The sequence below is a fragment of the Rheinheimera pacifica genome (assembly GCF_900108485.1).
In the GTDB taxonomy this organism is placed as follows: Bacteria; Pseudomonadota; Gammaproteobacteria; order Enterobacterales; family Alteromonadaceae; genus Alishewanella; species Alishewanella pacifica.
The window spans coordinates 230,686-555,894 of record NZ_FNXF01000001.1 but is presented as its reverse complement, the minus strand read 5'-3'; the positions used below and the strand labels follow the sequence as shown (position 1 = coordinate 555,894).

Sequence of the window (325,209 nt, the reverse complement as noted above, 5' to 3'; positions counted from 1 at the left end):
TGAGGCCTAAATTGTTAAAGCGGATAACCAAATCACTGATGGTTGCCCGGCCAATATTTAAAGCCTGAGAGATTTGCCTGTCGCTTAGTCTGGCCTCAAATTTAAGACGGAATATATCCAGATAAGTTTGCATATCTGTCCTTACCATTTTCTTTTTACGTGTCATGACTACTCCGGCAAACAGTTAAAAAACTGTTATGCCAAAGTCCGTAAAACGAAGGAAGAACAAACTGGCCGGACGATACCGAAACAGGTGGCCGGATAAGGCCGAAATCAGTGGCCGGATGATACCGAAATGGGTGGCCGACTCATGCCGAAATCGCTGGCCGGATCATCCCGAAATACGCATGCGTTAGTCTCAAAAAAAGAAATTAAAACCAGCGTAGCAAAATTTACAAAACTACAGGTAAATAATCCGCGAAGTATTGTCTTGCCTTGGTTAGCCAGCTTAGTGAATGTTAGTAAAGTTATTTAAATTCAGCACCTTGAGCATTAAAAACCATGTGGCCTGATCTTTGCTGTTGTCTTAGCATTTCTGTATTCATCTTAAACAGCGCTTACCCATGAGATTATCTAACAGTGTAAAAATCATGCTGGCTGTGGTTTTAGTATTACTAGCAGTAAGAGTAGCCCTACCACATGCGATGGTATGGTATGTCAATTCGCTGCTGGAAAAGCAGGAAGGTATTAGCGGCCAGGTGCGGGATATTGATTTGGCGCTTTGGCGTGGTGGTTATGTTATTAAGCAGATAGAAATTAATCAGCTGAACGACAAAGGCGAGCTGCCGCTGTTTTCAGCCGAGCGCATTGATATCCGGCTGTCGTGGGCTGCGCTGGCCGATGGTGAAATAGTTAGCACTATGGCATTTCACCAGCCGGTTATTATGGCGCTGGACAGGGCCGGCCAGGAAGATATTACCGAGGATGCGGTACTGGACGAGCGCACCTGGATTGGCCTGGCAAATAACCTGACCCCTTTTTCTATTGATAAGTTATCTATTCACGATGGCAGAATCGAATTTAATGCTATTGCCAAGGATCTGCTTGGTGAGCTTATTCTGAGCGATGTAGAGGGAGAGATTGTTAACCTGCACAATGATGCGCAGTCAGAACTGCTAACTGAAGTCGATTTTAGCGGTACAGTCGCCAGACAGACTCCCTTTATCATTAAAGGTAAATTTAATCCTAATGCAAAGTTACCGATGTTTGATATCAATATGAAAATGGACAGATTACCGACTGCCGAAACCGCCAACATTATTAAGATATATGCTCCTTTTGATGTAGAAGCCGGCGAGTTTGAACTGGCAACTGAGCTGGCCAGCGATAAAGGCCGGCTAAATGGCTATGTTAAATTTGGTATTTACAACCTGAAAATTTTCTCCTGGAAAGAAGACGTGGTAAAAGATGTGATAGAAGGCGACGAGAACCCATTGCAGATATTTGTTGAAGGTATTTCTGCCATGCTCGCTACCCTGCTGGAAAACAGCAAACAAAACCTGATCGCGACCCGTATCCCCATCAGCGGTGATTTCAGCGAACCGGATATCTCCAGGTTAAAAGCCTTGGCCGGGCTGCTTCGAAATGCTTTTATCGAAGCTTACAAATTAAATCTTGAAGATATTATTGATTTTTCGTCCGTGGCTGAAAAGGAACAAGAAACTGAAAAAAACTAAAATAAACTGCTGGCTACATTATGTGTCAGGGTATTTACACTGGAGTTCTGTATGAAGACAGCCACCGTTATTACTGCTTTTTTTCTATTTACTCTTAGTGGTTGTGCCAGTAAGCCTGCGCCACCTGATATAACAACGGCCGAAATAGCGCAACAAGCAACCGACCCTGCGGCAGAATCAGCGGCAGCCGCAGACCCCCTAACCGCTACAGAACAACTTAGCAGCGGTAAAACCACCACTATTAAAACCTCGCAGGGCGATATTGAAATCCAGCCTACGGTGGTAGACATGGCCAGCCGTGACGATCCCGAAACGCCGGAAGACGAAGCGGCAGAGCAGCAGTACAATGATCCGCTGGAAGGCTGGAACCGCGCTATGTTTAGTTTTAACCATGTCGCCTATTCTTATGCACTTATTCCGCTGGTTAAAGGTTACGAATATGTATTACCGGATGTGGTACGCAGCAAAATAGGCAATGCTTTTAGTAATATCCGCGAGCCACTGAGCCTGCTTAACAACCTTGCCGCCGGCGAAGTAAAAGATGCCGGTACTAATCTTGGCCGCTTTTTAATTAACAGCACCGTGGGTATTCTTGGCTTATTTGACCCCGCCACAGCCTGGTTTGATTTGCCACCGGCGAAGCAATCACTGGCCGATACTCTGGCCGGTTATAATGTTAGCCCCGGCCCCTATCTGGTACTGCCAATACTGGGACAGAATAATGTGCGCGGATCTACATCTGTGGTAAGCGGCGTGTTGCTTGACCCGCTGCGGCAAATAACCTCGCCGCCTGATACCTATTATCTGCAGGGTGTTGACGCCGTTGACACTTTTTCTGATCGCGCCAGAGTATATGAAAAGCTGTATCAGCAGGCCGATGACCCTTACCTGTATTTTCGTAACCAGTTTTTACAGGGAGTAAAGCGCGATGACGCCTTCAACAAACAGCCTGAATAGCACCGGTTTTAGTATGTGGCTGGCACAATGTATTGTGCAGGCACGCTTTGTTATATTGCTGTTGTTTGTCTTCCTGCTTGCTGCAGCCGCATTTTTTGTCCAGCAGTTTCGTATTGACGCCTCAGCCGAAACGCTGCTGGTAAAAAACAACGCGCTGTATATTAAAACCCAGCAGGCGAATCAGCGTTTTTCGCCGGATGAGTTTATTCTGGTGGCGTATAAACCACGCAACGGCGAATTGTTCAGTAACGCTACCTTTGCCGATTTAACTGCACTGAGCGAGCAATACAGCAAGCTGGAGCGGGTACAAAGCGTTACCTCTATGCTTAATGTACCGCTGATTACCGATGCATCAGCGCTGACCACAGACGTTGATGTATCTGCGCTTACCTGGCAGAAGCAACAATACTCACCGGCACAGATGCAACAGCTGCTCCGTGACCACCCTATTTTTACTGATCTGCTGCTAAATACCGCCCAAACCGCGGCGGCAATTCAGATTGTGTTTAAACCGGATACGCAGCTAACAGCGCTGGAAAGCGATATGCTGGCAATTGAACGCCACACGCTGCAACGTGAACTCAGTGCGGAAGAACAAACGGCACTGGCCGAATTACAGGTAAAAGCAGATCCGTTACGCCAGGCCCTGGTGACACAGCGCCAGCATGAAATTGCGCAGATAGAGCAAATTAACCAACAGGTGCAGCAACGCGCCCAAACCTTTACCGGTGGTGGCTATGTGGTAGCGCAGCATTTGGTGGATATTATCAGCAGTGACTTAACGGTGTTTGGCAGCGCCATCGCTGGCATTATCGCCCTGCTGTTACTGGTGCTTTACCGTAGCATACGCTGGGTGGTGTTTCCGGTATTGGCCTGCGCAGCAAGCGTTTGGCTTACGCTTGGCCTGTTTGCCGTGCTGGATATAAGGGCCACGGTTATTTCGGCCAATTTTATTGCACTACAGCTTATTTTAACGCTGGCAGTGATGATCCATCTCATCGGCGCTTACCGCGATATCGCCCGTAACAATGCCACAGCCACCCAGCACCAGCGCGTGGCGATGACATTACAACAAAAACTGGCACCGTGCTTTTATGCCACAGTCACCACTTCTGTCGGTTTTGGCTCGTTAATCTTCAGTGGTATTCAGCCGGTGGTTGATTTTGGTTTTATGATGTTAATTGCAATGCTGATCACCATGAGTGTCAGCCTGCTGCTGTTTCCTGCCCTGCTTAGCCTGCTGAAAAGCAAAGCAGAAACCGCCGACTACGCCATACTCAGCACCAGCTTGCAAGCTATCCGCCGCTTGGTACAGCGGGCACCTTTACGCACTGTTGTTGCCTGCCTACTGCTGTTTGCGCTGCTGCTACCCGGCTTAGCGCGGCTGAATGTGGAAAACAGCTTTATTAATTATTTTGCCACCGATACCCAGGTGTACCAGGAACTTAAGTTTATTGATCAGGAGTTTGGTGGCTCTACGCCATTGGATATTGTCATTACCCTTGACCCGGCAAAAACCAAGCCGGATTTACTGCTAAGTGCCGAGCAGTTTAATCAGCTGCATGTAGCGCACGCCGTGGTGGCAGAGTTTGCCGCTACCGGTAATGTTACCTCGCTGGTTAACTTTACCACCCTGGCTACCCAGCTTAACGATGGCAAACCACTAACAGAGTATGAATTAAATTCTATTTACCAGTTGCTGGATCAGCAAGTCGTTAATCAGCTGGTGGGGGCTTATCTGACTGAAGATCCGCTGCAGGTACGCATTTCTACCCGCATTCAGGACACCACAGAGGGGCTGAACCGCGAGCTGCTGATGCAACAGCTGAATCAGGATTTACAATCGGTTGGCCTAAAAGCCGCAGATTACAGCCTTACCAACCTGTTTGTGTTGTATCAGGATATTTTATCGCGGTTGTTTGATTCGCAAATAATGACTTTAGGCCTGGTTTACCTTGGCATGGCGGTTATTTTGCTGCTGATCTTCCGCTCATTAAAAATTGCGCTGATAGCACTGGTACCCAATGTGTGCACCACGCTTGGTATTTTAGGCCTTATTGGCTGGCTGGGCATTCCACTGGACATTATGACCATTACCATCGCCGCTATTGCTATGGGTATCGCTATTGACGACACCATTCACTTTGTTCACAGCTATTTGCAGGCACCTGGCGATATGGCACTGAAAAACGCCTTTGCCCATACCGGCATGGCAATGTTGTTTACCTCGGTGGTTATTGCGGCCGGTTTTGCTGTGTTTGGTTTTTCCAGCTTTTTACCCAGTGTTTATTTTGGCTTGCTGACAGCAGCGGCGATGATAATGGCGCTGGCAGCCGATTTAACCATATTGCCGGCCCTGCTTAGCCGTTTTGTTAAACCCACAACGAAAGCTGCATAACGCGAAAAGCCAGCAAAAGCCGGCTTTTCGTTGCACCAACGCGGTTATACGCTAACGTGTAAACGCACGTCGATATTACCGCGGGTAGCGTTTGAATACGGACAAACATGGTGCGCTTTTTCTACCAGTTGCTGCGCAGCAGCTTTGTCCATACCAGGCAGGCTTATAAACAAATCAACATCCAGACCAAAGCCACCTTCAATTTTACCAATACCCACTTCAGCACGCAGGCTCACATCGGCAGGCAGTGTTTGCTTGCTCTGGCCAGCAACAAACTTCATTGCACCGATAAAGCAGGCAGAATAACCGGCAGCAAATAACTGCTCAGGGTTGGTTGCCCCGCCGCCGCCGCCTAATTCTTTTGGTGCGGCCAGTTTAACTTCTAATAAACCATCGCTTGATTTAGCGGCGCCATCACGGCCGCCAGTTGACGTTACTACTGCTTTATAAAGAATATCCATCGTTATTTCCTCAGTTAGGGTTAGTTGCCGTTAGCGAACACCTGCATAATAGAACCAATTAATCTTGCATGCAAGATATTTGTATATAATTTTTTTGCCTCAAATATAATTACTAAAGCTATAAGGCTGCCAGCTAAGTTTGGTACACTTGGCTAAAATTGCCGGATTAATACAGATGAATAAAACTTTGCCACTGGAACAGCAACTGTGCTTTGCGCTTTATAGCGCCTCTAATGCTGTGGTGCGGCTGTACCGGCCATTATTGCAGCCCTTTGATCTGACCTACCCGCAGTATGTGGTAATGCTGGCTTTATGGCAGCAAGACAATATCAGCCTGGGTGAACTGGGTAGCAAAACGCTGTTTGATTCAGGCACCCTAACGCCGCTGGTAAAAAAGCTTGAACAAAAAGGCTGGCTAAAACGTATGCCATCTTCTGTTGATGAGCGGGTAAAACATGTTGTGCTGACCAGCAGCGGCAAAGCTCTGGAAACGGCTGTAGCAGGCGTAATGCCTGCATTGCGCTGTCAAATATCGCTGACCGATGAGCGGTTAATCCAGTTAAGAGCCTTAGCACGACAAGTTCAGTCGGATATTCAACAACTTGAACGTTGTTCCGCTGGCGAATAGCCATATACTTCAGCCGGTTAGTACATGCTCAAGATGAACCCCGGCTGAATTACATTTAATAACATTAGTTAAATAACAATATTTTTTTACTTTCGTTAAATCATAATCTTAGTTCCAATTGGCTGATTTACTTTAGAAAAGTACCGATCTGGCATTTGACGCAACCCCGAATCAACTGCATAGTAAATCCGGCCTTAGTGCCCTGCAATGGAATTGTCAGCATTTATACCGCACGGAAAGCTAATTTCACGCGCAATTACGACAACTATAAAATCAGATAATGCGCAGACAATGACTTTTTGGGGCATCAATATGAGTTCTCTGGCAGCAGTTGCAGATACTGCTTTTTCACCATCAGCAAACACATTAGCAGCATCTTTTAGCTGTACCTCGTTGTACAGCCCTTTGTCGCATTTTCCCGACTTTTATCAGGCTCGGGTAGCAAGTGTACAAGAGCAGCGCAATGAAACCTTCCGCTTACGCCATAAGGTATATTGCGAAGAACTACGTTACGAACCGCTACGGCCGAATAAACTGGAATATGATCAATTTGATCACCGGTCGATCCACTGTGCCATTAAACACACTGATTCTCATACTTTGGCAGGCACCGTACGGTTGATTACGTCAGCAGCACCAGAGCAACAGCTACCGGTAGAATGTTATTTTGCTAACAGCTTTACCAATGCAGCATTAGCGCCAGCTAATTTCCCGCGGCGTAATATCTGTGAAATATCACGCCTTGCGGTGCCAAAAGATATTCGCCACAGCCAGATTATTGAAGCAACGGATGAGTATGCCGGTTTAACCAGTGTACAGGGCCAATGCCGCAAGCTGGTATCTGTGGCGCTGTATTTGCTGGCAACATTGATGTGTGTCCGTGACGAGCGTTACCACGCTTATGTGATGATTGAACCTTCACTGGCCAGAATACTAAAAAGAGTAGGTATTCATTTTGTGCAGATTGCCGAAGCGATAGACTTTAACGGCAAACGTGCGCCCTACTACCTTGATATGCGCACCACCAAAGCCACGCTGAAATCTGACTACCTTAAGCTGCGTAATGCCCTTGATGAACAGTTATTTGAACAGAATGACGAGTATTTTCATGCTGTCCGGCCGCAGTTGGCTTATCGCTGACATCTGTTAAAATGCCGGCCTGACTCTGCGCACGGGTACCTGACAGTAGTATGGATTCACTAACACAACTTGCATTGGGTGCTGCCGTTGCAGCCACGGTAATGGGCAAAACGCCGGGCTCACGGCTGAAAACCGTACTCACCGGCGCGGTATTGGGCACTTTGCCTGATTTAGATGTGGTGATTGATTATGGCGATGTCGTCAGCAATATGGTGTTGCACCGTACGGAAAGCCACGCTGTTTTTTACCAGACCTTAGTATCACCTGTGCTCGCCTGGCTGGCAGCGCTCTTATGCCAGCAGCGGCAATATTACTGGCGCTGGCTGCTGGCAACCTGGCTTATTCTGTTAACCCACACTGCCATAGACGCGATGACAGTATATGGTACCCAGTTCGGTTTACCCTTTACCAATACTCCTTTTGCCGTTGGCAGCATCTTTATTATTGATCCCCTGTATACCCTGCCACTGCTGCTGGGGCTGGGATACTACCTGCTAAGTAAACCGCGCGGCCTGGCAGTCAATGGTGGGGCATTGGTGGTTTCCAGTGCTTATATGTTGTGGTCTGTGGCGGCACAGCAACATGTCAGTAATGTTGCGCAACATAGCCTGTATCAGCAGCAGCTGGATTATCAGCAAATGCTGGTGACACCTGCGCCTTTGACCACTCTATTGTGGCGCATAGTTGTCATAACCGAGCAAGGTTACGCTGAGGGGTTTTATTCTTTGCTCGACACCACCCCAGAGATTAGCTTTACGCATGTAATACGGGATCACTCGCTTAAACAGCAATATGCCGGGCTTAAACCGGTGCAACAATTACACTGGTTCAGCCGGGGGTTTTATACTGTGCAGCAACAAGGTGACACACTGCTGCTAACCGATCTGCGTATGGGGCAGGAAGGCAGTTATGCCTTTGAGTTTGTGGTAGACCTGCAAAACAACGCCCCCGTGCATCAGTTACCGATGCGTCGTGATATGACAGTGGCATTGCCGTGGCTATGGCAACGCATGTGGGGACAGCAGTTGCCCTCACCTTACTTACCAGTTAACCAATAATCTGATAACCAGACCAATCGGGCCGCATAGGTTGGCTTTGCCCGCTACTGTGCAGGTGAATATGTAGCCCCTGCAGCTGCTCCAGCGCAAAGTAGTCGTCCAGTTGCAGTAAATCATCTTTGTGCTGGCTGTCGGCATCGGTTAACAGTTGTTGTTTTGCTTTGGCCTTAGCTTCTGCTGCTGAAGTCGCAACGCAAAGCATAAAGTCATGCTGTTCGGCAATTTTATCCGGGTAATAACCACCAAAGTTAACAAAGTACAGTTTGTTACTGCCGGGCTGTGGCTCGTTGTGCAAGCTGACGCTGTAGCCGTCAATATGGTTAATTTGCATATAGCTATCAATATGCAGGCCCTTCACTGTGCCAAACCACTGCTGGCATAACAGGCTGTAGGTGTCTTCAATACGCTGCGCTGCGACAAAGCGCACATCATGTAATTCAATATTGGCCCCAGGCGCTGTGCCACCTATATACACCAAAAACAGCTGCATTGGTTTCTCCGGTTATAATAAAAAACGCAGTATAACGGCAGGCTGATATTGCTACCAGTGCCGCCGCTGTGTCAGATTAATGATGTTTGAAAACGCTATGTCAGCCAGACAGAACAGTGCAGTTACGGCCCGAACTTTTGGCGCGGTATAACGCCTGATCGGCTTTGTCGATAACTAAATCGGCATGCTCCTGCGTGGCAGCACAAATGCCGGCACTAAAACTACAGAAAAACCGCTGCTCAGCGGCGGTAAAAGGTAAAGCGGCAAACAACTCCCTAACCTGCTCTATCAGGGTAAAAGCCCGCTCGACACTGCAATCAGGCAGCACCAGTAAAAACTCTTCACCGCCATAACGCCCTACCAGATCGGTTTTGCGTAGTTGTTGTTTTAGCAGGTTAGCTAAATTGGCTATCACCTGATCACCAATTAAATGGCCGTAGTTATCGTTAACCTTTTTAAAGTGATCAATGTCCAGCATTACCACACTGACTGGCTGGCTGCTGCGCACAGCGCGCAACATCTCCAGAGCCAGCCGCTCTTTAATATGAGCATGCTGCAACAGGCCGGTAAGGCTGTCACGCGTCATAATATCAGCCAGTTGCCTGGCCCGTTGCGCCCGGGCAAATACCGCAACCAGCAAGGCGGTGTCGGTAATAGGTTTGGTAATAAAATCATCGCCTGCTTTAATCAGCGCCGCCAGTTGCTGCTCGCCGTCGGTTTCAGACGATAAATAAATAATCGGCACTCCCAGCCAGGCTTGCTGCAACCGCACCAGTTGCGCCAGCTCCGGGCCAGAGCAAAATGGCATATTCACATCCAGTAAAATAACATCCGGGTGGAACTGCTTAAGAGACTCAAAAATCAGCGCTGGCTCTGACAATACCTCTACCAGCAAGCCCCCCTGGCGCAATACCAGGGCATAATGTTCTGCCAGCAGTTGGTCATCATCTACCAGCATTACCCGAAACGGTTCACGCTCGTTGCGCGATAGCTGCTGCCGTAAACGGGCTTCCAGTTCAGTGGTATTCAGAGGTTTTACAAAATAGCCGATAGCCCCCACCCGTATTGCTTTTAAATAGCTGTCAAAGTCGCTCTGATGGCTTAGTAACAGTAGCGGAATAGCTGAACTTTGCTTCGCCTGTAAATCGGCAATGCGCTGCAGGCATTGCCCGGGCGTCTGGTGCATATCCAGATCAACAATTAATACTTCGGGCGGCTTATGGGCTATTGCCTGCGCTATGTCATCCACCCTGCTGAAATGACGGTAACTGTAGCCAAAAATATCCAACATAGTGCTGATTTGCTCTGTCAGGGCAGGCTCATCACATAACAGATAAACACCGGCCCGCTCTGCTGCCGCCACCTCTACCGTGACCGGCGCCGTAGGATACTCTGCCACTGCCGTTGGCAGCTTAAGCTGTTGGATATCATCAATCAGGCGCTGTTGTTCTGTCGTAGCTACGACAACGCCGGGCACCAGCCAGGGTTTTAGTTGCAGCTCACATTGCCGGGCCTGCTCACCCAGCTCAGGTAAGCCGAAAGTGCCGGCAGAGCCTGCCAGAGTATGCAGTTTGGCAGATAAATCCTGCACCTGATCATGCCAGGCCAGATCAGACAACTGATACAGCAGCATCGCGCCTTGCTGTAACAGAGGCAGCTCTTGCCCCAGCCGCATCACATAGGTATGGCGCAACTGCGCAAGCTGCTGCTCTAAATCTATTTTTGACTCTGTCATGCTACCCTGGTCACTACGCTGCTTAGTAAATTTAATGCCGGTTTCGCTACGATCCTGTGCCCGGCACTGCACAGGCCTCTACAACATCAAGTTAATGAAAAATCTGCTGTAAATTTAGCGCATAACCATTAAAGATGCTATACATTGGTGCTAAGGCATAACAGGTTGTCGCACCGTCCGAAGCCGATACGGAGAGCTCAGCGTAGTAATGCAAATTGAACTACAGCATATTCTGGCCCAAATCAGTCGTAATCCGAATATCGACAAAGGCGATTTATCTGCAACTAACAGCTTGATTCTAGAGGCTATTACTAAAGGGCTGGCTGTTGATCGGGCCAGTATCTGGCTATTATCGGACGATCATCAACTTATGCACTGCGCCTATCAGCTGGATGGTACGCAGCACAGCACACCGGACCTAACCCTAAGCCGGCAAGATTTTCCCAGTTATTTCAATGCGTTGGATGAGCAGCGTAATATTGTTGCTACCGATGCACATCATCACCCGCAAACAGCTGAATTTTCCGATATCTACCTGTCACCTTCTGGTATTTGCTCTGTGCTGGATACGCCTATCCGCCATCACGGCGTTATGGTAGGTATTATTTGTATCGAGCATCGCCAGGTTAAACAATGGCAAACAGACGAAATTGTCTTTGCCGGCTTTTTGGCCGATATTTATGGCCGGGCACTAAGCGCATCAGAGCGCATGCGTTATCAGTGCGAGCTAGAGCAGCTAAACAGTGGCTTAGAGCAAATTATCAGCCAGCGTACGCAAGAGCTGACCCAGTCGCTGGAACAACTGCAGCACACCCAGCACCGGTTAATTGAAGTAGAAAAAATGGCCAGCCTTGGCCGCTTAGTGGCCGGTATCGCCCACGAAATAAACACGCCGCTGGGCGTTGCCGTTACCGCCATCAGCCATGCCGAGGTAACATTACTGGAACTGGAACAGCTGTTTCTGGCCGGCCAGCTTAGCCGGCAAAAATTCAGCCAGAGTGGCGCTGCAATTAAGCACAGCATTGCTATGGTAAATACTAACCTGCAGCGCACTGTTGATCTGGTAAACAGCTTTAAACAAACTGCAGCAGCCAGCACGGATCAGCAAGCCGAATGGTTAGTATTAAGCCAGTTTATTCCCAAAGTACTGTGCAGTGTCGATTCACTGCTAAAACAGCATCAGGTTAGTGTACAACTGGAGTTGCCGGCAACATTAAAAATTCACAGTTTTGCCAGCCCGCTGGCAACGATACTGACCCGGCTGATAGAAAATGCCTGCCAGCATGCCTTTGATAACCAGCCCTCGCGCCGGATTGAGATCCGTGCCAGCCAGAACGCTTACAGCTGGCAACTGGATATAGCCGATAACGGCCGGGGTATGAATGCAGACGAACTGGCCCACGCTTTTGAACCATTTTTTACTACACGCCGCCACACCGGAGCCAAAGGCCTCGGCATGACGCTGGTGTTTAATCTGGTTACCCACCTGTTGCAGGGAGATGTCAGCCTGCACAATACTGATACAGGCTGTGTGGTAACCCTGCGCTGTCCGCTTAGCCTTAGCACTCCAACCTGAGCATTACAATCTGATTGTCAGGCCATCAGCCAGCGCTTTGCGGTAAGCCAAAACCCCGGGTATCGTTGCCAATACGGCCGACAACAGCAGAATAGCTCCTGCCCAGTATAAGCTGGTCAGCTGGACAATTTGCAGGCTGATAAATAAACCAAAATCAGCAGCCAGTTTATCCTGCAGCAGGTACAAACTGATAAATAATAAGGCTGCAGCAGATAACATCGACAACAGCGTTACCAGTAATACCTCAAGCTGAATAAGCACAAACAAATACCAGGGGTGCGCCCCGGCAGCGCGTAAGATGGCCATTTCGCGTTGCCGCTCTTTCATTGATGCCAGTAAAGTTGTAATCATTCCCACCAGTGCCGCCAGCAGCACCAGCAAACTTATCAGCAACAATAAATTTTCTACCATACCCAGCATTTGCCACAGTTCAGCTAATGCTACACCGGGCAATATGGCGGTTAACGGTTCATTCTTAAACTCGTTAATCTGCCGCTGCAGGGTAAAAGTAGCCATCCGCGATTTTAACCCCACCATAAAAGCGGTAATAGATTTAGGTGTTAAATCGTGCGCCAGTGTCTGTTCACTGCTTAGCTGTCTGCCGGGCATTGGCGCACCCTGCTGCCAGTCCAGGTGAATGGCCTCGATCGCTTCAAGGCTGACATGCACAGTTTGATCTACCGGCGTACCGGTGCGCGCCAGAATACCCACCACGGTAAAGGGCTTGTCTTTATGCTGGCTGAAACTTACCGCACCAACCCCATGCGACAGTTCAATTTGCTCGCCCAGCTTATAACCCAGCTTTTGCGCCACTTCAGCCCCAAGTACCGTGTCAAATACCTGCTCAAAAGGTTTGCCCTGCGCCAGCACCAGGGGCTGGCTGTTGGCATAGCGGTAATGGCTGAAATAATCGGTATTGGTGCCCATTACCCGGTACCCCCGGTGCGAATCGCCCAATGATATCGGAATAGCCCAGTCTATTTGCGGGTGTTTAATAATACGCTGATAACTGGGCCAGCTGATATTTGCCGTAGCATTGCCAATACGAAATACCGAGTACAGCAATAAGTTTAGCTGGCCGGAGCGGGCGCCAACAATCAGATCTGTGCCCGACACTGTGCTGGTAAAGCTGCTTTTTGCCTCTGTGCGCAAGTGATCAATGCCCAGCAGCAAAGCAATACTTATGGTTAGTGATAACCAGGTCATCAGCACTGTACCGCGGCGGTTCCATAAACTTAACCGGGCTAATTTCATCAGCATGGCTGTACTCCTGTGGCTAACTGCTGCATATCCAGCTGATAATGAAAATACTGCGTCAGGCTTTGATCATGGCTGACAAAAATCACGGTGCAGCCATTGGCATCGGCTTCAGCCAGCATGACCCGCATAAAGGCGTCACGGTTATCGCTGTCCAGTGCTGACGTGGGCTCATCGGCAATCAGCAAGGTAGGTTTGGGCAGCAAAGCCCGGGCAATTGCCACCCGTTGTTGCTGGCCAACGCTGAGGTTAGTAGCCGGTTTATGCCATAAATCCTGTTGTAAACCTAAGCGTTGCAACAACGTTTTTGCCCGGTTTACCGAGTCAGTTTTATTTTGGCCGGCGAAATGGCTGCTTAGCAGGGTGTTATCCAGCACCGATAAATAAGGAATAAGATTGAGCTGCTGAAATACCACACCAATATGCTTTGCCCGCAGGCTGTCCCTCGCACTGCTGGATAATTGATGCAGTGGCTGGCCATTAACATACAGCTCGCCACTGACCGGGCGGGTAATACCACAAAGTAAATTTAATAAGGTGGTTTTGCCGCTGCCAGAAACACCGCGCACAAATAAATGCTGGCCACAGTGTAATGTCAGCCCGGGTAAGTTTAATTGCCAGCCGCCACTTTGGTAATAAAACTGCAGCTGTTTGAGATCAATAGCGGGAATTTTCGGCTTGTCGGTCACAGGCGCCCTCGGTGTCATGTTATGATGTTGGCGTTTTTTGTCATTATGCCAACTTAGGGAGGCGAGCTCCAATGCTACGGACGTTATCTGTTGCGTTATACCTGACACTGGTCGCATGTTTTACTGCCGGGCTCAGTGCCAGTGAAGTCAAAACCATTGAATGGACTGACTTAATGCCGGAAGAAGATTTAAAGCTGTTACTGGAAATGCCCGAAGTGCAGCATGATTACAGCCAGCCGTCGCCGTTTGACGACGATTATCAGGGTGATGATCCCACCGCAAAGCAATGGCAGCAAATTCTTAAATCTGCCAAGGTGCGCTCTGAGTTTAATAATACCAAAGTGCGGGTACCGGGCTTTATTGTGCCACTGGAGTTTGACAGTGCCCAAAACGTGACCAGTTTCTTTTTAGTGCCTTATTTTGGCGCCTGCATCCATGTACCGCCACCGCCACCAAACCAGATTATCTATGTAACCGGGGCGAAAAATTTAAAAGCCGATATGATCTACTCACCTTTTTGGATCAGCGGTACCTTAACCACTGAAACCATGACCCATGATCTGGGGCAGGCCGCTTACAGCCTGAAAGTAGATAAAGTAGAAGAATATACCTACTAAAAAAACGGCAGCTCAGGCTGCCGTTGTCATTTTATGCTTACTGAAAACGTACCGTACTGCTACTGAGCGCTGCCTGTGATGCACCCTGCTGGCCATTAATAATCCACTGAATATCCATATACTCCAGTGCCGGCAGCAGTTCGAAAATACGCAGTTTCAGTTCATTTAACCGCGCCGGACGCTGGCATAACAGCTGGTAGTTGGCGTAAAAATCAGCATGGCCTTCATTTGCCTGCGGCTCGGTTAAATCCGTGCTGGCTTCAGCCATAGCCAGTTCGCAGTTGGCGTCATTGTTAAAACTAAACCAGTCGCCCTGGTTAAACACCGCAATGGCCGCTGCAACTTCCTGCTTTTGCTCCGCAGTGCTGGGTTTGTGTTCAAAGCCCACGATGCTTTGCGCGGCCGATTGAAATGCCAGTTGCATTTCGTTGCCTTCCAGCACCAGTGTTAATACCGCATGGCCATGCACATGAGCACCCAAGGCTACCAACTCCTCGTCATGCTCATGGCCGTCGTGTTTATCTGCGCCATGCTGATGGTCGTGTTTGTGTTCAGCACCGCCGTGTTCATGCGCTACTACAGTGGTACTTAATGCCATTAAGCTGCAAACAAGCAGGCTGGCAACTAAAGAAAGCTTCATAGCATCGTTCCTGTTTTAATCTAAGTTATGTGACAATATAACATAAAGAACTTTCTGTACACCAGATGCTGATCTTGCGCGCCGGGCACAGCGTAAAGGCACTATTGTTGTCGTAATATAACCCGGTTATGGCCAGACTTATTGTAATTTTAGATGACCAGCTAAGCCCCGCGCTGCCGAGTCTGCAAAACGCTGCAGCTGATGATGTACTGCTGCTGGCAGAAGTAGCGGCAGAAGCCAGCTATGTACAACATCACAAACACAAAATTATTCTGATTTTCAGCGCCATGCGCCATTTTGCCGCCGTGCTGCAACAGCAAGGTTATCAGCTTTGTTATATCCATTACGACAGCCAAAGCCAGATAAAGTGCATTACTGATGCCGTGCAGCATGCTCTGACACAGTACCCGCATTTGCAAAGCATAGTTATAACCCAATGTGGTGAATACCGCCTGCAGCAGGAAATCAACAACTGGCAGCAGCGGTTTTCTTTGCCACTGCAAATACTCTCTGATGATCGCTTTATCTGTGATTTGCCCCGTTTTACGCGCTGGGCCCAGGGTAAAAAGCAGCTGCGCATGGAATACTTTTACCGTGAAATGCGCCGCTATACCGGCTTACTGATGCAAGGCGATACACCAGAAGGCGGTAAATGGAACTATGATACCGATAACCGTAAAGCCTGCCCGCACGATTTACAGCAAATTCCGCCGCTGCACTTTGCCCCCGACGATATTACCGCAGAAGTCATAGCGCTGGTTAATCAGCATTTTGCTGCCAATATGGGCTCTGCTGATAACTTCAGCTATGCCGTTACCGGTAAAGACGCAAGGCGTGCCTTTTTACATTTTGTGCAGCAACAACTAGCGCAGTTTGGCGATTATCAGGATGCCATGCTGCTGGATCAACCGTTTTTGTTTCATAGCATTTGCTCTGTATATGTAAATTGCGGCCTGCTGGATGTACGCTGGATGTGCAACAAAGTGCAGCAGGCTTACCAACAGGGCCTGGTGCCGCTTAATGCCGCAGAAGGTTTTATCCGCCAGCTAATTGGCTGGCGCGAATATGTGCGGGGCCTGTACTGGCTACTTATGCCGGATTACAAACAATACAACGGGTTGAACGCTGAACGCCCTCTGCCCGGGTTTTATTGGCATGGCAACACACAGATGCGCTGTATGCAGCAGGCCGTAAAAAGCACTATTGACCATGCTTACTCGCACCATATTCACCGTTTAATGATTACCGGTAATTTTGCCCTGCTGGCCGGTTTGTCGGTTAAGCAGGTTACCGACTGGTATCTGGCCGTTTATGCCGATGCCTACGAATGGGTAGAATTACCCAACACTCTGGGTATGGTGTTATTCGCCGATGGTGGGGTACTGGCATCTAAGCCTTATGCTGCCAGCGGTGCTTATATCAACCGGATGAGTAATTACTGCAAAAACTGTGCTTATAACGTTAAACATACTACTGAAGCGGATGCCTGCCCGTTTAATGCACTGTACTGGGATTTTCTTCACCGGCATCAACAGCAATTTGGTGCCAATCCGCGCCTGGCACTGGCTTTTGCCAACTGGCAAAAACGCAGCGACAGTGATAAAGCTGCCATTCTGGCCAAAGCTGCCAATACCTTAAATCGTCTGGAACAGCTATGAGTATCAGCCTGCTGCTAAACGCTATACCACCAGCGCGGCCATGAACACTTTGGTGTGGTTTAAACGCGATTTACGCATTGATGATCATCAGCCGCTGTATCAGGCGGCTAAAGCAGGTGCTGTGCTGCCGGTTTACATTATTGAGCCGGATTATTGGCAACAAAGCGACGTATCGCTGCGCCACTGGCAATTTATCGCCCCGGCACTGCAGCAACTTAACCAACAATTAACTGCACTTGGCCAACCTTTGCTAATAGTGAAAGGCCCGGCAACAATAGTGCTGCGCCAGCTCTGCCAGCAATTTGCCATTAGCCGCGTGTGCAGCCATGAAGAAACCGGCAACCTCTGGACTTATCAGCGCGATCTGGCCGTAGCACGGCTATTACACGAGCTGAATATTCCCTGGCAGCAGTACCGGCAGTTTGCCGTATTTCGTAAGCTGAATAACCGGGATAACTGGTTTACTCTGGCCGATAGCTGGTTAAAATCACCGCCGGTTGCCAGCGTAACAGCACTGCCATTTTTAACTACCGTACAATGGAACCTGACAGAACTTGCACTGAGCCGTAAAACTGATTTACCGCTTTGCTCTACCGTGCAAGATGCAACTGCAGCAAAACACACTTTTGACAGCTTTATCAGCGCACGCTGTTTATCTTACCGCCAACATATTTCACTGCCGGCAAAAGCGATACACAGTTGCTCCAGGCTCAGCCCTTATATCAGCTACGGCCAGCTTAGCCTGCGGCAGTTACAACAACACAGCTTTATGGCGCTAAAGCACAGCACAGAACAACGCAAACAGCAGGGCTTACAGGCGTTTTTCAGCCGGTTGCGCTGGCATTGCCACTTTATGCAAAAACTGGAAGATGAACCTGCCATTGAGTTTTTTAATATGCACCGTGGTTTTGACGGTTTGCGTGAGAACGATTTTAACCCTGTGCTGTTTCAGGCCTGGCAAAACGGCCAAACCGGTTACCCGCTGATCGATGCCGCTATGCGCAGTTTGCTGGCAACCGGCTGGCTGCATTTTCGTGCCCGCGCCATGTTAGTGGCTTTTGCCAGCTACCACTTGTGGCTGCACTGGCGGCCGCTGGCATTGCATCTGGCCCAGTGTTTTATTGATTATGAGCCGGGTATTCATTACCCCCAGATACAAATGCAGGCCGGCACCACCGGGATAAACCCAAACCGGATGTATAACCCGGTAAAACAAAGCCAGCAAAAAGACGCCGACGGCCGCTTTATCCGCCAGTGGTTGCCAGAGCTGCATCAGGTGCCGGATAGCTGGCTACATACGCCCTGGCTTATGCCTGCGGCACTGCAACTACGTTATAGTTGTGTTATAGGACGGGATTATCCGGCACCAATAGTCGATTTGCAGCAGGCACAACAACAAGCCAGAGCACGGCTAAGCCAGTGGTTGCAGCAACACAACAAACCAGACTGGCAACAGCTAAAACAAGCCGTGTTTGTACGCCATGCCAGCCGTAAACGGCCTGCAACGCAAAAAAAGCTAGCTTGCCGGGATCAGCTTAGCTTCGACTGGTAGTACGTTTTGATTGCTGGTTAGTGCTTATCCGGCCGCAATGTCTGCGGCGGTTGCTGCTCCAGCCACTGTACTGTCTGCCAGATAGCCTGCATGGCCATATCCAGAAATGCCGGCTCAATACGCTGCCAGGTATCTTGCACCGTATGATAATACGCATGCTCCTGACCACCGAAAAATAAATAGGGAATACCGGCACGGTGAAAGGGGCCGTGATCACTGGCATCAGGCCAGTTGTACCGCGAATTATCACGCGCCATACGGCCAGGGCCGCGGTGATGTAAAAACTGCAGATGACTAAAATTGCTATCTAGTTGCGATACCAGCGCCGGATAGCGCCTGGCACCGGTCAGGTATAGCTTGCCACGCCGATCAGGCTGGCTGATCATATCCAGATTCAGGTTCATTACTATGCGGTTAAGTGGTACAGGCGGTGCAGCGATAAAGGCTTTGCTGCCATACAAACCTGTTTCTTCAGCATCAGTGGCGAGAAAAATATAAGAATACAGCGGGCAAGAATGCTTTAGCCTGGCAGCCAGTTCCAGCATAGCAGCAACACCGGAAGCGTTATCGTCGGCACCATGGAAAACCTTTCTGCCGTGCAGGCCGAGATGATCATAATGTGCAGTAACAACAATATAGTGATTCGGGTAAGTACACCCCCGACGTAAGCCCAGCATATTAATACCGGTTTTTTCAGGCCAGGATGAATATACAAAAGCTTGCTGATAGCTGTTATTAAAACTGTCCAATCGCAAATAAACAAAACGCTCAGAAATCAGTTCGCGGGTAAGAGCGGCACCTGCAGAGCCGCTCTTACGCCCCTGCATATCTGTTGCGCTTAACTGCTGAATATCTGTCAATAACGTTGCACTGCATACAAAACTGCATTGCAAGCCAAGCAACAGAATGGACGAAGCTATGAGCTTAGATCGCATCCTCATCTTCTTCGCCAGTACGAATACGTACTACACGTTCAACATCAAACACAAAAATCTTGCCATCGCCGATCCGGCCGGTTTGCGCTGTCTTCATAATAGCTTCAACACAGCGTTCAACCTGATCGTCGGTAACCACAATATCCAGTTTTACTTTAGGCAAAAAATCGACCATATACTCTGCACCGCGATACAGCTCTGTATGGCCCTTTTGCCGGCCAAAACCTTTAACTTCAGTAACTGTCATGCCGGTAATACTGATATCTGCCAAGGCTTCACGCACGTCATCCAGCTTAAAAGGTTTAATAATGGCTTCAATTTTTTTCATCACAATTTCCGTCAGTTAAGCATCGGTGGTATTGGCAGTATAATACAAGGCCGGATGCTGTTCAGCAGTTAATCACTAAGAATCACTTGATCTGCTAAGGGTAAAACACGATAAGATAAGCAGGTATTTTCAGCAGAGGCCTAAATAGTATGAATGCAGCACAGATTATTGCCGAAATGCGGGTGTTACCGCAGATAGATCCGCAATTTGAGATCCGCCGCCGGGTCGATTTTATTAAGCAACGTCTTAGCGCTTCAGGCATGAAATCACTGGTACTGGGCATTAGCGGTGGTATCGACTCGACCACTTGTGGCCGTTTAGCCCAGTTGGCTATAGATGAGCTGAACAAAACCGGTAGTGGTTATCAGTTTATTGCTGTACGTCTGCCATATGCCACGCAAAAAGATGAAGCTGAAGCGCAGATGGCGGTTAATTTTATTCAACCAAGCAAAGCGTTAACAGTAAATGTGCAACCGGGTGCTGATGCCATTCATCAGGCAACCTGGAGTGCCATGGCCGCTGATGGCCTGGCTAGTGCCAGTGAAGCTCAGGCCGACTTTGCCAGAGGTAATGTAAAAGCGCGTACCCGTATGGTTATTCAATATCATATTGCAGCGCTGCTGGGAGGCTTAGTGCTGGGTACTGATCATTCAGCGGAAAACATTACCGGTTTTTATACCAAATGGGGCGATGGCGCCTGCGATTTAGCGCCGCTGTTTGGTTTAAGCAAACGCCAGGTACGCTTAGTAGGCAAAACTCTCGGGGCGCCAGACATATTGGTAGAAAAAACCCCTACTGCCGATTTGGAATGTATGGCGCCACAAAAAGCAGATGAAGCAGCGCTGGGCTTAACCTACGAGCAAATAGATGACTTTCTGGAAGGCAAAGCCGTAGCGGCAGATGTGAGTGAAAAGCTGATTGGCATTTATCTGAAAACACAGCATAAGCGTCAGCCGATCCCAACCATTTACGATTAGCATCAATTATTTTACATTAAAGCAATATATGCTACGCTTTTTGCAGGAGAATTACTGCAAGGAGCGTTCTATGCCATCAACAACAAGCAGAGGCTTTAGCTTACCAGAGCTAATGATAACGCTGGCCATTCTGATCATTTTTGCCACTGTTGCAATACCGGCCATGGCTGAGTTTATTGACCGCCAGCGCGCTACTGCTTATGTGCGTCAGTTTAGCCAGCACCTGGCTTTTGCCCGGGTTGCAGCCACCAGCAGTAACCTGCCGGTACAACTATGCCCAGCTATCGAGGGTAAATGCGAAGCACAGTGGCAAACTGCGCCGGTACAGTTATCCCTGCTTTATCCTGATACCAACGAACGTACCTTATTGCGGGAAATACCGGCAATTGATCCACGACATAAACTGATCTATAACCGCGAAGCCATAACGTTTCGCCGGGATGGTAGTTTAAATGGTTTTGAAAACGGTACTTTCTACTATTGCCCGCAGCAAAGTTATCAGTGGCATTATCGGCTTACCGTTAATCAGGCCGGTCGTAACCGCTTAACAGAGATAGCTGCGCCTTGCCCGGCCTGACTAATTCCAGCAAACCAGTGCTTGTGGCTCCTGGCCGTTACGCTGCCCGTGGTGGTTCAATGTAAACAACGGGCATTCGCTATCAGCCTGTTGCAGCCCCTGTGCCTGTGCTATCAGCTCGAATTCCTGCTGTGCTGCAGACAGGTTAACTTTAAACTGATAACGCTCTGATACCTTAGCACCCAGTACTGCTAAATCTGCCGAATACACACCATAGTCGGCTAAATGCTGCTCTTGCGCGTTTGCCAGTTGCAACAACTGCGATATTGCCTCTGCGCGATAGCTGCGCAGCACATACTGCTGATAAGACGGGTAACATATCGCCGCCAGAATGCCCACTATAACCACTGCTATTAATAACTCGATTAAACTAAAACCTGGCTTAACCGTTCGCATTTAGTGCCCACCCTGCTCTGTCTGGAAGGTTGCCAGCCTGCTGATACGGGGAAACTGATCAGCCGTTAATGCGGTAACACAATTGGCACAATCCGGCGTGATTGCCAGCAAATCAGCCTGCACTCTGTGCTGTTGCTGCTCGTTGTGCAAGCTTAACTCAAGCTCACCCTGCAGGTTTTTCTGCAACACCAGCTGGCCCCGCTCTAATGCTGCTATCTGCCAGTGTCTTCTGGCATAAACTGCCCCGGCATGATGCAAATGTAATGCATGGATCTGCAGTTCGGTATTTTCTGCCAGGCTGCAGTCTGGCCGCACCGCAGCTACCTGGACAGAGCTCAGGTAAACTACCCCGGCATAAACCTGCGGCACTGCGGTAATACGTTTATTCATCTGAACATACCAGCCAGCACCCTGCTGTATCTGCTGCCACAGCTGCTCGGCAATACCAGAACCTGCCTCAGCATCACTCAGATAAGTTCTGTCTGTCAGATCGCTGAGTTGTATAACAGCGCGCTGCTGAGGCAGATGTTTGACTACCAGCAGGCTGTCACCTCCCGCCGCCATACTGGCAATGATCAGCAACATTGTCTGACGCTGTAACGGGCCAGCGCCAACGGGCGCTAAGGTATGTACAAGTTGTAACGGTTGGCGAAACTCAGCCGCAATAGCGCTAAAATCAGCCAGCAGTTCAGGCTCAGCAAAACCACTGCGGGTGAGCGGGATAAACCACAGACGGCCGCTGGTATCAATGGTATAGACAGCATCAGCTATACCATCATAGTTTTGGTCCAATACTACCGGCTGCGCTTTAATACTACTGATTTGGCCTGTTTCAGTTGGCCAGTTTGTCAGTTGATCCAGCAACACTAAACTGTCAGCGCTGTGCATCTTAAGTACGCCTTCAGCATCTGGTATATCTAGCTGAATATTATTACTCAGGCTGATTTTTCTTGGCGGGCCATCATCTAACAATGACGGTAAAGTTGCAGGAACGGCCGTAGGATCGTTTAGATCACAGCTGTAGCCGAAAACGCTGACAACAGAAAATATAATACAGATAAACCTGTGCTTTAGCATTTTAGTCTGGCTCCTGTATCAGTGTCGTTTTCAATACCAGGCTGCTGTAACCGGCATAAAAAAGCTTGCTGTCCGAGTAAGCTGCAGTATCAACCTGCACCACTTCACATTGTACCGCACTACCTGACCAGGCAGCGTAGCTTGCCGGACAAGCTGTCATTGTTCGCTTGACGGCAGCAGCCTCGTCGGTCAGCGTATTAAGCACGGCTAGATGTTGTGCTAACGCCTCTTGTGCGGTTTGTAATTGCTGTTGTCCGGCATAAGCTGTTTTGTGGCTTAACTGGGTAACCAGCAGCATGGCTGAGATCAGCAAACTCATTACCAGCAAAAACACCAACGCCATAATAAGCACCATGCCCTTGTGTGGTGTCATGAGCCCTCCTGCAGTGCAGCATTTTGGAAAAAGATACTGCTGCTAACCAATAACCTGCGGTAATGATCACCAGGGGCAATAAACTCTGCGGCCCCCATCTCGTAGTGCTGATTATTGATATAACCGGGATCAGGCTGGCGGGCGCGAAGCAGCACATAATAGCGGATACTGATAATACGGCTGTTTTGTTGCCACCAGAAATCTGCAGCCATCTGCTGGGTCGGCAAAAAATAATTCAGCTGGCCATTGAGGCTGGTGTCGACTCCGAATTCAAAATGCATACGTTCCACACCATCAAGTACAGAATCGGTACTGATAGTTGCAATACCGGCCTGGTTTCTGGCCAAGCGCTTGCGCATCAGCACAGGCACGGTATTACCGTCTACACGTTGCGACTGCAGATAAAACACCAGATGTTGGTAAGGAAAATAATCGTAGGTGGCGCTCAGCCCGGGGCTGCTGCTGTCAACAAAACGGCTGTGTTGCCAGTCTGTCTCCAGATAAAAACGGTTTTGTCGCATTTCTGCTGGCATGGCCAGTTGGCCAATAAGCCGCTTTACCTGTAACAGTTCACTCTCAGGTATGGTTTGGGTAATACAATTCAGTTGAGGCCCGGCGCCGGTGCGGCTGGCGTATAAAGTAACAAAGTTGCGCCCGGCCTGAGGAAAGCTGCCACTATCCAGCGCATCTTCAACGCAGTCCGGTGCCGGAGAAGCTGGCATGGGTGACGTAACCGCCAACATCGGATCCGCCCTGCCACCCCAAAAACCGGTATTGGTTAGTTCATTCTGAAACAGGCTCATTACCAGTTGCGCATTCTGCTGCAATTCAGATAATTGCTGGGCCTGCCTGACAGAGCGGCTTAAACTACTAAAAGCGGTTAGCGCCATGCTGAGTAAAAATAGTGCCAGCAGCATAGCAATAAGTAATTCGGTTAACGTAAAACCCGCAGTCCGGCGCACCGTTACCTCCAGCGGCTTTGTACTGTAAAGCCACTTCTGCCAGCACCCGCGGCACAAGACTGGCCGGTTGGTTCGGCAGAATATGCCCGTTGCTGCCAGCTAACGTCCAGCCTTACGGCAGCCCCTTGTGACTGCAGACAAAATTCAGGCTCATAAAGGCCGGCACCATGTTGTGGTTGTAACCGGGAAAACAAATGATGTAACTGCGCATCTGCCAGTTGTTCTGCAGAGCAAGGTGTTGGAGGGGTGCATACGGGAATCACAGGTAGCTCGGTATACCGGGTAACATGCTGGCCAACTGCAGTACTTAAACTCTGGTTAGCTCTTAGCTCATTGAGTAAAGCATAGCTCAGCGCCACCGCCTGGGTACGCTGGGTGGCATCCTGCACCTGACGTAGTGCTACCGTTTGCGCTGCCAGTATGCCTAACAGGCCAACCTTTAAAACCAACAGCGTAACTAATACTTCAACCAGACTGAATCCATGTTGTAACCGCATATCCATATGCCCAAGGCCAATAAACTTAACCTTAAAGTTACAACATTATTTCAAAAGATCAAATTTAATTCCAAATTACCAGCATTGCCTTACATCTGCTACAGCAAACCCACCATTAGCGCCTTTGCGCCCGGCTTGATTGAGTATAAGTACACCACATTCATCTGTAGCCTGACTGCCGATGGGTGTAGCATTCAGAGTGTATGTTCTGGCTGCCTGATCTGACACAGAAAAAGTGTACCGCGTGTCTATATCGTTTACACACTGCAGGGCCGGTATATCAATGCCTTCATAGCTGAAAGACGCTGTATAACTGCGCTCCATAAACTGAGAGAGTTCTGTCAGGCAGGCTACAGCCGCGGCTCGGTTTGAACGCTGCACATAGCCCTGATACGATGGATAAGCAATCGCTGCCAGAATGCCAATAATTGCTACAACAACCATTAGCTCAATCAGAGTCACACCTTTTTGCTTGCGTGTTATGTTCATATATTCGCTCATTGGTTTGTCAGCTCGCGCCAGGATACCCTGCCCTGCAAAAAGCCGGGAGCTACATTAACATTCGCAATTCGGGTATCAGCTAAACCAATTATCAGGCTGGCGGTGCCATCGTTATTATCAAACACAACAGGCTCGCTGGGCATGCCGTCAAACCGCATACCGGAAACGGGTGTATTAATACCGTTAACACTCAAACCGTCATCACCATCGATATCGCCATCACCATTGCGGTCAAAAAACATATAGTTAAGCCTGCTGCCGGTATAAGGGCTTACTGCCATCACCCAGCCGCTTCCTTGGGGGTTACAATCGTTATCACCAGGCGCTATCGTGTTTACAATCAGGCTATTACCAACAACTTGCGGTCTGTTTACAATACGTTCCCGCGCATCACTCAGGTCAATATACCAGCCTCGCGCGCCGGCCATATCATGGGGTTCGCCGGGTTCTACCACCCGTGCATTATCCTGCTGAGCAATAATATCGCGCTGTTTTAGTTCAGATCTGTTGTTAATAACCTGGCCATCACGGATACCGTACCAGGTGTTTGCATCACTGCGTAACGGATCTTCTGCCGCCAGCATTTTACCGGTACCAAAAAATATCCATAAATAGCCTGTGGTGGGCTCTGAAGATAATGACACGCCACCAGTAACCGACTGCGGGTTACCGTTATCATCTACAGCCGTAAACAAAGGGGCACCGTTATATGCCACATTCCACGTTGCCGGGTTATCTGAGGACAAATCGAATTTCCAGATATTGCCGAGAATATCTCCGGCAAAGAACCAATCCATATTGCCATCGCCATTGCGGTCCCACCCTTCTACTTGCCCAAGACCATTGGGCACACCACTGTTTGCTTCAAGCCGTTTAATCACATTACCGTTTTCCAGATCAATAACCAACAGGCCAGCTTTATTACTGCTGTTGTTATAACCGTAACCGGCTATTGCTGCCCATTTGCCATTATTAAGCCTGGCAATGACGGGCTTGTTAGTGGTAATACCTAACTCAGGATAACGTTTATCCCATAACACTTTTGTTGCGCCGTTGCTGATCAAAGCCTGCGGACTGGACACGTCAATTGCAAACAAACTGTCGCCGCCACGGCCAAGAGAGCCGAGCAAAATTGAGCGCCAACTCCCATTGATGTAAGCATCAAATACCACTGATGAGCCATCAACATAATATTTATGCTGGTAATCAATGCTGGCAAAAGCGGCTAAGTCTGCACTCTCAGTTAACATTTGCCTTGGCACATAGGCCATAATTTCAGTGCCGTTATTACCATTAAACGCATGCAGCATACCGTCGTTAGCACCAACATAAACAACCGGCGTCCTGCTGTTATTTGCAATAAGGAAAGCTCTGTAACTACTTGCGCCATCCCAGTTATAACGCTGATAATTGCGATTTACCGGCACGCCGACATAGGCAGGTGAAGAGTTAGCGATATCGCCTAACAACGACACCCTGCGACGGAACTGTGCATTTTCGCCAACTTCCAGGCGCTGATCTCCGCGTAAATAATCAACTAAATTACCTTTGCCACTCAAAGCATTACCATCAGCCGTTACATTTTCAGCAGTAAATGCAGCGGTGGTTTCGTTCTTTTTACCAAATAAAATATTGCGGGCCCCCCATGCCGGGAAATTAGATTCCCACACAGGCGTATTTACATCATTGATATTAAAAGATTTAAGCGAGCCACTCCATTCACCTGAATTAAAGCTGCCCTGATAAACAAAATTATCTGCTTGTAATGATGTGGTGGTGCCAGCCAGGTTTGATGCTGACGCAACCCGTTCAATAATGGCATTCAGTGTGCGTTCCAGCTGAGTAGCAAAATCATCCGGTTTATCTGCGGTAAAAAATCCACCACGGCTATTTACAGAAGCATGTAACAGATCATCAATCTTGGCACTGTTTTTCGCCGCTTCCGTGCCGGCAAAAGGGCTTGCCCAACTGATACTGGCATTACTGTTGATAGCCGCAAAAGCCGTTACCGGATCAACATTACCAATCACGCCTAAACCAATACCAAAAGTAACCATATGCTGCCAAAAAGCAGGATTGATAGTACTGGTGGGAACGCGGTTATCTAAATCAGTACGTAAGTCATTCTTCCAGTACTTCATGGCAACATCGGCCAAAGTGGTACTGTGCCCATCAGTAAAAGGGGCAACAGCAGTGTATCTGTAGCTGGCTCCGGTATCGCCTGCTGGCCGTAATATTGTATTGCCTGGCGAGCCATCCTGATTACCAACATCTGAAGCGGTATCACCGTCCGACCAATATCCATCCGTCATTAAAATAGTGAAACTCTGCCGGCACGAAATATGATCTATAGATTGTTCATTACCGGTGCCAGGGTTAATACCCCAGGGGCCGCGGCTATCTGTGCGGGAGAAGTAACGCCCGGCAGCATCAAGCGCAGTAAGCAGCGGCGTACCTGCCGCCGGTATGTCTCTGGCGTAGAGGTCCGAATAAAAATTGCTTTTGGCCGAGTCTTTAAAATCACGCACTCCTCTGACAATCACTGCAGTATTAACACCATCAACCGATGAGCTACTTTTGTTTAATGCACCAAAACCTACCCGCATTTTTTCAGATTGCCCAACAAAAGCACGGCCTATACCTGCACGACTGGTTAAAATACGCGAGCGGTGGTAGGTGTACCAGTTGGCAAAATTTTGCATCTCCTGGTTATAATTACACACCCCGTTGGAGCAATCTGTGCGTTTAGCACGGCCATGGCCGCTGTACGAAGCTGTAGTACTTCTAATTTCAACCTTGGTATAGTTGCTCCATTGCCAGGCACTGCCAGTATTAAGATAAAAATAGGTCGCCGGCCAAAAACTCCGGCTATTAGTGTCATAACTACAGCTGCCGCTGGAGTTGCATTTATACCAGCGGTTGCTGTTGTAACGGCCATTATTGCGGGTTAAATCCCGGGCAACTGAGTTCACGGTATCTGCCGCAGGACAAGCGCCGGTTACCATGGGGTTGTGCCAGGCGCAGGCAGGTGTAGCGTCAGGAAAGCTGGTGCCATCTGCTCTGACCCAGGGCTTATAAGTTACGGCAGGGTCGTAATAGCTTTTATTATTCTGGGCCGAACGGGTAAACGCATTATAAGCGTCACCTTCCTCTACAGTAGGAACATAGTTGTTGTAATCACTTGAGCCATACACTCCGTTAGCCCGCGGAAAAATATAACGCTTATCCGAAAACATGATTTCATCTGGCAACAGTTCAAATTGCATTGAGCCTGAGTCATCAATAATAAACATAATATTGGGGGGCACAGCACTGCCCGTTTGCAGCGGTGTATTAGATATCTCAATAGCGGCGTGAGCTGTCGCTGAACCAAGCAATAGACCTGCAACAAAGGCAAACCTGAAAGGCTGGTTAAATCTGAACATATTCATTGATACTTCCTCAGCGACGCCAAATTGTCTGTAAGGTTACCTCTGCCCGTCCCGGTGTCGCGGGAACTCTGGCAGTGATACGAAAAGTAGGTTCCAGACATCCGGCAGGAGGGGTTGTTGCCCGGTCACATTCAGGAGGGAAAATCCAGTCTCCCATATATTCAATAATATAATTAGCGGGGTTCGCCATGCCGTCATTCATCGCAGGAGCCTGCACCCAGGTTACTACCTGGCCAGCAGCCCAACGATCCGGTAATAATGGATCAGGGATATCATAAACTCCGGCATTGTTAATCAGTGCAACAGGGCCTCCGGGTAAGGGTGCGGCGGTAAGTAAACGCTCCGCTACCAGTAATGCGGCCTCTGCCTGCTGCAGCGCTAACTGTCTGTCATGCAGGTTACCAGTCATTTGCTCCTGTACCGTAGTGCGCTTCATATTACTGACAGCTAACAGTGTAATAGCCAGCAAAAGCAACAAACTGACGACCAGAGCAACCCCTTGCTGTTTATATAAGCTACTTTGCATAATCACCCCAGCCTGTTACGTAATGACACTAAAAAGGTGATAGTCCTGACATTGTCCGGCACGTTTTGCCCCTGCAATATCGCATCATCAAGTGTGACACTGACGTTTACTGCAGTTATGCGCCCCCACTGTCCTGCAGCGGTTACAGCAGCGGCCTGTTGAAACAACCCGGTATCACCATTAAGGTAAGCAAACTGCAAATCAGCAACGCCATATAACACCTCTTCATTTACCTGAGAGTCGCCCACTAAAGATGCTCTGTATAAAGACATTACACCCGCATCGTCACGGCTGGGGGCAACAAACCAGGCAATAGATTCAAAACGCATTAACATAGCGTTATTACTAAACCCCCGTGCCGGACTGAGCCCACATGCCCAGTCATCCTCTGCCATAAAACCAAGATTAGCGTCACAGTTTAAACCTGCTGCGCCATGGGTAACTGACATTGCACCTGCTTCATTAATCTGAAAAATACTAGCCAGGCTTTCATCACAAGCAATTGCCACCTCTCCGGCTGCCAACACCGGATTAGTATTTAAGCTGATAACTGAGCCATTGTAATTACTGATAGAGTTGTTGGCGCCAGAGCCAAACATCAGCCTTAACGCCTGAGTTCCGTTAGCAGCTTGCAGGCCGTTAATTACCCCCACGGGTGCAGCAAACCCCTGGATACCAGAACCAGTAGTCCAGTCTGCCCATGCTGGGCGCACACCTGCTATAGCAATAACATTTGATATCCGCATACTGTTATTGCAGCCAGAAAAGCCAGCATTGCGAATATCATGCGACATAAGCTGAAAACTAAGCCTGGCAATACTTTGCATATCACTCAACGCAGCATTAGCTCTGCTGGTGGTCTGATTGGCTATAAATACCCCTATAGCACCGCCTAATACTAATAGGCCAAGTACCATAGCAATCATCAATTCAACAAGCGAAAATCCTCGGACACGAATATTCATGGCATCACCTGAGTCACAATAGCGTTTTGGGTATTTAACCGCTCGTCACCCCAGGTAATGGTGACGGTGTATCTGTCACCTTCCCAACTGACAACAGGGCATGCATCTTCACGGGTGGCCTGTTTCACATCCTGCACCCAGGCGGCAGTCCCTAACACATCACTACCGGTGCAATCGCTAAAAGCATAGTTGCCCAACCTGGCCGCTTGTGGATTTGCTCTTAACAACTCAGCTAACGTATCTGTCAGTATTACAGCCATGGTTTTTTCCAGCGAGCTGTTAGTGTGGCGCATACTTGATGTTTGTAGTGCCGCAACGCCTAACAAACCAATACCCAATACCAGCACCGATACCAGCACTTCCAACAGAGAAACCCCATGCTGTTTATTAAAAGTGCGAACGCCATTGTTCATATTATTGCTCCCCTAGGCCGGATTTGCTGGCACAGGACAATTCTGCCCCGGGCTGATGCTGACAACTCTGGTTCGTCCTCCGGAGCGCATCTCAAGATCCCGGCTATTTTGAGTTATCTGCATATCGGGTAAACAAATGCGTAAAACACCATTTAACGGATTATTACCATTACCACTTCTAAGTAATCCCTGTGGGCTAAAACGCACAGAATGTCCCACACCATCTATTGCCGCATTGGCCACATTACTGCTGGACAGCACAACAAAGCGCGCTGAATGAATAATCCCGGTTGCCACAGCGGTAACATCTGTAGTGCCGCGAACCAGCCAGCCTTGCCAGCCTGCAGCAGGTGGCACAGAGCAGTTTTCGCCGTCTGTGCTATGGCAAAACACGATGCTTTCATTTCGTTTTATTGCTTCGGTACGTGCCAGAATAAGCGCAGCCAGCACCTCATTAGCCTGAGCAGTTAACCGATTACTGTTTATCAGATTGGTAAAAGAGGGCACAGCTACAGCCATCACAATAGCCAGCACAGCTACAGTCACCATTAGTTCAACCAGCGTAAAACCGCACTGCAGCTTTAGCAGCCAAATAGTATCGGGATGTTTTTTTCTTTCGGCAGTTATCATTGGGGTAAAGTCTCTGCGAAATACCAGGCACATTTTCATCTACAGACTTTACGCTATCAATAAAACAACAGGCATGATTTTCACGACAGGCGGTGCTATTGCCAGACCAACGGCAAGCAGATAATTAAGACATATTGCTACGGATATTAGCCACTTCGCGCCGGCTGACCTCCAGCTTCTCGCCCCGCCCCGCCAGCACGACCCAGTGCTTACCGTTAGCACTAATTAAGCGCTGAAAATGGGCTTTATTGATCATGGTGCTGCGATGAATTCGCAACAGGTTATCAGGATACAATTGCTGCAATTGCACCAGGCTTTGCTCAATTATCGCCTCGCCCTTGCTAAATACCATCCGCACATATTTATCTTCAGCGCTAAAATAAAGCACATCTTTGAGTGCTATCTGGCGTTTTATCCCAGCCTGTATGTAACTTAATTTAGGCTCGGTGCTTTTGCGTTCCAGATGAGCCCGGGTCTGGGTACCTAAACGTTGCAGCGCTTGCGCCAGCCGCTCTGGCGACACCGGTTTTAACAGGTAATCAGCCGGGCTGGCCCGGTATGCGTCCAGCGCATGTTGGGGATGGGCAGTAACAAAAATGACGGCTGGCGGTGTTGCCAGCGCCAGAATATCTGTTGCCAGAGAAATACCATCAGCCCCCGGCATGGCAATATCCAGTAGCAGCAGATCAGGCTGTAAATTATAAATAAGCTGCATTGCCTGGGCTGCATTTTCCGCTTCACCAACACACTGATATCCGGCTTGTTGCGCCAGTAAACGCTGTAATCTGGCGCGGGCCAGAGGCTCATCATCAACAATAAGCACTTTCATCAGCTGCCATCCTTCGGTAGCACCAGTTTTACCCTGAACCGCCCCTCGCTGGTTGCACTGTGTAACTGCGCACCGCTGCCATAATGTAATTGCAAGCGCTGGCGAATATTGTCCAGCGCAATACCATTACCGGCTTTTTTGCTACCCGGTTGCCCCAGCGGATTAGTAATAACAATACTGACTGCGTGCCGGCTTTCTACCAGTGTCAGGTGCAAGCTGGCTGGCTCAGCACAATTTTCCACCCCGTGGCGCACGGCATTTTCCAGCAGCGGCTGAATAGTAAGAGCCGGCAGGCTAAGCTCAGGAATATGCTCGGGTAAATCCCACTGCACTGTCATGCGTTGGCCTAAACGCCATTGTTCAAGCGACAAATATTGCTCGGATAACCTTAATTCTTCGGTAAGAGACACGGTTTGGCCGGCATTTAATGCAGCCCTGAACAACGCCGACAAATTGAGCAGTGCTTGCTCTGCCGCATTGGGGTCAACCTGGGTAAGCTCTGCTACGGTGTTCAGGCTGTTAAACAAAAAGTGCGGTTCTATCCGGGCCTGCAATGCGCTTAATTCAGCCCGGCTTTGCGCCCTGACCTGTTGGTTACGCTCGGTATGAATAATAAAAAACTGTATGGCGATAACCGCAATAATCAGGCTGATCATCATATTTGCCAGTACAAATGCCGCTAAACTCTGCGACATATGCGGACTTTGGCTGGCCAGCCAGGAATGGGCAACGACACTGACAAGGATAGTGGCAACTTCAAACAGCGTAATGCAGCTAATCAGCATAGTAGCCGGCTTAAGGCGGTTTAGCTGCTGCCGTAACTGGCAAAAACATACCGTAGTAAGCAAGGCCACCCAATGCACAAATACACTGATAAGCCCCAGCCTGTGCCAGGGATCTGCCGTTATGCCGGGAGCAAATGCCAATACCACCGACACTGCCTGCGCCATTACCAGCAACCGCAGCACAAAACGGCTATGGCACAGATAGGGAAATTCCAGCGCGGGTAAAGCCCGGTTTATTTGCATACATTTGCCTGACTGTTTAATTGCCAAGCAGCATACTATAACAACACGGGCAAACAAATAAGGCTGAGCGCGCTATGCGTCAGCCTGGTACTAACGCAGCTCTGCCGGGATAGCAAACACCACATTTTCTTCACGGCCGGGGTTTTCACTTACCGTTTTACCGCCCCATTGCTGCAGCTGTTTAACAACCTGCTGCACCAGCACTTCAGGCGCCGACGCACCGGCAGTTACCCCTACCGCTTTTACCCCTTCAAGCCAGGCTTGCTGAATATCGTTGGCGGTATCAATTAAATAAGCCGTGCAGCCCATTTTATCGGCCAGTTCGCGCAAGCGATTGGAGTTACTACTGTTTTTTGCTCCCACCACCAGTAACAAATCAGCTTTACCGGCTAAATCGCGCACCGCATCCTGGCGGTTCTGGGTGGCGTAGCAGATATCGTCTTTGCGCGGGCCTTCAATCTCCGGAAAGCGCGCGCGCAGCGCATCTATGACATCCGCAGTATCATCCACCGATAACGTCGTCTGGCTGCTGAAACACAGCTGGGCCGGGTTTTTCACCTTTAGTGCGGCCACATCATCAACCGATTCGACCAGATAAATACCACCATCGGCGTTATCATACTGGCCCATGGTGCCTTCTACTTCCGGGTGGCCGGCATGGCCAATCAGAATGCACTCTATGCCTTTGCGGCTGGCGCGGGTGACTTCCATATGCACCTTGGTAACTAACGGGCAGGTCGCATCAAATACTTTTAGGCCGCGCTGTTTGGCGTTTTCCCGCACGGCTTGCGATACACCATGCGCACTGAAAATAACGATATTGCCATCCGGCACTTCGTTCAGTTCATCAACAAACACCGCGCCACGGCGGCGCAGGCCGTCTACCACAAAACGGTTATGCACCACTTCGTGACGCACGTAAATCGGTGGCTCGTACAGCTCCAGTGCGCGCTCAACAATGCTGATAGCGCGGTCTACGCCGGCACAAAAACCGCGCGGATTGGCTAATAGAATATCCATAATTCAGCTTACCTGTACTATTTCAACGCTGAACGTCAGCGTTTGCCCGGCCAGCGGGTGGTTAAAATCTATCGTCACCGACTCGCCGACTACTTCACGCACCAAACCCGGCATTTCAGAGCCATCAGGCATGGTAAAGCCGATAATCATACCGGCCTTAGCCGGTGCATCGGCAGAGAACTTGCTGCGATCAACATAGTAAATGTTATCCGGGTTTGGCATGCCGTAGGCATCCTCTGGTGCCAGCGTAAAGGTTTTTTTATCGCCGGCTGTCAGCCCGCTTAACTGCGCTTCAAACGCCGCTGAAATACTGCCATCACCCATTTGCAGTTTGGCCGGTTTGTTGTGCACCCGGGTGCTTTCTGCCGCGCTGCCGTCTGACAACTTAATATCAAAGTGAAAAATAACGCTGCTGTTGGCGCCTATTACTGCGTTTGTCACTTTTTCACCTCGTTATTACTAAAGCTGTCCCAAATAAGTAAGGCTGCACCAATACAGATAGCCGAATCGGCAATATTAAACGCCGGATAATGCCAGTTCTGATAGTACAGATGAAAAAAATCTATTACGTAGCCGTAGATACTGCGATCAATCAGGTTACCAATAGCACCTGCCAGCACTAAACTCAGCGCCAGGTTCAGCTTTAATTGTGCCCTGCTGTTGCGCGCCAGCCATACTGCCAGCACGGCGCTTATCACCACGGCAATAACGGTAAAGAACCAGCGCTGCCAGCCGCCGGCATCGCTTAAAAACGAAAACGCCGCACCATGGTTACGCACATAGGTGAAGTTAAAAAACGGCAGCAGTTCAATCGAATCAAACAGCTGCATATTGGCTATCACCACTTGTTTGCTTACCTGATCGGCTACCAGCACCAACAGCATCAACCACCACAAGCGCCAGCCGGTATCTTTAAATAATGCCATTATGCAAACGCCCGCTGTTCACCTGCGCCTTCCACATTGCTCACACAGCGCAGGCATAACTCGGCATGCGCCGCATCGGCACCGACATCATGGCGGTGATGCCAGCAGCGGCCGCATTTGGCTGCCGTTGAAGCCGCTACGTGCACGCTTAAGCCGGCCACAGTTTGTACAGCATCCGCCGGGGCATTGTCTGTACTTACCTGCGCCGTAGAAGTGATCAGCACAAAACGCAGCTCGTCACCCAGTTTGGCTAAATCGGCCGCCAGTGCTTCTGATGCATATAAGGTTACTTCGGCCTGCAATGAAGCGCCGATTTTATCTTCGCGTCGCGCCGCTTCCAGCACTTTGTTAACTTCATCCCGCACCTGCAGTAATTGCTGCCAGAAAGCATCGTCAAATTTACCACCGGTAACACCGCTAAAGCCGGTATACCAAACATCAGTAAACACAAATTCCTGCTGTTGGCCTGGCAGTTCCTGCCAAATTTCCTGGGCGGTAAAGCTCATTACCGGAGCCATCCAGCGCACCATCGCCTGGGCAATATGATACAACGCTGTCTGGCACGAACGCCGTGCAACGCCGTCTGTATGGGCGGTGTACTGGCGGTCTTTAATCACATCGAGATAGAAACTACCCAGCTCCACCGTACAGAAATTCATCAGCTTCTGGCTTACCTGATGGAACTGATAACTGTCGTAAGCGTCGATAATTTCCTGCTGTAATTTAGCAGCACGGTTTACCACCCACAGATCCAGTTCAACCATCTTATCGAACGGCACTAAATCGGTGGCCGGGTTAAAACCGTTTAAGTTTGCCAGTAAAAAACGCGCGGTATTACGGATACGGCGGTATTTGTCAGCAGCTCGGTTTAGTATTTCATCCGACACCGTCATCTCTGAAGTGTAATCGGTAGTGGCCACCCATAAGCGCAGAATGTCGGCGCCGAGTTTGTTCATTACATCCTGCGGTGATACCACATTGCCTAAAGACTTCGACATCTTGCGGCCATCACCGTCTACGGTAAAGCCATGCGTCAGCACTTGCTTGTACGGCGCTTTATGTTTAATGCTAACGCCGGTCATCAGGGACGACATAAACCAGCCACGGTGCTGATCAGAGCCTTCCAGATATAAATCAGCCTGATCGGCGCCACCAAATTCCGGCCGATCTTCCACTACGCAGGCATGGGTTACACCAGAGTCGAACCAAACATCCAGGGTGTCAGTTACCTTAACGTATTGTTTTGCATCATCACCCAACAGCGTTTCAGCCGTTAAATCAAACCAGGCCTGAATGCCGTTTTGCTCAACCAGCTTGGCAACCTGTTCCATTAATGCCTGGGTATCCGGGTGCAATGCGCCGGTGTCTTTATCAACAAACAGTGCTATCGGCACACCCCAGGTACGCTGGCGTGAGATACACCAGTCTGGCCGGCCTTCTACCATTTTTTCAATCCGCTGCTGGCCCCAATCCGGGATCCAGCGGGTTTGTTCAATTTGCTTAAGCGACGTAGCACGCAGGCCCTGCTGTTCCATACTGATAAACCACTGCGGTGTGGCACGGAAAATAATCGGCGTTTTATGGCGCCAGCAGTGTGGGTAGCTGTGTTTATACGCCTTGTGCACCAGCAGCGCACCGGCGTCTTTTAATGCTTCTACTACGCTGTCGTTGGCTTTAAATACATGCTGGCCGGCAAACAGCGGTGTATCGGGCAGGTAAACACCATTCGCACCTACCGGGTTAGCCACTTCAAGGTTATATTGCTTACCAACAATAAAGTCTTCCTGACCATGGCCTGGCGCAGTATGCACACAACCGGTACCGGACTCAGTGGTAACGTGTTCACCCATAATCAGCGGTACGGTAAAGTCATACAACGGGTGTTGTAGTTGTACTAATTCCAGCGCTGCGCCCTTGGCAAAACCCAGTGCGTGGTAATGTTCAATACCGGCGCGCGCCATTACGTCTTTTACCAGATCGGTAGCAATAATTAAGCGCTCAGCACCGTTGGGGCCCTGCTCTACCTGTACTAAGCTGTAATCCAGTTTGGCATTTAATGCCACGGCACGGTTGGCGGGGATTGTCCACGGTGTGGTGGTCCAAATCACTACCGACACTTTACCGCTGCCACGTTTACCTTGTGGATGATCAAACAGATCCACCGTGGCTTCGTCTACCACAGCAAAACGCACATCAATCGCCGGTGATATTTTATCCTGATATTCCACTTCTGCTTCCGCCAGCGCTGAGCCACAGTCGGTACACCAGTGCACCGGCTTAAAGCCTTGCTGCAAATGGCCGTTAGCAATAATTCTGCCCAGTGAGCGGATGATATTAGCTTCAAAGCCGTAATCCATAGTGCGGTACGGGTTTTGCCAATCGCCAAGCACACCTAAACGGATAAAGTCGGTGCGCTGTGCATCAATTTGCGTGGCAGCGTATTCGCGGCACTTTTGCCTGAACTCCGCCGGTGTCAGCTTGGTACCAGGCTTGCCGTATTTTTTTTCCACTACCAGCTCAATCGGCAGGCCGTGACAGTCCCAACCCGGTACATAGGGCGCGTCAAAATCGTCCAGCGTTTTGGCTTTAACGATAATGTCTTTCAGAATTTTGTTAACCGCATGCCCGATATGAATATTGCCGTTAGCGTAGGGTGGGCCGTCGTGCAGAATAAAGGTTTTTTTACCTTTTTTCGCTGCGCGGATTTTGCCGTACAAATCGGCTTCGGTCCATTTTGCCAGCATTTGCGGCTCACGCTGCGCCAGATTGGCGCGCATCGCAAAAGCCGTTTCCGGCAAATTCAGGGTATGCTTATAGTCGCTCATCCGTTGGGTTCCGTCTTATCAGTAGTGGCATGGGCATTGGCGCCATGCTGAAAAAATGCTTTTGCTGCTATCACATCAGCAGCAATTTGTTGTTGTAACGCGGCCAAACCGTCGAAGCGTTGTTCGTTACGCAACTTATGCTGCAATAACACTTCTATTTGGCTGCCATATAAATCGCCTTTAAAATCAAACAAATGCGCTTCAAGCTGTTGCCGATGGCCCTGTACAGTCGGCCGGTTGCCAATATTAGCTACACCATAATAGGTGCCAAATACCGTGTTCGCCGTAATGGCATACACGCCAGCTACCGGCAGCTTACGCCGGTATAAAAACACATTGGCAGTAGGAAAGCCCAGATCCCGACCTAATTTGCGGCCATGCCGCACGCGGCCGGTTAAAGCAAAAGGCCGGCCCAGCATCTCTGCCGCCAGCGTTAAATTGTCATCTGCCAGAGCCTGACGGATCAGGGTGCTGCTGATCCGCTGCTGGCCTAACACTAAACTTGAGGTACTGTATACGCTAAATTGATACTGCTCAGCCGCTAATGCCAATAACTCAAAATTGCCGCTACGCTGACTGCCAAAGCGAAAATCATCACCGACAATTAAATGTGCTACACCCAGCTGTGTTAATAACAATTGCTGAATAAACTGCTCGGGTGCCTGAGCCGCAAACGCGGGCGTAAAATTAACACATAACAGCCGGTCTATACCCAACTGCGCCAACGCAGTGTATTTTTCCCGAAACCGCGTTAACCGCGCGGGTGCAGCAGGGCCGGCAAAAACCTCCAGCGGCTGCGGTTCAAACAGCATCACGCAAGATGGCAGCTGCATTTGTCTGGCAATCGCCACTACTTTATGCAGCACGGCCTGATGCCCCAAATGCACGCCATCAAAATTACCTATGGTAAGCACACAACCGCGATGCCGGGGCTGAATATTGTGTAAGCCGCGAATTAACTCCATGCCTGCCGTTTCTGAGTACTGATTATAAACCGCGCATTATAGCCACTTAATCATTTGCTTTCAGCAACAGAATTAGCTTTAAAATGCCGCAAACGCACACCAAGCAACCACAACAGCAGAAAATATCCGACCACAGCCAGCACACACAAAGCGCTTAAACGCCACACCTGCACAGTAAAGCTAAGCTGCACCCACTGCGCCAGTGATGGCGTTTGCCAATATAGCAATGCCGCCATCAGGCAACTGGCAATAACCAGTTTCAGCAAAAATACCATGCTGGTTTTACTTAATTGGTATACGCCGGCCAGTTTTAAACCGCGATAAAGTAAATACGCATTTAAACTGGCTGACATAGCAGTAGCCAGCGCCAGCCCGACATAACTTAAAAAGGGTGCCAGCATCAGGTTAAATACCATATTGGCTACCATAGCAATAATGCCGATACGCACAGGTGTTCTGATATCCTGACGCGCATAAAAACCCGGCGCCAACACTTTTATCAGCATATAGCTCAGTAAGCCGGTGCTGTAGGCCATTAAGCTGTATGACACCATCAGCACATCGTTTTGAGTAAACTCGCCACGCATAAACAGCAGCGCAATAATTGGCTGCGACAGCACAATCAGCCCCGCCATGGCCGGTATACCAAACAAGGCGACAAACCGCAGTGACCAGTCCAGCGTCTGGCTAAAACGTTCGGTATTGGCACTGGCATGATGGCGCGATAAATTCGGCAAAATCACCGTAGCAATAGCTATACCAAATAAACCCAGTGGAAATTCAATCAACCGGTCAGAGTAGTACAGCCAGCTTACAGCGCCGGTAAGTAAGAACGAGGCGATAACGGTATCAAGCAGTAAATTTATCTGGCTTACCGACACACCAAACAGCGCTGGCAGCATAAGTTTGCGGATTTTTGTAACGTTTTCATCACGCCAGCCCCACTTAGGCCATACCAGCAAACCGGCTTTGGCCAAAAACGGCAGCTGAAACAGCAACTGCACTACGCCACCGATAAATACGCCCCAGGCCAACGCCAGCGCAGGCTCTTGCATAGTGGGCGCCATATAGATCGCGCAGGCAATCATAGCGATATTTAAAAACACCGGCGTAAAGGCCGCCACAGCAAAGCGGTTATAGGTATTAAGCACCGCGCCCGATAACGCTACCAGGCTGATAAACCACAAATAAGGAAAAGTAATTTTCAGCATCAGGCTGGCCAGCTCAAATTTATGTGCTTCAGGGCCATCGTTCAGCCACTCAACAAACCAGCCCATGCCAAACAGCATCGCCACCAGCGGCGAGGCAATAACGCCAAATAATGTTACCAGGGTAACAACTACGCCGAGGCTGCCAGCCACTTTTGCCAGCAGTTCGCGCACGGCATCATCGCCATGTTTGGATTTTACCTCAGCCAGCACCGGTACAAAGGCCTGCGAAAAAGCGCCTTCAGCAAACAAGCGGCGCAGAAAATTAGGAATGCGGTTAGCAAAAAAGAATACGTCGGCGGCAGCACCGGCACCAATAAAGTTGGCAACCACTACATCGCGTACCAGCCCCAATACGCGCGAAATTAACGTCATAAAACTAACAATGAGGCCTGATTTTAATAACTTTGCAGACACTTAAACTTCCTTCTTCTGGCAGGCTGCTATTTTGCCCCTTTATTAACGCAGATTACCAGTAGGCCGCCGGATTAAAATCTGCGTCTTTACCGTTAAAGCATTTGACAACGGGCCATTAAATAGGCATATTATGCGGCCTTTGATGGGTCCGGTTTAGTTTTTTAGGAGTGTTACCTTGGCTAACATTAAGTCTGCTAAGAAGCGCGCAATTCAATCAGAAAAACGTCGTCAGCAAAATGCTTCACAACGTTCTATGATGCGTACTTTCATAAAGAAAACCTACGCAGCGGTATTAACTGCTGACGTAACTGCTTCAACTGAAGCATTCAAGAAAATGGTGCCTGTTCTGGATCGTATGGCCGCTAAAGGTCTGATCCACAAGAACAAAGCAGCACGTCATAAAGCTCGTTTAAATGCACATGTTAAAGCATTAAGCGTTGCTTAAGACACAGTTCCAACAAAAAAGCCGGCTTATGCCGGCTTTTTTGTTTTTCCGCGGAGCTATTTAACTGCAATATAACTTATGCAGTAATGCAATCAGCGCCTCAGCCTCTTTGCTGTTCAGGCTATAAAATACGGTTTGTGCTTCTTTGCGGGTTTTTACCAGCTTATGCCGGCGTAATAACGCCAGATGCTGCGACAACGCGGACTGACTCAGCTCCAGCTTTTGATTCATTTCCCCTACCGACAGCTCCCCTTCCAGCAAATGGCATAGGATTAATAAACGCCGCTCATTGGATACTGCTTTTAACAGCTTTACTGCTTTAGCAGAATTTTTCAGCATATCCTGTAAATTCATTTCGTGTACCTGTATGTCTGGACGGCCCGATATTACCGCCTTCCTTATAGAGCGACAATATAATCATTCTTAATTAACAAAGAATAACACTTTCTGCTTTACCTCAGCGGCGAACGCCTCTGTTAGTCTGACAAACAACAGCTTTTAGCGTGCATAACTTCGGCAGTGAAAAAAAAGTGCTACAGTCTGCAAACTACAATAACAAAGGGAACAAGCAACGATGAAATTATGGTTAACCACGCTGGCAACCGCACTTAGCCTGCAAATCTCAGCTCAGGAACTCGCACTGGATAACACCCTGGCTTATCAGCTGACAGAATCTATAACGGTAGAAGTAGGCCAGCGTCTGGCCGGTAGCGAAGCCGATGCCAGAGCAGTAGCCTGGGCCGAGCAGAAATTTAAGCAACTGGGCTACGATAAAGTCTGGACCGAGCCCTTTACCATGCAGTACTGGGAGCGAGGCAATGCCAGCCTGAGTGTCAGTGCGCCTTTTCATCAAAATCTGGTAGTTACCGCTTTGGGTGGTTCTGTCGCCACTCCGTTTGACGGCATTAATGCTCAGGTAGTGATGTTTGACAGCCTGGAACAGCTAAAACAAGCCGACGCTGCGCTGGTAAAAGATAAAATTGTTTTTATTAATAAAAGTATGGGTAAAGACAAACTGGGTACCTTTTATGGCTCAGTGGTTGGCGCGCGCGCTCAGGGTGCGGTAGAAGCTGCAAAATTAGGTGCTAAAGCTATTATTATCCGCTCGGTAGGCACCAGTATTAACCGTTTTGCTCATACCGGCATTATGCGTTACAACGATGAAGTTGCACGGATCCCGGCAGCGGCAGTTTCCGTACCCGACGCCATGCAGCTGGCTAAAATGCTTAGCCGCCAGCCTGAGCTGACACTGCACTTACAAATGCAAAACAAATTACCCGGCGAAGTAGTAAGCCATAACGTTATTGCCGAGATCACTGGCAGTAAATACCCGGATGAAATTGTATTGATAAGCGCCCACATTGATTCGTGGGATGAAGGCACAGGCGCACTGGACGATGGCGCCGGCGTAGGTATAGTTATGGCCACCGGCGCTTTGCTAAAACAACAAGGCCGGCCAGAGCGCACGGTACGGGTGGTATTGTTTGGTAATGAAGAAGGTGGTTTAGTGGGCGCGCGTGCATATGCCGCCAAACACACCGCAAGCCTTAACAAGCATGTATTTGCTTCAGAATCTGATTTCGGTGCAGGCCGGATCTGGCGGCTGGATACCGGCTTTGGTGAAAAAGCACTGGCCTTTGGCAAAACACTACAGCAAAAACTGGCACCGCTTGGCATAGAAATGGGCGATAATACTGCCTCCGGTGGCCCGGATGTGTCTGTTTTAAAAGCACAAGGTGTGCCGGTTGCCAGTTTACAGCAAGACGGCACAGATTATTTTGACTACCACCACACCCCTAACGACACGCTGGATAAAATTGATCCGGCCGCGATGCAGCAAAACCTGGAAGCCTGGTTAATTACCACTAAAGCTATAGCAAACAGCCGCATTGATTTAAGGCAGTAAACTAACCACGTAAACGCAGCGGCCTGGTTTTAACCGGTACAGGCCGCTGATGTTTACGATAACTACTGCGTAACAGCCATAACTGCATTCCCACTACCAGCATGATCATTGCCGACGGGTAAAAATACATATTGTCACTACCGGTAAACAACAGCATCGCCACTATGCAGTAGCTAAAAGGCAGCATCTCGTAAAACCAGAAAGGTAAAACCCCGCCGTACTTATTTCTGGCCCCTTTAATGTCTGAGCGGCGGTTATCTGAACGCAGCACCCAGATAACAGCACCGGCAAACACCATAAGTAAGCCGGAAACCACTGCCAGCCACGAGTTTATCCCCAGTAAAATTGCACTGCCCACGGCGATATAAGCATAAGGTAGAGTTTCATATAATTTTGCAGGTAACATAGGCAGATCCTCCCTGTTCAGCTGAGTTTAAGTGTAGAACAACTTTTCGGCTCTGTATGACAATGCCATTACAATCATTAATTAAACTAATCCGAAAACAGTAAAATTCCTCAGTTGAGTAACAGCGTTCTGCCCAGCATAATGCGCACAAATTTTAGTCAGCCAGATACGCAGGAAAACGTTATGGAAAACATTATGTTCGATATTATCAGCTGGGTTGGCTTAACAATCTGTATTGGCGCGTTTTTTATTAAAGATGTGTTCTGGCTGCGCTTAGCCACACTGATTGGCTGTAGCCTGTTATTTGTTTACTACAGCCATATTGCTATTCCACAGGGTGTTATCTCTAATTTATTAGTATTATTAATTAATGCCTACTACCTGCTGCGCTTTGCCAAAGCACGTAAAGCCGAAAAAGCCGCCCAGCAAAGCCCGACCACTACTCCGCTGGCAACTCAGGCCGAATAACCACACACTACTTTTGTCTGGCGGCAGTGCGGGCTATAATTGCCGACCGATCAGACAGGAGTACCCGCTATGCAAAACGATGAATCAGACTTGTTTCTGCAGGAGATGTCTGGTGTAACGCCATTATCTCAGGACGCCGTATTGCTGGAAAACGGCGAGTTCAGCCCTACGCTGGCACAACAAGCCCGGCGTAAAGCGGCAGAGCAGGACATGGAGTACGATGCTAACTATCTCAGCATGGAATATGTTGATCTGGTAAAGCCGGACGAGCCCTTCACTTATAAAAAAGATGGCGTACAAGATGGCGTTTACCGCAATTTGCGCCTGGGTAAATATCAGCTGGACGCCACTTTAAACCTGCTGGGCAAAAGCCTGAGCGATGCCCGCCGTGAGCTGTTTTTCTTTATTGAAGATTGCCATAAGCGTGGCGTGCGCACTTTGCTTATTCACCACGGTATGGGGCGTAACAGTAAACCGCACCCGGCAATATTGCGCAGTTATGTATTTAAATGGTTACCACAAATACCAACAGTGCTGGCCTGTAATACCGCCCAAAAGCAACACGGAGGTTATTCAGCCACTTATGTTTTACTGCAAAAAAATGCCGAACAAAAGCGTGAAAACAGAGAGTTACACAGCAAACGCGGCGCGCAGAAATAACTAACCCCCGGCAAGCCGGGGGTTAGGTTTAGTCAATCCGTTTGACTGTATTCGATTCCTGCTATCCGCCACACAACAGACAGACAGCTTCGGCTTTGGTCAAAAATGCCGATAACGCCATTAGACACACCACAACGGCGATTGCGGTAAAGCCAAAACCCCGACTGGACGCTTTACTCATAACTAACCTCGGTAACGCATTTTATTATTTTAATTAGCAACTTGGCCTAAGTTTCCTTAAACCGTCACTGAGTGTAGTTAAGTTGTAACAAAGTTACAATAACTGTGTATTTAACCAGTCTTTTCAACGTGATGCGCTAACGCTGAATAGACAAAATCTGCCGCCAGCAAGCGGCTGTCATTCAGCTGCGGTAAAGCTTCCGTACTGTGTTCAATATGGGTAATAACAAAACCGGCTTGCTGATAATTTTTCAGCGCTGACGGGTGATCGGCACTGCAGGTATGCAGCCATATTTTACTGGCCTGCCACTGTGCCGCCTGCGCTATAGCGGCCTGTGCCAGCTTCAGCCCCAGACCCTGGCCAATAAATTGCGGCAATAAGCCAAAAAACTTTATCTCCACACTGTGATCCGCATGCTTCAATAACTCAATGTAACCTGCCGGTGTACCTTTAACCCACAGCAGCCAGGTGCGTACCTGCTGTTGTGTCAGATAATCAAGCCACTGCTGATAATTCCAGCTTAAGCGGCTAAACCAGCGCCAGGGCCCGCCCACTGTTCTGAACATAAACTGGCTTAGCTCGGGGCTGATAACCTCAGCTTCTGCTAACTGTACGCCATCCGGCCATTTTGGTGGCTGTGGCGCTGGCGCATCAAACTGCAAAAACCAGGTGGTAATGTCTGTGGTGTGCATTTTAATATCCCCTGCCAATATCTACCGGATTTAGCAAAGCTTCACCACGTTGGTTACGCCGGTAATTCTCAGCAATTTGTTCAACCACAGCGCCGACATCTGTTACTGCTGAAACATGCGGTGTAATAAGCACAGCCGGATGGCTCCACAATGGATGTTCTGCCGGTAACGGCTCCTGGCAAAATACATCCAGGCACGCGGCCTGCAACTGGCCGTTGTCCAGCGCGGCCTGCAATGCGGTTTCATCCACAATATCGCCGCGAGCCACATTAATAAAAATGGCACCGGGTTTTAAACTGCTGAAGAACCCCTCTGAGAGCATCTGCTGCGTTGCCGGTGTTAGCGGTAGTAAGCAAATGACAATATCAGCATCAGCTACAGCCTTAGTAAGGCCTTCTGCAGCATGAAAACAGCTGACATGCTCAAGCTGCTTCGGCGTTCTGGCCCAGCCAGTCACGCTATAACCCAGGCTGGCAAAATGTGTAGCCGCAGCGGCTCCCAGTTCGCCCAGGCCAAGCACAGCAATATGCGCAATCTTTCTTGGGCTTTTCGGCTTCCACTGTTTTTGTTGCTGCTGCGCGCTGAACACATCTAAGCGTAAGCGGTAGTAACTGACCACACCATCAAGATAGCGCACCATGGTATCTGTCAGCGTAGGGTCAACAATACGGGCGATAGGTAAGGCGGGCAAAGTGGGGTCAGCCAGTATGGCGTCAACGCCGGCGCCAAAACACTGCACCGCTTGTAAAGCAGGCAGGCTGGCCAGGCTGCCATGCGGTTGCTTCCATACCACAGCAAATTCAACAGCTGCCGGGTTACGGATCTGCGGCCAAACTTCAATCTCGGTATCAGGCAAAGCCTGTGCTAAGCGTTGTTGCAAATCGTCAAGTTTACGATCGGGAATAATCAGGGCAAGGCTCATAAGTCACCAAAGCTTCAAAAAATCGTCATATCGCTGACACAGCCCGCGCTGATGCTGGCAGCGCCTAAAGATAACATGGTACAGACTGATGCTGAACTGCCGCACTATCTTTTTATCTGACGTTCATCTGGGGTGCAAAGACTGCCAGGCAGATTACCTGCTGAGTTTTCTTGAGCATACTCAGGCTCAAACCATTTATCTGCTGGGTGATATTGTCGATTTATGGGCCATGCGCAAACAGGTGCACTGGACCCCAAGCCAGAACAAAGTGCTGCGCTGCTTGCTGGATAAAGCCGAACAAGGTGTAGAGGTAATATACATCCCCGGCAACCACGACGAAGCCATGCGGCTGTATGCCGGTAAAAGCTTCGGTAATATCCGCATTGCCCTGCGCGCCAGCCATACCACAGCACAGGGCAAAAAATTGTTGCTGCTGCACGGTGACGAGTTTGATAAAGAAGTTAACTTTGGCCGCTTACATGCCTGGCTTGGTGACAATCTGTATGACTTGTTACTGTTTTTAAACCGCTGGTATAACCGCCTGCGCCGGTTAACCGGTGGCGGCTACTTTAGCCTGGCGGCCTACATTAAAAGTAAGGTACCGGGCGCACAAAAAGCCATAGCCCGTTATCGTGAAGCAGCTATTGCCAAAGCCAAACGCGGTGGTTTTGACGGCATAGTATGCGGCCATATCCATCATGCCGAAATCCGCCTGGAGCAAGGCATTATTTACTGTAACGATGGCGACTGGATTGACAGCTGCACAGCTTTGATTGAACAGCCCGATGGCAGCCTGGCGTTGTATCACTGGACCGAGCAGGCAGAAAAAATTGCCGCCTTGCCACTTGCTGCCAGCAGTAAGAAAGCTGCCTGAAATTTCAGCAAACTGCCATAAATCCGACACTGAATTGTCATACAACCGCTTTAGCCTGAGCGCAGCCTACTGCAGTGCTATCGGAGCGAACCATGATCAGTGTCGAACAAGTGCTTGCACAAAACCTGCCTCAGCTGTCAAACAAACCGTGGCTGTATAAGCCGGTAAAAGGCGCCTTGCGCCGTTTGCTGCATGAGCAGGACTTTATTGCCTTTGCCAGCCTTTATCCGCATTTACAAGGGCTGGAATTTGTTGAACAGGTACTGGACTACTTTAACTTTCGCTATTCGGTGCGCGACAACGAAATTGAGCGCATCCCCACCTCCGGCCGCATTGTTATTATTGCCAACCACCCCATCGGCTCGCTGGATGGCCTGGCGCTGTTAAAGCTGGTAAGTGATATTCGCCCTGATGTTAAAGTAGTTGCCAACCAGCTACTGATGGCACTGGAGCCGCTGCATAACTTATTACTGCCGGTAAATAATATGAGCGGCGGCACAGAGCGGCGGGCACTGGATAATATTCAGCGACATTTAGCCGCTGAGGGTGCGTTGATCCTGTTTCCGTCGGGTGAGGTATCGCGCCTGCGCCCGGAGGGCATCCGTGATGGTAAATGGCACAGCGGCTTTTTACGTTTTGCCAGCAATGCCAAAGCACCGATATTACCTATTTTTATTGATGGCCGTAACTCAGCGCTATTTTATGGCGCTTCTATGCTGTACAAGCCACTGGCGACCATGCTGCTGGTAAAAGAAATGTTTAAGCAGCAGCGTAAAAAGCTGGAAATGCGCATTGGCGAGCAGATCCCTTACGAAGCCTTTGCCAATATGGCGCTGGAAACTCAGGCCAAAGTAAAGCTGTTTAAAAAACACCTGTACCGGCTGGCTAAAGATAAGGCACCGCTGTTTATTACCCAAAGCGCCATTGCTCACCCGGAAGACCGTATTACGCTGAAAAAAGCTGTTGAGGCCTGTGAATTACTCGGCCAAACCGGTGATAGTAAGCAAATTTACCTGTATTGCCACCAGCAAAGCTCGCCGGTGTTACGCGAAATTGGCCGGCTGCGCGAGTTTGCCTTTCGGGCCGTCGGAGAAGGCAGTGGCCTGCGCCGCGATATCGACCGCTTTGACAGCCACTACGAGCAGTTGATCCTGTGGGATAAAGACGATCTGGAAATTGTCGGCGCCTACCGCTTTGCTAACACCCGCAAAGTGCTGGCTGAATACGGTGAAAATGGCCTTTACACTGCGTCATTATTTCAGTTTGATGCCAATATGCAGCCGTATCTTGATGCCGGGCTAGAACTGGGCCGCAGCTTTGTGCAACCGCGTTATTGGGGTAAACGCAGCCTGGAATATTTATGGTACGGCATTGGCGCTTACTTAAAACGTAACCCGGATATTCGCTATCTGTTTGGCGGTGTCAGCCTGTCGAACAGCTACCCGCAGGCAGCGCGCGATCTTATGGTGTATTTTTACAGCCTGTACTTTAGCGACAAAGCCTGCGCTGCTGTGTCAAAACAACCCTATCAGCTGCCGCAGGCTATTTTATCTGAATTACAGCAGCACTTTAGCGGCGATAACTACCTTGAGGATTTTACCCAGCTAAAACACTTGCTGGCCAATATGGGTGTTAGCGTACCCACACTGTATAAACAGTACAGCGAACTGTGTGAGCCGGGCGGCGTGAAGTTTCTCGCTTTTGGCACAGATCCTGGTTTTGCCAACTGTGTTGACGGTTTGGTACTGGTAGATATGACCATGCTAAAAGCCAGTAAAAAAGCGCGCTATATCGACGCAGAATAGCCCGGTTAAAGTCTCATTGGAGCTGGCAGCTTTGGCTGCCGGTTTTGCTATGTAAAGGTTCAGTAAAGTTCAGTTTCAATTCAGCCAAATCCCCCTATAAGCTATACACTGTACAAAAAGCCGTCGGTGCAGTAATTTGCTAACGGTGAAACTGAGGATAGCAAGATGAAAAACCTGATGCTGCAACTAAGCCGGATTCTGGCGATGTGCGTGCTGCTGGTTAGCCAGTCGTTTGATGTCCGGGCTGAAGAAGAAACCTTGTCACAGGCGCAGTTGGATCAAATGCTGGCGCCGGTAGCCCTGTATCCCGATACCGTATTAACCCATGTGCTGATTGCCTCAACCTACCCGCTGGAAGTGGTGCAGGCTGCGCGCTGGGTAAAAGATAATCCCAAACTGACCGGCGAAGCCGCCGTCGATGCTGTAGAAAAGCAAAGCTGGGATCCAAGTGTAAAGGCACTGGTGGCTTTTCCACAATTACTGGAACGGCTAAGCAATGATCTGGACTGGACGCAGGAGCTTGGCGAGGCGTTCTTAGCCGACGAAACTCAGGTACTGGCCAGCGTTCAGAACCTGCGGCAAAAGGCCTATGCCAATGGCTCGCTAAACGACACTAAACACGTGGTGGTAGAGCGTGAACGTGAGATTATTATTATTGAGCCTGCACGCAAAGAAGTTGTCTATGTGCCGGTGTACGACACCCGCGTAGTGTATGGCGACTGGTGGTGGCCATCACACCCGCCGGTATACTGGCATACCGCAGGCGTGTATTACCGTAACAGCCCGTTTCACTGGGGCATAAGTGTTAATGTGCGGCCCTGGTTTTATTTTGGTATCTTCGACTGGCACCATCGCCATGTGGTAGTACACCACCACTATTACCACAAACCACCGCGCTATTATCCGGTACGCCACAGACACTACGTGGATGCCCGCCGCTGGCACCACAACACCGAACATCGCCGTGGTGTGCATTACCGCCATGAACGGTTAAACCGGGATTACAACGCAGGCTATGGTTACCGCCAGCCAACTCGCGAAGTGCAGGGCCAGCCGGTGCGCCATACCCGTGTAGACAACACTGTCACCGTGCGTGAAAACAAGCAGCATTATCAGCGTAAAACAGCTGAGCAGGTCAGAATGCCGAACCGTGAATGGCAGGCTAACGACAACAACCAGCGCCAGCAACGCCATGTCTCAACAGAGCAACGTAATGTCTCAACGGAGCAACGGCTGCGGCCAACCGAGGTTAATCGCGATGAACGCCGCCAGCAGCAGCTTAATCAGCAATTAAAAGAGCAGCGCCAGCCGGCGGCGCAGCCAGAACGCTCAGAGCGGGTGATAAGCACCGAACAGCTGCGCCAGCGTGATGTTCAAACCACACAGCCTCAGCGCACTGAACAGCGCCAGCTCAGAGCAGAGCAACGCCAGCAGGCAGTACAACAGCAACCTCAGGTGCAACAGCCCAGGCAGCAATACCAGCAGCCTGCAGTGCAGCAGCGGCAGCCTCAGCTACAGCAACAAACGCCTGCTGTGCGCCAGCCAAGCCAGCAGCAGGTACGTGAACCACGCCAGGCTCCTACTGTACAACGGCAGGAACGGCCAGCTCGGCAAATTCAGTAATACTTACTTTATTTGATATAAAACAAACTACGGGGCTGAATTCACATCAGCCCCGTTTTTTTATTGATCCAGCCCAATATTCTTCGCTGGCCAAAGCGGACAATTGGCCACAGAACTTATCTGTGGAGATCACTATGAAAACAACCCTGTCCATTATCACTCTTGCCTCACTATTAGCCGCTGCTCCTGCCTCTGCCGACTTTGCGATTAACGTAGGTGCCATTACTGTAGCGCCGGACGACAGCAGCTCCAGCTTAAACGTTATTGAGCAGGTAGCCGGGCTGCCATCAGGTTCCACTGCTGTTGGCGTTAACACTAATACCCAGTTGGGCCTGACATTTGACTACCGTATTAACCCGAACTGGGCAGTACAACTGATTGCCGCTACCCCATTCAGCCACGATATTACTGTGAAAGGCTCAGCCATTGATGGCTTAAAAGTGGGTAAAACCAAGCATTTACCACCAACATTGCTGGCACAGTATCATTTTATGCCGCAGCATCAGATGTTTGATCCCTTCGTTGGTGTCGGGTTAAATTACACTGAGTTTTTTAGCGAAAAAGCAGATGCCCAATTGGTTGGCGCACTAAACGCACTGGAAGTCGCCGGCGCTGACGACAATGTCGGGCTAAAACTCAAAAGCTCTTTTGGCCTGGCATTACAAGCTGGCGTAAATATTAAACTCACCGATACGCTGGGCCTGCACCTGATGCTAAGTAAAATGGATATCGACACTACAGGCCGGGTCCAGGTAAATGGCACTACAGTGCAAAGCGTTGATGTTGACATAGACCCCTATGTTGCCATGGTTGGCCTGCGCTGGAAGTTATAAACTCACCACTTAGACTAAAGGCGACTGCGCCCCGGTTGCCTTTTAGCCTAAACTGTTATCCTATAGCTGTATCAAACTACACGGAGCATAACAGTGGCTAAAGCCCCCGCTAAGCTGAACTGGCAACAGCTGTTAAAATCCGGCGACCGCATTTTTATCGGCTCGCATGCGGGTACCCCCGCCGCCCTGATTGATGATCTGATAGCCAACGCCAAACAGCTGCACGATATTGAAATAGTTCAGGTATACACGCTGGCAGATAATAAGTGGGTAGAGCCGCAGCATCAGCAACTGTTTAAGGTAAATGCACTATTTATTGGTGGCGACAAAGTACGCCAGGCCGTTGCCGAAGGCCGTGCCGATTACACCCCCTGCTTTATGTCAGACATTCCTTCGTTATTCAGCGAAGGCGTATTACCGCTGGATGCTGCATTAATTATGGTAAGCCCGGCCGACGAGCACGGTTATCACTCACTTGGCGTATCGGTAGATGTGGTATCGGCTGCAGCTAAATCGGCCAAAAAAGTGATTGCTCAGGTAAACACGGCCATGCCGGTCACCTACGGCCAGGCTTTTATTCACCGCGATCAGATTGACAGTTTTTTCTATGCCGACCAGCCACTGCCAGAAATGCCAGCGCCCGAGCTTGATGCTATTACTGAGCGGATCGGCCAGTATGTGTCTTTGCTGATAGAAGATGGTGCCACGATACAAATTGGTATCGGCAAAATTTGTGATGCCGTACTGCGCTACCTGGGTAACCACAAAGATCTTGGTGTACACAGCGAACTGATTACTGATGGCGTAATGGATCTGATAAAAAAAGGCGTGGTGAATAACCGCAAAAAAACCTTTCATCCGGGCAAAACGGTAACCAGTTTCTGTGTCGGCAGCAGGGCACTGTACGATTTTGTCCATGCCAACCCGCATCTGGGTTTTTACCCCAGCGAATATGTTAACTCGCCGACTAATATCGCCCGTAATGACAATATGGTGGCCATTAACAGCGCCATTGAAGTTGATTTAACCGGCCAGATTGTCTCCGACTCTATTGGCCATTTATTTTACAGCGGCATTGGTGGCCAGGTAGATTTTAGCCGCGGCGCATCCATGAGCAGCGGCGGCAAACCCATTATCGCCCTGCCCTCAACTGCGCAAAACGGCACTATATCACGCATAGTCCCCTTTATTTCTGAAGGCGCTGGTGTGGTAACCTCGCGTGGCCATGTGCATTATGTGGTTACCGAGTTTGGCGTGGCATCATTACGTGGTAAAAGTATCCGCGAACGCTCGCTGGAGCTGATCCGGGTGGCGCACCCGAAGTTTCGCCAGCAGCTGCTGGAAGAAGTACGCAAGCATTACTGGGTACCGCATTATCAGCTGCACACACCAATGGAAGTTCCAGAGCTGGGTAATGTGGGTTTTAAAGAACTGCTGATTGACGGCGAAGAGTTTGATCTGCGGCCATTAAACCCATCTGACGAGCGCCGCTTGCAGGAGTTTTTTTACTCACACACCAAAGAAACGCTGCAGCTGCGCTATAGCGCCGTACCAACGCAAATGAGCCGGGAGAAATCCTGTACTCTGGTTGGCGTTGATCAATCCCGCGATTTGGCGCTGTGTATTGTGAAGCAAAAAGGCTCTGTCGTACAAATTCAGGCCGTGGGCCGCTATTATCTGTTAAACGACAATCAAAGCTGCGAAGTGGCTTTTGTTACGCGTGAAAAACATCAGGGCAAAGGCATGGCAAAACGCCTGTTGCAGGAGATGATCACCATTGCTGAACTACGCGGTTTAACCAGTATGTCGGCTTATGTGCGGGCAGAAAACAAAGCCATGCTGGCAGTATTCCAAAAAGCCGGTTTTAGCCGCCTGCCAGGGGACGAGCCCACAGAAGTTAACCTGCAACTGCGCCTGCCCCGCTCAGCCGGCAGCAAACCAGCGGAGCACAACTGATGGCAATTACCCTGTTTAGCCACCCCAGTTGTTATTTACACCTGGCCGGGGACGATCACCCGGAGCAACCTGCCCGGTTAAGTGCAATAAATGATCAGTTAATCCGCTCTGGCCTGGAGTTTATTGTGCAGCAGCGCGATGCCACACCGGCCCGTGCTGAAGATTTATATCATGTACACAGTAAGCTGTATGTTGATGAGATTTATGCCAAAAAACCTGAAGACGGCCATATCTGGCTAGACCCTGATACCCAGATGATGAAACACAGCCTTAATGCTGCCCTGCACGCCGCAGGCGCTACTATTAATGCAGTTGATCAGGTTATGAGCGACACCAACCAGCAGGCGTTTTGCAATGTGCGCCCGCCGGGCCACCATGCTACACGTAGCCAGGCTATGGGCTTTTGTATTTTTAACAATATCGCTATTGCAGCCGCTTACGCGCTTGAGCACTACCAGCTTAGCCGGGTAGCCATAGTCGATTTTGACGTGCATCACGGCAACGGCACTGAAGATATTTTCGCCGCTGATGAGCGGGTGTTGTTTTGCTCATCCTTTCAGTATCCGCTTTACCCCAATACCGGTGAACACCCCAGCGCCAGTAATATTGAAAACTTACCGCTACCAGCCCTTTGCAAACCAGCTATCTGGCGTGAACAAATTCTGCAGCACTGGCTGCCACGCATTAACGAATTTAAACCGCAGCTTATTCTGGTATCCGCCGGTTTTGACGGCCACCGCGAGGATGATATGGCGCAATTTCTGCTAACCGAAGCCGATTACCAGTGGATAGCGCAACAGCTAAAACAACTGGCCGACCAATACTGCCAGGGCAGGATTGTCGCCGCACTGGAAGGCGGCTACGCCCTAAGCGCACTGGGCCGCAGCGTAGTAGCATTTTTAAAAGGCTTGATGTAGGTAAACACCGGGGCAATACCTACCGCTGAGGCGTTTATCTTTCAGCTAGCCATAAAAAAACCTGCCGCAGCAGGTTTTTTCGTTATTACAGCTTAGTTAGCTTAACCTAACCAAACCCGCGCGTTGCGGAACATGCGCATCCAGGGGCTATCTTCCTGCCAGCCGTCTGGCTGCCACGAATTAGCTACGGCGCGGAATACCCGCTCCGGATGTGGCATCATTATCGTTACACGGCCATCGGTGGTGGTAAGCGACGTAATACCGGCTGGCGAGCCGTTCGGGTTTTGCGGATATTGCTCAGTGGCTTTGCCGTAATGATCCACAAAGCGCATGGCAACCGTGCCGCTGTGATTAGCTTTGGCGAATGCTTCAGATGAAGCAAACTCAGCATGGCCTTCACCGTGTGATACAGCAATCGGCATACGCGAACCGGCCATACCGTTAAAAAACAACGACGGGCTTTGCTGTATTTCTACCAGGCTAAAACGGGCCTCAAAGCGCTCAGATTTATTGCGCACAAAGTGTGGCCACAGTTCGGCACCCGGGATCAGGCTCTTGAGGTTAGACATCATCTGACAGCCGTTACACACCCCCAGTGAAAAGGTGCTTTGGCGCTCAAAGAACTCAGCAAACTGCTTACGCGCAATGTCGTTAAACAATACGGATTTAGCCCAGCCTTCACCGGCGCCCAGTACATCACCGTAAGAGAAGCCGCCACAGGCCACTAAACCATTAAAATCGGCTAATTTAGCCCGGCCCGCCAGTATATCGCTCATATGCACATCAACTGCGGTAAAACCGGCACGGTTAAAGGCGGCAGCCATTTCTACGTGCGAGTTAACGCCCTGTTCGCGCAAAATGGCCACTTTAGGTGCTGCACCTTTTAAAATAAACGGTGCGGCGACATCGGCATTTAAATCAAAGCTAAGTTTTACATTAAGGCCCGGATCGGCGGCATCGGCTTTGGCGTCAAACTCTTGTTTGGCGCCAGCCGGGTTGTCACGCAGTGCCTGCATCTGATAGGTGGTTTCTGCCCAGATACAACGTAAGCGGGTGCGGCTGTCGCTTAATACCACTTTATCGCCACGGCTGAATACCAGCTCATCCTTCGCGTTTACGCTGCCAATAACATGGCTGCAGTTACCCAGTTGGTGCTGCGCCAGTAGCTGCTTAACGTAATCCAGATCCGCTGTTGCTACCTGAATCACCGCGCCTGGCTCTTCAGAGAACAGTACTGCCATATCATCATTGCCCAGTGCGCTGATATCGGCACGTACTCCGGCTTTACCGGCAAAGGCCATTTCGGCCAGGGTAACGAATAAACCACCGTCTGAACGGTCATGGTAGGCCAGCAGTTTTTGCTCGCGGGTTAATTGCTGCACGGCATTAAAGAAGTTAATCAGCAGTTGTGGGCTGTCTAAATCAACCGGCGTCTGGCCCAGCTGCTTATAAACCTGCGCTAAACAGGACGCGCCTAAGCGGTTCTGGCCCTGGCCTAAGTCAATTAACAGCAGGCTGGTATCGCCTTTGTCGGTGCGCAGCTGCGGCGTAACCGTTTTACGGACATCTTCTATGCGGGCAAACGCAGTGATCACTAATGACAATGGCGCGGTAACGGCTTTATCTTCACCGTTTTGCTGCCATTTTGTTTTCATCGACATCGAGTCTTTACCGACCGGAATGGTCACTTCCAGTGCCGGGCACAACTCTTCGCCAATGGCTTTTACTGCGGCATATAAACCGGCGTCTTCACCCGGGTGGCCGGCTGCTGCCATCCAGTTGGCAGATAATTTAATCCGCTTCAGATCACCAATGTCAGTAGCAGCAATATTGGTAATGGCTTCAGCTACCGCTAAACGGGCAGACGCAGCAAAATCAAGCAGCGCCACTGGCGTACGCTCGCCCATGGCCATCGCTTCGCCGTGGTAGGTGTCATAACTGGCTGCGGTTACACCACAGTTAGCTACCGGCACCTGCCAGGGGCCAACCATCTGGTCACGCGCCACCAAACCGGTTACTGTGCGATCACCTATGGTCACCAGGAAGGTTTTCTCGGCGATGGCCGGTAAACGCAATAAGCGCTCTGCCGCGTCTTTTACTGTTACGCCGGTTAAGTCCAGTGCTTTGCCCACGGTTTGTGCACTTTGCACGTCGCGGTGCATTTTCGGTGCTTTACCCAGTAATACGTTTAACGGTAAATCAATCGGTGTGCTGCCAAAATGGGTGTCAGTCAGCGTTAAGTGTTGCTCGGCTGTAGCTTCGCCCACAACGGCAAAAGGTGCGCGCTCACGTTTACAGATCTGCTCAAACACCGGCATTTTGTCGGCCGGTATCGCCATCACATAACGCTCTTGCGATTCGTTACACCAAATTTGCAACGGCGACATGCCTGGCTCGTCGTTTGGTACATTGCGCAGTTCAAACTTACCACCCACGCCACCGTCATTAACCAGCTCAGGGAAGGCGTTGGATAAACCACCGGCACCAACATCATGAATAAATACGATGGGGTTTTCGCTTCCCAGCTGCCAGCAGCGGTCGATCACTTCCTGGCAACGGCGTTCAATTTCCGGGTTTTCCCGTTGCACCGAGGCAAAGTCTAAATCTTCGGCCGACTGGCCAGACGCCATCGAAGATGCCGCACCGCCGCCCAGGCCGATATTCATCGCCGGGCCGCCTAGTACCACCAGTTTTGCGCCAACCGGTAAATCACCTTTTTGTACATGATCTGCACGGATATTGCCCAAACCACCGGCAATCATAATCGGCTTATGGTAACCGCGTACTTCCTCGCCATTGTGGCTGGGTACCTTTTCTTCATAGGTACGGAAATAACCGTTAATGGCCGGTCGGCCAAATTCGTTATTAAACGCCGCGCCGCCCAAAGGGCCTTCCAGCATAATATCCAGCGCCGATACAATACGCTCCGGCTTGCCAAAATCGGTTTCCCACGGCTGCTCAAAACCCGGAATACGTAAGTTAGATACCGAAAAACCGACTAAACCGGCTTTAGGTTTAGAACCCACACCGGTGGCGCCTTCATCACGAATTTCACCACCAGAACCAGTGGCTGCACCCGGGTATGGCGAAATAGCCGTTGGGTGGTTGTGGGTTTCTACTTTCATCAGTATATGAATAGGTTCATGGTGATACTGATAAGTTAAATTACCTGGCTGAGCAAAAAAACGGCCAGCGGTAGAACCTTCCATTACCGCAGCGTTGTCTTTATAGGCTGACAACACATAGTCCGGCGTTTGCTCAAAAGTGTTTTTAATCATTTTAAACAGCGATTTAGGCTGTTGTACGCCGTCTATTGTCCAATCGGCGTTAAAAATTTTGTGCCGGCAATGCTCTGAGTTCGCCTGAGCGAACATATACAGCTCGATGTCGTTCGGGTTACGGCCAAGCGCGGTGAAGTTATCAAACAGATAATCAATTTCATCATCGGCCAGGGCCAGGCCCATATCAATATTGGCTTTAGCCAGCGCCGCACGGCCGCCGTTTTTAATATCCACCGAGCTAAGTGCAGCTGGCTCAGCTTTGGTAAACAGGGCCTGTGCCTGGGTAAGCTCGCTAAACACCGCTTCCATCATGCGGTCATGCAATAAGGCAGCAACCTGCTTTAGCTGCGTAGCCGTTAAGGCTGTAGAAGCCTCAATATAATAGGCAATACCGCGCTCTAAGCGCGAAACCGGCGTTAAACCACAGTTACGGGCAATATCTGTCGCTTTAGATGACCAGGGCGAAATAGTGCCCGGCCGGGGCGTTACCAGCACTAACTGGCCGCGTGGTTCATGGCTGGCAATGGCCGGACCATAGGTTAACAATTTATCCAGTGTTTGCTGCTGGGCGTCAGTCAATGCGCTGCTAACATCAGCAAAGTGCATAAACTCAGCATAAATACCGCTGATGGTTAAGCCACTCTGGGCGCATTGGTCTAGTAACTTCTGAATTCTGAAATCGGACAGTGCTGGCGCACCACGCAGGATCAACATAGGCTTTTTTTCCCGTGGATTGAACGACGATGGAACCTAAAACAGGCGCGCCATTATAAAGAAATTTCTGCTCAAGTGGTATGAGTAAACACTGACGCGGCGACAGAAGTTTGTTATAACAGCGCAGAACGTGACATTGCAGGTTAGTAAAGATGTGGAAAAGTCAGGCCTGGTTGCTGTTGTTACTGTGTTTAGCAGGGTGTAGCCCCGAGCCATCACAAAGCCAGCTTTACCAGATATATCAGCGTGATAGCTTAAAGGTCGGCATTTTGCACGGCCCTACCAGCTATTATGTTGGTATTGACGGCCCCACCGGTTTCGAGCTGGAACTAAGCCAGGCACTGGCCGATAAACTTGGTGTCAAACTGGAATTATTTCCCAGCTACCAACTGGACGAACTGCTGCAAAAGCTGCAAAGCGGCCAGGTTGACTATATTGCCGGCGGCCTGACCCTAACAGAGCTGCGCAAAGGCAAGTACCGTTCATCACCGGCGTATCGCTGGATAAATGAAGTATTAGTATTTAAACAAGGCAATACCTGGCCCCGCTCGCTGGACGACCTGACCGATACTGTAGTTGTAGTAAAAGACAGCAGCCATGCCGAAACACTGCAACAGCTAAACCTGGATAAACCGGATCTACAATGGCTGCAACACCCGACCCTCGATGCCGACGAGATTTTACAGCAGGTGGTTGACGGTAATATTGCTTACACCCTGACTGACTCAAACCAGCTGGCACTAAACCGGCGCTTTTACCCTAACCTTAGTATTGCCTTTACCGTGCGCGACAACTTACCGGTTAGCTGGTTACTGGCAGATAACAGCGATGATTCACTCTATGCCGTATTGATTGAGTTCTTTGGTGCTATGTATCAGGGCGGCGAACTTATTGCACTGGAAGATCGTTACTTTGGCCATGTACAACTGTTCGATTACGTAGATACGCTGGTGTATATCGATGCGATAGAACAACAGCTGCCGAAGTTTAAAGCCTGGTTTATGCAATATGCCGGTGAGCTGGACTGGCGCTTACTGGCTGCACTCAGTTATCAGGAATCGCACTGGGATCCGAAAGCCAAAAGCCCGACCGGTGTGCGCGGCTTAATGATGCTAACCTTACCTACAGCACAGCAGATGGGTGTTGCCAGCCGGCTTGATCCGGAACAAAGCATACTGGGTGGCAGCCGTTACCTGCACCGGATGGTTACCCGGATACCAGAGCGTATTACCATGCCTGACCGGCTCTGGTTTGCGCTGGCGTCTTATAATGTAGGTTGGGGCCATGTGGAAGATGCGCGCATTATTACCCAGCGCCAGGGGGCTGATCCGGATAAATGGCTGGATGTAAAACAGCGCCTGCCGTTGCTGCGGCAAAAAAATGTCTATCAAACCACTAAATATGGTTACGCCCGCGGTGATGAAGCGGTAACTTATGTCGAAAATATCCGCCGCTACTACGACACCTTGTTATGGGTAGATGAACGCCAACAGGCAGAGCAACGGCTGGAGCTACAAAAACAGCGCTTAACCGAGCAACTCAGTATAGAAATATTGCCAGAGCCACCACAGGACAACAATTAAAGCAGCTATTGAAACCGCGCCAATACGCATCCATAGTAAGCACATTAGGCAAAAATAAGGGTGCGCTATGTTAAAACGCAAAAAACCTCAAATCAGAGCACGGCGCCGTCGTTTGGTAGATGTTGCCTCCAGCAGGCGCCGTATTAAACGCAATATTGCGGTGGCAAAACTGCATCAGCGCCGACGCCATTACCTGAGCTTTTTTAATCAGGCAACCGACGTTGTTTAGCTGCTTTTTGCTCCAGCCTGCGCCGCTGAAAAAACGCCGATAATTGGGTGGCGCATTCTGTTGCCAACACCCCGGACACCACTTCCAGTTGATGATTAAACCGGCCATGTTGCACTAAATTAAGCACCGAGCCCGCCGCACCGGTTTTTAAATCTGTCGCGCCAAACACCAACCGCTTAATCCGGCTATGCACCATTACCCCCGCGCACATGCTGCATGGTTCCAACGTTACATACAAGGTGCAGTCCGGCAGGCGGTAGTTAGCCATAACGGCCGATGCTGCGCGTATTGCCTGCATCTCAGCATGGGCTGATGGGTCATTGAGGCTGATCATCTGGTTCCAGCCTTCGGCAATCATTTTACCGTCTTTAACCAGCACAGCGCCCACCGGTACTTCGCCCTGCTGCTCGGCGTTAGCTGCCAGCACGATAGCACGGCGCATCCAGTCTTCATCAGTCATAATGCTTTACAATTAATTGCTAGATTGGTGGCGGAGTTTACCACTATATTATGGTGAAATTGGCTAAACTTTTGTGTGCTTACCATTGTTATCAATTAGATTACCAGTACATCCAACTGATATATATACATATTATTATGTTGGCATCTGATTTGCACACAATGCCATTAAACTATTACAGAGAATAACAGGAGCATACAATGGGACCTTTCGAAATAGCGGCACTGGCCATTATTGGCGGTATAGGATTATCAGCCTTTAAGGTATATCACGATAATAAAGGCAAAGCGGGTAGCGCAGAATTGGATCAACTCAGAGCCGAGCAAGAAAAACTGAAGCAACGTATAGCCACACTGGAAAGCATTGTTACAGACAAAAGCTACCAGTTAAAAGAACAAATTAACCGGTTATAAACAACCATATTTTCATCCTGTTGCACTGTATGGCGTACGTGGCAGTTAAGCTTTGTTATGGTACACTGCCAGCAACTGCTGACAGGAGCTGAAAATGTCGACGGAAACTCTGGTTAACCGGGCGCGCACAATTTGCGAACAAAATGGTGCCCGCTTTACATCTATCCGCGAAAAAGTGTTTCGCCTGCTCGCCGGCCTTAACGGCGGCATTGGCGCCTATGAACTGCTTGAGCAGTTAAAACAAACTGAGCCCGGTGCAAAACCCGCTACGGTATACCGGGCAATAGAGTTTCTTACCGAGCAGGGTTTTATTCATAAAATTGAATCGAGCAATGCGTTTATGTTGTGCCATCATTTTGGCCAGCATCATCCGGCACAGCTGTTAATTTGTGATCATTGTGGTAATGTCACTGAGCTACATTCCAGTTTGCTGCAAGACGAGTTTAACCGTCAGGCAGTATCTCAGGGGTTTGTTATCAAACACCAGACCATTGAAGCACATGGTTTGTGCAAAATATGTAAAGCCAAACAATAAAACTTATCTGTATCAAGGATCTGGCTTGTGCATTTACAAAAAGGTTTCTAATCTTAAACAAGCTTTCGCTTTAGTTCTGTTTTCTGATAGGCATTGACATGAATGTTGAATTTATAAATCCGTTTTTATCGTCTTTAGTCAATGTGCTAAGCACTATGGCCAATACCACCATTACCCCCGGACAACCCCGTATAAAAAAAGACGAAGTTGCCCGTGGCGATGTGTCTGGTTTAATAGGTATGGTGAGCCCGCAAACCAAAGGCTCCTTCTCTATTACATTTGAAGAATCCTTAGCGGTAGAAATAATGTTTCGCATGCTGGGCGAGCGGCCAAAAGGCATCACGCCAGATGTCACCGATATGGTAGGTGAAATTACTAATATGGTTACCGGCGGTGCCAAGCGTATTTTAGGTGAAAAAGGCTATGACTTTACCATGGCAACTCCTGTAGTAGTGTCTGGTAAAAACCACACTATTTCGCATAAATCTGAAGGCGCAAAGGTGTTAATGCCATTCGACTCGGATTTTGGCAAAGTGCATATTGAAGTCAGCTTTGATAAATAACCTGCCATCCCTGTACCGCACAACGCCAGCTAATGCTGGCGTTGTTGTTTAAGATATTCGGTTGGGGTATACCAAAAGTAATTGAAGTTACAGCTTTAAGTACGATGGGTATAACTGAACTGTACGCGGCTGGTAATATTACACAGCAGTTCATAAGGAATAGTATCCACACAGCGCGCCAGTTGCTCTACCGGTAAATCGCTGCCCCACAGGATCACTTTGTCACCCACGGCAACAGCTTCGTTACCGATATCAACGGTAATCATATCCATCGACACCCGGCCAACAATCGGTAAACGCTTGCCGTTAATTAATACATCGGCATTATTGCCGGCGCCGCGCGGGTAGCCATCCCCATAACCCATCGCCACCACCGCTAAACGGGTGTTGTGCGCGGCTATCCAACTGCCACCGTAACCTACAGCGTCGCCAGCGTTTACCTCGCGTACCGCGATAACGCTGCTGCTGAGGGTCATGACTGGCTTTAAACCGTGATCAGTGCCAACAGCATCAGCCATGGGCGATACCCCGTACAGCATTAAGCCGGGGCGCACCCAGTCACCATGGCTTTGCGGCCAGTTTAGTACGGCGGCAGAGTTAGCAAGTGAATGTTCACCGGCACTGCCTTGCGTAATGTGCTTAAACAATGCCAGCTGATTAATGGTAGCCGGTTTGTCCAATTCATCTGAGCTGGCAAAATGGCTCATTAACCGCAGCGGCCCCTGCACATTGCTGCTTTGACACAAACGCTGATATAGCTGGTTAAATTCGTGCGGATAAATACCCAGCCGGTGCATACCGGAATCGACTTTTAGCCACACCCGCACCGGTGCATCCAATTGCGCCGCCAGCAATGCTTCGGCCTGATCATGATGATGTATTACCAGTTGCAGGTTAGAGGCAACCACTTGCGCCAGTTCATCCGGGTGGAAAAAGCCTTCCAGCAACACTATCGGCCTGGCAATACCACCGGCTCGCAGTGCTAAGGCTTCATCGAGGCGCGCAACGCCCAACGCATCGGCTTGCGTTAACGCCTGAGCTACCGGCAACATGCCATGGCCATAGGCATTGGCTTTTAACACTGCCAGTACCTTGCTGTTTGGCGCCAGCTGCTTTACCCGCGCGAAGTTATGCTCAAGCGCAGCTAAGTCTATAGTGGCCTGAGGCCGACGGCTAAGCATTAATCTTCCTCAAAGCGTGCACTGCCGGCGTAGTTATCAAAGCGCGAGTAACGGCCATGGAACGTTAGCCGCACCCGGCCAATGGGGCCGTTCCGCTGTTTACCGATGATCACCTCTGCCGTGCCTTTATCCGGGCTGTCATCGTTGTACACTTCATCGCGGTAGATAAACATAATTAAGTCAGCATCCTGCTCAATAGAGCCGGACTCACGTAAGTCGGAGTTTACCGGCCGCTTGTCGGCACGCTGCTCCAATGACCGGTTAAGCTGCGACAGTGCCACGACCGGTACTTTCAGCTCTTTTGCCAGGGCTTTTAATGAGCGCGAAATCTCAGCAATTTCCAGCGTGCGGTTATCGCTCATGCCCGGCACGGTCATTAACTGTAAATAGTCGACCATAATCATGCTTAAGCCACCATGCTCACGCGCCACGCGCCGTGCCCGTGAGCGCACTTCGGTCGGTGTTAGCCCCGAGCCATCATCGATATACATTTTACCTTTGGTGTTCAAAAGCTCAATGGCAGAAGACAGCCGCGCCCAGTCTTCATCTTCCAACTGGCCGGTACGGACCTTGGTTTGGTCAATCCGGCCTAAAGACGCCAGCATACGCATCATAATTTGTTCGGAGGGCATCTCTAAGCTGAAAATCAGCACCGGCTTGTCAGAGGTAATGGCAGCATGCTCGCACAGGTTCATCGCAAAGGTGGTTTTACCCATCGATGGCCGGGCCGCAACAATGATCAAATCAGACGGCTGCATACCGTTGGTCATTTTATCTAAATCGACATAGCCGGTAGACACCCCGGTAACACCGTCATACGGCGAGCGGAACAGCTCGTCAATTTTTTCAATGGTTTTGGCCAGGATGCTGTTAATTGGCTCGGGGCCTTCATTGGCATTGGTACGCTGCTCGGCAATTTTAAAGACTTTGGTTTCGGCAAAGTCCAGCAGCTCAGCCGAGGTGCGGCCCTGAGTGTCGTAACCGGCGTCAGCAATATCATGCGCCACGGAAATCATATCGCGCACCACGGCACGCTCACGCACGATTTCGGCATAGGCCAGTATATTGGCGGCACTGGGGGTATTTTTGGCAATTTCACCTAAATAAGCAAAACCGCCGACATCGTCCAGTTGCAGATTGGCTTCTAAATTTTCCGATACGGTAATAATATCAATCGGCTGGGTGGCTTCTGCCAGGCGCGACATGGCGGCGAAAATAAAGCGGTGCGCGCGCAGGTAAAAATCCTGCTCGACGACTTTTTCTGCCACGCGATCCCAGGCCTCGTTATCCAGCATTAAGCCGCCAAGTACCGACTGCTCAGCTTCTATCGAATGGGGCGGCATTTTAACCGCAGCAACCTGTTTGTCTTTGATACTACTCATAACACCTGTTTCAGTTGGCGAAAACAGCATAATGCTAACCCGCCGCAGGCAGATCACAAAGCAAAGTGTCAGATATTTTTTAGCAGATCAGATAAACAACAACGGGGGAAACAGAGGAAAAAGCGCACTGCAGATACAGTGCGCTTTAAAGCTTATTAAGCTTCTGCGATTACTACAATTTTTACAGTTGCAGTAACTTCAGCGTGTAACTGTACGTCGATTTCGTACTCGCCAGTTTCACGTAAAGTACCTGTAGGCAGTTTAACTTCTGCTTTAGATACTTTAACGCCAGCTTCAGTGATCGCATCAGCGATATCACGGGTGCCAACTGAACCGAACAGCTTGCCTTCGTCACCGGCTTTAGAAGCGATAGTCACTTCACCCAGCGCAGCAATTTTAGCAGCACGGTCGTTCGCAGCAGTTAAATCATCAGCTAATTTAGCTTCTAATTCAGCGCGACGGGCTTCGAATTTCTCGATGTTAGCTTTGGTAGCCGGAACTGCTTTACCCTGTGGGAATAAGAAGTTACGAGCATAACCTGACTTAACAGCTACATTGTCACCTAAACCACCAAGGTTAGCGACTTTGTCTAACAGAATAATTTGCATTGCTTATACCCCTTCTGTATTAACTGTGTGAGTCGCTGTAAGGCAGCAGAGCCAGGTAGCGTGCGCGCTTGATAGCACGAGCCAGTTGGCGCTGATACTTAGCGCTGGTACCAGTAATACGGCTAGGTACGATCTTACCGCTTTCTGTAACGTAGTTTTTCAGAACAACGGTATCTTTGTAATCAATCTCTACAGTGCCTTCTGCAGAAAAACGGCAGAATTTACGGCGACGGAAAAAACGTGACATTTGCCTGTCTCCTAACTTATTTGTTCAATTTGTTGCGCATGCAGCACCAGCTTAGCTTGTCCGCTGCGGCTTTGGTGGCGGTTTAAAAAACCTGTCACCTTTACCATGTTGCCCAACGTTAACTGTCGGGTATGTTGTGTTAGTGCGGCTCCGGTTAGTACTACCTGTATCCTGACATAGGCCTGGCGGTTTAAGCCGGCTTCCATCTGGTTACTGCGGTGTTCTAACACCAAAACCGTATGCGGTATGCCCGCAGGACTTTCGCTATGCTCCGGTTGACGGCAGATACTGCCAACCAGTACGGTGCTATTGTCCATTAACAACAACTTACTCTTCGTTTGCTACTTGCTCTTCATGTTCGCGAGGAGCACGCTCACGACGTTCATCACGTACTTTTGCCATTGGTGATGGCTCAACTACGGCACTGTCAGTGCGCATAATCAGGTTACGTAATACCGCGTCGTTGTAGCGGAAGTTAGTTTCCAGCTCATCAATCACAGTTTGTGGTGCTTCTACGTTCATCAGAACATAGTGAGCTTTATGCAACTTCTGGATTGGGTAAGCCAGTTGACGACGACCCCAATCTTCCAGACGGTGAATAGAACCACCCGCTTCTTTGATTGCGCCAGTGTAACGCTCAATCATGCCAGGTACTTGTTCACTCTGATCAGGGTGAACCATAAAAACGATTTCGTAATGACGCATTGTAGCTCCTTACGGTTAGTAAGCCTCGGGGGAACTCGGCCGGGGTTCTCATGGAGGCAAGGAACGTTAGGTGTATGGCCGAAGGTCGCGTATTTTACGGACTTAGCGGGTAAATAACAAGCAGAAAGCAATCAATTTGAAAGATTAAGCAGGTAAAAGCGAGTGATAGCGCAGCCACAAACCCATTTCGCGTAAGCGAAGGCGGCGGACAAATTCGTCGGGAACGAATTTGGTAAGCTTAGCTGAGCCGCCTCACTGAGGGCAGGATTGCCCGAGGTGTCATTGTGGCGAGCATAACACTCACTTTTACCGGCGACTTCAAAGCAAGGCTAGCTATTTCGCTGTGCTCGCCACAGCAACTCGTTCGCTGCTTGCGCGCTCACTCAGACACTCTGTGGCTGCGCAATCGAAACAGCTAACCTTTGCTATCGCCCAAAAGCAATCGGGGGCGGAGTTTACTGGCGTTGGCGCACGGCTTCAAATAAGCAGATACCGGCAGCAACCGATACGTTAAGGCTGGACACAGTACCAAACATCGGAATTTTTACCAGGCTGTCGCAGGTTTCGCGGGTTAAGCGGCGCAGGCCTTCGCCTTCGGCGCCCAATACCAGTGCCAACGGGCCTTTAAAATCAGCCTGGTAAATACTGGTATCGGTTTCACCGGCCGTGCCGACCACCCAAACACCGGCGTCCTGTAATTCACGCAGGGTACGGGCTAAGTTGGTTACGGTAATAAAAGGCACGCTTTCAGCAGCGCCACAGGCTACTTTACGTACTACTGAGGTGAGCTTCACTGAACGATCTTTTGGCGATACCACAGCATGCACACCGGCGGCATCGGCGCTGCGTAGAATAGCGCCTAAATTGTGCGGGTCGGTTACACCATCCAGGATCAGAATAAACGGCTTTTCCTGCTGCTCAACAATGGCGGCTAAATCGGCTTCGCTGCCGCTGCTTTGTAACCGGGCTTTGGCAATTATGCCCTGATGCTGGCCACCGACCATATCGTCCATAGTTTTGCGGTTACAAAACTGCACCGACACACCGTTTTGCCGTGCCTGCTGGATTAACGGCTGCATGCGCTTGTCGTCGCGATCTTTCATCACAAACAACTCCAGCACATCCTGCGGTGCGCGTTGTAATAATGCCCCTACCGCATGAATACCAAATACCAGATCTGCGCTCATTGTTAACCCTTAATGCCGACACTTAAAAAAGGCCGGCAGTTTACCTTATTACTTCGCTTTACGCCGTGGCTTTTTACGTGCGGTAATATTACGCGCGCCTTTGGGCTTAGCTTCTGCACCTTTAGCGGCAGGTGCTGCTTTACCGGTAGCGCGTTTGCCGCCTTTAGCTGCACCTTGCTTTGACGCTTTGATTTGCTCTTTGCTGACAATACGCTTGGGCTCGCCTACTAAAACTAAATCAATTTTGCGCGCTTCCAGGTTAACCGCAGCCACCTTCACTTTTAGCAAATCACCCATGCGATAGGTTACTTTGCCATGCTCGCCGCTTAGCGTGTGGCGCTCGGCGTCAAAGTGGTAGTAATCGTTTTGCAACGAGGTGACATGCACCAGGCCTTCGATATACAGCTCGGTTAAGCGCACAAATAAGCCAAAGCTGGTAACGGTAGACACTACACCGTCAAACTCAGCGCCTAAATGGTCCTGCATGTATTCGCATTTTAGCCAGTCGGCGACTTCGCGGGTGGCATCATCCGCACGGCGCTCGGTCATCGAGCATTGCTCGCCCAGTGGCGTAATTTCCGCTTCAGTGTATTCGCGGGCACCGGTCACCTTTTGGCCTTGTTTGGCCAGCAAAGCTTTAATACCGCGGTGCAGCACTAAATCCGGGTAACGGCGGATGGGCGAGGTAAAGTGAGCATAAGCTTCCAGCGCTAAACCAAAGTGGCCCTGGTTATCACCCTGATACACCGCCTGCTTCATCGAGCGCAGCATCGTGGTTTCAATCAGCTCACGATCCGGCCGGTCACCGATTTTTTCCAGCGTTTGCGTTAACTCCAGCGGTGTTGGCTCAGCTGATAAGTTCGCTTCTATGCCAAGCTCAGCTAAAAAGCGGCGGAAGTTGTCAAAGCGGTCAGCATCCGGCCGTTCGTGTACACGGAAAAGCGTATGGGCTTCGTGCTTTTCAATAAAGCGTGCGGCGGCCACATTGGCCATGATCATGCACTCTTCAATGATCTTATGCGACTCAACCCGGTGCACCGGTACAATCTGCTCAATTTTGCGATGACTGTTAAATACAAAGCGGGTTTCTACTGTTTCAAACTCTATAGCACCGCGTTGGCCGCGTACCTTGGCCAGCTTTTTATACAGGCTGTTCAGCGTTTCAATATTGGTCAGGTTAGCGGCATATTGCTGGCGTAACTCAGGGTCGCCCTGCAGTATCTTATGCACCTTGTTATAAGTTAAGCGCGCACTGGAGTGCATTACCGCTTCATAAAACTGATAGCTGTCGAGTTTACCACTGGCACTGATATGCATATCGGCGACTAAACATAAGCGGTCGGTATGCGGGTTAAGCGAACACAGGCCGTTAGATAACGCTTCCGGCAACATAGGCACTACGTGGTCGGGGAAGTACACCGAATTGCCGCGTTCTATGGCGGTGTTATCCAGCACCGTATACGGCAGTACATAAGCGCTAACATCAGCAATGGCCACCCATAAACGCCAGCCGCCGTTTTCTTTGGCTTCAGCGTAAACGGCGTCATCAAAGTCGCGCGCATCTTCACCATCAATAGTAATCAAACCTAATTTGGTTAAATCGACACGGCCTTGCTTGGCCTCTGCTGGCACTTCTTCGCCGTACTTAGCCACTTGTTTTAATACCGCATCAGAAAACACATGCGGTATTTGATGATTACGAATGGCAATTTCAATTTCCATACCCGGCGCCATATGCTCGCCCAGTACTTCGGTGACTTTACCGACTGCATTAACCCGCTTTGATGGCCGCTGGGTTATTTCTACCAATACCACCTGGCCGTGCCGGGCTGCGCCCTGCTCACCATCGGGGATAACAATATCCTGGGTAATGCGCGGGTCATCCGGCACTACTACGCCTAAGGCGAAATCTTTATAGTAACGCCCAACTATCGGCTCGGCGCGCGGCTCTAATACCCGCACTACGCGGGCTTCAATTTTATCTTTACTGTTTACGCTTTGCGCTGTCGCCAGCACAATGTCGCCATGCAGCAAACGCTGCATTTCAAAGTTGGGAATAAACCAGTCCGGCCCACCCTGCTCCAGCTTTAAAAAGCCAAAGCCTTCGCGGTGGCCCAATACCGTGCCTTTGACCAGGTCCATATTATCGACCAGGCCATAGCGGCGGTTTTTGGTATAAATTAACTGGCCGTCGCGCTCCATGGCGCGCAGGCGTTTTTTCAGCGCGAATATAGCATCGTCATCGGTTAAGCCCAGCTCTTCAACTAATTCTTCAAAATAAGCGGGGCTCTGGCGTTTTTCGATATGCTCGAGAATAAATTCACGGCTGGGGATAGGGTTGTCGTATTTTTCCTGCTCACGCGCAAGATGCGGATCATTTACCGTCATTAAGTTATCTTTTGTTTCCTAAATTGTGTTAAGTGTAACAGCTAAACCGGGTTATGAGTATGAACTTCATTTTACCGGCCGTTTGGCATTCGCCACTACCCGTGCGGGCATTTTTTGGCTTAGCTTGCCAAGCAACTGTTGTATTTGTTTATGTGTACCGGCATCTGCCGTTACCGCATTGTGCAACCAGCGATAGCTTTGTTCGAAATCTACCGGGCTGCCATGGCCGTCAACTAATAGCTGTGCCAAACGTAACTGCGCTTTTAAATTACCCAGTGCCGAGGCTTCACGCAAATAAATAATAGCTTTATCGGTATCGGGCTGCACAAAGCGGCCAATATGATAATAACGGCCTACTTGTTCTAACCCCTCAGGTAAGCCTTGCGCTGCGGCTTGCAGCATCAGGTCCCAGCCTCGTTCTACATTACGTGGCACACAAACCGCATAGGCCAGCATATCGCCATACAGAAACTGATAAGCCGGCAACTGCATAATATCCGCCCGGGCTTCGATATCACGCACCAGCTGACAATCATCGGCCCGTACACGCTTAAGATGGCTGTTGGTACGGATCAATGCCAACAGTTCGTCCTGAGAATATAACTGCACGGCTTCAAGTTCCTGCGCCTGTGTTAATGGCGCTTGCAGTATCAAAACAGCCAGCACCAACCATAGCATTTTAGTCATAATATGCGCCTGAAAATTGTTATCTTAGGCTTTATCGGCCTCTAGTAGCTTTTTTTAAGCAACTTCTGCGCCTTTATTGCTCGTTATTTAATATCCACGGAGCTGCAAGCCGTGGTTTTATTACCTTAGCACGCACTGTAGCGCTACTTACGGCTACATCGCTGCAGCTGCCGCTGGCAATATAATTAACTGCCTCAGCATACAAAGGATCAGTAACAACGCCCCAATCTCCGGTTATGTTGTCAGTAACCGGGCAGTTAGGCTGTAAACCATCAAAGTACCCACCTTGATCCAGCGCGTTTACCGTTTGAAAGTTAATAGCAAACAACACGTAGTTGCCAATAATATCCGGTTGCTGCCCTATCGGCTTACCACAAGTTGCACTACCTATCTGCACCACCTCAACAAAAGGTGTCAGAGAATTAATCACCAGTTCGCTGGATGAGCAGCTGCTTTGGGTTGTCAGCACAAATACCCTGGGCAGATTCAGAACCGTTCTGCCGGCCCCCAGCGCAAACAGGGTGGTACTATTTTTTGCCGTATTCTTGTCATTAAACTGATATTTTACAAAAACTTGGCCCTGAACGAAGTTTCGCGCAATCTGTGTACTCAGTTGGTTTGCCACCCGGATCAGGCCGCCGCCGTTGTAACGTACATCCAGCACCAACTCATTAACCCCTTGCGTAGCAAAATAGGCAAACGCTTCTTCCAGTTCAGTCTCAGACAATTCAATAAAAGTATTAAACACCAGATAACCAATACGTTTACTGCCTTGTGTAGTGACAGAGCGGTGCAGCACAGTATTGGTAGTCACTGCTGTTTTAATAAAATTTGCTGCCTGCTCAGAGGTATCAGGTTTACGCCAGACAAAGTTACGTACTACACCAGTTTCGTTCGGGCCGTAAATATCCTCATTGGTTGCCGTGCCTGCATCAAGCCGGCTTAGCCACTGCGCGACGCTAACGCCCTCAATTGCAATTATTTTATCGCCGCGGCGCAGGCCATTTTGCGCCGCTGAACCGTCGTCATATACATACGCAATTTGCAACGCCGTATCATTATCTGCTCTGACACTGGAGAAACCGTAGCCGAAGAACGTAGCGTTAATATAGCGATCTTCATATTCTTGCCGGGTAAGAATAAAGCTGTAGCGATCTTGTGGTGCTGCGACAGCCTGCAATAATTGATTGGGCGAACTGTAACTATCTGGGTTAATTGAAGCAGGCAAATCACGGTACCACAGATAATCCCGCTGCAACGCACAAAACACCTGAGAGTTAATATCAGTACGCTGGCAAATACTGGTTTGCCCTGTGCTGTCTGTATCTATGTTGCCTCCGCCACCACAAGCGGTAAGTGTTATTAACGCTGCTAACAAGGTAAAAATGCGCATAACCGTAACTCCATGTTTTGCTTTTTATCAGCATAAACAAAAACGCTGCCAGGTGGCAGCGTTTTTTATACGGCACAACTTAACAAACAGATGCCTTAAGCAAAAGGATGACGCAGTACAATAGTCTGAACACGATCAGGGCCGGTTGACACTATATCAACAGGCACGCCGGTCAGTTGCTCTAAACGGCTGATATAGTTACGCGCTGCCTGCGGTAAGTTCTCCAGTTGCTGCACACCAAAGGTGCTTTCGCTCCAGCCCGGCATTTCTTCATATACCGGTGTTACCAGCTCAAAGCCTTCTGCAGCCATAGGCGGAACATCAGTCACATTCCCTGCCGCATCTTTGTAACCGGTACAGATGTGTATTGTTTCCAGGCCGTCTAATACATCCAGCTTGGTTAAGCAAAAGCCAGAGATACTGTTTAATTGCACTGCACGCTTAACGGCAACGGCATCGAACCAGCCACAACGGCGTTTACGGCCGGTAGTCGCACCGAACTCATGGCCTTTTACGCCTAAATGCTCACCTACTGCACAGCCCAGTTCTGTCGGGAACGGGCCTGATCCAACACGGGTGGTATAAGCTTTAACAATACCCAGCACATAATCCAGATAACGCGGGCCAAAACCAGCACCGGTTGCTACACCACCAGCTGTGGTATTAGACGAGGTAACATAAGGGTAGGTACCGTGGTCAATATCCAGCAATGTACCCTGAGCACCTTCAAACATAATTTCCTGGCCAGCTTTACGCGCTTTGTCCAGCAAATCAGTAACATCTACTACCAACGGCTTTAAAATGTCTGCAATAGCCAGTGCATTGTCCAGTGTGGTCTGATAATCCACCGCTGGTACTTTATAGTACTGCGTAAGAGTAAAATTATGCAGATCCATCAGCGTTTTCAGCTTTTCAGCAAACAACGCCGGGTTAAACAAATCCCCCACACGTAAGCCACGGCGGGCAACTTTGTCTTCGTATGCCGGGCCAATACCACGGCCGGTAGTACCGATAGGCTTGTCGCCACGGGCCAGTTCACGCGCTTTATCCAGTTCAACATGGAACGGCAGAATCAGTGGGCAGGCTTCGCTTAACAGTAAACGCTCTTTTACCGGTACGCCACGCTGCTCGAGCATGGTCATTTCCTTTAAGAACGCTTCAGGGGACAGCACTACACCATTACCAATAACGCATTTCACGTTGGCACGTAAAATACCTGACGGAATTAAATGTAATACGGTTTTCTCACCGTCGATAACCAAAGTATGCCCTGCATTATGGCCGCCTTGATAGCGCACCACATAGCTGGCTTTATCTGTTAATAAATCGACGATTTTACCTTTACCTTCGTCACCCCATTGGGTGCCGAGCACTACGACGTTTTTGGCCATGGTTCCTACATCATGGGAAAAATTAGGCGGGGATTCTACCAAATTGGCAACCAAGTTTCAGCCGTCTGGAGGAAAAAAAGCCGCTTTTTTCTTAGCGGCTTAATTAATGGTTTTTATTCAGTCAGTTAAGTATGTTCATGGGTTAGACAAGTTAAATCATATTGCGCACTGTTATGGTATAAGGCAAAGCCAAACCGTAAACGATCTGCGCGATAGTCGGTTTCAATACCCGCGCGTTTTAACTGTGCTGCCAGCTCAGCCACTTCAGCTGCACTGCCCAAACGGAAGGTTAAAAAATGGCCGTGGTGTGCCAAATCATGCTGCAGCAGTGTCTGCAAATTTAACTTAGCATGCTTTAACTCTGCTACTTTGGCCAAAAATACCTGTTGTAACTGCTGTACATACTGATGAATACGGCCAACACTAATGCCCTGCTGTTTAAATAACCGCAACACGGCATTAAGGCGATATAAAGCGGAGAAATCCATCGTTGAACCGGCGAAACGATAACCATCTTCGCTGTACAGTACGGTGGCAGATTTCTCGCCCGCCAAAGTACCAAACTCAGCAAACCAGCCGGTATATAACGGCCGCGCTGTGCAGCCCAGCGGCACGGCCATAAAACAGCAGCCCTCACCGCCCTGTGCATACTTATAACTACCGGCCAGATAAAAAACGCGCTCAGCAATTGCCGATAAGTCTGTCGGCAAGGCCATAAAACCATGATAGCCGTCGATCACGATCATCGCATCGCTGGCGGCAGCTAATTGCCGTACCAAGCCGGTTAAATCGGTAATAGCGAAACCTGAATTAAAAAATACCTGGCTGCAAAAAATCAACTGATAGTTGTGTGCTGCCGCAGCGTCGCTAAAGCGCTGTGCAAAGCTGGCAAAAGGCTCGGTTGGAATGATATCCAGTTGCACGTTGTCATATTCAACCAAACGCTTTACCTGCCGCGAAAAGCTGTGAAACTCACTGTCAGTGGTTAGAATTCTCAGTGGTTGGCGTAAATCAAAACAACTGAGCAAACGCATCACCAGTTCGTGAGTATTAGGCGCAAACACAATTTGTTCAGCCTGGGGCAACTGCAATATATCGGCAATTAATTGCTGGGTTTGCGGTACTTTTTCACCAAAAATATAGCGCCATTTATCATCTACCAGCCTGGCAGTATCGTCCCAGTATGCCAACATGGCATCGCGGGTAACATCTGGCCAGTAATGATGTGAGTGACAGGCAAAATGTTGCTTGCCCTGGTTCGCCTGCAAAAACCGCTGATAAAACTGTTGGTACATAACTCCCCCTATGACCCTGTCAGAGACAAAAAAGGCCCTGAACGGGCCTTTTTCTTATACAACACTATTAGTTCTGTACTTGATCTGACTTCATGTACTTAAAGAATTCATTATCCGGCTGTACCACCAACACATCGTCTTTACTGTTAAAGCTTTTGCGATAGGCTTCCATACTGCGAACAAATGAAAAGAACTCGGCATTTTTGTTATAGGCTTCGGCATAGACATTAGCTGCTAATGCATCACCATCACCGCGCACAGTACGTGAGTTACGCTCGGCGTCGGCCACCATAACAGTAACCCGGGCATCAACGTCGGCGCGAATAATCTCGGCCTCTTCCATACCACGTGAACGATGCTCACGTGCCACTGCATGACGCTCGGCTTCCATCCGGGCGAAAATAGAGCTACTGACTTCCTGCGGCAGGTTAATCTGCTTTACCCGCACGTCAACAACTTCAATACCCAGCTCTTTTGATGCAGCGCCCGCTTGTTGTAAAGCGCCCTGCATCAGCTCTGTACGCTCGCCTGACACAATTTCCTGAATGGTGCGGGTACCAAACTCGGTGCGTAAGCCGTTGTTAATATACTGCTTTAACAACACCTCTGCTTGCGCAATATTGCCGCCGGTTGCCAGAAAATAGGCACCAAAGTCATTGATACGCCATTTCACATAGCTGTCTACCAGCAAGTCTTTTTTCTCAGCGGTTACAAAACGATCCTGTGCATCATCCAATGTTTGCACCCGTGCATCTAACTTACGCACAGTTTCAATAAACGGCAGCTTAAAATGTAAGCCTGGCTCATACACTACAACGTTTTGCTCAGCATCACGCTGAATTTTACCAAACTGAATCACAATGGCGCGCTGGCCTTCAGGCACCACAAACAGGGCCGATATAAAGATAAACCCAATAATAACGATAATGGCTATAGTAAAGTTTTTCATATATTACCCCCGGCCGCCGCTGCGTGTTGTTGTGCTGCGCGAACTGTCAGTCCGGTTTGAACTGCTACTGCTGTCAGTGCTGCTACGCGATGGGATCAACGGCAAGCTGCCTGACGGTGTTGAACTGCCAGCGCCTTGATTAATCATCTTATCAAGCGGTAAATACATAATATTATTACCATTTTTAACATCCAAAAGCACTTTAGATGTATTGCTGTATACCTGTTCCATCGTTTCAATGTACATACGATCGCGGGTTACTTTAGGCGCTGCCAGATATTCCGGTAACAGCTTCTCAAAGCGTGCAACTTCACCTTGCGCTTTTAATACAATTTGCTGTTTATAGGCATCAGCTTCCTGCATTACGCGGTTAACCTGACCACGGGCACGCGGCTCAATTTCACGGGCATAAGCCTGAGCTTCCTGAACAAAACGCTCCTGATCTTCCTGTGCTTTAATCGCATCATCAAAGGCATCACGCACTTCTTCCGGTGGCCGGGCATCGCGGAAGTTAACATCAACCAGTGCTATACCCATGTTGTAGGGCTGAATAATGCCTTCCAGTTCCTGGCGGGTGTTCTGCCGCACGACTTCACGGCCGCGGGTTAATACGTCATCCATAATGGAGTGACCAATAACATAACGCAGAGCCGCATCGGTTGCCTGATTTAAACTGCTGTCAGCATCTACCACCGAAAACTTATATAAACGGGCGTTGAATACACGATACTGGATTTCAAACGTAACCCGTACCAGGTTCTGATCCTGAGTCAGCATAAAACCGTCGCTGCGCAAAGTGCGTACACTGGTCACATCAACCGGCAGCACGTTGTCAATAAAGGTAGGCTTCCAGTGAATACCGGGCCCGACTTCATCGTGATACTGGCCGAAACGCAGCACGACACCACGCTCAGATTCTTTAATGGTATAAAAGCCACTGAAAGCCCATACCAGAGCAGCGACAATCAGTATTAGTACCAGAGCAGCAGAAGCACCACCGCCGCTACTACCGCCTGTTGACTTGCCACCGCCGAAGATGCCTCCTAACTTTTTGCCAAAGTTGCGAAACACTTCATCTAAATCGGGCGGGCCCTGATCACGACCACCCTGTTTCCAGGGGTCGTTATTCTTGCCGTTATTGCCCGGCTCATTCCAAGCCATGGTTTACTCCATTCTAAGTTGCAAAATAAGGGTTAATGTATCAAATAACCGGCTTACTGACGACATAGTTTTCTAATTGCCCATGCGACTGCTTAAGGCAACGGTTCCAGACCGACTCGCTTAACCGCAGTTGCAACTGACAATTGCCATCAGCATCAAACTGTTCTTGTTCAATACTATGTTGCTGGTGAAACCTGGCACGCCAGTGCATTTGATCCGGAGGCAATAGCAGTGCTATGTCCAGATACCGCTCTGACAATAACTGGCTAAGTGCCTGCGCCAGCAAATCTACCCCGGCGCCACTCACGGCAGACAAATATACCGCTACCGGTTGCTTATATTCGTTGTACTCAATACGTGGTAATTGCTGCAACAGGTCAATTTTGTTGTACACCACCAGCTGTGGTAGCTGATCGGCTTCAATTTCCTGCAGCACCAGTTCTACCTGCTGCATATTGTCATCTTTGCGTGGATCGGACAGATCCACCACATGTAACTGCAAATCGGCGTCACGTGTTTCCTGCAATGTCGATTTAAAAGCAGCCACCAGATCATGCGGTAAATGCCGGATAAAACCGACAGTGTCAGCCAGAATAATCTCGCCAACACCTTTTAATTTCAGTTTACGTAAAGTGGGGTCAAGGGTGGCAAACAGCTGATCAGCAGCATACACATCGGCTTTGGTAATGCGGTTAAATAACGTCGACTTACCGGCGTTGGTATAGCCTACTACAGACACTACCGGCACTTCAGACCGTTGCCGGGCACGACGCCCCTGTTCACGTTGCTTTGTCAGCTTCGCTAATCTGGTTTGCAGCGCTTTTACCCGCTCCCGCAGTAAACGCCGGTCAGTTTCCAGTTGGGTTTCACCGGGGCCGCGCAGGCCAATACCCCCTTTTTGCCGATCAAGGCTGTCCCAGCCGCGCACCAGCCTGGAAGCCAAATGCTGCAACTGTGCCAGTTCTACCTGCAACTTACCTTCGAAGGTACGGGCGCGCTGAGCAAAAATATCCAGGATCAAAGTGGTACGATCAATGACTCGGGTCAGACACAAACGCTCTAAGTTCCGCGTTTGTGCCGGGCTGAGCGCATGATTAAAAATAACCACATCAGCGCCGGTTTCTTCCACCAGTGCTGCTATTTCGCCGGCCTTACCTGAACCAACAAAAAACTTAGCATCAGGCGCACTTCTGCTTGCAGTAATAACCTGCAACGTTTGCACACCGGCGGAAGACACCAACAATTTCAGTTCGGTTAAATCCTCACTGACATGCTGCTGCGAAAAGTTTACATGGACAAGGATCGCTTGTTCCGGTACCACGCTAATGTCAGACAAGCGACTAACCCCTGAAATTATTCCACGTCCTCTTCGTCATCACCCTGGCCATTACTGTGAGTTACCATAGTATTGACCGCGCGGGCCGGTACCACAGTTGAAATGGCATGCTTATATACCATCTGACTTACAGTGTTTTTCAGCAGAATAACGAACTGATCGAAAGATTCGATCTGACCCTGAAGTTTAATGCCATTCACCAGATAAATTGATACCGGAATACGCTCCCGTCTCAAGGTGTTTAAAAATGGGTCTTGTAAAGATTGGCCCTTTGCCATGTGCCGCTTTCCTTTTTTAATTAGTCCGACTTATATTGGTATTATTTTTTTTATTTCAAGTTGTTAAAACGTCTTTTTCTATATCTTATTTAGCTTAGCGAAGATAAAACGGCTTGCAAGTTTTCTGACACCGGCGCATCACTTTTCAGCCATGTCAGATCAGGCCAGCCACGCAGCCAGGTTAACTGTCGTTTTGCCAGTTGCCGCGTTGCTGCTATACCGCGTTCACTCATTTGCTGATAGCTACCATTACCAGACAGATAATCCCACATTTGCCGGTAACCTACGCAGCGCATAGAGGGCAAATCCGGGTGTAAATCCGGCCTGTTTTTAAGTGCCGCAACTTCCTGTTCAAAACCAGCCGCCAGCATCTGCTCAAACCTAAGCGCAATACGCTGGTGCAACACGGCACGATCCTCCGGCGCTATCGCAAATTGGTGTGCGACAAAAGCAAAAGGTTCCCCTTTTTCTGCAGTTAAATCTGTCAAACTACGTCCGGTTAGTCGGTAAACCTCCAACGCCCGGTTAATACGCTGCGGGTCATTCGGGTGAATACGCTGTGCAGATACAGGATCAATCTGCGCTAATTCCTGATGTAATCCGGCCCAGCCCTTTACTGCGGCTTCCTGCTCTAACTGCCGTCGCACTGCCTCGTTGGCCTCTGGTAGCGGCGAAATACCCTCAAGCAAGGCTTTAAAGTACAACATAGTACCACCAACCAGGATGGGGATGTTACCACGATGTTGAATTTCAGCAATCAAACGCAACGCATCTGTACGGAAGTCTGCCGCAGAATAGCTTTGCAGCGGATCACGGATATCGATCAGGTGGTGCGGCGTTACTGCCAGCTCCTGCGCTGTGGGTTTGGCAGTGCCTATATCCATACCGCGGTAAACCAGCGCGCTGTCAACACTGATAAGCTCTGCAGGCAGACGTTGATAGAGCTCCGTTGCCAAAGCCGTTTTACCTGATGCGGTTGGCCCCATCAGAAAAATCACATCGCGCTTTATCTGGCTCATGGTTGTTGCCTTGTTAACAAACTTAGTGTGGCATCAAGTTGCAAAGGCGCACTGTGCCAATACTCAGGCAGCGACAACACTTGCGGCACAGATTTTAACACCGTGACGGCTGCTACCTCATTTGCATTAAGTAACATCGACAATAAAACCCCAACCACCTCATCGCCGCTATGCTGCACTAACTGCTCAAACCATAACGGCAGCCAGTGCCCCAGTACAGTTTGTCGCAGCCAGTCTGGTACTGCCCGTACTATCACCGTATTGTCAGTAAGCAACATATCAAAACCAGCCCGGCTAAAGCTGTCGGCCAGTTGGGTAAGTGTGCGTAGCTGCATTGCATTGACACTGATACGCAGCGGTAGCAATAACGGCACGGCTGGTAAGCTGTTGGCAGTAAAATATGCCGACAAGGTGGGCACAAGATCAATTAACAGCACGTCGTCTGCATATTGCTTCAGCAAATAGCGGTTACGCATAATAAATGGCGCCCCGGCGGGTTGTGACACCGCCGGTAAACCTGCTACAACCTCGGGTTGCTGTTCTGTCTGTGTTTCTGCTGCCTCTGCCGCTATGTGGCTGTGCTGCCAGTATGATAGCTCACGTTTTACTGCAGCAGCGGCAGGCTGACGGGGTGAGTAAGCACCGTTATTGCCTGGCTGGTTGCCGGCCGGTTGCCGGTTGCTGGTTGCTGGCTGATAGGTGTAGGCCGATGTTTCCTGTACCCGGTTAACCCTATCTTCGGCTAACTGTGGTGCAGTTAACTGGCTCAACGCATCGCCCAGGGCTGACACCACAAAATCGTGGATTAACCTTGCCTGATGAAAACGCACTTCATGTTTGGCCGGATGTACATTGACATCGACCTGACGGGGATCAAGCTCCAGATATATTACAAATGCGGGCTGCTGATCTGCGGTTAGCATATCGCCATAGGCCTGACGGATGGCATGATTTAACAGCTTGTCGCGCATCATCCGGCCATTAACGTAGCTGTACTGGCATTGCAACTGGCTGCTACAGGCTTGCGGCTGTACTATCCAGCCCCAGATCCGCACATCACCATACTGGTTCTGAATAAAAGCCGCGTTTTCAGCAAACACCCGGCCACACAGTGCCGCTACCCGCTTTTGCCGTTGCTCTTCCGTTTTTGCCGCCTTCAACCGGCGCACGGCCTGGCCGTTATGGCTCAGCTGCCAGCTAACATCATAACGGCTTAACGCCAGCCGTTTTATCAGCTCATCAATATGGCTGAATTCTGTTTTATCCGTGCGCAAAAACTTACGCCGTGCCGGAGTATTAAAGAATAAGTCCAGCACTTCAATGCTGGTACCCACCGGGTGCGCCGCGGGCCGCACTTCTACCTGCATATCACGCCCGGCAGCACTGGCCTGCCAGGCTGCACTTTGTTCAAGAGTTTTTGAGGTTAATGTCAGGCGGGATACTGAGCTGATACTGGCCAATGCTTCGCCACGAAAGCCCAGGCTGGTAATAGCTTCCAAATCATCCAAATCAGTAATTTTGCTGGTGGCATGCCGGCTTAATGCCAGCACCAGCTCTTGCTCTGCAATACCGCTGCCGTTATCACGCACCCGGATAAGCTTGCTGCCACCTTTTTCAATATCTATTTCAATCTGATCAGCACCGGCATCCAAACTGTTTTCTACCAGCTCTTTCACTACAGATGCAGGGCGTTCAACAACTTCACCCGCCGCAATCTGATTAGCCAACTGCGGCGGTAAAATACGAATAGGCATAGTTATGGGATCCGCAGTGTCTGGCCAACGCGGATGCTGTCAGTGGTAAGCTGATTAAGATTGCGTAATTCATCAATAGACACATTGTAGCGCTGGGCCAACAACGACAAAGATTCACCGGCACTAACACGGTGTTCACGGGCACGTTGCTGGGCAAATAATGAGTCGGCTGGCGGCGATTTCTCAAAGTGCCGTTTTAGCGCAGTAAATAGCGATTGCGCCAATTTAGCCTGATGCGCAGACGAGCGCATTAGCTTTTCATCTTGCGGATTAGAAATAAAACCGATCTCTACCAAAATCGACGGAATATCCGGCGCTTTAAGTACACCAAAACTGGCAGCCTGCGGCTCTTTCTTATGCAAATGCGCAACTTTACCCAGCTCTTGCAGCACTTCACCTGCTACCTGATAGGCTGTTACCATAGAGTGGTTCATTGATAAATCCAGCACCGTTTGCGCCAGATAACGCTCATTGGCAGAATCTTTAATAATTTCTGCCACACCGCCCAGTAACTCAGAGTGCCGTTCAGTCTGCTCCAGCATACGCCCCACTTCGGTGGTAGCACGGCGTAACGACAACACCCATACAGAAGCCCCGCGCGGTTGTGGTGTGGTAAAAGCATCGGCATGAATAGACACCAGCAGATCGGCTTGTTGGCCCCGGGCAATTTCGGTACGGCGGTTAACATGAATATAGTAGTCGTTGGTACGCACCATCATGGCTTTCATGCCGGGCTGACGGTCGATTAACTGCGCCAGCTGCCTGGCTACAGGTAAAGTAATGTTTTTCTCATAAAAACCGCTCGGGCCTATTGAGCCCGGATCTTCACCACCGTGGCCTGCATCTATCGCAATAACAATATCGCGTGCCGCACGGATTGCCGGTGGAGGAGTATTTTGTACAGGCTGGTCGTCCGGTAAATCGACCACCAAGCGATGGCCATAAGGCGGCGTGGGTGACAAAGCAAACACATTGGCTTTGGTTGATTTGGCTAAATCCAGCACGATACGCATCCGGTTGGCATCGCCGCTGCTACGGATAGCTTTAATTAACGGCGACTCTCCTGACACTGCCGGTAAATTGCTGCCGCCTTTAATATTGCTCAGATCAATAACCAAGCGGTGCGGGTTATCCAGTGTGAAATATTTATGATCCGGTGCAGCAGATAAGTCGAATACCACCCGGGTATTGTCCGGTGATGGCCAAATTCTTACACCCTGTACCTGATTAGCCGCTACGCTGGCCATGCTGAACAAGGCCAGCAGCAACAGCAATAAAACGTGTAACATATTGTAATTATTCGTTTTCATTATTTAGTGCATTCAGCATTTTGGCTCCGGCTGGGGTATTAGCGCTTATCCTTACCCGCCGCTGCTCTTGTTCGAATAATAAGTGTATGTTGAGATCCGCCACAGGTAAATAACCCATGCCTTGCTGGGGCCATTCAATCAGGCATACACTGTCGTTGCGAAAGTAATCACGTATGCCCATAAACTCCAGCTCTTCAGCATCACGTAAACGGTACAGGTCAAAATGAAACACGGTTAACGTTGGCAACTGATAGGGTTCAACCAGAGTATAGGTAGGGCTTTTCACCGTACCCTTATGGCCAAGAGCGTTAAGCAAGCCACGGCTGAAAGTGGTTTTACCCGCCCCCAGCTCACCCTGCAGAAATAACGTTTGCCCACCTGACACCAGTAAAGCCACACGTGACGCTAACGCTAATGTTGCTTGTTCATCCTTTAACACACTTTCAAATTGCTGCACCGGCATTTTCTCTGTTGTCGCACAAAAACCGCACCATGTTAACAAATTAGTTGCCTGCTGAGCCAGTAAAACCGCTTGTCGCGACTATGACATGATCAAATGGTGGCAAGTTCCCGGCCAACTAGGCGCCACAGGGCTGTTTATGCTAAATTACACTGTGTTTTTTAACCGGCTTTTTGCATGACAACAGATTACGCCGCACTGGCATTGCAGATAAAGCGCTGGGCGCAGGAACTGGGCTTTGCACAGCTGGGTATAACCGGCGTTTCCTTGCCGGATGCTGAACGCCAGCTGCAAAAGTGGCTGGATGCCGGTTACCACGGCGAAATGGATTATATGGCCAGCCACGGCATGCTACGCGCAAGGCCGGCAGAACTGGTGCCCGGTACGTTGCGGGTACTCAGTGTACGGATGAACTATTTACCCGAAGGGGCCGGTTTTGCCACCAATCTGGCTGACCCTACTCAGGCTTATATCAGCCGCTATGCGCTGGGGCGAGACTACCATAAACTGGTCCGCAACCGGCTAAAACAACTGGGCGAGCGCATTAACCAGCAGGTGGCAGAACTGGGCTACCGGCCTTTTACCGATTCTGCCCCTATTTTAGAACGGCCACTGGCACAACAGGCCGGGCTTGGCTGGATAGGCAAACACAGCTTATTGCTAAACCAGGAAGCCGGGTCGTGGTTCTTTTTAGGCGAGCTGCTGGTCAATTTGCCTTTACCCATCGATACGCCACATGAAGGTGATTGCGGTAGCTGTGTTGCCTGCATCACCAGTTGCCCCACCGGCGCTATTGTTGAACCCTATGTAGTCGATGCCCGCCGCTGTATTTCATATCTGACCATCGAACTTAAAGGCGCCATTCCGGAAGAATTCCGCCCGTTACTGGGCAACCGGATTTATGGTTGTGACGATTGCCAGTTAGTGTGCCCGGAAAACCGCGCCGCACCGCTCAGCATTGAAGGCGACTTTCAGCGCCGGCCGCAATGGCAAAGCCAAAGTCTGCTCAGTTTATTTGCCTGGCAGGAAGGCGAGTTTTTAAGCCATACCGAAGGCAGCGCCATCCGCCGCATTGGCTATGAACGCTGGCAACGCAACATTGCCGTAGCACTGGGTAATGCGCCTTATCAGGCTGATATTGTGCAAGCGTTAAGCGCTAAGCTTGATAGCGCCAGCGAATTGGTAGCAGAACATATTCACTGGGCGTTAGCGCAACAAAAACGCAAAAGCTGGCAAGCAGAGTCGCTCTTACCGCGCAGCACTGAGCGTTTAGTCAGGATTATTCAGAAGGGTCTGCCGCGGGACGCCTGAGTGCGTATAACTGTTGGCGCTGTGTCAGGCGTTGTGCAGCCAAATTCAGGATCGTATCGCGCCGTATTTTGTCTGCGCTGTGCCACTCTATAATTTCGTTTAATAACCGGCCGCACCCCAGGCAGCAATCATGCTGATCCAGGCAACAGTTACGCACGCAGGGCGATTCAGACATAGCAGCCAGATGTTAAACTAAACAGGCATTAACTATATCGCAGAAAACAAAAAACCGCACTGTGCTTGCGCAAAGTGCGGTTTTTCATCGAATTTGGAGCGAGTAACGAGGTTCGAACTCGTGACCTCGACCTTGGCAAGGTCGCGCTCTACCAGCTGAGCTATACTCGCATCAACTGACGTTGTTACGTCGTGATGGCGCGCATTTTACAAAATCAGTTAGCTTATGCAAGCACTTTATTGCGGTAATTTGAAAAAATGCTCGCGATAGGTTACTAATTCAGCAATTGACTCACGAATATCATCCAGTGCCAGATGGCTGCCGGCTTTTTGTACTTTCTTCAGCACCTCCGGGTGCCAGCGCCGTGCCAGCTCTTTTACTGTACTGACATCCAGATTACGGTAATGAAAAAACGCTTCCAGCGTTGGCGCATACTCTGCCAGAAAGCGGCGGTCCTGCCCTATGCTGTTACCACACATTGGCGATTTACCCGCCGCCACATACTGGCGTAAAAACGCGATGGTTTGTTGTTCAGCATCTGCCAGCGTAGTAGTACTGGCCCGGCAACGCGCCGTTAAACCGCTTTTACCGTGTTGTTCCACGCACCAGGCGCTCATATTATCCAGCACATCGTCCGGTTGTTTAATGGCAAATACCGGCCCTTCAGCCAGAATATTCAACTGGCTGTCGGTAATAATAGTGGCCATTTCCAGAATGACATCAGTTTTTGGCTCCAGGCCAGTCATTTCCAAATCAAGCCAGATCAGATTATTGTCATTTACACTCATCAAAAACCCTTACACTCGTTGCTGCTTTGTTCATTAACAGATTGCAGGTATCATACACGCCCTAAGCTTAGCAGTAATAGCATCCTTTACATCAGAGCGATAAAAGCAGCAGTGACAAAGAAAAAACATCTTACCCAGCGCCAGCAACAACGTATTGCCGACAATGCCAGCAAACGGTTACGTGCGCCAAAAAACAAAGGTGTCGAATCTGTTGATGACAACAGCTTTGCCGCCACTGAAACCGGCCTGATATTAAGCCGTTTTGGCCAGCATGCTGATGTCGAAGATACCAACGGTGTCGTGGTGCGCTGTAATATGCGCCGCTCTGTTGCCTCTTTGGTTACCGGTGATCGCGTAGTGTGGCGCCGCGCTTTGCAACCCACCGGTGGCATTGATGGCGTAATAGATGCGGTAGAAGAGCGCAGCTCTGTGCTGCTGCGGCCAGATTTTTACGACGGTTTAAAACCGGTAGCCGCCAATATTGATTTAATGATTATTGTTTCTGCTATTTTACCTGCGCTATCGCTAAATATTATTGACCGCTACCTTGTCGCAGCAGAGATCACCGGCATTAAACCGCTGCTGGTGATTAATAAAGCCGACTTACTCAGCGCCGATGAGTTTATTGCCACAGAGCAGCAACTGGCATTGTACCAACAGCTGGGGTATAACTTTTTGCTGGTTAGCGCTAAAAGCGGTGTGGGTATGGCGCAATTGCTCAGTTACCTACACAGCGGTACCAGCATTTTTGTCGGCCAGTCTGGCGTGGGCAAATCGTCGTTAATGAATAACTTAATGCCAGGCCTTGAAGCGCTGACACAGGAAGTATCGGCAAACTCCGGCCTGGGCCAGCACACCACTACAGTGTCACGCTTGTATCATTTGCCTGATGGCGGCGATTTAATCGACTCGCCCGGTATTCGTGAATTTGCGCTATGGCATTTAACAGCAGAAGAAGTTACCCGCGGCTTTACTGAATTTACCCCCTGGCTTGGGCGCTGTAAATTCCGTGACTGTAAGCATATTTCCGATCCCGGCTGCGCTATTCAGCATGCAGTAGAAACCGGTGACATTCGCCAGGAACGCTATGACAGCTATTTAAAAATCCTTGCCAGTATGGCGCAGGACAAACCGAATCACTTTTAACTTTATACAGAGAACAAAATGGATAATTTAAAAATTACCCTGCAATACTTATTGCCTAAACATCTTATATCCCGTTTGGCCGGCAAATTAGCCGCGGCAAAACTGGGCTGGTTCAGCCACTTTTTAATTAACCGTTTTATTAAAGCCTACGGCATTAATATGGCGGAAGCGCAGTTTGAACACGCTAAAGATTACGCCAGTTTTAATGAGTTTTTTACCCGGCCATTAAAAGATGGCATTCGCCCACTGGCTACAGAGGCTAATATTGTTGCGCATCCGGCAGATGGCACTATCAGCCAGCTTGGGCCTATCGTTGATGGCAAACTTATTCAGGCAAAAAACCACAATTATTCGCTGCAGGCTCTGTTAGGCGGGGATAGCGCCACGGCATTGCCGTTTCAAAACGGCCACTTTGCTACTATTTATCTGGCACCAAAAGATTATCACCGTATTCATATGCCTGTTCGGGGCACCCTACGTCAGATGATTTACGTGCCAGGAGAGCTATTCTCGGTTAACCCGTTAACCGCAGAATGCGTAAAGGATTTATTTGCGTTAAATGAGCGCGTAGTAACCATTTTCGATACTGAGCTTGGCCCTATGGCATTAGTGTTGGTAGGTGCAACGATAGTTGCCAGTATTGAAACGGTTTGGGCTGGCACGGTAACGCCACCGGCGGGTAAAAATGTGTTTCGCTGGAGCTATCCGGCACATGGTAAAAATGCCATTACGCTGGAAAAAGGTGCCGAGATGGGTCGCTTTAAACTAGGCTCAACAGTAGTGCTGGCTTTCCCGGCGAATAAACTACAGTTTTTAGCCGATCAGCAACCAGGTACCGTTACCCGCATGGGTGCGCCTTTTGCTAATACAGCAATTTAAAGCTAATCTTCAGCTACGGCGCTTCGAAAACGTGAATGCGCCGTATATTTTTTCTGCAACACGCCGTGAACCCATCCATGGGGGCTCGATTATAAACTTCATCCATGAAGTTTATCCTACGGACCAGCGCAGCTGTTCAAATTCGCTCCAGGCGAATTTGTCAGCATCCTGGCCTGCAACGGTCGCCGAAAAAAATACTCTGCATTCACTTCTGCCAGTTTTATCCCTAACTCTTCTGAACAGGACCGAACATGCAAATCATCGCTCATCGTGGTGCCAGTGGTGAATACCCGGAAAACACCCTGCTGGCTATTGAACAAGCCATAACGCAGGGTGCTGACGCTATAGAAATAGACGTATTCGCCGTACAGGGCGAGCTGATTGTTATTCATGATCATCATTTAGCCCGCACCACTAACGGCACCGGCAGTATCTATCAATACTCTATAGAGCAACTGATGCAACTGGATGCCGGCCGTGGCGAGCGCATTCCTACGCTAAGGCAGGTATTGCAGTTACTGCAAAATACCAGGCTGTGGCTGAATATTGAATTAAAAGGCGAAAACACCGTAGCGCCGCTGCTGGCCTTGCTGGATAAAGCCAAGCAAGAGCTGCAGTTTGATAGCCAGCGGCTGCTGATCTCATCTTTTAATCATCACCTACTCGCAGCCCTTAAACTGGCGCAGCCAGAGCTAAAGCTGGGAGCTCTTACCGCCAGCCTGCCGCTGGATTACGCCGCTTTTGCGCAGCAGTTGCAAGCGCACTCGGTAAATTGCGATGTCAGCTTTATTAATCAGGCTTTTGTTGATGATGCCAAAGCGCGCGGTTTAAAAGTATATGTGTATACCGTGGATCAAGCTGATGATCTCAGCCGCCTGCAGCAATATGGCGTAGACGGCATTTTCAGCAACTATCCGGCACGCAGCCGTACACTGCTAAGCACAGATAATTAAGCACAGATAATTAACCATAGAAAGCAAAAATCCCGCCGCAGCGGGATTTTTTATAAATTTTGAGACCTAGTGGTCATGGCAGCTTTTGCAGCTATTACACAAGCGCATATTCATCACATGCGCCAACACCACCAAGGATGCACCCACGATCAAAACAGCGTGTTCATATTCGTGGCCCCACACATCGCGTTGCCAATATATAAACACACCTAAAAACAACGAATAAAACGGGTAGAGCTTGCGGTGATAGCGATGAAAACCAATAAACAAAGCAATAAAACCCAGCACTATGGTAACCAGCAACATCACGCGCTCAAAAGCATGATTATGGCCAACGCTAAGGCCCAGTAACGGCAAAACCGGCAGAATGATCGGCAGCATAATGCAGTGAATGGCGCAAAGCGACGTCACTGTAATACCTACTTTATCAAATACGTTTCTTACTGTTGCTAACACGTGGCTTACTCTGACAGCTGAAAATAAAGAAACGAGATAATATAACAAAACGTTTGCTAAAGAAACGGGCATGGAAAAAAATACCTGTTAAAACGGGCTTTCACTGCAAGGCTGCTGAAGCGGCGCCGGGCTTATGGCATAATAGCAGCACTTTTTTCAGCTAAGCCATATTATGGACACTTTACTTAACCAACTCGATGACAACCTGAAAGAGCTGTACCGCAAAGCGCTGGACGCTGATGCGTTGCTGGATAGCCTGCAACAGCAAGGTCATGCCAAACATCAGCGTATTTTTGCCGACAATAAGCTATTTAAGGCCTCCAGCAACCGCTTTATGCCTTATCTGGCAGAAACCGCTGAACAGGTTGCCGCTATGCGACAAAGCCAGCAGTTTAATACCGCAACATTACAACGCGTGGTGCAACAACTAAAGCAGTTGCACACTACACTGGCAGAGTTTCGCACAGTGGTAACCTAACCCTAGTATCAGGGCAAACATCATCAGGGTAAACATCACTTAAGCTGCAGTAATCAGGTGCCGCTACAACGCCGGTGGGCCCTGAACTCAGTTTGTGCTTACCTTAGGTAAGGCTAACGCATACTGCTCAACTTTTGGCTGCAATTCTTTGGTAAACCAATTGTTCAGCATCTGCTTTTCATAGCGAAACTCTTCGTTATCATTGGCAGAACGTAAGGACTGCATAAAGCCCATATCACGCAGGCGTTCTTCGCCACTAACAACCTCTTCACCGTGTTTATCCCGCAGCACATGGGTAAAACGGATAGCTGGTGAGTAAATATCTTTCACCACACGCAAAGCACTACCGCTCCTACTGATAAAATAATCGACATCACCGGCCAGATCGACGTCAGTTACTGTGACTTCCCATTTATAACCTTCAGGTAACTGGGTTGCCATATCATTGAAAAAGCCGTCAAACTTTTTAATCACTCTTTCGCGAAACGCTTTACGGCTGTCATTTGCCGGGCGAATATCAGTGAATTTTTCCGGGTCTTGCCATTTGATCTGTACCTCACCGGCCTGCACTGCCCCCGTACCAAGCACTATAGCTAAACCGCATAACAATATTGTTGTACGCATCGTTTGTCTCCTGTACCAAATGGCCAGCTGTAACCACTTTGGTTAGAGCTACCCGCCGCTAATAAGTTTACTCCACACAACTAACTATAACCTTGATCAGCATCTGTATGCTGTAGCCTTTTGTATAAAAATGTAGCCATTTGCAATAAAAGCCACACCGATAAAAAGCAAAACCCCGGCATAAAGCCGGGGTTTTCTGGTAAGTGGGCACTTACATTTTTATCACATCATGCCGCCCATACCACCCATGCCGCCCATATCAGGCATTGCCGGGGCATCTTTCTTTGGTAGCTCTGTTACCATCGCTTCAGTGGTAATCATCAGTGAACCAACAGAGGCAGCAAACTGCAGTGCTGAACGGGTTACTTTGGTTGGGTCCAGAATACCCATTTCCAGCATATCGCCGTACTCGCCGCTGGCAGCATTGTAACCGTAGTTACCCGTGCCAGATTTCACCTGGTTAACCACGACTGATGGCTCGTCACCGGCGTTATCAACGATTTGACGCAGTGGCGATTCCATTGCGCGCAGCGCAATTTTAATACCGTGGTTCTGATCTTCGTTAGCACCGCGCAAGTCAACCAGTTTGGCTGCTACACGCACCAGCGCTACACCACCGCCAGGCACCACGCCTTCTTCTACTGCTGCACGGGTTGCGTGCAGAGCATCTTCAACGCGGTGTTTTTTCTCTTTCATTTCAATTTCAGTCGCTGCGCCAACTTTGATCACCGCAACACCGCCAGCCAGTTTGGCTAAACGCTCTTGCAGTTTCTCTTTGTCGTAGTCTGACGTTGCTTCTTCAATTTGCTGACGAATTTGCTTCACACGGCCATCAATAGCGCTTTGCTCACCGGCACCATCAATGATGGTAGTGTTGTCTTTAGTGATAACAACGCGCTTGGCAGTACCTAATTCTTCCAGGCCAGCTTTTTCCAGCTCCATACCAATTTCTTCAGAAATTACAGTACCGCCGGTTAAGGTAGCAATATCTTGCAGCATGGCTTTACGACGATCGCCAAAACCCGGTGCTTTAACAGCAGAGATTTTCACGATACCGCGCATGTTGTTTACTACCAGCGTTGCTAACGCTTCACCTTCAACATCTTCAGCAACAATCAGCAATGGCTTGCCTGATTTAGCCACGCCTTCCAGCACTGGCAGCAATTCGCGGATGTTAGAAATTTTCTTATCAACAGTCAGAATGTACGGGTTGTCCAGTTCTACCTGGCCAGCTTCCTGGTTGTTAATAAAATAAGGAGACAGGTAGCCGCGGTCAAACTGCATACCTTCAACCACGTCCAGCTCGTTGGCTAAACCCTGGCCTTCTTCAACAGTGATCACGCCTTCTTTGCCTACTTTGTCCATCGCGTTGGCAATGATCTGGCCGATTTCGTCATCAGAGTTAGCAGAAATAGTACCTACCTGAGCAATGGCTTTGCTGTCGGCACAAGGCTGCGACAGTAACTTTAACTCAGCAACCGCAGCGATAACCGCTTTGTCGATGCCGCGTTTTAAATCCATTGGGTTCATACCGGCAGCAACGGCTTTTACACCTTCGTTGATGATGTTTTGTGCCAGTACTGTTGCAGTGGTAGTACCGTCACCGGCTTCGTCATTGGCTTTAGAAGCAACTTCTTTCACCATCTGCGCGCCCATATTTTCGAACTTGTCTTCCAGCTCGATTTCTTTAGCTACCGATACACCATCTTTGGTGATCATCGGTGCGCCGAACGACTTATCCAGAATTACGTGGCGGCCCTTCGGACCCAGCGTTACGCGCACAGCGTTTGCTAAAATATTGACGCCTTTAAGCATCTTGTTACGGGCTTCATCGCCAAAACGTACGTCTTTTGCTGCCATCTTCTTAATCCTTAAATTCAGTTAATCGTTGTAAGGTTTACGGGAGAATTAATCCAGAATTACACCTAAGATATTGTCTTCTTTGGTGATCACGTATTCCTGACCATCAATTTTTTCTGTGCGCTCTACATAAGCACCAAACAGCACCTTGTCACCAACTTTAACGTCTAATGGCTTAACATCGCCGTTATCTAACACGCGGCCCAAGCCAACTGCAACCACTTCACCACGGGTAGATTTTTCCGCTGAAGCGCCCGTTAAGACGATGCCACCAGCTGATTTGCTTTCAGCTTCTAAACGTTTGATGATGACACGATCATGTAATGGACGAATATTCATGCTCTATCTCCTAAAGCTATTTTGTGTTTTAACATGGGTGTTAAATTGTCTGCCCGGTATATGGGGCACTGCAGAAAAAAATCCAAGGGGTAAAGCAAAAATTTCTTAATTGGCGTTTTAGGTAAACAGATTAAATCTACTGCTATTGAAATAAACCCGCCCCGCCGCAGGTCTGTACTGAGGTGATGATTCTGAGGTGATGGTGGTCGCGTTGATAAAGCCGTAAGGCGGCTATCAGCGTATAGTAAGCTCATGTTAGTGTAATGCGATAACAACGCTATGGCGTTTAAGAGGAAGTATAAGCTGATGTATAAAGTGTTTGTTCTGCCATTTTTACTCTGGTTTGCGTTGGTCGCGCCAGTTTCAGCCCAACAAAACTCTGTGCTCAATAGCCTGCTCAACGCCAATGATAGCTTTTTGCCGGTAGAGCAGGCATTTGCGTTTGATTTTGTGCAAAAGCAAAATGAGCTGATTGTCAGCTGGACTATCGCCGATGGCTATTATCTGTATAAAGATAAAATAAAACTGGGCGGTATTGCGGTCAGTTTTTCTCACCCCAGCTATCCGGCCAGCATGCAGATAGAAGACGAGTTTTTCGGCGTGTCGCAGGTGTATTTTCATCAGTTAACCCTGCGTATTCCGTTAACGGATGTCAGCGAAGATGCGGTATTTAAAATTCAGTATATGGGCTGTGCCGAAGCCGGTTTATGCTACCCGCCGGTAACCAAAGAGCTGCCACTCATTGCGCTTAGCGCCGATCAAAGCACAGTAGCTCCCCCAAGCAACGTACCGGTATCCAGCCAGAATACGCTGGCAGCAAAACTTAGCGATGGCGCAGCTTTAGCCACACTTGCCGGTTTCTTTTTGCTGGGTTTGGGCCTGGCATTTACGCCGTGCGTCTTTCCGATGTACCCCATTTTAACCAGCATTATTGTCGGCCAGGGCAAGCAATTATCTAACAAACGCGCCTTTACGCTGTCGTTTTCTTATGTGCAAGGTATGGCCATTACCTATTCGGCATTAGGGTTAGTAGTAGCCAGTTTAGGTGTGCGGTTTCAGGGCTATATGCAGCACCCGGCGGTATTAATTGTTGCCAGTATTATTTTTGTGCTGCTGGCACTGGCGATGTTCGGTGTATTTAATCTGACACTGCCGTCCAGTTGGCAGGAAAAAATCAGTAAAGTCAGCAATAACCAACAAGGTGGCTCGCACAAAGGTGCCTTTACCATGGGTGCGTTGTCAGGCCTTATCGCCTCGCCCTGCACCACGGCACCGTTATCTGCAGCTTTGCTGTATGTAGCCCAAAGCGGTGACTTACTGCTGGGCGCGGTTACGTTGTATATCTTAAGTTTGGGTATGGGGTTGCCACTGCTTATTCTGGGCAGCTCCGGCGGTAAACTGCTGCCTAAAGCCGGTAACTGGATGAATGCGGTAAAAGCCACTTTCGGCTTCCTGCTGTTGGCGGTACCGCTTATTTTACTGGAGCGGATGCTGCCGTTCAGTTATATCCTGGCTATAGGGTCTTTGCTGTTACTCAGCTTTATTATTTACCTGTACCGCGTGATGTTCAGCCTGCAAAATAACAGTGCCAAAGCGGTTATGTTAATTCTTGGTCAGCTGCTGCTTAGTGCAGCGCTATACCTGAACCTGAAACATTGGTGGCCGGCTACAGAACAAACAGCCGCAGTTACGCAGCAGCAGGCAGGTTTTGAACTGGTGAGCTCACTGGAAGAGCTGCAGCAAAAAATTGCTGCCAGTGAAGGGCGCTACACCCTGGTTGATCTGTATGCCGACTGGTGTATTGCCTGTAAAGAGTTTGAGCATTTAACCTTTCCCAAGGCTGAAGTACAGGCGCAAATGCAGAAGATGCAGTTGATTAAAGTCGACGTAACCAAGATGACACGTAAAGATCAGGCTCTACTGGATAACTATCAGGTACTGGGCCTGCCCACCCTGCTGTTTTTCAGCCCGCAGGCTGAAGAAATCAGCTCTGCCAGGGTGACGGGTTTTATGAACGCCTCCGACTTCGCTGCCCATCTGAAACAACTACAACAGTAAACTCAGGGCGGCGCTTTTAGCCGGCGCCGCCTACTGCCAACCGCTTTCTGGCTGATAAGACCAGTATTTTGCTGCCATTTGTCACGATTTCACTATAATAAGGCGCTATTGTTAAGCCAATGGCTCTGTCTGCGACAGAATTCTGTCAAACAGATGCAATTAATCATTAGCTTTGGCAAGATAGGGCCGGATCAAAACAATTAGCGGGAATAACGCACAAATGGCGGCAACTTATCGAATTTTAGTGTTGAATGGTCCTAACCTGAATATGCTGGGTGTGCGCGAGCCGGCAGTCTATGGCAGCGCCACTTTGCAGGATATTATCACCGGCCTGACGGAACAGGCAGCGGCAAAAGGTGTCGAACTGGCACATTTACAATCTAATGCCGAGCACGAACTGGTGACTGCTATTCAACAAAGCTTGGGCAAGCAGGATTATATTCTGATTAATCCCGGTGCTTTTACCCATACCAGTATTGCTATTCGTGATGCATTGCTGGCCGTGGCCATTCCTTTTATTGAAGTGCATTTGTCTAATGTGCACGCGCGCGAAAGTTTTCGCCGGCATTCATATTTATCTGATATCGCCAAAGGGGTGATCTGTGGCCTTGGTGCCAAAGGTTACCACTACGCACTTGATGCGGCGGTAGCAGCGTTACAAACAACCAAACAGTAATAACTAATCAGGCTAAAAAGACATGGATATTAGAAAGATTAAAAAATTGATCGAGCTGTTAGAAGAATCTGGCATTAACGAGCTTGAAATCACCGAAGGTGAAGAGTCGGTACGCATTAGCCGTAACGGCCCTACCCCGCAATATGCACCTATGCAGCACTATGCTCCGGCGCCACAATACGCCCCGGCACCTGCCCCGGCCGCAGCAGCTGCACCGGCAGCCGTTGAAGCGCCAAAAGCGATCAGTGGCCATATTATGAAATCGCCAATGGTAGGCTCTTTCTACCGCGCGGCATCGCCAACAGCGAAAGCCTTTGTTGAAGTAGGCCAGAGCGTTAAGGTTGGCGATACTTTATGTATTGTTGAAGCAATGAAAATGATGAACCAGATCCAGTCTGACAAGGCCGGTGTGATCAAAGAAATTCTGGTAGAAAACGGCGAGCCGGTTGAATTTGACCAGCCACTCTTTGTGATTGAATAACGCAAAAGGCAGACTGATGCTAGAAAAAGTACTGATTGCCAACCGCGGCGAAATTGCACTGCGTATCTTACGCGCGTGTAAAGAGCTGGGCATTAAAACGGTGGCCGTGCACTCTACGGTAGACCGTAATTTAAAACACGTGCTGCTGGCCGATGAAACCATTTGTATCGGCCCGGCGGCGTCACCGCAAAGCTATTTAAATATACCGGCGCTGATTGCTGCCGCCGAAGTTACCAATGCTCAGGCTATTCACCCTGGCTACGGCTTTTTAGCCGAACGCGCTGATTTTGCCCAGCAGGTAGAAGAAAGCGGCCTGGTGTTTATTGGCCCGCACCCGGATTCTATCCGCTTAATGGGCGATAAAGTCTCCGCTATTGAAGCGATGAAAAAAGCCGGTGTACCTTGTGTACCGGGTTCTGACGGCGCAGTAGGCGACGATCCTGCCACTAATATGGTTATTGCCAAGCGTATTGGCTACCCGATCATTGTTAAAGCTGCCGGTGGCGGTGGTGGCCGTGGTATGCGTGTGGTGCGCAGCGAGGAAGAACTGGTTAGCTCTATCGAGATGACCAAAGCCGAAGCTAAAGCCGCTTTTGGTAACGATATGGTGTACATGGAGAAATTCCTGGAAAACCCACGCCATATCGAAATTCAGGTTTTAGCTGATGGCCAGGGCAACGCTATCCATTTAGGTGAGCGCGACTGTTCTATGCAGCGCCGCCACCAAAAAGTGGTAGAAGAAGCACCGGCACCGGGCATTACGCCGGAATTACGCGCCTTTATCGGCGGCCGGTGTGTCGATGCCTGTAAAGTAATGAATTACCGCGGTGCCGGTACTTTTGAATTCCTGTTTGAAAACGGCGAGTTCTTCTTTATTGAAATGAACACCCGTATTCAGGTAGAGCACCCTGTTACCGAGATGATCACCGGCGTTGATCTGATCAAAGAACAGCTGCGCATTGCTTCAGGCATGCCAATGACCCTGAAGCAGGAAGATATTGTTATTCGCGGCCATGCCGTAGAGTGCCGTATCAATGCTGAAGATCCGGTTACCTTTATTCCGTCGCCGGGTAAAATTACCCGTTTCCATCCGGCCGGTGGTAATGGTATTCGCTGGGATTCGCATATTTACGCCGATTACACCGTACCGCCTAACTATGACTCTATGGTAGGCAAGCTGATCACCTACGGTGAAACCCGCGATATCGCTATTGCCCGGATGCGGAACGCACTGGACGAACTGCTGGTAGACGGCATTAAAACCAACATCCCGTTGCACAAAGACATTATGCGTGATGCGGGCTTCTGTAAAGGTGGTACTAATATCCACTATTTAGAGAAGAAGCTGGGTATTAAGTAAGCCTGAGCTTACACAGATTAAAGGCCGCTTTTGCGGCCTTTTTGCTATAATGCGGCAAATTTTTATAAGCGAGACTGATTATGCCCTGGATCCAACTGCGCGTTAGCACCAATGAAGAAAAAGCCGAACAAGTCAGCGATATGCTGATGGGCTGGGGCGCCCAGGCCGTTAGTTTTGTCGATGCACAGGACACCCCGATTTACGAGCCAATGCCGGGCGAAGTGATTTACTGGACCAATACCGTAGTAGTTGGCCTGTTTGACGCTGAGCATCCGATGGATAAGGTGGTAAAACAACTGGAGCAGGTGTCATTCTTTAAAGACGGTGTCGATTACAAGCTGGAGCAGCTGGAAGATAAAGACTGGGAGCGCGAGTGGATGGATAACTTCCACCCGATTAAATTTGGCACCAGGCTTTGGGTATGCCCCAGTTGGCGTGATATCCCGGACCCGACAGCAGTAAACGTAATGTTAGACCCTGGCCTGGCCTTTGGTACCGGCACCCACCCTACTACTGCGCTATGTATGCAGTGGCTGGATGCCACCATAGAACCACAGCAAACCGTAGTTGATTTTGGCTGCGGCTCCGGCATTTTGGGCATAGCAGCGTTAAAGCTGGGCGCCAAACGGGTAATTGGTGTTGATATTGACCCACAGGCAATAGAAGCCAGCACAGCTAACGCCAGACGCAATAATGTTGCAGGCCAGATAGAGCTGTATTTGCCCAAAGATCAGCCTAGCAATTTTCAGGCTGATGTTGTAGTAGCTAATATCCTCGCCGGGCCGCTGGCCGAATTAAAGCAAGTGATAAGCAGCTACGTAAAGCCCGGTGGCAAACTGGCACTGTCAGGCATTTTAGAAAGCCAGGCACAAAGTGTCATTGACGCTTACAGCGATGAGTTCAGCTTTGACCCCATCGCCGTGCAGGAAGAATGGGTGCGCCTGAGCGCACAAAAACGGCTTTAACGCTTAGCTGTGTTACGGCTGGCTGCCCGCTGTTTTTTCTGCTGATACATTTCACTATCAGCGCGCTTTAACAAGCTACTTGCCGGCTCAGCTGCCTCGGCAACAGCCAAGCCTACACTGGCGCCGCCATAGTGCAGCACGGTATCAGTAATATCAAAACTGCCACAGGTACTGTCGAAAATCTGCTGGCGCAGCTTTTTTGCAGCCTGAGCAGTATTATTACCTGTCAGCAAGCCAAAGATAACAAATTCATCACCACCAATACGGGCGATAAAATCGCCTTCACGCCGGTCATTTTTTAACTTAGTGCTGATAGCCAGTAAAAACCGATCGCCGGCGTCATGGCCGTATTGGTCGTTAATCAGCTTAAAGTTATCTAAATCGATATAAGCAACAAATACAGCACTGCCATTACGCTGACTGTTTGCTATAGTGCGTTGTAGCTCCTGCTCCAGCGCCCGGCGATTACCCAGCCCGGTTAATGGATCGGTTAGTGCCACATTGCGAAACTGCCGGTTTTCCTGCTCCAGCTGCTGTAGCAACTGCTCGCGTTCAACCTGCATGGCAATAAGGCGGCTAATCAGTTGCAGTAAAGTAGCACTGCCGGCCGATACCACTGTTTTTTCTGTGCTGGCAGCACAAACGGTACCATATAACATGCCATCGGACAGTTGCACCGGGGCACTGACATAAGTATTGATCCCCAGCTGAGCCGCTGCGGCCGAATCGCCCCAACGCACAGCCACATCATTCGTCACAAACTGGTTTTGCTCCAGTGCTCTTTTACACAGGGTATCATTCCAGTCAACTGTCAGCCCTTCTGTTAATTGCAGCTGGCCGGTATTTAAAGAATACATGATGTGCTGCAGGCCTTTGCTTAAATCAATACGGGTGAAATAAGCAGACTCCAAACCGGTTGACTGCTGCAAGAGCTGGATCAGCGCTCTAACCTGTTGTTCAAGGCTGTCTTCGCCAATAGATTGCGTCAGCTCGTTAAGAATATTATCCATATCAGGTGCTTATTAGTTAACTAAAGTGCCGTGACTAAAACTAACATCTGTCTATCTGCCAAGTAAACCCAGTCATTTATAAAATGGCAAATAGCACATTAATCAACGAGATTTTCCAAGCCGGCAAACTGAAATGCTGCGGCTTTTTTAAACTGCTTAATGGTATTGCCGGCATAGCTCTGGTTTTTATCCAATGCCAGCTTGCGTACCGGCTGCCCGGCACGAAAATCAGCTTGTGTTAATTCAACCCAGAACGTATTGGGCGTAAATACCGTTTCAAAGTAATAACGCAGCGATTTATGATCGGCCACTGAGCGCCAGCGGGTGGAAGAAATATTGGGTTCAGTAGGCGACGAAATACCATAGGGTACAGACGTATTGCGGATCAGGCTAAACACGCTGGCGGCTGCCAGCACAGGATCATTGGTTTGCGGTAGCGCATTTAAATAAAACGACGCCCGGACAAAACGGTCTGCTGCGCGGTTAGTACCTGGCAACATAGTAGTGCCACCCAACTCCTGCCAGTATTCATTTATCGCTAACTGTTTCTCAAATACCGGCGAATTGGTCATTACGGTGTAAGACGGGTCATGATGGATCACCAACTTGCCGTCAATATATTCAAATACAGCATTGTCTCCGCTGGCATCAGACAACGACAAATGCACGGTGGTAAAACGGTCAGTACCAGGAATAGTCGAGGATACCACAACAAAAGGCTCTGCCTGCATGGCTGTAACCGCTTCGGCCACACTGGCAAAGTTATCCAGCACATATTGTACCCAGGCTGCCACAGTTAACCCGGGCTGGCTGCCATCATATGGCGGGTAACGTGACTCTACCAGCCAGAGCAAATTGGCTGCCAAGCCTTTTTCATTCATCCCGTCAGCACTGGCAATATCAAAGGCACTGGCTATTACACTACCATATTTCGACGTCCAGCTTACTGAGTTGGCCCCTACCTCACCCTGACGCTGCATGCCGCGCGGAAACAACCACAGGTTAACCGGGATCTCATCTCGCCAGTCCATCGAGCGGGCAGTAAGAATAAGATTATCCTGGCCTTTATATACCGCGCGGGTGCAGGCTTCAGTAACAGATATAGTTGTAAGACTAAGTAAAGCGCTTAACACTAATACAGACGTTTTCATTATGTGGTCCCTGCAGGCTGCTAGCTTTAATCAGATTAAAGTAAAGCAACTATTTTACAAAATGAAAACCAAAGTGCTGATATTCCGCGCCAGCAACTTACAACGCCGCCAGGAAACGCCCACTACGGGGCAGGTAATAATTATCGTGATCCAGCGAAAACAATACGCTGCTGGCCCGGCCAACAATTTCATCGCGTGGTACAAAACCAATTACCCGTGAATCAGCGCTGTTGTCGCGGTTATCACCCAGCACCAGATAGTGGCTTTGCGGCACCCGTACCGGTGCAAAACTATCGCGGCCAGTGGCAAAGGGTGCCAGCTTTACCGTATGGGTAATATCACCCAATTGCTCGTTTAACAGCTGGCTGCCCCCGTCGGTCGCTGAATAAGCTTTTACTGCTTCATCCGGCTGGTGATATGCCACTTGCTCGCCATTAATACTCAGCACGTTGTGTTGCATCGCCACGACATCGCCCGGCACACCCACAACACGTTTTACCAGCCGGTTATCGGCAGCTTCAGACAGAAAAATAACTATATCGCCGCGCTGCGGATCAGCGCGCTTAACCAGCGACACTGTGGTAAAAGGCAGGCGTAAATCATAGGCCATTTTATTAACCAGAATACGATCACCAATTTCGATAGTCGGTTGCATTGAGCCTGATGGCACATCGTTCCAGTCAGCCACCGCACTTCTGAACACAAACATTAAACTTAAAAACACCAGTATGCCGCGGTTATCACGCCACAGCTGCAATAACTTACCCATTCCCTGACTCCGCCCCATGTCGTGACTCCGCTACGTTACTAAATAAGTACAAACGTATTGTCAGACTGATGGCCTGGGGCAAAGTTCAGCCATGCCAATCAGGCGAAGTCCCAAATGCAGACAGCCGGGCTGTTATACCCGGCTGTGCTGATTCTAAGTAGTGCGGCAAGCTTAAAAGGTGTACTGAATGCCGATACTGGCGTAGTCCACTTTGGTATCGAAGCTATCAATCTCGGCCAGGATGCCAATCTCATCACGGTCAAATTCTACATCAAAGCGGGTGTATTCCAGACGAAGAGCCAGATTCTGCGTCAGGGCAAAAGACACTCCTACACCATAAAATATGTCTGAGCCATCCACATCCGCGCTGTCATCGGTGGCATTAATGTCGGCTTTCCACCAAATATTACCGCCCTGTGCATACACAGTGAAACGCTCGGTTACCGGTAAACCGGCTTTTAACGCCAGAGTGTAACCATCTAAATCTGTGTTAAAAATGCTGTTACCATAATTACCAAAGTCAATGTAACCACCTTCTAAAGACAGCACCTGATTAAATTGGGCGCCGACAAAATACCGGCTAGCGTTATCTTCTTCATCAAAATCCTGGTCATCACCGTCTACTTTCAGTAAGCCATAGGCGGCGCCAACGTAGATCCCCATATGATCAATATCTTCTTGCGGTGTAGCGGCATAAGCCGAGGTGGCGATAAGAGAAGATGCAGTTAATACAGCTAAAAATGACTTTCTCATTATAAACTCCGTTAAATCAGCTAATAGTAATCGGCACTTTGGCCTTAGTTCGCGTTAACGGTTACAAGCTTTGTACCACTTTTTAAAATAAAAATAAGACATTATAAATCAAACACTTAAATTAAAATTATTTTTCTGGACCGATTTTAAGCCGTTATAAAATTGTAATACTAACATCGCAACATGCAGAATTTACAATGTTTAAATAGCAGTGTCAGCGCCAAAACTGCCAACAATTGTTTGATTTATATACAAATACCGGATATGAATACTTTAGTAGTGCCTTAGCGGCATGTTAACACTAAGCTGTTTAGGGCCTGTTTAGTGATAGGTTTTAACAAACTCTGCTGGACGATGGCGCTGCCGGATGCAGCAATATCATGCTCATGTCCACTTACCACAATCACAATATTGTCAGGATAGTTATGCTCGATGCGCTCGATAAGCTGCAATCCATCACTATCTGGCAGCCCCAGATCAAGCAAAATTCTGTCAAACCGGTGCAGTAAGGCCAGTTCGCGCATACACTCTTCTGCACTGTGTGCCAGTGTGGTTTTCACCCCCAGGCTTTCTAGCAGTATCTGCATTAATTGTGCAGCTTCAGTATCATCTTCTACCACCAGGAAATGCAGCGGCAGACTATCTGCTGCGCTGTTATCTGTTAATGCCGAATTGCCGGTTAAATAGCAGCGTAATGCACGGTACAACTGATTCTTCGTGATCGGTTTGGACAGCACATCATTAAAACCCAACGCCGTTAGCTGCTGGCGGATCCCCTTCGCCATTGCCGCAGTAAGCGCAACCACCGGATACTGATAGCCCGTTTCGCGGATAGCTACCGTCGCTTCTCTGCCCCCCATGCCTGGCATGTGTAAATCCATCAGGATCAGATCGTAATAGCTGCCTGATGCTATTTTGTGTTTTACCTTGGCAATTGCTTCAGCGCCGTTTACAGCAAAGTCTACTGAGGCGCCTGTAGCCTGGATCCAATGTGCAGACAGCTTGCGCAGGTCAGCCAAATCATCAACGATAAGCACCTCGCCGGTTAAAGCCAGCTTACTGTGCGCGCCACCATTATTGTTAAGTGACGGTTCCAGGCTCAATGGTTTGCGCTGGGTATCCGTTATATCGCCTGGATCCAGCGAAAAGGTAAATACACTGCCTTTTCCTTCTTCAGACGCCACATCAATGCGGCCCCCCATACGCTGAATAAGCTCTGCTGAAATGGCCAACCCCAGGCCTGCGCCGCCTTTTTTCCGGGTAAGGTAATCTTCTATCTGGGTAAAGGGCGCAAAAATATCTTTAAGTTGTCGCTGCGGAATGCCCACACCGGTATCAGTTATGCGAAACATCAACATTTCTTTTGCTGCGTCTTGCTGTGTCCACAGGTCAACGGTGATACTGCCAGCATCAGTAAATTTGATGGCGTTATAAATCAAATTTATTAATACCTGGCGTAAGCGCGTGCCATCGACAGTAATAAGCACCGGTAACGGGGTTAACGAATTAAAGGTTAGCTCCAACCCGTTATCGATAGCGGTAACTTTAAGCAGGGTATAAATATCCAATATCAGGTGACGTAAACTGGTGGGTTCTGGCCGTAGCTCCAGTTTGTTCGCTGTAATTTTGGACAGGTCGAGAATATCGTTTAACAAACTCAGCAAATGCTTGCCATTATTCAGGATGATATTCAGCTCTGGCCGCGCGTCTTCGGTATGGTTTGATTCAAGCAGTAACTCGGTGTAGCCCAAAATTGAAGATAACGGCGTTCTGAGCTCATGACTCAGGTGGGCTAAAAACCGATCTTTTGATCTGTTATCCGCTTCAAGCCTAAGCCGGTTTAAACGTTCCAGTTCAAATTCCCGGCGGCTTAATGCGTAGCGTATTGCCCGGGCAAACCTTGCTTCACTCAGTTCGCTTTTTACTAAAAAGTCTGCCGCACCATATTCCAGTGCCTGTAAATCAAGCTGCTTATCCGGTTGGCCGGTAAGCATAATAATGGGTGTAGATATGCCGCTCTCTACTGCCTGTTTTAACAACGATAAACCGGTTTCAGCGCCTAATTGGTAATCCAGCAGACAGACATCAAAGTTGCCTTCGGTTAGCTTTTGTAATCCTTCGACTGAGTTTGTTACCCACGTCAGATGGCTGTCAAACGAGGTTAATTCTTCCAGATGACTACGGGTAATGATGTAGTCATCTTCATCGTCTTCTACCAGAAGGATTTTTGCCTGTAGAACCGGCTTTACCTGTTTAGTCATTATCTTGTACTGGTAACTCAACAAACTCTACCCAATACTTACCCAGGGTGCGCATTAGCTCTACCAGGCCCTCAAAGTTTACCGGCTTGGTGATATACGACGCTGCGCCTAAATTATAACCCCGCACCATGTCTTCTTCTTGTTTTGACGTGGTAAGAATAACGATAGGAATACCCCGCAAATTATCGTCACTTTTTATATTATGCAGTGCTTCACGGCCATCCATCCGTGGCATATTTAAATCCAGTAATATCAGGCTGGGCCGCGGACAGGGTACGCCGGTGGCATATTTGCCTTCTTTGCGCAGATATTCTAGTAACTCTACGCCGTCTTCAACACAATACAATGAATTAAGCACCCGGCTTTCGCGCAGCGCATCCTGTGTCAGTAATCGATCATCTTCATCATCATCAGCCATTAAAATAGTAATTGGCCGTGTTTTGGTAAGTGGCATTATTCAGTTTCTCCCCTGCTGCCAAACGGTGTGCCGTCGGCAGGCAAAATTAATGTAAAAGTGGCGCCAACCCCAGGCTCACCCGATGCGTAAATTAACCCTCTGTGTCTTTCTACAATCCGCCGGCATACTGCCAGGCCAATACCGGTTCCTTTATATTCTGAACGGCCATGCAGGCGTTGAAACGGTGTAAAAATTTTCTCGGCATACTCTATTGCAAAGCCAATGCCGTTGTCTGTCAGCGTTATTACATGCCAATCCGGGCAAATGGCCTGCTGCATAATATTAGGCTGGTGCACTGCAGCAGTAATAGTAATAACCGGTGTTCTGTCCGGTAGGCGGAACTTCAGCGAATTTGACAACAGATTAAGAAACAGCTGACTAAGCTGACTGCTATCAGCCTGTATTATCGGTAAAGTACCTATATTGATTTGGGCATTGCTTTCCTGAATGGCAATTTCAACATCGTCAAGTGCACCATTAACCACGTCAGTTAAATTGGTAGGTGTAAAATCCCGGCCGCGGGTATTTATGCGGGAGAAATCCAATAAATCATTGATTAACAGCGACATTCTTTGCGCCGCGTTACGCATACGTTTCATATAGTCCAGGCCTTTCTCGCCCAATTCCTGACTAAATGACGCCTCCAGGCGATCACCAAAGGCCTGAATTTTTCGCAATGGTTCCTGCAAGTCATGGGATGCAACAAAGGCAAAATCCTCCAGCTCCCGGTTGCTACGGCTTAATTCTTCCGAATACAGGCGTAATTCCTGTGTGCGCTCTTCCACTTTCAGCGCCAGCTCTTCGTTCTTGCTTTCCAGTGCAGCCAGATACTTTCGCTCTTTCTTTACATTACTAGATGACAGGATCAGCATCAGTATCACCAGCACACTGCTCAGTACGCCAAATAAAATAAAGTTAAGCTGGGCATCGGCCCGCCCTTTAGTCAGGCGCAGAAACAAGCTTTCGCGGTAAGATTGTTCTACCTGGCGGGTGACATCAAATAATGCCCGGAACTCCAGATAAATATTCTTGCCGCGATTAGTTTTTAGTAATCTGAGCGCCAACGCATCTTTATTTTGCTGTGCCAGCCCGACTATTTCAGTTAGTTCTGCAATTTTTGCGTCAGCTAACCGGACAATCTCATTGATGCGCGGTTGTTGCTCCGGTATCTCAGATTCAATAGCCTGAACTTCGGCCATTTGCGTTTTTACCCGGCTTAATGCCGCCTGGTAAGGCTCCAGGTAGATGATATTATCTGTCAGTAGGTAACCCCGCTGGCCAGACTCGGCTGACAATATCGACAAATGCAAATCATCAAGTTTGACAATATTATCGCCGGTGTTGGTCAAACTGATTTGCGTAGCGGTTAGCTCTTTAATCGAACTGATTGCCAGATAGGCATTGAAGCCAATCAGGCACATCATCACCGCCCCCAGTAAAAACCAGCTGGTACGGCCGTTTAACAGATTGCCTGACATCTATGCTTCCCTTTTTCTTTTTAATTGCGTCACGCTGATGGATCTGACAAGTTTTCCAGTAACTGACTACAGTCCTGGCAGGACTGCAATATTTTATCCACCGCTTCAATCGCTTTTTGCGGCGGCAAATTGTTTTCCAGTACCAGCTTAATTAACTCTGCCTGCATCGAGATCCGATTCAGCGGCTTGCGAATATCATGCACTTGCTTAGCTAACTCAGCCACTTTCGCGTCAGACATTACATTCTCCCAGTTAATAACTAGCTAAATTCCCCTAAGCCACCGTAGGCACTTAACCGGTTGTACAAGGTTTTCACACTTACCCCCAACATATCGGCAGCCATAGCTTTGTTTCCGCCAACTTTTTTTAATGTCAGGTAAATTAACTCTCTCTCGACTTCATCAATGGTTTTGCCCGCCGTCAGGCCGGATTTTTCTTTCTGTACCGCAGAAAACGGAGACGCAAACGAGGCGGGTAATTCAATCTCATCCTTAGCAGGATCACTCATAATGTAAGCGCGGTGCACTGTATGGCGCAGCTCTCTGACGTTACCCGGCCAATCAAAGCTGGCCAGCCGCTGCAGCTGGGCGTGGCTAAATTGGTAGTTTGTGCCGTTCTCGTCATTTAAGCTGGCTAAAAACGCTTTTGCTAACAGCGGGATGTCTGCAGCACGCTCTCTGAGCGGCGGAATTTCAATCGGAAATACTGCCAGGCGAAAATAAATATCTTCCCGCAGAATATTTTTTTCGGCAATATTTTCCAGGCTTCGGTTAGTGGCCGATACTACCCGGCAATCTACAGCAATTTCTTTACTGCCACCTACACGGACAATTTTTTTCGTCTCTAATACCCGCAATAAGTGCGGTTGCATATCGAGCGGCATTTCGGTTACTTCATCTAAAAATAATGTGCCGCCCTGAGCACGCTCAAAAACACCGGTTTTTTGCGCGACTGCGCCGGTAAAAGCACCTTTTTCATGGCCAAACAGCTCGCTACTGATCAGCTCTTTCGATAAGCCGCCACAGTTTGTGGCAACTAAGGCACCGGCAGTCTTGCTGGCATGATGAATGGCTGAAGCAACCAGTTCCTTACCCACGCCACTTTCGCCCAACAACATCACGTTAGCCTTCGATGCAGCGACACGCTCAATCATGGTGTACAGTGCTTGCATCGGCGCCGACTCGCCAATCAGACAACCAAAATGCAACTCAAACTGAGCAGCCGACGATTTTTTCGCTTTTTGCCTGGCCGGGTTAAGCACCCGCTCTAAACACTCACGCTGTATCGGCTTTAACAAATAATCTACTTTGGGCCCACACAGCTCAGCAATGATGGATTTTACCGACGGGTGCCCGGTAATAAAGGTGACTTTGGGAACAGGAAACAGGTGCTGGACTCTATCCATCAAATGGATACCGCTGCCGTCTGGCAGCATAAAGTCGAGCAGAATATGGTCAAAACTATTGTGCTCAAGCCACTCATTCGCTTCGGCTAAACTGCCAGCGACAGACACGGTATGCCCCAGAAAATCTATAATGCGGGAGGCAACTTCAGTGAATTCGTGGTCATCATCTACAAGTAATATCGATAGCAAAGCTCAAATCTCGTATCAGTCTATTAACAATTGGCAATTTTATGCACTATCAGGTGGCAATATACTGCAATAACACGCCAATACTAAGTGTTTAGTACCCAGCTGAATAGTGATTTATTAATTATTTGTGCAAATTTGCCTGTTACCGCTGATGTGAAGAAGAGCAGTGCAGTTGTAACTCTAAAGCACTATTTCAGTGCTAATTCAGTATTTAGCTTTGCTCACATAACACCTTTAATTTTTGCAGTGCCTTGGGCCAGGTGTCCTGCATATATTGCTCATACTCGGGCGCGATATCCTGCTCAATACTGACTTCAGTGCCGCCGGCTACGCTGGCAAAGCGGTAGTTTTCAAAGGCCGGAGCCCAGCTTGTTACCTGTTCGCTATCAAAATCATCCTGGCCGTTAACAATAAAGCCCAGATGTTTAATCGAGATAAACTGCAGTGGTTTATGTTCGGCAATAGTCGCCACCATGCCATCACCGGAGGGCGATAAAAACCGTATGGTCTCACCCTGCTGCCAGCTGCCTTTAAAATACGAGCCTTCGCAAAATGCCGAGGTCCAGTTACGGTAACCCACATCAGACAACATCCGCTGCCACACCGTTTGCAACGTTGCATTAATCACAATACTGAAGTGAAGTTGTTTTACATTACGCATAGATGTTCTCCGGCCTCCTGTATTTGTACAAATTAACATAGCAAAAAGGCCAGCATTACGCTGGCCTTTTGTTTTATTTCAGGAAATTATTCCCACTCAATCGTCGCCGGTGGTTTACCGCTGATATCGTATACCACGCGGGATATACCGTTGATCTCATTGATAATACGGTTAGATACTTTACCCAGCAGCTCGTAAGGCAGGTGCGCCCAGTGTGCGGTCATAAAGTCGATAGTTTCTACTGCCCGCAGTGATACTACCCAATCGTACTTACGCGCATCGCCCATTACGCCGACCGATTTTACCGGCAGGAATACGGCAAAGGCCTGGCTTACTTTATGATACAGCTCAGCTTTGTGCAGCTCTTCGATAAAGATCGCATCGGCGCGGCGCAGTATGTCGCAGTACTCTTTTTTGATTTCGCCCAGTACGCGCACACCTAAACCCGGGCCCGGGAACGGGTGACGGTACAGCATGTCGTAGGGCAGGCCGAGCTCTAAACCGACTTTGCGCACTTCGTCTTTAAACAGCTCGCGCAGTGGCTCTACCAGACCCATTTTCATATGCGCTGGTAAGCCACCCACGTTATGGTGCGATTTAATCACATGCGCTTTACCGGTGGCCGAGCCGGCTGATTCAATCACGTCCGGGTAAATGGTACCCTGCGCTAACCACTTGGCGTTTTCCAGCTTTTGCGCTTGTTCGTCGAACACTTCAACAAAGACGCGGCCGATAATTTTACGCTTGGCTTCCGGCTCGTTTTCACCGGCTAAAGCATCCAGGAAGCGCTGCTCGGCGTCTACCTTGATAATGTTCAGGCCGAAATGGTCGCCAAACATATCCATGACCTGCTTGCCTTCGTTTAAGCGCAGCAAGCCGTTATCTACAAACACGCAGGTCAGGTTTTTGCCGATAGCACGGTGCAGCAACATCGCCACGACTGAGCTGTCAACGCCGCCGGACAAGCCTAAAATAACCTGATCATTACCAATCTGCTGCTTTAAACGGATAATGGCATCTTCAATAATCGTCGCCGGTGTCCACAGTTTGTCGCAGCCGCAGATATCCACCACGAAGTGCTCCAGCATACGCTGGCCCTGGCGGGTGTGGGTTACTTCCGGGTGGAACTGCACACCGTAGAACTGGCGCGCTTCATCTACCATACCGGCATGCGGGCAGGTGGTTGTGCTGGCACAGGTAATAAAACCGTCCGGCACCTGCACTACTTTATCGCCGTGGCTCATCCACACATCTAACAGCGCATTGCCGCTGCTGCCGACATGGTCTTCAATTTTGGCGAATAAATCATTGGCGGCGACCACTTCTACCTGGGCATAGCCAAACTCGCGCATATCCGAACCCTGCACCTTGCCGCCTAATTGCTCGGCCATGGTTTGCATGCCGTAGCAAATGCCCAGCACCGGCACACCGGCTTCAAACACATATTGTGGCGCCCGTGGTGAGTTAGCTTCGTGCACGCTTTCCGGGCCGCCGGATAAAATAATACCGGTGGGGTTAAAGTCACGAATTTGTGCTTCGGTAACGTCCCAGGCCCACAGCTCACAATACACGCCAATTTCGCGCACGCGGCGGGCAATCAGCTGGGTATATTGCGAACCAAAATCGAGGATTAAGATGCGGTGGTGATGAATGTTTTTGTTCATAGCGACCTTTTAAAAGTACAGCGGCCGGTATCCCCGGCCGCATTAACAGTAAACAGTTTAGCCTAAGCGGTAGTTGGGTGCTTCTTTGGTAATTTGCACATCGTGCACATGCGACTCACCCATACCGGCTGAAGTTACCCGGACAAACTCCGGCTTGGTGCGCAGCTCGTCAATGGTTGGGCAACCGGTTAAGCCCATGGCGCTACGCAGGCCGCCCATTTGCTGGTGAATAATGTTTTCCATCGGGCCTTTGTAGGCCACACGGCCTTCAATGCCTTCCGGTACCAGTTTCTCGGCGTTGTTGCTGCCCTGGAAATAACGGTCTGACGAGCCGTTACGCTGCGCCATCGCGCCCAGTGAACCCATACCGCGGTAAGATTTATAGTAACGGCCCTGGTACAGCTCTACTTCGCCCGGCGCTTCTTCAGTACCGGCAAACATAGAACCCACCATTACCAGGTTAGCACCGGCCACTAAGGCTTTGGCGATGTCACCGGAGAAACGGATACCGCCATCAGCAATAATGGTGACATCCGTGCCGGCCACGCCCATCGCCGCTTCAGAGATCGCTGTAATTTGCGGTACACCACAACCGGTAACAATACGGGTAGTACAAATAGAGCCCGGGCCTATGCCCACTTTCACCGCGTTTGCACCGGCTTCTGCCAGCGCTTTAGCACCGGCAGCGGTAGCCACGTTACCGGCCACAATTTGTAAATCCGGGTACTGGGCGCGGGTTTGTTTTACGCGGTCAATCACGCCCTGCGAGTGGCCGTGTGAGGTATCGATCAGCAATATATCTACGCCGGCTTCTACCAGCGCAGCTATGCGCTCGTCAGTGCCCGGGCCTACGCCTACGGCTGCGCCTACACGCAAGCGACCTAACTCGTCTTTACAGGCATTAGGCTTACTGGCGGCTTTATAGTAATCGCGTACGGTAATTAAACCTTTCAGTTTGAAGTCGTTGTCGACTACCAGCACTTTTTCAATCCGGTGCTGGTGCATCTTTTTAAAGGCTTCTTCACGTGGCGCCGTTTCCAGCACGGTGACTAACCGCTCGCGTGGCGTCATCAGGCTGGAGACGATTTCATTGTTGTTGGCTTCAAAGCTCATATCGCGGCTGGTTAGCATGCCCACCAGATTATTGCTGGCATCCACCACCGGGAAACCGGAGAAGCCGCACTGCTGCGCCAACGCCTGCACTTCGCGGATACTCATATCCGGCGTTACTGTTACCGGGTCTGACACCACACCGCTTTCGTATTTTTTAACTTTACGAACGTTAGCGGCCTGCTCTTCGATGGTCATGTTTTTATGAATAAAACCTAAGCCACCTTCCTGTGCCAGCGCTATGGCTAAGCGGGCTTCGGTTACTGTGTCCATAGACGCAGAAACCATAGGAATATTCAGCGTGATGCTTTTAGTCAGTCGGGTGCGTAAATCGGCTGTATGAGGTAGAACAGTAGAGTGCGCCGGTACCAATAACACGTCGTCAAAGGTAAGGGCTTCTTGTTTGATCCTGAGCATTGCAACAATCTCGCTGTGGCTGAAAAGATAGGGAATGTTGCGGCCCAATTTTAACGGTTTTGCGTGCGTATCACAAAGCTTTTTTTATTTTATGTTACTCTAGCGTTTTCGTTGTCAGGCCAGCTGCTGGTACGTTTTTTATGCAAAACCCCGATATCTATAGCGTTTCCCGGTTAAACAGTGAAGTACGCCTTACGCTGGAGCTGCAGTTTCAAACGCTGTGGCTGCAAGGCGAAGTGTCTAATTTTGTCGCTGCCGCCAGCGGTCACTGGTACTTTTCGTTAAAAGACAGCGCTGCCCAGGTAAAATGCGCCATGTTTAAGCAGGCTAACCGCAATAGCAGCTTCCGGCCGCAAAATGGCCAGCAGGTGCTTATTCGTGCCCGCATCAGCGTGTACGAGCCACGCGGCGAATATCAGCTGCTGGCCGAATTTATTGAAACCGCCGGTGCCGGTTTATTAAAGCAGCAATTTGAACAACTAAAAGCACAGCTACAGGCCGAAGGTTTATTTGACCCGGCGCGGAAAAAACCCCTGCCCACACAGGTACAGCGTGTCGGCGTTATTACCTCGCCCACCGGCGCCGCCGTGCGCGATATCGTTACCGTGTTAAACCGCCGTGCGCCGGGTATTGAAGTTATTGTCTATCCGTCCCAGGTGCAGGGCGAAACCGCTGCGGCACAGCTGAGAAATATGCTGAGCAGCGCGATTCGGCGCAATGAAGTGGATGTATTAATTATCGGCCGCGGTGGCGGCTCGTTAGAGGATTTATGCTGTTTTAACGATGAGCAGCTATGCCGTGCAGTGGCCGCCTGCCCTATTCCGATTGTCAGCGCCGTAGGCCATGAAATCGATTTTGCCCTCACCGACTTTGTCGCAGATATGCGCGCAGCTACGCCCTCAGCTGCGGCGGAATTAGTCTCGCCGGATCAGTCGCATTTATTAGATCGCATACTGCAGCTAAAAAACCGTCTGCTACAAGCACAGCGCAGCCGTATGCAACAGGTCGCGCCTAAACTATTAAATTTAAGCCAGCGCCTGTTAGCCTTGCACCCGAAACGGCGGTTGCAGCAACAGCAACAACGCCTCGACGAGCTGCAACTGCGCTTAAGTGCCAGCGCCAAACGGGCTGTGCAAGGTGCGCAGCAACAGCAACTTTACTTAGATAAGAGCCTGCGCCAGTTATCGCCGGCTAAAACCTTATTGGCGCACACCCAACATATTAACCAGCTGGAGCGCCGGCTAACCAATGCCCAGCAGTTGCAGTTAAAGCAAAGTAAACAACAACTGGCACAGTTAAGCAGCCAGCTCAACACCGTCAGCCCACTGGCAACACTGGCGCGGGGTTACAGTATTACCTTTGATGAAAAACAGCAGGTGGTCACCTCAGCCTCGCAGCTAAAAGACGGCGATAAAATTACCGCCCGACTGGCAGAGGGTAGCTTCAGTGCAATAGTCGATGAGGTAAGCCGCAGCTAAGTTCTGACATTTCTTATACAGTAATAAGTTGGCAGAAAGGTTAAGGTTGTAGTTTTTATATTATCTGAACCAGAGTCCCCCTGATGAAGAAACTGTGGTTATTGTTGCTTTATGGTTTTCTGCTGACAATCAGCAGCATTAGCCTTGCAGAAGAAGAGTCTGCTTTTAACTGGCAGTTCGGTGTCGGGGTTGGTGTCAGCCATAACCGCAACCTGCTGCCGGCAATGGACAGCCCGCGAAATGGCATACCGCAACTGCAATTACTGTTCGATTTTGAATATAAAAACTGGTTTGCAGAAACCCCCAGCTTGCGCAGTGGTCAGCTGTTTGGCGTACGCAGTGGCCGGCTGCTTGATGATTTCACGCTGGGTTATCGTTTGAGCAATAGCGAGCGGCATAATCTGGCATTGATTATGGCCAGTTACCATGATGGGTTCGGCTACTCTGTCGCCAGTGGCGACGGTATTAGCAGCAGCAAACTTGAAGGCTTGCATAACCGCGAAAGTGATTTTATGCCCGGCTTGCGATATCAGTTTTATACAACAGACAATCAGCTGCTTTCATTGCAGGTTAATAAGGACATCACCACCCACCATGGCGATATGCTCCGGCTGTTTTATGGCTTCCGCTTTGAACAGCATAACTGGGATCTGTACTTTAACAGCGAACTGAGCTGGTACAGCGCCAAGCTGGTAAATTACTACTATGGCGTAACTGCGGCAGAAGTCCGCTCCGGGCGCCCACAGTATCAAAGTGGCAGCGGCTGGCGCTGGCATAACGGCCTGGTCGGCGTGTACCCGCTGAACAAACATTGGATCACCGAGTTAGGCGCTGGCATTAACTGGTATACACAGGCATTTACTGACAGCCCTTTAACGCGGAACAACCCGGAAGTGGTGTCATTTGTGCTGATACGTTATGTTTTTTAGATACCGCTTATTGCTATTGGCGGCCAGCCTTTTCTGGCAGCCGGCTCAGGCTGAAGCACTACTTAGCGCTTCCCCCAGCAATTGCGTTACCTTGCAGCAAGGACGGGAATGCCATGCCCAAATTCAGACAGCCTGGACAATCTCACAGCCCCTAACCGTCTGCCTGTATCTGGATGAACAGCAGCTGCAATGCTGGCACAATACAGCCTCAGCTCAGTGGCAATGGCATTTCAAAGATATGCAAAGCCGCCAGTTAATTTTATGGCAAATGACGGACTCCGAACAAAAACTGCACGTACTGGCCACCGCCAGAATTGAGGTTAGCTGGGTACAAAGCGCGCATAAAAAACGATTGTGGCGGCGTTTCTGACACTTACTGACATTTTACCGACAACCCCGCTACAGCCCTTTATGCGTTCCCGTCAGACAATAGCAGCACCTATATTTTAATGGATGACATATAAGTATGATGCCTGCTAAACCGCTATTAATGCCAATGCTGCTCAGCAATCTGGCAGTGCTTTCAGCAATGACCAGTGCCCAGCCAACTGATACTACACCACAACATCAGCAAACAGTTGAACGGTTGACCATCAGCGGCCGGCGCAATATGCCGCAAACGGAGGTAAACGAAGATACCCAAAAACTGTTGAATATTGGCGGATTAATGGGAGATCCCATTCAGGCACTTTACACCCTGCCGGGCGTGGTTTATGACACCACAGACAGCGCCCCGGCAGTAAGAGGCTCATCACCAAGAGATAACCATTTTATGCTGGACGGCCAACGTACCGGCCCGCTGTTGAACCAGCTTTACGGTAGTGCCCTTAACAGCGAGCTGTTACGTGATTTCACCCTCTACCCTGCCGCCTTTGCGGCGCCGTTTGGCCACGCCACCGGTGCAGTTTTTGATGTGGCACTGCGCGATCCCAAGGCACAGCCTTTGGGTGGCGTCATTGACCTGAACATGCTGCGCACCTCAGCGCTGGTTGAAGGTTCGTTGAGTGAAAACCAGAGCGTCTATGCTGCTTACCGGCACAGTACCTTGCAATATTTCACTGAAAAAGGTGAAGAATTAGAAGACGGTGAAACCATTACCAAGGTGCCGGTATTAAATGATTACCAGCTTCGCTACCAATGGCGGCCGGGAGACCAGCATAAACTGACGCTGACTGCACTGGGGGTGGGTGAAAAAGCCGGGATTAACCTGTCTGAAGCGTCGGAAGCAGGCCGGATTGACCCGGATTTTATTGGCGATGCTTACCTTAACAGCAACTGGCACAGCCAGCAGCTACGCTATGAATACTTTGGCCAACAGCAGCAGTTGCTCGCTATCTCACTGTTACAGCTTAATCAGCGTGAACAGGGTGGCTTCGGTGACAACCAGTTCTATCAGCTAAACCAGAACAATACTGAACTGCAGATCCGCTGGCAACAACCGCTAAGCAGCACTGTGCTGCTGCAAACCGGCGCAGAAGCAGGCAGGCTGAACGCCGATTACCGCTACGATATGATTCTGTACTACTGCACTGATCACCAACCAGACTGCGAAGCCAACCGTGGTGAGCGGGAGCAGGACGATGACAGGCTTAGCATGCAGTACCAAACGCTGTATATCAGTGCAGACTGGCAGCTAACGCCGGATCTGTTATGGCAGTTCGGCAGCCGGTATGACCATCAGGATTACACTGGCGACAGCCTGTTTGCCCCCCGAACCCATATCAGCTGGTTTGTTACCAATAAGCTGGAACTGGTTGCCAGTGCCGGGCGCCATCAGCAATTGGCCGATATTGAAAAATCCCTGCCGAAAATTGGTAACCGCAATTTGCAATCGCCCCGTTCTGACCATTACACCGCCGGTTTGCGCTATCAGTTTGATAGCTGGCGGCTATTACTGGATTTCTACTACAAGAACATGCAGCGCTTACCAAGGGCACTTAACCCTGCTGAAGATCCAGAACAACTGCATTACGTTAGTGACGTTACAGGATACAGCCGTGGCGTGGAGCTGATGCTGGAAAAAGAATTACCTGGCAATTGGTCAGGCTGGCTGGCAATGAGTTTTTCGCAATCCGAACGCCAGGATCCTGTTACAAAGGAAAACACCCCTTACCGCCTGGATACACCGCTGGTCATTCATGGCGTGCTGAATTATAAACTGAGCAACGACTGGACGCTGGGTGCGGTATTTACCGGCCGTTCGGGTAATCTTTACTCCCCGATTACCGGTGCCAAACCGAATCCTTATCACCCGGATTACCTGCTGCCGGTATACGGTGAGCTGAACAGCAAACGGCTGCCTTTTTATCACCGCCTGGATATTGAATTGCGTAAACAAAGCACGCTGTTTTCACGCCCGGCAGAATACACCATTGCGGTCAGAAACCTTTATAATCGCGAAAATGTTACTGGCTATTATTTGCTGAATCAGCCAGACCAGCAGAGCTACAGTATCAAGAAAGACGAGGATATGGGCCTGTTTCCTTACGTCGGTATGAAGCTGTGGTTCTGATCCAAGATGTTGTTACACTTTCCCGACACTATTCTGTAACGGGCTGCGTTATAGTAGCCCGCACTAACTTAACCCATGCAGCTTAGGATCCGGTATGTCTGCTGATACCCTTCTTGAACAAACCGCTACAGTACTACTGGTTGAAGATGACTTGGCACTGGCAGCCTGGATTAGCGATTTTCTCTGCTCCAGAGGCTTCAGGGTAGAACATTTCAGCCGCGGCGATCAGGCTGCGATGCAATGGCAGCAAGCTGCTGCCGATCTGATCCTGCTGGATCTGATGCTGCCGGGCAAAAACGGGCTTGAAGTCTGCAAGTTGATCCGCCAGCAGTCGGATATTCCAATCTTAATACTCACGGCACAGGGCGAAGAACTGGACGAAGTGCTGGCGCTGGAAAGCGGTGCTAACGATTATCTGGTTAAACCCGTTCGTCCAAGAGCCTTGCTTGCCAGGCTAAACAGCATACTGCGCCGGCAACAGAAAACGCAGCCACAGCAGCCCTTACTGCAATTTGATCAGTTATTACTGGATTTATCATCACACCGGGTTTGTCTGGCGGATACAGAAATCCCGCTCTCGGCTACCGAATTCAAGTTGCTCTGGTATCTGGCCAGCCATGCCGGCACCGTATTGAGCAGACAACAGGTTTTTCTGGAAATGACCGGCCGGGACTACGATGGCCTTGACCGCCGTATCGATATGCTGATCTCGGTACTGCGCCGTAAACTAAATGACAGCAGCAGCCAGCCGCAGCGGATTAAAACAATCTGGGGCAAAGGCTATTTGTTTGTTGCTGATGCCTGGCAGCAAGCATGACCCGCCTGTTTAGTGGTTTATTACTAACCAGCTTACTGTCGCTGTTTCTGCTGGGTTATCTGATTGACAGGGTTATAGATGGCGACCCGGCCCCATCCAATGCCGGCACCGTTTCAGCCCATCTGTTGGACTATATGGTCAGCCAGAGCCAGCCGCTGGCAGAAATTCAGCTGCCTACCCATTACCAGCAACAAGCGGCAGCACTTGGGCTGAATTTACAGCTGGAGCCGTATCAGGCGCTGGCACTGCCGGCAGAGCTGGCGCAGCAACTGACTGCCCCGGGCGGTTTAGCCCTGGCCAGCAATGAGCAGGACTACCTGGTCAAACAGCTACCCACTCATCCACAATGGTTACTGAAGCTGGCATTACCGCCGGAGCAGCAACAGCATCCGCTTAGTTTATGGCTGACGCTGGCGCTTTATGCCGGTTTTGCTGTGTTACTGTTGCTGTGGTTATGGCCTCTGGTGAGGCGGCTTAATTTACTAACCCGACTGGCTGAGCGTTTTGGTAAAGGCGAATTGCATATCCGCCAGCCATATTCCCGGTTTAGCTATATTCCCCGGCTGGAACACAGTTTTAACCAGATGGCAGAGCAAATCAGCCAGTTGCTGCATGAAAACCGCCTGCTGGCAAAAAGCCTGTCGCATGATTTGCGTACACCCATTGCCTGTTTACGGTTTGGCCTGGAGGCAGTACAAGAAGCAACAAGCCCGGAGAAAAAACAGCAACTATTACTGCGGATGGAGCAGGATGTAGACAGAATGGAGGCCATGGTGAATTCCTTTCTGGAGTTTGCCAGCTTGTCGCGTACGGCACGTAATCTGGAGTTTAGCCGGCACACTATGCAGCACTGGCTGGCAGAGTATTGTCATAGTATCGAGCCGCTAATGCTACAGCATCAACTGCGCTTATCATTACTGATGACAGAGCCAGTGTTATACAGCCGGATTAACCCGCACTGGCTGGAACGGGCGCTCAATAACATCGTTGGCAACGCCTGCCGCTTTGCCAACAGCCAGCTGCAACTCACCCTGTCAGCCAAAGCATCCCAGTTACTGATTAGCATCAGTGATGATGGCCCGGGCATTGCAGCAGAAGATGCTGAAAACGTATTGCTACCCTTCGTTAAGCTGGACAACGCAGCACAGAGCAGCACAGTGCAGGATAGTACCCCCCATTTTGGTCTGGGGTTGGCTATCAGCGCAGAAATAATCAAATGGCATAATGGCAAGATAGTTGTTGACCGTGATCCGATCTTAGCAGGCGCCAGATTCAGCCTGTATCTGAACTCTTGCAGCTGACACAATTTGTACAAAAGCCACACAAGCTTCCTACAGCTCGGGCTGCCGCTTACTTATAAAGTGACAAGCAGTTATTACCAGCCCAGAGAAAACTGTTATGAAGACAAGAATGAAACTAGCACTGCTTAGCACGGTATTATTAATAACGGCATGCGGCAGCGATGACAAAGCAAAACCAGCCAAACTTGCCGGCATTTATGAGCAAGCAGGTTATGGCAACATTATAGTGTTTAGCCACCACAATTATGAAACTTACTATGCACTGGACAAATTCTGCTGGCGCGGTGAGCAAGGTGCTCTGACTGATCTGAACATGTCAGCGCCAAACTTCTCTGACAAAGGCAACCATCTTAGCTTTACTATGCCGGGCGCGCAGGCCTTTCCGGTGCAGCTTAAACGGTTAAACCGCTTACCGGATAAATGTCGCAATCCTGTCGCGCCAACACAGAGCCCCAGGCAGAATTTTGAGCTGTTCTGGCACACAATCAACGATCTTTATGCCTTTCTGCCCGAGCGCCAAATCGACTGGCAACAGCGATATCAGCAGTATGCTCCCTTGATCAGCGAGCAGTTAACTGATGAGGTATTATTTACAATTTTTGCGCAAATGCTCGCTGGTTTTAATGATAGCCATACTACGCTGTCGGCTGAAATCAATGGCGAACAAGTTGATTATAGTGCGGCTCCTGCCAACGCTATTGCTGCTTACGCTGCGGCGGCAGAGATCTCCACTGAGGAGCTGCTATCCGATATGCGTACCAGTGCGCTGGAACTGATGCAGCTTTACGCTGGCAAAGCGCTAACACAAGCCGACGCAGAGCAACCTTTATGGTGGGCCAAAAGCGACAATAACGTTGGCTATATTATGCTGGGAGCCCTGGGAGGTTATGCTGCCGATGAGCGTGATGTCGCCGGAGATTTTAACCTGGCAACAGCCGCTTTTGCGGCCATGATGGCAGATCTTGCCGGTACAGACGCCATTATTATCGACAATCGCTTTAATGAAGGTGGTTATGACGATATTGGCAGCGAATTAGTACGCTACTTTTTGACCCAGCCACAGGCAGTATTACAAAAACAGGCAAAAAACCGTTTGGCCACCACCGGTTTAGTCAGCCTGAAGCTTTCCCCCGCAGCAACAACCTATACCAAACCGGTATTGCTGATTAACAGCCAACAGAGTGTGTCGGCGGCAGAAACCTTCAGCATTATGATGAAAAGCTTACCGCAGGTAACCCTCCTCGGTGAAGCCAGCAATGGTGCCCTGTCAGATATGCTGCAAATCGCCCTGCCAAACGGTTGGCTGTTAACCTTATCTAATGAGCATTATCTGGATATGCAGGGCAACAGCTACGAAGTAACCGGCATACCGGCTGATATTGAAACGGCGGTATTCTCATTGCAAGATAATGCCTTATCCCGGGTTCAGGCTTACGACACTGCGCTGTCGTTAGTGAATAAATCTTTTGCCATGCCGTTTAGCTTTAACGATGTAGAAGCACTGATAGCAGAAGCCTTACAGCAAAAAACGCTGCCCGGTATTGCGCTGGCCGCGCTGAAAAATGGCGAACCGGTTTATAGCCAGGGCTTCGGCAAGGCCAGCGAAAATCAGCCAGCGACTTCAGACACCGCATTTTTTCTGGCATCGGTCAGCAAAGTATTTAATGGCACACTGGCGGCGATAATGGCAGCTGACGGACAAATTAGCCCGGATTTACCCGTGTCCGGCAATATTGGTTTTGAACTGACGCCGCCGGCACACTTTTCTCAGCCAATTTTGTTCAAACACTTGCTGTCGCACACCAGCGGCATTCTAGACAGCGAACACGTTAACTGTGGCTATTTTCAAAGTGATGACGGCAGTAGTTTATACAATGCGCTTTTTACTGCTACGGCATGTCCGGAACCGGCCTATCAGGCACTGGAGGTATTTCTGCCAAACTACCTGCAGCAGTCCGGTAATCGTTATACCCAGGGTAATTACCAGCAGGACGACAACATACAACCGGGCGATAATTTTGCCTACTCTAATGTTGGTGCGGCAGCGGCAGCCTTACTGATGTCGGCACGCGCAGGCAAAGCCTACACAGAACTTTTTGCAGAAAAACTAACCGACCCCTTGCAGCTTACGCAAACCCGCTGGGATATAACAGGCAACAGCATTGCCAACACAGCAACACGCTATGCCAAAACTGACGGTGAGTTTATTGCTTATCCTGCCTATGGTGCCAACAGCTGGCCGGATGGCTTTTTAACGGCCTCAGCAAATGATCTGGCCAAATTTGCCATGGCGCTGTTAGCTGATAATCATCCGGTTATTACAGCTAAGGTACAAAACATCATGTTCAGCCCGTTGCATCAGCAGCATTTAGGCCAGGGTATCGGCTATTTTTGGGGTTTGGATCATTCTTATGCCTCGCATGACGGCGCAGACCCTGGCGTAACAACCTTGTTGCTACTGGACAGAGCTAGCCGTAATGCGCTGATAGTGCTGATCAATGCAGATGATGTGGAAAACGCAGAGCTCAATAGCTTTATCGAGCAACTGCAAGTAACCGCCTGGCATGCGATCTGGGCCACAAATTAAACTATCAGGCTCAGGCTCAGAAGAGGCTGAGCCTGTCACCGTTTTACTCTTTTGCTATATAAATAAAGTATTTCACTTCGCCCACCAAGCGAGGCGAGGTTCTGCTAAAGATAGATGTTAATTTTTATCTGCCCTTAATAATTTGAAAAACCAGTGCAAATCGGAAATTCAAATAAAAAGCGCCAATCTGAGATCTCTCAACAAAATTACACGTATATCTAACAATCAACCCTACACCCGGGTGCCGTTCTGCGAACTCATACAGGAGGTTTTACATGAAAAACTTTACCGGTCTACTGCTAATCATTTTCATACATGGTTTTTTCTTTCAAACAGCATTGGCGCAAGACGGCAAAACGGCGCTGGTCCCTTTGCCCTCAGTAGACGACTTCACCAGAGGTAAAGATGGCTGGGCTTTCGGGCTGGGCTTGGGTATTGAATATGAAACTGCCTACGAAGGGTCAGACGAATTTGGTGTTGAAATACAGCCAGCGGGCGCTGTGCAGTGGCGCCGCGGTAATGACATCTTCTATTTTGCCGGTGAAGCTTTGGGCTGGCGAGGCCTGCGTGCTGACACCTGGTTACTGGAAGCCTTAATAGGCTTTGATGAGGGCCGCGAAGAAAGTGACTCTGATGATGGTCGTCTGGACGGACTTGGTGATACCGAAGAGGGGTTTGAAGTAGTACTGCAGGCACGGCGGGCGTTTAGCAACGACTGGCGTTATTGGTTGGTAAGCCGGCTGGTGACCGGAGACAACGGCAATCTTGGCCTGTTTGGTGTCGGCCGCCGCTTTGGCGATAAAACCGACGGTTCCGGTTCGGAAATTAATATCGTGGCAGTATTTCACGACAGCAAATATGCCAATACAGGTTTCGGCATCACCGCACAGCAGTCGGCGGCATCGGGCTTAGACGAAACCAGGCTGAGTGGCGGCTTACGCTCCATCGGGATTGATTACAACTACCGGCATAATATCAACAAGAACTGGCAGATCTTCGCCGAGGCGCTGTATGAGCATTTTAGTAGCGACGTGCGCAATAGCCCCATCGCCCGCAGCAACTATGAAGCCGAAGTAGGCATCGGATTTATTTATATATTTTAGCCCGACCCGGGCTTGCGCAAGGGACTGGTTTTAGCCGGTTCCAGACCTAAGGGATCAGAAATCAATGACACTGACCCTTTTGATTCCCACGTGATTAATTAGCTACGCTCCCTTTTCCTAGCAAAGGCCTGCCCGTTAGCGCGGCCAGAAGAGCGGTTTTACCTATTGACTCCGAGAAGGCTCATATGTGTTAGAACTATTCATTCCAATTTTCCAATATTATATGGGAGTATAATTTGTAACCTGCATCTATAGCTCTATGATTTTCATCTTCACAATCAAAATCAAGCAACCCTCTTTTTCTCTCTGCGGCGAGCGTCATAATCCTTGGGTATGACAGCTTAGAAAAATACCATATTGTTCTTGCCGCTTTTGAAAGAGAGGTTAATGCTTGATTACTTGCACACCCCCAAATACCAACCGCAACAACTCCAGCACGCTCTATTGGTTCTGGCAGACAGGTCTGGCAAGCAAGTTCGAAGGAGAGATGAGAGGCTTGCGACATCACTTCATAGTCACTCATCCTGTATTTGGTGAAGACATCAATTGCCTCCTGCTCTAACCCAAACTGTTTTTCAATTTCGATAATCCTCAAGTGCAAATTCTTAGGTGAAGCACTTGTATGCCAAAAATCTTTTACCTTTTTATTATCCTGCGCTTGAGTATAATCAAGTCCCAATTTCTCGTCATAGAGAATAGCTATACAAAGATATAGTGTTTCAGTAAGCGTTCTCAACAGTGCTTTTGAGGGTGTCTCATGACCAGCGATGCATGTATCTCTAACTGAGCAAGCGAAATTTGTCGCTGCACCTGTTAACGCCCATGCTGCTCTTGATTTTTCATTTCTTGGCCCAGCATCATCATTCTTTGATAAAGCTAAATGAACATAAGACAACCACTCTATGCCAAACTCTAATATAGATTTCCAACGCTCATAATGCTCACTTGCACCGACTACAGACCTTTCGGAAATTGTATCTCTTATACCTCTGAATCTAGATCTTGGATCTAGCTTCCAACCAGAATCTTCGTAGTACGCGTCCCAGTACCGATCTATTTCATCTTGTATATTCATGTGTTTGCTCTAACGTTTATTAGGCGCAAAAATCCGTACTAAAACACGAACTTTTCTGCATTTGAAGATCTACGGGGTCAGAGTCATTGATATTTCTGCTATTCATATGTCTTAATCCAAAATCAATGACACTGACCCTTTTGATTTCGCTTGTTACGTTTTGACTTGCTATACGCACTTGAATTGCACACCCAAAACCCCTGCCGATTCTAATCTTTGTTTTACCTGAACGCTCACGACCACCGCAATAATAAATCCCTTAATCCGAAATATATGGAAGCCAGTACATTTTCTCGGATCGACTACCATCTTGAAAAAACCTCTGTACTCACCAGCCTTATCAGGTCGGACAGGATCATCTACCTCGAACTTCTGGAATTCCGATTTTTCTTCGTCAATGCACTCAACTTCATTGGCGACAGCCATTATATAGAATTCGCCGTCTGGCCTATTGCCAATAATATTTGCCTTAGCGAATGCGATACCAGAAATACCAGCCAGAGCCTCTTTGAATTTTCTGCTTACCACACTGACGCCATACGCTTCATTGTGTGTGTAGTCCATTTCTGAGCCATCGCGATAGACCTCAACCTCATACTCCCGCTCAGGATCAAGGTGCTTTGCCAATTCCCAATTGTCAGCAAAAGCAACATCACCTAGGTACCATCGGTTCGGAAAATTAATATCATCGGTTAGCTCGTAGTAACTCAATCTCTCAGATTCCTACTTAAAAACGTAACGCCCCGCGCATGCGCGCGAACTTGTGAGCGTCGCAGGGGCCGAAGGCCCAGAATGACGCGGATTGTTAGGCTAGACTACTGTGGTTGCGCCCTAATAACTCGAAAAACTAATGGCTTTATACATACGTGAGAAAACCATGAAATCCCCGCTATTACCAATATACCTATAAGCGGAATTATTGCTCCAGTAAAAACTATTGAGCCAAATACATAACCAAAAAGACACTCCGCTCTGTATATAGGCAGGAATAAACCGACTACTACCAAACCTAAAGACAAGTAAATTGCAACGTTCTCGTAGCCAACACTAAAACTTAGTGACTGTACAAGACTCAAGACCAGCATGCCGAAAAAACCGATGAGTACAACCCGTAAAATTTTTGCCCTTACTGGCGCGTCACCAGATTGAAGAGCTGCACGCTTCTCTATCCGTACTGTAGAAAGCCAAGCCAAGAATGGGAGAATTAATAGTCCCCACCAATTTGATATTGCGGGATAATCTGAACGATGCAGTAAATTATGGCTTATTACTCCACCATTTAAATGCTCCCACAACAGATGTCCAGCTACGAAAAATACAGTAACTGCAATCACGTAGTATTTTAATGCTTTGAATTTCTTTTCAGTCATCTTTATCCTTGGATTACGATCGTCAAAATATGTAGCCTAACGCCCGCCACAAACGCGAGCAACTTGTTGCGAGTCGAGCGCCCAACGGGCGCGTTTTTGATGGCGCTTGTTAGGTTGCTTCATGATATTGGTACAGTTCCAACATTTCTTTTAGCTCAATTTTGCATTGCTCAATATCAGAGTAGATGCCCTGCTTCGCAAGTGATATATCATCGTCGATATGATCAAATTTCCATCTTATTTCTTCAGGCATTTGGGTAACCCAAGTAACATTTAAAGCTTTGCTAGATATAGCTTTTAAATTGCTTCCATTTTGTAAAAGTGATTTAAGATCTCTCAACAGCATTCTTCCAGCCATTTGAGGATCTCTTACACCTTTTACCTCTTTCAGAGCGTCCATAACACCATTGCGGCCCTTGGGAGCAGCCAATGCGATATCAATGATTTCTACTTCCGGTTCAGCTTCTAACTCTATGATACTGTCTGCCCATTCAATCGCTTTTTCGAAGCCAAGTATTCCCAGCTCGATACCGTATAGATAGTAATCAGCTTCAGTTGCATGGTCTCGGGGCATACAAAAACCTAACGCTCGCCACAAACGCGAGCAACTTGTTGCGAGTCGAGCGCCCAAAGGGCGCGTTTTTGATGGCGCTTGTTAGCTGACATAAACTTGGAAAGGCACTGATTGTTCGTTAGCAAACTCTTGTAGACAACTTTTTAGAAGGTCAGCTTCTCTTGGTAATTGCTCAGACAATTGGCTAATTCCCATGATGTATATTGGCTCTTCCGGAGGGAAATCACGGATGCATTCATCAAATGCATCCCAGTTCTTGCCGTAGTAGTCCGGGAATTTAAACACGCTTGCCAGAAGAGAATGAAGCTCTTCGCTTGTGCTTATCGATGATACGTCAAGTTGTGTCATAGTTTGAGCTTCTAGTCAGCTAACGCTTATTCCGCGGAAAAATCCGTACTTAAACACGGACTTTTTCCGGCGTTGTAAATTTTGTGTTTATGACATTACAGCGGTTCTGGATTATTTACAACGGCTTACAGGTACAGCTTAGTTTAGTCATATCGACAAATATGGAAATCTCCGTCTAATAAAGACTTTCGCTGGTCGCTGCATAAAAATACAATGCTATTTTTGGCTAAGCAGAGTGTTATGTCGCACAACACTATTTCCCTGAATAAACAGCGCCAGCCGTTGGATCACCTCGACTCTGTCTGGTTGTTTGGTTATGGCTCACTGATCTACAAAACCGACTTTGATTATCTGGACGCTAAACCGGCCTGCATTTATGGCTGGCAGCGCCGGTTTTGGCAGGGCTCGCATGATCATCGTGGTACGCCGGAGGCGCCAGGTCGGGTATTAACGCTAATTGAAGAACCCGGTGCGCGCTGTGTTGGTATGGCGTATCAGGTTACGCCGGATACCTTTGAGCATTTGGACCATCGCGAGAAAAACGGTTACCTGCGTGTATTTACGCCCCTGCATTGGTTGCATGAACCCGGCGAAACAGGAGGCGTGGTGTATTTAGCCAGCCCCGATAACGAGGCTTATTTAGGCCCTGCCAGTGATGCTGAAATTGCCGCGCATATTGCCAAAAGCCGTGGCCCAAGCGGCCCGAATAGTGAATACCTGTTAAAGCTGGCGCAGGCGCTGCGTGATATGAATGAGCAGGATGAGCATGTATTTGCCATAGAGCGGCAATTGTTGGCGCTGTCGCCGTAACAGCATTGGCGTCAGCGTTAAAAAAATGCCCCGGCAAAAATTCTGACACTTACATAGCAATTCATAATTCTAACAATGCCTTGGCTGAGCAAGCTACAGACAAGTTTGGCTCTCCGTTGCTTAGCGCCGTCTGATAATTGCGGTAAAAGCGCGTGATTAGCAAGCGTAACGACATTGCTAGCAAGGTCGGCTAGTTGCTTGACTTAGTAAGTTGGTGCAACTAGGATAATACGCATTAATAATGCGCACTATATATGTTAGGAGAATATCGGATGCAACCTTTAGTGAGTAACACAGCCGCAAAAAAAGCGACAAATCTCACCATAAGCAGAGAGTTATTGGCAGAGGCTCGTCGTCTGAACATAAACCTGTCGGCCACTCTGGAATGGGCGCTGACAGAAAAAATCCGTCAGGAAAAACGCATTCAGTGGCTGCAAGAAAACCGTGAATCCATTGCAGCCTGTAATGAACTTGCTGAACAAAATGGTCTTTTCTCTGACAATCATCGCGCATTCTGATGGCACAGTTCGACCTGTACGTTAATACTGATCAAAACACCAATAAGGTTTATCCCTACTTTATTGATATTCAAAACGATCTACTCGATAGCCTTAATAGCAGGGTAGTAATACCATTAACGCCCTTGCAGCAATCTGACAAAAGCTACCCCAAGAATCTTTGTCCTGTCGTTGAAATTGAGGGCACAAAATTTGCTCTGTTAACTTACCAACTGACGACTGTCTCTGTTAGCTTTTTGCAAGAGAAGGAAACTTCACTAGCTGCCCACAGAGCACATATTATCGCCGCAATAGATTTTTTAGTTAACGGCATTTAGCGCACGGTACAGCAGATTTTAACAGTCCCGGCTTTAATTACTGCCAGAAGCAAGCCCCATGCTAATGATAACTATTATCACTTGACGCCCTGTGGCATAATTGCGCTCTGGGCCACTAAGTAAGGACTGTTATGCGTAATACTATCAATGCCATTGTTACCGATGTTCATCACTGGAATGACACGCTGTTTAGCTTTAAAACTACGCGCGAGTCGTCTTTTCGCTTTGAAAACGGTCAGTTTGTTATGATTGGGCTTGAGGTTGGTGGTCGCCCGTTAATGCGCGCCTACAGTATCGCCAGCCCTAATTATGATGAAGAGCTTGAGTTTTTCAGCATCAAGGTGCCTGACGGTGCGCTGACATCAAGGCTGCAGAATATCAAAGCTGGCGACCAGATTATGCTGACGGTAAGACCTGCCGGAACCCTGATACCCGGCTACCTTATTCCCGGTAAACATTTGTATTTATTAAGCACCGGCACCGGGCTGGCGCCTTTTATGAGCATTATACGCGATCCGTTTATTTACGAGAGTTTTGAGAAAATTATTCTGGTGCATGGCACGCGCTGGCGCTCAGAGCTGGCTTACCAGCATGAAATTGAACATGTGCTACCGGCCAACCCTTACTTTGGTGAAGAAGTTCGTGAAAAGCTGATTTATTACCCCACAGTGACACGGGAAGACTATGTCAGAAACGGCGTGCCACACCAGGGACGTATCACCGATCTGCTGGACAGTGGTAAGTTACTGGCCGATATTGGTATGCCTGCCCTTAACCCTGAGCATGACAGATTTATGTTGTGCGGCAACGATGCCATGTTGCAGCAGCTAATGGCTATGCTGGATCAGCGTGGCTTTGCAAAAGCCAATTCACGCACTATGGGCCATTACGTGATTGAACAAGCCTTTATCGAAAAGTAACGGACCAAATAAAAAAACCGGGAAGGCATAATACCAACCCGGTCTTTCAAACGCTAAACTGAGTCGTTAGCATTAAACACTCAACACTAAAAACTCATCACTAAGCACTCAACATCCAGCACTACTCTTTAACGACGTCAATAAAGTACTTCAGCTCGCCGTTTACCATTTCGCGCACTAAACCGTGTACGTCGGTTTCAAAGCCTGGGAAGGCACCGTTAAAGGCGCGGGTAAATTGCAGGTAGCTGATAATAATTTTATTAAAGCGCTCGCCCGGTACCATCAGCGGTATGCCCGGTGGATACGGTGTTACCAGCATAGCTGTTACGCGGCCTTCAATTTCGTCAATCGATACCCGCTCAATATCGCGGTGTGCCATTCTGGCCCAGGCATCAGCTGGCGTCATCGCGGTTTCAATATTAGATAAGTACATTTCGGTGGTGACTTTGGCCACGTCAAACTTGCGGTACATATTGTGAATTTGCTGGCATAAATCACGCAGGCCAACTTTTTCATAGCGCGGATGCTTTTTGGCAAACTCCGGCATAATACGCCACATCGGCTGGTTTTGATCGTAGTCGTCTTTAAACTGCTGCAGTTCGGTTACCATAGAGTTCCAGCGGCCTTTGGTAATGCCTATGGTAAACATAATAAAGAACGAGTACAGGCCGGTTTTCTCGATAATAATACCGTGCTCGGCCAGATACTTACTGACAATAGCGGCCGGTATGCCCTGCTCATCAAACTGACCGTGCAGGTTTAAGCCAGGGGTAATAATGGTGGCTTTAATCGGATCGAGGATATTAAAGCCCGACTCGATAGCGCCAAAACCGTGCCAGCTGTCTTTAGCATGCAAGGTCCAGTTATCGCGCGTGCCCAGGCCTTCTTCGGGTAACTCGTCCGGGCCCCATACGCGGAACCACCAGTCGTCGTCACCAAACTCGGCATCCACTTTGCGCATAGCACGGCGAAAATCGATGGCTTCCATTAAGCTTTCTTCTACCAGCGCCGTGCCACCTGGCGCTTCCATCATCGCAGCGGCGACGTCACAGCTGGCAATAATGGCATATTGCGGGCTGGTAGAGCTGTGCATCAGGTACGACTCGTTAAAACGGTGCGTATCCAGGTTACGGTTCTGCGCATTTTGCACCAGAATTTGCGATGCCTGCGATAAACCGGCTAACAACTTATGCGTCGACTGGGTGGCAAACACCAGGGTGTCTTCTGAGCGCGGCCGGTCTTTACCTATCGCATGCATATTTTTGTAGAAATCATGGAAACTGGCATGCGGCAGCCAGGCTTCGTCAAAATGCAGCGTATCGATGGTTGAACCCAGCTCCTGCTTGATTTCTTCCACGTTATACAAGATACCGTCGTAGGTACTTTGCGTAATGGTTAAAATGCGCGGCTTTTTGTTTTTGGCATTACGGGCAAAGGGGTTGGCTTCTATCTTCTTGGCGATAGCTTCTGGCGAAAACTCGCTTTTCGGGATCGGGCCGATAATACCGTAATGGTTACGGGTAGGCATTAAAAACACCGGTATAGCGCCGGTCATAATAATCGAGTGCAGTATCGATTTATGGCAGTTACGGTCTACTACTACTATATCACCCGGAGCCACTACTGAGTGCCACACCATCTTATTAGATGTAGAGGTACCGTTGGTAACAAAAAACAGGTGGTCGCAGCTGAAAATACGCGCTGCGTTGGCTTCGCTTTCAGCTACCGGGCCGGTGTGGTCCAGCAACTGCCCTAATTCATCTACCGCGTTACAGACATCGGCACGCAGCATATTTTCACCAAAGAATTGGTGAAACATCTGGCCGACCGGGCTTTTTAAAAACGCCACGCCACCGGAGTGGCCCGGGCAGTGCCAGGAGTATGAGCCGTCAGAGGCGTAATCCATTAAGGCATTAAAAAATGGCGGTGCTAAGGCATCAAGGTACTTTTTCGCTTCGCGGATAATGTGCTTGGCAACAAACTCCGGCGTATCTTCAAACATATGGATAAAGCCGTGCAGCTCGCGCAGTACGTCGTTCGGTACATGGCGGGTGGTACGGGTTTCACCATAGAGAAAAATCGGAATATCGGCGTTGCGCTTACGTACTTCTTTAATAAAAGTACGCAGCTCGCTTAATGCTTTGGCCACTTCTTCGGCGCTGCCGGTGCCGAATTCTTCATCGTCTATCGATAAAATAAAGCAAGACGCACGGCTTGCCTGCTGGGCAAAGGCGCTTAAATCGACATAGCTGGTATAACCTACTACTTCAAAGCCGTGGCTGCTGATGGCCTGCGCTAAATCACGAATGCCAGAACCAGAGATATTCTCTGAGCGAAAGTCTTCATCGATAACAATAACCGGGAAACGAAAATTCATGCCGTTGGTCCTTATTGGTCCAGTTTTTTACGCGCTTTCATTAACCGCTCGCGTTTGTACTTTTGCAGCGGCGTTTCAGTGTTCTTTTTCGTTGGTGCAAACGGGTTTTCACCTTCGCGGAACTCAATGCGAATGGGCGTGCCCATCATTTGCAGTGCCTTACGATAATAGTTCATCAGATAACGTTTGTAGGAATCTGGCAGGTCGTCTACCTGATTACCATGAATTACGATCAGCGGCGGGTTGTAACCACCGGCATGGGCGTATTTCAGTTTTACCCGACGGCCATGCACCAAAGGCGGCTGGTGATCTTCCTGCGCCATTTTCATAATACGGGTTAACAAGGCGGTGCTGTGGCGCTTGGTAGCAGAATCAAAAGCTTCTTCCACCGATTCAAACAGGTTACCGACACCAGAACCATGCAATGCAGAAATAAAATGTAGCCGGGCAAAGTCGATAAAACCTAAGCGACGGTCCAGTTCGCGCTTAATTTCCTCTTTGATGCTGTCATTTAAGCCATCCCATTTATTCACCGCAATAACCAGTGAACGGCCGGCATTAAGCACAAAGCCTAAAATGCTTAAATCCTGATCCGAAATACCCAGGCGGGCATCCAGTACTAAAATCACCACATTGGCATCTTCAATGGCCTGCAGTGTTTTAACTACCGAGAACTTCTCTACCATATCGTCAATTCTGCCGCGGCGGCGCACACCGGCAGTGTCTATCAGGGTATATTCGCGCTCGTTGCGTTGCATAGGAATATAAATAGAATCGCGCGTGGTGCCGGGCATATCGAACACTACCACCCGTTCTTCACCCAAAATGCGGTTAGTTAGTGTAGATTTTCCCACATTCGGCCGGCCAACAATAGCCAGTTTAATATGCTCGCTACGCAGGCGTGCAGCTTCGGCGTCAGCTTCTTCTTCGGTAAGGGTTTCAAGTACCGGGCCTTCTTCCGGTTCAACTTCGCCGGCCAGCAGCTTTTGCTGCTCTTCGCTTAATAATGGAATTAAAGCCTGGTTTAATAACACCGACACACCACGGCCATGGGCAGCAGCAATGGCGTACACCTCGCCCAAACCTAAACTGTAGAAGTCTGCCACTGCGGTATCAGCATCCAGGCCATCGGTTTTATTGGCTACTACAAATACCTTTTTTTCCACTTTGCGAATATGCGCAGCAATGGCTTCATCACCTACGGTAGCACCAACACGGGCGTCAACCATAAACAGCACTACGTCAGCTTCATCTATGGCTTTGAGCGACTGCTCTGCCATTTCTACTTCAATGCCCTGCTCGTTGCCATCAATACCACCGGTATCGACCACAATAAATTCCAGCCCTTCATACTTTACCGAGCCGTATTTACGGTCGCGGGTCAGGCCGGGAAAATCTGCTACCAGCGCATCACGGGTGCGGGTTAAGCGGTTAAAAAGTGTCGACTTACCGACATTGGCTCGCCCTACCAGGGCAACGACAGGCAACATTATGTGAACCTCAAAAATAACAAAACAGGCCCGATACAGGCCTGTTTAAAACTTTAACCGCTGTTAACGGTTTAAGGCGTTTGTAATAAGACTAGCTTACCATTGCGGCTTTGCACCAACACATAGCTGCCATTGCTGACCGCTTCGGTGTAAAAACCAGAACTATTCATACTCTGGCGCGCAACAAAATCACCGGTTTGACGATTCACCCAGTGCAAATTGCCTTTGTTGTCGCCTATAACCAGGTAGTCTTTATATACAGCAGGGCCGGTCAGATAATGTTTGTTAAGGCCAAACTGCGACCATTTTTCTGAGCCACTGCGTACATCCAGAGCATATATACGGCCTACAGAATCCACCAGATACAGCGTATCACCTGCCACCGTCATATTGCGGAAACTGGCGTAGTCGCGCTTCCATAACTGACGGCCGGTGCGAAGCTCCAGCGCTACCAGCTCACCATTAAAGGCAATACTGTATACTGTGCCGCCAACCACTAATGGCCGCGCGTCCACATCAACCAGACGGGATAAATCGGTGCTGCCTTTTGGCACGGCTATCGGTTCTTCCCATGCCTGATAGCCACGTTCGGCAATCAGCACACCAATATGGCCATTACCAGAACCGTATATTACACCACCAGCCTCAATTACCGGATCGCTGACGCCACGCAGAGTAAGCGCCGGCTGTTCGTTTTCAAACTGCCAACGTTCTTCACCTGTGTCCGGGTGCAGTGCCACCAGAGTACCGGCACCGGTCGCCACTACCACCAGGCCTTCGCCTACTGCAGGCCTGGCCAGTACTTCGCCTTTTACCTCTGAGCGCCATACCAGTTCACCATCCGCAGATAAGGCAACCACATCGCCGTTTTCAGTGCCAAAATAGATTTTGTCGTAACCGTAACTTAAACCGCCAGCGATACGGGCGTTATCGCCAGACCAGACATCACTAATGCCACGCCAGAACGAACTGCCGGCAGGTTTGCGCAAATCAAACTGCCATTTACGCTTACCATTTTCCAGGTTATACGCGGCAACCAGGCCTTCACGGCTGGCAGCGTATACGGTATCACCGACAATAATAGGTGTTAACGACGATTCATAATGCGCAACACCTGAACCTATACTGGTGCTCCATACTACATCAGGATCGATGCTGTTCTGTACCGGCGGTAATACCAGCTTTTCTTTGCTGGAACATCCGGCAAGTATAACTGCACTAAGCAGCAAGACCTGTTTTAACTGTAATTTCACGCTTACCTCTTTACACTGCAGTGACGTGCGCCAGCTCGTCCAGCTTGATCTGAAGCAACTGCTGATTTTGTCCTGCAGTTGCCAGCGCTTGTTGATAGGCTGCTTTTGCCTCTGGCAGTTTTTCTGCCAGTACCAGAATGTCACCTTTAAGTTCAGCCTGCAAAGAAGCAAAACTCGCTGGCATGGCTTTTTCCAGTGTTTTCAGCGCCGCATCATAGCTACCCTGTTCCTGTTGCAATTTCGCCAGACGCAGTTGAGTTACCGCCAGTAATGCCGGTTGTTTGGCATTAGCCAGTACCCAGTTCAACTGCTGTGTTGCCACATCATAGTTTTTAGCTGTTACTGCTTCTTTTGCCGTTATCAACGCCGCCAGCACAGCGTAATTGTCGCCTTTAGATCCCGCCACAAAGCTTTGCGCCTGAGTCAGCCAGTCTTCACTGCTGCCGGCTTCACGTTGTTGCAGTAACTGGTTATATGCCGTTGATGCCTGTTCAGCAGTGTTGCGCTGCTCGGCCTGGTAGTAACGAAAACCATATAATGCCGCCAGGCCCAGTACCACACCAGCGAGGATCGCTTTGCCGTACTCATGCCAAAAACGTTTAATTGCTTCTACCTGTTGTTCTTCACTGCTGTAAATTTCCACTGCGTTGCTCCGTTTTACGTCAAAGGCCCGTTATGCTGTAAGGGCCAGCGTATTCGCCAGTTCTGTTAATAAAATTGTTTGTTGCGGTTTGTCTTCACGTAACCATTTTACTGTGATTTCACCACGTGCCAGTTCATCTTCGCCGATGATCAATCCAATGGCCGCACCGGATTTATCAGCCCGCTTAATTTGTTTTTTCAGGTTGCCGCCGCCACAATGCACCATAATGCGTTTATCCGGCAAGCTGGCACGCAGCCTTTCGGCAACAGAAAGTACCGCAAGTTCAGCCTGTTCGCCAAGTGCCATCAGGTAAATATCAGCAACGGACGGCAGTGCAGGTAGTAACTGCAGTGTTTGCAGCAGTAACACCAGCCGCTCCAGCCCCAGCGCAAAGCCTACCGCTGGCGTGGCTTTGCCACCTAATTGCTCAACTAAACCATCGTAACGGCCACCGGCACAAACAGTACCTTGTGCGCCGAGTTCTGTAGTTACCCATTCAAATACGGTTTTGTTGTAGTAGTCCAGCCCGCGTACCAAACGTGGGTTTACGCTAAATTCAATGCCTGCTTGCGTCAGCAACTGCTTTAAACGGGCAAAATGCTCTGCTGAATCCTGGTCCAGATAATCTGCCAGCTTAGGCGCAGCAGCTAATATATCTGCCAGTGCCGGATTTTTGCTATCCAGCACCCTAAGCGGGTTGCTATACATACGGCGCAGGCTATCTTCATCCAGTGCAGCTTTATGTTGTTCTAAATAGGCTACCAGCGCATCACGATACGCGGCCCGCGCTTCGCTGGACCCCAACGAGTTCAGCTCCAGCTTTACATAAGGCGTTAAGCCCAGTTGCTGCCACAGCCGTGCACTTAGCATAATCACTTCAGCATCAATATCGGCACTGGCAATACCAAAAGCTTCCAGGCCAAACTGATGAAACTGCCGATAGCGGCCTTTTTGTGGCCGTTCATGGCGAAACATTGGCCCGGTGTACCATAGCCGTTGTTCCTGATTGTACAGCAAACCATGCTCATTACCGGCGCGTACGCAACAGGCGGTGCCTTCCGGGCGCAGTGTTAGGCTGTCACCATTGCGATCAGCAAAGGTGTACATCTCTTTTTCCACTATGTCGGTTACTTCGCCAATTGAGCGCTTAAACAGCTCGGTCATCTCAACAATAGGAAAACGAATTTCGCTGTAACCATAGCTGGCCACTGTCTGGCGCAGGGTCTGTTCAACATATTGCCAGGCTACAGTGTCCTGCGGCAGGCAATCGTTCATACCGCGAATGGCCTGAATTTGCTTCGACAAAATTAAACTTCCATCGGTTTGAGTTAAAAAACAGCCGCGATTATAGGCGTAACATGGCTAAACACCAAGCCTGTTGCCCGGCTTAATCCAGCTGACGCACCGCAATTTTTTGCTGCAGGTATTCACGTACCTGCTGTTCGAGCTGATCAGCCACCTGCTCATTGTCCAGCCGCAGCTTTTGCCGCTGGCCGTTAATGTAAAAACCACTTTTTTTACTGGCACCGGCAACGCCAAGATCAGACACCAAAGCTTCGCCCGGGCCATTCACCACACAACCTATCACCGACACGGTTAAAGGCTCGGTAATATCTTCCAGCCGCTCTTCGAGCTGGTTCATGGTTTTGATCACATCAAATTCCTGGCGCGAGCAGCTGGGGCAAGCAATAAAATTAATTCCGCGTGAGCGAATGCGCAGGGATTTTAAAATATCAAAGGCAACTTTTACCTCTTCAACCGGATCAGCCGCCAGTGATATCCGCAATGTATCGCCAATACCTTCAGCCAGTAACATACCCAGGCCAATGGCCGATTTTACTGCCCCGGCACGGGCACCACCGGCTTCGGTAATTCCCAAATGCAGCGGCTGCTTAATTTGCTGTGCCAGTAAACGATACGCGCCAACAGCCAGAAATACATCTGATGCTTTAACGCTGACTTTAAACTGATCAAAATTCAGCCGGTCGAGAATATCGACATGCCGCATGGCTGACTCTACCAGTGCCTGTGGCGTGGGTTCGCCGTATTTTTCCTGGATGTCAGCTTCAAGCGAGCCACCATTTACACCAATACGAATGGGGATATTGTAGTCCCGTGCGCAATCTACTACGGCACGGATACGATCTTCGCGGCCAATATTGCCCGGGTTAATACGCAGACAATCTACACCGTATTCAGCGACTTTTAGTGCAATGCGGTAATCAAAATGAATATCGGCCACCAGCGGTATCGGTGACTGCTGCTTAATCAGCTTAAAGGCTTCAGCAGCTTCCATGGTTGGCACTGATACCCGCACCAAATCAGCGCCAGCTTTGGCAATAGCCTGAATTTGGGCAACGGTAGCGGCAACATCGGTAGTGCGGGTGTTAGTCATAGACTGCACTGCTATTGGCGCATCACCACCAATCAATACGTTGCCTACCCGGATTTGCGTACTTTGACGGCGTTTAATAGGATTTTCTGCAAACATGCTTATTCTGACTCGGGAATAGTAAATTTGGCCACTCTGCCACCTGGAAAGGCTGACATATCAAAGGCTTGCTGATTAAAATTAATTCTCACCACACTAGGGTTGCCCAAAGTAATAACAAAAGGCGCCTTACCGGTAAGCTGCATAATATAACCTGCCTGCTTAGTACCATAAGCTACCCGGTTACCTTCAGCATCAACCACATCTATCCAGCAGTTTTCGCTAAAGCGCATTTCCAGTGTGTCCAGCTGCGGCACTTCAACCGCAGGCACCGGCTCTGTTGATGGTGGTACCAGTTGCTGCAACATTTCATTCAGTTGTTGCTCGGAAATGGCATTATCTGCTGCACTACCCATGCTAGCGGCTTGTTCATCTGTAGCCTGCGCGGCCGGCACTTCTGTTGTTGGCTGCGGCGATACTGGCTGGGTTCTGGCCTCAACTGGCTGGCTGGCTGGTATTGAGCTGCTATCTGCGGTATTTTCACGCGCGCTTTGCCACCACCAGACAAATAACAACACCAGCAACAACGCGATAATGGCATAAGTCAGCCACATAAAACGGTTTTCTGTCGCCTGATGGGCGGTACGATTAGAAAAGGTACGCATGGGTTTGGCAGTAGATGCGGCAGAACCCGTTTGGCGGCTAAGTGCGGCCATCAGTTCTGTTTCAGGCAGTTTCAACAAGCGACCATAAGCACGCACATAACCACGGGCAAAGGTTTCAAGAGTGCGGCCGTCGGGTTGATCCTGCTCCAGCCGCTCGACCTGCTCTGCTTTGAGGTTCAGCTGCAACGCTACCTGCTGTATGGTCAGTTTGCGCTGTTCACGCGCCTGACGCAGCAATTGGCCTACGCTGATCTCTGCTACTGTTTCATTTTCGGGTTCTTTATTCATTGTTCAATACTGGCCGGGTCGACAATATACACCTGCTGCCCAACCTTAAGCCTGCTTTGCTCGGTTAGATTGTTCCAGCTGAGAAACCTGTCCAGCCGGATGTTATAGCGATAAGAAATAGCAAACATGGTTTCACCGCTTGCTACCTGATGATAAGGCGAGCTGATATCCTGCTGGATAACCGCGGGCTTACTGGCCGGTTGCGCCGCCTGCAGTTGTTCAGGGCTAACCTCAGCCAGCCATATTTTTTGTCCGGCCTTAATTACTGAAGCCGGTGTTAGCTGGTTCCACTGCATCAGACTCGGCAAACGGATATTATGCTGCACAGAGATGGCATATAACGACTCAGCCTCTTTTACGATATGAAACGGCACGCTACTGGTTGCCGATGTTTCTGGCCCGGTCACTGACGCTGTTGCTGCATTAGGTGTCGCAGTTTCCTGCGGTAAGCTTACAGGCTGCGGTGCCGCTGTTGTTAGCGCAGCGCTATTTTGCGTTAAACTACCGGCAATAGCGCTGGTACTGTTATTCAGTGACTGAGCTGGCGCAGCAGCTGATGCTGGCGCTACGGCAGAGGGCACTGGCGTGGCTTTTTTAACGGGTTTTTGCGCCACCACAGCAGCAACCTGAGTATCTGCTTCAGCCGTTTTGCGTTTGACTATTTTCAACTTCGGGTTATCTACCGGCTGGGTGGGTACTTGTTGCTTTGCGCTGTCATCCGGCAACACAATATTGGCCATCAGGCTGTCTTTATAGCGCTCGCGCAGTTGTTCAAATTCGCTGTCAGCTAAACGGCCCTGCAACAATAACCGGGTTTCCGGCGAGTCCGTGTATAGCGTCAGCAATAACTGCTCAGCGCTTTGCATAGTGTCACGATCACCGCTTTTTTCGGCAATCAGGTAACTTAGCAATACTGTACGGGCAGAAACCCGGCCAAGGCGTGAAATACGGTCTAACTGGTTTTTCGCGGCGCGATTATCCCCCATAGCGTAGGATAATCCGGCTTGCATAGTCAGCGAGGTAATGCGGGTAGTGTTATGGCTGACGGAGCTGTCCAGATAGGTTTTGGCTTTACTGAAATTATTTTGCTGCAACTTACACAACGCCAGGTTTTCATAGCTGTCCGCTACGCGAATATAACCTGGCCGGCTAATCGCCTTTAGCAATAACTGCTCGGCTTCATCATAGCGATGCAGCTGGCACAAAAAAGCACCGTAGTTGTTATAGGCATCAGCATAATTAGCGTCTTTCTGGATGGCCAGGCGAAAATACTCTTCCGCCTGTTTGTCTTCGCCAACACTTTGATAATAATATGCCAGAGCACTGTGCACTTCAGCTGAATTAGGCGCGAAGCTGCGGGCCCGTTCCAGATTATATTTAGCTTGCGAGGTGTCCCCCCGGCGCAGGTAGTTCAGACCCAGCGAAATGCGGGTGCGGGCGGCTTCTATATTGTCAAAGGAGCGATCTGACACTGGCTTATCACTACCGACATAGGTTTGCTCTGACACACATCCGGCCAGTGCTAAAACACTACACAGTGCTACACCAATGAAAAATCTCTGCTTTAACACGCGCCCTTCCTTGCTTTATGGCAGCATTTTTACTGCTATAGGTTGGCCTTTCTGCTGCTTTTTGATCAATCGTTTTGTTCTGTCGATCACATCGCCAACCAGCTGGCCGCAAGCGGCGTCAATATCGTCGCCGCGGGTTTTACGTACAATAACAGTAAAGCCGTATTCTTGTAAGACTTTGTTAAATCTGTCAATCCGGGAATTGCTCGAACGCTTGTATGGTGAACCCGGATAAGGGTTAAACGGGATCAGGTTAATTTTCGATGGCGTATCTTTCAGCGCATGCGCCAATTCGTGCGCCTGCTCCATGCTATCGTTCACACCATCCAGCATGACGTACTCTACGGTAACCTTATCATTGGCCTTCGAGTTTGCAACATAACGCCTTGAAGCAGCTAAGAATTCTTCCATCGGGTACTTGCGGTTTACCGGTACCAGTTCATTACGCAACTCGTTGTTTGGCGCGTGTAACGAGATAGCCAGCGCCACGTCAATTTTATCACGCAGTAAATCCAGCGCAGGCACCACACCAGAGGTGCTTAAGGTTACGCGGCGCTTTGATAAGCCAAAGCCGAAATCTTCCAGCATTAATTCCATTGCCGGTACCACGTTGTTCAGATTAAGCAATGGTTCGCCCATGCCCATCATCACCACGTTAGTAACCGGTTTGTCGCCGGTATCGCCATAACTACCGATGATTTGCGCCACGCGCCACACCTGGCCAATAATCTCTGCCACGCTAAGGTTACGGTTAAAGCCTTGCTGCGCGGTAGAGCAGAACGAGCAGTCCAGCGCACAACCCACCTGAGATGACACACACAGGGTGCGGCGGTCTTTTTCCGGGATCCACACCGTTTCTACTTCCTGGCCACCACTTAAGCCCATAACAAACTTAATGGTGCCATCACTGCTGTCTTGGCGCGTTACGACTACCGGCGCTTCTATCACACAACGGGCTTTAAGTTTTTCCCGCAATACTTTATTGATATTGCTCATCTTATCGAAATCATCGATACAGAAGTGGTAAATCCATTTCATTACCTGATCAGCACGAAACGGCTTTTCGCCCATATCGACGAAAAACTGCTGCATTTGCGCACGGGTTAAATCAAGTAAATTAATTTTGTTTTGCTGCTCAGTCATTTGCAGAGCGCTCCTTACCACAATAAACAATAGCCATAAAACACTGTACCAACATGCACTAAGGGGGGCTGTTGCCCCCTTAGTCCGTTACCGCAGGCGATTAACGCTTAACGGGTACGGGCACACAGCTCAGCTTCAGTGAAGAAGTAAGCAATTTCACGCGCGGCAGAAGCGGCAGCGTCTGAACCGTGCACAGCATTTTCGTCGATGCTGGCGGCGTAATCAGCACGTAAAGTACCGGCTAACGCATCTTTCGGGTTAGTAGCACCCATGATTTCACGGTGTTTACGCACAGCGTCTTCACCTTCCAGCACTTGTACCATTACCGGGCCAGAGGTCATAAAAGACACTAAAGCACCAAAGAATGGACGCGCGCTGTGCTCAGCATAGAAACCTTCAGCTTGCTCTTTGCTTAAGTGTAGCATTTTAGCGGCAACGATACGTAAACCGGCAGACTCAAAACGGTTGTAAATAGCACCAATTACGTTCTTGGCAACAGCATCCGGCTTGATAATTGAAAAAGTACGCTCTAACGCCATAACAGGCTCCTGATTAAGTGGGTAATTAAACTGAATGATTCAAATTTAAGGCGGCAAATTATACGCTAGTTGCAAAAAAAAACCTATTTTTGCTGACAAAAAAGCCGCGAACTTAGGTATTGAACCTTCAGTATCGCGGCTGATTATGACAATGACGTGTTTAAAAGCTGGCAACCACTTTCACACTGCTATCAACACTGGCGCTACTGATATAGCCAATAGCGCTGCTGTCGGCAGCAACAGCGGCTTTAACCGCAGCATCATCAGCCAGTTCTTTCGGTGGTGTGCCCTTACCGGTAAATACTAACTTTGACCAGTAGGCCTTTAGCTGGGCAGCGGAGCGATTCAGCACTTTGCTGTCAAACTCATCACGTGCTGCCGTACCTTCGGCCATATTCAACGGCGTGGCTTTGCTGCCATCGGCAAAACTGCTGGCCCGGCCTAAAAACAAACGGTTCAAATCATCTGCTGACACCGCATTGGCATTGGCCGGGTTAACCACTACAGCAATATCTGCAATAGCCGCGCCGGATAACAGGGTTGCCAGCAACAAGACTGTTTTAATTGTACGCATAAGGCCCCCTTAAAATACCAAATCTACGCCAAACGCCAGTACATCCTGACGCAGATCAGCGATTTTATTATCTTCAGAGCTGTACTGCAGTTTAAACGCCGCTGAAGGATGGAAGTCGTAACGTAACCCCAGATTGTAAGTGGTTGCTTTACGGGCCTGGCTTTGCACTATGCCCGCTACCGGCAATAACAATTGTGGTGGCAATGTTGCCAGGTAAGGGGCGTATATTTCTGTTTTGGCCTCATTATCTTCTTTCTCATAAGAGACATAGGGCGTTATGCTATCAAAACGATGACCAACCGATACGTAGAAGTTTTTCTGATCGGCAATAAAACTATTGTCTACTTTTACCGTGGTGTACTCGGCCACCAGCAGCCAATCGTCTTTGTCAGCAGTAAAACCGACGCCGAAAAAAGCACCATCTTCTTCGTTAATATCAATCTCGTTTACTAGCGCACCAAAACCCGCACCGGATAAACCTGCAAAAAAATCGCCAAAAGTAACACCGGGCTGTAACTGGGCGCTTTGAGCATCAATGGTTACCTTGCCCCTCAAATAGGCAGCACGCAGGCTGTACCAGTCGCGACCCAACTCCCAGGCCACGCCCAGTACATTTTTTATCTCGGCATCAACATTATTGCCGCTGACTGTGGCATCGCCATCGTAAGCTCCGGCAATTAACTGCAGGTTAGAATCAAAGCTGCCTAACTGCGTGGTGTGGTAAAAAGATATACCCTCAATATTATCAAAGCCTAAGCCATAAACGCTTTGTGGTACACGTAGCCAGTCGTAGGCGTAACCCACATCGCGAAAGTCAGAGTATTTATAAAACGGCGTGCGTAAACGGCCAGCATTAATACGTATTTCGTCAGTAAGCTGATAACTGATAAAAGCCCATTCAAATTCAACATCGAAGTCTTCTGCACCGCGCCCCATTAGCTGCGCAGTAACAGACAGCTTTTCACCCAAATCTGACATTAGCTGTACAGCAAATAAACTCTCATTTTTAAAGTCCAGGCTATCATCATAACCATACAGGGTGTCGTCGCTGTCCAGTGTTATACCGGCTTTAATTGACGCAAAGCCATTTATAGTCAGATCAGCATACGCCGGTGCGATCAGTAAGCTTGATAATGTCACCGCTATCAGAGATTTTTTTAACATAGTTACTCCGTCTGTTATCGTTGTCTTCCAAATCCTAGCCTAACCATCATTAATCACCAGCAAAGCGCTGGTTTTATTGAGTAAGAACAGATTATTGGCATAAAAAAACGGCCCTGCGGGCCGTTTCGTTACCAAGGCAGGTAAATCAGTGGCCTTCGCTGACCATATTGACGGTGTACTTTGGAATTTCTACCACCAGGTCTTCATCAGCAATACGCGCCTGACAGCCTAAGCGTGATTCAGGTTCCAGGCCCCAGGCTTTATCCAGCATATCGTCTTCGAGTTCTTCACTCTCATTTAGTGAATAAAACCCTTCGCGCACGATAACGTGGCAGGTGGTGCAGGCGCAGGATTTTTCACAGGCATGCTCTATCGAAATGCCGCTGCGTAGCGCCACATCCAATACCGTTTCACCAGCTTTGGCTTCAACTGCGGCACCATCAGGGCACAGCTCGGCATGGGGTAAAAATACGATTTGTGGCATTTGTTATACCTCGTCCACGTTATGGCCTGTTAACGCACTACGGATTGATTGATCCATGCGCCGGGCGGCAAAGTCATCAGTTAATGTGTTGGTATGCTCAATCGCCGCTTTAATAGCCGCGGTATCATCACCTTGTTTTACCTCTGCGAGGGTTGTCAGCGCCTGGTTAATATTGGTCAGCTCCTGCGCACTTAATAAGGCCGCATCGGCTTTAAGCGCTTGTGACACCGCTTCCAGTACCCGTTCGGCTTCTACCTGCTGTTCACGTAATAACCGCAGCTGCATATCCTGGCGCGCATACTGCATCGAGCCTTTTAGCATAGTGGCAACCTGGTCATCACTTAAACCATAAGAGGGTTTGACCTGAATGTTGGCCTGCACACCAGTAGATTTTTCCTGTGCGGTAACACTTAATAAACCGTCGGCATCTACCTGAAAAGTAACGCGGATATGGGCACCACCGGCTGGCAGTGGAGGTATGCCACGCAGTTCAAACCGCGCCAGTGAGCGGCAGTCTTCTACCAGCTCACGCTCGCCCTGCACCACATGCAGTGCCATCGCCGTTTGGCCGTCTTTAAAGGTGGTAAATTCCTGTGCCCGCGCTACCGGTATTACAGTGTTACGCGGAATAATTTTTTCGGTTAAGCCGCCCATGGTTTCAAGGCCGAGCGATAGCGGGATCACATCCAGTAGCAGCGTATCGCCATCGGCTTTATTGCCTACCAGCACATTGGCCTGAATAGCTGCGCCTATTGCCACCACTTTATCCGGATCAATAGAGGTAAGCGGTTCAGTGGCAAAAAATGTGGCCACTTCAGTGCGCACCAACGGCACTCGGGTAGAGCCGCCAACCATCACTACTTTAACAATTTCATCGCTGGTTAAACCAGCGTCGCGCAGCACCTGGCGACAAGCGCGAATGGTTTTTTTAACCAGCGGTGCTACCAGCTGTTCAAATTCTGTTTTGCTTAGCGTACCGCTGAATTGGCGGCCTGCCACAGGCAAAGAAAAATTGACCGTATCGCTGTCGGTTAACTGCTCTTTAATGCTGCGCGCTGTGGTTAAATACTGCCGCATTGCCTGATGTGATAACTCAGCTTCACCGGTATGTTGCTGCAAATAGCCGACAATAGCATGGTCGAAATCATCACCACCAAGGGCTGAGTCACCGCCGGTGGCCAATACTTCAAACACACCACGGCGTAAACGCAGGATAGAGATATCAAAGGTGCCGCCGCCTAAATCGTATACTGCAATCACACCTTCCTGGCCGGAATCAAGGCCGTAGGCCAGTGCTGCTGCTGTGGGTTCATTTAGCAGGCGCATCACATTTAAACCGGCCAGTTTGGCGGCATCTTTAGTGGCCTGGCGCTGGGCGTCATCAAAATAGGCTGGTACGGTAATTACCACGCCGTTTAATTCGCCACCTAAGGTTTCACTGGCCGTGTTAGCCAGCGTGGCCAGAATTTCGGCCGATACTTCCACCGGGTTTTTTACGCCCTGCACGGTATTAATGGCAACTAAACCTTGCTGATCGATCAGCTGATACGGCACTTTGTCTTTTAACGCCAGGGTTTCGTTGTAACCTTTACCCATCAGGCGTTTTACTGACACTATGGTGTTTTCAGCGTCATTTATCGCTGATGCCATGGCAGCATCACCTACCACCACGCTATCTGCGGTATACCGCACCACCGACGGCAGCATATCGCGCCCTTGGCTGTTAACCAGCGTTCTGGCTTCGCCGCTACGTACTGTTGCCACCAGTGAGTTGGTGGTGCCAAGGTCAATACCGGCCGCCAGCTTGTGCTGATGCGGCGCAGCGCTTTGTCCGGGCTCTGCGATTTGTAATAGCATAGTGTTGTTTAGTCTTGTAGTTGCTGTTCTATCAGCTCCAGCTCTTGCTGCAGCTTAAAGAAGAATTTTAGTTTACGGATCAGGTCTGCTGCCTGTTGATCCTGCTCAGCGGTTTCACTGTCTAACGCCGTAGCCAACTGCTGTAACAACTGTTTTTTCTGCTGCTGCAACTGGCGCTCTATAGTGTCAATAACCGCATCGGGATCGGCGCTCTGGTCTATTTCAGCCAGTTGCTCGCGCAGCTCCATTTGCTGCATTAAAAACAGCGGATCAGTAAAGCTGCGCTGCTCGTGGCTTATTTTTAAACCGCGCAGTGCCAGCAAATGTTCTGCCCGCATTAATGGCTGCTTTAAGCTGTGATAAGCATCGTTAATATTGGCAGTTTGTTGCACGGCCAATAGTTTGTCCCGCTCCGAACCGCTACTGTGCTGATCCGGGTGGAACTGCTTTTGCAGCTTAAGATAGCGCGACCCCAGCTCAGTTAAGTCGAGGTCGAACTTCGCCGGCAGATTAAACAGCTGAAAGTAATTCATCCGGCCCTTAGATGTTTAAATTAGTTACTTGGATTAAGTACTTAAACAGTAAAGCTTTCGCCACAACCACATTCGCCGTTAACGTTCGGGTTGTTAAACTGGAAACCTTCATTCAGGCCTTCTTTAACAAAGTCCAGCTGGGTGCCGTCTATATATACCAGGCTTTTACCGTCGACAATCAGCTTCAGGTCGTCTTGTTCAAACACCTGATCATCGTCGTTGAGCGTATCGACAAACTCCAGTACATAAGCCAGGCCCGAGCAACCGGTAGTTTTAACACCTACCCGTAAACCCACGCCTTTACCACGGTTTTGCAAAAAGCTGCGTACCCGCTCGGCGGCTGCCGTTGTCATCGAAATAGCCATAGTATTTAGCCTCCGTGTTTTTGCTTATAATCAGCAATCGCTGCTTTAATGGCATCTTCTGCCAGAATAGAGCAGTGAATTTTTACCGGTGGCAGCGCCAGCTCCTGAGCAATGTCAGTATTTTTAATTTGCTGCGCTTCGTCCAGGCTTTTGCCTTTTACCCACTCTGTTACCAGAGAGCTGGAAGCAATAGCACTGCCACAGCCGTAGGTTTTAAATTTTGCATCTTCGATGATGCCAGCAGCATTAACTTTAATTTGCAGCTTCATTACGTCGCCACATGCTGGTGCACCTACCATACCGGTAGCAACAGTGTCGTCATCTTTATCAAATGAGCCAACATTGCGCGGGTTTTCGTAGTGATCGATTACTTTATTACTGTATGCCATGATAGTTACCTCAATGTGCAGCCAGTGCGCTTAGTGCGCAACCCAGGCCACAGTGTTTAAATCGACGCCGTCTTTGTACATGTCCCACAGTGGTGACATTGCACGCAGTTTTTCAATCGCCTGGTGCACAATTTTAATCGTGTGATCAATCTGCTCTTCGGTAGTATAACGGCCGATACTGAAACGGATAGAACTGTGTGCCAACTCGTCACTCATACCCAGGGCGCGCAGCACATAAGATGGTTCCAGGCTGGCTGAAGTGCAGGCAGAGCCTGACGATACGGCGATGTCTTTTAATGCCATAATCAGCGACTCACCTTCAACATAGTTAAAGCTGATATTGGTAATATGTGGCACGCGCTGTTCACGGTTGCCGTTTAAAAACACCTGCTCAATATCTTTTACGCCGTTTAACAGCCGATCGCGCAGCGCAGTAATACGCTTAATTTCGTCGTGCATTTCCAGCTTAGCTAAACGGAAGGCTTCACCCATGGCGACAATCTGGTGCGTTGGTAAAGTGCCTGAACGCATACCACGTTCATGGCCGCCACCGTGCATCTGCGCTTCTAAGCGGATACGGGGTTTACGCCGCACAAACAAGGCGCCAATACCTTTAGGGCCATAAGCCTTGTGGCCGGAGAACGACATTAAATCTACTTTCAGCGCTTGTAAGTCAATATCCAGCTTGCCTGCAGCTTGTGCCGCATCAACATGGAAAATAATACCTTTGCTGCGGCACAGCTCGCCAATGGCAGCAATGTCCTGCACCACACCAATTTCGTTATTAACAAACATTACGCTAATTACTGATGTATCCGGGCGGATAGCCGCTTCCAACATCGCAACAGTAACCATACCATCGGTTTGCGGCTCAAGGTAAGTTACCTCATAGCCTTCACGCTCCAGCTGACGCATGGTGTCCAGCGTGGCTTTATGTTCGGTTTTTACCGTAATCAGGTGCTTACCTTTTTTACGGTAAAAATCGGCAGCGCCTTTAATGGCCAGGTTATTTGATTCGGTAGCACCTGAGGTGAATACAATTTCGCGTGGATCAGCATTTACCAGCTCTGCAATCTGGCTGCGGGCAATTTCTACCGCTTCTTCTGCCTGCCAGCCAAAACGATGCGAACGCGACGCCGGGTTACCAAACTCGCCGTCCATTGTTAAAAACTGCATCATTTTCTCTGCTACCCGGGCGTCGACCGGGGTAGTTGCAGCGTAATCCAGATAAATAGGTAGCTTCATTATTTGCTCCGTGTTGCCTACAGCTGGCAGCTGACTTCGATATCAGTTGCCGGATTCTTTACAATACGGCTGTTTTGCCGTTTTGCCAGGTATTGTACATCTTGCTTATTTACCAGCTCGCCCAGCGTAATGCCGGTAAGAAAATCTTCAATGCGGTGACTTAAATCACTCCACAGAGTATGGGTTAAACAACGGGTACCGCTGTGGCAGTCAGATTTACCCTGACAGCGGGTAGCGTCTACCGACTCATCCACCGCGCTTATCACATCTGATACTGAAATACTGCCAGCCTCACGGCCCAGCTGATAACCGCCACCCGGCCCGCGCACACTGCTAACCAAACCCTGTTTACGTAAGCGGGCAAACAATTGCTCAAGATATGACAACGAAATACCCTGACGCTCTGAAATATCAGCCAGTGGCACCGGCCCGGTTGCTGTGTGTAAGGCTACATCCAGCATAGCCGTTACCGCGTAGCGGCCTTTCGATGTTAATCTCATGCTTTGCTCCCTGAAAACAATGGCGCCATTGTACATTCCCGACTGTTTTAGTCAAGTATTAATAACCTACTGCATTAGTCAGGTATTCAGGATTAAGGTTCCGTTAGATGGTTGGATCAAAGGCCTCTACGTCACGTTTGCGCTCTTGCGCCGCGCGCTGTTCCGCTAACTTAAAGTCTTCTTCTTCAATATTCACTGTCGGTACTTCTTCACAGACATTGCCACCGAGCTGATTGACGCTGTGGCACAGCTCACCGACTTTGGTATCCAACAGTTGAATATGGTCCAGCATACGGCCTATAGCATTGGCAACCGGATCGGGGTTATCTGCTGCCACGGCATAGGCGTCAAAACCAAACTTTTGTGCCAGTTGTTTGCGCTCTGCACTGACCTCAACATCGGCTTTGGCCACAATACGGCCCGGAATGCCAATTACGGTGCTACCTGCCGGTACATCTTTTACCACTACGGCATTAGAGCCGATGCGGGCATTTTCGCCCACTATTAACGGACCCAGCACCTTAGCACCGGCACCAATAACCACCCCATTACCTAAAGTGGGGTGACGTTTGCCCGGGTTCCAGCTGGTGCCGCCCAGTGTTACGCCATGATACAGGGTAACGTCATCACCAATTTCAGCCGTTTCGCCAATCACCACACCCATACCGTGATCGATAAAAAAACGCCGGCCGATTTTGGCACCTGGATGAATTTCAACACCGGTAAGCCAGCGGGCAATAGTGCTTAAAAAACGTGCCAGCCATTTCCAGTTGCCGCTCCACAATTTATGACAGACACGATGCCACCAAATGGCATGCAAACCAGGGTAAGTGGTTAATATCTCAAAGCTGCTACGTGCAGCCGGATCGCGTTCAAACACACTTTTGATATCTTCTTTGATACCAGCAAACATGCGCTACTCCTTATCACCCTGTGTCTTACGGCCATAACGCTGCACTGAGGTTAAAATGCCGCGCAGTATATTGTATTCAGCCTCTTCCGGCCGGGCCCGGGTAAATAAACGTTTCAGTTTGGTCATAACCACACCCGGGTGCTGACGGATAATAAAGCCGGTGTCGTTCAGCGTTTGTTCCAGATGTTGATAAAAGCTGTTCATTTGCTCGCTGCTCGGGTAGGCCACATCATCAACAGTTTGCTGCTGTAATGCTTGTTGTAACCAGGCCATGCGCACTTCATAAGTGACAATTTGCACTGCCATCGCCAGGTTTAGCGAGCTGTATTCCGGGTTAGCCGGAATACAAACGTGGTAGTTACACAGTTGTAGCTCTTCATTGGTTAAGCCACTGCTTTCGCGGCCAAACACCAGCGCCACCGGATGGGTTGCCGCTTCGTGCACCGCTTTAACACCACATTCACGCGGCTCCAACATTGGCCAGCTTAACGTGCGTGAACGCGCGCTGCTGCCTACCACTAAACCACAATCACTTATCGCCTGTTCAAGCGTATCGAACACTTTAGCATTGGCTAAAATATCGCTGGCACCGGCAGAGAGTGCATAGGCCTGGCCGTCGGGCAGCTCTTTAGGCGCCACTAAATACAGCGCTGACAAGCCCATGGTTTTCATGGCGCGGGCCACCGAACCAATATTGCCGGTATGGGTGGTGCCCACAAGAATGATACGGATCTGGTTTAACATAAGGCTTCCCGCGTAAAAGGGCTGGCATTCTAGCATAGCCTTGCGCATTTGTTGACGAGAAAATAGCAGTCTGGCCATCTGAATAATGCAGATTAATGCGCCGCTGCAACCTGCTTTTTGCCTATTGTTTTGCTACACTAGCGCCACTTTTACAACAGGGAACCACGAAGATGAAAACAATAAAACTTGCTCTTGCGCTGTCCGCTGTTCTGTTAAGCCCACTGGCTAATGCTGATGCCAGTAAGGGTGATCACACTGAAGCTTTACAATTGGCAGTAGATCATCCAACACGCAGCCCGGCAAATGTCGCCCGCGATAAATACCGTAATCCGGTTGCTACCTTAGCGTTTTTTGAGGTTAAACCCGACAGCACCGTGGTAGAAATATCCCCAGGTGGCGGCTGGTACACTGAAATTCTGGCACCGTTACTGGCCGCGCACGGCACTTACTATGCTGCGCATTTTCCTGCCGACAGTACCTCCGATTATTACAAACGCAACCGCGCCGCCTTTGTCGAAAAACTGGCTGCTAACCCAATATACAACCGTGTGCAATTAACCGACTTTGCCCCGGACAACAGCTCAGCTATTGCCCCTGCTGGTAGTGCTGATGTGGTATTAACCTTCCGTAATCTGCATAACTGGTATAGCAATGGCGGAGATGACGGTATGGTTGCCATTTTTAAAGACTTTTATAAAGCATTGAAGCCCGGTGGCGTGCTGGGCGTAGTAGAACACCGCTTACCGGCAGACAAAATGACCGGCGAATGGATGAAATCAGGCTATTTCCCGCAGCAGTTAACCATTACGCTGGCAGAAAAAGCCGGTTTTATTTTTGACAGCAGCAGCGAAATAAATGCCAACCCGAAAGATACCGCAGATCATCCGGGCGGCGTCTGGACGTTACCACCGGTACTGCGCTTAAAAGAGCAGGATAAAGAAAAATATCTGGCCATCGGCGAAAGTGACCGCATGACACTGAAGTTTCGCAAACCTGTCACTGAATAAGCGGATACTGAATAACCTTTATTGCACACTTTTTTTGAATAACTAACGGAAAGCTAAATGAAAGTATTGGTAATTGGCGGCGGTGGCCGCGAACATGCACTGGCCTGGAAAGCAGCGCAGTCACCTTTAGCCAGCAAGGTATATGTCGCGCCGGGCAACGCCGGCACTGCCCGCGAAAGCAACCTGACCAACGTTGCGATTGCGGCAGATGATGTGCCAGCGCTGCTGGCCTTTGCGCAACAAGAAAACATTGAGCTGACCATTGTTGGCCCGGAAGCCCCGTTGGCCAAAGGCGTAGTTGACGCCTTTCGCGCTGCCGGGTTAGCTATTTTTGGCCCAACCAAGGCCGCAGCGCAGTTGGAGAGCTCTAAAGCCTTTGCCAAGGACTTTTTAGCCCGCCACAACATTCCCACTGCGGCTTACCAAAACTTTACCGAAACCGCCCCGGCTAAAGCCTTTGCGCAAAAGCTGGGCACACCGGTAGTAATTAAAGCCGACGGTTTAGCCGCAGGTAAAGGCGTGATCATTGCACAAACGCAAGACGAAGCGGCGGCAGCAATTGACGATATGTTATCCGGCAATAAGTTCGGCGATGCCGGCAGCCGTGTTGTGGTAGAAGAGTTTTTAACCGGCGAAGAAGCCTCGTTTATTGTAATGGTTGATGGCACTACGGCCCTGCCGTTTGCTTCATCGCAAGACCATAAAGCGCGCGATAACGCCGACAAAGGCCCGAACACTGGCGGCATGGGGGCTTATTCGCCGGCACCGGTGGTAACACCAGCGGTACACGATTGGGTAATGCAAAATGTTATTTACCCCACCGTAAACGGTATGGCGGCAGAAGGTACAGTATTTACCGGCTTTTTATATGCAGGTTTGATGATAGCACCGGATGGCAGTGCCAAAGTGCTGGAATTTAATTGCCGCTTTGGCGACCCGGAAACCCAACCGATTATGCTGCGGCTGGAATCTGACTTAGTTGAGCTGTGTTTAGCGGCTACCCAAACTGCACTGGCTGGTAAACAAATCCAGTTTAGCCAGCAGGCCGCAGTAGGCGTAGTACTGGCCGCCGGTGGCTACCCTGATACTTATGCCAAAGGCAAAGTGATTAGCGGTTTAGATGGCGCAGACAGTAACACCGCTAAGGTATTTCATGCCGGTACTGAGTTAAAAGGCACTAACGTCGTCACCAACGGCGGCCGCGTGCTGTGTGCCACAGCCTTGGGCGCCAATGTCACTGCAGCGCAACAGGCGGCATATCAGCTGGCAGATAAAATCAGCTGGGACGGCATGTTCTGCCGCACCGATATAGGTTACCGTGCCATTGCCCGCGAGCAAAAGTAGTGATGAAGGTAAGCCCGTTTTTACTATTGAGCACCGCCTTGCTAAGCACGGCGGTTGCCAGCGAATGCACCACGCAGTTTACCGCGATACCCGCCATTCAGGGCACTGGCAACAGTAGCCCCCTGCTTGGCCAACAGCTAACCACCCGCGGCGTTGTTACTGCTGTGGTGTACCCCAATAGCAAAGCTGCCGGCTTGGTACTGCGCTCTACTGAGCGCGGTAATACCACCGCCTCTGATAGCTTGTTTATTGCCGATCCTGACTCCGCTGCAACCTATCAGCCAGGCCAGTTACTGCAGATCACAGGCTCTGTGGCAGAAGTTAATCAGCTGACCAGTCTGACAACAGTGACACAGATCAGCGTTTGCGGCAGTAAACCTGACATCCAGCCGGTTACGCTGCAACTGCCACTGGCTGACGGGCAAAACTGGGAACAGTTAGAAGGTGCATGGCTGCGTTTTGAGCAGCCCCTTACCGTTAATGACACTTACAGCCTGGGCCGCTATGGTGAAATAACACTGGCTGATAAACGCCTGATGACAGCAACTGAAATAATGCTGCCAGGCAAAGACGCCACCGCATTGGCTACAGTACAACAAGAGCGGCATATGCTGGTACTGGACGATGGCCTGTACCAGCAAAACCCGGACCCGGTATTGTTTCCGTCTGGCGGCTTAACAGCAGACAACACTTTACGTATCGGCGATAGCTTAAGTGGTGTTGAAGGTGTATTGCTGCAAGACGAACGTGGCTACCGGCTGCTGCCAACCAAAATGCCACAGTTCAGCGTGCACAATCCCCGCCCGGCAAAACCGCAGCAAAAGCCCGCCAAAGCGCTGCGTATCGCCAGTTTTAATGTGCTGAACTACTTTAATGGCGAAGGCCAGCCACAACCTTTCCCTACCCGCCGCGGTGCCAGCACAGCCACAGAGTTGGAGCGGCAACAGGCGAAGTTGATAGTAGCGCTGGCAGCGCTGGATGCCGATGTCATTGGCCTGCTGGAAGTAGAGAACAATGGCTACAGCCAAAAAGGCGCTTTGGCCAGCCTGACTAACGCACTTAATAAAGTGGCCAGCAAACCTTACCGCTTTATTATCACTAAACAGCAGCCCGGTTCTGATGCCATTAAAGTTGCTTTACTGTACCGGCCGTCAAGCGTTAGCGTGGAAGGTAATGCCGCTATATTGCTGAGTAAACCCTTTGACTGGGGCAGCAGGCCTCCTCTGGCGCAAAGCTTCCGTCATCTGCAGTCAAATGAGCTGGTTACTGTCAGCATCAACCACTTTAAATCCAAAGGTAGTTGCCCGAAAGACGCCGCATCGAAAGATGCCGATCAGCAGGATGGCCAGGCATGCTGGAACGCCCTGCGCACTGTATCAGCTAAGGCACTGAGTGACTGGCTTGCCAGCCAACCTACCGGCGTAAAAACCGATAAACAGATTATTCTCGGCGATTTAAATGCGTACCGTCTGGAAGATCCGGTGCGGATGCTGGAACAACAAGGCTGGAAATACCTGAAAGCCGAAACAGGCCCGCAGTATTCGTATGTTTATCGTGGCCGCACCGGTTCACTGGATCATGCGCTGGCCAGCCCGGCGCTGGCGAAAAAACTGGCCGCTATGCAGCACTGGGCTATTAACGCCGATGAACCGGTATTTCTGGATTACAACGTGGAATTTAAAAGCGACAATCTGCAACAGTTGCTTTACGCGCCCACGCCATACCGCTCATCTGATCATGATCCTCTCATCGCCACCTTTCAGTTCTGATACCATCTGACAACTACCGCTAAGTTAATTCAATAACTTAGCGGTAGTTGTATGCTTAACTTAGCAATAAACAGTTGCACCAGCTTAACGGGATGCTTTAAGGTGAGGTTCAGTTAACTTAGCGGGCCGCGCCTATGTCACACAAAAATCCTATTATTGCTATTACCGGTTCCTCCGGCGCCGGCACCAGCACTACCTGTACCGCCTTTCAGCATATTTTCCGCACGCTGGATATAGATGCAGCCTTTGTTGAGGGCGACAGTTTCCATCGTTTTAGCCGGCCGGAAATGGAAGTAGAGATCCGTAAAGCCAAAGAAGCTGGCAAGTACATTAGCTACTTTGGCCCTGAAGCCAATGATTTTGGCGCGCTGGAAAACTTCTTTGCCAGCTATGGCGAAACCGGCTGCGGCAAAATACGCCATTATCTGCATACTTTTGATGAAGCCGTGCCCTACAACCAGTTACCCGGTACTTTCACCCCCTGGCAGGATTTGCGCGCCAATACTGACTTATTATTTTACGAAGGCCTGCATGGCGGCGCCGTCACCGAGCAACATAATGTCGCCCAGCACGTTGATTTGCTGATCGGCATGGTGCCAATAGTTAACTTAGAGTGGATCCAGAAAATTATCCGCGATACCTCTGAACGCGGCCACAGCCGTGAGGCAGTGCAGGCCAGCATAGTGCGCAGTATGGACGACTACATTAACCATATTACGCCGCAATTTTCGCGCACCCACATTAACTTTCAGCGCGTGCCTACCGTAGACACCTCTAACCCGTTCAGCGCCAAAGATATACCGTCACTGGATGAAAGCTTTGTCGTGATCCGCTTTCGCGGTATTAAGCACGTTGATTTCCCCTACTATCTGCAAATGATTAATGGCTCTTTTATGTCACGGGTAAATACACTGGTGGTACCGGGCGGTAAAATGGGCTTGGCAATGGAGCTGATTTTAACGCCGCTGATTGAAGAGCTGATGATTAAGCGGCGCCAAGCGCGCGGCCAGGTAGACTGGCTGGGTACCTGACCGGCAGTGCTTAGCATATAATAAATAGCCCGGCCAAACCGTTTTACCCACACCAACACGCCGTGAATACGTCCCTGTAGGCTCGACTCAGGCATCCATGCCTTCAACGGTTGGTTTAGGGTAAAGCGGTTCGTCCTGTGTAAGTACTGTTTACCCTCTAATTCCGTGGTCACAAAACCAACAGCACTACAATTTTCATTTTCGCTACCCCGCATGCCACCGTTAATTCAGCTATACAAAACACCAATTTTCAGCCGTTTAGCGAATGTCAAGACCGCAAAGGCCAGTAAATTTACACTTTTGTTTAAATAATAGCCTTTGCTTTGGCAGCAAAAATCCGTAAACTTAGCGCCCCTTACGGGTAGAGCCTTGGATTCAGTGGTGCGCATAGGTCCATATCAGTTAGCGAACAAGGTAATTTGTGCTCCGATGGCCGGAGTAACCGATCACACTTTTCGTGAGCTTTGCCGGCGTTTTGGTGCAGCATTAGCTGTATCTGAAATGCTGTCGAGTAACCCGCTGGTATGGCAAAGCGAAAAATCACAAAATCGCATGGGCCACCGGCAGGAATCTGGTATCCGCTCGGTACAGATTGCCGGTGCCGATCCGCAGCAAATGGCTGAAGCCGCTCAATACAATGTTGACATAGGTGCCGATATTATCGACATCAACATGGGTTGCCCGGCGAAAAAAGTGAACAAAAAACTGGCTGGCTCTGCGTTATTACAATACCCGGAGTTAGTCGAGCAAATTGTGCGCGCTGTAGTCGATGCGGTTAAGGTACCGGTTACGTTAAAAATACGCACCGGCTGGGATCCAGAGCACAGAAACGGTATTCAGATCGCCCGTATTGCCGAAGATAACGGCATACAGGCGCTGGCAGTACACGGCAGGACACGCGCCTGCATGTACAAAGGTGAAGCGGAATATGACACCATCCGCGCCATTAAACGAAGTGTGTCGATCCCGGTCATCGCTAATGGCGACATCACCGGGCCGGAAAAAGCACGCTATGTGCTGGATTACACCGGTGCCGATGCCATTATGATTGGCCGCGCAGCGCAGGGACGACCATGGATTTTCCGCGAAGTGGTGCATTACCTGGCCACTGGCGACAAACTGGCGCCCCCCGGCATAGCCGAAGTACGTCAGATCATGCAGGAACATGTGCAGGGTTTACACCAACTTTATGGTGAGCATGCCGGTTCCCGCATTGCCCGCAAGCATGTGGGCTGGTATTTAGCCGAGCACGACACGCTCGGAGATTTTCGTAGTGAATTCAATGGCATTGAGTGTGCTAAACAGCAGCTTGACGCCTTAAATAACTATTTTCATCAACTAGCAGCAACCTAACGTAAAAGAGAAAAGCAATGTTTAATTCGAACGTTACTTCGCCATTTATTACTAACGCCCACGTACAAACGCAGGAAAAGCCACAAGCTTTAAGCACTGCCGCGCAAAAAGCCGTAGCTAACTACCTGCAGCAATTAAACGGTCAGGACGTTAACGATTTATATGAACTGGTATTATCTGAATTAGAGCGTCCGTTACTGGAAGAAGTGATGAAATATACCCGCGGCAACCAAACCCGCGCCGCCAACCTGATGGGCATCAACCGCGGTACGCTGCGTAAGAAGCTAAAACAGTACGGCATGAGTTAATGCCACCGCGGGGCCAGCGCCCCGCCACTAAGCACCTTCGGGTGCTTTTTTATTGGTTAGGTTAAAATCTGATTTCTGCAAGCTACAAGAGAGTCTAAGCATGACGACATTAAGACCCATCCGCCGCGCACTGCTGAGTGTGTCTGACAAAACCGGTATTGTAGAGTTCGCCCGAGCGCTGGCCGCGCAACAGGTAGATATTCTGTCTACCGGCGGCACCGCAAAACTGCTGGCTGAGCAAGGCATTAAGGTAACTGAAGTCTCTGACTACACCGGCCACCCGGAAATTATGGACGGCCGGGTGAAAACCCTGCATCCGAAAATTCACGGTGGCATTTTAGCCCGGCGCGGCGTAGATGAAGCGGTGATGGCAGATAACAATATCGGCCCTATCGACTTAGTGGTAGTAAACCTGTATCCGTTTGCCAGCACCGTGGCCAAACCTGGCTGTACGCTGGAAGATGCAGTGGAAAATATCGATATCGGCGGCCCGACTATGGTGCGCGCGGCAGCAAAAAACCACAAAGATGTGACAATTGTTGTTAATGCCAAAGACTACGACAGCGTACTGGCAGAAATGCAGGCCAACGGCGGCGCTACTACCCATGCCACCCGCTTTAGCCTGGCGATCAGCGCCTTTGAACACACCGCACAGTACGACGGCATGATAGCCAACTACTTTGGTGCTATGTTACCGGCCTACGATACACCTGCAGAGCCGGCGACTAAGTTCCCGCGTACTTTCAACAGCCAATTCGTTAAAAAACAAGACTTACGCTATGGCGAAAACAGCCACCAAAGCGCGGCGTTTTATGTACAGGACGGCGCTACTGAAGCGTCAGTGTCTACCGCCACACAGCTGCGGGGTAAGGCGTTGTCATACAACAATATCGCCGATACTGATGCGGCACTGGAGTGCGTAAAAGAATTCGCCGAACCGGCCTGCGTTATCGTTAAGCACGCCAACCCGTGCGGCGTGGCCATTGGCGATTCTATTCTGGCCGCTTACAACCGCGCCTACCAGACCGACCCAACCTCAGCCTTTGGCGGCATTATTGCCTTTAACCGCGAGCTGGATGAAACCACAGCGAAAGAAATTGTCAGCCGCCAGTTTGTCGAAGTGATTATTGCGCCTTCAGCGACTGCTGCGGCCGTTGCCGTAGTAGGCACCAAGCCTAACGTGCGTTTATTGGTATGCGGCGAATTCAGCCCGGCTGCACCGGCGCTGGATATTAAACAAGTAAACGGCGGCATGCTGCTGCAAGACCGCGATCAGGCCAAAGTTACTGCTGATGATTTAAAAGTAGTCACCAAGCGCCAGCCGACCGAACAAGAGTTAAAAGACTTACTGTTCTGCTGGAAGGTAGCTAAGTTTGTTAAATCCAACGCCATTGTTTATGTCAAAGACAGCATGACGATAGGCGTGGGTGCCGGCCAGATGAGCCGCGTGTACAGTGCGAAAATCGCCGGTATTAAGGCTGCTGATGAGAATCTGGAAGTAAAAGGCTCAGTAATGGCCTCAGACGCCTTCTTCCCGTTCCGTGACGGTATCGACGCTGCAGCCGCAGCCGGCATTACCGCTGTGATCCAGCCAGGTGGCTCAATGCGCGACGCCGAAGTGATCGCCGCCGCAGACGAGCACAGCATGGCAATGGTGTTTACCGGTGTAAGACACTTCCGTCATTAAAAGCCGCCACTAAGCACCTGCTTTAGTAATGTAAAAAGGCCGCTATGCGGCCTTTTTTATCAGCGTATTACTGCGCCAGAAAATCACCGTTCTGAATTAACGTCAGCCCGTCAGTGCTGCGGTTATACACATACACCCATGCGACCACACTGTCGCCATTCTCCAGCATGATGCTTTGTTGTTCACGCCGATACTCGTGTGGCTGGGCAAACTGAGGGCTGCATTCTTCGTAATTATCCAGTGCGGGTAACAGAAGATCCGGCTGTAGCAGCTGATACAACTCTCCCACTATCTGATCGGCTGCATTATTGGAGGGCACTGCGCCGGGGTAATAATCTACCTGATACAACCTGGCCTGATAACGCGCCATAGCAACAAAGCGGCCATATTGTGCCAGTAGCTGGTGCATTGGATGGTTGGCGTTTTGCCGCAGAGTGCCGTAAACAAATAAATAGTGCTGCATAACCGCAAATAGAGGAAGTTTTACTTACTTTGCCGCACTGCCCAGCTAATGGCAACACAGCCGTGTTGGTAAACTGCTGCTGTTACATAAAACGCGCTGGTACTGACCATTGCAATTCAAAGCGGCAGCTTTCACTGCAAAAACCAATACAGGTTAACGACGATTTGCGGATATTAAGCAATAGCTTATCGCTGTCCAGCAAACGGCTTATCAGGGCTGAGAAATCTGGCTCGTGCCCCACCAGTAAGCTGTGCGCCGGCAGTGTAGTAAGTTGCTCTGTTAAGTGGGCATAAGCAACATCGGTTGGTGTTTCCAGCGCCAGCCAGGCTTGCTCGCTGGCAGCAGCAAAACCGGCTTCTTTGCAGGCAATAGCTGCCGTTTGCACAGCCCGTGGGTAAGGGCTGCTAAGCACAGCTTCAGCGACAATACCGTGACGTTGCATAAAAGCAGCAACACGGCGCGCCTGTAAGCGACCTTTTTCTATCAGGCAGCGGTCTATGTCCAGCTGATTTGGCCGGATCACCTCTGCGGTAGCATGACGTAAGAAATATAAGTATTTATCCATAGCGGCGCAGTTATAACATGGCTGTAAGGCAAATTTATGACAAAAAGTGTTCTGCAACCCTGTTTTATATCAGCTAAGATACCCCGCTCAGTTCCCCAAAGCCGGTAACATTTAGTCACGGCAATAATAATTTAAGGTGTAGTATGGCTGTTGAGTGGTTATTGGCATTTTTATTATTAGGTAGCTTTGCTGGCTTTATGGCAGGGCTGTTGGGTATAGGCGGCGGCGGTATTATGGTGCCGCTGCTTACCAGTATTTTTCTGGCCCAGGGGATAGCGGCAGAGCATGTAGTGCACCTGGCACTGGGTACGTCGATGGCGGCTATTGTTATGACATCTGTCTCCAGCATGCGCGCGCACCATGCCAGAGGCGGTGTACTATGGCCGGTGGTGAAAACGATGGCACCGGGTGTTATTCTTGGCACCTTTTTAGCCACCTTTTTGGCCGCAAGGGTCAGCTCGTTATACCTGGCTATTTTTTTCGCCCTTTTCATGGGCTATGTCGCTATTAATATGCTGCGTAATAAAAAACCCACCGGCGGTGAAAAACACGCCTCTAAGCCAGAGCAGGTTATTGTTGGCGCCGGTATTGGGGCAGTATCTGCCATAGTGTCTATTGGTGGGGGCTCACTAACGGTGCCTTACCTTACTTCGCGCAGTATCGATATTAAAAAGGCCATTGGCACTTCTGCTGCCGTAGGCTTACCAATTTCAATTGCCGGTACGGCAGGCTATATGCTTAACAGCCAGCCGGGGCTGGAGTTGCCCTATGCTGTTGGTCTGGTGTATTTACCGGGTGTACTGCTAATGTCTGCAGCCAGTTTTATCAGTGCTCCACTTGGTGCCAAAATGGCGCATAAATTACCGGTAGCAACGTTAAAACGGGTGTTTGGCGTATTACTGATGCTGCTCAGCCTTAAAATGCTCTGGTCTGTGCTGATGCACTGACAGAGTTAATATTTATCTTTAATACGGAGTATTTACATGCATTTTTCTCAGGTAATGCAGCAATTTGGCGCGGATAAACCTGACAGCGTTGTGATTGACGTACCAACACACTGGGGCCAGGGTCGGGCCGTATTTGGCGGTATGGCTGCAGCACTGGCCATGGCGCACTTACTGCCGCTGATACCCGATGCTATGCCGCTGCGTTCAGTGTCGGTGTCTTTTGTCGCCCCGCTAAATGCCGGCAAAGCAAAAGTACAGCGGCGCATATTACGCCAGGGGAAGTCGGTTATTCAGGCTCAGGCAGAAATTGAACAGGATGGCCAGGTTGCACTGATACTGCTGGCCAGCTTTGGCGCCGCGCGCCCGTCTGCCCATCAGCTTGCGGCAGATACCGCACCACAGTGGCCAACACAGCAAATACAGGTACTGCCAAAACAAGGCCCGGCACCGGAATTTACCCTGCACTTTGATTATCATATTGCGCTGGGGCAATTACCGTTTAGTGCCAGCAAGGTACGTGAGCTGGGTGGCGATATTCGTATGGCCGGCAACGAGAGCAAACAAGCCGGTGTTCTGGAACTGCTGGCACTGGTTGATGCCTGGCCACCGGTAAGCCTGACGCTGCTTAATCAGCCTGCACCTGCCAGCTCACTGACCTGGACCATTGAATTTATTGCCCATGATTTGCCGTTTAACAATACCGACTGGTGGCGTTACCTGGCAGAAATTGAATACGGCGCCGATGGCTACCATCATATTGCCGCAAAATTATGGCAACCAAACGGTAAGCTGGCAGCCATCAGCCGCCAGACGGTTACCGTGTTTGCGTAATTTACCGGTATTAGTACCGCCGCAACCTTACCCTGCTTTATAGATAGCAGGGTTCAGCTTAAAGCCTGGAAACGTTGCTTGTGCTTACTTTGCAACTGGTGGTTTGCCAAGCCTGGCCCAACTTGGGCGAATCACCTGAATGCTTGTTCTTGTCAATACCTTCAAACTCCTGACAGATTTCCGGCGTAGACTTAACCGCCGAGCCGCTGGGTGCCTGGTAATCCTGTACTTTCAGGTTGGTAATAGTGATAGTATCGCGTATACCGGAATTTAACCCACGGTACATGGCATTGACTCCGGCGATTGCATCAATCGGGCCGTATACATTTACATTTTTCATGGTGATGGTACGTGGCCCTTCGTTGCCACTGCAGTTGCCACAGGTGCGCACTACCTTACCAGCCTTACCGGTTATTTTGTCGGGTACCGAACCGCTGGCCGGCACAATATGGAAGTTAGAGTTTTCTATATTTACTTTCACATTCTTACCATTTACCTGAATAAACTTGTCGGGCTTGCCGCCGTAGCTTTTATCCTTACTCATCACATTCTTAAAGGTGCTGTTTTTAATATTAAGCGTTACGCCATCCTTACGGGTGCTGACCGCATCTTCGCATACTTCGTCAAAGGTAACGTTGTCAACATTGCAGGTACCTGATTCACACCAGATCCCCTTGCTGGACCGGCCCTGAGCAAATTTTGCATTTTTGATAGTGGCATTTTTAAGAATGATTACAGCCGACTGGCCATCGCCATCGCCGGAACACGAGCCGCCCGTGACATAGGTTCCGCCGCAGTCTACTGTTTCATTAGTGAAGGTAGCCCCAGCCTTACAGCGTGTATTCGCCTGAACATGCGTACTCATTGCTAATAGCAGCACAGCGGCAACAGCAAGTTTATAAAAGTGATCCATATCTGACTCTCCGAACAATAGAATAGTGGTGTGTTGTTATCACCGGCAGATACCGGTGGTGCATAACCAGCACAAACGCGGCTTCAGCTACGTTCGTACTACCGGCTATCCTTTAGCAACACCAGATAAAACACTATTCCATATCTGGAAGCTTTTACGGATATCAAAAATTTCAGACGCTACAAATATAAACAACTGATTAATAATGGTTTATTAAATATCAACAAAGCTGTATCAGAAGTTTATCAGCACATTCTTTGGGTAAATGTGCTGCACTGCCAGGTATATCTCCCACCTTGCATCAGGCGGCCGCTAATCATTACTTTGCGGCCTTCTAACAACTGGCATTAATACAATCGCGTCCATCTGCCTTAGCGCGGTATAACGCAGTGTCAGCGGCACACAGCAATGCCATGCTGGTGCGGTACTGGCCGTTAATTTCGGTGGCAATACCCTGGCTTACTGACACAGTTAACGTGGCAGGTAAGCCAGCGTCGGTAAACTGCAACTGACGCATGGCGTGCTGTACATCACGGGCTACCTGCAGTGCCATTATTTCATTATGGTTCGGCAATATCAGTGCGAACTCTTCGCCGCCATAACGGGCTGCCAGCTTGGCATCTACCGGCATGGCCTGTACTATGGCACCGGCTACTTTACGCAGGCAGGCATCGCCCTGAATATGGCCGTAGCGATCGTTAAACTGCTTAAAAAAATCAATATCAATAATCACCACACTCAGCGGCCGTTTGGCAGCGGTGCATTGCTGCCACTGCTGTAACAACTGTTCGTCAAAAGCACGACGGTTAGCCAGCCCGGTTAATGCATCGGTAGAAGCCTGCAGGCGCAGCTTTTCATATTCGGCTTTGTAGCGCGTAAGGTCACGCATTACCAGTACTAAGTGCGCCTCTGGTTCAGGCAAAAACGATACCGACAGCTCAATATCTTTTACCTCACCATCGGCACAGCGCAGCGCCATTTCAGTAGGGCCAGCCTGTAGCGACAATACCCGTTTTGCCACCATTTTTACCAGGCCCTGATACTGCTGCTGGCAGCGGCCCATTAAAAATTCCGGCCATTGCTGGCCAATCAGCGGTTTATCTACGCAGTTAAGCAATAACGCTGCCTTGGCATTGGCACACTCGATTACACCATCGGGGCTAACCACCAATACAGCTTCAGCCAGGTATTGAATAAAACTGCCTACTTCCATTCCTGGCGACAATTCTTTGCAGCCATCATCCGACCATAAGCTGTCATCATTCAGAGCCAACGGCCGAAGTTCGTTTTTGCGGTTGGAATTAGTCATCAGGGTATCTCGCTACAGTTGGCTTATCTGCAGCAAACTTTAACCTTTAGCTATATAAACAACCTTCTGACAACCTTCTGATTTAATTTATTGATTTTAAAAAACTAAAAAGCCCCTTGCGGGGCTTTTTTACAGCTGAAATACTTTAGATAACAAATCAACCAGAGTTACTTCGGGTTATTTTTAACTTCTGGATCAGGGCTTAACACTAGTAATGTATTTGTACTGTTGGTTAGCACAAACTGAAATTTAGTGGTGCCGGCTGTCTGATCCATATCCAGCATCTGCACATACTGGCCGTCACTGCTAACAGTCACCGCATCAATAATACCATCAAAAGGCGTTATAAAGCCGACACCAGAAAATCTTAAGCCTTTACCGGTGTTATCTTGTAGTTGATAGGTAATAGTACTGGCTTCGGTAACGGTGACATCGCCAGTGCATGGCTCACCGCCAGGTGTTTGGTAGCTGAATACTGGCTCGCCGTTTTCCAGGTTTACTACTACTTGAATAATCTCTGAGGCTCTTGTGGACATAACGTAACTCCTTATAGTTGGTATTAAAAATAATAATTGACTATGCCATTTTGTTTGAGCATAGCAATAAGATCAGAGTGTTTTTTTAGCTCACCCTGGCAATCCAGCGCCTTTGCATAGGTAATAAGATACCGTGGTTCTTTGTTTTTTTCGGTGATAACAGCTAAACGGTCTTGAGTTTGACGGCAAAGATTTATAGCTTCATTAAACTTATCTTCAGCCATTAAAACCTTGGCTTGCAGCAACTGGCTATCTGATAAAGCAGCACTATAAATTGGGTTTTGTGTGTACTGCTCAGTAAGTTCAGAGAAAGAAATATAAGCTAAATCGGCGTAATTTTTACTTGGCATAAATTGACTTATCGCTTGTAATTGTTCTGCCGCCGTAAGCCAAAGCCTGGCCATTATATCTTTATGGTTGGTGCTTGAGAGCAGCATTTTTTGCGCATTTAATCTGTCAGTCAGTAAAGTAAGTTTCTGCACAACCTGCTCTGCATTTGAGATTGCGTTTATTCTAAACTGCTGATAGTTGAGAAAATGCTTATTTCTTTGCCATATACTATTTTCAGGGTCTTGTTCTATTGCCTGAGATAGAGCCTGTCCTCCCAAAGAGGATGCAATCTGAGCCTCAGCTATTTTGCCTTGGTAACTTAGTAAATCTGCGAGTATTTGATAGCTGCTTGACAGGATATGTAGTAAATAGGGTTCGGGCTTTGCTTTAGTATTTGCCAGTTCAGCCTGCAACTGCTGATGAATTTCAATAGCCAAATGCATATTGCCACCAGCCAGTGTTGCACTTGCCAACCAGGAAAGAGTATTGGCGACATCGGCAAGCAGTTGCCCGCTATCAGGTTGTTTTGTTTGCGCTAATACTTTAAGTCGCAATGACTCTTCAAAGTTCTTGCGAGCTACATCAAACTGCTGCAGCTCCATCGCCAGCGAACCTAATGAGTTGGTAGCATAAGACAGCTCCATAATGGCGTCTAAATCGTCTGGTGCTAGCTGATACATCCGCTCGCTGTATTGGTAATACAGCTCAAACTCTGGCTTCGCCGCCTGCCAGTTACTGGCATCATATTGAATTTGCGCCAGCCAGAAAGCATTAGCACCTAAGGTTTTTAATAACTCTAAATTATCGGGTTGCTCCGCCAACACTGAAAGCAGCTTAACTCTGGCCGCTTGCAGTGCCGCCACAGCTTCGTCGATTTTGCCACGTGAATAAGCCACTTCGCCCATCGCTTCCAGGGTTTGGCCATGTTTAAAGCGGGCTTCGGCAGTGAGATGATCGTTGGCAGAAGAAAAATCACTAAAATATTCCAGTGCTTTATTGCTGATACCATCGAGTAAATCCATCCGGCCTATGCTGCGCAGTTTATCGGCGAACTCCCCCACCATAAAACCCAGCAGGTTTTCCGCCGCCAGCCGCTTTTGCTGTGCCTGCTGCTCGGCTTCAAAGCTTTTAATGCTCATAATTACAGCGGTAAAGGTTAGTACACACAGCAGAGCCACTGTCATTCGCCGGCCCCAGCGCAGCATGCGGGCTTTTTTGGCTGACGCCTGAATAAAGCCGGCTTCTTCTGTATCAAGCTGAAATAAACTGTTGTTTGCCAGCAACAGAGCCTCTTGCAGCGGTTTTCCTTCTGCCAGCAGATAAGCATTGTTTTTACTCTCGGCCTGCCAGCGGTTGGTTAAGTGATGCAACCGGCTTTTAACGCTTAAACTGTCGTGGTGCTCAGTGATCCAGGCCGTTGCCCTTGGCCAGCGCCGCAGCAGGGCTTCGTGCGCGATGCTAAAGCAGGGCTCGCCGTTTTGCAGGTGTGACACAAACAAGCGGTTTTCTACCATCGTTTGCACCAGCATGCGCTCGTCGTCGGTTTGCAGTTGCTGCACACGGCCGCTGCGGCTGGTAATGGTTTGCTCGTCTTCGCGCAGGGTTACCAGTAACGACAACACCCGCGGTAAGCTGGCCTTTTGCGCTGCGGTTAAACCTTTAATAGCTTGTTCGGCATTTTTACCAATGGCACCTTCAATACCGCCCAGTGCTTTGTATACCGACACCAGCAAGCGGTTATCTTTGCTGCGCTGCAAATACAGTTCCTGCAGGGTGTACTGCAGCATCGGCAGCGCATCCGGGTTACTGGCCGCTTCGCTGCACAGCATTTCATCCAGTGGTATGGCAGTATCAGGATCGGTGTCCCAGCTTAAATTCGCCGCCAGCGCCGGTAAGCGAATCATCTGCAACAGCTCAGCACGCCCCGGTGGGGCCAAATCGAAATGCGCACCGCGGCCTTTGCCCGCCATCAAATTCGGGTAAGCCACCAGGGAGGGATAAAATTCATTGCGACAGGCGCTTAACACCAATACTGCGCCGGAATTGGCAAACTGCTCGAGTAAATCAACAAAGGTTTTGCGTTCATCAGAGCTAAACAGGGGGGATGACAACAGCACTTCCAACCGGTCAACAAACAACGCAAAGCGCTGTCGGGTCTGGCTTTGCTGCGTCAGCACGGTATGGCACTGCTGGATCACCTGCTCCGGGCTTTGTAACAGCCGCTGCGCCAGGCTGTCGGCACTTTCACCGGCAAACACCGGTGTGCCGGCTTGCTCCCAGTCCAGTAATGCGCTGGCCAGGCTGCTAAATAACTGTTGCTGCGCGACGTCGGCTAAATCCAGGCTGGTGCAGTCCATTACCTGGATGCCGTTGTAACCACCACTTTGCATCAGGTTGGGCATAACACCGGCATTAATTAATGACGACTTACCACTGCCACTGGGGCCAAGCAGTAAACAAAATGCCCGGCCATACTGCACCTGCTGCGCTATACGTTGTAATAAGGTGTCAATTTGCGCCCCACGGCCAAAAAACACTTTAGCGTAACGTGCGTCGTAGGCCTGTAAGCCCGGAAATGGTGAACCGCCCTGCCAGCTTTGCGGTTGGGCACTTTGCTCCTGCCCCAGCGGAAAACGCACCTCTGCGAGGGTGCGGTAACCACGTTTACGAATGGTTTCAATATAACTGGAGCTGGTAGCCGTATCACCCAGCGCCCGGCGCAGCTGGTTAATGGTTTTATGCAGCGGGTTATCGCCGGTGTCTGTATCGGGCCAGCACCGGCTGACAATATCATCACTGCTGAGCACTTCACCGCTGTGCTGACATAACAATACCAGTACATCCATGGCCTTGGGTTCAAGCTGCTGCAGCTGCTTGCCACGACGTAATGTATTGGCTGCAGGCTCAACCTGCCATTCGCCGAAGAAAAAGGTGCTGCTCATAGTAACTGCTGCGCTATTAAAAATTGGCAATAACATAGCATGCAGCGCAGCATTAGTTTAGCGGTTTTGCATACACCAACAGCGTGCCGGCAAACAAAAAGTTATTTGAGTAACCCCCTGTTGTTAGCTAGGCTAAGGCAGGGCTGAATTTAAGGAAACTAATTATGGCGCAATGGCTTAGCGGCACGGTAACAGCGAATCATCACTGGCACGCCAACCTGTTCAGCATTAAGGTGCAAACTCCGCCGTTTAACTTTATTGCCGGCCAGTTTGTCCGGCTGGCCATCGATACCCCGGATGGCCGGGTGCAGCGAGCTTACTCGCTGGTCAACAGCCCAGGCAGCAGCGAAGCAGAATTTTTAGTCAGCACTGTGGCCGACGGCCTGCTGTCGCCGCTGTTACAGCAACTGAAAATGGGCGACAAACTGGATGTCAGCCAGCCGGCATCGGGCTTTTTTATTCTGGACGAAGTGCCGGACGGCGATAACCTGTGGTTGATTTCCAGCGGCACCGGCATCGGACCCTATTTATCGATGCTGGGCACTCATACGCTGTGGCAGCGTTTTAAGCATATCGTGCTGGTACATACTGTGCGCACCATCGCCGATTTAGCGTATCGCGATTACATTCAGCACTGGCAGCACCAGTACCCAAACCAGTTGCATTATCAACCTGTGGTAACCCGCGAGGCAATGGCAGGCGCGTTAGATAAACGCCTGCCACAGCTGATACAAACGGGTGAATTACAGCGCTCATGCAAGCAAGCGTTGAATGAACGCTCGCAGGTTATGTTGTGTGGCAACCCGCAAATGATTACCGATACTAAAGATCTGTTACAAAGCATGGGCCTGAAGAAAAACCTGCGCCGCGATCCGGGTAATATTACCGTTGAACAATACTGGAAATAACCCCCTCACTGGCCCCCACCTACTGCAGGCCACGCTTCCCAAGCCGCCTATTGGAGTGGCCTTCAATAACCTGCAATAAATTAAATAACCACACCGCTGTAATAAACAGCTTGTGCTATCCTGCGTCTGGTTGACCCATCAGACAGCGCTGAATATAATCGCTGCGGCATGACTAATAAAAACAACAACTTTATGCAATTTACCCTGACAAAACCCGGCTAAATAACAACACCTTCTGCTATCTCCCGATCCTATGGCTGTTGTACCGGACTCATTACTCAGCCTCATACGCCCTGCACCCCGGCGTATTATTGATTTCGGAGAACTATGACGCTACTTCTGCTGCTTCTGTTGCCTTTTTCCGGTTGTGTTATTGCGGCCTGCATGCCTGCGTATGCGCGTAACCGTGAAGCCTGGTTTGCTGCGTTTATTGCGTTATGCGGCTTGCTATTAACACTTAGCCTGTACCCGGAAGTTAGTAGCGGTATTGTTATCAAACATCAGCTGGCCTGGTTGCCCATGTTCGACCTTAACCTGGTATTACGCATGGACGGCCTGGCCTGGCTGTTCTCGGTGCTTATTCAGGGTATTTGTCTGCTGGTGGTGCTGTATGCCCGCTACTATATGTCGCCCAAAGATCCGGTACCGCGCTTTTTCGCCTTTTTGCTGGCCTTTATGGGCGCGATGCAAGGTGTGGTGATTTCCGGCAATCTGATCCAGCTGGTGATGTTTTGGGAGCTCACCAGCCTGACCTCGTTTTTACTGATTGGTTATTGGCACCACCGTGCCGATGCCCGCCGCGGCGCGCGGATGGCCTTTACCGTAACCTCGATTGGCGGCCTGTGTTTACTGGCCGGTGTGTTGTTACTGGGCTATATTGCCGGCAGCTATGATTTAGATGCTGTGCTGGCTTCTGCCGATATTATTCGCGCCCATCAGGCTTATTTACCGGCGCTGGTACTGATTGCACTGGGTGCCCTGACCAAAAGCGCGCAATTCCCGTTTCATTTCTGGTTACCGCATGCGATGGCCGCACCGACACCGGTATCAGCTTACCTGCACTCGGCAACAATGGTAAAAGCCGGTATTTTTCTGTTAATGCGGTTATGGCCGGTACTGGCCGGTACGCCGGAATGGACCTGGATCATCGGCACCGCCGGTGTCTGTACTATGCTGATTGGCGCCTATCTGGCTATTTTTCAGCATGATTTAAAAGGCTTGCTGGCTTACTCTACTATCAGCCATTTAGGCCTGATTACCTGCCTGCTTGGCATAGGTACGCCGCTGGCAATGGTAGCCGCTATTTTTCACACCCTTAACCACGCCATTTTTAAAGCCTCGCTGTTTATGGCTGTGGGTATTATCGACCACGAATCCGGCACCCGTGACATGCGAAAATTATCCGGGTTATCGCGCTTAATGCCCTACACGGCTACGCTGGCGATTGTTGCCAGCGCCGCGATGGCGGGCGTACCGCTATTAAACGGCTTTTTATCAAAAGAAATGTTTTTTGCCGAGGCACTGCAGGTGGGGCCCAGTTCTAACTGGTGGATGTCTGCTGCTGCGGTGCTAATGGGTGTTTTTGGTGTCGCTTATTCTATGCGTTTTATCAGCGTGTTTTTTGGCGCCAAAGCAACGGCTTTACCCAAACAGCCGCACGAGCCACCGCGCTGGATGCGGTTTCCGGTTGAGTTGTTAGTATTGTGCTGCCTGATTGTCGGCGTGGCACCACAGCTGAGCATTGGTGTACCGTTGCAAACCGCTGCCGCCTCAGTGCTGGGCGAGCGCCTGCCCGATTACAACCTGGCCATATGGCATGGCATAAATGCGCCGCTTGTGATGAGCGTGCTGGCTTTTGCTTTGGGCATACTGCTGTTTAAGGTGCTGAAATACCGGTTTAACTTGCTGCAAAGTGCGCATATTCCAGTGTTGTATCGTTTTAACGGCAAGCAAGCTTACGAAAGCAGTATGTTAATACTGGCGTCATCGGCAGCAAGACTGGAGCGGCTGTTTAGCAGCCGGCGGCTACAGCCGCAGCTGTTGTTGCTGGTGCTGGCCGGGTTATTTGCCTCGGCGCTGATGCTGCAGGCCATGCCGGATTTTACCCACGCCTGGTCTGTTGAAAATTTTAATCTGCCTTTCGCACTGCTTTGGCTGATAGGTTGTACCTGCGCGGTTTGTGCCGCCTGGCAGGCTAAGTACCACCGGCTGGCAGCCTTAATGCTGGTGGGCGGCACCGGCATTGTTACCAGCCTGACATTTTTATGGCTGTCAGCCCCTGATTTAGCCCTGACCCAATTAATGGTAGAAACCGTGACCACGGTACTGCTGTTGCTGGGCCTGCGCTGGTTGCCATCAAGGATTTCAGCCCGCAAAATGAACCTGGTGGCCAGCAGCCGTGACAAATTGCGCCGCAGCCGCGATCTGGTTATTGCCATTATTGCCGGTAGTGTAATGTTTGTGATCAGCTACTTTGTGCTATTACACCCGGCTAACTTTACCATTAGTAACTTCTTTCTCGACAACGCCGTACCCGGTGGCGGTGGCACCAACGTGGTGAATGTACTGCTGGTTGATTTTCGCAACTTCGACACCCTGGGTGAAATTACCGTGCTAAGCATAGTGGCACTTACCGTGTATGCGCTGCTGCGGCGGTTTCGCCCGGCGCCAGAGAGCATCGGCATACCAGCGCAGCAAGCGAATCAGGTCGACCCGGCCAGCCGGCAAACACCGGCAGAGCAAGCCAACAGCGGCTATTTGCTGATCCCCGGTATTTACCTGCGGCTGTTACTGCCGGTAATTGGCATCAGCGCAGCTTATTTCTTTATGCGCGGCCATAACTTACCCGGCGGCGGTTTTATTGCCGGTTTGGTTTTCGCTGTCGGGATGATTATTCAGTATATGTTGGCCGGTACAGTGTGGATTGAATCACGCCTTAAGCTTAACCCGCATCGCTGGATTGCGGTGGGTATTGGCCTGGCCTGTTTTACCGGTTTGGGTTCGCTGGCATTTGGTTATCCGTTTCTTACCACCCATACCGCGCATTTAACCTTGCCGCTGCTGAGTGAAATACATCTGCCCAGTGCCTTTATTTTTGATCTGGGTGTGTTTGCCGTCGTGGTCGGCACCACCATGCTGATCCTGATAGCGCTGGCGCACCAGTCTGTGCGTAGCCACCGTGTGCCGGGCGCACCGGTAGAAAACAACGCCACAACCAGCAGGGAGATCCGTTAATGGAGTTAACCATTGCTTTATCTATCGGCGTGCTGTTTGGCTCTGGCATCTGGCTTATTCTGCGCCCGCGCAGCTTTCAGGTGATTACCGGCCTATTGCTGCTGTCTTATGCGGTTAACCTGTTTATTTTTATTACCGGCCGCTTGTCGGTAAATAAACCACCTTTAATTGTACAGGGCGAGCTGATAGACCCTTCGCAGTATGCCGACCCGTTACCGCAGGCTCTGGTGCTTACCGCTATTGTTATTGGCTTTGCCACTACCGCACTTTATCTGGTGGTGTTGCTGGGCTCCCGCGGGCTTACCGGCACCGACCACGTTGATGGCAAAGAACGGGACTCAGCAGAATGATGTATCTGAACCCGCATTTAATGATGCTGCCAATACTATTGCCGCTGCTGGCCGGTGCAGTGATGGTATTTATTAATGAACGCCATCACCGGCTGAAGTTTTTAATTAACCTGTTTAGCACCGCTGTGATGCTGTTAACAGCAATCCAGTTGCTGATGCAGGCCGAGAGCGGCCTGTGGCCTGCCGACATGGCAGTATATCTGGCTGCTAACTGGTCTGCCCCTTTTGGTATAGTGCTGGTGGCAGATCGGCTGGCTGCCGTTATGCTACTGCTAACCGCCACCCTAGGTACGGCTACGCTGGTATTTTCTTACAGCCGCTGGTCTAAAACCGGTGTGCACTTTCATACCTTGTTCCAGCTACTGTTAATGGGCATTAACGGTGCGATTTTAACGGCTGACTTATTTAACCTGTTTGTCTTTTTTGAAGTAATGCTGGCCGCATCATACGGCTTGCTGCTGCATGGTTATAATATCAGCCGTATTCGGGCCGGTATGCAGTATATTGTGGTGAACCTGGTTGCCTCACTGTTTTTCCTGATTGGGATTGCACTGGTATATGCTGCCACCGGCACCCTGAACTTTGCTGATCTGGCATTAAAAATTGCCACGCTGGACAGCACAGACCGTTTTATTCTGCAAACCGGTGCTGCCATTCTGGCGGTGGCATTTTTAACCAAAAGTGCTATGTGGCCGCTGGGTTTCTGGTTACCTGTTACTTATTCAGCCGCCTGTGCCCCGATTGCTGCCATGTTGGTACTACTAACCAAAGTGGGGGTATACGTTATTTTACGGCTGTGGTGGCTACTGTTTTCAGAACATGCCGGAGCTTCAGCCGGTTTTGGCGGTTCGGTTTTGCTGTGTGGTGGTTTGTTAACGCTGGCATTTGGCGCTATCGGTTTACTGGCCAGCCAGGAACCACGCCGCATCGCCAGTTTTAGCGCAGTAATTTCGTCAGGCACCTTGCTGGCACTTATTGGCTATGGTGACGCTGCGCTGCTTAGCTCAGCGCTGTTTTATCTGATCAGCTCCACACTGGCGGTGGCCGCCTTTATTATGCTGACTGAACTGACAGATCGCATTTACACCCCGGCAGCCAGTGTGCTGGCACTGAGTATGGAGGCCTTTGCCGTAGAAGAAGATACCCAGCAAAGCGCCGGTGTGGTGATACCGGCGGCGATGGCATTTCTTGGCCTGGCTTTTGCGGCCTGCGCGTTAATTATGGCTGGCTTACCGCCGTTATCGGGCTTTGTTGCCAAATTCAGTATCTTACATGGCTTACTGGACAGCAGTGCTGTACATGCCCCTTTGTGGATACGCTGGCTTATGCTGGCTTTGCTGCTGGTAGCGGGCCTTAGCGCCATTATTGCGCTGATGCGCTTTGGCGTGCGTACGTTCTGGACCTTATACAACAGCGTACCGCTGCGGCTGCACCCGACAGAAGCTCTGCCAATACTGGCAATACTGCTGCTGGGTGTCAGCATGGTATTTATTGCGGGCCCCCTGTTTAACCTGCTGGACCGTGTCAGCACCGATTTACAACAAACACCGGCTTATATCGAACGGGTGTTACAACATCCGGTTGTTACAACCCAGGAGGGACTATGACTCACAGGCTTATGACTCACAGGCTTATGACCCGCAGGCTTATAACCCGCTGGCTGCCCTCGCCGTTATTATCACTGGCCCTGCTGCTGTTATGGTTAATGCTGAATCAGACACTGGAACCGGCCCACCTGTTACTTGGCAGTGCTCTGGCTATTGCCGCGCCGTTACTGACCGCACCTCTGCAGCCATTTAAAGCACACATAGGCAAACCAGCGGCCATATTGCGCTTATTTAGCTGGGCTTTGCTGGAAATTATCCGCTCTTGCTTTAATGTCAGCCGGATTATTTTGTTTCGCAAAGCTGATAACCTTAATTCGCAGTTTATTAAAGTGCCGCTGGATTTAAGCGACCCAACCGGCCTGGCAGTGTTATCCTGCCTGATTAACTGCACCCCCGGTACGGTATGGGTAGAAATTCTGCAGGACACCCATGAATTGTCGCTGCATGTGTTTGATTTGCACGACGAAAACTGGTGGATAGACACTATTAAACAACGCTATGAAAGTCCGCTGATGGCTATTTTTGCCCGGGAGGCATCATGAAACTGCTAGTGGAAATCGCGCTGTATTTTTCCCAGTTCTGTATCGTGCTGGCCATGTTGCTGTGTATGCTGCGCCTGCTAAAAGGCCCCACGGCACAGGACCGGGTGCTGGCGCTGGATACACTGTGGATCTGCGCCATGTTGTTTGCGCTGTTGCTGGGTATCAGTTTTGCCAGCCTGGTGTATTTTGAATGGGCCATGCTGATAGCACTAACCGGCTTTGTGTCATCTGTAGCACTGGCAAAATTTCTGATGCGTGGCGAGATTATCGAATGATGAATATTCCCGAGGATATTTCACCCTGGTTAGCCATACCGGTAGTCCTGCTGCTGATAGGCGGCAGCCTTATTACGCTGATAGGTACCTTAGGCTTGCTGCGCTTACCACATTTTTATCAGCGCATTCACGGCCCCGCCATTAGCATCACCTTTGGTGCCGGCAGTTTTTTGCTGGCGTCCATGTTGTATTTCACGGTACTGCAACAACGGCTTGTTATTCATGAACTATTGATCACCGCTTTTGTCATGTTAACTGCACCGGTAACGGCGATGTTGTTAATGCGTACGGCAGTATACCGCGACTTGCGTAACGGCAGGCAAAGCCCCGACTTAAAACCCCCAACGCCGCCGGCCAGCGGGCATGCAACAACTGCTGGGGCCAACAGCCCCGGCCTGATGGAGGAAACGCGTGACAGAAACCCTGAATAATATCTCAGCATGGTTTGAACAATACCCGCAGTGGCAACTTGGCATTTCACTTTGCATTATTCTGTTGTTGTCCTGGCTGGGTAATTTTATTGTTAAACGGATCCTGATTGGCGGCATTATCCGCGCGCTTAAAAGTACCAGCCTTAATTCACATCATCTGGTAAAAGACTTCCGCTTTATTTCCCGGCTGGCCAATATAGTACCGGCACTGATTATTTCTATCGGCATTAAGCTGGTACCTCATGTACCAGAGGGGCTGGTAACGGTAGTTGTTAACGTTTGCAATGCCTTTGTTATTCTGACCATAGCACTGGCCATCGCCAGTATTCTGCATCTGGTGAATACCGTATACGAGCAACGGCCGGATGCCAGAACCAAGCCGATAAAAGGCTACATTCAGGTGATGACCATTGCCTTATATGCCGTTGCGCTGGTGCTGATTATTGCTGCGTTATTTGACCGCTCACCGCTACTGCTGCTGTCGGGCCTGGGCGCTATGGCCGCGGTGCTGATGCTGGTATTTCAGGACACTATTTTGTCACTGGTGGCCAGTGTGCAAATTTCGTCTAACGACGTTTTGCGCGTAGGTGACTGGGTTGAAATGCCGCAGTTAAATGCCGATGGCGATGTTATCGACATTGCGCTGCATACGGTAAAAATTCAGAACTGGGATAAAACCATCACTACTATTCCTACCCGCCGCTTTATGACCGATCCGTTTAAAAACTGGCGCGGTATGCAGGAATCTGGCGGCAGGCGTATTAAACGCAGCATTATGCTGGATCAGCAAAGCGTGCATTTTCTCGATAAAGAACAAATTAGCCGGCTGGGGCGGTTTCGCTTATTACAGGATTACTTACCGGCCAAACAACAGGAAATTGACGACTGGAACCAGCAACTGGCCGAGCAGGGTAAAGAACCGGTTAACACCCGCCGTATCACCAACCTGGGCTCATTCCGGGCCTATGTTTTACATTATCTGAAAAACCACGCCGGCATTCATCAGCGCATGACCATCATGGTACGGCAGTTATCGCCGGGTGCTGACGGCCTGCCGCTGGAGCTTTACTGTTTTACCAATACTACAGACTGGCTGGCCTACGAAGGCATTCAGTCAGATATCTTTGACCATTTGCTGTCAATTCTGCCGGAGTTTGGCTTACGGGTATATCAACACCCCAGTGGTATGGATGTGCGGGCGCTGGTGAGAACACTGAACCCGGTACAAAGCCCCGGCGAGAGTTCAGAGTAGTTCTGAGCAGACTGTAGCAAGTTAACCGCAGCCGCGGTTTTACCTTTACTTTTTTCTGTTAGCCGTTACAATGTGCGCCGCTCTTTTGACCGAAATTTACACAGCTCTTTTCAAAATAAGGTAATTACTATGCATCCGATGTTAAACATCGCGGTTCGCGCTGCCCGTAGCGCGGGTAACGTGATCGCTCGTGCCTGTGGCCAGCTTGATATGGTTCAGAAAGTACAAAAAGGCACTAACGACTTTGTTACCAATGTCGACAGAGAAGCTGAACAAGCCATTGTTCAGGTGTTACAAAAATCGTTCCCGACCCACGGTATTGTCGGTGAAGAGCATGGTGATTACGGCAACAACGACAGTGAGTTTCAATGGATCATTGACCCACTGGACGGCACCACCAACTTTATTAAAGGCATTCCGCACTTTGCGGTGTCTATCGCATTAAAACATCAGGGTAAATTAGACCAGGCAGTGATCTTTGATCCACTGCGCGGTGAGCTATTTACCGCATCCCGTGGCCGTGGCGCTCAGTTAAACGGTACCCGTATTCGTGTTGCTAACCTGGCCGATATGCAGGGCACTATTCTGGCTACCGGTTTTCCGTTTAAAAACAAAACGCATATGCCTGCGCATGGCGCCATGCTGGCGTCATTGTTGACAGACGCTGCCGATATCCGCCGTACTGGCTCTGCCGCGCTGGATTTAGCTTATGTTGCCGCTGGCCGGTTTGATGGTTTCTTTGAAATTGGCTTAAAGCCGTGGGACATCGCTGCAGGTGAGTTAATTGTGCGCGAAGCCGGTGGCCTGGTGTGTGATTTTGTCGGTGGCAATAACCAGCTACGCAGTGGCAACGTGGTAGCGGCCAGCCCGAAAGTACTGGCAGCTATGCTAAAAGGTATTCGTCCACACCTGACAGAGTCGCTGTCTCGTTAAGCTTGGTAACATCAGCGTAATTTGCCGCAGAGAACCTGCTTACCCTAAGCTAACCGTTGAAGGCATGGATGCCTGAGTCGAGCCCCCATGGATGGGTTCACGGCGTGTTAGCGTGGGTAATCAGGTTCCTTGCCAGCCAGAACTACAACTGCGTAATGCTGTAGCCCTGTTCACGCAGTAACTGCAATACATTGGCCTCACCCGCAAGATGCAATGCCCCTACTAATACCAGCTCTACCTCCGGCGTGGCCAGCATTTGCTCCAGCTGCGGCAGCCAGTTTTTATTGCGCTGCACTAATAATGCATCATAAAACAGCTTACCTTCGGGCGTATCGGTAAAGGCCATTGCCAGTGCAGCCATAGTGTCGGTATCGCCACTGCGCCAGGCTGCGATAATTTTCGTTAATTCAGCTTCAAGCTCAGATAATTGCTGCAGGTTTTGCGTGACAAACGCATCTTCGTTTTCTGCCGAGATATTCAGCAACATCGCCAGTTGCTGCTCTACTGTTTCCAGAAACAGCATCGGTTTATTGTCGGTTACCGCCTGCTTAAGAAAATGCATATCTACCCCTTCGCCTGCCATACCGGCTTTTTGCAGGGCAACCTGCATTAATGTCAGTAGTACAAAGTCGGGTTTAAAGTTGTTTAACGGTGCTAAATCAACGCCCTGGGTTTTAGCGTACTGCTGTAATTGCTGATAGGTAGTAGCAGACAACACCTGTGATAAACTGCGGCCGTCGCTGTACATGGCGTGTTGCATCAGCAATTGCATGCCCTTAGCGGTTTCAAGCTCGCGCACGTCGGTTTCAAATACCAGCGTATCAGCCTGGCTGTAAGCCTGGCTAAATTCCTGCGGCAGCGGAAACTGCTCGGGTGGCAACAAATGCACCGTACCGGCAATATATAAGCGCTGTTCGCCCTTGGTTACCTGCCATACCGACGTATCAGCCTGTACCGTCGAAACACACAGCAGCAGTGCCGCAGATAAACCTGTTAGTAGTTTTTTCATCAGTTAACCTTTATTGGCAGTTGGCACTTCAAGCGGTAATTTACGTTCGCACCAGTCACGAAAACCGCCCGCTAAACTAAACACATTCTGGTAACCCATCTGCTGCAACGTTTGCGCTGATAACGCTGAGCGAAAACCGCCACCGCAGTACAACACCAGCTTTTGCTTTTTGTCCGGCACCGTTTGCTCAATATCACGCTCGATAATGCCTTTGCCCAGGTGCATTGCTTCTGGCAGATGGCCTTGCGCCCATTCGTGATCTTCACGGATATCCAGCAGCACATAAGGCTGATTATGCTCAAGCAGCTCGGTAATAGTAATTTCTTTAATCTGGGCTTTGGCCTGTTCTACCAGTGCCAGAAACGCCGGCGCATGTTGTTTACTCATAGTACGGTTATCCTTAATTTGGTGGCGTTAAAAACAAAAATGCCGGTCAGTGACCGGCATTTTTAGCATGTTTAACGCTACTATTACAGTGAAACAGTTACAGCAAAGCAGTTACACTAAAGCGACTACAGTAAGGCGTCGGTATTTTCACCTTCTTTTTCTACCGGTGGTGGCGGCAGCATATCTTCACGGCTGATGCCGAGAATTTCTGCAATTGAACTGGCCACATAGACAGAAGAATAAGTACCGATGGCAATACCAAACAATAATGCTGTAGCAAAACCGTGTATTAGTGCGCCGCCCATATAAAACAGCACCACTAAAACCAGCACTGTGGTTAACGACGTAATTACCGTACGGTTTAATGTAGAGGTAATAGCATCATTAATGGTGTCGTCAACGCTGGTGTCACGTAATTTACGGAAACTTTCGCGGATACGGTCAAACACCACTATGGTATCGTTAATCGAGTAACCTATCAGCGCCAGTATCGCGGCCAGCACCGTTAAATCAAATTCCAGCTGCAATACTGAAAACAGGCCCATGGTTAAAATGACGTCATGCGCCAGTGATGCCACAGCACCCACCGACAAACGCCACTCAAAGCGCATGGTGACATAAAGCAAAATACCAATCAGCGCCACCAGCATCGCCAGGCCGCCGTCTTCTTTTAGCTCGGCACCTACGCTTGGCCCGACAAACTCAACCCGGCGCATTGTTACCGGCTCGGCTTGCTGGGCATTAAGCGCTTTAATCACGCTGTCGCCCACGGCTGCCTGCTCTACATCAGTGCGTAGCGGAATACGGATCAGCACATCACGGCTGGTGCCGAATAACTGCACTACCGCATCACCATAGCCTGCTTCGGTCAGGGTTTGCCTTACTGCCGTTAAATCAGCCGGGTTAGCAAAGCCCACTTCAATCACAGTACCGCCGGTAAAATCCAGCCCCCAATTAATACCTTTAGTCGCAATAGAAAAAAACGAGCCCAGAATTAACAAGGTCGACAACACTATCGCCGGCCATTTTAACCGCATAAAGTTAAGCGGCTGGGTAAAGGAAAATATTCTCATGCCGTACTCCTTATATCGGTAATGACTGCACGCGGCGGCCACCCCAGAATAAATTCACTAATAAGCGAGTACCTACTACCGCCGTAAAGATCGACGTCAGAATACCTATCGCCAGCGTTACCGCAAAGCCTTTTACCGGCCCGGTGCCTATACCGAACAGGATCAGTGCTACTAACAAAGTAGTGATGTTAGAATCGGCAATGGTAGCAAAAGCACGGTCATAGCCATGGTGAATAGCTTGCTGCACCGAACGTCCTTCCAGCAACTCTTCGCGGATGCGCTCAAATATAAGCACGTTGGCATCTACCGCCATACCTACTGTAAGCACGATACCGGCCATACCAGGTAAGGTTAGTGTAGCGCCCGGGATCATAGACATAATGCCGACAATCAGTACCAGGTTGGCTATCAGTGCACAGTTAGCTACCAGGCCAAAGGCTTTATAGTAAATAACCATAAAAATCAGCACGCATACCATGCCCCACTGAATAGCCGTGACACCCAACTCAATGTTTTCTTTACCTAAACTTGGGCCTATGGTGCGCTCTTCAATGATTTGGATCGGCGCAATTAAAGCGCCGGCCCGCAGTAGCGTAGACAGGTTTTGCGCTTCACCCGGTGATGAAATACCGGTAATGCGGAAATCCCGGCCTAAACGGGCCTGAATAGTGGCGTCGTTAATCACTTCCTGCTGTTTAATCAGTACCGGGTTGCCATCTTCACCAATTTCGGTGCCGGGCTTGTACTCAATAAACACTGACGCCATACGCCTGCCAATGGCATCGCGCGTAGCGGCAGATAGCATATTGCCGCCTTTGGCATCCAGCTTAATGCTAACCTGCGGCCGGCTGTATTCGTCAAACGCAGAGCTGGCGCCGGTAATATGTTCACCGGTAAGCATAATGCGCTTTTCCAGCAACAGCGGGCGGCCATCACGGGTGTAATACAGTTCTGAATTAGGCGGTACCCGGCCTTCCAGCGCAGCAGACAAATCGCCTTGCTCATCGACCAGACGAAACTCCAATGATGCCGTAGCACCCAGAATTTCTTTCGCCGAAGCGGTGTCTTGCACCCCAGGCAACTGTACGACAATGCGATCAGAGCCCTGGCGCTGCACTAATGGCTCGGCCACACCAATTTCGTTTACCCGGTTACGGATAATAGTGATGTTTTGCTCCAGCGCATATTCGCGGATTTCTCTTAAACGGATTTCGCTGATGCTAACCAATAAGGTCAGATTGTCGCTGCCGGTACTGAACACCAGTTCACGATCGCGCTTTCTCAGCGCCGCTTCAGCTGCCGTAACATCTTCAGGGCTGCGAAGACTTATCTGCACCTGGCCACGGCCAATATCAGCCTGGACATTGCGGTAGCGGATTTTATCTTCGCGTAAGTCGGCGCGGAAGGTTTGCACCATATCGTTCAGGTTTTTATCCAGCGCGGCTTTCATGTCCACTGCCATCAGGAAGTGCACACCACCACGCAGGTCCAGGCCTAAATTCATTGGTGTAGCACCAATAGCGCTTAACCAGTCGGGCGTGGCTGGCGCCAGATTAAGCGCCGTAACAAAGTTAGTACCCAGTTGCTGGTTGGCAATTTCGCGGGCCTGCAGCTGATCTTCGGTGCTGTTAAAGCGGGCCAGAATTTGCCCCTCTTCCAGCACCACCGATTTAGCAACAATATTGGCCGCACGGAAGCTTTGCTCCAGTTGCAAGCGGGTTTCTTCTGCCACGGTACCACCGCGGGTGGCGCTGATGTTCAGCGCCGGATCTTCCGGATATAAGTTTGGCAAAGCATATATCAGCGCCAGCAGCAGCATGCCGATAACGACGATATAGCGCCAAAGTGGGTTTTGATTTAACACCTGTTTATCCTTTCTTCGGGCTTACAGTGATTTCAGTGTGCCTTTTGGCAGTACAGCACTGATCGCTGCTTTTTGTACCGTTACTTCCGTGGTGTCGTTCAGCGCAATTACCACAAAGTCTTTATCTTCAGCAATTTTGCTGATGCGGCCAATCAGGCCACCCTGGGTTAATACTTCATCGCCTTTACCTAAGGCTGCCATCAGGTTACGGTGTTCTTTCACGCGTTTGGCCTGTGGGCGGTAGATCAGAAAATAAAAAATCAGACCAAATGCCACCAGCATAATAATAAGGTCCCAACCGCCGCCCTGAGCTGGCTGGCTGGCTACGTCGGCGTATGCATTGCTGATAAATAAACTCATAAGTGTCCCCTAATTGTGATTAATGTTGTTCTGTATTGGTATCAATTGCTTGCAGCGCCGGAACCGGCAAACCGCGCTTAGTGTAAAACTGTTCAACAAACTGCTCCAAGTTACCAGCGGCTATAGCTGTGCGCAATCCTTGCATCAGCTTTTGGTAATGATGCAGGTTGTGCATGGTATTAAGCCGGGCGCCCTGAATTTCGTTGCACCGGTCCAGATGGTGTAAATAGGCACGGGAATAGTTTTTACAAGTGTAACAGTCACATTCTGCATCCAGCGGGCCAATATCATCTTTGTATTTGGCATTGCGGATTTTTACCACACCGGTGCTGACAAACAGATGACCATTACGCGCATTACGGGTTGGCATGACGCAATCAAACATATCGATACCACGGCGTACTGCTTCAACGATGTCTTCCGGCTTACCCACACCCATTAAATAGCGAGGTTTGTGTGCCGGCATTTTGTCGGTGGTGTGGTTTAAAATGCGGATCATGTCGGCTTTGGGCTCACCTACCGACAAACCGCCAATGGCATAACCATCAAAGCCAATATCTTCCAGACCATTAAGCGATACATCACGCAAGTTCGGATACATGCCGCCCTGAATAATACCAAATAATGCAGCGGGGTTATCGCCATGCGCATCTTTACTGCGTTTGGCCCAGCGCAATGACATTTCCATCGACTTTTTCGCTTCCTGCTCGGTGGCCGGATACGGCGTACATTCGTCGAAAATCATCACGATATCTGAGCCTAAATCGCGCTGTACTTCCATTGAGCGTTCCGGCGTTAACATAATGCGTTCGCCATTTAACGGTGAGCGGAATTTAACGCCTTCTTCAGTAATTTTACGCAGCTCACCGAGGCTAAATACCTGAAAACCGCCGGAGTCGGTCAAAATAGGCTTATGCCAGTGCATAAAATCGTGCAGATCACCGTGCTTTTTGATGATCTCAGTGCCAGGGCGCAGCATTAAGTGAAAAGTGTTGCCAAGGCAGATTTGCGCGCCGGTAGCGTCAAGCTCTTCCGGTGTCATGCCTTTTACCGTGCCGTAAGTACCCACCGGCATAAAGGCCGGCGTTTCTACTACACCACGCTCAAAGATCAGCCGGCCACGGCGGGCCTTACCATCTGTGGTATCTAATTCAAATTTCATTACTATCCTCATACGCCGGAAAAACAGTCCGGCTTTTTTGCGCCGCCGATTATAGCAGCTTAAGTGACAGAAGCTAAGCTGAACCCGCCTGATGATGATTCAGCTGACTATCAAGGCTATGGCAGGGTGTTCTTATGCAGCAGCGGCAGGGATGCCGCGGAGGCTGAGACAGCACAGGGACGTGCTGTCGAAGGCGGCGAAATAAGAATTTCCCTGCCGTAGGCTCTCCCCCTTATCCAAGCACAATGTTAACTAATAAACATCGCATCGCCGTAAGAATAAAACCGGTATTGCTCGGCAATAGCAGTGTTATAGGCGTTCATTACATAATCGCGGCTACTAAACGCAGATACCAGCATAATAAGCGTAGATTCCGGCAAGTGGAAGTTAGTGATCAAGGCGTCAATTACCTTAAATTCGTAGCCCGGATAGATAAAAATCTGCGTATCGCCGTTATAAGCCACCAAATTACCGCCGCCTTGCGCTGCTGCCGACTCTAACGAGCGCACCGAAGTTGTACCCACGGCTACCACCCGGTTACCGCGCGCTTTGCAGGCTGCCACCGCGTCTACCACTTGTTGCGACACCTCAATATATTCGGCGTGCATCTTGTGCTCCAGCACATTGGCCACCCGCACCGGCTGAAAAGTACCGGCACCAACGTGCAGCGTAACGTAGGCAAACTCAACGCCTTTAGCTTTAAGCTTATCCAGCAGCGGCTGGTCAAAATGCAGCCCGGCTGTAGGCGCGGCGACGGCACCCGGTTTTTCGTTATATACCGTTTGATAGCGCGCTTTATCTTCAGCATTATCCGGCCGGTCGATATAAGGCGGCAGCGGCATATGGCCTAGACGCTCCAGCATATCAAGCACCGGCTCATCGCCTGTTACTTCCAGCTCAAACAACTCATCATGGCGTTGGTTCATTACCACTGTTGCACTGTTTTCCAGTATCAGCTCGGTGCCGGGCTTGGGCGCTTTACTGGCGCGCACGTGGGCTAAAAAGCGCTTATCGTCCAGCATGCGCTCTACCAGCACTTCTACTTTGCCACCGGAAGCTTTCTGGCCGAATAAACGCGCCGGTATTACCTTGGTATTGTTAAATACCAGCAGATCACCAGGCTGTAAAAAGTCGGCTAAGTCTTTAAAAATATGATGTTGTAACGCACCGCTATGTTTGTCCATGGCCAGTAAGCGGCTGGATGAACGTTCGGCTTTGGGAAAACGGGCAATAAGCTGCTCGGGCAGCTCGAATGAAAAATCACTGACTTGCATACTTTTAGCTGGGACAGAAGTAACTGACATAGAGAGTTCCTTGGCTTTACCGACCAGAGGGCACGGCTGTAAAAAAACAGCCGGCATTTTAGCAGAACAAGCGCCTTAACGGCACTTTTGTTGCAGCACTTCGCTAATCAAATCGGCCATTAGCCGGTAGCTGCGCGCCTTCGTCGACGTTGGCCGCCAGGCCACGCCGATATCACGATAAGCATTGCCGGTTGTGGGTGCCTGCGTAACCAACTCGGTGCCGTCCAGCAACCCGCTGTTAATCGCCATCTGCGGCATAAACGTCACGCCCAGTTTATTGTTTACCATCTGGGTTAAGGTGTGCAGGCTGGTAGCAAAAAACGGGTTAACCTTGCGGCTGTCTTCCAGCTCACAGGCTTTTACTGCATGATTAGTCAGGCAATGCTCACGCTCCAGCAGAAAAATACTTTCATCCGGCCACTGGCTGATATCCTGATTAAAGCCGCGGTTTAGCCAGTCTTTATGCAGCACCAGTTTAAAGGCGTCCTGCGATAGCACTTCTGTGTGAAAAGCGCCGGTTTCATACGGCAGCGCCAGCAGCACCATATCCAGCCGCCCTTCAGCCAGAGCATGTAACGAGTTTTCAGAGGTGTCTTCGCGTAACAACAACTGTAAATCAGGGTAGCGCTGGCGGCACAATGCCATCACTTCGCTGAGCACAAAAGGCGCTATGGTGGGTATGCAGCCTAAACGGAACGGCCCTGTCATCGGTTTACCCTGGCATTTGGCAAATTCAGTTAACTCGCCGCATTGTTCAATAATATGCCGCGCCTGGCGCACTACATCTTCGCCCAGCGGGGTAAAAATAAAGGTTTTATGATCGCGCTCCAGCAGCTGGGCGTCCATGGTTTCTTCTAAATTAGCAATAGCCGCACTGAGCGTTGACTGGCCGATATAACAAGCTTCAGCTGCACGGCCAAAGTGCTGGTGTTCATGTAATGCCAGCAGGTATTGCAACTGTTTAATACTGGGCAAACGTTTCATTATTTATTCCGATTAAAAACAAAGATACTGTTCTACAAAAGTGGTTAAACTTTACGCCTGATAACTGCGCTATGCAAGCGCCAGCCAGCAATTTTACGGCGCACATAAAATTACAACTGATAAAAATTAGTAAACATAAATTCAACACCTTAAGTGATAGCTGCCGCATTTATGTAAACATGAGTTTGAATAACCGTATTATTTGTTATAGCGTAAACAGCGAATTGTGTTAAACCAGTCAAACTGGCAGGTAATAGCCCCGTCGCAATAACTGAGCTAAACACAATAGTTCCCCCGTTTGCGAGTTTGGCCGTCCGCGTTGTATCGGGTTCTGACAGTTTAAAAACTATAAAAATCACCTGGAGGGTGAACATGTCCAGATCACATCACACTGTACTACTGATCGGCGTTAGCTTATTGGCAAGCGCGGTATCCAATGCCATGGCCGCATCAGCAGACTCATTACGTCAGGCGGCAGAACAAGCCAGTAGCGAGCGCTATATCGTAAAATATAAAGACAGCAGCCTGAGTAAAGATCCACTGCTAAACCGCAGTAAAGCAGCAAAAGACAATGCGCTGTCGGCGCTAACCAGCAACAGTGAACGCTTAAGCCGGCAAGGTGCCCGTGTTCACCATGTGCTGGCCAAACGTAATGCCATAGCAGCCGAGCTAAGCCCTGCCGCGGTTAAAGCATTAAAAGCTGACCCTAATGTAGAATATGTCGAGCGCGATTTACCGCGTTTTCCTATGTCGCAGCAAGTGCCTTACGGTTACACCATGGTGCAGGCAGATCTGGTTAGTGACCAGTTTGCCTCGAACCAGACGGTATGTGTTATCGACTCCGGCCTGGGTTTACCGCATGAAGATTTTAACGCTGCCAATATCACCGGCACCAATGATATCGGTACCGGTAACTGGTTTGACGCCGGTGGCCCACACGGTACGCACGTAGCCGGTACCATTGCGGCGCTAAATAACGATGTTGGTATTGTTGGCGTGTTGCCCAATGGCAACGTAAAACTGCATATTATTAAAGTATTTAACGCCGGTGGCTGGGGTTATTCTTCTACTCTGGCACATGCGGTAGATACCTGTGTGCAAAACGGCTCTACCGTAATTAATATGAGTTTGGGCGGCGCCGGTTCAAACGTGACTGAACGCAACGCCATGCAGGCCGCTTATGACGCCGGGGTGTTACTTGTTGCTGCTGCCGGTAATGACGGCAACACCGCCATGTCGTATCCGGCATCTTATGATTCGGTGGTGTCGGTTGCAGCCGTTGACGATACCAAAGCCCATGCCGATTTCTCCCAGCGTAATACACAGGTAGAACTGGCTGGCCCGGGTGTCGCCGTAATGAGTACTTATCCAACCGGCACAGGCCTGGAAACCAGCCTGACGGTAAACAGCACCACTTACAGCACTAACCCGTTGGAAGGCTCGGCCATGGCAAGTTTAAATGCTGAGCTTGCCAGCTGCGGCCTTGCAGTAAATACCTGTACCGACGTTGCCGATAAAATATGTCTGATCCAGCGTGGCGAAGTGTCTTTCGCACAAAAAGTGGAGTCATGTCAGGCCGGTGGCGGTATTGGTGCAGTTATTTATAACAATGAACCAGGTAATTTCAGTGGCACCTTAGGTGACGCTCCCACTACTAATATAGTAGCGTTAAGCGTATCGCAGGAAGACGGCCAGTTATTGCTTTCAGAAGTAGGTAACGATGCCAGCTTGTTCGCTGAACCGTCTAACTACGGCCTGATGGACGGTACCTCTATGGCGTCGCCACATGTAGCCGGCGTAGCAGCACTGGTATGGAGCCATTACCCGGATTGTAGCAATGCGCAAATCCGCAGTGCCTTAGCAGCAACAGCAGAAGATTTAGGCGCGACTGGCCGTGACACCTCTTATGGCTATGGTTTGGTACAAACCAAAGCAGCGGTAGATTATCTGGCCGAGTTCGGCTGTGACGGTGATGGCGACGATAACGAGCCACCACCACCAACCGGCACTGAACTGAGCAATGGCGTAACAGTATCAGGCATCAGCGCTGCAGCCGGTGAAGAACTGCTGTATACCCTGGCCGTACCTGCTGGCGCCAGCAACCTGTCATTTGTCATGAACGGCGGTACCGGTGATGCCGATCTGTATGTCAAGTTTGGCAGCGAGCCAACCGCATCAAGCTGGGACTGCCGGCCTTACCTGTTTGGTAATAACGAAAGCTGTGCTATTGATCCGGCACAAACCGGTACTTACTTTGTTAAATTGGTAGCGTACAGCGCCTTTACCGGTGTCAACCTGACCGGCAGCTTTACCGCTCCGGATTTACCGGATGCCGGTGGCGAAACCATTACTAACATCAATATAGCGCGCCGTGCCTGGCAACACTATACGCTGGAAGTGCCGGAAGGTATGGCCCAGCTAACGGTTGAGATCAGCGGTGGCAGCGGTGATGCCGATCTGTACGTGAAGCATGGCAGCCAGCCTACAAGCGGCAGCTATGATTGCCGGCCAAATAAAAACGGCAATAGCGAAACCTGCGTTATTAACAACCCGCAAGCCGGTGTCTGGCATTTCTCTGTATATGCTTTCCGGGCGGTAAGTGGCTTAACGCTGGTAAGTGAATACCAACCGTAAGCGATATAAGCACCATAAAAAAGCCCTCGTGATGAGGGCTTTTTTTGCGGCATTGCAGCAGTGTTAAACGCTGAAAATAGCCTTAAGAATATAGAAGAATATAATCGCCAGGCCAGCACCTACCGGCAGGGTAATAATCCAGGAAATAAAGATATTACGCACCACACCTAAGTTAAGCGCGGCAATACCGCGGGCTAAACCTACACCTAACACTGCACCTACCAGGGTTTGCGTGGTAGAAATAGGTAAGCCGGTGCCAGAGGCAATAACCACGGTAGAAGCAGCTGATAACTCAGCAGCAAAACCACGGCTTGGCGTTAAATGCGTAATGGCCGTACCAACGGTTTTAATAACCCGGGCCCCCAGTGTAGCTAAACCAATAACAATACCTATGCCGCCTAATGGCAGTATCCACCAGGCCAGTTGCGCTTTACTGCTGATTTCGCCACCTGACGTCACCACACTGACTACCGCAGCCAAAGGCCCTATAGCGTTAGCGACATCGTTAGAACCATGGGCAAAGGCCATACAGCAGGCTGTGGTGATCATCAGTACACCAAAAATGCGCTCAACGTTGTTAAACTGCATTTTTTTATCGGCAGCTAAATCAAACTTAATACGGGCAATCGCTACTTTACCAATTAAACCCACCACCACCGCAATAGCCAGGGCAATGTAGTAACCGGTTATAGTGCTGATATCCATGCCCACATGCACCAGGCCTTTTTGTACAGTTACCAGTGACATCATAAAGGCAGCAAACGCCATATAAAACGGGACATACTTTTTAGCATTCGCCAGCGGATTGTCGGTATCAAAAATCAGCCTTTGTGCACTCATAAAAAACATATAGGCCAGTACACCTGCCAGCATTGGCGTTACAATCCAGCTGCCGACAATACCGCCTACTTTGTCCCAGTGTACGGCGTCCATACCCACGCCTACCGCAGCAAAACCAATAATGGCGCCAACTATAGAGTGCGTGGTAGATACCGGCCAGCCAAAGTAAGAGGCTACAATCAGCCAGGTGGCGGCAGCTAACAGCGCCGCTATCATGCCGTAAACCATCAGTTCAGGAGCATCGACAAAGAACGACGCGTCGGTGATACCGCCGCGAATAGTAGAGGTAACTGAACCACCGGCTAAATAAGCACCGGCAAACTCAAAAATAGCGGCAATAAAAATAGCTTGTTTTATCGTCAGCGCTTTAGAACCTACAGAAGTGCCCATTGCATTGGCAACGTCATTGGCACCAACACCATAAGCCATTAAAAAACCGAACACGGCAGCGATAATAATCAGGATCAAACCGTATGATTGAATAATATCCATCAGGGAAACCTTTTAAAATTAACGGGCGAGCATAATTTCAAGACGCGAACCAACTTTAAGCGCGACGTCGGCTAAATCACCTACCCACTCCAGCGTGCGATACAGAAACATCACATCAATTGGGTTTAACTCTGTCTCGGCCAGACGCAAGGCTTTACGCAACTTGATTTGCATCTCGTCGGTGTCACCTTCAATGGTATCCAGTTGTTCTACCATCTTAATAACCAGATCAACTTCACGGCCACGAAAGCCGGTTTCCAGCAGTTCATCCAGCTCGTTAATCACTTCACTGGCCAGTGCGGTAGCGTCAATACAACGCTGCACATAGGCTTTAAAACCCGCCTGCAGGCTAACAGGAATAAGTAACTCGCGGCCCAATACACGGCCGGTAATGTCTTTGGTTTTGTTAGCAATTTTATCTTGTTGCGACACTAATTCTAAAATGTCAGTACGGTCTACCGGCAAAAACAGCCCGCGCGGCAGATTAACGCGGATTTCGCGCTTTAATTTGTCGGCTTCCTTTTCCAACGCCACGATGTTTTTGCGTACATCCGCAGCTGTTTGCCAGTCCTGCAAATACACTGCATCAAAAAATGGCAACAACAATTCACTCGCCTGATGCACCTTGCGAATATGTTCCTCTATTGGCTTAATCGGTGATTTGGCAAACACGGATAAAAAAGTACTAGCTGGCATAGCCTGGCCTCGTATGTTGGTTTGACGATAGTCGGCGCGCATTGTAACGGCATTCAAAGCGCATGAAAAACGAAAAATGAATACACAATGAAAACGCCCTGAGCAGAAGTCTAGTCAGGGCGTTGGCGATGTACAGTAAAAACAGAGGAAAATCAGCTGCGTGCATCTTGCTCCAGCTGCTCGGCGCTGCTGTGGCGCACCACCTTACCTTTAACGAAAAAGATAATGTACTCAGCCAGGTTTTTACAGCGATCGCCTATACGCTCCAGTGAGCGGGCCGACCAGAGTACATTCATAATTTTTGGAATAGAGCGCGGGTCTTCAATCATGTAGGTCATTAGCTGGCGGGTAATCGCTTCGTATTCGCGGTCAACTTTTTTATCTTCTTTATGTACCAGCAAGGCAGTTTCTACGTCCATGCGGGCAAAAGCATCCAGCACGTCATGCAGCATCTGGCCTACATGGCGGCCTAAATTATCCAGGTTTACCAGCAAGCCCTGCTGTTCTGAATTAAACGATTCCAGCGCCACCCTGGCAATACGCCGGGTTTCATCGCCAATGCGCTCTAAATCGGCAATGGTTTTCATAATGGCCATAATCAGGCGTAAATCGCTGGCTGCCGGCTGGCGGCGCACAATAATGCGGGTGCACTCTTTATCAATCTGCAATTCCCAGTTATTTACCTTTAAATCGTTGTCTATCACCTTTTGCGCCAGCTCGGCGTCGGCATCGGCAATGGCCATTAGCGCGTTATTCAGCTGTTGTTCGATTAAGCCGCCCATCGCCATTACATGGTTGCGCACTTCGTCAATTTCTTCATTAAAAGAACTGGAAATATGTTTTGTTAAATTGAGTTTATCCACTGCGAACTCCGTGCATGTGACTGATAAGGTGAAACCCAGGGTGTGAGCCATCGCGAAAACAGCTTAAGTATAGTCAGAAAGGCAACTGTAGTGCCAGCATAGCTACAAACCAGCAGGCTTAACTTACTAAATTTACAAATAATGTTAAGGCTACATTTTAAAAATCGGTAACAGGCGCTACACTCAGGTCGTGTAAGCGGCAAACCACAGTGTTTTTGGCCGACACGCTAATTTAAGTCTGACAGGAAAATAGCGCATGAAGCAGTTAGTACTGACATTAATTGGTAAAGATAAAGCAGGTTTGGTCGAGACTCTGGCAACAGTGGTCAGCACACACAACGGTAATTGGATGGCCAGCAACCTTAGCCATCTGGCAGGTTATTTCGCCGGTATATTACAAGTAGAAGTGGCCGAGCAGGATTTAGCTGAGCTTACCGCCGCACTGGAAAAAATAAGTGATCTGGATATTAAAATTCAGCACGGTATCCCCAGCAGCCTGAACGAACAGCAACATCTGAAGTTTGTTATTACCGGTAACGACCGCCCGGGTATAGTGCGCGAGCTGTCATCGGTTATTAAACATAAAGGTACCAACATAATACATTTTGAAAGCAGCAAACAAAGTGCGCCAAACTGGGGTGTACCGCTGTTTAATGCGGTTGCCACGGTAGAGCTACCCTCCAGCGTTAGCCGTGACGAAGTGGTTCGGGCACTTGAAGCCATTGCCACAGATATTGTTGTGGATATTGAAACTCAGGCCTGACATTTATACCGCAGCTGAGCCTCAGCTGAGTTCATCTTATTGTCACAAAACTGCCATAGAGTAATAGCCAGTTGTAGTCAGGAGCTGGATCATGGACCATACCGACGCTGCCAACAGCGAATTTCCGCTTTACCCCCGCGAGCTTAGCTGGTTGTCTTTTAACGGCCGCGTGCTGCAGGAAGCCGCCGATGAACGTAACCCACCAATAGAGCGCTTACGTTTTCTTGGCATTTATTCCAATAATATGGACGAATTTTTCCGCGTGCGGGTAGCCGATGTTAAACGCCGCATTCTGCTGAAAAAATACCAGCAAAGCGAACAGGAAGATGCGGAAGAATTGATGCAGGAAATTCAGCAGCGCGTATTGCAGCTGGGCCAGCGTTTTAATGCTATTTATCTGGATATTCAGCTGGAGCTTCGCAAGCACAACATCGAATTAATAGACAATTTCAAACTCACCGAGCTGCAATCCGGCTGGGTGCGCAGTTATTTTCGCGACGAAGTGCTCAAGCATATTTCGCCGATGATTCTGTCTGGTGACGAAGTCAGTTTACCCAAGGCGCTGGAAGACAACACCACCTACCTGATGGTAGAAATGACCGGCAATGGTAAACCGGAATATGCCATAGTGCAGGTGCCTACCAACGAATTGTCGCGTTTTATTGAACTGCCGCTGCATTTAAATACCCGCAAGAAAAACGGCCACTACCGGCGGCAAATATTGCTGCTGGACGATGTCATAGTGCATTGTATTGCCGACTTATTTGCCGGTTTTTTTGAGTTTGATCATATTCAGGCTTACTCGTTAAAACTGACCCGCGACGCCGAATACAATATCAGTGACACCCTGGATCAAAGCCTGCTGGATAAAATGTCGAAGGGTATTCGCCAGCGGCTGAAATCTGAGCCGGTGCGGCTGGTGTATGATGCCGCCATGCCAGAGCAAATGCTTAAAGTACTGAGTAAACAGCTGGGCACCAGCTCAACCGACTCGTTAATTCCCGGCAGCCGTTACCGCAATTTTAAAGACTTTATCAGCTTTCCGAATATCGGCCATCAAAGCACCGAATTTCCACCGATGCCGCCACTGAAAAGCCCGGATTTTGAGCAGTATGCCACCAGTTTTGACGCCATCCGTGCCGGTGATATTCTGCTGCACTACCCCTACCATAACTTTGGCTACTTTACCGAATGGGTGCGTCAGGCCTCGTTCGACCCTAAAGTAACACATATTAAAATGACCATGTACCGGGTGGCTAAACACTCGCGGGTAATTCACTCGTTGCTGGATGCAGTGCGCAATGGCAAAAAAGTTACCGTAGTGGTTGAGCTAAAAGCGCGGTTTGATGAAGAAAACAATATCAACTGGGCGCGTAAAATGACCGAAGCCGGCATCCAGGTGGTATTTGGCTTAACTACACTGAAAATTCACTCTAAGTTATGCCTGATCAGCCGGATGGAAAAAGGCAAACTGATGCACTACGGCCATATCGGCACCGGTAACTTTAACGAGAAAACCGCGCGTATTTACACCGATATGAGCTTATTTACCTGCCATCAGGAAATTACTGCAGAAGTCGGCCAGGTGTTTGAGTTTATTGAATACAGCTACCGGCCGTACCAATTTAATCACCTGATTGTCTCACCCACCTGGAGCCGGCCGCGGCTGATGCAGCTTATTCAGCGCGAAATCGATTTTGCTGTCAGTGGCCGCAAAGCAGAGATTTTCCTTAAGGTAAATAACCTGGTTGACCAGCAAATTGTTGACCTGTTGTACCGCGCCAGTCAGGCCGGGGTAAAAATCCGCATGATTATCCGCGGTATGTGCTCGCTTGTTCCCGGTTTGCCAGGTAAAAGCCAGAATATCAGGGTGATTTCTGTACTGGACCGCTTCTTAGAGCATTCACGTATTTACGTGTTTCATAACGGCGGCGAGACTGATGTTTACCTGTCTTCAGCCGACTGGATGACCCGTAATATCGACCAGCGGGTAGAAGTGGGTGTACCGATATACGATGTACGTTTAAAGCAACAAGTATTAGACACTCTGGATATTCAGTGGCGGGACAACGTAAAGGCACGTATTATTGATGCCAAACAAAGTAATGCCTATGTTAAACGCGGCAATAAACGCAGTATCCGCTCGCAGCAGCAGATCTACGAATATCTTGCCCGCCAGCAAGGGCAACTGATCAATACCGAGACGGAATGAACGACAACCAACCAAGCAAAGACCGCCCGGACGACCACGCCTATATGGCTGCGGTCGATCTGGGCTCAAACTCTTTTCATATGGTAATAGCACGGGTAATAGATGGCGATATCCAGCTGTTACACCGCGAAAAACAAAAAGTACAACTGGCCGAAGGCTTAAACGAGCAACTGGTATTAAGTGAAGAAGCCATAGAGCGCGGCCTGAGTGTACTGGCACAATTTGCCGATACCTTAATTCCTTTTGCGCCGCAATCAGTGCGGGTTATTGCTACTTATACCCTGCGCCGGGCACGAAATTCAGCCACCTTTTTACGCCGCGCCAAAGCGGTATTCCCCTTTCCGATAGAAGTGATCTCCGGCCAGGAAGAAGCCCGTTTTATTTATCAGGGTGTGGCGCATTTTGAGCATTTTTCTGGCCGGCGGCTGGTAATAGATATTGGCGGTGGCAGCACAGAGTTTGCCATTGGCGAGGGGGCCCAGCCACTGCGGCTTAGCAGCCGCAATATGGGCTGTGTCAGTTACGCGCTGCAGCATTTTGCCCAGGGCCGTATTAGCGATAAACGTTTTAACCGCGCTATTTTACAGGCCGAGCAAGAACTGGAGCCGATTGTCAGCAGCTTTAAAGCCGCAGGCTGGCAACAGGCGGTAGGCACATCTGGCACGGTGAAAACTATCCGCGATATTATTGTCGGCATGGGTCTAACCAGTAATGCTCTGGAGCTGTCACATCTGCTGGCGCTAAAAGAGCATTTGGTACAGCAGGAGAACAGCTATCAGCTGGATTTACCCGGCCTGACAGATGATCGCAAACTGCTGATTTGCTCTGGCCTGGCTATTCTGATTGCCGCCTTTAATTTACTGCAAATAGAACAGCTGGTTTATATTGACGCAGCCCTGCGCGAAGGCGTGCTATACGAAATGAGTGACCGCCTGCAGCATCTGGATATACGCGAACACAGCGTGGCCAGCCTGCAACGCAGGTATGACGTAGATATGGCGCAGGCTGAGCGGGTTAGCCAAACCGCACTGCTGCTGTTTAGCCAGGTGCGTAGCCAATGGCAACTGACCGATGAAGACGCCATGTTGCTGGGCTGGGCCGCTACTTTATACGAAGTGGGCCTGCACATTAACTCGTCCGGTGTGCAAAAACACTCGGCTTATATTCTGCAAAATGCCAACCTGCCCGGTTTTAACCAGGAACAACAGCAACTTATCGCCACGCTGGTACGGTTTCACCGCCGTAAAATCCGCGCTGATGAAATACCGGCCTTTAGTTTGTATCAACTACCGCAAGTTGTATGCCTGCTGGTGTTGTTACGCCTGGCTGTACTGCTAAACCAAAAACGCCGCGACGACCTGCTGCCAGAGCTACAAGCTGAAGCCGGTAGCCAGTATTTGCAACTTAAACTCGGCACAGACTGGTTAGCACAACAAAGCTTGCTGGCAGCCGATTTAATGCTGGAGCAAAAATCGCTGAAAAAAATTGCCTTTGTGCTGGATTGCCCGGGGTTAGTAGATGTGGTGCCGGGGTAAAACCCGCCCAGCATTTGTCGCCTAAACTGAAAATGCCTGTACCTGCGAGGATTTCTAAACGCACAAAAAGCAGAGTAATGTTTAACTCCATTAAATTGACCAGCACGGCTTAACCCACTTTTGAATACGGGCGCGCCCTTGAATAAACGTTAAACTAAGCCGCTTCGCGGAGCTCTCTGCTTTAAATGGAAAATATGTTTTCACATCACAACTTTAAGACAAAATTAGCATATTGGACTTTAGCTGTAAGCAGCTTAGTAGGCGCCATAACTATGGCACTGGTAGTGCCTCAGTTAATAACAAGCGGATCAGAAACTTCTATGTATGTGTTGGTTTCTGCTCTTTTGGTTATGCTTGTTTTAAATACATATTTTGCATACAGCATATATCAGCGAAGTGAAAAAGCGTTAACTCTATGTTTGTGGCTTTATGGTTTGCAAATTATTGGATTTAAAACCGAATATCTTTCGTTTTCTTTGAGCTTCGGTTTTCAATTAACGTTTTCATGGTCATTTGATAGTTTTTCATTTTCTGTGAATGTAGCTGCAGTAATTATCTGGTTTATCGTATATTCAGCTCTAAAAAGTGTACGTAAGGCAAAGCTAACAAAAGGATCTGCCCATGCTAACTAAGCTAATTCATGTAAGTTTGTTTTTGCTGGCAAGCCATGCCAGCTTTACCGCCAGTGCCGATATCAACCAGGCCTTGCAACATGAAGCCCGTACTGAAGCCAATAAACTACGCGATGCTGCGCGCAAACCCGAACAAACTCTGACGTTTTTTGAAGTAACACCGCAAAGTACCGTGGTTGAAATATGGCCGGGCGCAGGCTGGTATACCGAAGTGCTGGCGCCGTTACTGGCGGCAGAAGGCAAACTGTATGCTGCACATTTCTCTGATAAGTTCAGTTTATTGCCAGCCGACTATATGCAAAAAGGCCGCGCTGAATACAGCGAAAAACTGGCGTCGCACCCGGTGTATAAAAACGTAACCATTACTGAGTTTGCCCCGCTGGCCGATATCGCTATTGCACCACCCGCCAGCGCTGATGTAGTGCTGTCTATGCGCAATCAGTTTTATATCTTTGACGGCGAAACCTCGTTAAAGCATGCCTTAGCCAACTTTTATCAGGCACTTAAACCCGGTGGTGTATTAGGCGTGGTGGCGCCGCGCCTGCCGGACAACATGCTAAATACCGATTGGCAAAAATCGGGTTATGTGCCTGAGCAGTTATGGTTAGATCTGGCCAAAGAAGCCGGTTTTAGCTTTGAAGCGCGCAACGATATGCTGCTTAACCCGAAAGATACCGCTCAGCATCCGGCAGGCGTTTGGTCTTTGCCACCTACTTTGGCAGGAAATGAAGCAGAAAAGGCAAAGCATCAAGCCATTGGTGAGGTTAACCAGATGGTGCTGAAGTTTAGAAAGGCGCGTAATTAGGCAGAAGCTGCTGTTTACCAGTGTGGCTAACAACCACTTGGCGCCGGCAGCGCCCAGTAACACCAGCCTTTTTCATTTTGTTATTTGACATTGCGTGATTACGGGCGTAAATTTCGTTTATCGTCGAATAACGATAGTTAAATAAATGAACACAGAAAACGATCTATCCAATGAGCAACTGGCTGCTATTGCTAAAGCTTTAGCGCACCCTGCACGCATTCAAATTATCCGTTTGCTGCTTAGCAAAACTTCCTGCATTGGCGGCGAGATAACCCACGAGGTCGGCCTGGCACAATCTACAGTGTCGGAGCATTTGCGCATTTTAAAAGCCGCTGGCGTGGTAGCAGGTGAAATAGAACACCCCCGCGTGTGCTACTCGCTTAACCTTAACAGCTTGTTACCACTAATGAGCCTGCTACAGCTTGTTGCCGATAAAGCAACAACCGTTGCTGGCAGCGATGGCCTGTGTTGCCCGCTTACGCCGCAGTCTTGTGACTAGCAATAACCTTTACGCCCCCCGGCCTGCGGCCGGTTAACTCACCCACGTTTTTATTGTAAGAGCTATAGCTATGGGTATTTTTGAACGTTATTTATCGGTTTGGGTTGGCCTTTGCATACTAGCCGGGGTGCTACTGGGCAACGTGCTGCCGGCAGTATTTCAGGCCATTGCTGCGCTGGAATATGGCCAGATCAACTTAGTGGTAGCCGTGCTGATTTGGCTGATGATCTACCCGATGATGGTACAAATTGATTTTGCCGCCATTAAAGATGTCGGCAAAAAGCCCAAAGGGCTGATACTGACGCTGGTTATGAACTGGCTGGTAAAGCCCTTCACCATGGCCGCACTGGGTTGGTTGTTTTTTAAAGTGTTTTTTGCCGCCTGGGTAGATCCACAAAGCGCTAATGAATATATCGCCGGTATGATTTTACTGGGTGTCGCGCCCTGCACTGCGATGGTATTTGTCTGGAGCCAGCTGACCAAAGGCGATGCCAATTACACCCTGGTACAGGTGTCGGTAAACGACATTATTATGATTTTCGCCTTTGCACCACTGGCAGCTTTGCTGCTGGGCGTTAGTGATATTGCCATTCCATGGCACACGCTGTTGTTGTCAGTTGTGCTGTATGTGCTGCTGCCGCTGATTGCCGGCGTGCTAACGCGCAAGCAGCTTAATAGTGGCAGCAGTGAGCAGCGTATTGGCCAATTCTTAGCTAAAGCCAAACCCTGGTCTATGATTGGTTTGCTGGCCACAGTACTGCTGCTGTTTGGTTTTCAGGCGCAAACCATAGTAGCAAAACCGCTGATTATTTTGCTGATTGCCATACCGCTGTTAATTCAAACCTACGGCATTTTTGCCATTACCTACGCTGTCACTAAAGCGATAAAACTACCACATAATATCGCCGCCCCGGCTTGTATGATCAGCACCTCTAACTTTTTTGAGCTGGCGGTAGCAGTGGCCATCGCCTTATTTGGCTTAAACAGCGGCGCAGCGCTGGCCACCGTTGTTGGCGTACTGGTAGAGGTGCCGGTAATGTTGTCCTTGGTGTGGTTTGCCAACCGCACCCGGCACTGGTTTAACTAACTGAATAAAAAACTACTACAGGACAAAATATGCGTCATCCCTTTGATATATTAACGCTAAGTACAGGCCAACTGATTTTCACGCCGTGCCCCGGCACGAAAGGCGTAAGCCTGACCAACAGCATTGCACAGCTTAAAGCTGCCGGTGCAGCAGCAATTATTACCATGATGCCACAGCAAGAGCTGACACAGAATAACGTTGATAATCTGGGCGCTATTTGCAGCGAGCTTGGCTTGCAGTGGTTTCAGCTGCCGGTAGAAGATGACTGCGCGCCACAGCAACCATTTGAGCAAGCCTTTGCCGCACATAAAGCAGCAATTTTGGCACTGCTACAAAACGGCAATACGGTAGCGATACACTGCAAAGGTGGCTCTGGCCGCACCGGTTTAATGGCGGCGATACTGATGACACAACTGGGTTACAGCAAAGCCGATGCCACCGCACAAGTGCAAAGCCTGCGCCCCAAAGCGCTCGGCTTAGCAGTGCATCAGGCGTATTTTGCCGCACTGGCAGAGCAACCAGGTTAAGCCAGAACTAAGTCTGCTTTGGCCTGAATTGTAGTAACATATTGATTGGAAACAACTGAGCAACTGACTTATCAAAGGAGGCCATATGATACGGCTCTTTAACATTGAAAATGGTATTATCCGCGAGACAGCATGCTCAGACACACCTGATTTAGCGCAGGTTCAAAGTGCCCATTGGATAGATGCGCACGAACCCACCGAGCCCGAGCGCGAACTGTTAACCGGTTTACTCAGCGTAGAACTGCCCGAGTCTGACGATGTTGAGGAAATTGAAGCTTCGGCACGCTGCTTTGTCGATCAGGCCGGCATTCATGTGCATTCGTTGTATCTGTCTCCTTCTGAAGGCCGCCACAACACTGTTACTGTTGCCTGCATTTTGCAGCCAGGCCGCCTAATTACCATTCGTGAGGGCGATATTGCCGATTTTCGCTTACTGCGCCTGCGCGCCCGTCGCGGCCAGGTAAGCTGTAGTAATCCGGCCGATTTGCTGGTTACTATGCTGGAGCAAAAAGTAGAAAACCATGCTGATACATTAGAAGATATTCATCGTCAGTTGGAGCAAGTCAGTCATCTGGTATTGGAAGAAAAAGACTCAGAGCTCTATCAGGCAATCAGCAAACTGGCGCGGTTAGAAGACAGTAACGGTAAAATCCGTCTGTGCCTGATGGACACCCAGCGTGATATTTCATTTTTGCTGCGTAACTTAAAAGGCATGCCAGCACAGGATGAAACGCTGCGCGAGATCATGCGCGATGTTGAAACCCTGATGTCACATACCACCTTTTTATTCGACAAAATCAATTTCTTAATGGACTCAACCCAAGGCTTTATTAACATTCAGCAAAATCAGATCATTAAAACTTTTTCTATTGCCGCAGTGGTGTTTTTACCACCTACGCTGGTTGCCAGTGCTTACGGTATGAACTTTGAATATATGCCCGAGCTGAAATGGCTGCTGGGTTACCCCTGGGCGCTGGGCTTAATGCTGATCTCCGGCTTTGCCCCCTACTGGTTTTTTAAACGCAAAGGCTGGCTGTAATGACGTACAGGCACTTATCAAGGCAGCGTCCCAACGGGCAAGCGTAGTAGTGGGCAGTGCCCTGTATCTAATCAATGTTGGCCCGTTTGCCAGCCCAGCGTATGCAAAATGCGGTTACGCATTGAATGCCAGTGGTTTTTCGGCAGTGTCGGGGCTTGTGCCAGAATGTCACTAAAATTGATACTCTCGCCCGTGCGGGGCGCCAGATGAGCAAAATACAGCCGACTCGGTTGCAACGCACTAACGCGCTTAAGTGACTGTTTATATTGGTTAGGGTGACAAACAGGGTAAGGTGGCACCAGGCGTTTTTTAACCGACACAATTAAGTCGGCAATATACAACTGTTTGCTGGGTTGATGCATAAGCGACAAATCATGATCGGTATGGCCTGGGGTATAGATCACCTGCCAGTCTGGAAAATCAGGTAACTGCTGCCCGTCGGCCAATACCATATCTGCTTTTAGTATCGGGTTATACCAGATATGGCGTTTGGGTTTGCCCAGCCGCTTGGCTACCCACCAGGTTAAGCTAACATCAATAATATGCGCCGTGCGCCCCAGTAACCCGGAGTACCACAGGCACGCCTTGGGATGACAAGCAATGCGGGCGCCTGTTTTACGGCGCAACAGATGAGCCCCGCCGGCATGATCCGGATGCATATGTGTTACCACCACCAGCTTAAGCGCAGTTAGCGGCAAAGCTAATTTTTGTCTGATAAAGTCGCACACAGTGGATACGTCGGCACGGCTGCAGCCATCAAGCAACAGTAAGCCAGCCGCGTCCTGCACCAGATAAATGTTCTGAATATATCCCGGAATAATATGTAACTGCATTGGCCTGCGTCTGTTTTTGAAGCAACTGGTCCGACATTACCTAAGCTAACAGCAATTTTCCAGCAACAATTGCCATTTTCATCAGTGGCGCTTAAGGTAGTAACACTATATAAAAATGATGGAGTTACTATGCGCTGGTCACTGTTAAGCCTGGCTTTATTACCACTGTTACATACGCCGTTAGCTGCTGCCGGGCAGCGGCAAGAGCTCAGCAAGCAAATTGAACAGGTAATGCCTAAGGTTATAGAGTGGCGCCGTGATATTCACCAATACCCGGAATTATCTAACCGCGAAGTGCGTACGGCCACCAAAGTAGCGGCGCATCTGAAAAAACTCGGCTTAGAAGTGCGCACCGGTATTGCCCATACCGGCGTAGTCGGTATTTTAACAGGCGGCAAACCCGGCCCGGTAGTAGCACTGCGTGCGGATATGGACGCGCTGCCGGTAACAGAGCAAACCGGGCTGCCGTTTGCCTCAAAAGTTATCAGCGAGTTTAACGGCCAGCAAACCGGCGTAATGCACGCCTGTGGCCACGATGCCCATGTGGCTATGCTGATGGGTGCCGCCGAAGTGCTTAGCAAACAAAAAGCCGATATTGCCGGCACCATTATGTTTGTGTTTCAGCCCGCCGAAGAAGGCCCGCCGGCCGGTGAAGAAGGTGGCGCCAAAATGATGCTGGCCGAAGGCTTATTTGCTAACCCCAGCCCAAGCGCCATTTTTGGCCTGCATGTCTGGCCCGGAGAGCCCGGCCAATTACAGGTAAAAACCGAAGGCATTATGGCCGCCGCCGACAGCTTTCAAATTACCGTAAAAGGCAAACAAGTACATGGCTCGTCACCATGGCGTGGTATAGATCCGATCAACGTTACCGGCCAGTTAATCAGCGCTATTAACCTGATACCGGCGCGGCAAATTGATGTAACCAAAGCACCGGCCGTAGTGTCATTTGGCCAGGTGCATGGCGGTATTCGCTGGAATATTATTCCTGATGACGTAAAGCTCGAAGGTACCATTCGTACCTTTGACAGTGAAATGCGCGAAGATTTAATTGCCCGCATGGCGCACACCAGTGAGCATATTGCCAAAGCCAGCGGTGCTGAAGCGCATTTTCACGTGCATAATTTTGCAGCTGTAACCTGGAATGATCCGGCATTAACAGAGTGGGCCATGCCCAGCCTGAAGTGGGCCGCCGGCGACAAAGGTGTAACGTCTATTAAACCCATTACCGGCGCCGAAGATTTCTCGTTTTACCAGCAACAAATTCCGGGCGTGTTTTTCTTTTTAGGCATCTCACCCGAAGGTAAACCGCTTAGCGAGGTGCCGCCAAACCACTCACCGATGTTTGATGTTAACGAAGACGCCCTGGTAAACGGCGTGCGGGCATTAACCGGCCTGGCACTGGATTATCTGGCGCAGCCACCGAAGCTGGAAAAATAAGGACCTCAAGATGAACACACCGTGCCGCTGCCACTGGGTAGATTTAACCAAACCGGATTATGTTGCCTACCACGATACCGAATGGGGCGTGCCGGTGTATGACGACAACAAGCTATTTGAGTTTTTAACGCTGGAAGCGGCGCAGGCCGGGCTTAGCTGGTACACGGTACTGAAAAAGCGCGACAGCTACCGCGCGGCTTTTGCCAACTTTGACCCGGTTAAAGTGGCAGCCTTCGATGAGGCCAAAGCGGCTGAACTGCTGCAAAATCCCGGTATTATCCGCAACCGGTTAAAAGTAGCAGCTGCCATCAACAACGCCGCGCGATTTTTAGAGGTACAAGCCGAGTTTGGCAGTTTTAGCAACTACCAATGGCGCTTTGTAAACAACGCACCGCAGCAAAACAGTATCGCCGGCCCGGCCGATTACCGTGCTACCAGCCCGGAATCAGATGCGCTCAGTAAAGACTTAAAAAAACGCGGTTTTAAGTTTGTCGGCTCCACTATTATTTACGCCCATATGCAGGCCTGCGGTATGGTAAATGATCATCACAATAATTGCTTTCGCAAAACACAGGTAGTAGCAAGCTAAGATGCAACCGGCTGAGATAAAAATACGTGATGCTAATACTGGCGATGCTGCAGCAATAGTGGCTATTTATAACCACTACATTACAAATACTACGGTGAGCTTTGAAACCGAAGAAATTGATGCGCCACAGATGCAAAGCCGCATTAGCGACATCCTACAGGCCAACCTGCCTTACCTGGTAGCTGAAGATAGCAACGGCAATATAACCGGCTATGCTTATGCTACCAAATGGCGGGCAAGGTTTGCTTACCGTTTTTCGGTAGAGGTTAGTGTCTATCTGGCGCCTGGCGCTACCGGTGCCGGTATTGGTTCAATGCTGTATCGCCAGCTATTTGCCCGGCTGAAACAACGCGGTATTCATGCGGTTATTGCCGGCATTGCTCTGCCGAATGATGCCAGCATAGCGTTGCATAAAAAGTTTGCCATGACGCAGGTAGCCGAGTTTAAACAGGTGGGTTTTAAGTTTAACCAATGGCTCGATGTCGGCTACTGGCAAGTATTGTTATAGCAATAGCCACCCGTTGCACTGGCTTATGAAAGTTTTACGCTTTACGCCGGTAAGATATTCAGCCTCTGCCCACCACACGCCCCCCGCTTTATCGATCATTAATTAGCCTTTTACGGCCTGTCTGCCTGATTCAATTACACTATTTGCTAATCTGGCAGTATAGGCATAAAACCTGCTACTACCCCGCGTATCGTTAATTTTTACTGACCTTGTCTTAACCAACCCGGAGGTTCTAAATGCCAGCCAGCAATCAGTTTACTATGCAAGATCCCCGCAAGCAGTATCCGATAGATAACACCCATTATGATGAGAGCCAGCCCGAGCCGGGGCTTGATAAGATCTTATCGCCCAAAGCTGATCACGGCGAAAAAACTTACCAGGGCAGTGGCAGATTAAAAGGCCGCAAAGCACTGATCACCGGCGGTGACTCGGGCATTGGCCGTGCTGTGGCAATTGCCTTTGCCCGCGAAGGTGCTGATGTAATGATTAACTATCTACCTTCTGAAGAACAAGATGCTCATACCGTGCTAAAAGAATTGCAGGCAGCTGATGTCAAAGCCTTTGCCGTAGCCGGCGATATTTCTGACGAGAAATTCTGCCAAAACCTGGTGCGGCAAGCAGCTGAGAAGCTGGGCGGTATTGATATACTGGTTAATAACGCCGGCAAGCAACAGTTTGTTGAGGAACTAGCCGATTTAAGCAGTGAACAATTTCAACAAACTTACGCAACCAATGTGTTTGCTATGTTTTGGATCACCAAAGCCGCGCTGCCGCATATGCCTGCCGGCGCCAGCATCATTAATACTACGTCAATTCAGTCTTACCAGCCGTCGGCCGGTTTGCTGGATTACGCCTCCAGTAAAAGCGCCATTACCGGCTTTACCAAAAGCTTGGCTAAGATGCTGATTAAAAAAGGTATACGGGTAAATGCCGTAGCGCCTGGCCCAATCTGGACACCGCTGCAACAAAGTGGCGGCCAGCCGGCAGATAAACTGGAAGAATTTGGCCAGAATACGCCGATGGGCCGCCCAGGCCAACCTGCTGAATTAGCACCGGCTTACGTCTTTCTGGCATCACAAGAATCAAGCTATGTAACGGCCGAAGTGATTGGTGTTACCGGCGGTAACCATTTGCCTTAAGATGAAAACTGCAGCAGATAAGTTGGAAAATATTAAATTGCAGGATACTAAGGCTGAACCGGCAGATTCAGCCTTGGGTGAAATTAATCAGTTGTTTCATCTGCAGTATGCGAAAAGAAAGCAGCATTTTGCTGACAAAATTAACCAGGGTCATATTTTGCTTATCGTACGCATGGATAGCCGGCTGATTGCCTGTTGTGGTGGCAGTATCAGCGAATATATCGTTAACGGCCCAGGCTATCATCGGCTGAAAGCCCTGAGCCACAGCACCATGGCGGTGTATTACACACTGCAGCAAACGCCACAGGCTGATGCTGCAGCGTTGCTACACCAGCTCCTGACGCAGCTTAAATGTGAGACAGATAATGTCGTCGGTCAGCAGCTGTTTACTGCCACACAGCAATTACTCAATGCTGTAGCTTACGATGGAACCATTGATCACGGTTTAATATTGCAATACAGCCGCAAACTTGAGCCGGTTTTTGCGCAGTTAATGCTGCAAAGTGCAATGGATGAAACCACACAACTGCTGTTGTATCTGGATGAAATAGCTGAGCAGTTCGGCAAAGCCGCCGCTGATACGTTTTTCGTAGTATTTGGCGGCCCCCAGGCCCGTTACCGGCAACTGGCAAAGCAAGTATTCGAAAAATGGTGCCAGGAGTCGGCTGATTTGCTGGTGGATACCAGCCATCATGTCAGATATTACGAACACGGCACCACAGTGGCTGATGCGGTAAACCTCGTGGCAACGGCGCTGGCGGATCGTGAACTGGCACAGACTTTCTTAGGCCATGCCGATGCATTGGAACAGGATGTGCTGGGGCTGGTAGCAACACAGGCTATTAAGCGCTGTTGGCAACGCAGCAAAAAACGGGCGCAATAATATTTCCGGGGGCTTTAAAGCGGTTTTTCTCCGCGGTTTTTTGTTTTCTGCCCCAGCACCAGTTCTGCCGGTATTGAGAAAGAAAAGCTACTGCCCTTGCCCGGCTCACTGAAAATCATTAGCCGGCTGTTATGGCGCGACAATACGTGCTTTACAATGGCCAGCCCCAGGCCGGTGCCACCGGTATTACGGGCGCGCGCCTGATCTACCCGGTAAAAACGTTCAGTAAGGCGCTTTACATGGTGCGCAGCAATACCTTCACCATTGTCGTTCACGGCAAATACTGCTTTTAAATGCTGGCGTTGCCAGCTAACGCTAATCTCACCACCGGCCGGGGTATATTTAATGGCATTAGTTACCAGATTGGAAAAAGCACTGCGTAGCTCTTCGGTTACACCGGTAACCTTCAGGCTGTCGTCAATATCAAAACGGATACTGTGTTGTTTTTCGCGGTTCAGCGTTTGCGCTTCTTGTTCCAGCTGATGCAACATAACAGGCACATCTACTATCGGTTCAAACTGCACCCGGGCTGAAGCCTCAATACGCGACAGTGTTAACAGCTGCTGCACCAGAGAGTCCATACGTTTGGTTTGATCCAGCATAACGTTGTGGGCTTTTTTCCACATGGCTTTATCGGGCAGATGTTCGTCGTCCATCACTTCAAGATAGCCCTGCAGCACAGTAAGCGGCGTGCGCAGCTCATGTGATACGTTGGCGACAAAGTCTTTGCGGATTTGCTCCAGCTGCTTTAACTGAGTGATATCGCGCACAATCAGCAGGTACTGTTCAGCACCGTAAGACATAATATTAAATTCAAGCGTCAGCTGATCGTTAACCGGCGAGGCAAGCTCAAGTGGTTGCTCAAACTTAGCGTGTTTTAAATATTGCAGGAAATCGGGGTGGCGGATCAGGTTGTCCAGCCGCTGGCCTTCATCGGCCGGCCAATGCAGGCCTACCAGAATTTGTGCCAGCTTATTGCTCCAGATAATGCTCCAGTCGTCAGTTAATACGACTACGGCTTCAGGCAGAGCTTCGGCACCGTCACGAAAACGGCGCACTATATTGCGCAGCTCGCGCTTTTTACGTCTGTCGCGCCGCTGCAGGTAGTAAATACCTTCGAATAAATGACCCCAGATGCCTTCGCTGATCGGCGGCGATAATTTGCGATCGCGCCACAGCCATTTGTCCATTAAAAATAAGTGATGGTAATGCCAAAGCAGCAGCGCCACAGTAAAAATAAGCAATGCCAGCAGCAGGCTGTTAGAAATAAGGCCAACCAGAGCAATAAAACAGTAAAAAAGGAAGAGTTTAGTGTAGACCTTCCTTTTTGATAACAGTTGGCGCATAGCGTTAGGGTTTAGCCTTTATTTAGCAGAGAAACGGTAGCCAGAGCCCCGTACGGTTTGCACTAATCTATCATGCCCGGCAACAGAAATCGCCTTACGTAAACGGCGGATATGTACATCTACTGTGCGATCTTCTACATACACGTTGGTACCCCAGACATGGTCCAGCAGTTGTTCACGGCTGTAAACCCGCTCGGGGTGAGTCATAAAGAAATGCAGTAAGCGAAACTCGGTTGGTCCCATATCCAGCGCCTGGTCAGAAGCCATTACGCGGTGCGACACCGGATCAAGCTTTAAGCCCTGTACTTCTATCACTTCATCCAGGCTGGTAGGTGCTACGCGGCGGATCACCGCTTTAATGCGGGCCATCAGCTCTTTGGGTGAAAATGGCTTGGTAACATAGTCATCGGCGCCCACTTCCAGGCCGCGTACTTTATCTTCTTCTTCACCACGGGCGGTGATCATAATGATAGGAATATTGCGGGTAAGGTCGTGCTGCTTCATTTTTTTTGCGATCTGAATACCGCTACCACCGGGCAGCATCCAGTCCAGCAAAACTAAATCCGGGTAGGGCTCAACCAGTGCATTAATGGCAGAGTCAAAATCTTCTGCCGTGGCAGCCTGATAACCGTTTTGTTCCAGCACAAAACACAGCATATCGCGGATAGGCGCTTCATCTTCTACAACCAGGATTCTTCTTGACATAGTGTTCTACCGAAGTGTTTAGCATGCGCTTATTATGCGCATAAATTATGACAATTTTATGAAATAAAATAAAATAAACATATAATTAACACAGCGAGACCTTTCATAAAAAAACCGCAACGAGTGCGGTTTTTTTTGCAGGGGGCGTTAATCAGAAGCTGTACTGCAGGCCCAGAGATAAACCTGACGCATTCTCACCACGGATAGTACTCAGTTGAGTGTCGCGGCCACCGGCTGATACGCGGAAGTTAGCATTGTCGTCATTAGACGTTACGCCATAAGCTACGTACATCACCAAATCTTTGCCGAAGTTACGGTCTGCACCAACAACAAACATGTTAGCACCAGTGTCGTCTGCATCGTTGTCACCGGCTACGTAGTACTGGCTGCGCAGAGTATAAGCGCCCATTTTGTAGCTGGCACCGATACCATATACATTGCGATCACCACCTGGTACATCGCTGGCGTTCTGATACATACCGGCTAAACGGAAAGCATCAGTGATGTCATAAAACACACCTACGCGCACTGCACTTGGGTCCAGATCGTTTTGGCCTTCAAAAGTTTCGTATGCTACAGCAGCATAAAATCCTTTAACTTCATAGCTTACCGACATGCTGTAAGATTCCTGCACGTTGTCTACTGTCGCGCCAGTGTTATTGTGTGGCGTGTAGTGTAAGTCAAAGGTGAAGTTGTTCATGCTTGGGCTGCGGTAGTGCACACCGTTTTTGTAACGCTCGTCAAACACGTTACCGATGTCAGCATTGCCAGTACCTGAAGTGCTGGTACGGGTTAAGTTACGGATATCACCAATACGGTCACCGAACATATCTACTTTGCTGCGTACTGCTTTTAACGGAGTATCAAACTGACCGGCGCGTACCTGGCCGAAATCGCCTTTGATACCAACGAAAGAATCACGCGATGCCCAGTTACCAGAACCTTCATCAAAACGGATATTCTGTTCAATCTGCACAAAGGCTTCTAAACCGCCTTCCAGTTTAGTGCTGGCTTTAAAACCCAGACGGCTGGAGTTACTTGATACGTTAGTACCATCTTCATCACCGTTATCCAGTGAGTCCAGTGATAAATGGGCGCGGCCATATATGGTAACGTCAGCAGCCATAGCCGGAACAGCTAAAGAAGCCAGAACGGCTGCAGCAACCAGACCAAATTTGATTGTTTTCATTTTACTCTCCGAATAGTCGTTATTATCGATGTGCCTGTGTTTAACTGGGGCACAGTATCGGCAGAGAAAATGTCGGTATGATGTCTGTTTGGTGACAGTTTTATGACGAAAACAAAATTAACTTTCCCGGGTATATCCTCTCGGGTTGGGCATGACAGAAAAAACAAAGCCCCATTTTAACGGGGCCTTGTTACACTTAAGTGGTTGTGCTGATGTTATTTAAAGGTGTAACGCACTCCAACCGCATAACGCGGGCCATACTGGCGGGCAAACAGAAATTGCTCTTCATAACGGCCATAACCTTGTTCGGTTTCATTATTCAGGTTTATACCTTCAAAAAACACGGTCAGGTTGTCGTTAATATCGTAATTGACGCTTAAATCCCACTGGCCAAAGGTTTTGGCAAATTGCGGCGGAGCGTCTGACGAGCCCTGCGACTGGCCGACACCAATCAGGTAGCTGTCACGCCAGGCATAAGTGACTTTTACCGATAAACCATGGTTTTCATAAAACGCCTGAAAGTTAGCCGAGTCGCTCAGGCCGTTTAACGGCGCTTGTACTTCAAGGCTGGTCACATCAAACTTGACATCACCATCCACAAAGGTGGCATTAGCCCCTACACCAAAGCCGCTGCTGCCAAATAAATGCTGCACTGCCAGTTCAAAGCCATCTACTGATTTTTTCTCACTATTAAATGGCCGGGTAATGCGCCAGGTGATCAGCGGGTCGTCTGCAGTTGGCACTATAGTGGCGTTATTCGCCCCTGTACCGTGGCCATTTACCAGCATTTGCTGATAAATATCGCCAATATCGGGGTTAGCGTCGCCACCAGCAATCAGTTGCTGTTGCGCTGTCAGATAGCGTGGGCCAAGATAAATATCGTGCAAGCCTTCAAACTGCATATCCACACTGTCGTTGGCAATAAAGTTTTTTACATCCTTCTTAAAATAGCCAATAGCTGCATAGCTGCCTTCTGCGTAATAATATTCCACGCTCAGGTCAAGGTTGGTTGACTCAAAAGGTTGCAGGTTGGTATTACCCTCACCGCCGGTGCGCGAGCCAATTTTAGGGCTGCCACTTAAACTACGGCCGCCTGCCAGCAAGCCCAGCGGCGCTCTGGCAATGGTTTTGCCCCAGGAGAAGCGCGCAACAACGTCATCGGTCAGATCTACCCTGAAATCAAACATCGGCAGCAACACATCATGTTTGCCGGTTTGGTCCAAAAAGGTATCTTCACCGGCCTCGTTCTGCATAATCCATTCCGATGCACTGGACCAGACAACCTGCAACGGTACCGGCTGGCGTACCGTGCTTAACACATCGGTTTCTTCATAACGCACACCAATATTCAGCTGCACCGGAAAACTGGCAACATCAAACTGCCAGTCTGATTGCAGGTAAAGGCTGGTGGTTTTTTCTTCTACGTAGCTTTCGCTGTCAATGCCATCAAAATAAGCATCCGGCACGTATACGTCATCGCCCATTACCGCTTCGGTCAGAAACGCCCGCTGGCGGGCCACTGCTTCATCGAAGCTGTAGGTGTAATAATAGGGCGATGCCATATTTAAGCCGCCACCGCTAAACTGATCAAGAAAGCCTGCAGTGCTGTTGCGCACAAACATACTGTCCGGGAAGATGGCAGTAAAACTGGGGTTAAAGCCTGCGCCACCGCGCAATCCGCTCCAGGCAGTATAGCCTCCCATAGTTTGCTTGGTGTAAGCCGCGCCGGTTTTAATGCTGACTAATGGAATTTTAAATACAGAATTATACCAGGTGCCGTCCAGCCGCAACTGCTTGATGGCTGATTCGCCCGGCGAATGGGTAAACTGGCTGAAGTTAGAGTCCATCTCTGCCGGTGTTAATTCGTTGGTACCGTTACGCCATAAAATGGAAGCTTGCGGAATATCACCGGTGCGGTAATCGTACACTTTAGTGGTCAGCTGGTCCGAGCCGATAATAACCTGGCCCGAGTTACCGCTGCCTTTATCTGCGCCATTATCTGTTTTGTTATCTGAGTCGTGATAATCCAGGCTCAGGTGAAAATCTTCACTGATAGTCCAGTCCAGATTAAGGCCGACAGAGCGTGCCAGCACCTCTGTACTGCCTTTACTGGCGGTGAAGGAGCCGTCGTTGCCACTGATATCGGCATATACGGCAGTACCATTTTTGTCCAGCTCATAGGCCCTGATATTACCGCCAAACTCGTTCCAAATACCCCAGCCTATGGTTTCTACCCCGGTAATGGCCTGAGATGCGGTGTAATCTAAGGTTGCGACAAAATTATTAACCGGGGCAAATTGCAAGGTGATCTGGCCATTGCTGCGCTCACGTTGCACATCATCAATGCCATAGTTCATATCTTTGGGGAAAAATGCCGGCCCTATTCTGTTGCCATCGCTATCTTGCGGCCGGGCGTCAACCACATTAGCGGCATCCAGCGTTGGCAGGGTATTTTGTACCTGCCAGCCCTGAATATTGGCATACTGGCGCTGAAAATCACGCTGCTGATGCGATACCGATATGGCCACACCAAATTTTTCATCCGCAAAGGTATTGCTGTACAGTGCGGCCAGCTCAGGCGTAATGTCATCGCCTTTTTCATTGGATGAGTCATAAATACCTTTGGCAGAAAAACTGTAACGCTGCCCCGGGCTGCTAAGCGGCTTGGCAGTAAGAATATTGACGGTAGCACCCAGGCCTCCACTGGGGTTTTCTGCCCGGGCAGTTTTTTGCACCTCCAGAGCGCTAACGCCTTCTGATGCCAGGTTTTCCAGGCTGTAAGAACGGGTGTAGCCAGTGCCCGGCATCTGGCGGCCATTTAAGGTAACTAAGTTAAACTCCGGCCCAAAGCCACGTACAGTGATCTGGCTGCCTTCACCATTGGCCCGGCTTACTGTTACGCCAGTAATCCGCTGCAGCGACTCAGCCAGGTTGGTGTCAGGAAATTTCCCCATTTCCTCAGCCGATATCGCATCTACCACACCACTGGCACCACGTTTTACGTCCATAGAGCGGATTAAACTGCCGCGGATACCACTGACTTGTATCACTTCAATTTCTGGCCCGGCGTTGTTGTTAACTACATCTTGCGCCTGCAATGGCGCGCTGCCTGTGGCAATGACCAGTGAAATAGCCACGGCCAGACGGCTTTTTGCAAAAATATTGTTATTCATAACGGCCCTACTGATTTTAATTTGTTATTAATGGCCGGGCCTGTTACCCGGCGCTTCGTTTTTTGTCAGCGTTACAGCTGCTTAATGATAACGTTATCCAGGCGATACACCGCACCTTCGCCCTGCCCCCAGGCCGGGAATACCATCAGCACATCAATAGCAGAAACATCGAAACCAGTGGCGGCTATATCTGCCAGATTAAAGGTATAGGTTTGCCATTGTCCGGTTACCGGCGCAGCCTGTTCCACGCTGTCAGCCAGATTCAGCTCTACCGCGCCATCGCCGCTGCCATTGGCTTCAAGTTTAAACAGCCAGGCAGCTGCGGCATTCGTCGGGGCGCTTACCACTTTCATTTCAAACTGCACCACACCGCCGTTCGTTAATAAACTGGCATCAAACACCTCACCGCTGCCCCCATTCTCTGTGCGGTTGCTAAAGCCCATTACGGTTGGCGTGGCACCAATACTAAACTGCGCTACCGTGCCGTGCTCTGCATCATCCATTACTTCTGTTGGTACCGAACCACCACAACAGTCCCATAACGGCCAGTCTGGGTTGGCTTCATCGGCAAATAACACCAGCTCAGGGTAATCCAGCGTAATTTCAACGTTGTCCAGCCGGTATACTGCGCCTTCGCCCTGCCCCCAGGCCGGGAATATCATCACTACATCAATGGCGGCAACATCTAACCCGGCATCAGCCAGCATCTGCAGCGGAAAAGTATAGGTTTGCCATTGTCCGGTTACCGGGGCTGCTGCTTCGGTACTTGCTGTAAGCTCAAGTTCTACCGCCGAGTTAGCACCAACACTTTCTACTTTAAATATCCATGGTGCGCTGCTGTTACCCGGCGCCGAGGTAACCTGCATATCAAAGCGGATATAGCCGATTTCTGTAATACCGGAAGCATCAAATGGTGAGGCAACACCAGGTAGAGAAATAAATTCTGCCCGGCTGGTAAAACCATTTACCGTAGGCGCAGCTCCAACGCTGAACTCATATACATCACCGCGCTGTGCATCTGCTACCAGTGCCGGCGTAGTGCCGCCGCAGCAGTCCCAGGCAGCCCAGTTCGGGTTAGGCGTACCGTCAAAAATAGTCAGGCTTTGCACAATGCCTGAAGCATTAGTCGGAATTGGAGCCAAACCGGCAACCAGCGCATCGTCCGGGCTGTCATAACCGCCACGCACTGTGTCACAGCCTTTGCCTGTTACAGGGTTGGTTGAACATTCATAAACACGGATATAATCGACCTTAAAACGCTGGCCATCAGCAAAGGCACTGGCATCAATCCCCAGGTTATTAACGTTCTCCGGCCAGTTACCGCCTACGGCTAAATTGAGGATCAGATAAAATTTCTGGTCAAAAGGTGCGGCATCCCAGTGCGTTTCAAGCTCGCCGGTGGCGATGTTAAAATACTCGGCAAACCAGCCACGATGCGCCAACCCGACAGCATCGCCGTTGGCGTTATAACGCACTTTTGACTGGCGTTGGGTGGCATACAGATAACCATCAACATACCAGCGAATTTCACCTTCCTGCCATTCAATGGCGTAGGTATGAAAATCGTCTGCCGGATTAACACCATTAGGTAACTGATACGATTTACCTGAGTACACGTTATTCGGCCACTCACGGCCATAATGCAAGGTGCCGTGCACATTGGCTTCTGCTACGCCATCTTCACCCACTACTTTAAGGTTTACCGCTTCGAGAATGTCAATTTCGCCTGATTTGGGCCAGCCGCCGTAGACGCTGTCGGTGGGCATCATCCAAAACGCCGGCCAACTGCCCTGACCAAACGGCAGCTGAGCACGCATTTCAATACGGCCATATTTAAAATCAGCTTTATTGCGGGTAACCAACCGGGCTGAGGTATAAGGTTTTTCGGCGCCTTCTGCTGCCGGTAACGCCACAATATTTAGCATACCATTGGCAACATAGGCGTTGTCGCTGCTGTCGGTGTAACATTGTTTTTCGTTATTGCCGCCGCCAGTACAGTTCACTTCGTGCGTCCACTTAGTGCTATCTATACTGCTGCTATCAAATTCGTCACTCCAGACCAGCTGCCAGTCGGTTACCGGCTGTGTTACGTCAACATTATCAAAGTCTGAGTGCGTTTCGGCCCCACCGCCGCACCCCGATAAAGTTGACATAAGCAAGCCCGCGCCAACTAGCGCAGCCAAATTTGCTGATTTTTTCATGCTATCCTTCCCCGTGTTATCAGTTTTTAATGATGGTTTTTAATTGAGTATTTTTTACCACCAATGTAAGCGCTTTCATAACTTATGACACAATACTGAAAACGTCAATGTGACCCAGCGCATTTTTTGCACAAAAAAAACACAGCGTGTTACAAAGAAAGAAAATTATGATTTAAAAACAACATGTTATGTTATGCTGAGCCATAATAAAGAAAACGCCAGCACAATGGCTGGCGTTTTAAACAAGGGGTATGGCTATAGTTACATTTATAGTGTGGCCGATAACAAAAACTATTTACTCCACAGTCTTAACTAATCGCGTTTTTTCTCAACGATTTGTTGCAGCTCATCATCGTTCAGATGCGCTACATTGCGGCCTTTGCTCAGGAAAATAGCATGCTGGCAAATATTACGGCTATGATCGCCAACCCGCTCCAGTGCTTTGGCCACGTTGGAAATCTGCAAACTCACACTGATCTGTTGTGAGTCATGCATCATGGCGCTAAGACTCTGCTGCATAATACGGCTGTAGTCGTCGTCAATCGCTTTGTCTTCACGCAGCACATTTAGCGCTTTATCAGCATCAATTTGCTGAAACGCCAGCAAAGCATGCTGCAACATCAGTTGCACTTTTGCACTCATGCCATTGAGCTCAGCCAGTTGCTCTGCACTTGGCCGGCTTCCCTGTTCATCTTTAAGCAGGGTTTTGGCAATACGCTTGGCCTGATCGCCAATACGTTCCACATCGTTAATACTTTTGAGTACCGACAATACCAGGCGTAGATCTGTCGCTGCAGGTTGACGGCGCGCCAGAATATCCAGGCAATGCTCATCGATATCCACTTCAAAGCTATTTACCTGACGGTCGCCTTTTTTAACCTGTTTTGCCAGTACAACATCCGCGGTAGTAAAAGCAGCCATGCTATCGCGCAATTGTTGCAATACCAACCCGCCCATATCTACCAGACGGTCTACTGCCTGTTGTAGTTCTTCATCATAGGCCTGTGAGTAATGGCCACCGATCTTGTTATTTGGCATAACGCCAGTCTCCTGTCAGAAATAGCAATAAAGGGTTAACAAGCCAGATTAACCATAACGGCCGGTAATATAGTCTTCCGTACGCTTATTTTGCGGGTTGGTAAACAGCTCATTCGTCGGCCCCATCTCAACCAGCTCACCCAGATGGAAAAACGCCGTTTTATCAGATACCCGCGCTGCCTGCTGCATATTATGCGTCACCATGACAATGGTGAAATTCTGCTTCAGCTCGTCAATCAGCTCTTCAATAATAGAGGTTGCAATAGGATCAAGCGCTGAACAGGGTTCATCCATCAGGATCACTTCCGGGCTAACCGCTATGGTACGGGCAATACATAAACGCTGCTGCTGGCCGCCAGACAATCCCGTACCGGGCTGATCCAGACGATCCTTTACTTCGTTCCATAAACCGGCGCGGCGCAGGCTTGATTCAACAATATCATCCAGATCGGCTTTGCGCTCTGCCAGGCCGTGTAATCTCGGGCCATAGGCAATGTTTTCATAAATTGATTTTGGAAACGGGTTTGGCTTTTGAAACACCATACCTACCTGCGCCCGCAGCTGCACTACGTCCAGCGCCGGGTCGTGAATATTCAGGCCTGCCATTTCAATTAAACCGGTAACCCGACAATGCTCTATGGTGTCGTTCATACGGTTAAAACAGCGCAAAAAGGTGGATTTACCACAGCCAGACGGGCCGATAAAGGCGACAACTTCGTTCTGGGCAATGTCCATACTAATACCTTTTACAGCCTCAGCCTGACCATAAAACACCTTAACGTCACGCGCGATGATTTTAAGGTTAGTTGCATTGTCCTGCGCTACATTGCTCATAGTAAGTTCCGCTGCTGTTAAATCAGGTTTTGTGAGTAAAGCGTTGTTATTCATCATATTCATAGCTATTACCAGCGTTTTTCGTATTTTTTACGCAGCCAGATCGCCAGTGCGTTTAATGAAATCATCAGTGCCAGCAATACAATAATGGCGGCTGAGGTTCTTGCTTCAAAGAAGTTACGTAATTCATTACCCTGCCACAGGAAAATCTGCACCGGCAAAGCCGTAGACTGATCAAACGGCGAGCCTGGCACGGCGGCAACAAAGGATTTCATCCCTATCAGTAACAACGGTGCGGCCTCACCCAGTGCTTGTGCCACCCCCAGGATAGCGCCGGTTAAAATGCCCGGTATCGCCAGCGGCAACACATGGTGAAAAATAGCCTGCATTTTTGACGCACCAAGCCCAAGTGCAGCCTGGCGGATCGAGGGTGGTATAGCCTTTAGCGTAGAACGGGTGGCAATTATAACCGTGGGTAATGTCATCAGCGACAGTACCAAACCGCCCACAATAGGCGCCGACATGGGCAGATTAAACCAGCCAATAAACACCGAAGCACCAAGCAAACCAAATACGATAGAAGGCACTGCCGCCAGGTTGTTGATATTTACTTCAACAAAATCGGTGAAACGGTTCTTCGGGGCAAATTCTTCCAGGTAAATTGCTGCGGCAACCCCCATAGGCACCGCCAGGATAATAACCACCAGCATCATATACAACGAGCCCATAAAGGCACCGGCTAAACCCGCCGATGCCAGCGAGCTACGTGAATCTGCATTCATAAACAGCGCAAAACTAAAGCGGTTTTGTATCAGGCCTTGCTCTGACAATTGCTGCACCCATTCGCGCATTTTCGGGCTTAATTGCTGCATAGTATCAGGTAAGCTGCGGTCAATATTACCCTTTAGCCAAACATCAATATTAGCGTCGGTCAGTAAGTGTAAAGTGCGGGTCTGGCCAATAATGCTGGTATCCTGCACCACCATATCGCGCAGCGCAAAACGCTCACCAGATGTCACTAAACGTTGCAGATCGCGCCGGTGCTGTGTGGCATCAGGCAATACTTTTTCCAGGCTGTCGGTGATTAGGCGGTTGAAATTGATAAAGCCCACTTCAGTTTGCCATTCAATATCGCGCTGACGAAAGGCGTTGTCGCTTTCGTTTGCAGCTTGCACCGGTTTTTCGCTGATCTTAACCACTTGCGGGTCAAAATAAATATCCAGCGTAATGGCCGATTGCCAGAATGCCGGCAAACCTTTGGAGAAAATATTAACAAACAAAATCAACACCAAAGCCAGACTAGCGAGCACGGCGGCCAGGCCAAAGCCTTTAAATACGCGCTCTTTACGGTGCCGCCGGCCAAGTGAGGCTGTCACTTTTTGTTGTACTGTGCCAGCTGTTATTACCGGCTTGATAAGAGGTTCTGCTACTTTCATACTCAGTTACTCGTATTGTTCACGGTATTTACGGACGATAACCAGAGCCATCACATTCAGCAGCAGCGTGATAACAAACAAGGTTAAACCCAGGGCAAAAGCCACCAGTGATTGCGGGCTGGCAAAATCGTTGTCGCCGGTTAACTGGTTAACTATGGTTACGGTAACTGTCGACACCGCTTCAAACGGGTTGGCAGTCAGCGCCGGGCTATTACCTGCCGCTAATACCACGATCATGGTTTCACCGATAGCACGGCTGGCGGCCAGCAACACCGCCCCGACAATGCCAGGCAATGCCGCAGGCAACACTACTTTAAGAATGGTTTCTGATTTAGTCGCCCCCAGCCCCAACGAACCATCGCGCATGGTTTTTGGCACCTGAGTAATAATGTCGTCTGTCAGCGATGAGATAAACGGAATAATCATAATCCCCATTACCACACCGGCAGTAAGCGCCGAAGTCGCGCGGATCGTCAGCCCCAGCATAGCGCCAAAATCGGTTAGAAAGGGCCCCACTGTAACCAATGCGAAAAAGCCGTACACTATGGTTGGAATACCGGCCAGCACTTCAATAACAGGCTTGGCAGTGGCGCGGAATTTCGCCGGTGCATACTCAGATAAATAAATCGCTACCATCAAACCAAGCGGTATAGCAACCACCAGCGCAATAAACGCTACCAGCATAGTACCCGACAACAATGGCAACAGACCGAAGCTACCCTGACTGCCGGTAAGTGAGCCTTCGCCAACCCCGGTAGTGGAAAAACGTGGGTTCCAGGTAGTACCGAAGAAGAAGTCTGATGGTTTAATAAAACTGAAAAACTTCATCGTTTCGCCTACCATCGATAACACTATACCAACAGTAGTCAGCACGGCGACGGTAGAACACAGCACCAGTAATACTTTTACTACCCGCTCTACCTGATGGCGGGCGCGCAGTTGTGGTTGAATTTTGTAGAAGCTAATCACCAACCCTGCCGACGCCAATGTCGCCATGAGCGCGGTTAGCAACATGGTACTGCTATGTTGCAACTGCTTCATATATTCAGCGGCAACCAGTTCCCAGTCGGCCGCATCGGCAACGATGCCAAAATTAGCAGCCAGGTTACTGATCCGGCGCATCACAATGCGCATTCCATTGCCATCCAAAGTGGCGAATTCAGCAGGTAAGCTGGCTTGCACCATGGTGTTTATGACACCCGGAGCAAACCAGGCCCATATTAACAATACAAAAAAAGCCGGTAATACAGCCCACAGCCCAACCATCATGCCGTAGTGTTGTGGCCTTGAGTGCATGCGCACACCGGGGTTTATCGTCGCGACCTTGCGACTGCGCACCATACCAACCTGATAAGCAATTGCCATCAGTGCCAGTAACAGTACGATCAACGAAATATTACTCATGGTTGCTCCAATTAAGCGTCTGATTGAGCATGACGAACCAGTGGCACAAGTGTAATTGCAAATAATTGCAGTTTTATGACAACAAGAAAAAGAGCTGGCAAGCCAGCTCTTTTTAACTACACCACAGTAATATTACAGGGTTTTCTTCGCGCGGATGTTTTTCAGGATCTCAGCACGCTCAGCATCAGCCAGCGGGATAAGACCAGCAGCTTCTAACGGGCTGCCAAAGCCTGAAGCCGCTTCAGACACAAAGTATTCAGCAAACTGCTGTAAGCCTGGAACTACCCCAATGTGCTCGCCTTTAACATAGAAAAACAGCGGGCGTGATACTGGGTATTCACCGGCAATGATGCTGTCCAGTGTAGGCACAACACCTGATACTGTTGCTACTTTGATACGGTCACGGTTGGCTTCGTAGAAACTTAAACCAAACACACCAACAGCATCTTTTTGTGCTTGCAGACGCGCCAGAGTCTCAGTGTAGTCACCAGCAATTTCTACTACGCTACCGTCGGTACGCATCGCCAGACAGAACTTACCGGCGTCATCTTTTGATAACGCTTTTACTTCAGCAAACGTTTGGCAACCTGGTACTACAACCTTTTCTTCGTAAACTTCGCGGGTACCATGGTTAGAACCAGGAATAGCTAATAAGATAGCCTGATCTGGTAAAGACTTATCAATTTGTGACCAGCGGGTATAAGGGTTTGCTACCATTTTACCGTTCTGTGGTACCTGAGCAGCCTGCGCTAAAAAGACGTGTTTAGGCTCCAGTTTGAAGTCACCTGCATCAATGCGCGAAGCAAACACAATACCGTCGTAACCAATTTTCACTTCAACGATCTGATTTACACCGTTCGCTTTACAGGCTTCAACTTCTGCCGGGCGAATAGCGCGTGATGAGTTAGCAATATCAATAGTGCTGGTACCAACGCCCTGGCAGAACTGGCGTAAACCACCTGAAGAACCGCCTGAACCTACTACCGGCGTTTTAAACTGAGCAAAATTGTTACCGAACTCTTCAGCAGCAACAGAAGAAAAAGGTAATACGGTTGACGAACCTGCCACCTGGATAGTGTCACGGCCGCTTGTTTGCGCAACAGTGCTGAAGCTCAGTGCTACTGCACTTGCCAGAACCAGTTTGGTTAAGTTATTCAATGTCATGATGATGTCCTCGTTAAGTATAAGTATTGGATTACTTTGACGAGGTGCAGTGTGCTTGATGATTATTGCAGCAATATGACAAACAATATTTTTTGCATTGTTTATCTATTGCCCGTATTAAAGCGATTGTTGCGTAATAATTCGCTGCAGCATTTTCTGGCGCTGCTCTGGCATCAGCGGAATTAAACCGGCGTCTTGCAGCGGGCTGTCTTCGCCGGACACCGCATCGCTTGTCAGATAACGGCTAAACTCTAGCAGCCCGGGAGTTAGCCCGACATGTGCCAACTTGACATAAAAATATAGCGGCCGGGTTAGTGGATACTCACCGGCTAAAATAGTTTCCGTAGTGGGCAGCACACCGGAAATAGCCGCCACTTTAATGCGATCGCGGTTAGCCTGATAAAAGCTGACACCAAACACCCCAACAGCGTCATGCTGAGCGTCTAGCCGGGCCAGAGTTTCGGTGTAATCTCCGGCAATTTCAATTACTCTGCCGTCTTTGCGTATTGCACTACAAAAACCGGGCTGGGCCTGAGGTTCAAGTTGTTGCACTGCTGGCATTGTCAGACAGCCCGGTAATATAATATCTTCTTCATAAATTTCGCGCGTACCATGATTTGTGCCAGGAATTGCCAATACAATTTGTTGTTCAGGCAAGCTAGTGTCGATATCAGACCAACGCTTATAAGGGTTAGCAATCATCCCCTTTGCCGACGGCACCTGAGCAGCCTGCGCCAGAAAAATTTGTACAGGGGTAAGATTAAAGGCTGCCGCGTCGATACGCGAAGCAAACACAATAGCGTCGTAACCCAGCGTAATTTCAAGAATTTGCTCTACCCCATTGGCTTTACAGGCTGCCAGCTCGGCCGGGCGCATAGGCCTGGATGTATTGGCAATATCAATAGTGTGGCTGCCCACACCCTGACAAAACTGCCGTAAGCCACCTGCTGAACCACCCGAGCCTACAACAGGTACCCGAAACTGAGCAAAACTGTAGCCAAACTCTTCTGCAGCGATAGAGACAAAGGGCAACATAGTTGAAGAGCCAGCAATTTGAATAGTGTCACGAAAGCGGGTTTGTGCCTTAACCTGAACACTGATTATTGCTGTAACCAATATGGTTGCCAGCAACAAACGACAACACAACATAACACAACATCCTTTATTAAGCAGATTGCCAGTATAACCGGCAATTTAGTATTTGCAGTTACTATTGCTGCACGGCACAGCGATTACGGCCCTGATGCTTGGCCTGATATAACGCCTGATCAGCCCTTAATAACAGCTTATCCAGATCGTCGCGCTCCGGCAGGTACATGGCAATACCAATGCTGCAACTAAGTTGCAGCACTGTGTTGTCGGTAAGAGTAAAGTGATGTTGTGAGACTGTCATACGGATCCGCTCGGCTGACAAAATAGCGGTTTGCAAATCAATTTCCGGCAATACCAGAATAAACTCTTCACCACCGTAGCGCCCGAGCAAATCGGTGTCACGGATACTCTGTTGACATAGCACGGCAAAATCACGCAACACTTTGTCACCGGCTGCATGACCATATTGGTCATTAATTTGTTTAAAGTGATCGATGTCCAGCATTAGCACGGCCAGATCTTTCTGGTAGCGCTTAGCCCGACGCAGTTCACTCAGGGCCTGCAGCATAACGGCGCGCCGGTTTAATAAACCGGTAAGCAGATCCGTACTTGCCAGTTGCAACAGCTCTTTATTACGCTCGATCAGCTGTTGTTCGGTTTGCGCATGGCGGGCTATTTCGGCTCGCAAGGCAGCAGCCATGCGACGAAATCTGAGGGTAACAAAACTGAGTAATGCGATAACCAGCAACAACAATAACAACATAACAATCTGCTTGTAATCAACGGGGCCTGATGCTTCAGTACGGGGTACTGTATCGGCACTCGCATAAATACTTACTAAGGCAGCCATTAGTAGCAGTAAGTTAAGCCACAATAGTTGCCGCGGTTGACTACGTCTAGCTGTCAGCACAACAAGCTCCCAGCCGTTCCCGGGCGTTATAAGTCGCTTATTCAGTATAGGCCAGCTTATTAAGCCGTACAGCGGCAATTTTAGTTAAAAAAAAGCCCGGTATTGCAACCGGGCCCCTTTAATTACTACATAATCAGTTTGCTGTTACTTCCAGCAGTGTTGTTGCCTGTTCAAGGCCATCAGCACCTTTAAACGACACCACACCCAGATATGGGAATGGGCTGGCAGTCAGGTTAGACGTTTGTAACGTAACCTGGTTAGCACGCCCTTCAATCGCCCTGGTGCTGGCAGCTACTCTGGTATTGCCTGCATCGGTACCCACTATCCATAATGGCATAGTGTAGTTAACCGTAGCCTGACCTAACAGATCGTAAGCATGCACAAATACCAGATAGAAGTTACCGGCAGCGCCATTAGCCGCAGGTGCAGGATCCAGTAATGTTACTTGCTCATTACCGCCACCACTGGCTGAAGATCCTACAGCGGTGCAAGACGACGCAATACAACGGTATACGTACATATCTAAATCAGCCCCTGGCACACTGGCCAAGGCCTCATACAAGCTGAAACGTAATACTCGGGTACCAGCTGGCACTTCAAATGTATGTAAACCTAAACCTGGCTCATTAAAACTGAAATTACTATCAGGATCCTGCGGAATGGTGCGGCTGGAACCTGCAGGTGCAGTCAGGCCAACAATACTGGCACTGGTATTGCCAGTGTAATTCATTGTCACCGGGAAATTAATCCGGCCAGCTTTAGCGACTACCGACGCAGTAATATTTGCTGGTGCTTCAATCAGTTTCGGTGGAACCACTCTGACCGCGATCGGGCTGCGTACGCTGTGCACACCGTCAGACCAGGTAATAGCACCAAACACCCATTGCCCGATAACAGCGCTTTGGTTTGGTTTAAAGGTTAAGCCATACGCAGCTTTACCATTGGCAGGCACTGACATGTTATTGCCCCCCACTACAGTAACATCAACACCGGCAGGTGCTTCAATTGTTGCAGTGTAAACCGAGGCTGAACCACTTACATCGGTTACTTCACGGTATAAAGTTTCTGTACCAGACAGCTCGCCAATTGCCAGAGATGGCAGGTTCAGCTGACTTGGGTCAGTGTTGTAATTCGCCGCTTCAAACGCATCACAAGAGAAACCACTCGCGCTCAGAACAAAGGCACGATTACCCACACCACACAGGAAAGCAAAGTAATCCAGGTTACTGATGTCGTAAGTTAAACCTGGGTTAGTTGCTTTGTTTGGTACCGCATGGCCAGCACCAAAATCAAACGGATCGGCAGGTGTTACACCATTTTGTTTGGTTAAATTCTGCCGTGCAGTAGTCATCAGCGCAGATTTAATCATTGCTGGTGTCCAGCTTGGGTTATTTTCTTTTATCAGCGCAGCCATACCAGCAATATGCGGGCTTGACATAGAGGTGCCCTGCAAATAGGTAAAACTGTTGCCATGCGCAGCTAACATCGGCTGCGATGACGCGCCAGCCAGGATTTTAACGCCCGGTGCAGTAATATCAGGTTTGATAACATCAGACGTTGCTAAGTTAGGCCCACGTGACGAAAAGTCTGCCACCAGGTTGCCTATTTCGGGCACGTCGGTAACAAACACTGACGGACTCATGGTAACAGTGACGGTGCCACCAGCGGTTACCTCAGTATTAAAAGCGTTGCCAGCACTGAGCGTAGTCATAACTGCAGGGATATTTACACTGCCTGTGCCACCCATAACAATAGGAGAACCCGCGACGTTATTATATACGATAACACCTGCAGCACCGGCAGCCTGAGCGTTACCCAGCTTAATGGTAAAGTCACAGCTACCGCGCTGTATCAATGCAAATTTGCCAGTGATGTTTGCTGTATTAGTCAGTGCCGTACAGCCGTCCAGTGGAGCCGCTACTACTACATCTGCGGTAACAGCGCCGGTTTCTTTTAATGGCCTGGAAGTACCGCCTTCAACGGCAATATAAGTACCCTGCAATGGGCCTGCCAGTACCTCAATACCGTTGGCAATACTGGTACCAGTATAAGTAGATGCCGCAACCGTGGTTACCCACGGTGCCGGAGTACCAATAGTACCTGCACCCGGGCCATCGTTACCGGCCGACACGGCAACAAATACGCCAGCCTGAGTAGCACGCAACTTGGCTGCCACAGCTAAGGTGGTTAAATCGGTTAAACTACCGCCGATAGAATAGTTAATAACGTCAACACCATCAGCTACGGCCTGATCAATAGCGGCCATGGTATCGCCATAGAAACAGCCGCGCTCCCTCACACCAGTTGGGCTAACATAGGTACTGTTCCAGCAGGCTTTATACATAGCAATACGTGCGCGCGGCGCGATACCTGATACTGTCGCAACAGGAGTACCATTAAATACTGCGGTTACACCTTCATTACCACCAGCGGTTGATGCAACGTGAGTACCATGGTTATCGGCATCACGTGGCGATACAAACTCACCCGGCTGTAACTGATACACGCTTTCAAAAGAGTTTTTATAGTAGCGAGCGCCAATCAGTTTATTGCTACAGCTAAAATTAGCATCTTCACCTACATCACATGTGCCAGTCCACCCTGCCAGCGGGCCGTATGAGCCATCATCAGCAAAACTCGGGTGCTCTGGCCAAATACCGCTGTCAACAATACCAATAACAATATCTTCGCCTTTCACACCTAACGTGTGTAAACCTTCTGGTGTGCCTGTCAGTTCCAGAAACGCTGGTGTATTTGAAGTGGTCAGTTGCTGAGCTTCATCACGCCATACGCCAATAACATTTGGCAAACTGCGCATTGCTTCAGCTTGTGCTGACGTCATTTTGGCAGAGAAGCCATTGAAAGTGTGGGTGTAAGAATAAATAACCTCAACGCCACCGGTTTGTGCCGCCAGTTGTTGGTGAAAGGCTTTTAAGCTGTTGGTATAGCTTTGCATACGGGCTGAGCCGGCATTATAGCGGTTCAATGCCTGAGTTACTGATTGCCTGGCCGGTAATAGTTCGCCAAGTTCTTCTGCTCTTTCTACGCCACTTTTACCTTTAACCTGCACAATATAAGGTGCAGCTTCTGTGTCCTCACCAGCTAGCTGACGCAGCTGGCTTGGATCAATGGTCACTTCATACTGGTTTGCCAGTGCATTGGCGTGGACCGCGCCAACCGCTACCGCAACTGCTAATGCAGTTCTGGACATAATTCTGTTAAATCGCATGTAATATCTCCGTTTATTTTTATTACCCATCACAGCAGTGAACACAAGCAGCAAGGTTTTGTTAAACCAGCGCTGTACATTTATCACGGCAGCTGACGATATTTATTCGAGCACTATTTTTAACCTGGATTCTTTCAACCTGGTTTGCTTTATCTCTGCCAACAACACGCCTTAACGCAAAAGCAGCCTGGCAGACATGTATAAAAAGCAGACACTTAAATATGGGTTACAAACACAAGCATGGTAGCCATGCTGTCCCTTACAGCAGAGACAACATGTGTGAACAAGCTACCATAGTTGTTAACCACAAATAATATCACTGATAAAAAAGCTGACACTTAACCTTGGCGGCGGCGCAGTAACAAACCACCAACAGCAGCCAACATCAAAAACAAAGTTGCTGGTTCAGACACTAAAGTAACGTTACTTAAGTAGAAAGGACCGGCATCAAGGAATTGACCATCAGTGCTGAAAATATCCATGAAACCTTCACCCAAAGCGCTGTCCCAGAAGCCCTGGAAAGCAAAAGAGTTGGAGATATCATTTACGTCGAAGTTTAAGAAGGTAAAACCCGCAGCCAGATTTAACGGGTTATATTCTGCCAGAAACAGGAAGCTCTCACCGATGGTAAAACCGAACAGCTCAAATGTTTCCCACTGAAGTACATGACCGAACTCGTCAATGTTATCCAGATCAACAGATAACACACCAAAGCTGGTGCCATCTTCAAACAGGAATTCTTGTGTCATGATAGGTGCGGCCTGCACGGTCTTTGGCAATGCAAGACTGCTCAGTACCAAAGCTGATAGAGCAAACAATATAGACTTCAACATGGATATACCTCTGAATTTTGTTATTGGTTGTAGTAAATGCAATAGCTTGCAACGGTACAATGCATAAACCAATCCAACTCATAAAAATCAATTAAATCAGAACTTTAATTAAAATAAATTTAAAGATACATTTGTAACTTTATGTTACTGGCAAAAAAACAGACATAAAAAAAGCGAACCTCAGTTCGCTTTTGTGTTGCGGTTAGCTCATTTCACTCTATTAAGACCAGTTCAGTACCACTTTACCGGATTGGCCAGAGCACATAATGTCGAAGCCTTCCTGGAAACGCTCCATCGGCAACTCGTGTGTTACCATTGGCGTTAAATCCAGCCCCGATTGAATTAAGCTGGCCATCTTATACCAGGTTTCAAACATCTCACGGCCGTATATGCCTTTGATCACCAGGCCTTTAAAAATCACCTTATTCCAGTCCACTGCCATATCGGAAGGCGGAATACCCAGCATGGCAATTTTGCCGCCGTGGTTCATCGTATCCAGCATGGCGCGAAACGCTGCCGGCACACCAGACATTTCCAGGCCCACATCAAAGCCTTCAGTCATGCCCAGCTCTTTCATCACGTCTTTTAAATTTTGCTTGCTAACATCCACCGCGCGGGTGGCGCCCATTTTCAGCGCCAGCTCCAGCCGGTATGGGTTTACATCGGTAATCACCACATGGCGGGCACCAACATGGCGCGCCACTGCGGCAGCCATAATACCGATGGGGCCGGCACCGGTGATCAGTACATCTTCACCCACTAAATCGAATGATAAGGCGGTATGTACAGCATTACCGAACGGGTCGAAAATAGCGGCGATGTTATCCGGAATATTATCTGCCAGTTTAAAGGCGTTATAGGCCGGAATAACCAGATACTCAGCAAAAGAGCCGGCACGGTTTACACCAACACCAATAGTATTGCGGCACAAATGCACCCTACCAGCTCGGCAGTTACGGCAGTAGCCGCAGGTGATATGGCCTTCGCCGGAGACGCGATCACCAATGTTGAAGCCGCGTACCTCCGAGCCCATGCCTTCTATTACGCCCACGTATTCGTGACCTACCACCATGCCGTGTGGAATGGTGTTTTGCGCCCACTCATCCCACTTATAGATATGTACATCGGTACCACAAATAGCGGTTTTTTTAATGCGGATTAACACATCATTCGGGCCCACCTCTGGCTTGTCGACTTCGGTTTGCCAGATGCCAGGTTCTGCTTTTAACTTTGCTAATGCTTTCATTTTCACGCCCCGCCCTTATGCGATCACGCCCATGTCTTTACCAATGCGGATAAAGGCAGCAATCGCCTTATCCAGTTGCTCTGTTGTATGTGCTGCTGAAATTTGTGTGCGGATCCGCGCCTGGCCTTTTGGCACCACCGGGAAAGAGAAACCCACCACGTAAATGCCTTCGGCCAGCATACGTTTGGCCATTTCTGCCGCTACCTTGGCATCGCCCAACATTACCGGAATAATAGCGTGGTCTTTACCAGCCAGCGTAAAGCCGGCAGCAGACATTTTTTCACGGAAGTAATTGGCGTTATCCCACAGCTTAGCCCGCAGCTCATCGCCCTGTGCCAGCATATCCAGCACCTTGATAGAGGCGGTGACAATAGACGGCGCCAGCGAGTTAGAGAACAAATATGGCCGTGAACGCTGCCGCAGCCATTCAATTACTTCTTTTTTGCCCGAAGTATAACCACCGGACGCACCGCCAAGGGCTTTACCCAGGGTACCGGTAATAATATCAACGCGGTTCATCACATCACAGTACTCATGGGTGCCGCGGCCATTTTTACCAACAAAACCTACCGCATGGCTGTCATCTACCATGACCATGGCGCCGTATTTGTCGGCCAGATCGCAAACTGATTTCAGATCAGCGATGACGCCATCCATCGAGAACACACCGTCGGTGGCAATCAGCTTAAAGCGCGCGCCGTCGGCATCGGCTTGTTTTAACTGCGCTTCGAGTTCCTGCATATTGTTATTGGCATAGCGGTAACGTTTGGCTTTACACAAACGCACACCGTCAATAATAGAGGCATGGTTGAGTGCATCAGATATTACCGCATCTTCAGCGCCTAAAATGGTTTCAAACAAGCCGCCGTTAGCATCAAAGCAGGAGGAATACAAAATGGTGTCTTCGGTGCCTAAAAACGCACTGATATTTTGCTCCAGCGTTTTATGAATATCCTGGGTGCCGCAGATAAAGCGCACAGACGCTACACCAAAGCCATGGCTGGCTAAACCCTGTTGTGCAGCGGCGATTAAATCCGGGTGATTGGCCAGGCCTAAATAGTTGTTAGCGCAAAAATTCAGTACCTGTTGGCCACCAACGGTAACGTCGGCACTTTGTTGAGACGTAATAATACGTTCTGCTTTGTACAAACCTTCTGCTTTCACATCGTCTATTTGTTGTTGTAGATGTTGCAGAAAAGCGCCATTGCGCATAAAGCCTCCTGTTGCGGGGGGTAAGAGAACAGAAAAAACGGCGCCATTGTAAAGCTTATAGCGCTGTCCTGCAGCGCTTTTAACTTATCCAAAGCGCTGCTCAGACCTGCTGATGTAAAGTTTAAACTACATAAACATCAGTATTTAAAAAGTATTACCGGGCCAGAGCTTCGTAGTGCTGCTGCAAACGGGCGATACGTGGCCGGGCTTGCTCGGTGGCATAAGGCTTAAATAACAGCAATACCTTAAGCACTCCCTGATATACGCTGGCCTGATCAATAGCTTGATCCGGTGCCTGGGTTTTCAGATAGCTGATCCAGAATGTCACCAATAATTTTATGCTGTGCGCCAGATCAGTAATGTCGTCATCGTCAATCTGGATCACAGCCGATTGCTTCAGCGCTTTTAGCACGGCAATAACGCGCGCCAGCACGCCTTGCTGCACTTGCAGGTAGTCTTGTTGCAAGGCGGGATCGCGCGATAAAATATCCGGCAAATTGGCATAGAAGAAATGAAAGCGCCACATCAGCTCAAACACCGCGTCCAGATAACAGGCCAGTGCGTCTAAGGCTTCAGCCTTATCCGATGGCGGCTTGATACGGGTTTCCAGCAATTTGGCATACTCTTTAAAAATCTGCCGGACGATGTCTTCTTTATTACGAAAATGGTAATACAGATTACCCGGGCTAATGCCCAGGTGGGCAGCAATATGATTGGTAGTGACCTGACGCTCACCGACCTGATTAAACAGCTCTATGCTGGCTTGCAGAATTTTATCTTTAGTTCTTAACTTCTTTTCCATCTGCGAAACAGGCTTATTGTTAGCTAAATTAATTTGCTATAGTAACGCCAAATTGACTAAAAACTCTAGTCGCAGGACAGCCACTGCTGTACCCTCGCCAAGGAAAGCTTACAACCCAATGAAAATAAAAGCTATTTACCCAGGCACCTTTGACCCACTTACCAATGGACATGCCGATTTAGTACAGCGGGCGGCCCGTATATTTGATCAGGTAATAGTGGCAGTAGCGGCTAACCCCAGTAAACAGCCGCTATTTAGTCTGGATGAACGGGTAGCTCTGGCACAACAGGCCTTTACCGGCATCAGTAATGTCAGTGTTATTGGCTTCTCGGGCTTACTGGCTAAATTTGCTGCAGATCAATCAGCACAAGTGCTGATCCGCGGTGTGCGTGCTGTCGCCGATTTTGAGTATGAGTTTCAGCTGGCCAGTATGAACCGCCAGTTAAACCCGGCGCTGGACAGTATTTTTATGACGCCGTCAGAAAAAAATACCTTTATCTCCTCTACGCTGGTAAAAGAAGTATGCCGCCATGGCGGCGATGTTTCCAGTTTCGTGCCCTGCCATGTTGAACAGGCGTTAAAAGCTAAATTTAAATTATGACCTTCAAACCCTCTTTATTGACTGTATTGCTGTTTGCCGTGCCAGCTGCGGCTGCGCCCTGGGTAGATACCACAGACAACTATTTGCGCCAGTCACTGCAAACACTGTCTCATGCCGGTGTAATTACCGGCCCGGTAAATACCTACCCGCTAATGTGGAAAAACATTGTTGCCGATTTAGCAGCGGCGCAGGAGCAACCCACAGAAGAGCTGCGCTTTGCGCTGGCCCATGTGCGTTCAGCCTTAAATGCGAACCAGCATAACTATATTGCCGGTATTAAACTTAAAGCCAGCTCAGATCCGTCTTTGTACCAAAGCTTTGGCGAAACTTATTTTGATAAAGCTAGTGTCAGCGTATTTAAAGAATATCTTGGCGATAACTGGGCAGCAAAAACTCAGGTGAACTACCGCAAACTGGAAGATGGCAGTAACGAGCAGGAGCTGACGTATGACGGCAGCTATATGGCCGTTATTGCCGGAAACTGGGTGCTGGCATTAGATCAACAGCCACTATGGTGGGGGCCGGGCCAGCAAACCTCGCTGCTGGTAACCAATAATGCCCGCCCGATCCCGTCATTGCGCTTAAGCCGCCACAGCTGGCAAAAAAGTGATGCTATGTTATTTAGCTGGTTAGGCCCGTGGAGTTTTACTACCTTTATTGGCCAGGGTGAGCACAGCAGCATACCGCAGCAGATTAAACATTTTGGTGCCCGTTTCAGCGCCCGGCCCTTGCCGCAACTGGAACTTGGCTTGTCGCGGGTAAGCCAGTGGGGCGGCGATACACTGGATAACGGCCTGGATGCTTTCGGTGATATGTTGTTATTAAATGATGATGACAACGCCGATAATCTGGCCGCAGTGGATCTGACTTTTCATACCAATCTGTTTAACCGCCCGTTTAGCTTTTATACTGAGCTGGCAGACGATAACGGTGGCCGCAAGTTAGGCAAACCCATGCAACTTTATGGCGTGCGTACTTTCTTTGGCAGTGAAAGCGCTGTGCATACACTGAATTTAGAATGGTCAGACACCTATATTCGCTGTGAAGAGCAAATGGTGGCCGGTGATTGTGCCTACGAAGGCGACATTTATCCGCAAGGCTATCGCCGCTATGGCCGGGTGATCGGCAGCGGTTATGGCGCTGATGCCAGAGTGTTGTCCGCAGGTTACCGCTACCAGACATTTGACGGGTACAGCTGGGCGGTTAGTGTGTTGCGTGGTGAGTTTCTTGCCGCCAGCTCCGAGCTGAAAAACTGGCAGTTAAGGCTGGAATACCGCCAACCGCTGTTTAACGGCTTGCTAAGTATTGAAGGCCGGGCGTTCGATAAATCGCCACAGCCAGAACTGCGCGTTAAGCGCGGCAGCCTGGCAGCAACCTGGGAATACCGCTTTTAAGCTATCATCGGGCTGGCTCTAGCGCCAGCTGGTTAATTTGTGGCCTTTAAGCGCATAAAACAGAATAAACAGGTAACAGGGCAGCATAACAATATAAGCGCCCTGTTGCCCCAGCGCGCTGCTGCTGGCCAACCCCCAGAACAGTGGGCCAAAAGCGCCACCGGCAATGCCCATAATCAGCAACGCCGAGCCGATGCTGGTAAGTGAACCCAAACCAGATAACGCCAAAGGCCATACTGCCGGCCAGACAATAGCATTAGCTAGCCCCAATACTGCAATAAGCAGCAAGGTGTCCGGTAACGCTGTACCACCAAAAGGCACCAACAGCGTATTGGCAATAACATAGGAGGACGTATCACCCAACACTATTGCCAGCGTAAGCGCTACGCCCAACACTGCCGATACCGCCAGCGCCGCCTGCTGCGACAGCACTCTTGGGATCAGCACTATTCCCAGAATATAGCCCAGTACCATACAACCCATGGTATAGGACGTCATTACGGTATAACGCTCCACCCCCAGCGATAACGCAAACAGGCCTATGGTGTCACCGGCGATCACTTCCACAGCAACATAAACAAATAGCGCCAGCACACCCAGTGCCAGGCTGGGCCTTGCCAATGCGGCTTTTATCTGGCCGGCTTTGTTACCTTCCGCGCTTTCTTTTTCCAGCTCCGGTAACGGTGAAAACTTCACCGCCAGGGCCAGCAAGCCTAAAAAGGCGGCAAGCCCAAGATAAGGCAACACTAAACTTGCCGCCATAGCGTCAATTTGTTCTGCACTGAGTTCAGTGCCAACTGGCGCAACAAAGCTGCTGGCGATAAGAGCAGTAAACACAATAGGCGCTACTACCCCGGCTGTTTTATTCAAAATACCCATAATGCTGATACGCACAGCAGCAGTTTCTTCCGGGCCAATTTTAACCACATAAGGGTTTACTGCGGTTTGCAACAAGGTCTGGCCGGTACCAATAACCAGCTGCGCCAACAAAAATAACGCAAAGGTCTGGGTTTGAGCTGCCGGAATATACAGCAGGCCGGCCAGCATCATGGTAGCCATCCCCAGCGCCATACCATTTTTATAACCTACTTTGCGGATAAGCCAGGCAGAGGGCAAGGCGGTAAAGGTTACGGCGATATAAAATGAAAACAACACCAGCGATGCCTGAAACGGTGTGAGTAATAACATCTGCTTCAGATAAGGCATTAACGAGCCATTAAGCCAGGTAGCAAACCCCAGTACAAAGAACAGCATCGCCACTATGATCATTGGCAATATGCTGCTGCGCTTTTTTGCCTGCTCAGCTGTCATTTCCATATTTGTTCCCCGCTTTTATTATTATGCTATTCGGCAGCAAATACCGGCTTACCGTTAATCCAGTTAGCCTGCACCTGCCAGTTATTATTCAGTAATACTAAATCTGCCTGCGCCCCGGCCACTATCCGGCCTTTGTTGTGCTGTGCCAAAAACTGCGCCGGATACAATGACGCCATGCGTAGGGCTTCTGCAGCACTAACATCAAGCTGTTCCACGGCATACTGCACGGCAGCGGCCATATCCAGTACCGAGCCTGCCAGCGCACCAGCTTCATTGGTCAGTTTGTTGCCATCGCGGATCACTTTGCCGTCAAAAAAAGCAAATTCGCTATCTGAAGTGCCAACCGGTGACATGGCATCGGTGACGATCATCAGTTTGCCCTTCGGTTTGGCGGCCAGCGCCACTTTGGCAGCCACCGGGTGCATATGATAGCCGTCAAAAATGACGCCGCACCAGCTGTTGGCATCTGCCAGCGCTACCCCCACCATACCCGGCTCACGCGAGGTCAGCGGCGACATGGCATTATAAAGATGGGTAAAACCTGTAGCCCCTGCTGCCAATGCTGCTTGCACGGTAGCAGCGTCGGCATTGGAATGGCCAAGACAAACAATCACATTCAGCGCGACCAACTGCTGTATTTGCTGCGGGCTGATATTTTCCGGCGCTACTGTTACCAGCTTAATGCCCAGATCAGTACGGCCATATATTGCCAGTTCGGCCTCGCTTAATTGCCGGATATGCTGCTGCGGATGCACGCCTTTTTTCGGCACCGATAAATGCGGCCCTTCAAAATGCACGCCAATAATCCCGGGCTCGGCATCGGCAATAGCGCCGCCAATAGTATCGGCTGCCTGCTGCATAACACTCACGCTGTCGGTAATTACCGTGGGCAGCATAGCCGTGGTACCAAAACGGGCATGTGCCTGCAGCATAGTGCGCAAGGTCTGCCGGCTGGGGGCGGTATTAAATAAAGCCCCGCCGCCACCGTTAACCTGAACATCAATAAAGCCAGGCACCAGTAACCCCGGCTGTACAGCGCCTGTTGCCGGTGTTACTGCCTGAATAATGCCGTCTTTAATTACGACACTGACATTATCAAACCACTTTTCGCCGTCAAACAGGCGGCTGACACTTAACTGCTGCATGTACTTATTACCCTTAGGTTGGGTTATACCGTTTTGGTTACTTTATTCAGGCCCGGCGGTGCGTCGGGGTTAATGCCTCTGCTGCGCGCCACCACTTCAACATCCAGATAAAAGCGCTGTAATACCAGTAAGGGCAACACCCGCGCATCGGCGTTTACACCTCGGTGATGCAGCTGCACTATGGCAGCTCCCCGGCTGCGCACATCTTCTATCTGGCTGCGGTGCGCACTTAAACTCTCATCTTCTATAGTGACATCAACAATAGCAAACTGATTTTTTACCAGTGTCACCGGGCCATGTAAAAACTCAGCACTGGAGAAAGCTTCGGCATGAATCCCGCAAACTTCCTTTAGCTTTAGCGCAATTTCACGCGAAATGGCATAGCCCAGGCCACGGCCTAATACCACCAGATGCGCCACATTCTGTAACGCCTGTGCTGTTAACTGCTGTGGTAATTCGATAGCTGCCTGCAAACTTTGCGGCAATTGCTGCACGGCTTGTTGCAGTGCAGTGTTACCCGACCATACCGACACCAGCTGTAAAATAGCACTTAAGGTAGCCAGGTAGCTTTTGGTTGCGGCCACGGCTTTTTCGGCGCCGACATGCAGCGGCAAGGTGTAATGCGCCAGTTCAGCCAGCGGCGAGGTGGTATCGTTTACCAATGCCACCACCATAGCGCCGCTGCGTTTGGCCATATCAACCTGGGCCAGAATGTCCGGGCTGCGGCCCGATTGTGAAATAACCAGCACCAGCGCGTCGGCCAGCTGCAACGATTTGTTGTACACACTGGCTATCGATGGCGCGGCCGCCGCTACTGGCAGGCCGACTTCTATTTCAATTAAATATTTGGCAAACACCCCGGCATGATCAGAAGATCCACGGCCCACCATATAAACAAATTTGGGCGCGCGCTGGCGGATGTGTTCTACCACCTGCTGCACGATAGCGGCGTTGGCTGCCAGTTGCTCGGCAATACGTTGTGGCGCTTCTGTGGCTTCCAGAGCCATAATACTGTTGCTCATTTTTACTTCTTACCTATAACGACATAACGGAAGATGGCAGCTGGCTGCGCTGACGGGCAAACCACACTGCACCGAGTTCCGGCGGTTGTAATGCCGGTGTAACCTGTTGCTGAATATGTTCTGGCAGATACGGCAGCAGTTTATGCGCCAAACCGCCGATAAAAGATAATCTGGGCGGCGCTATGCTTAGTAACCTGTCGGCAATAGCACTGATAAACTCTGCGCCCTGGCGCACCAGCTGTATTGCCGTCGCATCGCCGGCTTCTGCCGCAGTAAACACTAAAGGCGCATATTTGGCATAAGTGGTTGGCGTTGCCTGCATAAAATGCGACACCACTTCAATACTGTTGCTGGCGGCCAGCTCTTGTAGCAGCAAGGTTGTCATTTGCGTAGGCGGTGCCAGCTGATCCAGGCTTAGTAATACCTTATGCAGCAGTTGCATACCAAACCAGGCACCACTGCCATTGTCGCCATAAGGAAAACCATGGCCGCCCACTTCTATCAACTGGCCGTTTACTTCTGCCAGGCCACAAGAACCGGTACCAACAATAATTACTGCACCATCAAGCCCCTGATGCGCCCCCATACAGGCGATATGCAAGTCACTGGTAAGATGCAGTGTTTTAAACGGATGCTGCCAGGCAGAAAAAAGCCGGTAATACTGCGGCAGATTGACACCAGCCAAACCGGCACCGGCAATTAAACGCGACATATCATTAAATGCCAGGCCGGCAACGGTAAGCGCCTGCTGGGTGGCCGTTAAAATAGAGTCTGTGGCCACTTTCATACCGCGCAACGGGTTAGCCGGGCCGGATAAGCCTTCACCCAGAATTTGCTGATCTGACGATACAATAACAGCGCGGCATTTACTGCCACCACCGTCTATTCCTAAATATAAAGGCGTATCGGCCTTCAGCGCTGTACTCATCCTGATAACCTCATTGCAAGTTGTGTTGATGCCTCTGGCTGTCATCACTGTGGCTGTCTGCTATCACTTGCTGTTTGTCAGCCAAGCAAATTGACAGCGTTGTCATTTTTAAAAATCAGCATATAATAAATCTGACAAATAACAAGTGTCTTGTTTGAAAAACAGACTGGCATTTTACGCCACTGACCGCAATAAATTTAAAATTAACAATATAATCATAAATTTACATAAGAGATCTAAGTTGTTTGTTAACATACTAAAATAACAAGCCGGTGCAGTTGGCATAGCACCCGCCATAACAGGGGAATTTTTTATGCGCGTTATGATATTTTTACTGCTGCTGGTCACTGCTCCGGCATCGGCGGCATGGACCCAGCAACAACTGGCAGAATTTGCCCAAAACAGCACCCTGCAATTTAGTGTGCAGTCAAACCAGCTGCATGCACCTTCACGTTTTAGCGCCGCTATTACCCTGCAGAATAACTCTGCGCATGCCCTGCCTGCCGGCGAAGCAGACTGGCAAATTTACTTTCATTTGATCCGCCGCATAGAACCTGCGCAGCAACAGGGCTTGCAAATTGAACACGTACAGGGCGACCTGCACCGTATCCGCCCAATAGCGGGTTTTGCCGGCCTTAAGCCTGCCCAGCAATTTACACTGGCATTTGAATCTGCCCCCTGGATGGTAAGCTACAGTGATTTTATGCCACGCGCTTTTATTGCCTTTGCTAAGCTGCAGGCAGAAGTTTTTGCCAATACTGATACTGAAGATTTCAGCCAGTTTGTGTTGCCGCTTAACACACCACAGCAGCAACTACGCAGTTTGGGCGAGCCGGACCAGGTGCCGGTGGTAGACGCAGCTTTGCGTTTTAGCCACAACGCGCAGCTAAACAGCACCCGCATAAGCGATGATGTCAGCACCCGTATTATACCTACGCCACTGCGGGCGGAATTTGGTAAGCGCCGTATCATGCTTGATGCAAGCTGGCAGATTCATTTTAGTGGCCGCCTGACACAAGAAGCAAAATACCTGCAGCAACAATTGCAGCAAATGGGTTTAGCGCTTTCTGGCAGCAGCGCTGCAGCAGATAAAAAAACCAGCGTGATTACGCTACAAATTGATAGCAGCTTAGCCGTTAATGCAGAAGGCTATCAGCTTGATATCAGCGATAAAGCTATCAGCATTACCGGCAAAGACAACGCCGGCGCCTTTTATGCTGTGCAGTCATTGCTGGCCCTGCTCCAACAACAAGACAACAAACTGCTGCTGCCTGCAGGCAAAATAACCGATCAGCCACGCGCCACCTGGCGCGGTATGCACTACGATATGGCGCGTAATTTTCATGGCAAAGAGGTGACTCTGCGGCTAATTGATAATATGGCGCGCTACAAACTAAACAAGTTGCACCTGCACCTGACAGAAGACGAAGGCTGGCGGCTGGAAATTCCCGGCCTGCCGGAGCTGACTGATATTGGTGCCAGGCGTTGCTTTGATTTAACCGAACAGCGCTGCCTGCTTACCCAACTGGGTACCGGGCCACACGCCGATGGCTCTGGTAATGGTTATTACAGCACGGCCGATTTTATTGAAATTTTGCAATACGCCGCAGAGCGCCATATTGAAGTCATCCCGGAAATTGACCTGCCAGGCCACGCCAGGGCCGCTATTGTGGCCATGAAAGCGCGCTATAACCGTTTAACAGCCGCAGGCCAACCACAGGCCGCCAGCCAGTATTTGTTGTCTGACCCGAACGACAGCTCCAGTTACCTTAGCGTGCAAAACTACAACGACAATTCAGCTAATGTCTGTCTGCCCTCAACCTATGCCTTTGTCGACAAAGTGGTGTATGAGCTACAACAAATGTACCGCCAGGCCGGTATTAAACTGAATATTTTTCATATGGGCGGTGATGAAGTTGCAGAAGGTTCCTGGTTGGGTTCTGCCGCCTGCCAGCAACTGTTTAGCGATCCGGACAATGGCGTAACAGGCGTAGCCGATTTAAAACCGTATTTTGTCAGCCGGCTGGCGGATATTACCCAACAGCGCGGCCTTGCACTGGCAGGCTGGGAAGACGGCTTAATGTACGACCGGCAAAATACCTTTAACCGCAGCCAGTTTGCTAACGAACGGGTAATCGCCAACGCCTGGGACAACATCTGGGAATGGGGCGTGGGTGATCGCGCTTACCGGCTGGCTAATAGTGGTTATCAGGTGATCCTGTCGCCCGGCACCCATTTGTATTTTGATCACCCGCACGAAGCCAACCCGGCCGAGCGCGGTTATTACTGGGCAACCCGCTTTAGCAGTATCGACAAGGTGTTTGGCTTTATGCCAGACAATTTATACGCCAATGCCGACACTACGCGCAGCGGCGCCCTGATTACCGATTTAGAAGCTCTGGTTGGCCGCGAAATGCCGGCACTGAAGCAGGCAGAAAATATCCTGGGTGTTCAGGGCCAGGTATGGAGCGAAACCATACGCACAGCAGAGCAACTGGAGCAAATGATCTACCCCCGCCTGCTGGCTTTGGCAGAACGTGCCTGGCATAAAGCCAGCTGGGAGGCCAATAATAACAGCATCCAGCGTAGCCAGGACTGGCAGCGGTTTGCTTTGCGGTTAAGCCAGGTTGAGCTGGGTCGGTTGGCTGCCAATAACAGCAGTTTTTACCTGCCACCACCGGGCGTAAAACTCAGTGCTGAGCAACTGCAGGTCAATACTGCGCTGCCGTTTTTAACCACCGAGTGCAGCACCGATCAGGGCCAGAACTGGCAACCCTGCCCCGAAGCCGCGCCAGCACAACCGGCTACACTTTGGCTGCGTAGCCGCCTGGGCAATACCGTAAGCCGCACGGTAATTCCCGGGCTTGTGCCCTGAACATAAAAAAGCCAGCTAACCTAAGCTAGCTGGCTTTCAGATAACACCAAGAATAAAGCTAACAGCATCAAGCCATTAGCTTTATTACTTAACTGGCGTCAGCGATTTTCTTGACCAGTTTCTGTGTATGCTGCAGCGACATCAGCTGGGCATAAATCGCGGTTAAGTAACCGTTTTTACGCAGCTCAAGGAAAACTTCATCGCTCAGTTCGTTCAGTTTTGGCTCGTCAATCAGGTAAATACCGTTAATACGGCGTTCTTCACCTTTAATTGTCAGCGTTAATACCTGTTCTTTAATCAGTTCCAGGCTTTGTAATTTTTCTACAAAGTTACGGGTAATCATGCCCATATCAACATATTCAGCCATTTGCTGCTTACGCTGGGTTAAAAACTCGCTTTCGCTGCCATCGTCGTTAAACAAGGCATGACCTTCAGCCTGGCCAACACGCTCAGAACTTTCATCCAGCCCTACCATCAGGCGATCGCCATCCGGCTTATCTTTTACCAGCACCAGCGGATAATTGCGTGCCGCACGCGGTACATACAGCGCCTGCCATTGGTCATTTTGCATAAACAGGTTTTGCTGCGCAGCCAGGCCCAGCATAGCTACCGGCTGGAAAGTATCGTTGGCTTTTACAAATACAATGGGGAACTCAGCACCGGCCACAACAAATTCGTGTACCACTACCGGTAATAAATGCTCGCTGCTGATATGAGAAAACGCGTTGTTATTATTGATTTTAGTTGCGGCGTGCTGTTCTTTATTTAACGGCACAATCTTAGGTGTTGAAGTCATAAACTGCTCTTTATTCTGTTCATGGATTTGAGAAGTACTGATGGCAAAGATGTTGTTATAAGTCGTCTACTTTGAACGCCACCAGCAGTGCGCTGTTATCATGCGCTAAGTCAACAATGGGATCAATACCAAAACACTTCACTACTTACATAGTTTTTAACTGTGTTATCAGCCAATCTTTAATGTTTGCGTCACGCTTGTTCGGCAGTTCACCGGCAATACCTTGTTGTGCTTCAGCTAAATGTGCCACCGGGTTACCATCAGCATGAAATGCGAAATGATTAAATAGCGCCTGCCAGTGCTGCCGCTGCTCAGGTGGCAGCTGTCTTATCGTCATTAAGGTGTGCAACAGGCTGTCAAACGGTGATGCCTGATTTGCATCATCCCCCAATGAGCCACCCCACCAGTAATTGATCAGAATATTAACTGCAGACAGTGATTCCACATGATGCCACCACAAGGTAGGTATATACAGTACATCGCCGGGTTCAAGCTCAGCGAATTGAGCATGCTCAAGCGCCGCTTTAAATTTAGGGTATGCGACAAAATCCGGTTTTAACATATCAACCATACTGATGGGCGCTCCGGCCGGAGTATAATCCAGCGGGCCGATATATAAATTGCTGACCTGCTCTGGTGGAAATAAGGTAAAACGGCGTGAACCTGCCACAACACAGGCCAGATTATCTGCATTATCAAAATGCGCTGGCACTATTATGCGGTTTCCTACCCAGATCCGGGGGCAAATATCAGCTGCCAGTAAAGGCATCGTATTTAACCGGCGAAAATCCGGTAAACAGGCGTCAGTCCGCGCACTTTGTACAGCTATATGCAAAGCATCTTTTTTACCATTAATTTTGCGCAGCTCATTGATAACCGCAGTAACCGGGGCTTTTTGCCGCTCAAAGTTAAACCCTGTCAGCGTATCGTTATAACTTAAACGCCCGCCACTATCGGGATGAGCCAGTACAGTATTCACTTCAGCTCTGTTATCCAGTGCGGCAAAATACTGCTGTAACTGCATATCTGATTGCAAAGCGGCCTGCACTGCAGGCCAGTGTTTTACTGCCTGACGTAATACTGCCGGCTGGTGCAACGGAACAATCTTCTGCCGGAACAAGGCTTCATCGACGTTATGCCACTGGGTAACATCTTTCATATAATTGTCTCCACTCAGTGGCTGAAAATATAAAGGTTGGTACTGCTAAGCAGTACCAACCTTTGGCTTTACGGTCAACATTTAGCTAATTAGAAGTTCATGCGAACACCGGCAACAAAACGGCGACCATTTTCATAGATAGAAAACAACCGTGCTTTATCTGTATTGTATTCAACAACTTCCTCATTGGTCAGGTTAACCGCTTCCAGGGAAAGGGTAATATTGTCGGTCAGGTTATAACTTAAGCTGGCATCCAATTGCCCATAGCTGTCATTCCATAACTCATCACCGTTATAATGCAGACCTTTGTACCATTCGGTACGGTAGTTATACATTAAACGGGCAGCAATTTTATCCGTTTCATAGTACACGCTGGCGTTGGCCATATGTCTGGAAGTCCCTTCAACCAGACCTGATCCCGGCGAAGCCAGATCGCGCGCCTCATCACGTTTAGCATTGGTATAGGTGTAGTTGGCACTGACACCAAAATCGCCAAAGGCCTGCTGATAACTCACTTCAAAACCATCTGTCTTGCCGCCAGGGCCATTTTGAGGGCGGGTAAAAGTAACATCAACCCACTCTTCGCCCTCTTCCCAATAACGTTCATCCACAAAGGTTGAGAAGCTGCGGTAACTTTTTACATCTTTATGGAAGTAGGTTACGGCAAACAAGGCTGATGCATCAAAGTACCATTCCCAGGATATATCAAACTGATCAGCAATTTGTGGCATTAACATCGGGTTGCTGGCACTGCCGGTTGGCTGGGCGACATCAAGTGAACCATAGGTAATAGATGACGAAATATTATTCCAATCTTGCCGCGCCATCACGCGCGCAGCACCAAAACGCAAGATCTGATCATCTGATAAATCAAAAGCTATATTCAGGCTGGGCAGCACTTCACTGTAATCGTTATCTGTTTCAACCCAAGCCAGGTACTCTGGCGTTAGCCATTCACGATCTATAGTCTGCAAGCCCCATGAATCGCCGGAGAATTCATAACCACCTGAGGTTTGCTGGGTATCAACATAGCGAACACCAACATTACCGCGGAAGCCTTCACCTTCAAAATCACCTTGCACATAAAGCGCTAAAATATTCTCTTCAACGCTCCAAATTTCCGGCAAATTAAGTGATTTAGCGTAATCTGCCGGCACACCATTCAGCCCTTCAAAGGCAATTTGTTCCATAACTGCACGGTTATGTGCCAGTTGCTGTGTCATATTGCCATTTACTACAGCATCAATATTAACGGTGCCGCTGAACAGGCCGCATTGGGCTAAATCGTAACAGCTGGCAAAAATATGGTCCAGGTAACTGCCTGCAACATCCTCATTTCCCGTCATGGTTTGTGGGCCATGCCAGCTGTAAGCAATGCGGTCCTGAGTACGCTCCGCCGCGCGGTATTTAACACCGGTTTTTACTGCAGAAAACGCGCCCTTTTGTACCGGAATAGTAAAATCGAGCTGGCCATAGGTTTCTTCATCGGTTGTAGGCTTTTCGCCGCCCCAAATCCAACCCGGACGGAACTGAGTAGGATCAGACGCATCTACCGTAGTTGACGCCGATGGTTTACCACCACGCAAATCAAAGGTGTAACCGGTAATATCTGCCGGAGTACCATACTCCCATGATGTTTCGCGATAAGTACCACCTTTGGCTTTGGTATGACCTACCTGAGTGTGTAACTCAAACGTTTCTGCGCTATAAGTCAGATCGAAGTCTATAGAACGGGTTTCCGTTGAAGATACGCGGTTAATAAAGTTATATGCCGCAGTACCACCTGTTGCTACTTCACCAGCCACTATACTGCCATTTTCGATAACAGTATTTGTCAACGCTGCTGCGTTGTTGTTGACAAAAATCAGCCAGTTCTGATTCTGGTTGTTGGCATCTACTTTAGAATCCAGTACGTTCAGCACCATATCCAAATTGTCATTTGGTCTGGCCTGCAACGACAAAAACAACGTTTCGCGTTCACGGTCTTGCTCAAAACGTGGCACACCAATATGGCTTGGTACTTTTGCATCTAAATCCGGGTTAGTTGGCCAACCCAGAACTTCAATGCCTTCACGAACAACTTTACGATCCTGTTTAATAGCCGACACCAGAATACCGAAACTATCGTCATCATTTTTCCATGAATACAGGCCGGAGATCTGAGGGTCCCACTTCTCTGATGCTTCTGAATACTGCCCTTCCAGAGAAATATTGACTGAATTAGCATCCATCGACAGCGGTTTGCGCGTACGCAGAATAACCGTACCACCAATCGAGCCTTCATCAATACTGGCAAGCGGAGATTTATATACTTCTAAATCAGACACCAGTGCTGAGGGCAGCATAGTGTAGTTAAAGCTACGGCCTGGATTATCCAGAATAAACCAGTCTGCTGTTGCTACTGTCTGGCCATTAAGCAAAGTACGGTTAGTAGATGAACTGGCACCGCGTACAGTAATTTTTTCACCTTCACCAAACTCACGGCTTACACCTACACCGGTAATACGTGACAACGACTCAGCGACGTTTTTATCAGGGAATTTGCCAATATCTTCTGCCGTAACCACATCTACCACGGCATTTGAGTAACGCTTGGCGTTTAAGTTAGCCTCTTGTGAGGCGCGTATACCGCGGATTTCTATAACTTCGACCTGTTCTGTTGCTTCAACCTGATCGGCGGCAAATGCTGGCATTGTTAATGCGGCACTTCCTACCAACAAGCTGAGCTTCACTGCTAAGGCACATTTATTAATTTTATTGTGCTGCATATGCTTCTCCCGTTCCTGTTTTAATTTTACTGTTTTACTTCATCCCGGACACTTAATGACAACGCTGTCATTGGAAATGAACATACACAAAAAAATTTGCCTTTGCAAACCTAATACGACGAAAATTTAACCATATTACCCACAACACGCTATTTGCTTATTTAGCCGCCTCTTTGCTACAGCAAAAATCTATTAGCAAAATAAGTAGCGCGGCAAGGAAAGTTTTTAAAACTAATTCATAAAGTTAAAACAGTATATAGCCCGCTAAGGCAGTATAGAACTTAGCGCAAGAGCAATTAACATTTGCCGTTTAGCTAAAAAAGAGGTATCCATTAGTTTAATTTGATCTAATAGATGACCAGCGCTGTCATTTCTATACTAAACATTATTGCAAATGGCGATATAATAGGCAGCCTTAACGCAGTAAAACCGTGGGATAAACCATGAAAGTAACCATTAATGATGTTGCCAGCCATGCTGGGGTATCCATTAAAACCGTATCCCGGGTAATGAACAATGAGCCGTCGGTGCGAAAAGACACCTATGACAAAGTGATGGCCGCTATTACTGCGCTACAATATCAGCCTAATGCCGCCGCCCGTAATCTGGCCAGTAACCGCTCTTTTAGCATTGGCTATATCTACGACAACCCTAATGCCTATTATGTAATTGATATGCAACGCGGTTTACTTGATGCGTGCCGTAAGCACGGCTATGAACTGCTTATTCACCCCACCAACGCCAAATCACCAGATATAGTGCAGGAAGTGATAGATCTGGTGCAGCAATCTCGTTTAGCCGGCCTGGTGCTGACACCGCCGTTTTCTGAAATGCCGCATATTGCCGAAGCACTGGAAAAAATCGGCGTGCATTTTGTCAGGATTATCTCTGGCTCTACCCCGTCACCTAAGTTAAGTAACTGTGTGCTGGTAGACGATTTTACCGCCGCCTTTAAAATTACTAACCATCTGCTGGAACTGGGCCACACTGATATCGCCTTTTTATGTGGTGACGAAGAACACAGTTCAAGCGGCGAGCGCTTAGCCGGTTATCAGGCCGCGCTGACTAAACGCGGTATTACCCCTAACCCTAAGTTTATTGTACCGGGCAGTTACTCATTTGAATCGGGGGTAAAAGGCGCAAAACAGCTGATGAACCTGAGCAAAAAACCCAGTGCTATTTTTGCCTGTAATGATGAAATTGCTGCTGGCGCCTTATTCAGTGCCCGGCTGATGAATATTGCTATTCCGCAGCAACTGGCCATTGCCGGTTTTGAAAACAGCCCGTTTTCGCGCCAAACCTGGCCGCCTTTAACTACGGCACATCAGCCCAACGTTACCATAGCGCAGCAAGCGGCAGAGTTGTTATTCCGCCATGCTAAGCCTAATGCCAGCAAGATGCTGTCAGACAAACAGCCAGTATTTATTCCTGAGCTGCTGGTGCGTGAATCTACGGCTGTTATTGGTTAAAATATTAAGACAAGATTTTTAAAAATCTTGTCTTAATATATGCGGAGATTCTATATGTTTAACTGATTAGTACAACTAATATGCACATCTAGGGACTGTGCATGTTAAAGTTGTACCAGAAAATGAGCATATCATAACATAAGAAGTGCATGTCATATTATTAAATACTGATACACCAAACATAGTCTCCAGGTACTGTCTCATACTTTGATAGCTTTCTGGATTAGAAAACTGATATGAACCGGTTATCATATTACGATTGGTTGGCACAGTGTTATTATCCGCATCCCTTGCTGTATTCTCAGCAACATGTAGCGTTTTGGAAGATAGGCTCGGGTACACCAAAATTGATGAACCATCAGGAAACTCAAGTCGATAACCGAACTTTATATCTTTAAGGTGTAAAGCCCCTAGTGTCAAAACATCTGTAATCCTATTTGCTATTCCGGTAATATTATATACCCCTGATGCGATATGAGACTCAAACATATTATTTCGCATCTGGCTACTAGATAAAAAGTCATGCACAGTAATTTCTGGATATATAACTTGAACTGTTCCTAGATTAAATGGATCTACACTTCCTTGAAGAATAGAAGACATCACACCATTATTAGCATAGGTGTTGTTCTGAAGAGCTAACTTGATACTATCATACAGAGAAAAAATATCGCTAAACGCTGCCTGCTCAGCAGGGTTCAAGGGAATTAAATTTGTTTTATGAATAGGAAATTGGTCTGGTCCTTCTATAACATAGTCTATATAAACGTTATATTTCCTCCCCTCACGCGTGTACAAATCAACTACATATACTATACCTGATTCGTTCCAATTAAATACTGATTTAGCTGCATACTCTCTGCCAGCTTCACCACATGGGTTACATGAGGTAATCTTTGCTATCGAGGCAAAAGCAGTATTCATAATCCCTATTATCAGTATAATCATGAAGAAAATATTTTTTAACACTAAAACCCTCCTTGATCATTAAGAAAACAACCTTATAATTTTTTTCACTAAATCTATGATTTAATCCTTATGAATACAGAGACTCTATCATTGCACACTAGAAAAAAACATGCAACAATTAAAATTATGCACATTCACACTTTCAATTACAAATTAGTAAAAATATAACATATGGAATTCTAAAGGAGCTTTTATTATGGTACCCAACTATGACGGATTTATCGGTCTCATCGTAACCTTTGCAGCAGCTATATTGTGGGTGCTGCTACCTGTCTTTATCTATTTAATTGGCAGCAGGGTTCGTCGTATGTTACGAATTATGGAGTCGAACCAAATTGCCATTGAGGATCTGAACCGCAATGTCAAAATATTAACCGAGATACAGAAAAAACAATTATAAAACAACACCCTAAATTCACCCTATGTAATATTCTAACTAAATAGAGAGGCTATGCAGTTTGCAACAGCCTCAACTATTTTTTCGGTACTCTATCCAAAGTTATAATAGGTTGGTGAGCCCGGCCCCACCGGCAGGCCAAATGCAAACACCCACAGATAAAACAGGATGACCCAGCCAACAAAAAACACCATGGTGTAGGGCAACATGGTGGCAATCAGCGTGCCGATACCTAAATCTTTCTTATAGCGTGCCGCTACCGCCAGTATTAAACCAAAGTAACTCATCATCGGCGTGATAAGGTTGGTAACAGAATCACCTATCCGGTAAGCCGCCTGAATCACCTCAGGCGAGTAGCCAACGATCATCAGCATAGGCACAAAAATAGGTGCAAAAATTGCCCACTGCGCCGATGCAGAGCCCAGTGATAAGTTCACCAGCGCGCACATACCAATAAAAAACACAAACAGCATCGGGCCGGTCAGGCCAATATCCTGCAGCAAGGTTGCACCTTTTACTGCCAGAATAGACCCCAGATTCGACCAGCCAAAAAAGGCAACAAACTGGGCCGCGAAAAACACCAGTACGATATAAAGCCCCATCGAGCTGATGCTTTTTGCCATAGCATTAATTACATCGCGGTCGGTTTTCATCGTGCCAACAATACGGCCGTAGATATAACCCGGTATCGCAAAGCTGATAAAAATAAATACTACTATGCCCTGCAAGAACGGCGAACCGGCAACTAAGCCGGTTTGCGGGTGGCGTAATGGCCCCCACTGCGGCACCACGCTGAGTGCTAATAAAATGCCCAGCGCAACAAACGCCAACCCTGCTGCTTTTAAGCCGCGTTTTTCCGCAGCGGTCAGTTTATCCAGTTGCGGCTCGCCCAGTTCAATCGCCGCCTCACGCACATCATATTTGCCCAGTTTCGGCTCTACTATTTTTTCAGTAACAAAAGCGCCCAGTGCAGCAATAAAAAAGGTGCTGGCGATCATAAAAAACCAGTTAGCTTCTGGCCCGACGGTGTAATTTGGGTCAATTAAATTGGCCGCCGACTGGGTAAAACCGGCCAGCAAGGGGTCAACAGTGCCTATAAACAGGTTAGCACTATAACCACCGGATACCCCGGCAAAAGCGGCAGCTAAACCCGCCAGCGGATGGCGCCCCAATGAGTGAAAAATCACAGCCGCCATCGGTATTAACACCACATAACCCAGCTCAGATGCCGTATTAGAAATAATACCGGCAAACACGATAGTCACTGTAACCATACGCTTAGACGCGCCCATTACCAGGCCACGCATCGCGGCAGAAATCAGCCCGGAGTGTTCGGCAATACTCACACCCAGTAAGGCTACCAGCACCACACCCAGTGGCGGAAAGCTGGTAAAGTTAGTTACCAGGTTAGACACAATGCGCTGCAGGCCATCGACACTGACCAGATTAACCACGCGGATCACGCCATCTGCCGCGCGCCCTGCGGTACCTTCCGGCCGCGGGTCTATCGCGCTAACGTCAAAGTATGCTGCTATACCGCTGCCCAGCACCACGGCTACAGCAAACATCGCAAACAAGGTAACAGGGTGTGGCAACAGGTTACCAAACCACTCTACCGTATCAAGAAAACGGGTAAACCAACCACGTTTGCCGTTATCGGCAGTGTTATTGTCAGAAGCTGACATAAAGTATCCTCAACGTAAGACTTTATCCGGTGCTACAACCATCAGGGTTAGCACACTGATTATGCCGCTTTATGCCATACAGAGCGTAATAAGCTATTAAAACGCTGAAAAATAACATTTATGACGGCCAAAACCACCCTGGAAGCGGATGTAGTTTTGTTATAAGCCGGCAAATTTAGCACAACTGGCGGGCATCACAAAACCTCAATAGCTTATTCTGTCAATTAGCCATCCAGATGACGTCGTACCTCAATGTTTTAGCGCAACATAATGTACACAGGCGCTTATAGCACTAAAGTAGCGTTGTCCTACGTTTGCGCAGCTTCTAGCATGAAAGGTATCAGCTAAGTGCAATCTCACTACGGAGTAAACAGCATGCAGGTTCTTGTAACAGGCGGTACCGGCGGTATAGGTTTTGCCATTGCCAGCCATTTCGCAGCCCAGGGCCACAAGGTTATTCTTGCCGATCTGCAGCAAAGCAGTATCGACAACAAAGTGGCAGAGCTTCAACAACAGGGTTTTGCTGCAGAAGGCATCGTGCTTGATGTTACCGATGCGGCCTCAATAGCCAGCTGTGCGGCTAAGTACCCGGCAGATGTACTGATTAACAATGCCGGCATTCAGCATGTTGCCAGGCTGGAAGATTTTCCGCCGGAAAAATGGCAGCTATTGCTTAATGTCATGCTTACCGGCCCGGCCATGCTAAGCCGCGCCATGCTGCCTGGCATGCGTGAGCGTAATTTTGGCCGCATTATTAATATTGGCTCTATCCATGCGCTGGTCGCATCGCCATTTAAATCGGCTTATGTTGCTGCCAAGCATGGTTTACTCGGTTTTAGTAAAGTGGTGGCGCTGGAAAACGCCGACATCAACTTTACTATTAATACTGTTTGCCCGGCTTATGTAAAAACCCCTCTGGTAGAACAACAAATTGCGGCGCAGGCGAAAGAGCATAACCTGACCGAACAGCAGGTAATAGAGCAGATCATGCTGGCGCCTATGCCACAAAAAGCTTTTATTGGTGTTGATGAAATTGCCGCCACTGCCGCCTTTTTATGTAGTGAGGCCGCACGGCATATGACAGCGCAAACCCTGGTGCTGGATGGCGGCTGGACAGCACGCTAGCCCGGCGCTGAAAACTCGGGCACAATCCGTACATTATGTTATCTGATGACAGCGCCTGAACTTATGATGCTAAACGGCAGCAGCATTGGGCTTGGTACCATAGCTGCGCTTTCGTTGGTTTACCTGTTAATTTTGTTCAGCGTGGGCCGCTTTGGCAGACGTATTAACAGTAAACACCCGCTGGCACCTTGGGTGTTCAGCTTTGCGCTGTCTATTTACTGTACGTCCTGGGCATTTTATGGTGTTACCGCACAAGCTGCCGTAAACGGCTGGTGGATGCCCCCTACTTATATTGGTTCTTTTATCCTGTTCTGGTTCGGCTTTAAGCTTATTGCCCGCATCGCTATTGCCTGCCGCCGTTACCGTATCACCTCGGTTGCCGACTTTATCGCTACCCGTTTTGGCCATTCGCGCAGCCTGGCAGTGATCACCACACTTATTCTGCTCATGTCTACGGTACCCTATATTGCGCTGCAGCTGCATGCGGTATCTACCAGCATTAATACGCTGGTTGGCAGCGCGCCCGGCCTGGCCTGGTACAGCGATACCGGCCTTTATGTCAGCTTATGGATGGCGGTATTTGCCCTGTTGTTTGTCAGCAAAAGTGCCAAAGCCCACCAGCCCAACCCCGGCCTGATGACCGCCATCGCCTTTGAATCGCTGGTTAAATTGCTGGCGCTACTGGCCATTGGCGCTTTTGTGTTTTGGGGCATGTACGACGGTATCGGCCAGATATTCCAACTGGCTGCGCTCAGCCCGGCAGTGCAACAGGTGCAGCAACAAGCCCTGCCCGCCCATACCTACTGGCTGCACGTATTGCTGGGTTTTGCCGCTACCTTATGTTTGCCACGGCAGTTTCACGTTACCTTTGTAGAAAACCAGCATCTGGGGCATTTACGTAGCGCACGCTGGATTTTTCCGCTTTATCTGCTGTTAATGGGTATGTTTACCCTGCCGCTGGCGCTGGCCGGCGTGATGTTGCTGGGCAGCAATGCCAATATCGATCTGGTAGTACTGCAACTGCCCCTGGCGGCACAGCGTACTGATATCGCCCTACTGGCTTATCTGGGTGGTTTTTCTGCCGCGACCAGTATGGTGGTAGTGGCCACTGTGGTACTGGGCATTATGATCACCAACGAACTGCTGGCACCGCTGCTTTACCGCACACCGGCACGCCAGGCGGCGGCCGGCCATATCAAAATTTCCACACTGCGCCGTATTGCCATGCTGGCAGTAATGGCGCTGGGTTATGTGTATTACCGCTGGATTGGCACCGAAACCGGCCTGGCTCAGCTGGGTTTAACCGCCTTTGCCCTGGTAGCACAACTGGCCCCGGCGCTGATCCTTGGCTTGCTCAGCCGCAATATTAACCGTCAGGGCGCTATTGCCGGCTTGTGCGGCGGTGCACTGGTATGGGCTTATATTATTTTACTGCCTGAACTTAGCCGGGCTGGTTTACTGGGCAATCAGTGGTTAACGCAAGGGCCTTTTGGTATCGGCCTGCTGGCACCGCAAAAACTGCTGGGCTTAAATATCGACATGATTAGCCTCGGCGTGCTGGTAAGCCTGACAGTAAATTGTTTGTTAGTGCTAATGGTAAGCCATTTTAGCACCACCCGGGTGGGCGAATGGCTGGAAAGCGGCCGCTTTTTACGTACCCAACTGACCCAGCATAACGCCAGGCCACTTAACCTCAGCGTGCAGGATTGCTACCTGCTGGTAAAACGCTTTGCCGGAGAAAAAGAAGCCCGCCGCCTGCTGCAACGTAATTTAAAAGACCCGCACGAGCTGCAGCAACTGGCACCGGCTAATCTGCTGCAAGCCGCCGAACGCAGTTTAGCTGCCGTAGTAGGTGGTGCCTCTATGCGGCTGATTATGGAAGCCAGTGGCCGCCATGCCGCGCTGCCACTGGAATCGGTTGCCCGTTTTGTTGACGAAGCCAGCCAGGTATTTCAGTTTAATCAGGCGCTGCTGCGATCCACCATCGACAATATCAGCCAGGGCATCAGCGTAGTAGATGCCGATTTGCGCCTGATCGCCTGGAACCAGCGCTATATTGATATGTTCAGCTACCCGCCGGCCCTGGTTGAAGTGGGCCGGCCGGTAGCCGATGTTATTCGCTTTAACCTGCAGCGCGGCCTGATCGACAGCCACGACATAGAAGCCGAAATTAACAAACGGCTTAGCTACTTAAAGCAAGGCAGCGCCTATAAATTTCAGCGCCGCCAACAGGATGGCCGCGTACTGGAAATGCAGGGTAACCCCCTGCCCGGCGGAGGTTTTGTTACCACTTACAGCGATGTCAGTGCTTTTATCGACACCCAGCAGCAATTAGAGCAGCGCGTAACAGAGCGCACCCACGCCCTGCAACAACTTAACCAGCAGTTGCAGCAGGCACAGCAAAAAATTGAAGCCGCTACGCAGGCAAAAACCCGATTCTTTGCCGCCGCCAGCCATGACTTAATGCAGCCGTTTAATGCCTCAGCCCTGTTTGCCAGTCTGCTGCGCGACAAACAAACCGAGCCGGAGCTTAAACAGCTGAGCCAGAACCTGATCAGCTCATTAAATTCTGCCGAAGAGTTGCTTGGTGCCATACTGGAACTGACTAAACTTGATTCGGGCGTGATCAGCGCACATCACCAGCCGGTCAGTATACAAGCGCTGCTGGATGACATCGCCAAAGACGCCAGCGTTCTGGCGCAGGAAAAAGGCCTGTCGCTACACTACCGGCCATCAAAACTGGCAGTAAGTACCGACCGTAAACTACTAAAGCGGGTGGTGCAAAACCTGTTATCTAATGCCATACGTTACACCCAAAGCGGCAAAGTATTATTGGGGGTAAAGCGGCGCGGCAGCGATGTGCAAATTTGTGTTATTGATACCGGTGTCGGCATTGCGATACAAGATCAACAACGTATTTTTGAAGAGTTTCAGCAAGGTGAACAGCAGGATCAAAAAGGCCTCGGGCTGGGCCTGGCAATAGCTCGGCGCATCAGCACTATTTTAGGCCACCCGTTAACACTGCAATCGGTGCCGGGCAAAGGCAGTTGTTTTAGCCTGACAGTACCGGTTACTCAGGCGCCGGTGGCACTTATTGCCGCTAAAACCCAGCATGAGATCAGCGCCAGCTTTGCCGGTAAAACAGTATTACTGCTGGATAACGAACCCCAGTTACGTTCAGCGGTAGCAGAGCTGCTGCGTAGCTGGAATATTGCCGTTACCGCCATCGGCCAGCCGGCCGAAGCCCTGCAGGCGTTGCAACAAGGCCTGAAACCCGATTTGCTGCTGTTTGATTATCATCTGGACAATAACGCCACCGGCGTAGAAGTTGCCGGACAACTGGCGGCACATTTCGCCGTTAATGTACCGGTGATTATTCATTCGGCGGATCACAATGAACACATTCGCGAAACAGCGTTAAACGCCGGTTATTACTTTTTACTCAAGCCGTTAAAACCGGTAGCGCTGAAAAAGCTGTTCCAGCGTTTATTGCGTTAAACACTCTCCGGCAGTTTCAGTTTTTCAAACATAATACCGGCCAGGGTGCGGTTATTAACGTTAAGCTTACGCAAAATGGCTGATACATGCTGCTTAATGGTGGTTTCCTGCACGTTCATCTCATAAGCGATTTGCTTATTCAGCAGGCCGTCGGCAATCATCTTAAGTACACGAAACTGCTGCGGGGTAAGTTGTTCCAGGCGGTGGGCGAAATCTTCATCAATAAGCGGTTTGGCATTACGCACATCCTGCTCAAGTTCGGCAGGCAGCCAGCTGTCGCCGTTTAATACTGCCGCTATGGCTTCCGATAACAGCTCCAGCGGCGCTGATTTGGGAATATAAGCGGCAGCCCCCAATGTTAGTGCCTGACGGATAATTACCGGGTTTTCTTCTGCCGACACCATAATAACCGGTACGTCTGGGTATTCGGTGCGTAGTGCGCTTAAGCCGGTAAAGCCATCTGAGCCGGGCATTTTTAAGTCGAGAAAAATAAAGTTGGTATCAGGGTGTGCCCTTAGTAAGGGCCAGAGTTGTTGCATATTTTGCGCCTGCAGCAGCAGGGCGTCACTGCCAAGAATATTGGCGCAAGCCTGCGATAACGCTACGCGAAACAGCGGGTGGTCGTCAGCAATTAAAGCAATCATAAATCCGGTTCAGAGCCTTTTGGCCCATAATGTACCGGGGCTTTCGCCCCGGCAAGCACTTTGTTAATTAAAAACGGTAACCAACGCTCAGGCTAACGGTGCGTGGGTCAATATAGAACCCCAGTACCGAGTTATCCAGCACTGCACCGGCAAAGTTATAACCGGCAATACGCGCTTGTTTGTCACCCAGGTTTTTACCCTGCAGCGACACATCCCAGTGGCCATCATTTGAATACCAGTTCACGCCGGCATTAAACACGGTGTAACCGCCGTAATCCAGCACTGACGGTACTTCAAAGATTTGGGTTTCGCTGCGGTGCGCCATATTGGCCGTAATAACAAACTCACCGATTTCAGTCGCAATACTGTACTTACCGGCCAGTGTCGCTGTCAGTTCAGGTGTGTTGGCAAAAGCCCAAACATCGGACACATCAACAACCTGCTGCTGGTTCGGGTCAAAAAATTCCACTTTATTAAAGCTGGCATCAACGTAACCGACAATCATGCTTACATCAAAATTACGGCTTACCGCAAACTGTGCCTCAAGCTCTACGCCGTTAATATCCGCGCTGGCAGCATTTAATACCTGTGATGCTACCGTTACCACGCCGGGCGCAGTTTCCACCGAGCGCTGTACGGTAACCTGCATATCATCGTAAGACGACATAAACACCGCGGCATTTAAGCGTAAACGCTGATTAAACCACTCGCTTTTCATACCCAGTTCATAGGTATCAACGGTTTCTTCCTGATACGGCTCGTCGGCATCGGGGTTAATGGCCTGGTTGGCGCGCATATCAAAACCACCGGATTTAAAGCCGTTGGTGTAGCTGCCATATAGCATCAGATCACGGCTGTACTGATATTCTGCGCCCACACGTGGCGAGAAATGGCTGAAACTTTCACTGCCGCTAAATTCGGTCTGGGTAGACAGGTAAACGCCGTCAGTGTCACGTGGGAACTTATAACCGGCATAAACATAGCGGTATACGTTGGCGTCTTTATCATCCTTGGTGTAACGGCCACCAAAGGTTAACGACCATTTGTCATCCAGCTGATAAGTGCCCTGGGCATAAGCGGCAATGCTGTCGGTTTGCACACAACCGCCGTTTTCGGTAGTGCTTAAGCCATAAACCACCTGGCCAAAAGCGCCGCAGGCTTCGCCGTCGTAGTAATACAGGCCAGATGCAACTTTGAGTTTATCGTCGCTGTATAACAGCTGCAGTTCTTGCGATACCTGGGTGTCTTCATAAAACGCCGGAATATCGAGCGTTGGAAAGCTGGTAGAGTCAAAGTCGATATGGGTATCGGTTACCCCTTCACGCCGCGCAGTAACCGACTTAAGTGTCCAGTTATCAGACAAATCCAGCGTCATGGTAATTGATTGGCCTTCCGTTTCTACCTTATTGGTTACCGGCATGCTGATATTGGCATCATACACACTGCCAGGCACAGCATCTGTTGGCGCCAGTGCGCTGGGAAACAGCCTAAAACCTCCACGCGGGTTGGAATCATCTACCGTTTTATCCGCGTTTAGCAGCATGCTAAAACTATCGGTAACATTCCACTGCAGGCTTACCCGGCCTGTCATCAGCTCTTTGTTGTAGTTATCATCGCCAGTGTTTAAAAACTTACCAAAACCGTCACGGTTAAAGGTGGCAAAAGCACCGCTGATAAACACATTGTCAGTCAGGCCGGTCTGGCCGGAAATTTTCAAATCGCGCTGGTTTTTTGTGCCTACAGTGCCGCGCACTGCAAATTCGTTATCGCCGGTCAGTTGTTTGGTAACATATTTTACCGCGCCACCAATGGTATTACGGCCATACAATGTACCCTGCGGGCCACGCAGCACTTCTATCCGTTCAACGTCGTATACATCCAGTGCTGCGCCTTGTGGCCGCGCCATGTATACGTCATCAATATAAATACCTACGCCGGGTTCAAAGCCCCACAGCGGATCTTGCTGGCCAATACCACGGATATAAGCGGTAAGGGTGCTGTTGGTGCCGCGCGATACCTGCAGTGTGGTGTTAGGTGAAAACTGCGCCACGGCAGTAATGTTGTCCATACCACGCTGGGCCAGCTCTTCTTCACCCAGTGAAGTTACCGCAACCGGCACTGTCTGCAAATTCTCGATGGTGCGCCGGGCGGTAACTTCAATGCGCTCCAGTTTAATTTCAGCATCGGCCTCAGTGGCCGTTTCCTGAGCCATCGCGCCAGTGGCAAAACAGCTGCTGATCGCCAGTGCAACTAAACTGGGTTTAAGTAGGGTACGGCTAAACTTGTGCTGTGCATCGCTATTATAGTTATTGGCCATCTTGGCTCTCCTGCTGTTTGATTTCACATCATCTTGTAATTATTTATGCAGCTTTACTGTAGGCCTAAACGCAGAATTTTTAACCTGTACCTTAGTACTATGGTGATGCCCGCTGTCCTGTATCAGACTAACTGAAACTGATAATAAGGATAACAAGATGTTGAGTCTTATCGGATTGCTGGCCGGGCTTGGCCTGCTGATAGTACTGACGATGCGCGGCTTTAACCTGTTTATTACCGCCCCCCTGTGCGCATTGCTGGTAGCAATAACCAATGGTATTCCGTTCTGGCAGCTGGCCGATAAAGCCGATTTTGTCCACGGTTATATGTCTGGCTTTGCCGGCTTTGTTGCCGCCTGGTTTCTGATGTTTTTATTAGGCTCTATCTTTGGCAAATTAATGGAGCACACCGGCGCTGCAGACGCCGTAGCACTGGCAATTGTTAAACGGCTGGGTCATACCCGCGCGGTGCTGGCTATAGTACTGGCATGTGCGGTATTAACCTATGGTGGCGTCAGCTTATTTGTGGTGGCGTTTTCTGCTTACCCTATGGCAGTCAGTCTGTTTAAAGGCGCTAACCTGCCACGGCGTTTTATTCCGGCCGCACTGGCGCTGGGCTCGGTTACCTTTACCATGACATCGGCCGGCTCACCGGAAATACAAAACTGGATCCCTATCCCCTATCTTGGCACCACACCTTACGCCGGCTGGCAGGTAAGTATTATTGTGGCGCTGTTTATGGCAGTTGGTGGTTACTTTACGCTGATGTGGATGATTAAATCAGCTATGCGCAAAGGCGAACAGTTTACTGCCCGCAGCAGCGACCCGCTATTAAGTGATAAACCCTTACCACACTGGCTAACCGGTTTGCTGCCGTTACTGGTGGTACTGCTAACCTCTTTTTTGCTGCACGACAGCCTGCAGCAAGCCGCGTTAATTATTGCTTTGGCCGGTGGTGTAATCACGTTGTATTTATTGAATTTCCGCTTTTTATCCAACCCGGCAGCCGCCACCAACGAAGGTGTACTGGGTGCCCTGCTGGCCATTGGTAATACTGCCGCCGTAGTCGGTTTTGGTGCAGTAGCCAAGCTAACACCGGCATTTAGCAGCGTGGTAGATTACATGACACACCTGCCCGGGCCCGAGCTGTTGGGTGCTGCCGTGGCTGTAAGTGCCATAGCCGGGTTAACCGGTTCGGCTTCCGGCGGCCAGGTTATTGCCCTGCCGGAAATTGCGCCGCATTATCTGGATCGCGGCGTAGACCCCGAACAACTGCACCGCGTGGTGGCTATTTCATCCGGCGCGCTCGATTCTCTGCCGCATAACGGCTATGTGGTTACCACCATCCGTGCTATCTGTGGTGAAACACATCAAAATGCTTACTGGCCGGTTGCGGTTGTCAGCGTACTGATGCCGGTGCTGGGCACTATGCTGGCCATAGCGCTGTTTCAGTGGTTTTAACCGGAGGTAACACCATGTTTATCAGGCTTATTTTACTCTGCTGCGTTTTTGTATCAGCCGGCGCGCACGCCATGCTGGTGCAAAAGCAGCGCTTTACACTGGACAACTTCAGCACAGAAAACGGCCACACTATTGCGCAGGTAAATATTGGCTGGGAAGCTTATGGCCAGCTTAATGCCGATAAATCTAATGTTATCTTAATTACCCATTTTTTCTCCGGCACCAGCCATGCTGCCGGTAAATACCATAAAGACGACAGCAATTCCGGTTACTGGGACGCTATTATCGGCCCCGGTAAAGCGATAGACACCAATAAGTTTTACGTGATCAGCAGCGATACACTGGTAAACGCCAATGTATTTGACCCCAACGTGATTACCACAGGCCCGGCCACCATCAACCCGGCTACCGGTAAACCCTATGCGTTAAGCTTTCCGGTGGTCACTATTGGTGATTTTGTTGAGGTGCAAAAAGCCCTGCTCGACAGCCTGGGCATTGGCAAATTGCATGCGGTTATCGGTCCGTCGATGGGCTCGTTTCAGGCCATTGAATGGGCAGTGCGCTACCCCGACAGAGTTGAGCGTCTAATACCGGTTATCGGCAGTGCTTATATCGACGCCTACGCCGCAGTAAAACTGGAGCGCTGGGCTTATCCGATAAAAACCGATCCAAACTGGCATAACGGCAACTACTATGACAAAGGCCAGCCCATACAAGGGCTAAGCACCGCGCTGGCATATATTACCCAGGATGCGCTGCACCCTACCGGTTTTAACCAGCGTTACCCGGCTCCTGAGCTGGATAAAGCCCCTTTGCAAGACATAAAAGCAACATTTTCTGCCTGGGATCAGCTGCTGCAACACGCCAAAGTGCGGGCAGAATATCAGGACGCCAACCATATATTGTATTTAGTACGCGCATCGCAATTATGGCGTGCCGGCATGGGCGATAACTGGCAACAGGCCCTTAGCCGGGTAAAAGCCAAAACGCTGTTTTTACCGGCCAGCGGTGATTTACTGCTGCCACCGGCCTTAAGCCAGCACAGCGCTGCCGCCATGACAGCTGGCGGTAATATACCGCACTATGCGGAAATACCCGGCATTTGGGGCCATCTTGATGGCGTGGTGGGCATTAGCGCTGTGGCAGAGCAAATCGCTGAATTTTTAAACTAGTTTTTCCTGGCGGGTGCTGCGTTTACCGGGCACCCTTTTTTCTTTTTACCAGCCACTTAACCCAAGCTACCAGCACTTAACCGGCGCATCGTATAATTAACTCGCACTCAAACGCATTTTGGGCTAAAACTAACCGGCGAAGCATTGCAAAAAAGTCGCCGTCAGGCAAGATAGTCTCTTTTTCAACAAACTGATTTATAAAAGGAAGTAACCATGGCTTATGATTATGGTAGTGAGTCGTTAGGGATCCGTAACCCGTTTAAAGCCGAAGGCTTGCTGCGGGCAGTACGGGGTTTAGTGGTCAGTTTGCTTGGTATTTACCCGCTGCTGCAAGTCGTTAGCCTGGTACAGCAGGACAAAGCCCTGGCCTGGTTTTATGCCGCCATTGGTTTTATGTTGCTGGCTGGCGGTTTACGCGCGCTGGGCGGCGGTATTTTTCAGATGCTGCGCTTCTTTGTTGGCCGCAGTGTACCTACGTCACTGGCACCGAATTACAGTAAATCCGAACGTGAAACCGCCAAGCTGGAACAGCCGCATTATAAAAGCGTCGACTTAGAAGAAATGCTGATGGGCCGCAAAAACAAAACCTTCGTTGAGCCGGTCGGTTTTATCTCCCGCCTGGTGCACACGCTGGTGCCAAAACTTATTTTTCTGCCCTACCCGCTGCGTAATCTGGCACAACGTTTTTCCGGCGCCTTAATTGCCACCGCTATTGCACTGGTAGCTTATGCGTTAACTGCCTTTGTTTGCTTAACCGGCCTGGCTGGTAACACCGGCGACATTCTGCTGCCGTTTTTCTCGTTTGTGCTGGTGGTGTATTTAATTATCAGCTGGCGCAGTGCCAGTACGGTGTACCGTAAAGCCGAAAAAACCATTGAAACCCAGGGCAACCTGCAACTGGCCAAAATTATGGCCTTTGCCATACTGGCGCCGGTGCTGCTGGGTTTATTAATCAGCTATCTGCTGCAACAGCGTGACATTCAGCAGTTTGTGGCTGAATTACAGCAGTCTGAGCTGGAAAGTTTTGCCGTAGCACCGCAGTTATTACTGGTGCTGCTATTTGCCGCCATTAGCGGCACTTTTATCTTTTTACTGTTAAAACAACGTACTGCCCAGGTAAAGGCACAAACCAAAGTATCGGAATACCGCGCCAACTGGCAGGAAAATATTCACCCGCGCGAGCTGTTTGTTAATATCGACAATATTGTTATGGCTAACCGGCGCTACAAAGAAATACCTAACCGGATCTACCGCGAGCTAAACCCGCAGTTAAATGAGCAATCGGAAAGCAAAGGCGATTTTAGCGGCGAAGTGATTATAGAAACCCAACCCGCTTATGCCCCGATGGAACACAGCGCGCTGTTTAAGCAATTGCGGCTACTGGCCACCATTAGCGGCCAGGTATTGCTGCTAATCGGGCCTTTTATTCTGTTTTACTTATTGTTTGAGGCCGAAACCGTGCTGCAGCTGATCCGGGAATACAGCGCACTGGCCCGCCCGTCTGATGCGGTAACACAAAGCTTTGCTGTTAACCTGTTTAATGAAAGCCAGTTTGTTTTAAGCCTGATTTTCAGCTGGCTTATTTGCCACAGCTTTGGCCGCCTACTCGAAACCTACAGCCACACCTTCTGGGCCGAGCTGAATTTTGACTCCTTACTGGTGTATTTAAAATGCGAAGGCACCTACACCCAGAGCAAGCTGACCACAGGTAAGGGCATTTACGATTCTACTGCGTCAGAAAACTACGTTATGCGCTCATCACTAACACCGTGGATTATTACCTCACGTATTATGAGCAGCACCTTTGCCGACAGCGGTGCCAAAAATGTCGAACACCCACGGCATATTCTGGAAATGCAGGACAACCCGCAAGAACTGCAGGCAATACTGGACGATATTCAGGGCTTCCTGTCTGATCGCGAAACCATTGCCAGCATTAAAAACCAGCAGGATTTATCCAACACTGAGCAAATTTACCAGATTAACCAGCAATCACGCGCCATGCCGGTTACCTCAGATCAGGCCACGCTGGCCAGCCCACAGCAAGACGCCGAAGCCAGCACCAGCCTGCCACCAGAGCAGCCACAAAACCCATAACGCCTGCCGGAACACCCTTGCGCCAGCAGGCGCAAGGGCTCGCCATGCCAATTTGCTGCATTTCCCAAGCAATACCTTTTACTAACAATGACAGCAATGGGCTTTGCTATGCGCCTGCGCCGACGTTAGAATTAATAAAACCGGGACACCGGCTTTATGCCCGGTGTGATCCTGGTAATGTTAACGTTATTTTCATGCTTCAGCACTTTTAACCGCATATACTGCGCTGACATGCCGTTACAACTAAGCCAGGCTTATGTACCAACGTAAACTGATTGTCTCGCTGTGCATTTTATTGGCTGTGGTACTGCTGCAGTCAGGCATCAGCTTTTGGGCACACCAAAACTCGGAATTTCATACCGAACGTAACCGTATTGCCAATCAAAAGCTGGCTGAATTTTTTGCACTGCGTGCCGACAAGCAGCGGCTTAAAGTCTGGTTGGCGGAATATCTGCTTACCGAAAATGCCAATACCGATTTTCGCGATACCTTGTCATCCCGTATGCAGCAGCAGTTAAAGAATCTTGATCAACTGGCGATTCGAGACCAGCTATACAGTACCAGCGAAGCAGACTTACAACACACCATGGCACAAGTAAAAGTGATTTCGCTGTTACAAAGCAATTTACAAACGCTGGAGCGGGCGCTGAAAACCCGGGAGATCGCGCTTTACCGAGATGATGCCGAGCGTTGGCGCATTCTAATTGCCCTGTTTGATACCTTTCAGGACACCGACTTAGCTGAACTGCTGCAACAAGCGATTTTGCAACAAAAACAACGCGCTGAACTCACTGAACGCGATGCTCTCAATGCCCTGTCTGTAGTTAAATGGGCGCTTGCGGTGATCAGCATCATCGCCATCCTGCTGACCTTGTGGCTGGCTATTTACCTGTCACGGGCGTTAAGCGCTCCATTACAACATTTGCTTAGCGGCACCAAACAGCTGCAACAAGGTAATTTTGCGCACCGTATTGCCGAACATGGCTCTGCAGAGTTTGCCGAACTGGCCCGCCAGTTTAATTTAATGTCGGGCTATATTTTTGCCTATGCCGAGCAGGAAAAGAAAAACCAGCAAGCTATCGAACAACGGGTGCAGGCACGCACCAGCGAGCTACAGAATGCGCTAACCCAGTTACATCACGCTGAGCAACGGCAAAAACAGCTGTTAACCGATATCAGCCATGAGTTACGTACCCCGGCAACCAGCATTCAGGGCGAGGCCGAAATAAGCCTACGCGGCAAAGACAAAGACATTACTGAATACAAAGACGCCTTCGCGCGTATTCTGGCGGCAAGTAACCAGCTTAACCGGCGTATTGATGATTTGTTGTTTCTGGCCCGCGGCGAAGAATGCCTGTTGCAGGTTAACCTGAAACCTATACTGCTGAATGATTTCAGCCAAATGGCCATCGACACCGTGCAACACTATCTGGCCAAGGGTTTTGTGCTGGAGCAAAGCCCGGCAACCGCTTTGCCGTCTGAGCATTGGCTATTGCTGGACACAGAAAAATTTGCGGCTGTGCTACGCATTATTACCGACAACGCCCAACATTACTCCAGCCAGCATAAATGCCTTAGGCTGACTATTAGCGCAGATCAGAGCGAGCTGCAACTGCAATTGACCGACCAGGGTATAGGCTTGCAACCGGAAGATATACCGCAGTTATTTCAACGCCATTATCGCGGCACTGCAGCACGCCTGGTCCGCCCGGACGGCCTGGGTGTTGGCCTGTGTATCGCCAGGGCAATAATTGAAGCTCACGACGGTACTATCAGCCTTACTGCTAACGGATCTGCAGGTTGCACCGTAACGATATGCCTACCTCACTTTAGTGGAAATGAAGATGAAAATACTGATCATTGAAGACGATGAAAAAGTTGGCAGCTTTTTATCCCGAGGTCTTAAAGCGGAAGGCTACCTCACCTTGTTGCAAGACTCAGGCACAGCTATTTTTGACATTGTCAGTCAATTTGAACCTGATGTGATCGTGTTGGACAGGATGCTGCCGCAGACCGACGGCTTAACGTTATGCCAGCAGTTACGCAGCCAGAAGGTAAACAGCCGTATTCTGATTTTGTCTGCGCTATCAGAAGTTGACGAGCGGGTTAAGGGGCTACGCGCCGGTGCCGACGATTACCTTGGTAAACCTTTTCATTTTGAAGAGTTACTGGCACGTATCGAAGCTTTAGGTAAAAGGAGCGTGTCAGTTGCGCCAGCCAGACGACTTCAAATAGCCGATTTACAGCTTGATCTGGACAGTATGACGGTACAGCGTGCTGACACTAAGCTTACGCTTACCGCCAAAGAGCTGGGCATACTGGAACTGTTAATGAACAACAGCGGTAAGGTATACAGCCGTGAGCGTATTCTTACCAATGTGTGGGGAATGAACGAAGACCCGCTTACCAACATCGTTGATGTTTATATGGCCAGACTGAGAAAAAAAATCGACGACCCCTTTGAGGTCAAACTACTGCACACCCGACGAGGACTGGGTTACTGCCTGCAGGAACCTTAAAAAGGGCTGGTAACTGTGTTGCGTTACCAGCCAAGGTTGGGTTGGGCAATAGGTGTAAATCTTGTTGGAAACCTTATTGGCTGTAAGGCAAAGATGAGTGGTGCAATACAATGCGTAATGCGCCCTGTTCGTCTTTTTTGAAGCCCCAGGTTTTATCGACCGTGGTTACCTTGCCTGCTTTATCAGTCAACATAACATGCCCCATCGTCAGGGCTAAATCTCCGTTAATGTATACACCTGCATTGGTGAAGTCATACCCGTGCCAGCCCTTTAAGGCAAAGCCACTGTCATTGGCGTAGGTTTTGTTTCCGCCGACAAAATAAGCCAGGGCACCATCGTAATCAGTGCGGAAGGTCTGCTTTCCATTGGCCAGCGTGGGCTTAAACAATACCGCACCTAAATTGTAACCATAGGCTGCATCCAGTACCTGACGCGCTACTTTTTCTGCCTGCGCCTGTCCACCAGTGCTGTAGGCAACGCTAATATTGATTAAGGCTTGGCCCCAGGCTTGTTGGGCTGCTTTTACTTCTGCTTCAGTAATATTGTTGTTTACTACCGGAGTGGCAAACACAGTGCCGCCCGCGGTAACGCACAGCAGCATCGATACAGTAACTAAGGTCTTTTTCAGCATGACAGGTATTCCATATTGGTTTAGGTACGCAAGGTTGTTATTAACTGCAAATAACTTTAACGCCTAAACCTGAATAGCAACCTCTGCCAAACATGAACATAACGCCGCACTCAGATTAAAAACAGATGAACAGCTGCGACAATTTGCCACAGCGACGTAAACTGTTGGTGGGGTTACACTAAAAGCTCAGACATGACATTACCGCTGCAATGGTTTAGTCTTTTCTGACATTTTGCAAACGGCTGCCTGGCAGCCGTCTTTTTATCTGAAGCCGATGTAAAGCTATGGCCCAAAAACTGATTATCTCAACCGAATTATCACCGCGCCACCAGCTGCAGCAATTTGCTAATTTTCGCTGGGGGCTTATTGGCTTTGAAGCAACCGCAGCGGTGGCCGGCTGGCTGTTTGACTACCCTGTCAGCTCCTGGCCGCTGATTTGGCTGTTACTACTTACGCACATTTCTACCAATGTTATTCCCAGGCTGTTTGCCGGTGCACAAAGCCATCTGGCGCGTATTTATGCCATTAGCTGCTGCCTGGACGTATTGCTGCTGGGCTGCTTGCTGTTATTAAGCGGCGGCGTAAGTAACGGCCTGGTGGCGTTGTTATTGCTGCCGGTGGCGGTTGCAGCAGTCATGCTGCCGGGCCGGGTTTGTTATATTATCGCCATGCTGGCCATCATGGCTTACAGCCTGCTGTTGCTGATTGGCGATTTAACCATTCCCGATGTAGATCAACTGCTGCAACAGGCAGAGCAAGCCCAGCACAACCATATACATAGCAGCGCTGATGGCAGTGCTTTTAACCAGCATATGCTGCAAATGTGGTGGGCGTTTGCTTTGTCGGCCGTTCTGATCAGCTGGTTTATTAATGCCCAGGCAAATTTAATCCGGCTAAAGTCACGTAAAATCAGTGAGCTGCAACAACAACAGGTGCGCCATGAACACATGCTGGCGCTGGCCACCTTTGCCGCCAATGCCGCCCATGATTTAGCCAGCCCGATTCAAACAATGAATTTGCTCTGCGACGAAATTGCCGATGATAACAGCAACCCGGCGTTAACCGATTTACGCCTGCAGTTAAACCGCTGCCAGCAAATTGTGCAGCAACTACGCCAGGACGCTGGCAGTTTACGCCGCGACGATGCGCCACAGCCACTGCTCCCGCTGACAGAGCAGCATATAGACCGCTGGCTGAACAGCCGGCCCGATATTGGTTTAGCTATTGATAAAACCATTACCGCTGCTGACTTTACCCTGGCCGACAGCCAGGGCTTTGGTGCGGCGCTGATTAATATTCTGGATAACGCCGCCGATGCCAGCGTGGCCAATGGTTGCGCTGAGCTAAAGGTGGCGATTGCCCTGCAGGACAGTGGTTTTAGCGTTAGTATTTATGATTTTGGTGAGGGCTTATCCGACAACCGCCTGGCCGAGCTGGGTAAGTTGCCACAGCAAAGTGAGCAGGGCCTGGGTATTGGTCAGTTTTTGGCCAATGTGTCTATTGAACGGCTGGGTGGTACAGTGCGCCGGCGCAACCTGGATAACGGCACGCTAACGCGGATTGATATTCCGCGGCCGAAAGTTGAGCACTACTAATGCACCTGGTTATTGTCGATGATGACAGCGTATTGCTTGGTGCCCTGGCCCGGCGCTTTGGCCAGCGCGGTTTTAGTGTTACTACTTACGCCGATGCCATCACCGCAGAGCAGTTAATTGCCCAACAAGCGCAGGCCTATTTGCTGGATTTACGCTTTGCCAGCCAGTCGGGCTTAAGCTTTATTGCCCCGCTTAGAGCCGCATTACCGCAATGCCGTATTATTTTGCTTACCGGTTATGCCAGCATTGCCAATGCGGTGCAGGCAGTAAAATTAGGGGCCGACGACTACCTGACCAAGCCGGTCGATTTTTTACAACTGGAACAAGCCATAACCGGCAAGGCGCAAAGCGGCACAGCCACTGACACTGCCACACTGTTATCGCCCGAGCAACTGGAATGGGAACATATTCACCGTGTACTGGCCGAGCACGGCGGTAATATCAGCCGCACCGCAGAATTGTTGGGGATGCACCGGCGCACCTTGCAGCGCAAGCTAGGCAAACACCGGCCCTGAATGCGTTATTGCTGCCCGGCCATTTGCTGTAAAAACTGCAGGCGTTGCAGCTCTTCAGCATCGGGCTGCCAGGGTTCGTCACTTAGCTGGCTTAACGCAAAATAATCCAGCTGATATTCTGCTTTTTCACTGTCGCCATATTGGGTTAGCTCGCCGGGCACGGCTGGGCGTTTCTCCAATACAAAGGTACCTAAAATATAAGGCCCGCTTTGCTGTTGCAGCACCGCTTTAAAAGCCCGCAATGTTATTTCCCCCTGCCCTTCGCTTAGTTTTGCGTTGCCGGTTAACAAGGCCAATGGCTGGCGTTTTTCAGTAAATAAATTAGCGCGTAAGCGGTAGTAACCGGCCTGCTGTACGTCTATTTTTACCGGGATCAGCATATCACTGCCCACGCCACGGCTGTCGCCCACACCGGTGATCGTGGCTACCGGGTGGCTGTATTCAATACCGGTTTTCAACACTTGTTGTTGGCCGTTGGCGCTAAAGCTCACACTGATTTCAAAAGCGCCGTTCCAGTCGGCCTCTGCATTAAAAGTAGCCGACCAGTTAGCGGGTGTACCGCGCATTTCTTCTGTGGCCACTACTGCTGCCGTGCCTTCCGCACTTAGCGCCACAATGACATCCGACACCTGAATACCACTTACCTGCAGCGTTACCGGTATCGCCTCGGGGTAGCTAAAACGGAATTTTGGCAGCACTATCGTTGCGCTGGCACCGCCCTCAAGGGGCACGGTTTGCGGGATATAGCGGTTTGGCGCCAGCAGGTGTTCATCATCCGCGCTTAGCGGCCGGGAATACGGCGGCAACTCCAGCTCAGCAGCATAAACGCTGGCCAGTAATTTAAAGCTTTCGCTTACCGGCTGGGGTATTTTTTCTGTTATGTTAATTTGCTGCTGCTTAGCTGCCGGCGTATTAGCTGGCTTAACGGCAGCTGCTGGCAGCGTTGTAATTTGCGGCGCTGTTTTTGGCACTACCGTTACCGGTTGCGGCCAGAAAAACCATAAGCCTGCCAGCAATACTGGCAGGCATAATAATAACCACTTTTTCATTTACGCTAGTTCGCCGCCTGATACACCAGCGCCGACATACTGGTGTTATCAGAGTTACGCACTATGCGATAACGCGAGCTAAACACCCACCAGCCACGGTTTTCGTCATAAGTATTAAATTGCAGCCGCTCGCCATTAAGGTAATTAACGCTGTTGCTGGCGGCAGTGACTTCATCAGTGGCGCTATTGGCAATAACATCGCTGTGGCTGTAGCCTTCGCTCATTAACATCGGGTAATGGTACGGCATAAAGCTGGTTGGCCCGCTAACCGATGTCAGCTTGCCATCAAACGTCACGCTGCGTGAACAACTATTAAAACTGCCTGCGCTGGCCGCACCGCAGCTGGAATGGCTGGCCACTACGCCGTCATCCTCACCTGGCAAAAATGCACCGGTGGCGCCTAAAAAGTCAGATCCGGCGCCAACAAAACGTAAGCGCGGCACCCGGCTGTCGGGGAAAGCTGCTAACTGGCGGGCGGTGTTTACCCGTAAATCGTTTAACACACCAACGTTAGACGGCGACGGTATTTGCCCCAGCCACAAAGATATGGCCAGCCGCAGCGCGCCATCAATCAGACCGGAGCCACCGGCAACATTGACTGCTAAATCGGCCAGCTCTACCCCGCCACCAGCACCGGCAAAATCAAACGTCGCGACAATATTCAGCGGTTGTAAGCCCGCGTTTTGCAGCCACAGCGCCTGGTTATCAATAATGTAGCGGGTAACTAAATCACCGGTAGAGTGCGACACAAAAATACAGCCATTGGCGCAGGTGCTGTTTTGGGCCATTTGCTGCAGCTTAGGCCAGACATAATCACTGGCAATTTTACCGGCCACCCGCTCTTGCGATGGCCAGTCAATACGCACATCGGCGCGGTCGCGCCAGTACTGCGCCCAATACTCTGCACCATTATTGCTTACCTGGCTGCCGGTAGGCCGGCTGGCTAAATTATCCGGCTGAAAACCGTGTACCAGTACCACCGGGTAGCCGCCCACATCGGCCTGTGCAGCGCCGCTAAACAGGCCCGCCAGTAAAAGCAGGGTAGATTTTTTCATTTGGGTTGTCCTCGTCTTTTCTCTGCTGAAACAGGGTTCTTGCTAAGATTATCGTTATTATTCTGCCGCCCTTTCCGTCAGGCTAATTACAACTCCACCAACAAGATAGACCAGTTCACTTTGAATTCAATACGCTGATTTTGCTGCCAGCAAGCTGCCAGACCGGCTAAACCGGTGCCAGTGTTTGAATTTTCTTAAACAGAGAAAAATGTGAATAACGCCACAGCAGCCTTACACCGCCGGTGTGCTTGTTAAGCAGATAACAGGTAACTAAAACACTGTTTAAAGTGATTGCTCAAACTATTTTTGTTTTTCTTATCCCGTGCCGCTTACCTGTATTAACCTTTGGTTCAACCAACAAGAACAAGCCCTTTATGCTGTAAGCAATGTTGCAGTTGCGCCACTTTATCCGGGTCGGTAGTGATGCAAATAAAGCGTGGGTTTTCCTGCAGGTAAGGCTTACCATTTTGTATGGTACAAATTTCCAGCAGTTGCAAATTGGCAGTTTGCAGTTGCTGCTGCAAAACCGGCAGAAAGAAACCCCCGTCGTCGTAATAATTTAACTCGCCAAGCGGAGCTCCGTGTTTATCGTATAAGCTGTCTGTTACCAGCGTTATTCCGGCCTGACGGATCGGTACCAACTTATTCATATTAGCCAAAGCCCAGGGATCAAACTCTTTCCATTCAACATAACAATGAAAATCTTCCCCCAGCAGCGCATCCAGCCAAAACAATTCTTTATAGATACCCTGCCGCTCATCTACCCCGGGTGTTACGACATTGGCCGCGACAAAGCCCGGCACTGCATTTTCCAGAGCGATATAAAGCGCGCTGTTGTCCATATTACGTCCTTAATAAATCTCTTCAAAACCCGGTTACAGAACAGTATCTGTCGGTAAAGTTGCTGTCAGGGGCGTATCCTAGCGTATTTTGCAAAGTCACACATCATGCAGTCTAAGCTTTACGCTTTGCATAATGCTTTGCTGTGCCGCCCGGGCGTTGGCATGCCAGTAGTGAAAATAAGCCGGTAAATTTGCTTTGTACGCAAAACGGATTTTTAAGTAAAACTGCTCTGACAACGGGTAACAATAGTAGTGATACTGCCGGGTAAAAGCCCGGCTGGCGTGCGTGTAATGCAGCCATGGCTGGCTGCCAAAGCTTTTAACACTATAGCACTGCGGGAGTATTGTTTTATGCCTTGTGGCGGCGTAGTCCTGCCTTTGGGCGGCAGTTAATGTATTGCTGCGTCTGTTGGTATGATACTGTTGCAAAGCGGTATTTAACTGCGCAGAACTACCAAAAATATAACTGCTTGAATCTTTACCCTGGCCGCTCAGATAATGGCCTAAGCGCTCAATATTATGTCGTGCAATGCTTTTCCCCTCTGTAACCTGTTTTAGCCAGATCGATAGCATTAGCTGCCCCAGCGGCTCGCCGCGGGTTCTTAAAAAGTGCCCGCTGTACCAATATTGTTGCTGGTTTATACAGACAAAACGATGCTGCTGCCGCTGATCGGTATATAACTCAAACCAGCCGGGCGTTTGGTAAGGAAACAACACCGGAAACGCCATCGGGCTGGTGCACGGAATACAAAACGTCAGTAAGTCTTTATCTAACAGCACTTTATAGTTAAAACGCCTGTGGGCATCTGGCCCGCCATGAAAGCTGCGGCCTGTAATGCGGTTTAAAAAGCTCTTTACCATACCAGCACTATGCAATTTACGCTTTTATGTTGTCTGGTTGCCCGGCATCACTACAGGTAAACTTACGCTGCTGGCACCAGGCTAAAGCCAGCTCGTCCATCAGCTCTGCTTTAATGGCCAAAGTCAGCCAGATCCCGGTTTTATCCTGCTCCAGAATACATTCAGTTGGGTTTCGTAAGTCAATGTAAGCACAAGGAATATTGTCACCGTGCACGGTTTTCTCACTAAACACGATATGCGCTACCGACTTTGCGTTAACATTACGGTTCATCACAGAGATCTCCCTGTATGTTATTGGGTGCCAAGAGCAAATATGCCGCCAACAACACTCTTTGCTTTTACGTTTTTTTCACATTATTGCGCATTACGCAAATTTATCAAGTTAATTTTGCAGCAACCGCTTTGTGCATCGATGCCAATGCACCGAGAATCGCTGAGATGAAAATTGGCAACATATTGAGACATAGAAGAAAACTGCTAGGGAAAACCCTGGAGGATGTTGCTTATGCAGCAGAAACTGATGCCGGAAATTTATCACGCATAGAGCGGGACGAGCAGCGCCCGTCGCTGGATTTACTGGAAGCTATCGCCCACGCCCTGGATACGCAGGTGTCGGCCCTGTACCAAAGTGCCGAAGCACAAAACCATACTCAGGTAATGGAGCAAAGCAACAACTACAACCCGTCGGCTACTGCAGTAGACGCGCAATTAGCTTTGTTGCTTAAGCATTACCATAGCCTGACCGACGAAGGCAGGGCATTGGCGGTTAATCTTATCAGCACACTGAAAAAAACCCATAGCGCCGGCAAGTAAGCCTCTCTAACCTGCGCTACTCTTAGCCTGTGTAACCTGTTACCTGTTTGAGTTAACCAAATCGCCAACAACATGCGATACATAGTCGGCGCCTTTGAGTATTTCATCAATAATGCTGGCCGCCTCTGTAATTAGATCTGCATTTTTATCTGCCTGCTCAGTAACCTGCAACATGCTGCCCCGCCCCTGCGTTACCAGTTGATTGTTTTTACTCACCATCTGGTTTATTTCTTCAGTCGACTTGGTAGTGCGGCTTGCCAACGTTCTTACTTCATCGGCTACTACCGCAAAGCCTCTGCCATGCTCGCCCGCGCGGGCTGCTTCAATGGCGGCATTTAACGCCAGCAGGTTGGTTTGATCAGCAATAGATTTTATCGTAGTGACAATTTTAGAGATTTCACCTGACTGAATATTTAACTCTTCCACCAGCCCGGCTAATTGTTTGATATCCTGCGACACTTTTTCTGAGTTGCGCAAATTTTGTTTTAAAATGCTGGCGCCCCGCTCTGACACCTGCGCAGTTTCTACCGAGGTGCTGTGAGCCAGCTCTGCCGCTTTTTGAATAGCCAGCTGCCGCTCCATCCGTTGGGTAATGTCGTTGGCTATCTTAACCACTTTAATGACTTTACCGGCATGATCAAACACCGGGTTGTAAGTTGCTTCAATCCATACCGAATTACCCTGGCTGCTTACGCGGCGGAATAAACCGTTTTTTACCTGGCCGTTTTCCAGATCCTGCCAGAATGTCGGGTTATCATGGTAAAACTCTGGTGCACAAAAAATTCTATGGTGTTTACCGCGGATATCACTAAGGCTTCGATACCCCAACGCATTGATAAAATTATCATTTGCTGTAAGGATAGTACCGTCAGGGGTAAATTCTATTACCGCGTTTGCACGCTCTACAGCATTAATAAAAGCCGAATTACTGACTGATTTTTCGTGTGCTGCAGTCACATCATTGGCAATTTTCATCACCTCAACAACCTGACCATTTTCAATGGTGGGAATATACGTTGCTTCAAGCCAGATATCGGTACCATTTTTATGCTTGCGTCTGAACAGGCCCCGTTTAGGCTGTCCTTTTGCCAGATCGGCCCAAAACTGCCGGTATTCGGCAGATTCAACCAGTTCCCTTGGGCATAACGTTTTGTGATGGCGCCCCTGGATTTCATCCATGCTGTAACCAACACAATTGAGAAACAGCGGGCTGGCTTTGAGTATTTCGCCAGACGGCGAAAAATAAATAACGGCACATGAATTCGAAATACTGTGAGCCTGTGCTTCCAAAGCTTTTACCGCTGCGCTGATAACATCTTGCTTTTCTTTATTTTTATTAAAAAACATTTGGACGATCTCCACGGCGGAATGAGTTAAAACAGCTGGCAACGCTTTGTGCCGTACCGGACATTACGCAGGCACGCCATACCTAGTTTAGTTAAAACAATAAAAAAAGCAGTGTTCAACCTAATTGTTATATAAAAATTACTATTTTTTGCCATATAAACAAAAAACGCAGCCAAAGCTGCGTTTTTAACAACATATTAAGCCTACTGCTTTTTCATTTGCTGATGAAAGGCGGCCACGTCGGTTACCTTAGTCTGGCCGGGTAAATCGGCAAACGGCTGGTCGCGGAACTTGGTGCCGCGCATTTGCACCGAAATCCGTGCTGCGTTGTCATTTAACATGGTTTCGCGGTAAAAGGCTTTTACCTGCTCTAACGTGACCTGCTCTACAGCGGCAATTAACTGCTGTTTGCTGTCGAAGCTGAATTTCTCACGGTACCAGTCGGTAATTAGTGGCCCCACTTCGTCCTGCAGGTTTTTTGCCGGTTCTTTTAGTGTGATCAGTGTGCTAGCTTTAAGCTGGGCAAAGTTATCTTCAGTTAACTTATCCAGCTCGGCGGCATATTGCTGCTTAAAGCTGTCAAAGCGGGCCTGCATATCGGCTACGCCTTTTACCGGCGTTTGAATATACATGGCAAAACCGGTGTAATTTTCTATTTGTGTCGCGGTGCCACCCACAGCATAGGCCAGTTGCTCTTCGGTACGCAGTTTGTCAAAAGCCACATTACTAAAATGGCTGTTCAGCACTGTTGCCCGTGCCAGCTGGGTATAGGAAGCTTCAGGGTGTATATGCACATCTACCAGACCAACGTCGGCTACATCGATATCTTTTTGCAGTACCAGTTTTTCTCCGGCAGCCGGTTGCCAGTAAGCAGTGCGGCTGTACGGCTGTTCGCTGCGCTGCGCAGGCAGTGCCTGCTGCACAGTAGCAACCACCTGGGTTATGGCAGCTTTGTCATAGTTACCAAAGGCAAATACCCGCAGCTGATTATTCGCCAGCGTATCGGCGATAAAACTTTGCAACTGTGCGATGGTTAAACTGTTGGCAGCAGCAATTAATTGCTCTGGCTCATAGTTACCATTGCGCACCAGTGTGTTGTAGCCATTAAATGCCTGATAAAACGGGAATTGCTTGCCCTGATTTTGCAAACCACGGATATAGCGATCTTTAGCCTGGGCAAAGCTTTGCTCGTCAGTACTAACCGCCAAACCTGCCAGAGCCTGTTGCAATAACTCGGGCTGTTTGTCAGTAAAACCAGCTACTGTTAAGGCCATACCGCTGCCTGCGGTTAATCGCAGTTGCATACCGGCAATATCAGCTTCAGTGGCCAGCACACTTTGCTGCAGGCTGAAAATGTCACGCCACAGTGCCAGGGCTACTCTGGCTTTAATATCCTGTTGTGGTGCTGCTGTGTTGATAAAAATTTCCAGCACGCCACGCGGCTGGCTGGCAAACTGCTGGCTTGGGTACAACCAGGCGGTAATGCCGTTTTGCTGCAGCACAATTTCTGGCTTGGCTTGCTGTACCGGCGCTACCAGCTCAAAGTTTTCTGGCAGCAGCCGGTTTACTGCCGGTAAATTCAGTGCCAGTTGCGGGCTTTGTTGCCAGCTTTGCTGCTCTTCGCTACTGATATTGGTAATTTTATATTTACCGTCGTAAAAATGCAGGCTGCTATCATGCGGCTCTTGCTTGCTGATATACCACACGCGCAGGCGCTGGGGTGTTAACTGCGCCAGCACATCTTTAATGGCTTTGGCATCAAAACGCTGGTAGTAAAACGGCGCATTTACTGCGTTGCGGGCCGGTACTTTTTGCATTGCATCGGCCAGGTCAGATACATAGCCAAATTCGTCGCCTTTTTCCAGAAAACGGAATTGGTTGTTCAGGCTGGTTTGAATTTCACTGAAGTATTTGCTGTCAACCCCCTGCAGCTTCACCAGTTCAATATACTGCATGATAGTAGCCACTATGCCTTCACGGTTTTGCATACCGGCGTCGGTTAGCTCCACGTCTATGCTTAGTGAGCCGTAATTGCCGTATAAGTCGGGCGTGGCGCTGGCGTTCAGCTTAGAAATAAGCCCCATGGCTTTTAGCTGCTCAGCCGGAGTGCCGGGCATTTCTGAGCCCAGCAGGTAGCTGATAAATTCGTTTGGTTTAACGGCAAACTGCTCGCTGTTGTTGCTGATGGTAAAATCCAACCGTAACTGCTTTACGTCCTGATTCGGCACATAGTGAATACGCTTGCCGCCTAACTGGCTGAAATCCAGCTCTGCGGTTACAGCAGGTTTTTCAATGTTCTTATTAACAATACTGCTAAAGTGTTTGCTGGCCAGTTGCTCCATTTCGCTAAGCGGTAAATTGCTTAGCAGGGCCACTTTCATAATATTGGCCGAATAATACTGGTTATAAAACGCTACGGTTTCAGGGTGCAGCAGGCTACCGTCTTTATCACCGAGCGTTTCCAGGTTACCAATTAAAAACCGGTTGGCGGGGTGGCTGCCCATCATGCGGCGGGATAAATTATACTGGCCGAAGTAGTCCATTTCGCGGCGCATTGACCACTCTGCATTAACGGCATTCTTCTCTTTATCGGCGTATTCGGGGTATAGCTTGGGGGCTTTAAAAAAATCGGAGAAACGATCCAGCGCTTCGTCATAAGCGTTGTTGTTTACCTTAAACATGTAGTTGGTAATATCAAGCCAGGTGTAGGCGTTTTGCGCGCCGCCGTTGGCGGTCATAAATTCGCTGTAGCCTTTAGTATCAGGGTAGCGCTCGGTGCCTAAAAACAGCATATGCTCTAAATAATGCGCCATACCTTGCTGGCTCATCGGATCTTGCAGTAAACCTACGCCCACACTTAACGCTGCAGCCGATTTTTCTGCTGTAGGGTCTGACACCAGCAGCACTTCCAGTTTATTCGGCAGTACCAGGGTTTTATAAGCACGGTTGTCATTCGGGCTTACCACTACCTGGCCCTGCACCTGTTGCTGTGCAGCACGCGTATCAGCAGACAAGCTCCGCTCACCGGCACAACCGGTTAATACAGCCAGTGCTATTGCACTGATAACAAATATTTTTTTCATCTTATTACCTATAAAGGTGAATGTCTGTGTGGCTTAATGTAATGAATTGGCCGACATGCTGCCAGCAAAGGCTAAAGCGCGATTGTAATAAAATGTGTCGGTAGCCTGAGGGTGAATCAGGCTACCTTAGCCAGGGACTAAAATTACGCAGTAGCTAGTTGCACGCTACCCAGGACTGGCCATTATCTGTACTGCAGGTTTTGCTGTAGGTGCCATTGGCTTGATACACCAGTTTTTCCCAGGGTTGGTCGGAAAATTTACCTACTTGCACACGGTTAGTGGTCCGATCATCGGTAGATCTTTTATGCCAGCTGCTGACATCCAGCAGCACTTCTTCGTCAAACTTATAACCGCTGTTGTTCAGATGTGTGGTTAAATCTGCCAAGTCTAATGTTTCTGCCTTAGTCTTTAGATCACGCCATTGTACAAAGGTTTGATACTCAGCAGTATCAGCCGCGATAACAAATCTGGTGTGATAACCAACCGCGTTTTCAACATAGTCGACGCTGTAATATTTGTAAGGGCCATTACTAAAGCTAGTATTTACACATTGTGCCACAGAGGCGGCAGTAGCCGAACTGCCATCATTTGACAGGCCATAGCTTATGCCATTTACTATTACTGATACGGCTTCGCTGTTAGTGCAGCTATATTCCGCATCATCACCACCGTAGCTGTATATATCTTTGGTTTGGCTCAGTACACCGTCACCCCAGGTGGTTTTAATATTTTCACGCAGGTAAATTTCCCGCACCACTTCCGTCAGCTCGTTATTCATCTTTACCAGCTCGGTACTGTAGCCTGTATCAAATGACAACATAGTGTCGCGATACCACGCCTGTGGGTAGGCATTCTTGTTATCTATGTCGCTGCCCTGATAAAACTGGCTGCGGATATAGTTTGCGGTAGGGTGCTGTTGCCTCAATTGCTGCTTGTAGGCATAAGTGGCTTTTAAGCCTTTAACGATACTTTGTGCCAACTGGTAACTTGCCTCATCGTCAGCGGCAATAAAGTCTGCAAAGATTTTATCCGCGGCAATATTATATTTACTTACCGTCGTTTGAATAATGTCTTTAACTTCGTTGCTGATCTGCACACCCAGTTCACTATTTGCCATAAGAGCTGCACACGACAAACTCTGTTGTCCATTGTTAGACAATTGCGCCTGTACCTGTTGCCATAACACCGACGTTAACGGCGAAATATGCAATAATGCCGCTTCATCTAACGGCTGAAACTGCGCCGGCCTGGCCATTTGATAGGCGGCGGTTACTTCACCGCTGTCTTCATCTACCGCACCAACCGGTACATCAACATACAAGGTGGCATAAGGTACGCAGGCGCGCTGCTCTTCGGTTAATTCCAGTGCATAGTCACCGGCCGTGATTGATACAGTAGAAGGCTCATTTTCATCCGGCACACCATTACCGTTAATGTCCAGCCATACCGTGGCACCACTGACATAGCCATCAATAACCTTGCCATTTAACAACGACGTTGCCACAGGTAGCTGTTCAAAGCCTGCAGTTACCGTACAAGCGGCGCTGATTGACGCGGTAGTAAAAGTAGCGCCATTTAATGTTCCGCCGCAGCCGGTTACTGACGCTATAGCATAACCGTCATTAGCGCTAACCGTAAAGCTGGTGCTCTGGCCGGTGGTAACAGCACGATCGCCAGGGGAAATAGTACCGCCGGCACCTGCGGTAGCAGTTACAGTAAAACTCACTGGTGCCGTATCAGTACTACTATCACTACCCCCACCGCAGGCTGCGATACTACAGGCTGCCGATAATACTGCCGCTGCTTTTAACATTTTGTACTTAACTTCCATGCTAACTCCATCACTTTATGTAAATAATGTAAATTTCAGCAACGAATACTCTTGTTAAACAATAAAATAAGCAAGAGTTTTATTTATTCAACGTGAATTAATTACATAAAAGCGGTGATGCGGTAGCAATACTTTAAGTTCGTCAGCCCAGGGCGGTATCCAATAACATCATCAATACAAAACCCAGCATTAAACCATTGGTGGCGGCCAGCTCGTGGCCCTGGCGGTGCGATTCAGGGATCATTTCATGGCTGATCACAAACAGCATAGCGCCAGCAGCCACTGCCAGGCCCCAGGGTAACAACAGTCTGGACTCGCCCAGCACTGCTGCGCCGACAATGGCCATAACCGGCTCGGTTAAACCAGATAATATCGCAATGCCCACCGCCAGTGTACGGCTGTAACCCACGGCCAGCAGTGCCATTGCCACTACCAGCCCTTCAGGAATATCCTGTACCGAGATACCGGTAGCCAGCGCAGTAGCAGCTGCAGTGTCGCCACTGGCAAAAGACGCACCAATGGCCAGCCCTTCGGGGATATTATGCAACGCTATGGCAAACACAAATAACCAGCTGCGGCGCAGGGTTTGGCTGCGCAGCCTGTCTTCGTCTTTAATAAAATGCTCATGTGGCACCAGCCGTTCCAGCAGTAGCATAAAGGCACCGCCAAGCAAAATGGCCAGCGCCACACTACCAGAGCTGCGCCATGGTGAAGCGCCGCTGTCAGTTAACAAAGCCAGCGCCGGTACGATCAGCGAAAACATACAAGCTGCCAGCATCACCCCGGCACCAAAGCCCAGCATTACATCAAGCAGCTTTTGTGATAACCGGCGCATAAACAACGCCGGCACAGCACCGGCCGCCGTTGCGGTAGCCGCCACCATACCGGCATAAAAGGCATAGCGCACATTAGCTTGCTGCTGCATAAGTACCACCAGTTGCTGCAAACCATAGCCTGCACCGGCCAGCACTATCAGCAGGCCAGCCAGTTTACGCAAGCCCAGCGCGGGCCATTGCAACAACATTAGCTTCATTGCTTCTCCTGATATAACCCCGCCACATAGGGCCAGTTAATCACATTAAAAAATGCTGCCACATAATCTGGCCGTTTATTCTGGTACTGCAGGTAGTATGCATGTTCCCACACGTCCAGCCCCAGTATAGGTGTTAGCCCTTCCATTAACGGGCTATCCTGGTTCGCACTGCTGCTTACCTGCAAGTTGCCGTGTTGATCTTTTACCAGCCAGGCCCAGCCACTGCCAAACCGGCTTAGTGCCGCCTGAATAAACTGCTGCTTAAACTGGGCAAAGCTGCCAAAGTGCTGCGTTATGGCTTCGGCCAGCTCACCGCTAGGTTCGCCACCACCTTGCGGTGACATAACCTGCCAGAACAAACTGTGGTTAGCATGGCCACCACCATGGTTACGTACCGCCTGTTGCAACGGTTGTGGCAAGGCAGATATTTCGCTGAGTAAGCGCTGCAGCGACCAGTCAGTATAGGCGCTGCCTTCAAGTGCTGCATTTAAACCGTTAACATAAGTTTGATGGTGCCGGCTGTGGTGTATTTCCATCGTTAACGCATCCAGATGCGGTTCCAGCGCGTTGTAGCTGTAAGGTAGTTCCGGTAACGTAAAGTTCATATCAACCTCCAATTAATGATAACCATTATCATTTGCATTTAGTCGAAAAACAAGCCATATTTTCAGTCAGGTTCCCGACAAGGTGAGTGATATGGATACGATAGAACACTGGAAACACATTATCCGCCAGGCCAACAGTGCTTTTGCGCACGATCACTATGTGCTGGCGGCCGATTTATACCAGCAGGCCGCGGTGTTGCTAACACAGGCCTGGCCAGAGTACGAAGCCAGATCGACCGACAATTTTATACCCGGTGCACCCGATGGCACTGCATTGTTAATTATTTGCTTGTCGATCAGCGTACAGAATCTGGCCGAAACCTATGCCAGGCAACAACGCTGGCGCCGCTGTCTTGCCACGTTAAACCGCGCCTTGCGGCAAGTGCTGCAACTGCAGGCGCAGTTACCTGATACCCACCCGGCCAATGTGGCACTGCTGCGCGAAAGCTGCAGTTTACGCCGTGAACTGTGCCGCTTTTCACAGTTAGCACCCGTTCCACAAACGGCAACACTGCCTGCTTCTGCCACACTGCATTAAGGAGCACATTATGCTGATACAAAGTTCACTATGGCAGGATTTCAGCCGCCTGAGCCGGCAGCTAAAGCAAGGCAATATAATGCCGGACGATTATCACCGGCTGGTTTCTGATTACAGCTGCCGCTGCTGCCAGTTAGCCACTATGCTGGAGCGGCAACGCAGTAGCTTATTGCAGGAGTGGTGTTTGCGCTATGCGCTGTTTACGCTGGCTGAAGGCGCCGTAAACCGGCACCACACGGAAACACAGCGGCAGATGTGTTTGGATATGTTGTATATGCCGTTAATTGCGCTAACCCGGCTATACCAGCGCCAGCCACAAGGCCTGGCCGAGCTGGCGGCACTACATGCAAAACTAAAATACTGTTTTGCATGTCATTAAATGCGGTAATTATATTCGCGATTACAGTTGGTTGTTGCGTCAGCGATTGCCGCCAGCAGTTACATCTGCGACTGCAAATAGTTGGGCAGGCCCACCAGTTTAATCAGATTAAGCTGCTGCTCCAGCCAGTGTGCGTGGTCTACCTCGGTGTCGTCCAGCAGTTGTTGTAACATAGCCCGGGTAACGTAGTCTTGCTCCTGCTCGCACAGCGCCATCGTTTGCTTTAACAGCTTTTGCACGGTGAATTCTACGTTTAAATCGTTTTGCAGCATGGCCGGTACATCTTTGCCAACATGAATGGCATCACGCTTGCTCATATCCGGCACACCTTCTAAGAAGATAATGCGTTCAATCAGCTTGGAGGCATGGCCTTTTTCGTCGTCAAATTCATGGTCGATGCGCTCATAAAGCTTGTGCAGGCCCCAGTCGTGGTACATGCGCGAGTGAATAAAGTACTGATCCATCGCGGCCAGCTCGTTGGCCAGCAGCACATTCAATGCGTCGATAATTTTGCGGTTGCCTTTCATTTACTCGCCTCCCAGCTGCGCTTGCAGGTAATTTGCCAGCCCCATAGTGCCGATTTGGTGCTGCTGGGTTTCCAGCCAGTCCAGATGTTCTTCTTCATATTCCAGAATTTCGGTCAGAATATCGCGGCTAACGTAGTCCTGCTCGGCTTCGCATAAGGCGATAGTGGCGCGCAGCAGCGGCAATTGTTCTATCTGAAACTCCATATCGCACTGCAGCATTTCCGGTGTGTCTTCGCCAATACGCAATTTACCCAGCGCCTGTAAATTGGGCAGGCCTTCAAGCATTAAAATACGCTCAATCAGCTCATCGGCCTGCTTCATATCTTTAATCGATTTTTTGTAGCACACATCGTTAAGTGCTTTTAAGCCCCAGTTTTTATAAATGCGGGCATGCAGAAAGTACTGATTAATAGAGGTTAATTCAGCTGTCAGTATTTCATTTAACTTAGACAGCACCTGTGGATTGCCTTTCATGTAATGTACCTTTTCTGTCGCGACAAGAATTGTTGCACAGTGTAGACCAAAATCACCATTCACGCAAAATTATGTTTATAATCAATAACATATTACTGATAACCATTCGTATTATTAACTCGTTTAGCTTAACGTTTAATTAGCGCATTAAAGCTTAAGCCGGATTTCAGGGCGCTTGTCTCAAGCCTTTTGAATTGTCAGGCATTTTACGGTAAACAGAGAGCTGTATTACTTACCTATAATAATAATCCGGGGGTCCGATGAAACTGTTCCAACCTATAGCCCTGCTGCTACTGCTATGCAGTACTGTGGTGCTGGCAACTGAACGCCAGATTGAAATTGACAGCTCAGTGATTACCGAGCACAAAACCGAAGTTAACGGTAAGCGCTTCAGCTATACCGCTACTACCGGCACCCAGCCGGTGTGGGATGAAGACGGCGTACCTACTGCCACGTTGTTTTATACCTATTATCAGCGCAGCGATATTAAAGATCGCAGCAAGCGCCCACTGCTGATTTCATTTAACGGCGGGCCGGGCTCTGCCTCAGTATGGATGCACATTGCCTACACTGGCCCCAAAGCGCTGGTTATTGATGCAGAAGGCTATCCGGTACAACCGTATGGCGTAAAAACCAACCCGTATTCTGTACTCGATGTTGCTGACATTGTGTTTGTTAACCCGGTAAATACCGGTTACTCGCGCGTACTGCCGGGCAAAGACGGTAAAATGCCGTCCAAAGATCAGCAGCAAAAAATGTTCTTTGGTGTAAATGCCGACGTTAAATACCTGGCCGAGTGGTTAAATACTTTTGTTACCCGCAATGAGCGCTGGCAGTCACCGAAGTTTTTAATTGGCGAAAGCTACGGCACTACCCGGGTATCCGGCCTGGCGCTGGCACTGCAAAACCAGCAGTGGATGTACTTAAACGGTGTAGTACTGGTGTCGCCTACCGATTTAGGCATAGAGCGAGCCGGCCCGGTTAAAGCCGCCAACCGCCTGCCGTACTTTGCTGCCACTGCCTGGTATCACAAAAAGCTTAACAGTGAACTGCAGCAAAAAGACTTATACGATATTTTGCCAGAAGTAGAAGACTTTACGCTAAACCAATACCTGCCTGCGCTAGCTAAAGGTAATGCTATAAGCAACGAAGAAAAACAACGCATAGCCCAGCAAGTAGCCAGCTATTCGGGTTTATCGCTGCAAGCAGTGCTGCAAAATAATCTGGATATTCCTACCAACTATTTCTGGAAAGAGTTACTGCGCGACCGCGGCCAAACCATCGGCCGGCTGGACTCACGTTATTTAGGTATTGATAAAACCGATGCCGGTGACCGGCCCGACTACAACGCCGAGCTGACATCCTGGCTGCACTCGTTTACCCCGGCGATTAACCACTACCTGCGCAATGATCTGAAATACAAAACCGACATTAAATACAATATGTTCGGCCCGGTACACCCGTGGGACAGATCTGACGACAGTACCGGCGAAAACCTGCGCCAGGCCATGGCGCAAAACCCCTATCTTAAAGTAATGACACAGTCTGGCTACTTTGACGGCGCCACTAACTATTTTGATGGCAAGTACAATATGTGGCAGTTGGACCCAAGCGGTAAAATGAAGCATCGCCTCAGCTTTAAAGGCTATCGCAGCGGCCATATGATGTACCTGCGTTATGAAGACTTGAAGAAATCGAACGACGACCTGCGCGAGTTTATCTTAGGTGCTTTACCGGCCGAAGGTGTAGCAGCGAAGTATTAATACTGCTGCAAAACGCTATCAGATAAATCCCTGCTTCGGCGGGGATTTTTTTAAAGACTCGACGCGAGTAGTCGCAAAGCTTGTTGGTTTTTAACCAATACCCTTAGCCAATATTAAGAGGCGTCGTAACAAGCGTAAACAATACGATTAAAGGTGTAAGATCCCCGTCATAGCCCGCAATGTTAGCCTGCAACCAATTTTGCTGTGAAACGTGCTTCCAGTTAAGCTCATAGCCCGCCTGAAACGCTAATACCTCACAAAATAGTCTCAGTGCTCTGCCATTCCCTTCCCGAAACGGATGAATAACGTTCATTTCACAGAAAAAGTCCGCCAGAGCAGGCACAAAATCAGTCTTCGACAATCCTTGGAAGTAATTTTGCTGTTTCAGGGATGCAAAACATTTCTTAGCTGACGGCAGGATAAATCTGACATTGCAGAAGTGCGTATTCTGTTTTGAAATATCAACCGTTCTTATCTCACCAGCCCATATATAAAGGTCTTGAAACAAATGGCGGTGAATGCTGCATAAGTAAGAAAAAGTGAGGTTATCAAAATCAGGGATAAAAATTGACAGCCGGAATGATGTTAACTCAACCTCGGCCGCTTCAAGTTCTGTTTCAGATTGTAAATCGAGTAGGTTTTGTAGGATGCCGGTACCAGGGTAGCAATAAGGATCCTGCCTGACACCATATTTATCAGCCATTCAGACGTTGCAGTTCTTTGAGTTTGGCTACCAGCTTAGGGTTCAACACTGCCTTATTTTTGTTAGGCTGTAACCCTTCCAAGCGAAGGCTTTCATTAAAGTTAGCCACTTTTATGGCGTCAAAACGTTGTAACAGTAACTTCTTATCAGTCATGCATAAACTCCCTAACGAAGAACTTAAGTGTAGCTGTTTTGATACCTGCTCACAACTATAGAGGCTTATGGTAATTCGCAGCTAACACCACCAGACCAATACCACCCAAAATCGCCAGCGACGCCAGCAACAAACGCAGTGTTAGTGGCTCCTGCAATAGCAATACCCCACCCAGCGCGGCCAGCAGCGGCACACTTAGCTGCACCGTGGCAGCAGTTGTCGCTTTTAGTAACGGTAAAGCGGTGTACCAGATGGCATAACCGATACCAGAGGTTAAAACCCCGGATAGCAGCGCATACCCTACCCCGGCACTCTCTAATGACGCTTGCTTTATTAACAACACACTTAGCAACAGCGCCATCGGCACAGCCCGGATAAAGTTACCGCTGGTTACCGAAAGCGGATCGCCTGCACCTTTGCCACGCAGCGAGTACACGCCCCAGGCCACACCGGCAGCTAACATCAGCAAAGCCCCTGACAGTGGCGGTGCCGACAGCCCCGGCACTAACAAACCGATAAGCCCCGAGCAAGCCAGCAGCAAACCCAGCCACTGCAACAAACTAAAGCGTTCACCGCGCCACAGGCCGCAAGCTATCATGCTGGTTTGCACTGCTCCGAACAGGATCAGTGCGCCTATACCGGTGTTCAGCTGAATATAAGCAAACGAAAACCCGGCAGCATAAACAAACAGCGCCAGCGCTGATAGCCAGTTACCACGGCCGCTGTGTTCACCCCGGCGAAATACTACCAAAGCCCATAACACGACAGCACCGGATACCAGCCTTATAGCGGTAAAACTGGCAGCATCTATCTGGGTATGCGCCAGTGCCGCACGGCACAGCAGCGAGTTACCGGCAAAGGCGATAAGCGCCAGCAGGGTTAACAGCACAACGCGGGTATAGGGCATAGCAAGGCCTTATAAAACAGCATAGTTTGCAGCAGGCTAGCACTAAAACCGACCCGATAATATCGCGACAAAAGTTGTAGTTAAGGAATATAGCACCAGAGTTAATGTATCGGCTCAGTAACAAAACCTAACTTTGTAATACCCAATTGTTGTGCCAGTGCCATTACGTTAAGTACATGCTGGTATTCCACCGCTTTATCGGCCATTAGCTGCAGCGGTGGTTGCTGAGGTAACTGCGCTATGTGTGCCAGCTTGTGTTGCAGCTGCCCGGCCGTTACCACTTCGCTATTCCACTGCACGCTGCCGTCGCGCAGTACGCTGATGGCAATGCTGTCGGGGGTTGTAGTTGTGGGTTCAGCACTGGCCTGAGGCAACTCTACCAGCACTGTCTGAGTTAATACCGGCATAGTGATCATAAAAATAATCAGCAGCACCAGCATCACATCAACCAGCGGTGTCATATTGATTTCGCTGATAACTTCATCATCCTGCGAGTCTGTAGCGAAGGCCATTTACGCACTCTCCTGCTTAGTGGTTAACACACTGACACTGGCTTTGGGCGCAGCACCGGTGAGAAAATACGCATGTAATTGATGGGCAAAGCGGTTAAGACGGGTAATAACACCTTTATTGGCCCGTTGCAGTGCGTTGTAGCCCAGCACTGCCGGTATGGCCACCGCCAGGCCAACGGCGGTCATAATTAATGCCTCCCCTACCGGGCCGGCTACTTTATCAATACCGGCCTGGCCGGATACCCCTATGCTAACCAGCGCATGATAAATACCCCACACCGTGCCAAACAGTCCGATAAAAGGTGCGGTAGACCCTACTGACGCCAGTACCGGCAGGCCACGCTGCAGTTGTTGTACGTTGTCGTCAATGGCATTGCGTAAGCAGGCGCTTAGCCAGTCATTTAAACTTAGCTGGCCGTGTAAGTCGGCTTTGTGCAGGCTGTGATGATCAACCGCCGCCTGGCCTTCTTCTGCCAGCATGCGGTATGGGCTGGCGCTGTTGTGCGGTTGCAGCAGCTGTAAACCCTGGGCAAAGCTTTGCGCATGCCAGAAATCCCGCGAGGCAATATTGGCCGGGCGTAGTCGCCACAGCATCAGGCTACGCCAGATGATCACACTCCAACTGGCAACCGACATTAACAGCAGCAACAGCGCCACGCCTTTTATTACCCAGTCGCCTTGCGCCCAAAGCGCGGCCAGGCCATAAGGGTTGTCTGTTAGTTGCGTCATTAATTAACTCCTTCGGTTAAGGAAAAGGCTACCCGTTGGCGGTAGCGGTAATCTATTGCTGTGTCGCCGCGCCGTGCCGCCTGATAACGCCAGTGCTGCACTGCACTGAGTGCAGCCTGATCTAATCTTGGATAGCCACTACTTTGCAGCACGATAACATCGGCTACGGTGCCATTAACCAGCACGGTAAGCTCCAGTACTACTGTGCCCTGCTCGCGTAATTTACGCGATAACTGCGGGTATACCGGCGGCGCGTTATAGTGCGCTGTAGCATTTAACACCGGCGCCGAAACCGGCACGGCTATGGCGGCATGGCTGTGTTTTACTACCGGCTTACTTTGCTCAGGTGCCTGCTGAGCAGCTGTGTTGGGCTGCGCGGTTGCTTTTGTTAAAGGTGCTTGTGCTAACGGCAGGGCTGGCTTGTTTTCTGCCTGGGTTTGCTTAAGCTCACGCTTAGCTGCCGGTTTAACTGCCGGCTTAATTTCTTGTTTTACTTCTGGTTGCGCTTCTGCTGCAACCACAGGTTTTTGTTCAGGTGATGGCACGGCAGTTTGCTGCGAAGCCGGCTGTGCCACTAATACCCCGGTTAGTACTGGTGGCTGTATTGTTACTGTGCCTGGATCTGCAGCCAGATACCAAACCAGGGGCAGCAGGTGCGCACTGAGTACCGCGCCCAGCGTAAACAAAAAGCCCCCTGCTTTAACAGCAGGGGGAAGGCTTTGCGCCAGCGGTTGCATAGCGGCGGGAGAAAACATCAGAAGCTATAACTAATGGCCAGTTTGGCGTAACGGCCGGGTTCGCTGTAACGCTGCAGACCGGTACCGTCAGCCAGTACGCCACCACGCACACCACTACCTACCCAGTTGGTAACAAAACGTACCCGCTGCCATTGGTAGTATTCTTCGTCGAACAGGTTATAAATACCGGCTCTTAACTGCCAGTTTGGCGTAAGGTCCAATGTACCCATCAGATCAACTACGGTGTAGCTGTCGGTCAGATAAGGCTTTGCTTCAAAATCACTTTCTGTTGAGTCATAGGCGTCTTTGGCTTTTTTAGCCGCGCTGTGGGTTACATTCGCGGTAATGTTCCAGTTAGCACCGTCGTAGCGAAAGCCCAGCACTGCCGAAGCCGGGTTAATGCTGCGCAGCGGGTCGCCGTTTTCTTTCTCACCCTCGTTATATGAATAAGCCAAACGCGAGCTAAAGGCGCGGCTAATGCGCCAGGCGGCTTCCAGTTCCACGCCTTTTACGTCAGCTTCACCAATATTATCAATGGTGTTGTACTGGTTACCCTGCGCCACAGTACAAACGCCACGGGTACAGGTTTCATACACCACATCAGGGTTTTGTATCCGGGTAACAGTATCAATCATATCGCTGTACTGATCTTTAAACAGCGATACGCCCAGCAGCAGGTTGTCTGTTTGATAGCGGTACCCCAGTTCCAGGTTCAGGCTGCGCTCGGCTTTTAAATCCGGGTTAGCGATGCTGCTCCACAGATCATCTACTACAGTGCCAGTGGCTTGTTCGGTGCGGCTGATCAGCGAGGTGGGTGAATACATTTCTGCTACGGTCGGCGCCCTAAAACCGCGCCCGGCCTGCGCCCATACCTGATGCGCCGTGGCTATCTGGTAGGTCAGGTTAGTTTGCCAGGTAAAGGCGGTGAAATCGACGTTAGCTACGGTTTGGCTGGCATCGCTAAATTGCTCGTCTAACTCGGGGCTGTACTTTAGCGAGTCAAAGCGGCCGCCAAGGCGTAATGTCCAGCGTGGGTCAAACTTAATCACTTCACGGGCATACAGGCTAAGTGCAGTAACGTCAGTTTTTGGCACCTGATCCGGGTCAATTACCGGCGGGCTTGCCAGCTCATCTGTCTGGCCAATATAACGGCGGTCAATAGCAGAATATTCTACGCTGCGCCGTTCAGCCGAACCGCCATACAACCACTGCTGGTGTACGGTATTGCCGAACAATTCTTTATCCAGCGCCACGGCCAGTTTTAGTTGTTGCTGCTTAAAATCACGATCTTCACTACGCAGGCAAGGTGACACGCCACCATTTACTACACCGCTGCAGCCAGTGGTGAGCATGGTGGTTAAACCATGAGTGTAATTTGACTGGTAATCCAGCGTGGCATTTACGCTGTCAGCAAAGGCCTGAGCGGCCAGCCACTCGTATTGCAGGCCAAAGCGTTTGCGCTCAATTTCATCATCACCAAAGCGTGATAAATAAGTGCTGTCGAGCCTGGATTGGTTGTCCAGCTCGCTTGTTTGTTTAAAGTATTCGCCGGTCCAGCCCAGACGCTGGCTATCCGTTAGCTGATATTGCAACTTGGCCAGAATATTATTACTGCTGTAATCCAGCGGATCGGCAATAGTGCGCCCGGCACCGCTGATATTGTCGCCAGAACGGGCGGTTTCAGTTTCACTACCATCGCGGCGGGTATACACCAGTAAAGATTCCAGCTTGCCGCTGCGGTTAGCCACAGTGCCACTGAACGAGGTTTCATCATTTGAGCCGCTAAAACCGGCAGACAAGCCAATATGGCTGTCATCACCTTCTGCAGTTAAATAGTCGGCCGGATCTTTGGTAACAAATAACACCGCACCGCCTAAAGCACCGCTGCCGGCGGCGATAGCATCGGCACCTTTTACAATTTCAATTTGCTTGAGTGCCTCGATATCAACCCCGCCTCTGGCAGAGCGGAAAAACTCATAAGCAACAAAAGTGGGTGGGTCCAGCGTTTCACCCAGTGACAAACCATCTACGGTTATGGCCACTCTGTCGCCGTCCAGGCCGCGGATATTAAAACCATTGCTGCCAAAGCGGCCCATATCGGTAGTGGTGACGCCAGGTACAAAGCGCACTGCATCAGCAATATTTTGCGCTTGCTGTTGTTGTAGCTGCTGTGCGCTGAGTTGCTCTGTTTGTTTGCTGTTAGCCTGGGTTTGCACCGCCTGCGCGGTTACCGATACGGTATCCAGCTCTGGCGCGGCATTATCCGCCAGGGCCTGGGTGGCAAAGGCCGCCGTTACCGCCAGTGCCAATAAAGTGTACTGCATAGCCATGTTACTGTTCTCCTGAGTGCGGCTTAATCGGCTTTTTTGACGGTCTGGCTTATTTGCTGGTCGAGCCGGCCGGCAAATTCTGCAACGTATTCGTCGTAGCTCAGCTGGCCATCGCCATTGGCATCGGTAGCCGCAAACTGTGCTGCACGGCCTTTGGCATATTCTTCGCGGCTAATTACGCCATCTTTATTGCTGTCGTACATCGCCAGCATGCCGTCAACAGAATGGGTGGTTGGCATTTTTAACAGGCGTTCACGCCGGGGCTGCTCTGTGCGCTGTGCCTGTTGCTGGCGGGTTTGCTCTGACCGGGTGTCTTCACCACGCGGTTCCGGTTTAGGATCGGCAGCAGATAGCACGCCGTCTTTATTGGTATCCATCCGCTCAAAGGCTAAATCACCGGAGCGGTTAAATTCAGCGCGGCTGATATAGCCGTCTTCGTCTTTATCCAGCGCATTAAAGCGCACATGAGTCTGGCGCAAGTGGCCGGCACGTTCGCTGGCCAGCTGCTTTTGCTGCACCTCGTTTAAGCGTGGCATGTCAGAGGCCGCAGTGCTGCAGGCGCTCAGGTAGGCACTGCTTAGCGCCAGAAATAAGGTGGTGTATAAATGTTGTTTGTTCATTGATAAAACTCCTGCGTTAACGGGTGGGCGCTATTGGGTAACTTCCAGCACAACGCTGTAGCTGTAACTGTATTGCGGCACTTTGGCGCTGGCCGGAGCATCAGCGCGATAGCGGCTTAGCAGCAAATAAGTACCTGCTTTTTCCGGTTTAAAGCTGATAATGCCGGCTGCATCTGTCGTCAGCTGCTGCGTCACTTTTTCGTCATTGGCACCGGCTTCCACGAAATACGCACTTACCGTCTGCTGCGCCAGCGGCTTGCCGTTAAACAGCACGCGGGCTCTTAAGGTGCTGTCGGTATAGAGGTCATTCGGGTGGCTGAGAAACTCCAGCTCCAGTGCTTCGCCACCGGGTTTTAAGGCGTTATGGTCTGGAGCACCTTTGCTGACGTAGGTTTCAGCCCGGGTTACTGCCTGAAAATGCGCAATAGATTTGGCGCCTGCCGGTAATTTGAAGTTTTCATCACGGCTGTTTTTACGCTCGCCGTCTTGCTCATAGGTGTGAAATACCGCGCCGTAGCGCAGGCCGGTACTAAAGCGGTAAGTGCCGTCGTCAGTTAACTGGTGCTCTGCCGTAGTGCGGGTATGGCTGTATTGTACCAGTGCCGGTTTAACTGCCGCGCCAGCCGGTGTTAGTACAGTAAACTGGCTGTTATCAAAGGCTACTTCGGGAATAAAAAAGCGATCGGCAAAGGCGGCATCGAGGCTTACCCAGCCGCCGCGGATCGGCTCAAAACTGGCAGGCTGTAAATAAGGCACATGGGCTTGTACGGCAACAGGGGCGACAAAGCTGCCCGACAATAGCGCAGCAGCAAAAATAGCCCGGTTAAGTGGCAACGACATAACGGCTCCTTAATGATAATAATTCTTATTAACTTGCGAGCCGAACTTTAATCTAACTGAGAATCATTTGCAAATGATAATTGATCTTATTTACGCAGTTTGAAGACCGCAGCAAAACAATAAACATTAGGGCAGAAAAAAGCCGGGCTACTTAACCCGGCTTAGTATGGTATTGCAGCGGCTTATTCAGTTTGGCCCAGCAGGTTAAGAATAAAGGCATATTCCTGCGCGTACTCGGCTAAACGTGAAAAACGGCCCGATTTACCACCGTGGCCGGCCTCCATATTGGTTTTAAACAATAATGGCTGGTTGTCGGTTTTAAGCGTACGTAATTTAGCGACCCATTTGGCCGGTTCAAAATACTGCACCTGGGAATCATGCAAGCCGGTGGTTACAAGCAATGCCGGGTAAGCTTGCTTGCTTAGCTGATCATAGGGCGAATAAGACAGCATATAATCGTAGTAGGCTTTTTGCTTCGGGTTACCCCACTCGTCAAATTCGTTGGTGGTGAGCGGAATGCTTTCGTCCAGCATGGTAGTAACCACATCAACAAAAGGTACATGCGCTACCAGTGCACGGTATTTTTCCGGCGCCATGTTTGCTACTGCGCCCATCAGCAAGCCACCGGCACTGCCTCCCATACCAAACACTTTATCTTTGGCAGCGTATTTATTGGCTACCAGGTAATCGGTTACCGCGATGTAATCGGTAAAGGTGTTAATTTTTTTCAGCAGTTTGCCATCTTCATACCAGTGGCGGCCCATTTCCTGCCCGCCGCGAATATGGGCAATAGCATAAACAAAACCGCGGTCAACCAACGAGAACACGGTAGAGCGGAATGACGGATCAGACGAGCTGCCATAAGAACCATAAGCATACTGATACAAAGGTGCAGTACCGTCCGCTTTAAAGCCCTTTTTATACAATAAAGACACCGGTATTTTTACGCCATCGGCGGCAGTGGCCCATACGCGTTCAGTGGCATAGTTGTTTTTGTCAAAACCGCCCAATACTTCGGTTTCTTTAAGCAGCTTTTTTTCACCGGTTTTCATATTCAGCTGATACACACTTTGCGGTGTAGTCAGTGATGTATAAGTGTAACGTAACCAGTCGGTATTTTGCTCCGGGTTGGTTTCAAAGGTGGTGACATAGGCTGCTTCGTCTGAGGCGACATAAAACGCTTTATCAGGTGCGTTCCATGGCATCACTTTAATACGGCGCAGACCGTCGCTGCGCTCGCTGATGGCCAGGTAATTGTCGAACGCTTCAAAGCCATGGATAAACACTTTTTCATCATGCGCTACCAGTGGCTGCCAGTTATTGCGGTCGCCCAGTTTAGCGGTTTCTACTGTCATTAAACGGAAATTAGGTGCATCCCAGTCGGTGTTGATAATCCAGCGGCCATTAAGATGCTCGGCCGTGTACTGAAAATCACGCTGGCGCGGTGCGATAACAGTAAACTCGCTTTGTGGCTTGCTGGCATCCTGCACCCGCATTTCGCCAGATACTGTGCTGCTGGAATAAATCATCACATACTTATCGTCCAGCGTATTGCCCACGCCCATGTAAAAGCTGTTGTCTTTTTCTTCGTATACCAGGCGGGCACTGGCCGGGTCATTGCCCAGCGTGTGTTGCAATACCTTAGTGCTAAGCAGGGTTACCGGATCGTTTTTAATCACGTACAGCGTTTTATTGTCCTGTGCCCAGGCCAGGCTGCCGGATAAGCCGGTAAGCTGATCGGGTAAATCCTGGCCGGTGCGTAAATCGCGCACTTTAAGGGTAAACTGACGCCGGCCATTAGTGTCTTCCATATAGGCCAGCAGGTTTTGATCCGGGCTTACCTGCCAGTTCGCCACCTGATAAAAATCTTTACCCTGCGCCAGTTGGTTAACATCCAACATAATTTGCTCGGTGCCGTCTTTTAACGACTTCCGCGCATACACCGGGTATTCCTGACCGGTTTCAAAACGGCGGTAGTAGCTGTAATCGCCTTTGTTATAAGGTACTGAGCTGTCGTCCTGCTTAATACGGCCAATAATTTCATCTGTCAGTTTGGTCGTCAGCGGCTGATATTTACTGGCGTATCCGGCAAAGTAGTCATTTTCCTGCTGCAGGTAATCCAGCACGGTTGGCGAGGTGCGGCTGTCGTCGCGCAGCCAGTAAAACGGGTCTTGCCGGTCACCATTGGGTGATTTAACAGTATAAGGCTGTTGTACCGCTACCGGTGCCGCCGGCTGGGTAGCATGCGCCATTCCACTGCTAATTAGGGCAGTAAATAATAATGAATAGAATGTTGTTTTCATGATTAAGCTCTTTATAACGGTAACAAATGAAATTAGCATGCTGTACCGCACAACACTATTAGCGGCAGTTTAAAAAAGTGTAACGGAGTGTGACATTGCTTTGAGCCAGGCAGGCTTTATCAGTTGGCTATTCACAAACGCCTGATTTTAGGCTATTACTTGTAAGTTTTCTAATCAACAGGATCAAGTTATGGCATTAATGACAGTTGAGCAGGTTGCAAATTTGCTTGGCGTACAAACAACAAGAGTAGAGCGGTTAGCGCGGGAAAATTTGCTGATTGCAGCTGAAACAGACAGTGAAGGAAAACCGCTGTTTAATGAAGAGGATGTAAAGCGCTACAAAACGCTTGCTGAACGTTTAGGTGGTTTGTAACGGCAAAGCCGCTAAAGCTTGTACCTGCTGCTGCCAATAGTTTGCCTGTGTCTGGCAATCTGGCAGCGCCAGATACCACAGCCAGCAAAAACCACTGTACAACAACTTTGCTGCAGGCAGCTTTTCGGCCAGTAGTTTTTCAGCTGGTAGTTTTTTAGTTGACAGTGCATCAAGTTCATTACGCTGCCGCAAGCGGGCATAGCCTGCCAGCATTTGCGCTTCTGCTGTTTTATCCAAGTTAAAATGTAAACTTATGGCGGCTAAATCCAGGCTGCTGTCGGCCTGCTGGCTGTATTCAAAATCAAGTAACCACAGTGCATCAGCGGCCCAAAGCAAATTACCCTGATGTAAATCCAGATGACATAACACTAAATCAGGCTCCAGGCTGCTAAGCTGTTGCGCAGCCTGTCGCAATGCTGCCAGCAAAGCCTTGTTCACGCGAGTATCCGCTGGTAGCGCTGCCAGTAATTGCGGTAAATAGGTAGAGTAATCCAGCGTAGCAGTTTGCACCTGTAACTGATGAAACTGCGCCAGCACAGATAACAGCGCATTGGCACCATGGCGGGCATAATCGAAAGGTTCAGCACCGCGGATATATTCGCTTAGCATCACCTGATAATGGTTATTTAAACACAGAGGCGTAGCGGCCAGCCCCATAGCAGCTGCAGCGTGCTGACAGCGTAACTCCTGCTGGCGGCATACGGTAGATTCTGCCGGATAACAGCGCAGCACATATTCGCTCTGTGCTGTTTTTACATAGTAACTTTGGTTACTGGCGCCATGAGACAGCGCCCGCACTTGTATAGGCGGCTGCTCAACAAAAAACTCCAGCCGCTGGCATAAGCGGGTTACATGCTCAATCTCACTGCCGGTTGTTGCTGATAATGACTGCGCCAAATAAAGTACCCTGCAATAGCGATAACCGTATACAGCATAAACAAGCCGGTAAGGAAATACAGATGTTTTTGTGCATAAACGAAAATTGATACAGCGTCTATTACCACCCAGTACAACCAGTTTGACACCAGTTTACGTGCTACCAGCCAGGTTGCCATTACGCTGAACACTGTGGTTTGGGCATCAAGATAGGCAAAATCGGCCTGAGTATAATTTGCCATAAAAGCCCCAAGTGCCACACCGGCTATAGCAGTAACGCCAATTAATACCGCATGGCGCTGCCAGGCCCACTCGTATACCGGGCCTCGCTGATCCGGGGCGCTTTGGCGCAGTTGCTGCCAGCGCCACCAGCCATACAGCGCCATAGCAGCGTAATATAGCTGTAGCAATGCATCAGACAACAATGCCGACTGCCACATAACGTGGGTAAACAACACGGTACTTAACAGCGCAGCCGGCCAGCACCACAAGCTTTGTTTTAGTGCCAGAATCACATAAGCCAGCGCCAGCAGCGTTGCCGCCAGCTCAAGGCTATGCATTAGCTGCCACTGCGCTATCGCCTGTGTGATCAGCTCATTCATGGCCGCAAATCACCGTGAATAAACTTGCAGACAAATACTACTTTGCCGTAGCGCTCGAATGACCATTTAATACAGGCCTGCAAGGCCTGCATCACTGCATCGTAATCACCAAATAACTGGGTGCTCATGGTGTTGGTCAGCACGGTTACGTCCGGGTATTTATTCAGCTGCTCAATAAAGCCTTTTATCGGCGTAATATAATCGTCGGCTAACGGGTACTTACTGATTTCAACAGATAATTGCATAACGCTCTCCTCAAACATCACTGGCCTTAAAACTGGTAACTGGCCGTTACGCCAAAACGGCGTGGCTCAGCAAATTGTTCATACACATGTGGCTCGTAGCCGTCTCTGGGGTCGTTACCAAAATAGAAGCCGCGCACACCGATATCCTGATCCAGCGCGTTGCGGGTCCATATTGCCAGCTCCCAGTTTGTCAGCTGATAACTTAAGCGCGCGCCTAACAGCTCGTAGCGTGACGATCGGGCATTGTGGCCGTCAGAGTAAAAGAAGGCATCTTTGCCCTGCAGGCTGACATTAAAGGTAAGGGCTTCGGTGATATACCAGTCAGTGGCAACACTGTACTGAAAGCGTGGCGCCTGGGCCTGCTCACGGCCGCTGAAATTTTCTTCGTCCAGCGTGACATAATTACCCAGCTTGGTTTTGAGCCAGCTGGCAGATAAAAATACTGCAAACTGTGGATGCAACTGCAGGCGGTTTTCCATTTCAATACCGTAGTTACGGCCGCTACCAGCATTATCAATAAAACCGGCAAATTGCGGGCCGCTGTCGGGGTTAAGCCAGCCTTTTACCTGCATATCGTCACGCCACATATAAAACGCCGCAACCCTTGCGGTAATGCTTTGATCCAACGCACTACCCTTTACACCAAATTCGGCGTTGTACAACGTTTCTGGCTGAAAACTGGCTTTGCTGTTTAGCTCGCTTAAGCTGTCATCGGCGGCTTTGGCCAGCGCATCGCCGTTTACACCACCGGCTTTATAACCACGCGACGCCAACAGGTATACTAACGCCTGGCTATTTACCTGATAATTCAGGCTTAAATTGGCGCCCCACATAGTGTCATGGTTTTTAATATTGTTACCGCTGATATCGCTATAGTCATCGTCATAACGCTCCAGCCGCAGGCCCGACACCAGGCTCCAGCCACTGCTTAACGGCGTGCTTAGCTCACCATACACAGCAGCATTGCTACGGCTGAGTTCACTGACAAAACTGTCGGCTTGCCATAAATCCCAGTTCCAGAATTGGCGCGTTAAATCAAAATTTTTACTGGCAGCATACAGGCCAAATACCCAGTCGCTGTTGCCCAGCTTACCCTGTGGTGTGGAGATAAACCGGTAATCCAGCGTAAGTTGATCGCGGCTACGTAAGTAACGGTCGGTAGTGGCATATTCATCCGGGTGAATACCAACATAACTCCAGTCTTCGTCAAAACCATAATCGCTGTCGGCGGTTAAATAACTCAGTTGCGCCAGCACTGTAGCAAACGGCAAACCACGGTAATCAGCCTGCAGTGCTACCGCTTTGCTGCGGATCTTATCCTGTCCCGGCTCGTCTGACAGCGTGGTGCGGTTGCGATCCAGCGAAAAGGCATCATAGCCGTTATCCTGATCGGTAGAGTGCGTAACCAGTTGCAGTGTCAGGGCATCTGATGGCTGATAACGCAGTTTAAAGCGGCCGGTAAATTCGTCGATGTTGTTGGTATCATCACGGTTTAAATAGGTGTTATTGATAAAACCGTCTGAGGTTTGCTGTTCCAGCGAAACACTGTAACCCAGCTGCTGATTAATGCTGTTACTAAACTGGCCTGCCAGTTGGCGGCTGTTGTAGTTAGCCAGCGTAGCGCTGAACTTACCTTCCGGCGTTGCCGTGGGGCCTTTGGTGGTCAGGTTTAGCATACCGGCCAGCGCGTTTGCGCCAAAGCGGGTAGCCTCAGGGCCACGAAATACTTCCAGCTGGGCTAAATCACTGATGCCACTGATCCCCATACCGGAATAATCAATACCGTCAATCAGTATGCCCACTGATGGGTTTATCGTATCAACAAACTCGCTACGCTCGCCGATGCCGCGCATCTGAATATATCGGCCGCGTGATGCGCCGGAGGTAAAGTTAACATTGGCAAACTGGTTAAGTAAGTCATCCAGATGCTGCGCAGAGGTGCGCTTAACATCCTGCTCACTGACCAACGCAATACTACCGGCAACCTGCTGTACTGCCTGCTGGCGAAAATCGCCCTGCACGCGGATCCGCTCTATAGCCGTATCGGCCGGCTCTGGCGCAGTTTCAGCTGCATGAGTTTGCATAGAAAAACTGCTGCATACCGCAACAGCGATTAACGATGGGAAAAAACGCATTTTTGTATGAATCTCCATAAAAACACAGAGATCACACCAGCTTGAGGAGTTAGCACCATCCCTCCGCCGGTATAATCCGGATCAGGTTCTAAGGGTTCGCCTTGCGGCATCTCAGCTATTGCACCCCTTGGTTGCGCGACAAGTGTAAAGCGTTTTATTTGTACATGCAATGCGCAAAGCAACACCAGTGACCTGTTGCTACTTTGCTATTGTGAAATGGGTACTGTGATACGGCAGCTTTGTCGGTTAATTGGCAAACACCTGCCAGTCGTTATTTAGCTGGGCGGCCAGTTGGGTTAGTTGCTCACTGGCGCTGGCTGAGCGGCTGGCTTCATTGCTTAACTGGCTAACCTCGTCGTTTAACTGATGTATAGTTGCGGCGATATTCTGTGATACCAGCTGTTGCTGTGCTGTGGCTGTGTGGATTTGAGCATTTGCGCTGCTGATATGCTCAACTGCGCTGGCCAGCTGATTAAAGCGGCTGCCGGTGTCCTGCGCCAGTTGCACATTGGTATTGGCCTGCGTATGCGCCTGCTGCATTACCTCTACGGCATTAGCAGCTTGCTGCTGCAACTGTGAAATCATGCCGTTTATTGACTCTGTAGCCTGCTTGGTATTAGCAGACAAGGTGCGCACTTCGTCGGCAACTACAGAAAAGCCGCGCCCGGCTTCACCTGCCCTGGCTGCTTCAATAGCGGCATTTAACGCCAGTAAATTGGTTTGCTCAGAGATTTTACGTATTACCTCCAGCACACTGGAAATCTGGCCGGAGCCCTGCTGTAAACCACTAACAACCTCTACACTGTGCTGTAACTGTACCGCCAGAGCTGTGATACCTGCTGCACTTTTATCTGCTGCCGTATGGCCACTGTGGCACAACTGCTCTGCGTGCACTGCAGCTTGCGCAGCCACCCCGGCGTTTTGTGCCACTTGCTGCACACTGCTGCTCATTTGCTCAGCAGCTGCGGCAAGTTGCTGTGCCTGGCGCGCCTGCACAGCAGCGCTTTGGTTTACCTCGGTGCTGATATCGTACACCTGCCCTGCCTGCTGGTTTAACGCCACAGCACTGTGGCCCAGCTTGGCAACCAGTTGTTCAAAATGCTGCATCATCTGGTTTAGTGCGCTGGCAGCTTGTGCCAGCTCATCATTGCCACTGTCGTTTGCCCGCAGGCTAAGATCGGAGCGGGTAACAACCTGTATCAGCAAATCGCGCAGCGCCAGCAAGGGCCGGCACACTGAGCGCTGTATTGCCCAAATAAGCGCACTAACCAGCAATACCAGTGCCAGACCACCCAATACATAAGCCTGCACCAGTTGCCCGGTAAAATGCTGTGCTCTGTCACGTACTGTTACCGCGGCACTGAGTTGCTGCTGAATAAAAGCCTCGGTCAGTTGGGTAAAGCCGGTGATCCTTAGTTCAATTTCGCTATTAACAGTAGATTCGTTCAAAATACGCACCAGCAGCGCATCGCTGCCGGCATAACTAATCCATTCGCCATAATGCTTGATGGCTTTAGCAAATGCCTGATCCAGTTCGGTATAAAATTCGCTGTCGTCCTGCAGCGGCCTACTTTGCACAAAACCTTGCCAGTGCTGCTGTGCCTGCGCCATATGTTGTTTAATCACTTGTTCAGTAGCTTCTGCTGAAGCCCAGCCGGTGCGGTATTTACGGATATCCTGCAATGAGGTTTGCTGCAAAATCTGCTGCACCGCCATAACGTCAGACAAAATCGCCAGATGATCATCATACAGCTGATTAAACAGCCTATCTTTTTGCTGTGCCGACCAAAAAGCCCCAGCCAACACCAACAACAACATTAATAAAGGCAGTACACCCAGTATCAGTACCCTGCTGGAGATTTTCAGCTTCGACAACATAACCGCTCCCAACGTCCGGCTTAAAACTGGCGGCAGTGTAAAGCGGCCAGATGACAGTTATGTGAATATTAATAATAGCCATTGACATACCAAATAATGAATATATGATATTTCGCATATGCATAAAAGGTAATTACCATGAGCAAAAAGTCCGTTATTTTTATCTGCACCGGCAACTCAGCCCGCTCGCAGCTAGCTGAAGCCTTGTTCCGGCATATGGCTGGCGAACAGTTTGACGTGTTCAGTGCCGGTACGGCGCCAGAACCGGTAGACCCACGGGTATTTGAAGTATTAAACAGCCGGCATATGTCAACTGAACACCTGCGCAGTAAAGATTTAGCCAGCCTCAGTGAGCGCCATTTCGACTACGCCATTACCTTGTGTGACAAAGCCCGGCAAAGCTGCGTTGCTCAGGTAAAAGCAGCACAAATTCTGGCCTGGGATTTTGCCGACCCTAAAGCCAAAGCCGGTACTAAAGCCTTTGATGTGGTGTTAAACGAGCTAAGCGAGCGGATAAAATACTTTTTACTGTTTAGCCAGAAATACCGCGCTGGGCCAGAGCAGCTTGGCGATGCGTTAAGTTTTTATAAAGCCCTGGCCGATGATACCCGGTTAAAAACCCTGTTACTGATCCAGCAGCAACAAGAGCTGTGCGTCTGTGAGCTAACTGCCGCACTTACTGAAACCCAGCCGAAAATTTCACGCCATTTGGCCCAGCTGCGTAAAGCTGCCATCTTGCAAGACCGCCGCCACGGCCAGTGGGTGTTTTACCGCTTAGCCGACAACCTGCCAGACTGGGCATTAACAGTACTGCAGCTTACGGCAGAAAATAACAGCGACCTTATCGCGGATAACCTTAGCAAACTCAATCAGATGGGCGACAGGCCGCAACGCGCCGCGCTATGTAGCTGAGCTCGCGATGCAACTGATCACGCCACCGAACAACGTAACTAAGTAATATCGTTAACAAGCAGGATTAACAAGATGACAATTAAAGTAGGTATTAATGGCTTTGGCCGTATTGGCCGTTTGGCACTGCGCGCGGCGTTTGACTGGCCCGAGCTGGAATTTGTACAAATTAACGACCCGGCAGCTGATGCCGCCACTTTTGCGCATTTGCTGAACTTTGACTCGGTACACGGTATCTGGCGCCACAATGCCCAGGCCGAAGGCGATAACATCGTGATTAACGGCAAAACCCTTGCCGTAAGCCATAACAAAGCCATTGCTGATACCGACTGGTCACAATGTGATGTAGTTATTGAAGCGTCTGGCAAGATGAAAAGCTCTGCCGTACTGCAGGCATATTTAGATCATGGTGTAAAACGGGTGGTAGTCAGCGCACCGGTTAAAGAACCAGGCGTGCTAAACGTGGTAATGGGCGTAAACCAGCAGCTGTATAACAAAGAGGTGCACCGCATTGTTACTGCCGCCAGTTGCACCACTAACTGCCTGGCACCGGTGGTAAAGGTAATACACGAACAGCTGGGCATTAAGCATGGCAGCATTACCACTATTCACGATTTAACCAATACCCAGAGCATTCTGGATACACCACATAAAGATTTACGCCGCGCCCGCGCCTGTGGCAGCAGTTTAATCCCTACCACCACCGGCTCGGCTACCGCCATTACCGAAATTTTCCCTGAGCTTAAAGGCCGCTTAAATGGCCATGCCGTGCGCGTGCCGCTGGCCAATGCCTCGTTAACTGACTGCGTATTTGAAGTAGAGCGCGCCACAACAAGCGATGAAGTTAACGCTCTGCTAAAAGCCGCCGCCGAGGGCGAGTTAAAAGATATTCTCGGTTATGAAACCCGGCCTTTAGTGTCGGTAGATTATAAAACCGACCCGCGCTCCAGCATTATTGATGCGCTATCCACTATGGTGGTTAACACCACTCAGGTGAAAATTTATGCCTGGTACGACAATGAATGGGGCTACGCCAACCGCACGGTTGAACTGGCCAAACTGGTTGGCCTGCAGGATAAACCCTAAGCGATACTAACCGGAACAAGTCTATGCTAAGCACCCTTAGCCCGCAGCTACGCCAGTATATGCTGGTAACGGCGAATTACTGGGCCTTTACCCTGACTGATGGCGCGCTGCGCATGCTGGTAGTGCTGCATTTTTATAGCCTGGGTTACAGCGGCCTGGCCATTGCCATGCTGTTTTTGTTTTATGAAATTTTTGGCGTTATTACCAACCTGGTTGGCGGCTGGCTGGGTGCCCGCATCGGCCTGAATAAAACCATGAACATCGGCCTGTTGCTGCAAATACTGGCACTGGGCATGTTACTGCTGCCGGCGCAGTATTTAATTGTGCCCTGGGTCATGGCAGCGCAGGCACTATCGGGCATCGCCAAAGACTTAAATAAAATGAGCGCCAAAAGCAGCATTAAACTGCTGGTGGCAGACAATGCTCAAAACACTTTGTTTAAATGGGTGGCTATTCTTACCGGTTCAAAAAATGCACTTAAAGGCGTCGGCTTTTTTATCGGTGGTTTACTGCTGAGTTTGTATGGTTTTAGTACTGCGATACTGCTGATGTTGCTGATGCTGAGCGCAATGTGGTTGCTAAGCTTATGGCGCTTAAAAGCCGATTTAGGTAAAAGCAAAACCAAGCCCAAATTTACTGAGCTGTTGTCAAAAAGCCGGGCAATTAATTTGCTGTCGGCCGCGCGTATGCTGTTGTTTGGCGCCCGCGATGTCTGGTTTGTTATTGCGCTGCCGCTCACGCTGGCCAGCCAGTTTGGCTGGAGCCATTGGGCAGTGGGCAGCTTTCTGGCGTTATGGGTTATTGGCTATGGCGCGGTGCAAAGTATGGCCCCCCTGCTTACCAGCAAAACCCGCCTGCCTGATGGCCGCACTTTAACGCTATGGGCACTGCTCTTGTGTGCCATACCAGCCGCTATTGCGGTAGCACTTGAGCAACAATGGCAGGCAGAAACCGCTTTACTTGGTGGCCTGCTACTGTTTGGTGCCGTGTTTGCTATTAATTCCTCCTTACACAGCTATATGATTGTCAGCATGGCGAAAAGTGATGGCGTGTCACTGGATGTCGGTTTTTACTATATGGCCAATGCCATGGGTAGGCTGATTGGCACGGTGTTATCCGGTTGGGTATATCAGCTGGCAGGCTTAACGGCGTGTTTGTGGATCTCGTCCGGCATGCTGGTGGCTACCGTGCTGGTATCGTTGTGTTTACCCAAACGGCACGCATGACACTACATGACATTGCGCAGCGGCTACTCTACACTGCAGTAAGCCGCTGATAAATTGTAGAATACTCATGCTAAGTTTACGCCCGCGCCAGTTGTTGTTGCTGTCTTTAGTTGGCGCCTTTGCCACTATGGCGCTTAAGTCGCTGGCCTGGTACCTTACCGGCTCGGTCGGTTTTTTATCTGACGCAGTAGAATCACTGGTTAATGTTGCCGGGGCAGGTTTTGCGCTGATCATGGTCAGTATTGCCCGCCGCCCGGCTGATAACAGCCACCCTTATGGCCATAGCAAAGCGGAATATTTATCGGCGGCCTTTGAAGGCGGCATGATTTTTCTGGCCGCACTGGTGATCCTTGCCACGGCTATTGAACGCCTGTTTAACCCGCAGCCTATTTCTACGCTGGGTATAGGCACTTTGCTTACGGTGCTGGCCAGCCTGATTAACCTGGCTATTGCCATGCTGTTGCTAAAAGGTGGTAAGCAGTATAATTCACCTGCCCTGGAAGGGGATGGCAAGCACCTGCTAACCGATGTCTGGACCACCGCCGGCGTGGTTATCGGCGTTGGTCTTGCTGTACTCACCGGCCACAACTGGTTAGACGCTGCTGTGGCCATTGCCGTTGCGCTGCATATTCTGCATGAAGGCGGTGGCATTTTGTATCGTGCAGCAAACGGCCTGATGGACAAAGCCTTGTCTGATAGCCGCATCAGTGAAATAGAACAGGCGCTGGAGCATTTTGCCAGCGGCAAAGTGCAGTTTATTAACCTGCGCACCCGCGCAGCTGCCACCCTGCAGTTTGCCCAGGTAGATATGCAGGTACCCGGCCACTGGACAGTAGAGCAGGCGCATCAATTAGCTGACGACGCCGAACGGGCCATGCAGCAGCTGGGCGTTGAACTTAGCGTACATATAGAGCCACAGCACGCGCATGGCACGCCAACCAACCCTGTAACGGAATATAAAGGAATTTAACATGATCCCACGCATCCAGTCAGAATGGCTCTGCCTGCAACAGAGTTACGACAAAATGGATATGCAGGCGCTGTGGCTAAAACTGCTTAGCCTGCTGGTCTGGTTTTGGCAGTTACATAGCGGCAGTAGTTTACGCGTTCAGCTTTGTGCAATAGCTTTATTCTGGCTGCATGAAGCCTTGTTACGTACAGTACAGCAGCGCACCGCTGAGCGGCTGTTACAGTTAGAACAGGCGCTGGCACAAAACCAGGACATTGGTATGCAATGGCACAGCGCCTGGCAGCAACAACGCGGTGCCATCACCGCTCTGGCTATGTCATACCTGCGCCAGGCGTTAAAACCAACTGTAGCCATCACCTACATTGCCCTTACCGCGCTAAGCGTAATCCGGGGGTATGTTATATTTAGTTAGTGGCATAAACCGGTGGCAATGTTTTACCGCCCCGGCAGATAAGTAAAACAGCAAGCTGCACCCCGCCGCCCGTTTATAGCCCGGCTATACTTCATACCAGCCGCAGGCTGCGGCTAACCCGGTAACACCGGGGTAACGGAGGAGCTTTTACTATGGCCAGAGATATGGTGATGGAACACCTGCATCCGACTTTCCGGCAAAAAGTCGAGTTGCTGTTGCAGGAACTTGCCCGCGCAAACTTACCTTTTAGATTATTTGAGGGCTTTCGCTCACCACAGCGACAACGCGAGCTGTATAGCCAGGGCCGCACGCGCCCCGGCGCCAAAGTAACCAATGCCGATGCCTGGAGTTCGTTGCACCAGTACGGCGTTGCTGCCGATTTTGTACTTTATATTGACGGCAAATGGAGCTGGGATGATAGCGGCGAGCGCAAAACCTGGTGGAAAAAACTGCATAAACTGGCGCAGTTGCAGCAACTGGAACCGTTAAGCTGGGAGTTGCCGCATTTACAAATGCAAGCTATGCAACTGGCACAACTGCGCAGCGGTAGCTACCCGCCGGATGGCGATAGCGATTGGGCAGAAAACCTGCAACAAGCTATTGTTAGCTGGCATAGCACACCGGTGGCCCCGCCGTTACCGGCTGCGCAATCTGGCCGCCCGGCATTACCTGCAAATGCGCCAGAACCTGAGGCAGGCAACATGCTGGCGCAGGCCGGTTTAAAACGCGCTACAGTAATAGCCCGCGATGGCTTGCGCCTGCGGGCGGGCCCAGGCACAAGCTTTGATATTAAAACCACACTGCGTAGCGGCCAGCTGATTACGGTAATGCAAAGCAGCGGCGATTGGAGCCAGATAGATATTCAGGGCGATGGTTTTGCCGACGGTTACTGCCACAGCGGTTATTTGGCACCTGCGTAATAACGCTTTAACAGCACCCTCTTTGGCGGCACTGCGCTGGCATCACAGTGCCGTTTTATTATAACCCCAGATACCAGGTAGCAATAGAAAAATACAGCACCACACCGGCAACGTCGGCAATAGAGGTAATTAACGGGCCGCTGGCGGTGGCTGGGTCAAGCTTGAAGCGGCTGAGTAAAAACGGCAGTGACAAACCAATTAAACTGCCCGCCAGTACTACCAACATCATCGTTAGCGACACAACCACAGCAATATCGTAGCCTCCGCGCCACCAGCCCAACCCTACTACAGCACTCGCCATTGTCAGGCCTAATAAACCGGCTACCAGGCACTCTTTGCCAAGCAAATAGCCCCAGTCGCGCAGTTTAATTTCACCGGTAGCCAATGCACGCACCATTAACGTACCCGATTGCGCCCCGGCATTACCGCTGCTGCCAATTAACAACGGTAAAAAGAATAACAGTGCAATGTGGCTGGCAATAATGCCTTCAAAATGGGCGATGCCAGCGCCGGAGAAGATGTTGCCAAACACTAAAATAACCAGCCAGAACACCCGCTTGCGATACAATAAACCAATACCTGCCTGTTTAACGCTGGTTTCCAGCTTGCCGATAGTCGCGGTTTTGTGAAAGTCTTCTGTTGCTTCGGCTGCAGCAACGTCCATGGCGTCATCGTAGGTTACAATACCGACCATCTGGTGTTCGCTGTTAACAATAGGCAGGGCCAGTAAGTCGTACTTGGCTATCAATGACGCCACTTCTTCCTGAGGCATATCGACACTGGCATAGATAGGATCGTGGTTAATCAGTTCTTCTATCGGCATATGCAGCGGTGCCAGAATAAGATCGCGCAACGACACTACACCGATTAATTTACGGGCTGCATCTACCACATAAGCAGAATAAATGGTTTCTTTGTCCGGTGCTTCACGGCGCAGTGAATCCAGCGCTTGTGCCACTGTCAGCTCGGCGGCAAGAATGGCGTAGTCAGACGTCATAATGGCACCGGCAGTGCCTTCTTCGTGTGATGTCAGGCGCAGTAAGTCTTCACGTTCGGCTTGAGCCAGTGCTGGCAGCAGGGTTTCGCGTTGCTCGTCGCTTAAGCGGTTAAATAAATCGGCACGCTCATCAGAAGACATTTGACGGATAATAGGGGCCAACTTACGGCGGCTGATATTTATGGATAAATTGACCTGTTCTTCTGCCGGTAAATAGCCAAACACTTCCGCTTGCTCAGCCCTGGGCAATACCGTTAACAGCGTCCATAGATCCTGAGCGGCAAACTCAACCAGCGCGCTGGCAAGGTCGGCGGGGTGTACGTCATCCAGCCGCTCCCGCAGCAAATGTACAGTATCTGATTCCAGCGCGGTGCGCAGCGTGCTGATCAGCGCAGGTAATTCCATAGCAACCTCTTACTAAACAAGCTTAGTAAGGGCTGAAAACTACCTCACTAAGCGGCACAATTGGCGAAACAATTGCAGAAAATGGGTGTTTGCAGGCCTGGCCTGCTACTGGGCACGTCCATAAGGGTGATAAATCTCCGGCTAAGTGAATTAACCTGTTGCTGAATAAGCAAAATATGGTGCTATTTTATAAAGCATAGCAGTGAATCTCAACTGAATATTGCCCAAACGCCAATAGGACTTATGCCGTCTTCTTGCTAAGATTGCGGCAGTATCCTGATTGAGCAAATTATATGACAGCGAAAAACTCAGCAGATAATGCCTGGTGGCTGCCGGTTGAACTGGCCACTGACAGTTGCTGGAGCTTTAACATAGGCCCGTTAAGTATTTACGTTAAACGCCAGGCGCAACAGTGGCAGCTGGCATATGAACGCGCCAGCACCATTGGCGAACGCGAATTACTTAGCAGCTCAGCTGCGCTGTGTATGCCGCCACAGCTAAAAGCCGAACGTTATATGTTTCGTCAAAGCCCGGCGGCATTGTGCCTGAAACCCGTGCTGATGGACAGGCCTGTCGTGGTGAAAACACTACAACCTGTGCATGTTCCGCCAGCTGAACAAACTACCTTATATATCAGTTCGCCGGTAAGTGTGCGGGTATCTTTGCAACAGCCGGAATACCTGCTGCAGGAAATTGCCATTGCGCGTTTATCCGACACCTGGTTTGGCCCCTCCACTCAGGTGGGTGAATTATGCTACGCCGACAAAACCCATGCCCGCTACAATAAAAATGAGCTACCTTTGCGGCCACATCGCGCTATTACGCCGGTGGTGGTTCAAAACACCTCAAAACAAATGCTGTCATTGAGTAAAATCAGTATTCCCGTACCTTACCTGGCAGTGTACAGCTCAGCCGATGGCAATTTGTGGACCGACCCGATAACCTTGCAACATGAAGGCGCCAACAGCCTGGCCCGCTTTAAAACCGGCACCTTGTCGGCAGCAGACGCCAGCGGAGCAACGCTGATCAGCCCGGCGCGGGCCGTACCGGAAAAACATAGCCTGATCCGCGCCTTTACCAATATTTTTGCTGAATAACCCAGAGGCAATATGACTGAACAACTACTGCACTGGCTGCAATCGGAACAAGCCAGCCATCTGTTAAAAGCCACGATTTTACTGCTGGCCGGTTTTGTTGTCGCGGGCCTTGCGTCACGTGCTATCGGCCGTATTCTGATCAAAAACTTTTCGCAGCATCATGTAGTGCTGTTTAAACGCCTGGTGTATTGGCTATTGCTGGCTTTGTTTATAGCCTCGGCGCTAAAGCAGTTGGGTTTTTCGCTTAGCGTCTTGCTTGGCGCCGCCGGTGTGTTATCGGTTGCGCTGGGGTTTGCTTCACAAACCTCGGCTTCTAACCTGATTAGCGGCTTATTTTTAATTGGTGAGCAACCCTTCCAACTGGGCGATACCATTAAAGTAGGCAACACCACCGGTGAGGTGTTATCGATAGATTTGCTATCAGTAAAGTTACGTACCTTTGATAATCTTTATGTTCGTATTCCAAATGAAAGCCTGATTAAAAGCGAAATGACCAACCTGACACGCTTTCCGATCCGGCGTTTTGATTTACTGATAGGCGTGGCTTACAAAGAAAATATCTCACAGGTACGCCAGGTAATGCTGAACGTTGCCGACAATAACCCGTTATGTCTGGACGAGCCCGGCCCGATATTTTTATTTCTTGGCTTTGGCGATTCATCGCTGAATATTCAATTTTCAGTATGGGCAAAGCGGGAAAACTTCCGTGATTTACGCAACAGCCTGCAGGAAGAAATTAAGCTGGCGTTTGATAAAGCTGGCATTGAAATTCCGTTTCCGCAGCGCACCGTTTATCTGGCACAACAGGCTACACCAATACAAACGGAGGCGACAGAACCAGTAACACAGAACAACCCGGTATAGGCTTTACTTGCTAAGTGCGCCGAAATAACGTTAACTGGTAACACTATTGCTACAGAACCCCCTTTAACGTCAGCCAGGAGGGCAGGCTTATGTTTCGCAGTCTAAGCTGCTTATTAACCGCTGTTTTTTGCTGTACAAGCTGGGCTGACTGCACTGAAGTCAACCCAAAAAGTAATACCGCGCTACCCAAGGGCGTTAAAGTGGGTAATATCGAGTACCAACGTAATAACGTATTCGACCTGAACGAGAAAGGCACATTCTGGCTGCACCGCTTTGCTAACTACAGCCACATTGTAACCAAAGAACCTACAATACAGGACGATTTGCTGTTTCTGCCCGGTGAGCCACTTAACCTGCATGATCTGGAAGAAACCGAACGCTTACTGCGCAGCCGGGGTTACATCCGTGAAGCCTCCGTCAATGTAATCCGCTACTGCGAAGATACACAAAGCGTCGATATCCTGGTAGAAACCTGGGACACCTGGTCTTTACTGCCCAAAATAGATTTTAGCAGCGAAGGTGGTGAAACCGACTACTCCCTGGGCATTGCCGACGACAACCTGCTGGGTACCGGTAACCAGCTACAACTGGACTACGCTAAAGACAGTGAACGTAGCGGCTATCTGGTGAGCTTCGCCTCGCCGAATATCTTTGGCACACACTGGAATACCCTCACCCGCTATGCCGATAACTCAGACGGCGAAAGCTACCACTTTGCGCTAACCCGGCCTTTTTACCGGCTGTCATCCAACTGGGCATTTAGTTTAGATATAGAACAGAAAAAAGAAGAAATTAAAGATTACCTGCTCGGCGATGAAGTTAATTTATACGACCGGAAACAAAAATGGTTTGAAACCTACGCCGGTTTTAAAATTGCAGAGCAAGGCAACCGTATTCACCGGCTTAACGTGGGTATAACACTGGACGATACCAAGTTTCAGTATAATGAGGAAACCCAATTTTCCGCGCCGGAAGATCGCAATTTGTCTTCTGTCTGGCTGGAGTACCAGCTGCTGCAAACTGACTACAAAAAGCTATTTAATATTAACCAGTTTAACCGGGTAGAAGATATTAACCTTGGCTGGCAGGCGCGGTTACGCATTGGCCGCTTACAGTCGTGGCTTAGTGCAGACAACCCCGGCTGGCAACTGGACACTGAACTGGCCAAGGTATGGCAGCTTAGCAGTGATACCTTTTTACTCGGCAACAGCCGTTATCAGGCGTTATGGCTAAAAGAGGTTAACCAGCATCTGTTTAGTAATCAGTTACAACTGGTACATCAGTTGAATAACCACAGCAGTGCTGTCGGTATTATTAATGCTGAATTTGGCCGTCAGCTGTTCCAGGATAACGCCCTGTATTTAGGCGGTGACACCGGCCTGCGCGCCTTTCCGCTCTATTATCAACGTGGTGACAGCCGTATTGTCGCCACAGCCGAGTACCGCTACTTTACCGACTGGACGATATTACAATTGCTGGACGTAGGCTTTGCCAGCTTTGTTGATGCCGGCCGTAGCTGGGGCGCAGAGCAGGATTTTGACAGTAATATCGATGATGGTGTGTTGTTTGGCGTCGGTGGTGGTATACGCTTGCTGTCGTCTCATTCCAGCCGCGGCACGATGATCCATATTGATTTAACCCATCCTTTTAGCGACAACCCCGAGCTGGACGCCTGGCAATGGCGGGTTACTGCAAAAAAGCGGTTTTAATTCTGACACTTCGAACAAAACACAGTGCTGCGCTGGCCAAGACGAATTTCACTTAATACAGTGCCACAGGTTAAACAAGGCTGACCGCCGCGGCCATATACCTGCAATTGCTGGGCAAAATAGCCAGGCTTACCATCAGCCTGGCTAAAATCTTTTAACGTTGTGCCGCCCTGCTTAATGGCTGCGGCCAGCGTGTCTTTGATCACCGGCAACAGTTTTTCCAATTGCGCAGCTGTTACCGCTTTGGCTGGTTTGGACGGCAAAATACCGGCTTTAAACAAGGCTTCGTTGGCGTAAATGTTACCCACTCCTACCACCACGTGGTTATCCATCAGCACCAGTTTTACGGCACTGCTGCGCTTGGCAAAAGCGGCCGTTAAATGCGCCAGGTTAAAATTATCGCTCAGCGGCTCCGGCCCCAGGCTGGCCAGTAATGGGTGGGTTTCCCCCTTATGCTGCCACAGCACAGCACCAAAACGGCGGGTATCGTTTAGCCGCAGCGCCATACCGCTGGCTAATACCAGATCAATATGATCATGCTTAGTTGCTGGCGTATCTGAGGGTATAACCTTTAAATGGCCTGACATACCCAGGTGCAAAATAATATCGCCCTGCGGCAGCTGAATAAGCAAATACTTGGCGCGGCGTGTTACTGATAAAACAGGCTGGTTCAGCTGAGCCAGCACCTCGTCAGGTACCCACCAGCGCAGCTGGCGCTGGCGTGCTACCACGTTAACGAGCTGCTGGTTTTCAAGATAAGGGCTAATGCCCTGGCGCGACACTTCTACTTCAGGTAATTCCGGCACGGTTACTCCGCCATATCGATTAAAAACAACTGCGCCGCCTGTGCAGCAGTTAACTGGTAAAACTGACTCTGCCCGGCTTGCTGTAATAAGAATTGCCCGCCATCGGTATCAGCAGCCGGATACAGCAACCAAATTAGCGGCGCAGTTTGCCCAACCAGCTGCACACTGGCTTGTGCTACCGGCACACGGCTTTTATCTGCGGGCACTTCAACCGGCGTAAGTAAACTATGCTGCCAGGCCACTGCCAGCTGTGCTGCATCTACCGGTTTCTGCCGCTGGGGTTGCAACTGCCATTGTGGGCCGGCTTTAATAAGCCGCGTATTAGCAAAAGCTACCATCAGTAATTCACTATCAGCGGGGATCAAGCGGTGCTCAGGCGCATTAAACTGCGATAAGCGCTGCGGAATGCCATACAGCGCAAACATCAGCACCAGCACTGCAAAAATCAGTACGTTATTCCAGTTACGGCGGGAGAGTTTTAACATAACCATACCTGTCGGCAAAAGCTTTGCGGCATAGTAACTTAGGTAGGCTTTAAAAAGCAAAAACCCGGCGTTGGCCGGGTTTCTGTGTTCGATTACTTGATTTTCGCTTCTTTGAAAATCACATGCTTGCGCACTTTAGGATCAAACTTTTTGATTTCCATCTTTTCTGGCATGGTGCGCTTGTTCTTCGTAGTTGTATAGAAGAAACCAGTGCCTGCAGAAGAGACTAAACGGATTTTATCGCGCATTTTTTATTTCCTTACACCTTGTGACCGTTAGCACGCACTTCGGCTAATACCGCATCGATACCTTTCTTATCGATGATGCGCATACCACGGGTAGAAGTACGTAATGTAACAAAACGGTTTTCACTTTCAACCCAGAAACGGTGAGTTTGCAGGTTAGGCAGGAAACGGCGCTTAGTAGCATTGTTGGCGTGTGAACGACGGTTACCCACCATCGGACCTTTGCCAGTTACTTGGCACACTCTAGACATGTCAATAGTTCTCCAAAATTACATCAGCTCGAGCTGTCATCACCCTTCTGGCCAAGAAGGTTGCCCCAAAACAAGAGGGCGCAATTTATACACGAATAAGCCGCCTTATTCAAGCGAAATCTTTCGCCCGCGCGCAGAGATCCGGCAAGGATCCCAGCGGATCTTCACAGCCAGCCACGCTCTGCAAAGGAGATTACATCAGCATCGCCCACAATAAAGTGATCCAATACCTTGATATCTACCAACATTAACGCCTGAATTAATCGTTCAGTAATCGCTCTGTCCGCCCGGCTTGGTTCAGCCACGCCAGAGGGATGATTGTGCGCCAGAATAACAGCGGCGGCATTATGCGCTAAAGCCTGCTGAACTACAATACGCGGATACACCGGGGACGCATCTATAGTGCCGGCAAATAATGGCTCGGCTTTAATCAGCCGGTGTTGGCTATCTAAATACAGTAAAAGAAAGACTTCGCGCTGCTCACCACTGATAGCATGTTGCAAATAACGCTTCACGGTGGCCGGTTCACTAAACACGGTATCGCGCTGCATCTGCTGCTGTAAATAACGTTTGCTCAGCTCCAGCACAGCCTGCAGCTGTACAAACTTGGCTTCGCCTAAACCTTTGGCCGAGCAAAAATCAGCCTGGCTGGCGCCCAATAAGCGCCTTAGCGAACCAAACTGACTTAACAACTGCCGCGCCAGCGTTACGGCGTCAGTACCGGCAATACCGGTGCGTAGAAAAATAGCCAGTAATTCGGCGTCTGACAGTGCTGTCGCGCCTCTGTCGAGCAGTTTTTCCCGTGGCCGCTCGGTGGCCGGCCAGTGACGAATACTCATGCTATCCCTCCCTGAATTGATGCTGAATTTGTGTTTCCATGCTATCTTATCGCCAGTTTTTTCCGGTTCTGGTGTCTCTGTCATGTTGCAAACCCTTGCCCAAAAACACATTTTGCTTGGTATCAGCGGCGGTATTGCTGCCTATAAAAGTGCAGACTTAGTACGCCGCTTAAAAGAGCGTGGCGCGGATGTGCGGGTTATTTTAACCGACGCCGCCCAGCACTTTATTACTCCGCTGACACTGCAGGCCGTATCAGGTAACCCGGTAAGCACCAGCTTGCTAGACCCTGCTGCAGAAGCCGCCATGGGCCATATCGAGCTGGCAAAATGGGCTGACATAGTGTTAATTGCCCCCGCCAGCGCCGATATTATCGCCCGCATGGCGCACGGCTTAGCCAACGATTTGCTGACTACCTGTGTGCTGGCCACCGCGGCACCTGTTGCTGTAGCGCCTGCAATGAACCAGCAGATGTATAAAAACATAGCTACCCAGCATAATTTAGCCACTTTAAAAGCACATAATTTTTACATTTATGGCCCGGGAGTGGGTGAGCAAGCCTGCGGCGACGTCGGCTCAGGCCGTATGCTCGAGCCTTTAGAGCTGGTCAGCGCATTAGAAAAACATTTTTCAGCTGAACAGCAACTTAATAACATTAAAATCACAATTACCGCGGGGCCAACGCGCGAAGCTATTGATCCGGTGCGTTATATCTCTAACCACAGCTCAGGCAAAATGGGCTTTGCCTTAGCACAAGCCGCCGCGGCTATGGGCGCACAGGTCACGCTGATTAGCGGCCCGGTGCAGTTAGCTACACCTGCGGGGGTAACACGCATTGACGTTACTACCGCAGAGCAAATGCTCGAAGCTGCACTGGCCCAAGCCACACAAAACGATATTTTCATTGGCTGCGCAGCGGTGGCCGATTATCGTGTGGCACAGGTTGCCAGTGAAAAAATGAAGAAAACTGCCAGCGACAGCATTGAGCTAAAGCTGGTAAAAAACCCGGATATTATTGCCGCCGTTGCAGCATTAACCGTACAGCGCCCTTTTACCGTAGGTTTTGCCGCAGAAACACAAAACGTAGTGCAATACGCCAAAGATAAACTGACACGCAAAAAGCTGGATTTAATTTGCGCCAATGATGTATCGGGCACTGAACTGGGTTTTAACAGCGATCATAATGCTGTCACCCTGGTATGGCAGCATGGCGAGCAGGCATTACCGGCTCAGCCCAAAGCTGATTTAGCCAAAGCAATAATGCAGCATATCTATGCTCAGTTTTCCGCCAACTAAATACCATTAGAATACTAATTGTCATTAAAATAAGAGTTAAGCCGTAAATGAAAAAAGCCATTGATTTAAAAATCCTTGACCCGCGTATTGGTACAGAATTTCCGTTACCGGCCTATGCCACACCGGGCTCTGCCGGGTTAGATTTACGCGCCTGTCTGGACAGCCCACTGACACTGGCACCGGGTGAAACTACGTTAATTCCTACCGGTTTATCTATTTTCATTGGTGATGCTAATTTATGCGCCACTATCCTACCCCGCTCTGGCCTGGGCCATAAACACGGTATCGTATTGGGTAACCTTGTTGGTTTAATTGACTCAGATTATCAGGGGCCATTAATGGTATCCATGTGGAACCGCGGTACCGACAGCTTCAGCATTGAGCCGGGTGATCGCATAGCCCAGCTGGTATTTATGCCGGTAGTGCAGGCTGAATTTAATATTGTCGACAGCTTTGAACAAACAGCGCGCGGCGAAGGCGGTTTTGGCTCATCAGGGAAAGCCTAAATGCCGGCACCCCGTCGCAGTAATCGTAAAGAAGACATTTTGCAGGCCCTTGCGGCCATGCTGCAAAGCAATAACGGCCAGCGTATTACCACAGCCGCACTGGCAGAAAAAGTTGGTGTGTCTGAAGCCGCGCTATACCGGCATTTCCCCAGTAAGGCCCGGATGTTTGAAGGCTTAATTGAGTTTATTGAAGATACGCTGCTCTCACGCATCAACGGCATTCTGGACGAGCACAAAGACACCGCCAGCCGCACCGAGTTAATTCTGCAGCTGATATTAGTCTTTGCCGAGCGTAACCCCGGTATCTGCCGTATTTTAACCGGTGATGCCCTGCAAGGCGAGCAGGAACGTCTGCAAGAACGGGTAGCCCAGTTATTTGAAAAACTGGAAACCCAGTTAAAGCAATGCCTGCGCGAGCGTAAGCTGCGTGAAGGTAAGGGCTTTAGTATCGACGAAGGCGAGCTGGCTAACCTGCTACTGGCCTCGGTAGAGGGTAAGTTAAGCCAGTTTGTCCGCTCCGGTTTTACCCGCTTACCAACCCAGCACTGGGCTAATCAGTGGGCACAACTACAAACTGCTCTGTTTAGCTAAATCATAACGTGAGAGCAGCGTGGCTGGTGTGCTTTCGTAGCAGCGGCATGGATGCCGCGCAGGCTGAGAGGGCACAGGGATGTGATCCTTGAAGCCGGCGAAGAAAGCATCTCCAGCCACACTGCTTTACGCCAAGGCAGCAAAGCACACCTAATCCCTTCCTAATTCAACTCCGGTTCAAACAAAGCGCTCGTACAGCGCCGCGCCCCATACCAGCGCCACTATCACTAAGCTGACAAACACCGCCGCCGAGCCCATATCTTTGGCCCGGCCCGACAGTTCATGCCGCTCTAAACTTACGCGATCAGTTAACGATTCAATCGCTGAGTTCAGTAGCTCCACCAACAGCACTAAACACCATACGCTAACCAGCAGCGCAAACTGGCTGACTGACGTGGCCAACCAGGCGGCCAGCGGAATAGAGATAACGGCTAAGATGGTTTCCTGACGAAAGGCAGACTCAAACTTCCAGCTGGCGGCAAAACCCTGCATCGAACATTTTGCTGCCCTGATAATTCGTCCTAAACCAACGCCGTTTGGCTTTAACATCTTTGCTGTCCTTCATTGCTGTTGTGTATCGGGCTAAGGTCGAAGCGTCAGGTACAGGGTCAGGTGTGCTTTCGGAACAGCGGCAAGGATGCCGCGCAGGCTGAGAGGGCACAAGGATGTGATCCTTGAAGCCGGTGCAGAAAGCATTTCCTGACACTGTACCCTACTCTAAAGCCCGATTTTTCTTAAGTGTTAACACCATATTGTGCGCGATAAGCTTTCACCGCATCCAGATGCTGCGCCAGTTCCGGCTTATCGGCCAAATAGCTGATTAAATCCGGCAGGCTGATAATCGAGATGACTTTAGTATTAAAATCACGCTCCACTTCCTGAATCGCCGACAGCTCACCCTGGCCACGCTCTTGCCTGTCCAGTGCAATCAACACACCGGTAAGCTCAGCGCCCTGCGCCTGAATTAACTGCATCGATTCGCGAATCGCGGTACCGGCGGTAATGACATCATCCACCAGCATAATGCGGCCCTTTAGCGGTGAGCCGACTAAGTTACCGCCCTCACCATGGGTTTTCGCTTCTTTGCGGTTAAAGCAGTACGGGACATCGCGGTTATAATGATCCGCCAATGCTACAGCTGTAGTGGTGGCAATAGGAATACCTTTATAAGCTGGGCCAAACAGTACATCGAACGCCAGGCCGCTATCCTGCAACGCCGCCGCATAAAAGCGGCCTAACTTGGCCAGGTCACCGCCGGTGTTAAACAGCCCGGCATTAAAAAAGTACGGGCTGGTACGGCCGGATTTCAGCGTAAAGCTGCCAAACTTTAATACCTGACGCGACAGCGCAAACTCAATAAATTCACGTTGAAACGACTTGATCATGCTGTTGTATCCTTTGCTTGTTATGCCAGAACGCGCTTTTGCTCGTCGATAATTTCACGGATGGCATGCTTGCCTAAATCCATCATCTGCTGCATTTCTTCAAAGCTAAACGGCGCTTCTTCGGCCGTACCCTGAATTTCAATCACTTTGCCGGTTTCGGTCATCACGATATTCATATCAGTTTCCGCGTTTGAGTCTTCAGCGTAATCTAAATCGGCCACCGCAGTGCCTTTATAAATACCTACCGATACCGCAGCTACCATAAAATTCAACGGGTTGGTTTTAATAATACCTTTGGCGCGCATATGGTTTAATGCATCAACTAAGGCCACACAAGCGCCGGTTATAGAGGCAGTGCGGGTGCCGCCATCGGCCTGAATTACATCACAGTCGATAGTAATGGTATTTTCACCCAGCAGTTTTAAATCCACTGCGGTACGCAGCGCACGGCCAATAAGGCGTTGAATTTCCATCGTGCGGCCACCTTGTTTACCGCGTGCCGCTTCGCGGTCATTACGGGTATGGGTAGCGCGTGGCAGCATGCCGTATTCGGCAGTGATCCAGCCCTTGCCCTGGCCTTTCATAAAGCGCGGCACACCTTCAATTACGCTGGCGGTACAAATTACCTTGGTATTACCAAATTCAACCAATACTGAGCCTTCAGCATGAGCGGTAAATTGACGGGTAAAAGTAAGGGGACGGATCTGACTGGCGGTTCTGCCACTTGGACGCATAGCTGCACTCCTGAAATTAACAATGGCGGTTATTATAAGAGGTTATGCTGGTAAGGGCTATCAATTCGCCAAATTCCGTTATCCTGCGGTATACTCGGTGTTTATTTGTCGCCAGAGAGCCTTTTATGATCCACAGCATGACCGCCTTCGCCCGCCATGAAACCAAAGCCAGCTGGGGCACCGCCCAGTGGGAGATCCGCTCGGTAAACCAGCGTTACCTGGAGTCCTACTTTCGCCTGCCGGAGCAGTTTCGCGGCTTAGAAAGCCTGCTGCGCGACAAACTACGTAACAGCCTGCAACGCGGCAAAATAGAAGTTAACCTACGCTATCATGCCAACCAGGCCGCTGGCGAGCTGACGTTAAACGAAGTATTCGCCGAGCAATTGCTGCAAAAAGCCCAGCAATTACTGCAAAAAGCACCGCAAGCGCAACTCAACATTGCCGACATCCTGCGCTGGCCGGGTGTAATGGAAACACCAACAGAAGATTTAGACGCACTGCAAGGCGAGTTGCTGGCCGGTTTCGACGCTGCCTTACAAGACTTCTTAGCCGGCCGTGGCCGCGAAGGTGACGCCATTGAGCAAATGATCCAGCAACGCTTAACCGCCATTGGCGAGCAAGTGGCTTTTGTCCGCACGCACCTGCCACAAGCAATGCAATGGCAGCGCGATCGCATTGTAAACCGCTTAAACGAGATTAAAGCCGATATAGAACAAGGCCGTTTAGAGCAGGAAATGGCGTTTTTAGCGTCAAAATCCGACGTCGCCGAAGAACTGGACCGCCTTGATGCTCACATTAAAGAAACCCGCCATACGCTGAAAAAAGGCGGCGCCTGCGGCCGGCGTCTCGATTTTATGATGCAGGAATTTAACCGCGAAGCGAATACGCTGTCATCTAAGGCTATTAGCACTGAGATTACCAATGCCGCGGTGGAGCTTAAGGTGTTAATTGAGCAGATGCGTGAGCAGATCCAGAATATTGAGTAATTTTCACTTATTGCAAGTAGCAAATAACTGCTATTTCAATGCCAGCTTAAACCAGTCGAGTTGGCTTTCGTTGATGTTACTGGCCTGGCCCAGCATATTCAGTACTGCGATCAAGTCCTGGTTTTCTTCGTTATCGAGTAATTTTTTCACCCCCAGACTCCAGCGGGAAAAGTCCCGCTGTTGTATCGGTTTACGCAGTAATAGCCGCACATTGGTGTGCCTTTTGTCGCGGCAGATACTGGCATAGAGTGCGTCAACTACCGCAGCTTCGCCTTCCAGATATTGCAAAAAATAGCGCTCGGTAAATAATAAAGCGCCGGTAATATTACGCCGCAGGTTATTCGGCTCGGCGCGCAGCTTTATTTTATTAATAGCTACATCATCCGTGCTGGCGCAACGATCACTGATATAAACCAGTTGGATCTCGTTTTGAATTATTGCCTGGCTCGTCACGGTACTTACTCTTTAGCATACCAGCGTCTGTTATAGCGCTGGCGCTGATACAAAGCAATGGCTTCATCAATCGCAATATCTTAACCCGATCCCGATTGTAACAGCGCCCGCTACAGCCCGCCCAAACACAGGTATTTTAAATTGGTGTAATCGTCCAAACCGTATTTAGAGCCTTCGCGGCCATAGCCGGATTGTTTGATGCCACCAAAAGGTGCGGCGGCATTAGATACTATGCCCTCGTTAATACCCACCATGCCAAACTGCAACGCTTGCGCCACACGAAACACCCGGCCGATATCACGGCTGTAAAAATACGCCGCCAAACCATATTCGGTGCTGTTGGCCAGCGCTATTGCTTCGGCTTCAGTATCAAACGCCATTAACGGCGCCACCGGGCCGAAAATTTCTTCATTGCTTATGGCCATATCCGCGCTGACATCGCTAAGCAAGGTCGGCTGGAAAAACTGCTTACCGGCACTGTGGGTTTTACCGCCCAGCAGCACTTTAGCGCCATCGTCCAGCGCGCTTTGCAGCAGTTTTGCTACTTTCTCTACCGCTTTACCATCTATTAACGGCCCTATCTGACTGCCTGCAGCCAGGCCATCAGCAACGTTAAGCTGGGTAACGGCAATGGCTAACTTATCGGCAAAGGCCTGATACACGCCGCGCTGCACCAGAATGCGGTTGGCACAAACGCAGGTTTGGCCGGCGTTACGAAATTTGGCCGCCATCAGGCCCTGTACGGCGGCATCCAGGTCGGCATCATCAAACACGATAAAGGGTGCATTGCCGCCCAGCTCCAGCGTTACGCGCTTTACGCTGTCGGCGCATTGCTTGGCCAACTGCTTACCCACGGCAGTGGAGCCGGTAAAGCTGAACTTGGCGACTTTAGCGTGCCCGGTAAATACTTCGCCAATGGCTTTGGCATCGGTGCCTACCACCACGTTAAACACCCCGGCCGGAATACCAGCCTGGTGGGCTAATTCGGCCAGCGCCAGCGCCGATAACGGCGTTTGCTGCGCCGGTTTCACCACAAAGGTACAGCCGGCTGCCAGTGCTGCTGCGGCTTTACGCGCCAGCATCGCATTAGGGAAGTTCCAGGGTGTTATCGCGGCCACCACGCCGACCGGCTGGCGCTGCACAATAATGCGTTTATCGTTGGAGGGTGCCGGTATGGTATCGCCGTATAAGCGTTTAGCTTCTTCGGCAAACCATTGCAAATATGAGGCGCCATAAGCTATTTCGCCTTTGGCTTCGCTAAGGGGTTTACCTTGTTCCAGCGTCAGTAAGCGGGCTAAATCATCCTGATGCTGCATCACCAGTTGATACCAGCTTTGCAATAACTGTGCGCGCTCTGCTGCCGGTTTGGCGGCCCAGCCGGTAAAGGCGTTGTCTGCCGCCAGTACCGCTTGCTGCGCTTCGTTGGCGCCGGCGATGGCAACCTTAGCAAGTAACTGCTGGTTAGCCGGGTTAATCACGTCAAAGGTATCAGTGTGCTGTAACCAGTTGCCGTTGATATAAGAGCCTTGTTTAAGCAGTTCTTTGCTGATCTGTTGCTGACGTTGTTGCATAGTTCACTCCGCTAAGCTGAGAATGTCAGTGAATGTTAGCATACTGAAGTGAACCGCAAATTAAACCAACGGCGGGCAAAGGCCCGCAGTTTCCAGTTTCAGGCTGGCTTATCAGAAACGATACGCTAAGCCCAAAGAGGCATTGCGGCCATTGATGGTGCGGGCGCGAATAATGCCGTTAGCCGGCACTGAGCCTTCTTCGGCTTCTGTCAGGCCAATTTCATCAAACAGGTTGTTGATGTTCAGCGACACAGTCAGGTTTTCCGCCAGATTGTAGCTGGCAAACGCATTGACCTGAGTGTAGCCGCTGAATTTCAGATCGTTGTTATCCTGAGCATAGGCAGCTGTGGTGCCAATGATGCTGACACCAAACTGAGCTTGCTCAAAGAAGTAACGTGCCAACAGGTTATAAACAAAGTCGGCCTGGCGCCTGGGTGTATTACCCACCACTTCCGGGCTCAGCGCATCTTTGCTGATCTCGGCATCGGTCCAGGTAACGGAGCCGCGCATATCAAAATCGCCGATGCGGTAGCTGCTTTCCAGCTCAATACCGTGCGCTTTGTAAGTACGGTCGAAAAAGCGCTGGCTGGTGGCTTCAAAGTTTTGCTCTTCGGTTTCTGCAAAAAACAAGGTAGCAAACAGGTTTAAATTACCATGCCGGCTTTTACTACCAAGCTCATACTGGGTAACTTCATCTACCGCATCTTCTTTAGCTACGCTGCCATCAGCATTGACTTTGCCAAATAATGAACGGTCAGCATTGGCGCGCCCGCCTTTACTGATACGGCCAAACATTGCCCAGTCTTTATTAAACTGATAGTTAGCCCCTGCCGAGTAGGAATTGTAGCCCCAGCTGTAATTAACGATGCTGGCGTTGGCTAAATCGATACCCGATACGCTTTGCTCTACCTGGCTGATTACACCATCGCCGTTCATATCACGGCTGCTTTGTACCGCACCGGCATAAGTGCCTGAAGCACTGCCGATATCGCGGCGGATACTGGCATCGAGCGATAAATCACCATAGGCCCAGCTTAAACCAGCATAAGGCGCTTTAATGCTGTAGTCGGTATCGTAGTTACGCTGGCAACAGTTGCCGAAAAACGGCACGCCGTAGGCAGTCAGGCCCTGCTCGGAAAACGCCGTACCGTCTGCAGCAGTAACATTTAACAACTCGGCATTGTTGCCCTTTAACGCCATTAAATACGAGTTCCACAACCACGACATGCTGATACTTTGATCGGCGATGTAATAACCAACATTAACATCAACCTCGCCAAAGCGGCGTGACAGCTTTAAGTCGTTCACGATAGAACCAAAATCGTCTATCTCAATATCAAAGGTGTGAATACGCATGGCGTTTTCTGCGCTGTAAGCCTCACCGGCATTGGGCCCTACGGCGTAAGTTAAATTAGCACCGGCGCCGGCGATACTGTCGGCGATGCCTTGCGCATTGCCTACTTCTGCCGGAAACAGCGTATTAAAGTTACCGCTGACATCACTAACGCGAAAACGGTTTTCCAGCGTCCAGCCTTCAGCTAAATCAAACACCGCTTCTACGCCCACGCTGTTTACTTTGGGGTTCATGCCATCGCGCAGGTCACCGCGGGAGATTTGATTATCGCCGTTTAAACGCACGGTTTGGGTTAAATACACCGACTGCAGCGTATCTGAACCGGCGTCATAACCCGGCACTGAGCTGCCATCAGCAAACATTGGCATCGGCATATAGCTGGTGGCTTTGTCGTTTAAATGTTTAAAGTACAGCCGCACATAGCCGGTATCGAATTCTTTGGTCAGGTTACCTTTTAACTGAAAGCCTTTTTCGCCCTGATAACCCGGGTCGCGCACGCCTTCGCCCTGACGCACAAAGCCGCCCAGATGAAAACGCATATCGCTGTTAATATCACCGCCGTAATCAAAGTCGGTGCGGAAGCTGTCGTAATCCAGCCCGGTAGTAAAGGCGATACTGCCGCCGTTTTCTTCACCGGTTTTACTGACAAAATTGATAATACCGCCCGGCGAATTACTGGCGGTAGTGCTGGCCGAGCCGCCGCGGATCACATCCAGCCGCGCTAAAGTAGCATCGGCCCGCAGAAAAATATCGGCATTACCAAAGGCGATATCACCAAACTGCATGACCGGTAAACCATCTTCCTGCAAGGTAAGAAACTTGGCGCCGCCGGATGCTACCGGCAAGCCGCGTACGGCAATATTGGCATTACCTTCACCGCCGCTGGCTTCACTGCGCACGCCAGGCAGCATGCGGAAAATCTCGGCCGTGCTGCGCGGCGTGGCAACGGCGATATCATCCAGTGTCAGGCTGCTGACCGACACGCTGGACTGCATAACCGTTTGATTACGCGATACCGCACCGGTAACCACGATGCGTTCAAAGCCTAAACCAGCGCCGTCTGATTGTGCTGCGGCCGGCTCGTTTGTATTAGTTTCTGCCTGTTGTGCCATCGCTGCGCTGTTGCTTAGCGCCAGCGTGACAGCAAGAGCAAGTGAGCCTGGTGTCAAATTATACTGTTTCATTGTCTATCTCCCGTGTTGAAATCGCGATCTATTCTTTGGATAGTCTGCTTATAACTTAATCGTTTAAGTTTTTACTGCTATAAAAAAGCTAGCCGGAAGACATTTGCTCCAGCTTAGCTTTGGCTGGCTGTTTCAGCCAGTTGTAAACCATGGCAATGGCCAATAACGCCGAAAACAGCGTGGCCAGATAAAAACCGGCGGTTACATCGTTGGCCCAATCACCCAGCACGGCCATTAATGCCGGTGCTACGGCCGCCGCCAGCGCGGTAAACGCCAGTAACAAGCCTGCCACAGCGCCATGCTGTTGCCGGTGGAAGCAACTGATACCTTTGGAATTCAGTGTCGGGTAAATCATCGACATAAACAGCCCGGACAGCGGCATCAGCCATACTGCAACTGCTTTACCACCGAGCATACTGGCGGCAAAACAGACAAAAATACACAGCGTAAACACCGCCATCACGCTACTCCAGCAAAAGCGGTTTAAGATGGCTGTGGCGAGAAAACGCCCCAGCGCACGCAAAATAAAAAATACCGTAATAGCCTGCGCGGCCAGTAAGCTCCAGCGGCCGTCGTAATCGGCTAATAAGGTGGGCAACCAGACAAAAATCGCCACTTCACAGCTAACATACAGCGCTATCACCAGCGAAAAGCCCAGCGCGTAGCGATCTTTTAGCAGCAGCATGGAACGACGCAGCGACACCTGATCTGCAGCGGCCTGATACGGCGGGTAAGGCAGCCGGGCCGACATCACCACCAGCAAGGTACACAGCAAGCCGGCCAGCAAATACAATGAGGTCCAGTGAATAGAAGCGGCAATCATCAGCGCCACCAGTGCCGGGCCGACTATAGCGCCAATAGCAAAGAAGCCCTCTACCGTGTTCATGGTGCGGGTGTGGCTTTGGCTGTCAGGGCTGATATCGCCGATTAACGCCAGCGCGGCGGTTTTAAAAATACCGATGGCCAGGCCGCACAGGCCCATTAGTAAGATAAAAAACAGCGCACTGTTGCCGGCCATAAAGGCATAGCAGGATACGGCGTACAGGCTTAAGCCAACGATAATCAGCTTTTTGCGGCCGAGTTTATCCGCCAGCCGGCCGAGGAATAACCCGGCCAAACCAATCGCCAGCATCGGTACATAATGAAAGGCACTGGCCTGAAACATCGTTAACTGATATTCCGCCATGGCTTCAGGAATGATCACGCCCACCGCATCGGTGGTCATGGCAAAGACAAAAAACATCAGGTAGGTCATCCAGCGCACCTGGCGCTGCAAACCCACGGCGCGATCTAACGTTTCGGCTGCCCCGACAGCCTGACGCTTCGCATCAGTAGTAAGCATAGTGTTTCCCCGTTTGTGGCCTGTTGCCAGCTGGTGTAAGCGCACCGGGCTGAGCAGGCTTATTTGTACGAGCCGCTTTCTCAGGCCGGCTTGGGTTTATTATGCGCCGGGGGTTGACAAAGGAGTCCGTTGGCTTAAAGCTATATCTTAATCGTTTAAGAAGCAAATTTTTTTTTCAGGATATATGCCATGAATCGTCAGAACAACGCCAACCAAATTCAGCTGATCACCTATATTGACCGGCTAAGCGGCGGCAAAATCAAAGACTTACACACGATGCTGCAAGGCCCGCTGGCCGGCTTATTTGATGGTGTACATTTGCTGCCGTTTTACCCGCCGATAGACGGCGAAGATGCCGGCTTTGACCCAACCGACCATACCGCAGTAGACAGCCGGCTGGGCGACTGGAGCGATATCCGTGCTTTAGCGCAGGACTACCCGCTGATGGCTGATATGATTGTGAACCATATGTCGGCGCAGTCGCCGCAATTTGTTGATGTGTTGGAAAAAGGCGAAGCCTCACCCTACTGGCCGCTGTTTTTAACCCGCGACAAAGTGTTTGCTGCAGATGCCGCGGCAGAGCAACTTGCCGCCGTATACCGGCCACGGCCGACACCGTTTTTTACCGATATCGCGCTAAAAGATGGCCGCAAAATTCCGTTTTGGACCACCTTTACCGCCAACCAGATTGATATTGATGTTAACTCAACTGCCGGCAAAGCCTACTTGCAGGCCATTTTAGACCGCTTTACCGAAAACGGCGTGAAATATATTCGTCTGGATGCCGCCGGTTATGCCATTAAAAAAGCCGGCACCCGCTGCTTTATGCTGCCGGAAACCTTTGAATTTATTGCGGCCTTATCTGAACAAGCCAAAGCGCGCGGCATGGTATGTCTGGTAGAAATACACGGCTACCACCAAACCCAGATTGAGATAGCCCGGCGCTGCGATCTGGTATACGACTTCGCCCTGCCGCCACTGGTGCTGCACACCTTGTTCAGCCGCAATGCCGATGCATTGAAGCACTGGCTGGATATAGCACCGCGCAACTGTATAACGGTACTGGATACCCACGATGGCATTGGCATTGTTGATGCAGCCGATTATCAGGGCCAACCCGGCTTGCTGACGGATCCACAACTGGACAGCCTGGTAGAAACCATTCATGCCAACAGCAACGGCAGCTCAAAGCTGGCCACCGGCAATGCCGCTAACAACGTGGATTTGTATCAGGTGAATTGCAGCTTTTATGATGCGCTGGGTCAAAACGACCAGCAGTATCTGCTGGCCCGCGCCATTCAGCTGTTTTGCCCGGGCATCAGCCAAATTTATTACGCCGGTTTGCTGGCGATGGAAAACGACATTGAATTGCTGCAGCAAAGCCGCGTAGGCCGCGATATTGGCCGGCCCTATTTAACTGCCGCCAAAGTAGAGCAAGCGCTGCAAAAACCAGTGGTGCAGGCACTGTGTCAGCTGATTAAACTGCGCCGCAGCATGCCGGCATTTAACGGTGAATTCAGCCAGCAACTGACAGAGCAGGCATATCAGCTGCAATGGCACCATCAGGGCCACAGCGCCGGCTTGCATATTCAGCTTGCCAGTTTAGAGGCCACTATGCACTGGCAAGCGCCTGATGCAGCGGCACAAAGCCTGAGCCTGAATGCCTTGTACCAGAGTGTGCTTTAACTGCTTTCGCCTAAGCGCAGCTGGTAAGGTAATAATTGTGAGCTGTCGTCCGCGCTTAAAAACGCCCGCACGGCCGCTTCACCTTTAGCATCACTGAATTGCCACACCGACGTTAGCGTCGGGTGGTAGCGCAGCGTTTCTGCAATACCATCAAAACCGACAACGCGAATATCCTGCGGAATACGCAAACCCAGTTGCAGTGCTTCGCGCATCGCACTTAAGCCGATAAGGTCGCTCATACACAGCAATACCGTGGGCCTGGGCGTCATTGCCAGCACCGCTTTGGCGGCCTCACGGGCATAGTTTTGGTTGCTCTCGGGAATATGCCATAAATAATCGGCTGCCAGGGTTAAGCCGCGTTGCTGCATCGCCCTCAGATAACCGTCTAAACGGCGGTGTGCTATAGAGCTTTGATTGTCCCACATCGGTTTATCGCCTACCGGCTGGCTGCGGGCAGCATCAATTAAACGCAAGCCCAACACGGCAACGGTATCCTTGTCCCGCAGCACGGCTATGGCGCTGTCAAAAGCGGCCTGCTCGTTATCAATATTCACCGAAGGGCGGCCCGGCAGGTCAAAATCGACCGTTAACACGCGTTTTTTTGACAAACGCAGCTGCTCAATTAAGCCGGTATTACGCGGTGCACCATAGCAGATAAAGCCGTCGACAAAATCGCTGATCGCATCCGGGTTAGTCGCCTGGCCGGAAAACAACAGCAAGTGCAAATGGTGCCGTTCCAACTCACGGCTGACGCCCTGTAAAAACTGGCTGGCCACCGGGTCGCTCACCATATATTCCAGCGAGTCAGACAAAATTACCGCCACTATGCCCGAGCTGCCGGTGCGTAACGACTGCGCCGCCTTATTCGGGCCTAAATAGCCCAGCTCATGGCAGGCGCCGAGAATTTTTTCCCGCAGCGCTACTGACAGCTGATCCGGCCGGTTAAAAGCATTAGAGATGGTCGCCGTAGACACACCTAAGGTTTTGGCGACACTTTTCAGGGTTAATTTCGTTGTCATTATCGTGCTTTTCACTATCATCTTAATGCATTAAGTTATATGATTTTGCTGCTATTGGCGACGCTTTTTAACAGCGGCTGTGTAACACAGCACGCGGCGACCTAACATAACAGGATTACCCTATGCTTGCAGTAATTGGAGAGAATGTAGTCGATATAATGCCGGCTGGGCACGGCCTGTACCAGCCCTGTTTGGGCGGCTCCCCGTTTAACGTGGTGATAGGCGCTGCCCGCCGGGGTATCGATGTCTGTTATTTATCGCCGTTATCGCAAGACCATTTTGGCCAACAGTTTGCCCGCTATCTGGCCGACAACGGCGCCCGCTACGGCTTGCCGTTTTTCAGCCCTGCGCCATCGTCGCTGGCTATGGTTAGTGTGGATGCTCAGCAGCAACCACAGTACAGCTTATACCGCAGCGGCATTGCCGACCGCGCTGTCAGTGCAGAGCAGCAAATTGCCGCACTGGCCAGCGACTGCAAGCTGTTACACCTGGGGTCGTTGGCGCTGGAGCCGGAAGATGCGCCGCGTATCCGCGCAGTATTGCAGGCAGCTGCAGCAAAACAGATCTTAATCAGCGTTGATATTAATGTGCGGTTAAATGCCGTATCAGACGTTAGCACCTACCACAGCTTTTTATCTGAAGTCACCGCGCTAAGCCAGTTTATTAAAGCCAGTGATGAAGACTTACAACTGTTATATCCACAGCTTAGCACCACCGATGCCCTTGCCGCCCTGCGGGCCACTGCGCCAACTGCACTGATAGCGCTAACCGAAGGCGATAAAGGCGCTACCCTGTACTGGCAGCAACACCAAATCAGCCTGGCGGTAATTCCGGCCGCGCCCTTTGTCGATACCGTCGGCGCCGGCGACACCTTTTGGGCAAATTTACTGGCCGCACTGTTACAGCTGGGCTTGCCGACCGCAGCGCAGATCAGCGCCGCACAACTAACACAGTGCCTGCAGCAAGCCATGCTGGCCGCCAGTTTAAATATCGCCCGCCAGGGTTGTAACCCACCCAATAGCGCTGAACTTGCAGCGGCGTTAGTGCAGTTACAAAGCGCTAAAGGTTAAAGCCCGCTGCTACGCGCGACGCGCCTTGCTATGGCTTGCGGTAATAACGCCGGGTTGGCACACAGCAGCGTAAATTGCTGTTTAGCACGGGTAATGCCGGTGTACAGCAGCTCACGGCTTAGCAGCGGGCTGTTATCCGCTGGCAGCACCAGGCAGCAGTGGTTAAATTCCGAGCCCTGCGATTTATGCACCGTAATGGCAAAGGCGGTTTCTACCTCGCTTAGGCGGCTGGGCAATACCCACTTTAAGCTGCCATCGGAGAGTTGAAACACTACCCGTAACTGGCCGCTTTGCGGGTCCACAAGCGTAATGCCGATATCACCGTTCATTAAACCTAAGCTGTAGTTATTGCGCTGCATCATTACCGGCCGGCCGGCGTACCAATGCTGGCGCGCATCAATCAAACCAGCGCTGCTCAGCCACTGGCTGATTTGCCGGTTTAACCCTTCCACGCCCCAGTCACCGCTACGCAGCGCGCACAGCAGCTGAAAGCGGCTGTAGCAGCCCAGCACCGCGCCGGCCCATTGCTCGCGATCTGTTGCCGGCTGTTGCATCAGCTGCAGATACTGGCTGTAGCCGGCCACCACTGGGGCTTTTAAGGCCTCCGGCGTATTACCGGCTAATAGCGTAATATCGTCAAACTGTGTAAATAGCGCCGGGGCCTGAATATCACCGCGGTTTACTGCAGCTGCCAGCTGGCCAATGCCGGATTTGCTATCAAAGCGGTGGCTGTGGCGCAGCATGACCGTGGCCTGATTTAACATGCTGCCTTCGCCTTGCCAATCAGCCAATGGCAATGCAGTAAAGGGTGTAAGCAGCGCCAGGGTATCGCTGCTGTAGCCGCCCAGATCCGCACCACGACATAAATCGCCCAGCACAGAACCGGCTTCTACCGAGGATAACTGATCTTTATCGCCCAGCAGCACCAGTTGCGCCCGCTCCGGCAGCGCGGCCAAAAGCGCCGCCATCATTTCTAAATCGACCATCGAGGCTTCATCGACCACCAGCACATCCAGTTGCAACGGGTTATCGCTGTTATGCTTAAAGCTGCGCCGGTTTGGCAGCGCGCCGAGCAAGCGGTGCAAGGTGGTAACTTCGGTAGGTATTGCCGCTGTCAGCTCTGCCGGTAATCTGCTTAACGCGCCGCTAATCGATTCAGTTAGCCGCACCGCCGCCTTACCGGTTGGCGCCGCCAGTTTAATATTCAGCTCACGCTGTTGATTAAGCGCCGCCCCCTGTTGCAACAGCGCCAGCAGTTTTACTACTGTGGTGGTTTTGCCGGTGCCCGGGCCGCCGGTAATAATGGCAAAGCGCCGCTGCAGCGCCATAGCGCAGGCCAGCTTTTGCCAGTCCGGCTCAGTTGGCGCGGTTGCTGAGGTTAGCGCGGCTGGCGGAAATAACGCCTCCAGTTGCGCTGTAACAGTCGCCGGCAGCGGCAACACTGTGCTGACGCGGCGGTTTATCTGCTGCTTTACCTGCTGTTCGGCCTGATACAGCCG

The 325,209-nt window shown here is 49.7% G+C and carries 302 protein-coding genes, 1 tRNA gene and 1 riboswitch (1 of these 304 only partly in view); of the genes, 116 read left to right on the top strand and 187 right to left on the bottom strand.

Annotation, left to right across the window (positions count from 1 at the left end; all coding sequences use genetic code 11):
• Positions 1-563: 563 nt before the first annotated feature.
• Genes BLW68_RS02530 through BLW68_RS02520 form a run of 3 tightly spaced genes read left to right on the top strand, consistent with a single transcriptional unit; the run spans position 564 to position 5,031 of the window.
• Complete coding sequence (locus BLW68_RS02530; RefSeq protein ID WP_092789843.1) at positions 564-1,676, top strand: DUF748 domain-containing protein; 1,113 nt, start codon at positions 564-566, stop codon at positions 1,674-1,676.
• Positions 1,677-1,727: 51 nt separating this feature from the next.
• Positions 1,728-2,633 carry an MlaA family lipoprotein gene (locus BLW68_RS02525; RefSeq protein ID WP_092789840.1) on the top strand — a complete coding sequence of 302 codons (906 nt, stop codon included), beginning with the start codon at positions 1,728-1,730 and terminating at the stop codon, positions 2,631-2,633.
• Positions 2,605-5,031, top strand: a complete 2,427-nt coding sequence (locus BLW68_RS02520; RefSeq protein WP_092789838.1) for an efflux RND transporter permease subunit — start codon at positions 2,605-2,607, stop codon at positions 5,029-5,031. Before BLW68_RS02525 ends, BLW68_RS02520 begins: the two co-directional genes overlap by 29 nt.
• Before the next feature lie 44 nt (positions 5,032-5,075).
• Here BLW68_RS02520 and BLW68_RS02515 read toward each other — a convergent pair whose 3' ends face one another.
• Positions 5,076-5,492 (bottom strand): organic hydroperoxide resistance protein, encoded by a 417-nt coding sequence (locus tag BLW68_RS02515; protein ID WP_092789834.1) that lies wholly within the window; start codon positions 5,490-5,492, stop codon positions 5,076-5,078.
• Positions 5,493-5,667: 175 nt separating this feature from the next.
• Between BLW68_RS02515 and BLW68_RS02510 the strand changes: the two genes are divergently transcribed.
• From BLW68_RS02510 to BLW68_RS02500, 3 genes are all read left to right on the top strand, one after another.
• On the top strand, positions 5,668-6,120 hold the full coding sequence (locus BLW68_RS02510; RefSeq protein ID WP_092789831.1) for a MarR family winged helix-turn-helix transcriptional regulator: 453 nt from the start codon (positions 5,668-5,670) through the stop codon (positions 6,118-6,120).
• Between the two features lie 312 nt (positions 6,121-6,432).
• Positions 6,433-7,260 carry a PEP-CTERM/exosortase system-associated acyltransferase gene (locus BLW68_RS02505; protein WP_177172132.1) on the top strand — a complete coding sequence of 276 codons (828 nt, stop codon included), beginning with the start codon at positions 6,433-6,435 and terminating at the stop codon, positions 7,258-7,260.
• 50 nt (positions 7,261-7,310) lie between these two features.
• The gene (locus tag BLW68_RS02500) at positions 7,311-8,318 is read left to right on the top strand and encodes a metal-dependent hydrolase (RefSeq protein ID WP_092789825.1); all 1,008 of its coding nucleotides are present in this window, start codon (positions 7,311-7,313) and stop codon (positions 8,316-8,318) included.
• On the opposite strand, the gene BLW68_RS02495 is transcribed toward BLW68_RS02500, so the two are convergent.
• Both BLW68_RS02495 and BLW68_RS02490 read right to left on the bottom strand, forming a co-directional pair.
• Positions 8,308-8,808, bottom strand: coding sequence for a DUF1543 domain-containing protein (locus BLW68_RS02495; protein ID WP_092789823.1), 501 nt, complete (start codon positions 8,806-8,808; stop codon positions 8,308-8,310). The genes BLW68_RS02500 and BLW68_RS02495 overlap by 11 nt on opposite strands.
• A gap of 100 nt (positions 8,809-8,908) precedes the next feature.
• On the bottom strand, positions 8,909-10,543 hold the full coding sequence (locus BLW68_RS02490) for a diguanylate cyclase domain-containing protein (RefSeq protein ID WP_092789912.1): 1,635 nt from the start codon (positions 10,541-10,543) through the stop codon (positions 8,909-8,911).
• Positions 10,544-10,751: 208 nt separating this feature from the next.
• On the opposite strand from BLW68_RS02490, the gene BLW68_RS02485 reads away from it, so the two are divergent.
• Positions 10,752-12,119 (top strand): ATP-binding protein, encoded by a 1,368-nt coding sequence (locus BLW68_RS02485; RefSeq protein WP_092789821.1) that lies wholly within the window; start codon positions 10,752-10,754, stop codon positions 12,117-12,119.
• Positions 12,120-12,122: 3 nt separating this feature from the next.
• On the opposite strand, the gene BLW68_RS02480 is transcribed toward BLW68_RS02485, so the two are convergent.
• Together BLW68_RS02480 and BLW68_RS02475 are read right to left on the bottom strand one after the other, a co-directional pair.
• Positions 12,123-13,379, bottom strand: a complete 1,257-nt coding sequence (locus BLW68_RS02480) for an ABC transporter permease (protein WP_092789819.1) — start codon at positions 13,377-13,379, stop codon at positions 12,123-12,125.
• Complete coding sequence (locus BLW68_RS02475) at positions 13,373-14,083, bottom strand: ABC transporter ATP-binding protein (protein ID WP_218141277.1); 711 nt, start codon at positions 14,081-14,083, stop codon at positions 13,373-13,375. The genes BLW68_RS02480 and BLW68_RS02475 overlap by 7 nt, the downstream gene beginning before the upstream one ends.
• 53 nt (positions 14,084-14,136) lie before the next feature.
• Between BLW68_RS02475 and BLW68_RS02470 the strand changes: the two genes are divergently transcribed.
• Positions 14,137-14,682, top strand: coding sequence for a DUF3299 domain-containing protein (locus BLW68_RS02470; RefSeq protein ID WP_092789815.1), 546 nt, complete (start codon positions 14,137-14,139; stop codon positions 14,680-14,682).
• Positions 14,683-14,719: 37 nt separating this feature from the next.
• Here BLW68_RS02470 and BLW68_RS02465 read toward each other — a convergent pair whose 3' ends face one another.
• Positions 14,720-15,322, bottom strand: a complete 603-nt coding sequence (locus tag BLW68_RS02465; RefSeq protein WP_092789812.1) for a ZrgA family zinc uptake protein — start codon at positions 15,320-15,322, stop codon at positions 14,720-14,722.
• Positions 15,323-15,450: 128 nt separating this feature from the next.
• Here BLW68_RS02465 and BLW68_RS02460 point away from each other — a divergent pair, with 128 nt between their 5' ends.
• Complete coding sequence (locus BLW68_RS02460; RefSeq protein WP_092789810.1) at positions 15,451-16,980, top strand: cryptochrome/photolyase family protein; 1,530 nt, start codon at positions 15,451-15,453, stop codon at positions 16,978-16,980.
• 40 nt (positions 16,981-17,020) lie between these two features.
• Positions 17,021-18,532, top strand: coding sequence for an FAD-binding domain-containing protein (locus BLW68_RS02455; protein WP_092789808.1), 1,512 nt, complete (start codon positions 17,021-17,023; stop codon positions 18,530-18,532).
• 17 nt (positions 18,533-18,549) lie between these two features.
• On the opposite strand, the gene BLW68_RS02450 is transcribed toward BLW68_RS02455, so the two are convergent.
• On the bottom strand, positions 18,550-19,467 hold the full coding sequence (locus tag BLW68_RS02450; RefSeq protein ID WP_177172131.1) for a M28 family peptidase: 918 nt from the start codon (positions 19,465-19,467) through the stop codon (positions 18,550-18,552).
• A complete protein-coding gene (glnB, locus tag BLW68_RS02445) occupies positions 19,457-19,795 on the bottom strand; it encodes a nitrogen regulatory protein P-II (RefSeq protein ID WP_068228692.1) in 339 nt (112 codons plus the stop codon). The genes BLW68_RS02450 and glnB overlap by 11 nt, the downstream gene beginning before the upstream one ends.
• 149 nt (positions 19,796-19,944) lie before the next feature.
• On the opposite strand from glnB, the gene nadE reads away from it, so the two are divergent.
• Both nadE and BLW68_RS02435 read left to right on the top strand, forming a co-directional pair.
• Positions 19,945-20,772 carry an ammonia-dependent NAD(+) synthetase gene (gene nadE / locus BLW68_RS02440; protein ID WP_092789803.1) on the top strand — a complete coding sequence of 276 codons (828 nt, stop codon included), beginning with the start codon at positions 19,945-19,947 and terminating at the stop codon, positions 20,770-20,772.
• Between the two features lie 70 nt (positions 20,773-20,842).
• Positions 20,843-21,349 carry a GspH/FimT family pseudopilin gene (locus BLW68_RS02435; RefSeq protein ID WP_177172130.1) on the top strand — a complete coding sequence of 169 codons (507 nt, stop codon included), beginning with the start codon at positions 20,843-20,845 and terminating at the stop codon, positions 21,347-21,349.
• Here BLW68_RS02435 and BLW68_RS02430 read toward each other — a convergent pair whose 3' ends face one another.
• From BLW68_RS02430 to murJ, 19 genes are all read right to left on the bottom strand, one after another.
• Entirely contained in the window at positions 21,350-21,745 is a 396-nt protein-coding gene (locus BLW68_RS02430) for a type IV pilin protein (protein ID WP_092789799.1), read from the bottom strand.
• The gene (locus BLW68_RS02425) at positions 21,746-22,822 is read right to left on the bottom strand and encodes a hypothetical protein (protein WP_092789796.1); all 1,077 of its coding nucleotides are present in this window, start codon (positions 22,820-22,822) and stop codon (positions 21,746-21,748) included. It abuts the gene before it with no gap.
• A 1-nt stretch (position 22,823) separates the two neighbouring features.
• A complete protein-coding gene (locus tag BLW68_RS02420; RefSeq protein WP_092789794.1) occupies positions 22,824-23,195 on the bottom strand; it encodes a hypothetical protein in 372 nt (123 codons plus the stop codon).
• Complete coding sequence (locus BLW68_RS02415) at positions 23,192-24,157, bottom strand: PilW family protein (RefSeq protein WP_092789792.1); 966 nt, start codon at positions 24,155-24,157, stop codon at positions 23,192-23,194. The genes BLW68_RS02420 and BLW68_RS02415 overlap by 4 nt, the downstream gene beginning before the upstream one ends.
• A gap of 2 nt (positions 24,158-24,159) precedes the next feature.
• The gene (gene pilV / locus BLW68_RS02410; RefSeq protein ID WP_177172129.1) at positions 24,160-24,654 is read right to left on the bottom strand and encodes a type IV pilus modification protein PilV; all 495 of its coding nucleotides are present in this window, start codon (positions 24,652-24,654) and stop codon (positions 24,160-24,162) included.
• 75 nt (positions 24,655-24,729) lie between these two features.
• Positions 24,730-25,143, bottom strand: coding sequence for a type IV pilin protein (locus BLW68_RS02405; protein ID WP_092789910.1), 414 nt, complete (start codon positions 25,141-25,143; stop codon positions 24,730-24,732).
• An 8-nt stretch (positions 25,144-25,151) separates the two neighbouring features.
• A complete protein-coding gene (locus BLW68_RS02400) occupies positions 25,152-28,586 on the bottom strand; it encodes a pilus assembly protein (protein ID WP_092789788.1) in 3,435 nt (1,144 codons plus the stop codon).
• Between the two features lie 10 nt (positions 28,587-28,596).
• Positions 28,597-29,112: a pilus assembly PilX family protein gene (locus BLW68_RS02395; protein ID WP_092789787.1), complete on the bottom strand. Its 516-nt coding sequence runs from the start codon at positions 29,110-29,112 to the stop codon at positions 28,597-28,599.
• Positions 29,113-29,114: 2 nt separating this feature from the next.
• The gene (locus tag BLW68_RS02390) at positions 29,115-30,077 is read right to left on the bottom strand and encodes a PilW family protein (RefSeq protein ID WP_092789785.1); all 963 of its coding nucleotides are present in this window, start codon (positions 30,075-30,077) and stop codon (positions 29,115-29,117) included.
• Positions 30,074-30,490 carry a type IV pilus modification protein PilV gene (gene pilV / locus BLW68_RS02385; RefSeq protein WP_092789783.1) on the bottom strand — a complete coding sequence of 139 codons (417 nt, stop codon included), beginning with the start codon at positions 30,488-30,490 and terminating at the stop codon, positions 30,074-30,076. Before pilV (BLW68_RS02385) ends, BLW68_RS02390 begins: the two co-directional genes overlap by 4 nt.
• Before the next feature lie 12 nt (positions 30,491-30,502).
• Entirely contained in the window at positions 30,503-31,159 is a 657-nt protein-coding gene (locus tag BLW68_RS02380) for a GspH/FimT family pseudopilin (RefSeq protein ID WP_143039912.1), read from the bottom strand.
• A gap of 85 nt (positions 31,160-31,244) precedes the next feature.
• The gene (locus tag BLW68_RS02375; RefSeq protein WP_092789778.1) at positions 31,245-31,949 is read right to left on the bottom strand and encodes a LytR/AlgR family response regulator transcription factor; all 705 of its coding nucleotides are present in this window, start codon (positions 31,947-31,949) and stop codon (positions 31,245-31,247) included.
• Complete coding sequence (locus BLW68_RS02370; RefSeq protein ID WP_092789776.1) at positions 31,949-32,977, bottom strand: sensor histidine kinase; 1,029 nt, start codon at positions 32,975-32,977, stop codon at positions 31,949-31,951. Before BLW68_RS02370 ends, BLW68_RS02375 begins: the two co-directional genes overlap by 1 nt.
• Positions 32,978-33,067: 90 nt before the next feature.
• Entirely contained in the window at positions 33,068-33,997 is a 930-nt protein-coding gene (gene ispH / locus BLW68_RS02365; protein WP_092789774.1) for a 4-hydroxy-3-methylbut-2-enyl diphosphate reductase, read from the bottom strand.
• Positions 33,998-34,000: 3 nt separating this feature from the next.
• Positions 34,001-34,438, bottom strand: a complete 438-nt coding sequence (gene fkpB, locus BLW68_RS02360; protein ID WP_092789772.1) for an FKBP-type peptidyl-prolyl cis-trans isomerase — start codon at positions 34,436-34,438, stop codon at positions 34,001-34,003.
• Complete coding sequence (lspA, locus tag BLW68_RS02355) at positions 34,435-34,923, bottom strand: signal peptidase II (RefSeq protein ID WP_092789770.1); 489 nt, start codon at positions 34,921-34,923, stop codon at positions 34,435-34,437. The genes fkpB and lspA overlap by 4 nt, the downstream gene beginning before the upstream one ends.
• A complete protein-coding gene (gene ileS / locus BLW68_RS02350) occupies positions 34,923-37,748 on the bottom strand; it encodes an isoleucine--tRNA ligase (RefSeq protein WP_092789768.1) in 2,826 nt (941 codons plus the stop codon). Before ileS ends, lspA begins: the two co-directional genes overlap by 1 nt.
• A complete protein-coding gene (gene ribF, locus BLW68_RS02345; protein WP_092789766.1) occupies positions 37,745-38,713 on the bottom strand; it encodes a bifunctional riboflavin kinase/FAD synthetase in 969 nt (322 codons plus the stop codon). The genes ileS and ribF overlap by 4 nt, the downstream gene beginning before the upstream one ends.
• A gap of 50 nt (positions 38,714-38,763) precedes the next feature.
• Positions 38,764-40,338 carry a murein biosynthesis integral membrane protein MurJ gene (gene murJ, locus BLW68_RS02340; RefSeq protein WP_092789764.1) on the bottom strand — a complete coding sequence of 525 codons (1,575 nt, stop codon included), beginning with the start codon at positions 40,336-40,338 and terminating at the stop codon, positions 38,764-38,766.
• 175 nt (positions 40,339-40,513) lie between these two features.
• On the opposite strand from murJ, the gene rpsT reads away from it, so the two are divergent.
• Positions 40,514-40,783, top strand: a complete 270-nt coding sequence (rpsT, locus tag BLW68_RS02335; RefSeq protein WP_068228633.1) for a 30S ribosomal protein S20 — start codon at positions 40,514-40,516, stop codon at positions 40,781-40,783.
• Between the two features lie 60 nt (positions 40,784-40,843).
• On the opposite strand, the gene BLW68_RS02330 is transcribed toward rpsT, so the two are convergent.
• A complete protein-coding gene (locus BLW68_RS02330; RefSeq protein ID WP_068228627.1) occupies positions 40,844-41,137 on the bottom strand; it encodes an ArsR/SmtB family transcription factor in 294 nt (97 codons plus the stop codon).
• A 220-nt stretch (positions 41,138-41,357) separates the two neighbouring features.
• Between BLW68_RS02330 and BLW68_RS02325 the strand changes: the two genes are divergently transcribed.
• Positions 41,358-42,689, top strand: coding sequence for a M28 family peptidase (locus tag BLW68_RS02325; protein ID WP_092789762.1), 1,332 nt, complete (start codon positions 41,358-41,360; stop codon positions 42,687-42,689).
• A 1-nt stretch (position 42,690) separates the two neighbouring features.
• Here BLW68_RS02325 and BLW68_RS02320 read toward each other — a convergent pair whose 3' ends face one another.
• Entirely contained in the window at positions 42,691-43,095 is a 405-nt protein-coding gene (locus tag BLW68_RS02320) for a hypothetical protein (protein ID WP_092789760.1), read from the bottom strand.
• 183 nt (positions 43,096-43,278) lie between these two features.
• On the opposite strand from BLW68_RS02320, the gene BLW68_RS02315 reads away from it, so the two are divergent.
• Positions 43,279-43,563, top strand: coding sequence for a hypothetical protein (locus tag BLW68_RS02315; protein ID WP_092789758.1), 285 nt, complete (start codon positions 43,279-43,281; stop codon positions 43,561-43,563).
• Between the two features lie 69 nt (positions 43,564-43,632).
• A complete protein-coding gene (gene smrA / locus BLW68_RS02310; protein ID WP_092789756.1) occupies positions 43,633-44,223 on the top strand; it encodes a DNA endonuclease SmrA in 591 nt (196 codons plus the stop codon).
• A 291-nt stretch (positions 44,224-44,514) separates the two neighbouring features.
• On the opposite strand, the gene BLW68_RS02305 is transcribed toward smrA, so the two are convergent.
• Together BLW68_RS02305 and BLW68_RS02300 are read right to left on the bottom strand one after the other, a co-directional pair.
• On the bottom strand, positions 44,515-45,096 hold the full coding sequence (locus BLW68_RS02305) for a GNAT family N-acetyltransferase (RefSeq protein ID WP_092789754.1): 582 nt from the start codon (positions 45,094-45,096) through the stop codon (positions 44,515-44,517).
• A 1-nt stretch (position 45,097) separates the two neighbouring features.
• Positions 45,098-46,018 (bottom strand): 2-hydroxyacid dehydrogenase, encoded by a 921-nt coding sequence (locus BLW68_RS02300; protein WP_092789752.1) that lies wholly within the window; start codon positions 46,016-46,018, stop codon positions 45,098-45,100.
• Between the two features lie 88 nt (positions 46,019-46,106).
• Between BLW68_RS02300 and BLW68_RS02295 the strand changes: the two genes are divergently transcribed.
• The 6 genes from BLW68_RS02295 (at position 46,107) to BLW68_RS02270 (ending at position 54,026) form a co-directional block, all read left to right on the top strand.
• Positions 46,107-46,892, top strand: coding sequence for a UDP-2,3-diacylglucosamine diphosphatase (locus tag BLW68_RS02295; RefSeq protein ID WP_092789749.1), 786 nt, complete (start codon positions 46,107-46,109; stop codon positions 46,890-46,892).
• A 92-nt stretch (positions 46,893-46,984) separates the two neighbouring features.
• Complete coding sequence (gene olsF / locus BLW68_RS02290) at positions 46,985-48,697, top strand: bifunctional ornithine lipid synthase OlsF (RefSeq protein ID WP_092789747.1); 1,713 nt, start codon at positions 46,985-46,987, stop codon at positions 48,695-48,697.
• A 165-nt stretch (positions 48,698-48,862) separates the two neighbouring features.
• Entirely contained in the window at positions 48,863-50,320 is a 1,458-nt protein-coding gene (locus BLW68_RS02285) for a DUF3300 domain-containing protein (protein WP_092789745.1), read from the top strand.
• Positions 50,321-50,454: 134 nt separating this feature from the next.
• Entirely contained in the window at positions 50,455-51,153 is a 699-nt protein-coding gene (locus BLW68_RS02280; RefSeq protein ID WP_092789743.1) for an OmpW/AlkL family protein, read from the top strand.
• 93 nt (positions 51,154-51,246) lie between these two features.
• Complete coding sequence (locus tag BLW68_RS02275; protein WP_092789741.1) at positions 51,247-53,109, top strand: bifunctional acetyl-CoA hydrolase/transferase family protein/GNAT family N-acetyltransferase; 1,863 nt, start codon at positions 51,247-51,249, stop codon at positions 53,107-53,109.
• On the top strand, positions 53,109-54,026 hold the full coding sequence (locus BLW68_RS02270; RefSeq protein WP_092789738.1) for a histone deacetylase family protein: 918 nt from the start codon (positions 53,109-53,111) through the stop codon (positions 54,024-54,026). Before BLW68_RS02275 ends, BLW68_RS02270 begins: the two co-directional genes overlap by 1 nt.
• Positions 54,027-54,127: 101 nt before the next feature.
• Here BLW68_RS02270 and purL read toward each other — a convergent pair whose 3' ends face one another.
• Positions 54,128-58,021 carry a phosphoribosylformylglycinamidine synthase gene (purL, locus tag BLW68_RS02265; protein WP_092789736.1) on the bottom strand — a complete coding sequence of 1,298 codons (3,894 nt, stop codon included), beginning with the start codon at positions 58,019-58,021 and terminating at the stop codon, positions 54,128-54,130.
• 152 nt (positions 58,022-58,173) lie between these two features.
• Between purL and mltF the strand changes: the two genes are divergently transcribed.
• Positions 58,174-59,604: a membrane-bound lytic murein transglycosylase MltF gene (gene mltF, locus BLW68_RS02260; protein ID WP_092789732.1), complete on the top strand. Its 1,431-nt coding sequence runs from the start codon at positions 58,174-58,176 to the stop codon at positions 59,602-59,604.
• Between the two features lie 67 nt (positions 59,605-59,671).
• Positions 59,672-59,833, top strand: coding sequence for a hypothetical protein (locus BLW68_RS21050; RefSeq protein WP_177172128.1), 162 nt, complete (start codon positions 59,672-59,674; stop codon positions 59,831-59,833).
• Here BLW68_RS21050 and tadA read toward each other — a convergent pair.
• On the bottom strand, positions 59,808-60,293 hold the full coding sequence (tadA, locus tag BLW68_RS02255; protein ID WP_092789730.1) for a tRNA adenosine(34) deaminase TadA: 486 nt from the start codon (positions 60,291-60,293) through the stop codon (positions 59,808-59,810). The genes BLW68_RS21050 and tadA overlap by 26 nt on opposite strands.
• 200 nt (positions 60,294-60,493) lie before the next feature.
• Between tadA and BLW68_RS02250 the strand changes: the two genes are divergently transcribed.
• The 3 genes from BLW68_RS02250 to BLW68_RS02240 all read left to right on the top strand — a co-directional run bounded on the left by BLW68_RS02250 (position 60,494) and on the right by BLW68_RS02240 (position 61,804).
• The gene (locus BLW68_RS02250) at positions 60,494-60,706 is read left to right on the top strand and encodes a hypothetical protein (protein ID WP_068228545.1); all 213 of its coding nucleotides are present in this window, start codon (positions 60,494-60,496) and stop codon (positions 60,704-60,706) included.
• Between the two features lie 94 nt (positions 60,707-60,800).
• Complete coding sequence (locus tag BLW68_RS02245) at positions 60,801-61,241, top strand: transcriptional repressor (RefSeq protein ID WP_092789727.1); 441 nt, start codon at positions 60,801-60,803, stop codon at positions 61,239-61,241.
• 98 nt (positions 61,242-61,339) lie between these two features.
• On the top strand, positions 61,340-61,804 hold the full coding sequence (locus BLW68_RS02240; RefSeq protein WP_092789724.1) for a chemotaxis protein CheX: 465 nt from the start codon (positions 61,340-61,342) through the stop codon (positions 61,802-61,804).
• A 95-nt stretch (positions 61,805-61,899) separates the two neighbouring features.
• On the opposite strand, the gene alr is transcribed toward BLW68_RS02240, so the two are convergent.
• From alr to tsaE, 20 genes are all read right to left on the bottom strand, one after another.
• Positions 61,900-62,985, bottom strand: coding sequence for an alanine racemase (gene alr, locus BLW68_RS02235; protein ID WP_092789722.1), 1,086 nt, complete (start codon positions 62,983-62,985; stop codon positions 61,900-61,902).
• Positions 62,985-64,367: a replicative DNA helicase gene (dnaB, locus tag BLW68_RS02230; protein ID WP_092789908.1), complete on the bottom strand. Its 1,383-nt coding sequence runs from the start codon at positions 64,365-64,367 to the stop codon at positions 62,985-62,987. The genes alr and dnaB overlap by 1 nt, the downstream gene beginning before the upstream one ends.
• Positions 64,368-64,522: 155 nt before the next feature.
• Entirely contained in the window at positions 64,523-64,975 is a 453-nt protein-coding gene (gene rplI / locus BLW68_RS02225) for a 50S ribosomal protein L9 (RefSeq protein WP_068228531.1), read from the bottom strand.
• 19 nt (positions 64,976-64,994) lie between these two features.
• On the bottom strand, positions 64,995-65,222 hold the full coding sequence (gene rpsR, locus BLW68_RS02220) for a 30S ribosomal protein S18 (RefSeq protein WP_068228526.1): 228 nt from the start codon (positions 65,220-65,222) through the stop codon (positions 64,995-64,997).
• 11 nt (positions 65,223-65,233) lie between these two features.
• The gene (gene priB, locus BLW68_RS02215; protein ID WP_092789719.1) at positions 65,234-65,539 is read right to left on the bottom strand and encodes a primosomal replication protein N; all 306 of its coding nucleotides are present in this window, start codon (positions 65,537-65,539) and stop codon (positions 65,234-65,236) included.
• A gap of 10 nt (positions 65,540-65,549) precedes the next feature.
• A complete protein-coding gene (gene rpsF, locus BLW68_RS02210; protein WP_027672333.1) occupies positions 65,550-65,927 on the bottom strand; it encodes a 30S ribosomal protein S6 in 378 nt (125 codons plus the stop codon).
• 455 nt (positions 65,928-66,382) lie between these two features.
• Positions 66,383-67,114, bottom strand: a complete 732-nt coding sequence (gene rlmB / locus BLW68_RS02205; protein WP_092789715.1) for a 23S rRNA (guanosine(2251)-2'-O)-methyltransferase RlmB — start codon at positions 67,112-67,114, stop codon at positions 66,383-66,385.
• 48 nt (positions 67,115-67,162) lie between these two features.
• Positions 67,163-69,502: a ribonuclease R gene (gene rnr, locus BLW68_RS02200; RefSeq protein ID WP_092789712.1), complete on the bottom strand. Its 2,340-nt coding sequence runs from the start codon at positions 69,500-69,502 to the stop codon at positions 67,163-67,165.
• Between the two features lie 66 nt (positions 69,503-69,568).
• A complete protein-coding gene (locus BLW68_RS02195; protein ID WP_092789709.1) occupies positions 69,569-70,189 on the bottom strand; it encodes a tetratricopeptide repeat protein in 621 nt (206 codons plus the stop codon).
• A 73-nt stretch (positions 70,190-70,262) separates the two neighbouring features.
• Positions 70,263-71,582 carry a S41 family peptidase gene (locus BLW68_RS02190; RefSeq protein WP_092789706.1) on the bottom strand — a complete coding sequence of 440 codons (1,320 nt, stop codon included), beginning with the start codon at positions 71,580-71,582 and terminating at the stop codon, positions 70,263-70,265.
• Between the two features lie 95 nt (positions 71,583-71,677).
• The gene (locus BLW68_RS02185; protein WP_092789703.1) at positions 71,678-72,973 is read right to left on the bottom strand and encodes an adenylosuccinate synthase; all 1,296 of its coding nucleotides are present in this window, start codon (positions 72,971-72,973) and stop codon (positions 71,678-71,680) included.
• Positions 72,974-73,098: 125 nt separating this feature from the next.
• On the bottom strand, positions 73,099-74,268 hold the full coding sequence (locus BLW68_RS02180) for an aminotransferase class V-fold PLP-dependent enzyme (protein ID WP_092789701.1): 1,170 nt from the start codon (positions 74,266-74,268) through the stop codon (positions 73,099-73,101).
• Between the two features lie 67 nt (positions 74,269-74,335).
• Positions 74,336-75,217: a protease modulator HflC gene (gene hflC, locus BLW68_RS02175; protein WP_092789697.1), complete on the bottom strand. Its 882-nt coding sequence runs from the start codon at positions 75,215-75,217 to the stop codon at positions 74,336-74,338.
• A gap of 3 nt (positions 75,218-75,220) precedes the next feature.
• Positions 75,221-76,378 carry an FtsH protease activity modulator HflK gene (gene hflK, locus BLW68_RS02170; protein WP_092789694.1) on the bottom strand — a complete coding sequence of 386 codons (1,158 nt, stop codon included), beginning with the start codon at positions 76,376-76,378 and terminating at the stop codon, positions 75,221-75,223.
• 40 nt (positions 76,379-76,418) lie between these two features.
• Entirely contained in the window at positions 76,419-77,714 is a 1,296-nt protein-coding gene (gene hflX / locus BLW68_RS02165; protein ID WP_092789692.1) for a ribosome rescue GTPase HflX, read from the bottom strand.
• Between the two features lie 17 nt (positions 77,715-77,731).
• A complete protein-coding gene (gene hfq, locus BLW68_RS02160; RefSeq protein ID WP_068228488.1) occupies positions 77,732-77,992 on the bottom strand; it encodes an RNA chaperone Hfq in 261 nt (86 codons plus the stop codon).
• Positions 77,993-78,081: 89 nt separating this feature from the next.
• Complete coding sequence (miaA, locus tag BLW68_RS02155) at positions 78,082-79,011, bottom strand: tRNA (adenosine(37)-N6)-dimethylallyltransferase MiaA (RefSeq protein WP_092789690.1); 930 nt, start codon at positions 79,009-79,011, stop codon at positions 78,082-78,084.
• Positions 79,008-80,765 carry a DNA mismatch repair endonuclease MutL gene (gene mutL, locus BLW68_RS02150; protein ID WP_092789686.1) on the bottom strand — a complete coding sequence of 586 codons (1,758 nt, stop codon included), beginning with the start codon at positions 80,763-80,765 and terminating at the stop codon, positions 79,008-79,010. The genes miaA and mutL overlap by 4 nt, the downstream gene beginning before the upstream one ends.
• Positions 80,766-80,767: 2 nt before the next feature.
• The gene (locus BLW68_RS02145; protein WP_245728253.1) at positions 80,768-82,075 is read right to left on the bottom strand and encodes an N-acetylmuramoyl-L-alanine amidase; all 1,308 of its coding nucleotides are present in this window, start codon (positions 82,073-82,075) and stop codon (positions 80,768-80,770) included.
• On the bottom strand, positions 82,062-82,577 hold the full coding sequence (gene tsaE / locus BLW68_RS02140) for a tRNA (adenosine(37)-N6)-threonylcarbamoyltransferase complex ATPase subunit type 1 TsaE (protein ID WP_245728252.1): 516 nt from the start codon (positions 82,575-82,577) through the stop codon (positions 82,062-82,064). The genes BLW68_RS02145 and tsaE overlap by 14 nt, the downstream gene beginning before the upstream one ends.
• Positions 82,578-82,712: 135 nt before the next feature.
• Between tsaE and queG the strand changes: the two genes are divergently transcribed.
• Entirely contained in the window at positions 82,713-83,846 is a 1,134-nt protein-coding gene (gene queG / locus BLW68_RS02135; protein WP_092789681.1) for a tRNA epoxyqueuosine(34) reductase QueG, read from the top strand.
• Here queG and BLW68_RS02130 read toward each other — a convergent pair.
• From BLW68_RS02130 to orn, 3 genes are all read right to left on the bottom strand, one after another.
• The gene (locus BLW68_RS02130) at positions 83,815-84,021 is read right to left on the bottom strand and encodes a DUF1289 domain-containing protein (RefSeq protein ID WP_092789679.1); all 207 of its coding nucleotides are present in this window, start codon (positions 84,019-84,021) and stop codon (positions 83,815-83,817) included. The genes queG and BLW68_RS02130 overlap by 32 nt on opposite strands.
• A gap of 94 nt (positions 84,022-84,115) precedes the next feature.
• Positions 84,116-84,191: transfer RNA gene (locus BLW68_RS02125), tRNA-Gly, on the bottom strand.
• Positions 84,192-84,257: 66 nt separating this feature from the next.
• Positions 84,258-84,809, bottom strand: a complete 552-nt coding sequence (gene orn / locus BLW68_RS02120; protein WP_092789675.1) for an oligoribonuclease — start codon at positions 84,807-84,809, stop codon at positions 84,258-84,260.
• 111 nt (positions 84,810-84,920) lie between these two features.
• Here orn and rsgA point away from each other — a divergent pair, with 111 nt between their 5' ends.
• The 3 genes from rsgA to BLW68_RS02105 all read left to right on the top strand — a co-directional run bounded on the left by rsgA (position 84,921) and on the right by BLW68_RS02105 (position 87,787).
• Positions 84,921-85,955, top strand: a complete 1,035-nt coding sequence (rsgA, locus tag BLW68_RS02115) for a small ribosomal subunit biogenesis GTPase RsgA (RefSeq protein ID WP_092789672.1) — start codon at positions 84,921-84,923, stop codon at positions 85,953-85,955.
• A gap of 18 nt (positions 85,956-85,973) precedes the next feature.
• Positions 85,974-86,834 carry an archaetidylserine decarboxylase gene (asd, locus tag BLW68_RS02110; RefSeq protein ID WP_092789668.1) on the top strand — a complete coding sequence of 287 codons (861 nt, stop codon included), beginning with the start codon at positions 85,974-85,976 and terminating at the stop codon, positions 86,832-86,834.
• A gap of 251 nt (positions 86,835-87,085) precedes the next feature.
• Entirely contained in the window at positions 87,086-87,787 is a 702-nt protein-coding gene (locus tag BLW68_RS02105) for a glycerophosphodiester phosphodiesterase (protein ID WP_092789664.1), read from the top strand.
• Between the two features lie 66 nt (positions 87,788-87,853).
• Here the strand turns inward: BLW68_RS02105 and BLW68_RS02100 are convergent, their stop codons facing one another.
• A complete protein-coding gene (locus BLW68_RS02100; protein ID WP_068228461.1) occupies positions 87,854-88,243 on the bottom strand; it encodes a MerC domain-containing protein in 390 nt (129 codons plus the stop codon).
• 172 nt (positions 88,244-88,415) lie between these two features.
• Here BLW68_RS02100 and priC point away from each other — a divergent pair, with 172 nt between their 5' ends.
• Positions 88,416-88,721: a primosomal replication protein PriC gene (priC, locus tag BLW68_RS02095; protein ID WP_092789662.1), complete on the top strand. Its 306-nt coding sequence runs from the start codon at positions 88,416-88,418 to the stop codon at positions 88,719-88,721.
• A gap of 87 nt (positions 88,722-88,808) precedes the next feature.
• On the opposite strand, the gene BLW68_RS02090 is transcribed toward priC, so the two are convergent.
• The 3 genes from BLW68_RS02090 to BLW68_RS02080 form a co-directional block, all read right to left on the bottom strand.
• On the bottom strand, positions 88,809-89,345 hold the full coding sequence (locus tag BLW68_RS02090; RefSeq protein ID WP_092789660.1) for a DUF3016 domain-containing protein: 537 nt from the start codon (positions 89,343-89,345) through the stop codon (positions 88,809-88,811).
• 222 nt (positions 89,346-89,567) lie between these two features.
• On the bottom strand, positions 89,568-91,205 hold the full coding sequence (groL, locus tag BLW68_RS02085; RefSeq protein ID WP_092789658.1) for a chaperonin GroEL: 1,638 nt from the start codon (positions 91,203-91,205) through the stop codon (positions 89,568-89,570).
• A 48-nt stretch (positions 91,206-91,253) separates the two neighbouring features.
• On the bottom strand, positions 91,254-91,544 hold the full coding sequence (locus tag BLW68_RS02080; protein ID WP_068228453.1) for a co-chaperone GroES: 291 nt from the start codon (positions 91,542-91,544) through the stop codon (positions 91,254-91,256).
• A 306-nt stretch (positions 91,545-91,850) separates the two neighbouring features.
• Here BLW68_RS02080 and BLW68_RS02075 point away from each other — a divergent pair, with 306 nt between their 5' ends.
• The 5 genes from BLW68_RS02075 (at position 91,851) to prmA (ending at position 97,084) form a co-directional block, all read left to right on the top strand.
• Positions 91,851-93,602 (top strand): protein-disulfide reductase DsbD, encoded by a 1,752-nt coding sequence (locus BLW68_RS02075; protein ID WP_092789656.1) that lies wholly within the window; start codon positions 91,851-91,853, stop codon positions 93,600-93,602.
• A 220-nt stretch (positions 93,603-93,822) separates the two neighbouring features.
• Positions 93,823-94,278: a type II 3-dehydroquinate dehydratase gene (aroQ, locus tag BLW68_RS02070; protein ID WP_092789653.1), complete on the top strand. Its 456-nt coding sequence runs from the start codon at positions 93,823-93,825 to the stop codon at positions 94,276-94,278.
• 22 nt (positions 94,279-94,300) lie between these two features.
• A complete protein-coding gene (accB, locus tag BLW68_RS02065; RefSeq protein ID WP_092789651.1) occupies positions 94,301-94,759 on the top strand; it encodes an acetyl-CoA carboxylase biotin carboxyl carrier protein in 459 nt (152 codons plus the stop codon).
• Positions 94,760-94,775: 16 nt separating this feature from the next.
• The gene (accC, locus tag BLW68_RS02060) at positions 94,776-96,119 is read left to right on the top strand and encodes an acetyl-CoA carboxylase biotin carboxylase subunit (protein WP_092789649.1); all 1,344 of its coding nucleotides are present in this window, start codon (positions 94,776-94,778) and stop codon (positions 96,117-96,119) included.
• A gap of 80 nt (positions 96,120-96,199) precedes the next feature.
• Entirely contained in the window at positions 96,200-97,084 is an 885-nt protein-coding gene (prmA, locus tag BLW68_RS02055) for a 50S ribosomal protein L11 methyltransferase (protein WP_092789647.1), read from the top strand.
• Here the strand turns inward: prmA and BLW68_RS02050 are convergent.
• From BLW68_RS02050 to guaB, 12 genes are all read right to left on the bottom strand, one after another.
• Positions 97,081-98,094, bottom strand: a complete 1,014-nt coding sequence (locus BLW68_RS02050) for a sensor domain-containing diguanylate cyclase (RefSeq protein ID WP_092789645.1) — start codon at positions 98,092-98,094, stop codon at positions 97,081-97,083. The two genes, prmA and BLW68_RS02050, sit on opposite strands and share 4 nt — an antisense overlap.
• Before the next feature lie 98 nt (positions 98,095-98,192).
• On the bottom strand, positions 98,193-99,245 hold the full coding sequence (locus tag BLW68_RS02045) for a linear amide C-N hydrolase (RefSeq protein WP_092789643.1): 1,053 nt from the start codon (positions 99,243-99,245) through the stop codon (positions 98,193-98,195).
• A gap of 97 nt (positions 99,246-99,342) precedes the next feature.
• Positions 99,343-100,014: a signal peptidase I gene (gene lepB, locus BLW68_RS02040; RefSeq protein WP_092789641.1), complete on the bottom strand. Its 672-nt coding sequence runs from the start codon at positions 100,012-100,014 to the stop codon at positions 99,343-99,345.
• A 171-nt stretch (positions 100,015-100,185) separates the two neighbouring features.
• Entirely contained in the window at positions 100,186-100,767 is a 582-nt protein-coding gene (locus tag BLW68_RS02035) for an outer membrane beta-barrel protein (RefSeq protein WP_092789639.1), read from the bottom strand.
• 284 nt (positions 100,768-101,051) lie between these two features.
• A complete protein-coding gene (locus tag BLW68_RS02030; RefSeq protein WP_092789637.1) occupies positions 101,052-103,028 on the bottom strand; it encodes a response regulator in 1,977 nt (658 codons plus the stop codon).
• The gene (locus tag BLW68_RS02025) at positions 103,021-103,482 is read right to left on the bottom strand and encodes a response regulator (protein ID WP_092789635.1); all 462 of its coding nucleotides are present in this window, start codon (positions 103,480-103,482) and stop codon (positions 103,021-103,023) included. The genes BLW68_RS02030 and BLW68_RS02025 overlap by 8 nt, the downstream gene beginning before the upstream one ends.
• The gene (locus BLW68_RS02020) at positions 103,482-104,963 is read right to left on the bottom strand and encodes a sensor histidine kinase (RefSeq protein ID WP_092789633.1); all 1,482 of its coding nucleotides are present in this window, start codon (positions 104,961-104,963) and stop codon (positions 103,482-103,484) included. Before BLW68_RS02020 ends, BLW68_RS02025 begins: the two co-directional genes overlap by 1 nt.
• 29 nt (positions 104,964-104,992) lie before the next feature.
• Positions 104,993-105,202, bottom strand: coding sequence for a histidine kinase dimerization/phospho-acceptor domain-containing protein (locus tag BLW68_RS02015; RefSeq protein ID WP_068228428.1), 210 nt, complete (start codon positions 105,200-105,202; stop codon positions 104,993-104,995).
• A 20-nt stretch (positions 105,203-105,222) separates the two neighbouring features.
• Positions 105,223-106,557 carry a sigma-54-dependent transcriptional regulator gene (locus BLW68_RS02010; protein ID WP_092789631.1) on the bottom strand — a complete coding sequence of 445 codons (1,335 nt, stop codon included), beginning with the start codon at positions 106,555-106,557 and terminating at the stop codon, positions 105,223-105,225.
• A gap of 211 nt (positions 106,558-106,768) precedes the next feature.
• Positions 106,769-107,218: an SRPBCC family protein gene (locus BLW68_RS02005; RefSeq protein WP_092789629.1), complete on the bottom strand. Its 450-nt coding sequence runs from the start codon at positions 107,216-107,218 to the stop codon at positions 106,769-106,771.
• Positions 107,219-107,304: 86 nt separating this feature from the next.
• A complete protein-coding gene (gene guaA, locus BLW68_RS02000; RefSeq protein WP_092789627.1) occupies positions 107,305-108,882 on the bottom strand; it encodes a glutamine-hydrolyzing GMP synthase in 1,578 nt (525 codons plus the stop codon).
• A gap of 57 nt (positions 108,883-108,939) precedes the next feature.
• A complete protein-coding gene (gene guaB / locus BLW68_RS01995) occupies positions 108,940-110,409 on the bottom strand; it encodes an IMP dehydrogenase (RefSeq protein ID WP_092789625.1) in 1,470 nt (489 codons plus the stop codon).
• 140 nt (positions 110,410-110,549) lie between these two features.
• Here guaB and xseA point away from each other — a divergent pair, with 140 nt between their 5' ends.
• The 8 genes from xseA to BLW68_RS01955 all read left to right on the top strand — a co-directional run bounded on the left by xseA (position 110,550) and on the right by BLW68_RS01955 (position 121,136).
• Positions 110,550-111,887: an exodeoxyribonuclease VII large subunit gene (gene xseA / locus BLW68_RS01990; protein ID WP_092789624.1), complete on the top strand. Its 1,338-nt coding sequence runs from the start codon at positions 110,550-110,552 to the stop codon at positions 111,885-111,887.
• 83 nt (positions 111,888-111,970) lie between these two features.
• Positions 111,971-112,816, top strand: coding sequence for a MipA/OmpV family protein (locus BLW68_RS01985; protein ID WP_092789622.1), 846 nt, complete (start codon positions 111,971-111,973; stop codon positions 112,814-112,816).
• Positions 112,806-113,186: a DUF3019 domain-containing protein gene (locus BLW68_RS01980; RefSeq protein ID WP_092789620.1), complete on the top strand. Its 381-nt coding sequence runs from the start codon at positions 112,806-112,808 to the stop codon at positions 113,184-113,186. Before BLW68_RS01985 ends, BLW68_RS01980 begins: the two co-directional genes overlap by 11 nt.
• A 96-nt stretch (positions 113,187-113,282) precedes the next feature.
• A complete protein-coding gene (locus tag BLW68_RS01975) occupies positions 113,283-115,328 on the top strand; it encodes a TonB-dependent receptor plug domain-containing protein (RefSeq protein WP_092789618.1) in 2,046 nt (681 codons plus the stop codon).
• Positions 115,329-115,422: 94 nt separating this feature from the next.
• Positions 115,423-116,145, top strand: a complete 723-nt coding sequence (locus BLW68_RS01970; RefSeq protein ID WP_092789615.1) for a response regulator — start codon at positions 115,423-115,425, stop codon at positions 116,143-116,145.
• Positions 116,142-117,446: an ATP-binding protein gene (locus tag BLW68_RS01965; RefSeq protein WP_092789613.1), complete on the top strand. Its 1,305-nt coding sequence runs from the start codon at positions 116,142-116,144 to the stop codon at positions 117,444-117,446. The genes BLW68_RS01970 and BLW68_RS01965 overlap by 4 nt, the downstream gene beginning before the upstream one ends.
• A gap of 109 nt (positions 117,447-117,555) precedes the next feature.
• Positions 117,556-120,033: a serine hydrolase gene (locus tag BLW68_RS01960; protein ID WP_177172127.1), complete on the top strand. Its 2,478-nt coding sequence runs from the start codon at positions 117,556-117,558 to the stop codon at positions 120,031-120,033.
• A gap of 275 nt (positions 120,034-120,308) precedes the next feature.
• Positions 120,309-121,136, top strand: a complete 828-nt coding sequence (locus BLW68_RS01955; RefSeq protein WP_092789606.1) for a MipA/OmpV family protein — start codon at positions 120,309-120,311, stop codon at positions 121,134-121,136.
• A gap of 196 nt (positions 121,137-121,332) precedes the next feature.
• On the opposite strand, the gene BLW68_RS01950 is transcribed toward BLW68_RS01955, so the two are convergent.
• The 5 genes from BLW68_RS01950 to BLW68_RS01930 all read right to left on the bottom strand — a co-directional run bounded on the left by BLW68_RS01950 (position 121,333) and on the right by BLW68_RS01930 (position 124,503).
• Positions 121,333-122,211 (bottom strand): hypothetical protein, encoded by an 879-nt coding sequence (locus BLW68_RS01950; RefSeq protein ID WP_092789603.1) that lies wholly within the window; start codon positions 122,209-122,211, stop codon positions 121,333-121,335.
• Positions 122,212-122,379: 168 nt separating this feature from the next.
• Positions 122,380-122,922 carry an imm11 family protein gene (locus BLW68_RS01945; RefSeq protein WP_092789599.1) on the bottom strand — a complete coding sequence of 181 codons (543 nt, stop codon included), beginning with the start codon at positions 122,920-122,922 and terminating at the stop codon, positions 122,380-122,382.
• Positions 122,923-123,026: 104 nt separating this feature from the next.
• Positions 123,027-123,581, bottom strand: a complete 555-nt coding sequence (locus BLW68_RS01940) for a hypothetical protein (RefSeq protein WP_092789597.1) — start codon at positions 123,579-123,581, stop codon at positions 123,027-123,029.
• 109 nt (positions 123,582-123,690) lie between these two features.
• Positions 123,691-124,155, bottom strand: coding sequence for a hypothetical protein (locus BLW68_RS01935; protein ID WP_092789595.1), 465 nt, complete (start codon positions 124,153-124,155; stop codon positions 123,691-123,693).
• Between the two features lie 81 nt (positions 124,156-124,236).
• A complete protein-coding gene (locus BLW68_RS01930) occupies positions 124,237-124,503 on the bottom strand; it encodes a barstar family protein (RefSeq protein ID WP_092789594.1) in 267 nt (88 codons plus the stop codon).
• Between the two features lie 240 nt (positions 124,504-124,743).
• Here BLW68_RS01930 and BLW68_RS01925 point away from each other — a divergent pair, with 240 nt between their 5' ends.
• From BLW68_RS01925 to BLW68_RS01910, 4 genes are all read left to right on the top strand, one after another.
• Positions 124,744-125,313, top strand: coding sequence for a gamma-glutamylcyclotransferase (locus BLW68_RS01925; protein WP_092789591.1), 570 nt, complete (start codon positions 124,744-124,746; stop codon positions 125,311-125,313).
• 272 nt (positions 125,314-125,585) lie between these two features.
• Positions 125,586-125,831, top strand: coding sequence for a type II toxin-antitoxin system CcdA family antitoxin (locus tag BLW68_RS01920; protein WP_092789588.1), 246 nt, complete (start codon positions 125,586-125,588; stop codon positions 125,829-125,831).
• The gene (locus BLW68_RS01915) at positions 125,831-126,148 is read left to right on the top strand and encodes a CcdB family protein (protein ID WP_092789585.1); all 318 of its coding nucleotides are present in this window, start codon (positions 125,831-125,833) and stop codon (positions 126,146-126,148) included. The genes BLW68_RS01920 and BLW68_RS01915 overlap by 1 nt, the downstream gene beginning before the upstream one ends.
• Positions 126,149-126,279: 131 nt before the next feature.
• On the top strand, positions 126,280-127,068 hold the full coding sequence (locus tag BLW68_RS01910) for a ferredoxin--NADP reductase (RefSeq protein WP_092789583.1): 789 nt from the start codon (positions 126,280-126,282) through the stop codon (positions 127,066-127,068).
• Between the two features lie 121 nt (positions 127,069-127,189).
• Here the strand turns inward: BLW68_RS01910 and BLW68_RS01905 are convergent, their stop codons facing one another.
• The 21 genes from BLW68_RS01905 to trmJ all read right to left on the bottom strand — a co-directional run bounded on the left by BLW68_RS01905 (position 127,190) and on the right by trmJ (position 148,236).
• Positions 127,190-129,445 (bottom strand): arginine/lysine/ornithine decarboxylase, encoded by a 2,256-nt coding sequence (locus tag BLW68_RS01905; RefSeq protein WP_092789581.1) that lies wholly within the window; start codon positions 129,443-129,445, stop codon positions 127,190-127,192.
• A gap of 11 nt (positions 129,446-129,456) precedes the next feature.
• Positions 129,457-130,935 (bottom strand): ribosome biogenesis GTPase Der, encoded by a 1,479-nt coding sequence (gene der, locus BLW68_RS01900; RefSeq protein ID WP_092789579.1) that lies wholly within the window; start codon positions 130,933-130,935, stop codon positions 129,457-129,459.
• Positions 130,936-131,006: 71 nt separating this feature from the next.
• Positions 131,007-132,188: an outer membrane protein assembly factor BamB gene (bamB, locus tag BLW68_RS01895; RefSeq protein WP_092789577.1), complete on the bottom strand. Its 1,182-nt coding sequence runs from the start codon at positions 132,186-132,188 to the stop codon at positions 131,007-131,009.
• A 10-nt stretch (positions 132,189-132,198) separates the two neighbouring features.
• Positions 132,199-132,831, bottom strand: a complete 633-nt coding sequence (locus BLW68_RS01890; RefSeq protein ID WP_092789575.1) for a YfgM family protein — start codon at positions 132,829-132,831, stop codon at positions 132,199-132,201.
• Between the two features lie 30 nt (positions 132,832-132,861).
• Positions 132,862-134,136 carry a histidine--tRNA ligase gene (hisS, locus tag BLW68_RS01885; RefSeq protein ID WP_092789573.1) on the bottom strand — a complete coding sequence of 425 codons (1,275 nt, stop codon included), beginning with the start codon at positions 134,134-134,136 and terminating at the stop codon, positions 132,862-132,864.
• An 82-nt stretch (positions 134,137-134,218) separates the two neighbouring features.
• A complete protein-coding gene (gene ispG, locus BLW68_RS01880) occupies positions 134,219-135,322 on the bottom strand; it encodes a flavodoxin-dependent (E)-4-hydroxy-3-methylbut-2-enyl-diphosphate synthase (protein WP_092789571.1) in 1,104 nt (367 codons plus the stop codon).
• Between the two features lie 2 nt (positions 135,323-135,324).
• Positions 135,325-136,215: a RodZ domain-containing protein gene (locus tag BLW68_RS01875; RefSeq protein WP_092789569.1), complete on the bottom strand. Its 891-nt coding sequence runs from the start codon at positions 136,213-136,215 to the stop codon at positions 135,325-135,327.
• Entirely contained in the window at positions 136,212-137,786 is a 1,575-nt protein-coding gene (pilW, locus tag BLW68_RS01870) for a type IV pilus biogenesis/stability protein PilW (protein WP_092789567.1), read from the bottom strand. The genes BLW68_RS01875 and pilW overlap by 4 nt, the downstream gene beginning before the upstream one ends.
• A 15-nt stretch (positions 137,787-137,801) precedes the next feature.
• Positions 137,802-138,929 (bottom strand): dual-specificity RNA methyltransferase RlmN, encoded by a 1,128-nt coding sequence (gene rlmN, locus BLW68_RS01865; RefSeq protein WP_068228348.1) that lies wholly within the window; start codon positions 138,927-138,929, stop codon positions 137,802-137,804.
• 107 nt (positions 138,930-139,036) lie between these two features.
• Positions 139,037-139,468: a nucleoside-diphosphate kinase gene (gene ndk, locus BLW68_RS01860; protein WP_092789565.1), complete on the bottom strand. Its 432-nt coding sequence runs from the start codon at positions 139,466-139,468 to the stop codon at positions 139,037-139,039.
• A 160-nt stretch (positions 139,469-139,628) separates the two neighbouring features.
• Positions 139,629-140,042 (bottom strand): type 2 periplasmic-binding domain-containing protein, encoded by a 414-nt coding sequence (locus BLW68_RS01855; RefSeq protein WP_092789563.1) that lies wholly within the window; start codon positions 140,040-140,042, stop codon positions 139,629-139,631.
• A gap of 9 nt (positions 140,043-140,051) precedes the next feature.
• Positions 140,052-141,206 (bottom strand): porin, encoded by a 1,155-nt coding sequence (locus BLW68_RS01850; protein WP_092789561.1) that lies wholly within the window; start codon positions 141,204-141,206, stop codon positions 140,052-140,054.
• Between the two features lie 145 nt (positions 141,207-141,351).
• On the bottom strand, positions 141,352-141,690 hold the full coding sequence (fdx, locus tag BLW68_RS01845) for an ISC system 2Fe-2S type ferredoxin (protein WP_068228343.1): 339 nt from the start codon (positions 141,688-141,690) through the stop codon (positions 141,352-141,354).
• Positions 141,691-141,693: 3 nt separating this feature from the next.
• Positions 141,694-143,547 (bottom strand): Fe-S protein assembly chaperone HscA, encoded by a 1,854-nt coding sequence (gene hscA, locus BLW68_RS01840; protein WP_092789559.1) that lies wholly within the window; start codon positions 143,545-143,547, stop codon positions 141,694-141,696.
• An 8-nt stretch (positions 143,548-143,555) separates the two neighbouring features.
• Positions 143,556-144,080 carry a co-chaperone HscB gene (gene hscB / locus BLW68_RS01835; protein ID WP_068228337.1) on the bottom strand — a complete coding sequence of 175 codons (525 nt, stop codon included), beginning with the start codon at positions 144,078-144,080 and terminating at the stop codon, positions 143,556-143,558.
• A gap of 41 nt (positions 144,081-144,121) precedes the next feature.
• Positions 144,122-144,445, bottom strand: a complete 324-nt coding sequence (iscA, locus tag BLW68_RS01830; RefSeq protein ID WP_068228334.1) for an iron-sulfur cluster assembly protein IscA — start codon at positions 144,443-144,445, stop codon at positions 144,122-144,124.
• 5 nt (positions 144,446-144,450) lie between these two features.
• The gene (gene iscU, locus BLW68_RS01825; protein ID WP_068228332.1) at positions 144,451-144,834 is read right to left on the bottom strand and encodes a Fe-S cluster assembly scaffold IscU; all 384 of its coding nucleotides are present in this window, start codon (positions 144,832-144,834) and stop codon (positions 144,451-144,453) included.
• 30 nt (positions 144,835-144,864) lie between these two features.
• Positions 144,865-146,079, bottom strand: a complete 1,215-nt coding sequence (locus BLW68_RS01820; protein WP_092789556.1) for an IscS subfamily cysteine desulfurase — start codon at positions 146,077-146,079, stop codon at positions 144,865-144,867.
• A 17-nt stretch (positions 146,080-146,096) separates the two neighbouring features.
• Positions 146,097-146,579 carry a Fe-S cluster assembly transcriptional regulator IscR gene (gene iscR / locus BLW68_RS01815; protein ID WP_068228327.1) on the bottom strand — a complete coding sequence of 161 codons (483 nt, stop codon included), beginning with the start codon at positions 146,577-146,579 and terminating at the stop codon, positions 146,097-146,099.
• Between the two features lie 103 nt (positions 146,580-146,682).
• On the bottom strand, positions 146,683-147,492 hold the full coding sequence (cysE, locus tag BLW68_RS01810; protein WP_092789554.1) for a serine O-acetyltransferase: 810 nt from the start codon (positions 147,490-147,492) through the stop codon (positions 146,683-146,685).
• Positions 147,493-147,495: 3 nt separating this feature from the next.
• Positions 147,496-148,236, bottom strand: coding sequence for a tRNA (cytosine(32)/uridine(32)-2'-O)-methyltransferase TrmJ (gene trmJ / locus BLW68_RS01805; protein WP_092789552.1), 741 nt, complete (start codon positions 148,234-148,236; stop codon positions 147,496-147,498).
• A gap of 170 nt (positions 148,237-148,406) precedes the next feature.
• Between trmJ and BLW68_RS01800 the strand changes: the two genes are divergently transcribed.
• From BLW68_RS01800 to purH, 7 genes are all read left to right on the top strand, one after another.
• A complete protein-coding gene (locus BLW68_RS01800; protein ID WP_092789550.1) occupies positions 148,407-149,243 on the top strand; it encodes a class I SAM-dependent methyltransferase in 837 nt (278 codons plus the stop codon).
• Between the two features lie 57 nt (positions 149,244-149,300).
• Positions 149,301-150,587, top strand: a complete 1,287-nt coding sequence (purD, locus tag BLW68_RS01795) for a phosphoribosylamine--glycine ligase (protein ID WP_092789548.1) — start codon at positions 149,301-149,303, stop codon at positions 150,585-150,587.
• A gap of 2 nt (positions 150,588-150,589) precedes the next feature.
• Complete coding sequence (locus BLW68_RS01790) at positions 150,590-152,356, top strand: ExeM/NucH family extracellular endonuclease (protein WP_092789546.1); 1,767 nt, start codon at positions 150,590-150,592, stop codon at positions 152,354-152,356.
• Between the two features lie 134 nt (positions 152,357-152,490).
• A complete protein-coding gene (locus BLW68_RS01785; RefSeq protein WP_092789543.1) occupies positions 152,491-153,387 on the top strand; it encodes a phosphoribulokinase in 897 nt (298 codons plus the stop codon).
• 378 nt (positions 153,388-153,765) lie between these two features.
• Positions 153,766-154,740, top strand: coding sequence for a tRNA dihydrouridine synthase DusB (gene dusB / locus BLW68_RS01780; protein WP_425438492.1), 975 nt, complete (start codon positions 153,766-153,768; stop codon positions 154,738-154,740).
• A gap of 17 nt (positions 154,741-154,757) precedes the next feature.
• Positions 154,758-155,048, top strand: a complete 291-nt coding sequence (fis, locus tag BLW68_RS01775) for a DNA-binding transcriptional regulator Fis (RefSeq protein WP_092789540.1) — start codon at positions 154,758-154,760, stop codon at positions 155,046-155,048.
• A 100-nt stretch (positions 155,049-155,148) separates the two neighbouring features.
• The gene (purH, locus tag BLW68_RS01770) at positions 155,149-156,735 is read left to right on the top strand and encodes a bifunctional phosphoribosylaminoimidazolecarboxamide formyltransferase/IMP cyclohydrolase (RefSeq protein WP_092789538.1); all 1,587 of its coding nucleotides are present in this window, start codon (positions 155,149-155,151) and stop codon (positions 156,733-156,735) included.
• 67 nt (positions 156,736-156,802) lie between these two features.
• On the opposite strand, the gene BLW68_RS01765 is transcribed toward purH, so the two are convergent.
• Positions 156,803-157,198: a gamma-glutamylcyclotransferase family protein gene (locus BLW68_RS01765; RefSeq protein WP_092789536.1), complete on the bottom strand. Its 396-nt coding sequence runs from the start codon at positions 157,196-157,198 to the stop codon at positions 156,803-156,805.
• Positions 157,199-157,280: 82 nt separating this feature from the next.
• Positions 157,281-157,763 (bottom strand): SixA phosphatase family protein, encoded by a 483-nt coding sequence (locus BLW68_RS01760; RefSeq protein WP_092789533.1) that lies wholly within the window; start codon positions 157,761-157,763, stop codon positions 157,281-157,283.
• Positions 157,764-157,906: 143 nt separating this feature from the next.
• Between BLW68_RS01760 and BLW68_RS01755 the strand changes: the two genes are divergently transcribed.
• Positions 157,907-158,710, top strand: coding sequence for a sulfite exporter TauE/SafE family protein (locus BLW68_RS01755; protein WP_092789531.1), 804 nt, complete (start codon positions 157,907-157,909; stop codon positions 158,708-158,710).
• Between the two features lie 36 nt (positions 158,711-158,746).
• Positions 158,747-159,541 (top strand): acyl-CoA thioesterase, encoded by a 795-nt coding sequence (locus BLW68_RS01750; protein WP_092789529.1) that lies wholly within the window; start codon positions 158,747-158,749, stop codon positions 159,539-159,541.
• Positions 159,542-159,599: 58 nt separating this feature from the next.
• Here BLW68_RS01750 and BLW68_RS01745 read toward each other — a convergent pair whose 3' ends face one another.
• From BLW68_RS01745 to BLW68_RS01730, 4 genes are all read right to left on the bottom strand, one after another.
• Positions 159,600-160,454 carry a pectate lyase gene (locus tag BLW68_RS01745; RefSeq protein WP_092789527.1) on the bottom strand — a complete coding sequence of 285 codons (855 nt, stop codon included), beginning with the start codon at positions 160,452-160,454 and terminating at the stop codon, positions 159,600-159,602.
• Between the two features lie 334 nt (positions 160,455-160,788).
• Positions 160,789-161,763 carry a sensor domain-containing diguanylate cyclase gene (locus BLW68_RS01740; RefSeq protein WP_092789524.1) on the bottom strand — a complete coding sequence of 325 codons (975 nt, stop codon included), beginning with the start codon at positions 161,761-161,763 and terminating at the stop codon, positions 160,789-160,791.
• Between the two features lie 167 nt (positions 161,764-161,930).
• The gene (locus BLW68_RS01735) at positions 161,931-162,299 is read right to left on the bottom strand and encodes a DP-EP family protein (RefSeq protein ID WP_092789522.1); all 369 of its coding nucleotides are present in this window, start codon (positions 162,297-162,299) and stop codon (positions 161,931-161,933) included.
• Positions 162,300-162,322: 23 nt separating this feature from the next.
• A complete protein-coding gene (locus tag BLW68_RS01730; RefSeq protein WP_092789520.1) occupies positions 162,323-165,571 on the bottom strand; it encodes an nSTAND1 domain-containing NTPase in 3,249 nt (1,082 codons plus the stop codon).
• 164 nt (positions 165,572-165,735) lie between these two features.
• Between BLW68_RS01730 and BLW68_RS01725 the strand changes: the two genes are divergently transcribed.
• From BLW68_RS01725 to suhB, 9 genes are all read left to right on the top strand, one after another.
• Positions 165,736-166,479, top strand: coding sequence for a ferredoxin--NADP reductase (locus BLW68_RS01725; protein WP_092789518.1), 744 nt, complete (start codon positions 165,736-165,738; stop codon positions 166,477-166,479).
• A 327-nt stretch (positions 166,480-166,806) separates the two neighbouring features.
• Positions 166,807-169,713: a monovalent cation/H+ antiporter subunit A gene (locus BLW68_RS01720; protein ID WP_092789516.1), complete on the top strand. Its 2,907-nt coding sequence runs from the start codon at positions 166,807-166,809 to the stop codon at positions 169,711-169,713.
• Entirely contained in the window at positions 169,713-170,063 is a 351-nt protein-coding gene (locus BLW68_RS01715; RefSeq protein ID WP_092789514.1) for a Na+/H+ antiporter subunit C, read from the top strand. Before BLW68_RS01720 ends, BLW68_RS01715 begins: the two co-directional genes overlap by 1 nt.
• Positions 170,060-171,670: a monovalent cation/H+ antiporter subunit D gene (locus tag BLW68_RS01710; RefSeq protein ID WP_092789511.1), complete on the top strand. Its 1,611-nt coding sequence runs from the start codon at positions 170,060-170,062 to the stop codon at positions 171,668-171,670. The genes BLW68_RS01715 and BLW68_RS01710 overlap by 4 nt, the downstream gene beginning before the upstream one ends.
• Entirely contained in the window at positions 171,667-172,212 is a 546-nt protein-coding gene (locus BLW68_RS01705) for a Na+/H+ antiporter subunit E (protein ID WP_218141276.1), read from the top strand. The genes BLW68_RS01710 and BLW68_RS01705 overlap by 4 nt, the downstream gene beginning before the upstream one ends.
• Positions 172,209-172,487, top strand: coding sequence for a K+/H+ antiporter subunit F (locus BLW68_RS01700; protein WP_092789509.1), 279 nt, complete (start codon positions 172,209-172,211; stop codon positions 172,485-172,487). The genes BLW68_RS01705 and BLW68_RS01700 overlap by 4 nt, the downstream gene beginning before the upstream one ends.
• Positions 172,484-172,918, top strand: a complete 435-nt coding sequence (gene mnhG / locus BLW68_RS01695; RefSeq protein WP_218141275.1) for a monovalent cation/H(+) antiporter subunit G — start codon at positions 172,484-172,486, stop codon at positions 172,916-172,918. Before BLW68_RS01700 ends, mnhG begins: the two co-directional genes overlap by 4 nt.
• Positions 172,899-174,170, top strand: coding sequence for a mechanosensitive ion channel family protein (locus BLW68_RS01690; protein ID WP_092789505.1), 1,272 nt, complete (start codon positions 172,899-172,901; stop codon positions 174,168-174,170). The genes mnhG and BLW68_RS01690 overlap by 20 nt, the downstream gene beginning before the upstream one ends.
• 129 nt (positions 174,171-174,299) lie before the next feature.
• On the top strand, positions 174,300-175,103 hold the full coding sequence (gene suhB, locus BLW68_RS01685) for an inositol-1-monophosphatase (RefSeq protein ID WP_068231051.1): 804 nt from the start codon (positions 174,300-174,302) through the stop codon (positions 175,101-175,103).
• 142 nt (positions 175,104-175,245) lie between these two features.
• Here suhB and BLW68_RS01680 read toward each other — a convergent pair whose 3' ends face one another.
• The 8 genes from BLW68_RS01680 to BLW68_RS01645 all read right to left on the bottom strand — a co-directional run bounded on the left by BLW68_RS01680 (position 175,246) and on the right by BLW68_RS01645 (position 183,246).
• Positions 175,246-176,112 (bottom strand): TraB/GumN family protein, encoded by an 867-nt coding sequence (locus BLW68_RS01680; RefSeq protein ID WP_092789503.1) that lies wholly within the window; start codon positions 176,110-176,112, stop codon positions 175,246-175,248.
• A gap of 3 nt (positions 176,113-176,115) precedes the next feature.
• Positions 176,116-176,499: a rhodanese-like domain-containing protein gene (locus BLW68_RS01675; RefSeq protein ID WP_092789501.1), complete on the bottom strand. Its 384-nt coding sequence runs from the start codon at positions 176,497-176,499 to the stop codon at positions 176,116-176,118.
• Between the two features lie 125 nt (positions 176,500-176,624).
• A complete protein-coding gene (gene secF, locus BLW68_RS01670; protein WP_092789499.1) occupies positions 176,625-177,572 on the bottom strand; it encodes a protein translocase subunit SecF in 948 nt (315 codons plus the stop codon).
• Positions 177,573-177,582: 10 nt separating this feature from the next.
• The gene (gene secD, locus BLW68_RS01665; protein ID WP_092789497.1) at positions 177,583-179,436 is read right to left on the bottom strand and encodes a protein translocase subunit SecD; all 1,854 of its coding nucleotides are present in this window, start codon (positions 179,434-179,436) and stop codon (positions 177,583-177,585) included.
• 21 nt (positions 179,437-179,457) lie between these two features.
• On the bottom strand, positions 179,458-179,796 hold the full coding sequence (gene yajC / locus BLW68_RS01660) for a preprotein translocase subunit YajC (protein WP_068228223.1): 339 nt from the start codon (positions 179,794-179,796) through the stop codon (positions 179,458-179,460).
• A gap of 19 nt (positions 179,797-179,815) precedes the next feature.
• Entirely contained in the window at positions 179,816-180,958 is a 1,143-nt protein-coding gene (gene tgt, locus BLW68_RS01655) for a tRNA guanosine(34) transglycosylase Tgt (protein ID WP_092789495.1), read from the bottom strand.
• A 248-nt stretch (positions 180,959-181,206) separates the two neighbouring features.
• Positions 181,207-182,232 (bottom strand): tRNA preQ1(34) S-adenosylmethionine ribosyltransferase-isomerase QueA, encoded by a 1,026-nt coding sequence (gene queA, locus BLW68_RS01650; RefSeq protein ID WP_092789904.1) that lies wholly within the window; start codon positions 182,230-182,232, stop codon positions 181,207-181,209.
• Between the two features lie 105 nt (positions 182,233-182,337).
• On the bottom strand, positions 182,338-183,246 hold the full coding sequence (locus BLW68_RS01645; RefSeq protein ID WP_092789493.1) for a hydrogen peroxide-inducible genes activator: 909 nt from the start codon (positions 183,244-183,246) through the stop codon (positions 182,338-182,340).
• 372 nt (positions 183,247-183,618) lie between these two features.
• Here BLW68_RS01645 and BLW68_RS01640 point away from each other — a divergent pair, with 372 nt between their 5' ends.
• Positions 183,619-185,880 carry a S8 family serine peptidase gene (locus BLW68_RS01640; RefSeq protein ID WP_092789492.1) on the top strand — a complete coding sequence of 754 codons (2,262 nt, stop codon included), beginning with the start codon at positions 183,619-183,621 and terminating at the stop codon, positions 185,878-185,880.
• A 63-nt stretch (positions 185,881-185,943) separates the two neighbouring features.
• Here BLW68_RS01640 and BLW68_RS01635 read toward each other — a convergent pair whose 3' ends face one another.
• From BLW68_RS01635 to phoU (BLW68_RS01625), 3 genes are all read right to left on the bottom strand, one after another.
• Positions 185,944-187,212 carry an inorganic phosphate transporter gene (locus tag BLW68_RS01635; protein WP_092789490.1) on the bottom strand — a complete coding sequence of 423 codons (1,269 nt, stop codon included), beginning with the start codon at positions 187,210-187,212 and terminating at the stop codon, positions 185,944-185,946.
• An 18-nt stretch (positions 187,213-187,230) separates the two neighbouring features.
• The gene (locus BLW68_RS01630) at positions 187,231-187,908 is read right to left on the bottom strand and encodes a TIGR00153 family protein (RefSeq protein ID WP_092789902.1); all 678 of its coding nucleotides are present in this window, start codon (positions 187,906-187,908) and stop codon (positions 187,231-187,233) included.
• Between the two features lie 152 nt (positions 187,909-188,060).
• A complete protein-coding gene (gene phoU / locus BLW68_RS01625; RefSeq protein ID WP_092789488.1) occupies positions 188,061-188,771 on the bottom strand; it encodes a phosphate signaling complex protein PhoU in 711 nt (236 codons plus the stop codon).
• Between the two features lie 256 nt (positions 188,772-189,027).
• Here phoU (BLW68_RS01625) and BLW68_RS01620 point away from each other — a divergent pair, with 256 nt between their 5' ends.
• The 9 genes from BLW68_RS01620 to corA all read left to right on the top strand — a co-directional run bounded on the left by BLW68_RS01620 (position 189,028) and on the right by corA (position 197,870).
• Positions 189,028-189,534 (top strand): glycine cleavage system transcriptional repressor, encoded by a 507-nt coding sequence (locus BLW68_RS01620; protein WP_092789486.1) that lies wholly within the window; start codon positions 189,028-189,030, stop codon positions 189,532-189,534.
• 91 nt (positions 189,535-189,625) lie between these two features.
• Positions 189,626-191,746 carry a polyphosphate kinase 1 gene (gene ppk1, locus BLW68_RS01615; RefSeq protein ID WP_092789484.1) on the top strand — a complete coding sequence of 707 codons (2,121 nt, stop codon included), beginning with the start codon at positions 189,626-189,628 and terminating at the stop codon, positions 191,744-191,746.
• Positions 191,743-193,281: a Ppx/GppA phosphatase family protein gene (locus tag BLW68_RS01610; RefSeq protein WP_218141274.1), complete on the top strand. Its 1,539-nt coding sequence runs from the start codon at positions 191,743-191,745 to the stop codon at positions 193,279-193,281. The genes ppk1 and BLW68_RS01610 overlap by 4 nt, the downstream gene beginning before the upstream one ends.
• Before the next feature lie 185 nt (positions 193,282-193,466).
• The gene (locus BLW68_RS01605) at positions 193,467-193,913 is read left to right on the top strand and encodes a hypothetical protein (protein WP_092789482.1); all 447 of its coding nucleotides are present in this window, start codon (positions 193,467-193,469) and stop codon (positions 193,911-193,913) included.
• A complete protein-coding gene (locus BLW68_RS01600; RefSeq protein WP_092789480.1) occupies positions 193,903-194,718 on the top strand; it encodes a class I SAM-dependent methyltransferase in 816 nt (271 codons plus the stop codon). Before BLW68_RS01605 ends, BLW68_RS01600 begins: the two co-directional genes overlap by 11 nt.
• Positions 194,719-194,863: 145 nt before the next feature.
• Entirely contained in the window at positions 194,864-195,217 is a 354-nt protein-coding gene (locus BLW68_RS01595; protein WP_092789478.1) for an ArsR/SmtB family transcription factor, read from the top strand.
• Between the two features lie 70 nt (positions 195,218-195,287).
• On the top strand, positions 195,288-196,304 hold the full coding sequence (gene arsB, locus BLW68_RS01590) for an ACR3 family arsenite efflux transporter (protein ID WP_092789476.1): 1,017 nt from the start codon (positions 195,288-195,290) through the stop codon (positions 196,302-196,304).
• Positions 196,305-196,333: 29 nt separating this feature from the next.
• Positions 196,334-196,831, top strand: coding sequence for a phosphatase domain-containing protein (locus BLW68_RS01585; RefSeq protein WP_092789474.1), 498 nt, complete (start codon positions 196,334-196,336; stop codon positions 196,829-196,831).
• Positions 196,832-196,916: 85 nt separating this feature from the next.
• Positions 196,917-197,870: a magnesium/cobalt transporter CorA gene (gene corA / locus BLW68_RS01580; RefSeq protein WP_092789472.1), complete on the top strand. Its 954-nt coding sequence runs from the start codon at positions 196,917-196,919 to the stop codon at positions 197,868-197,870.
• Positions 197,871-197,941: 71 nt separating this feature from the next.
• On the opposite strand, the gene BLW68_RS01575 is transcribed toward corA, so the two are convergent.
• Complete coding sequence (locus tag BLW68_RS01575; RefSeq protein WP_092789470.1) at positions 197,942-198,703, bottom strand: MBL fold metallo-hydrolase; 762 nt, start codon at positions 198,701-198,703, stop codon at positions 197,942-197,944.
• A 129-nt stretch (positions 198,704-198,832) separates the two neighbouring features.
• Between BLW68_RS01575 and BLW68_RS01570 the strand changes: the two genes are divergently transcribed.
• The 5 genes from BLW68_RS01570 (at position 198,833) to BLW68_RS01550 (ending at position 203,259) form a co-directional block, all read left to right on the top strand.
• Positions 198,833-200,140 (top strand): amidohydrolase, encoded by a 1,308-nt coding sequence (locus BLW68_RS01570; protein WP_092789468.1) that lies wholly within the window; start codon positions 198,833-198,835, stop codon positions 200,138-200,140.
• A gap of 10 nt (positions 200,141-200,150) precedes the next feature.
• Positions 200,151-200,729: a DNA-3-methyladenine glycosylase I gene (locus tag BLW68_RS01565; RefSeq protein WP_092789466.1), complete on the top strand. Its 579-nt coding sequence runs from the start codon at positions 200,151-200,153 to the stop codon at positions 200,727-200,729.
• A 1-nt stretch (position 200,730) separates the two neighbouring features.
• A complete protein-coding gene (locus BLW68_RS01560) occupies positions 200,731-201,237 on the top strand; it encodes an arsinothricin resistance N-acetyltransferase ArsN1 family B (RefSeq protein WP_092789464.1) in 507 nt (168 codons plus the stop codon).
• A gap of 236 nt (positions 201,238-201,473) precedes the next feature.
• Positions 201,474-202,376: an SDR family oxidoreductase gene (locus BLW68_RS01555; protein WP_092789462.1), complete on the top strand. Its 903-nt coding sequence runs from the start codon at positions 201,474-201,476 to the stop codon at positions 202,374-202,376.
• A 22-nt stretch (positions 202,377-202,398) separates the two neighbouring features.
• The gene (locus BLW68_RS01550) at positions 202,399-203,259 is read left to right on the top strand and encodes a hypothetical protein (RefSeq protein WP_143039911.1); all 861 of its coding nucleotides are present in this window, start codon (positions 202,399-202,401) and stop codon (positions 203,257-203,259) included.
• 14 nt (positions 203,260-203,273) lie between these two features.
• On the opposite strand, the gene phoR is transcribed toward BLW68_RS01550, so the two are convergent.
• From phoR to BLW68_RS01460, 17 genes are all read right to left on the bottom strand, one after another.
• Positions 203,274-204,605, bottom strand: a complete 1,332-nt coding sequence (phoR, locus tag BLW68_RS01545; RefSeq protein WP_092789458.1) for a phosphate regulon sensor histidine kinase PhoR — start codon at positions 204,603-204,605, stop codon at positions 203,274-203,276.
• 18 nt (positions 204,606-204,623) lie between these two features.
• Positions 204,624-205,310 (bottom strand): phosphate regulon transcriptional regulator PhoB, encoded by a 687-nt coding sequence (gene phoB / locus BLW68_RS01540; protein WP_092789456.1) that lies wholly within the window; start codon positions 205,308-205,310, stop codon positions 204,624-204,626.
• A 151-nt stretch (positions 205,311-205,461) separates the two neighbouring features.
• Positions 205,462-206,499, bottom strand: coding sequence for a porin (locus BLW68_RS01535; RefSeq protein WP_092789454.1), 1,038 nt, complete (start codon positions 206,497-206,499; stop codon positions 205,462-205,464).
• Positions 206,500-206,714: 215 nt separating this feature from the next.
• On the bottom strand, positions 206,715-209,672 hold the full coding sequence (locus BLW68_RS01530; protein WP_092789451.1) for a TonB-dependent receptor: 2,958 nt from the start codon (positions 209,670-209,672) through the stop codon (positions 206,715-206,717).
• A 71-nt stretch (positions 209,673-209,743) separates the two neighbouring features.
• Complete coding sequence (locus BLW68_RS01525; RefSeq protein WP_245728250.1) at positions 209,744-211,825, bottom strand: glycoside hydrolase family 16 protein; 2,082 nt, start codon at positions 211,823-211,825, stop codon at positions 209,744-209,746.
• A gap of 360 nt (positions 211,826-212,185) precedes the next feature.
• On the bottom strand, positions 212,186-212,911 hold the full coding sequence (gene phoU, locus BLW68_RS01515; RefSeq protein ID WP_092789445.1) for a phosphate signaling complex protein PhoU: 726 nt from the start codon (positions 212,909-212,911) through the stop codon (positions 212,186-212,188).
• A gap of 48 nt (positions 212,912-212,959) precedes the next feature.
• Positions 212,960-213,745 (bottom strand): phosphate ABC transporter ATP-binding protein PstB, encoded by a 786-nt coding sequence (gene pstB / locus BLW68_RS01510; protein ID WP_177172125.1) that lies wholly within the window; start codon positions 213,743-213,745, stop codon positions 212,960-212,962.
• A 68-nt stretch (positions 213,746-213,813) separates the two neighbouring features.
• On the bottom strand, positions 213,814-215,181 hold the full coding sequence (pstA, locus tag BLW68_RS01505) for a phosphate ABC transporter permease PstA (RefSeq protein WP_092789443.1): 1,368 nt from the start codon (positions 215,179-215,181) through the stop codon (positions 213,814-213,816).
• A 6-nt stretch (positions 215,182-215,187) separates the two neighbouring features.
• Entirely contained in the window at positions 215,188-216,585 is a 1,398-nt protein-coding gene (pstC, locus tag BLW68_RS01500; protein ID WP_092789441.1) for a phosphate ABC transporter permease subunit PstC, read from the bottom strand.
• 132 nt (positions 216,586-216,717) lie between these two features.
• Positions 216,718-217,749, bottom strand: a complete 1,032-nt coding sequence (locus tag BLW68_RS01495; protein ID WP_092789439.1) for a substrate-binding domain-containing protein — start codon at positions 217,747-217,749, stop codon at positions 216,718-216,720.
• A gap of 117 nt (positions 217,750-217,866) precedes the next feature.
• Entirely contained in the window at positions 217,867-218,898 is a 1,032-nt protein-coding gene (locus BLW68_RS01490) for a substrate-binding domain-containing protein (RefSeq protein ID WP_092789437.1), read from the bottom strand.
• A gap of 61 nt (positions 218,899-218,959) precedes the next feature.
• Positions 218,960-219,604 carry a GGDEF domain-containing protein gene (locus BLW68_RS01485; RefSeq protein WP_177172124.1) on the bottom strand — a complete coding sequence of 215 codons (645 nt, stop codon included), beginning with the start codon at positions 219,602-219,604 and terminating at the stop codon, positions 218,960-218,962.
• 280 nt (positions 219,605-219,884) lie between these two features.
• The gene (locus tag BLW68_RS21530; RefSeq protein WP_092789896.1) at positions 219,885-222,980 is read right to left on the bottom strand and encodes a S8 family serine peptidase; all 3,096 of its coding nucleotides are present in this window, start codon (positions 222,978-222,980) and stop codon (positions 219,885-219,887) included.
• Between the two features lie 338 nt (positions 222,981-223,318).
• Positions 223,319-223,813 (bottom strand): PEP-CTERM sorting domain-containing protein, encoded by a 495-nt coding sequence (locus BLW68_RS01475; protein WP_092789433.1) that lies wholly within the window; start codon positions 223,811-223,813, stop codon positions 223,319-223,321.
• Positions 223,814-224,033: 220 nt separating this feature from the next.
• Positions 224,034-225,059, bottom strand: coding sequence for an L-threonine 3-dehydrogenase (gene tdh, locus BLW68_RS01470; protein WP_068228161.1), 1,026 nt, complete (start codon positions 225,057-225,059; stop codon positions 224,034-224,036).
• A gap of 15 nt (positions 225,060-225,074) precedes the next feature.
• Positions 225,075-226,271, bottom strand: coding sequence for a glycine C-acetyltransferase (locus BLW68_RS01465; RefSeq protein WP_092789431.1), 1,197 nt, complete (start codon positions 226,269-226,271; stop codon positions 225,075-225,077).
• Between the two features lie 154 nt (positions 226,272-226,425).
• Positions 226,426-227,073: a TetR/AcrR family transcriptional regulator gene (locus BLW68_RS01460; RefSeq protein ID WP_092789429.1), complete on the bottom strand. Its 648-nt coding sequence runs from the start codon at positions 227,071-227,073 to the stop codon at positions 226,426-226,428.
• A gap of 118 nt (positions 227,074-227,191) precedes the next feature.
• Here BLW68_RS01460 and coaD point away from each other — a divergent pair, with 118 nt between their 5' ends.
• Positions 227,192-227,674 carry a pantetheine-phosphate adenylyltransferase gene (gene coaD, locus BLW68_RS01455; protein WP_092789427.1) on the top strand — a complete coding sequence of 161 codons (483 nt, stop codon included), beginning with the start codon at positions 227,192-227,194 and terminating at the stop codon, positions 227,672-227,674.
• Positions 227,671-229,068, top strand: coding sequence for a capsule assembly Wzi family protein (locus BLW68_RS01450; RefSeq protein WP_092789425.1), 1,398 nt, complete (start codon positions 227,671-227,673; stop codon positions 229,066-229,068). The genes coaD and BLW68_RS01450 overlap by 4 nt, the downstream gene beginning before the upstream one ends.
• Before the next feature lie 18 nt (positions 229,069-229,086).
• Here the strand turns inward: BLW68_RS01450 and nagP are convergent, their stop codons facing one another.
• From nagP to nagK, 4 genes are read right to left on the bottom strand one after another with little or no spacing between them, the layout of a single operon-like run.
• The gene (gene nagP / locus BLW68_RS01445) at positions 229,087-230,385 is read right to left on the bottom strand and encodes an N-acetylglucosamine MFS transporter NagP (protein WP_218141273.1); all 1,299 of its coding nucleotides are present in this window, start codon (positions 230,383-230,385) and stop codon (positions 229,087-229,089) included.
• 26 nt (positions 230,386-230,411) lie between these two features.
• Complete coding sequence (nagA, locus tag BLW68_RS01440) at positions 230,412-231,530, bottom strand: N-acetylglucosamine-6-phosphate deacetylase (protein WP_092789423.1); 1,119 nt, start codon at positions 231,528-231,530, stop codon at positions 230,412-230,414.
• Between the two features lie 23 nt (positions 231,531-231,553).
• A complete protein-coding gene (nagB-II, locus tag BLW68_RS01435) occupies positions 231,554-232,552 on the bottom strand; it encodes a glucosamine-6-phosphate deaminase NagB-II (protein WP_092789420.1) in 999 nt (332 codons plus the stop codon).
• A gap of 13 nt (positions 232,553-232,565) precedes the next feature.
• The gene (nagK, locus tag BLW68_RS01430) at positions 232,566-233,480 is read right to left on the bottom strand and encodes an N-acetylglucosamine kinase (RefSeq protein ID WP_092789418.1); all 915 of its coding nucleotides are present in this window, start codon (positions 233,478-233,480) and stop codon (positions 232,566-232,568) included.
• 313 nt (positions 233,481-233,793) lie between these two features.
• Between nagK and BLW68_RS01425 the strand changes: the two genes are divergently transcribed.
• Complete coding sequence (locus tag BLW68_RS01425) at positions 233,794-236,355, top strand: family 20 glycosylhydrolase (protein ID WP_092789416.1); 2,562 nt, start codon at positions 233,794-233,796, stop codon at positions 236,353-236,355.
• A gap of 88 nt (positions 236,356-236,443) precedes the next feature.
• On the opposite strand, the gene BLW68_RS01420 is transcribed toward BLW68_RS01425, so the two are convergent.
• The 3 genes from BLW68_RS01420 to BLW68_RS01410 form a co-directional block, all read right to left on the bottom strand.
• On the bottom strand, positions 236,444-237,151 hold the full coding sequence (locus tag BLW68_RS01420) for a SapC family protein (protein ID WP_092789414.1): 708 nt from the start codon (positions 237,149-237,151) through the stop codon (positions 236,444-236,446).
• A 145-nt stretch (positions 237,152-237,296) separates the two neighbouring features.
• Positions 237,297-238,310, bottom strand: a complete 1,014-nt coding sequence (locus BLW68_RS01415) for a cupin-like domain-containing protein (protein WP_092789412.1) — start codon at positions 238,308-238,310, stop codon at positions 237,297-237,299.
• 89 nt (positions 238,311-238,399) lie between these two features.
• Positions 238,400-241,078, bottom strand: a complete 2,679-nt coding sequence (locus BLW68_RS01410) for a TonB-dependent receptor (protein ID WP_092789410.1) — start codon at positions 241,076-241,078, stop codon at positions 238,400-238,402.
• A 443-nt stretch (positions 241,079-241,521) separates the two neighbouring features.
• Here BLW68_RS01410 and BLW68_RS01405 point away from each other — a divergent pair, with 443 nt between their 5' ends.
• Complete coding sequence (locus tag BLW68_RS01405) at positions 241,522-242,547, top strand: LacI family DNA-binding transcriptional regulator (RefSeq protein WP_092789408.1); 1,026 nt, start codon at positions 241,522-241,524, stop codon at positions 242,545-242,547.
• Between the two features lie 75 nt (positions 242,548-242,622).
• Here the strand turns inward: BLW68_RS01405 and BLW68_RS01400 are convergent, their stop codons facing one another.
• Positions 242,623-243,516: a hypothetical protein gene (locus tag BLW68_RS01400; protein WP_092789406.1), complete on the bottom strand. Its 894-nt coding sequence runs from the start codon at positions 243,514-243,516 to the stop codon at positions 242,623-242,625.
• Positions 243,517-243,712: 196 nt separating this feature from the next.
• Here BLW68_RS01400 and BLW68_RS01395 point away from each other — a divergent pair, with 196 nt between their 5' ends.
• Positions 243,713-243,916, top strand: a complete 204-nt coding sequence (locus BLW68_RS01395; RefSeq protein WP_092789404.1) for a hypothetical protein — start codon at positions 243,713-243,715, stop codon at positions 243,914-243,916.
• A gap of 89 nt (positions 243,917-244,005) precedes the next feature.
• Here the strand turns inward: BLW68_RS01395 and BLW68_RS01390 are convergent, their stop codons facing one another.
• Positions 244,006-245,598 (bottom strand): AbgT family transporter, encoded by a 1,593-nt coding sequence (locus BLW68_RS01390; RefSeq protein WP_092789402.1) that lies wholly within the window; start codon positions 245,596-245,598, stop codon positions 244,006-244,008.
• A 375-nt stretch (positions 245,599-245,973) separates the two neighbouring features.
• Here BLW68_RS01390 and BLW68_RS01385 point away from each other — a divergent pair, with 375 nt between their 5' ends.
• Both BLW68_RS01385 and BLW68_RS01380 read left to right on the top strand, forming a co-directional pair.
• On the top strand, positions 245,974-246,723 hold the full coding sequence (locus BLW68_RS01385) for a 3-hydroxybutyrate dehydrogenase (protein ID WP_092789400.1): 750 nt from the start codon (positions 245,974-245,976) through the stop codon (positions 246,721-246,723).
• A gap of 45 nt (positions 246,724-246,768) precedes the next feature.
• Positions 246,769-250,221, top strand: a complete 3,453-nt coding sequence (locus BLW68_RS01380) for a PAS domain-containing hybrid sensor histidine kinase/response regulator (RefSeq protein WP_245728249.1) — start codon at positions 246,769-246,771, stop codon at positions 250,219-250,221.
• Here the strand turns inward: BLW68_RS01380 and BLW68_RS01375 are convergent.
• Together BLW68_RS01375 and BLW68_RS01370 are read right to left on the bottom strand one after the other, a co-directional pair.
• A complete protein-coding gene (locus BLW68_RS01375) occupies positions 250,218-250,865 on the bottom strand; it encodes a response regulator transcription factor (RefSeq protein ID WP_068228126.1) in 648 nt (215 codons plus the stop codon). The two genes, BLW68_RS01380 and BLW68_RS01375, sit on opposite strands and share 4 nt — an antisense overlap.
• 67 nt (positions 250,866-250,932) lie before the next feature.
• A complete protein-coding gene (locus BLW68_RS01370) occupies positions 250,933-253,182 on the bottom strand; it encodes a TonB-dependent receptor (protein ID WP_092789396.1) in 2,250 nt (749 codons plus the stop codon).
• Positions 253,183-253,339: 157 nt separating this feature from the next.
• Between BLW68_RS01370 and BLW68_RS01365 the strand changes: the two genes are divergently transcribed.
• From BLW68_RS01365 to BLW68_RS01345, 5 genes are all read left to right on the top strand, one after another.
• On the top strand, positions 253,340-254,641 hold the full coding sequence (locus BLW68_RS01365) for a GntP family permease (RefSeq protein ID WP_092789394.1): 1,302 nt from the start codon (positions 253,340-253,342) through the stop codon (positions 254,639-254,641).
• Between the two features lie 14 nt (positions 254,642-254,655).
• Positions 254,656-255,813, top strand: coding sequence for an E22 family MetX-like putative esterase (locus BLW68_RS01360; RefSeq protein ID WP_092789392.1), 1,158 nt, complete (start codon positions 254,656-254,658; stop codon positions 255,811-255,813).
• Positions 255,814-256,026: 213 nt separating this feature from the next.
• A complete protein-coding gene (locus tag BLW68_RS01355) occupies positions 256,027-257,910 on the top strand; it encodes a hypothetical protein (protein WP_092789390.1) in 1,884 nt (627 codons plus the stop codon).
• A 256-nt stretch (positions 257,911-258,166) separates the two neighbouring features.
• Positions 258,167-259,774, top strand: coding sequence for a sensor histidine kinase (locus tag BLW68_RS01350; RefSeq protein ID WP_092789389.1), 1,608 nt, complete (start codon positions 258,167-258,169; stop codon positions 259,772-259,774).
• Positions 259,755-260,429 carry a response regulator transcription factor gene (locus tag BLW68_RS01345; RefSeq protein ID WP_092789387.1) on the top strand — a complete coding sequence of 225 codons (675 nt, stop codon included), beginning with the start codon at positions 259,755-259,757 and terminating at the stop codon, positions 260,427-260,429. The genes BLW68_RS01350 and BLW68_RS01345 overlap by 20 nt, the downstream gene beginning before the upstream one ends.
• A gap of 73 nt (positions 260,430-260,502) precedes the next feature.
• Here BLW68_RS01345 and BLW68_RS01340 read toward each other — a convergent pair whose 3' ends face one another.
• A complete protein-coding gene (locus tag BLW68_RS01340; RefSeq protein WP_177172123.1) occupies positions 260,503-261,060 on the bottom strand; it encodes a phosphoribosyl-AMP cyclohydrolase in 558 nt (185 codons plus the stop codon).
• Positions 261,061-261,344: 284 nt separating this feature from the next.
• Between BLW68_RS01340 and BLW68_RS01335 the strand changes: the two genes are divergently transcribed.
• Positions 261,345-262,655 carry a sensor histidine kinase gene (locus BLW68_RS01335; RefSeq protein WP_092789386.1) on the top strand — a complete coding sequence of 437 codons (1,311 nt, stop codon included), beginning with the start codon at positions 261,345-261,347 and terminating at the stop codon, positions 262,653-262,655.
• Positions 262,655-263,170, top strand: coding sequence for a response regulator transcription factor (locus tag BLW68_RS01330; RefSeq protein WP_092789383.1), 516 nt, complete (start codon positions 262,655-262,657; stop codon positions 263,168-263,170). The genes BLW68_RS01335 and BLW68_RS01330 overlap by 1 nt, the downstream gene beginning before the upstream one ends.
• Before the next feature lie 5 nt (positions 263,171-263,175).
• Here the strand turns inward: BLW68_RS01330 and BLW68_RS01325 are convergent, their stop codons facing one another.
• The 5 genes from BLW68_RS01325 to BLW68_RS01305 form a co-directional block, all read right to left on the bottom strand.
• Positions 263,176-264,219, bottom strand: coding sequence for a hypothetical protein (locus BLW68_RS01325; RefSeq protein ID WP_092789381.1), 1,044 nt, complete (start codon positions 264,217-264,219; stop codon positions 263,176-263,178).
• Positions 264,220-264,224: 5 nt separating this feature from the next.
• Positions 264,225-265,274 (bottom strand): hypothetical protein, encoded by a 1,050-nt coding sequence (locus tag BLW68_RS01320; RefSeq protein WP_092789379.1) that lies wholly within the window; start codon positions 265,272-265,274, stop codon positions 264,225-264,227.
• A 350-nt stretch (positions 265,275-265,624) separates the two neighbouring features.
• Positions 265,625-266,116, bottom strand: coding sequence for a hypothetical protein (locus BLW68_RS01315; protein ID WP_177172122.1), 492 nt, complete (start codon positions 266,114-266,116; stop codon positions 265,625-265,627).
• 96 nt (positions 266,117-266,212) lie between these two features.
• Positions 266,213-266,977, bottom strand: coding sequence for a hypothetical protein (locus tag BLW68_RS01310; RefSeq protein WP_092789377.1), 765 nt, complete (start codon positions 266,975-266,977; stop codon positions 266,213-266,215).
• 16 nt (positions 266,978-266,993) lie between these two features.
• Positions 266,994-267,251 (bottom strand): hypothetical protein, encoded by a 258-nt coding sequence (locus tag BLW68_RS01305; RefSeq protein WP_143039909.1) that lies wholly within the window; start codon positions 267,249-267,251, stop codon positions 266,994-266,996.
• Positions 267,252-267,433: 182 nt separating this feature from the next.
• Here BLW68_RS01305 and BLW68_RS01300 point away from each other — a divergent pair, with 182 nt between their 5' ends.
• On the top strand, positions 267,434-267,790 hold the full coding sequence (locus tag BLW68_RS01300) for a helix-turn-helix domain-containing protein (RefSeq protein ID WP_218141272.1): 357 nt from the start codon (positions 267,434-267,436) through the stop codon (positions 267,788-267,790).
• A 39-nt stretch (positions 267,791-267,829) separates the two neighbouring features.
• Here BLW68_RS01300 and BLW68_RS21525 read toward each other — a convergent pair whose 3' ends face one another.
• From BLW68_RS21525 to BLW68_RS01275, 5 genes are all read right to left on the bottom strand, one after another.
• The gene (locus BLW68_RS21525; protein ID WP_092789373.1) at positions 267,830-269,137 is read right to left on the bottom strand and encodes a methyl-accepting chemotaxis protein; all 1,308 of its coding nucleotides are present in this window, start codon (positions 269,135-269,137) and stop codon (positions 267,830-267,832) included.
• Between the two features lie 203 nt (positions 269,138-269,340).
• Positions 269,341-272,220: an insulinase family protein gene (locus BLW68_RS01290; protein ID WP_092789371.1), complete on the bottom strand. Its 2,880-nt coding sequence runs from the start codon at positions 272,218-272,220 to the stop codon at positions 269,341-269,343.
• A gap of 154 nt (positions 272,221-272,374) precedes the next feature.
• Positions 272,375-274,051, bottom strand: coding sequence for an InlB B-repeat-containing protein (locus BLW68_RS01285; RefSeq protein WP_092789369.1), 1,677 nt, complete (start codon positions 274,049-274,051; stop codon positions 272,375-272,377).
• A 142-nt stretch (positions 274,052-274,193) separates the two neighbouring features.
• Positions 274,194-275,084, bottom strand: a complete 891-nt coding sequence (locus BLW68_RS01280) for a ZIP family metal transporter (protein WP_092789368.1) — start codon at positions 275,082-275,084, stop codon at positions 274,194-274,196.
• Entirely contained in the window at positions 275,081-275,689 is a 609-nt protein-coding gene (locus tag BLW68_RS01275) for a superoxide dismutase (RefSeq protein ID WP_092789366.1), read from the bottom strand. Before BLW68_RS01275 ends, BLW68_RS01280 begins: the two co-directional genes overlap by 4 nt.
• A gap of 91 nt (positions 275,690-275,780) precedes the next feature.
• Here BLW68_RS01275 and BLW68_RS01270 point away from each other — a divergent pair, with 91 nt between their 5' ends.
• Together BLW68_RS01270 and BLW68_RS01265 are read left to right on the top strand one after the other, a co-directional pair.
• Complete coding sequence (locus tag BLW68_RS01270) at positions 275,781-276,227, top strand: hypothetical protein (RefSeq protein WP_092789365.1); 447 nt, start codon at positions 275,781-275,783, stop codon at positions 276,225-276,227.
• A gap of 10 nt (positions 276,228-276,237) precedes the next feature.
• The gene (locus BLW68_RS01265; RefSeq protein WP_092789363.1) at positions 276,238-276,606 is read left to right on the top strand and encodes a hypothetical protein; all 369 of its coding nucleotides are present in this window, start codon (positions 276,238-276,240) and stop codon (positions 276,604-276,606) included.
• A 59-nt stretch (positions 276,607-276,665) separates the two neighbouring features.
• Here BLW68_RS01265 and bfr (BLW68_RS01260) read toward each other — a convergent pair whose 3' ends face one another.
• Positions 276,666-277,133 (bottom strand): bacterioferritin, encoded by a 468-nt coding sequence (bfr, locus tag BLW68_RS01260; RefSeq protein WP_092789362.1) that lies wholly within the window; start codon positions 277,131-277,133, stop codon positions 276,666-276,668.
• Positions 277,134-277,607, bottom strand: a complete 474-nt coding sequence (gene bfr, locus BLW68_RS01255; protein WP_092789360.1) for a bacterioferritin — start codon at positions 277,605-277,607, stop codon at positions 277,134-277,136. It abuts the gene before it with no gap.
• Between the two features lie 260 nt (positions 277,608-277,867).
• Between bfr (BLW68_RS01255) and BLW68_RS01250 the strand changes: the two genes are divergently transcribed.
• On the top strand, positions 277,868-279,370 hold the full coding sequence (locus BLW68_RS01250) for a S10 family peptidase (protein ID WP_092789358.1): 1,503 nt from the start codon (positions 277,868-277,870) through the stop codon (positions 279,368-279,370).
• 103 nt (positions 279,371-279,473) lie between these two features.
• On the opposite strand, the gene BLW68_RS01245 is transcribed toward BLW68_RS01250, so the two are convergent.
• From BLW68_RS01245 to BLW68_RS01205, 10 genes are all read right to left on the bottom strand, one after another.
• Entirely contained in the window at positions 279,474-280,073 is a 600-nt protein-coding gene (locus tag BLW68_RS01245) for a putative adenosine monophosphate-protein transferase Fic (RefSeq protein WP_092789356.1), read from the bottom strand.
• The gene (locus tag BLW68_RS21045; protein WP_177172121.1) at positions 280,066-280,227 is read right to left on the bottom strand and encodes a hypothetical protein; all 162 of its coding nucleotides are present in this window, start codon (positions 280,225-280,227) and stop codon (positions 280,066-280,068) included. The genes BLW68_RS01245 and BLW68_RS21045 overlap by 8 nt, the downstream gene beginning before the upstream one ends.
• Positions 280,228-280,282: 55 nt before the next feature.
• Positions 280,283-281,134: a DMT family transporter gene (locus tag BLW68_RS01240; protein WP_092789354.1), complete on the bottom strand. Its 852-nt coding sequence runs from the start codon at positions 281,132-281,134 to the stop codon at positions 280,283-280,285.
• A gap of 101 nt (positions 281,135-281,235) precedes the next feature.
• Entirely contained in the window at positions 281,236-281,646 is a 411-nt protein-coding gene (locus BLW68_RS01235; RefSeq protein WP_092789351.1) for an ExbD/TolR family protein, read from the bottom strand.
• Positions 281,647-282,375: a MotA/TolQ/ExbB proton channel family protein gene (locus BLW68_RS01230; RefSeq protein WP_092789348.1), complete on the bottom strand. Its 729-nt coding sequence runs from the start codon at positions 282,373-282,375 to the stop codon at positions 281,647-281,649. It abuts the gene before it with no gap.
• Positions 282,375-283,061 (bottom strand): energy transducer TonB, encoded by a 687-nt coding sequence (locus BLW68_RS01225; protein ID WP_177172120.1) that lies wholly within the window; start codon positions 283,059-283,061, stop codon positions 282,375-282,377. The genes BLW68_RS01230 and BLW68_RS01225 overlap by 1 nt, the downstream gene beginning before the upstream one ends.
• 68 nt (positions 283,062-283,129) lie before the next feature.
• Positions 283,130-285,442, bottom strand: a complete 2,313-nt coding sequence (locus tag BLW68_RS01220) for a TonB-dependent hemoglobin/transferrin/lactoferrin family receptor (protein ID WP_092789343.1) — start codon at positions 285,440-285,442, stop codon at positions 283,130-283,132.
• 23 nt (positions 285,443-285,465) lie between these two features.
• Complete coding sequence (locus BLW68_RS01215) at positions 285,466-286,062, bottom strand: EF-hand domain-containing protein (protein ID WP_092789341.1); 597 nt, start codon at positions 286,060-286,062, stop codon at positions 285,466-285,468.
• 30 nt (positions 286,063-286,092) lie between these two features.
• Positions 286,093-286,902, bottom strand: coding sequence for a DUF4198 domain-containing protein (locus BLW68_RS01210; protein ID WP_092789338.1), 810 nt, complete (start codon positions 286,900-286,902; stop codon positions 286,093-286,095).
• Between the two features lie 182 nt (positions 286,903-287,084).
• Positions 287,085-289,205 carry a S9 family peptidase gene (locus BLW68_RS01205; RefSeq protein ID WP_092789335.1) on the bottom strand — a complete coding sequence of 707 codons (2,121 nt, stop codon included), beginning with the start codon at positions 289,203-289,205 and terminating at the stop codon, positions 287,085-287,087.
• A gap of 190 nt (positions 289,206-289,395) precedes the next feature.
• Between BLW68_RS01205 and BLW68_RS01200 the strand changes: the two genes are divergently transcribed.
• Positions 289,396-289,578, top strand: coding sequence for an excisionase family DNA-binding protein (locus tag BLW68_RS01200; RefSeq protein WP_092789333.1), 183 nt, complete (start codon positions 289,396-289,398; stop codon positions 289,576-289,578).
• Here the strand turns inward: BLW68_RS01200 and BLW68_RS01195 are convergent.
• The 5 genes from BLW68_RS01195 to BLW68_RS01175 all read right to left on the bottom strand — a co-directional run bounded on the left by BLW68_RS01195 (position 289,564) and on the right by BLW68_RS01175 (position 295,314).
• Positions 289,564-290,475, bottom strand: a complete 912-nt coding sequence (locus tag BLW68_RS01195) for a phosphotransferase (RefSeq protein ID WP_218141271.1) — start codon at positions 290,473-290,475, stop codon at positions 289,564-289,566. The two genes, BLW68_RS01200 and BLW68_RS01195, sit on opposite strands and share 15 nt — an antisense overlap.
• Positions 290,427-291,056 carry a nicotinamide riboside transporter PnuC gene (pnuC, locus tag BLW68_RS01190; RefSeq protein ID WP_092789331.1) on the bottom strand — a complete coding sequence of 210 codons (630 nt, stop codon included), beginning with the start codon at positions 291,054-291,056 and terminating at the stop codon, positions 290,427-290,429. The genes BLW68_RS01195 and pnuC overlap by 49 nt, the downstream gene beginning before the upstream one ends.
• Positions 291,053-291,301: a YkoF family thiamine/hydroxymethylpyrimidine-binding protein gene (locus BLW68_RS01185; protein WP_092789326.1), complete on the bottom strand. Its 249-nt coding sequence runs from the start codon at positions 291,299-291,301 to the stop codon at positions 291,053-291,055. The genes pnuC and BLW68_RS01185 overlap by 4 nt, the downstream gene beginning before the upstream one ends.
• Positions 291,302-291,327: 26 nt before the next feature.
• On the bottom strand, positions 291,328-293,385 hold the full coding sequence (locus BLW68_RS01180; RefSeq protein WP_245728247.1) for a TonB-dependent receptor: 2,058 nt from the start codon (positions 293,383-293,385) through the stop codon (positions 291,328-291,330).
• Between the two features lie 92 nt (positions 293,386-293,477).
• Positions 293,478-293,574, bottom strand: a riboswitch (TPP riboswitch).
• 108 nt (positions 293,575-293,682) lie between these two features.
• Entirely contained in the window at positions 293,683-295,314 is a 1,632-nt protein-coding gene (locus BLW68_RS01175; protein ID WP_092789319.1) for a methyl-accepting chemotaxis protein, read from the bottom strand.
• Between the two features lie 138 nt (positions 295,315-295,452).
• Between BLW68_RS01175 and BLW68_RS01170 the strand changes: the two genes are divergently transcribed.
• The 6 genes from BLW68_RS01170 (at position 295,453) to BLW68_RS01145 (ending at position 300,837) form a co-directional block, all read left to right on the top strand.
• Positions 295,453-296,226 (top strand): metalloregulator ArsR/SmtB family transcription factor, encoded by a 774-nt coding sequence (locus BLW68_RS01170; RefSeq protein ID WP_092789316.1) that lies wholly within the window; start codon positions 295,453-295,455, stop codon positions 296,224-296,226.
• 72 nt (positions 296,227-296,298) lie between these two features.
• The gene (locus BLW68_RS01165; RefSeq protein WP_092789313.1) at positions 296,299-297,309 is read left to right on the top strand and encodes an ArsJ-associated glyceraldehyde-3-phosphate dehydrogenase; all 1,011 of its coding nucleotides are present in this window, start codon (positions 296,299-296,301) and stop codon (positions 297,307-297,309) included.
• Between the two features lie 23 nt (positions 297,310-297,332).
• Positions 297,333-298,535, top strand: coding sequence for an organoarsenical effux MFS transporter ArsJ (gene arsJ, locus BLW68_RS01160; protein WP_092789311.1), 1,203 nt, complete (start codon positions 297,333-297,335; stop codon positions 298,533-298,535).
• 67 nt (positions 298,536-298,602) lie between these two features.
• Positions 298,603-299,505, top strand: a complete 903-nt coding sequence (locus BLW68_RS01155) for a cation diffusion facilitator family transporter (RefSeq protein WP_092789310.1) — start codon at positions 298,603-298,605, stop codon at positions 299,503-299,505.
• A gap of 1 nt (position 299,506) precedes the next feature.
• Positions 299,507-299,917 carry a hypothetical protein gene (locus tag BLW68_RS01150; RefSeq protein ID WP_092789308.1) on the top strand — a complete coding sequence of 137 codons (411 nt, stop codon included), beginning with the start codon at positions 299,507-299,509 and terminating at the stop codon, positions 299,915-299,917.
• Between the two features lie 152 nt (positions 299,918-300,069).
• Positions 300,070-300,837, top strand: coding sequence for a M15 family metallopeptidase (locus BLW68_RS01145; protein WP_092789306.1), 768 nt, complete (start codon positions 300,070-300,072; stop codon positions 300,835-300,837).
• 58 nt (positions 300,838-300,895) lie between these two features.
• Here BLW68_RS01145 and mgtE read toward each other — a convergent pair whose 3' ends face one another.
• Positions 300,896-302,239, bottom strand: coding sequence for a magnesium transporter (gene mgtE, locus BLW68_RS01140; protein ID WP_092789304.1), 1,344 nt, complete (start codon positions 302,237-302,239; stop codon positions 300,896-300,898).
• A 293-nt stretch (positions 302,240-302,532) separates the two neighbouring features.
• Between mgtE and BLW68_RS01135 the strand changes: the two genes are divergently transcribed.
• From BLW68_RS01135 to BLW68_RS01125, 3 genes are all read left to right on the top strand, one after another.
• Positions 302,533-303,336: a DUF432 domain-containing protein gene (locus BLW68_RS01135; protein WP_092789302.1), complete on the top strand. Its 804-nt coding sequence runs from the start codon at positions 302,533-302,535 to the stop codon at positions 303,334-303,336.
• A gap of 12 nt (positions 303,337-303,348) precedes the next feature.
• A complete protein-coding gene (locus BLW68_RS01130) occupies positions 303,349-304,200 on the top strand; it encodes a mechanosensitive ion channel family protein (RefSeq protein ID WP_092789300.1) in 852 nt (283 codons plus the stop codon).
• 89 nt (positions 304,201-304,289) lie between these two features.
• Positions 304,290-305,909, top strand: coding sequence for a BamA/TamA family outer membrane protein (locus tag BLW68_RS01125; RefSeq protein ID WP_092789298.1), 1,620 nt, complete (start codon positions 304,290-304,292; stop codon positions 305,907-305,909).
• Here the strand turns inward: BLW68_RS01125 and mutM are convergent.
• From mutM to radC, 5 genes are all read right to left on the bottom strand, one after another.
• Entirely contained in the window at positions 305,906-306,715 is an 810-nt protein-coding gene (mutM, locus tag BLW68_RS01120) for a bifunctional DNA-formamidopyrimidine glycosylase/DNA-(apurinic or apyrimidinic site) lyase (protein ID WP_092789296.1), read from the bottom strand. The two genes, BLW68_RS01125 and mutM, sit on opposite strands and share 4 nt — an antisense overlap.
• Positions 306,716-306,717: 2 nt before the next feature.
• Positions 306,718-307,200, bottom strand: coding sequence for a hypothetical protein (locus BLW68_RS01115; RefSeq protein WP_092789294.1), 483 nt, complete (start codon positions 307,198-307,200; stop codon positions 306,718-306,720).
• A 92-nt stretch (positions 307,201-307,292) separates the two neighbouring features.
• Entirely contained in the window at positions 307,293-307,448 is a 156-nt protein-coding gene (gene rpmG, locus BLW68_RS01110; RefSeq protein ID WP_008219722.1) for a 50S ribosomal protein L33, read from the bottom strand.
• 11 nt (positions 307,449-307,459) lie between these two features.
• A complete protein-coding gene (gene rpmB, locus BLW68_RS01105; protein ID WP_040551802.1) occupies positions 307,460-307,696 on the bottom strand; it encodes a 50S ribosomal protein L28 in 237 nt (78 codons plus the stop codon).
• A 164-nt stretch (positions 307,697-307,860) separates the two neighbouring features.
• Positions 307,861-308,535: a RadC family protein gene (gene radC, locus BLW68_RS01100; RefSeq protein WP_092789292.1), complete on the bottom strand. Its 675-nt coding sequence runs from the start codon at positions 308,533-308,535 to the stop codon at positions 307,861-307,863.
• A gap of 82 nt (positions 308,536-308,617) precedes the next feature.
• On the opposite strand from radC, the gene coaBC reads away from it, so the two are divergent.
• From coaBC to slmA, 3 genes are read left to right on the top strand one after another with little or no spacing between them, the layout of a single operon-like run.
• Entirely contained in the window at positions 308,618-309,829 is a 1,212-nt protein-coding gene (gene coaBC / locus BLW68_RS01095) for a bifunctional phosphopantothenoylcysteine decarboxylase/phosphopantothenate--cysteine ligase CoaBC (RefSeq protein ID WP_177172119.1), read from the top strand.
• Positions 309,830-309,876: 47 nt separating this feature from the next.
• Positions 309,877-310,335: a dUTP diphosphatase gene (gene dut / locus BLW68_RS01090; RefSeq protein WP_092789290.1), complete on the top strand. Its 459-nt coding sequence runs from the start codon at positions 309,877-309,879 to the stop codon at positions 310,333-310,335.
• Complete coding sequence (slmA, locus tag BLW68_RS01085) at positions 310,336-310,926, top strand: nucleoid occlusion factor SlmA (protein ID WP_092789288.1); 591 nt, start codon at positions 310,336-310,338, stop codon at positions 310,924-310,926.
• A 177-nt stretch (positions 310,927-311,103) separates the two neighbouring features.
• Here the strand turns inward: slmA and BLW68_RS01080 are convergent, their stop codons facing one another.
• From BLW68_RS01080 to rph, 3 genes are all read right to left on the bottom strand, one after another.
• Entirely contained in the window at positions 311,104-311,475 is a 372-nt protein-coding gene (locus BLW68_RS01080) for a diacylglycerol kinase (protein ID WP_092789286.1), read from the bottom strand.
• A 185-nt stretch (positions 311,476-311,660) separates the two neighbouring features.
• A complete protein-coding gene (gene pyrE / locus BLW68_RS01075; RefSeq protein WP_092789884.1) occupies positions 311,661-312,308 on the bottom strand; it encodes an orotate phosphoribosyltransferase in 648 nt (215 codons plus the stop codon).
• 23 nt (positions 312,309-312,331) lie between these two features.
• Positions 312,332-313,045: a ribonuclease PH gene (gene rph, locus BLW68_RS01070; RefSeq protein WP_092789284.1), complete on the bottom strand. Its 714-nt coding sequence runs from the start codon at positions 313,043-313,045 to the stop codon at positions 312,332-312,334.
• Between the two features lie 125 nt (positions 313,046-313,170).
• Here rph and BLW68_RS01065 point away from each other — a divergent pair, with 125 nt between their 5' ends.
• Positions 313,171-314,031 (top strand): YicC/YloC family endoribonuclease, encoded by an 861-nt coding sequence (locus tag BLW68_RS01065; protein ID WP_092789282.1) that lies wholly within the window; start codon positions 313,171-313,173, stop codon positions 314,029-314,031.
• A 30-nt stretch (positions 314,032-314,061) separates the two neighbouring features.
• Here BLW68_RS01065 and BLW68_RS01060 read toward each other — a convergent pair whose 3' ends face one another.
• The 4 genes from BLW68_RS01060 to BLW68_RS01045 all read right to left on the bottom strand — a co-directional run bounded on the left by BLW68_RS01060 (position 314,062) and on the right by BLW68_RS01045 (position 319,935).
• Entirely contained in the window at positions 314,062-314,484 is a 423-nt protein-coding gene (locus BLW68_RS01060; RefSeq protein ID WP_092789280.1) for a BLUF domain-containing protein, read from the bottom strand.
• 110 nt (positions 314,485-314,594) lie between these two features.
• The gene (locus BLW68_RS01055; protein ID WP_092789278.1) at positions 314,595-316,055 is read right to left on the bottom strand and encodes an NAD-dependent succinate-semialdehyde dehydrogenase; all 1,461 of its coding nucleotides are present in this window, start codon (positions 316,053-316,055) and stop codon (positions 314,595-314,597) included.
• A 111-nt stretch (positions 316,056-316,166) separates the two neighbouring features.
• Positions 316,167-318,593, bottom strand: a complete 2,427-nt coding sequence (locus BLW68_RS01050) for a TonB-dependent receptor domain-containing protein (RefSeq protein ID WP_092789276.1) — start codon at positions 318,591-318,593, stop codon at positions 316,167-316,169.
• Between the two features lie 88 nt (positions 318,594-318,681).
• Positions 318,682-319,935: an MFS transporter gene (locus BLW68_RS01045; protein WP_092789274.1), complete on the bottom strand. Its 1,254-nt coding sequence runs from the start codon at positions 319,933-319,935 to the stop codon at positions 318,682-318,684.
• A gap of 189 nt (positions 319,936-320,124) precedes the next feature.
• On the opposite strand from BLW68_RS01045, the gene gtfA reads away from it, so the two are divergent.
• A complete protein-coding gene (gene gtfA / locus BLW68_RS01040; RefSeq protein WP_092789272.1) occupies positions 320,125-321,621 on the top strand; it encodes a sucrose phosphorylase in 1,497 nt (498 codons plus the stop codon).
• Here the strand turns inward: gtfA and BLW68_RS01035 are convergent.
• Entirely contained in the window at positions 321,618-322,640 is a 1,023-nt protein-coding gene (locus tag BLW68_RS01035) for a LacI family DNA-binding transcriptional regulator (protein ID WP_092789270.1), read from the bottom strand. The two genes, gtfA and BLW68_RS01035, sit on opposite strands and share 4 nt — an antisense overlap.
• Positions 322,641-322,762: 122 nt before the next feature.
• Here BLW68_RS01035 and BLW68_RS01030 point away from each other — a divergent pair, with 122 nt between their 5' ends.
• Positions 322,763-323,710, top strand: a complete 948-nt coding sequence (locus BLW68_RS01030) for a PfkB family carbohydrate kinase (protein ID WP_092789268.1) — start codon at positions 322,763-322,765, stop codon at positions 323,708-323,710.
• Here BLW68_RS01030 and recD read toward each other — a convergent pair.
• Positions 323,707-325,209, bottom strand: the 3' portion of a protein-coding gene (gene recD, locus BLW68_RS01025; RefSeq protein ID WP_092789265.1) for an exodeoxyribonuclease V subunit alpha. It continues 450 nt past the right edge of the window; only the last 1,503 of its 1,953 coding nucleotides appear in the window; the start codon falls outside the window, past its right edge; the stop codon is at positions 323,707-323,709. The two genes, BLW68_RS01030 and recD, sit on opposite strands and share 4 nt — an antisense overlap.

Excerpts from the sequence above, each read along its gene's own strand:
- BLW68_RS02530 (WP_092789843.1), top strand. The coding sequence starts at position 564 with ATGAGATTATCTAACAGTGTAAAAATCATGCTGGCTGTGGTTTTAGTA.
- BLW68_RS02525 (WP_092789840.1), top strand. The coding sequence starts at position 1,728 with ATGAAGACAGCCACCGTTATTACTGCTTTTTTTCTATTTACTCTTAGT.
- BLW68_RS02520 (WP_092789838.1), top strand. The coding sequence starts at position 2,605 with ATGACGCCTTCAACAAACAGCCTGAATAGCACCGGTTTTAGTATGTGG.
- BLW68_RS02515 (WP_092789834.1), bottom strand. The coding sequence starts at position 5,492 with ATGGATATTCTTTATAAAGCAGTAGTAACGTCAACTGGCGGCCGTGAT.
- BLW68_RS02510 (WP_092789831.1), top strand. The coding sequence starts at position 5,668 with ATGAATAAAACTTTGCCACTGGAACAGCAACTGTGCTTTGCGCTTTAT.
- BLW68_RS02505 (WP_177172132.1), top strand. The coding sequence starts at position 6,433 with ATGAGTTCTCTGGCAGCAGTTGCAGATACTGCTTTTTCACCATCAGCA.
- BLW68_RS02500 (WP_092789825.1), top strand. The coding sequence starts at position 7,311 with ATGGATTCACTAACACAACTTGCATTGGGTGCTGCCGTTGCAGCCACG.
- BLW68_RS02495 (WP_092789823.1), bottom strand. The coding sequence starts at position 8,808 with ATGCAGCTGTTTTTGGTGTATATAGGTGGCACAGCGCCTGGGGCCAAT.
- BLW68_RS02490 (WP_092789912.1), bottom strand. The coding sequence starts at position 10,543 with ATGACAGAGTCAAAAATAGATTTAGAGCAGCAGCTTGCGCAGTTGCGC.
- BLW68_RS02485 (WP_092789821.1), top strand. The coding sequence starts at position 10,752 with ATGCAAATTGAACTACAGCATATTCTGGCCCAAATCAGTCGTAATCCG.
- BLW68_RS02480 (WP_092789819.1), bottom strand. The coding sequence starts at position 13,379 with ATGCTGATGAAATTAGCCCGGTTAAGTTTATGGAACCGCCGCGGTACA.
- BLW68_RS02475 (WP_218141277.1), bottom strand. The coding sequence starts at position 14,083 with ATGACACCGAGGGCGCCTGTGACCGACAAGCCGAAAATTCCCGCTATT.
- BLW68_RS02470 (WP_092789815.1), top strand. The coding sequence starts at position 14,137 with ATGCTACGGACGTTATCTGTTGCGTTATACCTGACACTGGTCGCATGT.
- BLW68_RS02465 (WP_092789812.1), bottom strand. The coding sequence starts at position 15,322 with ATGAAGCTTTCTTTAGTTGCCAGCCTGCTTGTTTGCAGCTTAATGGCA.
- BLW68_RS02460 (WP_092789810.1), top strand. The coding sequence starts at position 15,451 with ATGGCCAGACTTATTGTAATTTTAGATGACCAGCTAAGCCCCGCGCTG.
- BLW68_RS02455 (WP_092789808.1), top strand. The coding sequence starts at position 17,021 with ATGAACACTTTGGTGTGGTTTAAACGCGATTTACGCATTGATGATCAT.
- BLW68_RS02450 (WP_177172131.1), bottom strand. The coding sequence starts at position 19,467 with ATGCGATCTAAGCTCATAGCTTCGTCCATTCTGTTGCTTGGCTTGCAA.
- glnB (WP_068228692.1), bottom strand. The coding sequence starts at position 19,795 with ATGAAAAAAATTGAAGCCATTATTAAACCTTTTAAGCTGGATGACGTG.
- nadE (WP_092789803.1), top strand. The coding sequence starts at position 19,945 with ATGAATGCAGCACAGATTATTGCCGAAATGCGGGTGTTACCGCAGATA.
- BLW68_RS02435 (WP_177172130.1), top strand. The coding sequence starts at position 20,843 with ATGCCATCAACAACAAGCAGAGGCTTTAGCTTACCAGAGCTAATGATA.
- BLW68_RS02430 (WP_092789799.1), bottom strand. The coding sequence starts at position 21,745 with ATGCGAACGGTTAAGCCAGGTTTTAGTTTAATCGAGTTATTAATAGCA.
- BLW68_RS02425 (WP_092789796.1), bottom strand. The coding sequence starts at position 22,822 with ATGCTAAAGCACAGGTTTATCTGTATTATATTTTCTGTTGTCAGCGTT.
- BLW68_RS02420 (WP_092789794.1), bottom strand. The coding sequence starts at position 23,195 with ATGACACCACACAAGGGCATGGTGCTTATTATGGCGTTGGTGTTTTTG.
- pilV (WP_177172129.1), bottom strand. The coding sequence starts at position 24,654 with ATGCGGTTACAACATGGATTCAGTCTGGTTGAAGTATTAGTTACGCTG.
- BLW68_RS02405 (WP_092789910.1), bottom strand. The coding sequence starts at position 25,143 with ATGAACATAACACGCAAGCAAAAAGGTGTGACTCTGATTGAGCTAATG.
- BLW68_RS02400 (WP_092789788.1), bottom strand. The coding sequence starts at position 28,586 with ATGAATATGTTCAGATTTAACCAGCCTTTCAGGTTTGCCTTTGTTGCA.
- BLW68_RS02395 (WP_092789787.1), bottom strand. The coding sequence starts at position 29,112 with ATGCAAAGTAGCTTATATAAACAGCAAGGGGTTGCTCTGGTCGTCAGT.
- BLW68_RS02390 (WP_092789785.1), bottom strand. The coding sequence starts at position 30,077 with ATGAATATTCGTGTCCGAGGATTTTCGCTTGTTGAATTGATGATTGCT.
- pilV (WP_092789783.1), bottom strand. The coding sequence starts at position 30,490 with ATGAACAATGGCGTTCGCACTTTTAATAAACAGCATGGGGTTTCTCTG.
- BLW68_RS02380 (WP_143039912.1), bottom strand. The coding sequence starts at position 31,159 with ATGAAAATGTGCCTGGTATTTCGCAGAGACTTTACCCCAATGATAACT.
- BLW68_RS02375 (WP_092789778.1), bottom strand. The coding sequence starts at position 31,949 with ATGAAAGTGCTTATTGTTGATGATGAGCCTCTGGCCCGCGCCAGATTA.
- BLW68_RS02370 (WP_092789776.1), bottom strand. The coding sequence starts at position 32,977 with ATGCAAATAAACCGGGCTTTACCCGCGCTGGAATTTCCCTATCTGTGC.
- ispH (WP_092789774.1), bottom strand. The coding sequence starts at position 33,997 with ATGGATATTCTATTAGCCAATCCGCGCGGTTTTTGTGCCGGCGTAGAC.
- lspA (WP_092789770.1), bottom strand. The coding sequence starts at position 34,923 with ATGGCATTATTTAAAGATACCGGCTGGCGCTTGTGGTGGTTGATGCTG.
- ileS (WP_092789768.1), bottom strand. The coding sequence starts at position 37,748 with ATGAGCGACTATAAGCATACCCTGAATTTGCCGGAAACGGCTTTTGCG.
- ribF (WP_092789766.1), bottom strand. The coding sequence starts at position 38,713 with ATGGAGTTAATTCGCGGCTTACACAATATTCAGCCCCGGCATCGCGGT.
- BLW68_RS02330 (WP_068228627.1), bottom strand. The coding sequence starts at position 41,137 with ATGAATTTACAGGATATGCTGAAAAATTCTGCTAAAGCAGTAAAGCTG.
- BLW68_RS02325 (WP_092789762.1), top strand. The coding sequence starts at position 41,358 with ATGAAATTATGGTTAACCACGCTGGCAACCGCACTTAGCCTGCAAATC.
- BLW68_RS02320 (WP_092789760.1), bottom strand. The coding sequence starts at position 43,095 with ATGTTACCTGCAAAATTATATGAAACTCTACCTTATGCTTATATCGCC.
- BLW68_RS02315 (WP_092789758.1), top strand. The coding sequence starts at position 43,279 with ATGGAAAACATTATGTTCGATATTATCAGCTGGGTTGGCTTAACAATC.
- smrA (WP_092789756.1), top strand. The coding sequence starts at position 43,633 with ATGCAAAACGATGAATCAGACTTGTTTCTGCAGGAGATGTCTGGTGTA.
- BLW68_RS02305 (WP_092789754.1), bottom strand. The coding sequence starts at position 45,096 with ATGCACACCACAGACATTACCACCTGGTTTTTGCAGTTTGATGCGCCA.
- BLW68_RS02300 (WP_092789752.1), bottom strand. The coding sequence starts at position 46,018 with ATGAGCCTTGCCCTGATTATTCCCGATCGTAAACTTGACGATTTGCAA.
- BLW68_RS02295 (WP_092789749.1), top strand. The coding sequence starts at position 46,107 with ATGCTGAACTGCCGCACTATCTTTTTATCTGACGTTCATCTGGGGTGC.
- olsF (WP_092789747.1), top strand. The coding sequence starts at position 46,985 with ATGATCAGTGTCGAACAAGTGCTTGCACAAAACCTGCCTCAGCTGTCA.
- BLW68_RS02285 (WP_092789745.1), top strand. The coding sequence starts at position 48,863 with ATGAAAAACCTGATGCTGCAACTAAGCCGGATTCTGGCGATGTGCGTG.
- BLW68_RS02280 (WP_092789743.1), top strand. The coding sequence starts at position 50,455 with ATGAAAACAACCCTGTCCATTATCACTCTTGCCTCACTATTAGCCGCT.
- BLW68_RS02270 (WP_092789738.1), top strand. The coding sequence starts at position 53,109 with ATGGCAATTACCCTGTTTAGCCACCCCAGTTGTTATTTACACCTGGCC.
- purL (WP_092789736.1), bottom strand. The coding sequence starts at position 58,021 with ATGTTGATCCTGCGTGGTGCGCCAGCACTGTCCGATTTCAGAATTCAG.
- mltF (WP_092789732.1), top strand. The coding sequence starts at position 58,174 with ATGTGGAAAAGTCAGGCCTGGTTGCTGTTGTTACTGTGTTTAGCAGGG.
- BLW68_RS21050 (WP_177172128.1), top strand. The coding sequence starts at position 59,672 with ATGTTAAAACGCAAAAAACCTCAAATCAGAGCACGGCGCCGTCGTTTG.
- tadA (WP_092789730.1), bottom strand. The coding sequence starts at position 60,293 with ATGACTGATGAAGACTGGATGCGCCGTGCTATCGTGCTGGCAGCTAAC.
- BLW68_RS02250 (WP_068228545.1), top strand. The coding sequence starts at position 60,494 with ATGGGACCTTTCGAAATAGCGGCACTGGCCATTATTGGCGGTATAGGA.
- BLW68_RS02245 (WP_092789727.1), top strand. The coding sequence starts at position 60,801 with ATGTCGACGGAAACTCTGGTTAACCGGGCGCGCACAATTTGCGAACAA.
- BLW68_RS02240 (WP_092789724.1), top strand. The coding sequence starts at position 61,340 with ATGAATGTTGAATTTATAAATCCGTTTTTATCGTCTTTAGTCAATGTG.
- alr (WP_092789722.1), bottom strand. The coding sequence starts at position 62,985 with ATGCTTAGCCGTCGGCCTCAGGCCACTATAGACTTAGCTGCGCTTGAG.
- dnaB (WP_092789908.1), bottom strand. The coding sequence starts at position 64,367 with ATGAGTAGTATCAAAGACAAACAGGTTGCTGCGGTTAAAATGCCGCCC.
- rplI (WP_068228531.1), bottom strand. The coding sequence starts at position 64,975 with ATGCAAATTATTCTGTTAGACAAAGTCGCTAACCTTGGTGGTTTAGGT.
- rpsR (WP_068228526.1), bottom strand. The coding sequence starts at position 65,222 with ATGTCACGTTTTTTCCGTCGCCGTAAATTCTGCCGTTTTTCTGCAGAA.
- priB (WP_092789719.1), bottom strand. The coding sequence starts at position 65,539 with ATGGACAATAGCACCGTACTGGTTGGCAGTATCTGCCGTCAACCGGAG.
- rpsF (WP_027672333.1), bottom strand. The coding sequence starts at position 65,927 with ATGCGTCATTACGAAATCGTTTTTATGGTTCACCCTGATCAGAGTGAA.
- rlmB (WP_092789715.1), bottom strand. The coding sequence starts at position 67,114 with ATGAGCGCAGATCTGGTATTTGGTATTCATGCGGTAGGGGCATTATTA.
- rnr (WP_092789712.1), bottom strand. The coding sequence starts at position 69,502 with ATGACGGTAAATGATCCGCATCTTGCGCGTGAGCAGGAAAAATACGAC.
- BLW68_RS02195 (WP_092789709.1), bottom strand. The coding sequence starts at position 70,189 with ATGACTAAAATGCTATGGTTGGTGCTGGCTGTTTTGATACTGCAAGCG.
- BLW68_RS02190 (WP_092789706.1), bottom strand. The coding sequence starts at position 71,582 with ATGCGCATTTTTACCTTGTTAGCAGCGTTAATAACACTTACCGCTTGT.
- BLW68_RS02185 (WP_092789703.1), bottom strand. The coding sequence starts at position 72,973 with ATGGCCAAAAACGTCGTAGTGCTCGGCACCCAATGGGGTGACGAAGGT.
- BLW68_RS02180 (WP_092789701.1), bottom strand. The coding sequence starts at position 74,268 with ATGTACCAACAGTTTTATCAGCGGTTTTTGCAGGCGAACCAGGGCAAG.
- hflC (WP_092789697.1), bottom strand. The coding sequence starts at position 75,217 with ATGAAAAACTTTACTATAGCCATTATCGTTATTATTGGGTTTATCTTT.
- hflK (WP_092789694.1), bottom strand. The coding sequence starts at position 76,378 with ATGGCTTGGAATGAGCCGGGCAATAACGGCAAGAATAACGACCCCTGG.
- hfq (WP_068228488.1), bottom strand. The coding sequence starts at position 77,992 with ATGGCAAAGGGCCAATCTTTACAAGACCCATTTTTAAACACCTTGAGA.
- miaA (WP_092789690.1), bottom strand. The coding sequence starts at position 79,011 with ATGAGCCAGATAAAGCGCGATGTGATTTTTCTGATGGGGCCAACCGCA.
- mutL (WP_092789686.1), bottom strand. The coding sequence starts at position 80,765 with ATGCCTATTCGTATTTTACCGCCGCAGTTGGCTAATCAGATTGCGGCG.
- BLW68_RS02145 (WP_245728253.1), bottom strand. The coding sequence starts at position 82,075 with ATGAAAACGAATAATTACAATATGTTACACGTTTTATTGCTGTTGCTG.
- queG (WP_092789681.1), top strand. The coding sequence starts at position 82,713 with ATGACAACAGATTACGCCGCACTGGCATTGCAGATAAAGCGCTGGGCG.
- BLW68_RS02130 (WP_092789679.1), bottom strand. The coding sequence starts at position 84,021 with ATGTCTGAATCGCCCTGCGTGCGTAACTGTTGCCTGGATCAGCATGAT.
- orn (WP_092789675.1), bottom strand. The coding sequence starts at position 84,809 with ATGAGTGTAAATGACAATAATCTGATCTGGCTTGATTTGGAAATGACT.
- asd (WP_092789668.1), top strand. The coding sequence starts at position 85,974 with ATGGATAATTTAAAAATTACCCTGCAATACTTATTGCCTAAACATCTT.
- BLW68_RS02105 (WP_092789664.1), top strand. The coding sequence starts at position 87,086 with ATGCAAATCATCGCTCATCGTGGTGCCAGTGGTGAATACCCGGAAAAC.
- priC (WP_092789662.1), top strand. The coding sequence starts at position 88,416 with ATGGACACTTTACTTAACCAACTCGATGACAACCTGAAAGAGCTGTAC.
- BLW68_RS02090 (WP_092789660.1), bottom strand. The coding sequence starts at position 89,345 with ATGCGTACAACAATATTGTTATGCGGTTTAGCTATAGTGCTTGGTACG.
- groL (WP_092789658.1), bottom strand. The coding sequence starts at position 91,205 with ATGGCAGCAAAAGACGTACGTTTTGGCGATGAAGCCCGTAACAAGATG.
- BLW68_RS02080 (WP_068228453.1), bottom strand. The coding sequence starts at position 91,544 with ATGAATATTCGTCCATTACATGATCGTGTCATCATCAAACGTTTAGAA.
- BLW68_RS02075 (WP_092789656.1), top strand. The coding sequence starts at position 91,851 with ATGTATAAAGTGTTTGTTCTGCCATTTTTACTCTGGTTTGCGTTGGTC.
- aroQ (WP_092789653.1), top strand. The coding sequence starts at position 93,823 with ATGGCGGCAACTTATCGAATTTTAGTGTTGAATGGTCCTAACCTGAAT.
- accB (WP_092789651.1), top strand. The coding sequence starts at position 94,301 with ATGGATATTAGAAAGATTAAAAAATTGATCGAGCTGTTAGAAGAATCT.
- accC (WP_092789649.1), top strand. The coding sequence starts at position 94,776 with ATGCTAGAAAAAGTACTGATTGCCAACCGCGGCGAAATTGCACTGCGT.
- prmA (WP_092789647.1), top strand. The coding sequence starts at position 96,200 with ATGCCCTGGATCCAACTGCGCGTTAGCACCAATGAAGAAAAAGCCGAA.
- BLW68_RS02050 (WP_092789645.1), bottom strand. The coding sequence starts at position 98,094 with ATGGATAATATTCTTAACGAGCTGACGCAATCTATTGGCGAAGACAGC.
- BLW68_RS02045 (WP_092789643.1), bottom strand. The coding sequence starts at position 99,245 with ATGAAAACGTCTGTATTAGTGTTAAGCGCTTTACTTAGTCTTACAACT.
- lepB (WP_092789641.1), bottom strand. The coding sequence starts at position 100,014 with ATGGGTAAGTTATTGCAGCTGTGGCGTGATAACCGCGGCATACTGGTG.
- BLW68_RS02035 (WP_092789639.1), bottom strand. The coding sequence starts at position 100,767 with ATGAGAAAGTCATTTTTAGCTGTATTAACTGCATCTTCTCTTATCGCC.
- BLW68_RS02030 (WP_092789637.1), bottom strand. The coding sequence starts at position 103,028 with ATGACTAAACAGGTAAAGCCGGTTCTACAGGCAAAAATCCTTCTGGTA.
- BLW68_RS02025 (WP_092789635.1), bottom strand. The coding sequence starts at position 103,482 with ATGCCACTTACCAAAACACGGCCAATTACTATTTTAATGGCTGATGAT.
- BLW68_RS02020 (WP_092789633.1), bottom strand. The coding sequence starts at position 104,963 with ATGTCAGGCAATCTGTTAAACGGCCGTACCAGCTGGTTTTTACTGGGG.
- BLW68_RS02015 (WP_068228428.1), bottom strand. The coding sequence starts at position 105,202 with ATGTCTGACGCGAAAGTGGCTGAGTTAGCTAAGCAAGTGCATGATATT.
- BLW68_RS02005 (WP_092789629.1), bottom strand. The coding sequence starts at position 107,218 with ATGCGTAATGTAAAACAACTTCACTTCAGTATTGTGATTAATGCAACG.
- guaA (WP_092789627.1), bottom strand. The coding sequence starts at position 108,882 with ATGAACAAAAACATTCATCACCACCGCATCTTAATCCTCGATTTTGGT.
- guaB (WP_092789625.1), bottom strand. The coding sequence starts at position 110,409 with ATGCTCAGGATCAAACAAGAAGCCCTTACCTTTGACGACGTGTTATTG.
- xseA (WP_092789624.1), top strand. The coding sequence starts at position 110,550 with ATGCAAAACCCCGATATCTATAGCGTTTCCCGGTTAAACAGTGAAGTA.
- BLW68_RS01985 (WP_092789622.1), top strand. The coding sequence starts at position 111,971 with ATGAAGAAACTGTGGTTATTGTTGCTTTATGGTTTTCTGCTGACAATC.
- BLW68_RS01980 (WP_092789620.1), top strand. The coding sequence starts at position 112,806 with ATGTTTTTTAGATACCGCTTATTGCTATTGGCGGCCAGCCTTTTCTGG.
- BLW68_RS01975 (WP_092789618.1), top strand. The coding sequence starts at position 113,283 with ATGATGCCTGCTAAACCGCTATTAATGCCAATGCTGCTCAGCAATCTG.
- BLW68_RS01970 (WP_092789615.1), top strand. The coding sequence starts at position 115,423 with ATGTCTGCTGATACCCTTCTTGAACAAACCGCTACAGTACTACTGGTT.
- BLW68_RS01965 (WP_092789613.1), top strand. The coding sequence starts at position 116,142 with ATGACCCGCCTGTTTAGTGGTTTATTACTAACCAGCTTACTGTCGCTG.
- BLW68_RS01960 (WP_177172127.1), top strand. The coding sequence starts at position 117,556 with ATGAAACTAGCACTGCTTAGCACGGTATTATTAATAACGGCATGCGGC.
- BLW68_RS01955 (WP_092789606.1), top strand. The coding sequence starts at position 120,309 with ATGAAAAACTTTACCGGTCTACTGCTAATCATTTTCATACATGGTTTT.
- BLW68_RS01950 (WP_092789603.1), bottom strand. The coding sequence starts at position 122,211 with ATGAATATACAAGATGAAATAGATCGGTACTGGGACGCGTACTACGAA.
- BLW68_RS01940 (WP_092789597.1), bottom strand. The coding sequence starts at position 123,581 with ATGACTGAAAAGAAATTCAAAGCATTAAAATACTACGTGATTGCAGTT.
- BLW68_RS01935 (WP_092789595.1), bottom strand. The coding sequence starts at position 124,155 with ATGCCCCGAGACCATGCAACTGAAGCTGATTACTATCTATACGGTATC.
- BLW68_RS01930 (WP_092789594.1), bottom strand. The coding sequence starts at position 124,503 with ATGACACAACTTGACGTATCATCGATAAGCACAAGCGAAGAGCTTCAT.
- BLW68_RS01925 (WP_092789591.1), top strand. The coding sequence starts at position 124,744 with ATGTCGCACAACACTATTTCCCTGAATAAACAGCGCCAGCCGTTGGAT.
- BLW68_RS01920 (WP_092789588.1), top strand. The coding sequence starts at position 125,586 with ATGCAACCTTTAGTGAGTAACACAGCCGCAAAAAAAGCGACAAATCTC.
- BLW68_RS01915 (WP_092789585.1), top strand. The coding sequence starts at position 125,831 with ATGGCACAGTTCGACCTGTACGTTAATACTGATCAAAACACCAATAAG.
- BLW68_RS01910 (WP_092789583.1), top strand. The coding sequence starts at position 126,280 with ATGCGTAATACTATCAATGCCATTGTTACCGATGTTCATCACTGGAAT.
- BLW68_RS01905 (WP_092789581.1), bottom strand. The coding sequence starts at position 129,445 with ATGAATTTTCGTTTCCCGGTTATTGTTATCGATGAAGACTTTCGCTCA.
- der (WP_092789579.1), bottom strand. The coding sequence starts at position 130,935 with ATGTTGCCTGTCGTTGCCCTGGTAGGGCGAGCCAATGTCGGTAAGTCG.
- ispG (WP_092789571.1), bottom strand. The coding sequence starts at position 135,322 with ATGTTTGCAGAAAATCCTATTAAACGCCGTCAAAGTACGCAAATCCGG.
- BLW68_RS01875 (WP_092789569.1), bottom strand. The coding sequence starts at position 136,215 with ATGAATAAAGAACCCGAAAATGAAACAGTAGCAGAGATCAGCGTAGGC.
- rlmN (WP_068228348.1), bottom strand. The coding sequence starts at position 138,929 with ATGACTGAGCAGCAAAACAAAATTAATTTACTTGATTTAACCCGTGCG.
- ndk (WP_092789565.1), bottom strand. The coding sequence starts at position 139,468 with ATGGCGTTAGAGCGTACTTTTTCAATTATCAAGCCGGATGCTGTTGCC.
- BLW68_RS01855 (WP_092789563.1), bottom strand. The coding sequence starts at position 140,042 with ATGCGTACAATTAAAACAGTCTTGTTGCTGGCAACCCTGTTATCCGGC.
- BLW68_RS01850 (WP_092789561.1), bottom strand. The coding sequence starts at position 141,206 with ATGTTAAAAAAATCTCTGATAGCGGTGACATTATCAAGCTTACTGATC.
- fdx (WP_068228343.1), bottom strand. The coding sequence starts at position 141,690 with ATGCCACAAATCGTATTTTTACCCCATGCCGAGCTGTGCCCTGATGGT.
- hscA (WP_092789559.1), bottom strand. The coding sequence starts at position 143,547 with ATGCTATTACAAATCGCAGAGCCCGGACAAAGCGCTGCGCCGCATCAG.
- hscB (WP_068228337.1), bottom strand. The coding sequence starts at position 144,080 with ATGAATTACTTTCAGCTGTTTAATCTGCCGGCGAAGTTCGACCTCGAC.
- iscA (WP_068228334.1), bottom strand. The coding sequence starts at position 144,445 with ATGGCTATTTCGATGACAACGGCAGCCGCCGAGCGGGTACGCAGCTTT.
- iscU (WP_068228332.1), bottom strand. The coding sequence starts at position 144,834 with ATGGCATACAGTAATAAAGTAATCGATCACTACGAAAACCCGCGCAAT.
- BLW68_RS01820 (WP_092789556.1), bottom strand. The coding sequence starts at position 146,079 with ATGAAGCTACCTATTTATCTGGATTACGCTGCAACTACCCCGGTCGAC.
- iscR (WP_068228327.1), bottom strand. The coding sequence starts at position 146,579 with ATGAGATTAACATCGAAAGGCCGCTACGCGGTAACGGCTATGCTGGAT.
- cysE (WP_092789554.1), bottom strand. The coding sequence starts at position 147,492 with ATGTTTGCTGGTATCAAAGAAGATATCAAAAGTGTGTTTGAACGCGAT.
- trmJ (WP_092789552.1), bottom strand. The coding sequence starts at position 148,236 with ATGTTAAACCAGATCCGTATCATTCTTGTGGGCACCACCCATACCGGC.
- BLW68_RS01800 (WP_092789550.1), top strand. The coding sequence starts at position 148,407 with ATGAAAACAATAAAACTTGCTCTTGCGCTGTCCGCTGTTCTGTTAAGC.
- purD (WP_092789548.1), top strand. The coding sequence starts at position 149,301 with ATGAAAGTATTGGTAATTGGCGGCGGTGGCCGCGAACATGCACTGGCC.
- BLW68_RS01790 (WP_092789546.1), top strand. The coding sequence starts at position 150,590 with ATGAAGGTAAGCCCGTTTTTACTATTGAGCACCGCCTTGCTAAGCACG.
- BLW68_RS01785 (WP_092789543.1), top strand. The coding sequence starts at position 152,491 with ATGTCACACAAAAATCCTATTATTGCTATTACCGGTTCCTCCGGCGCC.
- fis (WP_092789540.1), top strand. The coding sequence starts at position 154,758 with ATGTTTAATTCGAACGTTACTTCGCCATTTATTACTAACGCCCACGTA.
- purH (WP_092789538.1), top strand. The coding sequence starts at position 155,149 with ATGACGACATTAAGACCCATCCGCCGCGCACTGCTGAGTGTGTCTGAC.
- BLW68_RS01765 (WP_092789536.1), bottom strand. The coding sequence starts at position 157,198 with ATGCAGCACTATTTATTTGTTTACGGCACTCTGCGGCAAAACGCCAAC.
- BLW68_RS01760 (WP_092789533.1), bottom strand. The coding sequence starts at position 157,763 with ATGGATAAATACTTATATTTCTTACGTCATGCTACCGCAGAGGTGATC.
- BLW68_RS01755 (WP_092789531.1), top strand. The coding sequence starts at position 157,907 with ATGGCTGTTGAGTGGTTATTGGCATTTTTATTATTAGGTAGCTTTGCT.
- BLW68_RS01750 (WP_092789529.1), top strand. The coding sequence starts at position 158,747 with ATGCATTTTTCTCAGGTAATGCAGCAATTTGGCGCGGATAAACCTGAC.
- BLW68_RS01745 (WP_092789527.1), bottom strand. The coding sequence starts at position 160,454 with ATGGATCACTTTTATAAACTTGCTGTTGCCGCTGTGCTGCTATTAGCA.
- BLW68_RS01740 (WP_092789524.1), bottom strand. The coding sequence starts at position 161,763 with ATGACTAATTCCAACCGCAAAAACGAACTTCGGCCGTTGGCTCTGAAT.
- BLW68_RS01735 (WP_092789522.1), bottom strand. The coding sequence starts at position 162,299 with ATGTCCACAAGAGCCTCAGAGATTATTCAAGTAGTAGTAAACCTGGAA.
- BLW68_RS01730 (WP_092789520.1), bottom strand. The coding sequence starts at position 165,571 with ATGAGCAGCACCTTTTTCTTCGGCGAATGGCAGGTTGAGCCTGCAGCC.
- BLW68_RS01725 (WP_092789518.1), top strand. The coding sequence starts at position 165,736 with ATGGCGCAATGGCTTAGCGGCACGGTAACAGCGAATCATCACTGGCAC.
- BLW68_RS01720 (WP_092789516.1), top strand. The coding sequence starts at position 166,807 with ATGACGCTACTTCTGCTGCTTCTGTTGCCTTTTTCCGGTTGTGTTATT.
- BLW68_RS01715 (WP_092789514.1), top strand. The coding sequence starts at position 169,713 with ATGGAGTTAACCATTGCTTTATCTATCGGCGTGCTGTTTGGCTCTGGC.
- BLW68_RS01710 (WP_092789511.1), top strand. The coding sequence starts at position 170,060 with ATGATGTATCTGAACCCGCATTTAATGATGCTGCCAATACTATTGCCG.
- BLW68_RS01705 (WP_218141276.1), top strand. The coding sequence starts at position 171,667 with ATGACTCACAGGCTTATGACTCACAGGCTTATGACCCGCAGGCTTATA.
- BLW68_RS01700 (WP_092789509.1), top strand. The coding sequence starts at position 172,209 with ATGAAACTGCTAGTGGAAATCGCGCTGTATTTTTCCCAGTTCTGTATC.
- mnhG (WP_218141275.1), top strand. The coding sequence starts at position 172,484 with ATGATGAATATTCCCGAGGATATTTCACCCTGGTTAGCCATACCGGTA.
- suhB (WP_068231051.1), top strand. The coding sequence starts at position 174,300 with ATGCATCCGATGTTAAACATCGCGGTTCGCGCTGCCCGTAGCGCGGGT.
- BLW68_RS01680 (WP_092789503.1), bottom strand. The coding sequence starts at position 176,112 with ATGAAAAAACTACTAACAGGTTTATCTGCGGCACTGCTGCTGTGTGTT.
- BLW68_RS01675 (WP_092789501.1), bottom strand. The coding sequence starts at position 176,499 with ATGAGTAAACAACATGCGCCGGCGTTTCTGGCACTGGTAGAACAGGCC.
- secF (WP_092789499.1), bottom strand. The coding sequence starts at position 177,572 with ATGAGAATATTTTCCTTTACCCAGCCGCTTAACTTTATGCGGTTAAAA.
- yajC (WP_068228223.1), bottom strand. The coding sequence starts at position 179,796 with ATGAGTTTATTTATCAGCAATGCATACGCCGACGTAGCCAGCCAGCCA.
- tgt (WP_092789495.1), bottom strand. The coding sequence starts at position 180,958 with ATGAAATTTGAATTAGATACCACAGATGGTAAGGCCCGCCGTGGCCGG.
- queA (WP_092789904.1), bottom strand. The coding sequence starts at position 182,232 with ATGCAAGTCAGTGATTTTTCATTCGAGCTGCCCGAGCAGCTTATTGCC.
- BLW68_RS01645 (WP_092789493.1), bottom strand. The coding sequence starts at position 183,246 with ATGAAACGTTTGCCCAGTATTAAACAGTTGCAATACCTGCTGGCATTA.
- BLW68_RS01640 (WP_092789492.1), top strand. The coding sequence starts at position 183,619 with ATGTCCAGATCACATCACACTGTACTACTGATCGGCGTTAGCTTATTG.
- BLW68_RS01635 (WP_092789490.1), bottom strand. The coding sequence starts at position 187,212 with ATGGATATTATTCAATCATACGGTTTGATCCTGATTATTATCGCTGCC.
- BLW68_RS01630 (WP_092789902.1), bottom strand. The coding sequence starts at position 187,908 with ATGCCAGCTAGTACTTTTTTATCCGTGTTTGCCAAATCACCGATTAAG.
- BLW68_RS01620 (WP_092789486.1), top strand. The coding sequence starts at position 189,028 with ATGAAGCAGTTAGTACTGACATTAATTGGTAAAGATAAAGCAGGTTTG.
- ppk1 (WP_092789484.1), top strand. The coding sequence starts at position 189,626 with ATGGACCATACCGACGCTGCCAACAGCGAATTTCCGCTTTACCCCCGC.
- BLW68_RS01610 (WP_218141274.1), top strand. The coding sequence starts at position 191,743 with ATGAACGACAACCAACCAAGCAAAGACCGCCCGGACGACCACGCCTAT.
- BLW68_RS01605 (WP_092789482.1), top strand. The coding sequence starts at position 193,467 with ATGGAAAATATGTTTTCACATCACAACTTTAAGACAAAATTAGCATAT.
- BLW68_RS01600 (WP_092789480.1), top strand. The coding sequence starts at position 193,903 with ATGCTAACTAAGCTAATTCATGTAAGTTTGTTTTTGCTGGCAAGCCAT.
- BLW68_RS01595 (WP_092789478.1), top strand. The coding sequence starts at position 194,864 with ATGAACACAGAAAACGATCTATCCAATGAGCAACTGGCTGCTATTGCT.
- arsB (WP_092789476.1), top strand. The coding sequence starts at position 195,288 with ATGGGTATTTTTGAACGTTATTTATCGGTTTGGGTTGGCCTTTGCATA.
- BLW68_RS01585 (WP_092789474.1), top strand. The coding sequence starts at position 196,334 with ATGCGTCATCCCTTTGATATATTAACGCTAAGTACAGGCCAACTGATT.
- corA (WP_092789472.1), top strand. The coding sequence starts at position 196,917 with ATGATACGGCTCTTTAACATTGAAAATGGTATTATCCGCGAGACAGCA.
- BLW68_RS01575 (WP_092789470.1), bottom strand. The coding sequence starts at position 198,703 with ATGCAGTTACATATTATTCCGGGATATATTCAGAACATTTATCTGGTG.
- BLW68_RS01570 (WP_092789468.1), top strand. The coding sequence starts at position 198,833 with ATGCGCTGGTCACTGTTAAGCCTGGCTTTATTACCACTGTTACATACG.
- BLW68_RS01565 (WP_092789466.1), top strand. The coding sequence starts at position 200,151 with ATGAACACACCGTGCCGCTGCCACTGGGTAGATTTAACCAAACCGGAT.
- BLW68_RS01560 (WP_092789464.1), top strand. The coding sequence starts at position 200,731 with ATGCAACCGGCTGAGATAAAAATACGTGATGCTAATACTGGCGATGCT.
- BLW68_RS01555 (WP_092789462.1), top strand. The coding sequence starts at position 201,474 with ATGCCAGCCAGCAATCAGTTTACTATGCAAGATCCCCGCAAGCAGTAT.
- phoR (WP_092789458.1), bottom strand. The coding sequence starts at position 204,605 with ATGCGCCAACTGTTATCAAAAAGGAAGGTCTACACTAAACTCTTCCTT.
- phoB (WP_092789456.1), bottom strand. The coding sequence starts at position 205,310 with ATGTCAAGAAGAATCCTGGTTGTAGAAGATGAAGCGCCTATCCGCGAT.
- BLW68_RS01535 (WP_092789454.1), bottom strand. The coding sequence starts at position 206,499 with ATGAAAACAATCAAATTTGGTCTGGTTGCTGCAGCCGTTCTGGCTTCT.
- BLW68_RS01530 (WP_092789451.1), bottom strand. The coding sequence starts at position 209,672 with ATGAATAACAATATTTTTGCAAAAAGCCGTCTGGCCGTGGCTATTTCA.
- BLW68_RS01525 (WP_245728250.1), bottom strand. The coding sequence starts at position 211,825 with ATGTCAACTTTATCGGGGTGCGGCGGTGGGGCCGAAACGCACTCAGAC.
- phoU (WP_092789445.1), bottom strand. The coding sequence starts at position 212,911 with ATGCCAAATAACAAGATCGGTGGCCATTACTCACAGGCCTATGATGAA.
- pstB (WP_177172125.1), bottom strand. The coding sequence starts at position 213,745 with ATGAGCAATGTAGCGCAGGACAATGCAACTAACCTTAAAATCATCGCG.
- pstA (WP_092789443.1), bottom strand. The coding sequence starts at position 215,181 with ATGAAAGTAGCAGAACCTCTTATCAAGCCGGTAATAACAGCTGGCACA.
- pstC (WP_092789441.1), bottom strand. The coding sequence starts at position 216,585 with ATGAGTAATATTTCGTTGATCGTACTGTTACTGGCACTGATGGCAATT.
- BLW68_RS01495 (WP_092789439.1), bottom strand. The coding sequence starts at position 217,749 with ATGACATTGAATAACTTAACCAAACTGGTTCTGGCAAGTGCAGTAGCA.
- BLW68_RS01490 (WP_092789437.1), bottom strand. The coding sequence starts at position 218,898 with ATGTTGTGTTGTCGTTTGTTGCTGGCAACCATATTGGTTACAGCAATA.
- BLW68_RS01485 (WP_177172124.1), bottom strand. The coding sequence starts at position 219,604 with ATGTTGTTATTGTTGTTGCTGGTTATCGCATTACTCAGTTTTGTTACC.
- BLW68_RS21530 (WP_092789896.1), bottom strand. The coding sequence starts at position 222,980 with ATGCGATTTAACAGAATTATGTCCAGAACTGCATTAGCAGTTGCGGTA.
- BLW68_RS01475 (WP_092789433.1), bottom strand. The coding sequence starts at position 223,813 with ATGTTGAAGTCTATATTGTTTGCTCTATCAGCTTTGGTACTGAGCAGT.
- tdh (WP_068228161.1), bottom strand. The coding sequence starts at position 225,059 with ATGAAAGCATTAGCAAAGTTAAAAGCAGAACCTGGCATCTGGCAAACC.
- BLW68_RS01465 (WP_092789431.1), bottom strand. The coding sequence starts at position 226,271 with ATGCGCAATGGCGCTTTTCTGCAACATCTACAACAACAAATAGACGAT.
- BLW68_RS01460 (WP_092789429.1), bottom strand. The coding sequence starts at position 227,073 with ATGGAAAAGAAGTTAAGAACTAAAGATAAAATTCTGCAAGCCAGCATA.
- coaD (WP_092789427.1), top strand. The coding sequence starts at position 227,192 with ATGAAAATAAAAGCTATTTACCCAGGCACCTTTGACCCACTTACCAAT.
- BLW68_RS01450 (WP_092789425.1), top strand. The coding sequence starts at position 227,671 with ATGACCTTCAAACCCTCTTTATTGACTGTATTGCTGTTTGCCGTGCCA.
- nagP (WP_218141273.1), bottom strand. The coding sequence starts at position 230,385 with ATGGAAATGACAGCTGAGCAGGCAAAAAAGCGCAGCAGCATATTGCCA.
- nagA (WP_092789423.1), bottom strand. The coding sequence starts at position 231,530 with ATGCAGCAGTTAAGTGTCAGCCGCCTGTTTGACGGCGAAAAGTGGTTT.
- nagB-II (WP_092789420.1), bottom strand. The coding sequence starts at position 232,552 with ATGAGCAACAGTATTATGGCTCTGGAAGCCACAGAAGCGCCACAACGT.
- nagK (WP_092789418.1), bottom strand. The coding sequence starts at position 233,480 with ATGAGTACAGCGCTGAAGGCCGATACGCCTTTATATTTAGGAATAGAC.
- BLW68_RS01425 (WP_092789416.1), top strand. The coding sequence starts at position 233,794 with ATGCGCGTTATGATATTTTTACTGCTGCTGGTCACTGCTCCGGCATCG.
- BLW68_RS01420 (WP_092789414.1), bottom strand. The coding sequence starts at position 237,151 with ATGACTTCAACACCTAAGATTGTGCCGTTAAATAAAGAACAGCACGCC.
- BLW68_RS01415 (WP_092789412.1), bottom strand. The coding sequence starts at position 238,310 with ATGAAAGATGTTACCCAGTGGCATAACGTCGATGAAGCCTTGTTCCGG.
- BLW68_RS01410 (WP_092789410.1), bottom strand. The coding sequence starts at position 241,078 with ATGCAGCACAATAAAATTAATAAATGTGCCTTAGCAGTGAAGCTCAGC.
- BLW68_RS01405 (WP_092789408.1), top strand. The coding sequence starts at position 241,522 with ATGAAAGTAACCATTAATGATGTTGCCAGCCATGCTGGGGTATCCATT.
- BLW68_RS01395 (WP_092789404.1), top strand. The coding sequence starts at position 243,713 with ATGGTACCCAACTATGACGGATTTATCGGTCTCATCGTAACCTTTGCA.
- BLW68_RS01390 (WP_092789402.1), bottom strand. The coding sequence starts at position 245,598 with ATGTCAGCTTCTGACAATAACACTGCCGATAACGGCAAACGTGGTTGG.
- BLW68_RS01385 (WP_092789400.1), top strand. The coding sequence starts at position 245,974 with ATGCAGGTTCTTGTAACAGGCGGTACCGGCGGTATAGGTTTTGCCATT.
- BLW68_RS01380 (WP_245728249.1), top strand. The coding sequence starts at position 246,769 with ATGACAGCGCCTGAACTTATGATGCTAAACGGCAGCAGCATTGGGCTT.
- BLW68_RS01375 (WP_068228126.1), bottom strand. The coding sequence starts at position 250,865 with ATGATTGCTTTAATTGCTGACGACCACCCGCTGTTTCGCGTAGCGTTA.
- BLW68_RS01370 (WP_092789396.1), bottom strand. The coding sequence starts at position 253,182 with ATGGCCAATAACTATAATAGCGATGCACAGCACAAGTTTAGCCGTACC.
- BLW68_RS01365 (WP_092789394.1), top strand. The coding sequence starts at position 253,340 with ATGTTGAGTCTTATCGGATTGCTGGCCGGGCTTGGCCTGCTGATAGTA.
- BLW68_RS01360 (WP_092789392.1), top strand. The coding sequence starts at position 254,656 with ATGTTTATCAGGCTTATTTTACTCTGCTGCGTTTTTGTATCAGCCGGC.
- BLW68_RS01355 (WP_092789390.1), top strand. The coding sequence starts at position 256,027 with ATGGCTTATGATTATGGTAGTGAGTCGTTAGGGATCCGTAACCCGTTT.
- BLW68_RS01350 (WP_092789389.1), top strand. The coding sequence starts at position 258,167 with ATGTACCAACGTAAACTGATTGTCTCGCTGTGCATTTTATTGGCTGTG.
- BLW68_RS01345 (WP_092789387.1), top strand. The coding sequence starts at position 259,755 with ATGAAAATACTGATCATTGAAGACGATGAAAAAGTTGGCAGCTTTTTA.
- BLW68_RS01340 (WP_177172123.1), bottom strand. The coding sequence starts at position 261,060 with ATGCTGAAAAAGACCTTAGTTACTGTATCGATGCTGCTGTGCGTTACC.
- BLW68_RS01335 (WP_092789386.1), top strand. The coding sequence starts at position 261,345 with ATGGCCCAAAAACTGATTATCTCAACCGAATTATCACCGCGCCACCAG.
- BLW68_RS01330 (WP_092789383.1), top strand. The coding sequence starts at position 262,655 with ATGCACCTGGTTATTGTCGATGATGACAGCGTATTGCTTGGTGCCCTG.
- BLW68_RS01325 (WP_092789381.1), bottom strand. The coding sequence starts at position 264,219 with ATGAAAAAGTGGTTATTATTATGCCTGCCAGTATTGCTGGCAGGCTTA.
- BLW68_RS01320 (WP_092789379.1), bottom strand. The coding sequence starts at position 265,274 with ATGAAAAAATCTACCCTGCTTTTACTGGCGGGCCTGTTTAGCGGCGCT.
- BLW68_RS01315 (WP_177172122.1), bottom strand. The coding sequence starts at position 266,116 with ATGGACAACAGCGCGCTTTATATCGCTCTGGAAAATGCAGTGCCGGGC.
- BLW68_RS01310 (WP_092789377.1), bottom strand. The coding sequence starts at position 266,977 with ATGGTAAAGAGCTTTTTAAACCGCATTACAGGCCGCAGCTTTCATGGC.
- BLW68_RS21525 (WP_092789373.1), bottom strand. The coding sequence starts at position 269,137 with ATGTTTTTTAATAAAAATAAAGAAAAGCAAGATGTTATCAGCGCAGCG.
- BLW68_RS01290 (WP_092789371.1), bottom strand. The coding sequence starts at position 272,220 with ATGAAAAAAATATTTGTTATCAGTGCAATAGCACTGGCTGTATTAACC.
- BLW68_RS01285 (WP_092789369.1), bottom strand. The coding sequence starts at position 274,051 with ATGGAAGTTAAGTACAAAATGTTAAAAGCAGCGGCAGTATTATCGGCA.
- BLW68_RS01280 (WP_092789368.1), bottom strand. The coding sequence starts at position 275,084 with ATGAAGCTAATGTTGTTGCAATGGCCCGCGCTGGGCTTGCGTAAACTG.
- BLW68_RS01275 (WP_092789366.1), bottom strand. The coding sequence starts at position 275,689 with ATGAACTTTACGTTACCGGAACTACCTTACAGCTACAACGCGCTGGAA.
- BLW68_RS01270 (WP_092789365.1), top strand. The coding sequence starts at position 275,781 with ATGGATACGATAGAACACTGGAAACACATTATCCGCCAGGCCAACAGT.
- BLW68_RS01265 (WP_092789363.1), top strand. The coding sequence starts at position 276,238 with ATGCTGATACAAAGTTCACTATGGCAGGATTTCAGCCGCCTGAGCCGG.
- bfr (WP_092789362.1), bottom strand. The coding sequence starts at position 277,133 with ATGAAAGGCAACCGCAAAATTATCGACGCATTGAATGTGCTGCTGGCC.
- bfr (WP_092789360.1), bottom strand. The coding sequence starts at position 277,607 with ATGAAAGGCAATCCACAGGTGCTGTCTAAGTTAAATGAAATACTGACA.
- BLW68_RS01250 (WP_092789358.1), top strand. The coding sequence starts at position 277,868 with ATGAAACTGTTCCAACCTATAGCCCTGCTGCTACTGCTATGCAGTACT.
- BLW68_RS01245 (WP_092789356.1), bottom strand. The coding sequence starts at position 280,073 with ATGGCTGATAAATATGGTGTCAGGCAGGATCCTTATTGCTACCCTGGT.
- BLW68_RS21045 (WP_177172121.1), bottom strand. The coding sequence starts at position 280,227 with ATGACTGATAAGAAGTTACTGTTACAACGTTTTGACGCCATAAAAGTG.
- BLW68_RS01240 (WP_092789354.1), bottom strand. The coding sequence starts at position 281,134 with ATGCCCTATACCCGCGTTGTGCTGTTAACCCTGCTGGCGCTTATCGCC.
- BLW68_RS01235 (WP_092789351.1), bottom strand. The coding sequence starts at position 281,646 with ATGGCCTTCGCTACAGACTCGCAGGATGATGAAGTTATCAGCGAAATC.
- BLW68_RS01230 (WP_092789348.1), bottom strand. The coding sequence starts at position 282,375 with ATGACGCAACTAACAGACAACCCTTATGGCCTGGCCGCGCTTTGGGCG.
- BLW68_RS01220 (WP_092789343.1), bottom strand. The coding sequence starts at position 285,442 with ATGGCTATGCAGTACACTTTATTGGCACTGGCGGTAACGGCGGCCTTT.
- BLW68_RS01215 (WP_092789341.1), bottom strand. The coding sequence starts at position 286,062 with ATGAACAAACAACATTTATACACCACCTTATTTCTGGCGCTAAGCAGT.
- BLW68_RS01210 (WP_092789338.1), bottom strand. The coding sequence starts at position 286,902 with ATGTCGTTGCCACTTAACCGGGCTATTTTTGCTGCTGCGCTATTGTCG.
- BLW68_RS01205 (WP_092789335.1), bottom strand. The coding sequence starts at position 289,205 with ATGAAAACAACATTCTATTCATTATTATTTACTGCCCTAATTAGCAGT.
- BLW68_RS01200 (WP_092789333.1), top strand. The coding sequence starts at position 289,396 with ATGGCATTAATGACAGTTGAGCAGGTTGCAAATTTGCTTGGCGTACAA.
- pnuC (WP_092789331.1), bottom strand. The coding sequence starts at position 291,056 with ATGAATGAGCTGATCACACAGGCGATAGCGCAGTGGCAGCTAATGCAT.
- BLW68_RS01185 (WP_092789326.1), bottom strand. The coding sequence starts at position 291,301 with ATGCAATTATCTGTTGAAATCAGTAAGTACCCGTTAGCCGACGATTAT.
- BLW68_RS01180 (WP_245728247.1), bottom strand. The coding sequence starts at position 293,385 with ATGCAAACTCATGCAGCTGAAACTGCGCCAGAGCCGGCCGATACGGCT.
- BLW68_RS01175 (WP_092789319.1), bottom strand. The coding sequence starts at position 295,314 with ATGTTGTCGAAGCTGAAAATCTCCAGCAGGGTACTGATACTGGGTGTA.
- BLW68_RS01170 (WP_092789316.1), top strand. The coding sequence starts at position 295,453 with ATGAGCAAAAAGTCCGTTATTTTTATCTGCACCGGCAACTCAGCCCGC.
- BLW68_RS01165 (WP_092789313.1), top strand. The coding sequence starts at position 296,299 with ATGACAATTAAAGTAGGTATTAATGGCTTTGGCCGTATTGGCCGTTTG.
- arsJ (WP_092789311.1), top strand. The coding sequence starts at position 297,333 with ATGCTAAGCACCCTTAGCCCGCAGCTACGCCAGTATATGCTGGTAACG.
- BLW68_RS01155 (WP_092789310.1), top strand. The coding sequence starts at position 298,603 with ATGCTAAGTTTACGCCCGCGCCAGTTGTTGTTGCTGTCTTTAGTTGGC.
- BLW68_RS01150 (WP_092789308.1), top strand. The coding sequence starts at position 299,507 with ATGATCCCACGCATCCAGTCAGAATGGCTCTGCCTGCAACAGAGTTAC.
- BLW68_RS01145 (WP_092789306.1), top strand. The coding sequence starts at position 300,070 with ATGGCCAGAGATATGGTGATGGAACACCTGCATCCGACTTTCCGGCAA.
- mgtE (WP_092789304.1), bottom strand. The coding sequence starts at position 302,239 with ATGGAATTACCTGCGCTGATCAGCACGCTGCGCACCGCGCTGGAATCA.
- BLW68_RS01135 (WP_092789302.1), top strand. The coding sequence starts at position 302,533 with ATGACAGCGAAAAACTCAGCAGATAATGCCTGGTGGCTGCCGGTTGAA.
- BLW68_RS01130 (WP_092789300.1), top strand. The coding sequence starts at position 303,349 with ATGACTGAACAACTACTGCACTGGCTGCAATCGGAACAAGCCAGCCAT.
- BLW68_RS01125 (WP_092789298.1), top strand. The coding sequence starts at position 304,290 with ATGTTTCGCAGTCTAAGCTGCTTATTAACCGCTGTTTTTTGCTGTACA.
- BLW68_RS01115 (WP_092789294.1), bottom strand. The coding sequence starts at position 307,200 with ATGTTAAAACTCTCCCGCCGTAACTGGAATAACGTACTGATTTTTGCA.
- rpmG (WP_008219722.1), bottom strand. The coding sequence starts at position 307,448 with ATGCGCGATAAAATCCGTTTAGTCTCTTCTGCAGGCACTGGTTTCTTC.
- rpmB (WP_040551802.1), bottom strand. The coding sequence starts at position 307,696 with ATGTCTAGAGTGTGCCAAGTAACTGGCAAAGGTCCGATGGTGGGTAAC.
- radC (WP_092789292.1), bottom strand. The coding sequence starts at position 308,535 with ATGAGTATTCGTCACTGGCCGGCCACCGAGCGGCCACGGGAAAAACTG.
- coaBC (WP_177172119.1), top strand. The coding sequence starts at position 308,618 with ATGTTGCAAACCCTTGCCCAAAAACACATTTTGCTTGGTATCAGCGGC.
- dut (WP_092789290.1), top strand. The coding sequence starts at position 309,877 with ATGAAAAAAGCCATTGATTTAAAAATCCTTGACCCGCGTATTGGTACA.
- slmA (WP_092789288.1), top strand. The coding sequence starts at position 310,336 with ATGCCGGCACCCCGTCGCAGTAATCGTAAAGAAGACATTTTGCAGGCC.
- BLW68_RS01080 (WP_092789286.1), bottom strand. The coding sequence starts at position 311,475 with ATGTTAAAGCCAAACGGCGTTGGTTTAGGACGAATTATCAGGGCAGCA.
- rph (WP_092789284.1), bottom strand. The coding sequence starts at position 313,045 with ATGCGTCCAAGTGGCAGAACCGCCAGTCAGATCCGTCCCCTTACTTTT.
- BLW68_RS01065 (WP_092789282.1), top strand. The coding sequence starts at position 313,171 with ATGATCCACAGCATGACCGCCTTCGCCCGCCATGAAACCAAAGCCAGC.
- BLW68_RS01055 (WP_092789278.1), bottom strand. The coding sequence starts at position 316,055 with ATGCAACAACGTCAGCAACAGATCAGCAAAGAACTGCTTAAACAAGGC.
- BLW68_RS01050 (WP_092789276.1), bottom strand. The coding sequence starts at position 318,593 with ATGAAACAGTATAATTTGACACCAGGCTCACTTGCTCTTGCTGTCACG.
- BLW68_RS01045 (WP_092789274.1), bottom strand. The coding sequence starts at position 319,935 with ATGCTTACTACTGATGCGAAGCGTCAGGCTGTCGGGGCAGCCGAAACG.
- gtfA (WP_092789272.1), top strand. The coding sequence starts at position 320,125 with ATGAATCGTCAGAACAACGCCAACCAAATTCAGCTGATCACCTATATT.
- BLW68_RS01035 (WP_092789270.1), bottom strand. The coding sequence starts at position 322,640 with ATGACAACGAAATTAACCCTGAAAAGTGTCGCCAAAACCTTAGGTGTG.
- BLW68_RS01030 (WP_092789268.1), top strand. The coding sequence starts at position 322,763 with ATGCTTGCAGTAATTGGAGAGAATGTAGTCGATATAATGCCGGCTGGG.